This is a genomic window from Pseudomonas fluorescens, from assembly GCF_004683905.1.
GTDB classification, from domain to species: domain Bacteria; phylum Pseudomonadota; class Gammaproteobacteria; order Pseudomonadales; family Pseudomonadaceae; genus Aquipseudomonas; species Aquipseudomonas putida_A.
Map to the genome: position 1 here is coordinate 4179710 of NZ_CP038438.1, position 461373 is coordinate 4641082.

421 protein-coding genes, 11 tRNA genes, 9 pseudogenes and 1 riboswitch (2 of these 442 only partly in view) are annotated in these 461373 nt (G+C 59.7%); of the genes and pseudogenes, 173 read left to right on the plus strand and 268 right to left on the minus strand.

Annotated elements, in window-relative coordinates; genetic code table 11:
* From atuC to E4T63_RS19185, 6 genes are all read left to right on the plus strand, one after another.
* On the plus strand, positions 1 to 875 hold the 3' portion of the coding sequence (gene atuC / locus E4T63_RS19160; RefSeq protein ID WP_027613408.1) for a geranyl-CoA carboxylase subunit beta. 742 nt of this gene lie to the left of the window's left edge; 875 of the gene's 1617 nt are visible here — the last part of the coding sequence; its start codon lies off the left edge, out of view; its stop codon occupies positions 873 to 875.
* Between the two features lie 30 nt (positions 876 to 905).
* Positions 906 to 2063 carry a citronellyl-CoA dehydrogenase gene (gene atuD / locus E4T63_RS19165; protein ID WP_027613409.1) on the plus strand — a complete coding sequence of 386 codons (1158 nt, stop codon included), beginning with the start codon at positions 906 to 908 and terminating at the stop codon, positions 2061 to 2063.
* Positions 2060 to 2857: an enoyl-CoA hydratase/isomerase family protein gene (locus E4T63_RS19170; protein ID WP_135296279.1), complete on the plus strand. Its 798-nt coding sequence runs from the start codon at positions 2060 to 2062 to the stop codon at positions 2855 to 2857. The genes atuD and E4T63_RS19170 overlap by 4 nt, the downstream gene beginning before the upstream one ends.
* 116 nt (positions 2858 to 2973) lie before the next feature.
* The gene (locus E4T63_RS19175; RefSeq protein ID WP_135296280.1) at positions 2974 to 4935 is read left to right on the plus strand and encodes an acetyl/propionyl/methylcrotonyl-CoA carboxylase subunit alpha; all 1962 of its coding nucleotides are present in this window, start codon (positions 2974 to 2976) and stop codon (positions 4933 to 4935) included.
* 70 nt (positions 4936 to 5005) lie between these two features.
* Entirely contained in the window at positions 5006 to 5548 is a 543-nt protein-coding gene (locus tag E4T63_RS19180) for an exonuclease domain-containing protein (RefSeq protein WP_134786998.1), read from the plus strand.
* A 114-nt stretch (positions 5549 to 5662) separates the two neighbouring features.
* Positions 5663 to 5947 carry a pyrimidine/purine nucleoside phosphorylase gene (locus E4T63_RS19185; RefSeq protein ID WP_003226701.1) on the plus strand — a complete coding sequence of 95 codons (285 nt, stop codon included), beginning with the start codon at positions 5663 to 5665 and terminating at the stop codon, positions 5945 to 5947.
* A gap of 71 nt (positions 5948 to 6018) precedes the next feature.
* Here the strand turns inward: E4T63_RS19185 and E4T63_RS19190 are convergent, their stop codons facing one another.
* Positions 6019 to 6825 carry an MOSC domain-containing protein gene (locus E4T63_RS19190; RefSeq protein ID WP_097088280.1) on the minus strand — a complete coding sequence of 269 codons (807 nt, stop codon included), beginning with the start codon at positions 6823 to 6825 and terminating at the stop codon, positions 6019 to 6021.
* 200 nt (positions 6826 to 7025) lie between these two features.
* Positions 7026 to 7961 carry a chemotaxis protein CheV gene (locus tag E4T63_RS19195; RefSeq protein ID WP_003226705.1) on the minus strand — a complete coding sequence of 312 codons (936 nt, stop codon included), beginning with the start codon at positions 7959 to 7961 and terminating at the stop codon, positions 7026 to 7028.
* A gap of 456 nt (positions 7962 to 8417) precedes the next feature.
* On the opposite strand from E4T63_RS19195, the gene E4T63_RS19200 reads away from it, so the two are divergent.
* The 3 genes from E4T63_RS19200 (at position 8418) to E4T63_RS19210 (ending at position 10929) form a co-directional block, all read left to right on the plus strand.
* Positions 8418 to 8888 (plus strand): hypothetical protein, encoded by a 471-nt coding sequence (locus tag E4T63_RS19200; protein WP_098964877.1) that lies wholly within the window; start codon positions 8418 to 8420, stop codon positions 8886 to 8888.
* 491 nt (positions 8889 to 9379) lie between these two features.
* A complete protein-coding gene (locus E4T63_RS19205) occupies positions 9380 to 10273 on the plus strand; it encodes a sensor histidine kinase (protein ID WP_027613415.1) in 894 nt (297 codons plus the stop codon).
* The gene (locus E4T63_RS19210; RefSeq protein ID WP_007969079.1) at positions 10270 to 10929 is read left to right on the plus strand and encodes a response regulator; all 660 of its coding nucleotides are present in this window, start codon (positions 10270 to 10272) and stop codon (positions 10927 to 10929) included. The genes E4T63_RS19205 and E4T63_RS19210 overlap by 4 nt, the downstream gene beginning before the upstream one ends.
* Here the strand turns inward: E4T63_RS19210 and yegS are convergent.
* The gene (gene yegS / locus E4T63_RS19215) at positions 10913 to 11830 is read right to left on the minus strand and encodes a lipid kinase YegS (RefSeq protein ID WP_135296281.1); all 918 of its coding nucleotides are present in this window, start codon (positions 11828 to 11830) and stop codon (positions 10913 to 10915) included. The two genes, E4T63_RS19210 and yegS, sit on opposite strands and share 17 nt — an antisense overlap.
* 318 nt (positions 11831 to 12148) lie before the next feature.
* Here yegS and E4T63_RS28610 point away from each other — a divergent pair, with 318 nt between their 5' ends.
* A complete protein-coding gene (locus tag E4T63_RS28610) occupies positions 12149 to 12457 on the plus strand; it encodes a hypothetical protein (RefSeq protein WP_171061883.1) in 309 nt (102 codons plus the stop codon).
* A 57-nt stretch (positions 12458 to 12514) separates the two neighbouring features.
* On the opposite strand, the gene E4T63_RS19225 is transcribed toward E4T63_RS28610, so the two are convergent.
* Both E4T63_RS19225 and moaB read right to left on the minus strand, forming a co-directional pair.
* Positions 12515 to 13741: a molybdopterin molybdotransferase MoeA gene (locus E4T63_RS19225; RefSeq protein WP_135296282.1), complete on the minus strand. Its 1227-nt coding sequence runs from the start codon at positions 13739 to 13741 to the stop codon at positions 12515 to 12517.
* Positions 13725 to 14264: a molybdenum cofactor biosynthesis protein B gene (gene moaB, locus E4T63_RS19230; RefSeq protein ID WP_003226719.1), complete on the minus strand. Its 540-nt coding sequence runs from the start codon at positions 14262 to 14264 to the stop codon at positions 13725 to 13727. The genes E4T63_RS19225 and moaB overlap by 17 nt, the downstream gene beginning before the upstream one ends.
* Positions 14265 to 14346: 82 nt before the next feature.
* Between moaB and mobA the strand changes: the two genes are divergently transcribed.
* A complete protein-coding gene (mobA, locus tag E4T63_RS19235) occupies positions 14347 to 14949 on the plus strand; it encodes a molybdenum cofactor guanylyltransferase MobA (RefSeq protein WP_134787001.1) in 603 nt (200 codons plus the stop codon).
* Between the two features lie 77 nt (positions 14950 to 15026).
* The gene (locus E4T63_RS19240; RefSeq protein WP_003226722.1) at positions 15027 to 15248 is read left to right on the plus strand and encodes a YgdI/YgdR family lipoprotein; all 222 of its coding nucleotides are present in this window, start codon (positions 15027 to 15029) and stop codon (positions 15246 to 15248) included.
* Between the two features lie 76 nt (positions 15249 to 15324).
* Here E4T63_RS19240 and E4T63_RS19245 read toward each other — a convergent pair whose 3' ends face one another.
* The 3 genes from E4T63_RS19245 to E4T63_RS19255 form a co-directional block, all read right to left on the minus strand.
* Positions 15325 to 16215, minus strand: coding sequence for a pseudouridine synthase (locus tag E4T63_RS19245; RefSeq protein WP_135296283.1), 891 nt, complete (start codon positions 16213 to 16215; stop codon positions 15325 to 15327).
* Between the two features lie 81 nt (positions 16216 to 16296).
* Complete coding sequence (locus tag E4T63_RS19250) at positions 16297 to 16614, minus strand: transcriptional regulator (protein ID WP_003226726.1); 318 nt, start codon at positions 16612 to 16614, stop codon at positions 16297 to 16299.
* Between the two features lie 166 nt (positions 16615 to 16780).
* Positions 16781 to 17017, minus strand: a complete 237-nt coding sequence (locus E4T63_RS19255; protein WP_098964882.1) for a glutaredoxin family protein — start codon at positions 17015 to 17017, stop codon at positions 16781 to 16783.
* Positions 17018 to 17218: 201 nt separating this feature from the next.
* On the opposite strand from E4T63_RS19255, the gene E4T63_RS19260 reads away from it, so the two are divergent.
* Positions 17219 to 18931: a cation:proton antiporter gene (locus tag E4T63_RS19260; protein ID WP_098964883.1), complete on the plus strand. Its 1713-nt coding sequence runs from the start codon at positions 17219 to 17221 to the stop codon at positions 18929 to 18931.
* Here the strand turns inward: E4T63_RS19260 and E4T63_RS19265 are convergent.
* Positions 18928 to 20136, minus strand: a complete 1209-nt coding sequence (locus E4T63_RS19265; RefSeq protein WP_027613424.1) for an ammonium transporter — start codon at positions 20134 to 20136, stop codon at positions 18928 to 18930. The two genes, E4T63_RS19260 and E4T63_RS19265, sit on opposite strands and share 4 nt — an antisense overlap.
* Positions 20137 to 20441: 305 nt before the next feature.
* On the opposite strand from E4T63_RS19265, the gene E4T63_RS19270 reads away from it, so the two are divergent.
* The 8 genes from E4T63_RS19270 to E4T63_RS19305 all read left to right on the plus strand — a co-directional run bounded on the left by E4T63_RS19270 (position 20442) and on the right by E4T63_RS19305 (position 31794).
* Complete coding sequence (locus E4T63_RS19270; protein ID WP_003226733.1) at positions 20442 to 20756, plus strand: DUF883 family protein; 315 nt, start codon at positions 20442 to 20444, stop codon at positions 20754 to 20756.
* A gap of 2 nt (positions 20757 to 20758) precedes the next feature.
* Entirely contained in the window at positions 20759 to 21145 is a 387-nt protein-coding gene (locus E4T63_RS19275) for a phage holin family protein (protein ID WP_027613425.1), read from the plus strand.
* Entirely contained in the window at positions 21142 to 21480 is a 339-nt protein-coding gene (locus E4T63_RS19280) for a hypothetical protein (protein WP_027613426.1), read from the plus strand. The genes E4T63_RS19275 and E4T63_RS19280 overlap by 4 nt, the downstream gene beginning before the upstream one ends.
* A gap of 124 nt (positions 21481 to 21604) precedes the next feature.
* A complete protein-coding gene (locus E4T63_RS19285) occupies positions 21605 to 22768 on the plus strand; it encodes an EAL domain-containing protein (protein WP_096794968.1) in 1164 nt (387 codons plus the stop codon).
* Between the two features lie 76 nt (positions 22769 to 22844).
* Entirely contained in the window at positions 22845 to 24173 is a 1329-nt protein-coding gene (locus E4T63_RS19290; RefSeq protein WP_003226741.1) for a deoxyguanosinetriphosphate triphosphohydrolase, read from the plus strand.
* A 350-nt stretch (positions 24174 to 24523) separates the two neighbouring features.
* The gene (locus tag E4T63_RS19295; RefSeq protein ID WP_098964885.1) at positions 24524 to 25150 is read left to right on the plus strand and encodes a response regulator transcription factor; all 627 of its coding nucleotides are present in this window, start codon (positions 24524 to 24526) and stop codon (positions 25148 to 25150) included.
* An 8-nt stretch (positions 25151 to 25158) separates the two neighbouring features.
* Entirely contained in the window at positions 25159 to 28800 is a 3642-nt protein-coding gene (locus tag E4T63_RS19300; protein ID WP_098964886.1) for a transporter substrate-binding domain-containing protein, read from the plus strand.
* Between the two features lie 48 nt (positions 28801 to 28848).
* Positions 28849 to 31794, plus strand: a complete 2946-nt coding sequence (locus tag E4T63_RS19305) for an HD domain-containing phosphohydrolase (protein WP_135296284.1) — start codon at positions 28849 to 28851, stop codon at positions 31792 to 31794.
* Here the strand turns inward: E4T63_RS19305 and E4T63_RS19310 are convergent, their stop codons facing one another.
* Positions 31795 to 32277, minus strand: a complete 483-nt coding sequence (locus E4T63_RS19310; protein ID WP_027613431.1) for a GAF domain-containing protein — start codon at positions 32275 to 32277, stop codon at positions 31795 to 31797. It lies immediately after the preceding gene.
* The gene (locus tag E4T63_RS19315; protein WP_027613432.1) at positions 32274 to 33164 is read right to left on the minus strand and encodes an ATP-binding protein; all 891 of its coding nucleotides are present in this window, start codon (positions 33162 to 33164) and stop codon (positions 32274 to 32276) included. The genes E4T63_RS19310 and E4T63_RS19315 overlap by 4 nt, the downstream gene beginning before the upstream one ends.
* 165 nt (positions 33165 to 33329) lie before the next feature.
* On the opposite strand from E4T63_RS19315, the gene E4T63_RS19320 reads away from it, so the two are divergent.
* Positions 33330 to 35651 carry a hybrid sensor histidine kinase/response regulator gene (locus E4T63_RS19320; RefSeq protein ID WP_135296285.1) on the plus strand — a complete coding sequence of 774 codons (2322 nt, stop codon included), beginning with the start codon at positions 33330 to 33332 and terminating at the stop codon, positions 35649 to 35651.
* Here the strand turns inward: E4T63_RS19320 and E4T63_RS19325 are convergent.
* From E4T63_RS19325 to msrB, 3 genes are all read right to left on the minus strand, one after another.
* Complete coding sequence (locus tag E4T63_RS19325; RefSeq protein ID WP_027613434.1) at positions 35635 to 36096, minus strand: MarR family winged helix-turn-helix transcriptional regulator; 462 nt, start codon at positions 36094 to 36096, stop codon at positions 35635 to 35637. The two genes, E4T63_RS19320 and E4T63_RS19325, sit on opposite strands and share 17 nt — an antisense overlap.
* Entirely contained in the window at positions 36093 to 36578 is a 486-nt protein-coding gene (locus E4T63_RS19330; RefSeq protein WP_027613435.1) for a glutathione peroxidase, read from the minus strand. Before E4T63_RS19330 ends, E4T63_RS19325 begins: the two co-directional genes overlap by 4 nt.
* Before the next feature lie 101 nt (positions 36579 to 36679).
* Positions 36680 to 37075 carry a peptide-methionine (R)-S-oxide reductase MsrB gene (msrB, locus tag E4T63_RS19335; protein WP_027613436.1) on the minus strand — a complete coding sequence of 132 codons (396 nt, stop codon included), beginning with the start codon at positions 37073 to 37075 and terminating at the stop codon, positions 36680 to 36682.
* A 223-nt stretch (positions 37076 to 37298) separates the two neighbouring features.
* Here msrB and E4T63_RS19340 point away from each other — a divergent pair, with 223 nt between their 5' ends.
* Together E4T63_RS19340 and htpX are read left to right on the plus strand one after the other, a co-directional pair.
* The gene (locus tag E4T63_RS19340) at positions 37299 to 38510 is read left to right on the plus strand and encodes a pyridoxal phosphate-dependent aminotransferase (RefSeq protein ID WP_003226761.1); all 1212 of its coding nucleotides are present in this window, start codon (positions 37299 to 37301) and stop codon (positions 38508 to 38510) included.
* A gap of 304 nt (positions 38511 to 38814) precedes the next feature.
* Positions 38815 to 39702, plus strand: a complete 888-nt coding sequence (gene htpX / locus E4T63_RS19345) for a protease HtpX (protein WP_007964827.1) — start codon at positions 38815 to 38817, stop codon at positions 39700 to 39702.
* Between the two features lie 200 nt (positions 39703 to 39902).
* Here htpX and E4T63_RS19350 read toward each other — a convergent pair whose 3' ends face one another.
* Entirely contained in the window at positions 39903 to 40559 is a 657-nt protein-coding gene (locus tag E4T63_RS19350; protein WP_135296286.1) for a thiopurine S-methyltransferase, read from the minus strand.
* Between the two features lie 104 nt (positions 40560 to 40663).
* Here E4T63_RS19350 and E4T63_RS19355 point away from each other — a divergent pair, with 104 nt between their 5' ends.
* Complete coding sequence (locus E4T63_RS19355; protein ID WP_103483826.1) at positions 40664 to 41431, plus strand: DODA-type extradiol aromatic ring-opening family dioxygenase; 768 nt, start codon at positions 40664 to 40666, stop codon at positions 41429 to 41431.
* Positions 41432 to 41613: 182 nt separating this feature from the next.
* Here the strand turns inward: E4T63_RS19355 and E4T63_RS19360 are convergent, their stop codons facing one another.
* Positions 41614 to 43287, minus strand: coding sequence for a DEAD/DEAH box helicase (locus E4T63_RS19360; protein WP_027613439.1), 1674 nt, complete (start codon positions 43285 to 43287; stop codon positions 41614 to 41616).
* A 421-nt stretch (positions 43288 to 43708) separates the two neighbouring features.
* Here E4T63_RS19360 and E4T63_RS19370 point away from each other — a divergent pair, with 421 nt between their 5' ends.
* The gene (locus E4T63_RS19370) at positions 43709 to 44500 is read left to right on the plus strand and encodes a crotonase/enoyl-CoA hydratase family protein (protein WP_134787011.1); all 792 of its coding nucleotides are present in this window, start codon (positions 43709 to 43711) and stop codon (positions 44498 to 44500) included.
* Between the two features lie 109 nt (positions 44501 to 44609).
* Here the strand turns inward: E4T63_RS19370 and E4T63_RS19375 are convergent, their stop codons facing one another.
* Positions 44610 to 45365: a spermidine synthase gene (locus E4T63_RS19375; RefSeq protein ID WP_027613441.1), complete on the minus strand. Its 756-nt coding sequence runs from the start codon at positions 45363 to 45365 to the stop codon at positions 44610 to 44612.
* 153 nt (positions 45366 to 45518) lie between these two features.
* On the opposite strand from E4T63_RS19375, the gene E4T63_RS19380 reads away from it, so the two are divergent.
* A complete protein-coding gene (locus tag E4T63_RS19380) occupies positions 45519 to 46865 on the plus strand; it encodes a class II 3-deoxy-7-phosphoheptulonate synthase (RefSeq protein ID WP_007964815.1) in 1347 nt (448 codons plus the stop codon).
* Positions 46866 to 46982: 117 nt separating this feature from the next.
* Here the strand turns inward: E4T63_RS19380 and E4T63_RS19385 are convergent, their stop codons facing one another.
* Both E4T63_RS19385 and E4T63_RS19390 read right to left on the minus strand, forming a co-directional pair.
* Positions 46983 to 48209 carry a winged helix-turn-helix domain-containing protein gene (locus E4T63_RS19385; RefSeq protein WP_135296287.1) on the minus strand — a complete coding sequence of 409 codons (1227 nt, stop codon included), beginning with the start codon at positions 48207 to 48209 and terminating at the stop codon, positions 46983 to 46985.
* A 64-nt stretch (positions 48210 to 48273) separates the two neighbouring features.
* Positions 48274 to 48495, minus strand: a complete 222-nt coding sequence (locus tag E4T63_RS19390) for a DUF1127 domain-containing protein (RefSeq protein ID WP_097088306.1) — start codon at positions 48493 to 48495, stop codon at positions 48274 to 48276.
* Positions 48496 to 48591: 96 nt separating this feature from the next.
* Here E4T63_RS19390 and E4T63_RS19395 point away from each other — a divergent pair, with 96 nt between their 5' ends.
* Positions 48592 to 49446, plus strand: coding sequence for a LysR substrate-binding domain-containing protein (locus E4T63_RS19395; RefSeq protein WP_025113145.1), 855 nt, complete (start codon positions 48592 to 48594; stop codon positions 49444 to 49446).
* Here E4T63_RS19395 and E4T63_RS19400 read toward each other — a convergent pair.
* Positions 49436 to 50185 (minus strand): sulfite exporter TauE/SafE family protein, encoded by a 750-nt coding sequence (locus E4T63_RS19400; protein ID WP_027613445.1) that lies wholly within the window; start codon positions 50183 to 50185, stop codon positions 49436 to 49438. The genes E4T63_RS19395 and E4T63_RS19400 overlap by 11 nt on opposite strands.
* 110 nt (positions 50186 to 50295) lie before the next feature.
* Between E4T63_RS19400 and E4T63_RS19405 the strand changes: the two genes are divergently transcribed.
* The 3 genes from E4T63_RS19405 to E4T63_RS19415 all read left to right on the plus strand — a co-directional run bounded on the left by E4T63_RS19405 (position 50296) and on the right by E4T63_RS19415 (position 52528).
* Positions 50296 to 51252 (plus strand): LysR family transcriptional regulator, encoded by a 957-nt coding sequence (locus tag E4T63_RS19405; protein ID WP_135296290.1) that lies wholly within the window; start codon positions 50296 to 50298, stop codon positions 51250 to 51252.
* Positions 51253 to 51325: 73 nt separating this feature from the next.
* A complete protein-coding gene (locus E4T63_RS19410) occupies positions 51326 to 51784 on the plus strand; it encodes a MarR family winged helix-turn-helix transcriptional regulator (protein ID WP_135296291.1) in 459 nt (152 codons plus the stop codon).
* 324 nt (positions 51785 to 52108) lie between these two features.
* Positions 52109 to 52528 carry an organic hydroperoxide resistance protein gene (locus E4T63_RS19415; RefSeq protein ID WP_007964807.1) on the plus strand — a complete coding sequence of 140 codons (420 nt, stop codon included), beginning with the start codon at positions 52109 to 52111 and terminating at the stop codon, positions 52526 to 52528.
* Between the two features lie 190 nt (positions 52529 to 52718).
* Here E4T63_RS19415 and E4T63_RS19420 read toward each other — a convergent pair whose 3' ends face one another.
* Positions 52719 to 53288 carry an elongation factor P gene (locus tag E4T63_RS19420; protein WP_003226785.1) on the minus strand — a complete coding sequence of 190 codons (570 nt, stop codon included), beginning with the start codon at positions 53286 to 53288 and terminating at the stop codon, positions 52719 to 52721.
* Positions 53289 to 53336: 48 nt separating this feature from the next.
* The gene (gene earP / locus E4T63_RS19425; RefSeq protein WP_135296292.1) at positions 53337 to 54479 is read right to left on the minus strand and encodes an elongation factor P maturation arginine rhamnosyltransferase EarP; all 1143 of its coding nucleotides are present in this window, start codon (positions 54477 to 54479) and stop codon (positions 53337 to 53339) included.
* Between the two features lie 124 nt (positions 54480 to 54603).
* Between earP and E4T63_RS19430 the strand changes: the two genes are divergently transcribed.
* Together E4T63_RS19430 and E4T63_RS19435 are read left to right on the plus strand one after the other, a co-directional pair.
* Positions 54604 to 55014, plus strand: a complete 411-nt coding sequence (locus tag E4T63_RS19430; protein WP_041069540.1) for a hypothetical protein — start codon at positions 54604 to 54606, stop codon at positions 55012 to 55014.
* Positions 55015 to 55016: 2 nt separating this feature from the next.
* Complete coding sequence (locus E4T63_RS19435; RefSeq protein WP_003226791.1) at positions 55017 to 55499, plus strand: GreA/GreB family elongation factor; 483 nt, start codon at positions 55017 to 55019, stop codon at positions 55497 to 55499.
* 9 nt (positions 55500 to 55508) lie between these two features.
* Here E4T63_RS19435 and cysB read toward each other — a convergent pair whose 3' ends face one another.
* From cysB to E4T63_RS19460, 5 genes are all read right to left on the minus strand, one after another.
* A complete protein-coding gene (gene cysB, locus E4T63_RS19440) occupies positions 55509 to 56483 on the minus strand; it encodes an HTH-type transcriptional regulator CysB (protein WP_007908591.1) in 975 nt (324 codons plus the stop codon).
* Positions 56484 to 56596: 113 nt separating this feature from the next.
* A complete protein-coding gene (locus tag E4T63_RS19445) occupies positions 56597 to 57100 on the minus strand; it encodes a universal stress protein (RefSeq protein WP_027613453.1) in 504 nt (167 codons plus the stop codon).
* A 98-nt stretch (positions 57101 to 57198) separates the two neighbouring features.
* Entirely contained in the window at positions 57199 to 58104 is a 906-nt protein-coding gene (locus E4T63_RS19450; RefSeq protein WP_027613454.1) for a 5'-nucleotidase, read from the minus strand.
* A 28-nt stretch (positions 58105 to 58132) separates the two neighbouring features.
* The gene (locus E4T63_RS19455) at positions 58133 to 59089 is read right to left on the minus strand and encodes a putative 2-dehydropantoate 2-reductase (RefSeq protein WP_135296293.1); all 957 of its coding nucleotides are present in this window, start codon (positions 59087 to 59089) and stop codon (positions 58133 to 58135) included.
* Positions 59090 to 59476 carry a thioredoxin family protein gene (locus E4T63_RS19460; RefSeq protein WP_051018104.1) on the minus strand — a complete coding sequence of 129 codons (387 nt, stop codon included), beginning with the start codon at positions 59474 to 59476 and terminating at the stop codon, positions 59090 to 59092.
* On the opposite strand from E4T63_RS19460, the gene E4T63_RS19465 reads away from it, so the two are divergent.
* Both E4T63_RS19465 and E4T63_RS19470 read left to right on the plus strand, forming a co-directional pair.
* Positions 59475 to 59918, plus strand: coding sequence for a PilZ domain-containing protein (locus tag E4T63_RS19465; RefSeq protein WP_096794954.1), 444 nt, complete (start codon positions 59475 to 59477; stop codon positions 59916 to 59918). The two genes, E4T63_RS19460 and E4T63_RS19465, sit on opposite strands and share 2 nt — an antisense overlap.
* A gap of 129 nt (positions 59919 to 60047) precedes the next feature.
* Positions 60048 to 61124, plus strand: a complete 1077-nt coding sequence (locus E4T63_RS19470; RefSeq protein WP_003226802.1) for a 3-deoxy-7-phosphoheptulonate synthase — start codon at positions 60048 to 60050, stop codon at positions 61122 to 61124.
* Between the two features lie 60 nt (positions 61125 to 61184).
* Here the strand turns inward: E4T63_RS19470 and E4T63_RS19475 are convergent, their stop codons facing one another.
* The gene (locus E4T63_RS19475; RefSeq protein WP_003226804.1) at positions 61185 to 61466 is read right to left on the minus strand and encodes a GNAT family N-acetyltransferase; all 282 of its coding nucleotides are present in this window, start codon (positions 61464 to 61466) and stop codon (positions 61185 to 61187) included.
* A 635-nt stretch (positions 61467 to 62101) separates the two neighbouring features.
* Between E4T63_RS19475 and oprI the strand changes: the two genes are divergently transcribed.
* Positions 62102 to 62353: an outer membrane lipoprotei OprI gene (gene oprI, locus E4T63_RS19480; RefSeq protein WP_025113130.1), complete on the plus strand. Its 252-nt coding sequence runs from the start codon at positions 62102 to 62104 to the stop codon at positions 62351 to 62353.
* Positions 62354 to 62475: 122 nt separating this feature from the next.
* Here the strand turns inward: oprI and E4T63_RS19485 are convergent, their stop codons facing one another.
* From E4T63_RS19485 to E4T63_RS19495, 3 genes are all read right to left on the minus strand, one after another.
* Positions 62476 to 63447, minus strand: coding sequence for a L,D-transpeptidase family protein (locus E4T63_RS19485; protein ID WP_027613458.1), 972 nt, complete (start codon positions 63445 to 63447; stop codon positions 62476 to 62478).
* Positions 63448 to 63583: 136 nt separating this feature from the next.
* On the minus strand, positions 63584 to 63877 hold the full coding sequence (locus E4T63_RS19490) for a hypothetical protein (RefSeq protein ID WP_003226812.1): 294 nt from the start codon (positions 63875 to 63877) through the stop codon (positions 63584 to 63586).
* Positions 63878 to 63934: 57 nt separating this feature from the next.
* Positions 63935 to 64540, minus strand: coding sequence for an arylesterase (locus E4T63_RS19495; protein WP_007964780.1), 606 nt, complete (start codon positions 64538 to 64540; stop codon positions 63935 to 63937).
* Positions 64541 to 64550: 10 nt separating this feature from the next.
* Here E4T63_RS19495 and E4T63_RS19500 point away from each other — a divergent pair, with 10 nt between their 5' ends.
* Genes E4T63_RS19500 through greB form a run of 3 tightly spaced genes read left to right on the plus strand, consistent with a single transcriptional unit; the run spans position 64551 to position 68270 of the window.
* Positions 64551 to 65234, plus strand: coding sequence for an ABC transporter ATP-binding protein (locus tag E4T63_RS19500; RefSeq protein ID WP_098964909.1), 684 nt, complete (start codon positions 64551 to 64553; stop codon positions 65232 to 65234).
* The gene (locus E4T63_RS19505) at positions 65234 to 67738 is read left to right on the plus strand and encodes an ABC transporter permease (protein ID WP_135296294.1); all 2505 of its coding nucleotides are present in this window, start codon (positions 65234 to 65236) and stop codon (positions 67736 to 67738) included. Before E4T63_RS19500 ends, E4T63_RS19505 begins: the two co-directional genes overlap by 1 nt.
* A 34-nt stretch (positions 67739 to 67772) precedes the next feature.
* Positions 67773 to 68270 carry a transcription elongation factor GreB gene (gene greB, locus E4T63_RS19510; protein ID WP_016770885.1) on the plus strand — a complete coding sequence of 166 codons (498 nt, stop codon included), beginning with the start codon at positions 67773 to 67775 and terminating at the stop codon, positions 68268 to 68270.
* A gap of 5 nt (positions 68271 to 68275) precedes the next feature.
* On the opposite strand, the gene E4T63_RS19515 is transcribed toward greB, so the two are convergent.
* The 3 genes from E4T63_RS19515 to E4T63_RS19525 all read right to left on the minus strand — a co-directional run bounded on the left by E4T63_RS19515 (position 68276) and on the right by E4T63_RS19525 (position 70800).
* Positions 68276 to 68584 (minus strand): hypothetical protein, encoded by a 309-nt coding sequence (locus E4T63_RS19515; RefSeq protein WP_003226820.1) that lies wholly within the window; start codon positions 68582 to 68584, stop codon positions 68276 to 68278.
* Positions 68585 to 68832: 248 nt separating this feature from the next.
* Positions 68833 to 69267: a DoxX family protein gene (locus tag E4T63_RS19520; protein ID WP_041069491.1), complete on the minus strand. Its 435-nt coding sequence runs from the start codon at positions 69265 to 69267 to the stop codon at positions 68833 to 68835.
* A gap of 108 nt (positions 69268 to 69375) precedes the next feature.
* A complete protein-coding gene (locus E4T63_RS19525) occupies positions 69376 to 70800 on the minus strand; it encodes a transglycosylase SLT domain-containing protein (protein ID WP_098964912.1) in 1425 nt (474 codons plus the stop codon).
* Positions 70801 to 71035: 235 nt separating this feature from the next.
* Between E4T63_RS19525 and E4T63_RS19530 the strand changes: the two genes are divergently transcribed.
* The 3 genes from E4T63_RS19530 (at position 71036) to E4T63_RS19540 (ending at position 74118) form a co-directional block, all read left to right on the plus strand.
* The gene (locus tag E4T63_RS19530; RefSeq protein ID WP_098964914.1) at positions 71036 to 71842 is read left to right on the plus strand and encodes a TatD family hydrolase; all 807 of its coding nucleotides are present in this window, start codon (positions 71036 to 71038) and stop codon (positions 71840 to 71842) included.
* A 215-nt stretch (positions 71843 to 72057) separates the two neighbouring features.
* Entirely contained in the window at positions 72058 to 73539 is a 1482-nt protein-coding gene (locus tag E4T63_RS19535; protein WP_098964916.1) for a methyl-accepting chemotaxis protein, read from the plus strand.
* A gap of 213 nt (positions 73540 to 73752) precedes the next feature.
* A complete protein-coding gene (locus tag E4T63_RS19540) occupies positions 73753 to 74118 on the plus strand; it encodes an Mpo1-like protein (RefSeq protein WP_027612458.1) in 366 nt (121 codons plus the stop codon).
* Position 74119: 1 nt separating this feature from the next.
* Here E4T63_RS19540 and E4T63_RS19545 read toward each other — a convergent pair whose 3' ends face one another.
* The 3 genes from E4T63_RS19545 to E4T63_RS19555 form a co-directional block, all read right to left on the minus strand.
* Entirely contained in the window at positions 74120 to 74914 is a 795-nt protein-coding gene (locus tag E4T63_RS19545) for an acyl-CoA thioesterase (protein ID WP_135296295.1), read from the minus strand.
* A 224-nt stretch (positions 74915 to 75138) separates the two neighbouring features.
* On the minus strand, positions 75139 to 75906 hold the full coding sequence (locus E4T63_RS19550) for a CHAD domain-containing protein (RefSeq protein WP_135296296.1): 768 nt from the start codon (positions 75904 to 75906) through the stop codon (positions 75139 to 75141).
* A gap of 79 nt (positions 75907 to 75985) precedes the next feature.
* A complete protein-coding gene (locus E4T63_RS19555; RefSeq protein WP_007963692.1) occupies positions 75986 to 76264 on the minus strand; it encodes a hypothetical protein in 279 nt (92 codons plus the stop codon).
* A gap of 215 nt (positions 76265 to 76479) precedes the next feature.
* Between E4T63_RS19555 and E4T63_RS19560 the strand changes: the two genes are divergently transcribed.
* A complete protein-coding gene (locus tag E4T63_RS19560; RefSeq protein WP_135296297.1) occupies positions 76480 to 77517 on the plus strand; it encodes a patatin-like phospholipase family protein in 1038 nt (345 codons plus the stop codon).
* 135 nt (positions 77518 to 77652) lie between these two features.
* On the opposite strand, the gene E4T63_RS19565 is transcribed toward E4T63_RS19560, so the two are convergent.
* From E4T63_RS19565 to kdpF, 6 genes are all read right to left on the minus strand, one after another.
* Positions 77653 to 78351, minus strand: a complete 699-nt coding sequence (locus E4T63_RS19565; protein WP_097088324.1) for a response regulator — start codon at positions 78349 to 78351, stop codon at positions 77653 to 77655.
* A gap of 48 nt (positions 78352 to 78399) precedes the next feature.
* Positions 78400 to 81051 carry a sensor histidine kinase gene (locus tag E4T63_RS19570; RefSeq protein WP_135296298.1) on the minus strand — a complete coding sequence of 884 codons (2652 nt, stop codon included), beginning with the start codon at positions 81049 to 81051 and terminating at the stop codon, positions 78400 to 78402.
* A gap of 127 nt (positions 81052 to 81178) precedes the next feature.
* Entirely contained in the window at positions 81179 to 81724 is a 546-nt protein-coding gene (kdpC, locus tag E4T63_RS19575) for a potassium-transporting ATPase subunit KdpC (protein ID WP_096794945.1), read from the minus strand.
* Between the two features lie 228 nt (positions 81725 to 81952).
* Positions 81953 to 84010 (minus strand): potassium-transporting ATPase subunit KdpB, encoded by a 2058-nt coding sequence (kdpB, locus tag E4T63_RS19580; RefSeq protein ID WP_135296299.1) that lies wholly within the window; start codon positions 84008 to 84010, stop codon positions 81953 to 81955.
* 10 nt (positions 84011 to 84020) lie between these two features.
* Positions 84021 to 85715, minus strand: a complete 1695-nt coding sequence (gene kdpA / locus E4T63_RS19585) for a potassium-transporting ATPase subunit KdpA (RefSeq protein ID WP_096794943.1) — start codon at positions 85713 to 85715, stop codon at positions 84021 to 84023.
* 8 nt (positions 85716 to 85723) lie between these two features.
* Positions 85724 to 85813, minus strand: a complete 90-nt coding sequence (gene kdpF, locus E4T63_RS19590) for a K(+)-transporting ATPase subunit F (protein ID WP_007963673.1) — start codon at positions 85811 to 85813, stop codon at positions 85724 to 85726.
* Positions 85814 to 86222: 409 nt separating this feature from the next.
* On the opposite strand from kdpF, the gene eat reads away from it, so the two are divergent.
* From eat to E4T63_RS19605, 3 genes are all read left to right on the plus strand, one after another.
* Positions 86223 to 87587: an ethanolamine permease gene (gene eat, locus E4T63_RS19595; protein WP_027612450.1), complete on the plus strand. Its 1365-nt coding sequence runs from the start codon at positions 86223 to 86225 to the stop codon at positions 87585 to 87587.
* A gap of 127 nt (positions 87588 to 87714) precedes the next feature.
* A complete protein-coding gene (locus E4T63_RS19600; RefSeq protein WP_003226857.1) occupies positions 87715 to 87882 on the plus strand; it encodes a DUF2897 family protein in 168 nt (55 codons plus the stop codon).
* A 159-nt stretch (positions 87883 to 88041) separates the two neighbouring features.
* On the plus strand, positions 88042 to 88599 hold the full coding sequence (locus E4T63_RS19605; protein WP_135296300.1) for a TetR/AcrR family transcriptional regulator: 558 nt from the start codon (positions 88042 to 88044) through the stop codon (positions 88597 to 88599).
* Here the strand turns inward: E4T63_RS19605 and fabF (E4T63_RS19610) are convergent.
* The 4 genes from fabF (E4T63_RS19610) to E4T63_RS19625 all read right to left on the minus strand — a co-directional run bounded on the left by fabF (E4T63_RS19610) (position 88596) and on the right by E4T63_RS19625 (position 93206).
* Entirely contained in the window at positions 88596 to 89870 is a 1275-nt protein-coding gene (gene fabF, locus E4T63_RS19610; RefSeq protein WP_135296301.1) for a beta-ketoacyl-ACP synthase II, read from the minus strand. The two genes, E4T63_RS19605 and fabF (E4T63_RS19610), sit on opposite strands and share 4 nt — an antisense overlap.
* Positions 89871 to 89887: 17 nt before the next feature.
* Positions 89888 to 90685: an SDR family NAD(P)-dependent oxidoreductase gene (locus tag E4T63_RS19615; RefSeq protein WP_135296302.1), complete on the minus strand. Its 798-nt coding sequence runs from the start codon at positions 90683 to 90685 to the stop codon at positions 89888 to 89890.
* A gap of 212 nt (positions 90686 to 90897) precedes the next feature.
* Positions 90898 to 91233 (minus strand): ComEA family DNA-binding protein, encoded by a 336-nt coding sequence (locus E4T63_RS19620; RefSeq protein ID WP_135296303.1) that lies wholly within the window; start codon positions 91231 to 91233, stop codon positions 90898 to 90900.
* A gap of 110 nt (positions 91234 to 91343) precedes the next feature.
* The gene (locus tag E4T63_RS19625) at positions 91344 to 93206 is read right to left on the minus strand and encodes a polysaccharide biosynthesis protein (RefSeq protein ID WP_432431709.1); all 1863 of its coding nucleotides are present in this window, start codon (positions 93204 to 93206) and stop codon (positions 91344 to 91346) included.
* Between the two features lie 623 nt (positions 93207 to 93829).
* Here E4T63_RS19625 and E4T63_RS19630 point away from each other — a divergent pair.
* The 8 genes and pseudogenes from E4T63_RS19630 (at position 93830) to E4T63_RS19665 (ending at position 106845) form a co-directional block, all read left to right on the plus strand.
* Positions 93830 to 94768 carry a glycosyltransferase family 2 protein gene (locus E4T63_RS19630; protein WP_096795013.1) on the plus strand — a complete coding sequence of 313 codons (939 nt, stop codon included), beginning with the start codon at positions 93830 to 93832 and terminating at the stop codon, positions 94766 to 94768.
* Between the two features lie 586 nt (positions 94769 to 95354).
* Positions 95355 to 96182 (plus strand): ABC transporter permease, encoded by an 828-nt coding sequence (locus E4T63_RS19635; protein WP_096794937.1) that lies wholly within the window; start codon positions 95355 to 95357, stop codon positions 96180 to 96182.
* Positions 96172 to 97524, plus strand: coding sequence for an ABC transporter ATP-binding protein (locus tag E4T63_RS19640; protein WP_096794936.1), 1353 nt, complete (start codon positions 96172 to 96174; stop codon positions 97522 to 97524). The genes E4T63_RS19635 and E4T63_RS19640 overlap by 11 nt, the downstream gene beginning before the upstream one ends.
* Positions 97517 to 101821 (plus strand): glycosyltransferase, encoded by a 4305-nt coding sequence (locus tag E4T63_RS19645; RefSeq protein ID WP_135296305.1) that lies wholly within the window; start codon positions 97517 to 97519, stop codon positions 101819 to 101821. Before E4T63_RS19640 ends, E4T63_RS19645 begins: the two co-directional genes overlap by 8 nt.
* A 46-nt stretch (positions 101822 to 101867) precedes the next feature.
* Positions 101868 to 102851, plus strand: a complete 984-nt coding sequence (locus E4T63_RS19650; RefSeq protein WP_096794934.1) for a glycosyltransferase family 2 protein — start codon at positions 101868 to 101870, stop codon at positions 102849 to 102851.
* A 4-nt stretch (positions 102852 to 102855) separates the two neighbouring features.
* Positions 102856 to 103194, plus strand: coding sequence for an EamA family transporter (locus E4T63_RS19655; RefSeq protein WP_096794933.1), 339 nt, complete (start codon positions 102856 to 102858; stop codon positions 103192 to 103194).
* Positions 103195 to 103218: 24 nt separating this feature from the next.
* Positions 103219 to 105729 (plus strand): DUF7657 domain-containing protein, encoded by a 2511-nt coding sequence (locus E4T63_RS19660; RefSeq protein WP_135296306.1) that lies wholly within the window; start codon positions 103219 to 103221, stop codon positions 105727 to 105729.
* A 159-nt stretch (positions 105730 to 105888) separates the two neighbouring features.
* Positions 105889 to 106845, plus strand: a pseudogene (locus E4T63_RS19665) (acyltransferase).
* A gap of 78 nt (positions 106846 to 106923) precedes the next feature.
* On the opposite strand, the pseudogene E4T63_RS19670 reads toward E4T63_RS19665, so the two are convergent.
* From E4T63_RS19670 to mtnA, 18 genes and pseudogenes are all read right to left on the minus strand, one after another.
* A pseudogene (locus E4T63_RS19670) lies at positions 106924 to 108225 on the minus strand (IS4 family transposase).
* Positions 108226 to 108370: 145 nt separating this feature from the next.
* The gene (locus E4T63_RS19675) at positions 108371 to 109378 is read right to left on the minus strand and encodes an MraY family glycosyltransferase (RefSeq protein WP_096794930.1); all 1008 of its coding nucleotides are present in this window, start codon (positions 109376 to 109378) and stop codon (positions 108371 to 108373) included.
* Positions 109375 to 110337: a UDP-glucose 4-epimerase family protein gene (locus E4T63_RS19680; RefSeq protein ID WP_096794929.1), complete on the minus strand. Its 963-nt coding sequence runs from the start codon at positions 110335 to 110337 to the stop codon at positions 109375 to 109377. Before E4T63_RS19680 ends, E4T63_RS19675 begins: the two co-directional genes overlap by 4 nt.
* Positions 110334 to 111257: a glycosyltransferase gene (locus E4T63_RS19685; protein ID WP_096794928.1), complete on the minus strand. Its 924-nt coding sequence runs from the start codon at positions 111255 to 111257 to the stop codon at positions 110334 to 110336. Before E4T63_RS19685 ends, E4T63_RS19680 begins: the two co-directional genes overlap by 4 nt.
* A 52-nt stretch (positions 111258 to 111309) precedes the next feature.
* Positions 111310 to 112200 carry a glucose-1-phosphate thymidylyltransferase RfbA gene (gene rfbA / locus E4T63_RS19690; protein ID WP_135296308.1) on the minus strand — a complete coding sequence of 297 codons (891 nt, stop codon included), beginning with the start codon at positions 112198 to 112200 and terminating at the stop codon, positions 111310 to 111312.
* A complete protein-coding gene (gene rfbD, locus E4T63_RS19695; protein ID WP_135296309.1) occupies positions 112197 to 113090 on the minus strand; it encodes a dTDP-4-dehydrorhamnose reductase in 894 nt (297 codons plus the stop codon). The genes rfbA and rfbD overlap by 4 nt, the downstream gene beginning before the upstream one ends.
* The gene (gene rfbB, locus E4T63_RS19700; RefSeq protein WP_096794925.1) at positions 113087 to 114163 is read right to left on the minus strand and encodes a dTDP-glucose 4,6-dehydratase; all 1077 of its coding nucleotides are present in this window, start codon (positions 114161 to 114163) and stop codon (positions 113087 to 113089) included. Before rfbB ends, rfbD begins: the two co-directional genes overlap by 4 nt.
* Before the next feature lie 223 nt (positions 114164 to 114386).
* Positions 114387 to 114626, minus strand: coding sequence for a LapA family protein (locus tag E4T63_RS19705; protein ID WP_027612424.1), 240 nt, complete (start codon positions 114624 to 114626; stop codon positions 114387 to 114389).
* Positions 114627 to 114656: 30 nt separating this feature from the next.
* On the minus strand, positions 114657 to 114953 hold the full coding sequence (ihfB, locus tag E4T63_RS19710) for an integration host factor subunit beta (protein WP_003189779.1): 297 nt from the start codon (positions 114951 to 114953) through the stop codon (positions 114657 to 114659).
* A 152-nt stretch (positions 114954 to 115105) separates the two neighbouring features.
* Positions 115106 to 115384: a hypothetical protein gene (locus E4T63_RS19715; protein ID WP_135296310.1), complete on the minus strand. Its 279-nt coding sequence runs from the start codon at positions 115382 to 115384 to the stop codon at positions 115106 to 115108.
* Positions 115385 to 115600: 216 nt separating this feature from the next.
* Positions 115601 to 117286, minus strand: a complete 1686-nt coding sequence (gene rpsA, locus E4T63_RS19720) for a 30S ribosomal protein S1 (protein WP_027612422.1) — start codon at positions 117284 to 117286, stop codon at positions 115601 to 115603.
* 119 nt (positions 117287 to 117405) lie between these two features.
* Positions 117406 to 118095, minus strand: coding sequence for a (d)CMP kinase (cmk, locus tag E4T63_RS19725; protein ID WP_015093983.1), 690 nt, complete (start codon positions 118093 to 118095; stop codon positions 117406 to 117408).
* Positions 118092 to 120299 carry a bifunctional prephenate dehydrogenase/3-phosphoshikimate 1-carboxyvinyltransferase gene (locus tag E4T63_RS19730; RefSeq protein WP_245223469.1) on the minus strand — a complete coding sequence of 736 codons (2208 nt, stop codon included), beginning with the start codon at positions 120297 to 120299 and terminating at the stop codon, positions 118092 to 118094. The genes cmk and E4T63_RS19730 overlap by 4 nt, the downstream gene beginning before the upstream one ends.
* A 28-nt stretch (positions 120300 to 120327) precedes the next feature.
* Entirely contained in the window at positions 120328 to 121440 is a 1113-nt protein-coding gene (gene hisC, locus E4T63_RS19735; protein WP_095137263.1) for a histidinol-phosphate transaminase, read from the minus strand.
* A gap of 13 nt (positions 121441 to 121453) precedes the next feature.
* Entirely contained in the window at positions 121454 to 122548 is a 1095-nt protein-coding gene (gene pheA / locus E4T63_RS19740; protein ID WP_003226907.1) for a prephenate dehydratase, read from the minus strand.
* Entirely contained in the window at positions 122548 to 123633 is a 1086-nt protein-coding gene (gene serC / locus E4T63_RS19745; RefSeq protein WP_135296312.1) for a 3-phosphoserine/phosphohydroxythreonine transaminase, read from the minus strand. The genes pheA and serC overlap by 1 nt, the downstream gene beginning before the upstream one ends.
* A gap of 232 nt (positions 123634 to 123865) precedes the next feature.
* Positions 123866 to 126520 (minus strand): DNA gyrase subunit A, encoded by a 2655-nt coding sequence (gene gyrA, locus E4T63_RS19755; protein WP_098964976.1) that lies wholly within the window; start codon positions 126518 to 126520, stop codon positions 123866 to 123868.
* 426 nt (positions 126521 to 126946) lie between these two features.
* Positions 126947 to 128023, minus strand: coding sequence for an S-methyl-5-thioribose-1-phosphate isomerase (mtnA, locus tag E4T63_RS19765; RefSeq protein ID WP_096794920.1), 1077 nt, complete (start codon positions 128021 to 128023; stop codon positions 126947 to 126949).
* Between the two features lie 108 nt (positions 128024 to 128131).
* Between mtnA and E4T63_RS19770 the strand changes: the two genes are divergently transcribed.
* The 5 genes from E4T63_RS19770 to E4T63_RS19790 all read left to right on the plus strand — a co-directional run bounded on the left by E4T63_RS19770 (position 128132) and on the right by E4T63_RS19790 (position 133096).
* The gene (locus E4T63_RS19770; RefSeq protein WP_007963617.1) at positions 128132 to 129466 is read left to right on the plus strand and encodes a TRZ/ATZ family hydrolase; all 1335 of its coding nucleotides are present in this window, start codon (positions 128132 to 128134) and stop codon (positions 129464 to 129466) included.
* 58 nt (positions 129467 to 129524) lie between these two features.
* Positions 129525 to 130223 carry a bifunctional 2-polyprenyl-6-hydroxyphenol methylase/3-demethylubiquinol 3-O-methyltransferase UbiG gene (ubiG, locus tag E4T63_RS19775; RefSeq protein ID WP_096794918.1) on the plus strand — a complete coding sequence of 233 codons (699 nt, stop codon included), beginning with the start codon at positions 129525 to 129527 and terminating at the stop codon, positions 130221 to 130223.
* A 4-nt stretch (positions 130224 to 130227) separates the two neighbouring features.
* A complete protein-coding gene (mupP, locus tag E4T63_RS19780) occupies positions 130228 to 130899 on the plus strand; it encodes an N-acetylmuramic acid 6-phosphate phosphatase MupP (RefSeq protein ID WP_003226921.1) in 672 nt (223 codons plus the stop codon).
* Between the two features lie 167 nt (positions 130900 to 131066).
* Complete coding sequence (locus E4T63_RS19785) at positions 131067 to 131807, plus strand: YciK family oxidoreductase (protein ID WP_065257167.1); 741 nt, start codon at positions 131067 to 131069, stop codon at positions 131805 to 131807.
* A 362-nt stretch (positions 131808 to 132169) separates the two neighbouring features.
* Positions 132170 to 133096: a GGDEF domain-containing protein gene (locus E4T63_RS19790; RefSeq protein ID WP_027612413.1), complete on the plus strand. Its 927-nt coding sequence runs from the start codon at positions 132170 to 132172 to the stop codon at positions 133094 to 133096.
* A 138-nt stretch (positions 133097 to 133234) separates the two neighbouring features.
* Here E4T63_RS19790 and E4T63_RS19795 read toward each other — a convergent pair whose 3' ends face one another.
* Positions 133235 to 133996, minus strand: a complete 762-nt coding sequence (locus tag E4T63_RS19795) for a TenA family transcriptional regulator (RefSeq protein WP_262924845.1) — start codon at positions 133994 to 133996, stop codon at positions 133235 to 133237.
* Between the two features lie 79 nt (positions 133997 to 134075).
* Entirely contained in the window at positions 134076 to 136535 is a 2460-nt protein-coding gene (locus E4T63_RS19800) for an EAL domain-containing protein (RefSeq protein ID WP_135296313.1), read from the minus strand.
* A gap of 173 nt (positions 136536 to 136708) precedes the next feature.
* On the opposite strand from E4T63_RS19800, the gene E4T63_RS19805 reads away from it, so the two are divergent.
* Complete coding sequence (locus E4T63_RS19805) at positions 136709 to 141325, plus strand: deaminase domain-containing protein (protein ID WP_135296314.1); 4617 nt, start codon at positions 136709 to 136711, stop codon at positions 141323 to 141325.
* Here E4T63_RS19805 and E4T63_RS19810 read toward each other — a convergent pair whose 3' ends face one another.
* The 5 genes from E4T63_RS19810 to E4T63_RS19830 form a co-directional block, all read right to left on the minus strand.
* The gene (locus E4T63_RS19810; protein ID WP_135296315.1) at positions 141326 to 143143 is read right to left on the minus strand and encodes an ABC transporter ATP-binding protein; all 1818 of its coding nucleotides are present in this window, start codon (positions 143141 to 143143) and stop codon (positions 141326 to 141328) included.
* Positions 143136 to 143738 (minus strand): DsbA family protein, encoded by a 603-nt coding sequence (locus tag E4T63_RS19815; protein ID WP_177409009.1) that lies wholly within the window; start codon positions 143736 to 143738, stop codon positions 143136 to 143138. The genes E4T63_RS19810 and E4T63_RS19815 overlap by 8 nt, the downstream gene beginning before the upstream one ends.
* A 35-nt stretch (positions 143739 to 143773) precedes the next feature.
* Positions 143774 to 144715, minus strand: coding sequence for a rhodanese-related sulfurtransferase (locus tag E4T63_RS19820; RefSeq protein WP_027612407.1), 942 nt, complete (start codon positions 144713 to 144715; stop codon positions 143774 to 143776).
* Positions 144716 to 145024: 309 nt separating this feature from the next.
* Positions 145025 to 145324: a BolA family protein gene (locus E4T63_RS19825; protein ID WP_003226935.1), complete on the minus strand. Its 300-nt coding sequence runs from the start codon at positions 145322 to 145324 to the stop codon at positions 145025 to 145027.
* A gap of 12 nt (positions 145325 to 145336) precedes the next feature.
* Positions 145337 to 145855, minus strand: a complete 519-nt coding sequence (locus tag E4T63_RS19830; protein ID WP_003226938.1) for a DUF2059 domain-containing protein — start codon at positions 145853 to 145855, stop codon at positions 145337 to 145339.
* Between the two features lie 193 nt (positions 145856 to 146048).
* Here E4T63_RS19830 and E4T63_RS19835 point away from each other — a divergent pair, with 193 nt between their 5' ends.
* Positions 146049 to 147443, plus strand: a complete 1395-nt coding sequence (locus E4T63_RS19835; protein ID WP_135296316.1) for a class II fumarate hydratase — start codon at positions 146049 to 146051, stop codon at positions 147441 to 147443.
* A 113-nt stretch (positions 147444 to 147556) separates the two neighbouring features.
* On the opposite strand, the gene E4T63_RS19840 is transcribed toward E4T63_RS19835, so the two are convergent.
* Positions 147557 to 148516 carry a DMT family transporter gene (locus E4T63_RS19840; protein WP_135296317.1) on the minus strand — a complete coding sequence of 320 codons (960 nt, stop codon included), beginning with the start codon at positions 148514 to 148516 and terminating at the stop codon, positions 147557 to 147559.
* 209 nt (positions 148517 to 148725) lie between these two features.
* Here E4T63_RS19840 and E4T63_RS19845 point away from each other — a divergent pair, with 209 nt between their 5' ends.
* Positions 148726 to 148920: a DUF6316 family protein gene (locus E4T63_RS19845; RefSeq protein ID WP_115989173.1), complete on the plus strand. Its 195-nt coding sequence runs from the start codon at positions 148726 to 148728 to the stop codon at positions 148918 to 148920.
* A gap of 119 nt (positions 148921 to 149039) precedes the next feature.
* Here E4T63_RS19845 and E4T63_RS19850 read toward each other — a convergent pair whose 3' ends face one another.
* Both E4T63_RS19850 and pap read right to left on the minus strand, forming a co-directional pair.
* Complete coding sequence (locus E4T63_RS19850) at positions 149040 to 150224, minus strand: thiolase family protein (protein WP_135296318.1); 1185 nt, start codon at positions 150222 to 150224, stop codon at positions 149040 to 149042.
* 103 nt (positions 150225 to 150327) lie between these two features.
* A complete protein-coding gene (gene pap / locus E4T63_RS19855; RefSeq protein ID WP_047598735.1) occupies positions 150328 to 151842 on the minus strand; it encodes a polyphosphate:AMP phosphotransferase in 1515 nt (504 codons plus the stop codon).
* Positions 151843 to 152183: 341 nt separating this feature from the next.
* Here pap and mnmC point away from each other — a divergent pair, with 341 nt between their 5' ends.
* The 5 genes from mnmC (at position 152184) to E4T63_RS19880 (ending at position 159590) form a co-directional block, all read left to right on the plus strand.
* Positions 152184 to 154163 (plus strand): bifunctional tRNA (5-methylaminomethyl-2-thiouridine)(34)-methyltransferase MnmD/FAD-dependent 5-carboxymethylaminomethyl-2-thiouridine(34) oxidoreductase MnmC, encoded by a 1980-nt coding sequence (gene mnmC / locus E4T63_RS19860; protein WP_135296319.1) that lies wholly within the window; start codon positions 152184 to 152186, stop codon positions 154161 to 154163.
* Between the two features lie 149 nt (positions 154164 to 154312).
* Complete coding sequence (locus E4T63_RS19865) at positions 154313 to 156085, plus strand: N-acetylglutaminylglutamine amidotransferase (protein WP_095137247.1); 1773 nt, start codon at positions 154313 to 154315, stop codon at positions 156083 to 156085.
* Between the two features lie 3 nt (positions 156086 to 156088).
* Positions 156089 to 157837 carry an N-acetylglutaminylglutamine synthetase gene (gene ngg, locus E4T63_RS19870; RefSeq protein ID WP_135296320.1) on the plus strand — a complete coding sequence of 583 codons (1749 nt, stop codon included), beginning with the start codon at positions 156089 to 156091 and terminating at the stop codon, positions 157835 to 157837.
* Positions 157838 to 158001: 164 nt separating this feature from the next.
* Positions 158002 to 159192: an osmoprotectant NAGGN system M42 family peptidase gene (locus E4T63_RS19875; RefSeq protein WP_027612398.1), complete on the plus strand. Its 1191-nt coding sequence runs from the start codon at positions 158002 to 158004 to the stop codon at positions 159190 to 159192.
* Positions 159193 to 159362: 170 nt separating this feature from the next.
* The gene (locus E4T63_RS19880; RefSeq protein ID WP_003192759.1) at positions 159363 to 159590 is read left to right on the plus strand and encodes a YheU family protein; all 228 of its coding nucleotides are present in this window, start codon (positions 159363 to 159365) and stop codon (positions 159588 to 159590) included.
* On the opposite strand, the gene csrA (E4T63_RS19885) is transcribed toward E4T63_RS19880, so the two are convergent.
* The 3 genes from csrA (E4T63_RS19885) to E4T63_RS19895 form a co-directional block, all read right to left on the minus strand.
* A complete protein-coding gene (gene csrA, locus E4T63_RS19885) occupies positions 159587 to 159772 on the minus strand; it encodes a carbon storage regulator CsrA (protein ID WP_027612397.1) in 186 nt (61 codons plus the stop codon). The two genes, E4T63_RS19880 and csrA (E4T63_RS19885), sit on opposite strands and share 4 nt — an antisense overlap.
* Before the next feature lie 146 nt (positions 159773 to 159918).
* Positions 159919 to 160251 carry a YnfA family protein gene (locus E4T63_RS19890; protein WP_135296321.1) on the minus strand — a complete coding sequence of 111 codons (333 nt, stop codon included), beginning with the start codon at positions 160249 to 160251 and terminating at the stop codon, positions 159919 to 159921.
* A gap of 63 nt (positions 160252 to 160314) precedes the next feature.
* Positions 160315 to 161130: an SDR family oxidoreductase gene (locus E4T63_RS19895; protein ID WP_007965649.1), complete on the minus strand. Its 816-nt coding sequence runs from the start codon at positions 161128 to 161130 to the stop codon at positions 160315 to 160317.
* Between the two features lie 323 nt (positions 161131 to 161453).
* Here E4T63_RS19895 and E4T63_RS19900 point away from each other — a divergent pair, with 323 nt between their 5' ends.
* Positions 161454 to 161612 carry a DUF3309 family protein gene (locus E4T63_RS19900; RefSeq protein WP_169432680.1) on the plus strand — a complete coding sequence of 53 codons (159 nt, stop codon included), beginning with the start codon at positions 161454 to 161456 and terminating at the stop codon, positions 161610 to 161612.
* Between the two features lie 57 nt (positions 161613 to 161669).
* Here the strand turns inward: E4T63_RS19900 and E4T63_RS19905 are convergent, their stop codons facing one another.
* The 10 genes from E4T63_RS19905 to E4T63_RS19950 all read right to left on the minus strand — a co-directional run bounded on the left by E4T63_RS19905 (position 161670) and on the right by E4T63_RS19950 (position 171113).
* Entirely contained in the window at positions 161670 to 163763 is a 2094-nt protein-coding gene (locus tag E4T63_RS19905) for an LTA synthase family protein (RefSeq protein ID WP_098964992.1), read from the minus strand.
* A gap of 312 nt (positions 163764 to 164075) precedes the next feature.
* Positions 164076 to 164681: an START domain-containing protein gene (locus E4T63_RS19910; protein WP_135296322.1), complete on the minus strand. Its 606-nt coding sequence runs from the start codon at positions 164679 to 164681 to the stop codon at positions 164076 to 164078.
* Between the two features lie 41 nt (positions 164682 to 164722).
* Positions 164723 to 164977: a YkgJ family cysteine cluster protein gene (locus tag E4T63_RS19915; protein ID WP_041069283.1), complete on the minus strand. Its 255-nt coding sequence runs from the start codon at positions 164975 to 164977 to the stop codon at positions 164723 to 164725.
* 165 nt (positions 164978 to 165142) lie between these two features.
* The gene (locus E4T63_RS19920; RefSeq protein WP_098964993.1) at positions 165143 to 165637 is read right to left on the minus strand and encodes a translation initiation factor 2; all 495 of its coding nucleotides are present in this window, start codon (positions 165635 to 165637) and stop codon (positions 165143 to 165145) included.
* Between the two features lie 78 nt (positions 165638 to 165715).
* Complete coding sequence (locus E4T63_RS19925; protein WP_003226969.1) at positions 165716 to 167155, minus strand: PLP-dependent aminotransferase family protein; 1440 nt, start codon at positions 167153 to 167155, stop codon at positions 165716 to 165718.
* Positions 167156 to 167356: 201 nt separating this feature from the next.
* Positions 167357 to 168169 carry an OmpA family protein gene (locus tag E4T63_RS19930; protein WP_127648898.1) on the minus strand — a complete coding sequence of 271 codons (813 nt, stop codon included), beginning with the start codon at positions 168167 to 168169 and terminating at the stop codon, positions 167357 to 167359.
* Positions 168166 to 168522, minus strand: a complete 357-nt coding sequence (locus tag E4T63_RS19935) for a DUF4398 domain-containing protein (protein ID WP_047598756.1) — start codon at positions 168520 to 168522, stop codon at positions 168166 to 168168. Before E4T63_RS19935 ends, E4T63_RS19930 begins: the two co-directional genes overlap by 4 nt.
* Before the next feature lie 9 nt (positions 168523 to 168531).
* Positions 168532 to 169353: a substrate-binding periplasmic protein gene (locus E4T63_RS19940; protein ID WP_098964995.1), complete on the minus strand. Its 822-nt coding sequence runs from the start codon at positions 169351 to 169353 to the stop codon at positions 168532 to 168534.
* 80 nt (positions 169354 to 169433) lie between these two features.
* The gene (locus E4T63_RS19945; protein ID WP_007961977.1) at positions 169434 to 170363 is read right to left on the minus strand and encodes an electron transfer flavoprotein subunit alpha/FixB family protein; all 930 of its coding nucleotides are present in this window, start codon (positions 170361 to 170363) and stop codon (positions 169434 to 169436) included.
* Positions 170364 to 171113 (minus strand): electron transfer flavoprotein subunit beta/FixA family protein, encoded by a 750-nt coding sequence (locus E4T63_RS19950; protein WP_007908338.1) that lies wholly within the window; start codon positions 171111 to 171113, stop codon positions 170364 to 170366.
* A 525-nt stretch (positions 171114 to 171638) separates the two neighbouring features.
* Here E4T63_RS19950 and E4T63_RS19955 point away from each other — a divergent pair.
* Entirely contained in the window at positions 171639 to 173303 is a 1665-nt protein-coding gene (locus tag E4T63_RS19955) for an electron transfer flavoprotein-ubiquinone oxidoreductase (RefSeq protein ID WP_003226984.1), read from the plus strand.
* Between the two features lie 183 nt (positions 173304 to 173486).
* Here the strand turns inward: E4T63_RS19955 and E4T63_RS19965 are convergent, their stop codons facing one another.
* The gene (locus tag E4T63_RS19965) at positions 173487 to 174377 is read right to left on the minus strand and encodes an AraC family transcriptional regulator (protein ID WP_007961974.1); all 891 of its coding nucleotides are present in this window, start codon (positions 174375 to 174377) and stop codon (positions 173487 to 173489) included.
* 190 nt (positions 174378 to 174567) lie between these two features.
* Between E4T63_RS19965 and E4T63_RS19970 the strand changes: the two genes are divergently transcribed.
* A complete protein-coding gene (locus E4T63_RS19970) occupies positions 174568 to 175620 on the plus strand; it encodes an NAD(P)-dependent alcohol dehydrogenase (protein WP_135296323.1) in 1053 nt (350 codons plus the stop codon).
* On the opposite strand, the gene E4T63_RS19975 is transcribed toward E4T63_RS19970, so the two are convergent.
* From E4T63_RS19975 to E4T63_RS20020, 10 genes are all read right to left on the minus strand, one after another.
* Positions 175617 to 176420 carry an IclR family transcriptional regulator gene (locus E4T63_RS19975; protein ID WP_096794901.1) on the minus strand — a complete coding sequence of 268 codons (804 nt, stop codon included), beginning with the start codon at positions 176418 to 176420 and terminating at the stop codon, positions 175617 to 175619. The two genes, E4T63_RS19970 and E4T63_RS19975, sit on opposite strands and share 4 nt — an antisense overlap.
* Before the next feature lie 60 nt (positions 176421 to 176480).
* The gene (locus tag E4T63_RS19980) at positions 176481 to 177785 is read right to left on the minus strand and encodes an MFS transporter (protein ID WP_086794170.1); all 1305 of its coding nucleotides are present in this window, start codon (positions 177783 to 177785) and stop codon (positions 176481 to 176483) included.
* A 180-nt stretch (positions 177786 to 177965) separates the two neighbouring features.
* On the minus strand, positions 177966 to 179114 hold the full coding sequence (dgoD, locus tag E4T63_RS19985) for a galactonate dehydratase (protein ID WP_135296324.1): 1149 nt from the start codon (positions 179112 to 179114) through the stop codon (positions 177966 to 177968).
* A 48-nt stretch (positions 179115 to 179162) separates the two neighbouring features.
* Positions 179163 to 179783: a 2-dehydro-3-deoxy-6-phosphogalactonate aldolase gene (locus E4T63_RS19990; RefSeq protein WP_041069252.1), complete on the minus strand. Its 621-nt coding sequence runs from the start codon at positions 179781 to 179783 to the stop codon at positions 179163 to 179165.
* A 19-nt stretch (positions 179784 to 179802) separates the two neighbouring features.
* Positions 179803 to 180792: a 2-dehydro-3-deoxygalactonokinase gene (locus E4T63_RS19995; RefSeq protein WP_135296325.1), complete on the minus strand. Its 990-nt coding sequence runs from the start codon at positions 180790 to 180792 to the stop codon at positions 179803 to 179805.
* 205 nt (positions 180793 to 180997) lie between these two features.
* Positions 180998 to 181525: a hypothetical protein gene (locus E4T63_RS20000; RefSeq protein ID WP_098965000.1), complete on the minus strand. Its 528-nt coding sequence runs from the start codon at positions 181523 to 181525 to the stop codon at positions 180998 to 181000.
* Positions 181522 to 182256: a hypothetical protein gene (locus E4T63_RS20005; protein WP_098965002.1), complete on the minus strand. Its 735-nt coding sequence runs from the start codon at positions 182254 to 182256 to the stop codon at positions 181522 to 181524. Before E4T63_RS20005 ends, E4T63_RS20000 begins: the two co-directional genes overlap by 4 nt.
* A gap of 5 nt (positions 182257 to 182261) precedes the next feature.
* On the minus strand, positions 182262 to 182756 hold the full coding sequence (locus E4T63_RS20010) for a PAAR domain-containing protein (RefSeq protein WP_098965003.1): 495 nt from the start codon (positions 182754 to 182756) through the stop codon (positions 182262 to 182264).
* Positions 182753 to 183415 (minus strand): hypothetical protein, encoded by a 663-nt coding sequence (locus E4T63_RS20015; RefSeq protein WP_135296326.1) that lies wholly within the window; start codon positions 183413 to 183415, stop codon positions 182753 to 182755. Before E4T63_RS20015 ends, E4T63_RS20010 begins: the two co-directional genes overlap by 4 nt.
* 158 nt (positions 183416 to 183573) lie before the next feature.
* On the minus strand, positions 183574 to 184053 hold the full coding sequence (locus E4T63_RS20020; RefSeq protein ID WP_003226995.1) for a GNAT family N-acetyltransferase: 480 nt from the start codon (positions 184051 to 184053) through the stop codon (positions 183574 to 183576).
* A gap of 215 nt (positions 184054 to 184268) precedes the next feature.
* Here E4T63_RS20020 and E4T63_RS20030 point away from each other — a divergent pair, with 215 nt between their 5' ends.
* From E4T63_RS20030 to E4T63_RS20045, 4 genes are all read left to right on the plus strand, one after another.
* The gene (locus E4T63_RS20030) at positions 184269 to 184922 is read left to right on the plus strand and encodes an HD domain-containing protein (protein ID WP_135296327.1); all 654 of its coding nucleotides are present in this window, start codon (positions 184269 to 184271) and stop codon (positions 184920 to 184922) included.
* A 97-nt stretch (positions 184923 to 185019) separates the two neighbouring features.
* Positions 185020 to 185364 (plus strand): hypothetical protein, encoded by a 345-nt coding sequence (locus E4T63_RS20035; protein ID WP_096794893.1) that lies wholly within the window; start codon positions 185020 to 185022, stop codon positions 185362 to 185364.
* Between the two features lie 44 nt (positions 185365 to 185408).
* Positions 185409 to 185666: a hypothetical protein gene (locus tag E4T63_RS20040; RefSeq protein ID WP_096794892.1), complete on the plus strand. Its 258-nt coding sequence runs from the start codon at positions 185409 to 185411 to the stop codon at positions 185664 to 185666.
* 63 nt (positions 185667 to 185729) lie between these two features.
* Positions 185730 to 186110, plus strand: a complete 381-nt coding sequence (locus E4T63_RS20045) for a Rho termination factor N-terminal domain-containing protein (protein ID WP_134787064.1) — start codon at positions 185730 to 185732, stop codon at positions 186108 to 186110.
* 116 nt (positions 186111 to 186226) lie between these two features.
* Here the strand turns inward: E4T63_RS20045 and E4T63_RS20050 are convergent, their stop codons facing one another.
* The 27 genes from E4T63_RS20050 to E4T63_RS20185 all read right to left on the minus strand — a co-directional run bounded on the left by E4T63_RS20050 (position 186227) and on the right by E4T63_RS20185 (position 211297).
* Complete coding sequence (locus E4T63_RS20050; protein ID WP_135296328.1) at positions 186227 to 187156, minus strand: PfkB family carbohydrate kinase; 930 nt, start codon at positions 187154 to 187156, stop codon at positions 186227 to 186229.
* Positions 187149 to 188615, minus strand: coding sequence for a purine-cytosine permease family protein (locus E4T63_RS20055; protein WP_098965008.1), 1467 nt, complete (start codon positions 188613 to 188615; stop codon positions 187149 to 187151). Before E4T63_RS20055 ends, E4T63_RS20050 begins: the two co-directional genes overlap by 8 nt.
* Before the next feature lie 215 nt (positions 188616 to 188830).
* Positions 188831 to 189829 carry an ADP-ribosylglycohydrolase family protein gene (locus tag E4T63_RS20060; protein ID WP_135296329.1) on the minus strand — a complete coding sequence of 333 codons (999 nt, stop codon included), beginning with the start codon at positions 189827 to 189829 and terminating at the stop codon, positions 188831 to 188833.
* Positions 189826 to 190539, minus strand: a complete 714-nt coding sequence (locus E4T63_RS20065) for a GntR family transcriptional regulator (protein WP_134787068.1) — start codon at positions 190537 to 190539, stop codon at positions 189826 to 189828. Before E4T63_RS20065 ends, E4T63_RS20060 begins: the two co-directional genes overlap by 4 nt.
* A gap of 269 nt (positions 190540 to 190808) precedes the next feature.
* Complete coding sequence (gene araH, locus E4T63_RS20070; RefSeq protein ID WP_027612371.1) at positions 190809 to 191777, minus strand: L-arabinose ABC transporter permease AraH; 969 nt, start codon at positions 191775 to 191777, stop codon at positions 190809 to 190811.
* Between the two features lie 12 nt (positions 191778 to 191789).
* A complete protein-coding gene (gene araG / locus E4T63_RS20075; RefSeq protein WP_041069226.1) occupies positions 191790 to 193334 on the minus strand; it encodes an L-arabinose ABC transporter ATP-binding protein AraG in 1545 nt (514 codons plus the stop codon).
* 33 nt (positions 193335 to 193367) lie between these two features.
* Complete coding sequence (locus E4T63_RS20080) at positions 193368 to 194372, minus strand: substrate-binding domain-containing protein (protein WP_047295641.1); 1005 nt, start codon at positions 194370 to 194372, stop codon at positions 193368 to 193370.
* 278 nt (positions 194373 to 194650) lie between these two features.
* Positions 194651 to 195469, minus strand: a complete 819-nt coding sequence (locus tag E4T63_RS20090; RefSeq protein ID WP_098965012.1) for an SDR family oxidoreductase — start codon at positions 195467 to 195469, stop codon at positions 194651 to 194653.
* Positions 195470 to 195739: 270 nt separating this feature from the next.
* Positions 195740 to 196615 (minus strand): SMP-30/gluconolactonase/LRE family protein, encoded by an 876-nt coding sequence (locus E4T63_RS20095; RefSeq protein WP_135296330.1) that lies wholly within the window; start codon positions 196613 to 196615, stop codon positions 195740 to 195742.
* 132 nt (positions 196616 to 196747) lie between these two features.
* The gene (locus E4T63_RS20100; RefSeq protein ID WP_047598787.1) at positions 196748 to 197464 is read right to left on the minus strand and encodes a FadR/GntR family transcriptional regulator; all 717 of its coding nucleotides are present in this window, start codon (positions 197462 to 197464) and stop codon (positions 196748 to 196750) included.
* Positions 197465 to 197656: 192 nt separating this feature from the next.
* Positions 197657 to 198217 carry a DUF1285 domain-containing protein gene (locus E4T63_RS20105; RefSeq protein WP_097088448.1) on the minus strand — a complete coding sequence of 187 codons (561 nt, stop codon included), beginning with the start codon at positions 198215 to 198217 and terminating at the stop codon, positions 197657 to 197659.
* Positions 198218 to 198232: 15 nt separating this feature from the next.
* The gene (locus tag E4T63_RS20110) at positions 198233 to 198838 is read right to left on the minus strand and encodes a DUF4823 domain-containing protein (protein WP_007967613.1); all 606 of its coding nucleotides are present in this window, start codon (positions 198836 to 198838) and stop codon (positions 198233 to 198235) included.
* Positions 198839 to 199008: 170 nt separating this feature from the next.
* Positions 199009 to 199977 (minus strand): GTP 3',8-cyclase MoaA, encoded by a 969-nt coding sequence (locus E4T63_RS20115; protein ID WP_098965014.1) that lies wholly within the window; start codon positions 199975 to 199977, stop codon positions 199009 to 199011.
* A 137-nt stretch (positions 199978 to 200114) separates the two neighbouring features.
* Entirely contained in the window at positions 200115 to 200753 is a 639-nt protein-coding gene (locus tag E4T63_RS20120) for a TetR/AcrR family transcriptional regulator (protein WP_007950805.1), read from the minus strand.
* A 352-nt stretch (positions 200754 to 201105) separates the two neighbouring features.
* Positions 201106 to 201897, minus strand: coding sequence for a TatD family hydrolase (locus E4T63_RS20125; RefSeq protein WP_135296331.1), 792 nt, complete (start codon positions 201895 to 201897; stop codon positions 201106 to 201108).
* Positions 201898 to 201912: 15 nt separating this feature from the next.
* Complete coding sequence (locus E4T63_RS20130; RefSeq protein WP_027612362.1) at positions 201913 to 202269, minus strand: PilZ domain-containing protein; 357 nt, start codon at positions 202267 to 202269, stop codon at positions 201913 to 201915.
* Positions 202270 to 202311: 42 nt separating this feature from the next.
* A complete protein-coding gene (locus E4T63_RS20135) occupies positions 202312 to 203295 on the minus strand; it encodes a DNA polymerase III subunit delta' (protein ID WP_098965017.1) in 984 nt (327 codons plus the stop codon).
* Positions 203288 to 203920, minus strand: coding sequence for a dTMP kinase (gene tmk / locus E4T63_RS20140; RefSeq protein WP_135296332.1), 633 nt, complete (start codon positions 203918 to 203920; stop codon positions 203288 to 203290). The genes E4T63_RS20135 and tmk overlap by 8 nt, the downstream gene beginning before the upstream one ends.
* Before the next feature lie 19 nt (positions 203921 to 203939).
* Positions 203940 to 205136, minus strand: coding sequence for an endolytic transglycosylase MltG (gene mltG / locus E4T63_RS20145; RefSeq protein WP_135296333.1), 1197 nt, complete (start codon positions 205134 to 205136; stop codon positions 203940 to 203942).
* 3 nt (positions 205137 to 205139) lie between these two features.
* Positions 205140 to 205955, minus strand: a complete 816-nt coding sequence (gene pabC / locus E4T63_RS20150; RefSeq protein ID WP_134787073.1) for an aminodeoxychorismate lyase — start codon at positions 205953 to 205955, stop codon at positions 205140 to 205142.
* The gene (gene fabF, locus E4T63_RS20155) at positions 205955 to 207199 is read right to left on the minus strand and encodes a beta-ketoacyl-ACP synthase II (RefSeq protein ID WP_003227039.1); all 1245 of its coding nucleotides are present in this window, start codon (positions 207197 to 207199) and stop codon (positions 205955 to 205957) included. Before fabF (E4T63_RS20155) ends, pabC begins: the two co-directional genes overlap by 1 nt.
* A 108-nt stretch (positions 207200 to 207307) precedes the next feature.
* Positions 207308 to 207544 (minus strand): acyl carrier protein, encoded by a 237-nt coding sequence (gene acpP, locus E4T63_RS20160; protein WP_003175607.1) that lies wholly within the window; start codon positions 207542 to 207544, stop codon positions 207308 to 207310.
* A gap of 196 nt (positions 207545 to 207740) precedes the next feature.
* On the minus strand, positions 207741 to 208481 hold the full coding sequence (gene fabG, locus E4T63_RS20165) for a 3-oxoacyl-ACP reductase FabG (protein ID WP_027612356.1): 741 nt from the start codon (positions 208479 to 208481) through the stop codon (positions 207741 to 207743).
* Positions 208482 to 208497: 16 nt separating this feature from the next.
* Complete coding sequence (gene fabD / locus E4T63_RS20170) at positions 208498 to 209436, minus strand: ACP S-malonyltransferase (protein ID WP_098965023.1); 939 nt, start codon at positions 209434 to 209436, stop codon at positions 208498 to 208500.
* 122 nt (positions 209437 to 209558) lie between these two features.
* On the minus strand, positions 209559 to 210569 hold the full coding sequence (gene plsX / locus E4T63_RS20175) for a phosphate acyltransferase PlsX (protein ID WP_080963300.1): 1011 nt from the start codon (positions 210567 to 210569) through the stop codon (positions 209559 to 209561).
* Positions 210570 to 210573: 4 nt separating this feature from the next.
* Complete coding sequence (rpmF, locus tag E4T63_RS20180) at positions 210574 to 210756, minus strand: 50S ribosomal protein L32 (protein ID WP_003179396.1); 183 nt, start codon at positions 210754 to 210756, stop codon at positions 210574 to 210576.
* A gap of 13 nt (positions 210757 to 210769) precedes the next feature.
* On the minus strand, positions 210770 to 211297 hold the full coding sequence (locus tag E4T63_RS20185; protein WP_003204262.1) for a YceD family protein: 528 nt from the start codon (positions 211295 to 211297) through the stop codon (positions 210770 to 210772).
* Between the two features lie 105 nt (positions 211298 to 211402).
* Here E4T63_RS20185 and E4T63_RS20190 point away from each other — a divergent pair, with 105 nt between their 5' ends.
* Positions 211403 to 211981 carry a Maf family protein gene (locus E4T63_RS20190; RefSeq protein ID WP_096794880.1) on the plus strand — a complete coding sequence of 193 codons (579 nt, stop codon included), beginning with the start codon at positions 211403 to 211405 and terminating at the stop codon, positions 211979 to 211981.
* 52 nt (positions 211982 to 212033) lie between these two features.
* On the opposite strand, the gene sppA is transcribed toward E4T63_RS20190, so the two are convergent.
* From sppA to rluC, 3 genes are read right to left on the minus strand one after another with little or no spacing between them, the layout of a single operon-like run.
* A complete protein-coding gene (sppA, locus tag E4T63_RS20195; protein ID WP_027612352.1) occupies positions 212034 to 213023 on the minus strand; it encodes a signal peptide peptidase SppA in 990 nt (329 codons plus the stop codon).
* Positions 213024 to 213047: 24 nt separating this feature from the next.
* Complete coding sequence (locus E4T63_RS20200) at positions 213048 to 213710, minus strand: HAD-IA family hydrolase (RefSeq protein WP_027612351.1); 663 nt, start codon at positions 213708 to 213710, stop codon at positions 213048 to 213050.
* Complete coding sequence (gene rluC / locus E4T63_RS20205) at positions 213697 to 214659, minus strand: 23S rRNA pseudouridine(955/2504/2580) synthase RluC (protein ID WP_007950779.1); 963 nt, start codon at positions 214657 to 214659, stop codon at positions 213697 to 213699. Before rluC ends, E4T63_RS20200 begins: the two co-directional genes overlap by 14 nt.
* Before the next feature lie 699 nt (positions 214660 to 215358).
* On the opposite strand from rluC, the gene rne reads away from it, so the two are divergent.
* Positions 215359 to 218595 carry a ribonuclease E gene (gene rne, locus E4T63_RS20210; RefSeq protein WP_135296334.1) on the plus strand — a complete coding sequence of 1079 codons (3237 nt, stop codon included), beginning with the start codon at positions 215359 to 215361 and terminating at the stop codon, positions 218593 to 218595.
* Between the two features lie 189 nt (positions 218596 to 218784).
* Here the strand turns inward: rne and E4T63_RS20215 are convergent, their stop codons facing one another.
* From E4T63_RS20215 to E4T63_RS20275, 12 genes are all read right to left on the minus strand, one after another.
* A complete protein-coding gene (locus E4T63_RS20215; protein WP_135296335.1) occupies positions 218785 to 219381 on the minus strand; it encodes a nucleotidyltransferase family protein in 597 nt (198 codons plus the stop codon).
* Positions 219378 to 220358, minus strand: coding sequence for an XdhC family protein (locus E4T63_RS20220; RefSeq protein ID WP_135296336.1), 981 nt, complete (start codon positions 220356 to 220358; stop codon positions 219378 to 219380). Before E4T63_RS20220 ends, E4T63_RS20215 begins: the two co-directional genes overlap by 4 nt.
* Entirely contained in the window at positions 220358 to 222679 is a 2322-nt protein-coding gene (locus tag E4T63_RS20225; RefSeq protein WP_135296337.1) for a xanthine dehydrogenase family protein molybdopterin-binding subunit, read from the minus strand. The genes E4T63_RS20220 and E4T63_RS20225 overlap by 1 nt, the downstream gene beginning before the upstream one ends.
* Positions 222676 to 223146 carry a (2Fe-2S)-binding protein gene (locus E4T63_RS20230; protein ID WP_027612345.1) on the minus strand — a complete coding sequence of 157 codons (471 nt, stop codon included), beginning with the start codon at positions 223144 to 223146 and terminating at the stop codon, positions 222676 to 222678. Before E4T63_RS20230 ends, E4T63_RS20225 begins: the two co-directional genes overlap by 4 nt.
* 395 nt (positions 223147 to 223541) lie before the next feature.
* Positions 223542 to 224561, minus strand: coding sequence for a UDP-N-acetylmuramate dehydrogenase (gene murB, locus E4T63_RS20240; protein WP_135296338.1), 1020 nt, complete (start codon positions 224559 to 224561; stop codon positions 223542 to 223544).
* Positions 224558 to 225022: a low molecular weight protein-tyrosine-phosphatase gene (locus tag E4T63_RS20245; protein ID WP_123587531.1), complete on the minus strand. Its 465-nt coding sequence runs from the start codon at positions 225020 to 225022 to the stop codon at positions 224558 to 224560. Before E4T63_RS20245 ends, murB begins: the two co-directional genes overlap by 4 nt.
* Entirely contained in the window at positions 225022 to 225786 is a 765-nt protein-coding gene (gene kdsB, locus E4T63_RS20250; RefSeq protein ID WP_135296339.1) for a 3-deoxy-manno-octulosonate cytidylyltransferase, read from the minus strand. Before kdsB ends, E4T63_RS20245 begins: the two co-directional genes overlap by 1 nt.
* On the minus strand, positions 225783 to 225968 hold the full coding sequence (locus E4T63_RS20255; RefSeq protein WP_003174668.1) for a Trm112 family protein: 186 nt from the start codon (positions 225966 to 225968) through the stop codon (positions 225783 to 225785). The genes kdsB and E4T63_RS20255 overlap by 4 nt, the downstream gene beginning before the upstream one ends.
* Before the next feature lie 21 nt (positions 225969 to 225989).
* Positions 225990 to 227000: a tetraacyldisaccharide 4'-kinase gene (gene lpxK / locus E4T63_RS20260; protein WP_135296340.1), complete on the minus strand. Its 1011-nt coding sequence runs from the start codon at positions 226998 to 227000 to the stop codon at positions 225990 to 225992.
* Positions 227000 to 227428: an ExbD/TolR family protein gene (locus tag E4T63_RS20265; RefSeq protein ID WP_027612340.1), complete on the minus strand. Its 429-nt coding sequence runs from the start codon at positions 227426 to 227428 to the stop codon at positions 227000 to 227002. Before E4T63_RS20265 ends, lpxK begins: the two co-directional genes overlap by 1 nt.
* Positions 227425 to 228060: a MotA/TolQ/ExbB proton channel family protein gene (locus tag E4T63_RS20270; RefSeq protein WP_003227083.1), complete on the minus strand. Its 636-nt coding sequence runs from the start codon at positions 228058 to 228060 to the stop codon at positions 227425 to 227427. Before E4T63_RS20270 ends, E4T63_RS20265 begins: the two co-directional genes overlap by 4 nt.
* A gap of 111 nt (positions 228061 to 228171) precedes the next feature.
* On the minus strand, positions 228172 to 230385 hold the full coding sequence (locus E4T63_RS20275) for a DNA internalization-related competence protein ComEC/Rec2 (protein ID WP_135296341.1): 2214 nt from the start codon (positions 230383 to 230385) through the stop codon (positions 228172 to 228174).
* Positions 230386 to 230521: 136 nt separating this feature from the next.
* Here E4T63_RS20275 and E4T63_RS20280 point away from each other — a divergent pair, with 136 nt between their 5' ends.
* Positions 230522 to 231040 carry a DUF2062 domain-containing protein gene (locus tag E4T63_RS20280; RefSeq protein WP_098965042.1) on the plus strand — a complete coding sequence of 173 codons (519 nt, stop codon included), beginning with the start codon at positions 230522 to 230524 and terminating at the stop codon, positions 231038 to 231040.
* 141 nt (positions 231041 to 231181) lie between these two features.
* On the opposite strand, the gene E4T63_RS20285 is transcribed toward E4T63_RS20280, so the two are convergent.
* The 4 genes from E4T63_RS20285 to E4T63_RS20300 all read right to left on the minus strand — a co-directional run bounded on the left by E4T63_RS20285 (position 231182) and on the right by E4T63_RS20300 (position 234350).
* On the minus strand, positions 231182 to 231961 hold the full coding sequence (locus E4T63_RS20285; RefSeq protein WP_098965044.1) for an ABC transporter permease: 780 nt from the start codon (positions 231959 to 231961) through the stop codon (positions 231182 to 231184).
* Positions 231958 to 232890, minus strand: coding sequence for an ABC transporter ATP-binding protein (locus E4T63_RS20290; RefSeq protein WP_027612335.1), 933 nt, complete (start codon positions 232888 to 232890; stop codon positions 231958 to 231960). Before E4T63_RS20290 ends, E4T63_RS20285 begins: the two co-directional genes overlap by 4 nt.
* Before the next feature lie 133 nt (positions 232891 to 233023).
* Positions 233024 to 233647 (minus strand): glutathione S-transferase family protein, encoded by a 624-nt coding sequence (locus E4T63_RS20295; RefSeq protein ID WP_135296342.1) that lies wholly within the window; start codon positions 233645 to 233647, stop codon positions 233024 to 233026.
* Positions 233648 to 233690: 43 nt separating this feature from the next.
* Entirely contained in the window at positions 233691 to 234350 is a 660-nt protein-coding gene (locus tag E4T63_RS20300) for a transglutaminase-like domain-containing protein (protein ID WP_134787086.1), read from the minus strand.
* Between the two features lie 248 nt (positions 234351 to 234598).
* On the opposite strand from E4T63_RS20300, the gene E4T63_RS20305 reads away from it, so the two are divergent.
* Positions 234599 to 237046, plus strand: a complete 2448-nt coding sequence (locus tag E4T63_RS20305; protein ID WP_134787087.1) for an acyl-CoA dehydrogenase — start codon at positions 234599 to 234601, stop codon at positions 237044 to 237046.
* Positions 237047 to 237135: 89 nt separating this feature from the next.
* Complete coding sequence (locus tag E4T63_RS20310) at positions 237136 to 237543, plus strand: PA2817 family protein (protein WP_007967565.1); 408 nt, start codon at positions 237136 to 237138, stop codon at positions 237541 to 237543.
* A gap of 64 nt (positions 237544 to 237607) precedes the next feature.
* On the opposite strand, the gene E4T63_RS20315 is transcribed toward E4T63_RS20310, so the two are convergent.
* On the minus strand, positions 237608 to 238606 hold the full coding sequence (locus E4T63_RS20315) for a LysR family transcriptional regulator (protein ID WP_025112989.1): 999 nt from the start codon (positions 238604 to 238606) through the stop codon (positions 237608 to 237610).
* Positions 238607 to 238696: 90 nt separating this feature from the next.
* Between E4T63_RS20315 and E4T63_RS20320 the strand changes: the two genes are divergently transcribed.
* The 4 genes from E4T63_RS20320 to E4T63_RS20335 all read left to right on the plus strand — a co-directional run bounded on the left by E4T63_RS20320 (position 238697) and on the right by E4T63_RS20335 (position 242763).
* Complete coding sequence (locus E4T63_RS20320) at positions 238697 to 239323, plus strand: hypothetical protein (RefSeq protein ID WP_098965050.1); 627 nt, start codon at positions 238697 to 238699, stop codon at positions 239321 to 239323.
* 90 nt (positions 239324 to 239413) lie between these two features.
* Positions 239414 to 240184 carry a 2OG-Fe(II) oxygenase gene (locus tag E4T63_RS20325; RefSeq protein WP_047600411.1) on the plus strand — a complete coding sequence of 257 codons (771 nt, stop codon included), beginning with the start codon at positions 239414 to 239416 and terminating at the stop codon, positions 240182 to 240184.
* Position 240185: 1 nt separating this feature from the next.
* Positions 240186 to 240824 carry a LysE family translocator gene (locus tag E4T63_RS20330; RefSeq protein WP_135296343.1) on the plus strand — a complete coding sequence of 213 codons (639 nt, stop codon included), beginning with the start codon at positions 240186 to 240188 and terminating at the stop codon, positions 240822 to 240824.
* A gap of 199 nt (positions 240825 to 241023) precedes the next feature.
* Positions 241024 to 242763 (plus strand): dipeptidase, encoded by a 1740-nt coding sequence (locus E4T63_RS20335; protein ID WP_098965053.1) that lies wholly within the window; start codon positions 241024 to 241026, stop codon positions 242761 to 242763.
* 131 nt (positions 242764 to 242894) lie between these two features.
* On the opposite strand, the gene E4T63_RS20340 is transcribed toward E4T63_RS20335, so the two are convergent.
* The 6 genes from E4T63_RS20340 to E4T63_RS20365 all read right to left on the minus strand — a co-directional run bounded on the left by E4T63_RS20340 (position 242895) and on the right by E4T63_RS20365 (position 243516).
* Positions 242895 to 242970, minus strand: a tRNA-Gly gene (locus tag E4T63_RS20340).
* Between the two features lie 2 nt (positions 242971 to 242972).
* A tRNA-Glu gene (locus E4T63_RS20345) sits at positions 242973 to 243048 on the minus strand.
* 55 nt (positions 243049 to 243103) lie between these two features.
* Positions 243104 to 243179: transfer RNA gene (locus E4T63_RS20350), tRNA-Gly, on the minus strand.
* A gap of 3 nt (positions 243180 to 243182) precedes the next feature.
* Positions 243183 to 243258 (minus strand) — tRNA-Glu (locus E4T63_RS20355).
* 104 nt (positions 243259 to 243362) lie between these two features.
* Positions 243363 to 243438 (minus strand) — tRNA-Gly (locus tag E4T63_RS20360).
* A 2-nt stretch (positions 243439 to 243440) separates the two neighbouring features.
* Positions 243441 to 243516: transfer RNA gene (locus E4T63_RS20365), tRNA-Glu, on the minus strand.
* A 384-nt stretch (positions 243517 to 243900) separates the two neighbouring features.
* Between E4T63_RS20365 and E4T63_RS20370 the strand changes: the two genes are divergently transcribed.
* Positions 243901 to 244659 (plus strand): hypothetical protein, encoded by a 759-nt coding sequence (locus E4T63_RS20370; RefSeq protein ID WP_171061878.1) that lies wholly within the window; start codon positions 243901 to 243903, stop codon positions 244657 to 244659.
* Positions 244660 to 245322: 663 nt separating this feature from the next.
* On the opposite strand, the gene E4T63_RS29015 is transcribed toward E4T63_RS20370, so the two are convergent.
* The 4 genes and pseudogenes from E4T63_RS29015 to E4T63_RS20385 form a co-directional block, all read right to left on the minus strand.
* Positions 245323 to 246204, minus strand: coding sequence for a methyl-accepting chemotaxis protein (locus E4T63_RS29015; RefSeq protein ID WP_371917821.1), 882 nt, complete (start codon positions 246202 to 246204; stop codon positions 245323 to 245325).
* Positions 246205 to 246231: 27 nt separating this feature from the next.
* Positions 246232 to 247290 (minus strand): annotated as a pseudogene (locus E4T63_RS29020) (HAMP domain-containing protein); the annotation flags it as partial.
* A gap of 108 nt (positions 247291 to 247398) precedes the next feature.
* On the minus strand, positions 247399 to 248751 hold the full coding sequence (locus tag E4T63_RS20380) for a PLP-dependent aminotransferase family protein (protein WP_027612324.1): 1353 nt from the start codon (positions 248749 to 248751) through the stop codon (positions 247399 to 247401).
* A gap of 191 nt (positions 248752 to 248942) precedes the next feature.
* Complete coding sequence (locus E4T63_RS20385) at positions 248943 to 249704, minus strand: SDR family oxidoreductase (RefSeq protein WP_027612323.1); 762 nt, start codon at positions 249702 to 249704, stop codon at positions 248943 to 248945.
* A gap of 239 nt (positions 249705 to 249943) precedes the next feature.
* Between E4T63_RS20385 and E4T63_RS20390 the strand changes: the two genes are divergently transcribed.
* Positions 249944 to 250948: an NADP-dependent oxidoreductase gene (locus E4T63_RS20390; protein ID WP_098965058.1), complete on the plus strand. Its 1005-nt coding sequence runs from the start codon at positions 249944 to 249946 to the stop codon at positions 250946 to 250948.
* A gap of 141 nt (positions 250949 to 251089) precedes the next feature.
* Here the strand turns inward: E4T63_RS20390 and pyrF are convergent, their stop codons facing one another.
* Positions 251090 to 251788: an orotidine-5'-phosphate decarboxylase gene (gene pyrF, locus E4T63_RS20400; RefSeq protein WP_047295723.1), complete on the minus strand. Its 699-nt coding sequence runs from the start codon at positions 251786 to 251788 to the stop codon at positions 251090 to 251092.
* Positions 251789 to 252083: 295 nt separating this feature from the next.
* Here pyrF and E4T63_RS20405 point away from each other — a divergent pair, with 295 nt between their 5' ends.
* From E4T63_RS20405 to xopAW, 3 genes are all read left to right on the plus strand, one after another.
* The gene (locus E4T63_RS20405) at positions 252084 to 252833 is read left to right on the plus strand and encodes a response regulator (RefSeq protein WP_135296345.1); all 750 of its coding nucleotides are present in this window, start codon (positions 252084 to 252086) and stop codon (positions 252831 to 252833) included.
* A complete protein-coding gene (locus E4T63_RS20410) occupies positions 252833 to 253882 on the plus strand; it encodes a sensor histidine kinase (RefSeq protein ID WP_096796780.1) in 1050 nt (349 codons plus the stop codon). The genes E4T63_RS20405 and E4T63_RS20410 overlap by 1 nt, the downstream gene beginning before the upstream one ends.
* A 234-nt stretch (positions 253883 to 254116) precedes the next feature.
* The gene (xopAW, locus tag E4T63_RS20420; protein WP_135296346.1) at positions 254117 to 254968 is read left to right on the plus strand and encodes an EF-hand domain-containing protein; all 852 of its coding nucleotides are present in this window, start codon (positions 254117 to 254119) and stop codon (positions 254966 to 254968) included.
* A gap of 643 nt (positions 254969 to 255611) precedes the next feature.
* Here the strand turns inward: xopAW and E4T63_RS20425 are convergent.
* The 9 genes from E4T63_RS20425 to E4T63_RS20465 form a co-directional block, all read right to left on the minus strand.
* Entirely contained in the window at positions 255612 to 256652 is a 1041-nt protein-coding gene (locus E4T63_RS20425; RefSeq protein WP_027612318.1) for an AI-2E family transporter, read from the minus strand.
* A 69-nt stretch (positions 256653 to 256721) separates the two neighbouring features.
* The gene (locus E4T63_RS20430; RefSeq protein ID WP_103368735.1) at positions 256722 to 257528 is read right to left on the minus strand and encodes a DUF4892 domain-containing protein; all 807 of its coding nucleotides are present in this window, start codon (positions 257526 to 257528) and stop codon (positions 256722 to 256724) included.
* Positions 257529 to 257643: 115 nt separating this feature from the next.
* A complete protein-coding gene (locus E4T63_RS20435) occupies positions 257644 to 258498 on the minus strand; it encodes an alpha/beta hydrolase (protein WP_134787091.1) in 855 nt (284 codons plus the stop codon).
* The gene (locus E4T63_RS20440; RefSeq protein ID WP_134787092.1) at positions 258495 to 259301 is read right to left on the minus strand and encodes an alpha/beta fold hydrolase; all 807 of its coding nucleotides are present in this window, start codon (positions 259299 to 259301) and stop codon (positions 258495 to 258497) included. Before E4T63_RS20440 ends, E4T63_RS20435 begins: the two co-directional genes overlap by 4 nt.
* Positions 259302 to 259576: 275 nt before the next feature.
* Positions 259577 to 260020, minus strand: coding sequence for a hotdog fold thioesterase (locus E4T63_RS20445; RefSeq protein WP_134787093.1), 444 nt, complete (start codon positions 260018 to 260020; stop codon positions 259577 to 259579).
* 31 nt (positions 260021 to 260051) lie between these two features.
* Complete coding sequence (locus tag E4T63_RS20450) at positions 260052 to 261707, minus strand: AMP-binding protein (protein WP_135296347.1); 1656 nt, start codon at positions 261705 to 261707, stop codon at positions 260052 to 260054.
* Positions 261708 to 261909: 202 nt separating this feature from the next.
* Positions 261910 to 262362, minus strand: a complete 453-nt coding sequence (gene sixA, locus E4T63_RS20455) for a phosphohistidine phosphatase SixA (RefSeq protein ID WP_135296348.1) — start codon at positions 262360 to 262362, stop codon at positions 261910 to 261912.
* Positions 262359 to 262706: a DUF4389 domain-containing protein gene (locus tag E4T63_RS20460; RefSeq protein WP_007968953.1), complete on the minus strand. Its 348-nt coding sequence runs from the start codon at positions 262704 to 262706 to the stop codon at positions 262359 to 262361. Before E4T63_RS20460 ends, sixA begins: the two co-directional genes overlap by 4 nt.
* Positions 262707 to 262724: 18 nt before the next feature.
* The gene (locus E4T63_RS20465; protein WP_027612311.1) at positions 262725 to 263750 is read right to left on the minus strand and encodes an NAD(P)H-dependent glycerol-3-phosphate dehydrogenase; all 1026 of its coding nucleotides are present in this window, start codon (positions 263748 to 263750) and stop codon (positions 262725 to 262727) included.
* A gap of 196 nt (positions 263751 to 263946) precedes the next feature.
* Here E4T63_RS20465 and E4T63_RS20470 point away from each other — a divergent pair, with 196 nt between their 5' ends.
* From E4T63_RS20470 to E4T63_RS20495, 6 genes are all read left to right on the plus strand, one after another.
* Positions 263947 to 266070 carry a TonB-dependent receptor plug domain-containing protein gene (locus tag E4T63_RS20470; protein ID WP_135296349.1) on the plus strand — a complete coding sequence of 708 codons (2124 nt, stop codon included), beginning with the start codon at positions 263947 to 263949 and terminating at the stop codon, positions 266068 to 266070.
* Between the two features lies 1 nt (position 266071).
* Positions 266072 to 267004, plus strand: coding sequence for an ABC transporter substrate-binding protein (locus E4T63_RS20475; RefSeq protein WP_135296350.1), 933 nt, complete (start codon positions 266072 to 266074; stop codon positions 267002 to 267004).
* Positions 267001 to 268905, plus strand: a complete 1905-nt coding sequence (locus E4T63_RS20480) for a response regulator (protein WP_135296351.1) — start codon at positions 267001 to 267003, stop codon at positions 268903 to 268905. The genes E4T63_RS20475 and E4T63_RS20480 overlap by 4 nt, the downstream gene beginning before the upstream one ends.
* Positions 268906 to 269152: 247 nt before the next feature.
* The gene (fabA, locus tag E4T63_RS20485) at positions 269153 to 269668 is read left to right on the plus strand and encodes a 3-hydroxyacyl-[acyl-carrier-protein] dehydratase FabA (protein ID WP_003227150.1); all 516 of its coding nucleotides are present in this window, start codon (positions 269153 to 269155) and stop codon (positions 269666 to 269668) included.
* An 11-nt stretch (positions 269669 to 269679) separates the two neighbouring features.
* The gene (gene fabB / locus E4T63_RS20490; RefSeq protein WP_007968959.1) at positions 269680 to 270900 is read left to right on the plus strand and encodes a beta-ketoacyl-ACP synthase I; all 1221 of its coding nucleotides are present in this window, start codon (positions 269680 to 269682) and stop codon (positions 270898 to 270900) included.
* Positions 270901 to 271292: 392 nt separating this feature from the next.
* Positions 271293 to 271481 carry a hypothetical protein gene (locus E4T63_RS20495; protein WP_095137166.1) on the plus strand — a complete coding sequence of 63 codons (189 nt, stop codon included), beginning with the start codon at positions 271293 to 271295 and terminating at the stop codon, positions 271479 to 271481.
* Positions 271482 to 271627: 146 nt separating this feature from the next.
* On the opposite strand, the gene E4T63_RS20500 is transcribed toward E4T63_RS20495, so the two are convergent.
* From E4T63_RS20500 to E4T63_RS20530, 7 genes are all read right to left on the minus strand, one after another.
* A complete protein-coding gene (locus E4T63_RS20500; protein WP_007968960.1) occupies positions 271628 to 272170 on the minus strand; it encodes a DUF2058 domain-containing protein in 543 nt (180 codons plus the stop codon).
* Between the two features lie 26 nt (positions 272171 to 272196).
* Complete coding sequence (gene mazG, locus E4T63_RS20505) at positions 272197 to 273030, minus strand: nucleoside triphosphate pyrophosphohydrolase (RefSeq protein ID WP_135296352.1); 834 nt, start codon at positions 273028 to 273030, stop codon at positions 272197 to 272199.
* A 132-nt stretch (positions 273031 to 273162) separates the two neighbouring features.
* Complete coding sequence (gene relA / locus E4T63_RS20510) at positions 273163 to 275406, minus strand: GTP diphosphokinase (protein ID WP_027612305.1); 2244 nt, start codon at positions 275404 to 275406, stop codon at positions 273163 to 273165.
* Between the two features lie 101 nt (positions 275407 to 275507).
* Positions 275508 to 276884 (minus strand): 23S rRNA (uracil(1939)-C(5))-methyltransferase RlmD, encoded by a 1377-nt coding sequence (gene rlmD / locus E4T63_RS20515; RefSeq protein ID WP_135296353.1) that lies wholly within the window; start codon positions 276882 to 276884, stop codon positions 275508 to 275510.
* Positions 276884 to 277786, minus strand: coding sequence for a cysteine synthase CysM (cysM, locus tag E4T63_RS20520; RefSeq protein WP_027612303.1), 903 nt, complete (start codon positions 277784 to 277786; stop codon positions 276884 to 276886). Before cysM ends, rlmD begins: the two co-directional genes overlap by 1 nt.
* Before the next feature lie 202 nt (positions 277787 to 277988).
* On the minus strand, positions 277989 to 279413 hold the full coding sequence (locus E4T63_RS20525) for a sensor histidine kinase (protein ID WP_027612302.1): 1425 nt from the start codon (positions 279411 to 279413) through the stop codon (positions 277989 to 277991).
* Positions 279400 to 280122 carry a response regulator transcription factor gene (locus tag E4T63_RS20530; RefSeq protein WP_135296354.1) on the minus strand — a complete coding sequence of 241 codons (723 nt, stop codon included), beginning with the start codon at positions 280120 to 280122 and terminating at the stop codon, positions 279400 to 279402. The genes E4T63_RS20525 and E4T63_RS20530 overlap by 14 nt, the downstream gene beginning before the upstream one ends.
* 217 nt (positions 280123 to 280339) lie before the next feature.
* Here E4T63_RS20530 and E4T63_RS20535 point away from each other — a divergent pair, with 217 nt between their 5' ends.
* Positions 280340 to 283093, plus strand: coding sequence for a response regulator (locus tag E4T63_RS20535; RefSeq protein WP_098968440.1), 2754 nt, complete (start codon positions 280340 to 280342; stop codon positions 283091 to 283093).
* 83 nt (positions 283094 to 283176) lie between these two features.
* Positions 283177 to 284166, plus strand: coding sequence for a 2-hydroxyacid dehydrogenase (locus E4T63_RS20540; protein WP_135296355.1), 990 nt, complete (start codon positions 283177 to 283179; stop codon positions 284164 to 284166).
* A 12-nt stretch (positions 284167 to 284178) separates the two neighbouring features.
* Here the strand turns inward: E4T63_RS20540 and E4T63_RS20545 are convergent, their stop codons facing one another.
* Complete coding sequence (locus E4T63_RS20545) at positions 284179 to 284619, minus strand: hypothetical protein (RefSeq protein WP_098965080.1); 441 nt, start codon at positions 284617 to 284619, stop codon at positions 284179 to 284181.
* A 133-nt stretch (positions 284620 to 284752) separates the two neighbouring features.
* On the opposite strand from E4T63_RS20545, the gene E4T63_RS20550 reads away from it, so the two are divergent.
* On the plus strand, positions 284753 to 285187 hold the full coding sequence (locus E4T63_RS20550; protein WP_025112952.1) for a hypothetical protein: 435 nt from the start codon (positions 284753 to 284755) through the stop codon (positions 285185 to 285187).
* Positions 285187 to 285591, plus strand: coding sequence for an META domain-containing protein (locus tag E4T63_RS20555; RefSeq protein ID WP_098965082.1), 405 nt, complete (start codon positions 285187 to 285189; stop codon positions 285589 to 285591). Before E4T63_RS20550 ends, E4T63_RS20555 begins: the two co-directional genes overlap by 1 nt.
* A 210-nt stretch (positions 285592 to 285801) precedes the next feature.
* Here E4T63_RS20555 and E4T63_RS20560 read toward each other — a convergent pair whose 3' ends face one another.
* On the minus strand, positions 285802 to 286269 hold the full coding sequence (locus E4T63_RS20560; protein ID WP_096796797.1) for a TlpA disulfide reductase family protein: 468 nt from the start codon (positions 286267 to 286269) through the stop codon (positions 285802 to 285804).
* A gap of 114 nt (positions 286270 to 286383) precedes the next feature.
* On the opposite strand from E4T63_RS20560, the gene arsC reads away from it, so the two are divergent.
* Genes arsC through E4T63_RS20575 form a run of 3 tightly spaced genes read left to right on the plus strand, consistent with a single transcriptional unit; the run spans position 286384 to position 287758 of the window.
* Positions 286384 to 286737 (plus strand): arsenate reductase (glutaredoxin), encoded by a 354-nt coding sequence (gene arsC / locus E4T63_RS20565; protein ID WP_134787104.1) that lies wholly within the window; start codon positions 286384 to 286386, stop codon positions 286735 to 286737.
* Entirely contained in the window at positions 286734 to 287330 is a 597-nt protein-coding gene (wrbA, locus tag E4T63_RS20570; RefSeq protein ID WP_115989123.1) for an NAD(P)H:quinone oxidoreductase, read from the plus strand. Before arsC ends, wrbA begins: the two co-directional genes overlap by 4 nt.
* 2 nt (positions 287331 to 287332) lie before the next feature.
* Positions 287333 to 287758, plus strand: a complete 426-nt coding sequence (locus E4T63_RS20575) for a DUF2069 domain-containing protein (protein ID WP_135296356.1) — start codon at positions 287333 to 287335, stop codon at positions 287756 to 287758.
* A 113-nt stretch (positions 287759 to 287871) separates the two neighbouring features.
* On the opposite strand, the gene E4T63_RS20580 is transcribed toward E4T63_RS20575, so the two are convergent.
* Together E4T63_RS20580 and ttcA are read right to left on the minus strand one after the other, a co-directional pair.
* Positions 287872 to 288546 carry a DNA-3-methyladenine glycosylase I gene (locus tag E4T63_RS20580; protein ID WP_098965089.1) on the minus strand — a complete coding sequence of 225 codons (675 nt, stop codon included), beginning with the start codon at positions 288544 to 288546 and terminating at the stop codon, positions 287872 to 287874.
* Positions 288547 to 288678: 132 nt separating this feature from the next.
* A complete protein-coding gene (ttcA, locus tag E4T63_RS20585) occupies positions 288679 to 289503 on the minus strand; it encodes a tRNA 2-thiocytidine(32) synthetase TtcA (protein WP_007968702.1) in 825 nt (274 codons plus the stop codon).
* A 444-nt stretch (positions 289504 to 289947) separates the two neighbouring features.
* Here ttcA and E4T63_RS20590 point away from each other — a divergent pair, with 444 nt between their 5' ends.
* On the plus strand, positions 289948 to 290550 hold the full coding sequence (locus tag E4T63_RS20590; RefSeq protein ID WP_007917515.1) for a Yip1 family protein: 603 nt from the start codon (positions 289948 to 289950) through the stop codon (positions 290548 to 290550).
* A 148-nt stretch (positions 290551 to 290698) separates the two neighbouring features.
* Positions 290699 to 291193 (plus strand): SprT family zinc-dependent metalloprotease, encoded by a 495-nt coding sequence (locus tag E4T63_RS20595; RefSeq protein WP_003227192.1) that lies wholly within the window; start codon positions 290699 to 290701, stop codon positions 291191 to 291193.
* A 110-nt stretch (positions 291194 to 291303) separates the two neighbouring features.
* On the opposite strand, the gene E4T63_RS20600 is transcribed toward E4T63_RS20595, so the two are convergent.
* Positions 291304 to 292485: a CaiB/BaiF CoA transferase family protein gene (locus E4T63_RS20600; protein ID WP_135296357.1), complete on the minus strand. Its 1182-nt coding sequence runs from the start codon at positions 292483 to 292485 to the stop codon at positions 291304 to 291306.
* Between the two features lie 256 nt (positions 292486 to 292741).
* Positions 292742 to 294076 carry a dicarboxylate/amino acid:cation symporter gene (locus E4T63_RS20605; protein WP_135296358.1) on the minus strand — a complete coding sequence of 445 codons (1335 nt, stop codon included), beginning with the start codon at positions 294074 to 294076 and terminating at the stop codon, positions 292742 to 292744.
* 350 nt (positions 294077 to 294426) lie between these two features.
* Between E4T63_RS20605 and E4T63_RS20610 the strand changes: the two genes are divergently transcribed.
* Complete coding sequence (locus tag E4T63_RS20610; RefSeq protein ID WP_135296359.1) at positions 294427 to 295425, plus strand: AraC family transcriptional regulator; 999 nt, start codon at positions 294427 to 294429, stop codon at positions 295423 to 295425.
* 205 nt (positions 295426 to 295630) lie between these two features.
* Here E4T63_RS20610 and E4T63_RS20615 read toward each other — a convergent pair whose 3' ends face one another.
* Both E4T63_RS20615 and E4T63_RS20620 read right to left on the minus strand, forming a co-directional pair.
* Positions 295631 to 296977, minus strand: coding sequence for an ATP-binding protein (locus tag E4T63_RS20615; RefSeq protein WP_098965094.1), 1347 nt, complete (start codon positions 296975 to 296977; stop codon positions 295631 to 295633).
* Complete coding sequence (locus E4T63_RS20620) at positions 296974 to 297651, minus strand: response regulator transcription factor (RefSeq protein WP_098965096.1); 678 nt, start codon at positions 297649 to 297651, stop codon at positions 296974 to 296976. The genes E4T63_RS20615 and E4T63_RS20620 overlap by 4 nt, the downstream gene beginning before the upstream one ends.
* 221 nt (positions 297652 to 297872) lie before the next feature.
* On the opposite strand from E4T63_RS20620, the gene E4T63_RS20625 reads away from it, so the two are divergent.
* Both E4T63_RS20625 and E4T63_RS20630 read left to right on the plus strand, forming a co-directional pair.
* On the plus strand, positions 297873 to 298664 hold the full coding sequence (locus E4T63_RS20625; protein ID WP_135296360.1) for a dienelactone hydrolase family protein: 792 nt from the start codon (positions 297873 to 297875) through the stop codon (positions 298662 to 298664).
* 191 nt (positions 298665 to 298855) lie between these two features.
* Positions 298856 to 299581: a 4'-phosphopantetheinyl transferase family protein gene (locus E4T63_RS20630; protein WP_135296361.1), complete on the plus strand. Its 726-nt coding sequence runs from the start codon at positions 298856 to 298858 to the stop codon at positions 299579 to 299581.
* A gap of 117 nt (positions 299582 to 299698) precedes the next feature.
* Here the strand turns inward: E4T63_RS20630 and E4T63_RS20635 are convergent, their stop codons facing one another.
* Positions 299699 to 301309 carry an ATP-binding protein gene (locus E4T63_RS20635; protein WP_098965099.1) on the minus strand — a complete coding sequence of 537 codons (1611 nt, stop codon included), beginning with the start codon at positions 301307 to 301309 and terminating at the stop codon, positions 299699 to 299701.
* On the minus strand, positions 301306 to 302028 hold the full coding sequence (locus tag E4T63_RS20640) for a response regulator (protein ID WP_098965100.1): 723 nt from the start codon (positions 302026 to 302028) through the stop codon (positions 301306 to 301308). Before E4T63_RS20640 ends, E4T63_RS20635 begins: the two co-directional genes overlap by 4 nt.
* Positions 302029 to 302878: 850 nt before the next feature.
* Between E4T63_RS20640 and E4T63_RS20645 the strand changes: the two genes are divergently transcribed.
* Positions 302879 to 305773, plus strand: coding sequence for a ribonucleoside-diphosphate reductase subunit alpha (locus E4T63_RS20645; RefSeq protein WP_095137143.1), 2895 nt, complete (start codon positions 302879 to 302881; stop codon positions 305771 to 305773).
* 731 nt (positions 305774 to 306504) lie between these two features.
* Here the strand turns inward: E4T63_RS20645 and flgE are convergent.
* From flgE to E4T63_RS20675, 6 genes are all read right to left on the minus strand, one after another.
* The gene (flgE, locus tag E4T63_RS20650) at positions 306505 to 307821 is read right to left on the minus strand and encodes a flagellar hook protein FlgE (protein ID WP_098965102.1); all 1317 of its coding nucleotides are present in this window, start codon (positions 307819 to 307821) and stop codon (positions 306505 to 306507) included.
* Between the two features lie 30 nt (positions 307822 to 307851).
* On the minus strand, positions 307852 to 308580 hold the full coding sequence (gene flgD / locus E4T63_RS20655) for a flagellar hook assembly protein FlgD (RefSeq protein WP_097085799.1): 729 nt from the start codon (positions 308578 to 308580) through the stop codon (positions 307852 to 307854).
* Positions 308581 to 308595: 15 nt separating this feature from the next.
* Complete coding sequence (flgC, locus tag E4T63_RS20660) at positions 308596 to 309039, minus strand: flagellar basal body rod protein FlgC (protein ID WP_003227217.1); 444 nt, start codon at positions 309037 to 309039, stop codon at positions 308596 to 308598.
* 3 nt (positions 309040 to 309042) lie between these two features.
* Positions 309043 to 309450, minus strand: a complete 408-nt coding sequence (gene flgB / locus E4T63_RS20665; RefSeq protein WP_007917581.1) for a flagellar basal body rod protein FlgB — start codon at positions 309448 to 309450, stop codon at positions 309043 to 309045.
* Between the two features lie 365 nt (positions 309451 to 309815).
* The gene (cheR, locus tag E4T63_RS20670; RefSeq protein ID WP_007963053.1) at positions 309816 to 310643 is read right to left on the minus strand and encodes a protein-glutamate O-methyltransferase CheR; all 828 of its coding nucleotides are present in this window, start codon (positions 310641 to 310643) and stop codon (positions 309816 to 309818) included.
* 46 nt (positions 310644 to 310689) lie between these two features.
* Entirely contained in the window at positions 310690 to 311622 is a 933-nt protein-coding gene (locus E4T63_RS20675) for a chemotaxis protein CheV (RefSeq protein WP_095137138.1), read from the minus strand.
* Between the two features lie 82 nt (positions 311623 to 311704).
* On the opposite strand from E4T63_RS20675, the gene flgA reads away from it, so the two are divergent.
* From flgA to E4T63_RS20695, 4 genes are all read left to right on the plus strand, one after another.
* On the plus strand, positions 311705 to 312466 hold the full coding sequence (gene flgA / locus E4T63_RS20680; protein ID WP_027612276.1) for a flagellar basal body P-ring formation chaperone FlgA: 762 nt from the start codon (positions 311705 to 311707) through the stop codon (positions 312464 to 312466).
* 160 nt (positions 312467 to 312626) lie between these two features.
* On the plus strand, positions 312627 to 312953 hold the full coding sequence (flgM, locus tag E4T63_RS20685) for a flagellar biosynthesis anti-sigma factor FlgM (RefSeq protein ID WP_007917589.1): 327 nt from the start codon (positions 312627 to 312629) through the stop codon (positions 312951 to 312953).
* A gap of 48 nt (positions 312954 to 313001) precedes the next feature.
* On the plus strand, positions 313002 to 313469 hold the full coding sequence (locus E4T63_RS20690) for a flagella synthesis protein FlgN (RefSeq protein WP_007963060.1): 468 nt from the start codon (positions 313002 to 313004) through the stop codon (positions 313467 to 313469).
* 92 nt (positions 313470 to 313561) lie between these two features.
* Positions 313562 to 314308: a flagellar brake protein gene (locus E4T63_RS20695; RefSeq protein ID WP_135296362.1), complete on the plus strand. Its 747-nt coding sequence runs from the start codon at positions 313562 to 313564 to the stop codon at positions 314306 to 314308.
* A 257-nt stretch (positions 314309 to 314565) separates the two neighbouring features.
* Here E4T63_RS20695 and E4T63_RS20700 read toward each other — a convergent pair whose 3' ends face one another.
* The 4 genes from E4T63_RS20700 to E4T63_RS20715 form a co-directional block, all read right to left on the minus strand.
* Entirely contained in the window at positions 314566 to 315942 is a 1377-nt protein-coding gene (locus tag E4T63_RS20700) for an MFS transporter (RefSeq protein WP_135296363.1), read from the minus strand.
* Positions 315943 to 316011: 69 nt separating this feature from the next.
* The gene (locus E4T63_RS20705) at positions 316012 to 317253 is read right to left on the minus strand and encodes a glutamine synthetase family protein (RefSeq protein WP_209318239.1); all 1242 of its coding nucleotides are present in this window, start codon (positions 317251 to 317253) and stop codon (positions 316012 to 316014) included.
* 200 nt (positions 317254 to 317453) lie between these two features.
* On the minus strand, positions 317454 to 318146 hold the full coding sequence (locus E4T63_RS20710) for a sensor histidine kinase (RefSeq protein ID WP_097085806.1): 693 nt from the start codon (positions 318144 to 318146) through the stop codon (positions 317454 to 317456).
* A complete protein-coding gene (locus tag E4T63_RS20715) occupies positions 318143 to 319747 on the minus strand; it encodes a tetratricopeptide repeat-containing response regulator (protein ID WP_047295822.1) in 1605 nt (534 codons plus the stop codon). The genes E4T63_RS20710 and E4T63_RS20715 overlap by 4 nt, the downstream gene beginning before the upstream one ends.
* Positions 319748 to 319879: 132 nt before the next feature.
* On the opposite strand from E4T63_RS20715, the gene E4T63_RS20720 reads away from it, so the two are divergent.
* Complete coding sequence (locus E4T63_RS20720; protein WP_245223396.1) at positions 319880 to 321331, plus strand: lysozyme inhibitor LprI family protein; 1452 nt, start codon at positions 319880 to 319882, stop codon at positions 321329 to 321331.
* 82 nt (positions 321332 to 321413) lie between these two features.
* Here the strand turns inward: E4T63_RS20720 and E4T63_RS20725 are convergent.
* Positions 321414 to 321490: transfer RNA gene (locus E4T63_RS20725), tRNA-Arg, on the minus strand.
* Positions 321491 to 321784: 294 nt separating this feature from the next.
* On the opposite strand from E4T63_RS20725, the gene E4T63_RS20730 reads away from it, so the two are divergent.
* Positions 321785 to 322015 carry a hypothetical protein gene (locus E4T63_RS20730; protein ID WP_098965150.1) on the plus strand — a complete coding sequence of 77 codons (231 nt, stop codon included), beginning with the start codon at positions 321785 to 321787 and terminating at the stop codon, positions 322013 to 322015.
* Positions 322016 to 322035: 20 nt separating this feature from the next.
* Positions 322036 to 322215, plus strand: a complete 180-nt coding sequence (locus E4T63_RS20735) for a PA3371 family protein (RefSeq protein ID WP_098965152.1) — start codon at positions 322036 to 322038, stop codon at positions 322213 to 322215.
* On the opposite strand, the gene phnN is transcribed toward E4T63_RS20735, so the two are convergent.
* Positions 322190 to 322759 (minus strand): phosphonate metabolism protein/1,5-bisphosphokinase (PRPP-forming) PhnN, encoded by a 570-nt coding sequence (phnN, locus tag E4T63_RS20740; protein WP_098965153.1) that lies wholly within the window; start codon positions 322757 to 322759, stop codon positions 322190 to 322192. The genes E4T63_RS20735 and phnN overlap by 26 nt on opposite strands.
* Positions 322760 to 323147: 388 nt before the next feature.
* On the opposite strand from phnN, the gene E4T63_RS20745 reads away from it, so the two are divergent.
* Positions 323148 to 323474 (plus strand): Arc family DNA-binding protein, encoded by a 327-nt coding sequence (locus tag E4T63_RS20745; protein ID WP_003178899.1) that lies wholly within the window; start codon positions 323148 to 323150, stop codon positions 323472 to 323474.
* Between the two features lie 232 nt (positions 323475 to 323706).
* Here E4T63_RS20745 and mgtE read toward each other — a convergent pair whose 3' ends face one another.
* Positions 323707 to 325149, minus strand: a complete 1443-nt coding sequence (gene mgtE / locus E4T63_RS20750; protein ID WP_027612263.1) for a magnesium transporter — start codon at positions 325147 to 325149, stop codon at positions 323707 to 323709.
* Between the two features lie 321 nt (positions 325150 to 325470).
* Between mgtE and E4T63_RS20755 the strand changes: the two genes are divergently transcribed.
* Entirely contained in the window at positions 325471 to 325989 is a 519-nt protein-coding gene (locus E4T63_RS20755; protein ID WP_135296365.1) for a cell envelope protein SmpA, read from the plus strand.
* An 18-nt stretch (positions 325990 to 326007) separates the two neighbouring features.
* On the opposite strand, the gene E4T63_RS20760 is transcribed toward E4T63_RS20755, so the two are convergent.
* The 8 genes from E4T63_RS20760 to ltaE form a co-directional block, all read right to left on the minus strand.
* Positions 326008 to 326084, minus strand: a tRNA-Arg gene (locus E4T63_RS20760).
* Positions 326085 to 326156: 72 nt separating this feature from the next.
* Positions 326157 to 326233: transfer RNA gene (locus E4T63_RS20765), tRNA-Arg, on the minus strand.
* Between the two features lie 71 nt (positions 326234 to 326304).
* A tRNA-Arg gene (locus E4T63_RS20770) sits at positions 326305 to 326381 on the minus strand.
* Between the two features lie 107 nt (positions 326382 to 326488).
* Positions 326489 to 326579 (minus strand) — tRNA-Ser (locus E4T63_RS20775).
* A 62-nt stretch (positions 326580 to 326641) separates the two neighbouring features.
* Positions 326642 to 326830: a carbon storage regulator CsrA gene (gene csrA / locus E4T63_RS20780; protein ID WP_002554426.1), complete on the minus strand. Its 189-nt coding sequence runs from the start codon at positions 326828 to 326830 to the stop codon at positions 326642 to 326644.
* 187 nt (positions 326831 to 327017) lie between these two features.
* Positions 327018 to 328259, minus strand: coding sequence for an aspartate kinase (locus E4T63_RS20785; RefSeq protein WP_025112914.1), 1242 nt, complete (start codon positions 328257 to 328259; stop codon positions 327018 to 327020).
* Positions 328260 to 328349: 90 nt separating this feature from the next.
* Positions 328350 to 330968: an alanine--tRNA ligase gene (gene alaS, locus E4T63_RS20790; RefSeq protein WP_135296366.1), complete on the minus strand. Its 2619-nt coding sequence runs from the start codon at positions 330966 to 330968 to the stop codon at positions 328350 to 328352.
* A gap of 146 nt (positions 330969 to 331114) precedes the next feature.
* Entirely contained in the window at positions 331115 to 332119 is a 1005-nt protein-coding gene (ltaE, locus tag E4T63_RS20795) for a low-specificity L-threonine aldolase (protein WP_135296367.1), read from the minus strand.
* Between the two features lie 290 nt (positions 332120 to 332409).
* Positions 332410 to 332581, plus strand: a riboswitch (FMN riboswitch).
* Positions 332582 to 332682: 101 nt separating this feature from the next.
* On the opposite strand from ltaE, the gene E4T63_RS20800 reads away from it, so the two are divergent.
* Positions 332683 to 333192 carry a 6,7-dimethyl-8-ribityllumazine synthase gene (locus E4T63_RS20800; RefSeq protein ID WP_041066540.1) on the plus strand — a complete coding sequence of 170 codons (510 nt, stop codon included), beginning with the start codon at positions 332683 to 332685 and terminating at the stop codon, positions 333190 to 333192.
* 122 nt (positions 333193 to 333314) lie between these two features.
* Here E4T63_RS20800 and astE read toward each other — a convergent pair whose 3' ends face one another.
* The 7 genes from astE to E4T63_RS20835 form a co-directional block, all read right to left on the minus strand.
* Complete coding sequence (gene astE, locus E4T63_RS20805) at positions 333315 to 334325, minus strand: succinylglutamate desuccinylase (RefSeq protein ID WP_027612642.1); 1011 nt, start codon at positions 334323 to 334325, stop codon at positions 333315 to 333317.
* A 12-nt stretch (positions 334326 to 334337) separates the two neighbouring features.
* Positions 334338 to 334628 (minus strand): topoisomerase II, encoded by a 291-nt coding sequence (locus E4T63_RS20810; RefSeq protein WP_134787124.1) that lies wholly within the window; start codon positions 334626 to 334628, stop codon positions 334338 to 334340.
* Between the two features lie 57 nt (positions 334629 to 334685).
* Positions 334686 to 336032, minus strand: a complete 1347-nt coding sequence (astB, locus tag E4T63_RS20815) for an N-succinylarginine dihydrolase (protein ID WP_115984193.1) — start codon at positions 336030 to 336032, stop codon at positions 334686 to 334688.
* 163 nt (positions 336033 to 336195) lie between these two features.
* Positions 336196 to 337665 carry a succinylglutamate-semialdehyde dehydrogenase gene (astD, locus tag E4T63_RS20820; protein ID WP_167797104.1) on the minus strand — a complete coding sequence of 490 codons (1470 nt, stop codon included), beginning with the start codon at positions 337663 to 337665 and terminating at the stop codon, positions 336196 to 336198.
* Positions 337662 to 338687, minus strand: coding sequence for an arginine N-succinyltransferase (gene astA / locus E4T63_RS20825; RefSeq protein ID WP_027612638.1), 1026 nt, complete (start codon positions 338685 to 338687; stop codon positions 337662 to 337664). The genes astD and astA overlap by 4 nt, the downstream gene beginning before the upstream one ends.
* A gap of 51 nt (positions 338688 to 338738) precedes the next feature.
* Complete coding sequence (gene aruF, locus E4T63_RS20830) at positions 338739 to 339758, minus strand: arginine/ornithine succinyltransferase subunit alpha (RefSeq protein ID WP_025112905.1); 1020 nt, start codon at positions 339756 to 339758, stop codon at positions 338739 to 338741.
* Positions 339759 to 339997: 239 nt separating this feature from the next.
* Positions 339998 to 341218 carry an aspartate aminotransferase family protein gene (locus E4T63_RS20835; RefSeq protein WP_135296369.1) on the minus strand — a complete coding sequence of 407 codons (1221 nt, stop codon included), beginning with the start codon at positions 341216 to 341218 and terminating at the stop codon, positions 339998 to 340000.
* A 310-nt stretch (positions 341219 to 341528) separates the two neighbouring features.
* Here E4T63_RS20835 and E4T63_RS20840 point away from each other — a divergent pair, with 310 nt between their 5' ends.
* Positions 341529 to 346574 (plus strand): dermonecrotic toxin domain-containing protein, encoded by a 5046-nt coding sequence (locus tag E4T63_RS20840; protein ID WP_135296370.1) that lies wholly within the window; start codon positions 341529 to 341531, stop codon positions 346572 to 346574.
* Between the two features lie 26 nt (positions 346575 to 346600).
* On the opposite strand, the gene argR is transcribed toward E4T63_RS20840, so the two are convergent.
* The 7 genes from argR to acs all read right to left on the minus strand — a co-directional run bounded on the left by argR (position 346601) and on the right by acs (position 354646).
* Entirely contained in the window at positions 346601 to 347593 is a 993-nt protein-coding gene (argR, locus tag E4T63_RS20845) for a transcriptional regulator ArgR (protein ID WP_027612635.1), read from the minus strand.
* Between the two features lie 232 nt (positions 347594 to 347825).
* A complete protein-coding gene (locus E4T63_RS20855) occupies positions 347826 to 348590 on the minus strand; it encodes an ABC transporter ATP-binding protein (RefSeq protein WP_003227281.1) in 765 nt (254 codons plus the stop codon).
* Between the two features lie 27 nt (positions 348591 to 348617).
* Positions 348618 to 349730: a M14 family metallopeptidase gene (locus E4T63_RS20860; RefSeq protein ID WP_135296372.1), complete on the minus strand. Its 1113-nt coding sequence runs from the start codon at positions 349728 to 349730 to the stop codon at positions 348618 to 348620.
* A gap of 1 nt (position 349731) precedes the next feature.
* Entirely contained in the window at positions 349732 to 350430 is a 699-nt protein-coding gene (locus tag E4T63_RS20865; RefSeq protein WP_103485855.1) for an ABC transporter permease, read from the minus strand.
* Entirely contained in the window at positions 350427 to 351116 is a 690-nt protein-coding gene (locus E4T63_RS20870) for an ABC transporter permease (RefSeq protein WP_003227287.1), read from the minus strand. The genes E4T63_RS20865 and E4T63_RS20870 overlap by 4 nt, the downstream gene beginning before the upstream one ends.
* 91 nt (positions 351117 to 351207) lie before the next feature.
* A complete protein-coding gene (locus E4T63_RS20875; protein ID WP_027612633.1) occupies positions 351208 to 351981 on the minus strand; it encodes an ABC transporter substrate-binding protein in 774 nt (257 codons plus the stop codon).
* Between the two features lie 709 nt (positions 351982 to 352690).
* Positions 352691 to 354646 carry an acetate--CoA ligase gene (acs, locus tag E4T63_RS20880; protein ID WP_007963105.1) on the minus strand — a complete coding sequence of 652 codons (1956 nt, stop codon included), beginning with the start codon at positions 354644 to 354646 and terminating at the stop codon, positions 352691 to 352693.
* A 461-nt stretch (positions 354647 to 355107) separates the two neighbouring features.
* On the opposite strand from acs, the gene E4T63_RS20885 reads away from it, so the two are divergent.
* From E4T63_RS20885 to E4T63_RS20905, 5 genes are all read left to right on the plus strand, one after another.
* Positions 355108 to 355368 carry a DUF2790 domain-containing protein gene (locus E4T63_RS20885; RefSeq protein ID WP_027612631.1) on the plus strand — a complete coding sequence of 87 codons (261 nt, stop codon included), beginning with the start codon at positions 355108 to 355110 and terminating at the stop codon, positions 355366 to 355368.
* Between the two features lie 553 nt (positions 355369 to 355921).
* Entirely contained in the window at positions 355922 to 357172 is a 1251-nt protein-coding gene (locus E4T63_RS20890; RefSeq protein WP_027612630.1) for a ribonucleotide-diphosphate reductase subunit beta, read from the plus strand.
* A gap of 346 nt (positions 357173 to 357518) precedes the next feature.
* Positions 357519 to 358052: a BRO-N domain-containing protein gene (locus E4T63_RS20895; protein ID WP_135296373.1), complete on the plus strand. Its 534-nt coding sequence runs from the start codon at positions 357519 to 357521 to the stop codon at positions 358050 to 358052.
* Positions 358053 to 358165: 113 nt separating this feature from the next.
* Entirely contained in the window at positions 358166 to 358879 is a 714-nt protein-coding gene (locus E4T63_RS20900) for an HNH endonuclease (RefSeq protein WP_097085841.1), read from the plus strand.
* 313 nt (positions 358880 to 359192) lie between these two features.
* Positions 359193 to 360176, plus strand: a complete 984-nt coding sequence (locus E4T63_RS20905; protein WP_135296374.1) for a hypothetical protein — start codon at positions 359193 to 359195, stop codon at positions 360174 to 360176.
* A 3-nt stretch (positions 360177 to 360179) separates the two neighbouring features.
* On the opposite strand, the gene E4T63_RS20910 is transcribed toward E4T63_RS20905, so the two are convergent.
* The gene (locus tag E4T63_RS20910; RefSeq protein ID WP_135296375.1) at positions 360180 to 361316 is read right to left on the minus strand and encodes a hypothetical protein; all 1137 of its coding nucleotides are present in this window, start codon (positions 361314 to 361316) and stop codon (positions 360180 to 360182) included.
* Between the two features lie 63 nt (positions 361317 to 361379).
* Positions 361380 to 362195 carry a sulfite exporter TauE/SafE family protein gene (locus tag E4T63_RS20915; protein WP_135296376.1) on the minus strand — a complete coding sequence of 272 codons (816 nt, stop codon included), beginning with the start codon at positions 362193 to 362195 and terminating at the stop codon, positions 361380 to 361382.
* Positions 362196 to 362307: 112 nt separating this feature from the next.
* On the opposite strand from E4T63_RS20915, the gene E4T63_RS20920 reads away from it, so the two are divergent.
* Together E4T63_RS20920 and E4T63_RS20925 are read left to right on the plus strand one after the other, a co-directional pair.
* On the plus strand, positions 362308 to 363075 hold the full coding sequence (locus E4T63_RS20920) for an AraC family transcriptional regulator (protein ID WP_135296377.1): 768 nt from the start codon (positions 362308 to 362310) through the stop codon (positions 363073 to 363075).
* A 93-nt stretch (positions 363076 to 363168) separates the two neighbouring features.
* Positions 363169 to 363477 carry a hypothetical protein gene (locus tag E4T63_RS20925; protein ID WP_027612618.1) on the plus strand — a complete coding sequence of 103 codons (309 nt, stop codon included), beginning with the start codon at positions 363169 to 363171 and terminating at the stop codon, positions 363475 to 363477.
* Between the two features lie 9 nt (positions 363478 to 363486).
* Here E4T63_RS20925 and E4T63_RS20930 read toward each other — a convergent pair whose 3' ends face one another.
* Together E4T63_RS20930 and E4T63_RS20935 are read right to left on the minus strand one after the other, a co-directional pair.
* A complete protein-coding gene (locus tag E4T63_RS20930) occupies positions 363487 to 365004 on the minus strand; it encodes an amidase family protein (protein ID WP_135296378.1) in 1518 nt (505 codons plus the stop codon).
* Between the two features lie 112 nt (positions 365005 to 365116).
* Complete coding sequence (locus E4T63_RS20935) at positions 365117 to 366193, minus strand: MBL fold metallo-hydrolase (RefSeq protein ID WP_027612616.1); 1077 nt, start codon at positions 366191 to 366193, stop codon at positions 365117 to 365119.
* A 216-nt stretch (positions 366194 to 366409) separates the two neighbouring features.
* On the opposite strand from E4T63_RS20935, the gene E4T63_RS20940 reads away from it, so the two are divergent.
* From E4T63_RS20940 to E4T63_RS20955, 5 genes and pseudogenes are all read left to right on the plus strand, one after another.
* A complete protein-coding gene (locus tag E4T63_RS20940; protein ID WP_027612615.1) occupies positions 366410 to 367018 on the plus strand; it encodes a TetR/AcrR family transcriptional regulator in 609 nt (202 codons plus the stop codon).
* Positions 367019 to 367174: 156 nt separating this feature from the next.
* Positions 367175 to 368224, plus strand: coding sequence for a diguanylate cyclase (locus E4T63_RS20945; RefSeq protein WP_135296947.1), 1050 nt, complete (start codon positions 367175 to 367177; stop codon positions 368222 to 368224).
* 289 nt (positions 368225 to 368513) lie between these two features.
* Positions 368514 to 369149 (plus strand): annotated as a pseudogene (locus tag E4T63_RS29025) (PAS domain-containing protein); the annotation flags it as partial.
* Between the two features lie 156 nt (positions 369150 to 369305).
* Positions 369306 to 369743 (plus strand): annotated as a pseudogene (locus E4T63_RS29030) (methyl-accepting chemotaxis protein); the annotation flags it as partial.
* Between the two features lie 185 nt (positions 369744 to 369928).
* Positions 369929 to 370462 (plus strand): DUF1003 domain-containing protein, encoded by a 534-nt coding sequence (locus tag E4T63_RS20955; protein WP_135296379.1) that lies wholly within the window; start codon positions 369929 to 369931, stop codon positions 370460 to 370462.
* Here the strand turns inward: E4T63_RS20955 and E4T63_RS20960 are convergent, their stop codons facing one another.
* Positions 370463 to 371404 carry a LysR family transcriptional regulator gene (locus E4T63_RS20960; protein WP_115990497.1) on the minus strand — a complete coding sequence of 314 codons (942 nt, stop codon included), beginning with the start codon at positions 371402 to 371404 and terminating at the stop codon, positions 370463 to 370465.
* Between the two features lie 52 nt (positions 371405 to 371456).
* Here E4T63_RS20960 and E4T63_RS20965 point away from each other — a divergent pair, with 52 nt between their 5' ends.
* Both E4T63_RS20965 and E4T63_RS20970 read left to right on the plus strand, forming a co-directional pair.
* Positions 371457 to 372158, plus strand: coding sequence for a CTP synthase C-terminal region-related (seleno)protein (locus E4T63_RS20965; RefSeq protein ID WP_135296380.1), 702 nt, complete (start codon positions 371457 to 371459; stop codon positions 372156 to 372158).
* A complete protein-coding gene (locus tag E4T63_RS20970) occupies positions 372155 to 372469 on the plus strand; it encodes an antibiotic biosynthesis monooxygenase family protein (protein ID WP_135296381.1) in 315 nt (104 codons plus the stop codon). Before E4T63_RS20965 ends, E4T63_RS20970 begins: the two co-directional genes overlap by 4 nt.
* Positions 372470 to 372673: 204 nt before the next feature.
* Here the strand turns inward: E4T63_RS20970 and E4T63_RS20975 are convergent, their stop codons facing one another.
* Complete coding sequence (locus tag E4T63_RS20975) at positions 372674 to 373000, minus strand: DUF2025 family protein (RefSeq protein ID WP_095137098.1); 327 nt, start codon at positions 372998 to 373000, stop codon at positions 372674 to 372676.
* 222 nt (positions 373001 to 373222) lie between these two features.
* On the opposite strand from E4T63_RS20975, the gene E4T63_RS20980 reads away from it, so the two are divergent.
* From E4T63_RS20980 to E4T63_RS20990, 3 genes are all read left to right on the plus strand, one after another.
* Positions 373223 to 374347, plus strand: coding sequence for a glycerophosphodiester phosphodiesterase (locus E4T63_RS20980; RefSeq protein WP_135296382.1), 1125 nt, complete (start codon positions 373223 to 373225; stop codon positions 374345 to 374347).
* A 138-nt stretch (positions 374348 to 374485) separates the two neighbouring features.
* The gene (locus tag E4T63_RS20985) at positions 374486 to 374791 is read left to right on the plus strand and encodes a PepSY domain-containing protein (RefSeq protein WP_007917758.1); all 306 of its coding nucleotides are present in this window, start codon (positions 374486 to 374488) and stop codon (positions 374789 to 374791) included.
* 161 nt (positions 374792 to 374952) lie between these two features.
* Complete coding sequence (locus E4T63_RS20990; protein WP_135296383.1) at positions 374953 to 376128, plus strand: GAF domain-containing sensor histidine kinase; 1176 nt, start codon at positions 374953 to 374955, stop codon at positions 376126 to 376128.
* A gap of 126 nt (positions 376129 to 376254) precedes the next feature.
* On the opposite strand, the gene E4T63_RS21000 is transcribed toward E4T63_RS20990, so the two are convergent.
* From E4T63_RS21000 to E4T63_RS29040, 3 genes and pseudogenes are all read right to left on the minus strand, one after another.
* On the minus strand, positions 376255 to 376701 hold the full coding sequence (locus tag E4T63_RS21000) for a hypothetical protein (protein ID WP_096795042.1): 447 nt from the start codon (positions 376699 to 376701) through the stop codon (positions 376255 to 376257).
* Between the two features lie 110 nt (positions 376702 to 376811).
* On the minus strand, positions 376812 to 377579 hold the full coding sequence (locus E4T63_RS29035) for a methyl-accepting chemotaxis protein (protein WP_371921119.1): 768 nt from the start codon (positions 377577 to 377579) through the stop codon (positions 376812 to 376814).
* Between the two features lie 165 nt (positions 377580 to 377744).
* Positions 377745 to 378434, minus strand: a pseudogene (locus tag E4T63_RS29040) (methyl-accepting chemotaxis protein); the annotation flags it as partial.
* A gap of 413 nt (positions 378435 to 378847) precedes the next feature.
* On the opposite strand from E4T63_RS29040, the gene E4T63_RS21010 reads away from it, so the two are divergent.
* The gene (locus E4T63_RS21010) at positions 378848 to 379870 is read left to right on the plus strand and encodes a transporter (RefSeq protein WP_027612604.1); all 1023 of its coding nucleotides are present in this window, start codon (positions 378848 to 378850) and stop codon (positions 379868 to 379870) included.
* A 334-nt stretch (positions 379871 to 380204) separates the two neighbouring features.
* Positions 380205 to 381821: an inorganic phosphate transporter gene (locus tag E4T63_RS21015; RefSeq protein WP_115989069.1), complete on the plus strand. Its 1617-nt coding sequence runs from the start codon at positions 380205 to 380207 to the stop codon at positions 381819 to 381821.
* A gap of 659 nt (positions 381822 to 382480) precedes the next feature.
* Here the strand turns inward: E4T63_RS21015 and E4T63_RS21035 are convergent.
* On the minus strand, positions 382481 to 383377 hold the full coding sequence (locus tag E4T63_RS21035; RefSeq protein ID WP_135296384.1) for a LysR family transcriptional regulator: 897 nt from the start codon (positions 383375 to 383377) through the stop codon (positions 382481 to 382483).
* Positions 383378 to 383497: 120 nt separating this feature from the next.
* Between E4T63_RS21035 and E4T63_RS21040 the strand changes: the two genes are divergently transcribed.
* Positions 383498 to 384253 carry an SDR family NAD(P)-dependent oxidoreductase gene (locus tag E4T63_RS21040; protein WP_103519776.1) on the plus strand — a complete coding sequence of 252 codons (756 nt, stop codon included), beginning with the start codon at positions 383498 to 383500 and terminating at the stop codon, positions 384251 to 384253.
* 170 nt (positions 384254 to 384423) lie between these two features.
* Here the strand turns inward: E4T63_RS21040 and E4T63_RS21045 are convergent, their stop codons facing one another.
* Positions 384424 to 384861, minus strand: a complete 438-nt coding sequence (locus E4T63_RS21045) for a multidrug/biocide efflux PACE transporter (protein ID WP_135296385.1) — start codon at positions 384859 to 384861, stop codon at positions 384424 to 384426.
* Positions 384862 to 384950: 89 nt separating this feature from the next.
* Here E4T63_RS21045 and E4T63_RS21050 point away from each other — a divergent pair, with 89 nt between their 5' ends.
* A complete protein-coding gene (locus tag E4T63_RS21050) occupies positions 384951 to 385805 on the plus strand; it encodes a LysR family transcriptional regulator (protein WP_135296386.1) in 855 nt (284 codons plus the stop codon).
* 106 nt (positions 385806 to 385911) lie between these two features.
* Here E4T63_RS21050 and E4T63_RS21055 read toward each other — a convergent pair whose 3' ends face one another.
* From E4T63_RS21055 to E4T63_RS21065, 3 genes are read right to left on the minus strand one after another with little or no spacing between them, the layout of a single operon-like run.
* The gene (locus E4T63_RS21055) at positions 385912 to 387141 is read right to left on the minus strand and encodes an RNA polymerase sigma factor (RefSeq protein ID WP_135296387.1); all 1230 of its coding nucleotides are present in this window, start codon (positions 387139 to 387141) and stop codon (positions 385912 to 385914) included.
* A complete protein-coding gene (locus tag E4T63_RS21060) occupies positions 387134 to 387478 on the minus strand; it encodes a YciI family protein (RefSeq protein ID WP_134787154.1) in 345 nt (114 codons plus the stop codon). The genes E4T63_RS21055 and E4T63_RS21060 overlap by 8 nt, the downstream gene beginning before the upstream one ends.
* 40 nt (positions 387479 to 387518) lie before the next feature.
* The gene (locus tag E4T63_RS21065) at positions 387519 to 387944 is read right to left on the minus strand and encodes a YybH family protein (RefSeq protein ID WP_027612596.1); all 426 of its coding nucleotides are present in this window, start codon (positions 387942 to 387944) and stop codon (positions 387519 to 387521) included.
* A gap of 141 nt (positions 387945 to 388085) precedes the next feature.
* On the opposite strand from E4T63_RS21065, the gene E4T63_RS21070 reads away from it, so the two are divergent.
* The 3 genes from E4T63_RS21070 to E4T63_RS21080 all read left to right on the plus strand — a co-directional run bounded on the left by E4T63_RS21070 (position 388086) and on the right by E4T63_RS21080 (position 390528).
* Positions 388086 to 388571, plus strand: coding sequence for a GNAT family N-acetyltransferase (locus E4T63_RS21070; RefSeq protein WP_098965211.1), 486 nt, complete (start codon positions 388086 to 388088; stop codon positions 388569 to 388571).
* An 18-nt stretch (positions 388572 to 388589) separates the two neighbouring features.
* Positions 388590 to 389195, plus strand: coding sequence for a pyridoxamine 5'-phosphate oxidase family protein (locus E4T63_RS21075; RefSeq protein WP_095137084.1), 606 nt, complete (start codon positions 388590 to 388592; stop codon positions 389193 to 389195).
* A 271-nt stretch (positions 389196 to 389466) separates the two neighbouring features.
* The gene (locus E4T63_RS21080) at positions 389467 to 390528 is read left to right on the plus strand and encodes a hypothetical protein (RefSeq protein WP_245223398.1); all 1062 of its coding nucleotides are present in this window, start codon (positions 389467 to 389469) and stop codon (positions 390526 to 390528) included.
* A gap of 134 nt (positions 390529 to 390662) precedes the next feature.
* Here the strand turns inward: E4T63_RS21080 and E4T63_RS28740 are convergent, their stop codons facing one another.
* Entirely contained in the window at positions 390663 to 390980 is a 318-nt protein-coding gene (locus E4T63_RS28740; RefSeq protein ID WP_240795651.1) for a hypothetical protein, read from the minus strand.
* A 280-nt stretch (positions 390981 to 391260) separates the two neighbouring features.
* On the opposite strand from E4T63_RS28740, the gene E4T63_RS28745 reads away from it, so the two are divergent.
* The 5 genes from E4T63_RS28745 to E4T63_RS21105 are packed head-to-tail and all read left to right on the plus strand — an operon-like array spanning position 391261 to position 395669.
* Entirely contained in the window at positions 391261 to 391902 is a 642-nt protein-coding gene (locus tag E4T63_RS28745; protein WP_240795650.1) for an MATE family efflux transporter, read from the plus strand.
* A gap of 33 nt (positions 391903 to 391935) precedes the next feature.
* Positions 391936 to 392994 (plus strand): hypothetical protein, encoded by a 1059-nt coding sequence (locus E4T63_RS21090; protein WP_135296389.1) that lies wholly within the window; start codon positions 391936 to 391938, stop codon positions 392992 to 392994.
* Positions 392991 to 393827: an inositol monophosphatase family protein gene (locus E4T63_RS21095; RefSeq protein WP_135296390.1), complete on the plus strand. Its 837-nt coding sequence runs from the start codon at positions 392991 to 392993 to the stop codon at positions 393825 to 393827. The genes E4T63_RS21090 and E4T63_RS21095 overlap by 4 nt, the downstream gene beginning before the upstream one ends.
* Positions 393828 to 393849: 22 nt before the next feature.
* Positions 393850 to 394986 (plus strand): radical SAM protein, encoded by a 1137-nt coding sequence (locus E4T63_RS21100; protein WP_135296391.1) that lies wholly within the window; start codon positions 393850 to 393852, stop codon positions 394984 to 394986.
* The gene (locus E4T63_RS21105; RefSeq protein ID WP_135296392.1) at positions 394983 to 395669 is read left to right on the plus strand and encodes a dTMP kinase; all 687 of its coding nucleotides are present in this window, start codon (positions 394983 to 394985) and stop codon (positions 395667 to 395669) included. The genes E4T63_RS21100 and E4T63_RS21105 overlap by 4 nt, the downstream gene beginning before the upstream one ends.
* A 168-nt stretch (positions 395670 to 395837) precedes the next feature.
* On the opposite strand, the gene E4T63_RS21110 is transcribed toward E4T63_RS21105, so the two are convergent.
* From E4T63_RS21110 to E4T63_RS21120, 3 genes are all read right to left on the minus strand, one after another.
* Positions 395838 to 396326 (minus strand): GNAT family N-acetyltransferase, encoded by a 489-nt coding sequence (locus E4T63_RS21110; protein ID WP_135296393.1) that lies wholly within the window; start codon positions 396324 to 396326, stop codon positions 395838 to 395840.
* A 324-nt stretch (positions 396327 to 396650) separates the two neighbouring features.
* Positions 396651 to 397145 carry a GyrI-like domain-containing protein gene (locus E4T63_RS21115; RefSeq protein WP_135296394.1) on the minus strand — a complete coding sequence of 165 codons (495 nt, stop codon included), beginning with the start codon at positions 397143 to 397145 and terminating at the stop codon, positions 396651 to 396653.
* A 68-nt stretch (positions 397146 to 397213) separates the two neighbouring features.
* Entirely contained in the window at positions 397214 to 397876 is a 663-nt protein-coding gene (locus E4T63_RS21120) for a LysE family translocator (protein WP_007969355.1), read from the minus strand.
* Between the two features lie 137 nt (positions 397877 to 398013).
* Between E4T63_RS21120 and alaC the strand changes: the two genes are divergently transcribed.
* Positions 398014 to 399231 (plus strand): alanine transaminase, encoded by a 1218-nt coding sequence (gene alaC / locus E4T63_RS21125; RefSeq protein WP_135296395.1) that lies wholly within the window; start codon positions 398014 to 398016, stop codon positions 399229 to 399231.
* Between the two features lie 181 nt (positions 399232 to 399412).
* Here the strand turns inward: alaC and E4T63_RS21135 are convergent, their stop codons facing one another.
* Entirely contained in the window at positions 399413 to 400768 is a 1356-nt protein-coding gene (locus E4T63_RS21135; RefSeq protein ID WP_097085886.1) for a GntP family permease, read from the minus strand.
* A gap of 82 nt (positions 400769 to 400850) precedes the next feature.
* Positions 400851 to 401384 (minus strand): gluconokinase, encoded by a 534-nt coding sequence (locus E4T63_RS21140; RefSeq protein ID WP_135296396.1) that lies wholly within the window; start codon positions 401382 to 401384, stop codon positions 400851 to 400853.
* A 216-nt stretch (positions 401385 to 401600) separates the two neighbouring features.
* Between E4T63_RS21140 and E4T63_RS21145 the strand changes: the two genes are divergently transcribed.
* Positions 401601 to 402632: a LacI family DNA-binding transcriptional regulator gene (locus tag E4T63_RS21145; RefSeq protein WP_047295927.1), complete on the plus strand. Its 1032-nt coding sequence runs from the start codon at positions 401601 to 401603 to the stop codon at positions 402630 to 402632.
* Positions 402633 to 402772: 140 nt separating this feature from the next.
* Here E4T63_RS21145 and E4T63_RS21155 read toward each other — a convergent pair whose 3' ends face one another.
* On the minus strand, positions 402773 to 403645 hold the full coding sequence (locus tag E4T63_RS21155; RefSeq protein ID WP_135296397.1) for a LysR family transcriptional regulator: 873 nt from the start codon (positions 403643 to 403645) through the stop codon (positions 402773 to 402775).
* A 121-nt stretch (positions 403646 to 403766) separates the two neighbouring features.
* Between E4T63_RS21155 and E4T63_RS21160 the strand changes: the two genes are divergently transcribed.
* The 3 genes from E4T63_RS21160 (at position 403767) to E4T63_RS21170 (ending at position 406473) form a co-directional block, all read left to right on the plus strand.
* Positions 403767 to 404207: a PACE efflux transporter gene (locus E4T63_RS21160; protein ID WP_135296398.1), complete on the plus strand. Its 441-nt coding sequence runs from the start codon at positions 403767 to 403769 to the stop codon at positions 404205 to 404207.
* Positions 404208 to 404332: 125 nt separating this feature from the next.
* Positions 404333 to 405757, plus strand: a complete 1425-nt coding sequence (locus E4T63_RS21165; protein WP_135296399.1) for an MFS transporter — start codon at positions 404333 to 404335, stop codon at positions 405755 to 405757.
* 155 nt (positions 405758 to 405912) lie between these two features.
* Positions 405913 to 406473 (plus strand): hypothetical protein, encoded by a 561-nt coding sequence (locus E4T63_RS21170; RefSeq protein ID WP_135296949.1) that lies wholly within the window; start codon positions 405913 to 405915, stop codon positions 406471 to 406473.
* Positions 406474 to 406599: 126 nt separating this feature from the next.
* On the opposite strand, the gene E4T63_RS29045 is transcribed toward E4T63_RS21170, so the two are convergent.
* From E4T63_RS29045 to E4T63_RS21180, 3 genes and pseudogenes are all read right to left on the minus strand, one after another.
* Positions 406600 to 407139 carry a methyl-accepting chemotaxis protein gene (locus E4T63_RS29045; protein WP_256214240.1) on the minus strand — a complete coding sequence of 180 codons (540 nt, stop codon included), beginning with the start codon at positions 407137 to 407139 and terminating at the stop codon, positions 406600 to 406602.
* 51 nt (positions 407140 to 407190) lie between these two features.
* Positions 407191 to 407976: pseudogene (locus tag E4T63_RS29050) on the minus strand (PAS domain-containing protein); the annotation flags it as partial.
* A gap of 349 nt (positions 407977 to 408325) precedes the next feature.
* Entirely contained in the window at positions 408326 to 409216 is an 891-nt protein-coding gene (locus E4T63_RS21180; RefSeq protein ID WP_098965223.1) for a LysR family transcriptional regulator, read from the minus strand.
* Between the two features lie 99 nt (positions 409217 to 409315).
* Here E4T63_RS21180 and gstA point away from each other — a divergent pair, with 99 nt between their 5' ends.
* Positions 409316 to 409909, plus strand: coding sequence for a glutathione transferase GstA (gene gstA / locus E4T63_RS21185; RefSeq protein WP_098965225.1), 594 nt, complete (start codon positions 409316 to 409318; stop codon positions 409907 to 409909).
* 125 nt (positions 409910 to 410034) lie between these two features.
* Here gstA and E4T63_RS21190 read toward each other — a convergent pair whose 3' ends face one another.
* The 4 genes from E4T63_RS21190 to E4T63_RS21205 all read right to left on the minus strand — a co-directional run bounded on the left by E4T63_RS21190 (position 410035) and on the right by E4T63_RS21205 (position 413587).
* Complete coding sequence (locus E4T63_RS21190) at positions 410035 to 411048, minus strand: ABC transporter substrate-binding protein (protein ID WP_098965226.1); 1014 nt, start codon at positions 411046 to 411048, stop codon at positions 410035 to 410037.
* Positions 411045 to 411572, minus strand: coding sequence for a sigma-70 family RNA polymerase sigma factor (locus tag E4T63_RS21195; protein ID WP_098965228.1), 528 nt, complete (start codon positions 411570 to 411572; stop codon positions 411045 to 411047). The genes E4T63_RS21190 and E4T63_RS21195 overlap by 4 nt, the downstream gene beginning before the upstream one ends.
* A 124-nt stretch (positions 411573 to 411696) precedes the next feature.
* Positions 411697 to 412488, minus strand: a complete 792-nt coding sequence (locus tag E4T63_RS21200) for a phosphate/phosphite/phosphonate ABC transporter substrate-binding protein (protein ID WP_135296400.1) — start codon at positions 412486 to 412488, stop codon at positions 411697 to 411699.
* A gap of 157 nt (positions 412489 to 412645) precedes the next feature.
* Positions 412646 to 413587: a fatty acid desaturase gene (locus tag E4T63_RS21205; RefSeq protein ID WP_135296401.1), complete on the minus strand. Its 942-nt coding sequence runs from the start codon at positions 413585 to 413587 to the stop codon at positions 412646 to 412648.
* A gap of 324 nt (positions 413588 to 413911) precedes the next feature.
* Here E4T63_RS21205 and E4T63_RS21210 point away from each other — a divergent pair, with 324 nt between their 5' ends.
* Positions 413912 to 414328: a GNAT family N-acetyltransferase gene (locus tag E4T63_RS21210; protein ID WP_135296402.1), complete on the plus strand. Its 417-nt coding sequence runs from the start codon at positions 413912 to 413914 to the stop codon at positions 414326 to 414328.
* 125 nt (positions 414329 to 414453) lie between these two features.
* Here the strand turns inward: E4T63_RS21210 and def are convergent, their stop codons facing one another.
* The 3 genes from def to E4T63_RS21225 form a co-directional block, all read right to left on the minus strand.
* Positions 414454 to 414993, minus strand: a complete 540-nt coding sequence (gene def, locus E4T63_RS21215) for a peptide deformylase (protein WP_003227403.1) — start codon at positions 414991 to 414993, stop codon at positions 414454 to 414456.
* Between the two features lie 2 nt (positions 414994 to 414995).
* A complete protein-coding gene (locus tag E4T63_RS21220) occupies positions 414996 to 415946 on the minus strand; it encodes a YihY/virulence factor BrkB family protein (RefSeq protein ID WP_098965233.1) in 951 nt (316 codons plus the stop codon).
* 163 nt (positions 415947 to 416109) lie between these two features.
* Positions 416110 to 416301 (minus strand): CsbD family protein, encoded by a 192-nt coding sequence (locus E4T63_RS21225; protein ID WP_027612573.1) that lies wholly within the window; start codon positions 416299 to 416301, stop codon positions 416110 to 416112.
* Positions 416302 to 416497: 196 nt separating this feature from the next.
* Here E4T63_RS21225 and E4T63_RS21230 point away from each other — a divergent pair, with 196 nt between their 5' ends.
* Positions 416498 to 416875, plus strand: coding sequence for a hypothetical protein (locus E4T63_RS21230; RefSeq protein ID WP_007969330.1), 378 nt, complete (start codon positions 416498 to 416500; stop codon positions 416873 to 416875).
* A gap of 164 nt (positions 416876 to 417039) precedes the next feature.
* Here the strand turns inward: E4T63_RS21230 and fadD1 are convergent, their stop codons facing one another.
* On the minus strand, positions 417040 to 418737 hold the full coding sequence (gene fadD1, locus E4T63_RS21235; RefSeq protein ID WP_135296403.1) for a long-chain-fatty-acid--CoA ligase FadD1: 1698 nt from the start codon (positions 418735 to 418737) through the stop codon (positions 417040 to 417042).
* Positions 418738 to 419098: 361 nt separating this feature from the next.
* On the minus strand, positions 419099 to 420787 hold the full coding sequence (gene fadD2 / locus E4T63_RS21240; RefSeq protein ID WP_135296404.1) for a long-chain-fatty-acid--CoA ligase FadD2: 1689 nt from the start codon (positions 420785 to 420787) through the stop codon (positions 419099 to 419101).
* 242 nt (positions 420788 to 421029) lie between these two features.
* Between fadD2 and E4T63_RS21245 the strand changes: the two genes are divergently transcribed.
* Together E4T63_RS21245 and E4T63_RS21250 are read left to right on the plus strand one after the other, a co-directional pair.
* Positions 421030 to 421974, plus strand: a complete 945-nt coding sequence (locus E4T63_RS21245; RefSeq protein WP_027612571.1) for an alpha/beta hydrolase — start codon at positions 421030 to 421032, stop codon at positions 421972 to 421974.
* A 43-nt stretch (positions 421975 to 422017) separates the two neighbouring features.
* Positions 422018 to 422488 carry a MaoC family dehydratase gene (locus tag E4T63_RS21250; protein WP_003227420.1) on the plus strand — a complete coding sequence of 157 codons (471 nt, stop codon included), beginning with the start codon at positions 422018 to 422020 and terminating at the stop codon, positions 422486 to 422488.
* Between the two features lie 126 nt (positions 422489 to 422614).
* Here the strand turns inward: E4T63_RS21250 and E4T63_RS21255 are convergent, their stop codons facing one another.
* The gene (locus E4T63_RS21255) at positions 422615 to 423082 is read right to left on the minus strand and encodes a ferritin-like domain-containing protein (RefSeq protein ID WP_003227422.1); all 468 of its coding nucleotides are present in this window, start codon (positions 423080 to 423082) and stop codon (positions 422615 to 422617) included.
* Positions 423083 to 423287: 205 nt separating this feature from the next.
* Between E4T63_RS21255 and E4T63_RS21260 the strand changes: the two genes are divergently transcribed.
* Entirely contained in the window at positions 423288 to 423524 is a 237-nt protein-coding gene (locus E4T63_RS21260) for a DUF3820 family protein (RefSeq protein ID WP_003227425.1), read from the plus strand.
* 27 nt (positions 423525 to 423551) lie between these two features.
* Positions 423552 to 424733 (plus strand): aminotransferase class V-fold PLP-dependent enzyme, encoded by a 1182-nt coding sequence (locus E4T63_RS21265; protein ID WP_135296405.1) that lies wholly within the window; start codon positions 423552 to 423554, stop codon positions 424731 to 424733.
* A gap of 5 nt (positions 424734 to 424738) precedes the next feature.
* On the opposite strand, the gene E4T63_RS21270 is transcribed toward E4T63_RS21265, so the two are convergent.
* The 4 genes from E4T63_RS21270 to zwf all read right to left on the minus strand — a co-directional run bounded on the left by E4T63_RS21270 (position 424739) and on the right by zwf (position 428489).
* A complete protein-coding gene (locus tag E4T63_RS21270) occupies positions 424739 to 425464 on the minus strand; it encodes an intradiol ring-cleavage dioxygenase (protein WP_098965238.1) in 726 nt (241 codons plus the stop codon).
* Positions 425465 to 425639: 175 nt separating this feature from the next.
* Complete coding sequence (locus E4T63_RS21275; RefSeq protein ID WP_003227433.1) at positions 425640 to 426305, minus strand: bifunctional 4-hydroxy-2-oxoglutarate aldolase/2-dehydro-3-deoxy-phosphogluconate aldolase; 666 nt, start codon at positions 426303 to 426305, stop codon at positions 425640 to 425642.
* Between the two features lie 17 nt (positions 426306 to 426322).
* Positions 426323 to 427036 carry a 6-phosphogluconolactonase gene (gene pgl, locus E4T63_RS21280; protein WP_135296406.1) on the minus strand — a complete coding sequence of 238 codons (714 nt, stop codon included), beginning with the start codon at positions 427034 to 427036 and terminating at the stop codon, positions 426323 to 426325.
* Positions 427023 to 428489 (minus strand): glucose-6-phosphate dehydrogenase, encoded by a 1467-nt coding sequence (gene zwf / locus E4T63_RS21285; protein ID WP_135296407.1) that lies wholly within the window; start codon positions 428487 to 428489, stop codon positions 427023 to 427025. The genes pgl and zwf overlap by 14 nt, the downstream gene beginning before the upstream one ends.
* Positions 428490 to 428715: 226 nt before the next feature.
* Between zwf and E4T63_RS21290 the strand changes: the two genes are divergently transcribed.
* Positions 428716 to 429576 carry a MurR/RpiR family transcriptional regulator gene (locus tag E4T63_RS21290; protein ID WP_169842436.1) on the plus strand — a complete coding sequence of 287 codons (861 nt, stop codon included), beginning with the start codon at positions 428716 to 428718 and terminating at the stop codon, positions 429574 to 429576.
* Between the two features lie 219 nt (positions 429577 to 429795).
* Here the strand turns inward: E4T63_RS21290 and E4T63_RS21295 are convergent, their stop codons facing one another.
* From E4T63_RS21295 to edd, 11 genes are all read right to left on the minus strand, one after another.
* Entirely contained in the window at positions 429796 to 430650 is an 855-nt protein-coding gene (locus E4T63_RS21295) for a D-hexose-6-phosphate mutarotase (RefSeq protein WP_135296408.1), read from the minus strand.
* A 288-nt stretch (positions 430651 to 430938) separates the two neighbouring features.
* Positions 430939 to 432288: a carbohydrate porin gene (locus E4T63_RS21300; RefSeq protein WP_096795066.1), complete on the minus strand. Its 1350-nt coding sequence runs from the start codon at positions 432286 to 432288 to the stop codon at positions 430939 to 430941.
* 194 nt (positions 432289 to 432482) lie between these two features.
* On the minus strand, positions 432483 to 433643 hold the full coding sequence (locus E4T63_RS21305) for an ABC transporter ATP-binding protein (RefSeq protein WP_135296409.1): 1161 nt from the start codon (positions 433641 to 433643) through the stop codon (positions 432483 to 432485).
* A 2-nt stretch (positions 433644 to 433645) separates the two neighbouring features.
* Positions 433646 to 434491, minus strand: a complete 846-nt coding sequence (locus E4T63_RS21310; RefSeq protein WP_007969317.1) for a carbohydrate ABC transporter permease — start codon at positions 434489 to 434491, stop codon at positions 433646 to 433648.
* The gene (locus E4T63_RS21315) at positions 434484 to 435392 is read right to left on the minus strand and encodes a carbohydrate ABC transporter permease (RefSeq protein ID WP_007917874.1); all 909 of its coding nucleotides are present in this window, start codon (positions 435390 to 435392) and stop codon (positions 434484 to 434486) included. The genes E4T63_RS21310 and E4T63_RS21315 overlap by 8 nt, the downstream gene beginning before the upstream one ends.
* A 247-nt stretch (positions 435393 to 435639) precedes the next feature.
* The gene (locus E4T63_RS21320) at positions 435640 to 436941 is read right to left on the minus strand and encodes an ABC transporter substrate-binding protein (protein ID WP_135296410.1); all 1302 of its coding nucleotides are present in this window, start codon (positions 436939 to 436941) and stop codon (positions 435640 to 435642) included.
* 118 nt (positions 436942 to 437059) lie between these two features.
* The gene (locus E4T63_RS21325; RefSeq protein ID WP_135296411.1) at positions 437060 to 438319 is read right to left on the minus strand and encodes an AGE family epimerase/isomerase; all 1260 of its coding nucleotides are present in this window, start codon (positions 438317 to 438319) and stop codon (positions 437060 to 437062) included.
* A gap of 294 nt (positions 438320 to 438613) precedes the next feature.
* Positions 438614 to 440083 (minus strand): ATP-binding protein, encoded by a 1470-nt coding sequence (locus E4T63_RS21330; protein ID WP_098965246.1) that lies wholly within the window; start codon positions 440081 to 440083, stop codon positions 438614 to 438616.
* Complete coding sequence (locus tag E4T63_RS21335) at positions 440073 to 440804, minus strand: response regulator (protein ID WP_007917879.1); 732 nt, start codon at positions 440802 to 440804, stop codon at positions 440073 to 440075. Before E4T63_RS21335 ends, E4T63_RS21330 begins: the two co-directional genes overlap by 11 nt.
* Positions 440805 to 441018: 214 nt before the next feature.
* A complete protein-coding gene (locus E4T63_RS21340; RefSeq protein WP_135296412.1) occupies positions 441019 to 441978 on the minus strand; it encodes a glucokinase in 960 nt (319 codons plus the stop codon).
* Positions 441975 to 443801 (minus strand): phosphogluconate dehydratase, encoded by a 1827-nt coding sequence (gene edd, locus E4T63_RS21345; RefSeq protein WP_047599558.1) that lies wholly within the window; start codon positions 443799 to 443801, stop codon positions 441975 to 441977. The genes E4T63_RS21340 and edd overlap by 4 nt, the downstream gene beginning before the upstream one ends.
* Positions 443802 to 444021: 220 nt before the next feature.
* Here edd and gap point away from each other — a divergent pair, with 220 nt between their 5' ends.
* The 9 genes and pseudogenes from gap to E4T63_RS21385 all read left to right on the plus strand — a co-directional run bounded on the left by gap (position 444022) and on the right by E4T63_RS21385 (position 454890).
* Positions 444022 to 445023 (plus strand): type I glyceraldehyde-3-phosphate dehydrogenase, encoded by a 1002-nt coding sequence (gap, locus tag E4T63_RS21350; protein ID WP_007969308.1) that lies wholly within the window; start codon positions 444022 to 444024, stop codon positions 445021 to 445023.
* A 191-nt stretch (positions 445024 to 445214) separates the two neighbouring features.
* Positions 445215 to 445733: an RNA polymerase sigma factor gene (locus E4T63_RS21355; RefSeq protein ID WP_027612557.1), complete on the plus strand. Its 519-nt coding sequence runs from the start codon at positions 445215 to 445217 to the stop codon at positions 445731 to 445733.
* A 124-nt stretch (positions 445734 to 445857) separates the two neighbouring features.
* Entirely contained in the window at positions 445858 to 446823 is a 966-nt protein-coding gene (locus tag E4T63_RS21360) for a FecR family protein (RefSeq protein WP_134787170.1), read from the plus strand.
* 122 nt (positions 446824 to 446945) lie between these two features.
* Positions 446946 to 449531, plus strand: a complete 2586-nt coding sequence (locus E4T63_RS21365; protein ID WP_135296413.1) for a TonB-dependent receptor — start codon at positions 446946 to 446948, stop codon at positions 449529 to 449531.
* 112 nt (positions 449532 to 449643) lie between these two features.
* On the plus strand, positions 449644 to 450240 hold the full coding sequence (locus E4T63_RS21370) for a biliverdin-producing heme oxygenase (RefSeq protein ID WP_135296414.1): 597 nt from the start codon (positions 449644 to 449646) through the stop codon (positions 450238 to 450240).
* 164 nt (positions 450241 to 450404) lie between these two features.
* On the plus strand, positions 450405 to 450800 hold the full coding sequence (locus E4T63_RS21375) for a YbaN family protein (protein WP_097085930.1): 396 nt from the start codon (positions 450405 to 450407) through the stop codon (positions 450798 to 450800).
* 672 nt (positions 450801 to 451472) lie between these two features.
* Positions 451473 to 452441 (plus strand): annotated as a pseudogene (locus E4T63_RS29055) (chemotaxis protein); the annotation flags it as partial.
* Between the two features lie 378 nt (positions 452442 to 452819).
* Positions 452820 to 453347, plus strand: a pseudogene (locus E4T63_RS29060) (methyl-accepting chemotaxis protein); the annotation flags it as partial.
* A gap of 196 nt (positions 453348 to 453543) precedes the next feature.
* Positions 453544 to 454890, plus strand: coding sequence for a CoA transferase (locus E4T63_RS21385; protein ID WP_135296416.1), 1347 nt, complete (start codon positions 453544 to 453546; stop codon positions 454888 to 454890).
* Positions 454891 to 455010: 120 nt separating this feature from the next.
* Here the strand turns inward: E4T63_RS21385 and arcD (E4T63_RS21390) are convergent, their stop codons facing one another.
* The gene (gene arcD / locus E4T63_RS21390; RefSeq protein ID WP_134787175.1) at positions 455011 to 456438 is read right to left on the minus strand and encodes an arginine-ornithine antiporter; all 1428 of its coding nucleotides are present in this window, start codon (positions 456436 to 456438) and stop codon (positions 455011 to 455013) included.
* Positions 456439 to 457026: 588 nt separating this feature from the next.
* Here arcD (E4T63_RS21390) and arcD (E4T63_RS21395) point away from each other — a divergent pair.
* The 4 genes from arcD (E4T63_RS21395) to arcC all read left to right on the plus strand — a co-directional run.
* Entirely contained in the window at positions 457027 to 458454 is a 1428-nt protein-coding gene (gene arcD, locus E4T63_RS21395) for an arginine-ornithine antiporter (protein ID WP_135296417.1), read from the plus strand.
* 34 nt (positions 458455 to 458488) lie between these two features.
* Positions 458489 to 459745, plus strand: a complete 1257-nt coding sequence (arcA, locus tag E4T63_RS21400) for an arginine deiminase (protein WP_041068607.1) — start codon at positions 458489 to 458491, stop codon at positions 459743 to 459745.
* A 69-nt stretch (positions 459746 to 459814) separates the two neighbouring features.
* Positions 459815 to 460825, plus strand: a complete 1011-nt coding sequence (locus E4T63_RS21405; protein WP_003227481.1) for an ornithine carbamoyltransferase — start codon at positions 459815 to 459817, stop codon at positions 460823 to 460825.
* A gap of 192 nt (positions 460826 to 461017) precedes the next feature.
* A protein-coding gene (gene arcC, locus E4T63_RS21410) for a carbamate kinase (RefSeq protein WP_135296418.1) crosses the window boundary here: on the plus strand, positions 461018 to 461373 show its 5' portion. The gene runs 574 nt beyond the window's last position; only the first 356 of its 930 coding nucleotides appear in the window; the start codon lies at positions 461018 to 461020; the stop codon falls past the right edge of the window.

A 461373-nucleotide genomic window follows, 5' to 3' on the forward strand; every position in this document is an offset into this window, starting at 1 on the left:
CCGAGAACGATGCCGATGGCGTGCGCCTGGTCCGCGAGATCTTGCGCATGCTGCCGTGGAACGAGCAACTGCCGTGGCTGCCCGAGCCGCAATACAAGGCGCCGCTGTACCCGATCGACGAGCTGCTCGGGCTGATTCCCGACGACCCGAAGAAGCCCTACGACGTGCGCGAAATCGTTGCGCGGATTGCCGATGAATCGGAGTTTCTCGAATTCAAGGGCGAGTTCGATCAGCAAACCATCTGCGGCCAGTTGAAAATCCACGGCCGCGCCTGCGGCTTGATCGGCAACAACGGCCCGATCACCCCCGCCGGCGCGAGCAAGGCCGCGCAGTTCATTCAGCTGTGCGACCAGAGCCAGACGCCGCTGCTGTTTTTCCACAACACCACCGGTTTCATGGTCGGCACCGAGTCCGAGCAGCAAGGCGTGATCAAACACGGCTCGAAACTGATTCAAGCGGTGGCCAATGCGCGAGTGCCTAAACTGACGATTGTCGTCGGTGGCTCCTACGGTGCCGGCAACTATGCGATGTGCGGACGCGGTCTCGATCCACGTTTCATCTTCGCCTGGCCCAACAGCCGCACCGCGGTAATGGGCGGCGCGCAGGCCGGCAAGGTGTTGCGCATCGTCACCGAGGCCAAACAGCTCAAGGAAGGCCTGGTGCCGGATCCGAAAATGCTCGACATGCTCGAACAGGTCACCGCGCAGAAACTCGACAGCCAGTCCACCGCGCTCTACGGCAGCGCCAACCTGTGGGATGACGGCCTGATCGATCCGCGCGATACGCGCACCCTGCTCGGTTACCTGCTGGATATCTGCCACGAAGCCGACATCCGCACGTTGCAACCCAACAGCTTCGGCGTCAGCCGCTTCTGACTGCCACGGATCCCAAGGAGAACAATAAAAATGATCTTCACCCCGGAACACGAAGCACTGCGCCGCACCGTCCGCCAATTCGTCGAGCACGAAATCAACCCGCACGTCGATGAATGGGAAAAGGCCGGACGCTTTCCAATCCACGAGATTTTCCGCAAGGCCGGCGACCTCGGCCTGCTGGGGATTTCCAAGCCGGAAAAATTCGGCGGCATGGGCCTCGACTACAGCTATTCGATTGTCGCCGCCGAAGAGTTCGGCACTATCCACTGCGGCGGCATTCCGATGTCGATCGGCGTGCAGACCGACATGTGCACCCCGGCGCTGGCCCGTTTCGGCTCCGATGAATTACGCGACGAATTCCTCCGTCCGGCGATCACCGGCGAGCAGGTCGGTTGCATCGGCGTCTCGGAAGTCGGTGCCGGCTCCGACGTCGCCGGACTCAAGACCAGCGCGCGCAAGGACGGCGACGACTACGTGATCAACGGCAGCAAGATGTGGATCACCAACTCGCCCAGCGCCGACTTCATCTGCCTGCTGGCCAATACCTCGGACGACAAGCCGCACATCAACAAGTCGCTGATCATGGTGCCGATGAACACCCCGGGCATCAGCCTCAGCTCGCACCTGGACAAGCTCGGCATGCGCAGCTCGGAAACTGCCCAGGTGTTTTTCGATAACGTGCGTGTGCCGCAGCGCAACCGCATCGGCCACGAAGGCGCCGGGTTCATGATGCAGATGCTGCAGTTCCAGGAAGAACGCCTGTTCGGCGCGGCGAACATGATCAAGGGTCTGGAATATTGCGTCGACAGCACCATCGAGTACTGCAAGGAGCGCAAGACGTTCGGCAACGCGCTGATCGACAATCAGGTGATCCACTTCCGCCTCGCCGAACTGCAGACCGAAATCGAATGCCTGCGAGCGCTGGTCTATCAGGCCACCGAGCAATATGTGAAAGGTCAGGACGTCACGCGTCTGGCGTCGATGGCCAAGCTCAAGGCCGGCCGTCTCGGTCGTGAAGTCAGCGACAGTTGCCTGCAATATTGGGGCGGCATGGGCTTCATGTGGGACAACCCGGTGGCCCGCGCCTATCGCGACGTGCGGCTGGTTTCGATCGGCGGCGGCGCCGACGAAATCATGCTGGGGATCATCTGCAAACTCATGGGCATCCTGCCGGGGAAAAAGAAATGAGCCCCCTGCCCGATTGCCAGACTCTGTTGCTGGAACTGCACGGCGGCGTGCTGCACATCACCCTCAATCGCCCGGACAGCCGCAATGCGATGAGCCTGCAAATGGTCGCCGAACTGCGCGCGGTATTGGCGGCGGTGCGCGATGACCGCGGGGTTCGCGCTCTGGTCCTCAGCGGTGCCGGTGGGCATTTCTGTGCGGGGGGCGACATCAAGGACATGGCCAATGCCCGTGCCCAAGGCACCGACGCTTACCGCGAGTTGAACCGCGCCTTTGGAGCCCTGCTGCAAGAGGCTCAGGACGCACCACAAGTGCTGATCACCGTTTTACAGGGCGCAGTGCTCGGTGGTGGTTTCGGGCTGGCATGTGTCAGCGATATCGCCATGGCCGATCATCAGGCGCAGTTCGGCCTGCCGGAAACCAGCCTCGGTCTGCTGCCGGCGCAGATCGCGCCATTCGTGGTGCAGCGCATCGGCCTGACCGAGACCCGCCGCCTGGCACTGACCGCCGCACGTTTCGACGGTCATCAGGCGCGGCGGCTGGGGCTGGTGCATTTCGTCGAGCAGGATCCGCAGGCACTGGCAGAACGACTCGACGAAGTGCTCGACCATGTTTTGTGCTGCGCACCCGAAGCGAATGCGGCGACGAAAAAACTGCTGCTCGCCAGTGCCGGGCAGCCTTCGAGTGAATTGCTGGATGAAGCGGCGCGGTGGTTCAGCGAAGCGGTGACCGGGGCCGAAGGGATCGAGGGCACCCTGGCTTTTGTGCAAAAACGTAAACCTGGGTGGGCCCCTTAAAAGCTTCGCGAGCAAGCCCGCTCCCAAAGTTTTTGTGAACGATGCAAATTCCTTGTGGGAGCGGGCTTGCTCGCGAAGAGGCCAGCACCAACACCGCAAATTCCGAGGGAACAGCCATGCCCGTCATCCACAAAATCCTGATCGCCAACCGCGGTGAAATCGCCTGCCGCATCCAGCGCACCGCCCAGGCCCTCGGCTATCGCACCGTCGCCGTATTCAGCGATGCCGACGCCGATGCCCTGCACGTGCAGATGGCCGATCAAGCGGTGAACATCGGCGCCGCATCGGTGCAACAGTCCTATCTGAACATCCCGGCGATCCTTGACGCCGCACGCCGCAGCGGTGCCGACGCGATCCACCCAGGCTACGGCTTTCTCTCGGAAAACGCCGAATTCGCCCGCGCCTGCGCAGCGGCCAACCTGACCTTCATCGGCCCCAGCGCCGAGGCCATCGAGCTGATGGGCAGCAAGCGCCTGTCGAAAATCGCCATGCTCGACGCCAGTGTTCCTTGCATCGCCGGCTATCAAGGCGCCGCGCAGGACGACGCCACTCTGCTGCGTGAAGCCGAGCGCATCGGCTACCCGCTGATGATCAAGGCCAGTGCTGGCGGCGGTGGACGCGGCATGCGTCTGGTGCACAGCAGCGAGGAATTGCCGGCGCAATTGCGCACCGCCCGCTCCGAAGCGCTGAACGGTTTCGGCAGCGACGAACTGATCCTCGAACAGGCACTGATCGAACCACGGCACGTCGAGGTACAACTGTTCGGCGATAGCCATGGCAACCTGATCTACCTCGGCGAGCGCGATTGCTCGGTGCAGCGCCGCCATCAGAAAGTCGTCGAGGAAGCACCCTGCCCGGTGATGACCCGCGAGTTGCGCCAGGCCATGGGCGAAGCGGCATTGAAGGCTGGCCGCGCGGTGAATTACCTCGGTGCGGGCACCGTCGAGTTTCTGCTCGATGCCCGTGGGCAGTTCTACTTTCTGGAAATGAACACGCGTCTGCAGGTCGAGCATCCGGTGACCGAACTGATCACCGGGCAGGATCTGGTCGCCTGGCAATTGGCCGTCGCCGAGGGGCAGCCGCTGCCGTTGACTCAGGATCAGCTCGCGCTGAACGGCCACGCCATGGAAGTGCGTCTGTATGCCGAAGATCCGACGCAGAATTTCCTGCCGCAGACCGGTCGTGTACAGGCCTGGGAACCGGCGTTGGGTCCGGGGGCGCGGATCGATCATGGCGTGCTCGAAGGTCAGTCGATCAGCCCGTTTTATGATCCGATGCTCGGCAAACTGATCGCCCACGGCGCCACCCGCGAAGAGGCACGGCGCAAGCTGCTGCGCGCGGTGCAGGACAGCGTGCTGCTCGGCGTTCAGAGCAACCAGCGTTTGCTGGTCAGCCTGCTGCAGCATCCGCAGTTCATCAGCGGTGAATTCAGCACCGCGTTCATCGCGCAGCATTTCACTGACCACCCATGCCTGCACACTTACGCCCCCACCGCCGAGGAGCTGGCCATCGCCGCCGTGCTGTTTTATCAGGCTGGCGCGCAGGTGCATCGTGCGCCGCTCAAAGGTTGGCGCAACAATGTCGGCGCGCCGCTCAATTACCGCCTCGGGCTTGAACAGCAGGACTGGACCGTGCAACTGCTTGCGCACGGCGATGACCGCTTCACCGTGAACGTGATGCAGCGCGCACTGGCGCTGACCGTCATCAATTGCGACGAGCGCGCGGTGACACTGGAAGTCGACGGCCTGCGCCAGCGTCACGCCTACCGGATCGATGGCGAAGAACTCTGGCTGTTCACCCACCCCGGCAACCTGCGCCTGGAGGATCGAACTCATGCGCTGATCAGCAGTCAGAGCAGCGTCAGCTCCGGCACACTGAAAGCGCCGATGGACGGTGCCATCGTCGACGTGCTGGTCAGCGAAGGCAGTCCGGTCAGCAAGGGTCAGTTGCTGGTGGTGCTGGAGGCAATGAAAATGGAGCATCCGCTCAAGGCCGGCATCGATGGCGTGCTCAAGCGGGTGCAGGTCAAGGTCGGCGATCAGGTAAAAAATCGTCAGGTTCTGTTGCAGGTCGAGTGAGTCGCCAGGCGCAAACGCAAGGTTTGACTACGCTCTGATCTATCAGGACGCGTAAATCAGGAAACCTGCGATGCCCCATTGGCTGGTCATTGATCTGGAAGCCACCACAGATGAAGGTGGCTGGCCGGTTACGGAAATGGAAATCATCGAAATCGGCGCGACGCTGGTCGACCGTGCCGGTCGCGAGCAGGATCACTTTCAGCGGTTCGTCAAACCGACCCGGCGGCCGTTGCTGACGCCGTTCTGCCGTGAGCTCACGCACATCACCCAGGCCAACATCGACACCGCACAGCCGCTGAGCGAGGTCTGGCCGGCCTTCGAACGCTGGCTCGGGCAACACCAGACGCGCCTCGAAGGCTGGGCCAGTTGGGGCGATTACGACCGCAAGCAGTTGCTCCAGGAATGGCAGCGCCTGCAACTCGACAGCCTGCTGAGCCGGGTGCCACACATGAACCTCAAGCAGCGCTTCGCCAAGGCCCGGCGCCTGGAACGACCGCTGGGCTTGAACGGTGCGCTGCAACTGGCCGGCATGCAGTTCAGCGGTCAACAGCACCGAGCCCTGGAAGATGCGCGCAATACCGCGCGGTTGCTGCCGTTGGTCTTGCCACTCTGAAGTCAGGGCGAGAACTCGCCGGACACGCCCCGGGCAGGTGACGGCGCCGGGAGCCTTGTGCATACTGGCCAGCCTTTTTTAACCCTTTTTTGCCCTTTTCGAGAGGAATCGCCCATGTTCAAAGTCAACGAGTACTTCGACGGCACCGTCAAGTCGATCGCTTTTGGCACCGCTGAAGGTCCGGCGACCATCGGCGTCATGGCCCCGGGCGAATACGAATTCGGCACCGCTCAGCGCGAGATCATGCACGTGGTCTCCGGTGCGCTGACCGTCAAACTGCCGGACAGCAGCGACTGGGAAACCTTCGCCGCCGGCAGCCAGTTCAACGTTCCGGCCAACAGCAAGTTCCAGCTGAAAGTCGCCGTTGATACCGCTTACCTGTGCGAATACCGCGGCTAAGCCCACGGTTTTTCCCGGTGCAAAAAAATGCCCGTGTCCATGGACACGGGCATTTTCATTTCTGGCCTCGGTTACTCGAGGATTTCCACCGGCATTCCGACTTCCAGTTGACCATTGCTGTCGTTGACCAGGTTCTGCCCGAACATCGCGCCATCGGCCTGCGCACGGTATTTCTGCAAGGTTGCCAGCGGTTCGCGATCAGCACTGCGTTCGCCGGTTTGCGGATCGATGGTGGTCAGAATGCAGCGCGAGCAAGGCTTCACCACGCGGAACTCGACGTCACCGATACGAATGCGCTTCCAGCCGTCCTCGGCGAACGCCGCGCTGCCTTCGATCACCAGATTCGGCCGAAAGCGCAGCATCTCCAGCGGTCGTCCGACCTTTTGCACCAGATCCTCAAGTGACGCTTCGCCAATCAGCAACAGCGGGAAACCGTCGGCGAACGCGACCTGATCGTCCTCGCGGCCATAACCGGCCTGCGTCATGCGCGCGCGATCAAGCGGCACCTGCACCAGACGGGTCGGTTTGCCGATGAACTCGCTGACCCAGCGGGCCGCTGCATCACCGGCATCCGGCACGCGCAGGGTGTCACGCCAGATGGTCACACCGCGCAAGTCGGAATCGGCCTCGGGCAATGGCACGTCCAGCGCGGCAAGCCCGGGGGCACTCAGGGTCAGACCGCCCTGCGCATTCCACAGCGCCGACAACTGGCTCATTTTCGCCTCGGCCCGCTGGGTCAGAAAGCGGCCGCTGGCTTCATCCACGAGCATCCAGCGTCGGTCCCCTGCAAGGCCCAGTTTGTCCAGGCCAATCGATTGCAGAATCTCGGGTTTGCCGGATTTCAACGGATAACGATAAAGCGCGCTCAGACGCAGCATGGCCAGCTCCCTGGTGGGCAAAAAAGCCACCCTATACGAGCTTTATCGGCGAATCAAAGACAGATGCGCGCCCCCCTGAAAAGATAACTTTGTGGCGAGGGGATTTATCCCCGATGGGGCGCGAAGCGGCCCCACCTGAATCAAGAAGCGGGACCGCTGCGCAGTCCATCGGGGATAAATCCCCTCGCTACAGGGTTTCGTCAGGCTGGCACTTCATCGAGCATCAGACGCTGACGCACCACATCGACCAGTTTGTCCGGCTGGAATTTGGAGAGGAAGTTGTCGCAACCGACCTTCTTCACCATCGAGTCGTTGAAGCTGCCGGACAGCGAAGTGTGCAACACCACGTACAGACCGCGCAGACGCGGATCGTTGCGGATCTCGGTGGTCAGGCGATAGCCGTCCATTTCCGGCATCTCCGCGTCGGTGAACACCATCAACAGCTTGTCGGTCATGTTCACGCCGGTATCGGCCCAGGCCTTGAGCATGTTCAGCGCCTTCAGACCGTCACTGGCGATGTGCATTTTCACCCCGAGCTGGCCAAGGGTGTCGCGCAGTTGCGAAAGCGCCACGTTGGAGTCGTCCACCAGCAGCACTTCGCGGCCACGGGCACGCTCCAGCACCGGATCATCGAGCTTGTCACGCGAGACCTTGGCGTTGTACGGGACGATTTCGGCGAGGACTTTCTCGACGTCGATGATTTCCACCAATTGATCGTCAACCTTGCTGATTGCAGTCAGGTAGTGCTGGCGGCCAGCACTGGTCGGCGGCGGCAGAATGGCTTCCCAGTTCATGTTGACGATGCGATCCACGCCACCGACGAGGAAAGCCTGCACCGAACGGTTGTACTCGGTGACGATGATGGTGCTGTTCGGGCCCGGCACCAGCGGGCGCATGCCGATCGCCTGAGACAGATCGATCACCGGCAGCGTCTGCCCACGCAGGTTGACCACGCCGCAGACAAACGGGTGACGCTGTGGCATCAGGGTCAACTTCGGCAGTTGGAGAACTTCCTGAACCTTGAACACGTTGATCGCGAACAATTGGCGTCCGGCCAGTCGAAACATGAGAATTTCCAGGCGATTCTCACCCACCAGTTGCGTGCGTTGGTCTACCGTGTCGAGAATGCCGGCCATCAATGACTCCTGGGCTTGTTCTGATGAATTCACTACTAAGTGGGGTTATCGGCTGTTTATGGCGATTCTTGATCCCCACAAAATTCACCATCAAAATGCCACACATGGGCATTGATGTCACATTAACATCATGGTTTACTGACCCGGTGTTTTCATCTGCTACATTCTCTTCTGGCGCGACCACAGTTTGCGCCACAGGTTCCCGCGCGTAAGGGAATCCCCTAGGAACAATCAGGCCCAACCTGATGTTCGCAATATCCAATAGCCATTAATGTGACGCCATTCTCATTGCATGAACGGAGTCAGGCTATTGTGTGCGATCGCAGGTCAGTGGAACCCCACCCTCTGGAAAACCTCAGCCAGTGCAATTGCACGGTGGGGCGCGATCTCCCGACGATCCACGAACGTCGACACACACGGCATTCCCTCATCAGACATGACGCTGTGGAGATAAGCATGCCAATCGACCGTAAAGACTGGGCGCAACGCTTTCCCGAATTCCTCGTCGAAGCTGAAACACTCCTGGCCAAGTCCGAAGAGTGCCTGAGCCACCTGCAATTGATCAGCAACGACAAAGACGCCATCGACTGCATGCGCAACACCCTGCTCAAACTGGCGAGTCGGGCTGAAGCGTTGGCACTGGAGGCGATCTCCGAGTTTTCCCTGCATATCCACAGCCTGCTCGACCACGCGCCGGATCATATCGATCTGCACGCACAGGCGCTGAATGCGCTGCAGGACTGTTTCACCCTGATGGCCTGGCAGATTGAACTGGTCGATCACAATACCGGCCAATTGAGCCTGGATGGCAGCGAACAAACCTCACTGATCGAAGCTTTCGCGTTTCAGGTCGGTCAAAACCAGTTCAAGCCACCGCTCCGGCCCCAGCCGGTTTCGCTGTTGTCTTATTCCGAGCGTCAGGCGTGATCCGCCGCATTCAAAGCGTAAATCCAGGCTGAAGACGGGAATCGCTGAATGTCGCAATTGAATAGTTCATACCTGCCAGCGACAATTCGAATTAAATAATCACACCTGACACCAGCGGATATTCTGCCGCGGCCTCAGGGTTTGCCTGTATCTGTGTAACGATCAACTTCGAACCACACGGATCTCTACCAAGCACAATAAAACGACATTTTCCATAATGGAACTCACGTCCAACATGACGTATTTCCTGACTCATTGGACATATATGGCAAACGCGACCAACGGTATCTTAAGTGGTATTATGCCGACCGTTAGTTGCTTTCAACTACTGGCACAGTGATTCAGCGACTGTCATCCAACGAACTTGATGGTCGAATATCGTTCACTGTACTTCGTTAAAATCAATAACATAATTGACAGCATTTTCAGACAGAGATCCGCCAGCCACCGGCCGGTCTGCCCGTAGCGAACATCCATTGGCTCCATCCGTTATGTACGCCAGCCTCAAGTCAATCATCAAATGGCCACCGTCCCGGGAAAATGCACGCCGGTTCACTCTCATATTGAGTGTCATCGCCGCCGCTGGCAGCCTGCTGACCTACGGATTGTCTGCTCCGCTCTCACTGGGTCTGCTGCTGTTGAATATTGCCGCCACTGCTTGTGTCTGGGTGCAATATCGACTGTCGCGCAAATCGATCAAGTTTCAGCCTCAGGAACTCGCCGACCGTTTGCTGGAAGTCCAGGAAAACGAACGCCACCGTCTCAGCCGTGAACTGCACGACGATATCGGCCAGTTACTGACAGCGGCCAAGCTGCAAAGTGAATGGCTGAAAAAACGCCTGCCAGCCGACTTGCAAGCGCAATGCTCGACACTCTGCGACACCCTTGATGAAACCCTCAACAAGGTGCGCGATGTTTCCGCCATTCTCAATCCGCGCCAACTGACCAGCCTCGGGCTGGAGGCCAGTCTGCGCGCGCACCTGCTCAAGACCCTGGCGAACACCTCGGTGCACTGGAGCCTCGATTGCCAGCAACGGCTCAATGGCATTCCGGAAGAAATGGCGGTCGCTGCCTTTCGCATTGCCCAGGAAGCGGTCACCAACATTCTGCGTCACGCGCAGGCCAGCAATCTGCTGATCCGCGTGCAACGCTTGCCAAAAGGCCTGACGCTGTTGATCAGCGACGACGGCCAAGGCTTTGCGCCTGCCGCGGATCCGGGCCGGGAAGGACAGCGCGGAATGGCCGGGATGGCCGAAAGGATCGAACAGTTGGGCGGCACGCTGAACGTCATCAGCGAGCCGGGCAAAGGCACTCAAATCGAAGCACTATTCCCCTGGGCGCCCCGTGCACTCGAGCGGGCCAGTACGAATAAGGTTATGCGTTGACTTGTAACTTACTTCTGGTGGATGACCACTCGCTGATCAGGGCCGGCGTGCGCGCTCTGGTGCTCGATATTCCCGGTTACGCGGTCGTTGGCGAAGCCAGCGACGGCTCGCAGTTGCTCGAAATGGTCGAGCAACTGGCGCCCGACATCGTGTTGCTGGATATCTCGATGAAGGAAACCGGTGGCCTGGAAGCCTTGCAACGGCTCAAGCGGGTGCGCCCGCAAAGCAAGGTGCTGATTCTCTCGATGCACACCGATCCGGCGCTGATCATGCAGGCGCTGGAGTCCGGCGCGCACGGTTACCTGCTCAAGGACACCACGGCCACCGAGCTTGAACACGCCCTCGAAGCCTTGCGTAATAACGAGCGCTACTTGAGCCCGGCCATCGCCCACACCGTGATCAACCAGGCGCTGACGCGCACGCAGAAAAACCAGCCGGAAGTCGCCGACTCGCACAATCTGACGGCACGCCAGCTGGAAATCCTGCGGTTGATCGTACGCGGCAAATCCACTCGGGAGATCGCCAACGGCCTGGGCCTGAGCATCAAGACCGTCGAAACCCACCGCTCGCAGATCATGAAACGCCTGCAGATCTACGACGTGGCGGGTCTGGTGCTGTTCGCGGTGCGCGAACAGATCATCAGTCTGGACGACTGATCGAACCCGCGCCGCCCAACAGCGGCGAATGCTCCGGCAAATGCACCTGCAAGGCGGCGGGGCGCGCCTCGAAACGCAGGCTGTCGCCATCCAGCGGCTCGCCGTCAAGGTTGATGCTCAGCCCCTCGGCGACCTTGATTTCGACCCAGGGCAAACGGGCCCGGACAAACATATTGTCGAGGCCGAAGCCGTCGCTGAGCAGGTTCTTCAGCGTGCCCACCAACTCCTGTGGCGCCGGCAGAATACTGATGTCCAATAGACCATCGTCCGCCAGTGCCTGCGGGCACAAGACGTGTCCGCCGCCTGCCTGACGACCGTTGCCGATGCCCAATGCGAGCAGCTCGCCGCTCCAGTGAAAGTCCGGCCCTTGCAGTTCACCGTAAGCCGCGTGCAGCTCACTGAAGCGCGACAAACCGGTGAACAGATAGGCGGCCCCGCCGAGCACTTTTTTCAGATCTTCAGAGGTATTGGCCGTGACCTGGCTGCCGAAACCACCCGTCGCCATGTTCAGGAAAATCTGCCCACCGACTTCGCCCAGGTCAATCTTGCGCGGTGGCACGTCCAGCATTTCCAGTGCTTCGGCCGGCTCCAGCGGGATCCCCGCCGCGCGGGAAAAATCGTTAGCCGTTCCTAGCGGCAACAGCACCAGACTGGCCTCGTCCGGATGCGCGGCAAGCGCTTCAGCGATATCGCGCAACGTGCCATCTCCGCCTCCGGCGATGATCTTCCGATAGCCACTCGCCAGTGCTTCTTCCACCAGACGCTGAGCGTCACCGGCCTCCCAGGTCAGCCTTACGGCCAATTCCCAGCCCTGCTTGCGTTTGCCTTCGACGGCGGCGCGAACCGCCTCATTGAGTGCCTGCTTGCCATGCAGAATCAACAGCGCCCTGCGTTCACTCATTACGGTCACTCCCCAAGATTGAATCGGTATGAAACATCTTGACCACTGGTGCAGGCAAAAAAGCCATGGGAACACCATTTAATTCAAGCGACTGACCTGTTGCGTCCTACGCGACGGTATTTTTTCTTACAACATGTGAGGAATCGGCTCAATTGACCGGACACGATCCTTGATTCACCTTGTGCAGGTGGTATCAATTTTCGATTCAACAACACAAGGATGTGCAGGTAATGATTGGATACACCCTCGGAGCTGTTGGCAGTCTGGATGACGGGAAGGCCGGTGCGCTTACATTTGAAACAGCCGATGGACATTTCCATGCCAAGCCATGAAGCCAGAATTGCAAATAGTCCAGTTGCCCCTCTGGACGAAAGTCGCGCCAGTCACAAATCCGATTTCAGAAAGAACGCCAGAACCGCTGGAGAAGTTGATATGGAACCGCGCGTGACCGAACTGGAAACCCACCTCAAATACATTCGTCGGGATATGGACGAAGTTCGCGGGGATGTAAAGACCATCAAGCACCGTCTCGCCTATTCGGCGGGTGCGACGGCGGTGGTCCTGGGACTGCTGGGATGGGTTGCCAACAGCCGGTTCGATCAGTTGGTCACACTGATGAGCCATTGACAGAGGAATGCAGGCATCGACGCGGTATCGGTCGAGCCTGCAATTACCGGAAGCGGATCAGCCGAGCAGGTCGCTCAGGGGAATGAACCCGACCTCATCGCCTTCTACCAGCGTGCGGCCTTCCAGCACCTCTACCAGACCATCCGCCCAGGCCGCGCTGCGCAGCACACCGGAGCTTTGATTGCGGTAGATGATCGCCCGCCCCTGCTCGAGACGACCGCGCAGGTATTCGCGCCGATTGCCGGCCACAGGCCAGACAAAACCTGCCGGAACCGTAAACTTCAGGGGTTCGACATCCTGTACGCCCTGACGCCGCAACAAGTAGGGCCGCGTGAGCAGAGCAAAGGTCACCAGCGTCGAAGCGGGGTTGCCCGGCAGGCCGATGACCGGCACCTTGCGAAAATGACCGAATGTCAGCGGCTTGCCCGGTTTGATGGCCAGTTTCCACAGCGCCAGCTCGCCCTCTTCCCGCAATGCGATGCCAAGAAAATCCGCTTCACCGACCGACACGCCTCCGGTCGAGAGAATCAGGTCGACACCCTGCAAGTCGCCAAGGCACGCCCGCGTGGTCGCCAGATCGTCCGGAAGAATACCGGCATCAATCACTTCACAACCCAGGCGCTGCAGCCAACTGCACAACACCACCCGATTACTGTTGTAGATCTGCCCCGGCCCCAGCGGCCGGCCCGGCTCGACCAGCTCATCGCCGGTGGACAGCACCGCCACTCGGACCTTGCGTACCACATTCAGCCCGGCACACCCCTGCGACGCCGCCAGACCTTGTTCGATCGGTCCCAGCCGGATACCTGCAGCCAGAATCAACTCACCCACCGTGGTTTCCTGGCCTTGCGGGCGAATGTTCTGGCCGACGCTCATGGTTTCGATGAAACGCACGCTGCCATCGTCCTGAACTTCGGCGTTCTCCTGCATTTCCACGCAATCGGCCCCGTCAGGCACTGGCGCACCGGTGAAGATCCGCGCGCAGGTACCGGGCTTCAACGGCTCAGGCGCCTGCCCGGCAAAGACTTTCTGGCTGACCGGCAGCGGTGCGCCGGTCCAGTCGGCCAGATTCAGGGCATAACCATCCATGGCGCTATTTGGCCAGGGTGGTAGGTCCAGGGTCGAAACCAGGTCCTCGGCGAGCACCCGCCCCTCGACTTCGGCCAAGGGCAGAAACTCGCGTTCGACAATCGGCGAGGCTTCAGCCATCTCCAGCAGGCGGGCCAACGCTTGCTCGACAGGCATCAGGCTGCCGGTCTTGCCCGGCTTACCCACGGGATTCACAGGGCGCCGCCTGTTTCAGGTGAGGGACGAAGTTGCACGGACGGTGCCGCGAATCCAGCTGTTCGGCGAGAATGCCGTCCCAACCGGTGCGCACCGCATTGGTCGAACCTGGCAGGCAGCACACCAGTGTGCCATTGGCCAGGCCGGCCAGTGCCCGCGACTGCACGGTCGAAGTACCGATATCGGCCACCGAGATCTGGCGGAACAGTTCACCGAAGCCGTCAACCTGCTTGTCGAGCAGACAAGCCACGGCTTCAGGCGTGCTGTCACGCCCGGTGAAACCAGTGCCGCCGGTAATCAACACGACCTGCACGACGTCCTCGGCAATCCAGTGGGCAACTTGCGCGCGGATCTTGTACAGGTCATCTTTGAGCAGGACCCGTTCGGCCAAGCGGTGACCGGCAGCAGTCAGGCGGTCGACGAAGACCTGGCCTGAGGTGTCGGTTTCCAGGGTTCGGGTATCGCTGACAGTCAGCACCGCAATGTTCAGCGGCGCAAAAGGTACATCGGCCTTGGCTTTCATTAGGCTCGTCCAGTTGTAGGAGAAACAGCCCGGTGTTATATCACAGCGCCTGAATTTTTCGCCGCCCCGCTGGAGAGCTGCCATGACCTCGAATACGCCATTGCCCCCCTGCTCCATTCTGCTCCTGGCAGGCGGACGCGGCCAGCGCATGGGCGGCCAGGACAAAGGGCTGGTTGAATGGCAGGGTGAGCCGCTGATTGCGCATTTGCAGCGCAAGGTCCGACCGCTGACTGACGATCTGATCATCTCCTGCAATCGCAATCACGAGCGTTATGCAGCCTACGCTGATCAATTGGTCAGCGATGAGCAAGGCGATTTTCCCGGTCCCCTGGCCGGCATCCTCGCCGGACTCAAGGCAGCCCGCCAGCCACACCTGCTGGTCTTGCCCTGCGATGTGCCGCGAATCGACGCCGCGCTGTTGCAGGACATGCGTGAAACCGCCGGCCTGTTTCCTGAAAAACCTTTAATGTTGCGTCACGACGACCACTGGGAACCCCTGCTGTGTGTAATTCCCGTCGCCCTGTTGCCCGCCTTCGAAACCGCGTGGAACGCCGGCGAACGCAGCCCCGGCCGAATCATGCGCAATCTCGGCGCGACTGCCCTGCAATGCCCCGACAATGACCCGCGCCTGGCCAACCTGAACACCCCCGAACTGTTAAATGCGCATAACACTGTGTCAGACTGACAGCATTCAAGGAACTCTCACGCCTTGTACACGTCTCAAGCTCAGTAACCAAAGTATTCCCATTCGGAGACACACCCATGACTCAACGGACCCTCGCCACTTTCATGCTCGCACTGGGCCTGGCAACTCTCGCTGGTTGCTCGTCGCCAACAGTGATCACCTTGAATGACGGTCGCGAAATCCAGGCCGTCGACACCCCGAAATACGATGAAGATTCGGGCTTCTACGAGTTCAAACAACTCGACGGCAAAGAGACCCGCATCAACAAGGATCAGGTTCGTACCGTTAAAGAGCTGTAAGCTTTACGTCGACACCAGATACAGAAAAGCCCGCATTAATGCGGGCTTTTTCATGGGTGCGGGGAAGTGAATGGCGTCACCACTGCAGGGTGATCTGACTTTCGAACTCGCGTTCTTCGCCGGTCACCGGGTCGACAAACCGCAGCCCCTGTGCCAACAGCTTCAACGGATTGGCATAGTCATCCTCAACGTCTTTCAACACATCCGGGTAGAACGGATCGTTACAGATACTCGCCCCTAGCGCGGTCATATGCACCCTTAGCTGATGCTTCTTGCCGGTCACCGGGTACAGGCCGTAGCGCCACAGATCACCATTCTTTTCCCGGACTTCCACCGCCGTTTCAGTATTGGCGACACCTGGGCCTTCCTGCATGCGGAAGAACGGTTCGCCGTCGATCAGGCGACTTTTATGCACCAGGGGAAATTCCAGTTCCGGCAGCGCACGGGCGATCGCTTCATAACGTTTATCGATCTGCCGGGTCGGGAACAACGACTGATAAGCCGAGCGGGTTTGCGGGTTGGCGGAAAAGATCACCAGCCCTGCCGTGTGCCGGTCAATGCGGTGCAGTGGCACCAGATGCGGATTATCGAGGCGACGGATCAGACGGCGCAGCAACGTCTGTTCGACGTACTCGCCGGCCGGTGTCACCGGCAGGAAGTGCGGCTTGTCCGCCACCACCAGATGTTCGTCCGCATACAGGATCGACTCGACCACCGGGATCGGTTTTTCATCCGGCACTTCACGGAAGTAGTGAATACGCAGGCCTTCCTTGTACGGCAGATCCAGCGCAATCGGCTGTCCCTGCCCATCCAGTACCCGGCCCCGGGCGATCCGGTCCAGCCATTGCTCGCGACTGATCGCACTGAAATGCTCACACAGGCAATCAAGGACGGTAGGCCAACTGCCCGGAGGAAGGTAAAGGGTGCTGGCCTGATTCTGCGCAGCGGAAAACGTTGGTGTGGACATACGGAAATTCGAACCCTCAATGCAGGTCGGCATTATCCAACACTGAGCGATACGAACCTAGCGCCGATTCCTCCGCCCGCTTCAGGCCGGGATCGACTTGAGCGCGGCGGCTTCGGTGAATTCCTTGAGCCAGCGCAGCACATCGACGGCCTCCCAGCGCCCCGGGTCATACAAGGCATAGAGCAGGCCCTGATAACCGACCACATCCAGTTGCTTGTGATAACCGGCACGCTGGAACAGCGCCTCGATCTCGGCAAAACAGGTGTTGAAATGCAATTTGTTGAAAGGCGTCTTGCCCTCCGTGACCAGCCCGTCCAGGCGCAACTCGAGGACGGCCTCGCGCACCACGTCAACCGACATCCGGTTCACGCTGTTCTTCAACTGTTCGACATTGACCACGGTTCGTCCCTCTGACTGCCGGATTCACCTGCTCAAGTCATGCAAAGCAGCAGGCCAACCCAATTACTGTATGCACATACAGTAACCGAATAAACCACAGAGTGCCAAGGGAAGGATGCACGGTCACGACCGGCGGAAAGCCATGTCGCGTCACCGAAGAAAAGGCTCAGCGCAGGAATGCCACGACCTGATCGGCATTGAACGGCCAGCTCAGCTCCGCACCATTATCAACACGGCGCAGCACCGGAATCCGCAGGCTGTAAGCCTCGAACCAGGATTCATCGTCGGCAATATCCACCAGTTCGACCAGCAGACCGTGCTCGACAAAAGGCATCAACTCGGCTTCTGCCAACTCACACAAATGGCATCCCAAGGTGCCGAACAACTGACATTCAGGAGGCATGATCGCTCAACCGGAAAAATGAGCATTCATTTTAGGCCTGCCTCGAAAACCCGTCGAGCCGCTGCCGCCCAAAGGCCCGAGCACGGCAACCAGTACGCAAAACCCTGACGCAAATCAGTCCAGAGAAAAGCCAATCAGGCCATGCTCCCGGGCTTTTTGCCTCTACGCTTGAGAAGCCTGAGCCTGACATCGGAGTGCCTTGTGTTTGCCAACCTGCTGATCATCCTCGCCTCATCCCTGGTGATGATTGCCCTGTTTCGCCGCCTGCGCTTGCCGCCGGTGCTGGGCTATCTGTGCGTGGGCCTGATGGTGGGCCCGACCGCGTTCAACTGGGTCAACGAGAGCGAGCACCTGCCGGACGTGGCCGAGTTGGGCGTGGTGTTTCTGCTGTTTTCGCTGGGCCTGGAGTTTTCCCTGTCGAAAATGATCGCGCTGCGCCAGGTGGTGTTTCGCCTGGGCAGTCAGCAGGTATTGCTCAGCACCGGGGTGCTCGGGCTGGTGCTGATCCTGCTGGGCATGCCGCTGGCCCCGGCAATGTTGCTCGGGGCCGGGCTGTCGTTGTCGTCGACGGCGATTGTCACCAAGGAGTTGAGCAGCCTGGGCGAAGTGTTCAGCAGCCACGGGCAGAACGCGGTCGGGGTCTTGCTGTTTCAGGACGTGGTCGCGGTGTTGTTGCTGACCCTGGTGCCAGTGTTCGCCGGGAGCAGCACGCAAGCCTGGTACTGGGCCTTGCCATTGACGCTGGTGAAGACCGTGGTGCTGTTTTTCGGTCTGCTGCTGGCCAGCCGCTGGTTGCTGCCACGGCTGTTCCACGAAGTGGCCGCGTCGCGCTCGGCGGAATTGTTCGTCCTGCTGGCGCTGGTGATTGTGCTGCTGACCGCCTGGCTGACACACCTGCTGGGCCTGTCCCCTGCCCTTGGCGCATTTCTCGCCGGCATGCTGTTGGGCGAGAGCCACTATCGCCATCAGATCGAGGCCGACATCCGGCCGTTTCGCGACATCCTGCTCGGGGTGTTTTTCGTCAGCATCGGCATGCTGATCGACCTGCAACTGTTCGTCAGTCACAGCCTGCTGATTCTCGGCCTGACCCTCGGTCTGATGCTGATCAAAGGCACGGTCGTCGCGCTTTTGGTGAAGTGGCGCGGCAGCGATCACGAAACTGCCTGGCGCAGCGGCCTGGCGTTGGCGCAGGGCGGGGAATTCTGCTTCGCATTGATGGCGCAGATGCAGCAAAACCGCATGCTGCCTGACGAACTCGGCGGCCTGCTGCTGGCGGCGACGTTCTGCTCGATGTTGCTGACCCCGCTATTGTTGCGCGGGGCACCGAAAATTGCCCTGCGCCTGCATCGCAAGCCGAATCAGGAGGCGCAAATCGAGGAAATCAGCGCCCTCAATGCCGGTCTGGATCAACATGTGGTGATTTGCGGCTACGGGCGCGTTGGCCAGTCCATCGGCCGCTTCATGCGCAATGCCAATCAACCTTACATCGCGTTGGACAACGATCCGGTGCGCGTGCAGGAAGCCGCGTCCGAGGAAAGTGATGTGCATTATGGCGACTCATCGCGCGGTGACTTGCTAACGGCCATCGGATTGTTGCGCGCGAAACTGCTGGTGATCGCCGTGGATCAGAGCGATGTCAGTCTGCGAATTCTCAAGGAAGCGCGCCGGCTCAATGCGCGGATACCGATTCTGGTGCGCACCCGCGATGACAGCCAATGGGCTGAACTCAAAGCGGCCGGCGCCACCGAAGTGGTGCCGGAGTTATTGGAGTCGAGCCTGATGCTCGCCTCCCACGCCTTGATCATGCTCGGTCTGCCAGCTCATCAGGTACAGGAGAAAGTCGACCAGGTGCGCATCAATCGCTATCGCCTGTTGCATGGCTTTTACCCCGGCACCGACGACAAGGAAACTTAGTCCTGACTGACCGCGCCGATCTTGTGCAGCGACAGATCGGCGCCGTAATACTCTTGTTCCTGACTCAGGCGCAGGCCGTGCAAGGCCTTGATCACGCCGTAAACGGCGAATCCGCCGAGCAATGCGACCACCACACCGAGCGCAGTGCCGATCAACTGACTGATCAGGCTGACGCCACCGAGGCCACCCAGCGCAGTCTGGCCGAAGATGCCGCAGGCGATCCCGCCCCACACCCCGCACAAACCGTGCAATGGCCACACGCCGAGCACATCGTCGATGCGCCATTTGACTTGCGCGGCGGTAAAACACCAGACAAACAACGCACCGGCAATCGCGCCAGTCACCAGCGCACCGACCGGATGCATCAGGTCGGAACCGGCGCAGATCGCCACCAGCCCGGCCAACGGGCCGTTGTGCAGAAAGCCCGGGTCATTGCGCCCGACAATCAACGCCGCCACCGTGCCGCCGACCATGGCCATCAACGAGTTGACTGCAACCAGACCGCTGACGCCTTGCAACGTCTGTGCGCTCATCACGTTGAAGCCGAACCAGCCGACAATCAGAATCCACGAACCCAGCGCCAGAAACGGAATGCTCGACGGCGCGAACGCCACCAGCCGCCCTTCGCGATAACGGCCGTTACGCGGGCCGAGCAGCAAAACCGCCGCCAGTGCCAGCCAGCCGCCCATGGCGTGCACCACCACCGATCCGGCGAAATCATGGAACGCCGCGCCAAAGCGCGCCGTCAGCCAGGCCTGCAGACCGAAGTTGCCGTTCCAGACCATGCCCTCGAAAAACGGGTAGATGAACGCCACGATCAGCGCCGTTGCACACAACTGCGGAACGAAGCGCGCACGCTCGGCAATCCCGCCGGAGATGATCGCCGGAATTGCCGCTGCAAACGTCAGCAGGAAGAAAAACTTCACCAGCCCATATCCGTGATCGGCACTCAGCACCGCCGCCGGTTGCATGAAGGTGACCCCATAGGAGATCCAATAGCCTATAAAGAAATAGGCCAGGGTCGAAACGGCAAAGTCGCTGAGGATCTTCGACAGTGCGTTGACCTGGTTTTTCTGGCGCACCGTGCCGACTTCAAGGAAGGCGAAACCGGCGTGCATCGCCAGCACCATCACCGCACCGATCAGAATGAACAACGTGTTGGAGCTGTGAACCAGCGTGTCCACAGCGCTTTGCAGATTTTCCATAAAGAGGCAGACCTGAAGGCTAAAAAGGCACCAAAGCGGTTCGCGCGGACAATTCATGCACCAAGTTGCGACCGGTCGGTCTGCGCAATGAAGCTGCGATGAACCGGTTTGGCGCACAAGGTCGATGTCCTGACACGAACCAGGATTATTTGAGTTAAGGTTTTGCTGCATGTACGCCCGCCAACAGCGCACGGCGGCAGCAGAACGCACCACGACATAGCAAAAGCTGTACCAGTCATTTGTACTGAACCTTCGCGCAAGGCTCATACTCGAACGCTTCAGACGTCACTTACGGAGATCCACCCATGGCCAGCATCAAGGCAAAGACTGCTCAAGAAATCCTGATGAACGACTTCCAGACTCTGGTCGCCGACACCGAGCGGCTGCTCGAACACACCGCGTCCCTGGCGGGCGATCAGGCCGATGAGCTGCGTGATCAGATCCACGACAGCCTGCTGCGCGCCCGGGAAACCCTGAAGCTGACCGAAGACACCCTGCGTGATCGCGGCCAGGCAGCGGTCACCGCCACCGAAGATTATGTGTCGGCCAACCCTTGGCAATCAGTGGGTATCGCCGCCGGGGTGGGCTTTCTGATTGGCCTGCTGGCCACTCGGCGCTGATCATGTCGATCGGCGAATCCGGCCTGGGGTCGGGCACCTCCTCTTCCACGCGGCGTCTGGGCGCCGCTGTTCTCGGCTTGCTGCACAGCCATGTCGAACTGTTCGGCATCGAATTGCAGGAGCAGAAATCACGCACCGTCAGCCTGTTGCTGTTCGCAGGGCTGGCGCTGGTGTTTGCCCTGCTGTTGCTGGTGGGTCTGTCGACGCTGGTGCTGATCGTGTTCTGGGATACCTATCGTCTGGCAGCGATCATCGGCCTGTGCGTGTTCTACACCCTGGCGGCCGCTTTCTGCGGGCTGCGTCTCAAGGCAGCAGTCTTCGATGAATCCTCGCCCTTCCACGGCACGCTGGAAGAATTGGCCAATGATCGGGAGCGCCTGCTGCCATGAGCCTGCCTGAACTGCCACACAACAGCTCGCGCCGGGAAATGCGCAAGGCGCTGATCCGCCTGCGCATGGAAATGCATCGTCAGGAAATCCGCCACGAAGCCGGGCAAGTGCTGCAGCCCTTGCAGCGCATGCGCGGCATGACGCAAAACCTGCAAGGCGGCTTCGGCATCAAGCACGCGCCGCTTTGGGGCGTGGCCGCCGTCACCCTGCTGGGCTTCATCACCGGCAAAGGCGCAAAAAGCGGCGGTGTTGGCGGGCTGACCCGGCTGATACGGCTGGGCACCAGCCTCGGGCCACTGATCAAACTGGTCATGCAGAGTTCGGGCAAACGCTAAGCCGACGCATCTGGCTACATTCTTGCAATATCCGCGGGATGAACCTCTTTACCCGGAGGTTCAATCCCGCGCGCCTACCCGGTCGGCGGGGTTCATCCAGAACAAGAACGACTAAGGAGGCCCCGTGATCGACGGGCAACCGCTCGCCTGCTTTCAACCTTTCATCGATACCGCCACCGGACGTATTGCAGGCGTCGAAGCATTGGGTCGCCTGCGCCAGCCTGACGGCCAACTGGCCTCGGTCGGGCCGTTGTTTGCCGACCCACGCACACCCGCCATCGCCCTGCGCCGGCTCGACCGGCAGATCCGCGACAACGCCCTGAGCCGACTGCATGAAGCCCCCGCCGAGTGGTTTCTCAGCCTGAACATGTCGCCGCGCTGGATCAGTCGCCTGCGCGCCGATCAACCGCTGCCCAGCCTCAAGCAGATGCTGCGCCACGGCGTCGATCCGCAACGCATCGTGTTCGAGATCACTGAACTGGGCGGCAATGGTCAGCGTCTGGCCGAAGTGGTGGCACGCTACCGCGAGGCAGGAGCGCGGATCGCCATCGATGACTTCGGCGCCGGTTACTCGCAGCTCGATCGGGTGCTGGCGTTGCAGCCGGACATTCTCAAACTCGACATGCGCCTGTTTCAGGCTGCCGCACTGGGCGGGCCGAGCAGTGACGTGGTCAAGGCTCTGGCGCAAATGGCCGAAAAAACCGGCTGCTGGATCATCGCCGAAGGCGTGGAAACCGAGGCCCAGCTCAATTTCGCCCTGGAATGCGGTTCGCGCTACGTTCAGGGTTTCCTGTTCGCCCGGGCGCAGGAGGCGTTTTATCCGACCGACGCCTTCGTGCAGCGCTTTGCCGAACTGCGCCAGCGTTACGTGCGGCAGAAACTGGCCGAACGCGGGCGCCTGATGCAGATGCGCCAGCAACTCGGCGAACTGATGGCGATCCTCCAGAGCTGGGCTCAGGCCCACGCGCCGCTGAGTGCGCTGCCGCAACTCGAAGCCTTCCCGTGGTTGCTGCGGTTTTACCAATGCGACCGTCACGGCACCCAACTCACGCCCAACCTCGAATGGCGCAACAACGGCTGGGTCGCCGATAACCGCTATCTGGGCCACAACTGGTCATGGCGTCCGTACTTCTATCATTTGCTCGCCGAAGGCTGGGAAGAGCGGCGCCTGACCCTGTCCAGCACCTACCGCGATGCCACCAGCAACCAGTATTGCCTGACCGCCGGGCAGTTCTTCGATAACGGCGAGCGCCTGCTGCTGATCGATATTGATGCCGCGGGCTTGTAGTTCCGCTTGCAGGTGTGTGGCTGAACCGGGAAGCTAGGGCAACAGTCATCCCAGTCACCGACGGAGAGAACCAGCCTTGGATTGGCAGACCCTGCTCAACCGCGAACGCCTTGGAAAACCGCTGCACAGCCCGCAAGAGCTTGGCCGCAGCCCGTTCCACAAAGACCACGACCGCATCATCTTCTCCGGTGCCTTCCGCCGTCTGGGCCGCAAGACCCAGGTGCATCCGGTGTCGAGTAACGACCACATCCACACCCGGCTGACCCACTCGCTGGAAGTCAGCTGCGTCGGGCGCTCGCTGGGCATGCGCGTCGGTGAAACCTTGCGCAGCGCCCTGCCCGACTGGTGCGACCCGAGCGACCTGGGCATGGTCGTGCAATCGGCCTGCCTGGCCCATGACATCGGCAATCCGCCGTTCGGCCACTCCGGTGAAGACGCGATTCGGCACTGGTTCCAGCAGGCCGCCGGGCGCGGCTGGCTCGACGGCATGAGCGAAGCCGAGCGCGGTGACTTCCTCAATTTCGAAGGCAATGCGCAAGGCTTCCGGGTGCTGACTCAGCTGGAGTATCACCAGTTCGACGGCGGTACCCGCCTCACCTACGCCACCCTCGGCACCTATCTGAAGTATCCGTGGACCGCCCGTCACGCCGACTCGCTGGGCTACAAGAAACACAAGTTCGGCTGCTATCAGAGCGAACTGCCGCTGCTGGAGCAGATCGCCCACAAGCTCGGCCTGCCACAACTGGAAGACCAGCGCTGGGCGCGCCACCCATTGGTGTACCTGATGGAGGCTGCCGACGACATCTGCTACGCGCTGATCGACCTCGAAGACGGCCTGGAAATGGAGCTGCTGGAGTACGCGGAAGTCGAATCGCTGCTGCTCGGTCTGGTGGGAGACGATCTGCCGGAAACCTATCGCCAGCTCGGCCCGCAGGATTCGCGTCGACGCAAACTGGCGATCCTGCGCGGCAAGGCCATCGAGCACCTGACCAACGCCGCTGCCCGGGCATTCGTCGAGCAACAGGATGCGCTGCTGGCCGGCACCCTGCACGGCGACCTGGTGGAACACATGCACGGCCCGGCCAAACGCTGCGTACTCAACGCCAAGGACATCGCCCGCAAGAAAATCTTCCAGGACAAACGCAAGACGCTGCATGAAATCGGCGCCTACACCACCCTGGAAATCCTCCTCAACGCGTTCTGCGGCGCGGCCCTGGAGCAACATGGCGGCCGCACGCCGTCGTTCAAGAGCCGCCGGATCCTCGATCTGCTGGGCAACAATGCGCCGGATCCCCATGGCCCGCTGCACACCTCGTTCCTGCGCATGATCGACTTCATCGCCGGGATGACCGACAGCTACGCCAGTGACATGGCGCTGGAAATGACCGGGCGTTCCAGCCACTGACAGAAAAAAAGTTGCTCAACCGGGTCAGGCAACTGCCCGGATGAGCGATGCCTCGATTGAACCGGTTCTGTGGTCTCAGGCAAACGGATCGACTGAAAGGTAAATCCGTTTAACAGCCAACTACGCAAACAAAACCTTGTTTATTCAAGGTTCGACAAGCAACTTAAAACATTCAGATAAACAAATCAGCACAACACTTCCTTACGCGACACAGAGTTTGGTCGTAGTCGGTTTCCTTTTAGTGCGTAGGACTTATCCTATATTGCCGCAACAGCCCCGGGAGTTCATGCGGCAGCTCATTTATCTGAGCTAAGGTGCGCCCTTTATTCGCGCACGTATGGGATTTGATTATGAACTCCGTTTTTATTGTCGATGATCACCCCGTCATCCGACTTGCCGTTCGAATGCTGCTCGAGCATGAAGGTTACAAGGTCGTCGGCGAAACCGATAACGGGGTCGATGCCATGCAAATGGTCCGCGAATGCATGCCCGACCTGATCATCCTTGATATCAGCATACCCAAACTCGACGGCCTGGAAGTTCTCGCCCGGTTCAACGCCATGGGCACCCCGCTCAAAACCCTGGTACTGACGGCGCAATGCCCGACGCTGTTCGGCATTCGCTGCATGCAGTCCGGTGCATCCGGTTATGTCTGCAAAGTGGAAGACTTGAGTGAACTGGTCAGTGCGATCAAGGCGGTACTTTCCGGTTACAACTATTTCCCCAGCCAGGCATTGAATCCGGTACGCCTCGACGACGTGCGTTATGCCGAACTGGAGTTATTCAAATCCGTCAACGACCGCGAGCTGATGGTCCTGCAATTATTTGCCCAAGGGCGCACCAACAAGGAAATAGCCAAGGGCATGTTTCTCAGTAACAAGACAGTCAGTACCTACAAAAAACGCCTGATGCAAAAACTCAAGGCCAGATCTCTGGTGGAACTGATCGAGATGGCCAAACGCAACGCGCTAGTGTGAGAGCCTGAATGCCCAGTCGTTTAAAGATCTGTCTCGCCCTATGTTGCGTCAGCCTGTGCCTGACGACTCAGGTGCATGCCAGCTTCGTCACCGCGCAAGATTATGTGCTGCGCAGCCGCTCGGGCCACGAAGCGCCATCCGTGTCCCTTGAACCCGCGCAACGGCAATGGCTGGAGAGTCGCCGCGAACTGGTACTGGGCACTTCCGCGCCGGACTATCCGCCGTTCGACATGACCGCCAGCGGTCGTGATTACGAAGGTTTTACCGCCGACTACGCCGGTCTGCTCGAACAGGCTGTCGGGTTGCCAATCCGGGTCCAGCGCTTTGCCTCACGGGAAGCCGCCTTGCAGGCGTTGATTGCAGGTCAGGTCGACATGCTCGGTACGGCCAACGGTTTCGAGGCCAGTAACGCAAATATCCTGCTTTCAACGCCCTACGCCATCGATCAGCCGGTTCTGGTTACCCGCGAAGGCGAGACCCGCTCGTTGACTGAAGGCCTGGCCGGTCTGCGGCTGAGCATGGTCTATCACTATCTGCCCCAGGATGAGGTCAAGGCGCAGTATCCCAAAGCCATCCTGACGTCCTATCCCTCCTATCAAAACGCAATCAACGCGGTGGCTTTCGATCAGGCTGACGTGTTTCTGGGTGACACCATTTCCACCCACTACATGATCAACAAGGGTTATCTGAACAACATTCGCATGGCCAATTTCGGCAAACAGGAAGCCCACGGTTTCAGCTTTGCCGTTCACGCCGACAACCCGCAACTGCTGGCGATCATCAACACCGTGCTGCAAGCCATACCGGCCAGCGAACGGGACAACATCGCCAAGCGCTGGAGCGCCGGCAGCGACATTCTGCTGACCGACCAGAAGCTGCAATTGACCCACCACGAAGAACAGTGGCTCAAACAGCACCCGGTGCTGCGCGTCGTCGTCAACGAGGCGTTCGCGCCGCTGACATTCTTCGACAGCGACGGCAACCTGCGGGGCATCACTGCCGACCTGCTCGAACTGCTGCGCCTGCGTACCGGCCTGCGCTTCGAACTGGTCCGCAGCCGCAGTGACGGAGAAATGATCGAGCAGATCAATCAACATCGGGCGGATCTGATCGCCGCGTTGCTACCCAGCCCCCAACGGGAAAAGACCCTGCAATTCAGCCGTCCCTATCTGGAAAACTCCTTCGTCCTGCTGACGCGCAAATCCGCTGACAGCCCGACACATCCCACCCAGCTCAAGAACCGATACCTGGCGATTGCCCAAGGCAGTCCCATGGCTGATTACCTGCGCCGCGAATTCCCCAACATCCACCTGATCGAAACCTCCGACACTTTCGGTGCCGCAACCTTGCTTGCCGAAGGCAAGGCCGATGGCGCCGTCGCCTCGCTGGTGATTGCCAATTATCTGATTTCATCGCGGATCTTCGAACATCAATTACAGATCACCACCACCCTGGGCACACGTCAGGCGGCCTTCTCGCTGGCCAGCGCCCGTGACAATGCCGAACTGGGCTCGATCCTCGACAAGGCGCTGCTGAGCATCACACCGGAGGAACTGGGGGTCATCAACAGTCGCTGGCGCGGTTTCTCCAATGCGGCTCAAAGCAACTGGCATCACTACAAACGCCTGTTTTACCAATTGATCGGCGCGGCCTGCCTGCTGCTGTTGCTGTCGCTGTTGTGGAACGCCTACATGCGTCGCCAGATCAAGCAACGCCAGGCCGCCGAACGGGCACTCAACGATCAGTTCGAATTCATGCGTTCACTGGTCAATGGCACCCCTCACCCGATCTACGTGCGCGACCGCCAGGGTCTGCTGCAAAGCTGCAACGACAGCTACCTCGAAGCCTTCAACGCCAAACGCGAAGACGTGATCGGCAAAAGTGTCATGCAGGGCACCCTGAGCAACGCCTTCGAAGCCCAGGCATACCAGGCGGATTACCAGCGGGTGGTGGCCGAAGGCACGCCTCTGCTGCTCGATCGACCGCTGCACATCGGTGGCCGGCGTTTGACGATCTACCACTGGATCCTGCCGTACCGCGACTCCAGTGGCGATGTGCAAGGGATCATCGGCGGCTGGATCGACATCAGTGAACGTCGCCAGTTGTTCGATGAACTGCGCCGGGCCAAGGAACAGGCGGACAACGCCAACCGCGCCAAAAGTACCTTTCTGGCCACCATGAGCCACGAAATCCGCACACCCATGAATGCCATTATCGGCATGCTCGAACTGACGCTCAAACGCATGAATGATCAGGCTCCGGATCGCTCCTCCATCGAAACCGCCTACTGCTCGGCCAAGGATCTGCTGGGCCTGATCGGCGACATTCTCGATATCGCGCGGATCGAATCCGGGCACCTGAGCCTGAGCCCGGAACGGGTCAATCTGGTCGAAACAGTGGCGTCGGTGGTCAGGATCTTCGACGGCCTCGCCCGCCAGAAAAACCTCCTCCTGCCGCTGATCATCAATCCGCCCGGGCTGCAGGTCGACGTGGAGCTGGATCCGTTGCGCTTCAAGCAGATCCTGTCGAACCTGATCAGCAATGCCATCAAATTCACTGAGTCCGGGCAGGTGCGGATCAATCTGGATGTGCTGCCCAACGGGCCGGGCCAATGCTCGCTCGTTCAGTTGACGATCCAGGACACCGGGGTCGGCATCAGCATCGAAGATCAACAACGCCTGTTCGAGCCGTTCGCCCAGACCGAGAGTGGCCGGCAGCAAGCTCGCAGCGGCGCAGGCCTGGGGCTGGTGATCTGTCGCAACCTGTGTGAAATGATGGGTGGGCAGCTGCAGTTGAGCAGCCAGCCGGGGATCGGCACCCAGGTCTGCCTGTCACTGCCGCTGCAAACGCTACCGTGCCAGGTGACCACGGCAAAAACCGAGCCTGTGCTGCAAACCTCTGCACCACTGAACATTCTGGTGGTCGACGATCATCCGGCCAATCGCCTGCTGATGTGCCAGCAACTGGAGTTCCTCGGGCACCGATTCACCCTCGCCGAAGAGGGTCGGAGTGGATTCGAGAAATGGCAGACCGGTGCATTCGACCTGGTTATCGCTGACTGCAACATGCCGTTGATGAACGGCTACGAACTGACCGAGGCGATCCGCCAGCAGGAACAACGCACTGGCCGCCCTCCGTGTACCGTGCTGGGTTTCACGGCCAACGCGCAGCCTGAAGAAGTACAGCGCTGCAAACAGGCCGGCATGAATGACTGCCTGTTCAAGCCGTTGAGCCTCAGCGCACTGAGCCACTGGATCAATGGTCTGCAGCCCGCGACGCTTGAACCGGCGTTCAATCTTGACGGGTTGAGTCAGTTGACTGGCGGCAACCCGCTGCAAGTCCGGCGTCTGCTCACGCAATTGCTCAAGAGCAGCCGTCTCGATCGCGAGGAATTATTAGCCCTGGCCCCCTGCAATGATCGTCAGGCAGTGGCGCTGGTCGCCCACAAGATCAAAGGCGCCGCCCGGATCGCCCAGGCCTCGCGCCTGATCGCCTGTTGCGATGCGCTGGAACAGGCCTGCATGCAGACAACGCCCGCACCGACCATCGTGCGCTGCGTCGAGGCCACCGACGCAGCCATGCTCGAACTGGAGCAGGCGTTGCGGCAACAACTGGAACCGTTCGAAGAAAGCACAATGACCGAGCCTTAACTATGCTTGGACGCTGAGCAGTGTGTTTACTTCAATGGAGAGTCAGCAATGCCCAGCCCACTGCGCCCGGATCAACGCCGGTTCCCGTTGCACGTGCACATCAGCGTCATGTTCACCTTTCTGCTGTTGCTCACAGGCGTGGTGCTGGGGCTGTTCAATTATCGCCAGACCACCCGGATCATCCTGTCGAGCAGTGAAAACCTGTTCAATCGCATCGAACAGGATGTGCGCCTGGACCTGCATTCAACCTACGAACCGATCCGGCACCTGCTGAGCCTGCTGGCCGACAATCAGGCGGCCGAGGCGCCGAACCTGCAACAGCGTCTGGCGCTGCTCAAGCCGTTCAGTCAGTCGCTCAAGGACAACACCGACCTCGCCTCGCTGTATCTGGGGTACGGCAACGGCGATTTCTTCATGGTCCGGCCCTTGCGCACCAGCGCGCTGAAAACCCTGCTCAAGGCACCACCAACAGCGGTCTATCAGGTCTGGAGCATCGAGCACGACGCCAGCGGCACCGTATTGTCGCAGTCACTGTTCTTCGACCAGACGCTGACGCCTGTCGGACGCGACACCAATCCCGACGACCGCTACGACCCGCGTACCCGCAACTGGTACAGCAACGCCCTGCAACAGGGCGATCAGATCACCACCGAACCCTATGTATTTTTCTCCACGCACAACGTGGGCACCACCCTGGCCCGGCGCAGCAGCGCAACCAGTGTGATCGGTGCCGATCTGACTTTGGAGGCACTCTCGGCCACCTTGACCAAGCATGTGGTCACCCCCTCGACCGAAATCGTGTTGTTCGATGCCGATGGCAATGCCGTGGCCTATCCGGACAGCAGCCGGCTGATCGTCGACGGCAGCAGCGCACGCCTGGCCAAAGCGGCCGACCTCAGTCCGAATCTGCACGCGTTGCTGTCCACCGCCCATCCGGGCAAACGGCTCGACGTCAATGGCCGCCACTGGATCGTCGCCCGCAGCACCCTGCAGGAAGGCGGGCCGAAAGGTTTGCAGATGGCCCTGCTGGTGCCCGAGGACGAACTGCTTGCCGATGCCTACCGCATGCGCTGGCAAGGCGCGCTGATCACCTTGGCGATCTTGCTGCTGTGCCTGCCGCTGGGCTGGCTGATCTCGCGGATTCTGGTCAAACCGTTGCACGCGTTGGTCAAGGAAGCCGACGCGATCCGCAGTTTCGATTTCAACTTTCCGGTCACCCGCCGCTCGCCGGTGCTGGAGGTTGACCAGTTGAGCCTGTCGATGGCGCGCATGAAGGACACGCTCGCCAGTTTCTTCCGCATCACCGACAGCCTCTGCGCCGAAACCCGCTTCGCCCCGCTGCTGCAAAGGGTGCTGTTCGAAACGGCGCAGATCGCCCAGGCCCAGGCAGGCTTGATCTATCTGCGCGAAAGCGATGGCAACCGGATGGAGCCTTACGGACTGGTTATTGATGGCGCCTCGCACGAGCCGGGCGAGTTCGCTGTGCTGGGCCGGGATCTCCTGGCCGATCAAGGGCCGGCGTGGTTCCAGCAACTGATCAACGCTGACAACGTGGTCAGCAGCCTTGGCTTCGAGCAGGCCGGGGACTTGCAGAAAGTCCTGTTGGCCATGCAGTCGCCGCGCATCCACCTGATCGGCATCCGCCTGCGTAATCGGCACAACGAAACCATCGGCCTGTTGCTTCTGCTGATCAACGACAGCGGCAGCGCTCAGGACCTGGAAAAACTGCGCCCGGACCGCATCGGCTTCCTGCAAGCCGTGTCTGGTGCGGCGGCGGTGAGTATCGAAAGTCAGCGCCTGCAAGCGAAGCAGAAACAGTTGCTCGATGCGTTCATCCAGTTACTGGCCGGCGCCATCGACGCCAAGAGCCCGTACACCGGTGGCCACTGCCAGCGCGTGCCGGAACTGACCCTGATGCTCGCGCAGGCCGCGGCCGCCAGCCAGGCGCCGGCGTTCCAGAGCTACCAACCGAGCGAAGACGAATGGGAAGCCCTGCACATTGCGGCCTGGCTGCACGATTGCGGCAAAGTCACGACGCCGGAGTATGTCGTCGACAAGGCGACCAAACTGGAAACCCTCAACGATCGCATCCACGAAATCCGCACCCGTTTCGAAGTGCTCAAGCGCGATGCCTGGATCGGCTACTGGCAGGCACTGGCGCTGGGCGGCGACGCGGCACAACTGAGCGAACTGCGTGACGCCACGTTGACGCAACTGGACGATGACTTTGCCTTCGTTGCCCGTTGCAATCTGGGCGGTGAGGCCATGGCGCCCGCCGATCTGCAACGTCTTGAACGCATTGCCGAGCGGCGCTGGATGCGCACCCTCGATGATCGCCTGGGGGTGTCATGGGAGGAAAACCGCCGCCAGGCGCAAACGCCGGCGGCGAATCTGCCAGTCAGCGAGCCACTGCTGGCGGACAAGCCCGAACACCTGATCGAACGCGCCGACAGCGAACTGATTCCGGAAGACAATCCGTGGGGGTTCAAACTGGATGTGCCGCGTTACAAATACAATCGCGGCGAACTGTACAACCTGAGCATTGCCCGGGGCACGCTGACCCGCGAAGAGCGCTACATCATCAATCACCACATGGTGCAGACGATCCTGATGCTCAGCCACCTGCCCTTCCCCGGGCACCTGGACAGCGTTGCGGAAATCGCCGGTGGGCATCACGAAAAGATGGACGGCAGCGGTTATCCCAAACGCCTGAAGCGCGAGGACATGAGCCTGCCGGCACGGATGATGGCGATTGCCGATATTTTCGAGGCACTGACAGCGGCGGATCGACCGTACAAGAAGGCCAAATCCTTGAACGAGGCGCTGGGGATCATGGCCACCATGTCCCGCGAGGCGCACATCGACCCCGAGCTGTTTGCGCTGTTCATCAACGATGGGGTGTACATGCAGTACGCCGCACGGTTTCTCGATCCGCGCCAGATCGATGTGGTGGATCCGGCCAGCCTGCTGCGCAAGGCTGGCCTGAGTGCCTGATCAGCAGTCGGTCAGACGCAGGAAAATCGCCGCCAGTTGCTCGATTCCGGACTGATCGGCGGTGCCGAAACGTGCAAGTTTCGGGCTGTCGAGATCAAGTACGCCGATCAACCGACCGTCCTTGACCAGCGGCACTACCAGCTCGCTGTTGGAGGCGCTGTCGCAAGCGATATGACCGGGGAACGCATGCACGTCTTCAACGCGCTGGGTCTGTCGACTGGCCGCTGCCGCGCCACACACACCGCGACCGAACGGAATGCGCACGCAGGCGATCTGCCCCTGAAACGGGCCAAGCACCAGTTCTTCGTTGCGATTGAGGTAGAAACCGGCCCAGTTCAAATCGTCGAGCTGGTTGAACAGGAACGCCGAAAACTGCGCGGCATTGGCGATGAAATCGCGCTCGTCCGCCAGCAGCGATTCCAGTTGTGCGGCCAACATGCCATAGCCTTCGAGGCCCTGGCCGCTTTGTTGCAAATCAATCATGCCTTGTGCTCCAGCAATTTCAGTCCCACCCAGTAACGGGCGAATTGGTACGCGCAACGTCCGTTGCGATTGCCGCGCCCGGTTGCCCAGCGCACGGCGAGGATGTCGAGCTCTTCGTCGCGCTGCCAGCTCAAGCCGGCCTTGGCGGCCAACTGGCCGATCCAGTGCTCGACGACGTTGAGGAAGTGTTCCTGGGTAAACGGATAAAACGACAACCACAGGCCGAAACGGTCGGACAAGGCGATCTTGTCTTCCACCGCCTCACTCGGATGCAGCTCGCCGTCGACGCGTTTCCAGTTTTCGTTGTCGCTTTCCTTTTCCGGCACCAGATGGCGGCGGTTGGAAGTGGCGTACAGCAGAACGTTGTCCGGGGCCTGTTCGAGCGAGCCGTCGAGCACGCTTTTCAGCACGCGGTAATCGCCTTCGCCGGACTCGAACGACAGGTCATCGCAGAACAGCACGAAGCGTTGCGGCAGTTTGCCGATCTGCTCGACCACGCGCGGCAGGTCGGCCAGATGGTCGCGCTCGATTTCGATCAAACGCAGGCCGGCCTTGGCGTGTTCGGCCAGCAACGCGCGCACCAGCGACGATTTACCGGTGCCGCGCGAGCCCCAGAGCAGCGCATGGTTCGCCGGCATGCCGTCGAGAAACTGCTGAGTGTTGCGGCCCAGTTGTTCTAACTGACGGTCGACACCAATCAAGTCGGACAGGCGCATGTCGAGGCTGACTTCCAGTGGCAGCAAATAGCCGCTGCGCCCGTCACGCTGCCAGCGCGCGGCCAGGCAGGTTTCCCAGTCGATCAGCGGACGCGGCGCCGGCAGCAAGGGTTCGATCCGCGCCAGAACCGACTCGGCGCGTTCAAGAAAAGCATTCAATCGGGAATCCACGTCTTCTCCTCGGGCACGTTCACAGTGATGATGTCGATCCAGCGACGACAGACAGATCTCAATCCCCGTTCAAGCCTTGTTACAAGGCGCTTCGGGAACCTCGGTATCCATACATGATCGACTATGCTTGAGCAGCGAAGGGAAACGGAAGTGGTTCAACACCCCATGGATATCAAATTCACCCACCGGCTGTCATACAAGCAAGCCAGATTCACGGTGCTGGTCGGGTTCGTTCTGGGCACGCTGCTCAGCCTGCTGCAAATCGGCATCGATTATGCCAGTGAAGACGCCTCCATCAACCGTGAAATCCTGTCTTTGCTGGAAATCAGCCACAATCCGGCGTCGCGAATCGCCTACAACATCGATGCGGAACTGGCGCAGGAACTGACCCTGGGCCTGTTGCGTTCGCCGGCGATCATCTCGGCGCAACTGACCGACAACAACGGCAACGTCCTGGCCAACGTCAAGCGCCCGGAGCTGCAAAGCGGTTACCGGGTGATCAGCGACTTCCTGTTCGGTGCCAAGCGCCAGTTCGAAGACCGCCTGTACCTCGATCACCTGCCCGAGGAATCACTGGGCACGCTGAGTCTGGAGGTCGATACCTACGCGTTCGGCAGCCGGTTTCTGCGCCGCGCCGAAGTCACCCTGCTCAACGGCTTTGCCCGCAGCCTGATTCTCACTGGCATCCTGTTGGCGCTGTTCTACGTGATGCTGACCAAGCCACTGGTGCGCCTGATCCGGGAACTCAGCGCGCGTGACGCACGCAGTGCAGAACCGACGACCCTGGAATGTCCGGCCGGCCACGCCAATGACGAGATCGGCGTACTGGTCAAAGTCGCCAACCAGCAGTTCGACAATATCGCCACGGAGATCCAGCAACGGCGCAACGCGGAAAACCGCCTCACCGATTACCTCGGGCAACTGGAGCACATCGTCTCGGCCCGCACTGCCGAGCTCAAGGCCATCAACACCCGGCTCAGCCAGTCCAACGAAGAACTGGAAGTCGCTCGCAGCACCGCACTGGACATGGCCGAAGCGCGCTCGGCATTCCTCGCCAACATGAGCCACGAGATCCGCACCCCGCTCAACGGCCTGCTGGGAATGATCGCCTTGTCCCTCGATGGGCCGCTGAATGCCGAGCAGCAACAGCAACTGTCGATTGCCCATGACTCGGGCAAGGTGCTGGTCGAGCTGCTTAACGATATTCTCGACCTGTCCAAGTTCGATGCGGGGCAACTGGAGCTCGAACACATCCCGTTCGACCTCGGCTCGCTGATCGAGGACACCGCCAACCTGCTGTCGCAGAACGCTGCGCCGAGCGTCGAGCTGACCTGCCTGATCGACCCGCACTTCCCCGCGCTGGTGCTGGGGGATCCGACCCGGGTACGGCAGATCGTCAGCAACCTGCTGTCCAATGCCCTGAAGTTCACCCGCTTCGGCCGGGTCGATGTGCGCCTGTCCGCCCACAAGGACGGGGTGCGCATCGAAGTCTGCGACACCGGCATTGGCATCGCTCAGGATGCCCAGGTGAAAATCTTCCAGCCGTTCACCCAGGCCGGTGCCGGCATCACCCGGCAGTACGGCGGCACCGGTCTCGGTCTGGCGTTGACCTACAACCTGTGCGAGGCCATGCAAGGCCGATTGACCATCAGTTCCGAGGCCGGTTTCGGCAGTCAGTTCTGTGCCGACCTGCCACTGCCGTGTCACACCCGGGCGGTCATGCCGCCGCCACTGCACGGCAAGGTGCTGGCGATCACCGCGGCCAGCAGCGGCTTGGCAGAACTGCTCAAGACATTGTTGCCAGTGTGGGGCGTGAGCTATGAACAGCGCACCATGGATGACCCGTTGCTGGGCCTGTCACCCGATCTGCTGATCACCGATTGCCCGGAATGCCTGTTCAGTCTGCGCCCGACCATCAGCGCACCGATCCTCGTCGTAACCGCTTATGGCAGTTTCATGCCCGGCGAAGAAGCCGCCGCGCTGGCGCCATTGCAGCAACAAGCCCGACCGCTGGCACGCAACGCGCTGTACCAGATCCTGCGGCGCATTCTGCTGGCCGATGTCACCACGAGCAACGATGCGCGCCTCGAGAGCCAGCCGGTCCGGCGGCGCGGAAAGGTGCTGCTGGTGGAGGACAATCCGGTCAATCAACTGGTGGCCAAAGGCATGCTCGGCAAGCTCGGTTGCGACGTGGTGGTCGCCGCCCACGGTGCCGAGGCACTGGATCAACTGGAGCACGATGAGTTCGATCTGGTGCTGATGGACTGCAACATGCCAGTGATGGACGGCTACGAAGCGAGCCGGCAGATCCGCCAGAGCGGGCGCTGGCCGCATTTGCCGATCGTCGCGCTGACCGCCAACGCCATGTCCGAGGAACGCGAGCGCTGCCGTGCGGCCGGCATGAGCGATTACCTGGCCAAGCCGTTCCGCCGCGAAGAGCTGGCGGCCCTGCTCGACCAGTGGATGCCGGCTACGTCAGCGCTTTGATCTGCCCCAGCAGGTGATCGAGACCGTTACGCAAATCGTTGAGCCGATCAAGGTCCACTCCGCTGTCGCACAACAACCGCGCCTTGAGCGGCCCGACCTGCTCGCGCAGCGCTTGGCCTTGCGCGGTCAGGCTCAGATGCACTTCACGCTCGTCGCGCGCCGAACGCTGGCGCTGCACCCACTGCAATTGTTCAAGACGCTTGAGCAACGGCGTCAGGGTGCCGGAGTCCAGCGCCAGGCGCTCGCCCAACGCCTTGACCGTCGGTTGCTCCGGTGCACTGTCCTGCCACTCCCACAGCACCAGCATCGCCAGGTACTGCGGGTAGGTCAGGCCGAGTTGATCGAGCATCGGCTTGTAAGCGCGAATCACCGCCCGGGACGCGGCGTACAACTTGAAGCACAACTGACTGTCGAGCTTCAGCGAATCGTCGGGCAGGCTGTTCATTTGAGCAGGGCTTCGATCTCGCCGCTGATGTCCTGCGGCTTGGTGGTCGGGGCGAAACGCTTGACCAGTTGCCCATCCTTGCCGATCAGGAACTTGGTGAAGTTCCACTTGATGCCCTCGGAGCCGAGCAAACCCGGAGCGCGCTTTTTCAACTGCACGAACAGCGGATGCGCGTCAGAACCGTTGACGTCGATCTTCTTGAACAGCGGGAAGCTCACGCCGTAATTCAGCTCACAGAACTCGCTGATCGCCCCCTCGTTACCCGGCTCCTGCTTGCCGAACTGATTGCACGGGAATCCCAATACCACCAGGCCCTGATCCTTGTAGGTCTGCCACAGCTCTTCCAGGCCTTTGTATTGCGGGGTGAAGCCGCATTTGCTGGCGGTGTTGACCACCAACACCGCTTTGCCGGCAAAATCGGCCAGGGTCTTTTGCTCACCCTTGATGGTGGTGACAGGGATATTCAGCAGGTTGTCGCTCATGAGACGGCTCCACGGGTTATCGGGAAAGGCCAAACATAGCGAGCAATTAAATTGTGTGCAATTTAATTATCCGAAAGGCGACCCGCAGGTCGCCGGTCCGCTTACTCGCGCGGCTCGAGATTCAGGCACACCGAGTTGATGCAATAACGCAGGCCGGTCGGTGGCGGGCCATCGGGGAACACGTGACCCAGATGCGCGTCGCAGCGGGCGCATTTGACCTCGGTGCGGATCATGCCGTGGCTGGTATCGCGAATCTCGGTCATGGCGCTTTCGCCGATCGGCGCGTAAAAGCTTGGCCAGCCGCAGCCGGAATCGAATTTGGTCGTGGAGTCGAACAGCGGCTCATTGCAGCAGACGCAGTGATAGACACCGTCGGTTTTGGTGTCGTTGTATTTGCCGGAAAACGGCCGTTCGGTCGCACTGAGACGGCACACGTTGTACTGCTCGGGGTCGAGCATCGCCCGCCATTCTTCCAGGGTTTTTTCCAACTTTTCCATCATCACACCTCAGCGGCTGAAAAAGCCCGATCTGTACCTTTTCCACGGATCGGGTGGCACGTATGATTGCGCCTCGTCACACGCCAGTCTGGCAGCCAGACCGGGCGCATTCAAACGGATTCTCGGCGCCATGGCGCAAGACTCCGCCTGTGCGAAGACGCAGGAATCCCAGTACGGTTGGCCATCCGCCGTCTGGATCGTTCATTTTCGGGATCACATCGCCATGCAGTTCAGCAAATCGAACAAGCTCGCCAACGTCTGCTACGACATTCGCGGCCCGGTGCTCAAGCACGCCAAACGTCTGGAGGAGGAAGGCCAGCGCATCCTCAAGCTGAACATCGGCAACCCGGCGCCGTTTGGTTTCGAAGCGCCGGACGAAATTCTTCAGGATGTGATCCGCAACCTGCCGACCGCCCAAGGCTACAGCGACTCAAAAGGCCTGTTCAGCGCCCGTAAGGCGGTGATGCAGTACTACCAGCAAAAAAATGTCGAAGGCGTCGGCATCGAAGACATCTATCTGGGCAATGGGGTGTCCGAGCTGATCGTGATGTCGTTGCAGGCGCTGCTCAACAACGGTGATGAAGTCCTGGTGCCGGCACCGGACTACCCGCTGTGGACCGCCGCCGTGAGCCTGGCCGGCGGTAACGCCGTGCACTACCTGTGCGACGAGGGCGCCGACTGGTTCCCTGATCTGGCCGACATCAAGGCCAAAATCACCCCGAACACCAAAGCCATGGTGATCATCAACCCGAACAACCCGACTGGCGCGGTGTATTCGAAGGAAGTGCTGCTGGGCATGCTGGAAATCGCCCGTGCGCACAATCTGGTGGTGTTCTCCGACGAAATTTACGACAAGATCCTTTACGACGACGCCGTGCATATCTGCACCGCTTCGCTGGCGCCGGACCTGCTGTGCCTGACCTTCAACGGTCTGTCGAAGTCCTATCGCGTGGCGGGTTTCCGCTCCGGCTGGATCGCCATCTCCGGGCCGAAACACAATGCCCAGAGCTACATCGAAGGCATCGACATGCTGGCTAACATGCGCCTGTGTGCCAACGTCCCGAGTCAGCATGCGATTCAGACCGCCCTCGGCGGCTATCAGAGCATCAATGACCTGGTACTGCCGCAGGGCCGCCTGCTGGAGCAGCGCAACCGTACCTGGGAGCTGCTCAACGACATTCCGGGCGTCAGCTGCGTCAAGCCGATGGGCGCGCTGTATGCGTTCCCGCGGATCGACCCGAAAGTCTGCCCGATCCACAACGACGAAAAATTCGTCCTCGACCTGCTGCTCTCCGAGAAGCTGCTGGTGGTGCAAGGCACGGCCTTCAACTGGCCGTGGCCGGATCACTTCCGCGTGGTGACCCTGCCCCGCGTCGACGATCTGGAAATGGCCATCGGCCGCATCGGCAACTTCCTCAAGTCCTACCGCCAGTAACCGGTCTACAGTGTGCAACGGCCCGAACGTTGCGCACTGTCTGATTCAGCAACACTTCTGCTCTCCCCGCCTCGCTGCGCCTTCTACACTTGCGATTCATACGGGCCACCCGCCTCTGGCGCAGTGGCGGCGGGTAGCGGCTGGCTGTCATCCCTTTCGGTTTTGGCCGTGGGCAATGACCTGCAGACTCGGGAATCCGCTGTAGGACACAGTTTGAAATAGTCACTCGGTTGAATCACCCGGTGCCGCACCTTATATACCCCGCAGTACGCTACATCTTTAGCTTGAGGAGATTTCTACAACCATGATGCGCATCCTGCTGTTTTTGGCCACTAACCTGGCGGTCGTGCTGATAGCCAGCATCACCCTGAGCCTGTTCGGCTTCAACGGGTTCATGGCGGCCAACGGGGTTGATCTCAACCTCAGTCAGCTGCTGGTTTTCTGTGCGGTCTTTGGTTTCGCCGGTTCACTGTTCTCGCTGTTCATCTCCAAGTGGATGGCGAAGATGAGCACCAGCACCCAGATCATCAGCCAGCCACGTACCCGGCATGAGCAATGGCTGCTGCAAACCGTCGAGCAACTGTCCCGCGAAGCCGGGATCAAGATGCCCGAAGTCGGTATTTTCCCGGCCTACGAAGCAAACGCCTTCGCCACCGGCTGGAACAAGAACGACGCGCTGGTCGCGGTCAGTCAGGGCCTGCTCGAACGTTTTTCGCCAGATGAAGTGAAAGCCGTTCTGGCCCACGAAATCGGTCACGTGGCCAACGGTGACATGGTCACCCTGGCACTGATCCAGGGCGTGGTGAACACCTTCGTGATGTTTTTCGCGCGGATCATCGGCAACTTCGTCGACAAGGTGATCTTCAAGAACGAAGAAGGCCAGGGCATCGCCTATTACGTGGCAACGATCTTCGCCGAACTGGTACTGGGCATTCTCGCCAGCGCCATCGTCATGTGGTTCTCGCGCAAACGCGAATTCCGTGCCGATGAAGCCGGCGCACGTCTGGCCGGTACCAATGCGATGATCGGTGCATTGCAACGCCTGCGCGCCGAACAGGGCCTGCCGGTGCACATGCCGGACACCCTGAACGCATTCGGCATCAACGGTGGCATCAAACAAGGCTTTGCCCGCATGTTCATGAGCCACCCGCCGCTGGAAGAGCGTATCGACGCGTTGCGTCGTCGCGGTTGATCGGTTTGGCGCAGTAACGAAAAGGCCCGCAGCGATGCGGGCCTTTTTTTGTGCGCGGGATTATGGGTTGCCTGTTCTGGCCTCTTCGGGAGCAAGCCCCCTCCCACAGTGTTTTCTGGTGTATTCGAGATTGCTATAACACCGACGCTCCCTGTGGGAGCGGGCTTGCTCGCGAAGAGGCCGTTAATGCCGATACAAAACTATCGGCCAGAAACCCGATACACCCGCTCCTCCAGCCGCGTTACCCCCGCCTGCAGGAACCTGACACTCTCCGCCAGCACATCCTGCTCCTCAAGCACCTGCACCTGCCAGACTTCGCCCAGCAAGCGCTGCACCTCATCATCGCTCACCGCAAACGGTGGCCCGGACATCTGCGCTTGATCGTAATCCAGGGTGATCAACAACCCTTGCACACTTTGCGGCAGGATCTGCTGCAAATGCGCCGCATAGCGCTCACGCATCGGAGCCGGCAAGGCAATCAGCGCTGCCCGGTCGTACAACGCCGCGCAATCCGCTACATCGTCGGCTGTCAGCGCAAAGAAATCACCGCACCACAACTCGATGGAATCGGCGCTATAGACCTTGAACGGCCCCTTGGCACTGACCTGCGGCTTTACCTGATGCTCACTGAAAAAATCCTCGACGGCCTTCAGCGACAGCTCGACTCCGAGCACCAGATGCCCGCGCCCGGCCAGCCACAGCAGATCCAGGCTTTTCCCGCACAGCGGCACCAGCACCCGGGTCTGGGCCGGGATCGCCAGTTGCGGCCAGTGCCGCTGCAGATACGGGTTCACCTCAGGCAAATGAAAGCCGATCTGATTGGATTCCCACTTCTTGTGCCAAAACTCAGGCTGCATGCATCACCCCAAAAAATTCGATCAAAAGGCGTTAAAACTTATATTAGATTTAGATCAATGATCTGACTGAAGATGAGGCCATCTTACCGCTCAGGAACCTTTCCATGTTTCCCAGCCTGTTTATCTCCCACGGCTCACCGATGCTGGCCCTGGAACCCGGTGCCAGTGGCCCGGCTCTGGCGCGTCTGGCGGCCGAACTGCCCCGCCCCAAAGCCATCGTCATCGTTTCTGCGCACTGGGAAAGTCAGGAACTGCTGGTCAGCAGTAATCCGCAACCAGAGACCTGGCATGACTTCGGCGGTTTTCCCCGTGCCTTGTTTGAAGTGCAATATCCGGCACCGGGCAATCCGCAACTGGCAGGCGAAATTGCCGAACTGCTGAACGCTGCCCATCTGCCGGCACGCCTTGATCCGCAACGACCGTTCGATCATGGCGTGTGGGTGCCGCTGTCGCTGATGTACCCGCAGGCGGATATCCCGGTGGTACAGGTGTCGCTGCCGAGCCGCAGCGGCCCGGCGCTGCAAACCCGTGTCGGACGTGCGTTGGCAAGCCTGCGCGATCAGGGCATTTTGCTGATCGGTTCCGGCAGCATCACCCACAACCTGCGCGAACTGGACTGGCATGCCGGGCCGGAAAGCGTCGAGCCATGGGCACGGGACTTCCGTGACTGGATGATCGACAAGCTGGCGGCGAACGATGAGGCGGCGCTGCACGATTACCGTCAGCAGGCACCGAACGCCGTACGCAGCCACCCAAGCGATGAGCATTTGCTGCCGTTGTATTTCGCCCGCGGTGCGGGGGGCGAGTTCAGCGTGGCGCACAGGGGATTCACGATGGGTGCGTTAGGCATGGATATATATCGCTTCGGATAAACGCAGAATCAAAAGATCGCAGCCTTCGGCAGCTCCTACAGTGGGGAATGAGTACACCCTGTGTAGGAGCTGTCGCAGGCAGCGATCTTTTGATCTTCGATCTTTGCTCTTTCAGACAGGCAAAAAAAATCCCCGAACCAGTCGGGGATTTTTCATGTTCGATCAATCAGCCCAAGGGCGGATCAATCTTCGCGGTAGCGACGCAGTTTCAGCTGCTTGCCAGCGACGCGAGTGTCCTTCAGCTTGGTGAGGAGTTTGTCCAGACCATCTTCCGGCAGCTCGACGAGGCTGAAGCTGTCACGCACCTGGATGCGACCGATCGCTTCGCGGGCTAGACCACCTTCGTTGAGGATGGCGCCCAGCAGGTTCTTGGCGGCGATACCGTCACGCGCACCCAGCGCGGTACGGCAACGGGCACGACCTTCGCCCAGAGGCATTGGCGCGCGACGCTCGCGGTCACCACGCTCAGGACGATCACCGGAACGCTCAGGACGGTCGCCACGCGGTGCGTTGTTCGGCACCAGTGGGCGTTCCTTCTCGATCGCCGCCAGGTTCAGCGCTTGACCGTTGGTCGCCTTGCGCAGCAGAGCTGCAGCCAGGGCACGCGGGGTGCAACCGATGTCAGCGGTCAGGCGATCCAGCAGTTCGCCGTGAGTCGACTCAGCATCAGCGACCAGCGGCGACAGGCTGTTGGTCAGTTTCTTGATGCGTGCATCGAGAACAGCCTGAGCGTCCGGCAGACGCACTTCGGCAACCTTCTGACCGGTGACACGCTCGATCACTTGCAGCATGCGGCGCTCACGTGGAGTCACCAGCAGCAGTGCGCGACCTTCGCGACCGGCACGGCCGGTACGGCCGATACGGTGCACGTAGGATTCCGGGTCGTACGGCATGTCCACGTTGAATACGTGGGTGATGCGCGGAACGTCCAGACCACGGGCAGCCACGTCGGTCGCGACAACGATGTCCAAGCGGCCATCTTTCAGCGAGTCGATGACGCGTTCACGCTGGTTCTGGGCGATGTCACCGTTCAGCGCAGCGGCCTTGTAGCCTTTGGCGTCGAGGGCACTGGCCAGATCCAGGGTCGCTTGCTTGGTGCGCACGAACATGATCAGCGCGTCGAAGTCTTCCACTTCCAGCAAGCTGAGAACGGCGGAGGTCTTCTGGTCAGCGTGAACCAACAGGTGAGCCTGTTCGATCGCGGTAACGGTCTGGGTCTTGCTCTGGATCTTCACGTGCTTCGGATCGCGCAGGTGGCGCTCGGCGATGGCACGGATCGACTGCGGCAGGGTTGCCGAGAACAATACGGTCTGACGGGTTTCCGGCATGGCCTTGAAGATCACTTCCAGGTCGTCCATGAAACCGAGTTTGAGCATTTCGTCTGCTTCGTCCAGAACCAGGTGGTTCACGGTAGCGAGGACTTTTTCGTCGCGACGCAGGTGGTCGCACAGACGGCCCGGAGTGGCGACAACGATCTGTGCGCCATTACGGATTGCTTTCAATTGTGGGCCCATCGGCGCGCCGCCGTAGACAGCCACAACAGTTACGCCCGGCATTTGCTTGGCGTAAGTTTCGAAAGCGGTTGCAACTTGTAGCGCCAACTCACGAGTTGGGGCCAGGATCAGAGCTTGCGGCTCGCGCTTGGACGGATCAATGCGGTGCAGGATAGGCAGGGCAAAGGCAGCGGTTTTACCGGTACCGGTTTGCGCCTGACCAATCATATCGTGACCGGCGAGGATGATCGGGATCGACTGCTGCTGAATGGCCGAAGGCTCTTCATAGCCGGTAGCGACTACTGCAGCGACAATATTGGGATGAAGTTCAAGAGCGGCGAAGCCGCCGATTTCCTGGGTCATGGGTCTGCCTCTAAGTGCATCCGCAAAGACCCATGCTCCAAAGCTGCACATGCCGTGTTGAGACTCAAGAGTCGCCCTGGCAGCTTTGTCGGCGGGGATTTGCGAAAACGTATGAATGAAAAAGAATCGTCAAGGAAGAGCCCGCAGTGCGGACATGCAGCCGAAGCTGACTTCGGGGAATTGCGCTACCTAAACGCGGCCCGGTTAAAGGCCGGCGCGCACTATACCGGAATTTGCCCAAAAAGGGAGCTTTTTTTATCGCCTGAATCGGTGTGTCACCGCTGTGTAACGGGGTTTTGCGGATAATCGTGCAAAGGTCTATTTTGCAAAGGCCCGGCCCTGCGGGTGATGACGCTTAAACGATTCACCGATATGCGGCATACCGTCGCTGCACCCGCCCTTCCCGCCCGAGGATTTCTCCATGAATCAGCCCTGCCCCGGCCGCGTCAGCCGTGAACGCCGTGGTCATGTCCACCTGATCGGCCTTGACCGGGCCGCCAAACGCAACGCCTTCGACCTCGATCTGCTCAATGACTTGAGCCTGGCCTACGGCGAGTTCGAGGCCGACAGCGAGGCGCGGGTGGCGGTGGTGTTCGGGCATGGCGAACACTTTACCGCCGGTCTGGATCTGCTCAACGCCAGCGCCGCCCTCGCCGAAGGCTGGCAGGTTCCGACCGGTGGTTGCGACCCATGGGGTGTTTTCGTTGGTCCACGGGTCAGCAAACCGGTCATTGTCGCCGCGCAGGGCTACTGCCTGACCATCGGTATCGAGTTGATGCTGGCCGCGGATATCAACCTGTGCGCGAGCAATACCCGCTTCGCGCAAATGGAAGTGCAGCGGGGGATTTTTCCGTTTGGGGGCGCGACATTGCGCTTTCACCAGGTGGCCGGTTGGGGCAACGCGATGCGCTGGTTGCTGACCGGCGATGAGTTTGATGCCCACGATGCGTTGCGTCTGGGTTTGGTGCAGGAAGTGATGGCCAGTGAGGATCTGTTGCCGCGGGCGATCGAACTGGCCGAACGGATTGCCCGGCAGGCACCGTTGGGGGTGCAGGCAACGCTGATGTCGGCGCGCCAGGCGCGGTATGAAGGCGAGACGGCGGCGGCGCAGGGATTGCCGGCGCTGGTGAAGAAGTTGCTGGGGAGTGAGGATGCCAAGGAGGGGGTGAGGTCGCTGGTTGAGCGGCGCCCGGGCATCTTCAAAGGGATCTGAGAAAAAGGGTGTTCTTCAGGCCCTCTTCGCGAGCAAGCTCGCTCCCACATTTGGAATGCATTTCAAGTGTGGGAGCGGGCTTGCTCGCGAAGGGGCCATCACTGACCACTCAAGTCGCCGGGCGAATCGCCTTGATCAACGACTGCAGCGAATAACCCAGCCGTGGCGCCAGCACTTCGGCGCGGGCGGTCAGCGCCTGCATGTCCAGCTCCTGATCGAGATCCGCCGGCACAATCAGAATCACATTGCCCTCCTTCACCGGCAGCTCCCAGTAATGCCGGTGATAGAGCCCGCGCAACAACGCCGCGCCCAACGGTTTGCCGTCATCGGTGGCCCACTGGTTGATCACCAGCCAGCCGCCCGGGTTCAGACGCTTCTGACAGTCGCCGAGAAAACTCCAGGCCAGGTGCCCGACACCCGGGCCGACATCGGTGTACAGATCGACAAAGATCAGATCCGCAGGCTCGGCCGTCGGCAGCAACTCCAGCGCATCGCCGACCCGAATGTACAAGCGCGGATCGTCATCCAGCCCCAGGTACTCGATCGCCAGACGCGGCACGTCCGGGCGCAGTTCGATGGCTTCGACGTCTTCCAGCGGCAGGAACTTGAGGCAGGCCTGGGTCAGCGTGCCGGCACCGAGGCCGAGAAACAGCGCGCTCTCCGGTTGCTCATGGCACAACGCGCCAATCAGCATCGCCCGGGTGTAGTCATATTCGAGCCAGCTCGGATCGGCGGTGAACACGCAGCTCTGTTCGATGGCATCGCCAAATTCCAGAAAGCGGTAATCGGCCACTTCCAGCACGCGAATCACGCCGAACTCATCCTGTACCTCGGCGAGCAACAGCTCGACGCGCTCCTCAGTCATTTCGTCTCCTGATGGTCACCGGGCGCGGTGACGCGATGGCACCGCTGCGGCGCCGTGGCAAAGCGGCGATTGTCGGTGATGGGGCGGGAGCAGGTCACGCACTAATTGCTGCTACCATGGGCTTCCCGTGCGTAGAACCAATTAGAGACCGTGATGAGCCAACCGTGGAGCCCTGACAGCTGGCGCGCCCTGCCGATCCAGCAACAACCCCAATACCCCGACGCCGCGCACCTGCGCCAGGTCGAGCAGACCCTGGCCAGTTATCCGCCGCTGGTGTTTGCCGGCGAAGCGCGCGAGCTGCGCCGTCAGTTTGCCGAAGTGACTCAGGGTCGGGCGTTCCTGCTGCAGGGCGGCGATTGCGCGGAAAGCTTTGCCGAGTTCTCGGCGGCGAAGATTCGCGACACTTTTAAAGTGCTGCTGCAAATGGCGATCGTCATGACCTTCGCCGCCGGTTGCCCGGTGGTCAAGGTCGGGCGCATGGCCGGCCAGTTCGCCAAACCGCGCTCGGCCAACGATGAAACCATCGACGGCGTGACCCTGCCCGCCTACCGGGGCGACATCGTCAACGGTATCGGCTTCGACGAAAAAAGCCGCGTGCCGGATCCGGAGCGCCTGCTGCAGTCGTACCACCAGTCCACCGCCACCTTGAACCTGTTGCGCGCCTTCGCCCAGGGCGGTTTTGCCGACCTGCATCAGGTGCACAAGTGGAACCTGGACTTCATCGCCAACTCGGCACTGGCCGAAAAATACAGCCACCTCGCCGATCGCATCGATGAAACCCTGGCGTTCATGCGCGCCTGCGGCATGGACAGCTCGCCGCAACTGCGCGAAACCAGTTTCTTCACTGCCCACGAAGCGCTGCTGCTGAACTACGAAGAAGCCTTCGTGCGTCGCGACAGCCTGACCAACGATTACTACGATTGCTCGGCGCACATGCTGTGGATCGGTGACCGTACCCGTCAGCTCGACGGTGCTCACGTCGAATTCCTGCGCGGGGTGAACAACCCGATCGGGGTGAAAGTCGGCCCGAGCATGAACCCGGATGATCTGATTCGCCTGATCGACGTGCTCAACCCGGACAACGATCCGGGGCGCCTGAACCTGATTGCGCGGATGGGTGCGAACAAGGTCGGTGATCACCTGCCGGCGCTGATCCGTGCGGTGCAGCGTGAGGGCAAACAGGTGCTGTGGAGCTCCGACCCGATGCATGGCAACACCATCAAGGCCAGCAGCGGCTACAAGACCCGCGACTTCGCGCAGATCCTGGGTGAGGTGAAGCAGTTCTTCCAGGTGCACGAAGCCGAGGGCACTTATGCCGGCGGGATTCATATCGAGATGACCGGGCAGAATGTCACCGAGTGCATCGGTGGTGCGCGGCCGATCACTGAAGACGGGTTGTCGGATCGTTATCACACCCACTGTGACCCGCGGATGAATGCCGATCAGTCGCTGGAACTGGCGTTTTTGATTGCTGAAACCCTGAAACAGGTTCGCCGCTGAATCAGTCAGATTTTTAGCGTCGGGCAGGCCGCCTTCGCGAGCAAGCCCGCTCCCACACTGGATCTGTGTCGTACACAAAACCCATGTGGGAGCGGGCTTGCTCGCGAAGAGGCCCGCTCAGTCACAGCCGATCTGCGCCAATGCCACCCGCAACCGCCCCGCACTCTCACGCTGACAATTAAGCTGTACTCGCTCCAGCCCCAGCCAATCGGCCATCTGCCGCAAATTCAACGCCAGCGCCAGCATCCCCTCTTCGTCCAGCCCCGGCTTTTCCTCGTGCACTGCATGCACCGCCAATCGTCCCGACGCCCGCTCGGCGCGCAGATCGACCCGCGCGGCAATCCGCTCGTTGTGCAGAAACGGCAACACGTAATAGCCGTAGACCCGCTTGTCCTGCGGCGTATAGATCTCCAGCCGATAGCGAAAATCGAACAGCCGCTCGGTACGACTGCGCTCCCAGATCAGCGAATCGAACGGTGACAACAGCGCACTGGCGACGACTTTTCGCGGGACTTTCGGCTGCGGCAGGCAGTAGGCGATCTGTCGCCAGCCAGCGACTTCGCAGGTCTGCAATTGCCCGTCCTCGACCAGCTCCGCCAGACGCGGGCGCGCATCGCCAGGGTTCAAGCGGAAATAATCGCGCAGATCCTTTTCCGTGCCGACGCCCAGTGCCTGGGCCGCGTGCAGCAGCAGACCACGCTGCGCTTCGGCTTCATCCGGCAACGGCTGCTGCAGAATCGATGTCGGGATCACCCGCTCCGGCAAATCATACAAACGCTCAAAACCGCGGCGGCCGGCGACGGTCACTTCACCGGCGGCGAACAACCATTCCAGCGCATGCTTTTCCGCGCTCCAGTCCCACCATTGCCCGGCCTTGTCCTCGCGGGTCGACAGACTGCCGGCGCCCAATGCACCGCGCGCCTCAACCGCGCTTAAAACCCGGCGCACGACGTCCTGCTGCTCAAGACCAAACTTCGCCAGTTGCTGATAGATGTCTCTGCCAGTTCTGGCCCGCTGCATCCGCCACCCCATCAACGGATACATCGCCAGCGGCAGCAACGACGCTTCGTGGCCCCAGTATTCGAACAGCGTGCGCCGACGGCCCGAACTCCAGGCAGCCTGGTCGAGCAGATCGGAAGAATAGGAACCCAGACGTGAAAACAGCGGCAGATAGTGCGAGCGCACCACGGCGTTGACGGAGTCGATCTGCAACAGCCCCAGCCGTTCGATCAGCCGGTTGAGTTGCGGCGCCTTGACGGTCGGCGGCTGGCGCCCATTGAACCCTTGGGCAGCCAGCGCCAGTCGTCGCGCCTGTTTGAGAGAAAAGGCCAGAGTCGCGGGCATGAACATCTCCTTGTCTGCTCGCAACCTACCTCACCTGAAAGTGGTTTGTGTAGTAAGGCCTTGATCATTTATGCATCGGATCATCCCAGAACGGCCGGATGGCCTCGTGTTCGACGTCGGCACGGCTGACCCCGATGTCCTTCAGCGCTTCGTCGCTCAGGCTGGCAAGCAACTCACGCTCACGGTGCAGTTCGTACCAGCGGCTAAACTTGTGCAGCAGGTCGGAAACGATATGGCCGTGGCCGGAAAATTTTGCGTCGTCTACATACTCTCTTTGACCTTTCATCGTGTTGCCCTCCTTGTGGATGGCTCAAGTCTCGCGCTGGCGCTAAGATCAATCCAACGAATGTTTCTGATGGAATTCATCACGGAGATTCATCAATTGTCGGCCTACCCCAGTATCGATACCGATGTCCTGCGCACTTTCGTTGCGATTGCCGATCAGGGCGGTTTTACCCGCGCCGGCGAGATGGTCAACCGCACGCAATCGGCCGTGAGCATGCAGATGAAGCGCCTCGAAGAAGACGTGCTGCAGCGACAGTTGTTCGAGCGTGACGGCCGCCAGGTGCGCCTGACCGCCGAGGGCCAGGTGCTGCTGGGTTATGCGCGGCGCATCCTGAAATTGCACAGCGAAGTGTTCAACACGCTGCGCGAGCCGCACATGGTTGGCACTGTGCGCATTGGCACGCCGGATGATTACGTGATGCGGTTTCTGCCGGGGATCCTCTCGCGGTTCGCTCAGTTCTACCCGCTGATCCAGATCGAAGTGCATTGCGAATCCAGCAAACAGCTGTTGCAGCGCACCGATCTGGACTTGTCGATTGTCACCCGGGAGCCGGGCAACGAGATCGGTCAGTTGCTGCGCAAGGAGCGTTTCGTCTGGGCCGAGGCGCAGAATTTCAGCGCCCACGAGCAGACGCCGTTGCCGCTGGCGATGTTCAACAGTGATTGTTTCTGCCGTTTGTGGGCGTGCAATGCGCTGGACGCGATGGGCCGTGACTACCGCATCGCCTACAACAGCACCAGCCTGTCGGCGCTGATGGCGGTGGTGAGCGCGGGTCTGGCGATCACCGCGCAACTGGAAAGCCTGATCACCCCGGACATGCGCATTCTCGGCGCCGCCGAGGATCTGCCGCTGTTGCCCGAGGCCAGTATCATGTTGATCCGCAACCTGAACAATCCGTCGCCGATCACCGAATGCCTGGCCGAACACATCGTCGAAGGCTTCAAACTTTAAACGCGAGCATCACCGCGCACAGCACCAGAAAACCGCAGAACAGCCCGCGCAGGAGCCTTTCCGGCATGGCGTGGGCGACTTTCACCCCCCAACTGATGCTGGCCAGACCGCCGATGGCCAGCGGCAAGCCGATCATCCAGTCCACTTCGTGATGCACCGCGTACGTCACCAGGGTCACGCCGGTGCTTGGCAACGCCAGAGCCAGCGACAGGCCTTGAGCAACCACTTGGCTGGTGCCGAACAGACTGGTCAGCACTGGCGTTGCCACCACGGCCCCGCCGACACCGAACAAACCACCCATGGTCCCGGACGCTGCGCCGAGAACACCGAGCCATGGCCATGAGTAACGCATTTCGGAGGTCACGGCGGTTTTCTTGCCGAACATCTTCAGCAGGTTGTACGCCGAGAGCACCACGAGGAACGCGACAAAACCGATGCGCATGGTTTGCGCATCAATGCCCACCGCCCAGATCGAACCGATCCACGCAAAGCAAAAACCCATGACCGCCAACGGCAGCGCATGACGCAGCTCGATGCGATTGCGCTGATGATAGCGCCACAGCGCCAGCATCACGTTGGGCACCACCATCACCAGCGCCGTGCCTTGGGCGATCTGCTGATCAAGGCCAAACCATACGCCCAGCAGCGGGATGGCGATCAAACCACCGCCGATGCCGAAGATCCCGCCCAATGTGCCAAGGGCGGCGCCAAACAGCAGGTACAACAAAAACTCGATCACAGCGATTTCCTCATCCGTCAGGCGATTCATCCTACGCAGTCGAGGCTGGCGGGGAAACGCACAGCAACGCACAATGGCTATGCCAATTTCGCACAAACACCGAAGCACCTATGAATCCCAATCAGTTGACCGAACAGCTCGGGCTGTTTCTCGATGTGCTGGAAAGCGGCAGTTTTTCTGCAGCTTCCCGTCGTCATCCGCTGACGCCTTCCGCCGTCGCGCGGCGCATCGACAGCCTGGAAAGCGCGGTCGGCAGCCAGTTGTTCATTCGCAGCACCCACGTCGTAAGGGCAACCCCGGCGGGTCTGGCGTTTGCCGAGCGGGCGCGGCGCATCGTCAGCGAGCTGCAACTGGCCCGCGCCGAAGCGGTGTCGTTGAGCAGTGCGCCGGAAGGCTTGATCCGAATCGATGCCCCGGCCGCTTTTGGTCGCCGCCATCTCGCGCCGGTCATCGCTGACTTTCTGGTGCTGTACCCGGGCCTCGACGTGCAGTTGCACCTGATCGACAGCTTCATCGATATGCACGGCTCGAACCTGGGCAAAGTCGATCTGGTGCTGCGTGCCGGGCAAATGGCCGATACGCGCTTGGTCGCCACGCCGCTGGCGAGCATGGTGCGCATTGCCTGCGCCAGCCCCGACTACCTCAAACGCCGTGGCGCACCGCGCCATCCCGCGCAGTTGAGTGAACATGACGGGCTGGATTGGGAAGGTCTCGCCCCGCCCTTCGCCTGGCGCTTCGAACTGGACGGGCAAATGCAACTGCATCGCCCCGCGCGCATCCGCATGAGCGCCAACAATGCCGAAGCGCTGGTGTGCGGTGCTCTGGCCGGGCTGGGCATCGCGCATTTGCCGACCTGGCTGGCCAGTGAGTACCTGCTGCGCGGCGAACTGCTGCCGCTGTTCTGCGAGAACGGCCTGCCGCAACCGGAAAGCACCGGCATCTATGCGCTGCGCATGGAACAACAGACCCACTCGCGCAGCCGTCTGCTTTTGGAATACCTCAAGACCCGCTTCAGCCCGGTGCCACCGTGGGATCTGGCGCTGCAACGCGAGCTGGGCCGACACTAGATCCTGGATAATTATCTGGCGCATTAAACATTCGGGCGCTAGATTCAAGCCCATCACCGAACAAGGCTTTGCCATGACCACCGAACGCGACACCTGCGACGACCTGCTGCTCGACAATCAGGCGTGCTTCGCCCTGCATTCCACTTCACTGATGATGACCAAGGTCTACAAGCCGCTGCTGCAAGCGCTGGGCCTGACCTATCCGCAGTATCTGGCAATGATGGTGCTGTGGGAAAAGGATGGTTTGACCGTGGGCGAAATCAGCACGCGGTTGCTGACCGATCCAGGCTCGCTGACACCGTTGCTCAAACGGCTAGAAGGTGAAGGTCTGCTCAGCAGAACCCGCAGCCGTGAAGACGAACGGGTGGTGATCGTCGAACTGACCGCGCAGGGACGGGCTCTTCGTGAGCAGGCCAAAAGCGTTCCGCAATGCATCTTGGGCGCCAGTGGTTTCACCCTCGAACGCCTGCAGAATCTTCAATCTGAGCTGCAAGCCCTGCGCAGCCATCTGCAAGAAAGCCTGACCGGATAACAGCGCTGCCCTCTTGTAGGAGTGAGCCTGCTCGCGATAGCGGTGGTTCAGTCGGCCCCCTTATTGCCTGCTCCACCGCTATCGCGAGCAGGCTCAATCCTACAAAGGATCGGTTCATCAGGAAAAATATTCTTCAGCCCGCGCCCCCACCATCCGCTCTAAATCTTCACTTTCAAGCTGATCGACAGTGCCTTTAAAGGACCGAGATTCAGCTTTCTCAAAAAATTATCTTGCGCACTAAACATTAGCGAGCTACATTCACCTCGCAGCTACTTAGCGCGCAAACAATTAGCGCAACAACAGACACTCAATGAGGCCCACACCATGCAAACTCTCTACACTGCAATCGCAACCTCCACTGGCGGCCGTGATGGTCGTGCGATCTCCAGCGACAACATCCTCGACGTCAAACTCGCTACCCCGAAAGAACTCGGCGGTGCCGGCGGCGCAGCGACCAACCCTGAGCAACTGTTCGCTGCCGGTTACTCGGCCTGCTTCATCGGCGCGCTGAAATTCGTCGCCAGCCAGACCAAACGCAAGATCCCGGACGACGCCTCGATCACCGCGCACGTCGGCATCGGTCAGATCCCTGGCGGTTTCGGTCTGGACATCGACCTGCACATCAGCCTGCCGGGCCTGGAACAGGCGGATGCACAGAGCCTGGTCGAAGCGGCGCACCAGGTCTGCCCGTACTCCAATGCCACCCGCGGCAACGTTGACGTACGCCTGCACACCACCGTTTGAGAACAACACCAATCCACTGTGGGAGCGGGCTTGCTCGCGAATGCTTTGTGTCATTCAACACACAGGTTGTCTGACCGGGCCTATTCGCGAGCAAGCTCGCTCCCACAGGGTTCGGTGGTAGACGTGGAATCGCAGGCACAAAAAAGCCCGACTCAATGGTCGGGCTTTTTCTTTCCGTAAAAAGCAGTGCTTATTTGGCACGGCCTTTGTAGGAACCGCCTTCGCGGGTATCGATCTCGATCATGTCGCCGATTTCGATGAAGTCAGCAACCGACAGCTCGGTACCGTTCTTCAGTTTGGCAGGCTTCATCACCTTGCCGGAAGTGTCACCGCGAGCGGAACCTTCGGTGTAGTCAACCTGACGCACGATGGTGGTCGGCAGTTCTACGGAAACCAGACGCTCTTCGAAGAACACGGCTTCGCAAACGTCGGTCATGCCTTCTTCAACGAAAGGCAGAACGCTTTCGATGTCTTCGGCGTTCAGTTCGTACATGGTGTAGTCAGTGGTGTCCATGAACGTGTAGGTGTCGCCGCTGATGAAGGACAGGGTCGCTTCTTTGCGGTCGAGGATCACGTCGTCCAGCTTGTCGTCCGCACCGTAAACGGTTTCGGTCTTGTAACCGGTCAGCAGGTTCTTCAGCTTGGTCTTCATGATCGCGCTGTTACGGCCCGACTTGGTGAATTCAGCTTTCTGAACCAGCCAAGGATCGTTGTCGATACGGATCACGGTACCGGGTTTGAGTTCTTTACCAGTTTTCATTGCGAATATCCGAATTTGGATGGGATTTACAAAAATCTAGGCCGCGTATCATATCCAATTTAGGTAAAACTGTACCAGCGCCGTGGCAAGATCCGCCTGCAAGCCTTGTTCCAGACACCACGCCTCGGCGTTTTCCTGCAGTTCTGGCCAGTGTTTACGGGCCTGGAGCCAGTGCTCGCCGATCGGTTTCCCGGCACTCCAGGCCCGCCACAGACTGCTCATCGCCTCGGCAGCGGCCGGTGAAAGCCCTTTGGTGTAGAGCGCGAGAAAGGCATCGAGCTTGTCGAGGTGGATGTCTTCGTCCTGCTGATAGATATGCCAGAGCATCGGTCGCCCGGCCCACTGTGCACGGACGAACGAGTCTTCACCGCGCACCGCGTTGAAGTCGCAGCACCACAGCAACTGATCGTATTGATCCTGACGGACGAACGGCAGCACCTGCACCGTCAGCGCCTGACGCACGTCCAGATCGCCGACAGCCAACGCGTCGACCCCGAGCCAGCGCGCAACGTCACCGAGAATCCGCCCTTCCGGCACCAGCAGATGGGTCGGCGCGCTATCGGCCGCCAACGCATCCAGCCAACTGGCCAGCCCGGCATTTTCGTAGGCAAACAACGAGATCAGCTGTGCGTCAGCTGCGCGATCTACGCCCAGGCCGTGCAGGAATTGTCGCTGCGCAGCCGCGTCCTGCTGAAATCGCCGACGCCGCTCAAACAGACCGTTTTCACGCAGCAAGCCGCCCGTCCCCGGTTGAAATCCGGGAAAGAAAAAGAATTTCTGTACCGACTTGTACTTCACCGACGGCAAACCGTGACAACCGGTGACCCAGTCTTCGGCGCTGAGGTAATCGAGGTTCATCCACAGCGGTGGCTGTTGCCGCTCGGCCATGGCGTCCATGTACGCCGATGGCAGCTGACAGGCAAATGCGGCGATCACCACGTCCGCCGCCTCCGTCTGCGGCCAGTCGCTCGGCCAATGCCGCACCTCGACGCCCTGCTGCGATTGCTGCGCCAGGTGGATGTCGATCTCGGGGCAGATACGTTCAAAGGCGCGCAGGTCATCGACCCACAGGCGCACCGCCAGCCCATGCTCGGCTATCAGTTGCCGGGCCAGACGCCAGGTCACGCCGATGTCGCCATAGTTGTCGACCACGGTGCAAAAAATATCCCAGCGGGTTTTCGGTATCGGCATGCAAGACTCCCGTTGGCAAAAGCGCTGATTGTCCGCATAAATGACCTCGCGCAGAAGAGCCGACGGCGATTAATCTTCGTGCGACAATCGCCACTTGCCCGCAATCATCCGCCAGGAGGCAGCCATGCCCTATCGTCCCAATCCGCGTCGCCCGTTGCCCGTTCAGCTTAGCGCGCTGCAACTGACCGGCAGCATTGCCTTGGGCATGTGGCTGGGTTTTCTCGCCATTGCCCTGACTTGCTGGCTGATTTCGCGTTTTGTGTTGACCGAGCAACTGGCACCGGTTGCTCAGGCGGTGCAGCAACTGGCCAAGCCGCCAGCGGCCGTTCAGGTACAACCGGACATTCCGCCACAGAGTCCGCTGTTCGAACAGTACGAAGAAAACCTGCGCAAGAACGAGCAGCAGGCGCGCCTGGATCAGGCTCGCGGCAGCAGTCGCAACCAGTCAAATCCGAAATGCCAGTTCTGGCTGCAACAGGACCAGACCGCGCCGAGCGAAAAGAGCCGCGCCAACGTTTTGCAATTCTGCGATTGATCATGAACAAACACACCGTCCACCAACTGATCCTCGACAAACTGCGCGTCGACCTCGACATCGCCGAACGCGCCGCGCAGACCGCTTACGAAACCGCGACCCACGAAGAGAACATCGCCGAGAACAAATACGACACGCTCGGGCTTGAGGCTTCCTATCTGGCGGCTGGTCAGGCGAAACGGGTCGAGGAAATCCGCCAGTCACTGGCGCTGTGCCAGAACCTGACGCTGCGTGCCTACGACGAAAATCGCGGCATCGAGATCGGCGCCCTGCTCGGTCTGGAGGACGAAAAGGGTCGCGAGCAATGGCTGTTTCTGGCCCCGGATGCGGCAGGCCTGAAAGTCGATGTGGTGGGTCAGCCGATTACCGTCATCACCCCGCGCTCGCCGCTGGGCAAAAGCCTGCTGGGCAAGTTCGAGGGCGATGAAGTGGAGATTCTGGTGGCGGGCACCCGGCAACAGTTTGCTGTCACCGAGGTGCTTTGAGGCAGGGTCTTAGTGGACCGGCAGTTCGACGCCGTCGAACAGCTCTTCCAGTTCCTGCTTGTTGTGGCACTGGATGGCTTTGGCCATCACTTCGCGGGTCAGGTGTGGAGCGAACTTCTCGATGAAGTCGCACATGAAACCTCGCAGGAAAGTACCGCGACGGAAACCGATCTTGGTGATGCTCGACTCGAACAGTTCGCTGGCATCCAGCACCACCAGGTCGTTATCGAGCTTGGTGTCGACCGCCATTTTGGCAACGATGCCCACACCCAGGCCCAGACGCACGTAGGTTTTGATCACGTCGGCGTCGGCCGCGGTGAACACCACTTTCGGCGTCAGGCCACGATGACTGAAGGCTTCGTCGAGTTTCGAACGGCCGGTGAAACCGAACACGTAAGTCACGATCGGGTATTCGGCCAGCGCTTCGAGGGTCAGCTTCGGCAGCTTGGTCAGCGGGTGGCCCTGCGGCACGACCACGCAGCGGTTCCAGCGATAGCACGGCATCATCACCAGATCACCGAACAGCTCCAGCGCTTCGGTGGCGATGGCGAAATCGACGGTGCCGTCAGCGGCCATCTCGGCGATCTGCATTGGCGAACCCTGGTGCATGTGCAGCGCCACGTCCGGGTATTGTTTGATGAAATTGCTGATCACCGGCGGCAATGCATAACGCGCCTGGGTGTGGGTGGTGGCGATCGACAGGGTGCCTTTTTTCTCGTTGGAGAATTCCTGGGCGATCTGCTTGATACTTTCGACCTTGCGCAGGATTTCGCCTGCGGTGGTGATGATGCGCTCGCCGGCCGGGGTGACGCGGGTCAGGTGCTTGCCACTGCGGGCAAACACTTCAACGCCAAGTTCGTCTTCCAGCAGGCGGATCTGTTTACTGATACCCGGTTGCGAGGTGTAAAGGCTTTGGGCGGTAGCGGAAACGTTGAGGTCGTGGTGCGCCACTTCCCAGATGTAGCGCAATTGTTGAAGCTTCATATGTATCCCTCAAAGCAGGTAGACGCCACGGGCATCAGCGACGGTATATAACTATATTAATGGTTTGATGAATAAATCTAGAACTTTTTTATCAAAAGGCCATTATTCCCGCTTCAGCGATCCCCCCGGCGCCGGCGCTCCACCAATGGCACCAGATAAACCGGCACCTTGGCCAATTGCAGGACCCGAGTCGCCGTGCGCCCCAAAGGCGTTTCCGCCCCTACGCCGTGGCTGTGAGTGCCTACGATCAGCAAATCCACAGAGAGTTTCTGCACCTGGTCGAGAATCACCTGCGCCGGATCGCCCTGCACCACACGAACCGCGCAAATCCGCTGCAGATCCTGCTCGCCCTCGTCGCCCAGCTCTTCGCGAAAACTGTCCAGCACCCGTTGCTCGATATTGGCGATGACAGTTTTCAGACCCTGACTGTGAAATTCGTTCAATGCCTGTTCGTCGAGATAACTCTGCAACACCGACTCGGCAAACAGCCCCATGGGTTCCACTGCATGCACCACATACAAGTCGGCATTGAATGTCCGCGCCAGCGCCAGGGCATGCTGCATCACTAAAGGTGCGTACAGACCGAGGTCAGTGGCATACAGCATCGAACGAATCATATGACCTCCTCGCGTGCCAACATGGCGGAGATTTGATTCAGCTTAGCAGTGCCTTGGCGAGTACGACGTGCGACGCAACGTCTTGAAGCACTGGGGCTTTAGATCGACGGTTCGTTACTGATGCCATGCGGTACGTGACCGGTGGCGACCACTTCGCGGGCGGCCTCGCAGTGGCCGGTCTGATCGTCGAAGAACACATCGGCAGCGAAGGCTTCGAGAAACGCCGATTTGGTCAGCCCGCCGAGAAACAGCGACTCGTCGAGGCGGATGTCCCACTCGCGCAAGGTGCGGATCACCCGCTCATGCGCCGGTGCCGAACGCGCGGTGACCAACGCCGTGCGGATCGGGCAGTCGTCTTCGGGGAACTCGCGTTGCAGCGCATTGAGCGCCGCCAGAAAGCCCTTGAACGGCCCACCGCGCAATGGCTCGCGCGCCGACTCGCGCTCCTTGGCCTGAAACGCCAGCAGCCCGCCGGCCTGATAAACGCGCTCGGATTCGTCGGAGAACAACACCGCGTCGCCGTCGAAGGCGATGCGCAACTCATCACTGGCCGCGCGACTGGCGCCGCCGGAGAGAATCGTCGCCGCGGCAAACCCGGCGTCCAGCGCGGCGCGCACATCCTCGGCGTGGGTGGACAGAAACAAGTCACAGCCAAACGCTTTGAGATAGGGATACGGACTGCGCCCGCCGACGAAGGCCGCCCGCGAGATGTCCAGCCCATAATGATCGATCGAGTTGAACGCGCGCAGGCCGGTGTCGGCACTGTTGCGCGAAACCAGAATCACCTCGACCCGGGCGCGGTCGAGGCGACTGTTGAGGCTCAGGAGTTTTTCCACCAGCGGGAACGCATCGCCGGGCGCGAGAATTTCGTCTTCGTGTTCGATCTGGTATTGCCGATAGGCTTCGACGCCGCTCGCCAGATAGACCTTATGACTCTCGCTCAGGTCGAACAAGGCGCGAGACGAAATCGCCAGCACCAGTTTGTCATCGATGTTCTTGGCCATGCCTTCCCCCACTCCCCCGAAAACCGACTCAAGTGTTGCGTCGGTCGATAAAACTCAATGTGCGATACAGCGCTTCGATCCGTGGCAACTCACAGCCTGCCGCTTTGGCTGCGGCCAATGGCCGGGCGTAAATCGCCTCCAGTTCCAGCGGCCGCTTGTGCAGGAAATCGTGGTACATGCTCGGCCAATAGTCGGGCATTTTCTCGGTCATCATGAACAGGTAATCGGCGTAACCGGGCGGAACGTCGTGACCGCAGGCCCTGGCGCCCTGCACCACTTCGGCCATCAACGCCTGGATCAGCGCGCGACTGTCCGCGTCGGCCATCAGCGGCGTGGTGCCGGCGCCGAGCAACACCGAGAGACCGTTGTAGGGAATATTCCACACCAGTTTCTGCCAGCGCGCCTGTTGCAGATTGGGCATCGCCTGCGAATCGATGCCAGCGGCGCGGAACAGACCGGCACCCTCCTCGACCAGCGCCATGCGCGCCGCTTCATCCGCCGCCGGGCCACTGTGATAGCCGACATTCACCGCACCCAAGGCCTGATGGGTGATGTGTCCCGGCCCTTCGCGATGCACGCAGATCAGGCACAGACCACCGAGCAGATGCAGGGAATCGGGCAGCAACTCGCGCAAGCTGTCTTCGACGTCCAGACCGTTCTGCAGCACCAGCACTTTCGCGCCGGGCCTGGCCGCAGCAATGATCGCCGGGGCCAGACCCGCGCTGCTGGTGGTCTTGGCGCCGACCAGCAACCAGTCGCAAGCCGGCATGTCCTCGGCCTTCGCATACGCCTGCATCGGGTTCAGCGTCAGGGTGCCATGCACGGCACTGTCCACCTGCAAACCACGTTCGGCCACCGCCGAGAATTCACTGCGCAGTAAAAAGTGCACATCGAAACCGGCCCGCGCCAGCATCACACCGTAAAACCCGCCAATGGCCCCGGTGCCGATAATCCCGATCACCGGTTTGCTGTCTGCTCCCGCCATCTATGGCAACTCCTCTGCAATTCGACCCAGTGCCTGCGCCACTGCTGCGTTCAGCGCATCGGCGGTCAGGCGCGTGTGCAATGCCCCAAAGAACTCGCCGTCGCGCACCACAAACAGCGCCGGCAAATGAAAGACCTGATAACGCTCCACCAACCCGCCGTTGTTGCCGGCATCGATCCAGCACAGGCGATCCACCGCCAGCTCGAACCCGGGCAACACCTCTCTGGCATAGCGGCAGCTGGAACAGCCGACGCTGGTGAAAATCACCAGCGAAACGCCGCTCATCGCCAGCAGCCGCTGGTCGGCGTCGAAATCGGTCAGCTCGGATTCGACCACTATACTGGGGGAAACAATGTCAAATGGCCGACACAGGGAGTCTGTGCTCATGGGACGTTTCATTCCTCATCCGGACGATGTGCCGGTTGAATTAACCTTGCTCAAGCCCGAGTGTATTTCCAGGCAACAGCTGCACACTATCAGCCTCGGCGGGATCGCTTGCAATTATCACCGCGCGTGGCGACACGGCACGGCGCTGCAAGTGCGCATGCCGACACTCAACGCCGAGATCTGTTATCCGGGCTATGTCGCATGGTGTCTGCGGCGCAAAAAGGGCTATCTGGTGGGGATCGCATTCACCGATGAGCAGACGCTGTTCAGTGCCCGGATGGGCGAACAGGTGTGCCAGATCGAACGTTATTGCCGCATGAACGAGGCCCACGACGATCTGCAGGATATTCAGGCGCTGGCCCTGCAATGGGTCGAACAACACGCCGACGAGTTCTCCCACGACAGCGTGCGCAAGGCTTTTGCCCAGCCAGTGCTGGATTAAAGCGGCGTTTGCCCATTGTCGAGCCGCGTCTGACGCGCTAAGGTTCGGCTCCCCGACGCGCTTAAATCTGCTGTGCTCCGCCGCGCGGGGATCGCTGGCGGCCGGCACCCGTGACCTGACGAGTAAACGATGGCTGATTTACCGATCAACGACCTAAACGTCGCCTCTAACGAGACCCTGATCACTCCCGATCAGCTCAAGCGTGATATCCCTCTGAGCGATGCTGCGCTGCGCACCGTCACCAAGGGCCGCGAAGTCATTCGCAACATTCTTGATGGCACCGACCACCGTCTGTTCGTAGTGATCGGCCCGTGCTCGATCCACGATATCAAGGCTGCCCACGAATACGCCGATCGCCTCAAGGTGCTGGCGGAGGAAGTCTCCGACACCCTGTATCTGGTCATGCGCGTGTATTTCGAGAAGCCACGAACCACCGTTGGCTGGAAAGGCCTGATCAACGATCCGTACCTGGATGACTCGTTCAAGATTCAGGACGGTCTGCATATCGGTCGCCAGTTGCTGCTGGACCTGGCCGAGAAAGGCCTGCCGACCGCCACCGAAGCCCTCGACCCGATCTCCCCGCAGTATCTGCAGGACCTGATCAGCTGGTCGGCCATCGGCGCACGCACTACCGAATCCCAGACCCACCGTGAAATGGCTTCCGGCCTGTCCTCGGCTGTCGGCTTCAAGAACGGCACTGACGGCGGCCTGACCGTGGCGATCAACGCCCTGCAGTCGGTGTCCAGCCCGCACCGTTTCCTCGGTATCAACCAGGAAGGTGGCGTGTCGATCGTCACCACCAAGGGCAACGCCTACGGTCATGTGGTGCTGCGTGGCGGCAACGGCAAGCCGAACTACGATTCGGTCAGCGTCGCCCTGTGCGAGCAGGCGCTGAACAAGGCGAAGATCAAACCGAACATCATGGTCGATTGCAGCCACGCCAACTCCAACAAGGACCCGGCCCTGCAACCGCTGGTGATGGAGAACGTCGCCAACCAGATCCTCGAAGGCAACCAGTCGATCATCGGCCTGATGGTCGAGAGTCATCTGAACTGGGGCTGCCAGGCCATCCCGAAAGACCTCGCCGACCTGCAATACGGCGTGTCGATCACCGATGCCTGCATCGACTGGTCCGCCACCGAGAACACCCTGCGCAGCATGCACGCCAAGCTCAAGGATGTTCTGCCGAAACGTCAGCGCAGCTGATCAACGTTTCACGGGCATAAAAAAACGCCGGGCATTGCCCGGCGTTTTCGTGTGTGCGATTCAGATCTTGGCGGCGCGGCGCTGATGACGCTCCATGTAGCGCTCGACGTAGGAGCACGACGGGATCACCGTGTAGCCCATTTCTTCGGCGTACTGCAGCGCGCTTTCGGTCAGCGCGGCGGCAATGCCACGGCCGCGCAAGGCGTTGGGCACGAAGGTGCGATAGATATCCAGGGTCTGTTTCCCCAGATCCATATAGGTCAGGTAGGCACGATGACCGTCCACATTGGTCTCGAACTGATGACCAGCCTGGTCATGGTGGATGGACAACGCCTCGCTCATCACTACTCCTCGCGGGTCTTGAATTCTGACCCCTACCTTACCGATGTTTTTCCGGCGAAGGAACATCTACGCCACCCCGTGCCTGATGGACACCGAGAAAAACCACACCGATCTCGCGCAACCGAGCACGTGATAAATAGTAGGCACCATTGGCGAAAATGCTCAAGGTGCGCTCGTCATCGTGCTCGTTGACCGGGTGACTCCGATGGACGCAGCGGCAGGCGCAGGGAAGATCTTCCCGAAGCGCTCACCGGAACATTGCCGAATGTCGAGACTTAAGACGCAGCCTCTTCTTTAAAGTCACCTCAAGAGCGACAAAGATATGTGAGGCGTCATGCAAAATCGGAACAAAAGTGTAGACGAATTCATCTAGGCACACTTGGTGCAAGACGCAGAAACTGCATCAGGCAACGGGAACTTTTTCTCATTAACACGCTCAAGCCGGGGCTTGCAGCTGGATACTTTTTATACAGGCCGGTTAAAAGTTGCTCGAAAAAGAATCAACGCCTACAATTTTTTTTGCTTCTTGCGCTCCGTCAGTTTACTTACTACAAGTAATGGGTAGTATGTACGCCGGCTATTTCCTCAATCGGAGGAGAAAGCCACTTAATTGAAAGTCCTTGAAGGGGAACACGATGAACAACGTTCTGAAATTCTCTGCTCTGGCTCTGGCCGCAGTTCTGGCTACCGGTTGCAGCAGCGCATCGAAAGAAACCGAAGCACGTCTGACCGCTACTGAAGACGCAGCTGCTCGCGCTCAAGCTCGTGCAGACGAAGCATACCGTAAAGCTGATGAAGCTCTGGCTGCTGCTCAAAAAGCACAACAGACTGCTGACGAAGCTAACGAGCGTGCTCTGCGTATGCTGGACAAAGCTAGCCGCAAGTAATAATCCCTCGGGATTGTTATCAAGCCGACCCATTTTTTGGGTCGGCTTTTTTATTGCCGGTACTTTCCCCCGGGCAATAAAAAACCCGCCGACGCTGCACGCGCCTGCGGGTTTTGATCGACTTACTGCTGCAGGTCGATCGGGGTGTTCGAGACCATCGGCGCCGAGGTATTCGGTGTGCCGATTTCAGTTGGCAGGCCATCTTCGGCCGCTACCACATCACGCACGACATCCCAGTTCACGCGCAGGTTGTTGGTGACATCTTCGCGCTTGAGCATCGCATTGATCACTGCAGTGTGCTTGTCGACCACCGACGGGTTGCCCTTGTCATCGATGGGTGTGTGCGCTTCCAGATAGACCTTGCCGCCACTGCTGCCGAACTTGTACGCATCGTTGAGAATGCGCACCGAAGTGCCGACCGGCACCATGGCCGCCATTTCCAGCACGTTGTTGTTGAACATGCGGAAGCAGCCGTGGCTGGTGCGCATGCCGATGCCGAACTTCTTGTTCGAACCGTGGATCAGGTAGCCCGGTGTACCCAGGGTGAACTTGAACGGCCCCAGCGGGTTGTCCGGGCCGGCCGGTACCACGTTCGGCAGCGGATCACCGTCGGCGGCGTGCTCTGCCTTGATCGACGCCGGAGGGGTCCAGGTCGGGTTCGGCGTCTTGGCTGTGATCGAGGTGTGGGCGATTGGCGAGCCCCAACCTTCACGCCCGATCCCCAGCGGGAAGGTGTACACCACGTTCCGGCCTTTCGGGTAGTAGTAGAGGCGGTACTCGGCGAGGTTGATCACGATGCCTTCGCGTGGACCCGGCGGCAGAATGAACCGGGTCGGCAGGACGATTTCAGTACCGGCGCCCGGCAGCCAGGCATCGACGCCCGGGTTGGCCGCGACCATTTCCGAATAGCCCAGGTCGTACTTGGTGCCCAGGTCAGCGAAGGTGTCTTCGTATTTGGCCTTGATCACCTGCACCTGGCCGATGATGTCCTCACCGGGTGGTGGCAGGGGAAACTCCAATGCAGCAACGGGACCGGCCACACACAGGGCGGCAAGTGACAGGCAGCGGGTGACGGCAGGAAAGCGCGGCAACATCCGGAAAATCCTTCGCATGATCAACAAGGGTATAAGAGCGCGATTGTACACCGCACCTCGGGAATTCGGGGAGATGCGCCGATGGCCAGCCAGAAGTCTTCATGTAGGAGCTGTCGCAGGCTGCGATTTATTGATCCTAGAGTTCGAAACGCAACTCGGGCCAGATCGGCGAGGTGCCGCGCTTCTGCGACTCGAGAATCGCCCGGCACAACGAACACAGACGCTGATCCTGAAACACCCGACGATCCACACTCGACCAACGCGGTTGTGCTGGAAGCAGACTGCCACACAACGTGCGGTCTGCCGAGCCACCGAGTTCGAGCTGACGGGTCACCAGATGCACCCGCACTTCCTGGCAGGCGAACAGATCCAGCTGTTCGTCAGGCTCGATCAGTTGGTAGGCAAACAGGGACCAGGCAGGACGCGGCATCGGGGGCTCCAAATAAGGGGGCGCCACATTAGCCGAAAGCCTGCCACTAGAAAAGCCTCATAACAGCGGTTTTAGCGTCGGCCAGACATTTTCCAGCAACTTGCCCTGAGCCCCGGCGGCCGGGTGCAGACCATCGGCCTGCATCAGCTCGGGATGTCCACCCACGCCGTCGAGGAAAAACGGCACCAGCGGGATTTTTTTATCGTCCGCAAGTTTGCCGTAGACCTCGGCAAAGGCATCGGTGTAACGCTTGCCGTAGTTGGGCGGCAATTGCATGCCCAGCAGCAACACCTTGGCGCCACTCTGGCGCGAGCTGTCGATCATCGCCGCAAGGTTTTGTTGCAATTGCGTTGGCGGCATTCCGCGCAGGCCGTCGTTGCCCCCCAATTCGAGGATCACCAGTTCCGGCTTGTGCTCTGCAAGCAGCGCCGGCAGGCGTGCCTGGCCTCCGGCACTGGTGTCGCCGCTGATGGAAGCATTGACTACTTTGTCGTCAAAACCCTCCTGCTTGAGCCGTTGCTCGAGCAGCGATACCCACCCCAGGCGGGTATCCAGTCCGAAACCGGCGCTGATACTATCGCCAACGATCAGGACAGTACCCGCCGCTGCGTTCTGGGCCATGCACATCAAGGCCAGGCCAGCACTCAAAAACCACACACGCATCGGATTCTCCATGGGCGCAAGCATTCTCACCGCGAAGAACCTCAGCAAAGTGGTTCCCAGCGCGGAAGGTGAACTGACTATCCTGCACGAACTCAGCCTGGAACTGAACCAGGGCGACAGCCTGGCCATCGTCGGCGCGTCCGGTTCCGGCAAATCCACCCTGCTCGGCCTGCTCGCCGGCCTCGACCTGCCAAGCAGCGGCGAAGTCATCCTCGCGGGGCAAGGCCTGAGCAATCTCGACGAAGACCAGCGCGCGCGCATCCGTGCCGAACACGTGGGTTTCGTCTTTCAATCCTTCCAGTTGCTCGACAGCCTCAACGCCCTGGAAAACGTCATGCTGCCGCTGGAACTCGATGGCCGCAAAGACGCCCGCGAACGCGCCACCCAACTGCTGCAACGAGTCGGTCTCGGCCAGCGCCTGACACACTCGCCGCGCCAGCTCTCCGGCGGCGAACAACAGCGCGTGGCGATTGCCCGGGCCTTCGCTGCCGAGCCGGACGTGCTGTTCGCCGACGAACCCACCGGCAACCTCGACAGCCACACCGGCGAGCGCATCAGCGACTTGCTGTTCGAACTGAACAAGGAACGCGGCACCACCCTCGTGCTGGTGACCCACGACGAACGCCTGGCCCATCGCTGCCGGCGCCTGATCCGACTTGAAGCCGGGCTGCTGGTTGCCCCTCTGGAGCCTTGATGGCACGTCTGCCGCTGTTGCGTCTGTTCAGTCTCGCCCTACGTCAACTCATGCGCGATGCCCGCGCCGGGGAATTGCGCGTGCTGTTCTTTGCCCTGATCGTCGCAGTGGCGGCGAGCACCGCCATCGGCTACTTCGGTGCCCGCCTCAACGGTGCAATGACGCTGCGCGCCACCGAGTTCCTTGGCGCCGATCTGGTGCTTGAGGGCAGCTCGCCGGCCCGCGACGAACAGATCCGCAGCGGCACCGAGCTGCGCTTGAATCATGCGCAGGTGGTGGAGTTTTCCAGCGTCATTGCCACCGACAATGGCATTCAGTTATCGAGCATCAAAGCCGTCGACCGCGCCTACCCGCTGCGCGGCGAGCTGAAAAGTGCCCCGGCCCCGTTTGCCGCTGAAACCTCGGGCGGCGAGCCGCAACCCGGTGAAGCGTGGGTTGAAGCTCGTCTGCTGACTGCGCTGGATCTGAAGATCGGCGACAGCATCGACGTCGGCATGAAAACCTTGAAGCTGACCCGCGTGCTGACTTACGAGCCGGATCGCGCCGGCAACTTCTACAGCCTCACACCTCGGGTGATGATCAACCTCGATGACCTCGCCGCCACCGGCGTAGTGCAACCCGGCAGCCGCGTGAGTTATCGCGAACTGTGGCGCGGCGAACCGCAGGCGCTGGAAACCTATCGACAACTGATCAAACCCGGCCTGGCCGCCAATCAGCGCATTCAGGATGCGCGCGACGGTAACCGGCAGATCGGCGGCGCGCTGGGCAAGGCCGAGCGCTACCTGAACATGGCCAGTCTGGTCGCGGTGCTGTTGGCCGGCGTGGCCGTGGCCTTATCGGCCAACCGCTTTGCCAGTCGCCGCTTCGATGCCAGTGCCTTGCTGCGCTGCCTCGGTTTGTCGCGTCGGGAAACCATGTTGCTGTTCAGTATTCAGCTGACCGTGCTGGGCCTGTTCGCCGCCCTCAGCGGTGCCGTGCTCGGCTGGCTGGCGCAACTGGGACTGTTCGCCCTGTTGCATGATCTGCTACCCGCCGATGTGCCACCGGGCGGCCTGTTTCCGGCGCTCGCCGGGATCGGCACCGGGCTGGTGGCACTGGCCGGTTTCGCCCTGCCACCGCTTGCCGCGCTGGGTCGGGTGCCACCGTTGCGGGTGCTGCGCCGCGACATGCTGCCGATTCCTTCGAGCACCTGGATGGTTTATGGCGCGGCGCTGGGCGCACTCGGGCTGATCATGTGGCGCCTGAGTCTGGATCTGCTGCTGACCTTCGCGCTGCTGGGCGGTGGCGTGGTCGCTGCGCTGGTGCTGGGTGGCTTGCTGCTGTTGTTGCTCAACAGCTTGCGCCGAATGCTCGCCCGTGCGCCGCTGCCGTGGCGTCTCGGCCTGGGTCAACTGCTGCGTCATCCACTGGCGGCGGCCGGGCAGGCGCTGGCGTTCGGCTTGATCCTGCTGTCGATGGCGCTGATCGCCCTGCTGCGTGGCGAGCTGCTCGACACCTGGCAAAACCAGTTACCGAAAAACGCCCCCAACTACTTCGCCCTGAACATCCTGCCGGCGGACAAACAGGCCTTCACCGATCACTTGATCAAGGTGTCCGCGCAGGCGGCGCCGCTGTACCCGGTGGTGCCGGGACGGCTGATCAGCATCAACGGCGAACCGGTGCAGCAGATCGTCAGCAAGGATTCGGCCGGCGACCGTGCCGTGCAACGTGACTTGAGCCTGACCTGGGCCGCCGACCTGCCGGCCGGTAACAAGCTCACCGCCGGTACGTGGTGGACCGGGCAACCCTCGGACGACGTACCGGGCGTGTCGGTTGAAGGTAAAGTCGCCGAAAGCCTCAAGCTCAAACTCGGCGATCACATGGTGTTCAGCGTCGGCGGGGTCAATCGTGAAGCGAAAGTCACCAGCCTGCGCGAGATCAACTGGGACAACTTCCAGCCGAACTTCTTCATGATCTTCCAGCCCGGCACCCTCAAGGATCTGCCGGCGACTTACCTGACCAGTTTCTATCTTGCACCCGGTCACGATCAGCAGATCGTCGAGCTGTCACGGGCATTCCCGGCGGTGACCATCCTTCAGGTCGAAGCTCTGCTGGAACAACTGCGCAGCATCCTCGCCCAGGTCACCCTGGCGGTGGAATACGTGTTGTTGTTCGTGTTGGCGGCGGGGATGGCGGTGCTGTTCTCCGGCCTGCAGGCGACCCTGGATGAACGCATTCGCCAAGGCGCGCTGTTACGTGCGCTGGGGGCGCAGCGGCAATTGCTGGTCAAGGCCCGCCGCATCGAGTTCGGCTTGCTCGGTGCGGTCAGCGGCTTGCTGGCAGCCATCGGTTCGGAAGTGGTGAGTCTGGTGTTGTATCGCTATGCATTCGATCTGCCATGGCATCCGCATCCATGGTTGCTGATGCTGCCGTTGATTGGCGCCGCGCTGATTGGCGGTGCCGGCGTGTTCGGTACGCGTCGGGCGTTGAATGCGAGCCCGCTGACAGTCTTGCGCGAGGGTTGATAGACTCCAGCCTTCGTCACCACAAGAAGTTGCCATGAGCCGTTATCGCCCTCCCCGCACCGCCGGCACCGCGCTGATCACCCCTGAAGGTGAAGCGCGGATGCGCGCCGAATTCCATGAGCTGTGGCATGTGCGCCGCCCGCAGGTGACGCAAGCGGTCAGCGAAGCAGCGGCGCAGGGTGATCGTTCGGAAAACGCCGAGTACACCTACGGCAAGAAAATGCTGCGCGAGATCGACAGCCGCGTGCGATTTCTCACCAAGCGTCTCGAAGCACTGAAGGTCGTCAGCGAAAAACCCAGCGATCCGAACAAGGTCTACTTCGGCGCCTGGGTCACCATCGAGGACGAAGACGGCAAGCAGTCGCGCTACCGCATCGTCGGTCCGGATGAACTGGATCTGAAACTCGGTCTGATCAGCATCGACTCACCACTGGCCCGCGCCTTGATCGGCAAGGCGCTGGACGCCGAAGTCCGGGTACAGACGCCAACCGGTGAGCAGTTTGTCTATATCGTGGCGATCGAATATCCCTGAGCGTTTCAGCGGCGGGTGATCAAACCCTGCCGCGCAACGCGGGTCAGTTGCTTGATCATTTCCGGAGCGTCTTCAGCGCTCGGTGCCTGAATCACCGCCAGGTCAAAACTGTCACTGGCGAACCGCGCCAGCGACTCGCCGTCTTCAACAAACTGGATCAGGAACGCGGCAGGACCGCCGCTGCGACGTGGCCAGCCATCGAGATAACGCAACAGCGTCGGCTGATGTTTGCCGCCAAGCAGGATTTTCGGGTTGCGCTGGGTGATATGTGCCGTGATCGGCGCGGGACGTGCTGGAGGGCGTAGTGCATTCATCGTGTCGTGTCTCTGCCTCAAAAGTCTGCATGGCAGGTGAGAGGCAACACCGAACCAGCGCTTTAGCGGTATTTCGAAGCCCTGTTCCGGCTTCTGACGGCAACTGTCTGAGTCACCTGGCGCCCCGCAAGTAGCTGTTTAAATCGGCGCATGAGCAACATCCTAGATAACGTGACCGATGAGTGTCAAGAATCGGCCGCAACAAAAAAGGCCCGCACAATGCGGGCCTTTTGCTTGAGCCAGAGCGCTCAACCGGCGATGGCGCGATCCACCGACAGCTTGCCGGCGCCTTCGATCATCACCGCGAGGCTGCCACCGAGCAGCGCCAGGGCGAACTCGTAACCGTTGTTGGCCATGAACAGACCGTTGCTGATGTGTACGGTGAAGATCGCCACCAGCGACAGGAAGGTCAGACCCAGCGCCGCCGGGCGCGCCAGCAGGCCGATGATCAGCGCCAGACCGGCGAAGAACTCGGTACCGCCAGCCAGCGTGGCCATCAGGTAACCCGGGTGCAGACCGATGCTGTCCATGTATTGCGCGGTGCCCGCCAGACCGTAACCACCGAACAGACCAAACAGTTTTTGCGAACCGTGGGCGGCGAAGATCACGCCGACCGCGATACGCAGAATGGTCAGGCCGTAACCGGCGCGAGTGAACAGAACCTTGTTGATCAGAGAGCTCATGGGGCATTCCTTGTTTTGCGAGAAGTGTGTTGGGATTGGCCGCTATATTAATCAGTTAAATTCATGTTAAAAGCGCAATTATTCCGCCATAACAATCAAATTATTAGATTATTTCCGTGAAGCGACTTTCTGTCCCCGGGGCTCCAGCGACTCCCGCTCCCGGTCGAACGCCAGGTAATACTTGTTCACGCTATTAACATAGCTGACGGGGCCCATGCCCACCTGCTCCATGGCGATGCGCTCGACCTGAAAGAACCACTGGTTCGGATTCAGCCCGCGCCGCCGTGCCTCGGCGCGCATGCCCTGCACCCGCTCCGGGCCGATATTGTAGGCCGCCAGGGTGAACGCCATGCGCTCGCGCTCATTGAGTTTCGGACTGTTGAAAAACTTGCGGCGAATCATCGCCAGGTACTTGGCCCCGGCCTGCACATTCGCATCGAGATTCTGGATGTTGCTCACACCGACTCGCTGCGCCGCGGACGGGGTAATCTGCATCAACCCGGTCGGACCACTGCCGCTGCGGGCGCTGGGTTGCAGGGCTGACTCCTTGAAGGCCAGCGCCGCCAGGTTCAGCCAGTCCATGCTTTGCGCGTCGGCGTGTTTTTGCAGGGTCGGGCGCAGCTTCTCCAGACGCTGGCGGTCAGCCTTGGCCAACGGATAGTGCACTTGATAGAGCCGTCGATAAATCCGCAGAAACTCTGCATCCTCGTTCGCCGGCTTCCTGTAGCCGACCAGGAAACGATCGATGCTCGCCCGCAGCATCGAGGCATCACGGCGCACGAACCAGTATTCCTCACCCGGCTCGCTGATCATCAATTGCCGGTCGAAACGCAGCTTGGGCAGGATCTTGCCCCAACGCTCGGCGATCGGTTGCTCGACGATGGTCAGGTGGAAAATCCCGCCCTGCACCATCTCCAGCACGTCCTCGACCGCCAACGTAGGGTCAACCCATTCGATCTTGATCGGCGCCAGTTTGTGCAACGCCAGTTTCTGATTGAGCTGGCTGACCGCCTCCCCCGCCGCACTGCCGGTCGGCAAGGCCAGGATCTTGCCGGAAAGCTGCTCGACCTTGGTGTAACGGCGCTCGCCTTTGATGCCGACCAGCACCAGCGGCACGTTGCTGGCAATCGGCTCACTGCTGGCCACCGCGTAGCCGGGTTGCAGATCGAGCAGCTCACCGGGCGCGACCAGATCACCTTCGCCGCGCTGCAACGCGCCAAGCAGTTGATCCTTGGCTTTGGGAATGATCTTGAGGGTAATTTCCTGACCATCGCGGGCGTGGCCATTGAGGTATTGCTCGAAGGCACGCAGGCGATGGTATTCGACGCCGATGGCCTGACCCTGGACTTCACCGGAACTGTTGCGACTCTGATTGACCAGCACGCGCAACACTCGACTGCTACGGATCTCCGCCAGGTCACGAACCTTGGCGGCCGGCACGGCTTGCTGTGGCCCGGGCAAGCGCGCAACCGCCGTTATCGGCAGCAGCAGCAGTGACGCGCACAACAGGAGCAAAACCGAGGGACGATGCATCCACTCTCCGGAAAGAATACGGGGTGATTTCACCGCTGAACGGTCGAAATCACCGACGAAAACAGAGCGCCTGGAGCGCTGGCAAAGTGCGAGAGACTGGCACAGTGATGGCTTTTCTGCCAACCCGGGCTACGTCACGGCATCAAAAGACAGCTATAACTCGTTGTAGTTCTTGGCTTTTCTTATAAATCTACAGCTCTGGTATGCTTTCCGGCCTTCGGCCCGAGGTAGAACCATGCAACTCATCGATATCGGCGTCAACCTGACCAACCCCAGTTTCGCCGAAAAACATCAGGCCGTGCTCGACCGCGCCTATGCTGCCGGGGTCTGCCAACTGGTGCTGACCGGCACCAGCGTCGAGAGTAGCGAGCAGGCGCTGGAGCTCTGCCGGCAACTGGATCAAAGCGGCCAGCGGCTGTTTGCCACCGCTGGCATTCACCCGCATTCGGCCAGTGACTGGAACGCTGACAGCGCGCGTCGTTTGCGCAGTCTGCTGCAAGAGCAAAACGTGGTCGCCGTGGGCGAATGCGGGCTGGATTTCAACCGTGATTTCTCGCCGCGCCCGCAACAGGAAAAAGTCCTCGAAGAACATCTGGCGCTGGCGGTAGAACTGCAGTTGCCGGTGTTCCTGCATGAGCGGGATGCCAGTCAGCGTCTGCTGGAAATCCTCAGGGACTTCCGCGATCAACTGCCCGCCGCCGTGGTGCACTGCTTTACCGGCGAGCAAAAAGCCCTGTTCAGTTACCTCGATCTGGACCTGCACATCGGCATCACCGGCTGGATCTGCGACGAGCGCCGGGGCACGCATTTGCATCCGCTGGTCAAAGAGATCAAGCGCGGACGGCTGATGCTCGAAAGCGACGCGCCGTACCTGCTACCTCGCACCTTGCGCCCAAAGCCGAAGAACGGCCGTAATGAACCGGCATATCTGACCGAGGTGCTGCGCGAAGTGGCGCTGCATCGGGGCGAGACCGAGGAAGATCTGGCAGCACATACCACAGCGTGCGCCCGCGCATTCTTCAACCTGCCCACCCTGCCCTGATACACCTCAAATCCCATTGTGGGAGCGGGCTTGCTCGCGAAGGCGGTGTGTCAGTCATTGTTAATTAACTGAACCACCGCATTCGCGAGCAAGCCCGCTCCCACAAAGGGGGCTCAGCGTAGAACCTGTTGACCTGTATCAAGATCTTCAGATCCGCATAGCGGCACAATGCTGGCACCTTGCCAAAACTGTTTCCGCTATCAGAGAAGACCTCCATGGGTGCCTGGCTTAGCAATATCTCGCTGAAATACAAATTCTGGGCGGTCAATGCGGTCGCTTTCGTCACCACCCTGCTGCTGGTGCTGTATGCCGTGCAGCTTGAGCAGCAGGCACGCAGCCACGCCTCACAGGCTTCCGCTCAGGCCCAGGCACAATTGCTCAAGGCGTGGCCGGCTGGGCAGGCGCTGCCCAAGGCCGATCAGGTGCTGACCTTCAAACGCGGGGAAGCGCCGCGCCTCAATGATCAACCGCTGCTGGAGATCAGCGATAGCAACGGCTGGAACGAGATCAATCATCTGCCGCTGTTCGGCAACAACCCGCTGCTGGGCGCTGAAGTGTTCAGCCGTGCCGACGGCGAGCAAGTCGCGGTCATCGCCTATGGCCCAAGTCTGGCGCAAGTGTTCAGTGATCGTTTCGCCAACTACGCCGTGGCGGTGTTCATCCTGATGCTGGCCATGCTCGGCGCTTCGCAACTGCTGATCCGCTTCCTGCTCAGTCAGCTCAACACCTTGAAAGACGTGATGCTACATGTAGAGAAGAGTGGTGACCTCTCGGCCCGCGTGCCGCTGGCCTGCAAGGACGAAGTCGGGCAAATGGCCAATGCGTTCAACGCGATGCAGGCCGGTTATCAGCGCGTGGTCACCACGGTCGCCAACACCGCGCGGCAACTCGACGTCGGCGCTGCGCGTCTGGCGGCGAGCATGAACGAAGTGCGCCACGGCATGCTCGGTCAACAGAGCGAGACCGATCAGGCCGCCACCGCAATTAATGAAATGACCGCCACGGTTTATCACATCGCCCAGCACGCCGGCGCCACCCGTGACCTGTCGCAGACCGCCGATGGTCTGGCGGGCAGCGGCCAGCAAGTGGTCAGCCGCGTGCAACAGTCGATTGCCGGACTCTCCAGCGGTGTGCAGCAGACCGCCGAGATGATTCAGCGCCTGGCCGAAGACAGCCAGAAGATCAACGGCGTAGTCAGTGTGATTCACAGCATCGCCGAGCAAACCAATCTGCTGGCCCTCAACGCCGCCATCGAAGCGGCCCGTGCCGGCGAGATGGGCCGCGGTTTTGCGGTGGTCGCTGATGAGGTGCGCAACCTCGCCAAGCGCGTGCAGACCTCCACCGATGAAATCACCACCATGGTCTCAGCGCTGCAGGCCGGCACCCGCGATGCGGTGGACTTCATGCAGGAGAGTTCGTACAAGGCCGACGACTGCGTGCAGCAGGCGCAGGAAGCCGGTGAAGCGCTGGCGGAAATCACTGGCGCCGTGGCGCAGATGCGCGAGAGCAACACGCAGATTGCGGTGGCGGCGGAGCAGCAGAGTCAGGTCGCGGAAGAGATGAATCGGGCGGTGGTGAGCATTCGTGATGTGACCGAAAACACCGTGCAACAGACCGTGGATTCGGCGACTACCAGCAATGAGTTGGCGACATTGGCCGGGGAGTTGAGCAAGGCCATCGGTCAACTCAAACTTTAAGGGACTCATCGCGAGCAGGCTCACTCCTACAGGGGATTTGTGTGCGCAGCAGATCCTTTGTAGGAGTGAGCCTGCTCGCGATGGCGTCAATTGCAACACCATCGAATCCAGCCATTGCGCCTATCACCGCCATAGCCAACCTTGATTCGCCGCCCCACCCGCCCCGGCCTATTCTTCAAGCATGTGTTCAACATGGATCGAGGAGTAGTCAACATGGGCAAACGTCACCCCAATCTTCCCGCGTGGCAATGGCGCGCGTACCCGAACAATCACCAGCACCCGACCAATCTGGTGCTGCACCTGATTGCCGTGCCGCTGTTTATCGTTGCATTTCTGTTGATCGTGTCCGGCGTGTTCAGCTTGAGTCTGGCCAGTATCGCCATCGGCGTAATCGGTATCGTCGCGGCGCTGGGTCTGCAGCGCCACGGCCACAGCCTGGAGGCGCAAGCCTCCGAGCCGTTCAGTGATCGCAAAGATGCCGTGTCACGCTTGCTGGTCGAGCAGTTTCTGACCTTTCCGCGGTTCTTCCTCAGTGGCGGCTGGTGGCGCGCCTGGCGTGAGCGCCACCGTCGGCATTGATTCAGGCAAAAATCGTTACGGTCTGACGACTCATGGCGATCAACTCCCCGTCCGCACTCCACAGCTTGGCGGCGACATGGCCGTAACCGTCGGCGGCGTATTCGATGTCTGCCAAGTATTTGCACCAGTCCAGCGTGCTCAACTCGCGTAACGGCTGCACGAATTCAATAGTCCAGGTCAGCGTGCTGCCCGGTGCCGGTTTCTTCAGGTACGGCAACAAGGCCGGTGGCCACGCATCCACCAGCGCCAGCAGATGCGCCTCATTGACCGGCTCTTCCTTCACATCGCCACGCAAACGCACCCAGCCGCCCATCTGTCGCGACTTGTTGCCGGTGAACGGCATGCCGCCAACGCTCCAGCGCATCGCCAGATGGCGCATGAACTCCGGGGTCACGCCCTTGATGTACGGCAGCTCCTGGCATTCTTCCCAGTGTTTCATTTCAGCTGCCGGATAGGCCTCGACTGCGACTTCCGAAGGTCGCGAAGCACCAAAGCTGCCCTGCACGATCGTCACTACCTGACCGTTCTGCACAGCCCGGCCCAGCACTTGGCTGACCGCTTTGCCTTCGCGCAACACATCGACTTCGAAGCTCACCGGGACTTCCGGTTCGACCGGGCCGACAAAGGTGATCGCCAACGAACGCACCGGACGCTCCGCCGGCACTTTCGCGCGCATGGTTTCGTATTGCAGCGCCGCCACCAGGCCACCAAAACTGGCCCGACCCTGACCCCACTCGGCAGGAATGGTCACTTCTGGCTGGCGACGAACCGCCTCGATCAGATCGGAAAAGCGCATGACAACCTCGGCAAGCGAAAAAGGAATGCAGCGATCTTAACCAGCATGGCAGAGCGCCGCAGCGTCTATTCCGGTCAAATGGACTGACAGAAAGGCCTTAAGGTCAGGAAGATAATCGAATGTGGGAGCGGGCTTGCTCGCGAAAGCGGTGTATCAGTAGACACATCTGTGACTGACACACCGCTTTCGCGAGCAAGCCCGCTCCCACAGGGATCTGAGTAGATTCAGGATTTGAAGCAGCTTGAACTGAGTTTTTCCAGCACCCGATCGGCCTTGGCTTCGGACTTGATCAGGCCCGCCTGCCAGGTCGCGACGCACGGTTGCAGATCGCTTTCCAGTTCGGCCCGCGCCAGCCACTGCCAGCAATCGTGCCAGTCACCCAGCGCGCCCTGCGCCGACTTCAGCCGCTCCAGCGCCGGCTCAGGCAGGCGATCCAGTTCCGGATAGGCTTCGATGCCATACCGCACGCGCTTGATCAGCAAGCGCAGACGATGGCGGTCGTGGGCGGGATCGTGCAGCGCCTCGTCGAGTTTCTTCCATTGTTTGTGCAGGCGTTTTTCGATGCGTTTGCCCAGGCCCTTGAGCAGGCCCTGACGCTCGGAGGCACGCAGGAATCGTGGGAAAGCGTCGAGAATGATCAGCAGCGAAGCCACTTCGGCGCTCGCTGCCAATGCTGGATAGGCTTCGTCCATTTGCGCCATGCGTCGCTGTGCGGCTTGCGGTTGATCATGCTTGAGCAGGTACGCCGCCAGTACCTCGCGATCGCGCCACGGGGTGGTCAACTGACCGACCGCCGAGGCGGCACCTTCCAGTTGCTCGACTCCGGGCAAACCACGCAAGGGTCGCAACAGGCTGCGCAAGCGCCGCACCGTGGTGCGCAAGTCGTGCAGCGCCTCGGGGTCGGTACGCGCAGTCAGGCGCGCCTGACAGGCCAGCAATCGCACTTCCAGGCTCAGGACATGAGCCACTAACCGATCCACCAACGCAGACATCGCTTGCTCCTGATTCACATGGCTTGAAGGATGAGTCTGCCGTGAGAAGGCAGGCGCATCCTTGCGTCAAGTCAGCAGCTTAGCGTCCGGCGCGGGATTCGCGAATATAGAAACGGGCTTTCTCGGCCTTGTTGCTGCAGCCTTCAAAGCCTTCGAATTGCTGCTGAGTCTTGGCCGCCGTCAGCAGCGACAGCGCCTTGGAGTAGCTGACCGTGCCGGCGAAACCTTCGGCCTTGGCCAGGTCCAGCTCATGCCACGCCGCATCCAGCTGACTGCCACAGCTGTCGCGATAAGCAGTCTTGCCCGCGCAACCGGCCAATGCCAGCGCAATCAACGGCACACAGATCCAGGCTTTCATCACTCACACCTCAAAATAGGTCAACAGTCGTGCAGGTAAGACGTTGCGGCGCGAAAAAAGTGCCTTGGCGCCCGGTGAATCTGCGGTAACGAAAAGATAACCCCGACGGGTCACACAGTATCGGAAAACGACTCTGCTGCCGCCCCGAACGACCCTGGCGATTGTCGCCCGCCCCCGGATGGGTGCATTGTGGAGCCTTGTCGGGAGGAAGTTTGATGAAAAAGCGTGTCGCACTGGTGCTGGGTTCCGGTGGCGCCCGGGGCTATGCCCATATCGGGGTCATTGAGGAAATCGAAAGACGCGGTTACGACATTGCCTGCATTGCCGGTTGTTCGATGGGCGCGGTGGTCGGCGGGATCTATGCCGCAGGCAAACTCGACGAGTACCGCACCTGGATCGAAACCCTCGATTATCTGGACGTGCTGCGGCTGGTAGACGTGAGTTTTCGCCTCGGGGCGATACGTGGCGAAAAGGTCTTCGGGCAGATCCGCAAGATCGTCGGCGAGATCAATATCGAAGACCTGCGCATTCCCTACACCGCCGTCGCCGCCGACCTGACCAACCAGCAGGAAATCTGGTTTCAGGAAGGCTGTCTGCATCAGGCGATGCGCGCCTCGGCGGCGATTCCCAGCCTGTTCACCCCGGTGATGCAGGGCAACCGGATGCTGGTGGACGGCGGCATTCTCAACCCGTTGCCGATCGTTCCGGTGGTCTCCAGCCACTGCGACCTGATCATCGCGGTCAACCTCAACGCGACCAACCAGCGCCACTACAAATTGCCGGTGATTCAGCGCCCGCCAGCGTTTCGTTCGCGCTTTGACAGTTTGCTCAGTTCGCTGGGTTCGAAGATGCCGTTCCGGCGCAAACAGGCCGAGCAATTGCTGTTGCTTGAGCAGGAAGCGCTGCGCGCGGAGGCGGCGGACATCAACCCATGGCTGGAAGGCAGCGAACCGGAAAGTCAGCAACCGGCAGCGGCACCCGAGCGCGAAGGCGCGCCGAAGTCCGCCACCGGCTCGTTCATCATCGACAACGTCGGGCCGGCGTCACTGCTGGACCTGATCAACCAGAGTTTCGAGGTGATGCAGACCTCGTTGGCGCAATACAAGATCGCCGGCTATCCGCCGGACATCCTGATCAACGTGCCAAAGCGCGTGTGCCGGTTTTTCGAGTTCTACAAGGCGCCGGAACTGATCGCGCTGGGGCGGGAGATTGCGCGGGATACGCTGGATCGGTATGAGAGTGAGCAGAGTTGAGTATCTGAAAGGTCTCCGCTGGATGTAAGGCCCTCATCGCGAGCAGGCTCACTCCTACATTGGATCTGCGCCGTTCACAAAAACCTTGTAGGAGTGAGCCTGCTCGCGATGAGGCCAGACCAGGCGACACAAAACCTACAGATTGTTGTCACTCAACAACCGATACCCAACCCCCGCCTCCGTCACAATAAACCGCGGCCGCGTCGGATCATCCGCCAGCTTCTGACGCAAATGCCCGACCACAATCCGCAGGTAATGACTGTCCTCGGTATGCGTCGGCCCCCAGATGTCCTTGAGCAATTGCTGCTGGGTGATCACCCGCCCCGGGTGCCGCGCCAGTTGCGCCAGCACCGCATATTCCTTGCGGGTCAGCGCCACTTCGGCACCGTCGAGCAGCACTCGTCGATAGGCCAGGTCCACGGTCAACGGGCCGAACGTCAGCGCCGCTTGCTGGGCCTCGCCGGCCGGTGCCTGACGCAACAACGCACGGACCCGGGCGAGAAATTCCTGAATGCCGAACGGCTTGGTCACGTAATCATTGGCGCCGCCATCCAGCGCCTGGACTTTCTGCCCTTCGCTGGCCCGCACCGAAAGCACCAGCACCGGCGCGGTGGCCCACTCGCGAAACTCGCGTAGCACCTGCTGGCCGTCCATGTCCGGCAGGCCGAGGTCGAGCACCAGCAAGTCGGGCTTGTTCAGCGCCGCCTGGGCCAGGCCTTCGGCACCGGTGCCGGCCTCGAGCACTTTGTAGCCTTGTGAGGCGAGGCTGATGCGCAGGAATTTACGGATCTGCGGTTCGTCATCGATGACCAAAATGGTCGCGGTCTGGCTCATGAATTCACATCAACACAAAAGATTGGCAAGAGAGTAGCGCAGTCGCGATCAGGCTTCATTGTCCATCCCCGGTTGCGTCTGCAACGGCAGGTGCAGGGTGATGCTGGTGCCGCGCCCGTCGATGCCGTCGGCGACGCTGATCCGGCCGCCATGCGCGCCGACCATGCCCTGACAGATCGCCAGCCCCAGACCGGTGCCCTGCCCGCCGCGATCGCCGCGCGCGGCGGTGTAGAACATGTCGAAAATTTTCGCTCGCTCGTCCTCGGGAATCCCCGGGCCTTCGTCGCTGACCGTGAAGAAGATCTCTTCGTTATTGGCACCAGCACTCAATTGCAAACGCCCGTGTGGCGGCGAGAAGCGTGCAGCGTTTTCCAGCACATTGACCAGCGCCTGCTCGATCAGCGCCGCATGCACGAACAGCAGCGGCAACTCGGACGGCACATCGGTGCTGACCTGCAACGGCGCGAGCACCGCACGCAGGCGATTGAGCGAACTGCCGACGATGTCCGCCGGCGCTACCCAGTCGCGCGCGAGCTTCAATGCACCATGGCCGAGGCGGGTCATGTCCAGCAGGTTCTGAATGTAGCGATCGAGGCGTTCGGCTTCGTCGCGGGTGCCTTCGAGCAACTCGCGGCGATCCTCCAGCGGAATGGCTTCGCCGAGGGCCAGCAGGCTGTCGATGCTGCCGCGCATGGCGGTCAGCGGTGTGCGCAGATCATGCGATACCGAGGCCAGCAGCGCACTGCGCAACTGCTCGGTTTCACCGTGCAGGCGCGCGGCTTCCAGATCGTCCGCCAGTTGCGCCCGCGCCAGCGCCTGCGCCAGTGGCTGACTCAACGCGGTGAGCAGGCGTCGACGCTGGCCGCTCAAGGTCTGGCCCTCTTTGGCGCAGACCCCGAGCAGCGCCAGCGGCCCGTCCTCCACCGACAGCGGCCACCACCACCAGCGACCGAAAGGCAGCGTGCCGGTGCCCATGCCGGCCGGTTGATCGTGTTGCCAGGCCCAGTCGGCGGCGGCGCGCTCCGATTCGCTGAATTCCAGAGGCCCGCCGGTCTCGACTTTCCAGCCGCCCTGCCCGTCGCGGTTGAGCAGGCACAATTGCAGATCGCTCCAGCCGTTGAGGTGCTGCGCCGCAGCGCTGACTACCGCCTGACGATCCGTTGCCGCAGTCAGTTTGCGCGACAGATCGAGCAGCTCCGTGGTCTCTTCCTGCGTATCGCGCAACGCCTGCAACTGCCGCCGCTGACGCGCCGCGAGATTGCCGGTGAGCGCCGCCATCAGCAGGAAGAACAGCAAGGTCAGAACATCTTCTTCGCGCTGGATGGCGAAGGAAAAATTCGGCGGAATAAACAGAAAATCGTAAGTCAGAAACGACAAAGCCGCGCAGGCCAGCGCCGGGCCCAGACTGCTGCGCACCGCCACCAGCAACACCGCCGCGAGGAACACCAGCGAGATGTTCGGCAGCGGCAAAATACTCGATACCGCCCAGGCCAGGGCACTGGCCAACAGCGTGGCAACCAGCGCTAACAGATAGTCGAACCAGACCAGCGTCGGCGTCGTTCGCAGGCGCTGTTGCGGGTGCTCATGGTCGTTGTCGAGGACGTTGATTTCCAGGCCGTGGGCCTGGCGCAGCAAACGCGCGGCGAGCCCGCCACCGAACAGGCGACGGCGCAGACTCGGCCGCGACTGGCCGACCAGCAGCAGACTCGCCCGGCGTTCGGCAGCATGCTGAATCAGGGTTTTCGCCACTTCACCGGCGCGTAACAACACCACTTCGCCGCCGAGGCGTTCGGCCAGTTGCTGGGCATTTTGCAGGCGCAGGCGCGATTGCTCGTCGCGCACTGTGCCGTTGTCGACATGCACCAGACTCCACGGCAAATGCCGGCGCTGGGCCACGCGGCTGGCGTGACGCACCAGGCGTTCGGCATGCGCATCGCCATCGACGCCGACCAGCAAACGCCCGCGCACCGCCGGAGCTGCCTGACCGAGTTGGCGATAGCCTTGAGCGAGATCGTTATCAACCTGCGCGGCCGCCGTTTGCATCGCCAGTTCGCGCAACGCGGTAAGGTTGGTCTGGGTGAAAAACGCGTCGATCGCCGCCCGCGCCTGTTCCGGCACGTAGACCTTGCCTTCGCGCAGACGCTCCAGCAATTCACGCGGCGGCAGGTCGATCAGCAGCAGTTCGTAGGCTTCCTGCAGCACCCAGTCCGGCAGGGTTTCACGCACCTGCACGCCGGTGATGCCGCGCACCTGATCGTTGAGACTTTCCAGGTGCTGGACGTTGACCGTGGTGTAGACGTCAATGCCGGCGGCAAGCAGTTCCTGAATATCCTGCCAGCGCTTGGCGTGACGACTGCCGGGGGCGTTGGTGTGGGCCAGTTCGTCCACCAGCACCAGCTTGGGTTTGGCCGCGAGCAGGCCGTCGAGGTCCATTTCTTCGAGCATCACGCCACGGTATTCCGAGCGTACCAGCGGCTGCTGCGGCAAACCGCCGAGCAGCGCTTCGGTTTCTGCACGGCCATGGGTTTCGACGACACCGGCGATGATTTTCACGCCCTGGCGCAATTGCGTGTGCGCGGCCTGGAGCATGGCGTAGGTCTTGCCGACCCCGGGGGCGGCGCCGAGGAAAATCTTCAGCCGGCCACGGCCGTCGCGGGGCAGGTCTGCTAACAGCGCGTCGGCGCGGCCGGAGTCGCTCATGCTTGATCTCTTCAGTCAGATGTTTATGCGTTGCCAGTTATGGCCTCTTCGCGAGCAAGCTCGCTCCCACAGGTTCAGTGTTGCTCTTGTGGGAGCGAGCTTGCTCGCGAATGGCCGCGCCGCAGAATTACAGTTTTTCCAGCGCCATGTTCAGCTCCAGCACGTTCACCACCGGCGGCCCCACCAGCGGCTGTTCGATGTGCGCATCGAGCAGTTGCTGCAAAGTCGACATAGGCAGGTTGCGCGCTTGCGCGACACGCGCCAGTTGATAGGCAATTGCCGCCGGTGGCAAGTGCGGATCGAGGCCGCTGCCGGAGGTGGTCAGCAGCGCCAATGGCACCGGCCCCTGGCCGGGCACCTGCAACTTGTTGGCGTCGTCGATCACCCGCGTGGCCAGCGCCGGATTGCTCGGCGCGAGGTTGCTGGCGCTGCTGGACACGGTGGCAAAGGCGCCCGCCGAAGGGCGCGGATGGAACCACGCATCACCGACGAAATCCTGGGCGATCAACGACGAGCCGCGCACCTTGCCATCGGCGTCGTGCACCAGGCTGCCGTTGGCCTGTTCAGGGAAAGCGACCTGCGCAACGCCGGTCACCACCAGTGGATAGGCCACGCCGGTGATCAGGGTCATCAGCACCAGCAGGCTCAGGGCCGGACGTATCATTGTGGACATTGCAAAATCCTCGAATTCGTTGGGCAAACTTTTGCGGGGTACCAGGGAGATCTTTTCCCCCTCACCCCAGCCCTCTCCCCCAAGGGGGCGAGGGGAAAGGGAGCCGATCTCTGCGCTTTTCCAGACCTGAGTTTGGCTCGCTATCCCAGGTCGGTACGCCTCTTACAAACACCTCGATCAGTCCCCTCTCCCTCCGGGAGAGGGTTAGGGTGAGGGGCTCTTCCAACCTCAAACCAAATGCAAAGCCGTGAGCAGCATGTCGATCGCCTTGATCCCCACGAACGGCACCAGAATCCCGCCCAGTCCGTAGATCAGCAGATTGCGCCGCAGCAGTGCCGCGGCACTCGCTGCCTGTACGCGCACGCCACGCAGTGCCAGTGGAATCAGCACGACGATGATCAAGGCGTTGAAGACGATCGCCGAGAGGATCGCGCTCTGCGGACTGGTCAAGTGCATGATGTTCAGCACGCCCAGTTGCGGATAGATCGCGGCGAACAGCGCCGGCAGAATCGCGAAATATTTGGCGACGTCGTTGGCGATGGAGAAAGTCGTCAGCGCGCCACGGGTCACCAGCAATTCCTTGCCGATCTGCACCACGTCCAGCAGCTTGGTCGGGTCGCTGTCGAGGTCGACCATGTTGGCTGCTTCGCGTGCGGCTTGTGTGCCGTCGTTCATCGCCATGCCGACGTCAGCCTGGGCCAGCGCCGGGGCGTCGTTGGCGCCGTCGCCGCACATGGCGACCAGACGACCGTCGTTCTGCTCAAGGCGGATACGCGCCAGTTTTTTCTCCGGAGTCGCTTCGGCGAGCACGTCATCGACGCCCGCTTCTGCCGCGATGGCCGCAGCGGTCAGCGGGTTGTCGCCGGTGACCATCACCGTGCGAATCCCCAGTTTGCGCAGCTCGGCGAAACGTTCGCGAATGCCTGGCTTGACCACGTCCTTGAGATGGATCGCACCCAGTAGCTTGCCGTCGGCGCAGACCAGCAACGGCGTACCGCCGCTCTGCGCGATCTTGTCGATTTCCCGCGACAGCGCCGGGGCCAGATCGGAGCGTTGTTGACCGAGGAAGGCCAGCAGCGAATCGACTGCGCCCTTGCGGTACACGCGGCCCTGATAGTCGACACCGGACAAGCGGGTTTCCGCACTGAACGGCACAGCAGTCAAGGTATCCAGTGCCGGCTCGGTTTGCGGATGCAGACCGCGCAGGTACTCGACGATGGATTTGCCTTCGGCGGTTTCGTCCGCCAGCGAGGCAAACAACGCGCCTTCGGCCAGTTCGCGACCATTCACACCCGGCGCCGCATACACCGCGCTGCAACGGCGGTTACCGAAAGTGATGGTGCCGGTCTTGTCCAGCAGCAGCACGTGCACGTCACCGGCCGCCTCCACGGCGCGACCGGACTTGGCGATCACGTTCAGGCGTACCAGTCGATCCATCCCGGCAATACCGATGGCGGACAACAGGCCACCGATGGTGGTCGGAATCAGCGTGACCAGCAGCGCCACCAGGAACACCAGCGGCAGGCTGCCGTTGGCGAAGTGGGCGAACGGCTGCAGGGTCACCACCACCAGCAGGAAGATCAGGGTCAGGCCGATCAGCAGGATATCCAGCGCGACTTCGTTCGGGGTCTTCTGGCGCTTGGCGCCTTCGACCAGGGCGATCATGCGATCGAGGGTCGATTCACCGGGGTTGGCGGTGATCTTCACCAACAACCAGTCGGACACCAGGCGCGTGTTGCCAGTGACCGCCGAGCGATCGCCACCGGACTCGCGAATCACCGGCGCCGATTCACCGGTGATCGCCGCTTCGTTGACCGCGGCAATACCTTCGATGACTTCGCCGTCACCGGGGATCATTTCCCCGGCTTCGACGCGCACCACGTCACCTTTGCGCAGGCTGGCGGCAGGCACCACCTGGAAGCTGCCGTTGGCCAGTTTGCGCCGCGCGCTGAGGCCTTCGCTGCCAGCCTTGAGGCTGTCGGCGCGGGCCTTGCCGCGACCTTCGGCCAAGGCTTCGGCGAAGTTGGCGAACAGCACGGTGAACCACAGCCACAGGGCAATCTGCGCGGCGACGAAAGTCGGCACGACGTTGTCCGGGATGAAGCACAGCACGGTGGTGAAAATCGCCGTCAGTTCGACCACCAGCATCACCGGCGAACGCACCAGTTGGCGCGGGTCGAGCTTGACGAAAGCTTGCACCAGCGCCGGACGCCACAGGGCCGAGATCGCGGTTTTCGCTTGTTCCGGCGCCTTCACGGCGGCGGGTTTGATTGCGGGCATATTCATCATTGACTCCTTAGAAGCCCATGCTCAGATGTTCGGCGATTGGGCCCAATGCGAGGGTCGGCAAGAACGTCAGGCCACCCACCAGCAAAATGGTCACGGTCAGCAGCGTCACAAACAGTGGCCCGTGGGTCGGGAAGCTGTTCTGGCCGATCGGTGCGGTTTTCTTCATCGCCAGGCTGCCGGCCAGTGCCAGTACCGGCAGGATGTAGCCGAAGCGACCGATCAACATGCCCAGACCGAGCATCAGGTTGTGGAACGGGGTGTTGGCGCTCAGGCCACCGAACGCCGAACCGTTGTTCGCGCTGGCCGAGGTGTAGGCATAGAGCAACTGGCTGAAACCGTGCGGGCCGGGGTTGCTGATGGTCGCCGCCGGGCCAGGCAGAGCCGCCGCGATGGCGCCGAGTACCAGCACGCCCACCGGCATCACCAGCAAGGTCACCACCAGCAATTGCACTTCCCGCGCCTGCAATTTCTTGCCCAGGTATTCCGGTGTGCGGCCAATCATCAGGCCGGCGAGGAACACCGCGATCAGCACGTTGAGCAACATGCCGTAGAGCCCGGCACCGACGCCGCCGAAGATCACTTCGCCGACCATCATGTTCACCAGCGCGACCATGCCGCTGAGGGGGTTGAGGCTGTCGTGCATGCCGTTGACCGAACCGTTCGACGCCGCCGTGGTGGTCACCGACCACAGCACGGTGGCGGTGGTGCCGAAGCGTGCTTCCTTGCCTTCCAGCGGCGCGGTCTGTTCGACAGCAACGTTGTTCAGCGCCGGGTTGGGCTGATATTCGGCCCACAGCGAGGTCGCACCGCCGATCAGGAACAGCGCCAGCATGCAGGCGATGATCGCGCGGCTCTGACGCTGGTCTTTCACGTAATGACCGAAGGTGAACACCAGCGCCACCGGAATCAGAATGATCGACGCGAGCTCGAACAGGTTGCTCCACGCGGTCGGGTTCTCGAACGGATGCGCCGAGTTCACACCGAAGAAGCCACCGCCGTTGGTGCCCAGTTGCTTGATCGCAATCTGGCTGGCGGCCGGGCCAAGGGGGATCACTTGATCGACGCCCTGCATGGTTACGGCATTGACGTATTGCGCGAAGGTCTGCGGCACGCCCTGCCAGACGAGGTACAGCGCCAGCAGCAGGCACAGCGGAAGCAGGCCGTAGAGGGTGGCGCGGGTCATGTCGACCCAGAAGTTGCCCAGGGTCTTGGTCGACTTGCGACCGATGCCACGGCACAGCGCAACCAGCACCGCCAGGCCGGTGGCGGCACTGACAAAGTTCTGCACGGTGAGGCCGACCATCTGGCTCAGATAGCTGAGGGTCGCTTCACCACTGTAGGACTGCCAGTTGGTGTTGGTCATGAAACTGACCGCGGTGTTGAACGCCTGGGTCCATTCCTGGCCCGGCAGGTTTTGCGGGTTCAGCGGCAGGTGATCCTGAAACAACAGGATCGCGAACAGCAGCAGGAAACCGGCGAGGTTAAACGCGAGCAAGGCCAGCGTGTACTTCTGCCAGCTTTGTTCAGCCTGCGGATCCACCCCGGCAATTCGATAACAGCCGCGCTCGACCGGGCCGAGAACCGGCGTCAGCCAGGTGCGCTGACCTTCCATCACCTTGTAGTAAAAGCGCCCGAGGAACGGCGCCGGCAGCAAGACCACCGCAAAAAACGCGAGGATCAGCCAATAGTCATAACTGTGCATAGCCGCTCCTAGTTCCGATCCGCGCGCAACAGCGCAACCAACAGATAAATGAACAGCCCGGCTGCCAACAGCAGGGACACCCCGTCCAGAACGCTCATGGAAGATCTCCGTTTTACGGCGTATTGCCGCGTGTGGAGGCATTGTCGGAAAGGAGGCTGTAAAGGAACGAGACCGAGGGGGTTAGCTGGGCATAAAGAAAGCGTAAAGAGTGGGTTTATGCGTTCGTTACAGGTGGGTTTTGCGTCGTGTTGGCGGGCTTCTTCGCGAGCAAGCTCGCTGCCACAGGGGATTTGTGAACGCCCCAGATCCAATGTGGGAGCGGGCTTGCTCGCGAAGACGGCATAACCGACAACATCGCACCCAACTGGCGCACAAAAAACACTCATCCAGCCGCGAACATCCCCGATACGACAGCTTTCAGCGCATTACGACCTGACTCCCAGCAATGGCACGCCCACTGCACACGCCCTCCCCCGGAGCTTTCCAAACCGTTCCGGGAGCATGCGCATGAACACACAACTAAAACCCACGCTGGGCACCTTGCACCTGTGGGGCATCGCCGTCGGGCTGGTGATTTCCGGCGAGTACTTCGGCTGGAGTTACGGCTGGGGCGTGGCTGGCACGCTGGGTTTTCTAGTGACCTCGTTCATGGTCGCCACGATGTACACCTGTTTCATCTTCAGCTTCACTGAACTGACTACGGCGATTCCGCATGCCGGCGGGCCGTTCGCTTACAGCCGTCGTGCGTTCGGTGAGAAAGGCGGGCTGATCGCCGGGCTGGCCACGCTGATCGAATTCGTCTTCGCACCTCCGGCGATTGCGCTGGCGATCGGCGCCTACCTGAACGTGCAATTTCCGGCGCTTGACCCGAAACATGCGGCAGTCGGCGCCTATATCGTGTTCATGACCTTGAACATCCTCGGGGTCAAACTGGCCGCGACGTTCGAACTGATCGTCTGCGTGCTGGCGGTGATCGAATTGCTGGTGTTCATGGGTGTGGTCGCACCGGCGTTCAGCTTCAGTAGCTTTGCCCTGAATGGCTGGGCCGGTTCCGATGTGTTCGGGCCGCCAGCGATTGCCGGGATGTTCGCCGCGATTCCGTTTGCGATCTGGTTTTTCCTCGCCATCGAAGGCGCGGCGATGGCCGCCGAAGAAGCCAAGGATCCCAAACGCACGATCCCCAAGGCCTATATCAGCGGGATCCTGACCCTGGTGTTGCTGGCGATGGGCGTGATGTTCTTCGCAGGCGGCGTCGGTGACTGGCGCACCCTGGCGAACATCAACGACCCTCTGCCGCAAGCGATGAAGACCGTGGTCGGCGACAACTCCGGCTGGTTGCACATGCTGGTGTGGATCGGCCTGTTCGGTCTGGTGGCGAGCTTCCACGGGATCATCCTCGGCTACTCGCGGCAGTTCTTCGCCCTCGCCCGCGCCGGTTACCTGCCGGCGTCGCTGGCGAAACTCTCGCGCTTCCAGACCCCGCACCGCGCGATCATCGCCGGCGGCATCATCGGCATCGCCGCGATCTACAGCGATGGCCTGATCAACCTCGGCGGCATGACCCTCACCGCGGCGATGATCACCATGGCGGTGTTCGGCGCGATCGTGATGTACATCATGAGCATGCTCAGCCTGTTCAAGCTGCGCAAAACCGAACCGAATCTCGAGCGGACTTTCCGTGCGCCTTGTTATCCGCTGATTCCGCTGATCGCACTGGTGCTGGCGGTGGTGTGTCTGATCGCCATGGCCTGGTTCAATGCACTGATCGGGCTGATTTTCCTTGGCTTCATGGCGGTCGGCTTCGGCTACTTCCTGCTCACCGGGCAACTGCGCGCTGACGCTCCGGCCGATGCGATGCTGACCGGCCGCTGAGGGATTTCGGGTACACCGGGCTTAACCGGCCTAGAATGGAACCACTGCGAACTCACTTCGCTCAAAGTGGTATGCAGCGTCGCTGGCGAAACCCTCGCCCGCCGAGCTGCCATTAAGGAGAGCCGTTATGCCCTGGTATGCCTGGTTGATTCTGGTCGTTGCAATCGGCTCGATCGTTGGCGGATTGATGATGCTGCGCGACACCGCCAACAAGGTTGAACTGACCGATGAAGAACGCAAACGCGTTGCACAGCGCAACGCCGAAGCGGACATCAAAGACGCGCAGGATCGCTGAACGAAGAACCCCGCCTGAATCGGCGGGGTTTGTTTTTTGTGCGGAGTATTAACTCCAAGGATCGTGTTGGACTCAGCGGCGCGCTTTTAAGAAGTAGAAGTACAGTCACCATGTCATTTACCTTGGTTAAGATGGTGGTCTTGTTGCGGAGAGTTCCACATGCGTTACTCGCAAGATCATAAAGCTCAAACCCATCAGCGGATCATCAAGGAAGCCTCGGCGCGATTTCGCAAAGACGGCATTGGTGCTACCGGTCTGCAACCGCTGATGAAAGCGCTGGGGCTGACCCACGGCGGCTTTTACTCACACTTCAAATCCAAGGACGAACTGGTCGAGAAAGCCTTGCAGGAGGCAAGCAATCAAGTCGATGGTCTGTGCGCCGAGATCTTTGCCAAGGAACAGCCGCTGCAGGCGTTTATCGACACCTACCTGTCCGAATGGCATCAGACCTCCCCCCACGAAGGCTGTCCGCTGCTGACCATTTCCTCAGAGCTGGGTCTGCGCGGCCAGCCGAGCCCGACCAGTGATGCGGTACTCAATGCCCGACTGAGTCAAATCGAAGGCACCCTCGAGGGCGACAACAACGCCGACCGGGCCATTGTCATCATGTCGACGCTGGTCGGCGCGCTCTTGCTGTCACGCAGTGTCGCTGACGCCGAGTTTGCCCAACGCATCCTCGACGTCACGCGCGATCACCTCAAGCAATCGCAGGACTAAGCCTGCCAGCGCTTGAACAGCACACTGGCATTCACTCCGCCAAAACCGAAACCGTTGGACAGGGCATACTCGATTGGCATCGACCGCGCCTGACCGTGAACGATATCTACACCCGCACTCGCCGGATCGGGATTGTCGAAGTTGAGCGTCGGCGGGACGACCTGATCCCGGATGGCCAACAAGGTGAAGATCGCTTCCAACCCGCCGGCAGCGCCGAGCAAATGCCCGGTGGCGGATTTGGTCGAAGTCACGGCGATTTTATTCTCCGTACCGAACAGCGCCTTGATCGCTGCCAACTCACCAAGATCGCCCACCGGTGTCGAGGTCGCATGCGCATTGAGATGCTGCACCTGATCTGGCGCAACACCCGCCTGAGCCAGCGCCAACTGCATCGCGCGTCGTGCACCGCTGCCGTCCTCCGGCCCGGCGGTGAGGTGATAGGCATCGGCAGTGGTGCCGTAACCGACCAGCTCAGCCAAAGGCTGCGCGCCACGTGCCAGCGCGTGCTCCAGCGATTCGATCACCAGCAGACCGGCGCCCTCGCCCATCACGAAACCATCGCGACCACTATCAAAGGGTCGTGAGGCACGTTCGGGGGTGTCGTTGTAACCGCTGGACAACGCTCGCGCCGCGGCAAAACCGGCCAGGCTGACCCGATCGATGCAGGCTTCCGCGCCGCCGCAAACCGCGATATCCGCTTCACCGGCACGAATCATCCGCGCAGCATCGCCAATCGCCTGGACCCCGGCCGCACAAGCAGTCACCGGTGCGCCGAGCGGGCCCTTCAAAGCGTGCTGGATCGACACATGTCCGGCCGCCAGATTGACCAGAAACGATGGGATGGTGAACGGCGACAGACGACGCGGGCCACGACTGTCGGTGGTGCGTACGGCGTCGGCGATGGCGCCGAACCCGCCAACACCGGAGCCGATGATGGTCGCGGTGCGCTCCTGATCCTTGGCCTCGGACGGCTGCCATCCGGCTTGCGCCAACGCTTGGCGCGCCGCTTCCATGGCGAACAGGATGAAGCGATCCATCTTCTTCTGCTCTTTGGGCGGCGTGGCAAGATCCGGATCGAAACCGGCCTCGACGTCCTCCACCGCCGTTGGCACCATCCCGGCGACCCGGGTCGGCAGATCTGCGCTCACCGCCTCCGGCAAATTGCGCAAGCCCGAGCGCCCGGCGAGCAAACGCTGCCAGACAATCTCGAGATCACTCCCCAAAGGCGAAACCAGACCCATACCGGTGACAACAATTCGACGCTGACTCATACCGCAGTTACCTCTGATCAATTTTTGTAGCGTTCAGCCGCCGAACTGCGCGACAGATTCGGTGCCATGACATGTCGTGCACGCACAAAGGCCTGCCATTCACCCGCGTCAGGCAGCGACGGGATGGTAATCAACTCGCCCTGATCCAGACCGGCGAGCGCCGCATCGACCATCTCGCCGGCCTCCATCACCATCTCCGCCGGAATGCCGCTGGCGTCGATGCCGGAACGCTCCCAGATTTCAGTGCGGGTAACCCCGGGCAGCACCGCTTGCACCTTCACGCCAGTGCCTTCGAGCTCGGCGTTGAGCGACTGAGTCAGGCTCAACACGTAGGCTTTACTCGCGCTGTAGGTGGCATTGAAACGTTCTGGAAACAGCGCCACCACCGAGGCGATATTGATGATCGTGCCGCGTCCAGCCTTGGCGAAACTGGCGGCGGCTGCAGAGGCCAGCAACGTCACGGCGGTGACGTTCAATTGGATCAGACGCTCCAGTTGCTCGGCGTCGGAATTGGCCAGCAAACCATCGGCTGCGACCCCTGCGTTATTCACCAACAGGGTGATGCTTGAATCACTGCGCAGGCGTTGCTGGAGTTTGAGGACATCGTCCTTTTGCGTCAGGTCGGCTTTGAGCACTTCGACCTGAACGCCATGGGCGTCTCGCAACTGGCTCGCAGCACTTTCCAGGCGGTCTTTGTCACGCGCAACCAACAGCAGATCAAAACCACGCGCCGCCAGTCGCTGCGCGTAGATGGCACCGATACCGGACGATGCGCCGGTCACCAGAGCAGTACCTTGGGATTGTGCGGAATTCATGAGAGCGCTCCTGAAACATATTGGGAGATAGGCCTCCAACGCTCGCTTGCCTGGAGGTGACGGAAATTATTATAGGCATAATCCAAAGACAATATGATACCCATAATTTTCAGCTCACCGACAAACGCGACGCCACTCCCTCTGTCGCATCTCTGCCACCAGAAAGCAGAAAGGCCGGTCAATGACCGGCCCCTTGGCGTTGAATAATCAGCTTAGTTCACTTCCAGCTTATCGCGGTTGCGATCCAGGATCGCTTTGCCGATGCCCTTCACTTCAAGCAGTTCATCCACCGAGGCGAATGGCCCGTTAGCATCACGATACGCAACAATCGCTTTGGCTTTCGCCTCGCCGACTCCGGACAATTGCTTCTGCAAAGTCGCGGCATCGGCACCGTTCAGATCAACCTTCTCACTTGGGGATGCCGTCATCCCCTCCGTAACCATCGTTGCCTTTTCCGCTTGAGGGGCGACGGCTGGTGCGGCGATTGCAGCGATTGAAGCGCTGGTGAGGAAGGCAAAAACCAGAGAATAGAAAAAACCGTTACGCATAAATGACGCTCCATCATCGTTTTAGAAAGCAGCTTTTCCGAAGCTGCTCTCCAAACTTAGGCGATGGTTGGCGGTTGTCAAAAATGCGTCTATTACAGGATGTGAAACAATCAGGGTTCCAGGCGGCGCTGCTGGTAGATCCAGTCGACGATTTCGCCATCCGGGGTATAGCCGCTCACGGTTTCGCGCAGCAATTGACGCACTCGTGAGTAATCATCATTTTCGACTGCGACGAGCAGTTCGTGTAGACGAGCCTTGAGTACATCCCAAGGAAGGTGATCCTCGTTGGCGGTCATGATCATCGGGTGTGGCGTTGCTGCTACGTTGTCGCCGATCAACAGCTCCTCGTAGAGCTTTTCACCTGGCCGCAAACCCGTGAACTCAATGGAAATATCGCCTTGCGGGTTGCGCTCGGAACGAATGCTCAAGCCGGACAGGTGGATCATTTTTTCTGCCAGTTCGACAATTTTCACGGGTTCCCCCATGTCGAGCACGAAGACATCACCACCCTGCCCCATGGATCCGGCTTGAATCACCAGCTGCGCAGCTTCCGGAATCGTCATGAAGTAGCGGGTGATCTTGGGGTGGGTGACCGTCAGTGGGCCGCCTGATTTGATCTGGCTGTGAAACAGCGGGATTACCGAACCCGACGAACCCAGCACATTGCCGAAACGGACCATGGTGAAGCGGGTTTTGTTGACTCTGGAAACGTTGACCTTGTCACCGAACAACACAGGAGCGATCTCACGGCTTAAAGCCTGAAGTGTCAGTTCCGCCAAGCGCTTTGTGCTGCCCATGACATTAGTTGGACGGACGGCTTTGTCAGTGGAGATCAACACAAAGTTAGCCACACCGCACTGTAATGCCGCTTGAGCAGTATTGAGCGTTCCAATCACGTTGTTCAAAACACCTTCGGCAATGTTGTGCTCAACCATAGGCACATGCTTGTAGGCAGCCGCGTGGTAAACCGTCTCAACGTCCCAGGTTCTCATGACATCCAGCAGTTTGTGTTGGTGGCGGATAGAACCCAATATCGGTAAAAGCCTGATGGATAATGACTCGCGAGCTCCTCTCTGTTCAAGTTCCGACAAGATGCTGTATAGGTTGAATTCGCTGTGCTCGAACAAAATCAGTGTTTTAGGCTCGAGGGAGAATATTTGCCGACAAAGCTCTGACCCGATGGATCCGCCCGCGCCGGTCACCATGACCGTCTTCCCCTTGATACAGCGCTCCAGCAAGTCACTCTGCGGCGGCACTGAATCCCGACCGAGCAAATCAGCGATGTCGACTTCCTGAATGTCTTCCACCTTGACACGACCACTAGCGAGATCGGTGAAGTTTGGAACACTTCGAACATGCAGTGGAAAACCTTCCAACAGGTTGAGAATTTCTCGTCGTCTGGCGCGAGTAGATGATGGAAGCGCTAGAAGGATCTCCTGCGCGCCAGTTACATCGATCATTTGTTGAATGTGCTTGGGCTTGTATACCTGCAATCCTGAAATTGACCGATCCGCGATGCTTGCGTCATCGTCGATAAACGCTACCGGACGCATGACGCGTCCCATACGTAACGCAGCAACCAGCTGATTACCCGCTACGCCAGCACCGTAAATCGCGACTTTGGTAAGACCGTCATCGCGATTTGCAAATGGCACGTGTTGGGCCGCGTTGAACCAGTCGCCCATGAAATACTGGCGCATACACAGTCGTAGACCGCCAATGATGACGAGGCTAAGCCACCAGTAATTAAAAATGATGGAGCGAGGTACAACGGTTTCATGGTTGCTGTACCAGTAGACGACGACCGCGAGAATCAGAGAAGAAAGACTGACCGCTTTGATTATCGCAATAAGTGCATCATTGCCGAAGTAACGCATGACAGCACGGTACATTCCAAAACGGATAAACAAAGGGATCGCGACGACAGGAGCGCAGCCGAAAAGCCACAAATGGACACGCAACGGATTGTACATATCGTCGATGCCAAGCCGAACGATAAATGCCAGCCAGAGGGCTAACCACACCAGGAAGACATCAGTGGTGACTTGAATCAGCCGTTTTTGCCGACGAGGCAAACTCACCAAATAGCGTCGGACCCCATCTGTAACATCATCGAACACTATTTACGCTCCTTTTCCCGAATACCGACTGTTGCACCGCTGGCGAGTCCTTTCAGGTGCTCAGCTCTGTAAGCGTCCGCAATCACTTCAATTTAGCCGGTACAAATGCGATGCAAAAGCTCCTATTGACACTATCGCGTCATTTGCTACGGCGTTCCCTTGCACCGGCGCAGCCACTGTACGTGACCACTCGAAAAAGCCACGAAAATTGGGCCGTTGCAGAACCTTTCGATTGCGCAGATCTCTTAAAGTGCGGCCGAGACAGACATTTCACCTGAACCCTTTTAAAATGGCTACCAAGGCATACCCTTTCAGCTCCGTTCCGCCAAGACAGCCTGAATCGCCACTCCTTCAGCTGCACGCTACCAGCTCAGCCTAAGGTCAAATGCATCTTGAGATTTACGTGATTCGGAACGTTTGAGACAAAAATGACTACGCAGCCACAGGGTTTGAACTTGCACTCTACGACGAAGGAAATGTCTGAAATCAATACATTAAATCCAAAGATCGCCATCTTACTCTGCACTTTCAACGGCGCAAATTTTCTCAAAGAGCAATTGGAGTCGTTCATCAGTCAGACCCACGAAAATTGGGTAATCTACGCCTCGGACGATGGTTCCACAGACGACACGCTCAAGCTTCTGACTCGGTATCAACAAATATTGGGCAACGACCGACTGGTCATATTCCATGGCCCTCGAAATGGCTTCGCCAAAAACTTCCTATCCTTGGTTAAAAATCAGTCAATTATTGCAGACTACTTTGCATTCAGTGATCAAGACGACATTTGGTTTGCCGACAAACTGGAAAGAAGCCTGGCAAAGATTCGAGCCGTTTCTGCTGCCCCTGCGCTTTACTGCTCAAGAACCCGCCTAATTTCCGCTGACAAAAAAATTCAGGGGTTTTCACCTTTATTCTCGGCGTCACCCACATTCGCCAACGCGTTGGTTCAGAGCATCGCTGGCGCAAATACTATGCTCATCAACTCTCAAGCGCGGGATCTACTAGCGCAGACGCCTGATGACGCGGTCATCGTCGCCCATGACTGGCTGACCTACTTAATCATAACCGGCTGCGGTGGAGTGGTCATCTATGATCATCGCCCCTCGCTGGATTACCGACAACACGGCGAAAACCTAATTGGCGCAAATAATAGCGCACGCGAACGCTTGGTTCGTATTGGACGGATGTGGTCGGGCCGCTTCGGTGAATGGAGTACCCACAACCTGCTGATCCTGCGTTGCTTTCGTCATCACCTGACCGCCCAAAACCAGCGAGCCATGGATCTTTTCGAACAAGCGCGTAAAAGCCCTTTATTCAAGCGCCTTTATCTGATGAAAAAGTCGGGGATTCATCGTCAAACGCTGCCAGGAAACATCAGCCTCTTCGTAGCAGCATGCCTGAACAAAATTTGAGCAGTGAACTTTATTTCGCCGAAAGAGCGTACAGCACTGGTGACGTCTGAACGTGGGGGCATGGATGCCTCTGCGGCTCACATATGGTAATGTGCCGCCCGCCTCCGGCGAGGCTCGCTGAGCATTGGCATTTCTGGAAATCCTACTTTTTAGACTGCGCCAGGAGACATGAGAAAAGGGTCTCAACCTCCCGTGAAGCGTTATACCTCCCAGCCGGTATCGTTACACGCCAGTTGTTGACTGGACTTTGGTCACCACGTCAAGGATGAATGAAGGTTCACGAAATGACGTCCACGGCATTGGTATCACTTTTCCCTAAGCTGAGAACGCATGACGAAAACGACTACATTCATGGCTATTCCAGAGGAACCGGATGAATGCACTCATGGCCTGAATATTGGCTCGCCTGACGCTGCCCCCCTTCCCCCGTGTACGTGACCAATAAATTCAACCAATTGTCGACGAGCGTAGTCTGGCCGGGAACGAGCGAGCCAGCGTCTTCGACTGAACCCCTTGAGGAGGCAACTACCTTGTCCGCTACAGATCAGGCAGCTAACCTGCTCCAAGACACAGAGGTGTCCGCTTAGTGAACCCACATCTTTCACCTGCAAGCAGCCCTGTCAGTCTTGTCAAAAGCTTGTGGCACAACCGCCAACTGATTGCCCAGATGACGACTCGAGAGGTCGTAGGGCGTTATCGGGGCTCAGTGATGGGTCTCGCATGGTCCTTTTTTAACCCGATATTGATGCTCGCGGTTTATACCTTCGTGTTCTCCGAAATATTCAAGGCTCGCTGGGTCGGCATGGATCCCAGCAAAGGAGGCTTCGCGATCCTTCTCTTTGTCGGGATGATTATTCACGGACTGTTCGCCGAATGTGCAAACCGAGCGCCTTCGCTGATTCTGACAAATGGCAACTATGTGAAGAAGGTGGTTTTTCCTCTGGAAATACTTCCCGTCATCACGTTGGGCTCAGCCATGTTCCATAGCGCTATCAGTCTGGTTGTCCTGCTGATCGCTCAAGTGATTCTCACGCACACCATGCAATGGACAGCGCTGTTATTTCCGCTGCTTTTGGTGCCGCTGCTACTGGCCACACTGGGCGTTAGCTGGTTTCTGGCATCCCTCGGTGTATTCCTGCGGGATGTCGGGCACGTAATCGCGGTGCTGACTACCGTGCTGTTATTTTTGTCGCCGGTGTTATACCCGGTAGCAGCGCTTCCCGAAGTCTACAGGCCTTGGCTGCAACTGAATCCGCTGACCTACATAATCGAAGAAAGCCGCAACGTCCTGCTCTTTGGGCAGTTACCAGACTGGGGTAGCCTGTGCCTCGCAGTGGTGATTGGGGCAATTATCGCCGCTGCCGGATATTGGTTTTTTCAGAAAACACGAAAAGGATTCGCTGATGTCCTCTGATAACGTCGCAATCAGCGTACAAAACATCTCGAAGTGCTTTTATACCTATGACAAACCTCGGGATCGTTTGAAGCAGGCCATCATGCCGCGTCTTCAACGCTGGGCAGGTGACGAAATCACCTCTTATGGCAAAGAATTCTGGGCTCTTCGCGACATCAGCTTCGATGTCAAAAAAGGTGAAACCGTTGGCATTGTGGGTCGCAACGGCTCCGGAAAATCCACCCTGCTGCAAATTATCAGCGGCACACTGACCCCCACTACGGGCACGATCGAGACCCGAGGGCGTATCGCCGCGCTATTGGAGCTTGGTTCGGGCTTCAACCCGGAGTTTACCGGCCGGGAGAACATCTACCTCAATGCTGCGGTCCTTGGACTGACACGTGACGAAGTCAATGACAGGTTCGATGCCATCGCCGGTTTCGCTGACATTGGCGAGTTCATTGATCAACCTGTCAAAGCTTATTCGAGCGGTATGGCTGTGCGCCTGGCTTTCGCCGTCCAGGCTCAGGTAGATCCAGACATTCTGATTGTCGATGAAGCACTGTCAGTCGGTGATGCACGGTTTCAGGCCAAGTGTTTCGAACGCTTGCGGCAGTTAAAAGATAACGGCACCAGTATTCTGCTCGTTACCCACTCCAGTGAGCAGGTGGTGACCCATTGCTCTCGAGCGGTTTTGATTAACGACAGTCGTGTCGAGCTGATCGGCGAGTCTCGACCAGTGGTCAATCGTTACATGGACATCCTCTTCGGCCGTGAAAAACGGGTAGAAAAAGACGATGCACCGAAAACAGTGGCGGCACCCAAGATCTTGTCCGTCGATGCAGTGAAGATGAATTTCGAATCTGGCGCCTACGAGAGTCGTCCCGGCTACAACTCCCATGAATACCGCTGGGGTGATGGGGCTGCTTCGCTGCTGGACTTCCATCTGAGCGCCAGCGGACGCGAGTATCCGAACACGATTGAATCGGGTGAGGAAATCGTGATTAATCTCGCGATACAATTTAGCCACATGGTTGTCAGCCCAATTCTGGGCTTCACCATCAAGACCAAAGAAGGCGTAACGGTATACGGTACCAATTCGTACCTGCTCGATTGCGAATCGATGCAAACAATCGGCTCTGCCGGTACACAAGCAACAGCTTGTGTGAAATTTATCAATAGGCTTGCAACAGGTGATTACTTTATTTCCGTCGGAGTCGCATCAAGATCCGGTGAAGATGTCTTGCCCCACGACCGCCGTTACGACTCGATTCATTTTGTCGTCGCGCCCACGCCGGAAGTGCTTGGCTTGATTGATTTAGGTGCCTCCATGGAAATTAAATTGGTAAATGACAATGTTTGAACTTGAACGCTACGGATACAGCCGCGATGAACAGACCGGGGTATGGGTTCGTGCCGACTACAAAGGAATCGCTTACAGCGATGGCGATGCATCCGAAAACAAACTGGCTGCGATCATACGTGAAGCTGCGGATGTATCTGTTCTGTCCGAGGAACTGCCTCAACATTGCACCGACTGGGCAACGCTGTATCACTTGAGTTCCATACGCGGAAATATCCTGCGTCCGTTCGAACATCTGCTCAAGGGGCGAGTTCTTGAAATCGGCGCAGGTTGCGGCGCCATCAGTCGATTCCTGGGCGAGTGCGGCGCGCAACTGCTCAGCCTTGAAGGTAGCCCACGCCGTGCGGCCATTGCTGCAAGCCGCACTCGCGGTCTTGCCAATGTGACCGTACTGGCGGAACGCTTCGACGACTTCAAAAGTGACGAGCAATTCGATGCAATCACGCTCATTGGTGTTTTGGAATACGCCAGCATGTTTAGCGCTGACGCTGATCCTGCGTATGCAATGCTCAAGCGTATTCGGAGCATGCTCAAACCTGACGGGCATCTTTTCATCGCGATAGAGAATCAGCTGGGGCTGAAATATTTCGCAGGCGCCCCGGAAGACCACGTCAGTATTCCAATGTATGGAATTGAAGGACGATATGCTGATGGACAACCGAAAACATTCGGTCGTTCTGAACTGCAACGATTGATTGAGCGTGCAGGCTTCAAGTCTTCGACGTTTTTGTCGCCGAGTCCGGATTACAAGCTTCCAAATTCGATCATCACCGAAGCAGGATTTGCGACCCAGGAATTTGACGCTGCCGCACTCGCTTGGCAGAACGTAAAAAAAGATCCGCAGTTGCCGGGAACCACCCACTTCAATCTTGAGAAAGCCTGGCCGGTCGTCATCGACAATGACCTCGGTATGGACCTGGCGAACTCCTTTTTGATTGCAGCGTCTTGTGATGGAGCGCCGACCATTGCAAAGACCATCCTCGCTTATCATTACAGCACCGGGCGACGGGCCCCATATTGTAAAGAATCGAAATTCGTCAAGACAGAGCAAGGCATTGAGGTTCGGTATCGCCGACTGGCTCAGAAAGCAGTCCATGAAGAAAACAAGCTCTTTAATTATGTGCTTCCTGATACAGACGCTTATGCAGCCGGCCACGTTCTAAGCCAACAGTTTTTGGAGAAGGCTTCGGGTGTTGATTGGACGCCCGCAAGTTTTACTCCCTTTTTGCAAGCTTATCTTCAAAAGCTCAGAGTTTTACTGCTCGACGACGGCGTGAATGTTGATCTGAAGAATATTAAAGATCTCTTGCCCGGCAAGTATATCGACGCCGTGCCTCACAACATTGTGATCAAGGAGGACGGCTCCCCTTGTTTGATCGATATCGAATGGGAATTGGCCGAGGGCGTGGAGCTCGGCCACTTACTAATGCGCTCGTTGCTTCTGTTGCTAGCTAGCGCTACTCCGACATACTCCGGTCATTCAACCCCGAGTCGACAAGAATTCATTATTGAGCTCCTGGGGAACGTCGGCCTGCAAATCACCCCTGTCGACCTCGATCGCTATATCGGCGAAGAAGCTCGTTTCCAGCAGAACGTGACAGGCCGAAACATTTCAAGCTTCTTGGATTGGTCGCCCCACAAAAGCGTTCAGGCTAGAGGGGTCACGGAAGCCAAGGGTGCCACTGCAACGCTGTATTATGGGAACACTGCGGATTCCTTTTCCGAAGCTCAAACAATAAATCAAGAACTTACAACGGGTGCGCAAACGATCGTCTTCTGTCTGAAAGACATCCCCGCTGAATGCAATAAGTTGCGATTGGATCCAGTAAATACCCGACAGCCTTACTTCATTAGCCGAATGCAGCTCTCTCGTAACGGCCAATCTGTTTGGCTATGGCAGGGAAATGGCGAAATCAATTCGGGTGCAGTGAAACTCAGCCGATTAGACAATGCCGCACTTTTTATTCCTGTCAATAATGATCCACACCTGATACTGCCTCTTGAACTAATTTCTCTCGGCGATCTTGGTCAGTTATCATTGGAAATAGACTTGACATTACTTACGGATGAGCAGTTGGCTCAAGAGATTACTGTGATAAACGAAACGACGTCGACTGAAAAACTTTTAGCTTTGCAGAAAAAACTAGAGCAACAGCTTTTAGTTGAAACCACGAAGCATGCTGAACTGCATAATGCCACTCAAGAGAAAATGCAGACTTTATTTACAGAAATAAGAAATAAAGATGTAAAAATCGAACAGCTTGAAAGCCAGCTCACCCTGCAACAAATTCAAAAAGATACGCATATTCATAATCTGAACCTACAGATTATTGGCATGCAAAGCTCTACCAGTTGGAAGATAACTGCACCGATGCGCAAATCTGTACGGCTGATACGTCGTTTGCAGAAGATTCTCCGAATTTTGCCATCCGCAATTCGTCGCGGTGGCGGCATAAAAAATACCGCCAACAAAGCACTGAGCGTCTGGAAACAACAAGGCGCGGCTGGAATCATCGCGCGGATTCGCTACCTTAACGGCGCTAGCGAATTCGCATTCGTCGGGCAGGAGACTCGCGAAGTCCCGGATCGTCACGATTACGCACGATGGGTTGATTACTACGACACGATCGATGATAACGGTCGCTGGCGCATGAGCGAGGAAATCAGGAAATGGGCAAGCAAGCCGATGATTTCTATTATCATGCCTGTTTACAACCCTCCTATCGACCTACTGCGCGAAGCCGTAGAGAGCATTCGTTCACAACTGTATCCAAACTGGCAGCTATGTATTGCTGACGATGCTTCAACGCAACCCGCGGTACAGGAATATCTTAGAACGCTCAGCAATGAAGATAAGCGTATTCAAGTAGTGTTCCGTACCGAGAACGGACATATTTCCAAGGCCAGCAATTCGGCACTGGAATTGGCTCAGGGTGAATTCATTGCTTTGATGGATAACGACGACCTGCTGCCAGAGCATGCTCTTTACTGGGTTGCTCGTACCATTATTGAAAATCCAGGTGTTGGCCTGATTTATTCCGACGAAGACAAAATCGGCACTGATGGTAAGAGAAGCTCACCTTATTTCAAATCTGACTGGAACGAATATCTATTTCGATCCCAGAACATGATCTGCCATTTGGGCGTCTATCGCAGAGACTTGGTGACAAAGGTTGGGCAATTCCGTGCAGGCTTTGAAGGAGCCCAGGACTACGATTTGGCTTTACGTTGTGTAGAACATCTCGAACGCGAACAAATCATCCATATTCCGCGCGTTCTATACCACTGGCGTATTCACTCCGGTAGCACTGCTATGGCTGGCGACGAGAAGCCCTACGCAGCCCTTGCTGGCGTTAAGGCCCTAGACGAGCATCTGCAGCGAAAGGGCGAGATTGGTAATACTGAGCTCCTACCGATGGGTATGTACCGCGCCCACTATAAGCTGCCCGAGCAGTTGCCTCTGGTGAGTCTCATCATCCCTACCAGAAACGCCCATGGGTTGGTTAAACAATGTATTGACAGTATCAAGCAGCTGACAACTTACCCGAATTACGAAATTATCCTTATAGACAACGGATCAGATGACGCCGAGGCACTGAAGTATTTTTCCGAGATTGATCAAGAACCGAATATCCGTGTATTGCGAGACGACGGCCCGTTCAATTACTCAGCACTGAATAATGGTGCAGCGCGCATAGCCAATGGCTCAGTGATCGGGCTGATCAACAATGATATCGAAATCATTACGCCAGACTGGCTGGAGGAAATGGTTTCCATTGCTATGCAACCGGGTGTTGGAGCAGTAGGCGCGCGTCTGTGGTATCCAGATGATCGCCTACAACATGGCGGAGTCGTCGTTGGCGTAGGTGGTGTCGCTGGTCATTCGCACAAATATCTTCCTAAAGGCGACTATGGATATTTCTGCAGGGCTGGTTTGATTCAGGAATTTTCCGCAGTGACGGCGGCATGTCTGATCATCAAAAAGTCGATATTCGATGAAGTAGACGGTCTAGATGAAAAGCACTTGAAAATTGCCTTCAATGATGTGGATTTCTGCCTACGTGTCAAAGAGGCAGGCTACTTCAACGTCTGGACGCCATTTGCTGAAATGTATCACCACGAATCGGCTACCCGAGGATTGGAAGACACGCCGGAGAAGCAGCAACGATTCATGAAAGAGATCACGTACGTTCAGGCTCGATGGCCAGATATTCAAAAAGATTACGCCTACAGCCCAAATTTAACTCTCGACCATGAGGATTTTGGCCTGGCTTGGCCGCCACGGGTGAAGTTATAAATATCGTTACCTTGAACGTTAAAATCTTTTTCATATGGACGTTAAAATGATCTCCAATCAAAATATCGCAGTAGTGATTCCTTGTTTCAAAGTAAAAAAACACATACTTGAAGTCATCAGTGAGATGATTCCAGAAGTCGATAAAATATATGTTGTAGACGATTGCTGCCCAGAAGGTACCGGGGATTACGTTATAGCGAACAATAGGGATTCCCGCGTCTCTGTAATCAAGTGTACAGAAAACCAAGGCGTTGGCGGTGCGGTGATGACAGGGTATGCTGAAGCAATTACAGATAACATGGACATTATCGTCAAAGTCGATGGCGATGGACAAATGGATCCAAATCTAATTCCTGCTTTCGTTGCGCCTATCGTTTCTGGGGAGGCCGATTACACTAAGGGCAATCGTTTTTTTGATTTGGAAGAAATCCGCCAAATGCCAAAAATTCGTCTTTTCGGCAACGCAACTCTTTCTTTCATGACAAAACTATCTTCGGGCTATTGGGACTTGTTTGACCCCACAAATGGCTTCACAGCAATACATCGGGACGTAGCAAAACATTTGCCAACGAAAAAGATCAGTCGCAGATATTTTTTTGAGACCGACATGCTATTTCGCCTCAATACTTTGCGCGCTGTAGTCGTTGATATTCCAATGGACGCGAAATATGCTGACGAAGTGAGCAACCTCAAAATATCCAAAGTGGTTGGTGAGTTTTTCTTCAAACACATGAGAAACATGGGCAAGAGAATTTTTTATAATTATTATCTAAGAGATATGTCGTTGGCGTCGATCGAGTTACCTTTAGGAATTCTAATGGTTACCTTAGGAGGGGCATTCGGGATTTCCCACTGGATCAGTTCGCTCCATTCTGGCATTCCAACATCGGCGGGTACGGTTATGCTTTCTGCCCTACCATTGATTTTAGGAACACAATTCATTCTCGCTTTTATCGGTCATGATGTGCAATCGATTCCTAAAAGACCCTTCCATCTGATTAATAAAAAACCCACTCAGACCAAGGGCTGATTACGTGACCTACTTTATCGCTTTAATCTGCGTACTTGGTATAGCTGCCGGCCAGATACTATTCAAACTAAGCGCAACTTCGCTTCAGAAAAGTGGTAGCTTTTTTGACCTGAACACTATTCTTACACTATTCAGTGCATTTGCGCTTTACGGAATTACCACTATCGCCTGGGTTTGGGTATTGCAAAAAATCGAATTAGGCAAAGTTTATCCACTTATGGCACTTGCTTTTGTCCTCGTCCCTATTGGCAGCCATTTCTTCTTTGGGGAACGGTTCCAGCCCCAATATTTTTTGGGCGTCACCATAATAATCACAGGCATCATAATTGCTGTAAAAGCATAAACTTATAATCGCCAGAGATAAATCATGGGCTTTTTCAAATCATTTATAAGATTCTTATCTTTCAGAACCTTGAAAGCAATCAGCTTATTAATTTTTTTAACGCTGCCATTCTACTCAAATATGAGCGCCGCAAACCAGATAGCTGATCGATTCGGCGAAGGCGCTGTTGATGTAATAAAACAGGAAGGAAACAAAGTAATCGCCCAAGGCTGGGCGGGACCAGCAAAACCATCAGAGCAAATCGCGTCGATATCTGTATGGCTATCTGGACAAAAGGTATATGACAGCCAATTCGAGCGTTATGAACGTCCAGACGTACAAAAAGTAACCAATAGAAGTGATTGGCTTAGATCTGGATGGCGCTTAAACTTTTCTCTTCCTGAAGAAATGAAAACCGGGGATTACACGGTTGAAATCGTCGCAAAAATTGATACAGGAAAAGAAATTTCACTTTCCGCAAACAGTAACTCCAAAATTTTAAAAATCGACGGCAGCTTCAACGAAAAAAAGAAACAAATTCGAACTATAAAAATTATTATCGCCACGACACTCATCATTTTAATTCTAATGTTTTTTTATGCGGAATCCTTTGTACGCATAATTAAAGAAAAAATAGACCTGCAAATCTCTGAAGCCATCTTCTTCAGTACCGGTTTGATAGCCAGTTTCATTTTGTTTCTAGCGATAGGTATCACTGGTTCATCGTTCAGCATTGGGCTTTCACAAGCCCCGTTCGTGAAGGGCGATGGTATTAACGTCTCAGGACTAGATCAAGGTATCAGGAGCGACGAATGGCTAGTGTTGACTCCGCTGGCCGTAGCACAGTTCAATCACGTCCCCCCCAATCCAGTGGTAAATACTAACCATGGGGAAGACGGGCAAAATATGCTAATTGTGGGAATGACTGGAGTACCAGTGGCCCATATTTCAGAAATTTCAAAACCCGCTACATGGGGATATTTTCTTTTCGATCTAAAGAGGGCCCTATCCTGGAATTGGCTGTTTCCAATATTCGGTTGTTTATTAGCGCTGTGGGCAGTCATTTGCATAATACTTCCAAATAATTGGAAAGCCTCTTTCCTTTTATCGCTTCTATTCAGTTCCGCACCGTATGTTGTAGCATGGTCAAACTGGCCAGCGTACGCGGTATTTTTCCCCAGTCTGATTTTTATCTGCTTAAATTCGATTCTGCGCACAGAAAAAACATTGACCAAACTATGTCTTGGTGTGCTAGCGGGTATAACGTTTGCGGGCTTCGTATTCGTACTTTACCCGCCTTGGCAGGTATCATTAGCGTATATCTTCATTGCATTGACAGTCGGCGTAGCATTAAGAGATAAGCTCTTACACCGTTTTAACGCAGCAACCGCCATTTCGCTAATTATTGCTACTTTAATTGCTGGTTCGATATTACTGTCGTGGTGGACGGATGCAAAAACGGCTATCGAAGCGATGGAAAACACTGTATATCCTGGTCAGCGAACCACCGTTGTTGGTGGTACTATGTCTCTACCGATGCTTTTACGTGGCTTTACAAATGTTATCACTCTATATGAATTGCAAAGCCCCTACAGCAACAAAAGCGAAATCGCGTCTTTCAACTACCTTCTATTACCCTTAGCGCTTTTATTCCTTCTAAAGGCGCGCCAGAAGTCTTTGACCGCGGTAGAAATATCACTTGCTGTAGCGATATTATTCATCATTGTATTTATGTTTGTTGGCATCCCAACAAGTATCGCAAAGTTTTCTCTTTGGGGAAGAGTACCCGCTAACAGAGCGGATTTGGCGTTAGGACTAGCCACACTATTACTATCAGGCCTGCTCATGCAAGCCAAAATCAAAACCGCTGGAAATCAGAACCTAACAAAAATTGTAGCGGTTATTGTGACTTTAACGTGGGCCATAATTTCCTACAAAGCGATCGGCGGTCTCGACGACACGATTATACGCGACCTAAACATTAACATAATGATAGCGCTATTCATTACGATCATGACATTAGGATATTTTTTATCCACGTCAAACTTCAAAGGTTTTGTTTACCTTAGCCTAGCAGTTTCCACCGCCACTACGCTTACATTCAACCCTATCAACATTGCTCCGAATGATATCAAAACAACAACCTCGCTTATAACAAGCAAGCAAAGCCGGGTATTAGTTTTGGATAACATGACTCCCGCCATGTATCTTGTAGCAAGCGGCACCCCCGTCGCAAATGGTATATTTTACTATCCACAACAATCGATTTGGCACCGACTAGATCCGAATGGTAGCAACTCAGACACTTACAACCGATACCAACATCTTATATACTCAGTCGATAACACTGCGCCGACTCTTAGCTATCGACTGGAGTCTCCTCGACCCGACGTAGTAAAAATTTACATAAATGCAGCCACATTTGACTTCAATTTAAGCGGTGCTGACTTAGTAACAGCCCCTGTTGCCAACCGATTCGAGCTTGAAAAAAACCCCAAGCTAAGATTCATTAACGACAGTGACGGGTGGACTTGGTTTAGAATTTCCAAACAGTAGCAACAAGCGTGAAGCCTCCGATGGAGGCTTCACGCTTAAAACAATAAACAACAAATAAGCAGCGCTTCATGTAGAGAAGTATCATAAATGACGAATAACTTGTCACAACGCATTGCTTCGCTCGATGCCATCAAATCTATCGCGATCGTGCTTGTCATCATGATTCACACTAGCGCACCAGGATATGTTTCTTTTGGTGGGCAATGGCATGCAGCATTATTTTACGAAGCTTTTTCCAGGATCAGCGTACCTTTGTTTTTTATGGTTACAGGTGCGCTTCTCCTCCCCCGCGAACATTCAATACACTCCATTACAAAAAGAATGCAACGCGTACTAATACCCTTGGTAGTTTGGTCGTTTATATACTTAATCTTTAATAAATACTACTTTTGAACATCTACATCAGGGTGGCTAAAACATATAATTCGCGGCCCTATACTCCACCTTTGGTTTATCTATACCTTGCTGGGACTTTATATATTCCTCCCTCTACTCAGTCGTTTTTTTACTTCTGCGACTCTAAAGGAAAAGCTCTGGATCTTATCTGCATGGTCGATTGGAGCTTCAATAATGCCGGCTTTTAAAGGCTTTTTTGGATTCCCGCTTATTGGGATCGATATGCTTTACGTGCCTATTTATGCCGGCTACATGTTAGCAGGCGCGGTATTGCATGAGACATTACAGAAATTCGTTGGTAAAAAAGCATCATTATTACTGGCAACAGTGGTTTGGCTAATAGGTTTATCAATGACTATTTTTCTATCATGGTGGAAGTCTATCGCGGACTCCAAATATTCCATGTTATTTATGGACTACAACTCACCCACTGTCCTTATCTCCACGCTAGGAGCCTTTGCTGCAATTTATTTGCTCCCCTTAAATCGCAACAACAATATTTTTTCGAAAGCACCCAATTACATTGGAAAACAAACGTTGGGGATATATCTTTTTCACATGATCCCATTGAATATCATTGCAGCTATAGTTAGGGATAACTTCCTATCGATAAATCCTTGGCTCTATTTTTTGGTGGTTACCTTCCTGACTTTTATAACGTCAGTTCTCATCGTTTCGATAATTCAGCGGATCCCATACCTTCGAGCAATCTGCCCTTAGCGAGCCTCCCGTCATCGCCCCTGAGAGTGCCTTCACTACTTATCCAGGTGCGATGACCCACCTTTAAAGCCATCCCTTTCAAGGTCTTTTCGTTTTGGCGACCTTGATTACCCTGTCCGTTGAAACATGAGCATGCACCGCTGTGTCTTGGACCCACGTCTTAGGCTTGGGCACCTTGGGGCTTCGAGGGCTTTTCGCAACTTGTTTTGGCTGGATGTTTCTGGCCAGTTCCAATAAGCGCTGAGCCAGTTTTTCCGCAGGGATAACGGGAAGGTACTCCGAGGGCAGCGCAATCTGCAGTCCCTCATAACCATTCCTGACCTGGACCGCCAAGTGGTAGGTCGAGGCTTCCCAGCCTTCAGGCTGGGTGTCCCGATGGGCTTGTTCGACACTTCGTTTGAGTACGGCCAGGACGTTGTATGCCAATACCGCAGTAGCGAACCCGAGCAAGGCAGCCTTTAGGCTGCCAAGGGTTTCGATTTCAATTTCTAGGATCGCTTCTAGTCGCTGGAACATGCCCTCAATACTCCAGCGGCGGCGATAGAGTTCTGCGATCTGCTGTGCACTGACGCTCTCAGGTAGATTGCTCCAGAACATCAAGCTGCTGTCACCCGAGTCCGTTGGCGAATAAAGCGGCAGTTCCACGCGCCGCCATTGGTAACCACCTCTGACGTGGATGATCTGCTCGCGCACAGTGCCTGTTTCCACAACTACGGGTTCTTACCACTCACCCTCTTGAATCAGGCGTGGGTGCTTGGCTTGCTGACGAATGACAAAGGATGTCTGGACCTGCTCACAAGCTTCCATAACCGGGAGCGTGCAGTAGAGTCGATCAGCCAGCCACACCTGGCCCGGCTCGGCATCAGCCAATAGAGGCTGCACACAAATACGCTCGCTTGCGCAAGCATCCTCACACGCCTGAAGGTCGATGACCTGATCGAGATCGGGGTCGTAGACAACCACCGAAAAGCCAGGAGGAGCGGCACCTCGCTCGTGGCGTAGAGCGCCCAGACGTTTCTCAGTGGATGCCAATTGGTTGTCGTCCACCACCCGAACCTGCCAGCCCGGCAGCATCGTGGTGCAACCCAGCTCTTTGATGGTTGGGGTCAGGCGTTGCGCGCAGCCTGTGATCAACGCGCGCAACAGAGCAGGTTCGGTACGACTGATCTTGTCGTAGAGGGCTGCTAAGCTGACAGGAAGATCTTCCAGTTGCCGAGCGGCGGCGTGCAGGGATGGCTTCAAACCCAATGAAACAAGGGACATCAGCTTGATGATGGTCGAGAAAAGTAGCTCACGAGAATACTGCCGTTGCCGATGTTCTTCGAAGACCTGATCGACCCACTCAGGAGCAATAGCCTGCTCCAACGCCAACTTGGCCATGACGCTGGCAGGTGCTTTTTTTCGAATCGAGCTAGAACATCGGTCCACATCTTCGGGGATCCCAGAGTGAGATTTCAGGGGATTTTACCTAAGACCTTGAAAGGGATGACCTTTAAAGCGCAGCTGCGCCTGCTTAATACACACTTCAGTCGGGCTGGCCCGCTTTAAACTTCCATGCCAGACCACACAATGGCGTGTAAGCGGCTATCACGCCGAGGACGCCAGAACCGCCAATCGCTACCCACATAGCTATTGGCAGCAACCAGACAAGATTGATAGAAAGTACCGCCAAGGAAACAGTTTTATGGCTATTAAAAGAGCGCGAGGCTTTCTGATAAGCGTGACTTCGATGGGCCTCGTATATTTTGTTACCATTGAAAAACCGTGTAACAAGTGTCCATGTAGCATCGACGATAAACACACCTAGCAGAATAAGCCAACTCCATAGCAATTCAGGCGCCGTCCATGCAGCGTTCAGCGAAAAGGCTCCCAGCACAATCCCGAGGAAACCGCTACCAGCATCCCCCATAAAAATTCCAGCGGGAGGGAAATTCCAAAAAAGAAAACCAACTACGGCTCCGGTCAACAGCAGCGGGCCCCACATAAGCCCATTGAAGCCTGTAATCCAATAAATCAAACACATGCCGACACAGACGCTGATCGCTTCAATGCTGGCCAATCCGTCAATTCCATCCATGAAATTGTACAAATTGAGCATCCAAACCAGATATACCAGCGCTAGAATGTCACCTAGCCAACCTACATCAAATGTGACATTAAACAGCAGGATGGGAGAAAGGCCCCTCGTCCAGTACAACACCCATGCCGAGGCAATGAAATGCCCAAGCAATCGCCAACGTGCCGCAATATGCCCATGGTCATCTGCAAAACCGATTGCAGCGATGATTAGTGCTGAACCAAACACGCCGTAGAGAGTTTCCGCATTCATCAAGCCTATACTGCCCAGTAAGGGCAAAGCCAATAGAAAGGATGCAACAATAGCGACTCCCCCGCCGCGTGGAGTGGGTTCCTTATGAGAACTGCGATCGTTGGGAATGTCGATCAACCTCTTTGCTAAAGCATAACGCCGCAAAACATACGTCAGCGCCCACGAACCAACAACTACAGCAAGAAGTAGCCAGCAAGCACTCATTTCGATCGTTGTTCCTGAAAATAACGAGCAGTTTTTAGAAGCGCGATGTCCATGCTCATGGAAGGCGTCCAGCCTAGCAATTCACGATTCTTATCGATATCGACCTGAAGCGATCCACAAATACGATTAACGAAGGTTCGCTTACCCAAGAGCACGGCTGCCCACCCGAGAAGCTTATTGGGGACCGACAAAAGCCGAACAGGTTTGTCCAGTGCAATAGCCAAGCGTTGCAGCAATTCGGTCGTTGAGATGTCTTCACCATCACTCACCAGAAAGGTCTGATTGGGGGCAGCGGGATGGTTGATGCAAGTAACGATCAGGCTGACAAGGTTTGTAATAGCTACCAAACTGCGTTGATTCCGAATGGCCCCCAACGGTAATGGAACACCTTTGTTCAGCCAACTCAGCATAGTTAGGAAATTAGCTTTCACACCTGGCCCATAGACTAACGGCGGCCTAATTATTACTACCTCCATTCCGGTCTTCCGGCTCAGTTCAGTTAGCTTTTCTTCGGCTTCGTATTTAGACGCTCCATACGCATCGGACGGATTTGGCTGATCTTCAGCTGTGAATGGCCTACCCGGCTGTGTACTTTCGCCATTCACCTTAATCGAGCTTATGAAGATGAAGCGTGTAACTCCTGATTCGGCGGCTCGTTGTGCCAAACGAAGAGTGCCATCCACATTTACCTTGCGAAACTCAGCCAGCGGATCTAGAGCGTTGTCATCCATAATATGCACTCGGGCAGCACAATGAACGATGACTTGCACCGAACGCAAGCAAGGCAGGTGAAGCGATTGAGTCAGATCGAAGGGAACAACAGGACAGAGTCCATGTAAACGGGTTGCACCTCGAGCAGCGGCGATGACAGGAAAGGACTTGTCTACCAAAAGCTTGAACACCACCGCCTCACCCACTAACCCGGTTACGCCTGTGACCAGTACCGTTGGGGTAGTCATGATGCTTTCTTACCAATCAAAGCTGTGGCCCAGCAAATAAAGAAGAAGAACATCTTATCGCGTGCTCGTCGTCTGCACTTGAAAGCACTGAATGACAACCTCATTAATTGACGACGACCCAATGACAACCAAGTTCGAACGAAGGGGTCATTTTCCTGGCCAATTAGACGCGCTATTAGTCGAACTTGGTCAAACCACCAGCCATCATGAATGGATTTGTATCGGGATATCAATGAACCAAGGCCTGTATTCGCACCAACCTGATTGCCCCCGTGTTGACGGTAATCCATCGAAGGTTTTGGATCGATATACCACCTATAACCATGCGTGCGGGCGAAAGCGTAACAATACCAATCATGCAAACTAACTTCTTGGAGACATCGCCAGTTGAGAAGCATATCGGCCTTCATCGCTGCGACGAGGCTCTTGGTCATTACGTAGGTACAACCAGGACCTGCCGCTTCGAAATAGAAATCCCAAGCCACTTGTTGCTGTGCTTTGTCCAGTAAGCAGGTTTTCCCGTCAGGCCAGAAAGCCCTAACGTTGCTTGAATATGCATCGACTTCATGATGAGAAAGGACTTGGACTGCTCTATGCAACTTATCGGGATACCAGACATCGTCCTGATCGCATAGCGCGATGAAATCATAGCGAGAAAAATCAACGTCGCGGATCAATCGAAAGAAGTTACGAGATGCACCGCCGAAACTTCCAGCAGCCGGCATTACAACCACGCCAGGATGTTTCGCAGCGTATGCATTACACCAATCCTCAGTGCCATCAGTAGAGGGGTCAATACTTATGAAAACGGTAACGTCAACTGCTCGCTGGCCGAGGACAGAAGCCACTTGTTGCTCGATCCACTGCATACCATTAAAGGCTGCCAGCAAAACCGCAATCTGGGGATGTTTTACTGGCATGCCATTCCTACTACGCGGGACGAACTCTGATGCTCAATAGCCGCGAACGTCTTCAGTGCGACGGCGAATCCAGCAATTTTTGCAGATACTGACCATAGCCGGTTTTTTTCAACGCATCTGCTTGAGCGCCAAGTTGCTCGGCATTAATCCAGCCATTATGAAAGGCAATCTCTTCGAGACAGGCAACTTTCAGGCCTTGGCGCTGCTCAATCGTATGTACGAAGTGACTGGCTTCAAGTAGCGAATCATGAGTACCGGTATCGAGCCACGCAAAGCCCCGGCCAAGCATTTCGACCTTGAGCGTTTTACGCTCAAGATAGGCACGATTGACATCAGTGATCTCCAGTTCTCCGCGCTCAGACGGTTTGATATTCTTGGCGATATCGACGACGTCGTTGTCATAGAAATACAGTCCAGTTACAGCGTAATTGGACTTTGGCTTTAGCGGTTTCTCTTCAATACTCAGCGCTTTACCTGCCGCATCAAACTCAACGACACCGAAACGCTCAGGATCAGAAACATGGTAGCCAAATACGGTGGCGCCAAGCTCTTGAGTGCTCGCCGAGCGCAAGTTATCCGAGAAATGCTGACCGTAGAAAATATTGTCGCCCAGAATCAGGCAGCAAGGGTCTTTGCCAATGAACTCTTCGCCAATGATAAAGGCTTGTGCCAAGCCGTCCGGGCTAGGTTGCTCGGCGTACGTCAGCTTGATGCCGTACAGACTGCCATCGCCCAGCAGCTTGCGGAAGCACGGCAAATCATCAGGCGTAGAAATAATCAAAATTTCCCGCATACCCGCGAGCATCAATACCGACAGCGGATAAAAAATCATTGGCTTGTCGTAGATCGGCAGCATCTGCTTGGACACACCAAGAGTAAGCGGGTGCAAGCGCGTGCCCGAACCACCAGCGAGGATAATGCCTTTACGATTTGTCGTGGTCATTTGTTGAGAACTTCCCTAAGCATTCGGGTTACACCACTTTGCCAATCCGGCAAGTGTAGAGAAAAATTGTCGCGCAGCTTCTGAGTGTTCAAGCGTGAGTTCAGAGGGCGACGTGCAGGTGTCGGGTAGGCAGTCGTTTCGATTGGGTCGACCGTTGTCACAGCCAACTCCTCGCCTTGGGCTTTAGCGAAGTCGATTACGAGACTGGCATAGCCATGCCAGGACACTTCGCCAGCAGCGGCCAAATGATAGAGGCCAGCCAACTCTGGACGCTTGTTAACTTGCTGAATAGCCAACGCCGTTACATCAGCGATCAGATCCGCCCCGGTAGGTGCTCCGATCTGATCCGCAATCACGCTCAACGTTTCGCGATCTTTGGCCAAACGCAGCATGGTCTTGGCGAAGTTATTGCCGCGAGCGCCGTACACCCAACTGGTGCGGAAGATCAGATGGTTGCAACCCGACGCGATAATCGCCTGCTCACCGGCGAGCTTGCTGGCGCCATAATGGTTTACCGGCGCGACAGGGTCTGTCTCCTGCCATGGCGTGACGCCTTGCCCACTGAAAACATAATCCGTTGAGTAGTGAACCAGCCATGCGCCCAGCGATGCGGCTTCTTCCGCCATCACGCCACTCGCAAGGCCGTTTACACGATCCGCCAACTCGGTTTCCGACTCAGCTTTGTCGACCGCCGTATAAGCGGCAGCATTAACAATAACGTCGGGCTTTATCTGACGAATCGTTGCACGCAAGCATTCAAGATTCGACAGATCACCGCTGAGGCCATCGACAACGTGACGATCAAGAGCGACGAGTTCGCCAAGCGGAGCCAGGGAACGTTGCAGCTCCCAGCCCACCTGACCGTTCTTTCCTAAAAGCAGGATCTTCATGCTTTGCTCGAACGATCCGCATAGTTTTGGTCAATCCACTGCTGGTAGCTACCGCTCTTCACGTGCTCAACCCACTCAGTGTTGTTCAGATACCACTCAACAGTCTTGCGAATGCCGGTTTCGAATGTCTCTTCCGGAGTCCAGCCCAATTCGCGCTGAATTTTGCTCGCATCGATTGCATAACGCACATCATGCCCAGGACGATCCTGAACATAGGTAATCAGGCTGGCATGAGGACGATGGGCCGAATCAGGACGCAATTCATCAAGCAGCGCACAGAGGGTGTGCACCACTTCAATGTTTTGTTTTTCGTTATGACCGCCGATGTTGTAAGTCTCACCGATTACACCTTCAGTGACGACTTTGTACAACGCACGAGCGTGATCTTCGACATACAACCAGTCACGAACCTGGTTACCTTTGCCATACACGGGCAGCGGTTTGCCTTCCAGTGCATTGAGAATAATCAGAGGGATCAGCTTCTCAGGGAAGTGGCAAGGGCCATAGTTGTTCGAGCAGTTGGTAACCAGTGTCGGCAGGCCATAGGTGCGTGCCCAAGCACGAACCAGATGATCCGAGCTTGCCTTACTCGCCGAATAAGGCGAGCTAGGCTGGTAAGGCGTGGTCTCGGTGAAGAGGTCTTCCGGACCTTCGAGGTCTCCGTAAACTTCGTCAGTCGAAATATGATGAAAGCGGAAACTGGCTTTACGCGCATCATCCAGCGCTGCCCAGTAGTGGCGGGCAGCTTCGAGCAGCGTGTAAGTACCGATGATGTTGGTCTGGATGAATTCGGACGGGCCGGAGATCGAACGATCGACGTGAGATTCTGCGGCCAGGTGCATGATTGCATCCGGTTGGTGCTCACGCAGGACACGGTCAACCTGATCACGATCGCAGATATCGACGCGCTCGAAAGCGTAACGGGAGTTCTGGCTGACTTCTGCCAATGACTCCAGATTGCCAGCGTAAGTCAGCTTATCGACATTGACGACAGAATCAGAAGTATTGGAGATGATGTGACGGATGACTGCCGAGCCAATGAAGCCGGCGCCGCCGGTAACTAGAATTTTCACGCGAAACGATACCCTTGAGCTGCGGACAGCGCTGCCTGCGAGCGCGGTCTAATCCATGAATGCAGAAGCCACCATCAGTTGGCATCCGTCAGAGTCAGTCTGAAATCGACATGCATTTAGGCACGATCGAACAAGGGTGCATTTTACAGCTTAATGATGGTTTTACTAATGGATAAAGACAGACCAAGGCGCAAATTCGACAGATGCCGTGCGCCTGTCGCTTTCAGACCAGTCGTTTGCGCGCTGCCCTGGACGAACGCCCCAGAAACCAGCCCAATACAGGACCAATCATCATGCCGATCAGCAATGCCAACACAGCAACAACCGACACGGGCAACTGCGGGCCCGAAAAGCCCATAAACAAAAGCGAAACCGACTGCTGGTTCTCAAGCACAAACGCCAGAATCACCAACACCAGCAGCAGAATAAAAACACCAAGAAGTATGCGCTTGAGGTTACGCATGGGTTACTCCCTGTGTAGAGATAGCGACTGTCAAACCCCCTCCTCCTCTTCCTCGTTCACCCGGTCACGCAATTCCTTGCCCGGCTTGAAATGCGGAACAAACTTGCCGTCAAGGCTGACCGACTGACCGGTCTTCGGATTGCGACCGACGCGCGGCGCACGATAGTGCAGGGAGAAGCTGCCAAACCCACGGATCTCGATGCGATCACCGGTGGCCAGACACTGGGACATTTGTTCAAGCATGGTCTTGATGGCCAGCTCCACATCTTTGGATGAGAGTAGCCCTTGATGGGTGACAATTCGTTCGATCAACTCCGACTTCGTCATATTTTTCCCTTCTTTTTCAAGCAGCTAGATCAGCGCTTGAAAGGTTTTAGCACGCCCGGAAGATTTTGAACAGCCCAGGGATTGACATATCTTCCTTGGCGCCGAAACGCCTGTTTTCAGTGCACACAAGCACAAGCCGAAGCAGTGAACACTCAACGGCACATGACCAGCATGGTTCGAGTGACGTAGCCTGCAGGATTGAAGCCAAACGGATATTCATCTTCATCCTTGGCCTGATCAGATCGGGTGATTACCCTGTAACCCGCGCCCTTGCACTCCTTCGCTGCGCGCTTTTGGCATTTCTCCCACCCCGAACCCAGACCAGAGCAGTCGATCTCGATACCGCTGACGCCACGCACAGCATGCGTTTTGGCACTTGTGGTGCAGCCAGCCAGTACCAACACCGCAACCAAGACAATAAATCTGTTCATCCACTTCCTTATGCCAGGCAACGCCCGACTACTGCACGACTAATACCCAGCTTAGTCGCGAATAGGCGATTGATCCGATTAAAGAAACAGACAACCCGTTGAAGTGATTGGTTTCACCGTAGCCTCGATCCACGCAAACCGCGGCGCGCACCGCCACCAAATCGCAGGCACAAAAAAGGGCGACCGAAGTCGCCCTTTTTCATGATCAAGCAGAACTTAGTTCTGTTTGGCCATTGCTTGACGCAGCAGTGCCGCCATAGTGGTGTCAGCTGCTTCACCTTCCGGAGCTGCTTTCAGGCTCTGGATGGCTTCTTTCTCTTCAGCATCGTCTTTCGACTTGATCGAGAGCTGGATTACGCGGCTCTTGCGGTCAACGCTGATGATCTTGGCTTCAACTTCCTGGCCTTCTTTCAGAACGTTGCGCGCGTCTTCAACGCGGTCACGGCTGATTTCAGAGGCTTTCAGGGTTGCTTCGATGTCGTCGGCCAGAACGATGATGGCGCCTTTGGCGTCAACTTCTTTCACGGTACCGGTCACGATAGCGCCCTTGTCGTTAACCGAGACGTACTCGGAGAACGGATCGCTTTCCAGTTGCTTGATGCCCAGGGAGATGCGCTCGCGCTCTGGGTCAACCGACAGGATGACGGTGTCCAGCTCGTCGCCCTTCTTGAAACGACGTACGGCTTCTTCGCCCACTTCGTTCCAGGAGATGTCGGACAGGTGAACCAGACCGTCGATGCCGCCGTCCAGACCAATGAAGATACCGAAATCGGTGATCGACTTGATGGTGCCGGAGATCTTGTCGCCCTTGTTGAACTGGCCAGAGAAGTCTTCCCATGGGTTCGACTTGCACTGCTTGATGCCCAGGGAGATACGACGACGCTCTTCGTCGATGTCCAGAACCATGACTTCCACTTCGTCGCCGACTTGTACGACTTTCGAAGGGTGGATGTTCTTGTTGGTCCAGTCCATTTCCGAAACGTGTACCAGACCTTCAACGCCTTCTTCCAGCTCAGCGAAGCAGCCGTAGTCGGTCAGGTTGGTTACACGAGCGGTAACGCGAGTGCCTTCTGGGTAACGGGCTTTGATAGCAACCCATGGATCTTCGCCCAGTTGCTTCAGGCCCAGGGAAACACGGTTGCGTTCGCGATCGTATTTCAGAACCTTGACGTCGATTTCGTCACCAACGTTGACGATTTCGGAAGGATGCTTGATACGCTTCCACGCCATGTCGGTGATGTGCAGCAGGCCGTCCACGCCACCCAGATCGACGAATGCGCCGTAATCGGTGAGGTTTTTGACGATACCTTTGACTTGCTGGCCTTCCTGCAGGGATTCCAGCAGAGCTTCACGCTCGGCGGAGTTCTCGGCTTCCAGGACGCTGCGACGGGAAACGACAACGTTGTTGCGCTTCTGGTCCAGCTTGATGACCTTGAATTCCAGCTCTTTGCCTTCCAGGTGCGTGGTGTCGCGCACTGGACGGACGTCAACCAGGGAACCTGGCAGGAACGCACGGATGCCGTTAACGTCGACAGTGAAGCCGCCTTTAACCTTACCGTTGATAACGCCCTTGACCACTTCCTCAGCTGCGAAGGCTGCTTCCAGAACGATCCAGCATTCAGCGCGCTTGGCTTTTTCACGGGACAGCTTGGTTTCACCGAAACCGTCTTCAACCGAATCCAGAGCAACGTGAACTTCGTCACCGACATTGATAGTCAGGTCACCAGCATCGTTGTAGAACTGTTCCAGCGGGATGAGTGCTTCAGACTTCAGGCCAGCGTGAACGGTTACCCAGCGAGCCTGGTAATCGATATCAACGATAACACCGGTGATGATGGAGCCTGCCTGAAGGTTCAGGGTCTTTAGGCTTTCTTCAAAGAGTTCCGCAAAGCTTTCGCTCATTTTAATTCCTGTAGATGAGGGCGAAGAATACGCCCATCTCCACACCCCAGACGGTGTGGGTTAGTTTCATTTAAAAGAAGCGCCGCAGGACTATGACTGGTCCCCTGCGGCCTTCTTGGTCACCCGGCGATATCGCGAATGGCGATCTCACTCATGATGCGTTCAAGCACCTGATCGATGGACAACTCCGTGGAATCCAGCTGTATCGCATCAGCCGCCGGCTTGAGCGGGGCTACTGCGCGCTGGGTATCACGCTCGTCGCGTGCACGGATCTCATCTAGCAGACTCGACAGACTAACACCCTCGACTTTGCCCTTCAACTGCAAATATCGGCGGCGCGCCCGTTCCTCGGCACTGGCAGTGAGGAAAATCTTCAGCGGCGCATCCGGAAAAACCACTGTGCCCATGTCGCGGCCATCCGCCACCAGGCCCGGCGCTTCCTGGAAAGCACGCTGGCGCTGCAGCAGCGCCTCGCGTACCGCCGGCAATGCGGCCACCTGAGAAGCGCCGGAGCCGACGCTTTCAGTACGGATGACGTCGCTGACTTCATCGCCTTCCAGAATGATGCGCTGCAGCTGACCGTCGGTCGCCGCGATGAACTGCACATCCAGATGAGCGGCCAGTTTCTTCAGCAGCTCTTCATTGGTCAGGTCGACACCATGGTTGTGCGCAGCGAACGCCAGCAGGCGATACAGCGCACCGGAGTCCAGCAGATTCCAGCCCAGACGCTTGGCCAGGATCCCGGCGACCGTGCCCTTGCCCGAACCGCTTGGCCCATCGATGGTGATGACCGGTGCAATGTTTTTCACGACTGAGCCTCTTGAGCCACGCGAATGCCGACCTGCGCGCACAGCGCGAGGAAGTTCGGGAACGACGTCGCGACGTTGGCGCAATCATGGATGCGGATCGGTGCAGTGGCGCGCAGCGAAGCGACGCTGAAAGCCATCGCGATACGGTGATCACCGTGACCATGCACTTCGCCGCCACCGATCTGGCCGCCATCAATGATGATGCCGTCGGGAGTCGGCTGGCATTTGACGCCCAGCGCCAGCAAGCCGTCCGCCATGACTTGAATGCGATCCGATTCCTTGACGCGCAGCTCTTCGGCACCGGTCAGCACGGTACGACCTTCGGCACACGCCGCCGCCACGAACAGCACCGGGAATTCGTCGATGGCCAGTGGCACCAACGCTTCCGGAATCTCGATACCCTTGAGTTTAGCAGCGCGCACACGCAGGTCAGCCACTGGCTCGCCGCCAACTTCACGCTGGTTTTCCAGGGTGATGTCTGCGCCCATCAGACGCAGGATGTCGATGACGCCGGTACGGGTCGGGTTGATGCCAACGTGCTCCAGCACCAGCTCGGAACCTTCGGCGATCGACGCGGCCACCAGGAAGAACGCCGACGACGAGATGTCGCCCGGCACTTCGATATGGGTCGCAGTCAGCTTGCCGCCGGACTCGACCGACGCCGTGGCGCCATCGACGCTTACCGGGTAGCCAAAACCGCGCAGCATGCGCTCGGTATGGTCACGGGTCGGCGCCGGCTCGGTCACGGTGGTCTTGCCTTCGGCGTACAGACCCGCCAGCAGCAGGCAGGACTTCACCTGAGCACTGGCCATCGGCATGGTGTAGGTCAGCCCCTTGAGTTTGTGCCCGCCACGAATGGTCATCGGCGGACGACCTTCGGCAGCGGTTTCGATCACAGCGCCCATTTCACGCAGCGGATTGGCCACACGATTCATCGGACGCTTGGACAGCGACGCATCGCCGGTCAGGGTGCTGTCGAAGTTCTGCGCCGCCAGCAGGCCGGACAACAGACGCATCGAGGTGCCGGAGTTGCCCAGATAGATCGGACCCGGCGCAGGCTTCAGACCGTGCAGGCCGACGCCGTGAATGGTCACACGACCGTGGTGCGGGCCTTCGATGACCACGCCCATGTCGCGAAATGCCTGCAAGGTCGCCAGGGCATCTTCGCCCTCGAGGAAACCTTCAACCTCGGTCACGCCTTCGGCCAGCGAGCCGAGCATGATCGAGCGGTGGGAAATCGATTTGTCACCTGGTACGCGAATCCGACCGGACAGGCGGCCACCAGGTTGAGCCAGGAAAATCAGATCGTTGGAATTCATAGCGTCCACATAGGCCCTGCGGGCCAGGATTTTACTGAAATGCTCGCGGGCAACCCGGGCGCGCGTGAAGACGCCCAACAATTGGTGCCCATCCCCTGCATCGACCGCGTCGCGCAAGGCGTCGAGGTCGCTGCGAAATGTATCGAGTGTGCGCAGGACAGCCTCGCGGTTGGCGAGGAAGATGTCGTGCCACATCACCGGGTCGCTTCCGGCGATTCTTGTGAAATCGCGGAAACCGCCCGCAGCGTAACGGAAGATCTCAAGGTTTTCATTGCGTTTGGCCAACGAGTCGACCAGACCGAAGGCCAGCAGGTGCGGCAGATGACTGGTCGCGGCCAAAACTTCGTCGTGACGCTCGACCTGCATGTGCTCGACGTCGGCACCCAGTTCGCGCCACAAGCGATCAACCACCGCCAGTGCGGCCGGGTCGGTCTGCTCGAGCGGCGTCAAAATCACCTTGTGCCGACGGAACAGCTCAGAGTTGGAAGCTTCCACCCCGCTCTGCTCGGAGCCGGCAATTGGATGGCCCGGCACGAAGCGCGCTGGCATACCGCCAAACGCCTCGGTCGCCGCGCGCACCACATTGCCCTTGGCGCTGCCGACATCGGTCAGAATCGCCTGCCCCAGATCAACGCTCGCCAGACGAGCCAGGACTTTCTCCATGGCCAGAATCGGCACCGCCAGCTGAATCACGTCGGCGCCCTGACACGCAGCGATCAGGTCTTCTTCACAACGGTCCACCACACCCAACTCGACCGCCAGCTTGCGCGATTGCGGGTCGAGATCGACCCCGACCACTTCGCGGCAGATACCGCTTTCACGCAAGCCTTTGGCAAACGAACCACCGATCAACCCCAGACCGACCACCACCAGGCGACCGATCATAGGTGCAGCAGATTGCAGAGCAGTGACATCACCCACGAGCCAGAACCTTACGCAGCGCTTCGAGGAAGCGGCTGTTTTCCGCCGGCAGACCGATAGTCACCCGCAGGTGGTTCGGCATGCCGTAATTGGCCACCGGACGCACAATCACGCCTTCACGCAGCAGCCCCTGGAAAATCGGCGCAGCGACCTGACCAAGATCGACGCAGATGAAGTTGCCTTTGGACTCGATCCAACTCAGACCCAACTCACGGAACCCCGCCTGCAGTTGCTGCATGCCGGATTCGTTGAGCTGACGGCTTTGCGCCAGATACTCTTCGTCTTTCAGCGCCGCACAGGCCGCGGCCAGGGCCAGGCTGTTGACGTTGAACGGCTGGCGCACGCGGTTCAGCACGTCCGCTACTACCGCAGTGGACAGGCCATAACCGACGCGCAGCGCCGCCAGACCGTAGGCCTTGGAGAACGTGCGCGATACCAGCAGATTCGGGTACGCCGCGAGGAAATCCAGACCGTCCGGCAGATCACTGCCTTCGGCGTATTCGATGTACGCCTCGTCCAGCACCACCAGGACGTGCTCCGGCACGTCCTGCAGAAACTCGTCCAGCGCTTCGGCGCCGAACCAGGTACCGGTCGGGTTGTTCGGATTGGCGATGAACACCACGCGGGTGTTGGCGTCGATGGCCGCAAGCATCGCAGGCAGGTCATGCCCCCAGTCTTTGGCCGGAACCACTTTGGCCTGCGCACCGACAGCCTGGGTGGCGATCGGGTAGACAGCGAACGCGTGCTCACTGAACACGGCGTTCAGGCCCGGCGCCAGATAGGCGCGCGCCACCAGCTCAAGAATATCGTTGGAGCCGTTGCCTAGGGTCACCTGGTTCAGCTCGACGCGGCACTGCTCGGCCAACAGCGATTTCAGCGCGAAGCCGTTGCCGTCCGGATAGCGGGTCAGCTCGGCCAGTTCTTCGCGGATCGCCGCCAAGGCTTTCGGACTGGCGCCCAGCGGATTTTCGTTGCTTGCCAGTTTGACGATTTTCGCCGGATCCAGATCCAGCTCGCGCGCCAGTTCGTCCACAGGCTTGCCCGGAACGTACGGCGAAAGTTGTTGCACGCCCGGCTGTGCCAGAGCGAGGAAGTTGCCACTCATTTGCTACCGCCCCTTAGAGAACTGCTTTCGGGTAGGAACCCAGCACTTTGAGTGCTACTGCTTCCTGACTGATCTTTTCCAGCACACCTTTGATCAGCGGATCACGGTGATGGCCGACAAAGTCGATGAAGAACACGTAGGTCCATTTGCCGCTGCGCGACGGACGGGTTTCGATCCGGGTCAGGTCGATCCCGTTGTCATGGAACGGCACCAGCAGCTCGTGAAGCGCGCCAGGCTTGTTGCTCATCGAGACGATGATCGAAGTCTTGTCGTCGCCGGTCGGCGGCACTTCCTGGTTACCGATCATCAGGAAGCGCGTCGAGTTGTCCGGACGGTCTTCGATCTTCTCGGCCAGACGCGTCAGGCCGTACAAACCTGCGGCCATGTCACCGGCAATCGCCGCCGAATTCCACTCACCTTTGACCCGCTTGGCCGCTTCGGCATTGCTCGACACCGCCACGCGCTCGACATTCGGGTAATGCGCGTCCAGCCACTTGCGGCACTGGGCCAGCGACTGCGCGTGGGAGTAGATGCGGCTGATGCTGTCGGTCTTGGTGTTTTCGCCGACCAACAGGTGGTGGTGGATGCGCAGCTCGACTTCACCGCAGATCACCATGTCGTGTTCGAGGAAGCTGTCGAGGGTGTGGTTGACCGCACCTTCGGTGGAGTTCTCCACCGGCACCACGCCGAAGTTCACCGCACCCGCAGCCACTTCACGGAACACTTCGTCGATCGCCGCCATCGGCTTGCTGATCACCGCGTGGCCGAAGTGCTTCATGGCCGCCGCCTGGGTGAAGGTGCCCTCAGGGCCGAGGTAAGCCACTTTTAGCGGCTGCTCGAGCGCCAGGCACGAGGACATGATTTCGCGGAACAACCGCGCCATCTCTTCGTTCCCCAGCGGCCCCTGATTGCGCTCCATCACCCGCTTGAGCACCTGAGCTTCACGCTCGGGACGATAGAACACCGGCACTTCGCCTTCGGCCAGCGAGGCCATCTTTACTCGCGCAACTTCCTGGGCGCAGCGGGCGCGTTCGCTGATCAGCTCGAGGACCTTGCTGTCCAGAGCGTCGATGCGAACGCGCAGTGCCTTGAGTTCTTGCTCGGACATCAGCCGTGTTCCTTCTCGAATTCAGCCATGTACGCCACCAGCGCGTTGACGGCGTTGATGTCGACGGCGTTGTAGATGGAGGCGCGCATGCCGCCCACGGAGCGGTGGCCCTTGAGGTTGAGCAGACCGCGCTCGTCGGCACCGGCGAGGAACGGCTTGTCCAGGCGATCGTCAGCCAGACGGAATGGCACGTTCATCCACGAGCGGTCCGACTTGTTGATCGGGTTGCTGTAGAGACCGCTGGCATCGATGAAGTCATACAGCGTGCGCTGCTTGACATCATTCAGTTTAGCGATCGCTTCAACGCCGCCCTGCTCTTTCAGCCACTGGAACACCAGACCTGACAAGTACCAGGCCAGGGTCGGCGGCGTGTTGTACATCGAACCGTTGTCGGCCGCGACCTTGTAGTCGAGCATGGTCGGGCACAGCGACCGAGCCCTGCCCAGCAGGTCTTCGCGAATGATGTTGACGACAATACCGCTCGGGCCGATGTTCTTCTGTGCGCCGGCGTAGATCATGCCGAAACGCGAGATGTCGACCGGACGCGAGAGGATGTCCGAAGACATGTCGGCGACCAACGGCACATCACCGGTTTCCGGGATCCACTGGAATTCCAGACCGCCGATGGTTTCGTTCGGCGCGTAGTGAACGTAAGCGGCGTCTTTCGACAGATTCCACTCATTCTGGCCCGGAATGGCGAAATAGTCGTAAGGCTTGGCGGTGGCGGCAACGTTGACGTGGCCGTAGCGCGAGGCTTCTTCGATGGCTTTCTGCGACCAGATACCGGTGTCGATATAGTCGGCGCTGCCGCCTTCAGGCAGCAGGTTCAGCGGAATCTGCGCAAACTGCTGGCTGGCGCCGCCTTGCAGAAACAGCACTTTATAGTTCGACGGGATATTCAGCAGGTCACGCAGGTCCTGCTCGGCCTGAGTAGCAATGGACACGAACTCATCACTGCGATGGCTCATTTCCATGACCGACAGACCCTTGCCATGCCAATCAAGGAGTTCACCCTGGGCACGTTGCAGGACAGCTTCAGGAAGCGCCGCAGGACCGGCACAGAAGTTATAGGCTCGCTTGCTCACATCCAATCTCGCTCTGATTTGGTGGTATCACGCATTACATCATCAGCCGACACAAATCGAATGTGGGAGCGGGCTTGCTCGCGAAAGCGGTTGGACTGGCGACATCGTCATTGAATGTCAGTCCCTCTTCGCGAGCAAGCCCGCTCCCACACTGGATCTTCATGGGTGTCGAAATTTCATACCGGACAAATAACAAGGGGGCGAATTTTCATCCGCCCCCTCGCTTGTCCGCTTATTCCTGCGGCTCTTCGTCAGCTGCGGCGTCGAGTTGCTGGTCCTCGGCAACGTCGTCGATCACGACATCCCCCTCGAACCCGGCACCCTCTTCACCTTCAAGCTCTTCGCCTTCGACTTCCGACGGCTCCTGAACCCGCTCCAGACCGACCAGGGTTTCGTCCTTGGCCAGTTTGATCAAGGTCACGCCCTGGGTGTTACGGCCCAGGCTCGACACTTCGTCGACACGGGTGCGCACCAGAGTGCCCTGATCGGAGATCAGCATGATTTCTTCGCCGTCGAGCACCTGCACCGCACCGACCAGACGGCCGTTACGCTCGTTGCTAACCATGGCGATCACGCCCTGGCCGCCACGTTTGTACTCAGGGAACTCGGTGATCGCGGTACGCTTGCCATAACCACGCTCGGAAGCGGTGAGAATCTGGCTGCCTTCTTCCGGGATCAGCATCGAAATCAGCTTCTGCCCTTCCGGCAGACGCATGCCGCGTACACCACGGGCGGTACGGCCCATGGCACGCACGTCGGACTCTTTGAAGCGCGTTACCTTGCCGCCATCGGAGAACAGCATCACTTCGCGCTCGCCATCGGTGATGGCCGCAGAGATCAGCACGTCGCCTTCGTCCAGCTCCAGCGCGATCAGACCGACGCTGCGCTGACGGCTGAAGGATTCCAGCGGGGTCTTCTTCACGGTGCCGTTGGCGGTCGCCATGAAGATGTAGTGACCTTCGGTGTATTCCTCGACCGGCAGCATGGTGGTGATGTATTCACCGTCATCCAGCGGCAGCAGGTTGACCAGCGGGCGACCACGGGCGGCGCGGGACGCTTCCGGAATTTCGTAAGTCTTCAGCCAGTACACCTTGCCCTTGCTGGAGAACAGCAGGAGGGTGGTGTGACTGTTGGCCACCAGCAGGTGAGCGATGTAGTCCTCATCCTTGACGCCGGTCGCCGATTTGCCTTTGCCGCCACGACGCTGAGCCTGGTACGCAGCCAGCGGCTGAGTCTTGGCGTAGCCACCGTGGGAGATGGTCACGACGCGCTCTTCTTCCGGGATCATGTCGCCCAGGGTCAGGTCGAGACGCGCATCGAGAATCTCGGTGCGACGCACGTCGCCGTATTCGGCGCGGATCACTTCCAGCTCTTCGCGGATCACTTCCATCAGGCGCACGGCGCTGTTGAGGATGCGGATCAGCTCGCCGATCTGGTTGAGAATCTCTTGATACTCGGCCAGCAGCTTCTCGTGTTCCAGACCGGTCAGACGGTGCAGACGCAGTTCCAGAATGGCTTGCGCCTGCTCTGGCGACAGGAAGTACTTGCCTTCACGCAGACCGTATTGCGGATCGAGGTTCTCCGGACGGCACGAATCGGCGCCGGCACGTTCCACCATCGCCACCACCGCCGAGGATTCCCAAGGGGTGCTGACCAGCGCTTCCTTGGCTTCCGACGGGGTCGGCGAGGCCTTGATCAGGGCGATCACCGGGTCGATGTTCGACAGGGCAACGGCCTGACCTTCAAGGATGTGACCACGCTCGCGGGCCTTGCGCAGTTCGAATACGGTACGACGGGTGACCACTTCGCGACGGTGACGGACGAAGGCTTCCAGCAGATCCTTGAGGTTCAGGATGCGCGGACGGCCGTCGATCAGCGCGACGATGTTGATGCCGAATACCGATTGCAGCTGGGTCTGGGCGTAGAGGTTATTGAGGATCACCTCAGGCACTTCGCCGCGACGCAGTTCGATCACGACGCGCATACCGTCCTTGTCGGACTCGTCGCGCAGCTCGGTGATGCCTTCGAGTTTCTTCTCTTTGACCAGCTCGGCGATCTTCTCGATCAGACGCGCCTTGTTCAGCTGGTAAGGGAGTTCGGTGATGACGATCTGCTGACGACCACCGACCTTGTCGATGTCTTCGATGATCGAACGGGCACGCATGTAAATGCGGCCGCGACCGGTACGGTAGGCTTCGATGATGCCGGCACGACCGTTGATGATCGCGGCCGTCGGGAAGTCCGGACCGGGGATGTATTGCATCAGCTCATCGACGGTCAGCTCTGGGTTGTCGATGAGGGCCAGGCAACCGTCGATGACTTCACCGAGGTTGTGCGGCGGAATATTGGTCGCCATGCCCACGGCGATACCGCTGGAACCGTTGACCAGCAGGTTCGGGATGCGCGTCGGCATCACCGCCGGGATCATTTCGGTGCCGTCGTAGTTCGGCACCCAGTCCACGGTTTCTTTATGCAGGTCGGCCAGCAGCTCGTGCGCCAGCTTGGTCATGCGCACTTCGGTGTATCGCATGGCCGCGGCGTTGTCGCCGTCGACCGAACCGAAGTTGCCCTGACCGTCAACCAGCAGGTAGCGCAGGGAGAAAGGCTGAGCCATGCGGACGATGGTGTCGTACACCGCGGTATCACCGTGCGGGTGATACTTACCGATCACGTCACCGACAACACGGGCAGATTTCTTGTACGGCTTGTTGAAGTCGTTGCCCAGCTCGCTCATCGCGAACAGTACGCGACGGTGCACGGGCTTGAGGCCATCGCGCGCATCCGGCAGTGCACGGCCGACGATTACGCTCATCGCGTAGTCGAGGTAGGACTGTTTCAGCTCGTCTTCGATATTGACCGGGAGGATTTCTTTGGCCAGTTCGCCCATGAGAAGCCTGATTCCTTTTTCTGGTGAAACTTCGTCATATCCATATGGGATGTACGAAGCTCGTCGGGGCAGGCTGAGTGCCATGCGCCGACTTACGACAAATCAACAATTCGGACCGTGGATTTGCGCAGTAAAGACAGCTCCGTGAAGCTGCCTCGGAAAACGCCGGATGTTATCACAAGAGCCGCCACGCACCTATCCCCCAGATGCGCATGGAGCATAGTTAGTTGACCGATGACAGGCGTAAAGGGGACGAGAGAGGCTCAGAGCTTCTTTGAATGCAGATTTGGGGCTTGGTTTGGAGATGTTTATTGACTTTGACGGCCCCATCGCGAGCAGGCTCACTCCTACAGGGTTTGCGTTCGACACCAATCAATGTAGGAGCCAGCCTGCTGGCGATGGCGTCCTTTCAGACGCCACAGCCCATCAATGCAGGCGCTTGCGGCACATCAGCTGAGCCATTTTCGCCGTATCCGGCCGCTCGACGATGCCCTTTTCAGTGACGATCGCATCGATCAGATCCGCCGGCGTCACGTCAAACACCGGGTTGAACGCCTCGACGTCCGCCCCCACGCGCTTGCCACCGACCTCCAGCAGCTCGGCGCCGTCACGCTCCTCGATCGGGATGTCGTCGCCACTGGCCAGATGCATGTCGATGGTCGAACTCGGCGCCACCACCATGAAACGCACGCCGTGGTGCATGGCGTTGACCGCCAGTTGATAGGTGCCGATCTTGTTCGCCACGTCGCCATTGGCAGTGATGCGGTCAGCCCCGACGATCACCCAAGTCACGCCCTTGGTTTTCATGATGTGCGCAGCAGCCGAATCGGCATTGAGCGTCACCGGGATGCCTTCGTTCGCCAGCTCCCACGCGGTCAGGCGCGAACCCTGCAGCCATGGCCGGGTTTCATCGGCATACACCCGCTCGACCATGCCTTCCAGATACGCCGCACGAATCACCCCCAGCGCGGTACCGAAACCGCCGGTCGCAAGGGCGCCGGTATTGCAGTGGGTCAGGATCGCCTGGGCATTGCCCTGATGCTTGCGGATCAGATCGACGCCGAGCTGGGCCATGGTCAGGTTGGCTTCGCGGTCGCTTTCATGAATGGCAATGGCTTCGGCTTCCAGCGCCACCAGCGGATCGGCATTGTCCTTCAGACGATCGAGCCGATCGTGCATGCGATTCAACGCCCAGAACAGGTTGACCGCCGTCGGGCGGGAATCCGCCAGCAGGGCGAAATCCTCTTCCAGCGCCGCGTACCAGTCGCCGCCTTCAGCCACGCGAGCGCGGGCCGCCAGCACAATGCCATAGGCCGCGCTGATGCCGATGGCCGGTGCGCCACGCACCACCATCGAACGAATCGCCTCAGCCACACCGGCAGCGCTGGTGTAGGCAATCCAGGTTTCCTCGAACGGCAAAATACGCTGATCCAGCAGGTGGAGCGCGCCATCTCGCCAATCGATGGCCTTTACTTTCTCCGCAGCCAACAGTCGATCGCGCATCCCTCACCCCGCACTCATGAACAAAAGCCGCCGATTATAGCGATCCCCCCGCGAAGACGCTCGGGTATACTTCGCCATCCTTTACAAAAGCACTGGAACCGACCCTCGATGCCGAAACCTGCCATTGCGCTCGACTTATTATTGCTGCCGACCTGGCTGGTACCCGTCGAACCCGCAGGCGTTGTGCTCAAGGAGCATGGCCTGGGCATTCGCGACGGTCGCATCGTGTTTATCGGCCCGCGCGCCGAAGCATTGAAGTGTAACGCCACTGAAGTCCGCGAATTGCCGGACGTGCTGCTCGCCCCAGGCCTGATCAACGCTCACGGGCATGCGGCGATGACCCTGTTCCGCGGTCTGGCCGACGATCTGCCGCTGATGACCTGGCTGGAAAACCACATCTGGCCGGCCGAGGCCAAATGGGTCGATGAAGAGTTCGTCCGTGATGGCACTGACTTGGCGATTGCCGAGCAGATCAAGGGCGGCATCAGCTGTTTCTCGGATATGTATTTCTTCCCGAAAGTCGCCAGTGAGCGCGTGCACAACAGCGGCATTCGCGCGCAGATCGCGATTCCGATCCTCGATTTCCCGATCCCCGGCGCCAGCAGCGCCGATGAGGCCATTCGTCAGGGCGTCGAGCTGTTCGGCGACCTGAAGCATCACGAACGGATCAAGATCACTTTCGGCCCTCATGCACCCTACACCGTGGGCGACGAGAACCTGGAAAAAATCCGCGTGATCGCCGAAGAGCTGGACGCGTCGATCCACATGCACGTCCACGAGACCGCCTTCGAAGTCCAGCAATCGCTGGAGCATCGCGGCGAGCGGCCACTGGCCCGCCTCGGTCGTCTCGGCCTGCTGGGCCCGCGCTTCCAGGCGGTGCACATGACCCAGATCAGCGATGACGATCTGGCATTGCTGGTAGAAAGCAACACCAGCGTGATCCATTGCCCGGAATCGAATCTGAAGCTGGCCAGCGGGTTCTGCCCGGTGGAGCGCCTGTGGCAGGCTGGCGTGAACGTCGCCGTCGGCACCGATGGCGCGGCGAGCAACAACGACCTCGACCTGCTCGGCGAAACCCGCACCGCCGCGCTGCTGGCCAAAGCCGTCGCCGGCTCGGCCACCGCGCTGGACGCCCATCGTGCGCTGCGCATGGCCACGCTCAACGGCGCACGGGCCTTGGGCATCGAGGCGCAGGTCGGTTCGCTGGAGATCGGCAAGGCTGCGGACATCGTCGCTTTCGACCTGTCCGGCCTGGCTCAGCAACCGGTCTATGACCCGGTGTCGCAGCTTATTTATGCCACCGGCCGCGACTGCGTGAAACACCTGTGGGTCGCCGGCAAACAGTTACTCGACGACCGGCGCCTGACCCGTCTGGACGAACAACAGCTGGGCGCCACCGCCCGGGCCTGGGGCCAGCGCATCAGCGGCCACACCGAATCGTAAACACCGCGGAGCAGACTCCGCGGCTACAGCCCCTTTCAAGTTTTTCGAGGAATACATCATGAGCAACGTCGACCACGCCGAAATCGCCAAATTCGAAGCCCTGGCCCATCGCTGGTGGGACCGTGAAAGCGAGTTCAAACCGCTGCACGACATCAACCCGCTGCGCGTCAACTGGATTGACGAGCGAGTCAATCTGGCCGGCAAGAAAGTCCTCGACGTCGGTTGCGGCGGCGGCATCCTCAGCGAAGCCATGGCCCAGCGCGGCGCCACTGTCATGGGCATCGACATGGGCGAAGCGCCACTGGCGGTTGCGCAACTGCATCAGCTGGAGTCCGGGGTCAGCGTCGAATACCGGCAGATCACCGCCGAAGCCCTGGCTGAAGAAATGCCCGAGCAGTTCGACGTGGTCACTTGCCTGGAAATGCTGGAGCACGTACCGGACCCGTCCTCAGTGATCCGCGCCTGCTACCGCATGGTCAAGCCCGGCGGCCAGGTGTTCTTTTCGACCATCAACCGCAACCCGAAGGCGTACCTGTTCGCCATCATCGGCGCCGAATACATCATGAAGCTGCTGCCGCGCGGCACCCACGACTTCAAGAAATTCATCCGCCCGTCCGAGCTGGGCGCCTGGAGCCGCATCGCCGGCCTGACCGTCAAGGACATCATCGGCCTGACCTACAACCCGCTGACCAAGCACTACAAGCTGGCCAGCGACGTTGACGTCAACTACATGATCCAGACCCTGCGCGAGGAATAAGCCGATGGCCATCAGAGCAGTCCTTTTCGATATGGACGGCACCCTGCTCGACACCGCGCCGGACTTCATCGCCATCTGTCAGGCGATGCGCGCGGATCGCGGCTTGCCGCCGATGAACGACAAGCACATCCGCGACGAAATCTCCGGCGGCGCCAAAGCCATGGTCGCGGTGACGTTCTCGATGGACCCGGAATCGCCGGGCTTCGAGGAACTGCGTCAGGAATTCCTCGAGCGTTATCTGGCCGGTTGCGCGGTACACAGCAAGCTGTTCGACGGCATGGGCGAGCTGCTGGCCGACATCGAGCGGGCCAACCTGATCTGGGGCGTGGTCACCAACAAACCGGTGCGGTTCGCCGAGCCGATCATGCAACAGCTGGGGCTGGCCGAGCGCTCGGCGCTGCTGATCTGCCCGGATCACGTGAAGAACAGCAAGCCGGACCCGGAGCCGCTGATCCTCGCGTGCAAAATGCTTGATCTGGATCCGTCGACGGTTTTGTTTGTGGGCGATGATCTGCGCGATATCGAGTCGGGCCGTGATGCCGGCACCAAGACCTGCGCCGTGACCTACGGCTATATCCACCCGGACGACAACCCGCGGCACTGGGGCGCGGATGTGGTGGTGGATCATCCGCTGGAGTTGCGCAAGGTGCTCGACAGCGCGCTGTGCAGCTGCTGAAAACGGCCTTTGTGGCGAGGGGATTTATCCCCGATGGGTTGCGAAGCAGCCCCCGCAATCTTTCAGGTCGATTCGATATGCAGGTTTACGACTGCTTCGCAGCCGGTCGGGGATAAATTCCCTCACCACAAGGAAGCAGGTCTTCATGAATGGATTGTGAGGTTTTTATGTTCGATTACACCGCCCGTCCCGAATTGCTCAAGGATCGGGTCATTCTGGTCACCGGTGCCGGCCGTGGCATCGGTGCGGCTGCCGCGAAAACCTACGCCGCTCACGGCGCCACCGTGCTGCTGCTGGGCAAGACCGAAGCCAATCTGACTCAGGTCTACGACGAGATTGAAGCGGCGGGGCATCCACAACCGGCAGTGATCCCGTTCAACCTCGAGACCGCCCTGCCCCATCAATACGATGAGCTGGCGGCGATGATCGAAACCGAGTTCGGCCACCTCGACGGCCTGCTGCACAACGCCTCGATCATCGGCCCGCGCACGCCGATCGAGCAGCTGTCGGGCGAAAACTTCATGCGTGTCATGCAAGTCAACGTCAACGCCATGTTCATGCTGACCAGCACCCTGCTGCCGCTGCTCAAGCTGTCGCAGGATGCCTCGGTGGTGTTCACCTCCAGCAGCGTCGGACGCAAGGGCCGGGCCTACTGGGGCGCTTACGGAGTATCGAAGTTCGCTACCGAAGGCTTGATGCAAACCCTGGCCGATGAAGTCGATGGCGTGGCACCCGTGCGCTCCAACAGCATCAACCCGGGCGGCACGCGTACCAGCATGCGTGCACAGGCCTATCCGGGAGAAAACCCGCTGAACAATCCGACCCCGGAAGAGATCATGCCGGTGTACCTGTACCTGATGGGCCCGGACAGCGCAGGCATCAATGGCCAGGCATTCAACGCGCAATAACTGCCATACGTCGCTTTTGTTGCCGTGGCGGATTACCGTCGCGGCACGCAATTGCCGCTTCCCACCGTCACACTTCAGTCAAATATCCGCCACCCGCCCTCAAAGCACAAAGCCATCCTGTTGATTCATAAAGGTTTTAATAAACCTGAACCGAATGGCACGACTTTCGCTCTAATTTTCCTCAAAGCATGCCGTGTGAAGGCACTGGGGCAAGGCCGATTTCGATAGCTGACTAATCGTCATCAGGAAGACTAAACTTACGCCAAATGTCCTACGGGACTGATGGATCAGTATGACGCGCAGCCCATAGCCGCTCTCACCCAGCCTGTAAGACAGACTTACTGCTTAGGGGCTCACGCCATATGAAATCACCTTCCCAGACCAATGCAATTGACTTTGACAGTGCCAAATTGCAACGCCTGGGCTTTGGTCAGCTGCCTCCGCTTCTGGAACGCCCGGCCAGCCTGGCGCAATTGCGCCAGCAAATGAGCCTGCAACTGCAAACCAGTCTTGAGCCGCAACGAATCCTCGGTCTGTTTTTCCGCGAAGTTCAGCGTCTTGTGCCGCTGGATGCCTTGAGCTACGTGCATTCGGGCAGCGACTTGCGCCTGGAGTTCGGTGCCCGCGGTCACCATTCGGTCAGCTACAGCCTCAGCCACGAAGGCGAGCATTTGGGCGAACTGGTGTTTCGTCGTAACCAGCGCTTCAGCGAGCAGGATCAGGGCAACCTCGAATCGCTGTTGTCGTCGCTGTTGTTCCCGATGCGCAATGCCCTGCTCTACCGCGCGGCAACACAAAGTGCGCTGCGCGACCCGTTGACCGGAACCGGCAACCGGATCGCCATGGAGCAGACCCTGCAACGCGAGATCGACATGTCCCGCCGGCACCTGCAACCGCTGTCGGTGCTGATGCTCGACATCGACCACTTCAAGCGGGTCAACGACAGTCACGGCCACAGTGCCGGGGATGACGTGCTCAAAGCGGTGGCAGCTTCGATCAAGGGCCAGCTACGCAACGTTGACATGGTGTTTCGCTATGGCGGGGAAGAATTTCTGATCTTGCTGTGCAACACCGGCCGGGAAGCGGCAGCGATGGTCGGCGAGCGTCTGCGCCACGCCGCGCAGACTGCAGAATATTTCGCGGACGGCAAACTGATCGACCTGACCGTGAGCCTTGGCTGCTCGACTCTGTTGCCGGGAGAGTCAGCTGACAGCCTGCTGCGCCGGGCCGACAGTGCGCTGTACGTGGCCAAGCGCGAGGGGCGTAATCGGTTGGCGATGGCGGGTTGAGTCCTTGCAGATACCCAAAAACCACTGTGGGAGCGGGCTTGCTCGCGAAAGCGGTGTGCCAGTCAAACAATTGCTGACTGAAACACCGCTTTCGCGAGCAAGCCCGCTCCCACATTTGCTTTGGCGTTTTGCCGAAAATCAGCTCTCTACAAGTGCCCGGCGTTCACGCCCGTGCAACGCCCGCTCGGCGGTTTCCAGTTGCATGCAACGCTCCAGAAACAGGTACATGTAGTCGTAGCTCTTGCACACCGCTTGGCGCAACTCGGTCTGCAGCGCCTTGCTCGGGTTCATGCCCGCCAGCGTGCAGATGATTTCCAGCGCCTCCCAGGGGTGCGCGTCGTCGTACTGGGCATGCATCTTCAGCCACTTCATTGCACGCTTGCGCTCTTCTTCCGGGAACGCTGCCGCGTACACGCCAGTTGAGCAGACCAGCGCCGACCACTCCCCGGTCGCGCCCTCGATGGCGTAGTTGGTCGCAGCGATGGCGACGATCAGCGAATCCGCCGAACTCGTATGCCAGCACCAGTGACTCAGCGCATGCAGTTCCGGCGGTACTTGCTGGGCCTGCAGATCCTCCAGGCTGACGCCATGCGCGCGACTCCAGTTCAGCCAGTAGTCGGCATGATTGAGTTCGACGCGGATGTTGCGCATCAGCCAGCGGCGCGCCATGTCCTCCCCAGGATGGCGGGCAAACTTGGTTTTGGTCAGGTTCTGCGCCATATACAACGCAAACTGTTCAACTACTGGCCAGCCCCCGATCAAGTACTGGCGCATGGTTTTGGCGCTGAGCTTGTTATCGCGCATGCGCAGGTACAGTTCATGTTCGACAACCCGGCGCTTGCTCTCGCTGCAATCTGCAATGAGCTGTTGTGCCCAGGCAGGATAACTTGCAGCTTCCATGAGTGGTCCGGTTCGGTTGAATGTGTCGATCACTGTTCGGCTCCTTTTGATTTGTGATTGTAAGGATCGGCAAGATATTTCAACGGAACGTGCCAGGCGCCTTGAACAACAGCGGCTGCGGTCTGGCGGGCCGACTTTGCAAACTGTCGCAGGTAAACAACTGCGGGCGTTCGATGACATAACCCTGAGCGTAATCCACCCCGATTTCAAGCAATGCCTGCTCGATCTGGGTTGTTTCAACAAACTCGGCAATTGTCTGCTTACCCATGACATGCCCGATGTGATTGATCACCTCGACCATAGCGCGGTTAATCGGGTCGTCCAGCATATCCTTTACGAAACTCCCGTCGATCTTCAGGAAGTCTACAGGCAAATGTTTCAGATAAGCGAATGAAGACATTCCGGCACAAAAATCATCAAGTGAGAAGTAACAACCTAAGCCTTTGAGTTCATTAATAAATCTAATTGCGCTGCCGAGATTGGCAATGGCGCTGGTTTCAGTAATTTCAAAACAAATCATTTCAGGGGGTATAGCGTAATTAACAAACTGTTCACGCAGAAAGTGCAAGAACGCGTCATCTCCGATAGTAATGCCTGAAAGATTAATCGCACACATTGCCAACGGACCTTCATGTTGTTCGGTAATACATTGGGCAATCACTTTAAAAACATTCTCGACGACCCAACGATCCAGTTGACTCATCAGACCATAACGTTCGGCCGCCGGAATGAAACTGTCCGGCAGGATCATCCGTCCGGCTTCGTCATGCAGACGCAAGAGTATTTCGATGTGCCCCCCGCCATGGGCTGTAGCGCCCAGCGGAGCAATTTCCTGGGCATAAAGGCAGAAGCGGTTTTCCTCTAGCGCCATGTGCAGGCGCTGCACCCAGGCCATTTCGCCGAAGCGCAGCGACAGTTCGGAGTCGTCGGCATGATAGACCTGCACCCGGTTGCGGCCCTTTTCCTTGGCCATGTAGCAAGCCATGTCGGCGGCGCGCAATGACGCCTCGAGGGTGGTCGGGGTCTGGGCGATGTGCACCAGGCCAATGCTCACAGTGGTCAAAAACGGCCGCCCCTTCCACACGAAGTGCAGGTTCTGCACGGTCTGGCGCAGGCTCTCGGCGATTTTCTCGGCGGCATCCGGGGCGCAGTTCTCCAGCAGAATTCCGAACTCGTCGCCGCCCAGCCGCGCGAGGGTGTCGCTCTCGCGCAAGCCCGATTGCAGCAGCGTGCAAATGTGCCGCAGCAACTCATCGCCGGCGGCGTGACCGCAGGTGTCGTTGACCAGTTTGAACTGGTCCAGATCGAGAAACATCAGCGCATGCCGACCGGGCTGGCGCGTCAGGTTGTGCAGGGCCTGTTCCAGGCGATATTCGAACTCGCGGCGGTTGGCCAGACCGGTCAGGGCATCGTGGGTCGCCTGCCACGACAGGTTGGCGATGTATTGCCGTTCCTGAGTCATGTCATGCAGCACCAGCACCGTACCGATAACCTTCTCGGCGTTGCGGATCGGCGCGCCCACCAGCGTCACCGAGACCGTGCTGCCATCCAGGCGCTGAATCAGTTTGGAGTGCTCGCTGCCACCGATCAGTTGCCCGCTGAGAATGTGCTCGATCAGCGTCAGCCCTTCGGTCTGCGCATTGTCATCGAGCAGATTGAACAGCGCTGCCAATGGCAACCCCGCCGCGTGCTCGGACTTCCAGTGCGTCATCGCCTCCGCCGCCGGGTTCATGTAATCGATCGCGCCGTTGACGTCGGTGGTGATCACCCCGTCGCCAATCGATTGCAGGGTGATGTGTGCCCGATCCTTCTCCAGTTGCAGCGCCTGGGCGAAGGCATGCCGCTGCTTGAGCAGTTTGTGGGTGCGCAACAATGCCAGCACGATCAACCCCAGCGCTGTGGCCAGGTTGGTGAACAACAGCAGGCGCAGGATCATCCGCGAGCCTTCACCCAAGGCATCGCTGAATGCCTTGGCCGCCGGCGTCACACCGTCGTTGATGGCAAAGATCTGCGCTTTCCAGTGCTGGATATCAGCCGGTGTCGCGATGTTTCCACTGATGCCCTGATGCATCTCGCGCGCGACATTGTCCAGTTGCACCAGATAGGCGTCGCCGATGGTCCAGCGGTCGATCGCGGTTTCCAGATAGCTGAAATGACGGAAATTGAGGTACAGCCAGATCAGGCTCGACACATCATCGGGATGGTTGCCGCCCTTGAGGATCCCCTCCCGTGCCGCCTGCAGATCCGGTGGATGACGATCCAGCGCCAGACGCAACTGGTGACCGCCCTGAGGCACGGCAATCGCTTCCTTGTATTTGAGAAAGATCGCCTCGTCGCGGCTGTCGGCATACAGGTTCAGGTAATAGATGGCGTCTTTCTGGCCCTTGGACCAGAGACTCTCGCCGGCGACATAGCCGCGAACGGCCGACAGGACGTAAAGACTCACGCCCCCCAATAACGCCTGAAATAACACGACGGCGATAAATGGCCAGACGATGCCCAACAACCGTGGCGTTCCGAGAGTCCTTTTATGCTTCATGAGGTCCTTTGCGCACGCACTGTCATCTTCAAGGGGAGATCGCCAGAGCCAGACAAGGGAGCGACCCCTTCCAGCAAACCAGGACATTTTCAACCGGCGATACGTATGTACCGCACCCGCTGTTCGCCATGCTTCGACACTGACGGCTTTCAATCATTCCAGAGCCGTTTTCCATGCAGTCACCTTCCGCCACGCTGCAACGCCATACTGCCCAACAGAGCGAATACCGCGCAATGATCTCTGCCCTGCGCGCCGTGCTCGACGCATCGACCTCACTGCAGACCTACTACCTCACACCCCAGACACATTCACGCCTGGGTGCAGCCCACGACCAGGCGCAAAACCTTCTGCAAGCACTGTTCGATGACAGCGGCGAACCACAATTGGCGGCCTACCTGCAAACGTCCAGAGGATCATTGCTGCAAGTCGACGCCGCAGCCGGTCACTGCAGCTTTTCCTTCAATCGTCCCGATGGCAGCTGCGCCCGCTTCACCATCGAGGATGTCACCCGGGCCTCCAGCACAATTCAAGAATTTCAGCGAGCGTTGCTGAGTATAGGCGCACACCTGCGTTCCGACAGGCTGCTGCCGTTGTCACAATTGCTGCGTGAGTCCGGGTTCACATTTACGGATGCACAGGACGCCACGGCACTGGCCCGGTTGATCGGCAAGGTCGAAGAACAACGCGCCTGCCACCGACTGAATCTGCGACACCAGCCGGCGCTGACGGGACTGATGAGCGACGATGACAAAGCCGCGATTCACGACCTGATTGGCGACTGGCTTACCGGCAAAACCCTGTCGGCCATCGACAGCCTGGCCAGCGAAGTAACGCCTGCCTTCACCCGCCAGCAACTGGAACAGCAGCCTGCCGCCTGCCTGGATCGCCTGCTCGACACCCCCAAGGCGCGTGACCTGGGCCAGCGCCTGCTGCAGAAACTGCAATGGTATGGCGCGCGACCCGATGAACTGACCGTGCCCGATATCGGCCTGCGTTTACTGCTCGAAGCGTTGTGCCTGTGGTACGAACTGCCCGGCGAAGGCAGCTCGACCGAAGTGGCCGGTTTTGCGCTGGAACAACGCGCTCACTACGGCGCCAGCTACGCCAGCATTCGCCGGGATTTTTTACAGCACCTGGAGGATTCTCACCGAACCTCGTCCCCGACCGAAAAACATCTGCTGGGATGGGTATGCCTGACGCAGTTCGGGCCGGAATTTCAAGTGCGCGACATTCCTGACGACCTGCCGTACGCCAGCTCGGTGGTCTGGGTCAATTTCGTGCATGGCGTGCACCTCGCCCATGCCCTCGATCCACAGTTGCTGGAACATCTGAGCTTTCAGCAACTGGTCGATCTGCCGCTGCACAAAAGCGAAAACGCCAGCACCGACCTGCAAACCCTGATCGCCATGACCCGAGTGGCTGCCGCGCAGACCTGGACACTGGCCACCGGAGCGCCGGCTGCAGCGAACGAGACATCCGGCGATGACGCTGCCCTGCAAGCGCTGGAAGACCACAAGAAGCAAATGAACGCAGCGATCCTGCAACTGGACATCGAGCCGCCACGGCGACTCGCATTGGCAAAACAGCAACTGGACAAGGCGCTGGCCAACGAGCTGTACGATCACACGACGATTCGCCTCAAACGCCACCATCCTTCAACGCCCAACCGTAGCCGACGCAGCATTATCGACACCCCGGATGTGGCATTGCCGACCTGGCCGTTGCTGGAGGTCTATGCCGCTGGCGGGTTGAGCCCCGACACGCGCTGGTACGTCAGCAACGATGGCCGCAGTGCCAGCGAATGGATCAGCCTCAACGCAGCAGGCAAACTGCAAAGCGGTTTTTTCGACACCGGACATCCAGGCCGACGCCTTTCACGGTTTCCGAGCAACTGCACCTTGCCCGAGATCAGGCCCTTGTTCGAGCAGCAGTTCGATGACTATCTGAGCGAGACCCGCGAAGCCTATGAATACCTGATCAAGTCGCTGCTGGTCACACTGCCGTGGCCCGACCGCCGGGCACTGGAGCACGGCGAAGTGCGGATTCACAGCCTCAGGGATCCGACACGGCATATCGAAGCTCACCTGGAGACAGCGGAAAACATCCTGCCGCACCGGGCCCGCATGGGCTTCGTGTTGCAGGCGACGTATCAGGGCCCGCCACAATTCTACGAATGCCTGCCTCGTGCCGGCATCATTCGTAAACGCCCGGATCTGGATGGCACACATGTTGGCGGTCTGTTATTGCCACCCCTGCCGCCCAAACGTGGACGGACCAAGGGCCAGAGCATCAGCCGCATCGTCGCCCGCCGCCTGCCGTTCGATCGAAAAGCACACTGGGACGGTTCGACACCCGCCCCCGACGCCAAATGCGTCGCGATCCTCGAACCGCTGGGCGACTCCCTCCCGGTTTCGATGATCCCGGCGGCCCATCACGACAGTTCGCCGAACCTGACCTTCAGCTCACCGCGCACGGCGCACATCGCCTCGTTCATCGCGACCCGGTTGTTCTATGCCGATGAGCAGGCGCTGCGCAGTGAGGCCTGGGGTGATACCCGTTTCGAGCGCGACAGCCGCAAAAAGCACTGGACTCATGCCCTCAAGGGCTTTATCCCGTTCTGGGGCAGTCTCGAAGACCTGCAGTCGGACAGTCCGGGCAAACGCGCAATGGGCGTACTCGGCCTGCTCCTCGATATCGTCTCGTTCGCGATTCCCTTGGGCAAATTCGTCGCCGGCAGCATTCGCCTCGCGGCCGTGGCCGGGAAAATGGCGATTCGCGTCGCCCTGCCACGCATGGCGCAATTGTCAAAAAACCTGCTGGTTTCGAGCTTGAGAAACCTCAATCCGATGGACGCTTCGCCTGCTTTGCTCAAGCTCGGCGGCCGAGGTGCGATCGGCGCAGTGCGGGCCGTGGCGCATCTGGAACACCGCGCGGTTGCACGTCTGAAAAGGCTGGCCGGCAGAAGCGCTGACTATGACCTGCTGCACAGTCTGCCCCAGGCACTGGATGCCGGGCGCTGGAAAGCGCTGAACCCTGCCGATCATCTGGCCGTGGTCAGAGGCATTGACGATGTGTCGGTGCGCAACGTCGGCGGCTCGCGGCATCACTTGCTCGATCCGCTGTCCGACCGCCCTTATGGGCCGCAGTTGCTCGCACACGAGCATGATTTTTCGCTGGGGCGTTCGCACTACCGCACCGTGAAAAAAACCGACGATCAGATCGATATCGAAGTAGCGCCGAACACCCGCGTCGAGCTTGTCCCCGAGGCTGGCGGACGCACCACGGTCTTGATCGATGATGTGCCCTATCGACTCGACGGCGATGAACTGCGCCGGGTCGAGCTGCTCGATGACAGTCAGCACTGGACGCTGCTGCCGTGCCGGATCCGTCGCGCACCGGGCGCGGGCGACTGCCGCGTCAGCTACATCACCGCAGAACCCGCCCCGACGCCCGCCGTCGGCACCATCGACAAGGAAAAGGGTTACGCGCCATGGTTCGGCGAGCGGGTTTCGGAGCCGGCCACCCTGCCCCGGCGTGACGGAACGTTCCTGGCGGTCGAAGCCAGGCTTTATCAGATCATCGATAACCGCCCGAGGCTGTTCAACGGCGACCTGCGTCGCCTGGGCTTCAATCAAGGCAGGCTGGTACCAAGACAGCAGATTCAAGCCACGCTGCAGTTTCGCAAAGGCATTTATGCGCGGATAAAAACCGGCGGCACCTACGACGACATCAACGATTCACATCAGGTCGGCGCCGTGCTGATGCCGGCCATCGACGACTCGGCCACCCATGTGTTTTTCCGGGTCAACCACCACGAGTACTACCTGGCAACCTTCGCCAAAGGCGAAATCCCCGGCAAGCAGCTGACGTTCAAGCGCCTGGCACCTGCCGAACTGGCCGACGGCACCCTCGGCGCTGAACTGCTGACCGTCTACACCGGCTCGCTGCATGCCAACAACATGGTGCGCATCCATGGTCTGGAATCGGTGCAGCGCGCGATGCAGACCATGGAACAGATCGCGATCCCCATCGGCACCACGGCCATGCCTGCAAACAACATGAAATGGCTGAAGGTCGACACCAGCCCGGGCGAAGCACTGATGTTCGATCACTCGACACGGATGATCGTCACCCGCCTGCCCGAAGGCGCCGTCACCTGGGCGCGCAGCAAGGAAGCGCCGGAAGCCTTTCGGCAGAAAACCGCAGAGATTTTCGACACGTTGTTTCTGTCGCCAACAATCAACCCGGCCAACAGCAACGCGGCCCTGCGCATCGACAGTGCCATGCAGAAACTGCACAACCTGTTGCCTGTGCGTGAGCGGCCGGTCAACGCACGTAACATCGCCTATGCCGAAGTCACCACGACCAGTGGCAAACGGGAGATCTACGTCAGCGTGTCCGGCGCGCAAGGCAGCACCCAGCGCCTGCCGCTGTTTCGCCACATGGGTGCCAATCACGTGCGGATCGGCGACACCACTTACGTCAACATCGACTACAACCCAAGCTTCCCGCGCACCTCGCTGGAGGTCACCGAGCAAGGGCAACTGCTGGCCGTGCCGCTGACCATCAAGGAGCTGAAAACCTATCAGCCGACGCAAACCAGCCGGCCGACCTCGCTGGACAGCGAAAGCAAACTGATCAGCGTGCTGCGCGAGAAATATCCCGACCCGACAGAGATCCGCGCGGTCGACATCGCAACAACGATGCGCCCGTGCGAATCCTGTTCGGTGGTGATGAAGCAGTTCGGCCATGACGGCGGCGAGGCGGTGTTACAAGTGCTGTGGGGCTGATTACAGGCGCTGCAGATGGCCGTAGAGTTTGGCGTAGAGGCCGCCATCGGCGATCAGTTGCTGGTGGTCGCCATCCTCGGCCACTTGCCCGCCATCGAACACCAGCACCCGATCCGCCTGGTTCACCGCCGACAGGCGATGGGCAATGATCAGCGTGGTGCGGCCATTGAGGAAGCGCGCCATGGCCTGATGCAGGTTGTATTCGGTGGCAGCGTCGAGGGCTGAAGTGGCTTCGTCGAGAATCACCACTTTCGGCTCGGCGAGGATCATCCGCGCAATCGCCAGACGCTGACGCTGACCACCGGACAGACGCACGCCGGAACGTCCGACGATGCTGTCGAGACCGTCCGGCAGCGCCCGGATGGTCGCCTCCAACTGAGCGATTTCCAGCGCCTGCCAGCAGGCTTCGTCACTGCGGGTGCGGCCCATGGTCAGATTGGCGCGGACGGTGTCGTTGAACAGCGCCGGATGCTGCAGCACCACCGCGACGTTTTCACGAATCAGCTCCAGACCGATTTCCTGTTGGGTCGAACCGCCGAAACGGATAGTCCCGGACAACGGCGTGTACAGCCCTAACAACAGTTGCACCAAAGTGCTTTTGCCGCCGCCGCTGGCGCCGACAATCGCGACTTTCTCACCGGGGGCAATGGACAGGTTCATCTGATCCACCACCAGCTCATCGCCGTAACCGAAGCTCAGCCCCTGCACCTCGATACCCACGGTTTCGCGACCCTTGAACGGATCGACGCCGCCCGGGTATTGCGGCTCGTCGGCCCGCGCCAGCAGTTCGTTGATCCGCGCCAGTGCGCCACCCGCCGCGTAGTAGGCGTATTGCAGATTGAGCAGTTGTTCGACCGGGCCGATCATGAACCACAGGTAGCTGAACACCGCGAGCATCTGGCCGATCGACAGGTCGGAGAACAGCACCGTGAGCATCGCCGCCGCGCGGAAGATGTCGATGCCGAACTGGAACAGCAGACCACTGGCGCGGTTCGACGCATCGGTCTTCCACTGCGAGTTGACCGCATAGTTACGCACTTCCTGCGCGCGCAAGCCGAGTCGCCCGAGGAAGAAACCCTGACGGTTGCCGGCGCGCACTTCCTGGATCGCATCGAGGGTTTCGCTCAAGGCCTGAGTGAAACGCGAGGTGCTGTCGTTCTCCAGTTTCTTCAGGTGCTTGACCCGTTTGCCCAATTGCACCGTGGCGTAGATCACCAATGGATTGAACAGCAGGATCAGCAGCGCCAGTTTCCAGTGCATCCACATCAGGATGCTCGCGGTGCCGACCAGGGTCAGCATCGCCACCAGAAAACGACTGAGGGTTTCGCCGACAAATTTGTCGAGGGTGTCGAGGTCAGTGACCAGATGGGTGGTCACGGTGCCGCTGCCGAGGCTTTCGTATTCGCCGAGGGAAATCCTTTTCAGGCGCTCGATCAGCCGCACGCGAATGCGGTAGACGATGTCCTTGGCCAGCCGCGCAAACAGCCGCGCCTGCAACACGCCAAAGCACAGGGCACTGCAACGCAGGGTCAGAGTGACCACCAGCATCAGGCCGATATAGCCCGCCGCCTGTTGCCACATCGACGGCAACACATGGTTCATGACTTTCAACGCAGCGTCGCCATGCCCGAGCAGGACTTCGTCCACCAGCAATGGCAGCAGCAACGGAATCGGCACGCTGCACAGCGTCGCCAGCACGGCCACGCCGTTGGCGATCCACAGGGATTTCTTGTGATGTAGCGCCAGACGCCGGACTTCTGCCCAGCTCAGCCGGTCGACACGCTTTACGGCTGGCGTGTCATCGGCCAGGTCAGGCACAGGCGGCGCGCTCCAGCCAGCGACCAAGCAGCGGCGAGAGTTCGCTGAGCGGTTGATAGCCGTTGGTCAACAGCGCCAGTTGGCCGTTGCGCTCGGCGAGCAGGGTCGGGAACCCGGCGATGCCCAGATCCTGCACCCAGCTGAAATCAGCCTGAGTCGCCTTGTGCTGATCGGCATGATCGAACAGCGCGGCAAACTCGATACGCGGCACGCCGGCCTGTTCGGCCAGTTCGACCAACACACTGGCCTGGGTGACATCGCGGCCTTCAGCGTAAAACGCCTGCTGGATCAGGCCGACCAGCGTCCACGCGCAATCCGGCGCCAGGCTGCGCGCGGTGACGATTGCCCGACAGGCCGGCTCGGTGTCGTAGACAAAACCGTCGGGCAACGCCCCGTCGAACTTGAACGGCTGACCGGTAGCCTCGTTGACCGCTTGCCAGTGCTCGAGGATGTAGCGCCGCGTAGTCGGTTCCAGCGCCGCACCGCTACCGGTGCGCAACCCGCCGACCACCAGGTGCAACTCCACCCCGGCTGCCTGCGCCTGCTCGACCAATGCCTTGGCAACCGGGGCGAACCCCCAGCACCAGGAACACATCGGATCCATCACATAGAGCAGGCGCGCAGTCATGATCAGGCCTCGGTGGATGCTTGTTTATAGTTGTAGCCGATCGGGTGCGGCATGTTGCGCGCCTTGGCCAGTTCGATCTGCTTCTGCCGATCGATGGCGCTGCGGCGGGTTTTCTCGCTCAGTTTGTCCCAGCAATGCGGGCAGCTGATGCCGGCCACGTAGTGCTCGGAGGCGCGATCTTCAACACTGACCGGTGTGCGGCAGGCATGACATTGATCGTAGTCGCCTTCGCTGAGGTCGTGACGCACGGTCACCCGGTTGTCGAACACGAAGCAGTCACCCTGCCACTTGGTTTCTTCCTGCGGCACCTCTTCGAGGTACTTCAGGATGCCGCCCTTGAGGTGGTAAACCTCTTCGAACCCCTCACCCAGCATGTAGCTGGAGGCTTTCTCGCAGCGAATGCCGCCGGTGCAGAACATCGCGACCTTCTTGTGCACGGCCGGGTCGAAGTGTTCTTTGATGTAGTCGGGGAATTCGCGAAAACTGGTGGTTTTCGGATCGATGGCGCCTTCGAAGGTGCCGATCGCCACTTCGTAGTCGTTGCGGGTGTCGATCAGCAGCACTTCCGGGTCGCTGATCAGCGCGTTCCAGTCCTGCGGCTCAACGTAGGTGCCGACCTTTTTGTTCGGGTCCACGCCTTCGACGCCAAGGGTGACGATCTCTTTCTTCAACTTGACCTTGGTGCGGTAGAACGGCTGCTCGTCGCAGTACGACTCTTTGTGGTCGATGTCGATCATGCGCGGGTCGTTCTTCAGCCAGGCGAGCAGGCCGTCGATGCCTTCGCGGCTGCCGGACACGGTGCCGTTGATGCCTTCTTCGGCGATCAGCAGAGTGCCTTTGATGCCATTGTCGACCATCGCTTGCAGCAGGGGCTCGCGCAGGTCAACGTAATCTTCGAGGGTGACGAACTTATACAGTGCCGCCACGACAATCGGTTGTGTCATGGGTATTTCTCCAGGTGGCTACCCTCGCAAAGGGTGAACCGGATTCAAAAAAAACGCGCCGGGTGAGCGGCGCGTCGCGGATTCTAGCAAAAACAGGATCGTTATAGGATGTGCCGAGAACTCTGTGGCGAGGGGATTTATCCCCGATGGGCTGCGAAGCGGCCCCAAAACCCGCGAATGCAGTCTCTCAGGGATACCGCATTCTGTGGGTTTACGACTGCTGCGCAGCCGATCGAGGCGGTGCGACGTTTCGCTAAATCACCTCGCCACAAAAGCTCCCACACCACAAAAAGCCCGTTACATCCAAAGTCAGTGTTTGCTACCGCCGGCACAGGTCGGCGACGCCGGAGCGGCGCCCACTTCTGCCCATTCCTGCGGGGTGTAGGTGTGCAGCGCCAACGCATGGAACTCGCCCATCAGCTCGCCAAGCGTGCCGTAGACTTTCTGGTGGCGCTTGACCCGGTTCAGGCCTTCGAACTGCGCGCTGACCACCACTGCCTTGAAGTGCGTCTGTAACCCGCGACTGTGCATGTGGCTTTCGTCCAGCACTTGCAGATGCTCAGGCTGCAGCAGGCCCAGCGTCGATTCGATGCGTTGTTGCATGGTCATCACGAACTCCGCTTACTTCTTCTTGGCCGGCGCAGCGCCTTTCGGTGCCAGCTCGTTGGTCATGTCGTCGAGCAGCTTGTTGACGACAGGCACGGCGCTTTCCAGCTTGGCCTGAGTCATCTGGGCCGATTGCTGGGTCAGCTGCGGCATTTTCTCCAGGACTTTCTTGCCCAGTGGCGACTGGTAAAACGCGACCAGGTCTTTGAGCTCCGATTCGCTGAAGTTGCTGGTGTAGAGCTTGACCATGTCAGGCTTGAGCTTGTTCCAGCCGATGGCCTGGTCCAGGGCGGCATTGGCCTTGGCCTGGTAGGTTTCCAGTACGGCTTTCTTGGATTCCGGGGCTTTGGTCTGTTCAAAACGCTGAGCGAACATTTGCTGCACTTGCATGTACACCGGAGTGCCCAGCTTGTCAGCGTGCGCCAGGGTCAGGAAAGCTTCAGCACTGGCGTTGTGGCTGGCGGTATCGGCAAGCACCTGGCCGCTGGCGCAAACCAGTGCAACCGCGGTGCAGATGGCACGAAGACGAGTCATCGAGTTTCCTTTTCAGCTAGGCGAGGTAAAACCCCAAGGGCGACCATTCTGCGCCTAAAAAACCTCGTGGCTCAACCCCCGAGCCTTGCCGCGCTTGATTGCCCGGGTTTTACCGGTCAACAATCGGTTCGAGGGAACCACCTGGGCCTGACCGGGCCTAAACTGCGCAAACGAACCAACAGGAGTGTGCACGATGAGCCGTATCGAAACCGACAGCCTGGGCCAGATCGAAGTCCCGGACGACGCCTACTGGGGTGCTCAGACGCAACGCTCGCTGATCAACTTCGCTATTGGTCAGGAACGCATGCCGCTGCCGGTACTGCACGCCCTGGCCCTGATCAAGAAAGCCGCTGCCCGGGTCAACGACCGCAACGGCGACCTGCCCGCCGACATTGCCCGCCTGATCGAACAAACCGCCGACGAAGTGCTCGACGGTCAGCATGACGACCAGTTTCCGCTGGTGGTCTGGCAGACCGGCAGCGGCACCCAGAGCAACATGAACGTCAACGAAGTGATCGCCGGCCGTGCCAACGAACTGGCCGGCAATCCGCGCGGCGGCAAAACGCCGGTGCACCCCAACGATCACGTCAATCGCTCGCAAAGCTCCAACGACTGCTTCCCCACCGCCATGAGCATCGCCACTGCCAAAGCCGTGCAGGAGCAATTGCTGCCGGCGATCGCCGAGCTGTCCGGCGGCCTGGCCGAATTGGCCGCACGGCACATGAAACTGGTGAAGACCGGCCGCACGCACATGATGGACGCGACGCCGATCACCTTCGGTCAGGAGCTATCGGGGTTTATAGCGCAGCTGGATTACGCCGAACGGGCGATCCGCGCGGCACTGCCGGCGGTGTGTGAACTGGCGCAGGGCGGCACTGCCGTCGGCACCGGCCTGAATTCGCCGCACGGCTTTGGCGAAGCGATTGCCGCGGAACTCGCCGCGCTGTCCGGTCTGCCGTTCGTCACCGCGCCGAACAAGTTTGCCGCGCTGGCCGGGCATGAGCCGCTGACCAGCCTGTCCGGCGCCCTGAAGACCCTCGCCGTGGCGCTGATGAAAATCGCCAACGACCTCCGTCTACTCGGCTCCGGCCCTCGCGCAGGCTTGGCCGAAGTCAAGCTGCCGGCCAACGAGCCGGGCAGTTCGATCATGCCCGGCAAGGTCAACCCTACCCAGTGCGAAGCGCTGTCGATGCTGGCCTGCCAGGTGTTGGGCAACGACGTCACCATCGGCATTGCGGCGAGTCAGGGTCACCTGCAACTGAACGTGTACAAACCGGTGATCATCCACAATGTGCTGCAATCGATCCGCCTGCTCGCCGACGGTTGTAGCAACTTCCAGCAGCACTGCATCGCCGGTCTTGAACCGGACGCGCAGGTCATGGCCCAGCACCTGGAACGCGGTCTGATGCTGGTGACCGCGCTGAATCCGCACATCGGTTACGACAAGTCGGCGGAAATCGCCAAGAAGGCTTACGGTGAGGGCTTGACCTTGCGCGAGGCGGCGCTGCAGCTGGGGTATCTGACCGATGAAGAGTTCGATGCCTGGGTGCGGCCGGAGAACATGATTGAGGCTGGCGCCAAGGGCTGAGATTTGTAGCGCCTGACAGGCCGCCTTCGCGAGCAAGCTCGCTCCCACATTTTGATCGGTGTACGCCGCACCAATGTGGGAGCGAGCTTGCTCGCGAATGGGAGCAGCGCGGTCTAACTGGCTGCAATGCGCATCCGCCGCGCCTTCAACCCGGCAATCAGCGACGGCCCCAACGCCACCAGCGCCGACCCCAGCACCACCAGCACCGCCCCGCCATAACCCAGCCCATTGATCTGCTCGGCATGCACATATTCCGGCCACACCCCGGCGACAATCGCCACCGCGCCAAAGGTCACCAACGGCGTGATCGCCAGCGTCGCACTGACCCGTGACGCTTCCCAATGCGCCAGCGCCTCGGCAAATGCACCGTAGGCAATCAGCGTGTTCATGCAGCACACCAGCAACAGCCAACCCTGCACCGGGCTCAGTTCCAGTGCTTCGAGCGGATGCACCCACGGCGTCAGCAACAGCGCGCAGAACAGGTAGATCACCATCATCACCTGCAGCGAATTCCACACCGTGAGCAATTGCTTCTGTCCCAGTGCGTAGAAGGTCCAGACTGTCGAGGCCAACAGCACCAGCAACACGCCGGCGGTGTAGTCCGACAATGAGGTGAGCAGTTCAGCCAGACGCTGATTGAAGAACAGCACAAAGCCGATCAGCAGCACCGCCAGGCCAATGCCCTGACCGATACTGAAGCGCTCCTTGAACACAAACAGGCTGGCGATCAGCAACATGATCGGCCCCATCTGCACCACCAACTGCGCGGTGCCGGGGCTGAGCAGGTTAAGGCCCATCAGGTACAGCACGTAGTTGCCCACCAGCCCGAGCACCGCCATCAGCACCAGCCAGCCACCCCGGGGGCCGAGCACCTTGCGGCTCGGCAGGCGGCGCGTGGCCGCCAGGTAGATGAACAGGCAGCCGCCGGAGACCAACAGGCGAAACCAGGTCACCGTGATCGGGTCCATCACCAGCAGCACCTGCTTGAGTTTGATCGGCAGGATGCCCCACAAAAACGCCGTCAGCAGCGCCAGGAACAGACCGTAGACCCAGCGACCGGATGAAATGTGCATGCGAACCCCAATGCCTGCTGACGAGAGCGATCATTCTAGGCCCGCCGACAGACGCAACACAGGGACAGTTCGGGCCAGGCCGCGAATGAAACTGTGCAGGTCGCAGCATTAAATTGACGCTTTGCCGTTGATCGGCTGACGAAGCGCGCCAAGTGCTTCAGGCATAAGCTGATTGGATCCCTGCAACGGATCAATCAAGGAGCCGGATCATGTACGGAATGCGCGCCGATGACAGCGCCCCCGCCACGCACTTTCGCAGCGACCGGTTGTGCCGGGTCAATGGCGAACTGTTTTTCAGCACGCGGGAGAACACCCTTGAGGGGCCGTTCGATTCCCCGGATAAGGCTGAGCAGGAAATTCAGGCGTATATCGCGCGGATGCAGCTTCTGGATTCCAACCGATGAACCGAGTTGATGCCTTCGCGAGCAAGCTCGCTCCCACATTCTGATCGGTGTACGCCGTACCAATGTGGGAGCGAGCTTGCTCGCGAAGGCGTCCTGACAGTCAATACAAATCTGCAGGTTTAACGAACAGCCTCAAACAACCCCGTCGCCCCCATCCCGCCCCCCACGCACATGGTCACGATGCCGTAACGCAAATTACGCCGCTGCAACTCACGCACCAGATGCCCGACCTGCCGCGAACCGGTCATGCCGAACGGGTGGCCGATGGAAATCGAGCCGCCGTTGACGTTGTATTTGTCGTTGTCGATCTCCAGCCGATCGCGGGCATACAGGCATTGCGAAGCAAACGCCTCGTTCAGCTCCCACAGATCGATATCCGCCACCTGCAAGCCTTTGGCCTTGAGCAGTTTCGGCACCGAGAACACCGGGCCGATGCCCATTTCGTCCGGCTCGCAACCGGCGACGGTGAAACCACGGAAAAACGCCTTCGGCTTGAGCCCCAGTTGCAGGGCTTTTTCCAGGCTCATCACCAGGGTCATCGACGCGCCGTCGGACAACTGCGATGAGTTACCGGCCGTCACTGAACCGTCCTCGGCAAACACCGGTTTCAGTCCGGCGAGACTTTCGTAAGTGGTGTCCGGGCGGTTGCAATCGTCGTGATCGACGATGCCATCGAGGGTCTGCACCTCACCACTGTTCTTGTCCTCGACCCGGTACTTGACCGCCATCGGCACAATTTCATCATTGAACAGCCCGGCCGCCTGCGCCTGGGCAGTGCGCAGCTGGCTTTGCAGCGCGTAACGATCCTGGGCCTCGCGGCTGACGTCGTAACGGCGCGCAACCACTTCGGCGGTCTGGCCCATGGTGTAGTAGATGCCCGGCACCTGCTGCTTGAGCAACGGGTTGATCAGGTGGTCGATGTTGACGCTTTTCAGGGTCAGACTGATTGATTCGACGCCGCCGGCGACAATGATGTCGCTGCAACCGGAGGCGATCTGGTTGGCGGCAATCGCAATCGCCTGCAACCCCGAAGAACAGAAACGGTTGAGGGTCATGCCGGCCACGCCGGTGCCCAGCCGCGACAGCACCGCCACGTTGCGGCCGATGTTGTAACCCTGCGCGCCCTCGTTGGAGCCGGCGCCGACAATGCAGTCCTCGACGCTGGCCGGGTCGATGTCATTGCGCGACAGCAGCGCGTTGACGCAATGGGCCGCCATGTCGTCGGGGCGGGTCTGGTTGAACTTGCCGCGAAAGGACTTGGCCAGGCCGGTCCGCACGCTGTCGACGATCACCACTTCACGCATGGCATACCTCAATTGTTGTTGTCGGAGGAGAGTGGACCGAGCATAAATCCACCCTGCCGCCGACCGCGACAATCATTCACCTCGCGTATGCGGGTCCATCGGCTCAGTCCTTGTGTTTTTTCGCGCGTTTGTCGGACTTCGCGAATGCTTCCTCAAGCGCTCGGTTGATCGTGCGCAGGACCTTGACCCGGGCCCAGCGTTTGTCATTGGCCTCGACCAGCGTCCACGGCGAAATCTCGGTGCTGGTGCGGTCGACCATGTCGCCCACGGCGGCGCGGTAGGCGTCCCACTTGTCGCGGTTGCGCCAGTCGTCCTCAGTGATCTTGAAGCGCTTGAACGGAATCTGCTCGCGGGCCTGGAAGCGCTCCATCTGCGTGTCCTTGTCGATCGCCAGCCAGAACTTGACGACGATGACCCCGGCGTCGGCGATCTGCTCTTCGAAATCGTTGATCTCGCTGTAAGCCCGCAGCCAGTCGGCCGGGCTGCAGAAGCCCTCGACCCGCTCCACCAGCACCCGGCCATACCAGGAGCGGTCGAACACGGTGAACTTGCCCCGCGCCGGCAAATGCCGCCAGAAGCGCCACAGATACGGCTGCGCGCGCTCCTCTTCAGTGGGCGCGGCAATCGGCACGATGCTGTACTGACGCGGATCGAGCGCCGCCGCGACCCGACGAATCGCCCCGCCCTTGCCCGCCGCATCGTTGCCTTCGAACACCGCCACCAGTGCGTGGCGGCGCATGCGCTTGTCACGCATCAGCCCGGACAGCCGCGCCTGCTCGGTGATCAGTTGTTCTTCGTAGTCCTTCTTTTCCAGTCGCTGGTTCAGGTCGAGGCTGTCGAGCAAGTTGAGTTGATCGACCGCCGTGCCCAACGGGGCGGCGTTAACCTCTTCGGTATGCACCTCTGGACGCTTGAGCGCATTCTGCAGGCCTTCCAGCAGGATTTTGCCGACGGCAAGACTGCGATAATTGGCGTCCATGCCTTCGATGATGTGCCATGGCGCGTAGTCGCGGCTGGTGCGGCGCAACACGCGCTCGCCGTATTTGACGAACTTGTCGTAGGTCTGCGATTGCTGCCAGTCCAGCGGGCTGATGCGCCAGCTGTGCAGCGGGTCGTCGGCCAGCGCCTTGAGTCGCGCTTTCATCTGCTTCTTGGACAGGTGGAACCAGAACTTGAAGATCAGCGCGCCTTCATCGCAGAGCATTTTTTCCAGACGCTCGGCGGCGTTGATCGCCTGGTCCAGACGCGGATCCTTGAACAGACCGTGGACCCGGCCCTGAAGCATCTGGCTGTACCAGTTACCGAAGAACACGCCCATCCGTCCCTTGGCCGGGAGCATCCGCCAGTAACGCCACGCCGGTGGCCGCGCCAGCTCTTCATCGGTCTGCTGATCGAAAGTACGCACCTCGATCAGGCGCGGGTCCATCCACTCGTTGAGCAACTTGACGGTCTCGCCCTTGCCGGCGCCTTCGATGCCGTTGATCAAAATGATCACCGGAAAACGCTTCTGCTGCTGCAACTCGAACTGCGCTTCCAGCAGTGCTTCACGCAAGGCAGGTACAGCCGCGTCGTAAGTCTCTTTGTCGATGGCATGGCCGATTTCGGCGGATTCAAACATGGGGACGGCTCCTTCCAGGATTCAGCAAGACTAGCGGATTGGGCATGGGCGCGGCGGAGAAATTCCGCTCCTTTTGGCTTCAAGAAAAACTCTGTGGTGAGGGGATTTATCCCCGATGGGCAGCGCAGCGGCCCCAAAGCCATTCAACGCCAGATGCACGCTGGTAGCGGGATTGCGACTGCTACGCAGTCGATCGGGGATAAATCCCCTCGCCACAGGTTGCTCTGATCCGCGCCCAAATCGTTAATTGTCTTCGAGGCTGCACAGCCAGGCCTTGCCATGGATCAAGCACCCTGCGCCCGATCGGCTAGAATGGCCGCCTTGTCGTTGCCGAGCCTGCCATGAAACCTGTATTGCCCCACGCCCAACTCGACTGGGATGACCAGGGACGTCCGCGCTCGCGGGTGTTCGATGATGTGTATTTTTCCGACCAGTCGGGGCTGGATGAAACCCGTTACGTGTTCCTCGAACAGAACCGTCTGGCCGAGCGCTTTGCCGCGCTGCCGGCGCACGGGCGGCTGGTGATCGGCGAAACCGGCTTCGGCACCGGGCTGAATTTCCTTTGCGCCTGGCAGTTGTTCGAACAGCACGCGGTGGCCGGTGCGCGGCTGCATTTCGTCAGCGTCGAAAAATACCCGTTGAGCCCGGCCGATCTGCAACGGGCGCTGGCCTTGTGGCCGCAGCTCAAGCCGCTGGCCGATCAGTTGCTGACGCAGTACGTGGCGATCCATCAGGGCTTTCAGCGGATCATTCTCGGCAATGGCCGCGTGACGCTGACGCTGCTGATCGGCGATGCGCTGGAGCAACTGCCGCAACTCGATGCGCAGATTGATGCGTGGTTTCTCGACGGTTTCGCCCCGGCGAAAAACCCCGACATGTGGACCGCTGAACTGTTCGTCGAACTGGCTCGACTGGCCGCGCCGGGTTCGACCATCAGCACCTTCACCAGCACCGGTTGGGTGCGGCGTCTGCTCAACGCGGCCGGGTTCAAGATGAAACGCACGCCGGGCATCGGCCACAAGTGGGAGATCCTGCGCGGCGAGTTTCTCGGCTGGCCGCAGGACGTCGCGCCGCCGCTGCCGGACAAACCGTGGTTCGCCCGCCCTGCCCCGCTGACCGACGAGCGGCGCGCGCTGGTGATCGGCGCCGGGCTGGCCGGTTGTGCGACCGCTGCCAGCCTCGCCGCGCGCGGCTGGCACGTCAGTCTGCTGGAGCGTCACGAGGCCGTGGCGCAGGAGGCGTCGGGCAATCCGCAGGGCGTGCTGTATCTGAAGTTATCAGCCCACGGCACCGCGTTGTCGCAACTGATCGTCAGCGGCTTCGGCTACACCCGCCGCCTGCTGGAAACCCTGCAACGCGGCACCGACTGGGACGATTGCGGCGTGCTGCAATTGGCTTTCAACACCAAGGAAGCCGAGCGTCAGGCGCAACTGGCCGCGGCATTCCCGGAAGATCTGGTGCACTGGCTTGATCAGCCGCAAGCCGAAATTCAAGCCGGGATTGCTGTGGCGCACGGCGGCTTGTTCTACCCCGAAGGCGGCTGGGTGCATCCACCCGCGCTGTGCCAGGCGCAAGCCGCGCAAGCGAACATCGAACTGCTCAAGCATCACGAAGTGCTGGAACTGCGCAAGGTCGAAGGTCAGTGGCAAGCCCTCGACGGCGAGCGCGTGCTCGCCAGCGCGCCGGTGGTGATATTGGCCGGCGCGGCGGAGATCAAACGCTTTGCGCAAAGTGCCGAGTTGCCGCTCAAGCGCATTCGCGGGCAAATCACGCGCCTGCCGCAAACCGCTGAAAGCCAGGCGCTGCGCACCGTGGTCTGCGCCGAAGGTTATGTCGCCCCGGCACGTCTGGGTGAACACACGCTGGGTGCGAGTTTTGACTTCAACAGCGATGACCTGACACCGACCACCGCCGAACACCTGGGCAATCTGGCGATGCTCGAAGAGATCTCCGGCGATCTGGTGGCGCGCCTGCACATCAATCAACTGCCCCCGGAAACTCTGGAGGGACGCGCCGCATTCCGCTGCACCAGTCCCGACTATCTGCCGATCGTCGGCCCCCTCGCCGACCGCGAAGCCTTCACTCAGGCCTACGCCGCGTTGAGCAAGGACGCGCGACAAGTGCCGGACATCGCCTGCCCGTGGCTCGATGGCCTGTACGTCAACAGCGGCCACGGTTCACGCGGGCTGATCACCGCGCCGCTGTCGGGCGAACTGCTCGCGGCGTGGCTGGACAACGAGCCGCTGCCGCTGCCCCGAAGCGTCGCCGAGGCCTGCCATCCCAATCGTTTTGCACTGCGCACGTTGATTCGCGGCAAATGAAAAATCGCGACTGGCCGCTGGTCAGTCGCCCCCTCTTATAACTCATCGTTCTAAAACTCCCACATCTGCAGCGGGTCAGTTTCTGAGTACCGGCCATTTTGGCCTGACTTGAATCACCCCTCCCCAACGGAAAAACCGGTAAGGACTTTATGTGCGGATTAGCTGGCGAGTTACGTTTTGATCATCAACCTGCAGACCTTGCAGCGGTAGAGCGAATCACCCATCACCTAGCCCCTCGCGGCCCCGATGCGTGGGGCTTCCATGCCCAAGGGCCGATTGCCCTGGGCCATCGTCGCCTGAAAATCATGGACCTGTCGGACGGCTCGGCGCAGCCGATGATCGACAGCCAACTCGGTTTGTCCCTGGCCTTCAATGGCGCGATCTACAACTTCCCGGAACTGCGCGCCGAACTCGAAGCGCTGGGCTACGCCTTCTATTCCGGTGGCGACACCGAAGTGCTGCTCAAGGGCTACCACGCCTGGGGCGAAGCGCTGCTGCCGAAACTCAACGGCATGTTCGCGTTCGCCATCTGGGAGCGTGATGCCCAGCGCCTGTTCATCGCTCGCGACCGTCTCGGCGTGAAGCCTTTGTACCTGTCGCGCACCGGCCAGCGTTTGCGCTTTGCCTCGGCCCTGCCGGCGCTGCTCAAGGGCGGCGACATCAACCCGATCCTCGATCCGGTGGCGCTCAACCACTATCTGAATTTCCACGCGGTGGTGCCCGCTCCACGCACCTTGCTCGCGGGCATCGAAAAGCTGCCGCCAGCGACCTGGATGCGCGTCGAAGCCGATGGCCGCACCGAGCAGAAAACCTGGTGGACCCTGCCCTACGGCCCACATGACGACGAGAAAAACCTGACCCTCGAAGACTGGCGCGACCGCGTGCTCGACAGCACCCGCGAGGCCGTGGCAATCCGTCAACGCGCAGCGGTGGATGTCGGCGTGCTGCTTTCCGGCGGTGTCGATTCGAGCATGCTCGTCGGCCTGCTGCGAGAAGTCGGGGTGGAGAACCTGTCGACCTTTTCCATCGGTTTTCAGGATGCCGGCGGCGAGCGTGGCGATGAGTTCCAGTATTCCGATCTGATCGCCAAGCACTACGGCACTCAACATCATCAATTGCGCATCGACGAAAAAGAGATCATCGAGCAACTGCCCGCTGCGTTCCGTGCGATGAGCGAGCCGATGGTCAGCCACGACTGCATCGCCTTCTACCTGTTGTCGCGCGAAGTGGCCAAGCATTGCAAAGTGGTGCAGAGCGGCCAGGGCGCGGATGAGCTGTTCGCCGGTTATCACTGGTATCCGCAAGTCGACGGCGCAGCGGATCCGTATGCAGCCTATCGCGCGGCGTTTTTCGACCGCAGCTACGAAGACTACGCGGCCACCGTACAGCCGAAATGGCTGACCGCGAATGACGCGGCCGGCGACTTCGTGAAGGAGCATTTCGCTCAACCCGGAGCTGATGCGGCAGTGGATAAAGCCCTACGTCTGGACAGCACGGTGATGCTGGTGGACGACCCGGTCAAACGCGTCGACAACATGACCATGGCCTGGGGCCTGGAAGCGCGCACGCCGTTTCTCGACTATCGACTGGTGGAACTCTCGGCGCGGATTCCCGGCCAGTTCAAGCTGCCGGACGGCGGCAAACAGGTGCTCAAAGAAGCTGCACGTCTGGTGATTCCAAGCGAAGTGATCGACCGCAAGAAAGGCTATTTCCCGGTGCCGGGCCTCAAGCACTTGCAAGGCGACACCCTGAACTGGGTGCGTGAACTGCTGCTGGATCCGAGCCAGGATCGTGGCCTGTTCAACCCGGCCATGCTCGACAAATTGCTGACTGACCCGCAGGGCCAACTGACGCCGTTGCGCGGCTCGAAACTGTGGCAACTGGCGGCTCTGAACCTGTGGCTCAGTGAACAAGGAATCTGATTGATGAAACCTCACGCCACAGCGATCAATCAGCGCCTGTTACGCGGTCAGACACCGTCGTATGAACGCTTGCAGGCGCGTCTGGCCGAAGACGGCAGCGAACTCGGCGCCGACCCCATCGCCGTACATTGCGGTTGGGGTCGGCTGCTGATCGGCCACACTTTCCCTGACCCGGCGACGCTGGCGCAGGAACTGCTCAACGAGCAGCCCGGCGAACGCGATATCGCCCTTTATGTCGCCGCACCGCAGCAGATTCTCGGGCTGGAACCGACGCAACTGTTTCTCGACCCATCCGATACTCTGCGCCTGTGGTTCAGCGATTACCGCCAGGCCACCCGCGTGTTTCGCGGCTTCCGCATTCGCCGCGCGCAAAGCGAAGCGGACTGGCAAGCGATCAATCTGCTGTATCAGGCACGCGGCATGTTGCCGATCGATGCCACGCGCCTGACCCCGCATCATCAGGGCGGCCCGGTGTACTGGCTGGCCGAAGATGAAGACAGTGGCGCGGTAATCGGCAGCGTCATGGGCCTCAATCACCAGAAAGCCTTCAACGATCCGGAACATGGCAGCAGCCTGTGGTGCCTGGCGGTGGATCCGCAGTGCTCGCGGCCCGGTGTCGGTGAAGTGCTGGTGCGGCATTTGATCGAGCACTTCATGAGTCGCGGCCTGAGTTATCTGGATCTGTCGGTGCTGCATGACAACCGTCAGGCCAAAAATCTTTACGCCAAGCTCGGTTTTCGCAACCTCTCGACCTTCGCCATCAAGCGCAAGAACGGCATCAATCAGACGCTGTTCCTCGGGCCCGGGCCGGAAGCCAACTTCAACCCTTATGCGCGGATCATCGTCGAGGAAGCGCACCGGCGCGGCATCGACGTGCAGGTGGACGATGCCGAAGCCGGGCTGTTCACCCTCAGCCATGGCGGGCGCCGGGTACGTTGCCGCGAATCGTTGAGCGACCTGACCAGCGCGATCAGCATGAGTCTGTGTCAGGACAAAAGCCTGACCCACAAAGTGTTGAAAGGCGCCGGCCTGAAGCTGCCTTCGCAGCAACTGGCGGGCAACGCCGACGACAACCTGGCGTTTCTTGACGAGCATCAGCGTGTGGTGGTCAAGCCGCTCGACGGTGAACAAGGCCAGGGCGTGGCGGTGGATCTACAGAGCATCGAAGAGGTGCAGCAGGCCATCGAAGCCGCCAAGCGTTTCGACAGCCGCGTACTGCTGGAAAGCTTCCACGAAGGCCTCGACCTGCGGATTCTGGTGATCGGTTTTGAAGTGGTGGCCGCAGCAATTCGCCGTCCCGCGGAAGTGGTCGGTGACGGCCATCATTCGATCGGTGCATTGATCGAGGCGCAGAGCCGCCGTCGGCAAGCCGCTACCAGTGGCGAGAGCAAGATCCCGCTGGATCACGAAACCCAGCGCACCCTGCACGCGGCCGGGTATGACTACAGCAGCATCCTGCCGGCGGGCGAGCACCTGTTCGTGCGTCGCACGGCCAATCTGCACACCGGTGGCACGCTGGAGGATGTCACGGCAATTCTGCACCCGACCCTGGTCGATGCCGCCGTCCGTGCGGCGCGAGCGCTGGACATTCCGATGGTCGGCCTCGACCTGATGGTGCCGGCGGCGGATCAACCGGAGTACGTGTTTATCGAAGCCAATGAACGCGCCGGCCTGGCCAATCACGAGCCGCAGCCGACGGCAGAGCGATTTGTCGATCTGTTGTTTCCGCACAGTCAGCCGGCTGTTTCTTGATTCCGAGGTGTCAGGACTGACGCCTTCGCGAGCAAGCCCGCTCCCACAGGTTCAACGCATTCCAAATGTGGGAGCGGGCTTGCTCGCGAAGGGGCCGGATCAGGCACTACAAATCTTTCCCCTCATCGAAACCATCGATGCGCCTCAACTCATCAGGAGTTTCCATGACCACTCAAATCCCCGAACCGGATCTGAACTACCTGCAAAAAGTCCTGCTGGAAATGCTCGCCATTCCCAGCCCTACCGGGTTCACCGACACCATCGTGCGCTACGTCGCCGAGCGTCTGGAAGAACTTGGCATCCCTTTCGAAATGACCCGTCGCGGCACCATTCGCGCCACCCTCAAGGGCAAGAAAAACAGCCCCGACCGCGCCGTCTCCGCGCACCTCGACACCATCGGCGCCGCAGTGCGTGCAGTGAAAGACAACGGTCGTCTGACCCTGGCCCCGGTCGGTTGCTGGTCGAGCCGCTTTGCCGAGGGCAGCAGGGTCAGCCTGTTCACCGACAACGGCGTGATTCGTGGCAGCGTGCTGCCGCTGATGGCCTCCGGGCACGCGTTCAACACCGCGGTGGACGAGATGCCGATCAGTTGGGATCACGTCGAACTGCGTCTGGATGCCTACTGCGCGACCAAGGCCGATTGCGACTCGCTGGGCATCAGCGTCGGCGACGTGGTGGCGTTCGACCCGCTGCCGGAGTTCACCGACAGCGGTCACATCAGCGCCCGTCACCTCGACGACAAGGCCGGGGTTGCGGCATTGCTCGCTGCGCTCAAAGCCATCGTCGAGAGCGGTCAGGAGTTGATGATCGACTGTCACCCACTGTTCACCATCACTGAAGAAACCGGTAGCGGTGCGGCGGCGGCATTGCCATGGGACGTCAGCGAATTCGTCGGTATCGACATCGCGCCGGTCGCGCCCGGCCAGCACTCCAGCGAACACGCGGTGAGCGTGGCGATGCAGGACTCCGGTGGCCCTTACGACTATCACCTGTCGCGGCATTTGCTGCGTCTGGCCGGTGAAAACGAACTGCCGGTACGGCGCGACCTGTTCCGCTATTACTTCAGCGACGCGCATTCGGCGGTGACTGCCGGGCACGATATCCGCACCGCCCTGCTCGCCTTTGGCTGCGACGCGACCCATGGTTATGAACGTACGCACATCGACAGTCTGGCGGCGCTCAGTCGTTTGCTCGGGGCGTACATTTTGAGTCCGCCGGTATTTGCCAGCGATGCGGCGCCGGCCAATGCTTCGCTGGATCGCTTCAGTCACCAGATCGAACATGAGACACAGATGGAGAGCGATACGCGAGTGCCGTCGGTGGACAGTCTGGTGGGGCAGCGCTCCGACAGTTGAATCCTTGTTATCTGAACTATGGCTATCGCGAGCAGGCTCACTCCTACAGTTGGAATGCATTTCCTTGTAGGAGTGAGCCTGCTCGCGATGAGGCCGGTACAAACCACACAAAACTGGCAGCCAGCCACCAATCGCCGTAGCATCCCGTCATTGATTTAGCCGAGGTGCCCATGCTGATTCCCTACGACGCTCTTGAAGTCGACACCCTCACCCGCCTGATCGAGGACTTCGTCACCCGCGACGGCACCGACAACGGTGATGACACACCGCTGGAAACCCGCGTGCTGCGCGTGCGCCAGGCGCTGACCAAAGGCCAGGCGCTGATTGTTTTCGACCCGGAAAGCGAGCAATGCCAGTTGATGCTCAAACACGACGTGCCCAAGCACCTGTTCGACTAGCGGACCTTTTCGGTGACCTGTTTGCGCTGGATCCGCTGATAGACTTCAGAACGGTGCACATTGACCTTCTGCGGCGCCTCGACACCAAAGCGCACGCTGGAACCGTTGACTGACAGTACGCGCACGGAAATGTCGTCACCGATGGAAATCAACTCGCCCACAACACGGCTGAGTACAAGCATGGAGTTCGTCCTTCAGGGTTAGCCAGCCCTGAAGATGCGCGGTGGGCACGCGCTCCACAATGGGTCGCGAGCAATTCAGTCTTGCCCTACACCCACAGGCGCTGCGCCCGTCAGACGTTTCCTGCAAATCGCTAAACAGCCTCGCCTCACGCAGCGGAAAAGCGCGGACCGAACAGAATCACGCTCGCGCCGATCACGCACAGCGCCACGCCGATCCAGTCCGAACTCAAAGGGCGAACGCGCTCGACCACCGCCAGCCAGCCGATCGACGCGACGATGTAGATTCCGCCATACGCGGCATAGGCGCGCCCGGCGTAAGCCGCTTCGACGCGGGTCAATAACAGGGCGAACAGGGTCAGGCTGAGCAGCGCCGGGATCACCCACAAGGCACTTTTGCCCTGACGCAGCCACATGAAAAAGGCGAAACAACCGGCGATTTCAAACAGCGCCGCGAGGAAGAACCACAGGTAATTGAGCATTGATGCGTCTCGACAGGGTGACCATTGCGGCCACCCTAACGACGCAACATCCTCGGGGCAAGTTCAGCCGTTGGTTTGTCTGGCCTTGGCGCGCATTTTATCGGCCATGGTGGTCATTTCGTTGTAGATCAGTTGCGGGTTCTTCTGTTTGATCGCCCAGGCCATGCGCCCCTGCTCGTGCGGCAGGATCATGAATTCGCCGGCAGCCACTTGCTGGTAGATATAGTCTGCAATGTCGGCAGCCGTGATCGGCGAACTTTCCAGCAACTTGCCGACTTGGGCTTTCATGGCCGGGGTCGGGCCACGGAACGAGTCGAGCAAGTTGGTCTGGAAGAACGACGGGCAGACCACATGCACGCTGACTTCCTGCTGCGCCAGTTCGATCAGCAAACTTTCCGACAGCGCCACTACACCGGCCTTGGCCACGTTGTAGTTGCTCATCGCCGGGCCTTGCATCAGTGCAGCCATCGAAGCGATGTTGATGATCTTGCCTTTGCTCTGTTCGAGCAGCGGCAGGAACGCCTTGCAGCCCTTGACCACCCCCATCAGGTTGATCGCGATCTGCCAGTCCCAATCCTCCAGCGACAGTTCGCTGAAGAATCCGCCGGACGCCACACCGGCGTTGTTGACGATGACATCGATACCGCCGAGCTTCACCTCGCAAGCCTGGGCAAACGCGGTGAGCTGGCTGTAGTCACGCACATCGCAACGTTGGGTGAAACCGTCACCACCGGCCTCGCGCACCAGCTTCAGGGTTTCCTGCAGGCCAGCTTCGCTGACGTCGGACAAGGCCAGCTGCCAGCCTTCACGCGCCCAGCGCAGCGCGATTTCGCGACCCAAACCTGAGCCCGCACCCGTGATCATCATGCGATTTTGCATAGCAGACAGCCTTGTTGTTCCGTAGGAGATGCACGGAGTGTAGCGAAGGAACACTGGCCACCCACGCTCCATCAGATTGCTGAATACAGGATCAAAAGATCGCAGCCTGCGGCAGCGCCTACATGAATTCCCTGTAGGAGCTGCCGAAGGCTGCGATCTTTTGATCTCGCGCTTTAAAGGAAATAAACGAGTAATCCAAATACATTAAAAAAACATTGAATTTTCTTTCATCCGCACCGGTCGGAATTTGTAAGCCGTCTGGAATTAGTTAGCCTCCAGTCGCCCTTGAACACCAAGTCTTCTCGAACGCTATAAACAAGGAAATCGACATGGGCACAATTCTTATCATTATCCTGATCCTGTTGCTGATCGGTGGTCTGCCGGTCTTCCCGCACTCCAGAAGTTGGGGTTATGGTCCTTCGGGCATTATCGGCGTGGTGTTGGTGGTGCTGTTGGTCTTGCTGTTACTTGGCAGGATATAAAACCCCAAGACAAAAAAAAGAGGCCCTCAGGGGCCTCTTTTTTATGCAGCGGTTTTATCAGTCCGGCTTGCCGTTGATCACACCGGCGGTGTTGTCCATCAGGCTCTTGGTCGCCGTTTGCAAGAACGCTTCCAGCTTGAGCTTCAGTTCGGCGGTACGCGGTGCGTCCGGAATGATCTCGGCAGAAGGGTTCGCGCCCAGTTGGTACTGGTAGATTTTCGGCGCCATTTCCTTCTCTTTCGGCAGCACCAGGATCTGGTCGGCGGTGACGATGGCAGTGGTCTGCTCGCTACCCGACGGCTTGATCACACCGAAACCGGTGTCGCCGGCCGGCAGGTTGAGCAGGTCGCGGCCCCAGCACTGGTGACGCACTTCGCCACCCAGACGGCCCATGATGGTCGGCACGATGTCGATCTGCGTACCCACGGTGTGGTCACGGGTGCCGAATTTTTCCTGAATGCCCGGGGCGATCATCAGCATCGGCACGTTGAAGCGGCCCAGGTCCATTTCGGTGATCTGGCGTTCGTTGCCGAAACCGTGGTCACCGACGATGACGAACAGGGTTTCCTTGAAGTACGGCTCTTTACGCGCCTTCTCGAAGAACTGACCCAGTGCCCAGTCGGCGTAACGCATGGCAGTCAGGTGTTCGTTGAGGCTGCCACGATCAGTCACGCGCTCGACCGGCAATGGCGTCGGCAAGGCGTACGGCGTGTGGTTGGACAGGGTTTGCAGCAGCGCGTAGAACGGCTTGCCGTTTTCCCGTGCCTTCAGCTCCTGCAGACCACGGTCGAACATGTCCTGGTCGGACACGCCCCAGGTCGGATCGGAGAACACCGGATTGACGAAGTCGTTACGACCCACGAAGTTGGTCATGCCCTGGTTGCTGAAGAAGCCCGACTGGTTGTCCCAGGCGAAGTCGCCGTTGTAGACATACACGTCGTCATACTTGCGCGCGCTGAGCAGCTGCGGCAGACCGGACAGCTTGTGGCTGCCTTCCGGGGTCTGCATCAGGTATTCGAAACCTGGCAGGTTCGGGAAGCACGCCATGGTCGCAAACATGCCCTGGTGGGTATGGGTGCCGTTGGAGAAGAAGCGGTCGAACAGCAGGCCTTCCTTCGACAGTTTGTCGAGGTAAGGTGTGATGTTGCCCGGTGCGCCCAGGGCGCCGACCGAGTGACCGGCCATGCTTTCCATCAGGATCACGACAACGTTCTTGATCGGCAGGGTCTTGTCGGCCGGCGGCGTGTAGTCACGACGCACGGCAGCGATGTCGGCATCGACCAGTTTGTCGTCCGGCATCACCAGCATCTCGCGCACCACTTTCTGCGCCTGTTCCTGCGGCAGCGTGGCTTTCCAGATGTTGTTGCGATCCTCGCCCATGCGGTCCTTGGCGGCGGCGATCAGCGACAGCGTGCCGTTGAGACCCAACTGGTTGGCGAAGTTCGATTCGGTGGTGTACACGTCCCCCCAACGCAGCGGCGGGCCCTGACGCAGGGTGCCACGTGCGGCTACGACGCAGATCAGCAGGCAGACCACGAACACTGCCAGGCGGGTGTACCACGGCGCCACCTGACGGGTGCCGACGTTGCCACCGCTGAACGGGCCGCGTGGACGGGTCGCACGGTCGGCGCCCTTGAAGGCCAGGGTCAGGATCACGGTGCCGATGACCCACGCCAGCAGGTAACGCACTACCGGGAAACCGTACCAGAGCATGCTCATCACGGTTTTCGGGTCTTCCTTCACGTACTGGAACACCAGGCCGTTGAGGCGCTGGTGGAACTCGCGGTAGAAATCCATTTCCATCAGGCCGAGGAACAGCGCGATGCTCGACGCCACGGTCAGCCACAGACGGAAGAAGCCACGCGCAGCCATCGCCCGCGCACTGAACAGTGCCAGCAGCAGCGGAACGCAGACGTAGACCACCAGGCGCAGGTCGAAACGCAGGCCGTTGGCGAAGGCTTCGAGGAAGGTCGAAGCCGGGGTATCGAGGATCATCTCGCGGTTGTAGACCAGCAGCGCGAGGCGCAGCACGGAAAACATCACCATCATGACCAGGGCACACAGCAGCGTGTAGGCCAGATGCGATTTGACGGTCGGTTGCAGCAGGCGAGTGGAAGATCGCTGCTGATTCAGGGCGTCCGGGTTTGCCATGTCGTTTTAGGACCCATTGGAAGTTGAAGTTGCAAAATACAGCGGCGCCATGCCCTCTTTTGGCCATTCCAGGCCCCGGGGCGTGCGCGGTGCGCAAATGTTGCACGATCAACGGCAGCATTGCCATTGATTACTGCCCCATTGCCCGACTCTTTCATACAAGCATTCGGACGGGGGACAAACCGAGTTGCGCGGGCGAATTGTCTGGAACACTTTGTGAAAATTTCGTCCAACGCATATCTGGAAACACAATATAACGACAAAACAAAACGCCCCGATTCGGTCGGGGCGTTTTGCTGTCAGCGCGAAGAATTACTTCTCGGCGCGTTCTTTCAGGGACTTCAGCGTATTGAACGGCGCATCGACCACGAACTTGTTGGCGATCACGCTCGGCACGCTGCCGCCGGGCTCAGTGTGCACCTGATAGGTCACTTCGACTTGATCACCTTTGGGTACGAACTTCCAGAACCCTTTGACCTGAGCGACACGGACAAAGCCTTTCTCTTCGGGAAGGTACTTCGGCACGCCTTCGAGGTTGCGGGTCAGGCTGCCATCGGCGCCCTCAACGGTGGTGATGTGCAACACCGAATCACGTGGGGTCACTGGCCACGGCGTATTGAACTGGGTATAGGTCCAGCTCTGATCGCCCTCGTGCTTGAGCAGTTTCTGGGTTTTGCATTCGTGAATCCAGGCGCAGGCTCCGGCCACGTCTTCCTGCAAGGCACGCAGTTTGGCAACGGTGGTCTTCATCAGGGCAACCCCCTGATAGGACTTGTAATCGGAACCCGGCACTTCGGCCAGCGAGACCTTGATCCCGTCCTGTTCCTTGGCGACCTTCCAGTCTTCGGCCTGAGCCATCGAAGTAGCCAGCACAGCGGTCAAACCACACAACACAGCGATACGATGCAGCGAACCCATAGTCTTATTCCTTATTGTTGAAGTTCCGTTCGTTTGACACATCACGCCGCCGTCATCTGCTCCCACCAGCCGATCAGTTTGATCGCTTCCTCGGAGCTGCTGCCACAGACTTCGACATCGGCGGCAAATCCTGAACAGACCGCCGGACGCTCCGGCTGACCGAAAATGCTGCACAGGTTTTCGACCGAGAGTTGCACGCAACGTTCGCCGGCAGGTTTGCCGTTGGGCATGCCCGGAATGGCAGAGCTGATGGAAGGGGCAATGCAGCAAGCGCCACAGCCTTCACGGCATTTCATGACGAGCAAGTCCTCGTGACGGGCAATGTGTTAAAGAGACACGGACAGAGTAACCGCTAAAACGGTTGTTTCAAATTCCCTGGACCGGGGTTTTTACCGATAACTGAATGTGACTGACCAGTCTCCGACAAAGCGTCTGGTTCGCGGGTCACGGCTCGATTGAATTTATTGCTTGAACTCGAAATCCAGCGCAGCGCCTTCAATATCGCGGCGCTCTTCGTTGCGCAGTTGCAACTGCATTTCGTTGCTGAGCAGGCGGCCGTTGAGCTGGAAGCCGCTGTTCTTCTCGCCGAACATCTGCGGCAGGATCGCCTCGTGTTTGGGCATCGACACAGTACCGGCAGGTTTGAGTTGCTGAACCATGTCTTTGGGCAGGCTCAGATCCAGTTTGGCCGGCGGCAGTCTGGTTTTAGCCACCTCACTGGCCGATTTCGACTTGGAAGCGACCGGGGGACGCTTCTTCACCGGGGCGGCTTTCTTCTGTGAGGCTTTCTTAGCCGGTGCTTTTTTATCCGCAACGGCTTTTTTGCTCGCGGCCGATTTGCTTGCCGGAGTGGACGTTGCGGGCTTTTCCTGAACGGCAGCTGCCATGACACCGGGCGCATGGCCCATCGTCAACACACCAAGCAAAATCCAGACAGCAGGCAAAATCGCTTTCATGAGCCCCACAACACTAACGGCAGAGGGCCATATGCTCGCCTGTTGAGTGTCACAAGACAAGCACGGTGCGCCACTCGTTCAGAAACCGCCTGCGGTTTCCTGACACAGTTGAGTCGCCAGCAAACCGAGGGTCATCAGCGCCCTTTCCGCCTCGCGATTCCACGGCGTGCCGCAGTTCAGGCGGATGCAGTGGTTGAACTGCTCGGTATTACTGAAGATCAGCCCCGGCGCAATACTGATGCCCTGCTGCAAGGCGCGGACGTGCAATTCCTGGGTATTGACCCTGCCCGGCAGACTCACCCAGAGGATGAAACCGCCCGTGGGCCGGGTCATTTGCGTGCCTTCGGGGAAGTACTGCTGCACCGCCAGCTGAAATGCGCTGAGGTTTTTTCGGTATTCCTGGCGGATGTACCGTAAATGCCGGTCATAACCGCCATTTTCCAGATAAGCGGCAATCGCCATTTGCGTGACGCTGCACGCCGAATGCGTGGTGAAGGTCTGCAGACGCTGGATTTCCTGCTGATACTTGCCGGCGATCATCCAGCCGACCCGCACGCCCGGCGACAAGGTCTTGGAAAAACTCGAGCAGTAAATCACCCGGTCCAGCCGATCGTAGGCCTTGAGGGCTTTGGTGCGGCCCTGTTCGAACATCAACTCGCCATAGATGTCGTCTTCGACGATCTGGATATCGAAGTCCGAGGCCAGACGCAGCAATTGTTTCTGCCGTTCTTCCGGCATGGTGCCACCCAGCGGATTGCTCAGCCGGGTGGTCAGCACCAGCGCCTTGATTGACCATTGGTTCGCCGCCAGTTGCAAGGCTTCCAGGCTCATGCCGGTGGCCGGGTCGCTGGGAATCTCGATCACTTTCAGGCCCAGCAGGTCGGCCAGTTGCAGCAGGCCGTAATAGGTTGGCGATTCGGCGGCGATCAGATCACCCGGACGGGTCAGCACCCGCAGCGACATCTGCAAAGCATCGACGCAACCGTGGGTGATCACCACTTCCGACGGATCGACGACGACCCCGGCATCGCGCATGCGGATCGCCACTTGCCGACGCAGCGGTTCGAAACCCGGGCTGAACATGTAACTGAACGCGCGCGGACTATGGAAACGGGTGACCTTGGCCAGTTGTTGATGCAGCGCGCGCACCGGGAGGTAATCGACACTCGGCACCGCAGCGCCCAACGGGAACACCCCTTCGCGCCGCGATTCGACCAACACTTGCTGAATGATGCTGGCGCGGGTGACCAGGCCTGGCCGCTCGACCCGGGCGATGTCCGGGGTCGGCGCCGTCAGTGCCGGGGTCTGGTGCACGTAGTAACCGGACTGCGGCCGTGCACGGATCAGGCCCTGATCTTCGAGGTTGGCGTAAGCCTGCAACACCGTTGCATGGCTGACATTGAGCTGCGAACTCATCTTGCGCACCGACGGCACGCGTTCTCCGGGCTGATAGACACCGCGCCGGATGTCTTCCGCCAGCTGTTGAGCAATACGTTGGTAGAGCAAGAGGTTGGTCATGACGCAGCACTCGATTTCACGGGCATTTTATTCTTGTGTGAAACAATACCGGAACAGTTTAGAAGTGTACTGGGACAGTTGCCACCATAGTCGACCGTACAGTGCAGTGTCAGCTACAACTGTACGGATTTGCGCGCTATTCGACAGACGTAAAAAAGCCCGGCGCTGCATGACAGGCCGGGCTTTCCAGAGACGCAGCCCTCAGCGGGCGGCGCCGAGCTGGCCTTTTTCGTCGGAAAACACAATTTCCACCCGACGGTTCTGTGCCCGCCCGCGCTCGGAAGCGTTGGCGTCCACCGGGTACTCGTCGCCGTAACCTTCGACCTGAATGCGCTTGTCCTCAATTCCGAGGTCCATCAACACATCGGCCACCGCTTGCGCGCGATCACGCGACAGCTTGAGGTTTTCCTGTTTGCCACCGGTGCTGTCGGTGTAGCCCTCGATACGCACCACGCGTTTCGGGTTGAGCTGCAGGAACTGCACGATCTTCAACACCACGCGATTGGCCGAGTTCTTCAGCTCCGCCTCGCCAGTATCGAACAGCACGTCACCGAGGGTCATCACCAGACCGCGATCGGTTTGCGTGGTGGCCAGCGCGACGATCTGCTCTTCGAGCCACTTGCCCTGCTGCTGCACGCTCAGCAGTTTGGACTCGCGCAGGGCCAGTTGCAGGCGTTGACGCTCCAGCTCAAGCTTCGCCGCACGCTCTTCGTTGAGCACCAGATTGGTGTGTTCGCGGGCGATTTCGCTGTAACGCTGACTCAGGTAGGCGTAATGCGCGACATCCCAGCCGCTGCCCCAATAGGTCGACAGGCGATCGGCACGGGCCAGCGATTCACCGGCGCGGATCACGTCCTTGGGCGCGATACGCAGCACATTGGAATCTTCCTTGACCTTCTGGAAGTCGCTGCTGGCCTGCTGCAAGGCGGCTTCGCTGTGTTGACCGGCGCAACCGTAGAGGCTTGCACAACCGGCCAGAATCAACCCGCCGAGGGCTTTGGACTTGAGGCTCATTGGGCATCTCCCAGTTGCTTGCGCAGACGGATGATGCGGGTGTTGAGCACGTTCAGTTGCTCTTCGCTCTTTTGCGTCAACACCTTGGCTTCTGCCAGACGTGCGTCCAGCTCGGCCTGTTCGGCGCGCATGCGGGCGTTCTTGAAAGACTCGTCGGTCATGTTGCCCTTGGCCCGGTTGAACTTGTCTTCGGCCAGTTTCATTTCCGGCAGTTCATCGGCGGTCGCACCGACAGCTTTGGCCTGGGTGATGGCCTGCTCGGTCAAACGCATTTGCTCATTGGGCGCAGGATCGTTGGCGCAGCCGGCCAGGGCCAGAACGGCCATGGCCGCGAAAAGAGGTCGAATACTCACTAAGAATCCCTACTGTTTTGGGGCACTGACAGGTGGCTGCGGCTGTTGCTGCTGAGCCTTCCAGCGCTCGATGTTGCGTTGCAGCGCGGCTTCGGTCAGTCCGGACGCGGGCAATTCTGTCATCTTTTTAGCGAGCTGTCCGCGCAACCACGGATCGTTGCAGGCCGAGTTGTGCGAAACCGCGAGGAACAGTCCCGGTCGGTCGATCGGTTGCTCGAACGCCAGCAGATCATTAGCCATGCCCAATGCCTGCGCGGCGGCCATGCCCGAGTAGCGACCGGCGAGTACATATTCCACCTCACCCAGCAGAAGTTTCTGAAAGGCCTGGGTGATGTTTGCCGTCCGGGTCAGGGTCAGATTCTGCTCGGCAAAAGTGCCGAATGCCTGGGTCATTCGAGACTTTTCCGACAGCCCGCCGGTGTGCCCGTGCAGGTCCCTGGCTTCGCTGTAGACCAGCGTCGAGCCTTTGCGCGTCCACACCAGATAGTCGTTTTCCAGCAACGGCGGATAGATGTAGTCGAGGTTTTCCAGCTCGTTGAACATCAGAGGCGTGTCGGCCAGCATGTCCATGCGCCCGCTGCGTACTTCATCAAGGGCCTGCGCGCGTTTGCCGGCGTAGAGCAGCTCGACCTTGATCCCCAGATCCTTGGCCACTTGCTGCAACAGGTCGGCACTGGCACCGATCAAGTGCTTGGGATTCTGCGGGTCCTGCCACAGGTACGGCGGCGCATCCGGGCTGCCGGTGACGACAAGGCGCTCGCATTTGCCGGCGGCCGCAGCCATCCCCGGTAACAGGATCAATCCCAATAACAACCCGCGGCGCAGATCCATGGCAAAACACTCCCACGCAAATTCGAGACAAAAAAAAGCCCGACCATAAGGCCGGGCTCTTTATAAGTGAAGCTGCCGGATTAGACCAGCTTCTCCAGCTCAGGTACCGCTTCGAACAGATCCGCCACCAGACCGTAATCGGCCACCTGGAAGATCGGCGCTTCTTCGTCCTTGTTGATCGCAACGATCACTTTGGAGTCTTTCATGCCGGCCAAGTGCTGGATCGCGCCGGAGATACCGACGGCGATGTACAGCTGTGGCGCAACGATCTTGCCGGTCTGACCGACCTGCATGTCGTTCGGGACGAAACCTGCGTCGACTGCGGCGCGCGAAGCACCGACGGCGGCGCCCAGCTTGTCGGCCAGAGCGTACAGGTGTTTGAAGTTGTCACCGTTCTGCATGCCGCGGCCGCCGGAAACGACGATCTTGGCAGCGGTCAGCTCTGGACGATCGGACTTGGCCAGTTCTTCGCTGACGAAGCTGGAAGTGCCGGCGTCGTGCGCAGCAGCAACCGCTTCAACAGCCGCCGAACCACCTTCAGCGGCAACCGGGTCGAAACCGGTGGCACGCACGGTGATCACTTTGATCGCAGCGGTCGATTGCACGGTAGCGATAGCGTTACCGGCGTAGATCGGACGCTTGAAAGTATCGGCGCTTTCTACCGAGATGATCTCGGAGATCTGGTCAACGTCCAGCGCAGCAGCAACGCGCGGCAGGATGTTTTTGCCGTTGGACGTGGCGGCAGCCAGGATGTGGCTGTAGCCCTTACCCAGCTCTGCAACCAGCGGCGCAACGTTTTCCGGCAACTGATGCGCGTAAGCGGCATTGTCAGCGTTCAGGACTTTGCTTACGCCAGCGATTTTCGCAGCGGCTTCAGCCACAGCGCCAGCGCCCTGGCCTGCAACCAGCACGTGAATGTCGCCGCCGATTTTGGCAGCAGCAGCCACGGTGTTCAGAGTGGCCGGGGCCAGCACTTTGTTGTCGTGTTCAGCAATAACCAAGATAGTCATTTAGATTACCTTCGCTTCGTTTTTCAGTTTCTCGACCAGTTCAGCCACCGACTTGACCTTGATGCCCGCGCTGCGTGCAGCCGGCGCTTCGACTTTCAGGGTCTTGTTGGTGGAGGCGGTGGAAACGCCCAAAGCGTCCGGAGTCAGCACTTCGAGAGGCTTCTTCTTGGCTTTCATGATGTTTGGCAGAGACGCGTAGCGCGGCTCGTTCAAACGCAGGTCGGTGGTGACGATCGCTGGCAGTTTCAGCGAAACGGTCTGCGCGCCGCCGTCGATTTCGCGGGTCACGGCAACGCTGTCGCCAGAGACTTCGACTTTCGAGGCGAAAGTGCCCTGACCGTAGCCGCTCAGTGCAGCGAGCATCTGGCCGGTCTGGTTGTTGTCGCTGTCGATCGCCTGTTTGCCCAGGATCACCAGCTGAGGCTGTTCCTTGTCGACCACAGCCTTGAGCAGCTTGGCCACGGCCAGCGAAGTCAGGTCTTCAGCGGATTCGACGAGGATGGCGCGGTCGGCACCCAGAGCCAGTGCGGTACGCAGCTGTTCCTGAGCGGTGGTCGGGCCGATGGAGACGACGACGATCTCAGTCGCAACACCTTTCTCTTTCAGGCGTACGGCTTCTTCCACTGCGATTTCGCAGAACGGGTTCATCGACATCTTGACGTTGGCGAGGTCTACGCCGGAATTGTCCGCCTTGACGCGGACCTTGACGTTGTAATCCACAACGCGTTTGACAGCTACAAGAACCTTCATGGATTCCTCGTTACTCTCCGGTGAAAAGAAAGTCGCCTAGGCGAACCTGGCGGATGATGCTCATCGGGCACAAGGGCACCTCTAAAAACGCCGGCTGGGGGCGATGACCGTTCGTCAGTGGTGACCAACAAGTCATTGAATCGCACGGTGTGTAAACTGCGCGCCGGACTTGCGCTGCGCATCACCTTGTACTGCCTGTGCCCTGTCTTTAGAGGTGCTCTTGAAACCGCCAGTCTGCCTACGGCGAGCGCAAAACCGCCCGTATCTTGACCGGAACGCCTATTCCGGTCAATACGGCAAAATGGCCGTTCATAAGCCGCGCTTCTTTGATTTCTCTGGGCTGGAGCCGATTCAAACAAACGTTTGTATTGGACGCTCGGAGTGGTGTAGATATAATGCGCCGCCTAGAGAGAAAGGTGGTTTGCCCATTATTACCCTTGACGTTAACGTAAAGGCAATAACGGATACGACACCGAACCTCCAAATTAGAAAAAAAACTGTTGAGCCTTGAGTAGGAGATAGCCTGTGGAACGCGAATACATGGAATTCGACGTGGTCATCGTCGGTGCCGGCCCCGCTGGCCTGTCCGCCGCCTGCCGTCTGAAGCAGAAGGCCGCCGAAGCCGGTAAGGAAATCAGCGTCTGCGTGGTCGAAAAAGGCTCCGAAGTCGGCGCACACATCCTTTCCGGTGCCGTGTTCGAACCACGCGCTCTGAACGAACTGTTCCCGGACTGGAAAGAACTCGGCGCCCCGCTGAACACGCCGGTCACCCGCGATGACATTTTCGTGCTGAAAAACGCCGAAAGCGCGCAGAAAATTCCTGACTTCTTTGTGCCCAAGACCATGCACAACGAAGGCAACTACATTATTTCCCTCGGCAACCTGTGCCGCTGGCTGGCCCAGCAGGCCGAGAACCTCGGCGTGGAAATCTACCCGGGCTTCGCCGCTCAGGAAGCGCTGATCGACGAAAACGGCATCGTGCGCGGGATCATCACCGGTGATCTGGGCGTCGACCGCGAAGGCAACCCGAAAGAAGGCCTGTACACCCCGGGCATGGAACTGCGTGGCAAGTACACGCTGTTCGCCGAGGGCTGCCGTGGCCACATCGGCAAGCAACTGATCAAGCGTTACAACCTCGACAGCGATGCCGACGCCCAGCACTACGGCATCGGCCTGAAGGAAATCTGGGAAATCGACCCGGCCAAACACCAGCCAGGTCTGGTGGTGCACACCGCCGGTTGGCCGCTGGACATCATGGGCACCGAAAACACCGGCGGCTCGTTCCTCTATCACCTGGAAAACAACCAGGTAGTGGTCGGTCTGATCGTTGATCTGTCTTACAGCAACACTTACCTGTCGCCGTTCGACGAGTTCCAGCGCCTCAAGCATCACCCGGTGCTGGCCCAGTACCTGGAAGGCGGCAAGCGCGTCAGCTACGGCGCCCGTGCGATCTGCAAAGGTGGCCTGAACTCGCTGCCGAAAATGGTCTTCAAGGGCGGCGCGCTGATCGGCTGCGACCTCGGCACCCTGAACTTCGCCAAGATCAAGGGCAGCCACACCGCGATGAAGTCCGGCATGCTCGCCGCTGAGTCGGTGGCCGACGCGCTGTTCGCCGAGAAGGATGGCACTGAAGAGCTGACCTCCTACGTCGACGCGTTCAAGAAGAGCTGGCTCTACGATGAATTGTTCGCCAGCCGCAACTTCGGCCCGGCGATCCACAAGTTCGGCGCGATCGTCGGCGGTGGTTTCAACTGGCTGGACCAGAACATCTTCGGCGGCAAACTGCCGTTCACCCTGCACGACACCAAGCCGGACTACGCTTGCCTGAAACTGGCGGCCGACTGCAAGAAGATCGACTATCCGAAGCCGGACGGCAAACTCAGCTTCGACAAACTGAGCTCGGTGTTCATCTCCGGTACCAACCACGAAGAAGAACAGCCGTGCCACCTGAAGCTGACCGACCCGAGCATCCCGATCAGCAAGAACCTGCCGCTGTACGACGAACCGGCGCAGCGCTACTGCCCGGCCGGCGTCTACGAAGTGATCACCAAGGAAGACGGCGAAAAACGCTTCCAGATCAACGCCCAGAACTGCGTGCACTGCAAGACCTGTGACATCAAGGACCCTTCGCAGAACATCACCTGGGTCACGCCGGAAGGCGCTGGCGGCCCGACTTACCCGAACATGTAAGCCGTATCGCTGAACAACGAGGCTCCCGAAATGGGGGCCTTTTTGTTGCCCAGTTTTTTTCCACAGCGCATGACTCATGTGGGAGCGGGCTTGCTCGCGAAGGCTGCGTGTCAGGCAACCTATCCGTCAACTGACACACCGCATTCGCGAGCAAGCCCGCTCCCACAGGGAATCATCGTCGAATCAGGCTACGCGTTCGTCGCCAGGGCTACGCTCGAAGTAGCGCTTGTACTCGCGACTGAACTGCGACGTACTCTGATAGCCCACCCGATGCGCCACCTGCGCCACGCCCAGCCCTTCGGCGACCAGCAAGGTCTGCGCCTTTAGCAGGCGTAAACGCTTCAGATACTGCACCGGCGACAACAGCGTGCTGCGCTTGAAGTGCTCGTGGAAGGACGACACGCTCATGTTCGCGCAACTGGCCAGAGTCTCGACGTTCAGCGGCTCGGTGTAATGCGCATGCAGATGACTGATTGACGCCGCCACCCGGGCGAACTGTCCCTGCTGTTCGACCAGCGCGCGCAACACATCGGCCTGTGGCCCGCGCAGCGCGGTGAACAGCAATTCACGCACCCGCGCCGGCCCGAGAATCTGCCGCTCCAGCGGATCGTGCAGGCAGCGTAACAAGCGTTCGACGCAGCCACGCATGTCATCGTCGAGCACCACCGAGGTCATCGACTCCGGCGTTTGCGCCGGGATATGCCGCCCGGGCGCCAGCCCCATGGCCAGCACCAGCTCGCCGAGCAGCACCCGGTCGATGGCCACCGACACCCCCAGCAACGGCGCATCCGGCAAGGCAAAGGTTTCGCACTCGAACGGCACCGGCAGCGCCTGAATCAGGTAATGCCCGGCGCCATATTCCATGGTGCGCGGGCCGAGGAACGCCAGTTTGCTGCCCTGGGCGATGATCATCAGGCTCGGCTCATAAATGTGCGGGCCACGCGCCACGTCGCAACTGGCGCGCAACACCTGCACGCCGGGCAGCCCGGTCTGGCTGTAACCATCGCAAAGCGCCAGCGGCTCGATCAGCGAAACCAGCGTGGCATTGGCATCAAGGTGACGGGTCAACTGCATCGGAGGGGTCTTCAAAAAAGTCACGGAAAAAGGCATGCAAGCATCATCGCAGATCCTTTTGCCAATGCGCTTGCCCAGACCTGCATGCCGGAGGATTAGGCATGAGACCCGGAGGAATCGTCATGGCCGCAGCGGCAGACGGCGCCCAAAATGCGCCACCTCACCTGTCACTGCTTCTGCGAGGTTTCTCATGTACACCGCTATCGGTTATGCCGCCCAATCGGCCACCACTCCCCTCGCCCCGATGAAATTCGAACGCCGCAGCCCACGCGCTGACGACGTGGCGATCGAGATCCTGTATTGCGGCGTCTGCCACTCCGACATCCACCAGGCGCGCAACGAATGGGGCATCGCGGTTTATCCGTTGATGCCCGGCCACGAGATCGTCGGCAAAGTCACCGCCGTTGGTGCGAACGTCACTCAACATAAAGTCGGCGATCTGGTCGGTGTCGGCTGCATGGTCGACTCCTGCCGCACCTGCGCTGCCTGCCAGCAGAACCTCGAGCAATACTGCCTCGAAGGCCCGACCATGACCTACGCCACCCCGGACCGGGTCGATGGCAGCAACACCATGGGCGGCTATTCGGACAGCATCGTGGTCAGCGAGCACTTCGTCGTGCGCATCCCGGAGAAACTCGACCTGGCCAGCGCCGCGCCGATCCTCTGCGCCGGCATCACCACCTATTCGCCGCTCAAGCACTACGGGGTCAAGGCCGGCGACAAGGTCGGAATTCTCGGCATGGGCGGCCTCGGCCACATGGGCATCAAGTTCGCCAAGGCGATGGGCGCGGAAGTCACGCTGTTCACCCGTTCGGCGAGCAAGGCCGAGGAAGGTCGTCGTCAGGGCGCCGATCATGTGATCGTCTCCACCGATGCCGAGCAGATGGCCGCCGCCGCAGGCCGTTTCGATTTCCTGCTGGACACCATTCCGGTGCAGCATGATCTCAACCCGTACCTGCAAACCCTGCGTTTTGATGGCGTGCACATTCTGGTCGGCCTGATCGAACCGATCGATCCGCCCGTGCACGCCGCCAACCTGGTGCTGGGGCGCCGCGTACTGGCCGGTTCGTTGATCGGCGGCATCGCTGAAACCCAGGAAGTGCTGGATTTCTGCGCCGAGCACGACATCACCTGCGACATTGAAATGCTCGACATCCGCCAGATCAACGAGGCTTACGCGCGGATGATCGCCGGTGACGTGAAGTACCGCTTCGTGATCGACATGGCGACGCTGAAGCTTTAAACCTTCAGACCGAGTTCTGCCGAGAGCCGGGCTGTGACCCCTTTGATCAGGGGAATCAGCTCGGCCATTTTTTCCAGCGGCATGTACGGCACGGTGCTGGCGATGCTGATCGCCGCCACAATGCGCTTGCTCGCATCGCGAATCGGCGCCGCCACGCAGCGGATCGACGGTTCGTTGTCTTCCAGATCGAAAGCGTAGCCGCCGGCCACGTACTCGGTCATGCGTTGTTCTAGCTGTTCCCACGATTGCTGCGGATGCTGCGGCCAGAACTGACTTTTCCCACCCGCCGGCAGGCTGATGTCGTACAGCCGCTGCCAATCCTGCGGTGCATCGTCGAGCATCAAGGCCTTGCCGATCCCGGTGCGTGCCAACGGCATGCGATGGCCGACCCGCGAGCGCATTTCCGGGCCGTTACGCCCCGGATTCTTCAGCAGATACAAGACCTCGTCGCCCTCACGAATGCCCAGGTGCACGGTGTCGCCGGTCAGCGCCGACAACTCGTCCAGATACGGCCCGGCCAGACTCACCAGCGGCAACTCTTCGCGCGCCTGAAACCCCAGCTCGATCAGCTTCGGCCCCAGCAGATAGCCGATTTGTGGCACCACGCGCAGGTAGCGCTCGTCGACCAGGCAACTGGCCAGACGATGGGTGGTGCTGCGCGTGGTGCCGATCAGCCGGGCGATCTCTTTCAAATCGCGGGCGCCACTGGCCACCGCCTGCACCACACCCAGTCCGCGAAGCAGGGTCTGGGTGCCGGTGGGCGCGGCGTCCTTGGTTTTTTCCGGGGCGTCTTCCTGCATATCCAGCCTTTACCGTTGAGCGAGGGAACGGGCGGCATTATGGTCGCCCGACGCAGACGACTACAACTCGATACGCTCGACCTTGCCTACCAGCAGCACGTAGGACAATGCACCGATCAGCGCCAGCACCGCGATGTAGGTGATCGCCGGGGCGAACGAATCACCGCTGGCGAGGAAACCGATGACAATCGGCGTGGCAATCGCCGACAGGTTGCCGATGAAGTTGAACACCCCGCCGGTCAGCCCCAGCAACCGCGCCGGAGCGAGGGTCGAGACCAGCGACCAGGTGATCGAGGCCAGACCGTTGCCAAAAAACGCCAACGCCAGGAAGGCAATCACCAGCGGTGTCGATTCAACAAAATTGGCGCCGATGATCGAGGTGGAAATCAGCAGCCCGCCAATGATCGGCAACTTGCGCGCGAAGCCCACGCTGCAGCCACGCCGGATCAGCAAGTCGGAAAAGAACCCCGAACACAGCACGCCAATGAACGCGGCCAGAAACGGCAACGATGCCAACAGGCCGGACTTGATGAAGTCCATGCCGCGATATTTCACCAGGTAGGTCGGGAACCACGTCAGGAAGAACCACAGCGTCGAGTTCAGGCAGAACTGGCCGAGGTAGATGCCCCACAATTTGCGTTTGCTCAGGACGATACCGAGGTCGGTCCAACTGAACGAGGCCTTGGCCGTTTGCGCTTGAATATCCACCAGTCCGCCACCCTCGCGGATCAGGTCGATCTCCGCGTCGTTGGCGCCTTTGAAGTCTCGCGGTTCGCGATACACCGCGTACCAGATCGCTGCCCAGATGATGCCAGCCGCACCGGTTGCGACGAACACCATGTGCCAGCCGAATTCATGTTGCAGCCAGGCCAGCACCGGGGTCAGAAACGCCAGGCCGACAAACTGCCCGGAGGTGTAAAAACCAATCGCCGTGGCCCGCTCGCGCTCGGGAAACCAGGTGGTCACCACGCGGCTGTTGATCGGATAGGCCGGTGCTTCCAGCGCGCCGACCGCCATGCGCAAGACGAACAGCGCAATGAAACTCGCGGCAAAACCGAGCAGCACCGTGGCCAGCGACCACAACAGCAGCGCGACGCTGTAGAGGATGCGCGGCGGCACCCGATCCACCAGCCAGCCGCCGGGAATCTGCATCGCGGCGTAGGTCCAGCCGAATGCGGAGAAAATCAGCCCGACGTGAACCGGGTCGATGCCCAGTTCGCTGGTCAGCGCGGGCGCGGCAATCGACAGGTTGCTGCGGTCGAGGTAGTTGATGACCACGGTGATGAACAGCAACACCATGATGAAAAACCGCTTGCGGCTAGGCGTGACTAAAGACGCCTGCCCGGTGAGGGTTTGCGTTGGCATGGGGGGTGCCTCTTCTTATGATTATTTGAGGTCATTGACGCCATCTCCCATCCATGGAGATCAATTGTGGGAGGGGGCTTGCTCCCGAATGCGGAGTGTCAGTCGACATCTCTTTAGCTGACATGCCGCATTCGGGAGCAAGCCCCCTCCCACAAGGATTTGTGGTGGGTCAGAAGGCACTCACCACTCGGCAAAACTGCCATCGGCATGGCGCCAGATCGGGTTGCGCCAGCGGTGGCCGACCGCCGCGCGTTCGATCACGTATTCCTCGTTGATCTCGATGCCCAGCCCTGGCCCGTTCGGAATCTTCACGAAGCCCTGGTCGTAGTCGAACACTCGCGGATCCTTCACGTAGTCGAGCAGATCATTGCTCTCGTTGTAATGGATACCCAGACTCTGCTCCTGGATAAACGCGTTGTAACAAGCCGCGTCCAGTTGCAGGCACGCCGCCAGCGCAATCGGCCCCAGCGGGCAATGCAGCGCCAGCGCCACGTCGTAGGCTTCGGCCATGTTGGCGATCTTGCGGGTCTCGGTGATACCGCCGGCATGCGAGGCATCCGGCTGGATGATGTCGACGTAGCCTTCGCTCAGCACCCGCTTGAAATCCCAGCGCGAGAACAGCCGCTCGCCAAGGGCGATCGGCGTGCTGGTCAACGGTGCCAGCTCTTTCAGCGCTTCGTAGTTTTCACTGAGCACCGGCTCTTCGATGAACATCAGTTTGTACGGGTCGAGCTCCTTCATCAGCACCTTGGCCATCGGCTTGTGCACCCGACCGTGGAAGTCGACGCCGATACCGACGTTCGGCCCGACGGCATCGCGCACGGCGGCAACGTTGGCCAGGGCCAGATCGACTTTCTCGAAGGAGTCGAGGAACTGCAGCTCTTCAGTGCCATTCATTTTCACCGCAGTAAAACCCCGGCTCACCGCCTCTTTCGCGGCACGCGCGGTGTCGGCCGGACGATCGCCACCGATCCACGAATACACACGAATCTTGTCGCGCACCTGACCGCCGAGCAGATCGCTGACCGACACGCCGAGGGCTTTGCCCTTGATGTCCCACAGCGCCTGATCGATACCGGCCAGCGCACTCATGTGGATCGCGCCGCCGCGGTAGAAGCCACCGCGATAGAGCACGGTCCAGATGTCCTCGATGTTGCGTGAGTCTTTGCCGATCAGGTAGTCGGACAATTCCTCAACGGCGGCGGCGACGGTGTGGGCGCGGCCTTCGACCACAGGCTCGCCCCAACCGGTCACGCCCTCATCGGTTTCGACCTTGAGGAAGCACCAGCGCGGCGGGACGATGAAGGTGGTGAGTTTGGTGATTTTCATCTGTTTGTCTCTCTTGTTAGATGCAGCGCACGCAGCGCCGGATAAATCTCAGCGAAGGGCCTTCCAGGCAGCCACGTAGGCCTTGGCATTGGCCGCCACTTGCTCAACCGTCATGCCTGGCTTGAACAGGCCGGAACCGAGGCCGAAACCTTTCACACCAGCGTCGATGAACGCTTGCATGTTGTCCGGGGTGATCCCGCCGACCGGCGCCAGCACCGTCCCGGAGGGCAACACCGCGAGCCACGCCTTGACCACCGCCGGGCCCATCTGCTCGGCCGGGAACAGCTTGAGAATGTCCGCGCCCTCCTCCAGCGCCGCGAACGCTTCGGTCGGCGTCGCTACTCCCGGCGACAGGTACAGCCCCGCCGCTTTCGCTGCGCGCAGCACCTTGGCGTCGCTGTGTGGCATCACGATCACCTGGCCGCCGGCCTCTTTCACCAGCTCGACCTGCTCCGGGGTCAACACCGTGCCGGCACCGATCAGGCAATCGGCGGGCAAGGTCTGACGCAGGATGCGGATACTTTCGTACGGCGACGGGGAATTGAGCGGTACTTCGATGACGCGAAATCCGGCGGCATACAGGACTTCTCCGACAGCAGCGGCTTCCTGCGGATGCAGGCCACGCAGGATTGCGATCAGACCGTTTTGTGCCAATGCTTGCTTGAGCATGTCAGGCCTCCAGTCAGGGTTAACGGGATAAGGAATCGAGCAGCCCGGCGGCCAGCGCCAGTTGCCACAGGCCACGCTCGGTGGCCTGCTCGGCCAGCGTGACGCGCGCGAAACCGCAGGCATCGAGGGCACGGCCGTAACGGGCGCAGAGTTGCGCGTTGCCGATGAGGATGATCGACGGCAGATGCGCACTATTGCGTCGGTGCCGCTGGGCTGCGGCAAGCGCCACCAGTTCATGGCCAATCATCAGGCCAGAGAGGTAATCCGCTTGCGCCGTCGGCGCCAGTTCACCGGTCAGGCCCAGGGTGCGGGCACTGAATAATGTGGAGAGCACGCCCAGTTCGCCGTCCGCCGACAGCGCCACTTGCACGCCACGGTCGAACGCCAACCCGTCGAACGCCGCACCCTGTTGCTGGGTACGCCCGAGAATGCTGTGCTCACTGAGCACAGCGAACACTTCGCCGGTCATGAAGGTGTCGAAATGAGTGATGCGGCCCTCGACCACCTCCACCCACTTGGAGTGGCTACCTGGCAGACCGATCAACAGATCGCCGCCCGCCTCGGCCGGCAGATTCTGCAGTACGCCGAGGACCTGAGTTTCTTCGCCGCGCATCACATTGGGCAGACGCGAACGCTGGATCACCCCCGGCACGATATGTACCCGCGTGCCGCGCAGACTGACCAGTGTTTGTAAGGAATTTCCGAGATTGGCGACGTTCGCCGGCGTCTCGCAGTAGGCCGCTTCGCGCCAGCCCTGGGCGCTGCCGACCATCCCGCAGGCGATCACTGGCAGATCCGGCTGCGCATCGAGCCAGTCGCCGCATGCCTCTTCGAAGGCCAGTTCAAAACCGTCGGCGCATTCATCACCGTGGATGACTCGCGGCGTCTTCGGTAACTGCATGATCCCGGACGACAGCGCACGCTGCTCCAGCACCACCCCGCCCGCCGCGAGTTTGTAAGCACGTAATGAGGTCGTCCCCCAGTCGAGCGCGATCAATTGCGCCTGCATCGCTTCACCTGTTTTGTTTTTGGCAGTGAGTGCGACGGACTATAGACCTTTCAAGCGCGAAATCTCAATATGTAATTTTACATCCCATATTTTGGGATTAAATCAGTCCATTTTGTCTAACGCTGAACGACGTCCGTTCAGGTGCAGGCAGGACGACACGTTAAAAAACCAGCAATCAGTAGCAGCCGGAATCCTCTCAGCCCCATCAATCGCGCTTCTCTTGAATCGCACGCACGATGTCAGTTGCTGGGATGAGCATTGACTTCGAATAATATCCACCGAATGAATAAGCAGAAGTGAACACCTTACAAGAGATGACATTACGCTGACCTAATACCTGCAATAATTCACTGGCAGGCATAAAAATATTTGATACGCCCTCATCCTCTTTTTTAAACGAGGACAATTTGGCCATATAAATATGCTCCGCTTTAGATCCAGAACTATCAAGCTCAACAAAATCCCCCACCAAATACTGAGTCAACTTGTCAAAATCCTTAAACTCGACATCCTTATCCAGCGAGCAGAACAAAGACTCGCCCAACTGACTTTCCCCGGTCACATCCTGAAAAAAATTCAACAGATCGGTTTTCGAACCAAACTTAATACCTAAAGATGAGTGATCATCTCCACCACTGACAGAAATCAAGTCAATATCAATGACCGGAAGAACCGGTTGCTTAGTGCAAGAACTGCACAGTAGCAGTGTCAGAAAAACAAACAACGACTTCATTTCGAAGATTCCAAATATTGACTCAAACGTTCATACACAATATCGCATGCCGATTTACCACCCTGTAGCGTAGCGCCAAACATGACCCCTGCCTGACGATGGTTGGCGTCTACCGCTTCGTTGATAGCTGGCCCAGATGTCATAACCCAACGCTCGCCCATGCTGGCAACGTTATCAGATGAATCCGTCACTTTGGGCGAAGCCAATACATTGACCCAATAATCTGCCGAGGGCTTCGGTGTCGTGAAATATATATCAGACACCATCCAGACACCTGTGCCACCGCCAACAGGATCAAGCGTTACCAATACCTTTACGGTGTAACCGCGCTCTTTCAAAATCGAAGTCAGATGTGCACCATTCCAACCACCCAAACTATGACCTACAACGACAATATAGACCGACTTATCACCTTTCAAAGGACGCTCGACGTACTTTTTAATATCTTTTTCACCGCGAACGTCTTTGTAACTTATGTATGGCAGATTCACCTCAACTTTCTGCTCATTAGTAAGACGCTTCTCTAACTGCTTCCATGCATTCATCACATTATGATGCGGCGGCTCATTTTGATAGTACTCTTCCTTATCCCCAGCACCGCCAATAAAAAACACTGCAACTTTTTTTACTTTAACCGCAGCCTGTTTTACGCTCTGATCAGTCTTGCAGGTCAACTCATGACCAGCCACTTCAGTTTTACAATCGTTGAGTGCGGGATTTTCGACTTCCATTTCGATCACTCTACGAACAGTTTAATAGTTTCGGCCAAATGCGAACTGACCATATGGGTAAAGCCCTGTTCATCGGTGATGCCATGCTCAACACGCCCATCGCCTCGCTGAATCGCATAAGGGTGGTCGGGAATAGGTTCGCCCGTGGCTTCATTAACGACCTGCATCCGATCATTGAAATGCACCGGCATCGGCAACAACCCACTAAACGCTGCCCCTCCGCCACTTTGTCCAATCATCACCGTGCCCGAACCACCGACCACGACATTGCCGTGGCCACCGGTGCTGTCGAGGGTTGCGGCGTTCAGGCCGTTGATGAATACGGTGCCGGAAACAGCGCCGGTGATCGGGCTGCCACAGGCTGATTTGTCGGTCATGCGCGCAGCGGCGAGGCCGTCGAAGAAGACGTCGGGCGAGCCGGAAACGATCGGGTTGGTGCCATGGCCTGGCAATGGGCAGGCGGTCGGGTCGGTGACGCGGGCGGCGGGTTTACCACTCAATTCAAAGCTCCTTGCTTCAGAGGTTCCGGGTGCGGCTGATGGATGTCGATGTCGGTCGCGGCGAAGCGCCAGCGGTTGTCGACAGGGTCGAACAGTGCGTGGCAGTGCTCACGGCTGTCGGGTGATGTGGCAGTTTGCAGATGTCGCCAGGCGCGGTCGGTTTGCCAGGCCAGTTCGGCCGGCGCGGCGTCGTCGAGTTCGTTGAGCCAGGCGTTGTAATTGCGCAGTTGATTACGCTCGTAAGCCGTTTGCAGCAGATCGGCCATTTGCACGCCGAGGTCCAGATGATGTTCGGCGGTCCACTGGCCGATCTCGGAATAGACGTACCAGCCCATCGGCATCAACGCGCCGTCCTTGAGCAACGAATGGCTGGCGGGGGCGACGAAACCGCAACAGATGTGCAGCGTCAGCCAGCCCTGATGCGCGTCGATAAACGCATTCGGCTCGAAGTGGCGTAACGCGATCACACGGTAGTCACCCAGGCCGGCGCTGCGTGTCATGAGTTCGGCGTCGAGCCGCGACACAAACGCACGAATGGCTTTGCCGCCCGTGCGATTGACGATGCACAGGATGTCTACCGGTTGACGCTGAGGGTTGTCAGAGCAGCCTGAGTTTTTCACCAGGCCATACAGGCGCATTGACGCCCGCAATCCGCTCATCGCCGGTCACTCAGAGACACAGCGAAGGCCCCACGGGCGTGGAGAAGTTTTGCCAGAAGCATTGCAGGTGTCGTCCGTGAGCGCGCAAAAATGGCGCGTAGAATGCCGGACTAGAGCGGTGGCGGCAATCACTTCAACATCGGATTGCCATCATCTCCTCAGCCTTCGGCAAACTCACGCAACACCTTGCCATCCATGCGATAGCGCACCCACTCTTCCTGCGGCTGCGCACCGAGGGATTTGTAGAATTCGATGGCCGGGGTGTTCCAGTCCAGCACGCTCCATTCGAAGCGCCCGCAGTCATTGGCACAGGCAATTTTCGCCAGATGCCGCAACAGGGTTTTGCCGGCGCCGCCGCCGCGTTGTTCGGGGGTGATGTAGAGGTCTTCGAGGTACAGGCAATTGCTGCCGAGCCACGTCGAATAGCTGAAGAAGAACACCGCAAAACCGATCGGCACACCGTCACGCAGGCAGATCAGGCCGTGGGCGGTGGCGCCTTCGCTGAACAGGCTGCGCTCGATGTCGGTGACGCTGGCGATCACTTCGTGGCGAGCCTTTTCGAAATCTGCCAGTTCGGTGATGAAGGCGAGGATTTGCGGTGCATCGCTGGGGGTCGCCGGGCGGATTTCGATCGTCATGAACGGGCCTTGTCGGAAAAGGGAAAGCGCCATACTAAGGCCGGATGCGGCGCTCGTCACATGGCAACACAGAGAATATCCTGCGCCGATATTGCAATGTGGGAGCGGGCTTGCTCGCGAAAGCGGTCTGACAGACAACAATGATGGTGACTGGATTGACGCCTTCGCGAGCAAGCCCGCTCCCACAGGAACTTCGCCAGTCTGAAAGGATGCTCATGAACACTGAGATTTTTATGCCCGTGGAGGCGCTTGCAGCAGCACTGCTGCCCCACGCCCTCGAACCCGGCGACGACGGTGCCCACGACCTCGCCCACCTGCAACGGGTCTGGCACAACGCGCGCACCTTGCAGGCCGAGGAAGGTGGCGACCTGGAAGTGTTGCTCGCTGCCGTGCTGCTGCACGATTGCGTGTCCGTGGAAAAAAACTCGCCGCTGCGCTCGCAGGCTTCGCGCCTCGCCGCAGAAAAAGCCGCCAACGTGCTGGCCGATCTGGACTGGCCCGAAAGCAAAATCAGTGGCGCCACCCACGCCATCGAAGCCCACAGTTTTTCCGCCAACATCACCCCGCTGACCCTCGAAGCGAAACTGGTCCAGGACGCCGACCGGCTCGACTCGCTGGGCATGCTCGGCGTTGCCCGCACCTTCTACGTCGCCGGGCGCATGGGCAGTGCGTTGTACGACCCGCTCGACCCTGAAGCCAAGGAGCGCGACTACGACGACACCCGCTTCTGCCTCGATCACTTTCAGACCAAGCTGCTGCACCTGGCCGATGGTTTCCAGACTGGCGCCGGTCAGCGTCTGGCGCAGATCCGCCATCAACGCCTGAAGGGTTTCATGGAGCAGTTCAAGGAAGAAATCGGCCTCGACTGATAATCCTGTGTCTCGACCGTTCGTCGCTCATCAGGCACCAATCCGATTCAAGGGCAGACCAAACACAGGTAAGGAATTCAATCACTGGAGAAGCCCTATGATCCCGTCAAGGTTGACTGCCCTCGTATTCAGTGCCCTGCTCTGCCCAGCGGTCTTCGCCGCGTCCACCACCGCAGCGGGCACAGGCCCCACCGATCCGGTTCCATCACCGCGCGCCCCGGCCATCAACAGTGCCCCAGGCATGAACACCGATGGCTCCGGGGTTCCATTGATCAACCAGCCACCTGCCACTGGCACCGACCCACGCACCCAAGGCAGCGACCCCGGCCGCCAGGGTGGCATGAACACCCCTGACTCCCCCGCCACACCCGATAACGCCGGCCCCGGCATCGGCTCGAAAACCACCACCGGTGGCTCGGGCTCCGAGGGCGGCAGCCAGTAGTTCGCCGACGCGAGCGTCCTATTCACATCCATGAAGAGGTAACCATGAACGTCGATAAAAACCTGGAAAAAGAAGTCCTCACCCGCCTGCTGCATGCCCATCCGAGCGGACTGGGCAAAGAGGTGCTGGACAATTATCGCGGCGAGAAAGTGGTGGCCAGCGCCCTCGCCTCTCTGCAGGATCGCGGACTGATCCACCACGGTCATGTGACCTGCAACGAGGCCGGCGAACACTCGTTGAATCTGCCGATCAAGCTCAGTGCGGCTGGCGTCGAAGCGGCGCGCAAGCTGGATCTGCAGTAGACCTCAGGCCGCTCGCTGCCGGTGCGGCGAGCGGCCGAATCTGCACACAAGAGGAGAAATCCCATGCCTCGTGGAAGCAAAGACAAATACACCGCCGAACAGAAGCGCAAGGCCGAACACATCGAAGACAGCTATGAGAAAAAAGGCTTGTCGAAGGATGCAGCCGAGGCGCGTGCCTGGGCGACGGTCAACAAACAGTCGGGCGGCGGCGAAAAGGCTGGCGGTTCCGGACGCAAGAAACCGGCGAGTGCCAAGTCCGAAGACCGCAAAGAATCATCGCGGCGAGCGGTGGCCAGTCGCGGGGGACATGCGCGCGACAGCAAGGCCTCGCGCGAGACGCAGACTCTCGACAGTCTGCGCAAAGAGGCGCGGGCGAAGAACATTGCCGGGCGTTCTTCGATGCGCAAGGATGAGTTGATTGCGGCGTTGCGCAAGGCCGGCTGATCCATATTTTGTGCTGAGCCGTATGGCCTCTTCGCGAGCAAGCCCGCTCCCATATTGGAGTTGTGAAAGACGCAAATCCCCCCTGTGGGAGCGGGCTTGCTCGCGAAGGCGGTTGATCAATCGCCGCAGGACTCGTGGATAAACGCATCCACCTCAGCAACTCCCGGCGCAGTCGCCGGCCCCCATCGTGTCACTGCCAAAGCCGCCGCCGCATTCGCCCGCCGCGCCGCCTCATGGGCGGGCAAACCCTGCGCCAACCCGGCGACGAACACCCCGGCATGGGCATCACCCGCCCCGTTGCTGTCCACGGCTTTTACCGCAAACCCCGGCACATGCCGACGCTCGCCACGCTGCTGAATCCAGCAACCCTGTGGTCCATCGCGCACCACCATCAGCACATCCTTGGGCAGATGATCCGCCAGCCGATCCAGCGCTTGAGCAATGTCTGCAGCCTCGGTAAAGCGCAACGCCTCGACGCTGTTGCTGGTCCACACATCAATGCGCGGCAGCAGCGCCCGCATCAACGGCGAGTCCGGCGACTCCACCAACGGCCCCGGATCGAACACCACGTTGATCACCTCCGGCAGCGCCAGCGTCCAGTCCAGCAGCGCCTGCGCCTTGCCTGCGTGCAGCAGGCTGTAACCGCTTACATAAACGTAGTCGCCCGCCTCGGCCGCCACGCTGTTCAAGTCCTCTCCGGTCACCTCACCTTCAGCGCCGATGTAGGAAATGAAACTGCGCTCGGCCGACGCATCGGTCAGCGCCACGCATATCCCGGTATCGCGTTGTGCAGGCATCTGGATGCCGATGTGAATGCCTTCATCCTTCATCGCCTGACGCGCCAAGTCACCAAAACGTCCGGAGCCATGGCGACCGAGATAAACCACCGGCAAACCATTGCGTACGGCTGCGGCCATCACGTTGAAGCCGCCGCCAGCCTCGAAAGCGGCAGACTGCGCCAGCACATCGCCGCCGACTTGCGGCAACTGATCCACGGCCATGACCAAGTCGATAATGACCTGGCCGGTGTGCAACATCTTAGGCATGAGCATTCTCGACTTGCGCGGCGCGACGATCTTTCGCCCCGCCGAGAACCAGGTAAATGCCACCGGCCACCACGAAGGTCACGATCCAGCCCAGACCGTTGTGGCCCAGCCACGAGTCGGACAAAAAGCCCTTGAACCAGACGTTCTCGGCCGTGGTGCCGATGGTGGTGAAACTGAAGCCGAGCACGATGGCAATCGCCCACGCGCCGAACGCGCGCCACTCGATGCCGCCGCGATACCAATAGGCGCTGCTCGGGCTGACATCGAGCAGGTCTTTGGGGCTGTAGTAGTGACGGTGAATCAGGTCGACGACGAAGATCCCCACCCACGCGGTGATCGGCACCGCCAGCAGCGAAATGAAGGTGATAAACGGGCCGTAGAAGCTGTCGGCAATCAGCATGAAGTAGATCGAGCCGGCGAAGATCGCCACGATGTCGACCACCACCGCGTAGACGCGTTTGACCTTCAGACCGAGGGTCAGCGTGGTCAGACCGGCGGAGTACACCGACAGGTTGTTCGACAGCAGCAAGCCACCGAACGCGGTGATCAGGTACGGCACGGCCATCCAGGTCGGCAGCATGTCGCGGATGGCCACGATCGGGTCAGTCGCCGATGCCAGATCGTTGTTGCCCACCGACAGCAGGCCGCCGAGGGTGATCAGCAGCACCAGCGGAATCCCCGCACCGAACGCCGCCGAGGCGACCAGCCGTACAGCCTTGACGCTGCGGTGCTGATAGCGCGACATGTCCGCACCGGCGTTAGCCCAGCCGATCCCGGTGCCGGCGGCCATGGTGCCGATGCCGATGATCATCGCGCTCAGCGGCGCTGGCGTGGCGTTGAACACCGCGCTCCAGTCGATGGTCGCGCAGAGGAAGCCGCCGACCAGAATGTTCAGCGCGCCGAACACGTAGGTCGCCCACTTCTGGATCACCAGCAAGGTGGCGTGACCGAGGCCGGAAACCGACAGAGTCAGCAGGACGAAAATCGCGATGAAGATCAGCGTCAGCACTGGCGCACTTTTCGCTTCAACCGGCGAGCCGAACAGGATCGAACACAACGACAGCAACACGAACGCGGCGGTGGTGGTGTTGACGGTTTCCCAGCCCAGCCGCGACATCAGCGAGACCAGCGTCGGGCCGATATTGCCACGCACGCCGAAGATCGCCCGCGACAAGGTCAAACTCGGCGCGCGGCCACGGCGGCCGGCAATCGAGATGATCCCGACCACGGCGAATGAACCGGCGGCGCCGACGATGGCAACGATGATCGCCTGCCAGATCGCCAGCCCGCGAAACGCCACCAGCGTGGCGCCCAATGGCAGGCCGAGAATGGAAATGTTGGCGGCGAACCAGACCCAGAACAGTTGCAGCGGATGGCCGTTGCACTCAGCTTCCGGCACCGGCTCAATGCCGCGGGTTTCCAGTTGCCCGGCGCTTGGCCCGGCGTTTGTTGAACTCATGAACAGTGCTCCTGTTTGCCTTTATTGTGGTTGTGGCAATGACTCAAAACGACAAGACATCCCGGCCATCCTCGGCCTGTCTGTGCGATCCATTGCGGGGTAAAAATCCGTAATCCGCAGCGCGCCATTCGCGAGCAAGCCCGCTCCCACAGGAGATTTGTGAACGGCTCAAATCCCCTGTGGGAGCGGGCTTGCTCGCGAAGGCGTCAGCTCAGTCAACGCAGGGTCAACAGCCCCTGCACCAACGGTTCAAGCTCCAGATGATTGACCGCTTTGACCGTGGCAATCATCGGCGCCGGCCAACTCTCAAGACCCAGGCAGGCCCCGAGCATGGCGCCGAGAATCGCCGCGATGGTGTCAGTGTCACCGCCAAGGCTGGCGGCCATGCACAACGCATCGAATGCGCTCATCTCGCCAACGGCCACTTGCTGCGCCAGGGCGAACGACACCACCACCGATTCCTGCGAGGCCACCGAAGTGCCGATCACGTCGTACAGCAGATCCGCCAGTAGCGCCTTGTCACTGTCGACGCTGATGGTTCGCGCCCAACTGATGCGCGAAGCGATGCGCCCGCCGGCCACCCAGTGCCCATGTGCCTCGGCCTGTTGCGCAATCTGCTGGCCAAGGTTCAATGCCTCGCCCAGATCCATGCCGTTGATCCCGGCCGAGACCACCGCCGCCACCGCCGCCGCACTGGAAATCCCCAGCGTGGTGTTGTGGGTGACCTGACAGGCCTGCACCACGGCCGTAATGAAACGCTCGGGATCGGCGACGTCTGCCGCAATGCCCACCGGAGTGATGCGCATCGCCGCGCCATTGGTAGTGCCGTAACGCCCGGCCTCCTCCGGCGAATGCCCGGCGAGGATCATTTCAATGGCGCGTTTGGTCGATGGCCCGAGCAGGTCCTGCGAACCCTTGGCCTGCATCTCGGCTTCCCACTCGATCAGCCGCTGGGCGAGGACTGCCGGTTCGATCCGGCCCTTGCCTTCAATCAGCAACTCGCCGACCAGAATCGCCTGTTCGGTGTCATCGGTGATCGAACCCTTGGGCATGTTGGCCGCGATCGGTTGCAGGGGACCGGCGTCCTGCAGATCAGTGATTTTGCCAAAGCGGGTCTTGATCGTTTCGCGGTTCAACGATTGCGTCGGCATGCCCAGCGCATCACCCAGGGCCAGGCCATAAAACGCACCGAGGGCACGGTTGAGCGCGGTCATTTCGATTCTCCAAATTGCAGGTGCAGGCGGAAATGCACCGGGTCGAGCAGGCTTTCGACCTGCTCCATGAAACGGTTCTGCCGGTCGTAGGTGGTACGCAGGGCCTTGAGGAACACGGTGCCGACCGGGCGCCCGAGCAGTTCGGCGTCTTCGGCATTGAGTGGTTCGGCGCCGATCCACTGATCACCGCGCTCGCCGATGTAGCCGTAAGCGGCCAGGGTGATGGTCAGCGAGTTGTCGATCAGACCGACGCGCGGCAGGCTTTCCAGGCCGCCGGTGGCCGGCATCAAAGAACGTTCAAGGGACACCAGCGTGCCGTCGTTGGAACGACGACGGCGATCGAGGGTGATGAATTGGTCGGTGCCGAAGCGCGAAAGCAGATCAGGCCGCGTCACCGCTTCCAGGCGCAGCACTTCGGTGTTGATCAGCGCCCCGCTGTCGGCCAACGCCTGCGCCCAGCCGCTGCGCTGATCGAGCACTACACCGTCGAAGGTGACGATCGAGCCGACTCCGCTCTGCGTAGCGATGTAATTGCGCCGCTTCAGTTCGGCCAGCGCTTCGCGCAACGTGCCACGGCTGACATTGAATTCCTGAGCCAACTGATGCTCGCCGGGCAACAGAAAGCCGTCCTCCATGAGGCCGCTTTCAATGCGCCGGACGAGTTCGTCGACCACCCGTTGTTTCTTATCAAATCGTACCTGTCTAATCATGTACAAAGTGATACCCGAAACGGGTGCGGGCGGGCAAGGGAAATTTAGGGAAGGTGACAGAAGGCGGGAGAATCAAAAGCCCCTCACCCTAGCCCTCTCCCGGAGGGAGAGGGGACTGACCGAGCAGTTTCACGCTCTGCATCGACCTGAAAAATCCAGTCGATTATGGATTCAGCAAAGCACTTTCAGGTCGATGTATCTCTGAAAGATCCCCCAATCAGTCCCCTCTCCCTCTGGGAGAGGGCCAGGGTGAGGGGGAGCTTTTGATCTCAGCGTTGTTTCAGGCGGTCGATGACCACGGCCAGCAACAGAATCGAACCACGAATCACATACTGATAAAACGTATCGATGTTCTTCAGGTTCATCGCGTTCTCGATGATCGCCAGAATCAGCACCCCGGCAATCACGTGGCGGATCATGCCGATCCCGCCGCTCAGCGACACGCCGCCGAGCACGCATGCCGAAATCACCGTCAGCTCGAAACCCTGGCCAATCATCGGCTGCCCGGAGGTCATGCGCGAAGCGAGAATCACCCCGGCCAGCGCACCAATCACGCCGTGCACGGCGAAAATGATGATCTTGGTCCGGTCAACGTTGACCCCGGCGAGCAATGCCGCCTCCTGGTTGCCACCGATGGCCATGGTGTTGCGCCCGTAGGTGGTGTAGTTCAGCAGCCAGCCGAAGAACAGGAAGCAGACGATGGTGATCAGAATCGGCACCGGCACGCCGAACAACTGGCCGTTGCCGAAGACGAAGAACGATTCCTGCGACACGCCCACCGCTTTGCCGTTGGCAAAAATGTAGGCCAGGCCGCGAACGATCTGCATGGTCGCCAGCGTGGTGATCAACGCGTTGACCCGCAACTTGGCGATCACGATGCCGTTGATCAGCCCGACAATCAGGCCCATCACCAGCGCTGCGCTGACGCCGAGGAACACGCTGTTGGTGTCGCGCATCACCACCGCCGCAACGACCCCCGCGCAGGCGATCACCGAGCCCACCGACAAGTCGAAGTGACCTGACGCCAGGCAATACAGCATGGTGCACGCGGCAATGCCGGTGGTGGAAATCGCCAGACCCAGCCCGCGCATGTTCAGCGGCGAGAGGAAGTTATCGATCAGCAGCGTGCAGGCGACGAAGATACCGATCGCCGCCAGCAGCATGACCCAGTCGTCGAGGAAGCGCCGCAGGTCCAGCGGTTTGCGGGGAGTCGGCAGCGCCTTGTTTTGGATGGTCATCATAGTCACCTCTCAGTTCGCCACGCCGTCAGCGCGATGGCGCGGCAAAGCCAGTTGCAGCAGGTTGGATTCATTGGCCTGGTCGCGGCTGACTTCGCCGCGCAGCGCGCCTTCGCAGAGCACCAGAATGCGGTCGGAAATGCCCATCACCTCCATGAGGTCGCTGGACACCACGATCACCGAAATACCGTCGGCGGCCAGGTTATGGATGATCTGGTAGATCTCGGCCTTGGCGCCGATGTCGATGCCGCGAGTCGGCTCGTCGAGCAGCAGCACCTTCATCGGCATCGACAGCCAGCGGCCGAGAATCGCCTTCTGCTGATTGCCGCCGGACAGGAATTTGATCTGCTGACCGGCGTGCGGGGTTTTGACTTTCAGCGCCTTGATCTGCTTGTCGGCGTTGCCCTTCTCCCACAGCCCGCGCAGCAGGCAGCCGAGGCTGGCATTGGCACCGCGCGCGCTGATGTTGATGTTCTCGGCAACGCTGGCCAGCGGGATGATCCCCTCTTTTTTCCGGTCCTCGGGGCACAGCAGGATCCCGGCGGCAATCGCGTCGCGCGGCGAGCGCAACTTCAATTCATGCCCGCGCAGTTCGAGGCGTCCGGCGGTGTTGCGTTCAAGCCCGCTGAGCAAGCGGAACAGCTCGGTGCGCCCGGCCCCGACCAGGCCGAACAGCCCGAGAATCTCGCCCTTGTGCGCCTCGAAACTCACCGGCTCACGCAGCCCCGGGCCGAGCAAACCGTCGACCTTCAACGCCACCGCGCCGCGTGGACGGCTGCGGTAATCGTAGATGTCCTGAATGTCGCGGCCGACCATGCAGGTCACCAGTTGATCGTGGGTCAACTGGCTCATGTCATCGAAGGTGCGCACGTAACGGCCGTCCTTGAACACCGTCACCGCATCGCAAATGCGGAACACTTCTTCCATGCGATGCGAGACGTAGAGCACCACTTTGCCCTCATCGCGCAGGCGGCTGATGATCGCCATCAAACGGTCGATTTCGCGCGCCGAGAGGCTGCTGGTCGGCTCATCGAAGGCGATCACATGCGCGCCACGGGACAGCGCCTTGGCGATTTCCACCAATTGCCGCTGACCGAGCGACAGGCGCCCGACCTTGGTCTGCGGATCGATTTCATCGGCCAGGCCCTTGAGGCAGGCCAAGGCATTCTGGCGCAGCAGGCCGCGATTGATCAGGCCGAAACTGGCCGGCAGATGACCGAGAAACAGGTTCTCGGCCACGCTCATTTCCGGCACCAGATGCAGCTCCTGGTGAATCACCGCGACGCCGCTGCCGATGCTGTCGGCCGTCGACTTGAACGCCATGGTCTGCTCGCCGATCTGCAACTCGCCGCTGCTCGGAATGTAGGCGCCACCGAGGATTTTCAGCAGGGTCGATTTGCCAGCGCCGTTCTCGCCCATCAAGGCGTGCACCTGCCCTGGATGGGCGACGAAGCTGATGGCGTCCAGCGCCTTGACCCCGGGGAAGGTCTTGCCGATCCCGTTGAAGCGCAGGCTGCCGCCGGCGCTGCTTGCATGTGTCTGTACTTGCGCGTGCATCTGAGTCACCTCTTCACACCGATCGAGCAGCCATCAATTCCACAGGCCGATTTTTTCCAGCTCTTGCTTGAAGTTCTCACGGGTGATCAGGGTGACGTCGTCCATCGCTGTGTACTTCGGCGGTTCTTTGCCGGTGGTGACCCACTCGTACATCATCTCGGCAGTCTTGTAGCCTTCGATGTGCGGGCTAGGCAGCATCGAGCCGAAGAAACCGCTGTTGGGCTTTTTCAGCTCGCCGATGGCGTCGGTGCCGTTGATGCCGATGCCAATCACATTGGCCGCAGCGAACCCGGCGGCTTCGGTGGCGCGGACGCCGCCGAGTACGGTGTTGTCGTTCATGCCGCCAATGATCAGGTTCTTCGCCGCGCTGGGCAGCTTGACCAGCGCCGAGTTGGTGGCGTCCATGCTGCCCGGCACGTCGAGGGTTTTCAGCGCAGCGGTCAGGATGTGGTCTTTCGGCAGGCCGGCGTCTTCGAGCGCCTTCATCGAACCGTCGGTGCGCTTCTTGCCGGTGTCGAGTTCGTTGTAGGTGTTGACCACCGCGTAGGTGTCTTTCCAGTCCCAGTTGCGTTTCTTCGCCTCGGCGACCATCGCGTTGCCCTGCTTCTGGCCGACTTCGAACGCGGCCATGCCGAGGTACGGCACGTCCTCCATGAACTTGCCGCTGGCGTCGACGAAACGATCGTCCACGGCAATCACTTTCAGGTCATTGAGTTTGGCTTTGGCCATGATCGCCGGGCCGAGCGAGACGTCCGGCGGGCAGATCACGAAGCCTTTGGCACCGTTGGCGGCGAGGCTATCGATGGCCGAGAGGGTTTTCTCGCCGTCCGGCACGGCGATCTTGATCAGTTCGAAGCCTTTATCCTTGGCGGCTTTTTCAGCAAAAGCCCACTCGGTCTGGAACCATGGCTCTTCAGCCTGTTTGACCAGGAAACCGATTTTCACGGCATCGGCAGCGAGCAGCGTACTGCTCAGACTGAACGCGGTGACCGCCAGGGCGGCACTGCACAGGGTACGAATCCCGAAACGACGTTTCATAAGCTGACTCCTTGTTATTTTTTTTGAGCAAATTAAACAGCTTGTGGCGAGGGAGCTTGCTCCCGCTGGGCTGCGAAGCGGCCCTAAAACCGGTTACCTCGGTCAATCAAACACACCGCGCAGCCCGAATTTACGACTGCTGCGCAGCCGAGCGGGAGCAAGCTCCCTCGCCACAGGTGTGGTGGCGTGACACGTACTGCTGCAAAGCCTGTTGAAAATAGTCATATCGTATGATGATTGGATTTCACGCGGAGTTCACCGCCTGAAACACGATCCACTCAGTCGTGGTACATCACCGAGCGCCCACCATCGATGGTGATGCAAGAGGCGTTGATGAACGGCGCTTCATCACTGGCCAGAAACACGGCGGTCATCGCCACTTCGAGCGGCTGGCCGATGCGTTTCGGCGGGTGCAGATCGAATGCTCGCTGACGCTCGGCGCGCGGATCGGCGAAACCGTTCCAGTAATCGACGTTGAGTTGCGTCTCGATGTACCCCGGGGCGATGGCGTTGACCCGAACGCCCTTCGCCGCATATTCGATGCCCAGCGCCCGGGTCAGCCCAAGCAGGCCGTGCTTGGCCACCGGATACGGGAAGCAGCCGGGAATGATGTGGCTGGAATGGGTCGAGGCGATGTTGATGATGCTGCCGACACCCTGCTCGATCATCTGCGGCAGCACGGCTTTGCAACCGTACCAGGCGCCGTCCAGATCGATGGCGAAGCAACGACGCCAGTCTTCTTCGGTCATTTGCAGCGGGTCGCGGAACACGTTGACCCCGGCGCAGTTGACCAGCACGTCGATGCGCCCGTGCAGCTCGATGGCCCGTCTGGCCATGGCATGCAGGTCTTGCTGGCGCGAGACGTCAGCCTTGATCGCCTGCACGTCGTAGCCCTTGTCGCGCCACTGAGCGGCAACCTTCTCGACCTTCTCTGCCTGAATATCGCTGATCACCAGTCTGGCCTGCTGCGAGGCGAACGCGGCAACGATGGCTTCGCCGATGCCTTGAGCGGCACCGGTCAGCAGCACCACTTTGTTTTTCAAACGCTCACCCTTCGGCGGCGCGGGCACCGGCGGCAAGGAAAGAGGTTCAGCCATGGATCAGGACTCCTGTTCGTCAGCACAAAAAAACCGGGCATCTGTCGATGTCCGGTCTGGAAGACTGTGAAAACGAAACAGGCAGGCGCGGCGAGCGACGCCGGGCCGTTGCGAGACGCGGACTCCGCTGAGGAGTGCGATAGAGGTTCGCTGCATCACTTCACCTGTTTTGTTCTTTTTAAGTGTGAGTGCGTGTTACTGCTGGAGCCGACTATAAACCCGACTGCCAAATAATCTCAATATATAATTTTGCATCCCATATTTTGGGATTCAGCCTGCAAACCGCGTGCAGAGTTTGCCCGGCACATCGACCCTCATCGACAGGACTGCGCCATCCAGTGGATGGTTGCGCGGACTCTGGGCGCTGGTGATGTACAGGGTTTTCAGGTCTTCGCCGCCGAATACGCAACTGGTTGGCCGGCTGACAGGCAGATCGATTTTGCGGTCGACCTTGCCGTCCGGCGTAAGGCGCAGCAGGCAGCTGCCGTCCCAACGGGCGTTCCAGACATAGCCCTCGGCGTCGACTGCCGATCCGTCCGGGCCACCATTCTGGTCAGGGCCATACCAGATCTCGGCGTTATCCAGATTGCCGTCGGTGTGAATGAAATAGCGATTGAGCGCCCCGTCGAGGCTGTCGCCGAACAGCAGCGTGGTGCCGTCGTCGCTCCACAGCAGCGTGTTGGGAATGCCGAGACCCAGCAGCAATGGCGTGACACGCTGGTCGGGGTCAATGCGGAATAAGCCACCGGAACGACGCTCGATCGGCAGGTCTTCGCCGTTGTCACCGATGTTGTTCTGCATGGTGCCGAGCCACAGTCGGCCTTGGGCGTCGCAGCGTGCTTCGTTGGGCCGATTGCCGGGTTGCGGGTCGGCGATGCAGAACAAAGTCAGGCGTGGTTCGAGGCCCGGGGAATCGAGATCCAGACGATAGACGCCGCTGCTCAGGGTCACCAGCGCATCGCCGCTGGCACAGGGGATGAACGCGGAAACGTGCTCGGGCATCTGCCAGATCTGCACGTTGTTGCCGATCAGCCGCAGCGCCTGCTTGCCAGCGATATCGACCCAGTACAGCGCCTGGGTCGGGGCGTCCCAGAATGGCCCTTCACCGAGCCTGGCGCGGTGTTGGGTTACGGCGGTCAACGGCATATTGAATCCTTCATGTTGTTGTTCTAACTGTAGGAGTGAGCCTGCTCGCGATAGCGGTGGGTCAGTGACGACGATTGTGACTGACCCACCGCTATCGCGAGCAGGCTCACTCCTACAGGGGGATTTGTGTTCTCAGCTGGCTTTTTTGTCGGCCATCACCTGCGGGTAAAAGCGTTTGATCGCCAGGTCGGCGTTGTCGATCAAGGTCATGCAGGCCCAGACCCCGCGCGCTGAGTCACGGGCAGCAATGGCATCGGCCATGTCTTTGTGGATCGGCAATGTGCGCCGTAGTTCATCGGGGTCGGCAGCGGAGACTTCAAACGACACGGCGAGCAAGGCGCCGAGGGCCGGGACCATTTGCTCGATGAACTGGTTGTGGCTGGCGGCCAGAATGCATTCGTGGAAGGCCTGGTCGGCACGGTTGTAATCAATGCCGCTGTCGACCGCCCGTTCCAGCGCGTTGTAGGCCAGTTGCACCGCGTGAATCTGCTCCAGGCTGGCGCGCTCGCAGGCCCAGCGCACGGCCATCGGTTCGATGGTGCGGCGCAGGTCGAGCAGGTCATCAACAAAGTTTTCCGGCAGGCCGTTGCGTGAGAGCCAGCCGACGACTTGCGGATCGAACAGGTTCCAGCGCCGTACCGGTAACACGCGAGTGCCAACCTTAGGCCCGACTTCGAGCATGCCTTTGGCGACGAGGGTCTTGATCGCTTCGCGAATCACCGTGCGGCTGACACCTAACTGCTCGCCCAGATCCGCCTCGACCTTGATCGCCTGCCCCGGTTTGACCTGGCCAGCGGCAATCCAACTGCCCAGCCAATCGACCGTTGACGCATGAAAGCTGCTGGACATGGAGACCTCAAAGCAGTTGGCGATGGGTGTCCACGCTAATGATCATATGATTGGGTGTCAAATCAGATTTTCAGGTTGTCCATCAATCAATGTGGGAGGGGGCTTGCTCCCGAAGGCAGTGCAGCAGTCAATACATAGGGTGACTGTCACACCGCCTTCGGGAGCAAGCCCCCTCCCACATTTGATTCATTGTCAGGGCTCGAGGCCGATCCGGAAAAACTCGCCGCCACTCCATACGCCCAACCAGCGCTGCCCATCGATCTCACGACTGACCGCCAGTTCCACCAGTTGGTAAAACACATTGCGGTGAATCAACGCTTCGAGGTTGGTGCGCACGTGCACGTAAGGCGCGGGTTCCTGAGTCACCGGGTCGATCTCGACGCGGATCGGATGTTCCGGCCCGGCCTCAGCAGTCTCTTCAACGTTGGTAGTGAAACGCAAGACCTGCGCTTCGCCCTCGCCTTCGGCTTCCACGGCAATCGCCACGAACGGCGCATCGTCGACTTTGATCCCGACCTTCTCGACCGGGGTAATCAGGAAATAATCATCGCCGTCGCGGCGGATGATGGTGGAGAACAGCTTGACCATCGGCTTGCGCCCGATCGGCGTACCCAGGTAATACCAGGTGCCGTCGCGGGCGATGCGCATATCGATGTCGCCGCAGAAGTCCGGGTTCCACAAGTGCACCGGCGGCAGGCCTTTGGTTTTGGGGATCTGTCCCAACAGGTCATTGGCTTTTTGCGGTCCACTCATGGCGTACTCCTTGGTTTATTGGTCGCCGACTCCCAGCAGGCTGCGCGCGTATTGCGCCAGCGGCGGGCCGATCAGGTCTTCCGGCTTGTTATCGTGGAACGTCAGTAAACCGCCACGACTCTTGATGCGTGCAGTATCAATCAAATACTGGGTGCTGGTCTCGATCAACATGATCTGAATCACCCCGCCATCGATGCCGAGGCGATCCACGGCTTCCTGATCGAGCCATTCGTCAGAGTTGCCGATACGGTCGTCAGCCTTGGCGAAACGGGTGTACAGCAGGTAGTGGGCGCCGGCATCGCGGGCTTCGCCCATCGCTTGATCGAGGCCTTCCGGGGCACGGGCGCGGCGGACCATCGGGAAGTATTCGACAAAACCCTTGAACGCTTCTTCGGCCACCACGTTCGGGCGCGGATAGGAGCCACCCGGCGGTGCAAATGCGCCCTGAGCGATGTAGATGAACGAATCCGGCTGAATGCGGAAGTTGTTCACCCGACGGCTGTCGCTGTGATCCAGCAGCCCCGCGTCGCTCATCTGATAGCGAGTGCCTTCGGCCATATCGCTGACAGTCATACAGCCGCCAAGCGCCAAAACGGCCAGCAGCAAAACCAGGCTACGCATCCTCATCCTCCAGAAGCCGGTGACGGAAAACCGGCGAATGGCCGTTGGATGCAGCTTTTGCGCCAGCTCAGGAAATTCGTTGATTGTAAGATCGTATTCGCGAGCAAGCTCGCTCCCACAGGAGAATGCATTCGAAATGTGGGAGCGAGCTTGCTCGCGAAAGCGGTTGTTCAGCCGCCGATAATCTTCATGACGGTCGCACCACCGGAGAACGCCACTTCCTGCTTGTCGCCCAGCGCCTTGACCAGAAGACGCTGCAGCGCCGGCAATGCCTGATGACGCGGCTTGTCGAGCAGATCACCGACATAGTGGCGGTTGCTCGACGACAGGCAGCCATGCAGCCAACCGGTCGACGACAGACGCAAGCGCGAACAGGTTCGGCAGAACGGCACGCTTTCGTTGGCGATCACGCCGAAATGGCCGCGGCCCGGGATCGCATAGCGCACGGCCGTGGCATCCACCGGCGCATCGGCCTGGGCGTACTCGTAGCGCTCGCCGATCAGGCTCAGCAGTTGCTGCAGGCTGACGAACTGTTGCAGGAAGGCGTTGGAGTCGGTGGCGAGGTGGCCCATGCGCATCAACTCGATGAAACGCAATTCATAGCCCCGTTCCAGGCAGTAATCGAGCAGCGGCATCACCTGATCCAGGTTCTGCCCACGCAACGGCACCATGTTGACCTTGATCTTCAGTCCCGCCGCTTTCGCTTGGTCCATGCCATCGAGCACGGTCGCCAGATCGCCGCCACGGGCAATGCTGCGGAACGCGCCGGCATCCAGGGTATCGAGGGATACGTTGATCCGGCGCAGACCGGCATCCACCAGTAGCGGAAGTTTTTTCGCCAGGAGTTGACCGTTGGTGGTCAGGCTGATGTCTTCCAGCCCCATCTTGCCGACAGCGCTCATGAAAGATTCGAGTTTGGGGCTGACCAGCGGCTCGCCACCGGTGATGCGCAAGCGCTCGATGCCGGCGGCTTCGATCAGATAAGCCACGCCGCGGGCCATGGCCTCGGCCGACAGTTCATCCTGCGCAGCCACCAGCCGCTTGCCGTTGGGCACGCAGTAGGTACAGGCGTAATTGCAGGCTGAAGTCAGGCTGATGCGCAAATTGCGAAAACGCCTGCCTTGACGGTCAACGATCATGATCACTCCGGCGATAGAATTTCGAGCCGCTAAAACTTGACTCACAAATCAAGTTTTAGCAAGCCCTATGCCTGAGTATATTCCTGCGGTACTGCGTCATGTAGCGAAATCATGGCGCAATAAGGCCGCTGAATGATTCAGCTGCTCGGTGTTTCCGGGTCGCGCTTGCGCTTGTTGCCCATGCGCACGCCGATGTCCATCAGGAACTGGAAGAAACCTTCCTGATCTTCCAGCACATTGCTCCAGAACGGCGAGTGATACAGCGCCACCGCGCCGTGCACCAGCGCCCAGGACGCGCAGTAGTGGAAATACGGCGGCACGTCTTCGAGCTTGCCTTCGCTGATCCGGCCCTTGATGAGCAGGGTCAGGCGTTCGAAGTTCGAGGCACGGATCTTGTGCAGCTCCTCGACCATTTCCGGCACCTGATTGCCTTTTACCACCTTCTCTTCGAGACGGTCGAACAGGCGGTAGCGCTGCGGGTCGCGCATGCGGAATTCGAAGTAGGCACGGGACAGCGCTTCCTTGTCCTTGTCGACATCGGCCGAATGCAGCAGCTCGTTCAAATCACGCTCGTAATCGAGCATCAGGCGCAGATAGATCTCGGCCTTGGATTTGAAATGCTTGTAGATCGTGCCTTTGCCGATACCCACGGCATCAGCAATCATCTCGACGGTGACGCTGTCTTCACCTTGTTCGAGGAACAGCTTGAGCGCGGTATCGAGAATTTCTTGCTCGCGGCGACGAAACTCACGGACCTTACGAGGTTCTTTGTGCATAAGAAAAGGTCTGTAGGGGTCAAAATTCGAAGCCGCGTATTATGCCTAACTTGCACAAAAATGCACGGATCATCCGACCATATCTGCGTTTCTTGTTCATTTTGCGAACGCCAGGGGTGCAATGAGAACTCAACTGAAGCGCACGTATTCCAAATTTGTTTAAAAACCCCGACCGGCTAACTGGACTGAACGCCAGACTGATCAATACTTGAACTGTCGGGCGGCATCTCCCCCAAGTGCCGTGCCGGTAAAGGTACCAAGGGACCGCGTGCCTTTGTTTTACTCCTAATGGTCTTAACCCGGATTCACCCCCCAGAACCCGGGTTTTTTTTGCCTGCGATTTGGCGATGACCTACATGGCAGATTTGACAGAGGCCAGCGGAAACAGGCGCTTGAAGTTCTCGGTGGTCTGCTCGGCAAACCGCTCGTAGCTCTCCCCACGCAGCATCGCCAGAAACTCAGCCACCTCACGCACGTACTGCGGCAGATTCGGTTTGCCACGATAAGGGATCGGCGCCAGATACGGCGAGTCGGTCTCCACCAGCAAGCGATCGGCCGGCACCTTGCTCGCCACGTCGCGTAGGGCGTCGGCGTTGCGGAAGGTGACGATGCCCGACAGGGAAATGTAATAGCCCATGTCCAGCGCGGCTTTGGCCATGTCCCAGTCTTCGGTGAAGCAATGCAGCACACCGGCCTGGAGCAACGCCGCTTCACGCAGTAGCTCGAGGGTATCGGCGCGGGCGCCACGGGTGTGGATGATCACCGGTTTGCCGGTCTGCTGTGCGGCTTGCAGATGCAGGCGGAAAGATTCCTGCTGCAGCTCGGCGGCTTCCGGTTCGTAGTGATAATCCAGACCGGTTTCACCGATCGCCACCACTTTCGGGTGATTGAGCTCGTGCAGCAGCCAGTCCAGCGCCGGCGCCGCGCCCGGTTGCACATCCAATGGGTGCACACCAACCGAGCAATCGACGTCGTCGTAGCGCTCGGCGAGGGCTTTGACGTCGGAGGCGTTATCGGCACTCACGCCGATACACAGGAAGTGCCCTACCCCGCGCTGGCGAGCCGCATCGAGTGCAGCATCCAGCGAACCGTCATGGGCGGCGAGGTCGAGGCGATCAAGGTGACAATGGGAATCTACGAGCATAAAAAAGACGGCTACTTACATCGTATGAGTGGGACGGTCGGATTTCAGTGCTCCGGCCAGATGGGTTTCGATGCGACTGCGGGCGGTGTTGTCGCCTTCATTGAATTGCACGCCGACGCCGGCTGCGCGGTTACCCTGAGCGCCTTTGGGGGTGATCCAGGCGACCTTGCCGGCCACCGGAATCTTCTCCGCCTCGTCCATCAAGTTCAGCAGCATGAACACCTCGTCGCCCAACTTGTAACTCTTGTTGGTCGGGATGAACAGGCCACCGTTCTTGATGAACGGCATGTAGGCGGCGTAAAGCACCGATTTGTCCTTGATGGTCAGGGACAGGATGCCGTTGCGCGGCCCGGGGCTGATGGCTTCATTCATGTTGACCTCCACTGCTGATGTTCAGAGTCTAGGTACACATTCTTATCTTTGACCAGGCAATCCCGCCCATTGCACCAACAACGCTTCCAGCAGCAGTGCCGGGTTGAGGTTGGCTTTGCTCAGGACTTTCTGCCGCTGGGCGAGAATCCAGTCCTGTATATCGAGGACTTTGCCTTGGGCGCTTTTTTGCGCCAGGTACTGCACGACTTTGCGCATATCGGTCAGACCGAGACCGGCTTCATCCTGGGTCAGTTGGTAGCGCAGGATCAGGCTCGACCAGTCGCAGAACCAGTCGAACAGGCGCAGCATCGGAATGCTTTTCCACTCTTCGGCCAGTTGCGTCGGCGATTGCTGCTGCTTGAGCAGCTTCTTCACCCCTTCGACCACCTGTGCCCGCTGTTCACGCACGCCCTGGGATTGCAGGCTGACTGCCGCCAACGGCGAACCAGCCGCTAGCGTCAGCAATTCGACGCGTTCCTCTTCGGAACACTCCGGCAGCGCTTGCGCCAGCCACTGCAGGCTCATGGCCTCGCCCGGCAGCGGACATGCCTGCTGCACGCAGCGGCTCTTGATTGTCGGCAGCAAACGGCTCGGCTGGTGGCTGACCAGCAACAACACGGTATCGCCGGACGGCTCTTCGAGGCTCTTGAGCAAGGCGTTGGCGGCGTTGATGTTCATCGACTCCACCGGCTCGATCAGCACCACCTTGCGCCCGCCCAGTTGTGCAGTCTGCACCACGAAACTGACTAGATCGCGGACCTGGTCGACCTTGATCGCCTTGTCGGCTTCTTCCGGCTCAAGGATGTAATTGTCCGGATGGCTGCCGGCCTTGAGCAACAGGCAGGATTTGCACTCACCGCACGCTTCCGGCGTAGGACGCTGACAGAGCAGGCTGGCCATCAGGCGCTCGGCCAACGCGCGCTTGCCGATCCCGGCCGGGCCGTGCAGCAAGTACGCGTGGGCGTGCTGGCTACGTCCGGCCAGTTGCTGCCAGAGGCTGTCCTGCCATGGATAGGCCTCAGCCACGAATCAGCTCCAGCAAGTTCGGTATCAGGGTATCCAGCGCTTGCTGAACCTTGACCAATGACTGACCGGCATCGATGCGCACATAGCGCGCCGGATCAGCCTCGGCGCGTTGCAGAAACGCATTGCGTACCGCTTCGAAAAACGCCCGTCCTTCCAGTTCAAATCGATCCAGACGACCACGGGCAGTGGCGCGGGCCAGGCCGATTTCCACCGGCAGATCGAAAATCAGCGTCAGATCCGGACGCAGGTCGCCCTGAACGAACGTCTCCAGCGCAGCAATGCGTTCCATTGACAAACCACGACCGCCGCCCTGATAGGCGTAAGTCGAGTCGGTGAAACGATCGCACAGCACCACCGCGCCGCGAGCCAGCGCCGGACGGATCACTTCGGCCAGATGCTGGGCGCGCGCGGCGAACACCAGCAACAGCTCGGTATCGGGGTTCATGACTTCATCGGCCGGGGCCAGCAGCACATCGCGAATGCGCTCGGCGAGTGGCGTACCCCCGGGTTCGCGGGTCAGCACTACTTCGACACCTTCGGCGCGCAGGCGCTCGGCGAGGTATTCGCGGTTGGTGCTCTTGCCGGCGCCTTCCGGGCCTTCCAGGGTAATAAACAAGCCAGTCACAGGCAGTCCTTAATCAAAGTCATTGCGCGTTCTGCGGTGCGGTCGTCGCGGGTTCGGCAGCAGGAGCCGGCGTCGGCGCGGGTTCCTGAGCGGGAACCTGTGGCAGCGCTTCAGGCGCGGTATCAGGAGATGCCGCAGGAGTCGCCTCCTCGGTCGCAGTAGCCGGAGCGGTCGGCGTATTTGCCGGGGCCGGGCTGGAGCGGTAATCGGCGCGGCGCTTGAGCTGGAACTCGCGCACCGCGCTGTTGTGCGCATCCAGATCATCGGAGAACACATGGCTACCATCGCCACGGGCGACAAAATACAGACTGTTACCTTCCACCGGATTGAGCGCGGCATGAATCGCCTCGCGACCGACCATGGCAATCGGCGTCGGCGGCAATCCGGGAATCACATAGGTGTTGTAGGGCGTCGGCTCCTTGAGATGAGCACGGGTCAACTTGCCGGTGTAGCGATCGCCCAGGCCGTAGATCACGGTCGGGTCGGTCTGCAACTGCATGCCCAGCGCCATGCGACGCACGAACACGCCGGCAATCTGCCCACGCTCCTGCGGCACACCGGTTTCCTTCTCTACCAGCGAGGCCATGATCAGCGCCTGATATGGCTCGCTGTACGGCGCATCAGCGGAGCGGTTCTCCCACTCCTTGGCCAACACCTCGTCGAGGCGGTCGAAGGCTTTCTTCAGCAATTCGACGTCGGAAACACCGCGCACAAAGCGGTAGGTATCCGGGAAGAATCGCCCTTCCGGGAACAGCCCGCGATGGCCGATTTTCTCCATCACTTCGCTGTCGCTCAAGCCCTTGAGGGTCTGCTCGATCTTTTCGTCTTTTGCCAGCGCGGCACGGACCTGGTGGAAATTCCAGCCCTCGACCAGCGTCAGGCTGTACTGCACCACTTCGCCACGCTTCCACAAGTCGATCAGACCGTTGACAGTCATGCCCGGCTGCATGCGATATTCGCCGGTATGGATCGGTGTGCCGGCCAGATTGAAGCGCCAGTAGATGCGCAACCAGAAGGCGTCCTTGATGACCCCATCGGTTTCAAGTTCAAGAAAGGTACGGGTCGGCGTCGAGCCCTTCGGCACATCCAGCAGTTCTTCCTGCGTGATATTCAGGGGCTGTTCCAGCGCCGAATGAATTTTCCAGGCGCTGGCGCCCATCAGCAGCCCTGCCAGAACCAGTCCGGTTTCCAGCAGCAGCAAGAGTTTACGTCTCACGAATCAGGCATCCAGTAGCGCACGGGCAATGGTTTGCAGTTTACGGGTGAGCGGGCCAACCGGCCAGCTCAGTGCAGCGTAGGCCCGTACCGGCCAGACGCCATACACGCTGTTGCAGATAAAGACTTCATCAGCCCATTGCAGCTGTTCGAGGCTGATGTCGGTGATTTGGATGGGGATGGCCAATGACTCGGCCTGAAACAATATTTCAGCACGCATCACACCGGCCACGCCACAGCGCTTCAGATCCGGGGTGATCAGTACGCCGTCGCGCACCAGAAACAGGTTGCTGAACACGCCTTCGATGACGCGCCCGGCCTGATCGAGCATCAAGCCTTCGGCGTGTTCGCTGTCGCGCCATTCGGCACGGGCGAGCACTTGCTCCAGACGATTCAGATGCTTGAGACCGGCCAGCAACGGCTGGTTGGATAACCGCGTGACGCAGGGAAACAGGCGCACGCCCTGCTCGCCATGCACGGCAGGATAAGCCGCAGGCGGATTGCCTTGCAGAATGCGTCGACCCTGTGCCGCAGGATCGGGTGCGTAGCCACGCAAGCCGTCACCACGGGTGAGAATGAGCTTGAGCACGCCCTCGCCCATTGCCGCGGCATAAGCCAGTAGCTCGCTGCGAACCCGCTCGATATCCGCGGCGATGGCCAGACGCGAGCAGCCCTCGGCCAAACGCGTCAGGTGACGATCCAGCAATACCGGCTGGCCGCCGTGCACGGCAATGGTCTCGAACAGACCATCACCGTAAGCCAGGCCGCGATCTTTCAGCGACAGAGCGTCAGCCGGTTGACCGTCGACCCAGCTGTCCATCAACCGGCGAACCGGCGGAATGCCAACGTGCCGTTGGTGCCGCCAAACCCGAAGGAGTTGGACAGTACGACGTCGATGTCCATGTTGCGCGCAGTGTGCGGCACGAAATCGAGATCGCAGCCTTCATCCGGCTCATCGAGGTTGATGGTCGGCGGTGCCACCTGGCTGTTGATCGCCAGCACACTGAAGATCGCCTCGACCGCGCCCGCCGCACCCAGCAGGTGACCGGTCATGGACTTGGTGGAGCTGACCGCCAGGTTGTAGGCGTGATCACCGAACACGGTCTTGATCGCGTTGGCTTCGGCAAGGTCGCCGGCCGGGGTCGAAGTACCGTGGGCGTTGATGTACTGCACCTGGTCGATGTTGATCTTCGCATCGCGCAGCGCATTGGTGATGCAGCGCGCTGCACCAGCGCCATCAGCGGGTGGCGACGTCATGTGGAACGCATCGCCACTGGTGCCGAAGCCGATCAGCTCGGCGTAGATCGTGGCGCCACGGGCCTTGGCGTGCTCGAGTTCTTCGAGTACCAGCGCACCGGCACCGTCAGACAGCACGAAGCCATCACGGCCCTTGTCCCATGGACGACTGGCGCGAGTCGGCTCGTCGTTGCGGGTCGACAGCGCACGGGACGCGCCGAAGCCGCCCATGCCCAGACCGCACGCGGCCATCTCGGCACCACCGGCGATCATTACGTCGGCTTCGTCGTACATGATGTTGCGCGCGGCCATGCCAATGCAGTGCGTACCGGTGGTACAGGCAGTGGAAATGGCGTAGTTCGGCCCCTGTGCACCCAGGTGGATGGACAGAAAACCGGAAATCATATTGATGATCGAGCCTGGCACGAAGAATGGCGAAATTCGACGCGGGCCCGTCTCATGCAGGGTACGGCTGGTTTCTTCGATGTTGGTCAGACCGCCGATGCCCGAGCCCATGGCCACGCCAATGCGCTCACGGTTGGCGTCGGTGACTTCCAGACCGGCGTTGCGAACAGCCTGAAAACCCGCGGCCAGACCGTACTGAATGAACAGGTCGAGCTTGCGTGCTTCCTTGACCGACAGGTATTCCTCGACATTGAAGCCCTTTACCGAGCCGCCAAAACGGGTGGAATAGGCAGAAAGGTCGGTGTGTTCGATCAGACCAATGCCACTGCGGCCAGCCAGAATGCCCTGCCAACTGCTCGGCACATCCGTGCCCAGTGGCGACAACATACCCATACCGGTGACTACGACGCGTCTACGCGACACAGCACTCTCCTTTTTCAAATGACGACTTTGCATCAGGCCTAAAGAAAAAACCGCACGCCATGATGGCAGTGCGGTTTTTCCATGACAGCAGACAACGATTACAAACTATTACGCCTGGTGGCTAGTAACGTAGTCGATTGCAGCTTGTACAGTAGTGATCTTCTCAGCTTCTTCGTCAGGGATTTCGGTCTCGAATTCCTCTTCCAGAGCCATCACCAGCTCAACGGTGTCAAGGGAGTCGGCACCCAGGTCTTCAACGAAGGAAGCAGTGTTGACCACTTCTTCTTCTTTAACGCCCAGTTGCTCGGCAACGATTTTCTTGACGCGCTCTTCGATGGTGCTCATACCTTGTTTTCACTCCTAATGGACAAATTCAGGCAGCTGGCCAGTGGGTAAGTGTATAGAAAGGCTTTTCAGCTTTTCAACTGAAAGCTTCACTCCTCAAACCCTGCGGCCCTCTGCCTATAAATAGATTGCAGCTTTATAACGGATTTTAGACAGCTCGTATGACATTTTTTTGAAGCAATCCGTCACATTTTACTTACATGTACATCCCACCGTTCACCGGGATTGTAGCCCCAGTGACGTATGCCGCACCGTCGGATGCAAGAAAAGCGACCACCGAGGCGATCTCTTGAGCTTGTCCCAGACGGCCCAGCGGAATCTGCGTCTGCAAGGCTTCACGCTGTGCTTCCGGCAGTTCGCGGGTCATATCGGTGTCGATGAACCCTGGGGTTACCGAGTTGACCGTAATCGAACGCGAACCGACTTCACGCGCCATCGCACGGCTGAAACCTTCCAGACCGGCCTTGGCGGCTGCATAGTTTACTTGGCCTGCGTTGCCCATGGCACCCACCACCGAGCCAATACTGATAATTCGGCCCCAGCGCGCCTTGGTCATGCCACGCAAAACGCCCTTGGACAGGCGATACAGACTGTTCAGGTTGGTATCGATCACGTCGTACCATTCATCGTCTTTCATGCGCATCATCAGGTTATCGCGGGTGATGCCGGCATTATTGACCAGAATCGCCGGCGCGCCGAACTGCTCCTGAATGCTCGCGATCACGGCGGCAACGGATTCGTCGCTGGTGACGTTCAGCTCCAGGCCGGTACCTTGAATGCCGTGCTCCTTGAGCGTGGCAGCGATCGCCTCGGCACCCTTTGCGGAGGTCGCGGTGCCAACGACGATGGCGCCCTGACGACCCAGTTCCAGTGCGATAGCCTGGCCGATACCGCGGCTTGCACCGGTGACCAGTGCAACTTTACCTTGCAGACTCATGCAAGTTTCTCCTGATTCAGGCCTGCGCTGCACGGGCGGCAACGAAAGCGTCTGGGGTGTTGAGATTGGAGGTCGAAACGCCTTCGGCGCAACGTTTGTTCAGACCGGCCAGCACTTTGCCCGGGCCGCATTCGATCAGATTGGTCGCGCCTTTGGCAGCCAGGGTCTGAACCGATTCAACCCAACGAACGGGCTTGTACAGCTGTTCAAGCAGATCACGCTTGAGGGTTTCCAGATCGGCCGGCACTTGCGCGCTGACGTTCTGTACGACCGGGATCTGCGGCGCCTGCCAGTCGATGGCGGCGATGGATTCGGCAAAGCGCTCGGCAGCCGGACGCATCAGTTCGCAATGCGACGGCACGCTCACCGGCAACGGCATGGCACGCTTGGCGCCACGGGCCTTGCAGCCCTCGATGGCACGCTCAACCGCAGCCTTGGCGCCGGCAATCACTACCTGACCCGGCGAGTTGAAGTTCACCGCGCTGACCACTTCGCCCTGCGCCGCTTCGGCACAGGCTGCCAGCACGTCGGCATCTTCCAGACCGAGAATGGCCGCCATGCCGCCCTGCCCGGCCGGAACGGCTTCCTGCATCAGCTGGCCACGGCGCTCGACGAGCTTCACCGCGTCAGCCAGGCTCAGGCTGCCGGCAGCAACCAGTGCGCTGTATTCACCCAGGCTGTGACCGGCAACAAATGCCGGACGCGCGCCACCTTCAGCCAGCCACAGACGCCACAGGGCGATCGAAGCGGTCAGAATGGCCGGTTGGGTTTTGTCGGTTTGATTGAGCAGCTCTTCCGGGCCCTGCTGGGTCAGTGCCCACAGGTCATAGCCCAGAGCAGCGGAGGCTTCTTTGAAGGTTTCGAGGATCAACGGATATTCCGCGCCCAGCTCGGCCAGCATGCCGAGGGACTGCGAACCCTGTCCTGGAAAGACGAATGCGAGGGAAGCAGACATGTAACAAGCCCCTAATGATCTTGTCGTCGAAAATGACGCCCCACTGGGGGACGCAAGAAACTGACAGTTGGATGGCCCTTTGAACCGGGCGGTCACATTTAAGCATTGTCCGACGAAAACGCCTAAGACAACAGATCCTCCAAACGACCGTGGAGGCGTTCGGGCAGGTTCTCCTGAATCTCGATCAGCGCGCGCTGAATTGCACTCTGAAAACCCTGAACCCCGGCCGAACCGTGACTTTTCACCACGATACCCTGCAAGCCGAGGAAGCTTGCGCCGTTATGTCGCGCCGGTGCGAGATCCGCCTGCAGGCGCTTCATCAATGGCAGGGCCAAAGCACCTACCACGCGGGAAGCAAAGTTTTTCCTGAACAAGGCCTCGATGCGCGCAGCGATCATCGTCGCCAGGCCCTCGCTGGACTTGAGCAGGATATTGCCGACAAACCCGTCGCAGACCACCACATCTGCCTCGCCGCGATAAAGACCATCGCCCTCGACAAAACCGATGTAGTTAATGCCGCGCGCCGCCTGCAACAAGGTCGCCGCCAGCTTGACCTGCTGATTGCCCTTGATGTCCTCGGTGCCGATATTCAGCAACGCGACACGCGGCCGGGCGATGCCCAGCGTCTGCGCCGCCACCGAGCCCATTACCGCGAACTGCAATAGATGCTCGGCGCTGCAATCGACGTTGGCGCCCAGGTCGAGCAACTGGCAATAACCCTTCTGCGTCGGAATCGCCGCCACCATCGCCGGCCGATCAATCCCCGGCAAGGTCTTGAGCACAAATCGCGACAGCGCCATCAACGCCCCGGTATTGCCGGCACTGACACAGGCCTGAGCCTTGCCATCACGCACCAGTTCAAGGGCGACACGCATCGACGAGTCCGGCTTGCCACGCAAGGCCTGGGTCGGCTTTTCGTCCATGGTGATGACTTCAGACGCCGGGACAATCGTCAGGCGCGCGCGATCGGCAGCCGATTGGCCGTTGATCAGTTCTTCAAGTAGGGAGGGTTGACCGACGAGGGTCAGGTGCAGCGAGGGCGTAGCAGAAAGGCAAGCAAGGCTGGCCTGAACAATGCTGCGGGGACCGAAGTCCCCGCCCATTGCGTCAATCGCGATGACTTGAGCGGACAAGTGATTACTCGTCAGCGCCCTTGTCGATCACTTTACGGCCACGGTATACGCCTTCTGGCGATACGTGGTGACGCAGGTGAACTTCACCAGTGGTTTTTTCTACAGACAGGGTGCTAGCCTCGAGAGCGTCGTGCGAACGGCGCATGTCACGGGCAGAGCGGGATTTTTTGTTCTGCTGAACAGCCATAATTGATTAACTCCTAAACGTTTGGGTCACGCTTTAACTGCGCCAATACACTGAACGGGTTGGACCGCGTTACCTCGTCCTCGCTCGGTTCGGGTTCATCTGCTCCCGCCGGCTGCTGGCATTCTTCCGGATGATGAGCAGGCACAATGGGCAAGGCGAGCAGAAGCTCCTCCTCGATCAGTGACTGCAGATCCAATGGATCTTCGCCCAGTTCCAGCACGTCATAACCTTTCGGTAACGACTGGGTATTCGCACCCTCCTTCACTACAGCGTAACTGCATTCGCTGTGGATCGGCAGGGTGACCAGCTCAAGACAACGCTGGCAAACCATTTTGACTTCGGTGTCGATAAAGCTGTGGATCACCACAGATTTACGTTCATCTCGTTCAAAAACGAATTTGGCCTGCACCGTACCGACATCGTCGGAAAGCGGGTCGCAGAGTCTCTTCAAATCGGCCAGCAGCAGTTCACCTTGAAGGGTGGTGCCACGGTCAGCCAATTTGCGCGGGTCAACGTGAGGTGGAATCGGGTCATTCAACATAGGCGCAGCATTATAGGGATGCACCCACCCATGTCAAAGGAAATTGTGCCCTGTCCGTCACTTGCGTGCCTCCGCTAGAATTCGCACCTGCCTCAGGAGACGCCAATGCTGCCTTTATTACTCGCCTCAAGCTCGACTTATCGCCGGGAATTACTCGCCCGCCTGCACCTGCCGTTCGTCTGCAGCTCGCCGGATATCGACGAAAGCCACCAGCCGGGCGAATCCGCCATCGAACTGGTCAAGCGCCTCGCCGAACAGAAAGCCCGCGCACTCGCCGCGAGCCATCCCGCTCATCTGATTATTGGCTCGGACCAGGTCGCAGTGCTCGGTGATCGGATCATCGGCAAGCCACACACCTTCGACAAGGCTCGCGAGCAACTACTCGCCGCCAGCGGCGCCAGCGTGACCTTCCTCACCGGCCTGGCCCTGCTCAACAGCCAGACAGGCCACTGCCAGGTCGACTGCGTGCCATTTACCGTGCACATGCGTCAGCTCGACGAGGCGCGAATTGAACGCTACCTGCGCCTGGAGCAGCCCTACGACTGCGCCGGCAGCTTCAAGGCCGAAGGTTTGGGCGTGAGCCTGTTCCAATCCACCGAAGGGCCTGACGCCACCAGCCTCATCGGCCTGCCGCTGATTCGCCTGATCGACATGCTGCTGGCCGAGGGCGTGCAAATCCCTTAACGCACAAAAAACCGGCCATTGAGGCCGGCTTCTTTTCAACACTGCACCAGGCTTAACGCAACGAAGGCCCGTGGAACCCCATCCACATCGCCAACTGCTCAGCCACGCTGGCACCGAGCTTCTTCGAGAAGCGGTCGAACGGCGATTCCTGCACAGTGAAATCCACCAGCTCTTTCTCGCCGATCACATCCCGCGCCACGGAACTGGCATTGCCCAGGCCATCGATCAAGCCCAATGGCAGCGCCTGCTCGCCGGACCAGACCAGCCCGGAGAACAGTTCCGGATGCTCCTTGTCCTTCAGGCGATCGCCACGACCCTGTTTGACACTGTTGATGAACTGCTTGTGCGTGGTATCCAGCACGGTCTGCCAGAATGCGGTTTCGTCAGGCTTCTGCGGCTGGAACGGATCCAGAAACGATTTGTGCTCGCCCGAGGTATAAGTGCGACGCTCGACGCCGAGCTTGTCCATGGTGCCGACAAACCCATAACCGGCCGCCGTTACACCAATGGAGCCGACCAGACTGGCCTTGTCGGCATAGATCTGATCCGCAGCACTGGCGATGTAATAGGCACCGGACGCACCGAGATCGGAAATCACCGCGTACACCTTGGTATCCGGGTGCAGACCGCGCAGACGCTTGATCTCGTCATACACATAACCCGACTGCACCGGACTGCCGCCAGGACTGTTGATCCGCAGGATCACACCCTTGACCTTCTTGTCCTCGAAGGCCGCACGCAGGCTGCCGACGATGTTGTCAGCGCTCGCAGGCTCCTTGTCGGCAATCATGCCGGTGACATCGATCAGCGCGGTGTAGTTCGGGCCACGGGTGGCGCTCTTTTCCATGTCCATCAGCGGCGTGAACAGGATCAGCGCGACAAACAGATAAACAAACGTCAGCAGCTTGAAGAAAATCCCCCAACGCCGCGAGCGACGCTGCTCCTGCACACTGGCCAGCAAAGTCTTTTCCAGCAGCTTCCAGCTTTTCTCGTCACCGTCGTCGGCACTTGCCTTGGCCGGTGCTTTCCATTCGTCGGTCATGCGCTGTACCCCAGCAAAAACGTATTAAGCCTGCTGCCCCAGCCAGGCGTGCAATTCACTAAAACGGTCGATCGACAGGCGCGGTTCGAACTGCTGCAGCGACTCGATCGACTGCGCGCCGTAGCTGACCGCCACCGACGCCATGCCCGCATTACGCGCCATCAGCAGATCGAAGGACGAATCGCCGACCATCAGCGCCTGCTCGGGCCGCACGCGACAATGCGCGAGAATCTGCTCGAGCATCAGCGGATGCGGCTTGCTCGCAGTCTCGTCGGCGGCGCGGGTGATATCGAAATAATCTTCCCAGCCATTGGCCTTGAGCACCCGATCCAGTCCACGACGATTCTTGCCGGTCGCGACCGCCAGGTGGTAGCCCTGCTCGCGAAACGACGCCATCGACTCCACTACGCCTTCGAACAGCGGCGAAGGCACGGCTTCTGCCGCGATGTAGTGGTCGGCGTAATACTCGCGAAACAGTGTCATCTCGGCATCGCTGATGTCCGGGTACAAGGTGCGGATCGCCTCGGGCAAGCCCAGACCGATGATGCCCTTGACGGCAAAATCATCACGCAACTCGAAACCGGAACGCGCGGACGCAGAATGCATCGCTTCGACAATCCGACCAATGGAATCAGCGAGGGTGCCGTCCCAATCGAAAATCAGCAGTTTGTAATCAGATGGGCGCACTCAATCGCTCCACGGTCTTGGCCCACATTTCATCCACTGGCGCCTGCAACTTGAGCTCGCCGCCATCGGGCAGCGGCACGGTCAGCATGTAGGCGTGCAGGAACAGACGCTTGCCGCCCAGATCACGGATCTCCTTGCTGAAACCGTCATCGCCGTACTTGGTGTCGCCGGCAATGCAGTGCCCGGCGTGCAACGTATGGACGCGGATCTGATGCGTGCGACCGGTGATCGGCTTGGCTTCGATCAGAGTGGCAAAGTCGCCGAAACGACGCAGGACCTTGAACACGGTCACCGACTCCTTGCCCTCCTCCTCGTCGACCTCGACCATGCGCTCGCCGGAGCGCAGATTGCTCTTGCCCAGCGCCGCACGGACTTGTTTGATCGAGGTCGCCCAATTGCCGCGAACCAGCGCCATGTAACGCTTGTCGACACCGTCACCGCGCAAGGCGGCGTGCAAGTGGCGCAACATGCTGCGCTTCTTGGCGATCATCAGCAGGCCGGAAGTGTCACGGTCGAGACGGTGAACCAGCTCCAGTTCCTTGGCATCGGGGCGCAACTGACGAAAGGCTTCGATCACCCCGTAATTCAAGCCGCTGCCGCCGTGAACCGCAATGCCGGCGGGCTTGTTGATCACGATCAGGGCTTTGTCTTCGTAGACAATCGAGGCTTCCAGGCGCTGTAACAGGCCTTGAGCCAATGGCACCGGTTCGTCGCGCTCAGGCACGCGAACCGGCGGCACGCGCACGATATCGCCGGCCTGCAGCTTGTATTCGGGCTTGATCCGCCCCTTGTTCACGCGCACTTCGCCTTTACGCAAAATGCGGTAAATCAAGGTCTTGGGCACGCCTTTGAGCCGGGCAAGGAGGAAATTGTCGATTCGTTGGCCGGCATACTCCGGCGAGACTTCAAGCAGTTGAACGCCTGGAGTCGAAGGGGCAGTAGTTGTCATGCCGCGGATGATAACAATTTTTATGGAATTGAAGCACTTAATCATTGCTGCTATAGTCGCGAACGCCGCCAAAAGCGGCCTGGACAGCGGAACCACGGTCAAAAACCGGCCCTGACCAACGCAATTCACCAGGACGCGAGGCCGTCCTACGGGGCTTTCGCTACGTAACGGTGGAGTTTGCAGTTGTAACAAGCGCAGGTGACATGAGGCCTGAATTACACCGTCGAGCAGAGTTTTCACTCGCCTGACAGGCAAATATTCGAGGCCAGTTCACAAAGTGCAGTCAGCTGCAGATGACCCCGAGCGAAGGCTTCGGAAACATCGCCTGAATTAGCCATGATGCGTGACCTCCCCTTTCGGAGCTCACGGTAAATGCCAACCCGCTGCGGATTCTGCGCGCGGCAGCACCCGAATTATCAGGGATACGTGTAGGGTGGAGATGCACAACCGCCGGACTGTGTAGCAATAGGCTTTATCAAGACGCTTCATCTCGTCCACAGCCGCTGGTTGATTCCTCCTCCTGACTGAGTGCTTAAGTAGCCACAGCAAGCAGGACGCGTACGTCGCGATATCGGCCCAATTGGCCTGACATCGCTGGACACGGGAATGGCCAACCACTCCCGACGCACCTGACACCGACCGTGAGAAGTCGTGTGTGCCGAACGCCGTTTCCGGCAGCCCGGAAACCGACGGTACTACATGAAAAGAATGCTGATTAACGCAACTCAACCCGAAGAGTTGCGTGTTGCACTGGTAGATGGCCAACGCCTCTACGACCTGGACATCGAATCCGGTGCACGCGAGCAGAAGAAGGCCAACATCTACAAAGGCCGTATCACTCGCATCGAACCAAGCCTTGAGGCTGCCTTTGTCGATTTCGGCTCCGAGCGCCACGGCTTCCTGCCCCTCAAAGAAATCTCCCGCGAATACTTCAAGAAAGCCCCTGAAGGCCGCGTCAACATCAAGGACGTCCTGAGCGAAGGCCAGGAAGTCATCGTTCAGGTCGAAAAAGAAGAACGTGGCAACAAGGGCGCCGCCCTGACCACCTTCATCAGCCTGGCCGGTCGTTACCTCGTGCTGATGCCGAACAACCCGCGTGCCGGCGGCATCTCCCGTCGCATCGAAGGCGAAGAGCGCAACGAACTGCGTGAAGCGCTGAACGGTCTGGTTGCTCCAGCCGACATGGGTCTGATCGTGCGCACTGCCGGCCTGGGCCGCAGCAGCGAAGAAATGCAGTGGGACCTCGACTACCTGCTGCAACTGTGGACTGCCATCAAAGAAGCCTCGCTGGATCGCTCCGCGCCATTCCTGATCTATCAGGAAAGCAACGTGATCATCCGCGCCATCCGCGATTACCTGCGCCAGGACATCGGCGAAGTGCTGATCGACAGCGTTGAAGCCCAGGACGAAGCCCTGACCTTCATCCGCCAGGTGATGCCGCAGTACGCCAGCAAGATCAAGCTGTACGAAGACAGCGTTCCGCTGTTCAACCGTTTCCAGATCGAAAGCCAGATCGAGACCGCTTTCCAGCGCGTCGTCGAACTGCCTTCCGGCGGCTCCATCGTCATCGATCCGACCGAAGCCCTGGTGTCCATCGACATCAACTCGGCGCGCGCCACCAAAGGCAGCGACATCGAAGAAACCGCGCTGCAGACCAACCTTGAAGCCGCCGAAGAAATCGCCCGTCAGTTGCGCCTGCGCGACATCGGCGGCCTGATCGTCATCGACTTCATCGACATGACCCCTGCCAAGAACCAGCGCGCCGTGGAAGAGAAAGTCCGCGAATGCCTGGAAGCCGACCGCGCTCGCGTGCAGATCGGCCGCATCTCGCGCTTCGGCCTGCTGGAAATGTCCCGTCAGCGCCTGCGTCCATCGCTGGGCGAAAGCAGCGGCATCGTCTGCCCGCGCTGCAACGGCACCGGCATCATCCGTGACGTCGAATCGCTGTCGCTGGCGATCCTGCGCCTGATCGAAGAAGAAGCCCTGAAAGACCGCACTGCCGAAGTGCGCGCCCAGGTGCCGATCCCGGTCGCCGCGTTCCTGCTCAACGAAAAACGCAACTCGATCACCAAGATCGAACTGCGCACCCGTGCCCGTATCGTCATTCTGCCGAACGATCACCTCGAAACCCCGCACTTCGAAGTTCAGCGTCTGCGTGACGACAGCCCGGAAGCTGCGACCAACCAGTCCAGCTACGAAATCGCTGCTGCCGCTGCCGAAGTCGAAGAAGTCCAGCCAGCCGCTGCGACCCGCACCCTGGTTCGCCAGGAAGCTGCGGTCAAGACTGCGCCGGCCCGTGCCAATGCGCCGGTGCCGACCGAAGTCGCCGCGCCTGCCGCTGCTGCACCGGCTCCGGTTGCCGCGCCAGAGCCAAGCCTGTTCAAGGGCCTGGTGAAATCGCTGGTCAGCCTGTTCGCGACCAAAGAAGAGCCAGCCGCTCCGGTCGTCGTTGAAAAACCGGCCACCGAGCGTCCGGCCCGCAACGAAGAGCGTCGCAACGGTCGTCAGCAGAGCCGCAACCGTAACGGTCGCCGTGATGAAGAGCGCAAGCCGCGCGAAGAACGTGCACCGCGTGAAGAACGCGCCCCACGCGAGCCGCGTGAAGAGCGTCAGCCACGTGAAGCCCGTGAAGTCCGCGAGCCGCGTGAAGCCCGCAGCGAAGCACCGGCCGCCCGCGAAGAACGCGCACCCCGCGCTCCGCGTGAAGAACGTGCACCACGTGCGCCGCGCGAAGATCGCAAGCCACGTGGCGAGCGTGAAGAGCGTGTACGTGAACTGCGCGAGCCACTGGACGCCGCTCCGGCTGCACCCGTAGCAGCTGCCGCTGCCGCTGTGGTCGCAGAAGAGCGTCCGGCCCGTCAGCCTCGCGAAGAGCGCGCTCCACGCCCACCGCGTGAAGAGCGTCAACCGCGTGCCGAGCAGGCTGCTGCCGTTGCTGAAGAAGAAGTGAACAGCAACGAAGAGCAACTGCCGGAAGACGGTCAGGACAACGCCGAAGGCGATCGTCCACGTCGTCGCTCCCGTGGTCAGCGTCGTCGCAGCAACCGTCGCGAGCGTCAGCGTGATGCCAACGGCAACGTGATCGAAGGTTCGGAAGAGTCCGAGTCCGGCGAAAACGCTGAACCAGCACCAAGCGCTGCCGATCTGGCTGCCGGCCTGGCCGTCACTGCCGCTGTTGCCAGCAGCGTGATCAGCGCTCCGGCCGAAGCACAGGCTCACGAGCAAGCCGAACGCGCTACCGCCGCTGTTCAGGAAACCGCTCCAGTGGAAGCGCCGGTCGTTGAGGCCACCACCCCAGTGGAAGTGGTTGCTGCTCCGGAAGTCGAAGTGGCACCGGTTCAAGAAACACTGCCTCAGGTTGAAGCTGCTGCAGAACCTGCTATTGAAGCGCCAGTTGTGGCTGCTGAGCCGGTTGCTGAAACCGTCGCTGAAACCGTGACCGAAACCGTGCGTGAAGTTCGTGAAGAACAGACCGCGTTCAACTGGGTTGCCGAGCCTGCCGTCGCTGAAACTCCAGCGCCAGTCGTTGAAGCCCCAGTGGTTGAAGAAGCCAAGGCTGCCGCGCCAGTGGTCGAAGCCGCTGAACCTGCTCCAGCGCCAGTGGTTGAAGCACCGGTGGTCGAAGCGCCAGTGGCTGCCGAAGCCCCTGCTCCAGTAGTTGAAGCCGCTCCGGTCAGCGCCCTGACGCCAAACGGCCGTGCGCCAAACGACCCACGTGAAGTGCGTCGCCGCAAGCGTGAAGCCGAGCGTCTGCAGAAGGAAGCCGAACTGGCTGCCGCTGCTGCTCCGGCGGCTGAAGTGGTCGAGGTTGCTACCGTGACTGAAGAAGCGGTGGTTGAATCGGTGATCGCCGAAGCACCACGCTCCGTTCAGGACGCGGTCGAGCATCACCAAGCGGCCGAGGAAAAAGAACACGAGCCTAAACCGCTCGTCTGATTCCGCAAGCCAATAAAAAGCCCCGTCTGAGCAATCAGGCGGGGCTTTTTATTGCCTCCAGCTCAAGCATCACCACCCTTCAATGTGGGAGCGGGCTTGCTCGCGAATGCGGTGTGTCAGCCACCCTGGAAGTCACTGACGCTCCGCATTCGCGAGCAAGCCCGCTCCCACAAAAGCTCTGCAGGAGGCTCAGGATTGGGGGAATACCAGAGACTCAGGCACATCGATATCCCACAACACCCCGGGATCATCCACCGCTATCTCAATCACCCTGCCCTGCTTGAACAAAGGCCTGGCGCCGCGATCACCACTCAATGCCTGCAAGCCCGGCCCGAACGAACGCCCGAACCCCACCGGATGCCCAAATTCGCCCTCCTGCACCGGCACACTAACCGCGTCATCGGTCATTGCCGCCACCACCCGCTCGATACTCGACGGCAGGATAAACGGCATGTCCCCCAACACGATCAGCCAGCCATCTGCATCCGGACAAACCGCAACGCCAGCCGCAATACTGTCACCCATCCCGGTCGATTCAATCGAGACCACGTCACAGCCATAAGCCTGAGCCATGCGCATCGCCTGCGGCCGCGCTTCAGTGGTCACCAGCACCCGCTTGTCGAGGTTGGCCGGCAGATTCAGCAACACTTGCTCGATCACCGAGCGCACCGCGCCATCACGCCCGGTGCAATCGGCCAGCAACTTGTCCTTGTCGGCACCGGCAACCTGGCGAAAGCGACTGCCCTCGCCCGCCGCCAGCACAATCACTGCGATAGATCGACTCATGCGCCCTCCACGACTTTCTTCTGTTTCAACTCGACGCCGTTCTTGATCGCCACAATCTCCGCCAACAACGACAGGGCAATCTCCGCTGGCGAATGACTGCCGATGTGCAGACCGATCGGCCCGTGCAATCGCGCAATGGCGGCTTCTGACAAGCCTAGCTGAGCCAGATTGTCCCGGCGCTTCTGGCTGTTGACCCGCGACCCCAGTGCACCGACATAGAAGGCCGGCGAATCGAGCGCGGTGAGCAACGCCATATCATCCAGACGGGGATCGTGAGTCAGCGCGACGATGGCTGTGCGTTCGTCCGTCTGAATGCTCAACACCGCATCATCCGGCATACCCGGGACGAACCGTCCGTGGTGCTCTTCCCAGCCATAAACGAACTCGGTACGCGGATCGCAGATCAGCACTTCGAAATCCAGCAGCCGCGCCATGTCCGCCACGTAACGCGACAGCTGCCCGGCGCCGATCAACAACAGACGCCAGCGCGGACCATAAATGGCGCGCAGGGTCTTGCCGTCGAATTCGAGCACATCGGATTTGCTCGCCGCCGACAGCACAACCTCACCGGTTTCGATGTTCAGCTCACGGGCGACAATCTCATGGTTTTCACAACGCGCCAGCAACTCGGCGACCCACGCCGGATCAGCGACCCGCTCCTCGGTCAGGCGCAGCGTGCCGCCACAGGGCAAGCCGAAACGCGCCGCCTCCTCGCGGGTGACGCCATAGGTAATCAGTTGCACTGGCGGGCCGTCGCTGGCGATGCGCCCGTCGTGCAGACGGGCGATCAAGTCATCCTCGACACAACCGCCGGACACCGAGCCGATCACCACGCCGTCCTCGCGCAACGCGAGCATCGCGCCGAGTGCCCGGGGCGCAGTGCCCCAGGTCTGCACCACACTGAACAGCACCACCCGCTGCCCGGCGCGGCGCCATTCAAGCACGCTGCGCAGGACGTTGAGATCGGCGCTGTCCATTACGCCTGCGCCTTCTGCCAGCCCTGCAGCTGATAACGCACCGGCAAGTTGCGGATGCGCTGGCCGGTGGCGGCGAAGATCGCATTGCACAGTGCCGGCGCAATCGGCGGCACGCCCGGCTCACCGACTCCGCCCAACGGCACGTCACCCGGCGGCGTCACCAGATGCACCGCAACTTCCTTCGGCGCCAGCGACATGCGCGCCACTTCGTACATATGGAAGTTGTCCTGCTGGACCTTGCCATCCTTGAAGCTGATTTCACCCAGCACCGCGTTGCCCAGACCCATCACGCACGCGCCCTCGAACTGCGAGCGAATGCGCTCAGGGTTGATCTGCGGTCCGCAATCAACAGCGATGTCAGCCTTGTGCACGATCAGCGTACCGTCGTCCTTGACCTCGACTTCGATCACCGCCGCCACATAGGTGACGAAGCTGTAATGCACCGCCAGACCGAGGCCTCGGCCCTTGGGCAATTGGCGCCCCCAGCCGGCAGCCTTGGCCGCGGTTTCCAATACCGTGCGCATGCGCCCGGTGTCGATCGGGTAGCGCTCGAGGGATTCGCCGTAGTTCCACTCCTCACTCAGGGTACGCGGATCGATCTGCCGATCCGGGCCGAGCAACTTGATCTGGTACTTGAGCGGATCGACGCCAGCCTTGTGCGCCAGTTCGTCGACGAAACTCTGAATCGCAAAACCGTGAGGAATGTTCGACACCGAGCGATACCAGCCGACGCGGGTATGCACCGTGGCTTCGGGGTTTTCCAGGCGCACGCTGGGAATCGCGTAAGCCATATTGGTGAAACCCATGCCCAGTTCGAACGCCGCTTCATGGTTCATGCCCGGGGCGAACAGCGCCGTAATGCTCGGCGCCACTGTGCGATGCAGCCAGCCGGAGGGCATGCCGTCCTTGCCGACAGCGGCTTTCAAATACTCGGCGGACACCGTGTGGAAATACGAGTTGTGGATGTCATCCTCGCGGGTCCATTGCACCCGCACCGCTTTGCCTGGGAACTCTTTGGCGAGGATCGCCGCTTCGACGACGAAATCCGGCTTCGATTTACGGCCGAAACCGCCACCGAGCAGCGTGACGTTGAAGGTGACATTGTCGAACGGCAGCCCGAGGCGCTCGGCGATGCGTTCGCGAGTCACCTGCGGCGCCTGACTCGGCGCCCACGCTTCACACACACCTTTGTCGTAGCGCGCGATGGCGACCATCGGCTCCATCGGTGCCTGCGCCAGATGCGGCAGATAGTAAGACGCTTCGAGACTGCTCGCTGCGCCGCTCAGGGCTTTGTCGATATCGCCAGTGTTGCGTACCACTTTGCCGGGTTTGCGCGACGCCGCTTCCAGTTCCTTGCGATAAGCGATCGAGTCATAACTGGCATTGGGGCCGTCGTCCCATTCGATCTTCAGCGCCTCGCGGCCCTTGATCGCCGCCCAGGTATTGCTGGCAATCACCGCTACGCCGCCCAGCGGCTGGAATTCCGAAGGCAGCGGACGGCTCTCGATCTGCATGATCTTCAGCACACCCGGAACCTTCAGCGCGGCGCTGTCATCCAGCGACTTGACCTTGCCGCCGTACACCGCCGGACGGGCGATGGTGGCGTAGAGCATGCCGTCGAAATGCACGTCCGCGCCGTACACCGCGCGCCCGTTGACGATATCGGCACCGTCGATGGCTTTGGTGCCTTCCTTGCCGATGTAGCGGAACTCCGACGGCTGCTTGAGGCGCAGGCTGTCACGGGCCGGCACTGCCAGTGCACTGGCTGCAGCGGCAAGTTCGCCGTAACCCAGCTCGCGACCGGATGGTTTGTGAATGACTTTGTGCAGCTGCGCATGGCACTCGCCCACCGGCACCTGCCACTGCGCGGCGGCGGCTTGTTCCAGCATGGTCCGGGCCGCCGCGCCGCAGCGGCGCATCGGTTCATACCAGTGACGCATGCTGCGCGAACCGTCAGTGTCCTGGTTGCCGAAACGTACTTCGTCACCCGGCGCTTGCCGGACTTTGACCTTGGCCCAATCGGCGTCCAGTTCGTCGGCAACTACCATGGTCAGGCTGGTGCGCACGCCCTGGCCCATTTCCGAGCGGTTGCAGACCACGGTGACCGTGCCGTCTGCGGCGATGCTGACGTAGACCTTGGGATCGTCGATCCAGCCATTGGGCATGCCGTCGGCACCGAACTTCTTCGGCGCGTCTTCAGCCAGTGCATCCTGCCAGCCCCAGCTCGCGGCCAGCACCAATGCGCCCGTGGCGCCGACGCCCTTGAGAAAGCCACGGCGGCTGAGATTGCTCAGGGCGAAATCATTCGGCAAGCGGCTCATGCCTTGGCCTCCTTCAAGTGAGTCGAGGCCTGGCGGATCGCGGTCTTGATCCGGTTGTAGGTGCCGCACCGGCAAATGTTGCCGACCATTGCCTCTTCGATCTGCTCGTCGCTCGGATCGGGGTTGGTCTTGAGCAACGCGGTGGCGGACATGATCTGCCCGCCCTGACAAAAACCACACTGCGCCACGGCGCTATCGAGCCAGGCTTGCTGCACCACCTGCCCGACCGGATCGGCGTGCAGATTGTCGATGGTGGTGACGTTTTGCCCGACCACCGAGCCGATCGGCGTGATGCAACTGCGCGCCGGCAAGCCGTCGATATGAATGGTGCAGGCACCGCACAGGCCCATGCCGCAGCCGAATTTGGTGCCGTTGTAACCGGCGACATCACGGATTGCCCACAGCAGCGGCATGTCTTCGGTGACATCCAGTGGGTGATCCTGGCCATTGAGTTTCAGGGTAATCATGGGCACGCCCGCATATTCTTGGTGGTTATGGGGTCGAGCAGAACTGGCGGTGGTTCACGCAGATCGACTCAGGCTAATGGGCCAATACACATCAGTGAAGCCGAACACTGAGCCTGTGGCGAGGGTGCTTGCTCCCGCTGGACTGCGGAGCAGGCCCTTCTTGAAAGCGGGGCCGCTACGCGCCCCAGCGGGAGCAAGCTCCCTCGCCACAGGGTCATCGCTGACTGATATGTGGTTGGCACAGGCTCTCTTGTGCCGACGCGAACGTCTGCACCGGGCCTTTGGTGGAGCAAATGACGGTTATCGTTAGCTGGCTAAGTTAACCCACCGTTAACAAAAAAGCCCTGCACTTTTTGTTCAGTGCAGGGCTTTGGATACCGACCTGAAGCGTAGCCTCAATAGCGGTTCGGCTCCATTTCCAGTTCGACATTGAAACGTTCGGCAATATCTTTCTGGATGCGTTGCGCCAGCTCCAGCAATTGCAGACCGGTCGCGGTGCCGTAGTTGACCAGCACCAGCGCCTGCAATTTATGCACGCCGGCATCGGCCTCGCGGAAACCTTTCCAGCCAGCGCGCTCGATCAACCAGCCGGCGGCCAGTTTCATCTGCCCGTCCGCTTGCGCATAGGCCACCAGATCCGGGTGCTGCGCCTTGATCTGCTCGACCAGCGCGGCCGACACCAGCGGATTCTTGAAGAAACTGCCGGCATTGCCGAGCACCGCCGGATCCGGCAATTTTTCGCTGCGGATACTGCAGATCGCGCGACTGACGTCGCTGGGTGTCGGTTGCTCGATGCCTTGCTCGGTCAGGCGCTGACGCACCGGGCCGTATTCCAGATGCAGATGCGCAACACGATCGAGCTTGAAGCGCACCCGCAGGATCAGCCAACGCCCCGGCTGCTGCTTGAACAGGCTGTCGCGGTAGGCGAAGTTGCATTCTTCCAGGCTGAAGTCGCGCAGCTCGCCGGTCTGGCGATCCAGCGCGGTCAGCCCGGCGAACACATCCTTGATCTCGACGCCGTAGGCACCGATGTTCTGCATCGGTGCCGCGCCCACGGTGCCGGGGATCAGGCTGAGGTTTTCCAGACCGGAAAAACCCAGCGCCAGCGTGTGCTGCACGAACGGATGCCACGGCTCACCGGCTTCAGCCTCGATCACCACGTGGTTGCCGTCATCGCTGATCAGCCGAATGCCATGGCTGGCCATGCGCAGCACCAGCGCCGGAATATCTGCAGTCAGCAGCAGGTTGCTGCCGCCGCCGATCACCAGCAACGGCAGATCATGGGCAGTCGCATAGGCAAGGGCTTCGCGCACGTCGGCGTCGCTGTGGGCCTCGGCGAACAACTGCGCGCGAACGTCGACGCCAAAACTGTTGAACGGTTTCAGCGAAACCTGTGATTGAAGCTGCAAACTCATAACCGGCCCTTCACTTCGATCAACAGTTGGTCACAGGCTGCTTCGATCAGGTCCAGCACCTGCTCGAAGCCCTGATCGCCGTCGTAGTACGGATCCGGCACTTCATCGACCACACCGGCATAACGGCGCAGGAACAGATCCAGCTCGGCCTTGCCGGTGGACGGTTGCAGTGCCTTGAGGTTACGCAGGTTGCTGTTGTCCATGGCCAGAATCAGGTCGTAACTGGCGAAATCGGCGCGGCTGACCTGCTGCGCGCGTTGCGCCGACAGGTCATAACCACGCACTTTGGCTGCAGCCTGGCTGCGCTTGTCCGGCGGATTGCCGACGTGCCAGTCACCGGTGCCGGCGGAGGCCACTTCGACCTGATCCGCCAGCCCGGCTGTGCGCAATTTGTGGCGCAGCACGCCTTCAGCGGTGGGCGAGCGGCAAATGTTGCCCAGGCACACGAACAGAACGCGCATCAGGCCTCCAGCAGGCGACGAACGCGCTCGAGGTCTTCAACGGTGTCGACACCGGTCGGCGGCGCGATCAATGCATCGGCCACATGAATCCGCACGCCATGCCACAGGGCACGCAGTTGTTCGAGGGATTCAGTGTTTTCCAGCCAGCATGGGCCCCAGTTCACGAAGTCCTGGAGGAACCCGGCACGGTAGGCATAAATGCCGATGTGGCGACGGTACGGCACGCTTTCCGGCAACTGCTCGCGGCTCTTGGCGAAGGCATCGCGGGCCCACGGCAAAGTAGCGCGACTGAAGGTCAGCGCCAGACCATTGAGGTCGCTGACGACCTTGACCACGTTCGGGTTGAACAGGGTTTCGACGTCTTCGATCGGCTCGGCCAGCGTGGCCATGCGCGCTTCGGTGTGGGCGGCGAGGTTGGCGGCAACCTGATCGATCACGCTTGGCGGGATCAGCGGCTCGTCACCCTGCACGTTGACCACGATCGCGTCAGGCTCGAGGCCCAGTTTGGCGGCGACCTCAGCTAGACGATCGGTGCCGGAATTGTGATCTTCACGGGTCAGCACCACTTCCGCGCCGAACGCCTTGCAGGCTTCGACGATGCGCGCATCGTCAGTCGCGACGACCACACGGCTGGCGCTGCTTTTGCTCGCCTGCTCCCAGACATGCTGGATCATCGGCTTGCCGGCGATATCCAGCAGCGGTTTGCCCGGCAGGCGGGTCGAGGCGTAACGCGACGGGATGACAACGGTGAAAGCAGTGGTCATTTATCCAGACGCTCGTCAGTGGTCAGGGTGCGCGCTTCGCTTTCGAGCATCACCGGGATGCCGTCGCGGATCGGATAGGCCAGACCGGCGCCCTTGCTGATCAGTTCGGTCTTGTCGGCGCTGAGCTTGAGCGGGCCTTTGCAGATCGGGCACGCGAGGATGTCGAGCAATTTGGTGTCCATGAACATTCCCTGGATAAAGAGTTAAGGCAAAAGACGATCGGGCAACAGGCGCATCAACTGGGTGTCGAACCAGGCCACGAAGGCCGGTGACGGCACGGCATCGACCGCCAGATACCACCAGTCGTCTGCTGCGAAGGCACGGCACTTCACCGCGTCCTTTTCGGTCATCACCAACGGCAATGACGGTGTGAAATTCAAGGCCTGCACGCTGTATTCGGCGTGGTCGGCAAACGCATGGGGGACTGCTCGCCAGTCTAGCGCTTCGAGGGTATTGAAGAAACGTTGCGGATTGCCGATTCCGGCCACCGCGTGCACCGATTGACCGGGCGCAAAATGCGCCAGCGGCTTGCGCGCGCCACTGCGCAGATTGACCAGTGCGGTCGGTTGCAGGTGAAAGGCAAAACCGTCTTCACGATCCGCAGTGGCACCGTTGAACAGCACGCCATCGACGCTTTGCAGGCGCTCGATCGGCTCGCGCAACGGACCGGCCGGCAGGCAGCGCTTGTTGCCCAAACCACGGGCGGCGTCGATCAGCACCAGCTCCAGATCTCGCGCCAAGCGGTAATGCTGCATGCCATCATCGGAGAGGATCAGGTCCAGCGGCTCACTGGCGAGCAAGGCTTTGACCGCTGCGCTGCGATCAGGGTCGATCATCAGCGGCACGCCGGTGCGCTGCACGATCAACAGCGGTTCATCGCCGGCGACGTCGGCGCTCTGCTCGGCGGTGACCCGCCACGGCAGTTGCGGCGGTTTGGCGCCATATCCACGACTGACCACACCAACCCGCAGACCGGCGCGTCGGCAATGCTCGATCAGCCACAGGATCATCGGTGTCTTGCCGGTGCCGCCGACGGTGATATTGCCGACCACGATCAACGGCACCGGTGGCTGATAGATCTGGCCTTCACCGTCGAGAAAGCGCTGACGCTTGTTGACCACCACGCGGCGGTAGAGCATTTCCAGCGGCCGCAGCAGCGTCAGGGCCGGATGCCCCTGATACCACGCGGCGAGCAAACGATCGGACAGGCTCATCAGGATTTGGGCGCCGCCTCGACCGTGGTCATGCGCAAATGGCTGAAACCGAGCTTGCCGGCCGCGTCCATGGCGGTGATCACCGATTGGTGTTGGGTCTTGCCGTCAGCGCTGATCGACAACGGCATGTTGGTGTCACCGTTGGCTTCTTTCTGCATGGCTTCCATCAGCGTCGCCAGGTCGTTTTTCGGCAGAATCTTGTTGTTCACCGAGAACACGCCTTCAGCGCTGATCGCGACATCCAGTTGCTTGAGCTGCTGGTCTTCGGCGGGCGATCCGCTGACCGATTCCGGCAGATCGACGCGCAACTGTGTCTCGCGGGTGAAGGTGGTGGTCACGACGAAAAACAGCAACAGGATGAACACCACGTCGATCAGCGACGCGAGGTTGATGTCGATCGTTTCCCGGGGTTTGCGACGGAATTTCACGCTTTGTCCCCGGCCAGATCGACGTCACGGTCGCCCTGCACCACTTCGACCAGTTTGATCGCTTCCTGCTCCATGCCCACCACCAGCTCATCGATGCGGCGTTGCAGGAAACGGTGGAAGAACACCGACGGAATACCGACCATCAGGCCCGCCGCAGTGGTGATCAGTGCCTTGGAAATACCGCCGGCCAGGACCGAGGCGTTGGTGGTCATGCCGGAACCGGTGAAGGCGCTGAAAATGTCGATCATGCCCAGCACCGTGCCCAACAGGCCCAGCAACGGCGACATGGCAGCGATGGTGCCCAGCGCGTTGACGTAGCGTTCGAGCTCGTGAATCACCCGCGCGGCGGCTTCTTCGATGCATTCCTTCATGATCTCGCGACCATGCTTGGAGTTGGCCAGGCCCGCGGCGAGGATTTCACCCAGCGGCGAATTGGCGCGCAATTCCTTGAGTTTTTCTTTATTGAGCTGCTTGTCCTTGATCCAGACCCAGACCTGACCCAGCAGATGCTCGGGGGTGACGCGGCTGGCGCGCAGGGTCCACAGACGCTCGGCGACAATCGCCATGGCCGCGATGGAACTCAGAATGATCGGCAACATCATCCAGCCGCCGGATTTGACCAATTCCCACACAGTGACAGTCCCCTCGAAAAAGTGCGCCACTTTACCATACCGGTTCGCGATTAAGACCCGCTGCCCCGACGACCTGATGCCGCATTCGGCGATCCTGCGATCAATGGTGTTTCAGCGCCAGAAACGCCGTTGTTGACGCATCAGCCACGGCGCCTGAAAGCTGCCCAGGCGCAGCTGGATGGCGCCGTGCTGCGCGCTGTCGTAGATGCGCAGCCCTTGCTGGCGATAACGCGCGAGCACCAGCGGGTGCGGATGACCGAACGAATTGCCCTGCCCCCGGGAGATCAGCACCGAATGCGGCTTCAATGCCCGAAGCAGCACCATCGAGGAGGAACTGCGACTGCCATGGTGCGGTGCCTGCAGCCAGTGCGTCGGCACGGCCAGCGGACTGTCGAGCAGAACCCGTTCGGCGGCGATGTCGATATCGCCGGTCAGCAGCAGACGCTCGCCATTGGCCTCGATCTGCAACACGCAGGAGCGCTGATTGCTGTCATTGGCGGCCGACCATTGCCACAGCTGAAAACGGACCCCGTCCCACTGCCATTGGCGCCCGCTTTCACAGGCCTCGGCCCGCAGGATGGCGGGCAGCCCCGGCGGATCGCCGCTGATCACCCGCGTCACTTTCAAGCCCCGCGATACTGCCAGCGCACCACCGGCATGGTCGGCATCGGCATGACTGAGCAGCATCAGATCGATGCGGTTGACCCCCAGTTTGTGCAGCGCCGGCAGCACCACCCGCTCGCCCAGATCGAAATCGCCGAAGCGTGGACCGGCGTCGTAGAGCAACGCGTGATGACGCGTGCGGATCAGGATCGCCAGGCCCTGACCGACATCGAGCTGCCAGACATCGGCCTGGCCCTCGGCCACTCGCTCGCGCGGCGGCGCCAGCAGAATCAACAGCAACGGCCAGCCCAACGGTCGCAACGGCACCCCACGCGGCAACAGCAACAGCAAGGCGCCGAGACTGCCGAGCAGCAAAACCCACCACGGCAGCGACGGCGAGATCCACGCCGGCCAAGCCCCGGCGATCAGCGACAAGCCGCGAAACAGCCAGTCGATCAAACCACCGGCCAGCCACAACAAGCCTGCACCGACGTAAGGCACCGGCAACAACAGCGTGCCGAGCAGTGCCGGTGGCAGCACCAGCAGACTGACCCATGGCACCGCGAGCAGATTTGCCAATGGCCCGCTGACGCTGATCGGCAGGCTCAGCGCCAGCAACACCGGGCACAGACCCAGCGCAATCAGCCATTGCGCGCGGGTCCAGGTCTGCCACCATTTCCACGCGCCGAGTCGCCCGCCGAAGGTGAAAATCAAAATCCCCACCGCGGCGAACGACAGCCACAAACCCGGACGCAAACTGGCTAACGGGTCGAGCAACAGCAACGCATCGAATGCCAGCAACAGCGGCCACCACGCGCCGAGATGGCGAAAGCGCAGGCGCCACAACAACATCAGCCCAACCATCACGCAGGCCCGTTGCACCGGCACATCAAACCCGGCGAGCAAGCCGTAACCGAGCGCCGCGGCAAACGCCAGCCCACAGGCCCATGGCAGCCATGGCCAGCGCAGCGGCCACCAGCCGTAGCGCGCCAGCCCGGCGACCAACAGATAGATGACCGCCGCCAACATCCCGATGTGTTGACCGGAAATCACCAGCAGATGCACGGTGCCGGTTTCCTGCAGGATCTGCCAATCCTCGCGGCTGAGCCCGGAGCCGTCGCCGAGCACCAGTGCCGCCAATGCACCGCCCCGGCCTTGGGCATCGACTGCCAGCAAGCGCTGACGAATGCTGTCGCGCCATGCCCAGTTTGCCTCGGCCAGGCGCTGACCATCCTTGATCGTGCCGGTCGCGCCGATGCGTTGCGCCAACAGCCAGGCTTCGTAATCGAAGGCGTCGGGATTGAGCAAACCACCGGGGCGCCTGAGCTTCACCGCCAGCCGCCAGCGCTCACCGCTGTTGAGCGGCGGCCCGGCGTACCACGCCAGACGCATCAACGACGGCAATTTTTCGTGTCGCGAGCGGGCATCGGCCAACTCGAACCGCACCACGCCCTCGCTGGTTTGCGGCAAACCGACCACCCGCCCTTCGACCCAACGGGTTTCGCCGTCAAGCGCTTCCGGCAGGCGATCATTCAACGCCCATTGCGCACTGACGCACGCCCAGGTGAAACCGAATAGCAGAAACGCCAGGGGATAGCTGCGAAACGGCAACAACATCAGTCCCACCAACGGCAACAACATCATCAACCCGACCGGCGGTAAAACCGGCAAAAAAACCGGAACCAGCAGACCGACTGCCAGCGCCATCATCCCTGTGCGCATAAGCCCGTCCTTGAGAGTTCGTGCATTAGGGGTAGCTGGTATGAGGGCGGGTCGTCGTCAACAATTGTCACAAAGTCTGAATGGGCGCTTCGTAGAATCCAGACATACTTGCCGCCTTAACCGACCGAGAAGCCTTATGCCCCGGCGCTTATTCAAACGTTACATGCCCGACCCGACGAGCATCAGGGAACACAAATCCTTACGCTTTCTCGGCAAGTTGCTGCATGACCCGAACCTCTGGCACCTCAATCGGCATTCGGTGGCCCGGGCGATGGCCGTCGGCCTGTTCGCCGCGTTCCTGCCGATTCCGGCGCAGATGCTGGTGGCGGCGGCACTGGCGATCACCGTGCGCGGCAACATGCCGATTGCCGTCAGCCTCGTGTGGCTGACCAACCCGATCACCATGCCGGCGGTGTTTTTCTGTACTTATCAGGCCGGAGCCTGGTTGATGAATGTGCCCGCCCGCACCCTGCCCGATTCGTTGACCTGGGAATGGATCAGCGGAGAGTTGTCGACCATGTGGCAACCGTTTTTGCTGGGGTCGGTAGTGTGTGGATTGATACTTGGCATCCTCGCTTACTTCACGGTGATGCTGTATTGGCGTTGGTGGGTGGCGCGGCAATGGGCGCGGCGCAAGAAAAGCCGCAAATCTTGAATGCAAAACGGCCTCCGCAGTGGGAGGCCGTTTTTTTGTAGCGTCTGAATAGGCCCCATCGCGAGCAGGCTCACTCCTACATTGGAACGCGCCCTTCTGTAGGAGTGAGCCTGCTCGCGATGGCAGCGACGCGTTTTCGGATCAGGTCCGCATCCCGCGCCCACTCACCAGCAACCGCGCACAACCGAGGTACAACACCACCGTCGCCACCAGCATGAAGGTGATCGCGATGCCGATGCGGATATCCGACACCCCGAGAATGCCGTAACGGAAGGCATTGACCATATGCAGCACCGGGTTGGCCAGCGACACGGTCTGCCAGAACGGCGGCAGCAAGGTGATCGAGTAAAACACGCCACCGAGGTAAGTCAGCGGCGTCAGCACAAACGTCGGGATGATCGAAATGTCATCGAAGTTGCGCGCAAACACCGCGTTGATGAAGCCCAGCAGCGAGAAGATCGTCGCGGTCAAGATCACCACCAGCAAGGTCACGCCGAGGTGATGCACCTGCAGATGGGTGAAGAACAGCGACAGAATGGTCACGATCACCCCGACCATCAAGCCACGCAGCACGCCGCCAATGGTGAAGCCGATCAGAATCGTGTGCGGCGACACCGGCGAGACCATTAGTTCCTCGATGGAACGCTGAAACTTGCTGCCGAAGAAACTCGAGACCACGTTGCCGTAGGAGTTGGTGATCACCGACATCATGATCAGCCCCGGCACGATGTACTCCATGTAACTGAAGCCACCCATGCCGCCAATCTGCTTGCCGATCAGGTTACCGAAGATCACGAAGTACAGAACCATGGTGATCGCCGGCGGCAGCAGGGTCTGCGGCCAGATCCGCGTGAAGCGTTTGACCTCGCGATAAACGATGGTCTGGAGGGCGACGAGGTTGGGGCGGAACTCGGAACTCATACCGCCACCTTCGACAGATTCTTCTCTACCAGAGACACGAACAGCTCCTCGAGGCGATTGGTTTTGTTACGCAGGCTCAGCACTTCAATATTCTGCTGCGCCAATTGAGTGAACAGCGCGGTGATGCCCATGGATTTGTCGACCTGGACTTCCAGGGTATGGCCGTCGAGCAACCGAGCGGGATAGCCGATCAGTTGCGGCGCGGCGTGCAAGTCGTTTTTCAGGTCGAGCAGGAAGGTTTCGACGTGCAGCTGGCCCAGCAGCTGTTTCATGCTGGTGTTCTCGACAATGGTGCCGTGGTCGATGATGCCGATGTTGCGGCACAGCTGCTCAGCCTCTTCCAGATAGTGCGTGGTGAGGATGATGGTGATGCCTTTCTGGTTCAGCTCGGTGAGGAACGTCCACATCGAGCGACGCAGTTCGATGTCGACGCCTGCGGTCGGCTCATCGAGGATCAGCAGGCGCGGCTCATGCACCAGGGCGCGGGCAATCATCAGTCGGCGTTTCATGCCGCCGGACAGCGAACGCGACGGCACATCGCGCTTGTCCCACAGGCCGAGCTGGGTCAGGTACTGCTCGGCGCGTTCCTTGGCGATCTTCGCCGGGATGCCGTAGTAACCGGCCTGGGTCACGACGATGTCGAAAGTCTTTTCGAACTGGTTGAAGTTGAATTCCTGGGGCACCACACCGATCGAGCGCTTGAGCGCGGCGGGGTTCTTGTCCAGGTCATGACCGAAGATATTCACCGTGCCGCTGGTCTTGTTGACCAGGGTCGAGAGAATGCCGATGGTCGTGGATTTGCCGGCGCCGTTGGGGCCGAGCAAGGCGAAAAAGTCACCTTCGGCGACGTCCAGATCGATACCACTCAAGGCCTGGAACCCGTTGCCGTAGGTTTTGGTTAGCTGCCGGATGGACAGAGCGGAACTCATATCGGATTTACGCACCAAGAAGGGAAGAAAAGGAAAGATTGGGCCGGGCGGCGAACAAAACAACCACGGCGCATGAGCGCAATGGTGCTTGCCGCCGCCACACAAGTACAGTCAAGAGTGTCGATAGTTATTATCAAGTCAACGCGGTCATGACTGCTTTCTGATAGGCCGGACGCTGCTTCAGCCGTGCGTACCAAGCCTGCAGATGCGGCTGCGCGGCACGTTCGATGGGCATCTCGAACCAGGCATAAATGAAACTGCCCAGCGGAATATCGCCCATGCCGATTTCGCTGCCGGACAGATATGGCTGGCTGGCGAGGGCCTGATCGGCCATGGCCAGCAGCGCGGTGCATTCCTTGATTGCGGCGTTGATCGCCGGCCAGTCCTGCTGGTCCGCTGGCGTACGCAACACGCCCCAGAACACGGTGCGGAACGGCCCGGCAAAACTCGAGATGGTCCAGTCCATCCACTTGTCAGCGACGGCCCGGGCTTGTAGGTCTGCCGGATACCAGGCGCTGTTCGGTGCATGCTTGGCCAGCAGGTATCGCACGATGGCATTCGATTCCCATAGCACGAAGCCGTCATCCTCGATCACCGGTACCCGGCCGTTCGGGTTCATCGCGCGGTATTCAGGCGTGTCGACCACACCGAACGCGCCACCGGCGTCAATCGCCTCGTAGGCCAGGCCCAGCTCCTCGGCGGCCCACAGTGGCTTCCTGACATTCGATGAGTTTTTACGTCCCCAGATCTTCAGCATGACCGCCTCTTTTCCAATGCGTGGGCAGGCAGCATACGCCGGATCAGACCCGACTCAAATCACTCTGCATATCACCCAAGACCTTCGCCTGATGTTCGCCGAACAGATGCGGGTAGCACTTTTTCAAGTGCTCGAAGAAGAACCGCTCCGGCACATCGACGAACTGACCATGATCGACCAGATACTCCATCAACAGCGCGCCGTCACGGTTGTATGGGTGGAAAACGCTGTCACTGATGCCGTCAAATTCCAACGGTGCGACGTTGAACAGCTCGCAAAGTTGCTGATTGAAGGCCGGCGTGGCCTTGACCCAACGGTCATTGAGGAACAGCTCGGTGTAGCCGTGCATGGCAAACACATCGCTGCGCAGCAGTTCCAGCAGACGCGGGGTCGACAGGTGATTCTTTACGTCGGCCAGACCGATGCGTGCGGGAATGCCGCAATGCCGTGCGCACCCGGCCAGCAATGTGGCCTTGGGCACGCAATAGCTTTCCCCGGTGGCCAGCGCATAGCTGCCGCACAGGGTTTGCGGGTCGAGGCTGAAGGTATACGGGTTGTAGCGCACCGCATCGCGCACGGCGTGATAGAGACTGATCGCCTGCGCGAGCGGGTCGCGGCTGGCACCGCGGTGTTGTTCGGCGAACTCCACCACCGCCGGGTGGTCACTATCGATGAAGCGGCCGGGGCTCAGATACTCGCGCATGACGATGTTCTCCTGGGTGAGCCCCGAGTCTAGCGACAGCTCAAGCACAGAGATAACGACGTTTCGGCCAAACATGGACGCAAAGACGCGGGAACGGCGAACGATTTCCCACGGATGTTGCCCACCGAACCTACGAAAACCATCCGGGGTTTCCCACGAGTTCAATCACCATGTTCTGACCACCCCGTTTTACAGATGCCGTCTAAGCTCTGGAGGGTCGGTTTGCCTTGGTTCACGGAGGATTACATATGCTGTTGTTGTGGATACTGGTTCTGATCGTCGGTGTGGCGTATCTCGCCCACCGCCGCATCGCCCCCTTGCCCGCGTTGGGTATCGTCGCCATTTACCTGCTGGCGATGGGCATTTTCAGCCATGCCCCGGGCTGGTTGCTGCTGCTGTTCTGGATCGTGCTTGCTGTGGTGGCCGCGCCGTTGATGCTGCCTGACCTGCGCCGCAAACACTTCACCGCGCCGCTGTTCAACTGGTTCCAGAAAACCCTGCCGCCGATGTCGCAGACCGAACGCGACGCGATCGATGCCGGTACCGTGTGGTGGGACGGTGAACTGTTCAGCGGGCGTCCGGACTGGGACAAACTGCTGTCCTATCCAAAAGCGCAACTGAGCGAAGAGGAACAAGCCTTCATCGACGGTCCGACCGAAGAACTCTGCGCAATGGTCACTGACTGGCAGATCGGCCAGTCGATGGATCTGCCACCCGAAGCCTGGAGCCACATCAAGGAGCACGGTTTCTTCGCCCTGATCATTCCCAAGGAGTTCGGCGGCAAGGGCTTTTCCGCCTACGCCCACTCGCAAGTGGCGATGAAACTCGCGACCCGCAGCGGCGACCTCGCCTCCACGGTGATGGTGCCCAACTCCCTCGGCCCGGCCGAACTGCTGCTGCATTACGGCACCGACGAACAACGCAATCACTATCTGCCGCGGCTGGCCCGTGGCGACGACATTCCGTGCTTCGCCCTCACCGGCCCGCTGGCCGGTTCCGATGCCGGCGCCATGCCGGACACCGGGATCATCTGCAAAGGTGAATGGGAAGGCCAGGAAGTCATCGGCCTGCGTCTGAACTGGGAAAAACGCTACATCACCCTCGGTCCGGTGGCGACCCTGCTCGGTCTGGCCTTCAAGGCCTATGACCCGGAGCATCTGCTGGGCGACAAGGAAGATCTCGGCATCAGTCTGGCGCTGATTCCTACCGATACACCGGGTGTGGAAATCGGCCGTCGTCACCTGCCACTGGGTGCAGCGTTCATGAACGGCCCGAACTCGGGCAAAGACGTGTTCATCCCGCTGGACTACCTCATCGGTGGCCAGGAAATGCTCGGCAAGGGCTGGATGATGCTGATGAACTGCCTGTCGGTCGGGCGTTCGATCTCACTGCCGGCAGTCGGCACTGGCGCGGCCAAATTCACCAGCCTGGTGACCGGTCAATACGCGCAGATTCGTGAGCAGTTCAACGTCCCGTTGTCGGCCTTCGAAGGCATTCAGGAAGCCATGGCGCGCATCGGCGGCAACGCCTGGATGATGGACGCCGCGCGCATGCTCACCGCCAACGCGGTGGATCTGGGCGAGAAACCATCGGTACTGTCGGCGATCCTCAAGTATCACCTGACCGAACGCGGCCGCGAGTGCATCACCCACGCCATGGACGTGCACGGCGGCAAGGCGATCATCATGGGTCCGAACAACTACCTCGGACGCAGCTGGAACGGCGCACCGATCTTCATCACCGTGGAAGGCGCGAACATCCTCTCGCGCAACCTGATGATCTTCGGTCAGGGCGCCATTCGTTGCCATCCGTTCGTGCTCAAGGAAATGGCCCTCGCTGGCCGCGAAGACAAAGAACAGGCACTGAAAGAATTCGATGGCCTGCTGCTCAAGCACATCGGTTTTGCCGTCGGCAACGCCGCCAGCACCCTGGTGCTGAACCTGGGCTTCGGCCACTTCGAACATGCACCCGGGGACAGGATCAGTCAGGGCTACTTCCGTGCACTCAACCGTCAGGCAGCGGCTTTCGCCATGCTGGCGGACTTCAGCATGATGTTGCTGGGTGGCGAACTGAAGCGCCGGGAACGCCTGTCCGCACGTCTTGGCGATGTGTTGAGCAACCTGTATCTGGCCTCCGCTGCGCTCAAGCGTTATCACGACCTGGATTCGCCGGCGCATATGGAGCCGCTGTTCCGTTGGGCCATGGAAGAAAGCCTCGGCCAGTCGGAACGGGCACTGGATGAGCTGCTGAGCAACTTCCCGAACAAAGTGTTTGGCTGCCTGCTGCGGGTGATCGTGTTCCCGTTCGGCCGTCGCCATAAAGGCCCGTCGGACAAGCTCGGCGCCGAAGTGGCAGCGGTGATCGGTCGTGCCAAAGGCGATCCGACCCTCGAAGAACTGCTCGCCGGTTGCTATCGCCCGCAGTCCGTCGACGATGCCGTCGGTGCCCTGCAACACGCCAGCGATCTGCTGAATGCCGCCCAACCGCTGCACAAAAAACTGCACACCTCGCTCAAGAGCGGTCAGGTCAAACCGGTGGCTGGCGAACACGCCATCGACGCCGCACTGGAGGCCGGGGTGTTGCAACCGCAGGAAGCACAGACCCTGCGCGATGCCGAAGCAGCACGGCGCAAGGTGATCGACGTCGATGATTTCGACAAGGAAGAGCTGAAACAGGCAGAAGGCAAAGTCCGCTGATGCCGACGACCGTGTAGCTGTTTATTTGTGAAAAACGGGCACGAGAGCTTTATACTCCCGCGCCCGTTTTGCTCTTGAGGACTTATCTCGTGTCCAACGTCGTTGCCGATCATCTGGTTTTGCTCGACCATCTGCGCAGTATCCTGGTCGCCGTAGGTGAGGCCGAACAGGTTCCCGAAGAAAGCCATGCCTTGTTCCTGGAGCGCTTTGACGAACTGCTGGCGTCCCTGCCGATCGATCCGATCGAAAGCCAGTACCTGGGCCAGGACATCCTGACCCAAGTGATTACCCGTTATCCGCAAATAGCCCACCTGATCCCGCGGGATCTGCTGTGGTTCTTCGCTGGTGACTGCCTGCACTACCTGTCCGATGAAGAAATCGATCTGTATCAGGCACTGGAAGAACGTCGCTACGAAGCCGAACAGAACGATGAACCGTTCGACTGGAATCAGGAAAAACAGTTGCTGGCGATGTCTGCTCAGGACAGCAAGCACTGATTTTCTGCCCGGTTAAGAAAAGGCCCGCATGGTGATTCATGCGGGCCTTTTTATTGTTCGGCGTTTACAACAATCCTTCGCTTTCGGGCAGCTCGTAGGCCATCGCCAGATTATTCGGCGCCCCCGCCTTGCCCGGCTTGCTCAACGTCGGCTCCTTCTCCAGGCACTCCACCAGATAATCGATGAATACCCGCAGCTTCGGCGGCAGGTAGCGCGTGGGCGAATGCAGCAACCACAGACCACCGTGGTAAGAAGCGAGGAACGTCCACTCCGGCAACACCTGCACAATCAACTTCTGCTCAAGCGCATAGCGCGCGGTGAAGTACGGCAGGCTGCCAATACCAATGTGCTGCAACACTGCCCCGAGCCGCACGCCGGTATGGTTGGCGGCATAGCGGCCACGTACGCCGACGGTCACCGCTTTACTGCCCTTCTTGAATTTCCAGCGCGCATCGCTCGGGGTTTCCCCCAGATAGATGCAACTGTGATTGAGCAGATCGTGAGGGTGAGTCGGCGTGCCATGTTCGGCCAGGTATTGCGGGGTGGCGCAGAGCAAATGGTCGATGGTCAGCAACTGCCGTCCGACCAGCCCGGCCGGCGGTCGATCAGTTATACGAATCGCCAGGTCGACATGATCGTCAATCAAATCAACCTGGCGGTCTTCCAGCAGCAACTCGACATCGACTTTCGGATAACGCCGCAGAAACTCAGGCATGTGCGGATGAATCACGAAACGCCCGACCGCTTTCGGCACACTGACCCGCACCAGCCCTTCCGCCTCGTGGGTGAACTGCCCACTGATCTCCATCACCGATTTGGCGGCGCTGACCATCTCCTGACAGCGCTTGAACACTTCCTCGCCACCATCACTCAAGCGCAGTTTGCGCGTGGTGCGCTGCAGCAAACGCGTAGCCAGGGCCTTTTCCAGGCGGGAAATGCTGCGACTGATCGCCGACGGCGACGAGCCCAACTGGCGGGCCGCCTCGGAAAAACTGCCGGTCTCCACGACCTTGACGAAGATCGCCATTTCACCGAGCAGTGGCAGCGGAAGATTGATGCTCACAGCGCACAAGTCCTTTGATGTTTGAACGGATTATCACGTTATTGCACGATTCATATAATAAAAACAGACACTTTAATAAGGGCATGGAATATGACGCTTCGCCTCTTTTTCCATAGTGATGACCTCAAGGCTAATGTGGAAGTCCTCGACTGCACGCCCCACGAGAACGAATTTGCCGTGGTGCTGCGCGCCACGTTGTTTCATCCGCAAGGCGGTGGTCAGCCTTGTGACACCGGCATGATCGGCGAAAGCCAGGTGCTGCGCGTGGTGCAGGAACCTGACCGGATAGTGCATTACGTCGATCGTCCGGTAAAACCCGGCATGACCTGTATTCATGTGGATGAACAACGTCGCCGCTACAACACCCGCATGCATTCGGCCGGGCACCTGATCGGGCATTTCGTGCAGGCCATGGGCTGGACGCCGATCAAGGCACACCACTGGCCAGACGAAGGCCGGGTGCAGTTCAAACCGGGTGATGCCGCGCAGGAAGTCGACGCACCTACCGTTCAATACGGTATCCGTCAGTGGATCGAACACGATCTGCCGCGCCTGACCTCACTGCGCGAAGGCGCGCGGGAAATCGGTTTTGGCGAGCTGCCGGCCTATGGCTGCGGTGGCACCCATGTACGCAGCCTGAAGGATTTGGGCACAGTCACGATCGCCTCGCTTTCGCAGAAGAAAGGCACGTTATCCGTCCACTACAGCGTGGATTAAGCTTCTCGGGCGCTGCTCCGCGCAGCGTCCGACGCCGGGGGAACCGCACACGCCGGTTCCGTTGACTATCGATAGATGGACCTAAAAACAATGATGCTAGACGTCGAGCGTCTCGATGAGACGTGCATAAAAAAACTGGCCAACGAAGAAGTCCTCGCCATCCGCGTCAAAGGCTTCTTGCCCGAGCCGCTGGCGATCGAAATTGGCGACAAGATTCTTGCACCGGGCTTTGAGGGCTACATCAACGCGCCGAGCATCGGCCGGATCGGCATGGCGTTTTACGAGGCGGAAAACCAGCCGCTGCTGATCGAGGACTACTTCGAGCGCGCCACCCGCAACATCGCCGAACTGCGCGAGCGCTGTGCGCCCTATTCCTCGCCGGTCGACACCCTGCGCTGCATGCTCGACGAGTCGTGGCCGGCCGGCGCGCATCTGGAAAACCTCTATGGCCGCAAGATGTATGTCGGCCTGTCGCGGGTGGTCAAACCCGGCGTGTGCTTCCTCGCCCACCACGACATTTTCGCCAAGGACGCCCCGGACAGCTTTCAGGCCCGCAGCCTGGAGGCGCAGTTCGCCTGTAACGTCTACTTGAACATGCCGACCGAGGGCGGCGCACTGCAGATGTGGGACGACGACATCACCCCGGATCAGTTCGACCAGATGCGTGGCGACAGTTACGGCATCGACCCGGCGCTGCTCGGCCCTCCGACCCTGGAAGTGCGGCCGGAGCCGGGCGATTTCATCATGTTCAATTCGCGCTGCATGCACTCGGTGACCCCGGGCGTGGCGGATCCGCGTCTGAGCCTTTCGTTCTTTGTCGGCTATCGCGGCAATGCTTCACCCCTGACCTTCTGGAGCTGAGATGTTATCGAACTACCTGGGCGAGTTTCTGGCGCTGGCCACCATTCACTTTCTGGCCGTGGTCGCTCCCGGCCCGGACTTCGCTGTCACCATCCGCCAGAGCGTGCGCTTCGGCCGACTGGTGGGGATCTGCACCGCACTGGGGATCGGCGCCGGCATTTCCGTGCACGTTCTCTACACGTTGCTCGGCGTTGGCGCTCTGATGCACACCACACCGTGGTTGCTGACGGTGGCCAAGGTGATCGGTGGGGCGTACATCTTTTACCTCGGCATCAGCCTGATTCGCAGTAAACCGAAAACCACGCTTGAGGGCGAGAAAAGCACGGACGAACCACTGGTTGCGCAATCGCTGTTCAAGGCGTTCAGCACCGGTTTTCTGACCAATGCCACCAACCCCAAGGCCACGCTGTTCTTCCTGGCGATTTTCACCACGATCATCAGCGCCAGCACCCCGCTGAATATTCAGGCGCTGTACGGGGTGTGGATGTGCTTCGTCAATGCGCTGTGGTTCGTGATCGTCGCGCTGTTTTTCTCCAGCAGCCGGGTACGCACCCTGTTCATGCGCATGGGCCATTGGTTCGAGCGCAGCATGGGCGTGATCCTGATTCTGTTCGCCGGCAGGCTGGTGCTGTCGATGTAAAAACGACACCCAAAGACAAGGCCCGGTCAGTTGCACACTGCTCGGGCCTTTTTCGTTTGTGCGCCGCTTTTGCATTTCTGTGCGACGGATCCCACTTCAGGGGCTCCCCTTCAACACCTTCGCGGTGTTAGTTTGGAAAAGATTTGTTTCAACTTTCAAACACTTCCACTCAACTGCCTGCAAAGGAATGCCCACCGCAATGAACTTTTCTCTCAAGCGCCTGGCTGCTGCCAGCCTGATCCTGGCCAGCTTTTCTGCGTTCACCCTGCCCGCGCAGGCCAACATCACTCCGCAACAGAGCGCAGCCATTCTCAAGAGTTTCGATGAGGCGAGCCTCACCGACTTCCGCCAGTTTCTGGGTGCCGTAGGCAAGAGCGACCTGGGTAAAACCGACAACCTCGGCCCGGCGATCAACGCCTTTCTCGACAACAAGACCCCGAGCGCGGAACAGCAGAACGAGATCTACCGCCTGCTGGGCATTTACACCCGCGCCAAGTACGGCAAAGCCGCCCTGGAAACCCTGCGCGAACTGGTGGAAATCCCGACCTTCCAGAAAGAAGGCGTGGCCCAGCACGACAATCCGGAGTTCATCAAGATCGCCGAAAAGATCAAGAACCTCGCCGAATCGTTCAACCTGAAGTTCCGCAACGTCGACAACCGCGTCTATGAAATCTCCCTCGACGGCAGCGGCGACGAAGTCGTGGGCATTCACGCGCATGCCGACGTGGTGCCGGTCACCCCGGAAAACTGGGTGCTGAAGGACGGCACCAAACTCGACCCGTTCAAAGTCACGCTGATCGGCGACCGCATGTACGGTCGCGGCACCGAGGACGACAAGAACGGCATCGTCGTCGCGATGTACGCGATGAAAGTGATCAAGGAAGAAAAGCTGCCGCTGGCACGCAACTTCAAACTGCTGGTGGACACCACCGAAGAAACCACCGGCGACGCGATCCCGTATTACTTCGAACACAACCCGACGCCGAACTACAACATGGCGCTGGACGGTGGCTACCCGGTGGTCATTGCCGAGAAAGGCTACGGCACGGTCATGGCCAATTTCCCGCTGCGCAAGGCTGAAGGCAGCGGCGCAGAAATCATCTCGATGACCGGCGGCCTGGCAACCAACCAGATTCCATCGGTTTCGGTGGCGACACTCGTCACCGACAAGCCTGAGCAACTGGCTGCGAGTCTGCAGAAAGCCGGCAGCGAATACGCGAAAAAACACGGTGGTGACTTCGAAGTCGCGGCCAAGGTTGACGGCAAAGACGTCAAGCTGAGCGTCACCGGTGTGTCCGCGCACTCCTCCGAGCCCGAGTCTGGCGTCAACCCGGTCGCACGGATGCTCGACTTCATCAACAGCCTCGACGGCAAGGTGGCGCTCAAGCACAACCAGATCACCGACGCTGCACGCTATGCGTCCACCAACTGGGGCTTGGATTATCTGGGTAAAAAACTCGGCGTGGGCTTCTCCGATTCGTTCATGGGTCCGCTGACCACCTCGCTGACCTACGTCGGCGTGGACGACAAAGCCTTCAAACTGGCAGTCAACCTGCGCGTGCCGAAGGGTAAATCGCCAGAAGTGCTGAAGAAGCAAATCGCTGACAAACTGGCGGCCTGGAGCAAGAAATCCCACGTTGCCGTGGACTTCACTTACTCGATCGCCGAACCGATGTACCGCAATCCGGAAGGCGAATGGGTCAAGGCACTGCTGGCGGTTGCCACTGAAAACCTCGGCATGAAGCACGAGTTCGGCACGTCTGCCGGCGCGACCTCGGTGCATGAATTGCCGAACGGCGTGCAATTCGGCCTGGCCCGGCCTGAAGTCAAATACACCGGGCATACCGATGGCGAGTTCAAGACGGTTGACCAGTTCCTGCTCGACCTGCAGATCGTCACTGAGATGATGGGCCGTGTCGGCCAGCTACCGAAGCTCTGATAAGGCATGGGCCCGTGATTCAGCGGGCCTGACGTGAAAACAAAAAAGGACCCGAAGGTCCTTTTTTGTTGCGTACAAAACGCTGCACAAACAAAAACGCCGATCATCACTGATCGGCGTTTTTGTGAAATTGGAGCGGGAAACGAGACTCGAACTCGCGACCCCGACCTTGGCAAGGTCGTGCTCTACCAACTGAGCTATTCCCGCAATGGCGTCCCCTAGGGGACTCGAACCCCTGTTACCGCCGTGAAAGGGCGGTGTCCTAGGCCACTAGACGAAGGGGACAGGCTACAACTTTCACTAATAAAAACGCCGCTCACTGAGCGGCGCTTTTAGAATTTGGAGCGGGAAACGAGACTCGAACTCGCGACCCCGACCTTGGCAAGGTCGTGCTCTACCAACTGAGCTATTCCCGCAAATGGCGTCCCCTAGGGGACTCGAACCCCTGTTACCGCCGTGAAAGGGCGGTGTCCTAGGCCACTAGACGAAGGGGACACGCTACCCGGAACACATGGTGTGTGTTTCGGTGTCCAGACCCGCATCCGAAGACTTGGTTCTGGTTTCACTCAGCCCCGCCCAAAAGCAGTGCTGTTTAAAATTGGAGCGGGAAACGAGACTCGAACTCGCGACCCCGACCTTGGCAAGGTCGTGCTCTACCAACTGAGCTATTCCCGCATTGGCGTCCCCTAGGGGACTCGAACCCCTGTTACCGCCGTGAAAGGGCGGTGTCCTAGGCCACTAGACGAAGGGGACACGCTACAACATTCACTCCCTGCCGCGTTTCGCTGTGTGCTTTACGCTGCAAGTGGCGCGCATTCTATGGATGGTTTGAGAGGTCGTCAACCCCCGAATATAAATTTATTTAAATCAATGACTTCGACCTGCTTTACGGGAGCATTCGGGCTTTTCCGTCGCCCGACGATTGACGCCTATATTCCGCCACTCGCCAAGGCGTTATAGTCCGCAACACAATGATGGCAATCTGCGCACCTTGCGCCAGCATTCATATAAGCAGTGTGCAGCCGATATAGACAGAAGCTGCTGAATCAACTCGTCGAGCGGCGCTGGGCGCCTGAATGTCCAGCCACTACACTCGCATGCGAACCCTATAAAGAGGTCTTACCGGTGACACCACTCATGATCACCCTGCTAGTCATAGCCGGGATCGCAATTCTGATCGCCATTGGCTACATGAACCATGTGGTGGAAAACAACAAACTGGAGAAGGCCCGCACCAAAGTCGAACTCAACGACCGCCTGCGCCGCTGCGGCGAACTGACCGAAACCTTCCCCGGCCAGTTCATGACCCCGGCACTCAAGCTGCTGCTGACCCGACTGGAACTGAACGTCTGCCAACGTCTGCTGAACCTGGAAAAAACCAGCGCCACGACCAAAGCACGAATCACCGAACTGAGCGCACTGGTGGCCCAGGGCGAATCGATCCCGGTCAATAACCCGCCGGCACCGATCCTGACCGAAGCCAAAGCCAAGGACGTCCGCTTCCTGCTCGAAGCCCTGCACGGCCAGATCACCCGCGCCGCCCACGACGGCTTCCTGCCACCGAACGAAGCCAAACACTGGATCAAGGAAGTCCGCCACATCCTGGTCCTGCTGCACATCGAATTCTTCAACAACCTCGGCCAACAATCCCTGCAACAAAACCAACCCGGCCAGGCCCGCCTCGCCTTCGAACGCGGCGTGCAATACCTGCGCAAACAGCAAGACCCGCAGATGTACTCGGAACAACTGCAATACCTGGAAAAACTCCTGGCCCGCGCCAATGCCCAGGTCATGGACAAGATTGCCCCGGTTGAAGGCGAAGTGAACCAGTTGACCGAAGGCCTCAAAGAAGTCGAAGCCGATGCGGACTGGAAGAAGAAAGTGATTTACGACTGATGGTCGAGAGTTGAGAGAAGCCACCGGGAGGTGGCTTTTTTGTGGGGGTTGGGCTGACTGCCATTGCGAACATTCAGTTAGAGATTGGTCGGCTGTCAGGCCTCTTCGCGAGCAAGCCCGCTCCCACAGTGGGCATGAGTTTATTCAGTTGGAGACTGGTCGGCTGTCAGGCCGCCATCGCTGGCAAGCCAGCTCCCACAGTGGGATAGGGTGAGTGAGTTAGAAAACTGGTCGGCTGTCAGGCCGCCTTCGCGAGCAGGCTCACTCCTACAGAAGAGCGAGATAGTGCACCGCCTCGCTCTTCACCACTCAAATGGCCGAGTGTCAGCTCGCCGAAAGCTCTTGATCTTGCCGTGCCGGCCCCTTCGGCAGGCTGAGTGGAGGGGTTTATCCGGGGGTGGGAGCGCAGCGACCGTTTGGCGCAGCCAAACACATCGAGAGGAGGTGCAGCGAAGCAAACCGGAGGCGATGCGCCCGGATGAATCCCGGAGCGAAGGAACCCGAGCCTAAGCGAGGGCCGAACGCCGGGGCCAAGCCTTTTGCTTACTTTTCGGCGTCTGGAAAAGTGAGCCGCTGTAAGAGCGGAACCATAAGAAGCCGTTACCGCAGCAACGGATATTCACCCAAAACCCCAAGAACCTGGTCGGCCCAGAGGCCGCCAAGTCAAAGCCGAAAATGCCCAACCATCCCCTTGAGCTCCCCCCCCAACCGCGCCAGCTCAACACTCGAAACCGCATTCCCCCGCATCGCCATCGAAGACTGATCCGCACTCGCACGAATACTCGTCACACTGCGATTGATCTCCTCAGCCACCGAACTCTGCTCCTCCGCCGCCGCCGCAATCTGCTGATTCATCTGCTGAATCAACGAAACCGCCGCCGCAATACTGCCCAGCGCACTCTCGGTCTGCAGCGCATCACTGACCGCCAGCTTCACCAAGTCACCACTGCTCTGAATCTGCTGCACCGACGAATGCGCCGCCGAGCGCAACGCACTGACCAGACGCTCGATCTCCTCGGTGGATTGTTGTGTACGCCGCGCCAACGCGCGAACCTCATCAGCCACCACCGCAAAGCCCCTGCCCTGCTCCCCGGCCCGCGCCGCCTCGATTGCGGCGTTGAGCGCCAGCAGATTGGTCTGCTCGGCAACGCTCTTGATCACATCCAGCACCGTACCGATGTTCTGGATCTGCGCACTGAGGCTTTCGATGCTCGAACTGGCCGACGTCGCCGAATCCGCCAGTTGCTCGATCCGCACCATGCTCTGGCGCACCACCTGCTGCCCGCTCTCGACCTTGGCATCCGCCGTTTGTGCGGCCAGCGCCGCCTCCTCGGCATTGCGCGCCACGTCATGAACGGTGGCGGTCATCTGGTTCATGGCCGTGGCCACTTGCTCGGTCTCTTCCTTCTGGCTGTTGACCTCAAGGTTGGTCTGCTCGGTTACCGCCGACAGCGATTGCGCGGAACTGGCCAACTGCTCGATGCCCGCCTGCAAACCGCTGACGATCGTGCTCAGCCCGGTGCCCATCTGCTGCATCGCCAGCATCAGTTGCCCGATCTCATCACGCCGGGTGACCTCCACCCTCGCACTCAAATCCCCGGCCGCAATCTGCTGTGCCACCCGCATCACACTGCGCAGCGGCGCGACGATCAACCGGGTGATGAGCCACGCGGCAATCAGCCCCACCAGCAACGCCAGCGCCGAAGAACCGATGATCAACACCGAGTTCTTCTTCAATTCCGCCTGCATCGCGCCATCCTCGGCGCCATACGCCTGATCCACGCGCGCCATCACCTGCGCTGCACGCTGGTGCAACTGTTCGTAGACGGTTTTTTCCTGGGCCAGCAGGCCGGTGTACTCGGCGAGCTTGTCGTTGAAACCGGCGATGTGCCCGGACACTTCATTGAGTACCGTCAGGTAGCCCTCATCCTTGACCGTGGTCTTCAACTGCTCGGCCTGAGCCTGCGCCTGAGCGGCCTGCTCGATGTTGCCCTTGCCGGCGCTGTCGGCATCGCCCTTGCGGCTCTGGTCCAGACGAACCCGCGCCTCGTTCATCGCCTGCAACATCAGCCGCGACACCTGGCTGACCTGGCTGGCCTGTTCGATGAACTGTGCGCCGTCCTTGCCTTCGGTGTCCTTCAAGGTATACGCGCCATCATCGGCCAGACCGGCCTGCAGTACGTCCAGGTTATTGGCCACGCTGGACACCGACCAACTGGCCATTTCCAGCGCCAGATCCTTGGCCTGGGTCAGCGAGACAAACTCATCGAAAGCCTTGCGATAAGCGCCCAATGCCTGTTCGACATCGCTCATCACCGCCACGTTGGCCGGGGACTGCGCCTTGAGTTGCGCGGCCTGGGCCAGCAAACCGTCTACGCCTTCGTGCAAGGCATCGACGGTTTTCGGATTGCTGTGCAGCGCATAGTCCTGCTCCAGCAGCCGCACCTTGAGCAAGGCACTGTTGAGCGACGACATCTGCTTCAGCCCATCGAAGCGCTGACTGATGGTCTGCAGGGACCAGACACCAATGGCAGCCACCAGCGCAGTCAACAGCAGCACCAGCACGAACCCGATACCCAGTTTCTTCGCCATACCGAGGTTGGCAAAACGTCCTTGCACGGCGGAAATCATTGCGCGTAGTCCCCTGCCAAAGTCTGTTGCCGAAGATTCGCAACGGCCATGGAGCAGCACAAGTCTCTGGCGTCGGAATAATGGCAAAAAGCTACGCACGCGTCGTTTTCAGAACGCTTGAGGTCGATTCACACCGGTACTGCGAAAAAACTGCCGGGCCCTCGGATCACAGGCATAGGCCACGTTGATCCGCTGCCACTCACTGGGTTCGCCACTCGGACTGAAGGCCCCCGGGTCGCAAAGGCTGACACCATTGCACTGCGCCTGACTGTGCAAGCGGCCAGTATCGCCCAGCGGGGCACGGGCCCAGATGAACAGGCCGCCACACGGCTTACCGAAGACCTCCCAGTCGGCGTCTTCCAGCGCCTGCAACGCGGCGACCCGATCGGTATTCAACCGTTGACGCTGGCGCTGGACCATTTTGCGATAGGCGCCATTGGCCAGAAGACTGGTCAGCACCGCCTCATTGAAACTCGAAGCGCCCATGCTACTGATCATCTTGATTCGCCCCAGCCGCGCTATCAGCGCTGGCTCGGCGTACACAAACCCGACGCGCAGCGAGCTGCTCAGTGTCTTGGAAAAGCTGCCGACATAGATCACTCGCTCATCGAGTGCCGCCAGGCGTGTGCCATTGCCATTGTGCAGGTCGGCGTAGACATCGTCCTCGATCACTCGCACATCGTGAGCGTTGCACAACCGCAGGATCTGTTGGGCAACGCCAAGGGTCAGGCAAGAGCCGGTGGGATTGTGGTGGTGACTGTTGATGAACATCGCGACCGGCCGGAACTGCCGCAACAGTGCTTCCAGCGCCTGGGGATCAGGCCCGCTCGGCGTGCGGCGCACTTCCAGCAACTGCACGCCGTACAGGCGCAACAGCTCGAACAGCGGCGCATAGCCCGGGGTTTCGACGACAACGCAGTCACCGGCCTTCAACAATGTGCGCGCGAGCAGATCAAGCGCCTGGCTCGCACCGGAGGTCGTCAGCACCTGTTCATCCAGAGCCTCGACGCCGATCAGCCTGAGGCGTTTGACGATCTGCTCGCGTAACGCCGGCAGCCCCAGCGGGCTGCTGTAATTGAACAGACTCGCCATGTCGGTACGGGCCACCTGACGGATCGCATAACTCAGGTCGTCGGATTCACGCCAGCTCTGCGGCAAGCCTCCCTCGCCGAGTTTCAACCCGCTGTGTGCCTGCCCGCAGTCAATCCCGATCACCCCACGGCCCTGCGCGGCCACCATGAACCCGGCGCCCTGACGCGGGGCCAGAACGCCTTGCGCCACCAGCCGTTCGCAGGCCTCGGCCACACACGACTGACTCAGCAGATTGGAGCGCGCAATCTGCCTGACGGAGGGCAAGCGCGTGCTCGGCGCCACACCGCTTCGCGAGATCCACTCAGTCATGCCATCAACAATCTGCTGTACGACCGGCACCATTGCCTGTCGGTCAATTCTCAATTCCATGAGCACGCAAACTCCTGTCCATTTTGCTGGCGGCAGTAAATCACAGCCGCGTCGCTCAGGCTGTGCGACAACGCCGTCAAAAGCAGCCGTTCTAACCGTTTGATACACATTGTTTAGCGGTTTAACGGAACTGGCGCCCAGCAACAGGAAAACCCGCACTGAGGCGGGCTCCAGAGTCTTGCCACTCAGCGTCAGAAAGCCGTGACGCCGCCATCCACGGCCAAGGAATGACCGGTGGTAAACGCCGCGCCATCGCTGCACAGATACAGCACGGCGCTGGCGATTTCCTCGACCTTGCCGATGCGCCCCACTGGGTGCATCGCGTTGGCGAATTCGCCTTTCTTCGGGTCAGCCTCGTAAGCGCGACGGAACATGTCGGTATCGATCACCGCCGGGCACACGGCGTTGACGCGGATTTTCTTCTTCGCGTATTCGATCGCCGCCGACTTGGTCAGACCGATCACCGCGTGTTTCGACGCCGCATAAATGCTCATCTTCGGCGCCGCACCAAGCCCCGCCACCGACGCGGTGTTGACGATCGCCCCGCCGCCCTGAGCGAGCAACAACGGCAACTGGTACTTCATGCACAACCACACACCTTTGACGTTGACGCCCATGATCGCGTCGAACTCGTCCATCGAGCCGTCGGCCAGTTTGCCTTGCTCGATTTCGATCCCGGCATTGTTGAAGGCGTAGTCCAGGCGACCGTAGGTATTGATCACCTCGTCCATCAGATTCTTCACTTCGCTTTCGACGGTAACGTTGCAGCGTACGAAGGTCGCTTCGCCGCCGGCTGTACGAATCAGCGCCACGGTGCCTTCGCCCCCTGCCGTGTCCAGGTCGGCCACCACCACTTTCAAACCTTCGGCGGCGAACGCCTGGGCGGTCGCCCGGCCGATACCGTTGGCCGCTCCGGTGACTACGACCACTTGGCCGGAAAACGTCATGCTCATTGTTATGTCCTCGAAGGGAGAGATGCAGGAGGGATTTGCAGACTCGCAGCATAGTCACCGGGGCCCGTCCCGAGTCAGCACTATCAGAAGGCTGTTTATGCCTTCATCCGTCGCAGTGATAAAAGCCTGTGGGCCACTATCACTGCACTGGATCATTGCGCATTCGCCACATCAGCCGACCTTGCAGCATTGGCCTCGAGGGTCTATCAACAAGGCTTCATTCAGTTCGAGTGCCTGCCATGACCAGTCAGACCAATCGCCAGTTCCTCCTCGCCAAACGCCCGGTGGGGGCTGCGACCCGTGAGACCTTCACCTACCAGGAAGTCCCGGTCGGCGAACCGGGCGCTGGTCAGATACTGGTGAAAAACCAATACCTGTCCCTCGACCCGGCCATGCGCGGCTGGATGAACGAGGGCAAGTCCTATATCCCGCCGGTAGAAATCGGTGAAGTCATGCGCGCCTTGGGCGTGGGCCAGGTCATCGCTTCGAACAACCCGGGCTTTGCCGTCGGCGACTACGTCAACGGCGCTCTCGGCGTGCAGGATTATTTCCTTGGCGAACCCAGAGGTTTCTACAAAGTCGATCCGAAACTGGCGCCGCTGCCGGTGTATCTGTCCGCCCTTGGCATGACCGGCATGACCGCCTACTTCGCCCTGCTCGACGTGGGCGCACCGAAGGCTGGCGACACCGTGGTGTTGTCGGGAGCTGCCGGGGCAGTGGGCAGCATTGCCGGACAGATCGCCAAGATCAAAGGCTGCCGGGTCGTCGGCATCGCTGGTGGTGCCGACAAGTGCAAATACCTGATCGATGAACTGGGCTTCGACGGCGCTATCGATTACAAGCACGAAGACGTGCTGGCCGGACTCAAGCGTGAGTGCCCGAAAGGCGTTGATGTGTATTTCGATAACGTCGGCGGCGAGATCCTCGACGCTGTGCTCAGCCGTCTGGCGCCGAAAGCCCGGGTGGTGATCTGCGGCGCCATCAGCCAGTACAACAACAAGGAAGCGGTCAAAGGCCCGGCCAACTACCTGTCACTGCTGGTCAACCGTGCGCGCATGGAAGGCTTTGTGGTGATGGACTATGCCGCGCAGTACGCCGGTGCCGCGCAGGAAATGGCCGGCTGGATGGCCAAAGGGCAGCTCAAGAGCAAGGAAGACATCGTTGAAGGTCTGCAGACCTTTCCGGAGACGCTGATGAAATTGTTCAGCGGGGAGAATTTCGGCAAGTTGGTGCTGAAGGTCTGAAACTTAACGCGACAACACACCAAAAGCACTGTGGGAGCGGGCTTGCTCGCGAATGCGGTGGATCAGTCGATATCAATTTCGACTGATCCACCGCATTCGCGAGCAAGCCCGCTCCCACATTATTGGATCTTGCGTGTTTGATCAGGCCAGTTCGGCCACGACCGACGCCAGTGCCTTGGCCGGATCCGCCGCCTGGCTGATCGGACGGCCGATCACCAGATAATCGGAACCGGCATCCAGCGCCTGACGCGGGGTCAGGATACGGCGCTGGTCATCTTGCGCACTGCCCGCCGGGCGAATCCCCGGGGTCACCAGTTGCAGCGACGGGTGCGCCGACTTCAGTGCAGTGGCTTCCAGCGCCGAGCACACCAGACCGTCCATCCCGGCCTTCTCGGCCAGCGCGGCAAGACGCAGCACTTGCTCCTGCGGTTCGATATCCAGACCGATACCGGCCAGATCCTCACGCTCCATGCTGGTCAGCACGGTCACACCGATCAGCAACGGCTGCGGGCCGCTGCGCTTGGAAAGCTCTTCACGGCAGGCGGCCATCATGCGCAGACCACCGGAGCAATGCACGTTGACCATCCATACGCCCATCTCGGCAGCGGCTTTCACCGCCATCGCGGTGGTGTTGGGAATGTCGTGGAATTTCAGGTCGAGGAACACCTCGAAGCCTTTGTCACGCAAGGTGCCGACGATTTCCGCGGCGCAACTGGTGAACAGTTCCTTGCCCACTTTGACCCGGCACAGTTTCGGGTCCAACTGGTCGGCCAGCTTCAGTGCGGCGTCACGGGTGGGGAAATCCAGGGCGACGATGATAGGAGTCTGGCAGGCGGACATGGATGGGCTCTCAGGCAAGTCGAAATCGGCGCGCATTGTAGCGGAAGCGGCGGCGGCGCGGCACCCGATGATCGGTAAATCGTCGCCGCAAACGTGATCAGCATAGCGCTCGCTGCAATTGTGTCGAACTCGATACACAACCGACACGCCGCCAACAAGCGCCCGCGCTAGCCTCGCCAGCCGCAACACGTCCTTACATCAGCACTTCCCGCCTCACGGCAGGACGCCTATGCTGAAACCACCACCTCGCAGCCCATCTTTGTGGTTGGCGGCCTACTGGCAGATGAACAGCCCCATGCACAACACCCAGATCACCGTGACTGATGAGCAGAAAGACGACAAGCGCTGGAGCATCCGTGCGCTGATCGTCGATGACGATGTGCCGATCCGCGAGCTGATGATCGACTACCTGGCGCGTTTCAACATCCACGCCAGCGGCGTCACCGACGGCGCGGCCATGCGTCAGGCGATGCAGGCCGAGCATTTCGACGTGGTGGTGCTCGACCTGATGCTGCCCGGCGAAGACGGCCTGTCGCTGTGCCGCTGGCTGCGCGCCGAATCGGACATCCCGATCCTGATGCTCACCGCCCGCTGCGAACCCACCGACCGCATCATCGGCCTGGAACTGGGCGCCGACGACTACATGGCCAAACCGTTCGAGCCACGGGAGCTGGTGGCGCGGATCCAGACCATCCTGCGCCGTGTGCGCGATGACCGCACGGAACAGCGCGCCAACATCCGCTTCGACAACTGGCGCTTGAACAGCGTGCTGCGCCAGTTGATCGCCGACGATGGCCTGGTGGTGCCGCTGTCCAACGCCGAATTCCGCCTGCTCTGGGTCTTCATCGAACGCCCGCGCCGCGTACTCAGCCGCGAACAACTGCTGGATGCCGCCCGTGGCCGCTCGATCGAGGCGTTCGACCGCAGCATCGATTTGCTGGTGTCGCGCCTGCGGCAAAAACTCGGCGACGACCCGAAAGCCCCGCAGTTGATCAAAACCGTGCGCGGTGAAGGTTACCTGTTCGACGCGCGAGACATCGGCTGATGCGAGCGCGCTTCGACACGCTGTTCGGCCGCCTGTTTGGCATGCTGTTCGTGGCGATCGTCCTGGCGCACCTGCTGGCCTTTGCCTGGTTTCATCACTATGGGCCACCCCCACCGCCGCCCCCGCCGGAGTTTGCCGAGGGCGTCGACGGCCAACGGCCACCGCCGGATCCGCGTTTCGCCCATCGCCCGCCGCGCCCCTGGTTCGGCGGGCCGTTGGTGCCGCTGACCTTCCAGTTCATCTCGCTGATGATCGCTGCGTGGTACGGCGCCAAACTGCTCAGCCGGCCGATCCAGCGCCTGAGCGATGCCGCCGAGCGCCTCAGCGAAAACCTCGACAGCCCGCCGCTGGACGAGTCCGGCCCGCGTGAGGCCCGACAAGCGGCGCACACCTTCAACCTGATGCAACAACGCATTCGTGAACAGGTGCAGCAGCGAGCACGCATGCTCGGCGCCGTCTCCCACGACCTGCGCACGCCGCTGTCGCGGTTGAAGCTGCGCCTGGAACAGATCGACGACGAAAAACTGCAAGGCCAGATGCGCCAAGACCTTAACGACATGATCGGCATGCTCGACGCCACTCTCACCTACCTGCACGAACAGCGCACCAGCGAAGCGTTGCAGTTGATGGATGTGCAGGCGCTGGTCGAATCGTTGTGCGAGAACGCTCAGGATCAAGGTGCAGACGTTGAAGTCAGCGGCCATTGCGCACCGCTGCAGGTGCAGCCGATGGCGCTGCGCTCGTGCATCAACAACCTGATGGACAACGCCCTGCGCTACGCCGGACAGGCACGCATCGAACTGCAGGATCAACGCGAGCAACTGCTGATCCGCGTGATCGACCACGGCCCGGGGATTGCCGAAGACAAGCGCGAGGCGGTGTTCGAACCGTTCTTTCGCCTGGAAGGCTCGCGCAACCGCAACTCCGGCGGCGTCGGCCTGGGCATGACCATCGCCCGTGAAGCGGCGCAGCGTCTGGGTGGTCAGTTGAATCTGGAAGAAACCCCGGGCGGCGGCCTGACCGCAATCATCCGCCTACCGCGCACTTAAGAAACACACCTATCCACCGTGGGAGCGGGCTTGCTCGCGAAAGCGGTGTGTCAGTCGACTTCTGTGTTGAATGATCGGCCGCCTTCGCGAGCAAGCCCGCTCCCACAGGTTTCAGTGGTGTTCACTCCGTCGTGTATACCCACCGGTACAAAGCCAAAACACCCAGGACATCTTGCCCCTTGAGTCTGCACAAGCCGGTACACCCACCGGTTTTACAGTCCAAGGAGTGAGCCCATGATCGGTAGCGTCAGCAACTACACGAGCTATACCAGCACCAGCAGCACCACCCAGAACGCCCGCAGCCAACAACTGCAAAAGCAACTGTTCGCCAAACTCGACAGCAACGGCGACGGCGCGGTGGATCAGGACGAACTGAAAAGTGCTCTGTCGCAGAAATCCGACGATGGCCTGCTGGTCAACCTGAGCAAGCAATTCGGTGATCTGGACAGCGACGCCAGCGGCAGCCTCAGCGCCGAAGAAATGACCGCGATGGCGCCTCCGCCGCCACCTCAGGATCAAGCACCGAACACCGACCTCGCCGACGCCCTGATCAGCGCCCTCGACGCCGATGGTGATGGCGCCATCAGCAGCGACGAACTGAGCACCGGCCTGACCAGCGCCGGCAGCAGCGCCGACAGCAACCAAATATTCTCGGCCCTGGACAAGAACAAGGACGGCACCGTCAGCCAGGACGAACTCACCGCCAGCCTCACCCCACCACCGCCACCTCCGCCGCAACAAGCCTCCAGCAACGAACTGTTCAGCCAACTGGATGCCGATGGTGACGGCAGCATCAGCGAGACCGAACTGAGCAGCGCGTTGCAAAGCAGCGACAGCGCCTCGACGATTAGCACTGATACCAGCGCTGCATTGCTCAAGGTACTGGACAGCGACAGCAGTGGCGGCGTGAGCAGCGACGAACTGAAAGCGGCGCTACAGGCAGGTCGGGAACGCCCGCCCGAAGAACAGACCGCCAGCACCCAGACCACCAGCGAAGCGCTGAACCGGATGATTGCCAACTTGAGCAAGCAGTACTCGCTGGACAATGCTGCGCCGGTGGGCAAATACCTGAATGTGGCGACTTGAGTTGATGGGGTGATGAGTGATCGTTTCCATGCAGTGGTGTGGGAACGGTCATTTGGGTGTGGCCGTGAGAAGCTGGTTGCCTGATATGCCTCTTCGCGAGCAGGCTCACTCCTACAATTGGATGGAGTGCATTCAGTTGGAGATTGTTCGGCTATAAGGCCGCCTTCGCGAGCAAGCCCGCTCCCACAGTTGGATTGGGGGTGGTCAGTTGGAAATTGGTCGGCTGTCAGGCCGCCATCGCCAGCAGGCTGGCTCCCACAATTTTTAACTGTATGCACCGCACGCGGCGAAGCCGCCCCACTCAATGGCCGAGTGTCAGCTCGCCGAAAGCTCTTGATCTTGACCTACGGGCGACATCGGAAGGCTGAGTGGAGGGATTGATCCGGGGGTGGGAGCGCAGCGACCGTTTGGCGAAGCCAAACACAGCGAGAGGAGGTGCAGCGAAGCAAACCGGAGGCGATGCCCCCGGATGAATCCCGGAGCGAAGGGACCCCGAGCCCCAGCGAGCGGGCCGAACGTAGGAGCAAGCGTTTTGGGTTACTTTTTAGGCGTTTGTAAAAAGTGACTCGCCGTAAGGGCGAAACCGCCAGCCGCCACACCCAAACCAACGGATATGCCCACAACCCCAAAAAAGCCAAGGCGCCTAAACCCGAGCCTGACTCTTACTCCAATCTGTCAACAAACTATAGGCCACCGCCAACAACGTAGGCCCGATAAACAACCCGATAAACCCAAACGCAATCAACCCGCCAAACACCCCAAGCAACACAATCACCAACGGCAGATTCCCCCCGCGGCTGATCAGATAAGGCTTCAACACGTTATCCACGCCACTGATGATGAACGTCCCCCAGATCCCGAGAAACACCGCCATCCCGTACTCGCCCTTCCACGCCAGCCAGGCCGTAGCCGGAATCCACACCAACGGTGGCCCCATCGGAATCAGACTCAACAGGAAGGTCACGATCCCCAGCACCAACGCCCCCGGAACCCCGGCAATCAGGAACCCGACCAACGCCAGAACCGCCTGCGCCGCCGCCGTACCGATCACCCCGTTGACCACCCGCTGCACGGTGCCGGCCACCAGCTCGATGTAATACCCGGCACGCTCACCAATCAGGCGCTGCAGCAGACCGTGAACAAACGCCGCCAAGCGCGGCCCGTCGCGATAGAAAAAGAACACGAAGACAATGCTCAAGGTCAGCTCGAGAATCCCGCCGCCAATCTGCGCACTGCGCGCCAGCAACCAGTTACCGACCTGCCCCAGATACGGTTTGATCGACACCATCAGCGCTGCGCCCTGCTGATCAATGCTGTTCCAGATCCCCACCAGCCGCTCGCCCACCAATGGCACGCTGCCGAGCCAGACCGGCGCCTCCGGCAGACCATCGACCTGCACATCCTTGATGAACGCCGTGGCGTCGCGCACATGATCGGCCAGGTTGAACCCGAGCCACACCAGTGGCGCCGCCACCAGCAACATCCAGCCCAGGGTCAAAATAGCTGCGGCAAGTGATTCGCGGCCATTGAGCCAACGGGTCAGCAGACGCATCAGCGGCCAACTGGCAAACGCCAGCACCGCGCCCCAGAACAGCGCCGACCAGAACGGCGCCATCACCCACAGGCTGGCACCGAACAGCACCAGCAGGAGGATTTGCACCAACAGCCGATCGTTATTGAGCATGTACAGTCTCGAAGAAGTCAGTCGGTCAAAGAGTAGGCGAACACGCCGCGCGTGCACGCCCGATGCAGCTTACCGCAACAGATCGATGCGCAGGCCAGAGCCGTCGGCGCTCCCCGCCTCCATCCGTGCCGCCCGTACCCCCTGACCGATCAGCGCCTGACGCCAGGCCTCGGCCTTGGGTCCGGCAATCGTCACGCGTTGGGTGGTGTCGAGGTTCAAGCCACGGGAAATCAGTCGTAACCAGGTGTCATCCGGATCGCCGGTCAGCTTGGGGAAGTCCAGTTCACCGGTACTTTTGAGCTGTCGCAACAGCGTGGCCGAGGTCGGCAGCAACACGCCCAGCGGCGCGCCCGCTTCGAACTGTTCGACATGCAGGTAGGCTTTGCGATTGCCGCGGGTGATGCTGTAGAGCGCGACCAGGGTGTTGTCCTTCGGTGCGGCCAGACGCAACAGCAGATAGGCCTGTTGCTCATCGGCACCGTACAGCTTGGAGTTGCCGAACACTTCATTGGCCCACAGGCTGCTTTCGCCACAATCACGGGCCTGACACCAGAACAGCAACTCGGCGTCCTGCTTTTGCAGGGCTTCGCGGGCGGCGGTGAAGGCTTCGGTGGCGGAATGCTCAGGCGGCAACTCGTAGGTGACCGAAGTGGTCTGGCCGCGCGCCGTGACCTGGCCGTCAAAGCGCAACTGGCCGCTGATCTTGCGGATCGAGCCCAGCGGATAGATCCGCTCAAGCTCCACAGGAGGGCGATAGTCGACGATCTGCGCATCGGCCAGACGCGGCACGATCTGCAAATCCTGGCTGCCGGGCACGTCGGCGGCGAACGAAACGGAACTGAAACAGCACAGCGCCAACAGACTGAGTGACCGCATAGTCAGGCTCATCGGATCGGCATGGCTTGGCGGGTCGGGGGCGCAGCGGTATAGAAATCCATCGTGTTTGTCTCCCATTTCAACCCGCCCAGCCTCGACAGTTGCCCGGTGCAAGTCAAGGAATGGCGAAGAAGCGATTGAAACAGTCTGCGACAAGGTCGGCACCGGACTCATCGTTCAGGTGCAAATGATGCCCGCCCGCCAGCTGTTCCTGGCTAAAGGGTAGCCGCTCCAGCAACTCCGGATGTTTGGCCAGCATGCCGTCGGCGGCCACCACCAGTTGCGCCGGACAGGTGATGCGCTGGACGAAAGCCATCGCCTGCTCCTGCGTCAGGCGCAACGGCGACGGCAGGGTCAGGCGATTGTCGGTGCGCCAGGTATAACCGCCGGGCACCGGCATCAGGCCGCGTTGCGCCAGCAGTTCGGCGGCTTCGCGACTGACCGCCACCAAGCCCTTCATCCGTGCTTCGATAGCGCGGTCGAGGGTGTTGTAGACCGGCTTGCGCTTTTCGCGCAGATCCAGTTGCGCCTGCAGGGCCATGCCCATGCGCTCGGCAGCATTTTCGCCTTTGTCCGTAGGAGGAATCACCCCGTCGATCAATGCCAGATGAGTGATGCGCTCTGGCAACGAGCCGGCCAGCACCAGCGAAACGATCGCGCCCATCGAATGCCCGAGCAGACCGAAGCGTTTCCAGCCCAGTTGCTCGGCGACCTGCAATACGTCATGGGCGTAGTCCCACAGCGCATAACCGGCGCCATTCGGTCGATGCCCGGAATGCCCATGCCCGGCCATGTCCAGGGCGATGATGCGCAAACCTTTGAGCTTGGGTGCCAGGCGCGCAAAGCTGTTGGCGTTGTCGAGCCAGCCATGCAGGGCAATCACCGGCAGACCGTCCTCGGGACCGAACAAGTGCGCCGCCAGTTCGATATGCGGCAGGCTCAGGCGCACTTCTTCGAAGGTCGGGTTCATGCGCAATCCTTCTGTTGGCGGCGCTCCCAGCGCGTAAACAGCTCTTTGAGCAGGCGCGCCGTGTCTTGCGGACGCTCGAGCGGGAACATGTGCCCGCCGGGCATGCTCAGCGCTTCACCCTGCGGCAGGCGCCCGACGAATCGGCTGTGATGACGCATGACCACGCGGCTCTTGTGGCCACGCACCACGGCCAGCGGCACCTGCAATTGGCGCGTGCGGCCCGGACTGGTGTGCGGCACGCCGCGATAGATACTGATTTCGGTGGCGGGGTCGAAGCGCAGACGCAGCTTGTCGCCGACCGCATGCAGCCCGTGTTGCAGGTAGGCATCGAAACATTCCGGATCGAAACCGCGAAACAGGGTCTTGCCGGCAAAATAGCTGCGCGCCGTGTCGAGATCGGCGAACTCTTCGCGCCGCCCCAACGTACGTCCGGCCGGGGTCAGTTTGTCGATAAAGCCGAAGCGCTTGGCCGCGCGGATCACCCACTGGTCTGTGCGAGTCAGCACCGGCGAGTCGAGCATGACCACGCCGCGATACAGCTCAGGGCAACGCAACGCCGCGTGCAGGTGCAACACACCGCCAAACGAATGGCCGACGCCCCACACCGGTTGATCCTGCTGCTGTAAATGGTGGATCAGTTCGTCGACCAGGTTGTACCAGTTGTCGTCCGCCGGGAAACGCGGGTCATGGGCATGCTGCTCCAGATGCGCGACCCGATACTCGGGCGCCAGCGCCGCGAACAACTTGCCATAGGTGCCCGAAGGAAACCCGTTGGCGTGGGCGAAAAAGATCGGTTGCGACATGCAGGTTTATCCATGAGCGGAAACATGCCGCTGATTGTCCGCAAGACCGCGCCCCGCAGCAATGACCGTAACTGCCAGGAATGATGACAGTCCGGACAGCATGATGGTGTTTCAGGGAGATCGCTTCCCCCTCACCCCAACCCTCTCCCCCAAGGGGGCGAGGGGGAAAGGGAGCTGATCTGCATGAATTTCAAAACCTGAACTCGGCTCGATAGCTCAGGTCGGCGCAACTCGAACATCCAGCCCGATCAGTCCCCTCTCCCTCCGGGAGAGGGTTAGGGTGAGGGCGGCTGCTCGCCCAATGGCACCACCGCCATGGTCAAACGCGACACACAACTGGCCTTGCCTTCATCGCTGGTCAGGCGGATGTCCCAGACATGCGTGGTGCGACCGATGTGAATCGGTTTGGCCACCGCGGTCACCCGCCCGCTGCGCAAACCGCGCAAATGGTTGGCATTGATCTCCAGCCCCACGCAGTAGAACTTGCTGGCATCGATGCACAGATAACTGGCCATCGAACCGACGGTTTCCGCCAGCACCACCGAGGCGCCGCCGTGCAGCAGACCGTAAGGCTGGTGGGTGCGGTGGTCGATGACCATGCTCGCCGTCAGCGATTCCTCGTCGAAGGACTCGAAACGGATATCCAGCACTTCGCCGATGGTGTTTTTCTGGATTGCGTTCAACTGCTCGATGTTCGGAGTGGTGCGCCACAAGCTCATCGCTGGCTTCCTTTGTTGTTTTGGTGGTCACTCAATCCTGCCACAGCACCGCCTCGCTGCGCGCGCTCCATTCTTCAAACCGCGCGCCGTAGGTGTCTTCAATGACGTTGCGCTTGATCTTCAAGGTCGGCGTGAGAAAACCGTTTTCCACCGCCCAGCTGTCCTTGACCACCACCAGCCGGCGCAGGCGCTCGTGTTTGTCGAGCACGGCGTTGACCTCTTCGAGCAGTTTTTCCAGGCTCGAATGCAGACTGGCCCGCCCTTCGTCCTGATTGACCGTCGAGAGCACGCACAAGCCCAGCGGCGCACTCAGGCCATCGCCGACAACACAGACCTGTTCGATCCGCGAGTGCACCGCCAGCCGGTTTTCAATCGGCGCCGGGGCGACGTATTTGCCTTTACTGGTCTTGAAGATTTCCTTGAGCCGGCCGGTCAGGCGCAAGCGCCCCTCGGCATCCTGCTCGCCCTTGTCGCCGGTACGCAGGAAGCCGTCCTCGGTGAGGGTCTCGGCGGTTTTCTGCGGCTCCTTGAAATAGCCGAGCATGTTCGCCTGACTGCGCACCTGCACCTCGCCGGACTCGTCGATCCGCACCTCGACCTCCGGGCACGGTTTGCCGATCCAGCCCTGTTTGTACTGACCCGGCAGACAGATGTGCGAGTAGCCGCAACTCTCGGTCATGCCATAGACCTCCAGCACATCGAGGCCGAGCTTCTGATACCAACTGAGCAAGGTCTGCGGCACCGGTGCCGCACCGGACAGCGCCACGCGCAAGGCATCAAGGCCCAGGCCGGCCAGCACCTTGTGCCCGACCCGCTTGCCAAGGAACGGCAGGCCGAGCAGGAAATCCAGGCGCTTGGCCGGGATCTTGCCGTACACGCCCATCTGGAATTTGGTCCAGATCCGCGGCACGCCGAACATCGCCGTGGGCCGCGCCCGCTGCAGGTCGGTAATGAAGGTGTCGAGGCTTTCGGCAAAGAACACGGTTTGCCCGGTGTAGATCGAGGCCAGCTCAACGAACATGCGTTCGGCGACATGGCACAGCGGCAGGTACGACAGCAGCCGGTCTTGCTCGTTAAGCCCGAACAGTTGCGTGCCGCGAGTCGTGGCGAACCCCAGATTGGCAAAGCTGTGCATCACCCCCTTGGGCAATCCGGTGGTGCCGGAGGTATAGATGATGGTTGCCAGTTGCTCGCCTGCCGGGCGCGGATCGTCCTGGATCGGCGAGCTCTTCTGCAGGTCGTCCCAGGTGAAATCGAACTCACCGGGCGGGTGCAGCGGCAGGCTGATGGTCGGCAAATCCGCCGGCACACCGACGGACATGCCCGGCCAATCATCGAGCTTGCCGATGAACGCCAGCACACTTTCCGAATGCGTGAGCACCTGATTCACCGAGTCGGCGGTGAGGTTGGGATACAGTGGTACCGAGACGTGCCCGGCCATCCAGATCGCCAGATCGGCGATGATCCAGTGCGCGCAGTTTTTCGAGATCAGCGCGATATGGCTGCCCTGCGGTAAATCCCGGGCGCGCAGCCAGTGCGCGGCGCAACGCGCTTGATGACCGACGTCGGCCCAGGTCAGGGTCTCGACCTGCCCGCCACCGATGGGCTGCACCAGAAAACGCTGGCGCGGGTGCCGGGCCTCACGCTCGTAGAACACGTCCAGCGGCAAACGGAAGGCGGCAGACATGCGACTCGCTCCTGTTTTTTGGGTCTGGAGCAAGCGTAGTCAACCAAGCAAGTGCTTGGTTGGAAAATTCAAACAAATAATTTCAACTGAAAATGAGGCCCCTGTGGGAGCGGGCTTGCTCGCGAATGCGGTCTATCAGTGACATTTACAGTGACTGACACAGCGCATTCGCGAGCAAGCCCGCTCCCACAAGGAATCAGCGTCAGGGGTGCTTGAGGCTGTTGAGGGTCATCGAGCCGATCAGCAGCTCAGGGCTTTCCAGCTCAGCCAGACCGGCAGTGCCGACCTTCTCCGGCGGATATCCGGCGCCGTGCTGCAGATAGCTCAGCAGGTTGCCCACCAACGGGTTATGGCTGACCAGCAGCACATTGCTCACCGACACCAGTTGATCGGTGACCTTGTCCGGATCGGTCTCCGGGGTCAGCCATTCGACGGTACGAATCTCCGGCTCGAACCCCAGCGCCTCGCGGACAATCTGCGCGGTCTGTTGCGCACGCAGATAAGGGCTGGCATAGATCGCCGTCAGTGGCTGACCGATCAATCGGGCTGCACTGTTCAAGGCCTCTTTACGACCCTGCTCGGTCAACGCCCGCTCAGAATCTGGGCACGAGCCGTAAGGCACCGCCTCGCCGTGACGCAACACCCAGAGTTTCATAGCTTGGGTTCCTCATCGCGGGCTGGATGCGGCGCTGGCGGCACGGCGTGCGGTGCTTCGCCTTCCGGGGCACGCGGGGTTGGCCAGTCGGCAAACGGCCAGGGTTTCTGGTCGCTGTGAAAGCTGCCGAAGCGGCCGATCTGCGCGAGGAACTGGCTCAGGCTGTCGCCGAAATTCATCAGGCTGGCGCTCGGCGCGCCGTAAATCAAACGATAGATCAGTTGCACCAGCACCACGGCGCCGAGGATGAACTGCGCCACTTGCCAGACCAGCACGTAGACGATCATCCACAGCACCCGCAGGAGAATGGATTCGTACTTGGCTTCGGTTTTCGGATCGTTCATGGCTCGCTTCCTGTTGAATCAGTTGAAACCGCTGGTGGAAATAAAGTCGACGTCGGTTTTCGGTTCGGCACGCATCAGTAGACCGATCACCTGCTCCAGCGTGCGTCCTTCAAACAGAATCGCATGCAGCCCGGCGACCAGCGGCATGTACACGCCAACCTCCTGGGACTTGGCCTTGAGCACCTTCAGGGTGTTCACGCCTTCGGCGACTTCGCCCAGACGCGACACCGCTTCATCAAGGCTCAAGCCCTGACCGAGAGCAAACCCGACCTGGTAGTTGCGGCTCTTCGGCGACGAGCAGGTCACGATCAAATCCCCTACCCCGGCCAGACCGAGGAAGGTCATCGGGTTCGCGCCCTGATTCACCGCGAACCGGGTCATCTCGGCCAGTGCGCGGGTGATCAGCATGCTCTTGGTGTTCTCGCCCATCTCCAGCGCCACTGCCATGCCGGCGATGATCGCGTAAACGTTTTTCAACGCCCCACCCAGCTCGACACCGAAACGGTCAGCACTGGCGTAAACGCGGAAGGTGCGACCATGCAACGCAGCCTGTACCGCTTTGCAGAGTTCTTCGTCTTCGCTGGCGACCACGGTGGCGGTCAACGCGTGTTCAGCGATCTCCCGCGCCAGGTTCGGCCCGGACAGCACACCAATACGTGCCTGCGGGGCGATTTCTTCGAGGATCTGGCTCATCAGTTTGAAGGTGTGGGCTTCGATGCCCTTGGTCAGGCTGACCAGCATCTTGCCGCTCAGGCGCTCGGCGTGGGCGGCCAGCACCGTGCGCAATGCGCTCGAGGGCAGCGCGACGAAGCACAGCTCGCAGGCGTCGAGGGTGGCCTGCAGGTCAGTGACCGCAGTCACTCCCGGCAGAATCTTGATGCCTTTGAGGTAACGCGGATTCTCGCGGTTGACCCGGATGGCCTCGGCCTGCTCGGGGTCACGCATCCACTGCCGGACTTGATGGCCGTTCTCGGCCAATAGATTGGCCACGGCGGTACCAAAACTTCCGCCTCCCAGGACCGCAATCGGGCGCTGTTCAGTCATATGCAATCCGTTAATCCATACCAGTGGCGATGCCGGCATTATACGGGGCGACCGGAGCGCGGCCAGCCCCTGCGTCAATTACCGACACTTGTAGGAAGAAGACCAATAAAGCCGAGGAAAATGCCCGCATCGTGACTGGAAAAGTCACTGTCCTCGGTTAACATGCGCGCCAATTCTTTGCGATCAAGGCCGTGCCGTGTCTTTTGGCTCTCCCCCCTCGCGTTCGTCACTGCTGCTGGCGCTGCTGTTCAGCCCGGTGTTGCAGGCGGACGACCTGTTTGTCGACAGCGAAACGCTGCCGCAGGTGCTGACGGCCACGCGCCTGAAACAGACGCCGGCGGAAGTGCCGGGGAGCATGACCGTGATCGACAGTGAGCTGATCAGTGCCAGTGGCGCGCGGGACATCAGCGAGTTGCTGCGACTGGTGCCGGGGATGATGGTCGGCAACATCAGCGGCAATCAGGCGGCGGTCAACTATCACGGAACCAACGCCAGCGAAGCGCGGCGCATGCAGGTGCTGATCGATGGCCGCTCGGTGTACCGCGCAGGCCTGGCCACGGTGGACTGGAGTGACATTCCGGTGGCCATGGAAGACATCGAGCGCATCGAGGTTTTCCGTGGGCCGAACACCGTCAGCTACGGCGCCAACGCGCTGATGGCGGTGGTCAACATCATCACCCGCAACCCGGCGGACAGCCACGGCACGCGCCTGAAGGTCACCCGAGGCCAGCGCGGCATCAACGATTTCTATGCCAGCCAGGGCACGGGGTGGAATGGCGGCGACCTGCGTTTGTCGCTGTCCGGGCAGGAAGACGATGGCTTCGACAGCGACCGTACCGGCGCCGATTACCGTGACAGCCGCCGCTTGAACCGCTTCAGCCTCGCCGTCAGCCAGACCCTGAGCGACAACCAGAGCCTCGACTGGCAGATCAACGCGAAGGACGGCAGCAACCAGCGTCCCTACACCTACCGCCCGGTGTTCTCGGGGATTACCGCTGCCGGGAATAATTCCGACGTGGTTGCCAAGGATTACGCCGGCTCGGTGCGCTGGAATCTCGACATCAATCCCGAACACAGCCTTTATATACAAGGTTCGGCCCAGCACTGGGATCGCCAGCAAGTGTGGCGCGCCTGCGATGCCGAAGTGTCGTTCAGCCCGCAACTGACCCAACTGTGGCAACTCAACCCGAACTACACCGAACGCCTGGCGCGCAACATCACCCGCTTCACCGGCCCCGGTCCGGAAGCCGGAACCCCGCAGGAAATGGCCCTCGCCAATCAGGTGCTGAATCAGTGGCGCAACGGTGCCAGCCAGACCTTGTGTGGCGACATCGATCAAAGCGCCCGCGAATCACGCTACGATCTCGAATTGCAGGACACCCTCAGCCTGTCCGACAGTCTGCGGCTGGTCAGCGGCCTGAACTATCGTTACGACCGGGCCGACTCCGAGACCTACTTCAACGGCACGCTGGACGACACCACCTGGCGCGCGTTCGGCCAACTGGAGTGGCGCGCCAGTGAACACTGGCTGTTGCAGGGTGGCGCCATGTTCGAAAACACCCAATTGATCGGCAGTTCGCTGACGCCGCGATTCGCCGTCAACTACCTGATCAACCCACGCCATGGCCTGCGCGCGGTGTACTCCGAGGCGATCCGTTCGCCGGACATGTTCGAGAACAACGTCAACTGGAGCTATCAGGTGAGCAACCTGCGACCGTCCGCCTATGGCCAGTCTTCGGCGCGCTACTTCGTCAAGACCCGTGGCCCGGGCAATCTCGATCAGGAACACATGCGCTCGCGCGAACTGGGCTACAACGGCTATTTCGCCGAACTCGGGCTGGCCGTGGATGTGAAGCTGTTCTACGACGAAATCACTGGGATGATCAGCGAGCCGCTGCGCAACAACCAGTACATCGCCAGCAACGCCAACAGCTCACGTTTTCGCGGCAGCGAAACCCAGCTCGACTGGCGCCTGAGCATGATCGATCGCCTGCGCTTCACTTACGCTTTCGTCGACGCCGAAGCGAGCAATCCGCTGGATCAGCAATTCACCTCGCGCAACAGCGGTTCTGCCGGCTGGCTGCGTGATTGGGGCCACGGCTGGAACAGCGCGCTGTTCTATTACGGCGACAACGCGCTCAACGGCTACCGCTTCGAGCGCGTCGACACGCGCATCGCCAAACGCATCCCGCTGGGCAAGGCACAACTGCAACTGGCCGGCGTGCTGCAGCAGCGGCTCGACAATGAACCGACCACTTTCGTCGACAACAATTACGACGAACGCCGGGTGCTGTACTTCAGCGCCGAGCTGGAGTTCTAGGGTGCGCTTCGGCACGGCAAACAAGACGCCAACCCTTGGCCACTGGCTGGCGGGTGTCTGTCTGTTTTTGACCGCGTGGCTGCACGGCGTGGCGGTGCAAGCCGCAGACATTCTGTTGACCGGCGCCGAAGAAAGCCCCGGGGTGCAAGCCTTCGTCCAGGCCCTGAGCGAGCTGCGTCCCACCGACAACGTGCGGTTCCAGCCGCTGGCCAGCCTGCCGGCGCCGGGCAAGTTGCCGGCCAATCTGCGGATGATTCTGCTCGACCTGCCCAGCCTCGACTGGCGCCTGCAGGAGCCCCAGGGCCCGGCGACGCTGGTGTTGCGCATCAGCCGACTGCAAGCGCGGCAACGCCTGGGTGGCGCACAACCGCCGCACTTGAGTCTGCTATGGAGCGATCCACCGCTGGGGCGGCAACTGCAACTGATTCGACGGATTCTGCCGCAGGTGCGGCGGGTCGGCGTGCTGTTCGACCAGCACAGCGAATTCCTGCTCAAGGAGCTGCACCAGGCCGCAGCGCCGCTGAATCTGCAAATCGTCAGCCAGCGTTGGGACAACACCCAGGACAGTCGCCCGTTGCAAAGCGTGCTGAGAAACAGTGACGTGTTGCTGGGCCTCGACGATCCCGATCTGTACAACCCGAAAACCGCAAAAAACCTGCTGCTCAGCAGTTACTCCCGGCAAGTGGCGCTGGTCGGGCCGAACGCGGCGTTCGTGCGGGCCGGCAGCCTCGCCAGCACTTACAGCGATCAGCCCGACTGGCTGGCGATCCTTGACCGGTTGCTCGATCGCCCGCCGGCGACGTGGCCGCGCACGCTCTACCCCGATCGTTTCAAGGTCTCAAGTAATGTGCAGGTCGCTCGTTCCCTCGGTATCGAGCCAATCGATGAAGCGTCTGTTGCCCGCCAGTTGGCTGAAGGAGAAAGCCACCCATGAATCTGCGTCGCCGCTGGGACATCAACACCCGCACGCAATTGATCAGCCTCGGCCCGGCCCTGCTGCTCACGCTGCTGCTGATCAGTTTCTTTACCTTCGTGCGGATTCAGGATTTACGGCAGGAGCTCAATCACACCGGGCAACTGATCGCCAACCAACTGGCGCCCGCCACCGAGTACGGGGTGATTTCCGGCAACAACGAAGTGCTGGAAAGCCTGCTCAAAGCGACCCTGGCCACACCGAACGTACGCTTTCTGGAAGTGCAGGACAGCGCCAACCGTATTCTCGCCTACGTTGAGCAAGCCGCCGACGCGCACAACCGCCCGCATCAGGTCGAGGTGTTCCAGGCCCCGGTGCGCCTGCAACGGATCGCCCTCAACAGCGATTTTTTCCACGACGCCAAAGCCAGCAACAACGTGACCAGCGAGGACTATCTGGGCCGGGTGATCGTCGGTCTGTCCAACGATGCCTTCAGTCAGCGCCAGCAGGAAATTCTGCTCAAGGCCGGGATTCTGGCGTTGTTCGCCCTGCTCTTCACCTTTGTTCTGGCGCGGCGTCTGGCCGGCAGTCTGTCGGCGCCGATCCGCGATATCGGCAACGCGGTCAAGGCGATTCAGCAAGGCGATTACAAGACCCCACTGCCGATCGTCGATGACACCGAGTTGGGCGCCCTGTCGCAGCACATCAACAACCTCGCCCAGGCACTGGAGCAGGCCAGCCGCGAACAGCATCAAGCGATGGCGGAACTGATCCAGACCCGTGAAGAAGCGGAAAAGGCCAACAACGCCAAATCCGATTTTCTGGCGATGATGAGCCATGAATTGCGCACCCCGATGAACGGAGTGCTGGGCATGTTGCAGTTGCTGGAAACCACCGACATGACCGAGGAGCAGATCGAGTACGCGGCGCTGGCTTCCGAGTCCACCGAACACCTGCTGAAAGTCATCAACGACATTCTCGACTTCTCGCGGATCGAACGCTCGGAACTGGAGCTTGAGCACATTCCATTCAACCTCGCCGACCTGATCGGCGCTTGCGCCCAGTCGTTCCAGCACAGCGCGGTGCAGCGTGGCCTGGACCTGAATCTGCGGATCCCCGAGGACATGCGCGCCTTGCAGGTGCAGGGCGACCCGACGCGGATCCGGCAGATTCTGGTCAATCTGGTGGGCAACGCGTTGAAGTTCACCGAGCGTGGCCGGGTCAGCATCGAGGCACAGTGGCAGTCGCTGGATCACGAGTTGCTGTGGTTCACCTGTTCGGTGCGCGACAGTGGCATCGGTATCTCCTCGGAAAGCCTGGAGTTGATGTTCAATGCGTTCCAGCAGGCCGACAGTTCGATTTCCCGGCGCTATGGCGGCACCGGCCTCGGCTTGCCGATCGCCCGCACCCTGGCCGAACGCATGGGCGGGACGTTGCGCGCCAAAAGCGAAGAAGGCCTGGGGTCGGTGTTCACCCTGGAAATCCCGCTGGCCTTATATAAGCAGACGTTGCCGCAACTGGCGGCACCGCGTGCAGCCAATGGCAACGGGCATGGTGAGGGGCGCAATGTGTTGCTGGTGGAGGACAACCCGGTCAACCAGACGGTCATCGAAGCCATGCTGCGCAGCCTCGGCTTTACTGTCAGCGTCGCTACCGATGGCGCGCAAGCGGTGCGCAGCGCCGAAGGCAATGATTTCGAAGTGATTCTGATGGACTGCCGCCTGCCGATCATCGACGGCTACGAGGCGACCCGGCAGATCCGCCAACTGCCCGGACGCCGCGAGGTACCGATCATCGCGCTGACCGCCAACGCGTTGCAGGGCGACCGCGAAACTTGCCTTTCGGCGGGCATGAACGATTATCTGGCCAAGCCGTTCAAACGCAATGACCTACAACAGATTCTGCAGCGCTGGGTGCAGTAGTGACGGTTTTTCGACCATCTGCGACTGGCGTGAAAAGCGAAAGTGCGGCAGTCTTAGGCACCCGAACGAGCCTCAAAAGAGGCTTGAATAAAAATTTCAGTGCACAAGTGTACATTCATGTCCTTGGTGCTGTGACTTTCACCACAACGCAATAGTCTATGAGTAGGCTGCCGGTACGAGGCATGAACGCGTCGATCGGCCGGGAAGATTTGCCCCACCTGCCGCATGGGATTATTGAGGAGCTCGCATGACCAAACAAAACGCCTTTACTCGGGAAGACCTGCTGCGCTGCAGTCGCGGTGAGCTGTTCGGCCCAGGTAACGCGCAACTGCCCGCCCCGAACATGCTGATGGTGGATCGCATCACCCTGATCAGCGAAGAAGGCGGCAAGTACGGCAAAGGTGAATTGGTCGCCGAGCTGGATATCAACCCTGACCTGTGGTTCTTCGCGTGCCACTTCGAGGGCGATCCGGTGATGCCGGGCTGCCTGGGTCTGGACGCCATGTGGCAACTGGTCGGCTTCTTCCTGGGCTGGCAAGGCCTGCCGGGCCGTGGCCGTGCGCTGGGTTCGGGCGAAGTGAAATTCTTCGGCCAGGTCCTGCCGACCGCCAAGAAAGTCACCTACAACATTCATATCAAACGCGTCCTCAAGGGCAAGCTGAACCTGGCCATCGCCGACGGTTCGGTGACTGTCGACGGTCGCGAAATCTACACCGCCGAAGGCCTTCGCGTCGGCGTGTTCACCTCCACTGACAACTTCTAAGGGTTATTCGCATGCGCCGCGTCGTTATCACTGGTCTGGGCATTGTTTCGTGCCTGGGCAATGACAAAGAGACCGTCTCCGCTAACCTGCGTGCAAGCCGCCCTGGCATCCGGTTCAACCCGGAATATGCTGAAATGGGTCTGCGTAGCCAGGTTTCCGGCTCCATCGACCTCAACCTTGAAGAACTGATCGATCGCAAGATCTATCGTTTCGTCGGCCACGCAGCGGCTTACGCCTACCTGGCCATGAAAGACGCGATCACTGACTCCGGCCTGACCGAAGAGCAAGTGTCCAACCCGCGTACCGGCCTGATCGCCGGCTCGGGCGGCGCGTCGACCCTGAACCAGATGGAAGCGCTGGACATCCTGCGCGAGAAAGGCGTGAAACGCGTTGGCCCATACCGTGTAACGCGGACCATGAGCAGCACCGTTTCCGCGTGCCTGGCCACGCCGTTCAAGATCAAGGGCCTGAACTACTCCATCGCTTCTGCCTGCGCCACCAGTGCTCACTGCATCGGTACCGCCATGGAACAGATCCAGATGGGCAAGCAGGACATCGTCTTCGCCGGTGGCGGTGAAGAAGAGCACTGGAGCCAGTCGTTCCTGTTCGACGCGATGGGCGCCCTGTCCAGCAAGCGTAACGACACCCCGGAACAAGCCTCCCGCGCCTACGACGCCGACCGTGACGGTTTCGTCATCGCTGGCGGTGGCGGCATGGTCGTGGTTGAAGAGCTGGAACACGCTCTGGCCCGTGGCGCCAAGATCTACGCCGAAATCGTTGGCTACGGCGCAACGTCCGACGGCTACGACATGGTTGCCCCAAGTGGCGAAGGCGCGATCCGCTGCATGCAGATGGCAATGTCCACCGTCGACACCCCGATCGACTACCTGAACACCCACGGCACCTCGACGCCGGTCGGCGACGTCGCGGAAATGAAAGGTGTGCGTGAAGTGTTCGGCGACAAGGCTCCTGCGATCAGCTCGACCAAGAGCCTGTCCGGTCACTCCCTGGGCGCCGCCGGCGTTCACGAAGCGATCTACTGCATGCTGATGATGGAAGGCAACTTCATCGCCGGTTCCGCCAACATCGACGAACTGGACCCTGAAGTGGCCGATCTGCCGGTGCTGACCAAGACCCGCGAAAACGCCACCATCAACACCGTGATGAGCAACAGCTTCGGCTTCGGCGGCACCAACGCCACGCTGGTGCTGAAGCGCTGGGAAGGCAAGTAAGTCCCCGCTGCAGAGCCACACATGAAAACGCCCCGACTGGTTCGGGGCGTTTTTTTTCGTCTGGAGAAAGTCGCCAGGCACTCCGCTTTCCCTTGTGGGAGCGGGCTTGCTCGCGAAAGCGCTGGCTCAGGTATGAAGGTGGCGACTGACACTCCGCTTTCGCGAGCAAGCCCGCTCCCACAGGGGATATCAGTGCGCCTGAAAATGAAACTTCTGTCATGAAACCTTGCACCCTGCGACCGAATGTCGCGGATTACGCGGGCTGCAGCACTGTTGCAAAAACCGCAACAACACCTTGCGCAAATCAAGCGTTTACTTAGCAAGCTAACAAATCATATAAAAGAGTCCTGCACACGCCTTGCTGCAGATAACTTGAGATTTGGAGCTAGCAGATGACTGTAAAAGTAACTGAACGCGACGATTCACACATGTCCCATGAAGGCGTAGCCGCCGGTATCCGCATCTGGGATGTGCATCAACAAGACTTGCTGGTCGGCATGTTCCACAACGAGATCGACGCCCACAACTACAAGGCCGAACTCGAACTGCAAGAACAGCAACGGGATCTGAAATCCGCTTAGGCGAATATTGAACCTGTGGCGAGGGAGCTTGCTCCCGCTGGGGCGCGAAGCGGCCCTGCTCTTCAACTCAAGAGCAGAGGCCTGCTACGCAGTCCAGCGGGAGCAAGCTCCCTCGCCACAGTTTGGGTTGTTACAGCTTTATCGGTTTACCACATCAGGTCATCAGGGATCTGATAGGCCGCGTACGGATCGTCCTCGGCATTGACCTCTTCGGTCTGCACGTTGAGCTGCACGATACGTTGCGGGTCGCGCTCCTGGATCTTCAGGGCCGCTTCACGAGGGATCACTTCGTAGCCGCCGGCATGGTGCACGATCGCCAGCGAGCCGCTGCTGAGCTTGTTGCGCATCAGCGTATTGACCGAGATGCGCTTGACCTTCTTGTCGTCGACGAAGTTGTAGTAGTCCTCGGTGGTCAGCTTCGGCAGACGCGAGACTTCGATCAACTGCTTGACCTGTGCGGCACGGGCCTTGGCCTCGGCTTTCTCCTGCTGCTGGCGGTTCAGCTCCTGGTCGCGCTTGACCTTCTCGGCCATGGCTTCCTGAGCGGCGCGCTGCTGCGAATCATCCAGCTCGGCCTGCCCTTTGTGGGCCAGACGCTGTTGCTTCTGCTTGTCTTTGCTGACCTGCTTGGCCTGCTTTTGGTTGACCAGACCTGCTTTGAGCAACTGGTCGCGAAGGGAAAGGCTCATTAATGCTTACTCACTTGGGCAACGGCTCAGCCGCAGCTGGGCAAATTCTTTTCCTGACGTTTGGCTTCACCCCACAGGGCGTCCAACTCTTCGAGGGTGCAATCTTCCATGGGACGACGGGTGTCGCGCAATGCCTGTTCGATAAAACGGAAACGTCTTTCAAACTTGGCGTTGGCGCCACGCAGCGCGGTTTCCGGATCGACCTTCAGGTGCCGGGCCAGATTGACCACGGAAAACAGCAGATCGCCGATCTCGTCGGCCACCGCTTGCGGATCGTTTTCGGACATGGCTTCGAGCACTTCATCGAGCTCTTCGCGCACTTTGTCCAGCACCGGCAACGCATCCGGCCAGTCGAAACCGACCTGCCCGGCACGCTTTTGCAACTTGGCCGAACGCGACAGTGCCGGCAGCGCGGCCGGTACGTCATCGAGCAGTGACAGCTGCTCGGGCGCGGCGGATTTCTCGGCGCGTTCTTCGGCCTTGATCTCTTCCCAGCGCTGCTTGACCTGCTCTTCGCTCAAGCGTGGTACGTCCAGCGGCGCATACAGATCGCCGGTGGGGAACACGTGCGGATGGCGGCGGATCAGCTTGCGGGTGATGCTGTCGATCACCCCGGCGAATTCGAAGCGCCCCTCTTCCTTGGCCAACTGGCTGTAATAAACCACCTGAAACAGCAGATCACCCAGCTCGCCCTGCAAGTGATCGAAGTCACCACGCTCAATGGCGTCGGCCACTTCGTAGGCTTCTTCGAGGGTGTGCGGGACGATGGTCGCGTAGGTTTGCTTGATGTCCCACGGGCAACCGTACTGCGGATCGCGCAGACGGTTCATCAGGTGGAGCAGGTCTTCAAGTGAATACATCTGTCATGCCTCTACACAAAACCAATGTGGGAGCGGGCTTGCTCGCGAATGCGGTGTGTCATTCAGCGCAAATATCGACTGACACGCCCTCTTCGCGAGCAAGCCCGCTCCCACCTTCGAACGAAGCCATCTTCACGGAGTACGGTTACGCCGCGTCTCGATGATGTTCGGCAACTGCGAAATCCGCCCCAGCAAGCGCCCCAGCGCATCCAGCCCGGGAATCTCGATGGTCAGCGACATCAGCGCGGTGTTGTCTTCCTTGTTCGAGCGGGTATTGACCGCCAGCACGTTGATCCGCTCATTGAGCAGCACCTGCGAGACGTCACGCAGCAGACCGGAACGGTCGTAGGCGCGGATGACGATGTCCACCGGATAGGTGAGCACCGGCACCGGGCCCCAACTGACCTGGATGATCCGCTCCGGCTCGCGCCCGGCCAGTTGCAGCACCGAGGCGCAGTCCTGCCGGTGAATGCTCACGCCGCGGCCCTGAGTGATGTAGCCGACGATCGCGTCGCCCGGCAGCGGCTGGCAGCAGCCGGCCATCTGCGTCATCAGGTTGCCGACACCCTGGATCTGAATGTCGCCGCGCTTGCCCGGCTTGTAGCCAGTGGCCTTGCGCGGAATCAGCTCCAGCTGTTCGTTGCCACGCTCCGGCTCGACCAATTGCTGCGCCAGGTTGACCAGTTGCGCCAGACGCAGGTCGCCGGCACCGAGGGCGGCGAACATGTCTTCGGCGGTTTTCATGTTGGCCTTTTCGGCCAGCTTGTCGAAATCCACCGCCGGCAGACCGAGGCGATTGAGTTCGCGCTCGATCAGGGTTTTACCGGCCGCGACGTTCTGGTCACGGGCCTGCAACTTGAACCAGTGAACGATCTTCGCCCGCGCCCGCGAGGTGGTGACGTAACCCAGGTTCGGGTTCAGCCAGTCACGGCTCGGCGTACCGTGCTTGCTGGTGATGATCTCGACCTGCTCACCGGTCTGCAGGCTGTAGTTGAGCGGCACGATCCGCCCGTTGATCTTCGCGCCACGGCAGTTGTGCCCGATTTCGGTGTGCACGCGGTAGGCGAAGTCCAGCGGCGTCGCCCCCTTCGGCAAATCGATGGCGTGGCCGTCGGGGGTGAAGATGTACACCCGGTCCGGTTCGATATCGACCCGCAGCTGTTCGGCCAGACCACCGATGTCGCCCAGCTCTTCGTGCCATTCGAGCACCTGCCGCAGCCAGGAGATTTTCTCTTCGTAGTGGTTCGAGCCGGATTTGACGTCGGTGCCCTTGTAGCGCCAGTGCGCGCAGACGCCGAGCTCGGCCTCTTCGTGCATCGAGTGCGTACGGATCTGCACTTCCAGCACCTTGCCTTCCGGACCGATTACCGCGGTGTGCAGCGAGCGGTAGCCGTTCTCTTTCGGGTTGGCGATGTAGTCGTCGAATTCCTTCGGGATGTGCCGCCACAGGGTGTGGACGATGCCGAGCGCGGTGTAGCAGTCGCGCATTTCCGGCACCAGCACGCGCACCGCACGCACGTCGTAGATCTGGCTGAATTCCAGACCCTTGCGCTGCATTTTGCGCCAGATCGAATAGATGTGTTTCGCCCGGCCGCTGATGTCGGCGTCGACGCCGGTGGCCTGCAATTCGTCCTTGAGCTGGGTCATCACATCGCTGATGAACCGCTCACGGTCCAGCCGCCGCTCATGGAGCAGCTTGGCGATCTGTTTGTATTGATCGGGTTCCAGGTAACGGAAGGACAAGTCCTCCAGCTCCCACTTGATATGACCGATGCCGAGCCGGTGCGCGAGCGGCGCATAGATGTCGAAGACTTCCCGGGCGACGCGGTTGCGCTTCTCGTCGTCAGCGGTTTTCACCGCGCGAATGGCGCAGGTACGTTCGGCCAGTTTGATCAGCGCGACACGAACGTCGTCGACCATCGCCACCAGCATCTTGCGCAGGTTTTCCACCTGGCCCTGAGTGCCCATCACCATCGACTGGCGCGGGCTGAGGCTGGCACTGATTGCCGCCATGCGCTGCACGCCGTCGATCAGTTTGGCCACGACGGGACCGAAGCGCTGGCTGACCGCCGCGAGTTCGATCTGACCTTCGCGGACGCCGCGATACAGCACCGCCGCGACCAGCGAATCCTGATCGAGTTTGAGGTCGGCGAGGATCTCGGCGATCTCCAGTCCCGTGCTGAAACTGCCGGAGCCTTCGGCCCACAGATTCTTCTTGGCATTGGACTGCTGTTCGGCCTCGCGAGCGAACTCGCAGGCTTCTTTCAAGGCTTCGCGATCCAGTGCCATGTCGACACTGACCGCGTGATCGAGCCAAGCCTCGAGATTGATACTGCCGTCAGTGTTGATCGGCTGGTGTGCTCTCACCTGTACCATGCTGCTTTACCTTCCCTACGACGCAGATTCAATGCGTCAAATCGCTGACCCTCAACGCCCGTATGCGCTCGCAGGGCTAAAGCGAGCGCCGCCCGGACAGGTCAGACGGATTCAGACGAGCCATCCTGGCTCGCTTCAAATAACGCCATGGCCTCGACATGTGCCGTCTGAGGAAACATATCGAGAATCCCGGCACGTTTTAACCGGTAGCCCTGCTTGATCAATTCGACCGTATCGCGCGCCAGAGTTGCAGGGTTGCACGATACATACACCAACCGTTTGGCACCCAGGGTCGCGAGCTTGCGCACCACCTCGAAAGCACCGTCACGCGGTGGGTCCAAGAGTACCGCAGAAAAGCCGTTTCCGATCCACTGAGCATCGGTCAAAGGCTGGGATAAATCGGCTTGAAAAAACTTTGTGTTATGCAAATTGTTGCTAGCGGCATTTGCAGCGGCACGGTCGACCATGGTCTGCACGCCCTCTACCGCCACCACTTCACGCACGCTTTTGGCCAGCGGCAAGGCGAAGTTGCCCAGACCGCAGAAAAGGTCGAGCACGCGCTCGTCACCGGTCGGCTTCAGCCAGTCCAGCGCCTGCGCGACCATGGCCTCATTGACCCCGGCGTTGACCTGAATGAAATCCCCCGGGCGCCAGGCCAGATCCAGATCCCACTGCTCCAGGCGATAACCCAGCGACTGCGTGGCATCTACCGGTTGCGGCTGGCCGTCGCCATGCAGCCACAGTTGCGCTTCATGGAACTGGCAGAAATCCTTGAGGATCGTCAGGTCGGCTTCGGACAGCGGCGCCATGTGTCGCAACAACACCGCCAGCGATGAACCACTGAACAACTCGACATGCCCCAACGCCTGCGGTTTGCTCAAACGACGGAGCATCTCCGGCAAGCGGGTCATGATCGGCTGCAAGGGCTGTACCAGCACCGGGCATTCGTTGATGGCGACGATGTCCTGGCTGCCGGCAGCGCGGAAACCGACTTCAAGCTGCTTGGCTTTCATGTCCCAGCGCACGGCGATCCGCGCGCGGCGGCGATAGCCGAATTCCGGGCCAGTCAACGGCGCAGCCCATTCGTCAGGCGCGACCCCGGCGACCTTCGACAGCTGCTCGGCGAGCATGCGCTGTTTCAGGGCAAGCTGCTCGGCGTGGGGCAAGTGTTGCACGCTGCACCCGCCGCAGCGGCCGGCATGCTGACAGGCTGCCGGGCGACGCAACTCGCTGGCCTTGAACACGCGCTCGGTGCGCGCCTCGACCACTTTGCCGCGGGCGCCAAGCACCCGCGCCTCGACCTCTTCACCGGCGAGGGCGCCGAGGACGAACCAGGTTTTGCCTTCGAAAAACGCGATGCCGCGACCGTCATTGGCCAGGCGCTCGATGTTCAAGCGCTGTTTTTTGCCAGTCGGAATGTGCGCGGCCTTGCTGCCGCCAGTGGGCTGGAAGCGCAGGCCTCTCTCGTGCTTGGCCATCAGTTGGGCGCGTCGAAAATGCCGGTCGACAGATAACGGTCGCCACGGTCGCAGATGATCGCGACGATCACCGCGTTTTCAACTTCTTTGGACAGGCGCAGCATCGCTGCCACCGCACCGCCCGAGGACACGCCACAGAAGATGCCTTCTTCGCGGGCCAGACGCCGGGTGACGTCCTCGGCTTCGCTTTGCGCCATGTCGACAATGCGGTCGACGCGGTCGGCCTGATAGATCTTCGGCAGGTATTCCTGCGGCCAGCGACGGATACCGGGAATGGCCGAGCCTTCCATCGGTTGCAGCCCGATGATCTGCACGCTGTCGCTCTGCTCTTTCAAGTAGCGCGAGACGCCCATGATGGTGCCGGTGGTGCCCATCGAACTGACGAAATGGGTGATGGTGCCCTGGGTCTGACGCCAGATTTCCGGGCCGGTGGTGGTGTAGTGCGCTTCAGGGTTGTCGCCATTGGCGAACTGATCAAGCACCTTGCCACGACCTTCGGCTTCCATCCGCTGGGCGAGATCGCGAGCGCCTTCCATGCCCTCTTCCTGGCTGACCAGAATCAGCTCGGCACCGTAAGCGGTCATCGCCGCTTTACGTTCGGCACTGGAGTTGTCCGGCATGATCAGGATCATCTTGTAACCCTTGATCGCGGCGGCCATGGCCAGCGCAATCCCGGTGTTGCCCGAGGTCGCTTCGATCAGCGTGTCGCCGGCGTGGATCTGCCCGCGCAGTTCGGCACGGGTGATCATCGACAGCGCCGGACGGTCCTTGACCGAGCCCGCCGGGTTGTTCCCTTCGAGCTTGAGCAATAGGGTGTTGCTGGTGGCACCGGGCAGGCGCTGCAAACGCACCAGCGGAGTGTTGCCGACGCAATCGGCGATGGTTGGGTACTGCAGGGTCATGGCGTATTCGCAATCCAGACGTGCGGGGGCGCCTATCATACCGGCAAACGTTCGCAGGCCATATCACGCAAAGTGCGGTGCTTATGGTTTCTGGGAATAAGCAGATGAATGTCGCACCGGTGGTGCGACTTTTGAGTTCAGCGGTGAATCGAAGGGCCCCTTCGCGAGCAAGCCCGCTCCCACAGGAGGGTGGCGGTGTTGGTTATACAATCTGCGGACGCCCCACATCCACTGTGGGAGCGGGCTTGCTCGCGAAGGCGTCAGCCGTCACGCCGCCGTCATCGGCAATCAGCCGAAAATTCAAGCGCAACCCCGCCCCACCATTCTCCGCCCACACCATCCCACCCTGACGCTGCACCGCATTCCTCGCAATGCTCAACCCCAGTCCAAAACCACCATCCCCCGGACGCGAGCCGTCGAGGCGGGTGAAGGGTGAGAAGATCCGTTGCAGATCGCCCTCGGCCACCCCGCCGCCCTGATCCTCCAGCCATAAATGCCAGTAATCGCCGTCACGCCGTCCATCGAGGCGCACGATGCCGCCCTCGGGCGAATGCCGAATGGCGTTGCGCAGGATGTTCTCCAGCGCCTGCGCCAAAGTATTGAGGTTGCCGCGCACCCAGCACGACGCCGGCACCGCGCACTGCAATTGCAGGCTCGGCCAGCCGCTTTCATAACAGGCATTGTCGGTGAGCATTTCCCACAAGGCCTGAATCTGGATCGCCTCGTCCGGCAGCGGCGCACGCTCGGTGTCGAGCCACGCCAGTTGCAGGGTGTCTTCGACCAGTCGTTGCATGCCGTCGACTTCACGGCTGATGCGCTCGCGCAGTTGCCGTAGATCCTGTTCGCTTTCACTGGCCACCCGCAGCCGGCTCAGCGGCGTGCGCAGTTCATGGGACAGGTCGCGCAGCAATTGCTGTTGCAGGGCGACGGTGGATTGCAGGCGTTCGGACATTGAATCGAAGGCCCGCGCCAGTTCACCGAGTTCGTCCGGGCGCTGGGTAATGCCGCTCGACAGACGCACATTCAATTGGTCGGCACGCCACGCATTGGCCTGCTTGCGTAGATTGTTCAGCGGCACCACCAGCAAGCGATACAGGCCGACACACAGCAACAGAGTGAACAGCCCCGGAATCACCCCGTTGGTGATCACCCGCCAAAACACCCGGTATTTCCCCGGCAGGAAGCGCTCGGGCAACTCGATCACCAGACTGCCGGCAGACGGATTCTGCGGAAACGGTACGCGCAGCCATGGCCGGCCTTGCTTGTGGATCGGCCAGTCGAGGCCGCGCAAAAAGGTCAGGTGCTGGATTTCCTGTTCATCCAGCGGATCGCTGCTCAACGACTGCAGATTGCGGTCGATCACCCCGACCCAGGCGGCTTCGCGCAGCTCCATGCTCTGCAACCAGTTATCGACCCCGTCACGCTCACCGCGCTGCCACGCGCGCTCGGCTTCGCCGGCATAGCGGCTGAGGGTGCCGCGCGCCTCGTCGGAGAGATACTGGTTGCGCTCTTCCATGTAGCGGCCCCAGGACCAGCTCAGCCAGATCATCAACAGACAGAACGCTACCAGCAGACACGCCAGTTTCCAGAACAGCGAATGCCGCCCCGGCAGGTCAGAGACTTTCATCGGTGGCACTCAGCACATAACCCTTGCCCCACACCGTGCGCACTTCCCGTTCGGCGTAACCGATGGCCTTGAGTTTGCGGCGGATCTGGCTGATGTGCATGTCAAGGCTGCGGTCGTGGGCCGCGTAGCCGCGTTGCAGCACATGCTGATAAAGGAAGGCCTTGCTCAGCACTTCTTCGTCGTTGCGATTGAGGGTTTCCAGCAGACGGTATTCGCTGCGGGTCAGGCCGGCGGCTTGTGCGTTATAGAAGACTTCGCACTGTTCGTCGTCGAAACGCAGCGCGCCGTGGATCGTAGCCGGGGCAATCGCTGCCGGGCGCCGATCCAGCGCCACCCGGCGCAGGATCGCCTCGATCCGTACATGCAGCTCGGCCATGCTGAACGGCTTGGGCAGGTAATCATCGGCGCCCAGGCGAAAACCGCTGATGCGATCGGCCTCGGCGCCCAGCGCCGACATCAGCAGCACCGGCGTCGAATGGCTCTGGCGCAATTGCGTCAGCACCTTCAGGCCGTCGAGCCCCGGCAGCAGAATGTCCATCAGCACCACGTCGAACGGCTGGTGACGCGCAATGTTCAGCCCTTCCTGACCGTTCTGGCACCAGGTCACCGCAAATCCGCTGCGGCCCAGATGCTCGTGAACATAGGCGCCCAGCACCGGGTCGTCCTCAATGGCGAGAATGCGTGGCAGGTCGGTGGAAACAGGAGTCATGAGTATCTGCTAATAATTCTCAGTTGGCCGATTATTCAAGATTGCCCGCCATCGGGCAACCCAAGCTTGACCGGCCGGACAAACGCGCCAGGCCGCGCCGACCAATGGCGACATGATTTTTCCGAAGATTGCCCGCCTGCAAATCGCTACACTGCGCCAATGTCGCGTGCCGGACGCACGTGCGAGTCAACAGTTCAGCGGGATGCAGGAGATGGGTGTGCTCAAGAAACTGGGAATCAAAGGTCGCGTGTTGTTGCTGACCCTGTTGCCCACCAGCCTGATGGCGTTGGTGCTCGGTGGCTATTTCACCTGGATGCAACAGTCCGATTTGCAGACCCAATTGATGCAGCGCGGTGAAATGATCGCCGAACAACTGGCGCCGCTGGTGGCGCCCGCCATGGGCCATGGCAACACCGATCTGCTCGAACGCATCGCCACCCAGTCCCTCGAACAGCCTGACGTGCGCGCCGTCACCTTCCTCGCCCCCGACCGCACACCGCTGGCGCACGCCGGCCCGACCATGCTCAATCAGGCGCCCAGCGGTGACAGTGCACAACTGCAACGGCGCAGCGGCAATGACGCCACCCGTTACCTGATGCCGGTGTTCGGCAAGCATCGCAACCTCGCTGGTGATCTGATCCCCGAAGAATCCGACCGTCTGCTCGGCTGGGTCGAACTGGAGCTGTCGCACAACGGCATGCTGCTGCGCGGTTATCGCAGCCTGTTTGCCAGCCTGCTGCTGATCGCCGCCGGTCTGGCGGGCGCGGCCCTGCTCGCGTTGCGCATGGGCCGCACCATCAACCGCCCGCTGAGCCAGATCAAACAGGCGGTTGCCCAGCTCAAGGACGGTCATCTGGAAACCCGCCTGCCACCGCTCGGCAGTCAGGAACTGGACGAGCTCGCCTCGGGCATCAACCGCATGGCCGGCACCCTGCAGAACGCTCGCGAAGAACTGCAGCACAGCGTCGATCAGGCCACCGAAGACGTGCGGCAGAATCTGGAAACCATCGAAATCCAGAACATCGAACTGGATCTGGCACGCAAAGAGGCGCTGGAGGCGAGCCGGATCAAATCCGAGTTCCTCGCCAACATGAGCCATGAGATCCGCACGCCGCTCAACGGCATTCTCGGTTTCACGCATCTGTTGCAGAAAAGCGAACTGACGCCGCGCCAGCTCGACTATCTGGGCACCATCGAAAAGTCCGCCGACAGCCTGCTGGGGATCATCAACGAGATTCTCGATTTCTCGAAGATCGAGGCCGGCAAACTGGTGCTCGACCACATCCCGTTCAACCTGCGCGATCTGCTGCAGGACACCCTGACCATCCTGGCCCCGGCCGCCCACGCAAAGCAGTTGGAGCTGGTGAGTCTGGTTTATCGCGACACGCCGCTGTCACTGGTCGGCGACCCGCTGCGCCTCAAGCAGATCCTCACCAACCTGGTCAGCAACGCGATCAAGTTCACCCGCGAAGGCACCATCGTCGCCCGCGCCATGCTTGAAGAAGAACACGAAGACAGCGTGCAGTTGCGCATCAGCATTCAGGACACCGGCATCGGCCTGTCGAGTCAGGACGTGCGCGCGTTGTTCCAGGCATTCAGTCAGGCCGACAACTCGCTGTCGCGCCAACCCGGCGGTACCGGTCTGGGTCTGGTGATCTCCAAGCGTCTGATCGAACAGATGGGTGGCGAAATCGGCGTCGACAGCACCCCGGGCGAAGGCTCGGAATTTTGGATCAGCCTGAGCCTGCCGAAAACCCGCGACGACAGCGAAGACCTGCCGGGCCCGCCGCTGCTCGGGCGTCGCGTGGCGGTGCTGGAAAATCACGAACTGGCACGTCAGGCGCTGCAGCATCAACTGGAAGACTGCGGCCTCGACGTCACGCCGTTCAATACGCTGGAGAGCCTGACCAACGGCGTCACTGGCGCGCATCAGACCGATCAGGCGATCGACCTTGCGGTGCTCGGCATCACCAGCAACGACATGCTCCCGGAGCGCCTGAACCAGCACATCTGGGATCTCGAACACCTCGGTTGCAAAGTGTTGGTGCTGTGCCCGACCACCGAACAGACGCTGTTCCATCTCTCGGTGCCCAACCCGCACAGCCAGCTCCAGGCGAAACCGGCCTGCACGCGCAAACTGCGTCGGGCGTTGGCCGATCTGGCCAATCCACGCCAGCCGCGCAACGAGCCGGGTGAACCGCTGTCGAGCCGTGCACCGAAAGTGCTGTGCGTCGACGACAACCCGGCCAACCTGTTGCTGGTGCAGACTCTGCTCGAAGACATGGGCGCCAAGGTTCTGGCCGTGGAAAGCGGCTACGCAGCAGTCAAAGCGGTGCAGAGCGAATCCTTCGATCTGGTGCTGATGGACGTACAGATGCCGGGCATGGACGGACGCCAGACCACCGAAACTATCCGCCAGTGGGAAAGCGAACGGCATAGCACACCGCTGCCGATCGTCGCCCTCACCGCCCACGCCATGGCCAACGAAAAACGCGCCTTGCTGCAAAGCGGCATGGATGACTATCTGACCAAGCCGATCAGCGAGCGGCAACTGGCGCAAGTGGTGCTGAAGTGGACCGGTCTGGCCTTGCGCAATCAAGGAACGGAACGGGCCAGCGACAGCGCGGCGGGTGGCAGTGAGTTGCCGGTGCTCGACCACGAAGAAGGCCTGCGCCTGGCCGCCGGCAAGGCCGATCTGGCAGCCGACATGCTGGCCATGTTGCTCGCCTCGCTGGAGGCCGACCGCGAAGCCATTCGTGCCGCCAGTGAAGCTCGCGATCAGAACGCGCTGATCGAGCGCGTGCATCGTTTGCACGGTGCGACCCGATATTGTGGCGTGCCGCAGTTACGCGCGGCCTGTCAGCGCAGTGAAACCCTGCTCAAACAGGGCGATCCGAAGGCAGTGGTGGCGCTGGAAGAACTGGAGCGGGCGATCAATCGACTCGCGACGCAAGCCAGGATCAGCGCCTGATCCACGGCAATGCCGGCAGCGGCATCCGCCGTTAAAGTGGTGGCCGTCAACGCTGACTCGCCACCCCGTTCCAGGAGGAATTCATGCGCACGCTCGTTTTCAGCAGCCAGACCTATGACCGCGACAGCTTCCTCGGCGCCGAATGCCCGACCGGGATAGAACTGCACTTTCAACCGGCCCGGCTCAGTCTCGACACCGCCGCCCTGGCCGAGCAGCACGAGGTGGTCTGCGCCTTCATCAATGACGACCTCAGTGCGCCGGTGCTGGAGCGCCTCGCCGCCGGTGGCACACGGCTGATCGCCCTGCGCTCGGCGGGCTACAACCATGTTGATCTGCTCGCGGCAAAACGCCTCGGGCTGGCCGTGGTGCGGGTACCGGCCTACTCGCCACATGCGGTGGCCGAACACGCGGTGGCGCTGATTCTGGCACTCAACCGACGCCTGCACCGCGCCTACAACCGCACCCGCGAAGGCGATTTCACGCTGCACGGCCTGACGGGTTTCGATCTGGTGGGCAAGACCGTGGGCATCGTCGGCACCGGGCAGATCGGCGCGACGTTCGCGAAAATCATGCACGGTTTCGGTTGCCAATTGCTGGCCTACGACCCGTACCCAAACCCTGAGATCGTGGCGCTGGGCGCCCGTTACCTGAGTCTGCCGGAGCTGCTCGCGCAGTCACGGATCATCAGCCTGCACTGCCCGCTCAACGCCCAGAGCAAACACTTGATCAACCGCGAGTCACTGGCACACCTGCAACCGGGGGCGATGTTGATCAACACCGGACGCGGCGGCCTGGTCGACACGCCGGCGCTGATCGACGCCTTGAAAGACGGCCAACTGGGCTATCTGGGACTGGATGTGTATGAAGAAGAGGCGCAGCTGTTTTTCGAGGATCGCAGCGACTTGCCGTTGCAGGACGACGTATTGGCGCGGCTGCTGACTTTCCCGAACGTGATCATCACCGCGCATCAGGCGTTTCTGACCCATGAAGCGCTGGGCGCGATTGCCGCGACCACCCTGCACAACATCGCGACCTGGGCTGCAGGTGCACCGCAGAACCAGGTCGAGGGTTGAAGGCTTGCCGGTTTACTTCGGCGACAGCGACGAGGCCAGGATCAGCAACGCCAGCCAGCCAAAACCGAAAAAGCGCTGCTTCATCGAATGACCGTTACGCAGCAGGAACCAGACAAAGACCATCGGCAGCAGGAACACCATGATCTTCAACCAGCCTTCCACCGGACGCGAACCGTCGGCGTTGGGCTGAAGTTGAGGTGCGGGTTCCGGTTGCCGGCGGCGGCGACCGACCGCCGCCGGTGAAACGCGCGGCGCGGGCTCAGGGGCTGGTGGCGGGATAAACGCCTCGGGCACGGATTTATTGCGCGGCAGGCTGCCAAATGAAATCGTCGCGGCGGCGGCTTGCGCCGGTGTGTGCTCATGCTGCTGCGCCATCGGAGCACCACAATGAATGCACGCCTTTGCTTCCGAGCTGATGCTCCGCTTGCATTCATAACATTCGATCAGCGCCATGTTCCGTTCCCTCAGAGTGAAGGGCGGCAGTTTGCCATGAGCGCCGGACGATTTGAACCGGATCGAAGGTCGCACGTGTACGCCATCCTGCAATCCAGCCCGTGCTAGCATGTCGCGCAGATTTGGAGGACCCATGGTCGAACACGATTTCCGCTACACCCTGATGAACCCGCAACACACCCTCACCGAATGCCGCGCCCTCGTACCGGGCCGCTATCAGGTCACCGGCAACGGTGGCTCGATCCGCAACGGTGACGTCCTGTTGGTCACCCTCAAAGGCAGCAAGGACTTGTCCATGCGCCTGACCGTCGACACCGTGCGCCACCTGATCAATCCGCCGGGCCAATGGACCGCGATGACCACCGGTCCGGTCTTCGGCGAACTGGCGATCCACACCTGGCAGGTCAACTGCGACAGCTGCGCCAAAGAGCTGAACTTCGAGTTCGCGGTGGACGCCAAGCTGGGCAAGACCGCCGAGAAACCGGCCGCCACGGCGCGCATCGCCGAGCTGGGCTGGAAAGCCGTCGGCGACAAGCACCTGTGCCCGAAATGCCAGGAGCCTGCGTGATGAAACGCCTTGCCCTGCCGCTGCTGGTCGGTGCCGCTCTGGTGGGCTGCGCCGCAGAGCCTGTGCAATTGCAGCAAAATCGCAGCTACATTCTGGAGTGGATCGGCGAGCGGCCATTGATGGATTACAGCCATCTGACCGTGACCCTCGGTGACGATGGCCGCGCATACGGCAATGGCGGCTGCAACCACTGGTTCGCACCGTACACCCTCGAGGGTGACAAGCTGAGCTTCGGCCCGATCGGCAAGACCCGCAAACTCTGCGCCCCGGCGCTGATGGAGCAGGAACAACGCTTCCTGCAGGCGCTGCAAGGCGTTGAGCGCTGGGATATCTCGCCGATCGAGCAGATGCGCTTCTGGCCGGCCGAAGGCAAGCCGTTGCGTTGGTGGCTGGAAGAGGGTTAACCCTCAAGAACGCCAAACCCTCACCCTAACCCTCTCCCAAAGGGAGAGGGAACTGATTGGGGGGTTCTGAAAGTGTGCGCCGACTTGAAGGATCTTCGCTGAATCCATAATCGACACGATCTTCCAGGTCGATGGAAGCGCCTGACACCTCGGTCAGCTCCCTCTCCTTCTGGGAGAGGGCTGGGGTGAGGGTTGCTCTTTAGAGGCAGCTCACTTTGTCGCCTGCAACGCCTCCAGCTTGGCCATCACCCCCGCCGCCGTCTGCTCGCCCATCAACTGCTCACGCACCTTGCCCTTGTTGTCGATGATGTAAGTCACCGGCAAGGCCTCACTGCGCGGCAGGTCGAACAGGTCGGCCGGATCCTGCGCCAGCACGGTGAACTTGATGCCCAGCTTCTCGCTGGCGCTCTTCAGGTCTTCACCCTGCACGTTGTCGAAGTTGACCCCGAACACGCCGATGTTCTTGCTCTTGAGTTCGTCAGCCAAATGATTGAGCTCAGGAATTTCCGTGCGGCACGGGCCACACCATTCGGCCCAGTAATTGATGACTACCCATTGTTTGTCCAGACGCTCGGACGCAACCTTCTGACCATTCTGGTCAATGCCGTAGTCATTGCCGCAGCCCCCCAGCATCAACGCCCCGATTATCGTCAATGCCGCTGCCAATCGCCGTGTCATGTCATGTTCCCTGGTCAAAAATTGAATGCGCCTGCGACCCATCGCCTCTGAAGGTTCTGGATTGCGCGCTGCACAGTTAGAATAGCCGCCACTTTACGCCAGAAGCGACCCGCCATGACCGATCTGACGCTTTATCACAATCCGCGCTGCTCGAAATCCCGCGGCGCGCTGGAACTTCTCGAGGCCCGTGGCCTGACCCCGAACGTGGTGCGTTACCTCGAAACCCCGCTGAATGCGGTGCAAATCAAGGCACTGCTCGGCAAGCTCGGGATCAGCGCGCGTCAGTTGCTGCGCAACGGAGAAGATGAATACAAAATGCTTCAGCTGGCTGACGAAAGCCTCAGCGAAGCGCAATTGATCGACGCCATCGCCCAGCATCCAAAACTGATGGAACGACCGATTCTCGAAGTCGGCGACAAGGCTGTGATCGGTCGTCCGCCGGAAAATGTGCTGGAGCTGCTGCCGTGAGCGCGCCGTACATTCTGGTTCTGTATTACAGCCGCAACGGCTCGACCAACGAGATGGCCCGGCAGATCGCCCGCGGTGTCGAACAGGCCGGTCTCGAAGCGCGCCTGCGTACCGTACCGGCGATTTCCAGCGAGTGTGAGGCGGTCGCCCCGGACATCCCGGAAGACGGTGCGCTCTACGCCACCCTCGATGACCTGAAGAACTGCGCCGGCCTCGCCCTTGGCAGCCCGACGCGTTTCGGCAACATGGCCGCGCCGCTCAAGTACTTCCTCGACGGCACCAGCAACCTGTGGCTGACCGGCGCTCTGGTGGGTAAACCGGCCGGCGTCTTCACCTCCACCGCCAGCCTGCACGGTGGCCAGGAAACCACCCTGCTGTCGATGATGCTGCCGCTGTTGCACCACGGCATGCTGATCACCGGCCTGCCGTACAGCGAGTCGGCGCTGCTGGAAACCCAGGGCGGCGGTACGCCGTATGGCGCCAGTCATCACGCCGGGGCCGATGGCAAAAAAGGTCTCGATCAGCACGAGATGGCGCTGTGTCGCGCACTCGGCGCACGCCTGGCCAAGACCGCGCAAAAACTGGAGGGCTAAGGGTGGCGAAGAAGCCGAAAGTCCTGCCCTCCGTCGAGTGGCTCGAACCCCGCGTCAAGGCGATGCGGATCGTCAGCCTGTTGTGCTTCTTCGGCCTCGCCGGGCTGCTTGCCGCTTACTACCTGGTGTTCGCCGACCTGCACGGCGCCCGACCGTGGGTGATCCTGCTGGTCGAGCTGATCCCGTGGCTGATCCTCGCGCCGGGCATGCTGATGGGCAACGCGCGTGCGCACTCGTGGATGTGCTTTGTGGTGAATCTGTATTTCATCAAGGGCGCACTGGCAGCGTATGACCCGAACCGGCAACTGTTTGGCGTGCTGGAGATGGCCGCGAGCCTGGCGCTGTTCTGCTCGGCGCTGCTGTATGTGCGGTGGCGGTATCAGTTGAATCGCAAGCTGGCGGGTGAAGGCGAGATTTCCGTCGCCTGAGCTGACGCCTTCGCGAGCAAGCTCGCTCCCACAGTTTTTGTGTCGATCACAATATTGTGTTTCAACAAGAATCCTGTGGGAGCGGGCTTGCTCGCGAATGGGGCGATGCGGTCTTAATGGTTGACGGTGTACGCCAGCATCATCGAAATCTGGCTCATCGGCCGCCCGCCACTCTGTTCATGCCACTGATTGAACGCGTTCTGCACAATCGCCAGATCGCGCAGGCTGGTCGGCGCCTTGTCGACGATCTTCTGTGCATTCAGCGCCGCGACCACGTCGTAGCTCGGCACGAACGTGTCCTTGCCGACCATGCGCAGGAAGCGCGGCGCCGACAGCCCGCCCAACTGACTCCCGTGCTTTTTCAGGTAGGTCCACAGACCGACGATATCGGTCACCGGCCAGTCGGCGATCAGCGCGCCGAAACTGCCCTTGTCCTTTTCCACATCGAGGATGAACTGGGCATTGCGCGGCACGCTCTTGAGCTTGCCCAGGTGGCGAATGATTCGCGCGTCCTGCATCAGGCGTTCGAGGTGTTCGGCGCTCATCAGCACGACTTTTTCCGGGTCGAACCTGAAGAACACTTCTTCGAAGGCCGGCCACTTGGCGTCCACCAGGCTGTGCTTCAGACCAGCGCGAAACACGCGCAGGGCCATGGTCGAGAGGTAACGATCGTCGCTGATCTTGCGCAATTGCGCGGGAGTCTTGGGAACGGGCAGATGGGCTTCCAGTTCAGCCGCCGAACCGAAGCGGTTCAGACAGTATTCGTGCAGCCACTTGTAATCGCGCATGCCCTCTCCTATTGAATGAAACAAAAAACCAATGTGGGAGCGGGCTTGCTCGCGAAGACTGAGTGTCAGTCGGCGCATATAGCGACTGATACACCGCCTTCGCGAGCAAGCCCGCTCCCACAGGGACAGTGTTTACAGATTGACCACGTTGACGAAGCGCGAAGCCGCGGTCTCGTCGATCTTCAGGCTGGTGAAGTCGAACAGGTTGCGGTCGGCCAGTTGCGACGGCACCACGTTCTGCAGACTGCGGAAGATGCTTTCAGTTCGGCCCGGAGTCTTGCGCTCCCAGTCCTGAAGCATTTCCTTGACCACCTGACGCTGCAGGTTTTCCTGCGAACCGCAGAGGTTGCACGGGATGATCGGAAATTCCTTGAAGTCCGAGTAAGCCTGAATGTCTTTCTCGTTGCAGTAGGCCAGCGGGCGGATCACCACGTTACGCCCGTCGTCGGCGCGCAGCTTCGGCGGCATCGCCTTGAGGGTGCCGTTGAAGAACATGTTGAGGAAGAACGTCTCGACGATGTCGTCACGGTGGTGACCGAGGGCCATCTTGGTCGCGCCGATTTCGTCGGCGAAGGTGTACAGCGTGCCGCGACGCAGGCGCGAGCACAGCGAGCAGGTGGTCTTGCCTTCCGGCACCAGCTCCTTGACCACCGAGTAGGTGTCCTTCTCGACGATGTGGTACTCGACGCCCAGCTCTTTCAGGTAGGCCGGCAGTACGTGCTCGGGGAAACCCGGCTGCTTCTGGTCCATGTTCACTGCGACGATCTCGAACTTGATCGGTGCAACCTTCTGCAGGTGCAGCAGCACGTCGAGCATGGTGTAGCTGTCTTTGCCCCCGGACAGGCAGACCATGACCTTGTCGCCGTCTTCGATCATGTTGAAATCGGCGACCGCTTCGCCGGCCAGGCGGCGCAGGCGCTTTTGCAGTTTGTTCTGGTTGACCGTAAGAGTGCCCATGACGCGAAATCCGTGAGGTGTGACGAAAGGCGGGCATTTTACGCAAAAACCCGGGGAGCGCGAAGGGCCGTGGGTCTGTCACTTTCAACCGATCCCCTGTGGCGAGCGAGCTTGCTCCCGCTGGGGTGCGAAGCGCCCCCAAACCTGCAGCCGCTATTTTCCTGACGCACCGAACCGCAAGGATTGGCGACTGCTGCGCAGCCGAGCGGGAGCAAGCTCCCTCGCCACAGAGTCGATCCGGCCTCGAATGTGCAAGACCCTGCCGCGATTACACCCCGTGTTTACAGCGCAATTTGCTCTAAGCCCCTAGTCCCTGTGCGGTTAAGACCTTTCTATACTGCGACATAAGGTCGCACACATCTGAAGACCTGAATTTGCTCGGCCACCTTTGGCCCGTAGGCGCTCCGCTGGGGGGCGATGGCAATAACAAGAGGAGTGACTGGCATGATCCATCACGTAGTGGGACTTTTTACCCACCCCGATCAGGAATGGAAGGAAATCCGTGGCGACCAAGAGGAAAGCATCAGCCACATGTACCTGACACACACGCTGATCCTGGCGGCGATTCCGGCGGTTTCGGCGTTTATCGGCACCACTCAGGTCGGCTGGGTGATCGGCAATCGCGCACCGGTGATGCTCACCGTCGAAAGTGCGATCTGGATGACCGTGATGTCGTACCTGGCGATGCTCGGCGGGGTCGCGGTGATGGGCGCGTTCGTGCACTGGATGGCCCGCACCTATGACGCCAACCCGAGTCTGGCCCGTTGCGTGGCATTCGCCACCTACACCGCGACACCGTTGTTCGTCGGCGGATTGGCGGCGCTGTATCCGCACATGTGGCTGGGAATGATCGTCGGCACGGCGGCCATCTGCTACACGGTGTATCTGCTGTACGTGGGGCTGCCAACGTTCATGAACATTCCGTCGGACGAAGGCTTCCTGTTTTCCAGCTCAGTGCTGGCGGTGGGTCTGGTGGTGCTGGTGGCCATCATGGCGTTCACCGTGATTGTCTGGGGCCTCGGCGTGGGGCCGGTGTATACCAACTGACAAGCTTCACCCCCGAGAAAAACAAGATCTGCCAATACAGGCCGCCGCAAGGCGGCCTTCTCGTTTGGCGGATGACCATTCGGCAGGTCAGCGATTCGCAAGTCAGGAACGTTGCGGCATACTCGACGCCTCTGGAGATCCATCAAGCATGCCCGAGCAACTCAATACCCGCGTCGAAGACTGTTACCAACTCGCTGAAGCCTTTTTCAAACGTCATTTCCAACGCCCCGTCGTCAGCCTCAAGCTGCGCGGGCAAAAAGCCGGTGTCGCGCATCTGCACGAGAACCTGCTGCGCTTCAACCCGCAGCTGTACCGGGAAAACACCGAACACTTCCTCAAGCAGACCGTGGCCCACGAAGTCGCGCACCTGATCGCCCATCAACTGTTCGGCGACCGCATCCAGCCGCACGGCGAGGAGTGGCAACTGATCATGCGCGGGGTTTACGAGCTGCCGCCGGATCGCTGCCACACCTACGCAATCAAACGCCGCAGCGTGACCCGCTACATTTACAAATGCCCGTGCGCCGACAGTGATTTTCCGTTTTCGGCGCAGCGTCATAGCCTGGTGCGCCAGGGGCGACGGTATTTATGCCGTAGATGCCGCAACACTTTGGTGTTCAGTGGTGAGATGCGGGTGGAATAGCCGGTTTGGTGTTGTCGCCGCCGACGCCTTCGCGAGCAAGCCCGCTCCCACATTTTGAAATGCATTCCCCTGTGGGAGCGGGCTTGCTCGCGAAAGGGCCGGCACAGACGCTAGAGAATCACCTTGGCACGCCGCAACTCGGCAATCCGCTCAGCATCAAACCCCAACTCCCCCAACACCTGCTCAGTATGCTGTCCCAACCCTGCGCCGACATGCCGCGGCGCCGGCAGCGCTTCGGAGAACTTCAGCGGACAGGCGATCTGCGCCTGGGTCGTGCCATCGCCACGCGGCACCTGGGTCACCAGTTCACGCGCCTGCAACTGCGGATGCTGCACCGCCTCGCTCAGGTTCAAGACCGGTTCGACACAGGCATCGACCTCGGCAAACAACGCGCGCAGCTCGGCAAAGTCGTGCTTCTCGAATTCGACTTTCAACGCATCCTTCAATAACCGTTGCTGCTCGGGTTTCGGCGACAAGCCATGCGCCGCCAGCTCCGGCCGGCTCAACGCCGTACACAGCTGCTGCATGAACCCCGGTTCCAGACTGCCTACTGACAACCAGCGCCCGTCGCGCGAGCGGTAGTAGTCGTAGAAGCTGCCGCCATTGAGCATCTGCTCTTCCCAATGCGGTTCGTCGCCACAGGCCAGATAGCCGGCACCGGCCATGGCATTCAGGCTGAAGGCGCAATCGGTCATGCTCACGTCCAGATGCGTGCCCTGCCCGGTCTGCTGCCGGGCGATGACCGCCGCCAGCAGGCCGATCACCCCGTGCAACGATCCGCCCGCCACATCCGCCACCTGCATGCCCAGCGGCAACGGCCCGCTGTCGGCGCGGCCGGTGTAACTGGACAGACCGGCCAGGGCGAGGTAGTTGATGTCATGTCCGGCGCGATCCTTGTACGGCCCGGTCTGGCCGTAGCCGGTGATCGACACGTAAATCAGCTTCGGGTTGATCGCCTTCAGCGCCTCATAACCCAGGCCCAGACGCTCCATTACACCGGGGCGGAACTGCTCGAGGACAATGTCGTAGTCGGCCAGCAACTGCCTGACCACCTCCAGCGCCTCAGGCTGTTTGAGATCCAGCGCCAGACTGCGCTTGTTGCGGTTGAGGTAAGCGTGGCTGGCGGACACACCTTGATCATGCGGCGGCAGCATCCGCAGCAGGTCCATGCGCGTCGGTGATTCAATGCGCAGCACCTCGGCGCCCATGTCCGCCAGCAACAGCGAGGCGAACGGCCCTGGCAGCAGGGTCGAGAAATCCAGAATCTTCAGTGAGGCCAGCGGCGCGGACATGGGCGATCTCCTTGGGCGATGCACCCAGCCTAGGCAGCGCTGCCGCGCACGGCAATCACCGGATGCATCAGCGGCAGTGACCGTAATGCTCAAATCGCAGGCAATAAAAAACCCCTGTAGCGAGGGGATTCATCCCCGATGGACTGCGCAGCAGTCCCCTTCTACGTAAGAAGGGGCCGCTTCGCGACACATCGGGGATGAATCCCCTCACCACAAGGGCTCTCAGACTCCAGCATTACACTGGAGCCAATTCAGATTACTTGACGTTGCTCGGAGTAGCACCTTCAGCCACACCCAGGTCATCTTCCGGACGGGTATCGGCGATACCGCGACCGCCCGAAGCCAGCTCGGATTGCAGCACGTTGGTGTCCAGCTCTTTCACCCACTTGGCAACCACGATGGTCGCCACGGCGTTGCCGACCAGATTGGTCAGGGCGCGGGCTTCGGACATGAAGCGGTCGATACCGAGGATCAGCGCCAGACCGGCCACCGGCAGGTGACCGACCGCCGACAGAGTGGCGGCCAGCACGATGAAGCCCGAACCGGTCACACCGGCGGCACCTTTGGAAGACAGCAGCAACACCACCAGCAGAGTGATCTGATGGGTGATGTCCATGTGCGTGTCGGTGGCCTGAGCAATGAACACTGCAGCCATGGTCAGGTAGATCGCGGTACCGTCGAGGTTGAACGAGTAACCGGTCGGGATCACCAGACCCACGACAGATTTCTTCGCGCCCAGACGCTCCATCTTGATCAGCATGCGTGGCAGTACCGATTCCGAAGACGAGGTACCCAGTACGATCAGCAGCTCTTCACGGATGTAGCGGATCATCTTCAGCACGCTGAAGCCGTGCATGCGGGCGATGGCACCCAGCACGATCAGGATGAAGGCCAGGCAGGTGATGTAGAAGCAGGCCATCAGTTGACCCAACTGCACCAGCGAACCGACACCGTAAGCACCGATGGTGAACGCCATCGCGCCGAAGGCACCGATTGGTGCGAGCTTCATGATCATGTTGATGATGTTGAACATCACGTGGGCGAAGCGATCGATGAAATCGAGGATCGGACGGCCATAGTCACCCAGGCGATGCAGGGCGAAACCGAAGATCACCGAGAACATCAGCACTTGCAGGATGTCACCAGTGGCGAACGCGCCGACGATGGTGGTCGGGATCACGTTGAGCAGGAAGCCGACAACGCTCTGGTCTGCACCTTGCTGCACGTAGGTCGCGACTTTCGAGGCGTCGAGGGTGCTGACGTCGATGTGCATGCCGTTGCCCGGCTGCACGATGTTGACCACGATCAGGCCGACCAGCAGGGCGATGGTCGAAACGATTTCGAAGTACAGGAGTGCATAACCGCCGGTCTTGCCGACCGACTTCATGCTTTGCATGCCAGCGATGCCGCTGACCACGGTGCAGAAGATGATCGGGGCGATGATCATTTTGATCAGCTTGATGAACCCGTCACCCAGTGGCTTTACCGCCACACCGAACTGCGGGTAGTAGTGACCAAGGGCAATACCGATGATGATCGCGACGATCACCTGGAAATACAGGGATTTGTACAGTGGCTGACGAGTCGTCATTGCAAGTGTCCTCAAGCGTCCCGCGGGCAACATCCATCTGTTGGGCGCAGAACCTGAATTGCGAACCCTCCTGCACTGGAGGGATTTGTTGTTCGAGCGGCGTTTTTCCCGCGGGATAGACGCACACTTCTGTCGCTCTTATCGCAAACGCCGTGCCACTTTGGTGCAATTCGCTGCAAGCCTTTTGATATCAGGGGATGCAGAGTATTTTTTGTCACTGCCCGGTGACGCCAGTGTGGCGGATTTCCGCCAAGTCAGCGGCTCTCGTCCTACAATTTGGCGGAAATCCGCCTTGTTGCCCTGCGCATGCCCCGGCTACCATCCGGCGCTTGAGGAAGGATCTGCCGCTTATGCGCGAACGTACCATCGCCAGTCATTTCGCCCGCGCCGCCCTCGGTGGCGCGCGCCGTTCGGGGTTCGACTATGCGCCGCTGCTGCAGCAACTGGGCATCAGTCCCGAGTTGCTCGATGAACCTCGGGCGCGAATTGCACCGGAGCAATTCACCCAACTGATCCAGAGCCTGTGGCTGGCGCTGGATGATGAGTACCTGGGCTTCGGCAACGTACCGAGCAAACCCGGCAGCTTCGCGATGATGTGCCACGCCCTGATCCACTGCCGCAACCTGGAGAAGGCACTGCAACGCGGTTTACTGTTTTATAGCCTATTCCCGGGAGCCCCGCGCCTGGACCTGAGCCGCGAAGACGAATGGGTGCGCCTGAGCCTCGATGATTCGCAGTTATGGGACCCGGATCACTTTCTCAGCGAGAGCCTGCTGGTGATCTGGCATCGCCTCGGCAGCTGGCTGATCGGCCAGCGGATTCGTCTGGAGCAGGCCACCTTCAGTTATCCGAAACCGGCGCACGGTGCCGAGTACGACCTGCTGTTCCCTTGCCCGCTGGTGTTTTGCGCCCAGCAAAGCAGCCTGTTGTTCCACAGTCGCTATCTGTCGATGCCGCTGTTGCAGGACGAACGCACCCTCAAGCACTTTCTCGAACGCTCACCCGCCGACCTGCTATCGCGCCCGGACGACGGCGACAGCCTCAGCAGTCGCCTGCGCCGCTTGCTCAGCCGCGACAGTGCGCAGTGGCCGGACCTCGAAGCGGTGGCCGCGCAGCTGCACATCAGCCCGCAAACCCTGCGTCGGCATTTGCGTGAGGAAGGCAGCAGTTTTCAGGAATTGAAGGATCAGTTGCGCCGCGACATCGCGATCTATCATCTGGGACGGGCGGATCTGTCGTTGCAACAGATTGCCGAGCAGTTGGGATTTTCCGAGCCCTCGGCGTTTCATCGGGCGTTCAAGAAATGGACCGGGCTGACGCCGGGGGCGTATCGGGCGCAGGAGCAGTGAGGCTTTAACGTCAAAAGCCCCTCACCCTAACCCTCTCCCGGAGGGAGAGGGGACTGGATGGGGGAAGCTCGATAAATACGCCGACCTGAATGCTCTCTGCTGAATCCATATTCGAGGCAAATCACTCAGGTCGATCATTTTCTGGAGACACTTAGGTCAGTTCCCTCTACCTCTGGGAGAGGGCTAGGGTGAGGGCAACTTCCAATTAAACCGCAGGAAACTGAATCCTGAACGCCGCCCCGCCCATCGGCGAATCCCCGAGCATCAGCTTGGCGTTGTAGCTTTCGATGATGTCCTTGACCACCGCCAGCCCGATGCCCTGCCCCGGGTGCTGACGATCCAGACGCTCACCACGCTCGAGGATCCGCGCGCGCTGATTCGGCGGCACACCGGGGCCGTCGTCCTCAATGCACAGCTCGATGCCGGTGAGGCTCTCGCGCACGCTGATGCGCACTTCACCCAGGCACAGGCGATAGGCGTTTTCCAGCAGGTTGCCCATCATCTCCAGCAGCGCGCCCTGCTCGATCGGCACGTAACAGTGCTCCGGCAGATCGAAGGCCACCCGCACGTGTTTGTCGCGGTAGACCTTGTCGAGGGTGTCGCACAGGCTTTTGAGCACCGGTTGCAGCCGCACCTGGTGGCGCACCAGACCACTTTTGCGCAAGCTGGCGCGTTGCAGTTGATAGCTGATCTGCTGACTCATGCGCTCGATCTGGGTTTGCAGCACCCAGGCTTGATCGCGATCTTCCGGGCGTTGGGCCATGTCTTCACTGACGCCTTGCAGTACCGCCAACGGGGTTTTCAGGCTGTGCGCCAGATCATCGAGGGAGTCACGGTAGCGGCTGCGCTGCTGGCGCTCACTGTGCAGCAAACGGTTGAGCGAGCCGGTCAGGCGCAGCAGTTCGCGCGGGTGTTGTTCGCTGAGGCTTTCGCGAGTGCCGCTTTCGATTTCGTCGAGCTCCTGACTCAACCGGCGCAAGGCTTTCAAACTCCAGGTCAGGCCAATCCACAACAGCGCAAGCAAGACAAACAGTGCAGCACCAAAGCCCAGATAAAGGTTGTCGCGCAGGCCTTCGAGCGTCGATTCGTACTCGTGCACCGGTTGCAGGGTCACAAAGCTGAATGCCGCACTCTTGCCCCCGAGCAACTTGACTTCGACGTCGTAGACAAAAAATTCCTGACCGCTGGCCTGGCGAATCCGCGCGAACTCATTGCCCATGCCGTCGTAACGCGGCTTGTAGTTGATCTGCCCTTCTTCTGTGCCCTTGGAGCGCCAGACCAGATGCCCCTCGCGATCATAGATGTAGCCCAGCAGACGCCCGTCAGTAAGGTTGAATCGCTCGTCAGGCAACTGCGCCGGCATCTGCAGGCGACCGTTCTCGATACGTGCCGCCGAAATCAGCGTGGTCACATCCGAGGCCAGGCGCTGCTCGATCGAGTCCTGCAATGCCAGGCTGAACGCGCCTTGCATGGCCGGCAGCAAGCCAAGCATGAACAACACCGCCAACGTGGTGGCGGCGAGCATCAAGCGAACGCGTAGAGAACGAATCAAGTGCAGCGCTCATTGAACAGGTAGCCAAGACCGCGCACGGTGTCGATCGGCTTGAACCCGCCCGGTCCTTCGAGCTTGCGGCGCAGACGGCCGACCAGCACTTCGATCACGTTCGGATCACGCTCGTCGTCATCCGGATAGAGCTGCTCCATCAGGCGATCCTTGGGCACCACTTGCTGGTGGTGGCGCATCAGGTATTCGAGGATGCGGTATTCGTAGGCAGTCAGCGCCAGCGGCTCTTCATCCAGCGATGCCTGCTTGCGATTGAGGTCCAGCAACAGCGGTCCGGCGACGATGGTGGACTGGGTGAAGCCGCTGGAGCGACGCAGCAAGGCGTTGAGTCGCGCCTCGAGTTCTTCGAACTGGAACGGCTTGACCACGTAGTCGTCGGCACCGGCAGCGAGGCCTTCGACCTTGTCTTGCCAGTTGCCGCGCGCGGTGAGGATCAGGATCGGAAACGTCTTGCCGCTGGAACGCAACTGGCGGATCAGGTCCAGACCGCCCATGCCCGGCAGACCGAGGTCAATCACCGCCAGATCGAAGTTGAACTGCCCGGTCTGGTACAGCGCCTCTTCGGCATTGGCCACGGACTCGACCACGTGACCGCTCTCCGTGAGGCGGGTTTGCAGGTGATGGCGCAACAGCGCTTCATCTTCGACGACCAACAGTTTCATAAAGCTCTCCCGGGCAAATCAAAAAGCTCCAACGTCAACAGCATACTTGTGAGGGCGAGTCTGCTCGCGAAGGCGACGGCACAGGCGACAACTTTCTCATTGCTGTTCGATAGGCTGCAAGGTTAGCAAGCCGCCCCTGTACCTGCCCTGAACACTCGGTGAACCTGCACTGAATCAAATCGACTAGGCTGTCCTGACCACTTTCGATAAGGAGACCGACCATGCGCCTGTTCCTCGCCCTCGCCTTGCTCACCGCCAGCAGTCTGGCCAACGCCGCGATCAAGACTCAGGAGATTCCCTACCAGAGTGCCGACGGCACCAAGCTGATCGGCTACTACGCCTATGACGACGCGATCAAGGGCAAACGCCCTGGAGTCGTCGTGGTGCATGAATGGTGGGGCCTTAACGATTACGCCAAACGTCGCGCCCGCGATCTCGCCGAACTGGGCTACAGCGCGCTGGCGATCGACATGTACGGCGAAGGCAAGAACACTGAGCACCCGAAAGATGCGATGGCGTTCATGCAAGCCGCGACCCAGGATGCCGCGGCCTCCAGCAAACGTTTCGAGGCCGGGTTGAACCTGCTGAAAAAGCAGCCGCAGACCGACGTCAATAAAATCGGCGCCATCGGTTACTGCTTCGGCGGTGGCGTGGTGCTCAACGCCGCGCGTCAGGGCGAGCCGCTGGCGGGCGTGGTGAGTTTCCACGGTGCGCTGGCGACCACCACCCCGGCGACGCCCGGCAGTGTGAAGGCAAAGGTTCTGGTCGAGCACGGTGCGCTGGACAGCATGGTCACCCCGGACAACGTCACCGCATTCAAATCCGAGATGGACAAGGCCGGCGCCGACTACACATTCGTCAGCCTCGACGGCGCCAAGCATGGTTTCACCAATCCGGATGCCGATCGTTTGAGCCACGGCGATCATGGTGGCCCGGATATCGGTTACAACAAGGCGGCCGATGAAAAATCCTGGGCGGACATGAAGGCGTTCTTCCAGAAAATCTTTGGCTGACATTGCCCCTGTGGCGAGGGAGCTTGCTCCCGCTCGGCGGCGAAGCCGTCGCAAAAACATGCCGACGCGGTTTACCTGACAGACCTCGTCCACAGATTTGGGGGGCTTTGCCCCCAACGGGAGCAAGCTCCCTCGCCACAAAAGTGTGCAGCCTCTACCCAGTCGTGGCTTCAACCGGCAAAATGCCCGCCATGAATTCCAGCCCGCCCCTCCCCACCTGCTGCACCGCGCTCGACGCTCACTGGCCGTTGCCCAGCGTGCTGCCCGAGACCGTCCTACTGAGCACCCGTTTCGACCCGAAACAATTGCTCGGCGACGACTTCCAGCGCAGCGCCATCGAGCCGCCGCCGAGCATTCAGCGCTCGGTGGCCAAACGGCAGGCCGAGTTTCTTGCCGGGCGAATCTGCGCCCGGGCTGCGCTGCAGCAACTGGAAGGCTCAAGCGTGATTCCGGCGATTGGCGAAGACCGCGCACCGGTGTGGCCGGCGCACATCTGCGGCTCGATCACTCACAGCACCGGACACGCGGCGGCGATTGTCGCCAACAAGCGGCACTGGCGCGGCTTGGGCATGGATCTGGAAAACCTGCTCGAGACCGAGCGCGCCGAACGCCTGGCCGGGGAGATTCTGACGCCGCCGGAGCTGCAACGCATGGCCGCCGGTGCGCGGGAACAACTGGCGTTGTGCGTGACCCTGACGTTTTCGGTGAAAGAGAGCCTGTTCAAGGCGCTGTACCCGATTGTGCAGAAGCGTTTCTACTTCGAGCACGCCGAGGTGCTGGAGTGGACGGAGCAGGGTCAGGTCCGGTTGCGTTTGCTGACTGACTTGTCTGGCGAATGGCGTCATGGCACCGAGCTGGAAGCGCAATTTGGGGTGCAGGATGGGCAGTTGTTGAGTCTGGTCAGCATTCCGGCCTGAGGATTTTTCAGCGACTGTTGCACCGCCTTCGCGAGCAAGCCCGCTCCCACAGGGGAATGCATTTCAAGGGTGGGAGCGGGCTTGCTCGCGAAGGCGCCATTTCTGCTGACACAAAACTCAGCGGCGCTCCTGATTCCTCGGCCAACTCAGACTGAAGCAAGCCCCACCCAGACTTTTGCTCTTGTTGATCAGCGCCCGACCGTCATGCCAGTGGATGATCCGCCGCACAATCGACAGCCCCAGCCCGTGCCCACCAGAGGCCCGCGTGCGGCTGTCATCCAGACGCAGGAACGGCGTGAAGATCCGCTCCCACGCCGACTCCGGCACACCCGGCCCGTCATCCTCGACATCGACCCGGCAGCGCAACTGCCCGACCTGATAACTCACCGTGACATTCGAGCGCGCATGGCGCATCGCGTTGCTCACCAGATTCTGCAACGCGCGGTGCAGGAAGCGCGGCTCGGCTTCGACCCAGGCGCCATCGTTGTCCGCCGCTGACAGGCACAACCCGCGCTGCACCGTGACCTCGGCACGCAACGGCGCCAGTTCTGCGATCACCTGATTGACCAGCGCATCGAGGTCGATGCGTTGAAAGGTCAGTGCCGGCGAGCCTTGCTCCAGCCGCGCGTAAGTGAGCATTTCATCCACCAGCTTATCGAGATCCTCAATGTCGTGATCCATGCCCTCGCGGTACTTTTCCAGCGCCTGCGGGGTGGTGGCCGAGCCGATCATCTCCAGACCGAAGCGCAGGCGCGCCACCGGTGTGCGCAGTTCGTGGGACACCGCACGCACCAGCTCGCGCTGGATCGCCAGCAACTGCTGCAGATGCTCGGCCATGCCGTTGAACGCCGCCGCCAGCCGCCCGACCGAGTCAGCACCGCGGGCCGGCACGCGGGTTTCCAGGCTGCCCTTGGCGATGCGTGTGGCCGCGGCTTCGAGTCCGCGCAGACGTCTTTCGAGCTGACGCACCAGCAGATATACGATCAGACCGATCAAGGTCAGGCCCAGGGCAGCGATCAACACCAGCCATTGCGGCGGATACGGATTCATCTGATACAGCGGGCCGATCTCCAGCACCCACGGCGTACCGACCATGCCGGCAAACACCCTGATCGAATCCCCGCCCTTGCCCAGCGCCATCACCGTATCGCCCTCGGACACTCGGCGGCTCTGGTCTTCGTCCATGTCGGCCTCGTTGACCGTGACCAGCCGCAGATCAAAACCGAAGCCCTTCTCTTCTTTTAACTGCGCCAGCCGCTTGGGCTGTTCGCCGACCGGCACCCGCACCAGTTCATCGGCCAACAGATAAATAGTCGCGCGGGCCAATTGTTCGCTGATCTGTTGCACGTCACCGGTCAGCAGCAGCTGTTCCTTGTCGCTGACCAGTCGATAGACCCGCGCCGCATGCGGGCCGGTCTGCTCTACCAAGGCCTGACCGCGCTGCACCCGGGCGCGCTGAGAGAGATCCAGATCGGTCTCGGAAAACTTCTTCAGCGCCAGCGGAATCCCCAGCAGACGCTCCCAGACCAACAACGCCCGGTGGCGCTCGGTTTCGTTCATCGGTTGCAGGTTGTCGGCCATCAGCGAGAACGTGCCGTGGGCCAGGCGCTCGCGGTATTGCTCGCTTCGCACCTGATTGAGCAGGTGCAGCGCCAGCACACCAAGCACCGCCACCAGAATCAGCGCCGCGCACATGCCGCCATAGATGCGCAGGAAGATCGAGTTCACAGCGCCAGATCCACACAGGCTTCAGGGACGAACAGGTAGCCTTTGCTACGGATGGTCTTGATCAGGCGCGGATGGTCGGGGTCATCGCCAATCTTCGGGCGAATGCGCGAGATGCGCACATCGATCGAGCGGTCCTGACCGTCATAGCCGATGCCGCGCAACGCAGTGAAGATTTCTTCGCGAGAGAGGATTCGCCCGGCGTTCGACACCAACAGCCAGAGCAGGTCGAATTCGGCACTGGTCAGTTCGATGCCGCTGTCGCTGAGCCAGGCTTCGCGCAAGGCGTTGTCCACCACCAGCGGGCCGAATTGCAGGCGACGGCTTTTTTCCGCGATCGGTTCGGCGCTGTCACTGCGTCGCAGCAAGGCCTGAATGCGCGCGAGCAACAGCCGTGGACGCACCGGTTTGCACACGTAATCGTCAGCGCCGAGGTCGAGACCCTGAATCTGGTCAGCATCGTCGGTGCGCGCGGTGAGCATCAGGATCGGCCCGTCGTAACGATCGCGCACCTTGCGGCAAATGCTCAGGCCGTCTTCACCGGGCAGCATCAGGTCGAGGATCACCAGGTCCGGCTGCTCCTTGATGATCCGCGCCGCCGCCAGCGCGCCGTTGCCTTCGATCTCCACGCGCAATCCATTGGCTTGCAGGTATTCGCGGGTGAGTTCGGCCAGACGCTGGTCGTCCTCGACTATCAATACCTGCCAGGCTTCTTGCTCCACCGGTGACCTCTGCTTGCTGTTTTTATTAATAAGGAAGAATGCTCGGCCTGACTCAATTCCCCTGTGGGAGCGGGCTTGCTCGCGAAGACGGCGGCATGGTCAACATGGAAATTGCCTGACCCGCCGCTTTCGCGAGCAAGCCCGCTCCCACATTTTTCCCGTCTTTTTGTCATCTTTCGGGAAGATAAGAATGGGTAAACACTGCCCGATTGTATAAACGGCGTACAGCCAGAACACAAGTCGGCAAATGCGTTCGGACAAGGCGGTTTTTTGTGGTAGGGTTCGCGCCCTTAAAAATCCGCTGAAGCGTTTTTCCCGAGTGAAAAACAGTGACAAACGGTCTAACTCAGCAGGTTCGCGGCCTACACGCGAATCAGCCCTTTCGCACACAATTTACGCACAGGTTTATCCACAGGCTATACGTTGCAATACTCCCCCAAAACGCATTATCTTGTAGCCCGTGCGTAAAAAAACCCTACATGTAGGGGTTTTCGCAAAAAACCAAACACAAACCGGACAGTGAATTCAAGGCTTTTTATTGCCATTGTCGGGTTGAACCAAACGTATTTTCGAAAGCCCAAACCGCGCCTGCGGATGGCTACCGTTTTTCAGTCGACCACGACGATAACGGTACGGGTGTTGCAGTGACGAATCTGCTCCCCGAAAGGAATGCGGTCTCACGCGTATCGCGCGAACCGAAGACTTCGGCATGGAAGCGGCGCTCACAAGGCCCCCTTCCTGAACTGTCCCGAAGTCGTTATGCCCGGCGCGTGCCGGTTGTAGTGCTTCAGGACGGAACGGTGGGCACCTTGATGGTGCCCAAACAAACATAGAGAACGTGGAGACACCCATGCAAACCGACACAACTCGCGAGAACCCGCAGGGCACCTTGCCGCAGGCCGCCGATTCGAATTCGGATCTGGCCGCCACCGCGCCTGGTCAACTGCGCGTGATCAAGCGTAATGGCACTGTCGTTCCTTACACCGATGACAAGATCACCGTCGCTATCACCAAAGCGTTTCTCGCAGTTGAGGGCGGCACCGCTGCCGCTTCGTCGCGAATCCACGACACCGTTGCGCGCCTGACCGAACAGGTCACCGCGACCTTCAAGCGTCGCATGCCGTCGGGCGGCACCATCCACATCGAAGAGATCCAGGACCAGGTCGAACTGGCCCTGATGCGTGCCGGCGAGCAGAAAGTCGCTCGTGACTACGTGATCTACCGTGACGGCCGCTCGAAAGAACGCGCAGCCCATGCGCCGGTAGAAGCTGCGGTCGACGCGCACCCGTCGATCCGCATCACCCGTGCCGATGGCAGCCTCGCGCCGCTGGACATGGGCCGCCTGAACACCATCGTCACCGAAGCCTGCGAAGGCCTGGCTGAAGTCGACGGCGACCTGATCCAGCGCGAAACCCTGAAGAACCTGTACGACGGCGTGGCCCTGAACGACGTCAACACCGCACTGGTAATGACCGCGCGTACCCTGGTCGAGCGCGAGCCGAACTACTCGTTCGTCACCGCCCGCCTGCTGATGGACACCCTGCGTGCCGAAGGCCTGGGCTTCCTGGGTGTGGCCGAGAGCGCCACTCACCACGAGATGGCCGACCTGTACGCCAAGGCACTGCCGGCTTACATCGCCAAAGGTATCGAGTTCGAACTGCTGAACCCTGTGCTGGCCACCTTCGACCTGGAAAAACTGGGCAAGGCGATCAACCACGAGCGCGATCAGCAATTCACCTACCTGGGCCTGCAGACCCTGTACGACCGTTACTTCATCCACAAGGATGGCGTGCGTTTCGAACTGCCGCAGATCTTCTTCATGCGCGTGGCCATGGGCCTGGCGATCGAAGAGAAGCAGAAAGAAGACCGTGCGATCGAGTTCTACAACCTGCTGTCGTCCTTTGACTACATGGCTTCGACTCCGACCCTGTTCAACGCCGGTACCCTGCGTCCACAGCTGTCGAGCTGCTACCTGACCACCGTTCCGGACGACCTGTCGGGCATCTACCACGCGATTCACGACAACGCCATGTTGTCGAAATTCGCTGGCGGCCTGGGCAACGACTGGACCCCTGTGCGTGCACTGGGTTCGTACATCAAAGGCACCAACGGCAAGTCGCAAGGCGTGGTTCCGTTCCTGAAAGTAGTGAACGACACCGCCGTAGCCGTTAACCAGGGTGGCAAGCGCAAAGGCGCTGTGTGTGCCTACCTGGAAACCTGGCACATGGACATCGAAGAGTTCATCGAACTGCGCAAGAACACCGGTGATGATCGTCGTCGTACCCACGACATGAACACCGCCAACTGGATCCCTGACCTGTTCATGAAGCGTGTCTTCGATGACGGCAAGTGGACCCTGTTCTCGCCATCCGAAGTACCGGACCTGCACGACCTGACCGGCAAAGCCTTCGAAGAGCGCTACGAGTACTACGAAGCCCTGACCGAGTACCCGGGCAAGGTCAAGCTGTTCAAGACCATCCAGGCCAAAGACCTGTGGCGCAAAATGCTCTCCATGCTGTTCGAAACCGGCCACCCATGGCTGACTTTCAAGGATCCGTGCAACCTGCGTAGCCCGCAGCAGCACGTCGGCGTGGTTCACAGCTCGAACCTGTGCACCGAGATCACCTTGAACACCAACAAGGACGAGATCGCCGTTTGCAACCTGGGCTCGATCAACCTGCCGAACCACATCGTCGACGGCAAGCTGGACACCGCCAAGCTGCAACGCACCGTGAACACCGCCGTGCGCATGCTCGACAACGTGATCGACATCAACTACTACTCGGTGCCGCAAGCGAAGAACTCCAACTTCCGCCACCGTCCGGTCGGTCTGGGCATCATGGGCTTCCAGGACGCGCTGTACCTGCAGCACATCCCTTACGGTTCCGACGCTGCCGTCGAGTTCGCCGACAAGTCGATGGAAGCGGTCAGCTACTACGCGATCCAGGCGTCCTGCGACCTGGCCGACGAGCGTGGTGCTTACGAGACCTTCAACGGTTCGCTGTGGTCCAAAGGCATCCTGCCACTGGATTCGCAACAGATCCTGATCGAGCAACGTGGCCAGAAGTACATCGACGTTGACCTGAACGAAACCCTGGACTGGGCACCGGTTCGCGCCCGTGTACAGAAAGGCATTCGTAACTCCAACATCATGGCCATCGCACCGACCGCAACCATCGCCAACATCACCGGCGTATCGCAGTCGATCGAACCGACCTACCAGAACCTGTATGTGAAATCGAACCTGTCGGGCGAATTCACCGTGATCAACCCGTACCTGGTTCGCGACCTCAAGGCTCGCGGTCTGTGGGACTCGGTCATGATCAACGACCTGAAGTACTACGACGGTTCGGTTCAGCAGATCGAGCGCATCCCGCAAGAACTCAAAGAGCTCTACGCGACCGCGTTCGAAGTGGACACCAAGTGGATCGTTGACGCCGCCAGCCGTCGTCAGAAGTGGATCGACCAGGCCCAGTCGCTGAACCTGTACATCGCCGGCGCCTCGGGCAAGAAGCTCGACGTGACCTACCGCATGGCCTGGTACCGTGGTCTGAAAACCACTTACTACCTCCGTGCCCTGGCTGCGACCAGCACCGAGAAGTCGACCATCAACACCGGCAAGCTGAACGCTGTTTCCAGCGGCGGCAACCACGGCGACGATTCGGTTCTGGCAGCTCCGGCCGGCCCAGCGCCAGTGCCAAAGGCTTGCGCGATCGACGAGCCGGATTGCGAAGCTTGCCAATAAGCTGAGCCGGGTCAGGCGTCGCGAGACGCCTGATGCTTCCAGGCAAAAGAAAACCCCCGACAGACTTCTGGTTTGTCGGGGGTTTTCTTTTGTCTGCCATTTAACTGTAGGAGCTGTCGAGTGCAACGAGGCTGCGATCTTTTGATCTTTAGTGCTGCTGCCACAGATCAAAAGATCGCAGCCTTCGGCAGCTCCAGAGGATGAGTACATCTGGCAGGCCGCCATCGCTGGCAAGCCAGCTCCCACAGGGACTGGATGCATTCGGATAGAGAGTGGTTGGCTGGCAGGCCGCCATCGCCAGCAGGCTGGCTTCCACAGAAGAGCAAAAGCCAAGCGCATGCTTTTCACCACTCAATGGCCGAGTGTCAGCTCGCCGAAAGCTTTTGATTTTGCCGTACCGGCCCCGTCGGCAGGCTGAGTGGAGGGGTTTATTCGGGGGTGGGAGCGCAGCGACCGTTTGGCGCAGCCAAACACATCGAGAGAAGGTGCAGCGAAGCAAACCGTAGGCGATGCCCCCGGATGAATCCCGTAGCGAAGGAACCCGAGCCTAAGCGAGGGCCGAACGTTGGGGCCAAGCGTTTTGGTTACTTTTGGGCGTCTGCAAAAGTGACTCGCCGTAAGGGCGAAACCCTAAGTAGCCGTTACCGCAGCAACGGATAAGCCCACAAAACAATAGCCCACAAAAAAGCCCCTCAAAAAGAGGGGCTCCCTTGCACAACCAGAAACCGCAATCAGGTCATCTGAATGATGGTCTGCATAATGGTGCTCTGCGTCGAAATGGTCTTCGCATTCGCCTGATAGTTGCTCTGGCCCTTGATCAGGTCTACCAGCTCGTTGGTCAGGTTAACGTTCGACTCTTCCAGCGAGTTGGATACCACCTCACCCAAGGTCCCGGTTTTCGGCGCGTCGTAGCCCGGAATACCGGAAGCGAAGGTCTCTTTCCAGCTGGTACCACCGATAGCCTGCAGGCCCTGTTCGTTGGTGAAGCTGGCCAGCGCAACCTGGCCGATGGCCTTGCTCTGGTTGTTGCTGAAGTTGGCGAACAGGGTACCGGTGCCATCAATGGTCAGGTTGGTGATCTGGCCAGTGGCGTAACCATCCTGAGTCGGGATCGAACGGGCGGTATCGGCGTTGTACTGGGTGGTCTGAGCCATCGAAATGGTGATGCCTGCCGGGTTCGCGGCTGCACCATTAGGCTTGAATGTACCGTTGATCACATTACCCGGGACCCAGCCACTGAGCTTGAGGTCACTGCTGATCACCGGACCCGGCAGAGTGCTGACCTGAGTCAGCTTGCCAGCGGAGTCAAACGTCATGGTCGAAGGTGTCGGCGCGGTGACCTTCGGATCGCTACCGGTAGCGTCCGGATTACGACCGTCTACCAGGGTGTAGACCTTCCAGGTGTTGGCACCGGTCTTGACCACGTACTGATCCATCGGGTGCATGTTGCCCTGACTGTCATAGATCGGCGTGCTGAACGATTTGGTGTAGGTCGCGAGGTTGTTCGGATCGAACTTGCCGGCGGGCACTGTGTCGTCGATTACTGGAGCGGTCGAGTCCAGGTTGATGGTCGAGGTCACCAGCGAGGTGGACTTCGGCGCCAGGTTGGAAGTGTCGATCTTCAGGTCAGTCAGCACACCATTGATGATCTTGCCGTTGGCATCCACACCGTAACCCTGCAGGCGCGAGGTGTAGTCGGTGTTGGTGATGTAACCAGCGTTGTCGACCTTGAAGGTACCGGCACGGGTATAGGAAACCGAACCGTTGTTGCTCATGGTGAAGAAACCGGAACCGTTGATACCCATGTCCAGCACGTTACCGGTGTTGTTGATGTCACCCTGGGTGAACTGCTGAGAAACGTTGGCCAGGCGTACACCGTTACCGATGACCTTGCTGCCACTGCCCAGACGGGTCGACGAGTAAACGTCTTCGAATTCTGCACGGGACGATTTGAAACCGGCGGTCGCGACGTTGGCGATGTTGTTGCCGGTCACGTCCAGTTGTTTGTTGGCTGCATAGAGACCGCTAAGGCCGATATTGAAAGACATATTCCACTCCTTTGTGCCGGTTAGTCGGCTCTATATACCAATGGTTTGTACTTTGGACAGGGCGACGGTGCCCTTGCCGGACAGGTTGAGCATCAGCTCGCCACCGGTCTGGCTGATGGTCACGCTGTTGACCGTGGCTGGCAGGTAGGTCGCCATATCGGTCGCGGTGCCATTGATCGAGGCGTTGGCTTTGACGGTATAGGTACCGGTCTTCACCAGATTGCCGTCCTTGTCCTTGCCGTCCCAGGTGAAGCTCGCGCTGCCTGCGGCGCGACTGCCCAGATCGATGGTGCGAACCACCGTGCCGCTGCTGTCGGTAATGCTGACGGTGCCACCGGCAATCGACGACGGCACGGTGACCGAACCGGTCATGCCTTTGCTTGGGTCGTCCAATTGCACGGTGTTGGTCTGCACGATCACGTTACGGCCAACCAGCGACGACGCCTGCAGGGCTTGCGAGGAGCTGTAGTTGCCGGCCAGCGAACTGACGGTGCTGTTGAGGGTGGTGATGCCCTCAAGGCTGCTGAACTGCGCCAACTGCGCTACGAAAGCGCTGTTGTCCTGCGGATCAAGCGGGTTCTGGTTTTTCAGCTGGGTGACCAGCAGTTGCAGGAACGCATCCTTGCCCAGGGCTTTGCCGCCAGTGGCGCTGTTGGTGGCCGAAGCAATGCCACCGGTGGTCGAACTGCTCGTTTTCTTCGAGGAGTTCGCCAGGATGTCATTCATGCTCAGGCTGCTGGTGGTATCGGAAACACTCATGGCCGTCGCCCCTTATTACTGACCGAGGGTCAGTACCTTCTGCATCATGGTTTTGGCGGTGTTCATCATTTCGGCGTTGGTCTGGAACGAACGGCTCGCGGAAATCATGTCAGCCATTTCTTCCACCACGTTGACGTTCGGGTAGTAGACGTAGCCCTTGGCGTCAGCGGCCGGATGGTTCGGCTCGTAACGCGCTTCGAGATTGCTCTGGTCTTCGACCACGCCAAGTACCTGCACGCCCTGCCCTGCGGCGTCCTGGCTCTGGAACAGCGAGTTGCTGCCACTGTTCTGGCCGCCCTGGAACATGGTGGCGAACACCGGGTGACGGGCGCGGTAGGTCTGGTCAATGCTCGACGAAACGGTTTCGGCGTTGGCGATGTTCGAAGCCACGGTGTTCAGACGCGTGGTTTGTGCGCTCATGCCGCTGCCGGCAATGTTGAAAACGCTGGACAGGGACATGGATTACTCTCCGCGCAGGGCTGACACCAGCCCTTTGAATTTGCTGTTGAGCAGGGTGAAGCTGGCCTGGAAGCCGACCGCGTTTTCCGCGTAGTTCGACTGCTCAAGCTGAGCGTCCACGGTGTTCTGGTCGATCGAAGGCTGCATCGGCGTGCGATACATCAGCGATTCGTCGCCATTGCCCAGGCCTTCAGCTTCGATGTGACGGCTGTTGGTCATGTTCAGGGCGATGGTGCCGTTGGCGTTCTTCTGGGTCTGTGCTTCGAGCACTTTGGAGAAGTCCAGATCCCGAGCCTTGTAGTTCGGGGTATCGGCGTTGGCGATGTTGTTGGCCAGCACTTCGGCACGCTGGGCGCGGAAGCCCAATGCCTTTTCGTGAATGCCGAGCGCTTTATCGAAGCTGATGCTCATGTCGGGAACCTTCGGGTGACCGGTTTTTCGTACCTGAGCTTTAGCAAGCGCCGTGCCAAACAGAACAACCCCCCATAAACCGGGGCTTTGCGAGGAGCCGGCAAAGCGGCAATGCCAGAAAAGCGGCAACCGGTTTCCGCTGGCTGCCGCTTTTCTGCCGCTTGCGTGCTCTCGCCGACACCGGACAACTGTGGGAGCGGGCTTGCTCGCGAAAGCGTCATCTAAGTCAGTATTTGTTTTCCTGACACACCGCCTTCGCGAGCAAGCCCGCTCCCACAGGGGATTTGTGGTGTGTGAGGGAGATAATTCAGGCACAAAAAAACGGGAGCCCCCAAGGACTCCCGTTTCTCGTGTTGCCGATGCAATCACTTCGCCTGGTAAATGATCCCCGGGCTGCACTGGACCATCTGGTAATGATCCGGCAGACCGTTCAGCGCTTCGGAAGCGCCAAGGAACAGATAGCCGCCCGGCTTCAGCGTGCTGTGAATGCGCAACAGGATGTCTTTCTTCACCTCGGCGGAGAAGTAGATCAGCACGTTGCGGCAGAACACGATGTCGAACTTGCCCAGACTCGCGTAGCTGTCGAGCAGGTTGAACGAACGGAATTCCACCCGGTTCTTGATCGGCGCCTTGATCACCCAGCGCCCCGGCCCTTTCGGGTCGAAGTAGCGCTGCAGACGATCGGCGGACAAACCGCGACCGATCGCCAGGCTGTCGTACTCGCCGGTCTTGCAGTTGGTCAGCATGCTGCCGGACAAGTCCGTGGCAACAATCTGCACGCCCATCTTCAACTGACCGAGGTTGCTGCGCTCGAACTCATCGATCGACATCGACAGCGAATACGGTTCCTGACCCGACGAGCACGCCGCCGACCAGATCCGCAGACGCTGGTTGGGACTGGCCTTGATCGCCTCGGGCAGCACCTTGTTCTTCAAGACTTCAAACGGATAGGTGTCCCGAAACCACAGGGTTTCGTTGGTCGTCATGGCATCGACCACCTGCTCGCGCAAACCGCTGCGCGGCTGGGTCTGGATGCGCTGTACCAGCTCACCCAGGGACTTGATGCCTTGCTGCTCCATCAGTTTGTTGAGACGGCTCGAGACCAGGTACTGCTTGTTTTCACCGAGCAAAATGCCACAGGCTTTTTCCAGGAAGACCCGGAATTGTTCGAAATCCAAATTACCCGTAGACAATGATGCCGCCTCTTAAATCGTGTTGACCGCCAGGGACAAAAGGTCCCTAGCTGATATCTGCTGCTTTGATCCGGTCGACTACCCGGGATGCCAGGTCATCAGGACGGAATTTGGCCAGGAAGTCATCGGCACCGACTTTCTTGACCATCGCCTGATTGAATACCCCCGACAACGAAGTATGCAGGATGATATGAAGCTTTTGCATGCGCGGGTCGCTGCGGATCTCCGCCGTCAGGGTGTACCCGTCCATCTCCGGCATCTCGATGTCGGAAATCATCATCAGGAACTCTTCTTCCGGCTTCTTGCCCTCTTCGACCAGCTTGCGCAGGTAATCCAGCGCCTGCTTGCCGTCGTTCAGCGCCACCACTTCGACGCCGATCGTCTGCAGGCAACGCGTGACCTGCTTGCGCGCCACCGACGAGTCATCGACCGTCAGCACCCGCAGCGACAACGCCTTGCTCTGGGTTTCGACATCGACCACACCGACCGAAATCGCCTCGGGCGTCGGCGCCACTTCCGCCAGCACCTTCTCGACATCGATGATTTCGACTAACTGATTGTCGACCCGAGTCACAGCCGTCAGGTAGTGATCGCGCCCGGTGCCCTTGGGCGGCGGATGGATCTCCTCCCAGTTCATGTTGACGATGCGCTCCACCGAGCGAACCAGGAAACCCTGGGTCTTGGTGTTGTACTCCGTGATGATCACGAACGGACTGTTCTTGTCTTTCAACGCCCCGGAACCGGTCGCCATTGCCAGATCAAGGATCGGAATGGTCGCCCCCCGGATATTCGCCACCCCGCACACGACAGGACTGGACTTGGGCATCAACGTCAGCGACGGGCATTGCAGCACTTCCCGCACCTTGAACACGTTGATGCCGTAGAGCTGCTGACCGTCAAGACGGAACAACAACAGCTCCAGGCGATTCTGCCCTACCAGTTGCGTGCGCTGGTTCACCGAATCCATTACACCAGCCATGCCCAGACTCCTACACCAACGCCAAGTGTTGTTGCGACGCACATTCATTGCTAAACGGCACGGCGCTTGCTTTTTAACTCGTATGAACGCTCAAACGACATTTTTCCGACGCCTGACCTCCCGCACCCGCAAAGCGCTGTGCGCGGTATCTGCCGTCTGCTTCTTCTTCGCTGGCAGCCCTGCCGGTGCTGATACGGTTACCTTGCCTGACATGCTTATCGGCGTCACCCAAGGCTTTCTTGAGTTCACCGTAGAAGACTATCTGGCTACCAGTCAAACGGAAGGCCGCTACGAAATCGAGGTCAACCAGCTCGACCCGCGTATGCGCATGCCTATGTGCGACAAGGAATTGACAGCGTCACTGGAGAGTCCGGCACGTCCGCTGGGCCGGGTTACGGTCAAGGTCCGGTGCGAGGGAAGCTCGCCGTGGACGGTGTTCGTGCCCGCTCAAGTCCGCCTGTTTCGCGAGATTGTCACCACCACTCGCCCGCTAAAACGCGCCGGAATTATCGAGCCGCAGGATGTGACCTTGCGTGAACGCGACATCAGCCAGATCAATCAGGGTTTCCTGACGTCGGTGGATGAAGCCATCGGGCAGAAATTGACCCGACCAACGGTCGCCGATCAGGTGATTACCCTGGTGCATCTGGAACAGGCTGAAGTGGTGCGCAAGGGTGATCAGGTGGTCATCATCGCCCGCAGCGGTACGCTCGCTGTGCGCATGCCCGGCGAAGCCCTGGCCAATGGCGGTTTGAAAGAACAGATCCGGGTGAAAAACCTCAATTCCAACCGGGTGATCAAGGCGCAAGTCATCGCGCCGGGCCAGGTGGAAGTGGCCATGTAAAACGCTCAGGCAGAAAACTGGCGCCGGCCTCGATGCTTCCCTAAACTGTGCCGCAGCAGAACACGCTTCGGCACATGCAGCTCATTACAAAGTGAGCCTAAAGTTTTCCAGGGAATGGCCGAGAACATGGCAAGCGTCCAAATTCCCAGAGGTTTTTAACATGGTCATCGATTTCAGCCGTTTGAACAGCTCCTCGTCACTTACGGGCAGTACACGTACCAGCAACGCCAAGGAAACCGCCGAATCCGGCACCTCCGCGCCGCTGAATACCCAGGCCGAAACGGCCAGTACCGCAAAAAGCGGGGAATCGGTACACCTCAGCAATGAGGCTCAACAGTTGCAGAAGGTCACTGACAAGCTGCGCGATCAGCCTGCCGTCGACAAAGCCCGGGTGGCCGAGTTGAAAGCAGCGATTGCCGATGGCAGCTATAAAGTCGACAGCAACCGTGTAGCCAGCAAACTGCTCAACTTCGAAGCCCAGCGCTAGGCTTTTGCCGGCGCCAGGCTTTTGGACGCTTAAAACCCAAGGCCAGCCATGCACGACACTAATTTATTGCAACTGATCACCGACGACTTTGCTCCAGCTCAACAATTGCTGGAGTTGCTGCAAACCGAGTCCCTCGCTTTGCACGGTCGCGACATGCCTTTGCTCGAAGACATTCTGGCGCGCAAACAGGCATTGATCATTTTGCTTGAACAGCATGGCCGCAAGCGCAGCGAAATCCTCGCCAGCCTCAACCTGCCGCTCGACCGTCAGGGCCTGGAGCAACTGGCCAGCCACTCGAGCATTGGCGACCAGTTGCTGGCCCAGAGCGACGTGTTGACCGACCTGATTGCCCAGTGCCAGGCGGCGAACGTCAAGAACGGCCAGTCGATCCAGATTCAGCAGGCCGCCACGGCCAATCAGCTGAAAATCCTCACCGGGGGCGAGCCGCCAGCGTTGTATGACGCCTCGGGCACTTTCGCCAAACCCACCAAGCCGCGTACGCTCAGCCAGGCGTGAGCCATTCGATGTGCCTGCACTATCAACCCGCGAAACATGCTGGCAAAATGCTGGCTAGTCGTAGTCAAATTTTGTCTGGAGATTGAGAAAACGTGCCAAACGCCCTAAGCGCGGATGATAGTCCGCAGCCACCAAAGGTGCTGACCACGCCCCTGGAAATCTCCAGCAACCTGCGCCAGCTGCAAGAAAGCCACGATCCGCTGATCATCACGTTCCACGAGCGCAGCCAGCGCTTTCAGAGCTACCTGATCAAGGTCGACCGCGATACCGCGACGATTGCCCTGGACGAGATGATCCCGCGCGATGGCGAGCGCTTTCTGCAGGCGGGCGAACCGTTCAAGGTCGAAGGCTTCCACGAGGGCGTGCGCATCGCCTGGGAATGCACCGGTACGCTGAACATTGAAGAGTCCGAGGGCGATCGCTTCTACACCGGTGACCTGCCGACCGAGGTGGTTTACCACCAGCGCCGCAACGCCTTTCGTGCAGCCCTGAAGCTGACTGACCTGGTCAGCGTCGAACTCGGCGGCGAAAAGCTCAAAGCGCCGATCAACGGCAAACTGCTGGATATTTCCGCCACCGGTTGCAAGCTGCGCTTTGAAGGCGACATCACCGACCGCCTGCAACTGGGCCAGGTCTATGACCGCATGATCGCCACCCCGCTGTTTGGCAATCAACCGATCTCGGTCGAACTGCGTTATCTGCACTTCGAAGAAAAGCTCAACATCACCTTCGCTGGTCTGCGTTTCCACAACATCAGCGGCCAGGCGGCGCGCAACGTCGAACGCTTCGTCTATCAGTTGCAGCGTGAAGCACGCCGGTTCGATAAAGACGATCTGTGATTCGTACAGGCAAATAGAAAGGGCAGCCCCTCGCGGGACTGCCCTTTTCTATTTCCATTGTCCCGTCCTGGCCTGGAGATCCCTGTGGCGAGGGGATTTATCCCCGATGGGTCGCGTAGCGCCCCCAAAACCTGCCGATGCGCAGTATCAGATACTTCGCATGCGTTGATTTTGCGACTGCTTCGCAGCCGGTCGGGGATAAATCCCCTCACCACAGTTAAAGCATCATTCTTTGAACAGCCTTACCCTCACCCGATTCAGGGTCTGGCACCACTGATGTCCGGCGTCGGTTTATCCCCCTCATCAGCCGGATCAGCTTCCACCGCCGCTTCAGACTGCACTTCGGGTTCCGGCTCCGGTTCTGGCGTAACCGTGGTCTGCATCTGCTCCTGCACCACCTGCTCATCCACTCGCGGATCGAGTGCTGCCACCAACGGCGAGCTGGACATGCTGTCAGGCATCGCCACGTGGTGCAGCGGCGCGTCGTCGACCTGATGCAGATTGGTCACCGCTTTCGGGCGAATGCGCCACACCAGCACCAGCGCGAAGAAACTGAAAAACGCGTACAGACTCTGACTGCCAAACAGCTTCATCAGCACACCTGCCAGCAGCGGGCCGATGCTCGCACCGACACCGTAGGTCACCAGCAGCATCGCCGTCAGCGACACCCGGCGATCGCCCTCGACGTGGTCGTTGGAAAACGCCACCGCCAGCGGGTACAGGCAGAACTGCACCAGCGAACACATGAACCCGACGACAAACAGAACTTCCAGCGGCACCTGCGGCAGGATCGCCAACGGCAACGCCGCCACCGCGAGGAACCCGGCGAAGCAGCGGATCAGCAGCGCCCGGTCATAACGGTCGGACAACCAGCCCAACGGCCACTGCACCAGCAGCCCGGCAAAAATGCAGCTACCCATGAACAGACCGACCTGCTCGGTCGACAGCCCCTGCTGCGAGGCATACAGCGGTGCCAGACCGTAGAACGAGCCGATGATCAGACCGGCCCCCAGCACCGTGCTCAACGACTGCGGCACGCGCTTGATAAAGAAGCGCGGCTCCATCGGTGCCGGATGCAGTGGCGCCGGGTGAATTCGCCGGGTCAGCGCCACCGGCACCAGACACAGGGCAAAACACAGCGCGACCAGCATCAGCAGCTCCAGGCCGAGGCCCGGATGCATGACCAGAATCAACTGACCGAGCACCAGCCCCAGATACGAAGCGATCATGTAGCCGCTGAACACCAGCCCGCGCTGGTTGGCGTCGGCCTGCTCGTTGAGCCAGCTCTCGATCACCATGTATTGGCACATCATGCCCAGACCGACGATGGTCCGCAGCACCAGCCACGCCGGCAGCCAGTCGACCAGGCCATGCCCGAGCACCGCCGCGCCGACGATCCCGGCACACGCCGAATAAGCGCGAATGTGGCCGACCCGGGCAATCAAGCGGTGACCGATCTTGCCGCCCAGTACCAGGCCGAAATAGTTGGCCGCCATCAGCGCACCGACCCACAGCCCATCGACATGGTCAGCGGCCAGGCGCAATGCCAGGTAAGTAGATAGAAGGCCCGAGCCGATCAACATCATCAGCGAGGCGAAATACAGCGCTCGAAAGGATTTCCAGATTTGGCGCATCGGCGTTCCGAGCGGCTCCTTGCAGTGAGTATCGGACTATCAAGACGATAGCCCGACGGCGACAGTTAGTCAGGCCTGGGCTGCTAGAACACGCCGTTCCCAGGGAGTGATTTCATCAAAGAAGCTGGTCAACTCCATGGTCTTCGAAGCGATGTAGCCTTCGATGAACTCCTGTCCGAACAGTTCCCTGGCCAATTGGCTACGTTTCAGACGCTCGAGCGCGGCATGCAAGGTACACGGCAACGAAAGATTGTCCGGCACTTCGAATTCGCCCTGAATCGCCGCACTCGGCTCCAGCGCATGCTCGATCCCATGCAAGCCGGCGGCCAGGCTCGCGGCAATCGCCAGATACGGGTTGGCATCGGCGCCAGGCAAACGGTTTTCCACGCGTCGAGCCACCGGCGAACTGGCCGGAATCCGCAGCCCTGCAGCGCGGTTGTCATGGGACCAGCAGGCATTGTTCGGCGACGCATACGGGTGACACAGACGCTGATAGGAGTTTACGTTCGGCGCAAACAGCGCTGTGAAATCAGCCATGCCCGCCTGCTGCCCGCCGATGAAATGGCGGAACATTGCGGTCGGCTGGCCGCTCTCGTCGCTGAACACATTCTTGCCGGTGGCGATCTCGACCAGGCTCTGGTGAATGTGCATCGAACTGCCCGGCGTGTGCGCCAGCGGCTTGGCCATGCACACTACGCTCAGACCATGCTTGAGCGCGACTTCCTTGAGCAGGTGTTTGAACAGGAAGGTCTGATCGGCGAGCAACAGCGGATCACCGTGCAGCAAGTTGATCTCGAACTGGCTGACGCCCATTTCATGCATGAAGGTATCGCGCGGCAGACCGAGGGCGGCCATGCATTTATAGACTTCGCTGAAGAATGGCCGCAGGCCATTGTTGGAACTGACACTGAACGCCGACTGCCCATCCTCGCGACGCCCGTCGAGGCCGACTGGCGGACGGAACGGCTGAGTCGGATCGGTGTTCGGTGCGAAGACGAAGAATTCCAGCTCGGTCGCCACTACCGGCGCCAGACCGCGTGCGGCGTAACGGGCGATGACTTTCTTGAGTTGGCCACGGGTCGACAGGTTGGAGCTTTCGCCGCTCAGTTCGTCGGCATCGCAGATGGCCAGGGCACGTGGCTCGTCGCTCCATGGCAGGGGATGGATCATGCTTGGCTCGGCCACCAGCGCGAGGTCGCCGTCATCGCTGCCGTAAAACCGCGCCGGCGGATAACCGCCCATGATGCATTGCAGCAGCACACCCCGCGCCATCTGCAAACGCCGCCCTTCGAGAAAACCCTCGGCGGTCATCACCTTGCCGCGCGGCACGCCGTTCAAATCCGGCGTGACACATTCAATCTCATCAATGCCGGTCAGTCGCTGCGCGAGTGAACGCTGGCCATCGGTTGTCATGACGCAATCCTTGTTATTGTGCGAGCCGCAAGCGGCGACCCGTACAAAATAGGCTCCGGCTGTTCGGAATATCAAGCAGCGTCAAACAAAAACCCGGGTCACGGCAGATAAAGGCTGAACACCCCGCCACCCAACGGTCCGCCATTGCGAATCTCGGTGTGCCCGACCACGCCATTGCGCTGATGCAACGCAGCAATCCGGTTGGCGAAATACAGGCCCAGGCCGGTGCTGCCGCTGCCGTGATTGATGCCCTGCACGTAATCAGCCTGCCGCTCGAGCATCTCGGCCGGGTAACCGTCGCCGTCATCGTTGATGCTCAACACCAGTTGCCCAGCCTCGTCGCTGACGGTAATCAGCAGCGACTCGCGGGCATAACGAATCGCGTTGTTGATGCAGTTGCCCAATACCGACGCAACCAATTCGCGATCGAAGAAACCCAGCGGGCTCAGCGGATCAACTTCGTAGGTAGCAATGATCCCGCGACTGGCGAACACCTCTTGATGCGCGGCCAGTTGCGCCTCGATGAAATCATCCAGCTCGTGATACGCCGGTTGCAGCGGCAACTGGTTGACGCCGAGCTTGTACAGTCCAAGCAGTTGCACCAGCATGCCGTTGAGGTGGGCGAACTCGAAGTCGATCACACCCTGCTCCGCCCCACCGCGTTGCGCTTCGGGCAAGCGCGCCAGCCACTGGCTGTGGGCTTGCATCAGCATCGCCAGCGAGTTCTTCATGTCGTGAACGGTGGAGGCGATCACCGTGGAGAAATCCAGCGCCTGCTCGTCTTGGTTCATTCGCCAAACGCCTTGCTTTTCAGCTTCTGATAACGCGCATAACGCGCGTCGGTGTCGGGCATCAGGCCGACCATTTTCAGGCAGGCCCGACATTCTTCCAGCTCCGCCGACGGCACACTGGTGTCGGTGCCGTGCAGCAGCGACTGGGCCATGTTCAGCGCGATACTGATGTTCTTCGGTTGCATCTTCAGCGCCTTGCGGAACACCTCGCGGGCCTCCACCAGATTGCCGGTCTTGTACACGCGCACGCCCTGACGGTTGAGGTCGGCGGCGGCGTTGCTCGAACTGAGGATAGTCGGGTCGTCGGTGAGCTTGGCGATGTCTTTCATCACCGCCGGATCGTCACCGTAGATCTCCGCACAGCTCTTGAGCATCGAAGTGCCCGCCTCGGCCTGACCGAGCATCTGCAATTGCTTGGCGACCAGCAGCGCCGCTTCAGGGCTCATGAACTGTTCCATGCCGTCGAGGCGCATCAGTGCTTGCTCGGTGAGCTTGTCGGCGGTCTCGGCATCGTTGAGCAGCAGACTGGTGGCCTTCATCAGCCGCGCACGAATCTGCAGGCCGGGGTCAGACGGGTTCTCTTTGGCGACGGCGCTGAGCGTGGTGTTGATCTCCAGCCGCGTGCGCGTGTCGAGCCCGCGCTCACTGCCCTTGCTGATCAAGGCATGAGCCAGACCGAGGTTGCTTTCCGGGTCCTTGAACCGCGACTGCGCGCCCTGCGCCACCGCCTGACGATAGGCCCGGGACGCGGTGTCGAAGTCTTCGTTGGCCATCGCCAGTTTGCCGAGCAACGCCTGCCGGCGCACCGCCAGCGGCGACAAACGAATCGCCTCCTCCAGCACCCGCTGCGCGCCTTTGGTATCGCCCTCGGCGACCAGCACATCGGCCATGCCGTCGTACAGCGCCGGCATCATCGGGAACACTTTCAGCGCCTTTTCGTAAACATCCTTGGCCTGCGCCACTTGCCCACGCTTGAACAACAACTTGCCCAGCCCGGCAAACGCCCACGGCAACGGCCGATCAGCAATGATGCTGTCGTAGAGGCGTTCAAGCGCTTCGTTCTGGTTCATATCGCGCAGCGCATCGGCGCGATAACGCAGGCACAGCGGCGAATAACGGATGTCCTGCTTGCACAGCGCAATACAGGCATTGAGCACCTCGACCGGTTTACCGCGATCAAGGGCTTGCAGAATCGGTTTGAGCAACGTCTTGCGCTGCTCCAGACGCTCCAGACGCTGCGCCAGGCCGGAGCGGTTGAACGGCTTGGTCAGGTAGGCATCCGGCTCATGCTCCAGGGCGCTGAGCACCATCGCCTGACTGGTCTCGGCCGTGACCATGACAAACACCGCTTCATGGCTGATGAGCTTTTCCGACATCAAGTCTTCCAGCACCTGCTGGCCGTTCTTCTTGCCGTCGCCGAGGTGGAAATCCTGCAGAATGAAATCGTAGGACTTCTGCGCACACATCTTCAGCGCTTGCTCGCCGGTATCGGCGGTATCCACATCCTTGACCCCCAGTTCGCGCAGCATCGAGCGGACGGAACTGCGGAAATCCGAGAAATCATCGACGATCAGAAAACTCTTTTGGTGATACGACAGCATCGAAGATTTCCAGGCAATTGAAGTAGGTGAACCGGGGGCGTTTTCACAGGCGCGCAGATGATAGCTGGAGGCCAAATGCTATCAAGCGATTTCGCGCGAGTCTGAGGTCGCCGAAGGAGTTATCGGCAAGGAGTGGGGTTCTCTGAAGTGGAGGGGTTCAAGATTCCTTGGGCAGCGATTACCCTGCGCGCCGGGTCATCTTTTCACTACAGGGTTTATCTCGTGTACATCAAAGGACGTTGCATCGTGTCCGCCTGTGCGCTGCTGTTTTTCCAGCAGGCGATGGCGGGCGGAATGGATTGTGCGAAAGCGGCGAGTGCCGTGGAGAAGGCTGTTTGTGCGGATAAAGGGTTGTATGAGCTGGATGCGCAGATGGGTGCTGCATACAGCAAACTCATGAAGTCAGCGCCAGATAAAACGGCCGAGCTTAAAGGCGCTCAGCGCCTTTGGCTAAAGACCCGCAATCAATGCGTTGAAAATGTCAGTTGCCTTAATCAGCGCTATCGCGAACGGCTCGAATCATTGCAAACGCAATGGATCGATACGCTGGCGTACTTGCCCGACGAGATAGACAGACAGGCGATGGTCGAGCTGCAGCAACGTATCGAGGCGGCGAGCAAGGTTGATCCCGAGTTTGCTCTGGAAAAGACTCTAGGTGCATTCACGGTAAGCCTTGATAAAACTTCGTTTGCCGGTGTTCCCGATGATGATGAGCAAACGCATTTTCCCGAAACGATCCCGAAAGGAGTGAGCCTGGATGAATGGAAGGCATTAAATGCGTCCAACATCACAGGTGCCTCTGAAATGGGTCAAACGACTTACACCCTTACCGATCTGGATGGCGATGGATTGCGCGACCTGATCGTTGAAACCTACTCAGGCGGCACCGGGTTGTTCTGGTACACCGAAACCTGGCGCGGCACAGGAAGCAGGTTCACCAGACGAGGTGCCGAAGCTGCTACCGAACCCAACGCCGAGACCACCCTTTTCTACACCAATGATCGCGGCGCCAACCAAGCGGTCAACTGGGTCAAGGTGCATGACAGAATTTACGCCGCCTATCGAGATGGCGCTTACGGTGTTGATAAGGTCTATCTGCTCAACCCCCTGCGGATCAATCATCAGGTCCCCACGATAACGGTGCAGTATGGTTATGAACTGAACGTGCCTCGCACTCAGGCGAATCAGGACAATCCGACAGCCTATGAACTGACCCCCACCGTACAAAAGGCACTCATTCTAGGTTTATCCAAGATAAGAAATACGGAGTCGAAGAACTCGGCCCCCATCTGCCCAATCCCCTCATCAGGCCCGGGGGACGATGACTATTACAGCTACGGCGCAAGTTATTACGCGATTGAACCCGTCGCCGATTTCCCGGTGATCATCGGCGACGACTGCTTTATCGCCAGACTGATCAATTGGTTTGGTAGCTACGATGAAAAAGTCGGGCTGTTTGCGCAACTGGCGTTGCGAAAGCCGGGATCAGAAGAGCAGGCACAAAGCTATACGGTCAACGGGCGCCGCCACATAACTCAAGTAAGCATCTCAATAGGCAAAGCCGAGGGTGGCGCGGCAAACTAGACAGCAGCAATGAAAACGAAAAAGCCCCGCCAGATCATCCTGTGCGGGGCTTTTTTGCGAGCCTTGGCGAGGCTCTGAATGATGGTGTCCCAGGGCAGGTTCGAACTGCCAACCTTCCCCTTAGGAGGGGGATGCTCTATCCAATTGAGCTACTGAGACACTGAGTTATCGCGGCCGGACGCGGCGCGACGGACGGCGTGCATGTTAACGGCCAGCCCCTGATTTGTCATGTCGTCCGTGGGCTTTTTAAGTGTAGGCAGGCGCCTTGCAATACTGCGGGAACATTTACCGTGCAATTTGCACTACCTCAAAAAGCCATCATTGCAGATTGCAACCCTCTCCCTATGAAAAACCCTTGCAAATCCTTGTTTTTAAAGGACTTCACAGCGGTTAGACTGTTGGCACGACGGCTGCTTTGTCTGTTCTCACAACAGCACAAACGGAGTCCGCCCCATGAACAGCACTCTCCTGCTCGCAAACGCTATCGCACTGGCGGTTTTGGTTGGCTTTCATTTTGTTCCAGAGAGTGCTGAACCGGTGGCTCAGCGTATGCCGCATTATTTGCAGGTGCAGAAAGCGCCGCAGTTGGCGGTGCTGAGCGATCAGAGCGACTTCGCGGCGCAGCCAGTCAATGAGCCTGAGCAAGCACTGCCGACGCGCGACACCGAACGTCTGGTTTTTTGAAATATCTTCAGGAGTACAGCATGTCCAGATCAGCCGCAGGATTTCTGATCCTCGCCTTATTGAGTGGCGTTGTGCATTTTTCGCTGTTCGAGGAAACCTCACTCACCCTGCCCCTGATTGGCTGCGGCGTGTTTGCGGTGTTGTTTGTGCTGGCCCTGGTGGCCGGGCGCAGGATCAAGTTTGATCCGGTGCTGCGTTAAGACGGATCAAGCCCAGCAGTTGCTTGACGGCGTCCGCCAGGTCGCCCGAGTTGTCGATCAGATGCACGGGCAAGTCAGTTGCCCTTCTGTCCTTGAACAGCGCATTGCGCGCCAGTCTCGCATCGATCTGCTCAGGCGTCTCCCGCCCTCGTCTGAGCAGGCGTTCACGCAAGACCTCATCCTTGACCGTCAGCAGCACCGGCAGCAGCGTCGGATAGCGCTCAAGCGCCTGACGCAGGTTGGCGCGTGAGCCGTTCACCAGCACAGATCGTCCAGCGCGCAACCATTCGTCGATTTCTGCCGGGATACCATAAGCCAGCCCATTGGCCTGCCAGGACAGCGAGAAATCCCCGGCTTGCTGGCGTCGCTCGAACTCTTCGGGCGTCACGCCGATGGCATCCTCACCCACCGATTCCGCTGATCGGGTAATCACTCTGCGGATGATTTCGCATTTCAACTCACGCAAAGGCTCACGCGCGGCCTCGATCAGGCTGTCCTTGCCTGAACCGGAGGGTCCCATCAGATAAATAAGCCTGCCATCCATCCTGAAAACGCCCTCCAACGGGTGTTTGCCCTAGTAAATCGGCAAATTGCCACTATCCTGTACAGGTAAGGAACAAGGATTGAAAGCCGCATAGCATGCACGTTCTGACGTCTTCGGACATCAACAGATGTGCACCCGGAAGCGGTCATTGATGCGGACCAAGGCAAAGTTTTCAAACCAGTCCGCATTTCTGATAATTGGTGCTGGCATTACGCCTTTACCCAGCTCAATATTTGTCACAGAATTGACGCCAATGATCTGGCAATTTTGAGGCATGATGCGGGCCTCTTAACAATTCAGGTTGAACCATTTGGCGCGGATGCTTGTCCTACCACACATCCTGCGGCCAATCCCGAGAACCGCTCCCCTGAACTAACCGGTTAAATATATGCGCCCATTGAAACAGGCAATTTATTCCAGCCGTACGGCTGACAAGTTCGTCGTACGTCTGCCAGACGGGATGCGTGAACGCATTGCCGAGGTGGCTCGCAATCATCATCGCAGCATGAACTCCGAAATCATTGCGCGCCTTGAGCAGAGTCTTATTCAGGAAGGCGCACTGGGCGAAGAGTTGAGCATGCGCCTGGACAGCCCGGAGCTTTCGCTGCATGAGCGTGAGCTGCTGCAACGCTTCCGTCAGCTGTCGCACCGTCAACAGAACGCACTGGTGTCGCTGATCGCTCACGACGCCGAGATGGCCGCAGACGCGTCCTGAGTTGCGCCGAACATCTCAAGCCAGCTTAAGTGCTGGCTTTTTTTTACCCGGATTTTAATCACGACAATCCAAGGCAGACTTTGTGGTGAGGGGATTTATCCCCGACGGACTGCGCAGCAGGCCCTCTTCCGGGGTCGCTGCGCAACCCATCGGGGATAAATCCCCTCACTACAGATAACTACACAGGCACAAAAAAGCCCGCCATTTCGGCGGGCTTTTGTATGGCAGCGAATCAGAGCAGGAAGATCGTCGCCAACCCCAGAAAGATGAAGAAGCCACCACTGTCGGTCATGGCCGTGATCATCACACTGGCGCCCATCGCCGGGTCGCGGCCCATCTTGGCCAGCGTCATCGGGATCAACACCCCCATCAGCGCCGCTAGTAGCAGGTTGAGGGTCATCGCCGCCGTCATCACCACTCCCAGCGACCAACTGCCGTAAAGCAGGTAGGCGACCACACCGATCACCCCACCCCAGACCAGACCGTTGATCAACGCCACCGCCAGCTCCTTGCGCATCAGACGCGAGGTGTTGCCGGTGCTGACCTGGTCGAGCGCCATGGCACGCACGATCATGGTGATCGTCTGGTTACCGGAGTTACCGCCGATACCCGCCACGATCGGCATCAGCGCCGCCAGCGCCACCAGCTTCTCGATCGAGCCCTCGAACAGACCGATCACCCGCGACGCGACAAAGGCAGTGATGAGATTGATCGCCAGCCACGCCCAACGGTTGCGCAGGGATTTCCAGACGGAGGCGAAGATGTCTTCCTCTTCGCGCAGACCGGCCATGTTGAGCACTTCGCTTTCACTCTCTTCACGAATCAGGTCGACCATTTCGTCGATGGTCAGACGGCCGATCAGCTTGCCGTTCTTGTCGACCACCGGGGCCGAGATCAAGTCGTAACGCTCGAACGCCTGAGCCGCGTCATAGGCGTCCTCGTCCGGATGAAAACTCACCGGATCGCTGGCCATGACTTCAGAAACCTGTTTCTCCGGATCGTTGACCAGCAGACGCTTGATCGGCAGCACGCCCTTGAGCACGCCGTCGTAATCGACCACGAACAGTTTGTCGGTGTGGCCCGGCAGCTCTTTGAGCCGACGCAGGTAACGCAGAACCACTTCGAGGCTGACATCCTCGCGGATGGTCACCATCTCGAAGTCCATCAGCGCACCGACCTGCTCCTCGTCATAGGACAGGGCCGAACGCACGCGCTCGCGTTGTTGCTGGTCGAGCGTCTCCATCAGCTCATGGACGACGTCTCGCGGCAGCTCGGAGGCCAGGTCAGCAAGTTCGTCGGCGTCCATGTCCTTGGCCGCAGCCAGGAGCTCGTGATCGTCCATGTCGGCGATCAGCGTTTCACGAACGGAATCGGATACTTCGAGAAGAATGTCGCCGTCGCGATCAGCCTTGACCAGTTGCCAGAGCGTCAGACGGTCGTCCAGCGGCAAGGCTTCAAGGATGTAGGCAACGTCGGCGGAGTGCAGATCATCGAGTTTGCGTTGCAGCTCGACGAGGTTCTGCCGGTGAACCAGGTTCTCGACCCGGTCGTGGTGCGCGCCTTCCTGGCGATGAGTCAGGTCTTCGACGACCTTCTGGCGCTGCAGCAGCTCAACGACCTGAGCCAGGCGATCCTGCAGGCTTTCCTGGGTTTTCTTTACTTCGATTTCGGACATAGGCGAACTCCACTCCCAGCAGCGGGGCACGCCGGAAGGATCAATCAGTCAATTCATGATTGGTGAAACGGGCTACTGAGTAACTACTGGGTAAGTCCATGGAGGTTTTCCATAAGCCCCGGCGGGGCTGACGGGCGCAATGATACACCGCCTGACGGTTTTAAACGTTAAAAAATCGCGGTCGAAACAAGTGCTTGCGCGACAAAGTTGAGCGCTGTCCTGACCCGTGCAGATGCGACGACTCATCTTGAAAAGAAAACACACCGGCGTTGAAAAATGTAGCGACTACCCTTGAGCGTAGACCGTCATGGAGGACGTCGAATGCTATCCAGAACATGCCTTTTTGTGGTCGCCAGCCTGCTCTGCCTGCCACTCGCCGGAGCCGCCACCACCCTTCACCGCTGCGAGGCTGCCAACCGCGGCATCACCTTCACGACCCTGAGCTGTGCGAGCGACGAGCAGCTTTCAGAGCAACAGGTTCACCCTTACTCGCCCGGATCCGTCGTACCGATCATGCCGGAACACAACCATGAGGAAATATCCGGTATGACAATCAGGGGACGTGAACCGGGCATCGTTGGCCGCTTGGCGGACAAATGCGGCAACCTGATCGATGCCAGGCAGCGCCGCGCAGCAATCATCAATCAACGAGTGATTGCCGGCATGAGCCAACAGGATGTCGAGAGCGCGCTCGGCAAACCGGACAAGGTGAATATTCGAACGTCGACGACGAGCTATCGCTATGACCTGAAAAGAGGCCGAAGTGCTCAAGTCGATTTTGACGAGAAGGGATGCGTGAAAGGAAAAGCCAAATCGCAGGCAACAAAAAGCCCGCGTTAAACGCGGGCTTCTTGAATATGGTGCACTCGACAGGATTCGAACCTGTGACCGCTCGGTTCGTAGCCGAGTACTCTATCCAGCTGAGCTACGAGTGCATTTTGTGTTTTTAGACCAGATCACAACTGGTTGAAGCCGAGTTGCCTGTATTGCTACAAACGACTCTTAAATGGTGCACTCGACAGGATTCGAACCTGTGACCGCTCGGTTCGTAGCCGAGTACTCTATCCAGCTGAGCTACGAGTGCATTTGTGTTTTTAAACCAGACCACAACTGGCTGAAGCCGAGTTCTTTATATCGCTATAAACAACTCTTAAATGGTGCACTCGACAGGATTCGAACCTGTGACCGCTCGGTTCGTAGCCGAGTACTCTATCCAGCTGAGCTACGAGTGCATTTGTTGCGCCGCATTATAGCCCGTCTAATCTCTATTCCAACCACTTTTTCTAATAAATTCAAGAACTTACAGAAAAAGCCAGATTACAACGTACTAAGCAAATAATGGCGGAGAACGGGGGATTCGAACCCCCGACACCCTTTTGAGGTGTACTCCCTTAGCAGGGGAGCGCCTTCGGCCACTCGGCCAGCTCTCCGCAACACGGGGCGTATATTAACCACCTTCTTCCCCGTTTGCAAACATAAAAATCGATAAAAATTAATGGCTTGGTTCTTCGTCCTTCTCTTTCTTTATACGCAGGTAAATTTCCTCACGGTGCACGGCAACCTCTTTCGGGGCGTTGACGCCGATGCGCACTTGATTTCCTTTGACGCCGAGCACGGTCACGGTGATTTCGCCATCACCGATAATCAGGCTTTCTGCGCACCGACGAGTCAGAATCAGCATACCTTTCTCCTCACGCATTTCATTTCAGGGACAACAGTCTGCAAAAAAAAGGCACCCGACCTACAACCGGAGCGATCGTAGCCCTACATGCCTGAGTATTGACCAGCGCGAGCAAAAGAACAGTTCAGGGCTCGCGCCATTCAAAAAATAAAGGGCGCGGTCAGACCGCGCCCTTCAGGTGAACGGATTACTCGCCCTGACGGGCCGGCGCGTCCAGTTCGAAAGCCGTGTGCAGGGCGCGCACGGCCAGTTCCAGGTACTTCTCTTCGATCACCACGGAAACCTTGATTTCCGACGTCGAGATCATCTGGATGTTGATGCTTTCCTTGGCCAGGGATTCGAACATGCGGCTGGCCACGCCTGCGTGGGAACGCATGCCGACGCCGACGATCGAGACCTTGGCAATCTTGGTGTCGCCCACCACTTCCCGGGCACCGATCTCGCGAGCGGTGTTTTCCAGCACGGTCTGTGCGGCCTGGTAGTCGTTGCGGTGCACGGTGAAGGTGAAGTCGGTGGTGTTATCGTGCGCAACGTTCTGCACGATCATGTCGACTTCGATGTTCGCGGCACTGATCGGGCCGAGAATCTTGAACGCCACGCCCGGGGTGTCTGGCACGCCACGGATGGTCAGCTTGGCTTCATCGCGGTTGAAAGCGATGCCGGAAATGATCGGCTGTTCCATGGTTTCCTCTTCATCAATAGTAATGAGGGTGCCCGGACCCTCCTTGAAGCTGTGCAGTACGCGCAGCGGAACGTTGTACTTGCCGGCGAATTCCACCGCACGGATCTGCAGCACCTTGGAACCGAGGCTGGCCATTTCCAGCATCTCTTCGAAGGTGATCTTGTCCAGACGCTGAGCGACCGGCACCACACGCGGGTCAGTGGTGTAGACACCATCGACGTCGGTGTAGATCTGGCACTCGTCAGCCTTCAAGGCAGCCGCCAGTGCCACGCCTGTGGTGTCGGAACCGCCACGGCCGAGGGTGGTAATGTTGCCGTGCTCGTCGACGCCCTGGAAACCGGCGACAACCACCACGCGACCTGCTTTCAGATCACCGCGAATCTTCTGGTCATCAATCTGCAAGATACGCGCTTTATTGTGCGCACTGTCCGTCAGGATCCGCACCTGATTACCGGTGTACGACACCGCCGGCACACCGCGCTTGATCAGCGCCATGGCCAACAGGGCAATCGTCACCTGCTCACCGGTGGAAACGATCACGTCCAGTTCACGCGGAACCGGTTGCACGTCGCCACTGATTTGCTTGGCCAGATCGATCAGACGGTTGGTTTCGCCGCTCATTGCAGACAGCACAACCACCAGGTCATCGCCGGCATCGCGGAATTTCTTAACCTTGTCGGCGACCTGCTCGATTCTCTCGACAGTGCCGACCGAGGTGCCTCCAAATTTCTGTACGATCAAAGCCATTTCAAAGCCGCCTCTGCCCATGAAGGGCGCCCAATAATCACTCGAACAGCCGCCGGACCCGCCACTAGACTGCGGGCCCGACGGGCCGTCTTATAAACCCTGCTCGACGAATGGAACGGTCAGCGCCAGCGCGCCATCCAGTGCGCCGGCGTCAACACCGCCGCCCTGCGCCATGTCCGGACGACCACCGCCCTTCCCGCCCACTGCCACAGCAGCCTGTTTCATCAAATCACCGGCTTTGAGTTGGCCAGTCAGGTCCTTGGTTACACCTGCAACCAGTACGACCTTTTCCTCATGGACACTGCCGAGCAGGATCACTGCGCGGCCGAGTTTGTTTTTCAGCTGATCGACCAGCGCCAGCAGCGCCTTGCCATCCTGACCATCCAGACGTGCGGCCAGAACCTTCACGCCCTTGACGTCGACTGCCGAGTTCGACAGATCGTCGCCCGCGGCGCTGGCAGCCTTGGCCTGCAACTGCTCGAGTTGCTTTTCCAGCGCGCGGTTGCGCTCCAGCACGGCCGACAGCTTGTCGATCAGATTGTCGCGGCTGCCCTTGACCAGGTTGGCCGCTTCCTTGAGTTGTTCTTCTGCAGCGTTCAAGTAGGCCAGTGCCGCAGCACCGGTGACTGCCTCGATACGACGCACACCCGATGCCACACCGCCCTCGCTGATGATCTTCAGCAGGCCGATGTCGCCGGTACGGTTGGCGTGGATACCGCCACACAGCTCGACGGAGAAATCGCCGCCCATGCTCAGCACGCGCACGTTGTCGCCGTACTTCTCGCCGAACAGCGCCATCGCGCCTTTCTGCTTGGCGGTTTCGATGTCGGTTTCTTCAGTTTCAACTGCGGAGTTCTTGCGGATCTCGGCGTTGACGATGTCTTCCAGCGCTTTGATCTGCTCCGGCTTGATCGCTTCAAAGTGGCTGAAGTCGAAGCGCAGACGCTGGCTATCCACCAACGAACCCTTCTGCTGAACGTGCTCGCCCAGTACCTGACGCAGCGCAGCGTGCAGCAAGTGGGTGGCCGAGTGGTTCAGCGAAGTCGCGTGACGCACCTCGGCATCGACATGGGTTTCCACTGGCGCGCCGATGGTCAGACTGCCGGAATCCAGAACACCGTGGTGCAAGAATGCGCCGCCGGTCTTGGTGGTATCACGGACGTCGAAACGCGCGTTGCCCGCCTGGAGGAAACCGCAGTCGCCAATCTGGCCGCCGGACTCAGCGTAGAACGGCGTCTGGTTCAGCACGATCACCGCCTCTTCGCCTTCACTCAAGACGTCGACCGACTGGCCATCTTTATAGATAGCGACGATTTTTGCCGAACCGCTGGTGTCTTTGTAACCGGTGAACTCGGTGGCCACATCAACCTTGACCAGGGTGTTGTAGTCCAGACCGAACGAGCTGGCGGAACGCGCACGAACACGCTGGGCTTCCATTTCACGCTCGAAGCCGACTTCGTCGACGGTCAGGCCGCGCTCGCGAGCGATGTCGGCCGTCAGGTCCATCGGGAAACCGTAGGTGTCGTAGAGTTTGAACACCACGTCGCCCGGCACCACGGTGCCTTTGAGTTCCAGCAGATCCTGTTCGAGAATCTTCAAGCCGTGCTCCAGGGTCTTGGAGAACTGCTCTTCTTCGGCCTTCAGTACGCGCTCGATGTTGCTCTGCTGCTTCTTCAGTTCCGGGAAGGCTTCGCCCATCTCGGCGACCAGCGCAGCGACGATCTTGTAGAAGAAGCTGCCGGTAGCGCCCAGCTTGTTGCCGTGACGGCAGGCGCGACGAATGATCCGGCGCAGCACGTAGCCGCGGCCTTCGTTGGACGGCAGCACGCCGTCGGCGATCAGGAAACCGCACGAACGAATGTGGTCGGACACCACTTTCAGCGACGACTGATCGCCATTTTCGCAGCCGATCGCTTCGGCCGAGGCTTTGAGCAGGTTCTTGAACAGGTCGATGTCGTAGTTGGAATTGACGTGCTGCATCACCGCACTGATCCGCTCCAGGCCCATGCCGGTATCGACCGACGGTGCTGGCAACGGATGCAACACGCCATCGGCGGTGCGGTTGAACTGCATGAACACGTTGTTCCAGATCTCGATGTAACGGTCGCCGTCTTCTTCCGGCGAACCCGGTGGGCCGCCCCAGATGTGGTCGCCGTGATCGTAGAAAATCTCGGTGCACGGGCCGCACGGGCCGGTATCGCCCATGGTCCAGAAGTTGTCGGACGCGTACGGCGCACCTTTGTTGTCGCCGATGCGGATCATGCGCTCGACCGGCACACCGATCTCTTTGGTCCAGATGTCATACGCTTCGTCGTCGGAGGCGTAGACGGTGACCCAGAGCTTTTCCTTCGGCAGTTTTAGAACGCCGGTCAGGAAGGTCCAGGCGAAGGTAATCGCGTCGTGCTTGAAATAGTCACCGAAGCTGAAGTTACCGAGCATTTCGAAGAAGGTGTGGTGACGAGCGGTATAACCGACGTTTTCCAGGTCGCTGTTCTTGCCACCGGCACGCACGCACTTCTGGCTGCTGGTTGCGCGGGTGTACGCGCGCTTTTCCTGGCCCAGGAAGCAGTCCTTGAACTGGTTCATCCCCGCGTTGGTGAACAGCAGGGTTGGGTCGTTGCCCGGAATCAAAGAGCTGGAGGCTACACGGGTGTGGCCTTGCTCTTCGAAGAAGCGAAGGAAGGCTTCACGGATTTCTGCGCTTTTCATTAGGTTCTTCCACGGAGGCTGCGGCCAAAGGCCTGTACGAAACGTCAACAGACGAAACGACGGCAAAGGGCCGCATTATATCGGCCCTTCGCGCGGGGTACAGCGTGTTTATACGATAGTAACGGTCAATTGGACGGCTAACGCTGTCACTTGCGCGAAAACTCGACGAATGTCGCGATCACTTGCTCGATTTGCGAGCGACTGACGTCCATGTGCGTGACCATGCGCAAGCGCGCGGCGGCGCTCAACTTGATCCCGCGTTCGGCGGCAAACGCCTTGAGCGCTTCGGCCTGATCGCCCATTTGCACGTAGACCATGTTGGTCTGCACCGGCTCTACGCTGAACCCGGCCTCGCGCAAGCCTTCGGCCAAGAACTGCGCGTTGGCATGGTCATCCACCAGGCGCTCGATATTGTGATCCAGCGCATACAGCCCCGCTGCCGCCAGCAACCCGGCCTGACGCATGCCACCGCCGACCATTTTGCGCAGGCGGCGGGCCTTGCCGATCAGCTGCTCAGTGCCACACAGCACCGAACCGACCGGCGCGCCGAGGCCTTTGGACAGGCACACCGACACCGAATCGAAATGTTGCGTGATCTCGCGGGCATCCACCCCAAGCTTGACTGCCGCGTTGTACAGCCGCGCGCCGTCCAGATGCAGGGCCAGACCGTGCTCCTGGGTGAATTGGCGCGCGCGGGCCAGATACTCCAGCGGTAACACTTTGCCCTGCATGGTGTTTTCCAGCGCCAGCAGCCGGGTACGGGCGAAGTGGAAGTCATCCGGCTTGATCGCTGCCGCTACGTGAGCCAGATCCAGCGAACCGTCGGCCTGCACTTCCAGCGGCTGTGGCTGGATCGAACCGAGCACCGCCGCGCCACCGCCCTCGTACTTATAGGTGTGCGCCTGCTGGCCGACGACGTATTCGTCGCCACGTTCGCAATGCGCCATCAGGCCCAGCAGATTGCTCATGGTGCCGGTCGGCACGAACAGCGCGGCGGCGAACCCCAGGCGACTTGCCAGTTCCGCCTCCAGACGATTGACCGTCGGATCTTCGCCGTACACATCGTCACCGGTAGCCGCCGCCGTCATCGCGTCGAGCATGGCAGGAGTCGGTTGGGTGACGGTGTCGCTGCGAAGATCGATAACGCTCATGAACCTGGCCTCTGGTCAGCAGGGGAAATCCCTTTTCGAAGGTGAATTACTGCGGTCATGGCGCCGATTAATCAACCCTTGAGTGAGAAAAAGCACATTACTTATTGAAAGGACGCAACCCAATGTGGGAGCGGGCTTGCTCGCGAAAGCGGTGTGTCAACCAATCAATTTGCTGACTGACACACCGCCTTCGTCGGAACGCCGCCCGGAGCAAGCCCGCTCCCACAGGTTCTGTGCAAGGCCTGAAATAATGTGATAAAAACGCTGCGCCGCCCGAGAAAGGGCGGCAAAAACGTTCTCAGGGCGGGGTGCAATTCCCCACCGGCGGTAATTGCGCGCAATGCGCATAGCCCGCGAGCGCTTGGCGACGAACACGGCTTTTGCTGTGATCGGCGGCAAGGTCAGCAGACCCGGTGTGATTCCGGGGCCGACGGTCATAGTCCGGATGAAGAGAGAACGGGATTGACACCAAAGGGCCGCCCGCGCGCTTGTGTGCTCGTGCGTACCCTTGAATCCCTTTCGATTCATAACGCCCTGTTTTTCACACAAACAGGAGTCAGAACATGCAACCCACCGCTATCGACAGCAAAAGCAAACACCCTCACGGCGAGCGCGTTGCGTTCATCCAGGCCTGCTGGCACAAGGAAATCGTCGACCAGAGCCGTAAAGGCTTCGTCGCCGAAATGCTGGTTCAGGGTTATCAGGAATCGGACATCGATTTCTTCGAAGTCGGCGGCGCCTTTGAAATGCCCCTGCACGCCAAGTTGCTGGCCAAGACCGGTCGTTATGCCGGCATCGTCGCGGCGGCTCTGGTCGTGGACGGCGGCATCTACCGTCACGAGTTCGTTGCCCAGTCAGTGGTCAGCGGCCTGATGCAGGTGCAACTGGAAACCGAAGTACCGGTGTTCTCGGTGTCCCTGACCCCGCACCACTTCCATGCCGGTGAAGAACATCAGAAATTCTTCTTCGAGCACTTTGTACACAAGGGTCAGGAAGCGGCGCGGACTTGCGCGGATACGCTGCAGAAGGTTCGTGCGCTGCGTCGCAGTGAGCCGCGTGCGGTCGCCGTCTGATCACGAAACCAAACCTGTAGGAGTGAGCCTGCTCGCGATAGCGGAGTATCAGTCGACCACGATGGCGACTGACACATTGCGATCGCGAGCAGGCTCACTCCTACATTGGATAGGTGTTGAACTCAGGCGAGATGTTCGTCGGTGGCCGGCACGATCAGGATGCCCGCACGCAAGCCGTTCTTGACCTTGGGATTAGGGAAGATGATCCGCGCGCCCTCTTCCTCGATGACCCAGCGGGTATTGGCCAGATCTTCGGCCAGCACATAACCCACATCCAATTCAGAAAAGTTCTCGATGTCCGCTGGCAGGTTCAGGCGGAATGCATCGCTGTGCTTGATGATTTCCCGGGCGACGCTGAACAGCTGCAAACCATCCAATCCCTCTGCGGCCAGGTCCGGCTCATTGCCTTCGATGATCTGCTTCAGACGCGTTTCCAGACGTGAAACATCCACCCCTTCGTTCTGCCCGAACGGCCGCGCCTTGCCCAGTTCCAGGGTGAAAGCCTCGGCACCGAGCTTGTCGTAGGTGTAGGAACTGAACACGATCGACGGCTTGTTCTGCAGCAGTACCGCTTCCATCCCGGCGGCGCGCAGACGCGCCAGTTCGCGGCGCGAATGCTGGCGACCTTCTTTCCACGGGTACAGCGCGAACTGCTCGATCTTCGAACCACGAATCGCGGTGTGCAGGTCGTAGTGCAGGCGCTGCCGATCCGGCAGGCTGAAGAAGCTCGCCGCCAGCCGTTCCAGCTCGCAGGCGCGGATGGCTTCGGAACCGCTGGTTTGTTCATGCCGGCCGTTGAACAGCCGATTGACGTCCTGCTCGACGAAGCGCTCGCCCTTGCGGATCGCTTCGGGGTTGCCGAACAGGAACAGAATGCGTGCACGCGGCTTCAGATCGCCGCGAGCGATGTCATGCAGCAGCCGATCGAGCAACTCGATCGGCGCTGTTTCATTGCCGTGGATACCTGCCGACAGCAGCAGGTCCAGGCCATTGTCACGCGCTTCGGGTGGCCGGACTTCCAGCGCACCCTCGCTCAACCAGCGCATGCGCACGCCTTCGACAGTCAGTTGAGTCTTCTCCGCCGGTTCGCGGCCGGCGAGGGTCAGTTCAAGCAGTTTGCCGAGGGCGAGCATAGAGCGGTTTCCTTAGTGATCGTGGTTGCAATCCGGGCCGTGCACGTGGTCTTCGTCGTCGCCGACTTCAGCCGGTTCCATTTCCAGTTGCAGACTTACCAGATTAGTTGCCAATGGGCGCAGCAGCAGGTTGGCGTACTCTTCGTCACCTTCCTCGACGTCCACGCCGATCAGCAGTTGGCCACGGCCGTCCTGCTGGATCCACAGCTCTTTGCCTTGCCACATGACCGCGACGCGGGTGCACGAGGTTTGCAGTTGCGTGCCGTCGGTGTCTTCAAGGATCAGCTGCAGGGAATCGCTCATGTTTTTACTCTCTTGGGGAGACAAGCCGCGCGCCGTGTTCAGGCAACGCGCCGGCCATCAATTGATCTGGAATGGATAAACCGCGCCCAGTTTAAGGATTTGCGTCAGTTCATCCAGTGCCGTCCGGCATTCAAGCAGCAACTGCGGGTCCGCCAGATCGGTTTCGCTCAGGCGGTCGCGGTAGTGCTTTTCAACCCATGCGGTCAACGAACCGTACAACGGGGCCGTCATGATAACCCCTGGGTTGACGGCCGCCAGCTCGGTTTCGTTGAGCGCGACGCGCAGTCGCAGGCACGCCGGGCCACCGCCGTTCTGCATGCTCTGCTTGAGGTCGAAGACTTTGACTTCGCGGATCAGCCCGCCGGAGCTGGTCAGACCTTGCAGGTAGTTCCACACGCGCTCGTTGCCACGGCATTCTTCCGGCACGATCAGCAGCATCGAGCCGTCAGGACGCGACAGCAACTGGCTGTTGAACAGGTAGGAGCGCACCGCATCGTCCACGGTGACCGCCGAACGCGGCACGCAGACCGACTGGAACTTGCCGCCGACCTTGGCCAGTTTGCCCTGCAACTCGGCCAGCATCTGTTCGGTGTCGAGGAACGCGTCCTCGTGATAGAACAGCACCTCGCCGTTACCCACCGCGATCACGTCGTTGTGGAATACGCCCTGGTCGATCACCGCCGGGTTCTGCTGCGCGTAAACCACGCCTTCGTCACGCAGACCGTGCAGACGCGCTACCGCTTGCGAGGCTTCCAGAGTCTGGCGCGCCGGGTACTTCTGAGGCGCCGGGTAACGGGTGTCGAACGCACTGCGACCGAACACGAAGAACTCGACACCGGCCTCGCCGTACTCACGGCAGAAACGCGTGTGGTTGGCCGCGCCTTCGTCACCGAACTGCGCCACCGCCGGCAACGCGGCGTGATGGGCGAAGTGCTGCTGATCGGCGAACATCGCACCGAGCACGCGGCTGGTGGTCGGGTGTTCGATGCTGCGGTGGTATTTGCAGTTGAGGTTGGCGGCGGTGAAATGCACGCGACCGTCAGCGGTGTCGGCACTCGGGCTGACAGTGGCGGCATTGGCCACCCACATGCTCGATGCCGAGCAACTGGCAACCAGCAACGGCATGGCTTCCTTCGCGGCGCGCTCGATCACTTGCGCGTCGGTGCCGCTGAAGCCCAAACGGCGCAGAGCGGCCACGTCCGGACGCTCCTGCGGCGCCAGCACGCCTTGCTGAAAGCCCATTTCCATCAGCGCTTTCATTTTCGCCAGACCTTGCAGCGCCGCTTCCTTCGGGTTCGAAGACTGCTGGCTGTTGCTCTGGGACGCGACGTTGCCGTAGGACAGACCACCGTAGTTATGGGTCGGCCCCACTAGACCGTCAAAATTGACTTCATAGGATTTCATCAGCGAGGCTCCACGAGAATCTGTTGTTATAGGCTTCAAGTAACAATTCAGTCAGACCGCGTCGCGGCTATCGCGAGCAGGCTCACTCCTACAGGTTTGGCGGTGTTCACACATGCTATGTTCGACACAAATCCTGTAGGAGTGAGCCTGCTCGCGATGGCCGTTACGCCATCTTCACGCCAGGCGTCAGGGCCGCAGGCAACACCAGGCTCGGTGTTTCCAGCGACGCCACCGGGTACGCGCAGTAATCCGCCGCGTAGTAGGCGCTGGCGCGATGGTTGCCCGAAGCCCCGACACCGCCGAACGGCGCGCTGCTCGCCGCACCGGTCAGCTGTTTGTTCCAGTTGACGATACCGGCGCGGCTTTCCAGCCAGAACTGCTGATAACGATCTTCGGAATCCGACAGCAAACCAGCCGCCAAGCCATAAGCGGTGTCGTTGGCCTCAGCGATCGCCGCAGCGAAATCGGCGTAGCGAATCACCTGCAGCAACGGGCCGAACAGTTCTTCGTCCGGGCGCTTGGCCACGGCGGTCACATCCAGAATGCCCGGAGTCAGCAACGCCGATTGCGCTTGCGGCTGAGTCATCGCCAGCAGCGACACCGCGCCATTGGCCAGCAGGTGTTGCTGGGCATCCATCAGCGCTTTCGCCGCGCCAAGGGAAATCACCGAGCCCATGAACGGCGCGGGTTGCTGATCGAACGCACCGACCTCGATGGTCGCGCTGACTTCCACCAGACGCTTGAGCAGGCTGTCGCCCCACGCGCCTTGCGGCACCAGCAGACGACGGGCGCAGGTGCAACGCTGACCGGCGGAGATGAACGCCGACTGAATGATCGTGTACACCGCCGCGTCCAGATCAGCCACCTGATCGACCACCAGCGGGTTGTTGCCACCCATTTCCAAAGCAAGAATCTTGTCCGGACGCCCGGCGAACTGCTGGTGCAGGTGATTGCCGGTGCGGCTCGAACCGGTGAAGAACAGTCCGTCGATGCCCGGGTTCGCCGCCAGCGCGATACCGGTTTCGCGAGCACCTTGCAGCAGGTTCAACACGCCGGCCGGAAGACCGGCTTCGATCCAGCACTTGACCGTCAGCTCGGCGACTTTCGGCGTCAGCTCACTTGGCTTGAACAGCACGCTGTTACCGGCCAGCAGCGCCGGCACGATGTGCCCGTTCGGCAAATGACCCGGGAAGTTGTAAGGGCCGAACACCGCCACCACACCGTGTGGCTTGTGGCGTAGCACGGCAGTGGCGTCGCCCAGCGGGCCGCTCTTCTCGCCGGTACGTTCGCGGTAGCTCTGCACCGAGATCGCGATCTTGTTGACCATGCTGGTGACTTCAGTCGCGGCTTCCCACAGAGGCTTGCCGGTTTCCTCGCCGATGGTGCGGGCCAGTTCGTCGCTGTGGTTTTTCAGGGCGGCGGCGAAGGCTTCGAGCACGCTGATGCGCTCGTCCAGCGAACGCCGCGCCCAACCCGGAAAGGCCTGACGCGCTGCCTGCACGGCGGACTCGACCTGAGCGGCGGTAGCGCCCTCCCCCGACCAAAGCACCTGCTGGGTCACCGGGTTCAGCGACTGAAAGGCTTCGCCCTGACCGGCGAGCCATTCACCTGCGATGTATAGCGAATTCATTATTTCGACTCCCGAGCAGCAGACAACGCCACGGCGCGCACTTGATCGCCGGCGTTGAGTTGAAGACGTTTGGCGGTCAGCGGATCGACCACCAGCGTGCCAGCGGCCAGACGGGCCGGGGCAGCGGTGATGCGGCAGTCTTCGCGCTTGCGGTTATGGATGATGAACGGCGTGGCGTCATCGCCCGGCGTACCGATCGCCAACACCAGCGCTTCGCTGTCGCGGACTGCGCGGATCTTGCTGGTTTCGCACTCGATGGCCGGGCCGGCGTCGAAGATATCGACGTAACCCTGATAGCTGAAACCTTCGCTCTTGAGCATCGCCAGCGCTGGCTCGGTGTCGGGGTGTACCTGACCGATGACGTTGCGCGCATCCGGCGACAGGAAGCAGGTGTACAGCGGGAATTTCGGCATCAGTTCGGCGATGAACGCCTTGTTGCCAACGCCGGTCAGGTAATCGGCCTGACTGAATTCCATCTTGAAGAAGTGCCGACCGAGGCTCTCCCAGAACGGCGAGCGTCCGGCTTCATCGGAGACGCCGCGCATCTCGGCGATGATCTTGTTGCCGAACAGCTCAGGGAACTCGGCGATGAACAGCATGCGCGCCTTGGACAGCATGCGGCCGTTCAGACCGGTGCGGTAATCGGCATGCAGGAACAGCGAGCACAGCTCGGAGTTGCCGGTCAGGTCGTTGGCGAGGAACAGCGTCGGAATCTCGCGATAGATGTTCAGCTCTTGCGAGGCGCTGACGGTCAGGCCGACGCGGAAGTTGTACCACGGCTCACGCAGACCGACCGCGCCGGCGATGGCGGAAATCCCCACCACGCGACCGTTGTCGTCTTCGAGCACGAACAGGTAGTCCGCATCGCCACGGCCGGCTTCGCCGCGAAAGGTCTTCTCGGCCCAGCCGACCCGGTGAGTCAGGCGTTCTTCGTTGGCCGGCAACGTGGTCAGGCCGGTGCCGGTGCTGCGGGCCAGGTCGATCAGCGCGGATAAATCGCTGCTGCGTACGGGACGAACAATCATGCTATCTCCTCAAACGGGCCGCCTTCGCCACCCGTGAAACTCGCTAAGGCGTTAAACCGCCACCAGGCGCACGCTGGCACCTTCACCGACGCCCAGGGCTTCGGCTGCTTCCAGATCCAGGGTCACCGGTTTGCCCGGCGCGTAATCGAGTTCCAGCAGCACCGCGCGGTAATCCTGCAACTGCGCGTTGGCCACCAGATACTGGCGCCCGGCGCCTTTGACCGGCTCGCCGATCTTCACCGGCACTACACGGCTCTGGGCGATCGAACGGATCCCCGAAACACGCGCATGCAGGGTCGGGCCACCGTCGAAAATGTCGATGTAGTGATCGGTTTCGAAGCCTTCGCGCATCAGGATGTCGAAAGTGATCTGCGCACGCGGGTGCACCTGGCCCATCGCTTCTTGAGCGGAATCCGGCAGCAGCGGCACGTAGATCGGGTAATGCGGCATCAGTTCGGCGAGGAACGTGCGGCTCTTCAGGCCACACAGGCGTTCGGCCTCGGCGTAGTTGAGGTCGAAGAAGTTGCGCCCGATCGCGTCCCAGAATGGCGAGTCACCGTTTTCGTCGCTGTAACCGACGATCTCGGTCACCACCGAATCAGCAAAACGCTCCGGGTGGCTGGCGACGAACAGCAGGCGGCCACGGGAGTTGAGCTCGGCCCACGGCGACCCCACCAGCTCACGCTGCACGTAGAAACTGGTCAGCAAGCTGTTGCCTGTCAGGTCGTGGCATTGCGAGAGCACGTGGATCTTGTTGTGGATCTTCAGCTCGCGGGAGGCGTGGACGAAGGTCTCGTTGCGGAAGCTGTAGAACGGCTCGGAGTAACCGGCCGAGGCAACGATCGCCGAGCAGCCGACCAGTTTGCCGGTGGCGGTGTCTTCGAGGACGAAAAAGTAGCTCTCCTCGCCGTTGAAACTCACTTCGGCAGCGAACGAGGCTTCGCTCGCGGCGATCTTGTCGCTCAGACGTTCCACGTCATCCGGCAAGGAAGTGACACCAATCGGACTGTCCGCAGCCAGACGCTGTACCTCGCCCAGATCAGCCATTTGCGCAGGGCGCATCACCAGCATGGTGTCACTCCTTTCTCTTATAAAAATTTACTGAAAAAAACACCGGATACTGTGGGAGCGAGCTTTTGTGGTGAGGGGATTTATCCCCGATGGGGCGCGTAGCGGCCCTCAAAAAGCTTGGGGCTGCTGCGCAGCCCATCGGGGATAAATCCCCTCACCACAAGCCCGCTCCCACATTTGATATTGCCCGGTATCAAAATTGGGTTCGACGCCCGAATCCTCGGGCGCCGAAGGGTCTATCAGGCTTGCGTCAGTGCTGCTGCCGCGTGTTCGAAGCGGTCCAGACCGGCATCGATATCGGCGTCTTCCACCACCAGGCTCGGGGCGAAACGGATCACGTCCGGGCCGGCCTGCAGAATCATCAGGCCTTCTTTTTCAGCGGCGTTGAAGATGTCCTTGGCCTTGCCTTTCCAGGCGTCGCTCAGCACACAACCGATCAACAGACCGAGGCCACGCACCTGAGTGAACAGGCCGTACTTCTCGCCGATCTGCTGCAGACGGGTCTTGAATTTGTCGTGCTTGGCGTTGACGCCGCTCAGCACCTCAGGGGTGTTGATCACGTCGATCACTGCCTCGGCAACGGCGCACGCCAGCGGGTTGCCGCCGTAGGTGGTGCCGTGGGTGCCGACGACCAGATGTTTGGCCAGCGCTTCAGTGGTCAGCATCGCGGCGATCGGGAAACCACCGCCCAGGCTCTTGGCGCTGGTCAGGATGTCCGGAGTCACGCCGTAATGCTGGTAGGCGAACAGGTGGCCGGTACGGCCCATGCCGGTCTGCACTTCGTCGAACACCAGCAGCGCGTTGTTCGCGTCGCACAGTTCGCGGGCACCTTGCAGGTAAGCCAGTTCGGCCGGCAGTACACCGCCCTCGCCCTGGATAGGTTCGAGCACGACCGCACAGGTCTTGTCGGAAACCGCCGCTTTCAGCGCGGCCAGATCGTTGTAAGGAACGTGGGTGATGCCGGTGATTTTCGGACCGAAACCGTCGGAGTACTTCGACTGGCCACCGACGTTAACGGTGAACAGGGTACGACCGTGGAAGCTGTTGAGCGCGGCGATGATCTCGTACTTCTCGCTGCCGAAACGGTCGAACGCCACGCGACGGGCCAGCTTGAACGCGGCCTCGTTGGCTTCGGCGCCCGAGTTGCAGAAGAACACGCGCTCAGCGAACGTGGCGTCGATCAGCTTGTGCGCCAGGCGCAGGGCCGGCTCGTTGGTGAACACGTTGGACACGTGCCACAGCTTGTTCGCTTGCTCGGTCAAGGCACCGACCAGCGCCGGATGCGCGTGGCCCAATACGTTTACGGCAATCCCGCCGGCGAAGTCGATCAGCTCGCGACCGCTCTGGTCCCAGACGCGGGAACCGGCGCCACGCACCGGAATGAAAGCGGCAGGCGCGTAGTTGGGAACCATTACCTGGTCGAAATCGGCGCGTTGTACCGCAGCGTGCTCAACGGACATCGGAGTCTCCTGAAGAGGAACACCCGCCTGAAACTGGCGAGCGATGGGGGGATTGTAAGGACAGTTTTCAGCCCGGCCTTGCCGCCAAGCGACAACTTCTTATAGCGCAAACCCCGGATTTTCCCGGGTTTACGGCAATGCGACATATAGCGTCGCAAAGGCGCAGTTTAAACTGCGCGCCGCCGTTTGCGCAGACGTACCGGGGATCTTAATCAAGAGAGTTTTGTGGTGTGCGGTATATATGTACCGCACATCGAATCAATGGCCGGTGTTTGCTAGGGACCTTTCTCCAGGCAAACGGCCTCACCCCATGATTCAAGAAACCACACCCGCCCTCGCGACACTGCCCGACCCGCTGCTGCTACCCCGGCAGGACGCACACTATCAACCGCTGCTCCAGGCCATCCCGACATGGCTGATTCAGGCTGCGGCACACAAACGCGCGGCATTGAAACGGGCCAGTCCGCTACTGCCCGCCAACCTCAAACAGGCATCACGCACCGAGCATGCAAAACTGCGCGCACTGAATGCCGCGCACTGGACCGCACACAACCGCGTCGAACGAAGCCTTGCCCGGTTGCAGGACGCCAAAGCGTTCGCCGAACCGCTGCTGCGCGCCGAACTGGCAAAGCGCTTTGGCTTGAATCTGGATGTCCGGCAGACTTTCCTGCGCCTGTACCTGCCCGACCATGTTCCGTGGCTGCGCATCAAATCCGGCGCCGCACGCACCTGGACTGTCTCGCTGCTGGACGCCGCGCTGCACAATTTTGAAAGCAGCGAGACCAGCGCTGACGCCTTTGAGTCCGCCTCGGGTTATGTCAGTCAGCCCTCACCTGACGGCCAGTTCAGCGTGTTGCCGAACATCCCCAAGGCGATGCCGATCCCAGCCTTCACCCGCCTGTGTCGCGAGCTGGATATCGGCCGCCGCTACAACACTTATCTGCAAGACAATTTGGGCGTCAGCAATCCGCTGGTCGCAGCCGTGCTGCAACCGCAGGTTTGCACGAGTGACAAAGCCGCACTGGTCGCCGCCCTGCAAATGGCCTACATGCAAAAGCTGCTGGGGGCCGATATCCATCGCCTGATTCTCGGGCTGCTCGATGGCTTGCAGCATTTGCGCCTCAATCGTCAGGCGTGGCATTGCCATGCGCTGACGATGATGAAAGTCAGCCTCACCGGCATCGTACTGTTCGCGCCGAATCTTGAAGCTGCAAACGCAACAGCGAGAGTCGTGGTTTACATTCCCGATGACCCGCAACACCCAGTCAAGGAATACGCCAGTTCCGCTGCCTTCGCTGAGGAGCTGGCGCAACGCCTGCGCGATCCGGACTATCAGGTCTTCTTCAGCCGTTTTATCGACCACGCCGAGCGCGGCGCTTTCTTCGGTCAGTTGCGGGCCTTGCTCAGCCCCGTCACCTGGCAACCCGTACCGGCCGGCGATCCACGCCCCAGCTGGCGCGAGCATCCGGCCGTGCGGCCTTTTATGCAGATCGTCGCGACCCCGATCCGGGGTGAGCTGTGGGTTTACCTCTACCAGCGCAAGCTCGACAAGATGCTCAACGATGCCCGCGTCATCGCCGTCTCGACGGCCATGGTCGATCGCAAGGCGCGCTGGGCACTCTGGGATTCCTTCACGGACATCGCACAGTCGTTGATCAACCTCGTCGCGTTTGTCGCCTTGCCATTCGTGCCATTTCTCGGCGAGCTGATGCTTGCCTACACGGCCTACCAACTGCTCGACGAGACGTTCGAAAGCATCGTCGACTGGGCCGAAGGACAACCCCGCGAAGCGTTCGCGCATTTGATCGGCGTCGTGGAGTCCATGGTGCAGGTCGGCACTTTCGCCGCCGGCGGCGCTATCGCCGTCAGCGAGTTTCGCGCGCTGTTGCCTGCCGATGTCGTCCAGTTCATCGACCGCTTCATTCCGGTGAAAACGGCCAATGGCAAGACCCGCTACTGGAAACCCGACCTGCGCCCTTACGAGTGGCCCGGCACGCTGCCCAAAGACATCCGAACCGATGCACTGGGCTTGCAAACCCACCAGGGCAAGAGCCTGCTGGCTCTGGAAGACAAGTTGTATGCCGTCAGCCTTGACCCCGAAACGGGCGCCCATCGCATCGATCATCCGACGCGCGCCGAGGCTTACAAACCCGCACTCAGGCACAACACCGCAGGCGCCTGGCAAACCGAAATTGACCAGCCACTGGCTTGGGATCGCGCCACCGTGCTGAGCCGCAGCAGTGCGCAGATGCAGCGCCTTCCCGCCGCTCTGCGGGAGCGCCTGCTGAATATCAGTGGCTGCGAGGAAAACACCCTGCGCCAGATGCACGTCGAGCGCGATCAATTGCCACCCTTACTCAGTGACACGCTGCAGCGCTGGCAGATCGATCAGGACATTCAATTGTTCATCGAGCAGATCGGCAGCCCGCATGCCGAGGATTACCTCAAGGCTGACCCGGCCACCCAACTGCAACTGCTTTTCGACAACGGCGACTGGCCTGCCGACCGAGGCCTGCAACTGATCGACCGTCAGGGCAGAACCCTGTGGCGCAGCCCCGTCGCCGATGTGCCATTCATACAAATCGAGGGCTCACGACTGGACGATGGCGACCTGCTCAAGACCTGCCTGCAACGCCTGACAGAATCGCAACGAAGGCGGCTATTGAGCGAAGCCCTGCATACGCCCGCACCCTCGGCCGAGGCCCGCGCAACTAGCCTGCGGCGCAGCGTCGCCGAGCTGGCACAGCGCAAACGCCAAAGCCTGTTCGAGGATCGATATCGTCAGTTACAGCGCGGCGCCAGCCCGCTGGTACAGGTACTGATGGATGCCGAACCCGGCCTGCCGAAGGCGTTGGCGCAATCGATACTGGAAACGGCAAGTGATGCTGAATACCTGCAATTACAGCGTGGAACACTCTCCGCAAGACTGGTGGTTCTGACCCAGGAAACGGGTCTGCAAGTGCGCGCAACCCGAGCCTTTGAAGGGCTGGAGCTGCAAGCGACAGTCAATAATCTGGATACGGATCGGCTGGCCCTCCACTCGCTGCCACGCTTGCCGGGCTGGTCGCCGTCGATACGAATGGAGCTCAGGCACTACAGCCATAGCGGGCAACTGATCGACAGCCTCGGCGCGCAGGACGCGCTCATTCGCAAGGTGCTGGTACTGACCGAACAGGGCGACTATCAGCCGTTCGACGCTACCGGTGAGTCACTCAGCGCGCCGGGTTCACTGTATTCAAGCCTGCTGCATGCCCTGCCCGACGCAGAACGTTCGGCGCTGACCATCCACATCACGCAAGACCTGCAGCTCAAGCAGCTGATTCGTGACGACGCGCTCGACCGTCAAGCGTTGCTGAACCTGCTGTCGCAAAATCCGATTCGCAAACCCGCTTACGACCCCACCGTGATGCGCCTGCGTGGCGGTACCAGTGGCTATCGGCGCATGCCTACCAATACGCCGACGCTGCACGCCCATGCCCACTGGCTGCTGCCGCACTTGCTGCCCGAGGAACTCGATGCATTCGTCGAGCGCCTGCAACGCCATCCGAACGGCCCGCGAGCGGAGCTGAGCCGCTTGATCACTGAACGCAACCGCCTCGACGCGGTGCTGAGTCCGTGGACTGAGGGTATTCCCCTCGTTCATCCGCAGTCCGGCGCCCGCCTCACCACCGAGCAATATGCGATCCAGCGTCATCGCCGACGGCAGATGCGGGTCGACATCCTGGACTGCTGGAAGCAGCAGGTTTCCTTGCCGGAGAACACCGAGCAGACCATCGATCTGCGGCTGTCACAGTCAATCATCGGAGAGCTGCCACAACTTGAGGTGAACTTCAGTCACGTGGACTACCTGACCATCGAGGGGATCGGCAGCACTCAGGGTATACACGGTTTTCTAAACTGCTTCTCCGGCTTGCGTCGCCTGGCGCTGCGCAATTTCCAGCTGGGCAACCTGCCGGAATCGATCAGCCGGTCACCGCAACTGCGCGAGCTGATTCTCAGCGACTGCAGCATCACCCTGACAGCCGAGAGCCAAACCACACTGGCGGCGTTGACTCAGCTGAGAACCCTGGACCTGTTCAGGAACCCGCTCGGACTCACCCCCAATGTCGAAAAAATGCCCCGACTCAATTACATCGATGTGTCGGAGACCGGCATTTCCGAACTGCCACCCGGCCTGCTCACGCGCCCGCTATTGCGCACCGCGCTGCTCAACGACAACCAGATCCGGTCGTTGTCTCCCGCCCTTTTCGAGCTGCCCAACAACGTTCCGGAAGGCTTCGATCTGAGCGGCAATCCGATTGCCAGCGCAGACCGGGAGCGCATCAAACGCCATTTCAACGACACCCGCCAGGACTTCGGCGTAATGGCCGAACAGGCTGATCTGCTGCGCGTACAGGCGCTGTACACACACATGGATCTGGAACAGGCCAGTGAATTTTTCTATCTGCTACCCGGCACCCTGGTCGAGGGTCGAATCGAACTTGCACGGCTTGAGCGTGAATACAGCGACTTGAGTAGCAACCTCGCCAACTGGGCGACCGACCATCCTGCCTTGCACCCGATCAGTGGCGAGCCCTTCACGATTGAGCAAGTGCTGAACGAGCACGCCGCACGTCACGAATTCAAATCGCTCATTGAACAGTGCTGGCGCCGGGAAACCGAGCAAGACGAACCGGATGAGAACCTCCAGCCACTACATGACTTGAACCTGGCGACGATCATCCGCGGCGACTTGCCTGTACTCAATGCCGATTTCAGCCATGTCACGCATCTGTACCTCAGAAGCCTGCCGGGCCAGACGTTTGGAATCGACAGGTTTGTCGAGACGTTTGCCAGCCTCAGAGGGCTGACGATTTATCAATATCGGCTTGAACACATTCCGCCGGCGGTGTTTCGCATGGCTGAGCTGACCTATTTGTCGCTTTCACACTGCGAGTTGACGCTCACGCCGCAAAACGCCCTTGAGCTTGCGCAAATGGAGCGCCTCGATCACCTGGACTTGAGTGACAACCCGTTGGGCGAGACCCCGGATGTCAGCCAGATGACTAATCTGCAAACGCTGATGCTGGACAACAGCGGCATCACCAGCCTGCCGCCGGGCTTGCTGCAACTCGAACACCTGGAAATCGCCGACCTGAGCGACAACGCGATCACCCAGGTTCCCAGCGATATCCTGGAGTTGCCAGAAGAGCGTGCGGACAAATTCAGCCTGCGGAGCAATCCGCTCTCTGAGCTGAGCCTGCAACGGCTGATCGCCTACTTCAAAAAGCACCGCATCGATTTTGGCGTGGAAGCCGTCATCGAACGGGCGGAAATGGAGGTGTCCACGTCTGAAGATTCAGGGGTCGATGAGTGACGCTCCGCGGGTTCTGCCGGGGTGCGTCAACCGCGCTCCGGCGGCACTGACGACAGTTCGAACGGACTGCTGCTGCGCCGCTGGTTGCGATCTTCGCGCGGCGTGGCGCCGAAGAAGTTGCGGTAGGCGCTGGAGAAATGCGGCCCGGAGGAGAAACCGCAGGACAGGCCGATCTGGATGATCGACTTGCTGGTTTGCATCAACATCTGCCGGGCCTTGTTCAGGCGCAACTCCAGGTAGTACTGGCTCGGCACGCGGTTGAGGTATTGCTTGAAGATCCGCTCCAGCTGTCGACGGGACACGCACACGTGCTGGGCGATTTCGTCGGTGGTCAGCGGCTCTTCGATGTTGGCTTCCATCAGCAACACCGCTTGGGTGAGCTTCGGATGGCTGGAACCGAGACGGTTCTGCAGTGGAATGCGCTGGCGTTCACCGCCCTCGCGGATGCGCTCGACCACCAGTTCTTCGGACACCGCACCGGCCAGTTCTGCCCCATGATCACGGGCCAGCACCGCCAGCAACAGGTCGAGTACCGACATGCCGCCACACGCGGTCAGGCGATCACGATCCCAGTCGAACAGGTGACTGGTGGCGATGACTTTCGGGAAACGCTCGGCGAAATCGTCCTGCCAGCGCCAGTGCACGGCCGCGCGATAACCGTCGAGCAGACCGAGCTGCGCCAGCGGATACACGCCCGCCGACAGACCACCGATCACGCAACCGGCCCGCACCAGTTGCTTGAGCGCGCTGCTGAGGGCCGGGGCCAGAGTGGTCGGTGGCTCGTCGGCGAGCAGGAACAGTTTCTGGAAGTTTTCCAGCTTGCCGGTCCACGCCTCGCCCGGCAGTTGCCACGCCCCCTCGGCCGCAACGTCTGTCACGGTTTCGGCCTGGAGGAACGACAATTCGTAAACCACCTCCGGATGCACCCGCTGAGCAACACGCAAGGCCTCCTCCGCCAGCGCCAGCGTCAAAGCTTTAGTGCTGGGCCAAATCAGGAAACCAATTCGATGGGCAGTCATGGGCGGGCAATCCGAAACGAAGAACGGTGATGAAGGCATGGGCCAATGCTAGCCCGTAATCGAAGCTGTCGCAGGTCCATTGTGGGAGCGGGCTTGCTCGCGAAGGCGGTGGTTCAGGCAGCAATGATGTTGACTGATCGACCGTTTTCGCGAGCAAGCCCGCTCCCACAGGGGGACCGAGCCAGTCTTCAGGTCGCGAAGCATGACCTAATCTGGTGCATAACGGCAGCGATTACTTGAGGCTGCCCGACAGGAATTGTTGCAAGCGCTCGGATTGCGGATTGACCAGCACTTCGCGCGGGTTGCCGCTCTCTTCCACGACACCTTTGTGCAGGAACACCAACTGGTTCGACACTTCACGGGCGAAGCCCATTTCGTGCGTGACCACGACCATGGTGCGGCCTTCCTGAGCGAGGGCCTGCATGACTTTCAGCACGTCACCGACCAGCTCCGGGTCAAGCGCCGAAGTCGGTTCGTCGAACAGCATCACTTCCGGCTCCATCGCCAGCGCACGGGCAATTGCCACACGCTGCTGCTCGCCACCGGACATGTGCCCCGGGAACGCGTCTTTACGATGGGCCACGCCAACCTTGTTCAGGTAGTGCTCGGCTTTCTCGCGGGCTTCAGCCTTGGACACGCCCAGTACGTGGACCGGCGCTTCCATGATGTTTTCCAGCGCGGTCATGTGCGACCACAGGTTGAAATGCTGGAACACCATCGACAGGCGCGAACGCATGCGCTGCAGCTGTTTCGGATCAGCGGCTTTCAGCGCGCCGTCCTTGTTCGCTACCAGTTTCAGCTCTTCGTTGTTGAGCAGGATCTTGCCCGCGTGCGGCTGCTCAAGCAGGTTGATGCAGCGCAGGAAAGTACTTTTGCCGGAGCCACTGGAGCCGATGATGCTGATCACATCGCCGGCTGCCGCTTTCAGGGACACGCCCTTGAGCACTTCGTGACTGCCATAGCGTTTATGCAGGTCTTGGACTTCAAGTTTGTACATGCGGTCGGTTCTCACAAAAACAGTCAGTCAGTCGTTGAGCAAGCGCCCGTGACGCAGCGCTTCGCGCCCCGCCACCTTGGCCAGCCAGAAACCGGGTTGGGCATAGCGCAGCCGTTCAATGGCAAACAGCACCCCGGACGTACCAGCACACACCGTGCTGACCCGATCGGACACAGGGTCGATCACTTCGAAAATCTCATCCCCGGCTTCAACCCACTCGCCGGGTTTACGCAGAAAACTCACCACACCGGGGTGCGGCGCCAACAGTAATTCAGTGCCTTCGAACGGCATGCCTTCGCACGGCTCGCTGGCCGGCTTCGGCCACTCGCCAGTGATCAGGCCTTGCTCGGCGAGGAACGCCAGAATGCCTTCAGCCCAGGCTTGCGCATCAACGCGGTCGGTATTGGCCTGACCGCCGAGCTCGACGGTGGTCGCCAGGCACGCCAGTGGAATCTGCGCGTCCGGGAACTGCCGCGACAGACGCAGCCACGGCAACGAGCACGCCTCATCGAAGGAGCTGCCGCCGGAATCTTCCGCCAGCAGACCGACCTTCACATTCAGGTGCGCCGCCAGCGAACGCCACTGCGGCCAATGCTGCGGCAGCGCATACATGTGCAGCGCGGCTTCAGCGTCGCAATGCAAGTCGAGCACCACATCGGCAGTGCAGGCGTGGCTGAGCAAAACGCGCTGCATGCCTTGCAACTGGCTGCTCGCCTCGGGCAATGCCGCCAGATGATCAGCCATGGCCTGACGGATCAGGCGAATGTTGGCGTGCGGATCGTCACCGAGACGCTCGGCCAGCGCCGCCGCCACCGGTGCGCTCAGCTCGACGAAATCACGGTTGAAATTCTTGCCGCTGCCCGCCTCGAAACGCCCCTGATGATTGCCTTGCAGCAATTGGCCGAGGCCCAGCGGGTTGGCGACCGGCACCAGTTCGATCACACCGTTGAGCAAGCCTTGGGCTTCGAGCTCGCCGAGGCGCTTTTTCAGCTCCCAGGCGGTGCGCATGCCCGGCAGTTCGTCGGCGTGCAGGCTGGCCTGGATGTAAGCCTTGCGCTCGCCGCTGCCGAAGCGGAAGACCGAGATCTTGCGCTCGCTGCCCAAGTGGCTCCACGGCAATACGTGGTCGATGCGTTCCATATCAGTGCTTCCGCGGGGCGAGGTAGCTCAACCAGCGGCGCTCGGCCAGCTTGAACAGCTTCACCAGAATGAAGGTCAGGCACAGGTAGAACACGCCGGCGGTGATGTACGCCTCGAACGGCAGGTAGTACTGCGCGTTGACAGTACGGGCCGCGCCGGTGATGTCGATCAGGGTCACGATGGACGCCAGACTGGTGGTCTGCAGCATCATGATCACTTCGTTGCTGTACTGCGGCAGCGCCCGGCGCAGGGCCGATGGCAACAGGATGCGCTTGTACAGTTTGAAGCGCGACATGCCCATGGCCTTGGCGGCTTCGATCTCGCCGTTCGGCGTGGCCTTGAGGCTGCCGGCAATGATCTCGGCGGTGTAGGCGCTGGTGTTGATCGCGAACGCCAGGCACGCACAGAACGTTGCGCTGGACAGCCACGGCCACATGAAGCTTTCACGTACTGCTTCGAACTGCGCCAGACCGTAGTAGATCAGGAACAGCTGCACCAGCATCGGCGTGCCGCGGATCACGTAGGTGTAGAGCCACGCGGCGCCGTTGACGATCGGGTTCTTGGAGACGCGCATCAGGCCCAGCGGCAGTGCCGCCAACAGACCGAACAACAGCGACAGCGCGAGCAGTTTGAGGGTGGTCAGCAGGCCGCCGAGGTACAGCGGCATGGCCTCCCAAATGACGTTGTAGTCGAAGATCATAGATCAGCCGCCCTTACGCCTACCGAGTAGCGCTTCTCAAGGTGACGCAGCGCCAGCAACGAGACACTGGTAATCACCAGGTACATCGCCGCCACTGCGAGGAAGAAGGTGAAAGGCTCGCGGGTGGCATCCGCCGCCTGCTTGGCCTTGAACATCATGTCTTGCAGACCGACCACCGAAATCAGCGCGGTGGCCTTGGTCAGAACCAGCCAGTTGTTGGTGAAGCCAGGAATCGCCAGGCGAATCATCTGCGGCACCATCACCCGGAAGAACACCTGAAAACTGCTCATGCCGTACGCCATGCCCGCTTCGGCCTGGCCTTTTGGGATCGCCATGAACGCGCCACGGAAGGTTTCCGAAAGGTACGCACCGAAGATGAAACCGAGGGTGCCGATACCGGCGGCCAGCGGATTCAGGTCGATGTAGTCGTCATAGCCGAGCATCGGCGCGACGCGGTTGAGCAGGTCCTGACCGCCGTAGAAGATCAGCAGGATCAGCACCAGGTCGGGAATCCCGCGGATCACCGTGGAATACAGATCGCCCAGCCACGCCAGCCAGCGAATCGGCGACAGGCGCAACGCGACCCCGATCAGCCCGAGAACGATGGCCAGGGCCATGGACGACAAGGCGAGCTGAAGCGTCAGCCATGCGCCATCGAGGATGACAGCCCCGTAGCCTTTCAACATGATTCAGGTCCTCGAAAGTTGGGATGAAAAAATGGCGCAAACCGCAGAGATCCTGTTGCTTGCGCCATTTCTGACTTGTCGCAGAGACGTGTTACTTGCCGTAGATATCGAAGGCGAAGTACTTGTCCTGGATAGCTTTGTATTTACCGTTTTCACGGATAGCCGCGATGGCAGCGTTGATCTTGTCTTTCAGCGCGTCACCCTTGCGCACCGCGATGCCTACGCCGTCGCCGAAGTATTTGACGTCGGTGAACTGCGGGCCAACGAAGGCGAAGCCTTTGCCGGAATCAGTGTTCAGGAAGCCGTCCTGCAGCAGGGTGGCATCAGCCACGGTACCGTCGAGGCGACCAGCAGCCACGTCGAGGTAGATTTCGTTCTGCGAGCCGTATGGCTTGATCTCGGCACCCAGCGGGGCCAGGACTTCGCGGGCGAAACGCTCGTGGATCGAACCACGTTGTACACCGATGTTTTTGCCCTTGAGCTCAGACAGGTTGTCGCTGACAACGGTGCCCTGCTTCATGACCAGACGGGCCGGGGTGTTGTAGTACTTGTTGGTGAAGTCCACGGACTTCTTGCGGTCTTCGGTGATCGACATGGACGACAGGATCGCGTCGATCTTGCGCACTTTCAGTGCCGGGATCAGACCGTCGAACTCTTGCTCGACCCACTGGCACTTGACCTTCATTTCTTCACACAGGGCATTGCCGATGTCGTAGTCGAAACCAACGATGCTGCCATCCGGCGCTTTGGAAGCGAACGGAGGGTACGCCGCTTCGATACCGATCTTCAGAGGTTTTTCATCAGCGAAGGAATTCAGCGACAGCACGGACAGTGCCAGGGCGCCAAGCAGCACAAGTTTCTTCATCTTGGGACTCCATCGGTAAAGGGCAAAAACGGCAGAGTGAGCGACAGCCCAATATGCGAATGGGTGAATCGGGAAAGCGGCGCAGCATCGGTGGGAAATTTCCCATTGAAACCCTCGGAGGTTTCAACGTCAGCCACGATGAGCGAGTGATCGGCATTCTAACGACAGGCCCGAAGCCGATATTTCTTCAATGCGACAACTAATTACAGATGCACAGAGAAACCCGCTTGAGCGCATTGACAGCCTTGCAAATTCATGCAAGAGCGAAAGACAGTGAACCGATCTATGCTGCAAATTGCGGGCCTATTATTCGCAAACCCTTCTAATCCGGCAAGCGCAGCGTTGTGTCTTATTTTTCACCGGGGGTTTTAAGGCTCTAAAACGGGGCATTGCGTTTCCCTTCGCCCCGCGGCGGGGCGGGCGGTTACACATTTGGTTACTCAGGTAGGCATGGGTAACAGCGGGAAGGGGCTTACGCGGGAAATCGATAATTATTGGTTGGGTGGGTTTTCATTCCGACAGCGAAGTACACCGGTGTCTGACAGATGGCTATCGCGAGCAGGCTCACTCCTACAGTGATCGCGCTCCAATCAACTGTAGGAGTGAGCCTGCTCGCGATGAGGCCAGCAAAACCACCCCAAAACCTCCAGACACAAAAAAGCCCCACCCGGCAAACACCGGACAGGGCTTTTCAATGCATCAGACAGACTTAAGCCACATTCATCGTCTTGTGCGTATCAATCAAATGCTGCACCACACCCGGATCCGCCAGGGTCGAGATATCCCCCAACCCATCGTACTCAGCCGTAGCAATCTTGCGCAGAATCCGCCGCATGATCTTGCCCGAACGCGTCTTCGGCAGCCCCGGCGCCCACTGGATCACGTCCGGCGAAGCAATCGGGCCGATCTCTTTGCGCACCCAGTTCTTCAGTTCCAGACGCAGTTGCTCGCTCGGCTCTTCGCCATTTTTCAGGGTGACGTAGACATAAATGCCCTGCCCCTTGATGTCGTGCGGCACACCAACCACCGCCGCTTCGGCGACTTTCGGGTGGGCGACCATCGCGCTTTCGATCTCGGCGGTGCCCATGCGGTGGCCGGAGACGTTGAGCACGTCGTCGACACGCCCGGTGATCCAGTAGTAACCATCAGCGTCACGCCGCGCACCGTCACCGGTGAAGTACATGCCACGAAAGGTCTTGAAGTAGGTGTCGACGAAGCGGTCGTGATCGCCATACAACGTGCGCGCCTGACCCGGCCACGAATCGAGAATCACCAGATTGCCCTCGGCCTCGCCCTCGATGATGTTGCCGAGGTTGTCGACCAGCGCCGGCACCACACCGAAGAACGGACGTGCCGCCGACCCCGGTTTCAGTGCATGCGCCCCCGGCAGCGGGCTCATCATGTTGCCGCCGGTTTCGGTCTGCCACCAGGTATCGACGATCGGGCAACGGGACTTGCCGACATTCTTGTAGTACCAGTCCCACGCTTCCGGGTTGATCGGCTCGCCCACCGAACCGAGCAGACGCAGGCTGCTGCCGTCAGCGCCTTCAACGGCGGCGGTGCCGGACGCCATCATCGCGCGGATCGCGGTCGGCGCGGTGTAGAGGATGTTGACCTTGTGCTTGTCGACGATCTTCGCCACCCGGGTGATGTCCGGGTAGTTCGGCACGCCTTCGAACAGCAGCGTGGTCGCGCCATTGGCCAGCGGGCCGTAGACGATGTAGCTGTGGCCGGTGACCCAGCCGACGTCGGCGGTGCACCAGTAGATTTCGCCTGGACGGTAGTCGAACACGCGCTCGTGGGTCATCGCCGCATACAGCAGATAACCGCCGGTGGTGTGCTGCACGCCCTTCGGCTTGCCGGTCGAGCCGGAGGTATAAAGGATGAACAGCGCTTCTTCGGCGCCCATCTCTTTCGGCGCGCAGACAGTGCCCGCCACTTTCATCAGGTCTTCGTACCAGATGTCGCGATGCTGGTTCCACTTGATGTCGCCACCGGTGCGCTTACACACGATGACTTTCTGGATGCTGCTGGTTTCCGGGTTGGTCAGCGCGTCGTCGACGTTGGCCTTCAGCGAGATCTTCTTGCCGGCACGGATGCCTTCGTCAGCTGTGATCACCACTTTCGATTTGCAGTCGATGATCCGCCCCGCCAGGGCCTCCGGCGAGAAACCACCGAACACCACCGAATGAATCGCGCCGATCCGGGTACAGGCCAGCATGGCGACCACGGCTTCGGGGATCATCGGCATATAGATAGTCACCACATCGCCGCGGTGTACGTCCTGACCACGCAGGGCGTTGGCCAGTTTGCACACTTGTTCGTGCAGTTCGCGATAGGTGATGTTGCGGCTTTCGGAAGGATCGTCGCCTTCCCAGATGATTGCAACTTGGTCGCCGCGCTCGGCCAGATGACGGTCGAGGCAGTTGTAGGAAACGTTCAGGGTGCCGTCGGCGAACCATTTGATGTCGACATGGTGATCGTCGAAGGAAGTCTGCTTCACCGTGGTGAAAGGCTTGATCCAGTCGAGGCGCTTGGCTTGCTCGCGCCAGAAACCGTCAGGGTTGACGACCGACTGCTGGTACATGGCTTTGTAGGTCGCCTCGTCAGTCAGCGTATTGGCCAGAACCTCGGGACGAACGGGATACAGAGAAGCCGCACTCATCTTTCTTACCTCGGTGGAATAGTTGTTTTTGTATGACCCCGTTGTAGCCGGGCCGGGCCCATAGAACCATTCGACGATGGTAGTAACAAGCCCCTACAAAACATGGCGATACCCAGACAGCAAGCCCGACGCACTACCCCCAAACACCCCAAACCCCTTGTAGGAGCTTGCCTGCAAGCGATCCAGACAACTCGGTTCCCCAGACAAATTGCATCGCCAGAAAACGCTCTCCTCACCCTAACGACCGATTGTTACCAAAACCGCGAAAAGTGTTTATCAAAACTCCACCTGTTTACCCCCACCCCACCCCCCTAAAATCCGCATCGCCGACAAGGCAAACCGATTAACAACGTTACAGCCCCCACGAAGGCCGTTAATCAACTTATCCAAGTGATGAAGTTCCACACGCAACCCTAAAAAGGTTGCGTGACCCCACTCGACCTCAAAAAGGTAAATCTGAAATGAAAGCTTTATTGGTTCTGGCCCTCAGCAGCCTGTGCGCAACCGCCATGGCAGACGAGGTCCCGACTGATGTCGCACAGCAACAACCGGTGATCGAGGAATACACTTACTCCACTCACCTGGACATCGCCAAAGTTGTATCGATGAGCGAAGTGCCGAATGTCTGCGAAGTGGTACCGGCCAAAATGGAGTACGACGACTCCAAGGGTCAGCGCCACATCCTGCGTTACAGCGTCATGGGCAACGGCTGCACCAATTGATGATTGAGACTGCACCGAATCGGACCGCTCAGCGCCTCATTTGAGGGTCGATTCCAGCCCGGCTTCGGTCGGGCTCAGTTGTGTCTGGAGTCGTCAAAAATGCTTGCAAAACACTAGATGTAGTGAAAAACCGGTTTTTTTGTTCGTTTTTTGAGCAAATCCACAATCGCGAGATTTTTGCGAAAAAAAATCTATCCCCGGCAAAGCCCTGTAAACCCGCACTCTCATCGAAAAACCAGCCTCCTCGACCGCTCCATGCGCGGATTCGCCTCAGCACAGCCGTGTTTTTTTCCCTATAATGCCGCCCTAATCGGGTCAGCAATATTCCCTTACAGGGAGCAAAAGCCATTCTGAAGCCCCGCAGCAGCGTCAACGCTGATCTGCGCCCGTCAGAGGCTCTCGGAAACCCGTACAAAATTCTGTTTTATTGCCTGCCTTGGCTGCCGCAAAAAACGATTCCTTAAGATCCAACGCGGTCTGTACGACCGTGTGAAAAACCAACCAATCAGGTTTCACACGGGGCGACAGGCCCTCACGCAGGAGACGACACGTCATGCTGAGCTGGGACGAATTCGACAAAGAAGACAGTGAAGTAGCAGCAGTGAAAGGCGCCAACGCCGGCCACGCTACTGAAGCCAACATGGACCGCCTCGACAGCGCCGGCGGTGCCGCAGCGCTGGAAGCCCGCGCCGTGACCGCCGACGACTCGGCCGCCGTGGCCCGCGCCAAGGCTGCACTGGATTCCCTCGACGTCGCCGAAGGCCTCGCCGAACTCGAAGGCGCCTCCGCCCGTGTCGCCGTTGACGAAAAGCGCATGATCAACTGCCGCGCCGACCTCAACCAACTCGTGCCATTCAAGTACGACTGGGCTTGGCAGAAGTACCTGGACGGCTGCGCAAACCACTGGATGCCGCAAGAAGTCAACATGACCGCCGACATCGCCCTCTGGAAAAACCCGGAAGGCCTGACCGACGACGAGCGCCGCATCGTGATGCGCAACCTCGGCTTCTTCTCCACCGCCGACTCCCTGGTTGCCAACAACCTGGTCCTGGCCGTGTACCGCCTGATCACCAACCCGGAATGCCGCCAGTACATCCTGCGCCAGGCCTTCGAAGAGGCGATCCACACCCACGCCTACCAGTACTGCATCGAATCGCTGGCCATGGATGAAGGCGAGATCTTCAACATGTACCACGAGATCCCATCGGTCGCCAAAAAGGCAGCCTGGGGCCTGAAATACACCCGTTCGATCTCCGATCCGAAGTTCGAAACCGGCACCCCGGACACCGACAAAGAACTGCTGCGCAACCTGATCGCCTACTACTGCGTTCTGGAAGGCATCTTCTTCTACTGCGGCTTCACCCAGATCCTCTCCATGGGCCGCCGCAACAAAATGACCGGCGTCGCCGAGCAGTTCCAGTACATCCTGCGCGACGAATCCATGCACCTGAACTTCGGCATCGACGTGATCAACCAGATCAAAATCGAAAACCCACACCTGTGGGATGCCGAGATGAAGGAAGAAGCGACCCAAATGATCCTGCAGGGTACGCAGCTGGAAATCGAATACGCCCGCGACACCATGCCTCGCGGCGTACTGGGCATGAACGCGGCGATGATGGAGGACTACCTGAAGTTCATCGCTAACCGTCGTTTGTCGCAGATCGGTTTGAAAGAAGAGTACCCAGGGACCACTAACCCGTTCCCTTGGATGAGCGAGATTATGGACTTGAAGAAAGAGAAGAATTTCTTTGAGACTCGCGTGATCGAATACCAAACTGGTGGTGCGTTGAGCTGGGACTAATGGTCTCGCTCGCCACGATTTGACGATTGCTGCTTGAGTCGCCAAGTCGAGAAAGCAAAAGCCCCGATCTGATCGGGGCTTTTTTATGGACGATTGGTAATCGTTTTTTACGCCTACGTCACAGCGCTCAATCTCCTACAGCACTTACAGCCGCGTCCCATTGAAGGCCGCTACAAGCACTACTAAGCTCTATCGCAGGTGCCTAAGAAACGCCCAACGTAGAAAGCTTGGTCAGTGACACAGACGTGTGATTCGTCGGTGACAACTGCTCTGCTCGTTGGGATTTCTTAAGTCCGCTCTACGTTGGGGTCAGGCCCTCCCAAAATCTAACGTAGAGGTCATAGATATGTCTGATCCGCTCCCGGTAATAGTGTTCTCTCGCCACAACCTTTCTCTCCATGCCCTTTTATTAGAAAACCAGCCTTGGTTCTCCGCTCGCGATGTCGGCCGCTTGATGGGTTTCCATCTGAATGATCGGGTGGTCAACAAGCTAGATAGCGATCAGCGCCGCGTCATGTGGATTGAGTACTTTCGAGAACCAGAACAGCATCTGATGCTCAGTGAGTCCGGGGTGTACGCGCTGCTGGTCTATCACTACGTTCCGGGTAATCGGTTGTTGCGGGAATGGCTGACCAATGAGGTGGTGCCGACATTGCGCGATGCTGCGGATTCAGGAGATTCGAATCGGCCAATGTTGAGCTTGTTGGATTGGCCGGAGATGTCTTTGCGTTTGCTGCATTGGCAGGATGAGGGCTGGATTCGGCTTCGGGATATGCCTTACCTGTTAAATGATCAAAATCTACGACGAGCTTCTCTAGAGAAACCCTGGTGGCGGAGGGTTACGCAGGTGTTTCAGTCCTCGAAGCACTCGATGGGCTAGGGAGAGGTTTGTAGGATTGCGCGGGATCCGTCGCTGTTTTCTGTAGGAATTTTCGTAGACAGCAGTAATGGCCACTCAGTATCGTCCGAGGGTTTTCAACCCTCGGCGACTGTATGGATACGAAAAAGGAACAAAAAGGCTGGACCGATGAAGAATTGGAAGCCTCTGTCGATGCCTATCTCTCGATTCAAGTGAGATATCCAAACGATGAAAAATTCAACAAGTCTGCGGAGCACAAGCATCTGCAGGACGGTGTACTTGCTAATCGCAATACCAAGTCGATCGACTATCGCCTGCAGAACATCTCGGCATTGTTTGATGAGCTGGGGCTGAAGACGATTGTTCACTACAAACCAAAAGTTAACCTTGGTTCAGGTATCACTGCGCGCCTAACCAAAATTTTAGAGTCAAAAGGTATTCTGACTCGGAGTATCGGCTCTCCTTCTGACGAGGCTGCAATTCGCAATCGCCACATAAAGCCCACTAGAACACCGAACTTCGTAAGCGAACCGGAAAATGATGCACCGCCTCAACAAGGGGTGACCATAACCAAATACTTTGTTCGAAACTCCAAAATCAAAGGTTGGATTCTCGATAACGCTAAGGGTATCTGCGAAGGCTGCGGGCAACCGGCTCCGTTCGAAATGGATGGAGAGCCATATCTTGAAGTTCATCACGTTAAGCATTTGGCACAGCAGGGTAGAGATCGCAAAAGCAACACAGTTGCACTGTGTCCGAATTGCCATAGACGCTGCCACCATTCTAGCGATCGGAAGGAATTCACAGATTCGCTTTATCAAAAAGTGAAGCGACTGAAGCGCGAGTAACTGGTTTATATGGAACCTGTAGCGAGGGGATTCATCCCCGATCGACTGCAAAGCGATCGCCAAACTAACACTTCCTGACGATCGCTTTTTAATGGCTTGGGTCAGCTCCGCTGCCCATCGGGGATAAATCCCCTCACCACAATTGAGATGTGTTGCTGCAAAGTGGGTATCTGGCAGCAGGACTGAGTTGATGCCCGGGATCGCCAGCAGGCTGGCTCCCACAGATTCCGCATCATCTTGAAAACAATCAGTGCAACCCGCCGCGCCTCCCGCTATTAATACCCCTCCCCCACTCAAGGATCCGAGCCCCGCCATGAAATTCGATCTCGCCTACTGCCTCAGCCTCGACGACAAGTTGTCGATCTATGACGTTCGCGATCTCAATTTCGATGAGACGGTGGCGTTCGATTCTGCGAAGGAACACTTCCAGTGCCCCAACGATGCCTGTCGTTTGGCGTTTGATGCCTCCAACGAGTTGGGCACGTTCAACGCCAAGAACGTGAATTACGTGCGCACGCCGCACTTCAAGAACTTGCCCGGTACGCAGCATGTAGCGGGTTGTCCGTATGTGAGTTTGAAGGCGTCGGCATCTGGCGTTGAGTCGGCGGATGGCGAGGTGGATGACGGGCGGGAGGAGCATTTTCCGTCGGAGTTGTTGCTGACGCGGCGTGAGTATGTGCGCAAGCCTGCTGCGCCTGCGGGGGCGGCGGATGTGTTGCGGGATGATCCGGTGCGGGTGGCGCAGGTGAGTTCCAGGGAGTCGCCGGGGCGTGAGACGGCGCCGGACAAGACCAGTGTGTTTGCGCATCCGGTGGAGTGTTTTGTGTCGAACTTCGCCGACAAGGAGTTGCTTAAGCGCATGCCGTTGAAGATCGGTGAGCACACGGCGCCTTATGGCTCGTTCTTCAAGAAGATCGAGTATCTGACGGACAACAAGGGGCTGATCTACTGGGGCAAGATCAAGGAGATCAAGGATTACACCCAGAGTTTTCGCATCGATTTCGAGCAGAAGGTCTGGTTCAAGCAGGCGGATGAGGCGAAGAAGAAGCCGTATTCGGTGAACGTTTACTTGAGCAAGAAGTTGATCGACAACTACCGCAAGCGCAAGGCGTTTCTGGAAGAGATCAAGCATGCGATCGACAGCGACAAGGAGTTGTTCTGTTTCTTCTATGGCGTGACGCCGGAGTTGAAGCAGGTGCCTAGCAAGAAGAACCCCGAACAGACGTTCGGGGTGTTCAGTGCCAACATCGAGAACCTGGATCACTTCATTGTGCGGGAAGCGCCGGGACTGGCGTGACGGTCAGCCTTTGGGCAATTGCAGTTTGGCTTCGCCACGGTGCTGGTTGACCAGCGAGTAAGGCAGCACCGACCAGTCGGGGTTATCGCAATTACGTTGGTAACGGGCGAAGTAAGCACCCAGGTAAATCCCCTTCGGCGTGAAGTGCCAGTTGGAATAACCCCAGACACTTTCATCGGTGTAATCGCAACTGTCGTCGTCTTCGGCAGGCTTCTTCATTTCTTCGGGGTACAGCGTGGTGAACTGTTTGACCAGCCACGGCGCCATGACTTTCATCTGATCGTATTCGGTGGCTGCGCTATTCGGTTCACCGATCCACAGCACATCTTTTAGTTTCAACAATTCGCCGGTGTGGACGTCCAGGTTGATCGGCGAACTACCGAAGTCCGGGTGGGCGCCGCCGCAGCTGTAACCAGTGGAGATGTCCAGGCTGACCACGTCGGGCGAGAGAAACTCCGGGGCAGCTCCTTGATCAAACTCGGCGTATTCCCCGCCATCCATCATGCAACGGTGATAGTCGATAACTTCAGTCCATAGCCGTCCGAGCAAGTGGTTGTTAATCCGCTCCTGCTCTTCTTTCGTATAGCCAGATTCAACACTGAACAACGAAACCTTCGACTCAGGCTCCGTCCACCACTGCAGCTCGTAGCCCATGAAGTTTTCTTTCTTCTCCGGCTTGAGCTTGAGCCCCTGTAAGCGCAAATACTCGTAAGGATCGTCCTTCGGCAACGTGGCAATAAAGGGCAGCGTGGTAGCAGTTGGCGCAGGAAGCTTGGCTTCGGTCAGTTGCACCGGGAGCTTCTTGCCCTTGGGGTTTTGCCATTCGCCCTGCCAACCGTTGGCGGTGGTTTTCAGCTTCAGGGTTGGCAGCGGTTTGTCGTCGCCATAGCGGTTGTTGCCTTCAATTAGGTTCAACGTGCTGCCCTGCAGCGAGCCGCTGAGTTCCAGGTCGCGGTGATACTTCTCATAGAAGTAGCGACCGGTGACTTCGTCCTGCTGCGTGGTGTTGAGCTCCAGCACAATCGGCATCTTGCCCAGCGTACCGGTGAACACGCGCCGGCCATCTTCGGCATGGGCAGTGGAAATCAGTGTGAACAGCGCCGCAGCGTATGGCGCCAGGCGCAGCAGTCCCTTGAGCATGGATCGATCCCTGAATGAATGAGGCTGCGGAGTATGCAGAGGATGCGCGCAGGAATCGAGGCTCTACTTGAGCAGCATGCCCAGCATGACGACGATCAGCAGTGCGATGTACACCCACGCATGCACCCGGTCCGGTATCCGCCCGATCCACGGCGTGGCCATTCGAATCCCGACCAACGAGCCCAGTGTCAGCACCACAAACGCCAGCAAATCCACATACCCGACAAACCACGCGCCCAGATCCGTCGCGCTGAATCCGGCCAGTGCCATGTAGGTCAGCGTCCCGGCCACTGCCACCGGCACGCTCAACGGATTGGCCATGGACGTGGCCTGGGACATGCTCAACCCGCAGCGGCGCAGCAGCGGCACGGTCATGACGCTTCCTCCTACACCGAGGAACGTGGCGATGGCGCCGATGCCTACACCGCCGGCGGATATTTCCTTGCGATCCAATCGGCGTGGAATGACACCTTCGCTGCGGGTGAGGAAGCCGCGTCTGAGCAGGCAGTCGATGATGGTCACGCCGAGGTAGGCGATGAAGGCGTAGCGGATGACCTCGCCGCTGACCCACACCGCGGCGATCGCGCCGATGATTGCGCCCAGGGCGATGAAGCCGCCGAGGGGCCACAGGTAATGGCGGATCAGATTGCCGGCGCGGCGGTGTTTGTCGGTGGCGATCAGGGCGTTGACGATCATCACGCAGGTCGAGGTGGCGACGGCGATGTGCATGGCCGATTGGCTGATGGGGTCGTCGGCGCCATGGCTGGCGCTGAGCAAGCGATAGAGCAGCGGCACGACGACGAAGCCGCCGCCGAAACCGAACAGGACGGCGGTGATGCCGGTCAGGCAGCCGAAGAGAGTCAGCAGTAGGTAGAACATGGCGCGTCTTCCGGTGATGGCGAGCTGTCGACGATAGAGCGAAGCGGCTTGGCCTGCTTCAGCAACTCAGCCAATAATGTTTGCGTTTACGCCAACTTCCGGGAAACGCTCGATGCGCAATGTTTCGATCAATCTGCTGGATCACACACCGCGCCCGGTGGTGGCGATCGGTACAGATTATTCCCACGGCCATCTGTTGCCGTTTCATACGCATCGACGGGCGCAGTTGTTGTACGGCGCGACCGGGGTAATGCAGGTCCGTACCCATGACGGCAACTGGGTGGTGCCGCCGCAACGGGCGGTGTGGATTCCGCCGGGGGTGGCGCATGAGGTGCTGATGCTCGGCGTGAGTACGCGCAGTTTGTACATCGAGCCGGGGGCGGTGGACTTGGGTGGGCGCTGCCAGGTGATCAGCGTTTCACCGTTGATGCGGCACTTGTTGATGGAAGCCGTGGAAGTGCCGCTGACTTATGACCTCGAAGGACGCGACGGCGTATTGATCGACCTGCTGCTGCATGAACTGGCGCGCAGTGCGCCCCTGCCCTTGCACATTCCGCTGCCGACTGACGGAAAGCTCCTCGCTCTATGTCAGACCTTTCTGCTTCAGCCGAACGCCCATCAGTCGCCGCAACACTGGGCCGAGCAGTTGCACATAAGCTTGCGCACCTTCAACAGACTGTTTCGGCAGCAGACCGGGTTGAGCTTCAGTCAATGGCGGCAACAGGCCTGCGTGGTGCTGGCGCTGGCGCGGCTGGCGGCCGGTGAAGCGGTGACGCGGATCGCCCTGGACTTCGGTTATGAGAGCCCGGCGGCGTTCTCGACGATGTTCCGGCGCATCCTCGGACAGGCACCGTCCGTCTGGTTGGAGGCGGCGAACTAGGGCAAATCAAAAAATGCGTTTGATCCCGGCCGAAAACAACTGTACAAAAACACAGTACATTTTCAATCAGCACTCTTGAGCCCGGAGCACACCATGGCCTCTCTTGCGATGAACCACATCCTCGAACGCATTGCCCTTTTCCAGTTCACCCCGACGCACTGCGTCCAGGCCCGAGCGATGCTGGGCTGGAGCGTGGAACAACTGTCGCGCGAGGCGGAGGTTGCGGTGGATGATATCCAGCGGTTTGAAGCGCAGCAGGACGTGGCGGATGCGACGCGGCTGGCGTTGGCTTATCGGTTTGAGGCACAGGGGCTGGTGTTTTTTCCCGGGTTTGCGCCGGGTCGCAAATTGAATCCCCAGGCCATGCAGCAGAACGTTGCAGAGCGTGGGGATTTTGCTTAGGTGGAATGATTACTTGAACGCAGGGTGCCGCAGCTCGGCCGAGGCTTGTTCATAGCTGTAGGCCATGGCGAACAATTGCGGCTCGCTCCATGCTTTGCCGAAAAAGAACACGGACGTGGGTATACCGTTAGCGCTCATGCCCGATGGCAGGGTTACCGCCGGATAACCAGCCACTGCGGCAGAAAATTGCGAGTAACCATCCGCTTCGGCAACCATTGCGTCGAGGTTGTGTTCGCGCAGTTGCTCGTCAATGGCGTCCTTGAAGTTTTTGCTGATGCTCAAGATCAATCCGCTGGCCTGTTCGTGAGTCATGTCCAGCGCATTCATCGCTTCGAGCGTGGCCTGCCCATAGCCCTCCTTGCCGGGATTGAGCTGATTGAAGTCGATCAGGTCCTGCAACGACTGGATCGGCAGAGCGGAACGGCTGACGAGATATTCAGGCAATTCGTATTTCATCGCGCCCATCAGACCGGGTACGAAATTATCGATATCAGGTAAACGAATGGTCACTGGCACGAGCGTCGCACCTTGTTTCTCGAGTGTGATCATTGCCTTCTGAAACTCCACTCCGGGAGTCAGAACCACGCCGTCCGTTCCCTCGTAAGCAGCGGGATAACCGATACGCTTGCCTTGCAGGGCATCGTTTGCCAGCAGCGCCGTGTAGTCGATTCCTGTCGGGGCGATCGATGTCGCGGAGTCCGCAGCATCCATGCCTTGCAACACGTTGAACATCATTGCCGCATCGCGGACAGTACGTGTCAAAGTGCCTGGGGTGTCTTGCAGACGGGTGATTGGCACCACCCCGGTGCGACTGAACAGACCCAAGGTGGGTTTGACGCCGATTACGCCATTGGCCGATGCCGGGCAAGTGATCGAACCGTTGGTTTCCGTGCCCAAGGAGATCGGCGCGAAACCGGCAGCCACGGCAGCGGCCGATCCAGAACTGGAACCGCAGATTTCCTCGCTCAGTGCATGTGGGTTTTTCCCTTGCCCACCACGTCCGCTCCAACCATGGGGCAAACCCATTTCCCGCACATAAGCCCATTCACTCATGTTGGCTTTACCCAGAATAATCGCGCCGGCATCCCGCAGCTGTTTAACCACAAAGGCATCGTTGGCTGCCGGCTGGCCGACCATGGCCAAGGAGCCGGCGCCGGTTTGCAGGCTGTCGGCAGTATCAAAATTGTCTTTGAGCAGTACCGGAATACCATGCAACGGACCACGCGACAGCCCCTCGTTACGCTCGTTATCCAGCGCGGTAGCTATTTCGATGGCTTGTGAATTCAGTTCGACGATGGCGTGGATAGCAGGGCCTTGCTTGTCCAGCTCGGCAATTCGCTGTTGAAAGTGTTCAACCAGTTCAACAGCAGTGAGCTCATTGTCGGCCATCATTTTGCTGAGTTCACTGACGCTGGCGTAATGAAGATCGGCAGCCGAATGGGCACTGGCAGCGACTCCTGTCGCTGCCAGTGCGACCAATATGGATTTCGTCAGCGTATTCACGCGACGTTTGAAGAAATGCGTCATGTCTATCGTCCTTGTTTAGGCTAATCACGAGTGATTCATTCACTCGCGACCAAGCCTACCGAGGACATAGGAAAGAGCTGTCAGCCAGCTGGACTATCGACAGTAGGAAAAGTCATCCCGACTTGTAGCCGCTACCAGCAATTGGGGCGTTTTCCGACACATCCTGCTCCATATTCAGCCACCACGTGTGCCCCCGCTGCGGCTGCATCAAATTAAACGCCTCGCCCATTCGCGGCGTGGTAATCGAAACACTACGCTCCCAGGCCAGCGCCAGAATCCGGTCAAACGGTTCATGCCAGGCGTGCATCGCCAGGTCGAAGGTGCCGTTGTGGATCGGAAACAGCCAGCGGCCCTTGAGGTCGAGGTGCGCCTGCAGGGTTTCTTCGGGCTGCATGTGCACGTGTGGCCATTCGACGTTGTAGGCGCCGGTTTCCATCAGGGTCAGGTCGAACGGGCCGTACTGTTCGCCGATGCGTTTGAAGCCGTCGAAATAGCCGCTGTCGCCGCTGAAGAAGATTCGCGTGTCGCCGTCGATCATCACCCACGATGCCCACAGGGTGCTGTTGCTGTCGAACAGGCTGCGGCCGGAGAAGTGCTGCGAGGGAGTGGCAACGAAGCGGATGCCGGCGATTTCGGTGCCCTGCCACCAGTCGTACTGGCGAACTTTACTGGCGTCGATGCCCCATTTGATCAGGGTGTCGCCGACGCCCAGCGGGGTCAGGAAATAGTTGGTTTTGGCCGCCAGTTGCAGTACTGCCTGATAATCGAGGTGGTCGTAATGGTTGTGCGACAGGATCACCGCTTCGATCGGCGGCAACTGGTCGATGCTGATCGGCGGTTGGTGAAAACGTTTCGGGCCGGCCCATTGCACGGGCGAGGCACGCTCGGCGAAGACCGGGTCAGTGATCCAGAATTTGTCGCGCATTTTCAGCAGCAGGGTCGAGTGGCCGAGGCGGTAAACGCTGTGATTCGGTGCTGCCAGCAGGTCTTCACGGGTCAGCGGTTGCACCGGGATCGCGGCGGCGGGACGGGTATTGCGGGGCTTGTTGAAAATCATGTTCCACATGATCCGCAGCATCTTGCGCCCACCTTCGCGTTGCACCGGCGCATGGTTACGGAACAGCCCTTGATCCTGGCGAGAGGCTTCAGGCGTGGAAGTTTGATCCGCAGAAAAATCTGGATTGGCCATGACTGAGAGACTCCAGAAAAACCGCGCAATTCACGGTTTTTCACGGTGGGACGATAAATGGCCAAGGCACGCACGCATCAGCCGAACTGTCTGTTTTTTAGGTTGCGCGGATTAACGCAACATTACACTGATCGGTGTAGTTTCTAGGTTGCATCAAACCGGATGACAAGTAAACTGCCAAGTGTAATTCCACCCCTTCTCTGCCGAAGCGTACTTATGACAGCTCCACAACGCCTCACCGACCGCAAACGCGAAGCCATCATCCAGGCGGCAATTGCCGAATTCCGTGCCAACGGGTTCGAGGTCACCAGCATGGACAAGATCGCGGCCACCGCCGGGGTGTCGAAGCGCACGGTGTACAACCACTTTCCCAGCAAGGAAGAGCTGTTCGCCGAAATTCTCAACCAACTCTGGGCACGCATCACCGACGAGCAAGCCGTGACCTATCGCGCGGATCAGCCGCTGCGCGAGCAACTGCTGCCCATGTTGCTGGCTAAGCTGCAGATGATGGCCGATGACAATTTTCTCGGACTGGCACGGGTGGCGATCGCTGCCACCATCCATTCCCCGGAGCGCGCGCAGGACATGGTGGCGCGCATGGGCGAGCGCGAAGAAGGCCTGACGGTGTGGATTCGCGCTGCGCTGGCGGATGGTCGGCTGAAAACCGTGAACGCAGAATTCGCCGCGCAGCAGGTGCAAGGGCTGTTGAAGTCGTTCGGTTTCTGGCCGCAGATTTCCATGGGCCTGCCGCCGCTGGATGCAGACACGCAAAAAGCCGTGGCCGAGTCGGCCATGGAGATGTTTCTGGCCAGATACCAGCTCTAAACCGGCCCTCTCCTGCGCCCCGCCACGATTAAATGGCTCGGAAGGACACTGATTATTCCCGTTGGAATAAATGACAATGTCCGACAATTGACCGACGAACGGTCAACCTGAAAAAGCACTTCAAAGTATTTCAGGATGAATCTGGCGCAGGACATCATGGAAAATCAACGCGGCAAAGGCTTGTCATTCGCCAGACGCATTTATCTGCCCAGGATCATCGGTCTGGGTGTCGGCTTTTTCAGCGTCGCGGCCGCGCTGTATCCGTTGCACATGCCGAACTGGCTCTGGGCGCTGCTGGTGTTTAACGGTTTTATCTGGCCGCATCTGGCCTACCAGATTTCGACCCGCTCGACCTTCCCCTACCATGCCGAACGCCGCAACCTGTTGTACGACTCGTTGTGCGGGGGCTTCTGGACCGCGTGCTTTCAGTTCAATCCGCTGACCACCGTGACCATCCTGTCGATGATGACCATGAACAATGTCGCCGCCGGTGGACGACGTCTGTTCCTGCTCGGTGCCCTGGCCCAAGTGGCCGGCGTACTGCTGGGCTGTTTACTGTTCGGCTTCAAGTTCAGCCTGACGATGACGCAAATCGAGGTTTGGGCCTGCCTGCCGATGCTGACCTTGTACCCCTTGGCCCTGGGCATGGTCAGTTACCAACTGGCGATCAAACTTGCACAACACAAACGTGCACTCAGAGACCTGAGCCGCACCGACAGCCTCACCGGGCTGCTCAATCACGGCGCCTGGAAGGATCTGCTCCATACGCGTTTCACCCGGTGCCGAGATAACAACACCCAGGACATTCTGGCGCTGATCGACATCGATCATTTCAAGACCATCAACGACAACTATGGGCACATCGTTGGCGACGCCGTGCTGCGCGAGTTGAGCCAGGCACTCAAAGGGCTGCTGGCCGAAGGTGAACGGGCCGGTCGTTATGGCGGCGACGAGTTTTGCCTGATCCTGCCCGACCAGCCACTCAATAAAGCCGAGGCGCAAATGGAACGATTGCGTCAGGCGATGGATCAATATCGGCACCCGGATGTGCCAGAGCTACGCGTCAGCCTGAGTATCGGTCTGGCCCGGTTTCAGCCGTCGTACAGCGACGCGGTTGCCTGGCTGGATGACGCCGACAAAGCGCTGTACACCGCCAAACACACGGGGCGCAACACCATCAGCGTGGCGCTGAGCAGTCCGGGCTAAGAAGACGCCCGCGCCCTCAGCCTTGAAAAAACTGATTCGCAATTTCTTGTACAACTCAAAGCAGTTTGTATAAGATCGGCTCGTCAGCCTGGATGCTGGCACTTTGCAGTCAATGGCAAATGCTCATCCAGCATTTGCTCTGCCAGCGCGGAAACAGGGACACAAACCTCGTCTTTCCCTACTTCCAGGTACTGCCCCTATGTTTTTCAAACGCCACCAGTCCGAACTCAACGACCTTCAACACACCATCACCGAACAGAACGGCCTGCTTGAAGCGATCAATCGCTCCATGGCGGTGATCGAGTTCGACCTTGAAGGCGTAGTGCTAAAGGCCAATGACAACTTCCTCAAAACCATGGGTTACCGCGCCGAACAGGTGATCGGCCAGCCGCATCGCTTGTTCTGCACCGCAGAGTTTGGCCGCAGCGCGCAATACACCGAACTGTGGTCGCGCCTGAAAAACGGCCAGTTCCAGTCCGGCACCTTCGAGCGGATCAACAGCCAGGGCCAGCCGGTCTGGCTGGAAGCCAACTACAACCCGATCAAGGATGCGTCGGGGCGCGTGGTCAAAGTGGTCAAGTTCGCCATGGACGTGACGACCAAAGTCCAGCAGGAAAGCGAGGCCAACGCCAAGCTGCAGGCGATCGACCGGGCAATGGCGGTGATCGAATTCGACCTCAACGGCGGCATTCTCACCGCCAACCAGAATTTTCTGACGCGCATGGGTTACACGCTCGCTGAACTGAAGGGTAAACATCACCGTTTGTTCTGCCGGGCGGAGCTGGTCAACAGCAGCGCCTATGAGGATTTCTGGCGGCGGTTGAATCAGGGTGAGCTGTTTCAGGGTCAGTTCGAACGCGTCGACAAGCGCGGCCAGAGTGTGTGGCTGGAGGCCAACTACAACCCGGTATACGACGCTGCCGGGCGGTTGTGCAAAGTGGTGAAATTCGCCACGGACGTCACCGCCCGCGTCGAGCAGCACGAGCACGATGCGCGCAGCGCCAGCGCTGCTTATCACATCTCGGTGGAAACCCGGAAAGTCGCCGAGCAAGGCACTCAGGTGATCCAGCAGGCGGCCAGTGAGATGCGCGAAATCGCTGACGATATCGCGCAGTCATCAACGCTGATCGCGCAACTTGGCGAACGCTCGGAGCAGATCACGGCGATCGTCAACACTATCCGCGCGATTGCCGACCAGACCAATCTACTGGCGCTCAACGCGGCGATTGAAGCGGCGCGCGCCGGGGACCAGGGGCGCGGGTTCGCGGTGGTGGCGGACGAAGTGCGGCAACTGGCGGCGCGTACCAGCGGCTCGACGGCGGAGATTTCCAACATGATCGGCCTGATCCAAAGCGAAACCCGTCAGGCGATCAAGAGCATGGAAGGCACTCGCGGGCGGGCGGCGCAAGGCGTTGAACTGGCGGATCAGGCCGGCAGCGTGATTCTGCAGATCCGCGATGGCGCCAGTGAAGCGGTGCAGGCGGTGAGCATGTTTGCCAATGAGCGGGCGCCGGGCTGAGAGACTTGCCAGGGTGAAAGACCGCGTCGTCTCTTTCGCGAGCAAGCTCGCTCCCACAGGTTCTGGGTTGATCACAAGTTAAGTGATCGACTCAATCCCTGTGGAGCGGGCTTGCTCGCGAAAGGGCTATAAGCCTCGATGCAGGACTATAGTGACCTTCAGTCCCAAGTCCTGCCGAGCCCATCATGACCACAGAAAAACCCGAAACGCCCACCACCGCCCCCGTCGACCACCTGCGCTTCCACCGCCCCCACGCCCACCTCAACACCACCTTCGGCAACGACACGTTCGCCTTGCGCGCTGAGGCCTTCGCGCGATTCTTCGGCACGCCGCTGTTCCTCGGTGCGCAAACCGTGATCGTCGCGGTGTGGATCGGTCTCAACGTGTTGGGCGTGACGCAGTTCGACGTCTACCCGTTCATCCTGCTCAACCTGGCGTTCAGCCTGCAAGCCGCCTACGCCGCGCCGTTGATCCTGCTGGCACAAACCCGGCAAGCCGCGCGGGACAAGGCGCAATCGGACGCCGACGCGCAACACCGTGAAGCGCTGGCCGTGGCCAACAGTGAGCGCCAGGCTCAGGCTGCGCAGACCACCGCGCAACTGCTCGAACTGCTGGAGCAGAACACCCGCCTCACCGAAATGACCAAGAGTCTGACCGAGCGCATCGAAGGCCTGACCCGCGAACTGCATGCGCACATCTGCCAGAACCCGCAACGCTGATCACGGCAACCGCAGTGCCCGCCCCAGTTCATCGAACAGCGTGACCACCGAGCGCAACGCCCGGCAGTCCGGGCGGGTCAGCAGCCACAGCGCGGTGTCGTAACCGTGCAACGGTTCGCTGAGAGCCTGTAAACCTTCGGTAATGAGAAAGTCCGGCAACGCCGCCACACCGAGTCCGCCGCGCACCAGTTCAGTCACCGACAGCATGCTGTTGCAGCGATAAGCCGGGGTCACGCCGGGCAACTGCTGACGGCGCCAGGCGACGGTCGGGTGATCCGGCAGAAACTCGTCCGGGGCGATCCATGTCAGCGCCGCCAGATCCGTCGCATCGACGTTTTGCAGATAACGCGCACTGGCGCAGACCCGGTAGGAAATCTTCGCCAGTTGCCGTCCGACCAGATGCTCTGGCGGCGTACGCGTCAGGCGCAGGGCGATGTCGGCATCGCGGCGGTTGAGGTTGGCGAAATCGTTGGAGGTGCTCAGCTCGAGAGTCAACGCCGGATAGTTCGGCATGAACTGCGCCAGCGCCGGCAACAGCAGGCCTTGCAGCACCGAGTCGGTGCAGGTCAGGCGCACCGTGCCGCTGACCACTTCGCCGCCCTGCTCGACACCGATCCGCGCCGCTTCCAGTGCCTGCTCGGCGCGTTCGGCTTGCTCGGCGAGAGTCTGCGCGAGGGTGGTTGGCAGGTACCCGGCGCGGCTCTTTTCGAACAATTGCTGACCCAGCGCTGACTCCAGACGACGCACCGCGCGAAACACCGTCGACACGTCTACTTTGAGCAGCTGCGAAGCCCGGGCCAGAGAGCCGCCGCGCACCAACGCAAGGATCAGCGCCAGATCCGGGTAATCGAGTCGATAGTGCGTCGCTGCATTGATCACTTGGGGAAACGCCAATATTGAGTGCGTGAACGCCAATCTATAGTGAGCCCCGGTGATCGACAACTGCACACCCTCACCACAGAGGTTCATCACTCACTCAAATCAAGGAAATCCCATGGACGCCATTTCCATCGCCCTGATCGGCGATCACGATCCGCAAGTCACCGCTCACAAGGCGATCCCCGTTGCCCTCGGCATGATCGCCGAGCAGTCCGGCCACAATGTGCAATTCGAATGGCTGCCCACCGAGCAGATCCACGCCGACACTGCGCTGGATCACTTTGACGGCTTCTGGTGCGTCCCGGGCAGCCCCTACAAAAGTGAGGCCGGTGCACTCAGGACCATCCGTTTTGCCCGCGAACAACAGTGCCCTTTCCTCGGCACCTGCGGTGGTTTTCAGCATGCGCTGCTGGAGTTTTCCCGCAATGTGCTGGGCTGGGCCGATGCCGAGCATGGCGAAACATCGCCGGATTCACCGCGAGCCGTGCTCACACCGCTGACCTGTTCGTTGGTGGAGGCGGTGGACAGCATTCATCTGGTCGCCGGTTCGTTGATCGCCAAGGCGTACGAAACGTCCGAAATTCTTGAAGGCTATCGCTGCCGCTTCGGGGTGAATCCGCAGTTCCAACGAGAATTGCTGAGCCATCAGCTACGCGCCGTGGGGCATGATTCGGCAGGTGACTTGCGCGCGATCGAATTGACTGACCATGTGTTTTTTGTCGCCACGCTGTTTCAACCGGAACGCGCAGCGCTCAAGGGCAACATCCCGCCACTGGTGCGGGCGTTTGTCGAAGCGTGTACGGAGCGACGTCCATGAAGCCGAACGAGCCTTGCTTTGCGGTGATTTTCACCTCGACCCGCACCGAGGGTGACAACGGTTATGCGGCGGCGTCGGAACGGATGATGGAACTGGTCAGCCGGCAACCGGGGTTTCTCGGCATTGATTCGATTCGTGGGGAAGACGGGGTCGGGATCACCATTTCGTACTGGCAGAGCGAGGCGGCGATTCTGGCCTGGCGCGAGCATCCCGAACACCGGGTGATTCAGGCGCGCGGCCGGGGGCAGTGGTATTCGAAGTTTCAGACCCGGGTGTGTCGGGTGGAGCGCGAGTATCGGTTTGGGCAGTGACTTTGACGGCGCGCTGACTGGCCTCTTCGCGAGCAAGCTCGCTCCCACAGGTACCGCGTTTGGGCTTTGAATTGGGTGGTGTTCTCACCGGCCTCATCGCTGGCAAGCCAGCTCCCACAGGTACAGCGTGATCTTCAGAACAACTCAAAACCTGTGGGAGCGTGGCTTGCCCGCGAAGAGGCCAGTACCGTCAATACAAAAACTTCAACCCTTCACCAGACTGCGCACCGCCACAATCTCCGGCACCTCAACCTTGCTCATGTACACCCGCAACGGCTCACTGATGTTGATCCGGTCATCGATGTTCTGGTCCAGCAACAACTGAATCAGCTCTCGCTTCAAGGTCATGGTCGTCTCAGAGGCCGGCGCCCAGACGAATTCATTCACAGGAATGATGCCGTCATCGGCGACGTCCATGCCGAACGAATCTTCGCTGAAACGCACGATGTACTGGCCGGTCTTGCGGTTGAGACCGACGAAACCTTTGAGGTCATCGGCGGCCTGACAGATGAGTTGGGAAGTGATGCGCATGGTAAACCTCACGAAAAATCATCGATGGTTTACACGCAGGGCAACGAAATCGGCGCGCCCTCTGCCGGGGCGTCTGCCGAGGGCAAGCGTACTGCAAACCGCGCCACAAAAGTGCAGGAAAAATCGCTTTTAATACGTTTATGTCGGTCTGGCGATAGCACCCAATCGATTCAGTTGTTAAAAGGTACGTCTTTGAAAATGCCCTGCGAAAGGAACTCGAACATGCCCGCCACTTTCACCAAAAGCGCCCTCATGCTGAGCCTGATGCTCGGTCTCGGCCAGGCCCACGCCGCCCAGACTGACGTCAACGCGCTTGCCGCCGCCCATGGCATCCCGCATCCAGCCGTGATCGCTCACCGTGGCGCGTCCTTTGATGCACCGGAGTCCACCGCCGCCTCCTACAAACTGGCCCGCGACCTCGGTGCCGACTACCTGGAAATGGATTTGCAGCGCAGCAAGGACGGCGTGCTGTTCGCCCTGCACGACAACAACCTGCAACGCACCACCGACGTCGCGACCAAATTCCCGGAGCGTAAAGACGGCCCGGCCACCGCCTTCACCATGGCCGAACTGAAAACCCTCGACGCCGGCAGCTGGTACAACAAGGCTTACCCGGATCGCGCGCGTCCGTCCTACGCCGGGCTGAAAATCCTCACCCTCGATGAAATCATCGACATCGCCCAGGCCAACCCGAAACACAAGCCGGGTCTTTACATTGAAACCAAGGAGCCGCAGCTGTTTCCGGGCATCGAGCATGACCTCAAAGAGAAGCTGCAAGATCGCGGCTGGCTGAGCCCGGCCGGTTCGAAACTGGCGAAAAGCGAGTTGGCCGTCGGCCAGGGCAAAGGCAAGGTGATCCTGCAGACTTTCGAGAAGAACAGCCTCGAACTGCTGCAAAAGGAAATGCCGCAAGTGCCGAAAATCCTGCTGCTGTGGGTCGGCGAAGGCAGCATCGAGCCGAAATCGAAGGTGACCTTTGCCGAGTCCGGCGAGAAGGACAAGAACGTGTTCTACGGCAAGCAGGAGCCGAAATCCGAAGCCGAATTCAAGCAATGGGTGGATTTCGCCAAGGCTCACGGCGCCATCGGCACCGGCCCTTCGGCCAAGCTGACCAAGGGCGGCGACCAGAGCTATTCGGATCTGGTGCAACCGTGGATGAACCAGTACACCCACGATCAGGGCATGCTGGTGCACGTCTACACCGTCGATGAGCCGGTGGATTTCGAGAAAGTCATGGCGGCCGGCGTTGATGGCATCTTCACCAACCGCGCCAGCGAACTGTTGAAGTTCTACAAGCGCCCGGCCAGTGCCAGTGTTGATCAGGTGTTGAAGAACAACGGGTTCTGATCAGCAGACCGGGTTGTCCGCATCGCGAGCAGGCTCACTCCTACAAGAGCGCTGCACGCGATGTGGGGTTTTAAGGGTGAGTTAAGTTGCGGTGGTTAACCTGAGCCCACTTCAACGAACAACCCAAGGAATGACCCGATGAAAACTTTGACTGCCCTGTTTACCGCCGCAGCCCTGACCCTGACTGCTGGCCTGGCCCAAGCCGATGTGCGTGTCGACCAGATCCCTGAGTTGGTCAAATCCGGCAAGATCAAGTCGCTGGAGTCGATGAACGCCGAAGCGCTGAAACTGCACCCGGGTGCGACCATCACCGACACCGATCTGGATAACCACTTCAACGGTTACGAGTACGAAGTCGAGCTGAAAACCGCCGACGGCAAAGAGTTCGACGTCGATTTCGATGCCACCACCGGCAAAGTGCTGAGCAACAAGCAAGACACCTGATACACCGCCAAAGCAAAGCCGCACGATCAGCGATCGTGCGGCTTTTTTGCGTCCGTTGCCCGGCGAATCACGCGGATGCAGCCTGAAGGGATGCCAAAACCGCCATCAGACCGCTAGTATGGCGAGCATCAGATAAACGATTGCAGCCGAGAGCGATGGGCATGGGGCAGACAGCGGCAGCAGACATCGCGACAATCGGACGGATCAGCGCGGTTCCGGCGATCCTTCAGGTGATCCGCGAACTGACCGGCCTGCGCTTTGCCGCCGTAGCGCGGGTTACCGAAGATTCGTGGACAGCCTGCGCCGTCCTCGATCAGCTGGATTTCGGCCTGCAGGTTGGTGGCGAGCTGGATGTGGTCACCACGCTGTGCCACGAAATCCGTGCTGCGCACACCTCGGTGGTGATCGACAAGGCCAGCGAAGACCCGCTCTACCGCGATCATCACACCCCGCGCCTGTACAAATTCGAGAGCTATATCTCGGTGCCGGTGTTCCGCACTGACGGACGGTTTTTCGGCACCATCTGCGCCCTCGATCCGAACCCGGCACAACTCAAGTCGAGCAGCATCCAGAGCACCATGGAGTCGTTCGCACGGATGCTCGCGTTGCAGATCGAAGCCGAGGAAAACGCGCAGCGCACCGAAACCGCGTTGTTGCAGGAGCGCGAAACCGCCGAGTTGCGCGAACAGTTCATCGCCGTTCTCGGCCACGACTTGCGCAACCCGTTGTTCGCCATCAGCGCTGGCGCCGAAATGCTTCTGCGCAAGCATCCGGATCCGGCCATCGAAGTGCGGGTACGCAATATCCTTGGCAGTGCGCAAAGGGCAACGCGGTTGGTGGATGATGTGCTCGACTTTGCACGCGGACGGTTGGGCAGGGGTATTCCGGTGGATATCCAGCCCTGCGCGGATTTGACCGAAGCCGTGCAACAGGTGGTGACGGAGATTCGCAATGTGCATCCGCAGCGCACGATTCGTGCGTCCATCGGCGACTTGCAGGGCTTGCCCTGTGACCGCGCGCGGATCGCTCAACTGCTGTCGAACCTGTTGGCCAATGCCGTGGCCCATGGCGACCCGGAGGGCGACATTGAGGTCATCGCGCAAGTCGAGCACGGTGCGCTGATGCTGGGGGTGAAGAATCAGGGGCATATTCCCGAGGCGATCCTGCCGCACCTGTTCCAGCCTTACTCGCGCCCGACCGGCAGCGCGCCCCAGGCCGGGCTCGGTCTGGGGCTGTATATCGCCAGCCAGATCGCCCAGTCCCATGGCGGGCATTTGCATGTGGCGTCCACCGCACAGAGCGGCACGCTGTTCACCTTCAGCCTGCCCACAATCTGAGACACACCACAAATCCCCTGTGGGAGCGGGCTTGCTCGCGAAGGCGTCGTGTCAGTCAATATTTTCGGTGACTGAAACACCGCATTCGCGAGCAAGCCCGCTCCCACAAAAGTATTGCGGTGATGCTTAAGCCGAAGTGCTGACCAACGACCCCGAGCTGCTCGACCCGGAATCCTGCAACGCCTGCAACAACGCCGCCGTCGCCGTCTGCAACGAAGCCGAAGTGCTGGAGATTTGCGACTCGGCGGACGCCACGTCGGCAGCCTTGGCATCCGCGTCTTCCTGCTTGGCCTGAGCCGCTTGCAGCGCTTGCTGTTGCTCCTGCAATTGCTTTTGCAGCTCGGCGATCTGCTTGCGCAATTCTTTCACCGAATCCGACTCACCGCTGCTGTCGGAACTGCTGTCGCCCGCCGGAGCCGCGCCCCCGCCAGCCGCCACTTTGCTGGTATCGGCGCTGACGCCCGCGCTGCTGGTTGCAGGGGTCGAGGTGTCGTCACTCGCGTCGCTGATCCTGGTCTTGCTGGTGGCGGTGCTGACGGTCTGATTGATCGAAACAGAGGTGATGCTGACCATGGGAGGGCTCCAATGCCGGTTATAGATAACCGGCCATCGGCGGCACTCGCACGGATTTGAGATCGACTGTGTACCGACTCGGTAACCGAACCGGTACACGTCGGCGGACGTCAGGCGCTCAGGCGCGCGGTGACTTCATTGAGTTGCCCGGACAGGCCATGCAGGTTCTGGCTGGCGCTTTCGGTGCGCTGCACGCTGTTGAGGTTGGTGCTGGCGATGGACGTGATCTCGGTCAGGTTGCGCGAGATGTCTTCGGCCACCGAGGTCTGCTCTTCGGCGGCGGTGGCGATCTGGCGGTTCATGTCGCGGATCGCTTCCACGGCGTGGGTGATGCGCTCCAGCATCGCACCGGCCTGAGTCACTTGCTCGACGCTTTCGTCGCTGCGCGCCTGACCGCTTTCGATCGCTTGCGCAGCGTCCACGGCACCGGTCTGCACGTTTTGAATGATCTGGTTGATCTCGATGATCGACTCGGCCGTACGCTGCGCCAGATTGCGCACCTCGTCAGCGACCACCGCAAAACCGCGTCCGGCTTCACCGGCCCGCGCCGCTTCAATCGCCGCGTTAAGCGCCAGCAGGTTGGTCTGCTCGGCGATGCCGCGAATCACTTCCAGCACCTTGCCGATGCGGCCGCTGTCGCTTTCCAGACGACGAATCACTTCAGCGGTGTTGGCAATTTCGCCACGCATCTTAGTGATGGTGTGGATGGTGCCCTGCATGACCTTTTCACCCTGCTGGGCAGACTGGTCGGCATCGTCGGCGGCGCGCGCCGCATCCGCCGCGTGACGGGCGACTTCCTGGGCAGTGGCAGACATTTCGTTCATCGCCGTGGCCACCTGATCGGTGCGGTTGAACTGCTCGTTGGTGCCGCCGGCCATGGTCGTGGCGATCGCATTCAGTTCGCCGCTGGCGCTGTCCAGATCACTGGCGCTGCGTTGCAGATGAGTGAAGGTTTCGGCGAGGAAATCACGCAGGGTATTGGCCGCGGCGGCGAGGTTGCCCAACTCGTCCTGACGGTCGTTGGCAACGCGTTCGGCTAGGCGCCCACGGCTCAACTGGGTGACGTAGTCGATCAGCTTGCGGATCGGCTCGATCAGGTTGCGGTTGACCAGCCACAGGCTCAGCAAGCCGATCAGCAGACCCGAGCCGAGCATCACCAGTATCCCCAGCAGCACGGTGCTGTCGGCACTGGCGCTGATTTGCGCCGACTGTTCGGTGCCCTGCTTGCGCAGCTCGGCGACCAGTTCGCTCATCTGATCGCTGGTGGCGCGGTCCACGCCTTTGACGGCGCTGTCGCCAGCCGTTGGATCGGCACCCGCAGCGACATAGGCATCGCGGCCCTTCTGGTAGGCGCTGCCGAGTTGGCGGTGCTCATCACGCAAGCGTTCGATGCGGGATTTCAGCGCCGGCTCAAGGCCTTTCTGACCGGCCAGTTCACCGAGAATGTTCTGCACATCGCGCTGACGATCTTCGAACTGGCTCCAGTACTTGGCCAGGTCCGCCGGTTGCTTGCCGCGCAGCAAGACGTTTTTCCACTCCTGCACCTGCACCTTGAATTGCAGGTTGGCCTCGTCAATCAATTGTGAGGTGTGCAAGGGGCCGGCGATCAACTGGCTGTAGTTCTGCACGCCGTTGGACAGGAAATGAAAGCAGGCCAGTGCGATCAACAGCATCGCCAGCAGGCTGCCGCCCAGCAGGGCGAGAATTTGTGCTCTCAAGGATTTTTGCAGCATCGCGAGATACTCAGGACAGGGATGAGGCACGCCCGGTAAGGCGTGGAATTTTGCCGGACATCCGTGTCGGCGAGCCTTGGCTCATGGCCAAGCGCGCGCAACGTAACCCAAGCGTGATCGGCGTACCAGAGCGCTTCTTGAAGAAAATCCGACCATTGGTAGGTGAATTAAGAGACTGTGATCGACCATGGCCCAGGGGTGGGAGCGGGCTTGCTCGCGAAAGCGGCGTGTCATCCACATCATCACTCAATGATCATCCGCATTCGGGAGCAAGCCCCCTCCCACAGGATTGCCGGTAATGATCACGATCACTGTCATTTTGCAGTCACACAAGCGTCATGTGTGATTGCGATGATGCGGCTCAGTGAACCTGCCATTCCGCGACCGACGCGCCCTCCTCGCAGCGAGCCTCCATGAACCACAGCCTTGATCTCAGTCATCGCGATCCTGATTTGTTCGGTTTGCTTTACGGCTTCCGTTTTCGTCCCGGTGAACGTGGCCGCGAAGTCGATTCGGCGACCGCCCTGCGTTGTCTGCAAGACGACAGCGACAGTGATGAATTCCTCTGGCTGCACCTGAACCTGGCGCACGCCGCGTGCGAGCGCTGGATGAAGAGTCATCTGCAATTGCCCGAAGAGTTTTTCGAGGCGCTGCACGAAGGTTCGCGCTCGACGCGCATCGAACACGTTGATTCGGCGTTGCTGGCAGTGGTCAACGACGTGGTGTTCAACCTCAGCAGCATGGTTTCCTCAGACGTGTCGACGCTGTGGGTCTGCGTGCGCAGCAAACTGATCGTCAGCGCACGCCTGCAGCCGCTGCACTCGGTGGACAAATTGCGTTCGTCGGTGAAGGCCGGCGAATGCTTTCGCTCGCCGTCGGAACTGCTGGTGCACTTGCTGCGTGATCAGGGTGAAGTGCTGACGCAGATCGTGCGCAAGACCAGCATGAGCGTCGATCTAGTCGAGGACGAATTGCTCTCCTCACGCCTGTCGACCAACCGCGCCGAACTCGGCGCCAACCGCCGGGTGCTGGTACGCCTGCAACGGCTGTTGGCGCTGGAGCCGGGATCCTTGCTGCGCCTGCTCAATCGTCCGCCGCCGTGGCTGCAGAAGGAGGACGTCAAGGAGCTGCGCAAATCCACCGAGGAGTTCGCGCTGATCATCAACGACCTCACCGCCCTCGGCGAGCGGATCAAACTGCTCCAGGAAGAAATCGCCGCCAACCTCAACGAACAGAGCAACCGCACCCTGTTCACCTTGACCGTGGTCACGGTGCTGGCGCTGCCGATCAACATCATCGCCGGTTTCTTCGGCATGAACGTGGGGGGTGTACCGCTGGCGACGGATCCCGAGGGGTTCTGGATTCTGGTGGCGCTGGTCGCGACGTTTACCGTGATTGCCGGGCGCTGGGCGTTTCGTAAACGTGGGGATTACTGACCCTTGCCCACCACAGATCCATTGTGGTGACAGAGGTCCTGTGGCGAGGGGATTTATCCCCGATCGGCTGCGTAGCAGTCGTATATCCGGTGGACGCGTTTTAGCTGATAAACCGAGATGAATGGTTTTTGGGGCTGCTTCGCAACCCATCGGGGATAAATCCCCTCACCACAAACAGCTCACCTTAAATCAACTTCCCCTCCTGCACTCAGGAATGGGCTCAACAGATCAGCGGTGAGGCTAATCCGCCAAACACTGACCTGCCGCAGTCTCTCTGTAATATTTAGCAACGATCATGACCGACACTCCTTCCCTCGCTCAGGATTGTCCGCTCATGGCTACTCCCTCCCTGACCGCCGCCCGCCCCACGTCCGCCCACGGCGGCCGGCCGGCACTTGATAAAAAACCCGGGCCGTTCACTTACGTGGTGTTCTTCGCGGTGCTCGCCATGGGGATGCTGTTCACCGCTTACAGCCTGATGCACGACATGCATGAACTGGGCACCACCGTCACCACCTGGACCCCGTTTTTGCTGCTCGGCGTGGCGCTGCTGATTGCGCTGGGCTTTGAGTTCGTCAACGGTTTCCACGACACCGCCAACGCGGTCGCGACAGTGATTTACACCCACTCGCTGCCGCCGAATGTGGCGGTGGTCTGGTCGGGCTTCTTCAACTTCCTCGGGGTGTTGCTGTCCAGTGGCGCGGTGGCGTTCGGCATCATCGCCCTGCTGCCGGTGGAGCTGATTCTGCAGGTCGGTTCGTCCGCCGGGTTCGCGATGATCTTCGCCCTGCTGATCGCAGCGATCCTCTGGAACCTCGGTACCTGGTGGCTGGGCCTGCCGGCCTCGTCGTCGCACACCTTGATCGGTTCGATCATCGGCGTCGGCGTGGCCAATGCCTTGATGCACGGGCGCGACGGCACCAGCGGCGTGGACTGGGCGCAGGCGACCAAGATCGGTTACGCCCTGCTGCTGTCGCCGCTGGTGGGCTTCGGCTGCGCGGCGCTGTTGCTGCTGGCCATGCGCGCCTTCATCAAGAATCGCGCGCTGTACAAGGCGCCGGAAGGCAACAACCCGCCACCGTGGTGGATTCGCGGTTTGCTGATCGCCACCTGCACTGGTGTGTCTTTCGCCCACGGCTCCAACGACGGGCAGAAAGGCATGGGTCTGATCATGCTGATTCTGGTTGGCACCTTGCCGATGGCTTACGCGTTGAACCGCACCATGCCCGCCGATCAGGCGCTGCAGTTCGCTGCCGTCGCCGAAGTCACCCAGCAAGCGCTGGTGAAAAACACTCCGCTGCCGGCCCCGGTGGATCCGCGTCCGGTGCTGTCCGATTACGTGCGCAGCAAGCAAGCCACGCCGCAACTGATCCCCGCCCTCGCCGCTCTCACCGGGCATATTGGCGAGGAGGTGAAAGGCTATGGCTCGCTGTCGAAAGTCCCGGCCGAGGCCATGGGCAACGTGCGTAACGACATGTACCTGGCCAGCGAAAGCATTCGCCTGATGGACAAAAACAAGGTCGGCAATTTCGACGCCGACACCACTGACAAACTGCAACTGTTCAAGCAGCAGATCGACAACGCCACGCGCTTTATCCCGCTGTGGGTGAAGATCGCCGTGGCCATCGCTCTGGGCCTCGGCACCATGGTTGGCTGGAAACGAATTGTGGTGACGGTCGGCGAAAAGATCGGCAAGACCCACCTGACCTACGCCCAGGGCGCCTCAGCGGAAACCGTGGCGATGCTGACCATCGGCGCGGCGGACATGTTCGGTTTGCCGGTGTCGACCACCCACGTGCTGTCATCGGGTGTGGCCGGGACCATGGTCGCCAATGGCGGTGGTTTGCAGATGAAGACCATCCGCAATCTGCTGATGGCGTGGGTGCTGACCTTGCCGGCGGCGATTCTGCTGTCGGGCAGCCTGTACTGGCTGTTCACCCAGATCTTCTGATCGACTTAGATCCCTGTGGGAGCTGGCTTGCTCGCGAAAGCGTCAGGTCAGTCAACAATGATGCTGAATGGGCCGGCCTCTTCGTGAGCAAGCCCACTCCCACCCTGGATCGCGACCAGCCCCGAATACTTCACCCACCGCCCACCCCTGTGGGAGCGGGCTTGCTCGCGAAGGCGTCAGATCAGTCAACATCGATGCTGAATGGGCCGGCCTCTTCGTGGGCAAGCCCACTCCCACCCTGGATCGCGACCAGCCCCGAATACTTCACCCACCGCCCACCCCTGTGGGAGCGGGCTTGCTCGCGAAGGCGTCAGATCAGTCAACATCGATGCTGAATGGGCCGGCCTCTTCGTGGGCAAGCCCACTCCCACCCTGGATCGCGACCAGCCCCGAATACTTCACCCACCGCCCACCCCTGTGGGAGCGGGCTTGCTCGCGAAGGCGTCAGATCAGTCAACATCGATGCTGAATGGGCCGGCCTCTTCGTGAGCAAGCCCACTCCCACCCTGGATCGCGACCAGCCCCGAATACTTCACCCACCGCCCACCCCTGTGGGAGCGGGCTTGCTCGCGAAGGCGTCAGATCAGTCAACATCGATGCTGAATGGGCCGGCCTCTTCGTGGGCAAGCCCACTCCCACAGTTTGATTTGTGTCAGGCATTAGAGAGTGGAACGGATGACATCGCCCAACCACTCCATGAACACCCGCACCCGCAGCGGCAAATGCCGTTGCCGCGCGTACAGGATTGAAATCGCCATCGCCGGCGCGGTGAACTTCGGCAGCACAGTCAGCAGCTCACCGGTGTCCAGATGGGGCTGCATGCCGGTGCGCGGCACCTGGATCAGGCCGAAGCCGCCCAGGCACGCCGACTCATAGGCATCGGTGCTGTTGACCGTGACGCTGCCAGCCATCGGCAGGCGCCGCACCTGTCCGTCCTGTTCATACACAAACCCTTCCGAGCGCGAACCGAGCACACCGACGTAATGCACCAGTCGATGCTGCGCCAGATCCTCCAACGTCTGCGGCACGCCGTAGCGTTCGAGGTACGCGGGGCTGGCGCAGTTGATCATCGGGAAGTCGCCCAAGTGCCGCGCCACCACCGACTGATCCGGCTGCGCACCGATGCGCACCACGCAATCGAAACCCTCGCTGAGCAGATCGACGCGGCGGTCGGTGCTGCTGATTTCCAGTTCCAGATTCGGGTGCCGCGCCATGAACTCAGGCAGCAGCGGCATGATCAGGCGCCGCGCGAGGATGTTCGGCATGTCGACACGAATCCGCCCGCTCAGCGACGCCGGATCCTGCCGAAACAGCCCCTCGATCTCGTCCATGTGCGACAGCAGATCCTTGCTGCGCTGGTACAACACCAGACCGTCCTGAGTCGCCTGCACCTTGCGCGTGGTGCGTTGCAGAAGGCGGGTGCCGAGCAGGGTTTCCAAGGCCTGGACGTGTTCGGAAACCGTTGAGCGCGGCAACCCGAGACTCTCGCCAGCCAGGGTGAAACTCGACAGTTCGCTGACCCGGACGAAGGTGCGCAGCAGTTCCAGTTTGTTCATGAGGACACCCGTTGATTGTTCGACTGAGTCGATCAGTGATTCCGGTTTCAGTCTGTTTATCACCCCATGGCGGATAAATAAACTTTGCTCATCACCACTCAACGCAATCGAGGATTTCACATGAGCCGCAAAATCGCATTGATCACCGGTGCCAGCCGTGGCCTGGGCAAGAACGCCGCCCTGCACCTCGCCGCCGAAGGCGTGGACATCATCGGCACCTACAACAGCCGAGCCGATGAAGCCCAGGCGCTGGTGGCTGAACTGGAACAACGCGGCGCCAAAGCCGTGATGCTGCAACTGGATGTCGGCCGCAGCGAAACCTTTGCCGATTTCGCCTCGCGGGTTGCGCAAGCGCTGCAGCAACTGGAGCGTCCGCGTTTCGACTTCCTGATCAACAACGCCGGGATCGGTGTGCACGCGGCGTTCGCCGAGACCACCCCGGAACAGTTCGACCTGCTGATGAATATCCAGCTCAAAGGGCCGTTCTTCCTGACTCAGCAACTGCTGCCGCTGATCAATGACGGCGGCCGGATCATCAACATCTCCAGCGGCCTGACCCGCTTCAGCCTGCCGGGTTATGCCGCCTACGCGGCGATGAAAGGCGCGATGGAAGTGCTGACCCGCTATCAGGCCAAGGAGCTGGGTGCGCGGCAGATCGGCGTGAACATCCTGGCGCCGGGCGCTATCGAGACCGATTTTGGCGGCGGTGCGGTGCGCGACAACGCGGCGTTGAACGCGATGGTCGCGAGCAATACCGCACTGGGTCGCGCCGGGCAGCCGGATGATATTGGTGGCGCGCTGTCGATGCTGCTGGCGCCGGGCGCGCAGTGGATCAACGGGCAGCGGGTCGAGGCATCGGGAGGAATGTTCCTCTAAACCCCCGATTCACTAAAAACTTTCTTGGTGAGAGCCTCTGTGGCGAGGGGATTTATCCCCGATGGACTGCGCAGCAGGCCCTTCTTTTCTGGATAAAAAGAGGGGCCGCTACGCGCCCCATCGGGGATAAATCCCCTCGCCACAGGTTTTATATTCGCCATAGGTTGTGCTTATCCCGCGCATACCCGGCGGGTCACGAGGCGCTCGCGCACCACGTCATACCCCCAGTGATACACATAGGTGTACGGCAGGAAAAACAGCAGCACGCCGATGTCGAGCAAGAACGCCTGCCACAGGCTGACCGACAACCACCAGGCGATCAGCGGCACGCCCATCACGATCAATCCGCCCTCAAACAGCAGCGCATGGACCACCCGGGTCCAGGCGTTGTGGCCGACATTCAGGCGCTTGAGCATGCGGTCGAAAAAGCCGTTGAACAGCACGTTCCACGCCAGCGCCAGCAGAGCGATCAGCACGGTCACCGCGCCCATGTCCAGCAGCGGTTTGTCCATGATCCACGCCAGTAACGGGGTACAGATCAGGATCGCCAGACACTCGAAACCGATGGCCTGGAAGATACGTTCAGTGATGGATTTGTTGGCAGTCATGGCCTGACTCCTTGAGTGAAGAGGGTTGCCATGATCTGCCCTCATACCGATACTTCATAACCAATAACCATCGATCAAGGCGATAGTTCATGGCTTCGCAAGAAGTGCTGTTGGCGTTTGTGCAAGCGGCCACTCAGGGTTCGTTTTCGGCAGCGGCGCGCAAGCTGGGGCGCAGTCAGTCAACCATCAGTGCCGCAGTGGCGAGTCTTGAGATCGATCTGGATCTGGTGCTGTTCGACCGCAGCAGCCGCAAACCGACGCTGACCCCGGCCGGTCATGTGATGCTGCAACGGGCCGAGGCGATTCTGGCGGCCACCAGTCGTATGGAAATGAGCGCCCGGCAACTGGCACAAGGCGTCGAGCCGAAGCTGACCGTGGCGATTTCCGACACCTACCAGTCAGCGCGATTTGAAGCGGCACTGGTCGGCTTCGAGCAGCGTTATCCGGACCTGGAACTGGAATGCTTGATCGCCGAGTGTGACGACCTGATCGAGTTGGTCCAGCGTGGCCGCGCACACTTGGCGTTTGCCGAAATGCAGGACACCTATCCACCGGATCTGGTGACCTCGACCGTCGCCGAGCGCACTGACCTGGCGCTGTTCGTCAAAGATGATCATGTGCTGACCCGTGTCGAACGGGTCGACCAGCAGGTGCTGGAGCAGCATCGCGAGTTGCGCCTGGCGACCATCGTCAATCCCTACGACAGCCGGGCAAAGGGCCGGGTGTGGTCGGCGCCGAGTTACCTGATGCTGATGGAAATGGCGGAGATGGGCTTTGGCTGGGCGGCGCTGCCGCGCTGGCTGGTGGCGCGTTTCGGTAATGGCTCGCTGGTGGAACTGACGGTGCGCGGCTGGCCGCGGCCGGTGTATGTCGATGCGTTGTGGTCGCGGCTGTATCCGCCGGGGCCGGCGGGGAGCTGGTTGCTGAGCAAGATGCTGGAATAGCGGCGCGCCCATTCGCGAGCAAGCTCGCTCCCACAGTTGGAATGCGATCGCCTGTGGGAGCGGGCTTGCTCGCGAAGGGGCCGGCACTGCCAATGAATTCCTGGGATCAATCCAGTTCGCTCAGCCGCCCCTCGATAAACCGCCGCTCCGGCTCTTGCCGGGTCAGTTCCAGTGCTCGCCGATACGCCGCCCGCGCCTGCTGCACCCGGCCCAACTGCCGACAAAACTCCGCCCGCGCCGAATGCGCCAGGTGGTAATCCTGCAACTCACCGCGATCCAGAATCCCCTCGATCAGCGTCAGCCCCGCCAACGCACCATCGCGCTTGGCCACTGCCACCGCGCGGTTCAACTCGATCACCGGCGACGGCACCGCCCGCAACAGCACGTCATACAGCCCGACGATCTGCTGCCAGTCGGTTTCTGCCGCTGACGGCGCTTCGGCATGCACCGCGGCAATCGCCGCTTGCAGGCAATACGGCCCGAACCTTCGGGTGGTCAGCGCCCGCTCCACCAGCGCACAACCTTCAGCAATCAACCCGGCATCCCAGCGCGAGCGATCCTGGTCATCCAGCAGCACCAGTTCACCACTGGGCGAAGTGCGCGCCGGCCGACGTGATTCGTGCAACAGCATCAACGCCAGCAGGCCCATGACCTCCGGTTCCGGCAGCAGCTCCATCAGCAACCGCCCAAGCCGAATCGCCTCGCGGGTCAGATCTTCGCGGGTCAGTTCGGCGCCCATCGACGCCGAATAGCCTTCGTTGAACACCAGATAAATCACCCGCAACACGCTGTCGAGGCGCTCGGGCAGTTCGCTCAGGCTCGGCACTTGGTAAGGGATTTTTGCATCGCGAATCTTCGCCTTGGCACGGACGATGCGCTGGGCAATCGCCGCCGGTGCCGAGAGAAACGCGCGGGCGATTTCCTCGGTGGTCAGGTCGCAGACTTCCCGCAGGGTCAGCGGCACTTGCGCATCCGCCGCCAGCGCCGGGTGACAGCAGGTGAAGATCAGCCGCAGGCGGTCGTCTTCCACGTCTTCGCCACTCCAGTCGGCCTGTTCCAATTCTTCGAGCTGCGCCAGCAACAGCGGCTGCGAGGCCTTGAAGCGGGCGCGGCGGCGCAACACATCGATGGCCTTGAAGCGCCCGGTGGACACCAGCCAGGTGCGCGGATTGTCCGGCACACCGTCGCGCTGCCAGCGCTCGACCGCCACGAAGAACGCCTCGTGCAAGGCTTCTTCGGCGAGGTCGAAATCCCCGAGCAGACGAATCAGGGTCGCCAGAATCCGCCGCGAGTCTTCGCGATAGACCTGCTCGACCCGCGCCCGGACTTCAGACATTCAACTGCCGCACCGGACGCACTTCAACGCTGCCGACCCGGGCCGCCGGAATATTGCCGGCGACCTGAATCGCTTCGTTGAGATCCTTGGCATCGATCAGGTAGAAACCGGCCAGTTGCTCCTTGGTTTCAGCGAACGGGCCATCGGTGATCGACAGCTTGCCGTTGCGCATCCGGACGGTGGTTGCGGTCTGCACCGACTCCAGCGCTTCGGCCGCGACCATCCGCCCGCTGCCCTGAATCGACTCGGCGTAGGCCCAGCACTCGGCGTCTTCCGGGCTGTCGGGCGAGTTGTGCAGCAGGCGCTCATCGCTGTAGACCAGGCATAAATACTTCATGGTTTTCTCCTGATTCGAACGGATCAACTATGGCTGAAGATCAGGGTTGTACATCGAACAGCGTGCTGCCGCTCATCGGATCGAACGGTGCCGACCAGTGCTCGTGAGCGATTTTCCACGTCCCGCCGACCTGCCGATAGCACGCGGTGGCGCGCATCCAGCAGCTCTGGGTTTCGCCCTTGTCGTTGGTGCCGCCGCAATGCGTTACCCAATGGGCGAAGGCGAGGTTGTCGGCGGTCTCGATGGCGATCTCGTGAAACTCGAAAACGTGCGGGCCGGAACACATCTCCATGCAGGCTTCCCAGTGGGCACGGTAGGCCGCTTTGCCCTTGAATTGCAGGGCCTTGATCGCATCGAAGGAGACGATGTCGTCGGTGTACAACGTCATGACCTTGTCGACGTTCTTGGTCATTACCGCGTCGCGGTAGGTATTGATCAGGGTCTGGATTTCAGTCTGTGCGCTCATGGTGTTCTCCGTGGTTTTTGTGCTGAAGACACCCTTAGTCGTTCGACCATCGTACGGATCGACAGACGAAACAAAAAATTTCCGCCGAACACAAAATCGCTAGAATCCGAGGCTCATCTTTGTAGGAAAAAGGAAATTCCCGTGTCAGCCCAACTCGTGCCGTACGACAGCCTGAACGCGTTGCAGCGTCAGCAGGTCGAGGCGATTGAAATCCATCCCGAGCAGATCAAATTTTCCGGCGACATTCACGGCGCGTTGCACACGCTGCTGTCCAGACCCGGCCCCGGCGTCAAAGGTTTCGCGCTGCTGGCCGATCAGGTGCCGGTGGCTTTTCTGCTGCTCAAGCGCCCACCGGTGTTGCCGGACTGGGCCGATGAACACAGCGCCACCCTGCACGCCTTGCAGGTCGATCACCGGGCACAGGGCAAAGGTTACGGCAAGGCTTGCCTGCAGGCGCTGCCCGAGGTGGCGCGTGAAGCATGGCCGGAGATCAAGGGTCTGGAACTGTCGGTGGATGCCGATAACGATGCCGCCATCGCGCTGTACGCCAAACACGGTTTCGTCGACAGCGGCGAAGCGTACAAGGGCCGGGTCGGTTACGAACGGCGTATGGGACTGTTTTTCTAAATCATCGAGGGATGCACGATGATCGATTCAATCGAAGCACTGGAAGCTATTTACGGCCTGCCCCACGACCGCGCGGTGCGCAAGCAGATCGGTTTTCTCAACGAGGATTATCAGGCGATGGTGCGCCTGTCGCCGCTGGTGATCGTCAGCTCGGTGGGCGCCGACGGTCTCGACAATTCGCCACGCGGTGACAAAGCCGGGTTCGTGCGGATCATTGACCAAAACACCCTGGCCCTGCCGGACCGCCCGGGCAACAACCGCATCGATACCCTGCGCAATGTGCTGCACGATCCACGGGTGTCGTTGCTGTTCATCATTCCGGGCATTGGCGAGACCTTGCGGGTCAATGGCACCGCGACCATCAGCGCCGATCCTGAGCTGCTGGAAAGCTTTGCGGTGAACGGCAAACCGGCGAAAACCGTGTTGCTGGTGACGGTAGAGGCAGCGTTTTTCCACTGCTCGAAAGCCTTTGTGCGCTCTGACGCCTGGAACCCGGAAACCCACCTGCCGCGCTCGGCCCTGCCCTCTGCGGGCGCGTTTCACAAGCGCCTGAATGACGGGCAGTTTGACGCCGAGACCTACGACCGCGAAGCACCGAAAAGAGTAAGCGACACCCTTTACTGAAAAAATATCTCATATTCTCTTACAGGACTAAATAATCATCCTGTAAGAGTTATCCCACGAGCAATCCCAAATCATTTAAAACCAATAAAACCCTGTAAGTAAATTCTGATTTTCACCTTGGATATTGACGTCGTACTGTCAAACACTCTAGGTTCTAGCCATGAGTAAATTCATTAATTACTCAATAGATTTGCCATTGTTGAAAACGGACTCTGACATGGAGACTGACACTTAAAGCACAGCAGCACTCGACACCCCCGAGGAGCATCGCGTGACAAAAATTCTAATTAAGACGTCAAAATCAAAAATCACCAGCAATGAAATAACTATATTGGATGGAAGAATTTCTATACCAAAAAATTATCTTTTAGAGAAAGCTTTTTTAGAATCGACAAGCATTCTAATTATTTCTGGCTCTCTAATAGATGGCATAGGAACAATTCACTCCGACATCGACTGCATCATTCTATGCGAACAACGCCCTACAGCAAAAAGCATTAAGGATATCGAACACGCGTTTGTCACAAATGAAAATTATCGCCATATCACGAAAAACGAAGAAGTCCACAACACAACCGACTTCTATGGAGACTCCAGCATCCACATTGACGCTGACTACATCACCTTCTCGGAAATTGAAGACATATATAAAAAAATCAACAAAGCGTTTACTGAGGTAATTTCTGACCAGCGCTTCCTATATGACCCAATACTAACAAACACAGAAAACAACATCATTCATCGTTCTATCATCGGACATGCCATTACAAACGAAGAAAGATTCAAATCTATAAAATCAAGAATTCCTTTGGACAAGCATATCTACATTGCACATCGTGAGAAACTTCCCGTCTTTTATGCGTTTCAGGATATTCAAGGGTGTTGGCAGTCAGGAAATCTCTGGATGGGCTGTGAGATAGCCAGAGACATGATGCTAAAAACATCCATGAGTTTTACATACCTCACTGGCACTTCGAACAAGCACTATAAGTGGATATACTCAAACATGTATCGAGTTGAAGGATACGAAACCATCAAAAACAAGTTCTTTGCTTTGGCCAGGCAAGGAGCAACTACAGAAACGGAATGCAGATCCTATATCCAAGAGATACTGGACTACATGGACTTGGTATTCCTAGCAATTGAGGACCTGCTAAAAACAAAAGACATCTACCCAACGACAAAAACTTCTCTTGCCGCACTAGATAATGAGTTCAACGAGCGCAAACAAACCAAACATAAAATTTCAATGTGCGAGTACTATTTCAGAAAAAAATACTTTGCTGCTTCCCAGACCCCACGCCTAACAACCTTACTTAAAGAATGGGATTGAACATTTACAGTTAGCCCTCTTGGAATGACACAAACGGTCCATTGTATGGAAATCCTAAGACTATCTGTACCGCTAATATTTTCCAGATTGGGAGATATGATTGGATCACTGATTTTCTTCTCCTTTATCGGCCATTACATTGTCGACTCGCTGAGTGCCGCATCATTCGCCTTAGCGTCATTATCTTTTATGACAGTTGTCGGCATCGGATTTTTTTCCAACATGCTAATAACCATAGCAGGAGCGACCGATTTAAACACAGACAAAATCAAGTCAGAAATAGCCGCATCCTTCAATCTCGCAATTTTTCTTGGATTGATAATTTTATGCATAATATTTTTAATAGGTAAATTCTCATCAAAAATAGAAACAAAACCCAGCAGCCCTGACGACTTTAAAGCCCTTTTAACACTTTCAATCTCAATACCTGCCGTATACCTCCAGATTACCATTTTTAACTTCTATAACGGCATTAGAAAAACGCAATACGAACTCACGTTCACATGGCTACTGAACAGTGCTCTCGCATTAACATGTATCGTATACACAAATATAGACACAGATATAAATTTATCCGATTTCATTATCACGTACGTTTGCCTGCGTTATTTATTCTCATTCGCGGCGCTAGCATTTTTCAGAATCACAATACAAAAACACTTAAATAATTTTTCAGCACGCAAAAAATTATCAAAAGATGACTATATAAAGTACATGATTTGTGGACTCCCTATGGCCCTGTGCTTTGGTAGTGAAAGCCTCCTATTCCTTTTGCTCTCCCTGATATCGAAACATATAAATGACATTAGCCTTTCTGCGTACCAAGCTTCTATTCATGCAGCCAGTATCATCTATATGATTTCTATCGGAATAGGAAATGCGGCAGGAATAATGACTGCACGCCACTACAAAACAAAGGACTTCGAAGCAATTTCAAAAACTCACAGCCAGGCAATCCGGCTTGGACTATTCATACTAACTCCAATCCTAACGGCGTGTTTTTTGTTAAATGAAAATATTTCTCTAATCTACACATCTGATACAGCAACAAGGATACTTATAGAAAAAAACATTATCATCTCAATACCTTTCTTGATGTTTGAGTTCATTTATGTTGTCACAAGATTGACTTTGAGAGGCATGAATGATCTTTGGACCCCCACTGTAATGACAATACTGACACTGAACGTTTTTGGTGTGTTTTCTTCAGTAACCCTATTATCGCTGTACGAACACACCGTTCACTCCGTATTTATAGCTTTAGTAGCATGTTCATTTATTCTGATGTTGCTTCTATCCTGGAGATTAAGGCATACCCTACATCATGCAAAAACCAACACTAAAGAAAACCTATGTCGCCCAAAATTGCCATGACCTTTACTAACTTAGTTTTTCGAGGTTCGAACAATGACACAGACCTCCTCACTAACCGATACGAAAAATCAAAATTTAACATTAACGACGATAATTAGCGAACATCATGCCTGGCGAACATTGAGCGGATTACAAACGAACAACTATTACGTTTACCGTAATGCGATACACAGTGGCTGCCATCTTCAACGAACCTTGTTCGAACTACGCCACCCTGAAGTGATGATTTGCGACTTAAGCAATCTTGAACCTGCCTTTAATTGCATGTCTGATTCACAGATAGTTAAAACCTGGCACCAAATAAACTCCGCCATTGATCAATCAAAACTTAAAGACATACGAAAAATACTAGGCGATGGCCTGACGCCGGAAATAGCCATTTCTGGCCCATGCAAGCAGAAGCTGTTTGAGTTTAAAACTCAGTTAATTAATAAAATCCTGCCTACATCAGCCAAACAAAAACATCCAGCAACCACACACCCAACAATACGTGGCATCTCGAAAAACAGATTACTCATAAACACTAACGATAGCACCATTAACTTTCACAACCGATTCTGCGCATTCTACAGCGCTTACATATCGCATGAGCACTGGGACAATTGCCTTACCTTGAATACCAGATACATTTACGAAGACCACCCAATTTGGCATAAAATAAAAACACTATCAAAGAACAAACTGTTTTTGTTATCAGCCGGTCTACCTCTTGCTCTTGGTTATCTCGCGGCAACTGGAGACGAAAAAATATTCTTTTCTGAAATTCATCGACAAAACGATGCAAGCCTATTGACTCGCGATAGTGAGTTTCTGGATATATTCCCTCATAGTGAAATTACGAATGAGCCATGGTTGATTATAGATAAGTCATATACAGGAGGAAGCCTTAGACAAGCGGCTAACATGATTAGAAAAAAACTAGGTTATGACGCTGACATTAAAACCCTCGCGCTTTTCCCAAAAACCTTTAGCGCATTCATGAGCGCGGACTATGCAGTTTATGGAGGAAAATTATTTGAAGTAAGACTCTACGCATCACGTCTCAATAGAGAAACCTGGCATACACAACTTATAGCTGAGAATTCGATATGAGACCTTTATTCAAGGACGAACACGTTTCCGAACTGGAAGAATGCCTCTACGAAGCCAGAAAGCAACTACGTCGCTATTGGGCCGGGACGCTCGCATGCTTACCTGACTACGACACATCACAAAATCAATGGAACAACGCTCAAACACAATCAGATTTAGATTGCCAAAACATATTAGCTGAGTGCCTATCAACTATCAGTTTTAAAATCGCAATATACTCGGAGGAAAGCGCCAGCTTTAATGCCCTCGAAAAAAAAGAGGAATACTCACTTCTTATAGACCCATTAGACGGTACGCACAATGCAACTCTAGGCTTCCCTGGCTACACATCGAGTGTGGCGCTTTATTACAATGGTGCATATATATTTGGCTGGGTGTATGACATATCAAGAGATCTGGTGTACACGGCAGCATTAAACGAGGGAGCGTATCTGCAATCCTCAATAATCGTGAAAAGGCTTAGGACACGCACCACCCACTCTTTAGAAGAAATGAGGGTTTCTTTCCATCGCCCCCGAGACGCTCAGGAAAGATCCAGAATTGAAAACATCATATGGTCAGCGGCGAAAGTCCGAATTTATTCCTGTTCTTCATTGGAAATCTGTCTTATTGCTGCCGGGGTTCTTGATGCTTTTATTGATGTAGGCCCACCTGGACACGAACGAAGTTGTGATATTGCCGCAGCAGAGTTGGTACTCAGAGAAGCGGGTGGTGCGTTATTCGACGACAAAGGCGGTATCAGAACTAGCTCCCCACCTTCAGCAACATCCGTATCAGACAATGGAACATTAATAGCATTATCCACAAAAGAACTTATACGATTACTCCTATAACTCATGGAACTGGAGGCAAATCATGTTATTCGAAACAGTCAACCTAAAACTTAAACTATTATCCAATGGCATTAATTTCTCCAAAGAATTCCTGGAGTATTTTCAGAACCAAACGAAGCATATTGAGAAAAGACGAGCATATGGCACAGGTGACAGTGCAATACTTGAATCAAGCATCCACACGCCCCAGGAAATGATTCTCGACGGACAAATTATCACGGCCGCTAATTACAACCCTAGCTCACCATATCAAATCGTTTTAGCACAAGGACATCCAGCATTAAAGCATGGAAGCAAAACCATAAAAATTACATTTCCTTCCAGACCGATATCCTATGGAACCCAATTAAGCAACGGTGAATTATTCGAAACGCATTTAACCGTATATGGAAACTCCACCCTTGGGATATTTTCACCAGGTCATTGCTATTACTTCAACAATGGTCGCGAGTGTAAATTTTGCTCTCTTGGTGCAGCCAGAGAAAATTTTTCCGACCACAAAATGCGTATCAAAGGTGATTTAGCAGGAGAAGCCGTAGAGATAGCTACCAAGGTGGAGAGTGGACGTTACAAGAGAGTTTTGTTTAACGGCGGCACGATCCCAAATTATGATAAAGGTTACTTAATGCATTTAGACCTAATGAAACGAGTAAAAGAAAGAAACACTGCGAGCAATCTGGATTACCACTTAATTTCGATGCCACCCAAGGATTTCCGGCTTTTTGAGCGTTTCAAAGGACTGGGCCACAAACTATCCATGAGCTTGGAAGTATTCAACGCAGATCTGTTTTCTGAAGTTTGCCCTGGAAAGTCACAGAATTATACAAGACCACGCTTCCTTTCTGCGTTTGAAGCTGCTGTCGAGGTTTTAGGTCGTGGAAACGTCTACGCGGGTTTTGTTGCTGGCATGGAACCTTTAGAGTCAATCATTGAAGGCATCGAGTATTTCGGAAATATGGGAGTGGTGCCTGCGGTTGCAGTATTCCACCCCGACGCCGGCTCACACTACTCCACGAAAGCGCGTCCTTCCGTCGACTTTCTAAATACACTCGGAAAAAAAATGTCAGAAATTTATCAACGAGAGGGCTTTAGACCGTTAATAGAAGGAAGTGGAAGAAACTCTTTGGATACTGAAGCTTACCTAGGAGGTTTTGCATGAATTATTCTTTGGATAAAGGAGTATTTATCGCATTCGAAGGTACCGATGGCGCAGGAAAATCAACGGTTGCGCGAGCAACATATGACAGAATTCTTGAGTCCCATTCTGCATTGCACTTTATAGACAAAAATCGTCCTCCTGTGCCTACAGGCTATACAGAGTTTCATATGTCTCGGCTACGTGAAGTTTTATGGGATTATCCGGACAACGCTCCACTTGAACAATTAGGTGACAAACACTGGATGAGTTTGATAACTGCATGGTTTCAAGCCACGGATCATGCAGCTGTAACACCCTTGACGAACTCTGGCATAAGTTGTATCGCTGACGGTTGGCACCACAAATATTTAGCGCGCTTCTTGCTTAAAAATGATGATTTGGCGGACCAGGCATTGGCGCTATTCTCAACGATTAGAAAGCCCGATCACGTGATTTTTTTAGATGTTGATCCGATTCTGGCAGCAAAGAGAAAGGTAACGTTTCGGCTGAGCGAAAGCGGTGCCTATGACGGCGCTAATGAAGATCGCCGGAAGGGCTTTATTGAGTACCAGAATCGAGTTCGATCCAGTTATGAGCGATGTGGTCTGGTGAACTGGACAAGGATCGATACAACCGACCTGAGTGAGGAGGCCGTACTCGATAAGGCAGTCACTGCAGTCCAGAGAATTCTTTGTAAGAAATAGAAATTAACGAATCTAAGATGACCAGTTTTATACCGACAAGACTGACCCACCCCCTAACCCTTTGTAGGAGCTGCCGAAGGCTGCGATCTTTTGATCTTGCTGTTGAGAAGATCAAGATCAAAAGATCGCAGCCTTCGGCAGCTCCTACAGGGTTTGATGGTTGATGACTTAGAGGGTCAGGATCATCTCGTGCCACGCCATCCCGCCATGGTCGGACTCCGACGGCTTGATGTAGGCAAAGCCGAACCCGGCGTACAGCGGAATATGCTTCTCCTTGCACATCAGATGAATCGTCGCCTTGTCCATCCCGCGCATGCGCTTGATGAACTCGGCCATCAGTCGCTTGGCCAAACCCTGGCCCTGATAGTCCGGGTGCACCACCACCGACATGATCACCACGTTCGGCCCTTGCGGATCGTGACCGATCAGCTCCTTGAACGACTCGTCGGACATCTGCACATCAAACGCCGCGCCCGAGTTGATGAACCCGGCGACTACGCCGTCTACTTCGGCGACGATGAAACCCTCAGGCCAGGTGGCGATGCGCGTGGCGATCTTCTCGCGAGTGGCGGCTTCATCGCCTTCGTAGGCAACGGTTTCGATGGCGTAGCAGCGATCCAGGTCGGCGGCGGTGACGTTGCGGATGACGGTGTTCATGGCAGCTCGAAAATCAGCGGAGAAAAGTGCGCAAAGCATAAAGGAATAAGGTGTTCATATCGATCCGCGCGGGGGGCGTAAAGCCTGCGTATAAGCGCTTTTCTTCGTGCCGCTGACGGGCTATTCCTGCGCTGTGTCTCTGATCACCCTTGGGGGTAACCGCTTATGAGCAGCGTTGAAATCGGCCTGTTGATGGTGTTGGGCATCAGTACGTTCGGCTTTATCACCTTGGGCATCGACCTGTTGCGGGCGCGACGGCTGGGCAAGGGCAAGCGCGGTTGAACAACATGAGGCGGATCAGTGATCCGCCTCATCGTCATGGACTCAGGTTTTGCTGTCGACCGGCACGCAGATTTCCAGTTTGCCGGTGTGCAGTCGCGGATTGAAATCGGCGCTGTAGCGTTCCAGTTCCGGGGCATTCAGTTCCACGTAGTGAGAGGTCGGTAGCCAGGTCTTGTAGATGTATTGCAGGGTTTGCGGCAACTGGTCGAGCGGGCCCTTGTGCTCGAACACCGCGTACTGCCGGGGCAGCACTTCGACCCACTGATAGACCTTCTGGTCGAGGTCATCGAGCTTGCTGATTTCTACCCCGGCGATGTAGTCGAAGCCACCCTTGTCGTCGAAATTGCTACAGACGCCGTAGGTCACTTCGTTTTTTTGTCCCTGTATCTTTCCCAGGTGCGGCAAGAACTTTTCCCACAGCGCGGGGATGTCCTTGGCCGTGTCCTGGGTAAATCGACCACGAAATCCCGCGATCAGCAGGAAGTGTCCATGTTCGAAGCGAGGTTCCGCCACTTCGACGCGTTTTTGCTCATCCATGACTCGACTCCTGGAACAAAATTAGGGGTTCGGCTGCTGAGTATAGAAGCCAAACCCGATTCGCAATGTCACAAGGCGTGCAACTGGTCGGCAGCGCCGGAGCCAACGAACTCGTTATAACCGGATACGATCACGTAAACCGCGAAATAGCAGAAGATCGCCGCCGATGCCATGTAGGAGTAGCGCAACAGCTTGTCGCCGAGCAACTTGCCGCCGTGGCTCGCGGCAAAGCACAGACCGGCCGACCACAGCAGGCCGGCGCAGAGAAAACCGCCGAGAAACAGCGCCGAGCTGAGCGGGCCGCCGCCACCGGAGCGGGCGATCAGGGTGCCGCCAACCGCGGCGAACCACAGGATCGCGCTGGGCGAGGACATGGCGAGGAAGATCCCTCGGAAGAATTCCTTGCGATGGGAGTTCTGCCCCACCTCCGCCGTCGCCGCCAACTGCGCCTCATGGTGAATCGCCGAATAGATCATCTTCGCCGCAAAGTAGATCAGCAGCGCCGACCCGCCGATCCACAGCACCCAGCGCACGCTTTCGTACTGCAGCAGCACGGTCATCCCGGCCAGCGCCAGCACTGCGTAGATCAGGTCGCCGACGCAAGTGCCGAGGCCCAGCGCGAAGCCCTGAAAGTAACCGCGCTGCATCGCCAGGGTGATCATTGCGATGTTGGCTACGCCGATGTCCAGGCACAGCGAAAGGCTCAGCAAGAAGCCGCTGGTGAATTCCATTAAGCATTTCCTTGGAAAAAATTATTGTCGTGCACGCTGGACAGTCTGCCATCGCTGCCCTTATCTTCCGCCACAGGTCACCGCAGTGACCAGCGTCGCTCGGACGGTTCCGGGCGCTTACGTTATCCGAGGCAACAATGGCTGAACAAGGTTCGCCGCGCCGCTTTGCGCGCATTGATCGACTCCCCCCTTACGTTTTCAACATCACCGCCGAGCTGAAGATGGCCGCGCGGCGTCGTGGTGAAGACATCATCGACTTGAGCATGGGCAATCCCGACGGGGCCACACCGCCGCACATTGTTGAAAAACTGGTGCAGGTTGCCCAGCGCGAAGACACCCACGGTTACTCCACGTCCAAGGGCATTCCGCGCCTGCGCCGGGCGATTTCCAACTGGTACAAGGAACGCTACGCGGTCGATATCGACCCGGAAAGCGAAGCCATTGTCACCATCGGTTCCAAGGAAGGCCTGGCGCACTTGATGCTGGCGACCCTGGATCAGGGCGACACGGTGCTGGTGCCGAACCCGAGTTACCCGATTCACATCTACGGCGCGGTGATTGCCGGCGCTCAGGTGCGTTCGGTACCGCTGGTGCCCGGCGTGGACTTCTTCGCCGAGCTGGAACGGGCCATCCGTGGCTCGATCCCGAAACCGAAGATGATGATCCTCGGTTTCCCGTCCAACCCCACCGCGCAGTGCGTGGAGCTGGATTTCTTCGAACGGGTGATCGCCCTCGCCAAGCAGTACGACGTACTGGTGATTCACGACCTGGCTTACGCCGATATCGTCTACGACGGCTGGAAAGCCCCGTCGATCATGCAGGTGCCCGGCGCCAAGGACATTGCGGTGGAGTTTTTCACCTTGTCCAAGAGCTACAACATGGCCGGCTGGCGCATCGGTTTCATGGTCGGCAACCCGGAGCTGGTCAACGCCCTGGCACGGATCAAGAGCTACCACGACTACGGCACCTTCACCCCGCTGCAAGTGGCGGCGATTGCCGCGCTGGAAGGCGATCAGCAATGCGTGCGCGACATCGCCGAGCAGTATCGCCAGCGCCGCAACGTGCTGGTCAAAGGCCTGCATGAACTGGGCTGGATGGTCGAGAATCCGAAAGCGTCGATGTACGTCTGGGCGAAGATTCCCGAGGCGTACGCGCATCTGGGTTCGCTGGAATTCGCCAAGAAGCTGCTGGCCGAGGCCAAGGTCTGCGTCTCGCCGGGGGTTGGCTTTGGTGAGTATGGCGATGATCACGTGCGCTTCGCGCTGATCGAAAACCAGGACCGGATTCGTCAGGCGGTGCGCGGGATTCGCGGGATGTTCCGGGCGGATGGCCTGGCCCCGAAAACCACTGCCTGACACCTCCCCCCCCTGTGGGAGCGGGCTTGCTCGCGAAGGCGTCGTGTCAGTCAACATTTTCAGCGACTGATACACCGCTTTCGCGAGCAAGCCCGCTCCCACAGGGGTAATGCATTCAGCCTGATATCGTCGGGCACAAAAAAACCGCATCGCTGCGGTTTTTTTGTGTCTGTGTGATCGCTTACACGAACAGCGACAACAGCAGGATAAAGCCCAGGCCCACCACCGACAGGATGGTTTCCATCGCGGTCCAGGTCTTGAAGGTTTCGGCCACGGTCATGTTGAAGTACTGCTTCACCAGCCAGAAGCCGGCGTCGTTCACATGAGACAGGATCAACGAACCGGCACCGGTGGCCAGCACCAGCAGCTCACGGTTGACGCCCGGAATCATTCCCACCACCGGCACCACGATGCCCGCGCCCGTGATAGTCGCCACGGTGGCCGAACCGGTAGCAATACGAATCACCGCCGCCACCAGCCACGCCAGCAGGATCGGCGAAATCTGCGCGCTGACCGCCATGTGGCCGATCACGTCGCCCACACCACTGGTCACCAGCATCTGCTTGAAGCCACCACCGGCACCGATGATCAGGATGATCGCGGCGGTCGGCGCCAGGCTCGCGTCCAGCCACTTGAGCATCTGCTGCGAACCGATGCCCTGCTTGTGACCGAAGGTGTACAGCGACAGCAGCAAGGCCAGCAGCAGGGCCGAGATCGGGTGACCGATCATGTCCATCCAGGTGCGGAAGAAGTGACCGTCCGGCAGCGCCACGTCAGCGAAGGTTTTCAGCAGCATCAGGAACACCGGCAGCAGCACGGTGATCAGGGTGATGCTGAAGCTCGGCAACTTGGTTGAGTCGTCGCTTTCACGGGCCAGTTGATCGACCAACTCCTGATTCGGCGTGCCGGGAATGTGCTTGGCGATGAAGGTACCGAAGATCGGACCGGCAATGATGGCGGTCGGCAGCGCAACGATCAGACCGTAGAGGATGGTCTTGCCGATGTCGGCGCCGAACACCCCGATCGCCAGCAGCGGGCCCGGGTGCGGCGGCACCAGACCGTGTACCGCGGACAGGCCGGCGAGCAGCGGGATACCGATCTTGATGATCGACACACCGGTGCGGCGGGCAACGATGAACACCAGCGGAATCAGCAGCACGAAGCCGATTTCGAAGAACAGCGGGATACCGACGAGGAACGCGGCGAACATCATTGCCCACTGCACTTTGTCCTTGCCGAAGGCGCGGATCAGTGTCTGCGCGATCTGATCGGCACCACCGGATTCGGCCATCATTTTGCCGAGCATGGTGCCCAGCGCGAGGATGATGCCCACGAAACCGAGCACGCCACCGAAGCCGTCCTGGAACGCCTTGATGATGGTGCCGATCGGCATGCCGGACGTCAGGCCGAGGAACGCGGCCGCGATGGTCAGCGAGATAAAGGGGTGAATCTTGAATTTGGTGATCAGGATAATCAGGCCGATTACCGTGACCACTGCATCGAGCAGCAGGTAGGCGTCGTGGGACATGCCAAACATTGGGGGTGTCTCCTGGCTTGTTGTTGTTATTAAAGCGGGTTAAACAGAATTCGTGAGGACAGCGCTAGCTCTTTCAACACACTCATACCGCCTGTTTCAGACCGTGGGCCTGCCACCAGACGTGAGCCTGGGACGCCAGTTCTTCAACGCTGTGGATCGAAGCATTCAGGGCCAGGGTCAACGGCTCGCCGACCGGCGATTCGAGGGTGGCGAACTGGCTTTCGATCAACGTTGCCGGCATAAAGTGGCCCGGACGATGCGATACGCGGTCTGCGGCGACTTCCGGGGTCAGCTCAAGGAACACGAAGCCCAGGCCCGGCAAGGCACTGCGTAGCACTTCGCGATAACTGTGTTTAAGGGCCGAGCAGGTCAGCACCGGGCGTTTACCCGATGCATCGACGCGACGCAGTTCATCGCACAGGCTGTCGAGCCAGCCGGCACGGTCGTCGTCGTTCAGGGGGATCCCCGCGCTCATCTTTTCGATGTTGGCGGCCGGATGAAAAGTATCGCCTTCAATGGCAGTGGCGCCGCTCAATTGGCACAGGGCCTCGCTGACGCACGTCTTGCCGCAACCGGCAACGCCCATGATGACCAGGGCGGTGATGGGATGACTCATATAACACCTCAGCGCGCAGACAGCGCTACCTTTGCTAGCTATGACTCTAGTGCACAGGCAGAAGTTGCCGACGCCTTCTTGTCGTTTTTTTGGGTTGCAGCAGGTTTGTTCCCAACGCCGAAAAGCGAGGATCAGGCAGGACCTCGCTTACGCATTTGCAGCTGCATCAGGACAGCGCTACCTTAGTGCCTTGATTTTTGTTTGGCAAGCCGCCCGATGACCACCCCTAAAAACGATAAAAACACTCGCACCACCGGCCGTCCCACCCTTAATGAAGTTGCCCGCCTCGCCGGCGTGAGCCCGATTACCGCCTCCCGTGCCCTGCGCGGGGTCAGCACCGTGGCCACCGAACTGGTGGAAAAAGTGCAGAAAGCCGCGCTCGAACTCAACTACGTGGTCAACCCTGCCGCCCGCGCATTGGCCTCGGCGCAGAGCCATTCAGTGGTGGTTCTGGTGCCATCGCTGTCCAACCTGTTGTTCATCGATACGCTGGAAGCCATTCATCGGGTGCTGACACCCAAGGGCTTCGAAGTGCTGATCGGCAACTTCCACTATTCGCGCGATGAAGAAGAAAACCTGTTGCGCAACTACATGGCTTATCAGCCACGCGGTTTGCTGCTGACCGGATTTGATCGCACGGAAAGTTCGCGGCGGATGATCGAGGCCAGCAATATTCCCTGCGTGTACATGATGGAACTGGACAGCGCCGCCGGCGTGAATTGTGTGGGTTTCTCGCAGCTCAGTGCCGGCGAAACTGCTGCCGAACATTTGCTCTCGCGCGGTCGCAAGCGTCTGGCCTACATCGGTGCGCAACTGGATCAGCGCACCTTGTTGCGCGGTGAAGGTTTCCGCAAAGCCCTACAAAAGGCCGGTCGCTACGACCCGGATCTGGAAGTGCTGACCCCGCGCTCCTCGTCCGTGGGCCTGGGCGGTGAACTGTTCCTGCAACTGCTGGCGGCGCATCCGGATGTGGATGCGATCTTCTTTGGTAACGACGACCTGGCGCAGGGTGCGCTGCTGGAGGCGCTGCGCAACGGGATCAAGATCCCCGAGCAGGTGGCGATTCTCGGCTTCAACGATTTGCCGATGTCCGAACACATGGTGCCGCGCCTGAGCAGCATCAACACCCCACGCGAGGCGATCGGCCGGCGTGCGGCGGAGCAAATGTTGACGTTGATGGCGGGCAACAGCGTGGCGCGGCCCGTTGAGGATATGGGTTTTGAATTGAAGATTCGCGAGAGTACCTGATCCTTCCCAAATCCTGAGTTGAAACACACCCCCTGTAGGAGTGAGCCTGCTCGCGATAGCGGTGTGTCATTCAACATATGCATCGCCTGACACAACGCTATCGCGAGCAGGCTCACTCCTACAGGGGGTTTGTGTTGGGCTCAGTGGCCGAGCAATTCGACGAGGGCCAACGCGCCCTTTTGCAACGGCTGGCTCTTGAGCCACACCGCGTGCACCGGCAGTACCAGGCCGTTTTCGATGTTGCGAAAATTCAGTCGCTTCAAGCGCCCGCTGTCCAGCCACGGCTGCACCACCGACAACGGGAAATTGCCCCAGCCCAGCCCCGCCTCGACCATCTCCAGCGCAGTCTCCAGGGTGTCGGTGCGCCAATGCGATTCGGCCACCAGCGGCCGGGTTTCGCTGATCGGCAAGTCGCGACTGGCGACGAAGATCTGCCGCACATGCACCAGGTCTTCGAGAAACAGATCCTGCCCCTGCAACAACGGACTGTCCGCCGCGAGCGTGGCGATCATCCGTTCGCTGCCGACAAACTGAAAACGCTCCAGCACGTTCATGCTCAACCCGGCAAACGCCAGACACACGCTGACGCGGCCACTGTGCAGCATCGCCAGCACATCGTCCTGCGGCGCGGTCAGTACCTCAATGTCGAGCAACGGATGACGCTCGGCAATCACCTTGATCGCGGCGAGCAAGCGGCGCCGGTCGATGTCCGCCACCACGCCAATCGACAGCTTGCTCTCCAGACCCAGCGACAACTCCACCGCGTGCACCTGCAGTTGCTTGAGCTGCTCGGCGATCAGCCGTGCATGGGGCACCAGTGACAGCGCCATGGCCGTCGGCTGCGGTTCGCGGTGGCTGCGATCGAACAAGGCATAGCCAAGCTCCGCCTCCAGATTGCCGATAGCCATGCTCACCACCGACGGCACCCGCCCCAAAGCGCGGGCAGCAGCGGAAAACGAGCCACGCTCGATCACTGCGAGGAACAGTTCGATGCTGTCGCTGTTAAAATTCACTTCATCTACCTATCACCAAAACTGAAAGCTACTGACTTTTTCTGTCACGCCCATTGAAGCTATCTTTTGCCGTCTCCGCCAGTCTCGCTGGCCAACACGTTGCAAGAAAGAGGCAAAACCCATGCAAGGCGTCAAACGCAAACTGGTCTACGTGTCGCTCTACGAAGTGATCGGCATGACCTTCTCCGCCCTAGGCCTGGCACTGTTGTCCGGCACGTCGCCCGGCAGCACCGGCCCACTGGCGGTGATCATCACCACCATCGCGGTGACCTGGAATTTCATCTACACCTCGCTGTTCGAGCACTGGGAAAGCCGCCAGAAATCGCGCACCCGCACGGTCAAACGGCGCGTCGCTCATGCAGTCGGTTTTCAGCTGACACTGATCGTGTTCCTGATTCCGCTGATCGCCTGGTGGATGAATATCAGTCTGGTGCAGGCGTTCCTGTTGGATCTGGCGCTGATCATCTTCATCCCGTGCTACACGTTCGCCTTCAACTGGCTGTTCGATCGCATTTTCGGCTTGCCGACGTCGGCGCTGCCCGATTCGATCGCTGCGGCATAAATCGTTAATTGGTAAGCAGTTATTGCAAGAAATCGGCGGTTCTCCGGGGCTAACCGCCGAAATTCACAATCCATCAACTCCGATAGCAGGCTAAGCTTTTCCATCAATAAAAAATGGATCCGCAGATGACTGCTCACGCCCCCGCCGCCGCGCAAAGCGACGGCATCGACCCGATACGCGCCGCCGAGATTTCCGCCCGCATCGACCGCCTGCCCGCCGTCGCCACCATCTGGCGACTGGTGGCGCTGTTGTCGATTGGTGGTTTCTTCGAACTCTACGATTTGTTCCAGACCGCCTACATCAGTCCGGGGCTGATCCGTGACGGGATATTCGCCACCGGCAATCAGGGCGTGTTCGGCTTCTCCGATCAGGCAGCGTTCGCGTCGGCGACCTTCCTCGGCCTGTTCCTCGGCGCCAGCCTGCTCAGCCCGTTGGCCGATCGATTCGGCCGTCGCGCGATCTTCACCTTTGCGCTGGTCTGGTACACCGTGGCCACGGTGCTGATGGGCATTCAAAGCTCGGCGTTGGGCATCATCTGCATGCGCTTTCTGGTGGGCATCGGCCTCGGTATCGAGCTGGTGACCATCGACGCCTACCTCTCGGAACTGGTGCCCAAACGCATGCGCAGTTCAGCGTTCGCCTTCGCGTTTTTCGTACAGTTTCTCTCGGTGCCGGCAGTGGCACTCATGTCCTGGTGGCTGGTGCCGCAGGCGCCGTTCGGTGTGTCCGGCTGGCGCTGGGTGGTGCTGGCGAGTGCGGTGTTTGCACTGTTCATCTGGTGGCTGCGCAAGCGTCTGCCGGAGTCACCGCGCTGGCTGGCGCAGCATGGGCGTTTCGATGAAGCGAACAGGATTCTCGACGACATCGAAGCCCGCTGCGAGAAGGATCACCGCCAACCGCTGGATGCCCCCGAAGCCGTCCCGGTGGATGTCGAAGGCAAGGGTCGCTTCGCCGACATCTGGCAGCCGCCATATCGGCGCCGGGCATTGATGCTGATCGTGTTTCACGTGTTCCAGGCGATCGGTTTCTTCGGTTTCGGCAACTGGCTGCCAGCGCTGCTGTCCGGCCAGGGCGTGAGCGTCACCCACAGCCTGATGTACGCGTTCATCATTACCCTCGCCTACCCGCTCGGGCCATTGCTGTTCGTCAAGTTCGCCAACCGTTTCGAGAACAAATGGCAGATCGTCGGCTCAGCCCTCGGCGCGATGACCTTCGGCACTCTGTTCGCGTTGCAGACCAGCGCCTTCGGCCTGATCGTCTGCGGAGTGATGATCACCTTTTGCAATGCGTGGCTGAGCTTCAGTTATCACTCGTACCAGAGCGAACTGTTCCCGACCAACATCCGCGCCCGGGCAGTGGGCTTCTGTTATTCGTTCAGCCGTTTGTCGACGGTGTTCAGCAGCCTGTTGATCGGGCTGTTCCTCGACAACTTCGGCACGTCCGGGGTGCTCGCGTTCATTGTCAGCAGCATGCTGATCGTGATGCTGACCATCGGCTGGTTCGGCCCGCGCACGCGCAATCTGGCGCTGGAAAACATTGCCCACCGCTGAGGCTACACGGTCATCCTCTGCCGCCCGACGGCAAGGGATGACCGCTTTGTTGCACATGCCAGATCACTAACACGTTGAAATAAAAGAACTTTCTTTAAAGGCACGGTAATTGCTCGGATATGCCCGTCAGCAATTATCCAAAGGTCTCCATCATGATGTTGGTCAGTGCCAAACAGCAGCAGCTCATCCACCTGCCCAAGCGGCTGGCGGATGACGCGACCACGACCGCCGCTGCCGGTCTGCAAAGCGGCCTGCACGGCGCCATGCTGCAATCGCTGCAGAACCAGGCCCCGTCGCAAGCGACCGACGCGACCTCCAAGGTTGAGGATTCGGCCACGCAGATCGCCACCCAGCAAGTGGCCGCCGCCACGCGCATCAGCGATAACGTCGACGAAGCCTTCGCCAAGACCCGTGTCGGCCTGCAAACCACCGACGCCACGGCGGCCGGCACCACCACCGGGACCTCGGCCACTGACGCGTTCAAGGACTACATGAGCAAGTCGCCGGAACAGCGCCTGCGCGACAGTATCCTTCAGAGCATGGGCATCACCGAAGACGACATCAAAGCCATGCCGCCGGAGAAACAACTGGCCATCGGCAAAGAGATCGCCGAGCGTCTGCAGGACAAGATGAAGCTGGCGCAAGCGGAAAAAGACAACGTCAATGACGTCAAAGACAGCGACAAACTGGCGGACAAGTTTCTCGCGGCGCTGTGATCTGAAAGTTGCTTAGGCACCAATGTAGGAGTGAGCCTGCTCGCGATAGCGATACATCAGTTACTTATCCAGTGACTGACGCACCGCAATCGCGAGCAGGCTCACTCCTACCGTTGTTGATGGGTGTCAGTTTAGTTGCAACGTCGCATTGAACTGCCCGATCGCATCCACCACATGCCGTGATCCCTGCTGAATCTCCAGAATCACCTCCCCCGCCTCGTTCGCCAGTTCCACACCCAGCCCGGTGCGGCTTAGGCTCGACTGCATGCTCGACACCGCGCTCAGTGACAGGTCATGGTTTTTGCGTACCACTTCGACAATCTCCAGGGTCGCCTGACTGGTGCGCGCCGCGAGGCTGCGCACCTCATCCGCGACCACGGCAAATCCGCGTCCGTGTTCACCGGCTCGCGCCGCTTCGATGGCCGCGTTGAGCGCCAGCAGGTTGGTCTGGTCGGCGATGCCGCGGATGGTCTGGACGATGGTGCCGATGATGTCCGACTGCTTGCTGACCGCATCGATGCTCAGCGCCGCTTCGTTGAGGTCGCGGGAAATGTCCTGAATGATCTGCACGGTTTGCTGCACCACCTGTGAGCCTTTTTGCGCACAGGCGTCGTTTTGTACCGAGGTGCTGTGGGCCGATTCCGCGGCGTTCTGCAAGGTAGTCATCTGCTGGGTGATGTCGCTGGCGAACTTCACCACTTTGTACAAACGGCCCTTGGTGTCGAACAGCGGGTTGTACGAGGCTTCGAGATAAACCATCTGTCCGGACTTGTTCTTGCGCTCGAAACGGTGCGAGTGATATTCGCCGCGATTGAGCGATGCCCAGAATGCCTTGTATTGCGCCGACTCGGATTCGGAACGGTGACAGAACATGCTGTGGTGATGGCCAACGATTTCGTTGAGCGAGTACTGCATGGTTTTCAGAAAGTTGTCGTTGGCGGTAATCACGTTGCCGTCCGGGGTGAACTCGATCACCGCCATCGAACGGCTGATCGCCGCCAGCATGCTTTCTTCTTCGTGCTCTTTGTTGACCCGGGCGGTGATATCCGACGCGACCTTGATGACACTTTTGACTTGTTTGTCCGGGCCGTACACCGGCATGTAACTGGCTTCGAGCCAGATCTCCTTGCCGGACTTGTTCAAGCGCAGAAACGTGCCACTGATCGGCTCACCCCGGGCCAGGTCGCGCCACAATCTGGCGTACTCCTCGCTGCGGTAAAACGCTTCTTCGCAAAACACCCGGTGATGTTTTCCCCGCACTTCCTCAGCGCTGTAACCCATGGTCTTGCAGAAGTTTTCGTTGGCATCCAGAACAATGCCTTCGGGGGTAAATTCGATCATCGCCATCGAACGGCTGATCGCTTCGAGCTTGGCGTTGGCTTCGGTCAAGGCGCAGCTGAAACGCTCGATTTCCTGCAGGTCAGCCTTGTGATGTAGGTTGAACATGGTTGTATCACCTTCCGCGCGGTCTTTTGATTTGATGAAAGTCAGGTCTTTCAGCATCCACCACTACGTTCCACAGAACAGGCACACGCATTCCTCCACGGGAGGAAGTTGTCAGGTGATAAATGATGTTTTAATCCGAGGGTCCATGCAGCGACGCTCTAATCAAGACATCCTTCTCTTGATAGCCCAGCAGCGGGCCAGCCCTAACGTGCAGAAAACTTCCATGTACAACTTGCTCCTTGTTGGTTCAGTGTCCGGTGCCTTGGGTTGCGCACTCTGGCAGCGTTGAAATCACGGCTAACAGATGACGGTCGACATAGTTAGTTACAGCTAGCATAGCCAGCGCCATGCCGTGCGCAAGGCCACTAGTCGGCCAGTATCTGGCACTTTTTGCACAAGAAACGGTTCAGCGAGCTGTCGCGACTGCCGTCTCCGCCACCAGATCCAGCAACGCCTGCACCGTCGCTGACGGCGTCTGCCCCGCAGGCAGCACCAGCGAAAACACCCGTTCGATACGTGGCTGCAAGGCAATCACGCGCAAGCCCTGACGCTCGGCCGGCAAGGTCATTTCCGGCACCAGCGTCACGCCGAGATTTTCCCGCACCAACGTGAAGGCGCTGCTCCATTCGCGCACCTCGACCCGCACGTCCTGCAACTGCAACCCGGCTTCAGCGGCGAGGCTGCGGGCGTTGGTCGAGCAACCGCCGGTGGCCAGCACAAAGGGCAGCGCCGTCAGTTCTTGCAGGCTGACGCCCTGCTCGATCCCCCGCAGCGCCAAAGGGTGCCCTGCCGGCACGACCGCCACCCATTCATCACGGCCCAACGGCCCGGCATTGCGCTCGGGCGCCGGGTTGAGCACCACACCAACATCCACCAGACCGGCCGCCAGCAAGGTTTCCACCTCGTCGTCGCTGACCTCCAGCGCCACCACTTCGATCCCCGGATACAGCCGATTGAACTGGCGCAACAGCGGCGGCAGAAAACTCGCCAGCACCATGGGAAAACTCGCCAGACGAATTGTCCCGCGCAGCATCGGGCGCACGCTGTCGACGGTCTGGCGAATGGTCTCTAGGGCGCCGAGCATCAGCCGCGCCTGCTCGATCACCGGCAGGCCGATGGCGGTGGGCAAGGTCTGTCGGCTTTCGCGGCTGAACAGTTGCACGCCGAGGGTTTCCTCCATCAACGCCAAAGCCTGGCTCGCGCCGGACTGGGTCATGCCGACCCGCTCGGCCGCGCGGGTGATGTTGCCGTGATCGGCGACGGCGACCACCAGCCGCCAATGCATCAGGTTCATCATGGCAGTAGCTGTCCTTATGGCTGCTTTCTGAAAGATTAATTTTACCGAAGGTGCGGCGCACTATGACACTGGCGCCAAATCCCCACCAGAGAGCTGCCGATGAAGCTGTATTACGCCCCGCAAGCCTGTTCACTGGCGCCGCACATTGTGCTGCGCGAACTGAAACTGCCCTTCGTGCTGATCCGCGTCGACAATCGCAGCAAGCGCACGGCCAGCGGCGAAGACTTTCTCGCGATCAATCCCAAGGGCTACGTCGCGGCCCTGCAACTGGACGACGGCGCGGTGCTGACCGAAGGCCCGGTGATCCTGCAATATCTGGCGGATCTTCAACCACAGTCAGGGCTGGCGCCGGCGCCCGGCAGTTTCGAACGGCTGCGTTTGCAGGAGTGGCTGAATTTCATTTCGAGCGAGATTCACGGCAGCCTCGGCGCGCTGTTCGATGAGCGGTTGCCGGCCGAGGTGATCAAGGAGAAGTTGTTCAAGCGTTTTGCGGTGTTGGTCAGGGTGCTGGAGCAGCAGGAGTATCTGTTGCCGAGCGGCTTCAGCGTCGCGGATGCTTTGTTGTTTGTGGTGCTGCGCTGGGCCGGGTTGTTCGGGATCGAACTGGCGCAGTGGCCGGCACTGGCGCGGTTTCAGGCGCGCGTCGAGCAGCGGCCGACCGTGATCGCGGCGTTGGCGGCGGAAGCGGCGTAAGTCTTTAGATCATTCGCGAGCAAGCCCGCTCCCACACTGGATTTGTGGCGTGCACGATCCCCCTGTGGGAGCGGGCTTGCTCGCGAAGGCGTCCGTTCAAACAACGCAGATCAACCGGGAGAAACTCAAAGCCCCGCCGTCACCTTGCTCGCCACCTCACCCGGCACCCACGCCCTCCACACCTGCGGCTGATCGCGTAAAAATGCTTCGGCTACCTGCCGTGGTGGCTGGCGTTTTTCGCTCATCCCGGCCAGCGTCTGGTTCAGCAGATCAATCGGCAAATCGACTTTCTCGAAGAACGACACCAGCTCCGGGTATTGCGCCTTGAACGGCGCCGACACGCCAATCGCCAGGCTGGCCGGCATCGAGCGGGTGCCCTTGGGATTCGGGTTGTTGGCATCGGCCAGGGTTTTCCAGGCTTCAGCATCGAACGGTGGCTCTTCGAGCTTCACCAGTTTGAAGCGACCGAGCAGCGGCGTCGGCGACCAGTAATAGAACAGCACCGGTTTGCCGCGTTTGATCGACGACGCCACCTCGGCATCCAGCGCCGCGCCGGAGCCGGTGCGGAAGTTGACGTAGCTGTCGGTCAGCGCATAGGCCTTGAGCTTCTGGCTGTTGACGATCTCCGAAGTCCAGCCGGTCGGGCTGTTGAGGAAGCGTCCACGGCGCGGGTCTTCCGGGTCGCGGAACACGTCCTTGTAGCGCGGCAGGTCGGCCACCGATTTCAGCTCCGGTGCCAATGGTTTGATCCCGCGCTCGGGGTCGCCCTTGATCACGTATTCCGGCACCCACCAGCCCTCGGTCGCGCCCTTGACCGTGTCGCCAAGGCCGAACACCTTGCCTTCATTGGCGGCCTTGACCCACGCCGGACTGCGCCCGGCCCATTCCTCGCCGATCACCTGAATGTCGTTTTTCGCCAGCGCCGCTTCCAGGCTGACGGTGCTGCCCGGCAGCGTGTCGGTCGGGTAGCCATAACCTTTCTCGACGATCAGGCGCAGCACTTCGGTGATGAAACTGCCGCTTTCCCAGGTGATGTCACCGAAGTGGATCGGTGCGGTTTTTTCCGCCGCCGAAACAGCGCCGACGCTCAGGCTCAGCGCCAGTAACGAATGGCCGAGCAGGGTTTTGATTGATCTCATGCGGACCTCTTGTCTGTCAGGATTTGGTTGGCGCTGTGGCGGTCGCACAGGGCTTGGGAGCGGCTCATGTAAACGCTGACCGAACGCTGAGAGATGCCCAGTTCGGCGGCGATTTGCGGGTAGGTCAGGCCATCGATCCGCGCCAGCAGAAAGGTCGAGCGGACTTTGCCCGGCAGGCGTTGCAGGCTTTGATCGAGGCGCTTGAGGGTCTGGCTCAGTTGCGCGAGGTCTTCAGGCGAAGTGGCAGCATCGACGTCGATCTGCTGCGCATGCCGGCGCTCCAGATCCGCCCGGCGCCAGCGCTGATAGAGCAGGCGTTGGGCAATCGTGGTGAGCATGGCGCGCGGTTCGCGAATCGCCGTGATACTGGGCGCCTGAAGCAATTGCGCGAAGGTTTCGGCAGCGATGTCTTCCGCGCCTGCGGAGTCGTGCAGATGTCGGCTCAGGTAAGTGCACAGCCAGCGGTAGTGGGCGCGGAACAGAGCGTCGAGATGATTGCGGTGAGCGGTGTCGGCGCCGGACATAAGGGCTCCTGGGTAAGGGTCGCTGAATGTCCGGTGATCCGGTGGCGCGATCGTAGCAAGGCGCCTTATGCATTAATAATATTTATATTTCATTTTTATATTCTTTTTGGAGATATGCGATCTTTCAACGCAAGCGGCCATAGCCCAACTGTTCAGCCTCACGCTGATAGTCGAGCACGACCTGATAATCGCTTTCGCTGGCCGCCAGCACCTCAGGCAATCCCAACGTCTGTGCAACATCCGGCAGCTCACGCAACGCCCGATTCATCACCCGGCGCAACTGTTCGATCTGCTCATCCGTAGCAGTCGCGGCGGTGATAAAAGGCAAGGTCGGGCTGAGCGCAGTGCGTGCCACAACTCGCAATCCAGTGACGTCTTCAGGCGCATGCCGAGCGAGGTACGCATAGGTCACGCTGTCGATCGCCGCCAGATCAGCGCGCCCCTCACGCACCCAACGCAGACTCTCGCGGTGCGCGCCACTGATGCCGAGCGCGCCGAAGAACTGCCCGTCGCGGTGCAGCGGCGCCAGACAATGGCGCAACAGGTTCATGCCGCTGTTGGAGTCGTCACTGTTGATCACCCCGCGACTGCCGCGAAAGTCCGCCAGGGTTTCGCGCGAATCGTCAGCACGGCTGAGGATCAGGCTGCAGTGATTGCCGGCAGTGGCGTCGGGCAATTCGTAGCGCGGGCGACCGACGATGCGTACTTGACCGCGCAGCAGGGTCATCAAGGGATAGCCGCAGGTCTGGGTCAGCAGCAGATCCGGCGATAACCAAAGCTCGGGGAGCGACAGGCTTGCGGCGTTCAGGCGGGAGTGGCCGAGATGTTCGAGAATGCGTGAGATCCAGCGTTCGTTGGCCAAGCGGATGGGCTCGGGGGCGGTGTACATCAGCAGTTCGAGATGGTGTTGGGTCATACACGTTATTTCCCTGCAAATACTTACCCCTGTGGGAGCGGCGGTGCGACGATTCGACTTGCTCGCGAAAGCGGTGTGTCAGACACCAGACATGTCACTGTTCTACCGCATTCGCGAGCAAGCTCGCTCCCACAGGGGTTTTGTGGTGTTTTTGAAGTCAGTGGAAAGGATGCTGCGGACTGTCGATCGGCCTGAATCCATGCTGCCGCCACAATTGCCCATAACCCTGCACCAGAAACCCGCCACTGCGCGCCACCCACTGCTCGCGGCGCATCCGGTAGGCCGCCGGCAAGTCGTACCACGCCAGCCCCGGCAGGTCGTGATGCACCAGATGGAAGTTCAGATTCAGAAACAGCCAGCGCCACGGCCAACCGGCCTCGTTGAGCACGGTGCGCTGCTCCGGCTGAACGTGCGGGCGGTGTTCATAGTAGGAGCGGATCATCGCGATCGACAGTGCCGGCACACTGATCAGCAGCAGGTAATGCCAGACCGGCAACACGCTGAAGCGCGCGATAAACCACAGCATCAACACGCTGAACGCACCGTGGGTCAGCCACATCAACCAGGCCTGACGCTCGCGTTTTTTCAGGCGTTGCAGTTCTTCGGCGGCCAACGCCAGTAAGGCCAGCGGCGCACCAAGCGCAAAACGCCCGAGTACGGTTTTGTTCAGCCAGTGCAGGCTGCGTTCGAATAGCGAACTGCCCTGCCAACGCGACGCTGTCAGGTAACGGCTTTCCGGGTCAACGCCGGGCACGGTCAGATGTTCATCGCGGTGATGCAGCAGATGGCTGTCGCGATACAAGGTGTACGGGTACCACACCGCAAAGGGTGCATAGCCGAGGATTTTATTGAAAAGCACCGAGCGGGTCGGATGCCCATGCAGCAATTCATGCTGAACCGACAGCCACAGCACCAACAGCGGAATCAGCAGCAATGTGCTCAAGCCGCGACCGAGCCACTGACTGTTGAGGATGATCGCGAACCAGCCGCCATACACGCCGATCAGCAGCAGCCGCGTCGGCCACTCGGTGCGGGCGGTGAAGCGCTGGCGCAGGTTTTCGATCTGCTGGCGATGGTCGGCGTCGAAGTAATTCGGCATGGCGTGGCTCGGAACAGGAATCTTCCCCTTCTGTGCAACGAAGCCGAGCAATCTTGCAGATTATTTTTGCGCTGAAGCGGGAGCCCGGGGGACGGGCTCCCGAAGGACGTGATCAATGACCGAAAATATCGACCTTCTTGGCTTTCTTCTCTGCACGCTTTTCAATCGCCGTCTTCACCGGTTTCTTCTTCGCGGCTTTCTTTGAATCCATACCTTTGGACATGATGCGTACTCCACTCACAGGGATGTAGGCTCAGGTATACACCTATCGCGCGGCGCGCGTTCTTTTATAATCGGCGCTTTGCCCGCCGCCAGTCCGATCCCATGCCCGATACCCGATACGTCCTGCTCGACGAGCCTTTGTGGCCGTTGATGAACAAGTTTTACCGCCGCCACCAATCGTCGATGAAGGCGGTGCGCGATGCGCAGTTATGGGTGGCCCGTCGAGAGGACATCGTTGCCGCATTGTGCTTGCGGCCGGTGGCGGGCGGGTACTGGTTGACCGGATTGTTTGTTGATCCGGGTTGCCGTGAGCAAGGGATCGCCGGAGAGTTGATCACGGCGGCGGTGAAGTATTTGCAGGAGCCGGTGTGGCTGTTCTGTCATCCGGACTTGCGCGGGTTTTACGAGCGGCGCGGTTTCAGTTTCGATCCCGCCCTGCCCTACGCGCTGGCCGAGCGGTTGAGCCGGTATGCGCGGAGCAAGCCGATGATTGCGATGGGGCTGACACCTTCGATCTGATGCGAATCCCAATGTGGGAGCGAGCTTGCTCGCGAAAGCGGCGTGTCATTCGATGCATTTTTTGCCTGACAAGACGCATTCGCGAGCAAGCTCGCTCCCACAGGGTTTTTGGGGTGTTAGCGAGATCAATCGTCAGCCGTTGGATCGAGATCCGGGAACATCACTTCGGTAAAGCCGAACTTGCTGAAATCGGTAATCCGCGACGGATACAAGCGGCCGATCAGATGATCGCACTCGTGCTGCACTACCCGCGCATGGAAGCCTGACGCCACGCGTACGATCGGCTCGCCCTTGGGATCAAAGCCTTCGTAGCGAATCTGCTGATAACGATCCACCGCACCGCGCAGGCCGGGCACCGACAGACAGCCCTCAAAGCCCTCCTCGGTCAGCGGACTCAGCGGCGTGATCAGCGGATTGATCAGGATCGTCTGCGGCACCGCTTCGGCGTCCGGATAACGTTCGCTGTGCTCGAAACCGAAGATCACCAATTGCAGGTCGACGCCGATCTGCGGCGCGGCGAGGCCGACGCCACCGACACTTTCCATGGTCTGGAACATGTCATCGATCAGTTGCCACAGCTCGGGGCTGTCGAACATTTCCGGCGGCACCGGTGGAGCAATGCGCAGCAGGCGTTCGTCGCCCATTTTGAGGATTTCACGGATCATGGTCAGGCTTCGTCAGTGTCCGGCTTGAGCGAGTGGTCGCGCCCCAGGCCAGAGACATGTTGTTTGGGATGTTCATCGAGTTCGCCGGGGACTTTCTCGCCCTCGTCCTTGCCCTCGCTGGACATGTGTTCGATCACCGCATTCATCTCGGCGCCGAGCAGCAGCACCGCCGAGGAAATGTAGAAATACAGCAACAGCACGATGATCGCCCCGATGCTGCCATACATCGCGTTGTAGTTGGCGAAGGTTTTGACGTAGAACGCAAAGCCCAGTGAGGCGATGATCCACACCACCACGGCAAGTACCGAGCCGGGGGTGATGAAACGGAATTCCTGTTTGACGTCGGGCATCACGTAATAGATCAGCGCCACGGCGACCATCATCAGGATCACGATCACCGGCCAGCGCGCAATCGTCCACACAGTGACGATGAAATCTTCCAACCCTACCTGCGCGGCAATCCAGCCCATCACTTGCGGCCCGAGCACCATCAGTGCGGCCGCCACCAGCAACATGCCGGCAATGCCGACGGTGTAGAACACCGACAGCGGAAAACGCTTCCAGATCGGCCGGCCCTCGACCACGTCGTAAGCGGCGTTCATCGCACTCATCATCAGCCGCACACCGGCAGACGCGGTGTACAGGGCGATGACGATACCGACCGAAAGCAAGCCGCCCTTGGACTGCTGCAATTGATCGATCACCGGGTTGACCTGTTCCAGCGCCTGCGGTGGCAGCACCAGTTCCGATTGCAGGCGCAGCCAGGTGAAGAAGTCCGGCAGATGCAGGAAACCGATCAGGGCAATCAGGAACAGAATGAACGGGAACAGCGAGAACAGCATCTGGTAGGCCAGTGCCGAGGCGTAGGTCGACATCTCGTCGTCGACGAATTCAGTGACCGTGCGCACCATCACCCGGTGCAGTGGCAGACCTTTCATGTCTGGAAAAATCATTCGCGTCTCCTTTCGCCGCATTACAGGTTGAAGTCGTGGCGACTCAGGGGCCGTTTTCTACATCACGGTAGCCTACTTGGCGACCTTCGTGGATGGCTGTCGGGTTTTGACACAAAAACGGCCATCCTTGGATGGCCGCTCGTGTGTTTCGTTCAAGGCGGAATTACGCCTTGTCGACACCTTTCTTGATGGCGTCTTTGGCTTTGCCGACAGCTTGCTGGGCTTCACCTTTTTTCTCTTGCAGTTTGCCTTCGGCTTGCAGCTTGGTGTTGTCGGTTGCTTTGCCGACGCCTTGCTTGACGTTGCCGACTGCTTCGTTAGCCATGCCTTTTACTTTATCGCCAGTGCTACTCATGGTGTTTCTCCTTGGTGCATTGAAGGGGAAAAGTCAGTACGTAATGATTGACTGGCCGGGTTTGCCACGAGTTTCATTTATTTTTGCCCTTCATTTCGTCGTGCCATGCAGGTTGGGCTTTATGTTTGCCCCGCAAGCCCCGAGAATGCGCACCTATGGGCGCCGTGCGCCAACGATCAGATCCCGCAGGAATGTTATGAAACTCGATAAAAAGCAGGCCATTGCCCGTCGCAACCAGGAACTGGGCGGCGCTGTGCTCGGCACCAACAACTGCCACTTCGCCGAATTGAACCGCAACCGCAACATCTGGTGGTTCGACCTGCCGGTGACGCGCCTCGCCGTCGGTCAGTACGAGTGGATTCACCTGCTGATGCACACCCCGGCCACCGACGAACTGCTGCACCTGAAAGTGCCGACGGTGTTCCTGCGCGAAAAGCTCGAAGGCCTGGTGATTCGCAACGAGGGCAAGCGCAAGGCGGCGTTGAGCCTGGAATTGAGTGCAGACAAGGATTCGTATCTGCAGGACATGCGTCCGGCGGGAACCAATGTGAATTTCGCGCCGTTCCGGCAGTAACCGAAAAGCTTCGCGAGCAAGCCCGCTCCCACATTTGACTGTATTCCAACTGGAGGAACGCGGCTGAATGTGGGAGCGGGCTTGCTCGCGAAGGCGCCATCACAGTCACTACAGATCCACCACCTACTCCAACAAAAAGCCCCGCATCTGCGGGGCTTTTTGCTTCAGGCGGCGGACTTGGCCTTGATCTTCTTCAGCTCTTCATCACGCAACTCACGACGCAGGATCTTGCCGACGTTGGTCGTCGGCAGCGCATCGCGGAATTCCACCGAACGCGGCACCTTGTAACCGGTGACGTTGGCGCGCATGTGCTCCATCACGGTTTCCTTGGTCAGGGTCACGCCCGGCTTGGCCACGATGAAAATCTTGATCGCCTCGCCCGACTTCTCGTCCGGCACGCCGATGGCCGCGCACTGCAGCACGCCCGGCAGGGTCGCCAGCACGTCTTCCAGTTCGTTCGGGTAAACGTTGAAACCGGAGACCAGGATCATGTCTTTCTTACGATCAACGATGCGCATGTAGCCATCGGGCTGGATCAGCGCGATGTCACCGGTCTTCAGCCAGCCTTCGCTGTCGAGGATCTCGTCGGTGGCTTCCTGACGCTGCCAGTAGCCCTTCATCACTTGCGGGCCCTTGACGCACAGCTCGCCGATTTCGCCCATAGGCTGCTCGACACCGGCATCATCGATGACTTTGCACAGGGTCGACGGCACCGGAATGCCGATGGTGCCGATCTGGATGTTCTGGATCGGGTTGACCGTGGCCACCGGGCTGGTTTCGGTCATGCCGTAACCTTCGCAGATCGAGCAACCGGTCACCGCTTTCCAGCGCTCGGCCGCGGCCAGTTGCAGGGCCATGCCGCCGGACAGGGTGACTTTCAGGTTGGAGAAATCCAGCTTGCGGAAACCTTCGTTGTTGCACAGCGCGACGAACAGCGTGTTGAGGCCAACGAAGCCGCTGAACTTCCACTTCGACAGTTCCTTGACCATCGCCGGCAGGTCGCGCGGGTTGCTGATCAGGATGTTGTGGTTGCCGATCAGCATCATCGCCATGCAATGAAAGGTGAACGCATAGATGTGGTACAGCGGCAGCGGGGTGATCAGGATCTCGCAACCTTCATTGAGGTTGGAGCCCATCAGCGCCTTGCACTGCAGCATGTTGGCGACGAGGTTGCGATGGGTCAGCATCGCGCCCTTGGCCACGCCAGTGGTGCCGCCGGTGTACTGCAACACCGCGACATCGCTGCTGTGCGGATTGGCTTCGGCCACAGGCTGGCCCTGGCCCTTGCTCAGCACGTCGTTGAACTTGACGGCTTTGGGCAGGTGATAAGCCGGGACCATCTTCTTCACGTACTTGATCACGCTGTTGATCAGCAGGCGCTTGACCGGCGGCAGCAGGTCGGCGACTTCGGTGACGATGACGTGCTTGACCCCGGTTTTTGGCACCACGGCTTCCGCCAGTTGCGCCATGTTGGCCAGGCAGACCAGGGCTTTGGCGCCGGAGTCGTTGAATTGGTGTTCCATTTCCCGCGCGGTGTACAGCGGGTTGGTGTTGACCACGATCAGCCCGGCGCGGATCGCACCGAAGACGGCCACCGGGTACTGCAGAACGTTGGGCAGTTGCACGGCGATTCGATCACCGGGCTGCAAGTCGGTATGCTGTTGCAGATACGCGGCAAACGCACCGGACAATTCGTACAGTTCACCGTAGGTGATTGTCTTGCCCAGGTTGCTGAAAGCCGGCTTGTTGGCGAAGCGTTGGCAGGATTGCTTCAACACTGCCTGAATATTCGGGTACTCGTCTGGATTGATGTCGGCAGCAATTCCAGCCGGGTATTTATCCTTCCAAAAGTCTTCGATCATGGAAGCCCACTCCTCAGCAACGCGAATTCTTCACCGCATTTGATGCGATTATTATTGGTGTGTGTTTTGTATTGGTGAATCTGGCTTTTCTACAGGCCGAGAAGTCACAAAGCGCGCCGAGAGTAGCAGCTTTGCCGAGGGCCGACTAGAGCCAAAAGCGGCCTCCATGGTCACTTTAGTGACTCAAGACTTTCCAGCAGTCATTTTAGAGCAAAAATCCTATACACCCCTGAAAGCCCCGGTTTTCCGGGCCTTCCCCCCCAAAAAGCATCGCGGGCAAGCCCGCTCTCACAAGGTTGATGGAGATCCCTGTGGGAGCGTGGCTTGCCCGCGATCCGCGCAACGCGCGGCCATTCACCGATCAGGCGATATCGCGCAACTCCCGCCGCAGAATCTTGCCGACCGGCGTCATCGGCAACGACTCACGCAGTACGATGTGTTTCGGCACTTTGTAAGCGGTGAAATTCTCTTTGCAGTACGCCTTCAGTTCCTCGAGGCTGATCCCGGTTTCCCGCGCCACCACAAACAGTTTCACCGCCTCGCCCGAACGCTCGTCCGGCACGCCGATCACCGCGCAGTTGGCGACTTTCGGGTGGGCCATGACCACATCTTCGATCTCGTTGGGGTACACGTTGAAACCGGAGACGATGATCATGTCCTTCTTGCGGTCGACGATGCGTACGAAGCCGTCCGGGTCGATCACCGCGATATCACCGGACTTGAACCAGCCCTCGGCATCCAGCACTTCGGCGGTGGCTTCGGGTTTGTGCCAGTAGCCTTTCATGATCTGCGGGCCTTTGATGCACAGCTCGCCACGCTCGCCCATCGGCTGCTCGACACCCTCGTCATCGATGACTTTCAGCAGCGTACCCGGCACCGGCAGACCGACCGTGCCCAGGCGCGACTTGTCGCCATACGGGTTGGTGCAGGCCACCGGCGACGTTTCCGTGAGGCCGTAACCTTCGGTGATGCGGCAACCGGTGATCTGCTCCCAGCGCTCGGCGGTGGCCTTGACCAGCGCGGTACCGCCGGAGTTGGTCAGCTTGAGGCTGGAGAAATCCAGGGTCTTGAAGTCCGGGTGCTCCATCAGCGCGACGAACAACGTATTCAGTCCGAGCAACGCCGAGAAGCGCCAGTTCTTCAGCTCCTTGATGAAGCCTGCGATGTCGCGCGGATTGGTGATCAGCACGTTGTGGTTGCCCGATACCATCATGCACATGCAATTCGCGGTGAAGGCATAGATGTGGTACAGCGGCAGTGGCGCCACCATCACCTCCTGCCCTTCGCGCAGCAGCGGCTGACCGTCAGGCCCCAATTGCGCAAGACACGCGCGCACCTGCTGCATGTTCGCCACAAGGTTGCCGTGGGTCAGCATCGCGCCCTTGGCCAGGCCGGTGGTGCCGCCGGTGTATTGCAACACGGCGATGTCGTCGAGACCGACTTTCAACGGCTTGATCCCCAGACCACGGCCCAGGCGCAGCGCACTCTTGAACGAAATCGCCTGCGGCAGCGAATAGTCCGGGACCATTTTCTTCACTTTGCTGACCACGGTGTTGATCAGCCAGCCCTTGGCGGTGGGCATCATGTCGCCCATCTTCGCTTCGATCAGGTATTGGATGTCAGTGTCCGGCAGCACTTCCTGAACCTTCTGCCCGAACATGTTCAGGTACACCAACGCGCGGGCACCGGAATCCTTGAACTGGTGGCGCATCTCGCGCGCGGTGTACAGCGGGTTGGTGTTGACCACGATCAGCCCGGCGCGCAAGGCACCGAACACGGCAATCGGATATTGCAGCACGTTGGGCATCTGCACCGCGATGCGATCCCCCGGCACCAGATCGGTGTGGGCTTGCAGGTAACCGGCGAACGCCGCGCTGTAGCGCTCGAGTTCAGCGTAGGTCAGGGTCACGCCCATATTGCTGAAGGCCGGACGGTCCGCGAATTTCTTGCAGGAACGCTCAAACACCTCGATCACCGACTTGAACTCGCCCATGTCGATGTCCAGTGGTACGCCGGCGGGGCGTTTGTCATTCCAGAAATCAGGTTGCATTGTTCTTGTCCTCTTTACCTGAATCGATCCGGGAGCCGCTTTTCTGTGGTTTCGCGCTGATCCCTGAGGGCACAAAGCAAAAAGCGGAGCTTCACGGACACTAGCAGTTATGGCCATTGAGGCAAATATGGGCGATGGCGACATTGATCGTATGAATCTTCCTGCCGTGGCGTGAGCTGATCGGACGCGCTATACAATGCTACGACTGCGGGCCGATACCGCTCGATAAAAAAGGAATTGCCATGATCCACCGAGGCTTTTGGCTGGACGCGAGTGACCGCAGCCGCCTGTTCGTCAACCAGTGGTTGCCTGCCGCGCCCTTGAAAGCGCTGATCCTGCTGGCCCACGGCATGGCCGAACACAGCGCCCGCTACGAGCGGCTGGCGAATGCGTTCTGTGCTCAAGGCTATGGTGTGTACGCCCCGGATCTGCGCGGCCATGGCAAAACCGCCGAACACGGGACGCTCGGGCATTTCGCCGATGACGACGGCTGGTGCAAGGTGATCGGCGATCTGGCCAGCCTCAATCAGCACATCGGCCAGCAGCATCCCGACGTGCCAATCATCCTGCTCGGGCACAGCATGGGCAGCTACCTCGCTCAGGGTTACCTGCTGCATCACAGCGCCAGCCTGCATGGGGCGATTCTCAGCGGTTCGAACTTCCAGCCGGTGGCGCTTTACGGCGCGGCGCGACAAATCGCCCGTTTCGAAAAACTGCGCCAGGGCGGCAAGGGCCGCAGTGCGCTGATCGAGTGGTTGTCGTTCGGCTCGTTCAACAAAAAATTCAAACCGGCGCGCACGCCGTTCGACTGGCTGAGCCGCGACCCGGTCGAGGTCGATCTGTATGCCAACGACCCGTTGTGTGGCTTCCGCTGCACCAATCAATTGTGGATCGACTTGCTCGGCGGCTTGCAGCAGATCAGCAAAGCGTCCAATCTCGCCCAGATCGACCCGGGCCTGCCGCTGCTGGTGATCGGCGGTGAATGTGATCCGGTGAGCGAAGGCAAGCGTCTGACAGATCTGGCCGAAGCGTTGCGCTCGGCCGGCAGCCAGAACCTGCAACTGAAGATCTACCCGCAGGCGCGGCACGAATTGTTCAACGAAACCAATCGCGACGAAGTGATTGCCGATGTGCTGACCTGGATCGACCAGGCGCTGAGCCATCGCCGCCCCCATCGCAGCGAATAATTTTTTGTGGATTCACTTTAATCCGTCACAGGAATCAAGACCGATGACCCAGGTTACCAACATCCCTTACGAAGCCCTCGAAGTCGGCCAGACCGCCAGCTACAGCAAGACTGTCGAAGAGCGCGACATTCAGCTGTTCGCCGCGATGTCGGGCGACCACAACCCGGTGCACCTGGATGCCGAGTTCGCCGCCGCCAGCATGTTCAAGGAACGCATCGCCCACGGCATGTTCAGCGGTGCACTGATCAGCGCGGCCGTAGCGTGCGAGCTGCCTGGGCCGGGCACTATCTACATCGGTCAGCAGATGAGTTTTCAGAAGCCGGTGAAGATCGGCGATACCCTGACCGTGCGCCTGGAAATCCTTGAGAAGCTGCCGAAGTTTCGCGTGCGCATCGCCACTCGCGTGTTCAACCAACGTGATGAGCTGGTGGTGGATGGCGAGGCCGAAATTCTGGCGCCGCGCAAGCAGCAGACCGTGACCTTGCCGACGTTGCCGGCGATCAGCATCGGCTGATCATCAGGTACACAAAAAACAAAAGTGGGAGCGGGCTTGCTCGCGAAGGGGTCGTGTCAGCAACAGCATCGTTGCATGACACACCGCTTCGCGAGCAAGCCCGCTCCCACAGTTTTTTAGCGTGGCTTACGAACGAGCGCGAGCCTGGTTACGCAGGGCTTTCACCTGGTCGTGATTGCGTTGTACGCCGTGGTACTGACGCTCAACCAGGTCACGAATGCCGACCAGGCCGTGCTTGTTGATTTTCTCGATGGCTTCACGGTAAGCCTTCAGGGCGTGGTCTTCACCGCGCTCGGCCTCGTTCAGCACAGCCTCTTCGTCCTTGCCGGTGAACATGGCTTTGACGTCAACCCAACGACGGTGCAGGTCACCGCTGACGCTGGTAGAGGTTTCCGGATCACCGCCCAGTTTACGCACTTCAGCCTGCAGTTCAGCGGCGGCAGTCGCGCAATCGGCAGAACGGGTCACGAACAGGGTTTTGAGTTCTGGATGCTTGATGTCTTCAGCGCAAGTCTTGAACCCTTCCTGTCCGTCCTTGCAGGTTTCGATCAGGTCGTTGAGTACAGAGATCGCTTCTTTATTCATGTCAGTCATTTTTCAATTCCTTGCGGTTGGTTGAAGATGCAAGGGTTATTGCAGTGTGCGTGCCAGTTTTTCATTCAAAAATAAATCGTTATTTTTCAATAAGTTAAAGATATTTGAACTATCTGTATCACGGTTATTTGCATGATCTGTCATTTGGCCTGCATGCAGAATGCCTGTATTTTCCTGACTGATTGAATCCAGATGATCGCCACTGATGAATCCTGAAAAACTTGAACTGCTGATCACCCGTGAAATGCCCTTCGGCAAGTACAAGGGCCGGATCATTGCCGACCTGCCGGGGCCTTACCTCAACTGGTTCGCCCGCGAGGGTTTTCCTCACGGCGAACTCGGCGGACTGCTGGCGCTGATGCAGGAAATCGACCATAACGGCCTGTCGGATCTGCTCGAACCACTACGCGCCAAACACGGCAAACCTGCCCCGCGCCACTGAAGCGCCCTCCTCCCTAGAGCCTCGACCATGCCTGACAACACCCGCCGCGCCCGTGACGAAGCATTCTGGCAAACCTTCGCCGATCGTTACGAAGCGCAAACCGGCCCGCTGAACCTGGAGAACGGTTACTTCGGGCGCATGTCGCGCACAGTGATCGAGGACTATCAGCGCAATATCGAGCTGATCAACACCAGCAACTCGGTGTACGTGCGCCAGCGTTTCGAACAGCACGACAGCCTGGAGATCCGTGCGCAACTGGCCGAGACCATCGGTGTGCGCGCGCAGAGCGTGGCTTTCACGCGCAACGCCAGTGATGCGCTGCAATCGCTGATCCGCAATTACAATCGCCTGCTTCCGGGCGATCAGGTGCTGATCAGCGACCTGGAATACGACACGGTCAAAGGTGCCATGCGCTGGCTGTCACGCCATCGCGGCGTCGACGTGATCGAGATCAACCACACTCACCCGGCCAGTTTCGACAGCCTGCTGGACAGTTACCGCGAAGCCTTCATCCGCTATCCGAAACTCAAACTGATGGCCCTGACCCATGTTACCCACCGCACCGGTCTGGTGATGCCGGTGCAGGCCATCGCCGAACTGGCGAAACAGCATGGCGTGGACATCATCCTCGACGGCGCTCACGCCCTTGGCCAGATCGAGTTCAATCTGGAAGCGATGGGCATCGCCTTCGCCGGTTTTAACCTGCACAAGTGGATTGGCGCGCCATTGACCCTGGGCTTTCTGTACATCGCCCCGCAGCGCCTGGCCGACATCGATCCGGACATGGGCGAAATGCACTTTCCGGCCACCGACATACGCGCCCGCACGCCGTACAGCACGCCGAACATTCCGGCGCTGATGTCACTGCCGTTGGCACTCGAGGAGCACCGTTCGCTCGGCGGCGCTGCGGCCAAAAGCGCCCGGCTCAATTACCTGCGCAACCTGTGGGTGAGTGCCGTGCGGCACCTGCCGGGGATCGAGGTGATGACCCCGGACGATCCGCGCCTGTATTGCGGAATCACCTCGATGCGTTTCACTCGCCACGCCGATCAACAGGCAATGGTCGAGCGCCTGCTCAACGAGTACAACCTGTTCACCGTGGTACGCAACGGCGCAGCGAGCGGGCCGAGCATTCGCATCACGCCGGGGCTGACCACCACGGCGGCTGACATGCAGTTGTTGACCCGTGCACTCAACGAACTGCGTTGATCGGTTCACACGGTGTACTTGTCGAAGTCCTCGGGTTTGATCTGCGACGAGGCGGCAAAGGTGTCGATGCCGATGGTCAGGTGGCCGAAAAAGCCGTCCTCGTGAGAGTCGCGGCCGATCGGCCACACGGTCAGGGTCGAATCTTCGCCGCGCATGTTGCTGTAGTAGCTGTCATCGGCATTGTTCAAGGGTGTCGAGGCTCGCCCGCGATAGTCACGGGCATTGAGCACCGCGCGTGACACCACTTCGGGGAAATACAGCTGACCGACCCAGGCCACGTTGCGCTCCTCCAGATATTCACTGCCGCTGACCATGCGCACCGCCACATGAATGTGCAGCGCCCGACCGGCATAGAACCCCGGATAGATGGTGGTGAAGCGCACCCGCCCCTGCTGATCGCAGAACTGGCTGCCACGCAGATAGGTGTCATCGTCGGTGCGCGGCACCGAGCCGATGGCATCGGAGTCGACCTCCAGATCCGGATTGATCCGGCTCCACCCCGAATAGGCGCCTCGTGCATTGCAGTGCCAGATGTCCACCAGTGCCCCGCTTACCGGCTGGCCGGTCATCGCGTCGACGATGCTCAGGCGCAGCAGCAAGGGTAGCCCTTCGGCGCCTTCGCTGATGTTGCGCCGCAGCAATTTGGGATTGCGAAAGTACGGCCCGGCGATCTGCTCGGGGGCCAACTGATAGATCGATGGTGACGGTGCTGTTGAAGTGTCTCGTTCCATGACGCGTTCTCTTTTCCATAAGATGAACGCAGATTAACGGCGCACGAGCCCCGCGGTGCGGTAACTATGTGTCGCGCCGTTTCCATGAGTATTTTTGCCGGGCAAAAAAAAACGGTGCACCGACCAAGCGCACCGTAAAGCCGTAGAACACACAACGAAGTGTCAGGTAAAACGTTTAGTCCAGCAGCGCCAGGGCCTCGGCGGTGCATTCCTGAATGCGCGCCCAGTCGCCGTTCTTGATCCATTCGGGATCGAGCATCCAGCTACCGCCCACGCACATGACGTTTTTCAGCGCCATGTAGCTCTTGATGTTGGCCGGGCCGACGCCACCGGTCGGGCAGAATTTCACTTCGCCGAACGGGCCGCCGAGGGCCTTGATCGCTGCCACGCCACCGCTGACTTCCGCCGGGAACAGCTTGAAGCGGCGATAGCCCAGGCCATAGCCTTCCATGATGCCGGAGGCATTGCTGATGCCCGGCAGCAGCGGAATCGGGCTGTCGACGCTGGCTTCGAGCAGGTCACGGGTGATGCCCGGGGTGACGATGAATTGCGAACCCGCCGCTTCCGCCGCCGCGAGCATGTTGCGATCGAGCACGGTGCCGGCACCGGTCACCAGTTCCGGACGCTGCTCACGCAGGATCTGGATCGCCTTGAGACCGAACTGCGAACGTAGGGTCACTTCCAGCGCGGTCAGGCCACCGGCGGCCAGAGCGTCGGCCAGTGGCAGCACGTCCTGTTCACGGGCGATGGTGATCACTGGCAGGATCCGCGCCTTGGCGCAGAGGCTGTCGATCAGGGCAACTTTGTCCGCCATGGAAACGGTCGGGGATGGATTTTTCATAGCGGCTGATCCTTGGCTCATGGGCACCAGTAAATCTCTAACGTAGGTTGCAGAAACGCGCGCACCGGCATGGCCGCGACGTCGTCGGATGCCAGTGCGGCATTCAGAGTGGTCAGTTTCGACTGACCGGAAATCGACAGAATCTTGTGCTTCGCCGAAGCCAGCAGCGCGCGGCTCATGGTCAGGCGTTGACGCGGCACACTCGGCGCCAGCATCGGCCAGCAGCGACGGCTGCCGTCAGTCTGCAAGGCTTCAGTCAGGTTCGGGCTGTCGGGGAACAGCGACGCGGTGTGACCGTCATCGCCCATGCCCAGCACCAGCACGTCGATCGGCGGCAATTCCGCGAGCAGACGGTCGGCCTGTTCCGCAGCCTGCTCGACGTTGGCCGCCGCGCTGTAGAGGCTGAGGAACTGCGCCTTGGCGGCCGGGCCTTTGAGCAGATACTGCTTGAGCAGGCCGGCGTTGCTGTCGGCGTGTTCGACCGGTACCCAGCGTTCGTCGGCGAGGGTCACGACGACCTTCGACCATTCCAGCTCCTGCTTGGCCAGGTGCTGAAAAAACGCCACCGGGCTGCGACCGCCTGAGACCACCAGCACCGCGTTGCCGCGTGCAGCGATGGCATCGCTCAACTGCTTGGCGACGTTCAGCGCCAGACCTTCGGCCAACAGCACCGGGCTCTTGAATTCGTGGGCATTCACGCCCGCGGGCAGTTTCACATCAGATATCGCCATACCACGACCTCCCGTCCCGCGTGATCAGTGCAATCGAGCTCATCGGCCCCCACGACCCGGCCGCATACGGCTTGGGCGCGTCACCGGACTTCTTCCAGCCGGCGATCAACTGGTCACACCACTTCCACGCGGCTTCGATTTCATCTTTACGGACAAACAGGTTCTGATTGCCGTTCATCACTTCCAGCAACAACCGCTCGTAGGCATCGGGGATCCGCGCGCTGCGCCAGGTGTCGGAGAAATTCAGTTGCAGCGGCCCGCTGCGCAGTTGCATGCCCTTGTCCAGACCCTGCTCCTTGGTCATCACCCGCAAGGAAATGCCTTCGTCCGGTTGCAGACGGATGATCAGTTTGTTGCTGATCTGCAGGCGCTGTTCCGGCGCGAAAATGTAGTGCGACGGTTCCTTGAAGTGGATGACGATCTGCGACAGTTTCTGCGGCATGCGCTTGCCGGTGCGCAGGTAGAACGGCACACCGGCCCAACGCCAGTTGCGGATGTCGGCACGCAGGGCGACGAAGGTTTCGGTGTCGCTCTGGGTGTTGGAATTCGGCTCTTCGAGGTAGCCCGGCACGGACTTGCCTTCGCTGTGCCCGGCGATGTACTGGCCGCGCACCACCTGAGTGGTCAGGCCTTCCGGGCTGATCGGTGCCAGCGCCTTGAGCACTTTTACCTTTTCGTCACGGATGCTGTCGGCGGACAGGTCGGCCGGCGGGTCCATGGCGATCAGGCACAGCAGCTGCAGCAGATGGTTCTGGATCATGTCGCGCAGCTGGCCGGCCTTGTCGAAGTAGCCCCAACGGCCCTCGATACCGACCTTCTCGGCCACGGTGATTTCCACGTGGGAGATGTAATTCTGGTTCCACTGGGTTTCGAACAGACTGTTGGCGAAACGCAGGGCGATCAGGTTCTGGACGGTCTCTTTGCCCAGGTAGTGGTCGATGCGGTAGGTGCGGTTCTCCGGGAAGAACTGGGCCACGGCGTCATTCACCTTGCGCGAGGATTCCAGATCGGAGCCGATCGGCTTTTCCAGGACCACACGGGTGTTTTCTGCCAGACCGACTTTCGCCAGGTTCTCGCAGATCGCGCCGTACACCGCTGCCGGTGTGGCGAAGTAGGCAATCATGCGTTGCGCGCTGCCGGTCGCTTCGGCCAGCGCCACATAGTCTTCAGCCTTGAGGAAGTCGACGTGCAGGTAGCTCAGGCGCGCCAGAAAGCGCTCGGCCACGGCCTCGTCCAGCTCTTTGCCGACGTAACGGCGCAATTCGGCGGCGATGAACGCCAGGTGCTGCTGCTCGGAACCGGGTTCACGGGCCAGCGCGATGATGCGCGTGTCTTCGTGCAACAGGTCGGCGCCATCGAGGTGATAAAGGGCAGGAAACAGCTTGCGCAGGGCCAGATCGCCCAGAGCGCCGAACAAGGCAAAGGTGCACGGTTCAACCGTAATCGAAGGCATGATGTTTGTTCTTTTATCAAGTTAAGCTACAAATACCTTTTTTCAAGGCATCACTCAAGGGAAAATGTAGTAATAACCACAACATTTTCGCAAAATACAGATTCCGAGTGGTGGTCGGTCGGAGCCACCAGTAGGATAGGCCACCGTTACGGGCCATATCAAAGGCCCAATTTGCATAGCCCGGCGCACCTTTGCGCAGGTGAATTAGGAATTCCATATGGACCGCGTGCGAAATTTACTGGAACAGATCCAGAGTCGCCTTGAAGAGCTGAACAAGGCCGAACGCAAAGTCGCCGAGGTGATCCTGCTCAACCCGCAGCAGGCCACCCGCTTCAGCATCGCCGCCCTCGCCCAGGCCGCATCGGTGAGCGAGCCGACGGTCAACCGCTTCTGCCGTTCGTTCGGTGTCAGCGGCTACCCTGAACTCAAGCTGCAACTGGCGCAAAGCCTGGCCAGTGGCGCGGCGTATGTCAGCCGCGCGGTGGAGGCCGATGACAATCCCGAGGCGTACACGCAGAAGATTTTCGGCAGCGCCATCGCCTCGCTGGACAGCGCTTGCCAGGCGCTCGATCCGAACCTGATCAGCCGCGCCGTCGACCTGTTGATTCAGGCCCGGCAGATCCACTTCTTCGGTCTCGGTGCTTCGGCCCCGGTGGCGCTGGATGCGCAACACAAATTCTTCCGTTTCAACCTCGCCGTCACCGCCCATGCCGATGTGCTGATGCAGCGAATGATTGCCTCGGTGGCGCACACCGGTGAGCTGTTCGTGATCATTTCCTACACCGGCCGCACCCGCGAACTGGTGGAAGTGGCGCGCATCGCCCGGGAGAACGGCGCTTCGGTGCTGGGTCTGACCGCCGAGAATTCACCGCTGGCCAAGGCCAGCACCCTGAGCCTGAACATTCCGCTGCCGGAAGACACCGACATCTATATGCCGATGACTTCGCGGATCATTCAGTTGACGGTGCTGGATGTGCTGGCGACCGGCATGACGCTGCGTCGCGGGGTGGACTTCCAGCCGCATCTGCGCAAGATCAAAGAGAGCTTGAATGCGAGCCGGTATCCGGTGGGTGACGAGTTCAACTGAGTCATTGAAAGCTTAAAAGCCAACCCTCACCCCAGCCCTCTCCCCGAGGGACAGGGAGCTGACCGAGGTGTCTTGCGCTATACATCGACCTGAAATATCCAGTCGATTATGGATTCAGCACCGCTCTTTCATTTCGGCGTAATTCTTCAGCATCCCCCGATCGGTCCCCTCTCCCTCCGGGAGAGGGCTAGGGTGAGGGTAGCGGTGAACTTGACGCACTCAAGCCGCCGCCCACGCCTGCAAACTCAAATGCGCCTTCTCCCCCGGCGCCAGATGCAGGCTGTCGGTACCGCCCGCCGCCGCTTCGACACAGACAAACTCCGTCACTTCATCCCAGCTCACGCCCAACAGGGGGCGCGAGCCAGGATGCCAGACCACGGTATCGCCGCTATCACCGGTATCGATGCACAACTCGCGCTGCCAAGCGTGATCCTTGAGCTGTAATTCGCCGTCGTGCTGGAACACCCGCTGACAACCGCCATCGACGCGCAACTCGCCTTCCTGCTGACAGGACTGGCGGCTCAACTGGTCATAACCCTGCACGCCTTCGAGCCCAGACAGCGCTATCTCACCGACATCGCCAATACGCCAGTAAGCGTGCAAAGCCTGGCTCAACTGGCACGGCATGTCGTCCTGATGCTCGGTGCTCAGGCGTAATTCCATGCGTTCACCGAGGTGCGCATGCAGGTCAACCTGCCAATCGCACAACTGCAATTGCCAATGCAGTCGCACGCCATCTTCGGCGCTGCTGCTGTCGAGCAACTTCCAGTCGAGCAGTCGTGCCCAGCCATGGGATGGCCAGGCATTTTCGCTCGGATGGCGGCCATACCACGGCCAGCACACCGGCACGCCGCCACGAATGGCGCCAACGTGCGGCCACTTCGCCGCACACCACAACCACGGTTTCTGCCCGCGCGGCTGAAAGTGCAGCAACTGCGCGCCCTGCCGACTGAACACCGCCTGACACAGCGGATGGTCGATCACCAGCACATCGCGCATCTGATAGCGCTCCCAGGCAAACACCGGTCGTTCGCGCAGGGATTTGAAGAAGCGTTGCAGCGGATGCTCATGCATTGGCCACGGTCCTGAAAATCATGGGGGTACTCAATTACCTTTGTGCCCAGTGAGAGTGAACACTGTGGCGAGGGGATTTATCCCCGATGGGTTGCGAAGCAAACCCAAACCTGCAACCGTTTTCCCACTGACATATCGTATGCAATGGGTTCAGGGCCGCTTCGCGCCCCATCGGGGATAAATCCCCTCGCCACAGGTATAACATCGGACGTCTATCGCAAAAAAAAAACGGACAGCCTTGGCTGTCCGCAAATATGCGCACATAGAGAGGAGCTTATCGCAACAGCGTTAGAACGTAGACTGAATTTTCAGACCGGCGACCAATGCGTTGTCCACTTCATCCACACCACCCGGGTGAGTGATGTACTGCAGGTTAGGACGCACCGTCAGCCAGTTGGTGACGTGGAAGCCGTAGTTGATCTCGTAGTTGTATTCGGTTTCACGAATCGGCGAGAACACCGGATTGTCGTAGTCCGAAACACCGTTGGACGCATTCAGGAACTCGGCGTTTTTCTTCACGTCATCGTTGACATGAATACGCGCCGCACCGATACCCACGTCATCTTTAGGACGCGCGTCGAACGGGCCCTTGTAGACAAACATCACCGACTGGTAGTTGTCGATGAAGTTGGTGTCCTTGTCGTGGAAGGTCGCGTTGGCGGCGATGTTCAGACCGCGAGTAGCATCACCGTTGTGGCTGGTGAGTTGCTGCTGCGCGACGAACCAGTAGCCGTGTTTGCTGCTGTGGGTCTTGTACGCGTCGCCAGTGGTTGCAGCGTCGAAGCCGTTGACGTCTTCACGGACGTCATTGGCGTCAGCCGTGCTCTTGTAGTAACCGACGCGGTATTCGCCCGGCAGGCTGTTGACCTTCGGCGACCAGACCAGTTCGACTGGCAGAACAGTCCCTTTGGTGCCGCTGCCGCTGAGCTTGAAGCCGTTGCCGTGTTCCAGTTGCGACGGGTTCTGGTTGTAAGCACCGATCTGCGCGTAGAGCTCGTCGTTGATGTTGTACTTCACGCGAATCGCGGCCTGGCTGACCGGCCAGTTGTACCAGATGTTGGTCGCCCAGTTACCCACTTGCGAACCGCAGAACGCCAGGTTCTGGAAGTCGCACGGGAAGGTGTTGAAGTCTTCGCCTTCACCGAAGTAACCGGCCTTGACGTCCAGCTTGTTGTCGAAGAACTGGTGCTGAATCCACAACTGGGTCAGACGCACCATGTGGCCACGACCGTAGACTTCCTGCGAAGACGACAGAGTGCCGGCACGCGGATCGCCAACGCGGTCGTTGGAGATGTTTTGCCCGTTACGGTTGGTCAGCTGGATCTTGGCCTGAGTGTTGTCCCAGCCCCAGAGTTTTTGCAGATCCAGCGCCACGCCCAGACCGAACTGATCGCTGTAGCGACCGGTTTTGTCGTCGTTGTAGCCGCCATGCAGGTTGGCGCCCATTTCCCCAACGTAGTCAGCCTTGATGTCGATACCTTGCTCGATCAGCTTGGTCCGCTCGCCACCCCAGTCACCGGTCATCCATTTCGAGTCGGAGCTGAAGGCATCCGCCGCCATGGCGTTACCGGCCAGCACCAATGCCGCCGCAGCTGACACTTGGCAGATCAACCGGGCATTGACGTGTTTCTTTTTCATCCCTACATCCTCGTCTTTATTGTTATTAACTGTTTTTTTCCAACGCGGTTTACATAAATTGCGATGCTCGACAGGCCGAACACCACTTTTCCCCTGTGGGAGCGGGCTTGCTCGCGAAGGCGTCATGTCAGTCGCCATGTGTGCTGCCTGACACTCCGTTTTCGCGAGCAAGCCCGCTCCCACATTTTTGATCTTCAGCGCCCCTTGAACTGGGCGACGTTGGCGCCGTGCGCTTCGGTCTTCGGTTGCCCCGCAGTCCCCAGACGCTCGCCAGTCTTGGCATCGAACAACAACACTTTCGACGGATCGAATTGCAGGGTCAGGGTCTCGCCCACCTGCGGTGCCACGTCCGGCGCCAGGCGGCAGCAGACCTTGGTCTCATTCAGGTTGACGAACACCAGCGTGTCCGGACCGGTCGGCTCGGTGACCTGCACTTCCGCCTTGATGCTCGGCAGACCATTGCCCTCGCCGTTCGCCAGAACAATCTGTTCCGGGCGCAGGCCGAGGATCACTTCGCGATCTTCCAGCCCTGCATCCTGCATGCTCATCGGCAACTCGCAACGCGCCTGACCGCTGTCGAGCAGCGCCAGCAGACGACCGTCCTTGCGTTGCAGACGCAGCGGAATGAAGTTCATCGGCGGCGAACCGATGAAGCTTGCGACAAACAGGTTGGCCGGATCGTTGTAGATCTCTTTCGGCGTGCCGAACTGCTGAATGATCCCGTCCTTCATCACCGCCACTTTGTCGCCCAGGGTCATCGCTTCGATCTGGTCGTGGGTCACGTAGACCGTGGTGGTTTTCAGGCGCTGGTGCATCAGTTTCATTTCGGTACGCATCTCGACGCGCAGCTTGGCGTCGAGGTTGGACAGCGGTTCGTCGAACAGATAGATCTTCGGCCGACGCGCCAGTGCACGGCCCATCGCCACACGCTGTTGCTGACCACCGGAGAGCTGACCCGGCTTGCGGTTGAGCAAGTGTTCGATCTGCAGCAGCTTGGCCACGCGCGCGACTTCTTCGTCGATCGCCGACTGGCTCATCTTGCGGATCTTCAGACCGAACTCGATGTTCTCGCGCACGCTCATGGTCGGGTACAGCGCGTAGGACTGGAACACCATGGCGATGTCGCGATCCTTCGGGCTCATGCCGCTGACGTCCTGATCGCCGATCATGATCGCGCCACCGGTGATGGTCTCGAGGCCGGCGATGCAGTTCATCAGGGTCGATTTGCCGCAGCCCGACGGGCCGACCAGGATCAGGAACTCACCGTCCTTGATCGACAGATCGATGTTCTTCAGGGTGTCCGGCAGGCCGGCACCGTAGGTCTTGTTGACGTTGCGAAGTTCGAGCGTTGCCATGATTACCCCTTGACTGCGCCGGCCGTCAGCCCGCGCACGAAATACTTGCCTGCGACCACATAGACCAGCAGGGTCGGCAGGCCGGCGATCATCGCCGCTGCCATATCAACGTTGTATTCCTTGGCGCCGGTGCTGGTGTTGACCAGGTTGTTCAACGCCACCGTGATCGGTTGCGAATCACCGCTGGAGAACACCACACCGAACAGGAAGTCGTTCCAGATCTGGGTGAACTGCCAGATCAGGCAAACCATGATGATCGGGGTCGACATCGGCAGAATGATCTGCCGGAAGATCGTGAAGAAACCCGCGCCATCCAGCCGTGCAGCCTTGATCAGCGCATCGGGAATGCTCACGTAGTAGTTACGGAAAAACAGCGTGGTAAACGCCAGACCATAGACCACGTGCACGAATACCAGTCCGGTGGTGGTGCTCGCCAGGCCCATCTTGCCGAGGGTGAACGAGGCCGGCAGCAGTACGGTCTGGAACGGCAGGAAGCAGCCGAACAGCAGCAGGCCGAAGAACAGCTGCGAACCACGGAAACGCCAGAACGACAGCACGTAACCGTTCAGCGCGCCGATGGCGGTGGAAATGACCACGGCCGGCACGGTGATCTTGATCGAGTTCCAGAAGTAACCGTCAACCGTGGCCCAGGCCTTGACCCAGCCGATGCCGCTGACCACGGTCGGCCAACTGAGCAGGTTGCCGGTGCTGATGTCTTCCGGGGTCTTGAAACTGGTCAGCAGCATCACCACCAGCGGAATCAGGTACAGCAGGACCGCGAGGATCAGCACCGCGTAGATCGCGACGCGACTCAGGCTGAAAGCGGGTTTGGCAGCGAGACTAGTCATTACGCTTGGTCCTCAGCTCGGAGTACAGGTAAGGCACGATGATCGCGAGAATCGCACCGAGCATCAGAATCGCACTGGCCGAGCCCATGCCCATCTGGCCGCGACTGAAGGTGAAGGAGTACATGAACATCGCCGGCAGGTCGGAGGAATAACCCGGGCCACCCGCCGTCATCGCCGCGACCAGGTCGAAGCTCTTGATCGCGATGTGCGCCAGAATCATCACCGCACTGAAGAACACCGGACGCAGGCTTGGCAGCACGACTTTCCAGTAGATGGTCGGCATGCTCGCGCCATCGATCTGCGCGGCACGAATGATCGACTGATCGACCCCACGCAGGCCGGCAAGGAACATTGCCATGATGAAGCCCGAGGCTTGCCACACAGCAGCGATCACCAGGCAGTACACCACGCGATCCGGGTCGATCAGCCAGTCCAGACGGAAGCCTTCCCAGCCCCAGTCACGCAATAATTTGTCCAGGCCCATGCCCGGGTTGAGCAGCCATTTCCACGCGGTACCGGTGACGATCATCGAGAGTGCCATCGGGTACAGGTAAATGGTGCGGATAAAGCCTTCGCGACGGATGCGCTGGTCGAGGAACACTGCCAGCAGCACACCGATCACCAGGGTGATGCCGATGAACATGCCACCGAACACTGCAAGGTTCTTGCTCGCCACCCACCAGCGATCGTTGTCGAACAGCCGCGCGTATTGCGCCAGGCCGGCCCACTTGTAGTTGGGCAGGAACGTCGAGGTGGTGAACGACAGCACGAACGTCCACAGGATGTAGCCATAGAAGCCCACCAGCACGATGAACATGCTCGGCGCCAGCACCAGTTTCGGTAGCCAGCGCTGCAGTGCATCGAACGGCGAGGCTTTGCTGAACACAGCAACAGAACTCATGGGGAAATCCAGTACGAGGGTAGAAAATTCACACGCTTTCCCCTTGTGGGAGCGAGCTCTGTGGCGAGGGGATTTATCCCCGATCGGCTGCGAAGCAGTCGCAAAACCTTTGCACGCGGTCTTTCTGGTACTCCACCGCTGCAACTTTCTGGGGCCGCTGCGCGACCCATCGGGGCGGTGCGACGTTTCGCTAAATCCCCTCACCACAAAGCCCGCTCCCACAAAGAGGGGCCTACGCTACTGAGGGTTATTTGGCCGACTGAACCGCCGCGCCCAGTTTCTTGGCCGCATCGGCCGGGTCGGCTTTCGGGTCGTTGATGTAGTTGGTCACGACATCAAAGAACGCGCCCTGCACCGCCAGCGTGGTCGCCATGTTGTGCGCCATGCTCGGCTGCAGGCCACCGGACTTGGCGTCTGCCAGGAAGTCCTTGGCAGCGGTCTGCGCGCAAGAGTCGAAACCGAGTTTGTCCATGTTGTTCAACATGTCGTTACGTACCGGGATCGAGCCTTTGTTGATGCTGAAGACTTTCTGGAAGTTTTCACCCAGCACGACTTTGGCGATGTCCTGCTGACCGGCCGCAGTGCCTTTGTCTTTCTGCTTGAACACCGCGAGGGAGTCGATGTTGTAGGTGAATGCCTTGTCGGTGCCAGGGAACGCTACGCACTCGTAGTCCTTGCCGGCGACTTTCTTGGCGGCGGTCCATTCGGACTTGGCCCAGTCACCCATGATCTGCATGCCGGCCTTGCCGTTGATGACCTTGGCCGCTTCCAGGTTCCAGTCCTGACCCTTGCCGTCCTGGTCCATGTAGGTCGCGACTTTCTTCAGCTCGGTCAGCGCCTTGACCATTTCCGGACCGGTCAGCGCTTTGTTGTCCAGATCGACCAGGGCTTTTTTGTAGCCATCAACGCCCATGACCGAGAGCACCACGGCTTCGAACACGGTGCTGTCCTGCCAAGGCTGACCGCCGTGGGCCAGCGGGATGAAGCCCGCAGCCTTGAGCTTGTCGCCGGCGGCGTAGAATTCTTCGAGGGTGGTCGGGTTCTTGGTGATGCCGGCCTTTTTGAAGACTTCCGGGTTGATCCACAGCCAGTTCACCCGGTGAATGTTCACCGGTACGGCCACGTAATCACCGTCGTACTTCACGGTATCGGAGACTTTCTTGTCGAGCAGGCTGTCCCACTTCTCTTCTTTGGCCACGTCCTTCAGGACGTCGGTGTCGAGCAGACCGGTGGAAGCCCACTCCTGGATGTCCGGGCCCTTGATCTGGGCGACACCCGGCGGGTTACCGGCAACGGCGCGGCTTTTCAGCACGGTCATGGCCGTGGCACCGCCACCGCCGGCGACAGCGCCGTCTTTCCAGGTGAAACCGTCTTTTTCAATTTGCGCCTTGAGCACATCGACAGCGGCTTTTTCGCCACCGGACGTCCACCAGTGCACGACTTCGACCGAACCTTTGGATTCGGCAGCGGAAACACTGAGAGGCAGAATTGCGAGCGGGAACAGGGAGGCGACAGAAATGACAGTAGCGAGGCGAGAAATCGCATTCATCTGAGATGTACCTTTCTTGTTGTTATGCATGCAAGTCTGGTGCTTGCGCTGCACAGGAGTTTAAACAGGGCGATTCCCTTCGCAGGTAACGAAGGGACGCGCAAATGTCACCACATGGTTACACAGGAACAGGCCGGGATATTTGCGCCAGAGCTGTCGCCATACTCGGTGACAAGGGTAGACGAGGGATCAATACCGCCTGCCAGGCATGATACAGATCGGGTTTGCCCGGCCAGATATCGGCGCTCGGACGGTTTTGCGGATCGAGTTCGTGATGCCAGCTGCCGTCGCAGCGATCGATGAAATGGCCTTCACAGAATTCCCAGAACAGCCGGTACCAGGTTTCGTATTGCGCATCACCGGTGCGTTTGAGCAAGGCGCTGGCCGCCGCGCTGGCTTCGGCATGGGTCCAATGCAAGCGATGACGCACCACGGCTTTGTTGTCCCAGTCGAGGGTATAAACGATCCCCGGCGCGCCATCGACGTCCCAGCCGTTTCGGCAATTCTGCTCGAAGAGTTTTTGCGCGTCGGTCGCCAGCCAGCCGGGCGTGAGCATCCCGGCCTGGACCCGCGCCGCTTCCAGATGCAACAGCAGCCGCGCCCACTCGAAACCGTGACCCGGCGTGGTGCCGTAAGGGCGGAAGCCATCGGCGGGATTGTCGTGGTTGTACTCGCGCAGCGGTTGCCAGTCGCGGTCGAAATGCTCAATGACCATGTAGCCGTTGGCGGCGGCGTGACCGTGGATCACCCGCTCGACGATGCGCTGCGCACGTACCAGCCAGCGCGGATCTTCAGTGACATCGGCCAGCGCGAGGAACGCTTCGGTGGCGTGCATGTTGCTGTTGGCGCCGCGATAGGCCTCTTCTTCGCGCCAGTCGCGATTGAAGAATTCGCGCATGGCGCCCTCTTCTTCGCTCCAGAAATAGGTGTCGATGATGTCGATCGCGTCATCCAGCAGCGCCTGGGCGCCGGGACGCTGCGCGACCACCGCCGAGCTGGCCGCGAGCGCGACAAAGGCATGCAGATAGGCGTTCTTGCCGGTGTTGCCATCGCGGTGTTCAGCGACCGCAAACCAGCCGCCGTGCAGCGCATCCCGCAACGGGCCGCGCAGGGCCGCGATGCCGTGATCGACCAGTTCGGCAAACCCCGGCAGCCCCTGAATATGGGCCATGGCGAAACTATGGGTCATGCGCGCGGTGTTCATGGTTTCGGCTTGCGCATGCGCCGGCAGATGGCCGCGTTCGTCGAGGTTGCCGAAACCTTCGGGCAGTTTTGCCGCTCTGGCGAATGCCAGCAGGCGCAGACCTTCGTCGGCGAGCCATTGCTGGTGGGCAGGGGCATTCAGCCAACTGCTGAAGCCGGGTTGGAAGAGATCCATGGGGGGCCTTTTTTGTTGTTATGACTGCGGGGAGTCTAAACAACGGGTCGGGGTGGGCTTGTAACGAAGGGGGCGGGGTTTGTCACCAGGCTGTGACAAAGAGCAACCCCTCACCCCAGCCCTCTCCCAGAGGTAGAGGGGGCCGACCGAGGGGTATTGAAGAGTTACGCCGACCTGAAAGTTTTTCAGCGAATCCATAATCGACACGGTGTTTCAGGTCGATGTATGACGCAAGACAACTCGGTCAGTCCCCTCTCCCTCCGGGAGAGGGCTAGGGTGAGGGGCTCTTTTGATCTAATCCGCCGAACGCGGCAACTGCAGGGTCACGCGCAACCCGCCCTCACGCAAATTCTGCAACGTCACCTCACCGCCATGGCTGTGAGCAATGTTGCGCGCAATGCCCAAACCGAGACCATAACCCTGCTGCTGGCCGGCCAAGCGAAAGTGCGGCTCGAACACCTGCTCCAGCCGCTGCTCCGGTACGCCCGGGCCTTCGTCGTCGACGTGCAGGACGAACGCGCGCTCATCGTCGTCGATGTGCAGATGCGCGTTCTGCCCATACTTCAGCGCATTGTCGATCAGGTTGCCGATGCAGCGTTTCAACGCCAGAGGTTTGCCTGGATACGCCGCCAGCGCCTTGCCCTGCTGGGTCACGCGGCCATTGCCGTTGGGCGCCAGGTAAGGCTCCACCAGACAATCGAGCACATGATTGAGGTCGACCGGTTCGATGTTCTCGTGGATGTCGGTGTCTTTCACGCACTGCAGCGCGCCTTTGACCAACAACTCCAGTTCATCCAGATCGCGACCGAACTTGGCTTGCAGCTGCTCGTCTTCAAGCAGTTCGACGCGCAAGCGCAGACGGGTGATCGGCGTGCGCAGGTCATGGGAAATCGCGCTGAACAACTGGCTGCGTTCGGTCAGGTAGCGGCTGATACGCTCGCGCATGGTATTGAACGCACGGCCCACTTCCACCACTTCGCTGCCGCCGCCCTCGGCCACCGGCTCGACATCGGCACCCAGCGACAGATCCCGCGCCGCCCGCGCCAGACGCTTGAGCGGCCGGCTCTGCCAGTGCACCAGCAGGCCGATGAACAGCAGCAAAAAGCCGCTGGTAAGGACGATGAACCACACCTGCTGTGCCGGCAGGCCTTGCTCTTCGAGACTGGTGTAGGGTTCGGGCAGCAACGAGGCGATGTACAGCCATTCGCCCGGCGCCATTTGAATCTGCGTGACCAGCACCGGCGGATTCACCGGTTCCAGCGTCAGTGCGTAATGCGCCCACGAGCGCGGCAGCTCATCGAGTTTCAGCCCGGCATTGAAGATCCGCAGATCCTCGGGGCTGACGAAGGTTACCGAGATATCGGTATCGTGGCCCAGCGACTGGCGCAACACTTCGTCCACCGCTTGAATCACCGCAGCCTTGCGCGGGGTGATCGGCAGCACGTCCATACCCAGCGGCTTGTCGTTGAGCGTCACCACAAAACGGGTGCCGCCCATGCTGCGCAACTGGTCGAGTACCAGCGGCCGGTACGCCACCGGCAACGAGCGGAAATAGCTGACGCTGGCGGTCATCGAATGGGCCAGGCTGCGGGCGCTGGTGACCAGGCCTTCGAGCTGGGTGGCGCGCAGTTGCGAGACCCAGATCACGCTCGACAACGTCTGCGCAAACAACACCGCCAACAAGGTCAGCAGCAGCATCCGCCCAAGCAGCGAACGCGGCACCGGCACCTTGCTGGCGAGCCGGCGCAGCGACTCAGTGAGCATTGCCGGCAACCACATTGGCTGCCAGTTGGTAGCCGCTGCCGCGCACGGTGCGGATCAGTCGTGGCGGTTTTTCTGTATCGCGCAGACGTTGGCGCAAGCGGCTGACGGCCATGTCGACAATCCGGTCGAGCGGCATCAGGTCACGGCCACGGGTGGCGTTGCCGATGGTGTCGCGGTCGAGAATTTCCTGCGGATGATCGAGAAACAACTTCAGCAGCGCAAAGTCGGCACCGGAGAGAATCACCTCTTCGCCGTCGGTGTGGAACAGCCGATGACTGACCATGTCCAGCCGCCACTCGTCGAAAGCCAGCACATCGCTGCCGCTGCGTTCCTGACCGAACTGCGCGCGACGCAGCAGCGCCTTGATTCGGGCTTGCAGCTCGCGGGGGCTGAAAGGTTTGCCGAGGTAGTCATCAGCGCCGAGCTCCAGCCCGATCACGCGGTCGGCTTCGTCGGAACTGGCGGTCAGCATGATGATCGGCACCTGCGCCTGGCGCGGATGCTGGCGCACCCAGCGGCACAGGCTGAAACCGTCTTCATCGGGCAGCATCACATCGAGGATCACCAGATCGCTCGGCGCCTCGTTGAGTGCCTGGCGGAAACTGGCGCCATCGGCGGTGGCCCGCACCTGAAACCCGGCGCGGGTCAGGTAGGTTTCCAGCAACTCGCGTATTTCCTGGTCGTCATCGACCAACAATATCGACTTGTTGACTGAGCTCACTTCGAAGGCATCCTTGTTGTTGGAATTGGGGCGGATTATGCCTTAAGCATCGAACTTGCAAACACCACAGAACCACTGTGGGAACAAACCTGTGGTGAGGGGATTTATCCCCGATGGGTTGCGCAGCGACCCTGGAAAAGCAGGGCCTGCTTCGCAGGCCATCGGGGATGAATCCCCTCGCCACAAAGGCTCACTCCTACAGTTTGATCGCATTTCAGGCCGGTATTGCTTGTTCGAGTGCCACACCAGCGCCGACAAGCCCGGAATACGGCGCCGTCACCAGCCACACCGGAATGCCCTTGAAGTAATCGCTCATGCAGCCCTTGTCGGCAAAGCTGCGGGCGAAGCCGCTTTCGACGAAGAAATCGGCAAAGCGCGGAATCACCCCGCCAACAATGAACACGCCGCCACGACCACCGGTGGTCAGCACGTTGTTGCCGGCCACGCGGCCGAGCCAGCAGCAGAACTGCTCCAGTACTTCCAGCGCGATCGGATCGCCAGCCAGACCGGCTGCGGTAATCGCTTCCGGCGTATCAAGCTTTGGTTCATGTCCGTCCACTGCGCAAATCGCGCGGTAGACTCGCGGCAAACCACCTCCGCTCAGCGCAGTTTCCGCACTGACGTGGCCAATCTCGTTGTGGATGTGCTGCCAGAGCTGGGTTTCACGCGGGCTGCTCAGCGGCAGATCAACGTGACCGCCCTCCCCCGGCAAGGCGGCAAACCGCCCTTCGCCCAGATCGAGCAAGGTGCCGACGCCCAGGCCAGTGCCCGGGCCGATCACCACCGCCGGGCGCAACGGCTCCGGCGTGCCTTCGCAGACCACGCGGAATTCACCGGGCTGCAAACGGGTCATGCCCAGCGCCATCGCCGAGAAGTCGTTGATCAGCAGCAGTTGCTCGACCTGCAAGGTCTGGCAGAACGCCGTGCGGCTCAGGCGCCAGTGGTTGTTGGTGAATTTGAATTCATCACCACTCACCGGCCCCGCCACCGACAGGCACACCGAACCGATCGAACCCGGCGCCAGACCGAGGCCGCTCAGGAACAGGCTGATCGCCTGTTCCGGGCTGGCGTGGTCGGCTGTCGCCAGCACCTGAACCGATTGCAGTTGCTGGTTTTTCCACAACGCGAACCGCGCGTTGGTGCCTCCGATATCACCGACCAAAGCCAGTTTCAATTAAGCGTCTCCAGGGCAGAAGTGAAGGCGCTGGCGCCCTGCTCCGCCGAGCTGAAGGCCAAACGCATGAAGCCAAACAGTTCGCGACCGCTGCCGATGTTGTTGCCCAACAGGCCTTTGGCAGGTTCGCGCGCTGCAAATTCGGCGGCGTCGACCTTGAGTTCCAAAGTGCCTTTGACGCCATCGACGCGGATGATATCGCCCTCTTGCACCCGCGCCAAAGCACCACCGACATAAGCTTCAGGACTGACGTGAATCGCCGCCGGGATTTTCCCCGACGCGCCGGACATGCGCCCGTCGGTGACCAGCGCGACTTTGAAGCCGCGATCCTGCAGCACGCCGAGGAACGGCGTCATCTTGTGCAGCTCGGGCATGCCATTGGAGCGCGGGCCCTGGAAGCGCATCACCGCGACAAAATCCTTCTCCAGCAGACCGGCCTTGAACGCATCGGCCAGATCCTGCTGATCCTGGAACACCATGGCCGGTGCTTCGACGATCTGGTTTTCCAATGCCACCGCAGAAACCTTCATCACACCGCGACCGAGGTTGCCTTCCATCACCCGCAAGCCACCCTCGGCGGAGAATGCACGGGCGACCGGGCGCAGGATGTTTTCGTCGAGGCTTTCGATCGGGCCTTCGCGCCACACCAGTTCACCGTTATCGAGGAACGGCTCTTTGGTGTAGCGGCTCAGACCGTGGCCAAGCACGGTGTTGACGTCTTCGTGCAGCAGGCCGGCTTCGAGCAGTTCGCGGATCAGGAACGACATACCGCCAGCGGCCTGGAAGTGGTTGATGTCGGCTTTACCGTTCGGGTAGACGTGGCTCAGGGTCGGCACGACTTCGGAGAGGTCGGCCATATCCTGCCAGGTCAGCTGGATGCCAGCGGCCATGGCGATCGCCGGCATGTGCAGAGTGTGGTTGGTCGAGCCGCCGGTGGCGTGCAGCGCGACGATCGAGTTGACCAGCGCTTTCTCGTCGACGATTTCGCCGATCGGCATGAAGTTGCCATTCTGCTTGGTCAGGCGCGTGACCTGATGCGCGGCTTCGCGGGTCAGGGCATCACGCAGCGGGGTGTTCGGGTTGACGAACGAGGCGCCCGGCAAGTGCAGGCCCATGACTTCCATCAGCAATTGGTTGGTGTTGGCGGTGCCGTAGAAGGTGCAGGTACCCGGGCTGTGGTAGGACTTCATCTCCGATTCCAGCAGCTCTTCGCGGGTCGCCTTGCCTTCGGCGTACTTCTGCCGCACGTCGGCTTTTTCCTTGTTGGAAATCCCCGAGACCATCGGCCCGCCCGGGACGAAGATCGTCGGCAGATGGCCGAAGCGCAGCGAACCCATCATCAGCCCCGGCACGATCTTGTCGCAGATGCCGAGCATCAGCGCGCCGTCGAACATGTTGTGCGACAGCGCCACCGCCGTGGACATGGCGATCACTTCGCGGCTCGGCAGGCTCAGCTCCATGCCCGGCTCGCCCTGGGTCACGCCATCACACATCGCCGGCGTACCGCCGGCGAACTGGCCGACCGAGCCGATTTCGCGTAGGGCGTTTTTGATCTGCTGGGGAAAGACTTCGTACGGCTGGTGCGCCGAGAGCATGTCGTTATACGAAGAAACAATGGCGATGTTCGCCGAGTTCATCATCCGCAAGCTGTGCTTGTCTTCGCTGCCGCACCCGGCCACGCCGTGGGCGAAGTTGGCGCATTGCAGCTTGCCGCGCATCGGCCCGTCGGTAGCGGCACCGCGAATCAGTGCAAGGTAAGCCTGACGCGTGGCGCGGCTGCGGGCGATAAGCCGTTCGGTGACCTCAAGGACGCGGGGATGCATGTGTAGAACTCCAGGCTAACGGATGTGGCGACCTGATTGTCTATGCTGATCAAACGCCGTTGTTGTTGGAATGACAGACGGCTTTTTTGACCATTCGGACCAGTTGATTCAGGTCACTCGTTGTAGATAAAACAAAATATTGCCACTAAAAAGGCTTGTTTTCTATTTTTATGCGAATAATCTTGTAATTCCAACAACAAAACGACGGCGGCGCTGTTCAATGACTCTTCGAATCGCAATCAATGGTTTTGGCCGCATCGGCCGTAATGTCCTGCGCGCACTGTATACCCAAGGCTATCGACAGGATTTGCAGATCGTCGCCATCAACGATCTGGGCGACAGCGCCATCAATGCCCATCTGCTCAAATATGACACCGTTCACGGCACATTCGACGCTGAAGTGGCCCATGACAATGAGAGCCTTACGGTCAATGGCGACCGCATTTCGGTCAGCGCGATTCGCAACCCGGCCGACCTGCCGTGGGCCGCGGAAAAAATTGATGTGGTGTTCGAATGCACCGGTCTGTTCACCGACCGCGCCAAAGCGGCTGCGCATCTTACTGCCGGCGCGCGCAAAGTCATCATCTCGGCCCCGGCCAAAGGCGCCGACGCTACGGTGGTTTATGGTGTGAACCACGACATTCTGCGCCAGTCGCACCAGATCATCTCCAACGCTTCGTGCACCACCAACTGCCTGGCGCCAGTGGCGCAGGTGCTGCACCGCGAGCTGGGGATCGAAAGCGGCCTGATGACCACGATTCATGCCTACACCAACGACCAGAACCTGACCGACGTTTACCACACCGACCCGTACCGCGCGCGTTCGGCCACGCAGAACATGATCCCGAGCAAGACCGGCGCCGCTGAAGCGGTAGGCCTGGTGCTGCCGGAACTGGCGGGCAAACTGACCGGCATGGCGGTGCGCGTGCCGGTGATCAATGTGTCGCTGGTGGACCTGACCGTGCAGTTGAAGAAGGAAGCCACGGCCGACGAGGTCAACGCGCTGATGAAAGCCGCCAGCCAGCATTCGAAAATTTTGGGTTACAACACGTTGCCGCTGGTTTCCAGCGACTTCAACCACAACCCGCTGTCGTCGATCTTCGACGCCAATCACACCAAAGCCAGCGGCAAACTGCTGAAGGTGCTGGCCTGGTACGACAACGAATGGGGCTTTTCCAACCGCATGCTGGATAACTGCCTGGCGCTCTGCAACGCGGAATAATCCCCTCCTCCCATGTGGGAGCGGGCTTGCTCGCGAAGGCGTCGTGTCAGGCAATTGATGTATCGACTGACTCACCGCATTCGCGAGCAAGCCCGCTCCCACAGGTTTTTGATTTCAGTCTGAAATCAACACTTGACCACTCGAGTGGATGATAAGCATTATCATTCGCTCGAAATGGATCAGGTTTCCCCGTGAGTCAATCGCGCTTCAATCATGTCTTTCTCTCTCAGCGCACGTCCCTGCTGCGCACGATCGAGCGCATGGTCAACAACCACAGCACCGCCGAAGACCTGTTGCAGGAAACCTACCTGCGCGTGACGCGGGCGTTGAGCGAGCGCGCCATCGATCACCTTGAACCCTTCGTGTTCCAGACCGCGCGCAATCTGGCGCTGGATCACCTGCGTGCGCGCAAGATCCATTCGCGGACCATGGTCGATGACGTTCCGCAGGACGTGGTGCACAGCGTCGCCGCCCCCGCCAGCAGCGCCGAAGACGCCGCCCACGCCGAACAATTGCTGGAGCGCCTGAACGTGAGCCTCAGTCAACTCAGCCCCCGCCAGCAGCAGATTTTCATCCTCAGCCGCCTGCACGGGCACAGCTACCAGGAAATCGCCGACGAGTTGAATGTGTCCCTCAGCACCGTGCAGAAGGAACTCAAGCTGATCATGTCGATCTGCATCGGTGTCGCCGAGCGCTTGAATGGCGACTGAGGCCAAAGGCGTTTGCTGTCATCCACAGGATCGACTGCACTGATCATTGGGCTTTGTTACCCTTGGCCGACTTTTACGCTTCACTTAAAAAACAGCCGTGCACAGACACTGCCGAGGAAACACCGTGACGGACACCCACCGCTCGCCTTCGCCCGCAACGGCGCAGGACGCCGCCCGTGCAATGGACCAGGCTCTGGACTGGCTCATCGTGCTCGGCAGTGCGGACGAAGAGCAGACCCGGCAATTTCACGCATGGCTGGCGGCCGATCCGTTGAATGCCGAGGCGTTCGCCAAGGCTCAGGCGATCTGGGACGGGCCGCAAGTCGCCCTATGCGCGCAAAGCCTCGCGGCCAAACCGGCGAAAGTCACCGTCCTCAAGCGGTTGCGTCCGCACTGGAAACCGTTGGCCACCGCTGCGGTGCTGATTCTGGGCCTGTTCAGTTTCAGCAATCTGCCGATGCGCCTGCAGGCCGATCACCTGACCGTGGTCGGCGAGCGTCAGCGCCTGCAACTGGAGGATGGCTCCAAAGTGTTGCTCAACACCAACTCGGCATTCTCCAGCACCATCAATGACCGGCAGCGCGTGGCGCGGCTGTATCAGGGCGAAGCGTTTTTCGAAGTGGCTGCCAACCGTGGCCAGCCGCTGCAAATCGATGCCGGCCCGGTGCAGGCCAGCGTGCGCGACACCGCGTTCGCCGTGCGCTATCTGGACGGCGTCGCGCAGGTCAATGTGCAACGCGGTGATGTCGATCTGCGCGCCACGCACAACGACGCACGAGTGCGTTTGAGCGCCGGCGAAAGCATTCGCATCGGCCCCAACGGTTTCGATCGTCCGGCCAAGCTCGATGCCGCCACCGATCTGGCCTGGGTTCAGGGCCGACTGGTGTTCGAGAACTGCCCGTTGAATCAGGTACTGGCCGAATTGCGCCGCTACTACCCGGGCTGGATCATCAACACCAACGAGCAGTTGGCCGACGTCAACGTCACCGGCAACTACCGCCTCGACCAGCCGCTGGACGTGGTGCGCTCCCTCGCCCACATCACCTCGGCGCGCCTGCAGGAATTCCCCGCGCTGGTGATCCTGAACTAAATGAGAATTATTTTTACTCGATAGCCAAAGCCCGTTCGTCTCGTTATAGCCAATGCAATTGATTCGCATCTTCGGAGGCGGATCAGCACCTATAAAGATTCGTGCGACACGGAGCGCTATCGATGTCCTCTCGCCTTACCCGCCAGACTGCTTCCCCTTCCCGCGTATTGTCGCTGCTGACGGCCGCCATCCTCATGGCCGGCACCGCACCGCTGATGGCTGCCAGCGAACAGCCGGCGCGCAACATGGGTGATTATTCGTTCTCCATCGGCCAGCAACCGCTGGTGTCGGCGCTCAATGCCTTCACCAGTGTGACCGGCTGGCAGGTCGGCTTGCCGGCAGAACTGGGTCAAGGCGTGTCGTCGCCGGGCGTGCGCGGTTCGCTGCCGCCGGAAAAAGCCCTGGAGCGCCTGTTGGTGGGGACCAACCTGAGCTTCCGCAAGCTGAGCAACAACAACGTGGTGCTGGAGAAGCGCAGCTCCAGCGGCGCACTCAATCTGGATCAGGTGACCATCAGCGCCACCCGCCAGGAACAGTCGGTCAATAGCGTGCCGGCCACCGTCACCGTGCAGACCCGCCAGGATCTGGATCGCAACAACGTCAACACCATCAAGGATCTGGTGCGCTACGAGCCGGGCGTGTCCGTCGGCGGCGCCGGCCAGCGTGGCGGTATCAGCGGCTATAACATCCGCGGCATCGACGGCGACCGCATCCTGACGCAGGTTGACGGCGTCGAAGTGCCGGACGGTTTCTTCAATGGCCCGTACGCCAAGACCCAGCGCAATTACGTCGACCCGGAAATCGTCAAACGCGTGGAAATCCTCCGTGGCCCGGCCTCGGTGCTGTACGGCAGCAACGCCATTGGCGGCGCCGTCAGCTACTACACCCTCGACCCGGACGACATCATCAAGCCCGGCAAAGACGTCGGCGCTCGCTTCAAAACCGGTTACAGCTCCGCCGATGAGAGCTGGCTGAAATCCGCCACCGTCGCCGGGCGTGCCGAGCAGTTCGACGGCTTGCTGCACTTCAGCCAGCGCGACGGTCACGAAACCGATTCCTACGGCAGCAACAACGGCACGGGCCTGGCGCGCACCGCTGCCAACCCGGAAGACGTCAAGGCCACCAACGTCCTGGCGAAGATCGGCTGGAACTACAACGAAGATTCCCGTCTGGGCCTGACCTACGAGAAGTACAAGGACGATCGCGACACCGATCAGAAAAGTGCCTACGGCGGCCCGTACTTCAACGGCGCGCCGACCATCCCCAACAGCATGCTGCCCGGCGGCATGTACCAGTGGCGCACCGGCAATGACACCATCACCCGCGAGCGTTTCGGCCTCGAGCACAGCTTTGCCCTCGACAGCCTGCTGGCCGATAACGTGAAGTGGAGCCTCAATCACCAGATCGCCAAAACCGATCAGAGCACCGAAGAGTTCTACTATCCGATGACCCGTAAAGTGCTGCGCACCCGCGACACGGTCTACGAGGAAAAACAGTGGGTATTCGATGCGCAACTGGACAAGGCCTTCGCCATCGGTGACACCGATCACGTGCTGACCTACGGCACCACGATCAAGCAACAGAAGGTCACCGGCTCGCGCAGCGGCGACGGCAAGTGCCTCGCGGTCGGCCGTGGCTGCACCGCCATCGGCGCCACCAGCGCGGCGGATGTGCTGAAAAAATCCAGCGACTTCCCGGACCCGACCATCAACACCTACAGCTTGTTCGCTCAGGATCAGATCAGCTGGAACCAGTGGACCTTCCTGCCGGGCCTGCGCTACGACCACACCCAGCTAAAGCCGCACATCACCCAGGAATTCCTCAACACCGTGGCCGCCGACGGCAACGGCACGGTCAGCGACGCGAACAAGAGCTGGCACAAAGTCTCGCCCAAATTCGGCCTGACCTACGCCCTGACCGACAATTACACCTGGTACGGCCAGTACGCCGAAGGTTTCCGCACGCCGACCGCGAAAGCGCTGTACGGACGCTTTGAAAACAGCACCACCGGCTACAACGTGGCGCCCAACCCGAACCTGGAACCGGAGAAAAGCAAAAGCTATGAAACCGGTCTGCGCGGCAACTTCGAACAAGGCTCGTTCGACGTGGCGGTGTTCTATAACAAGTACCGCGATTTCATCAACGAAGACGCCGTCACCCCCGGCTACGACGAGCTGACCTTCCAGTCGAGCAACATCAAGCACGCGACCATCAAGGGCGCCGAAGTCAAAGGTCGTCTGAACCTCGATGCGTTCGGTGCGCCGCAAGGCCTCTACACCCAGGGCTCGATCGCTTACGCCTACGGTCGCAACAACGACAACGGCGAACCGCTCAACAGCGTCAATCCGCTGACCGGCGTGTTCGGCCTGGGTTACGACCAGGACAACTACGGCGGCCTGCTGAGCTGGACCGTGGTGAAGAAAAAGGATCGCGTCGACGACAGCAACTTCAAGTCGCCGGATGGCGTCAGCAGCCAGTTCAAGACCCCGGGCTTCGGCATTCTCGATCTGGCCGGCTACTACAAAGTCACCGACGACGTCACCGTCAGCGGCGGCATCTACAACCTGACCGACAAGAAATACTGGCTGTGGGATGACGTGCGCGGTTACGACAGCGTCGGCGAAGCCTCGGTGACGCAACCGGCCAACCTCGATCGTCTGACCCAACCGGGCCGCAACTTCGCGATCAATCTGGTCTGGGACATCTGATCCGGACGGCCCTGCGACGCACATTGTTCAGCGCGTCGCAGGGCTTTTTTTTACGGTTTGGCACCTGCCCGTTCGTCTCGTTATCAAGCGCCTCTTTTATCAAGGACACCCCATGACCACATCGGAAAAAGCCCTGCGTTCACAACGCCTGAACCAGATCACCCACGAGCCGCACAGCAAGCTCGACGCCCTGGTCAAGGCCCACGCGCCGTTCGAGACCCGCGCCAACTTCGCGCGTTTCGTGGTCGCGCAGTACCTGTTCCAGTCGGAACTGGTCGATCTCTATAACAATGCCGAACTGACTGCCATCGTCCCGGATCTGCCGGCCCGTTGCCGCGCGGATGCGGCCAAGGCTGACCTGGCGGATCTCGACACCGACATCCCGGCACCGGTGGCCGGTGCGCTGAAAAACCCGAGCAAGGCCCGTGCATTGGGCTGGATTTTCGTCTCCGAAGGTTCGAAGCTCGGCGCTGCGTTCCTGATCAAACGTGCGGTGGCGCTGGAGCTGAGCGAAACCTTTGGTGCCCGTCACCTGGGTGAACCGGAAGGCGGCCGTGCCGAAGGCTGGAAAAGCTTCGTGCGCACCCTCGATTCCCTGCCGTTCACCGCCGAAGAGGAAGCCGAAGTCGAGCAAGGCGCAATCGACGCGTTCAACCGCTTCACCGTGCTGCTGGAACAGGCTTACGCCACAGAAGCCGAACCGGCCTGACACAACACAAATCCCTACTGTGGGAGCGGGCTTGCTCGCGAAAGCGCTGTGTCAGCCACCTCATATGTCACTGACACACCGCTTTCGCGAGCAAGCCCGCTCCCACATGGGAACAGCGCGAGCCTGTAGAATCCCCGATTCGTCTCACTGTACTCCCCGAGCCCATGCCGCAACCCGCCACCTCAAAACTCGCCCGTCTGCTGTTCGGCCTGCTGGCCTACGTCAGCCTCGGCATTGGCCTGATCGCCATCGTCGTGCCCGGCCTGCCGACCACCGAGTTCATCCTGCTCGCCGCCTGGGCCGCGACTCGCAGCTCGCCGCGCCTGAGCGCCTGGCTGGAAAACCATCGGCTGTTCGGGCCGATCCTGAGCAACTGGCGCAACGGCAAGATCATCGCGCGCAAAGCCAAGGTCAGCGCCACGATCAGCATGCTGCTGTGCGCGACGTTGATGCTGGTAATGCTCGATCACGGCTGGCCGGTGTATCTGGCGATTGCCGGGATGAGTCTGGGCAATCTGTGGATCTGGTCGCGCCCGGAAGCGCTCCCCTCCTCTTCCTGACCTCCCACTATGCTTTGTGGATGTGACTTTTGTGGTGAGGGGATTTATCCCCGATTGGCTGCGCAGCAGCCACTAAATCAGGCATCCGCAGAGTTTCAGTTAAAACTGGTTGTCAGGTTTTGGGCCTGCTGCGCAGTCCATCGGGGCGGTGCGACGTTTCGCTAAATCCCCTCACCACAAAGCCTCATCACCAGCAGTGCCTCGGGGTTCATGGGACTGAAACTTCCCTGTAATTAATCGCCTTTTCAGCACAATCCCCTGCGCAAACGTTTAGCGCTGACCGTTCGTCGGCAAGCGCCTCATGCACCTTCGCCGCGCGCCGATGAGCAATGCATGGCGCTGAATGGATTTGGCGAACCGGGTAGTTCATCCCGTGGCCACCTGCTCATTCATTCACGAGATCGCCCCATGTTCGACTCTCTCTCCATTCGCCTGAAAATTGTCCTGCTCTCCGGTCTGTGCCTGCTGGGTGTGGTTGCGCTGATCGTCGGCATGAACATTTACCAGACCAACCAGAACGACGATCTGGTCAGTGACTCCAGCAGCAAGATGCTCACCGCCAGTGTGCAGAACCTGTTGCAGGCCAAGGCGGCCGAACAAGCAGTGCGGGTGCAGAAGACCTTTGGCGAAAGCCTGACGGTGATCACCGCGCTGGCCGATCAGATCAAGGACATGCGCGCACTGGCCGCCAAGCGTTCGCTGGACGCCGGGGCCCTGCGTGAAGAGTTGAATCAGAGCCTGAAAACCGCGTTCGAGCGCAACGACAAGGTGCTCGGCATCTGGCTCGCCTTCGAACCCAACGGCCTCGACGGCAAGGACAGCGAGTTCGTCAACGATGCCGCGCGTCAGTCCAATGAAGCCGGGCGTTTTGCAACTTACTGGAGCCGCGCTGCCGGCTCGGCGCTGAACACGATCATGGTCGAAGAAGACATGACCAAGACCACCCTCAGCGTCAGCGGCACGCCGTACAACAGCTGGTACACCTGCCCTCGTGACAACAAGCGTACTTGCCTGCTCGACCCGTATGCCGACACCGTGGGCGGCAAGGAAATGTTGATGACCACCATTTCCGTGCCGTTGATCGTCGACGGCAAGGCCATCGGCGTGGTCGGTGTCGACATCGCCCTCGATGCCCTGCAAGCGGCGGCGGTGGAGTCCCAACGCAACCTGTTCAACAACGCCGGACACATGCTGATCGTTTCGGGCAGCGGCGTGCTCGCTGCCGACAGTTCCGATGCGACCAAGGTCGGTAAAAAGATCAGCGATACCCTCGGTGCCGATGGCAAGGATCTGCTGCAACTGGTCAGCAGCGGCACGCCGAAGATTCTCGAACAGGGCGAGCTGATTCGCGCGGTGTACCCGGTCGATCCGATTGGCAACTCGCGGGCTTGGGGTGTGGTCATCGACCTGCCGAAGCAGGTTCTGCTGGCCGATTCGGTCAAGCTGCAGGCAGTGCTCGACGATGCGCAGAAAACCGGGGTGATCACCGCGTTGCTGGTGGCGGTAGTCGCCGGTCTGATTGGCCTGCTGCTGATCTGGCTCACCGCGTCGGGCGTGACCCGGCCGATCAACAGCGTCGCCGAGATGCTGAAGAACATCGCCAGCGGTGAAGGCGATCTGACCCAGCGCCTGAACTACAGCAAGAAGGATGAACTGGGCGAACTGGTGAACTGGTTCAACCGCTTCCTCGACAAGCTGCAACCGACCATCGCCCAGATCAAGCAGAGCATCACCGAAGCGCGTGGCACTGCCGATCAGTCTTCGGAAATCGCCCGCCAGACCAGCGAAGGCATGCAGGTGCAGTTCCGCGAAATCGATCAGGTCGCCACCGCGTCCAACGAAATGAGCGCCACCGCCCACGACGTCGCCAACAGCGCGTCGAACGCGGCCAACGCCGCCAAGGGCGCCGATCAGTCGGCCAGGGACGGCATGTCGATCATCGAGCGCAGCACCCGCGACATCAATCAACTGGCCGATGAAGTCAGCAAAGCGGTGACCGAAGTCGAAGCGCTGGCGGTCAACAGCGAGCAGATCGGTTCGGTGCTGGAAGTGATCCGCAGCATCGCCGAACAGACCAACCTGCTGGCGCTCAACGCCGCCATCGAAGCGGCCCGCGCCGGGGAAAGCGGTCGTGGTTTCGCGGTGGTGGCCGACGAGGTGCGCAACCTCGCCAAGCGCACTCAGGATTCGGTGGAAGAAATCCGCATCGTCATCGAACGCATCCAGACCGGCACCCGTGGCGTGGTCGCGACCATGCATTCGAGCCAGACCCAGGCGCACAACAACGCCGGGCAGATCCGGCAGGCGGTGGACGCGCTGGGCAAGATCAGCGATGCGGTGACGGTGATCAGCGACATGAACCTGCAGATCGCCAGCGCCGCCGAACAGCAGAGCGCCGTGGCCGAAGAGGTCAACCGCAACGTCTCGGCGATTCGTACCGTGACCGAAACCCTGACTGAACAGGCCACTGAATCGGCGGCGATCAGCAGCCAGCTCAATGCCCTGGCCAGTCAGCAGATGAAGCTGATGGATCAGTTCCGCGTCTGAAATCCACCACAGTCCCCTTGTGGGAGCGGGCTTGCTCGCGAATACGGTGTGTCAGTCACTTTATATGGCGCTGATACACCGCATTCGCGAGCAAGCCCGCTCCCACAGGGATTTGTGTTGACTCAGGAGATGAGGGTTTTCATCTAAGCCGAGATTTTTTTGCACTATCATCGCCCTCTCTCCCGGAGGGCCTTCGATGACTGATTTACTCACGTCCATTCAAGCCGCACTCGGCTTGCCCCACACGCCGATTCCGTTCACCGCCAGTGGCGCCCTGCCCTCGGCGTTCGCCGTCAGCGACCTGGCCTGCGCCAGCATCGGCGCTGCCGGTCAGGCCGTCAGCGAACTGCTCCGGCAACAGACCGGGCACTTGCCCGCCGTGGAAGTTGATCGGCGTCTGGCGTCGTTCTGGTTTGCCACCTCGTTGCGGCCGATCGGCTGGGAGATCCCGCCGCTGTGGGATCCGATTGCTGGCGACTACGCAACCGAAGACGGCTGGATCCGCCTGCACACCAACGCCCCACATCACCGTGCTGCGGCTGAAAGCGTGCTCGGTGCCTGCGCCGATCGCGCTGCCATGGCGGCGAAAGTCGCGCAATGGCGCAGCGCCGATCTGGAACAAGCGGTGGTCGATGCCAAGGGCTGCGCCGCCGAAATGCGCAGTTGGGCGCAGTGGCAGCAGCATCCGCAAGGGATGGCAGTGAATGCCGAGCCGCTGGTGCATTTCATCGATTCGCAGGATGAAATCACCCACCCGTGGCAAAGCTCGGTGGCGCAACCGCTGGCCGGGCTCAAGGTGCTCGACCTGACCCGCGTGCTCGCCGGCCCCACCGCCAGCCGTTTTCTCGCCGGTCTCGGCGCTAATGTGCTGCGCATCGACCCGCCGACCTGGAATGAGCCGGGTGTTGTGCCGGAAGTCACCTTGGGCAAACGCTGCGCACGGCTGAATCTGCAGCAACCGGACGATCGTGCAGTGTTCGAAAACCTGTTGAAGGACGCCGATATCCTCATACATGGCTACCGTGCCGATGCCCTGGAACACCTCGGTTTCGGCGCCGAACGCCGCCGACACCTGGCGCCGGGGCTGATCGATGTCAGTCTCAATGCCTACGGCTGGAGCGGCCCATGGCAGAACCGTCGTGGTTTCGACAGCCTGGTGCAGATGAGCAGCGGCATCGCCGAGGCCGGGCAGCGCTGGAAACAGGCTGACAAACCGACGCCGCTGCCGGTGCAGGCGCTGGATCATGCAACCGGTTATCTGATGGCGGCGAGTGCGATCACATTGCTCACTGAACGTTTGCGCAGCGGTCGCGGCGGTTCTGCACGCTTGTCACTGGCGCGCACCGCCAAACTGTTGATCGAACATGGGCCTGGGACGAGCGAAGCGTTGCGCGCCGAGGCTAAACAGGATCAAGACTCACGGGTGGAGCAGACCCCGTGGGGGCCGGCGCACCGCTTGCTGGCACCGGTGACGATCAGCGGGACGCCGCTGCAGTGGGCGTTGCCGGCTACTGAATTGGGTTCGCATCGCGCGCAGTGGTGATGACCATTCGGGCCTCTTCGCGAGCAAGCCCGCTCCCACAGGGGAATGCATTTCAAATGTGGGAGCGGGCTTGCTCGCGAAGAGGCCCGCACTGACACCACCGATGCACAATCAATCCACCTACAGCGACAACACCCCGCTGTACAAACCATACGCCGCCAGCCCCGCGCCGATCAGCACGCAGGCGAAAATGCCTTTCTCGACAGGGGTGAACAGCGGCTCGCCCTGCTCATGCTTGGCCTTGGCAAACAGCACCACCCCCGGTGCATACAGCAGCGCCGACAGCAGCAGGTATTTCACCCCGCCGGCATACAACAGCCACACCGCGTAGCACAGGGCGATGCCGCCAATCAGCAAGTCCTTGGTGCGTTCGGCCGAGGCATGTTCATAGGTTTCGCCGCGCCCGCTGAGCAACACCGCATACGCCGCCGACCACAGATACGGCACCAGTATCATCGACGAAGCGAGGTAGATCAGGCTGGTGTAGGTGCCGGCAGAAAACAGTGTGATCAGCAGGAATAGCTGAATCATCACGTTGGTCAGCCACAACGCATTGACCGGCACATGGTTGGCGTTTTCCTTTTTCAGGAACGCCGGCATGGTCTTGTCCCGGGCCGTGGCGAACAGGATTTCGGCGCAGAGCAGCGCCCATGACAGCAATGCGCCGAGCAGCGACACCGCCAGACCGAGGCTGATCAGCAGCGCGCCCCACGGCCCGACGATGTGTTCCAGCACCGCCGCCAGCGACGGGTTTTGCAACCTGGCCAATTCGGGCTGGCTCATGATCCCCAGCGACAGCACGTTGACCAGCACCAGCAGCGCCAGCACCCCGAGGAAACCGATCACCGTGGCGCGCCCGACATCGGTGCGTTTCTCCGCCCGCGCCGAATAGACGCTGGCGCCCTCGATGCCGATGAACACGAACACCGTGACCAGCATCATGTTGCGCACCTGATCCATCACCCCGCCGAAGCTCGGGTTGCTGCGGCCCCAGATGTCGCGGGTGAAAATGTCGGCCTTGAACGCCACGGCGGCAATCACGATGAACATGATCAGCGGCACGATCTTGGCGACCGTGGTCACCTGATTGATGAACGCCGCCTCCTTGATCCCGCGCATCACCAGAAAATGCACGGCCCACAACAGCACCGACGCGCAGCCGATGGCGATTGGCGTGTTGCCCTGGCCGAACACCGGGAAGAAGTAACCGAGGGTGCTGAACAGCAACACGAAATAACCGACGTTGCCCAGCCACGCGCTGATCCAGTAGCCCCAGGCGGACGAGAAACCCATGTAGTCGCCAAACCCGGCCTTGGCGTAGGCATAGACCCCCGAGTCCAGCTCGGGCTTGCGGTTGGCCAGGGTCTGGAACACGAAGGCCAAGGTTAGCATGCCGATGGCGGTGATCCCCCAGCCGATCAGGATTGCCCCGGCATCGGCGCGGGCCGCCATGTTCTGCGGCAGGGAAAAAATCCCCCCGCCAATCATCGAACCCACCACCAGGGCGATCAACGCACCCAGTCGCAGCTTTTGCGTCGGTTGCGACATTCCAGTCTCCCTTTTCCTGACAACGGTTCTCGAAACCTGTTTATACCTGTGGCGAGGGGATTTATCCCCGATGGGCGGCATAGCCGCCCCAAAACCTGAGAACTCGTTCTGCCTGACACCGCGCCGAATGGATCTGGGGCGGCTACGCCACCCATCGGGGATAAATCCCCTCGCCACAAGGTGTGTCTATTTCTGGGTATTAACTAAACGGATAAAGCGTAAGTACGTTTTTTGAATAACGCCAATACCCCTCTTATATATAGCCAACAACGCTAACGCATAGCACGACTAATCGCTTTTGTGCGCGAATCCTGATTATTCGATTCTGTACTGAAAACAGATGTGAAAAATTTGCCAAAAGCTGAAAACCAACTAGCGTGATAATTCCAAAGTAATAAGAGAAATTCCCAACCACATCTGCCAAAAGCCTCTGGAATGGGCCTTTTCGGGCAGCAGCTTTATGCCATCAGCTCTTTCATAAGTCATTCATTAACAATGGAATGTGGCCATGCACTGATCTATGTCAGCTGATTGAACAGACAACAGATCTACGCTGTGAACTCTTCTCTCCTGCAATGGAGTCATGCAATGTCTGAAGCTCCCGGAAAACTACGACTCGGTGCATTGGTTGCCTTGGTAGTCGGCTCAATGATTGGTGGCGGGATATTCTCTTTGCCACAAAACATGGCCGCGAGCGCCGACGTCGGCGCGGTACTGATTGGCTGGGCCATCACCGCTGTCGGCATGCTCACCCTCGCTTTTGTCTTTCAAACCCTCGCCAATCGCAAGCCTGACCTGGACGGCGGTGTCTACGCCTACGCCAAGGCCGGATTCGGCGATTACATGGGTTTCTCGTCCGCCTGGGGTTACTGGATCAGTGCCTGGCTGGGCAACGTTGGCTACTTTGTTCTGTTGTTCAGCACCCTCGGGTATTTCTTTCCGATTTTCGGCGAAGGCAACACGGTAGCGGCGGTGATCGGCGCCTCGGTGCTGCTGTGGGCCGTGCACTTTCTGGTACTGCGCGGGATAAAGGAAGCGGCGTTCATCAACCTGGTGACCACCGTCGCCAAGGTCGTGCCGCTGCTGCTGTTCGTGCTGATCGCGGTATTCGCCTTCAAACTGGACATCTTCACCGCCGACATCTGGGGTGTGAAAAACCCGGATCTGGGCAGCGTGATGAACCAGGTGCGCAACATGATGCTGGTCACCGTGTGGGTGTTCATCGGCATTGAAGGCGCGAGCATCTTCTCGGCCCGGGCGGAAAAACGCTCCGACGTCGGCAAGGCCACCGTGATCGGTTTCATCACCGTGCTGCTGTTCCTGGTGCTGGTCAACGTGCTGTCGCTGGGCATCATGACCCAACCGGAACTGGCCAAACTGCAGAACCCGTCGATGGCTGCCGTGCTTGAGCACGTGGTCGGTCACTGGGGCGCGGTGCTGATCAGCGTCGGTCTGATCATCTCGCTGCTGGGCGCGCTGCTGTCGTGGGTGCTGCTGTGTGCGGAGATCATGTTCGCCGCCGCCAAAGACCACACCATGCCGGAGTTCCTGCGCAAGGAGAACGCCAACCACGTACCGGTCAATGCGTTGTGGCTGACCAACGCGATGGTTCAGTTGTTCCTGATCATCACCCTGTTTTCGGCCAGCACTTACCTGTCGCTGATCTACCTCGCCACTTCGATGATTCTGGTGCCGTACCTGTGGTCGGCGGCCTACGCCCTGTTGCTCGCCGTACGCGGCGAAACCTACGAAGGCTTCGCCGCCGAGCGCCGCAAGGACCTGATCATCGGTGGTATCGCCCTGATCTACGCGGTCTGGCTGCTGTATGCCGGTGGGGTCAAGTACCTGCTGCTCTCGGCCCTGCTGTATGCCCCCGGCGCGATCCTGTTCGCCAAGGCCAAGCTCGAACTCAAACAAGCGGTTTTCACCAACGTCGAGAAGCTGATTTTCGCCGCGGTGGTCGTCGGTGCCCTGGTGGCAGCCTACGGTCTCTACGACGGCTTCCTGACCCTGTAATTGCCCAAGTTTTTACCTCTGGAGGATCACTGCAATGACCACGGAAAAAGTTAAGTACGGCGTCCATTCCGAAGCCGGCAAACTGCGCAAAGTCATGGTTTGCTCCCCAGGTCTGGCCCACCAGCGGCTGACCCCGAACAACTGCGACGAACTGCTGTTTGACGACGTGCTGTGGGTCGCCCAGGCCAAGCGCGACCACTTCGACTTCGTGACCAAAATGCGTGAACGCGGGATCGACGTGCTGGAAATGCACAACCTGCTGACCGACATCGTCGCCATCCCGGAAGCGCTGGACTGGATCCTCGAGCGCAAGGTCACTGCCGATTCGGTGGGCCTGGGCCTGATCAGCGAAGTCAAATCCTGGCTGAAAAGCCTTGAGCCACGGCACATCGCCGAATTCCTGATCGGTGGCGTGTCCGCCGACGATCTGCCGGACAGCTTTGGTGGCAAGACCATCCAGATGTTCCGCGACTTCCTCGGCCACTCCAGCTTTATCCTGCCGCCGCTGCCGAACACCCAGTTCACCCGCGACACCACTTGCTGGATCTACGGTGGCGTGACGCTGAACCCGATGTACTGGCCGGCGCGCCGTCAGGAAACCCTGCTGACCACTGCCATCTACAAATTCCATCCGCAATTCACCAACGCCGATTTCGAGATCTGGTACGGCGATCCGGACAAGGACCACGGCAGCTCGACGCTGGAAGGCGGCGACGTGATGCCGATCGGCAACGGCGTGGTGTTGATCGGCATGGGCGAACGCTCATCCCGACAGGCCATCGGCCAACTGGCGCTGAACCTGTTCAAGAACAAAGCCGTGGAGAAAGTCATCGTCGCCGGCCTGCCGAAGTCCCGCGCCGCGATGCACCTGGACACCGTGTTCAGTTTCTGCGACCGCGACCTGGTGACGATTTTCCCGGAAGTGGTGAACCAGATCGTCGCGTTCACCCTGCGCCCTGACGAAAGCAAACAGGGCGGCATCGACATCCGCCGCGAAGAAGGCAGCTTCCTCGACACCGTGGCCAAAGCCCTCAACCTGTCGAAGCTGCGCGTGGTGGAAACCGGCGGCAACAGCTTCGCCGCCGAACGCGAGCAATGGGACGACGGCAACAACGTGGTGGCCGTGGAACCGGGCGTGGTCATCGGCTACGACCGCAACACCTACACCAACACCCTGCTGCGCAAGGCGGGCGTGGAGGTCATCACCATCAGCGCCGGCGAACTCGGTCGTGGTCGCGGCGGCGGCCACTGCATGACCTGCCCGATCATCCGCGACCCGATCGATTACTAAACGACCATCTCCCCGGCCGCACTCACCCTGTAGCGGCCGGGCCGATTACCGAATCCAAGGAGAATCATCATGGCGTTCAACATCCACAACCGTAACCTGCTCAGCCTGGAACACCACACCCCACGTGAGCTGCGTTATCTGCTCGACCTGTCCCGCGATCTGAAACGCGCGAAATACACCGGCACCGAACAGCAACACCTCAAGGGCAACAACATCGCCCTGATCTTCGAAAAAACCTCGACCCGCACCCGTTGCGCGTTCGAAGTGGCGGCGTACGACCAAGGCGCCAACGTCACCTACATCGACCCGAACTCGTCGCAGATCGGCCACAAGGAAAGCATGAAAGACACGGCCCGCGTGCTGGGTCGCATGTACGACGCCATCGAATACCGTGGTTTCAAACAAGAAATCGTCGAAGAGCTGGCGAAGTTCGCCGGGGTGCCGGTGTTCAACGGCCTGACCGACGAATATCACCCAACGCAAATGATCGCCGACGTGCTGACCATGCGTGAACACGCCGACAAGCCGATCCACGAAATCAGCTACGCCTACCTCGGCGACGCGCGCAACAACATGGGCAACTCGCTGCTGCTGGTCGGCGCCAAGCTCGGCATGGACGTGCGCATCTGCGCGCCGAAAGCCCTGTGGCCGCATGACGATCTGGTCGATCGCTGCAAGAAATACGCGGAAGAATCCGGCGCGCGCATCACCCTGACCGAAGACCCGAAAGCCGCAGTCAAAGGCGTCGATTTCATCCACACCGACGTCTGGGTGTCGATGGGCGAGCCGGTTGAGGCATGGGCCGAACGTATCCAGCAACTGCTGCCGTACCAGGTCAACAAAGAGCTGATGAAAGCCACCGGCAACCCGCGCACCAAGTTCATGCACTGCCTGCCGGCGTTTCACAACAGCGATACCAAGGTCGGCAAACAGATCGCCGAACAGTATCCGCACCTGGCCAACGGCATCGAAGTCACCGACGACGTGTTCGAGTCGCCCGCCTGCATCGCCTTCGAGCAAGCGGAAAACCGCATGCACACGATCAAGGCGATCCTGGTCTCGACCCTGGCTGATCTGTAACCGGAATAGCTCCCACTGAAGGAACCGGCTCCAAATGTGGGAGCGGGCTTGCTCGCGAAAGCGGTGTGTCATTCAACAGAGATGTCGACTGATCCGCCGCCTTCGGGAGCAAGCCCCCTCCCACCAAGGCCCCCGGTTCCGGCAGTGCGACCGAGTCGTTTGCCATTCCTCTGTTTTAGAAGGACATGCACCATGCGTATCGTCGTAGCTCTGGGCGGTAACGCCCTGCTCCGTCGTGGCGAGCCGATGACCGCTGACAACCAGCGCGCCAACATCCGCATCGCCACCGAGCAAATCGCCAAGATCCATCCCGGCAACCAACTGGTCATCGCCCACGGCAATGGCCCGCAAGTCGGCCTGCTGTCGTTGCAGGCAGCGGCCTACACCTCCGTCACCCCTTACCCGCTGGACGTGCTCGGTGCCGAAACCGAAGGCATGATCGGCTACATCATCGAACAGGAACTGGGCAACCTGCTGGACTTCGAAGTGCCGTTCGCCACCCTGCTGACCCAGGTTGAAGTCGACGCCAAGGACCCGGCCTTCCAGAA

Excerpts from the sequence above, each read along its gene's own strand:
- atuD (WP_027613409.1), top strand. The coding sequence starts at position 906 with ATGATCTTCACCCCGGAACACGAAGCACTGCGCCGCACCGTCCGCCAA.
- E4T63_RS19170 (WP_135296279.1), top strand. The coding sequence starts at position 2,060 with ATGAGCCCCCTGCCCGATTGCCAGACTCTGTTGCTGGAACTGCACGGC.
- E4T63_RS19175 (WP_135296280.1), top strand. The coding sequence starts at position 2,974 with ATGCCCGTCATCCACAAAATCCTGATCGCCAACCGCGGTGAAATCGCC.
- E4T63_RS19180 (WP_134786998.1), top strand. The coding sequence starts at position 5,006 with ATGCCCCATTGGCTGGTCATTGATCTGGAAGCCACCACAGATGAAGGT.
- E4T63_RS19185 (WP_003226701.1), top strand. The coding sequence starts at position 5,663 with ATGTTCAAAGTCAACGAGTACTTCGACGGCACCGTCAAGTCGATCGCT.
- E4T63_RS19190 (WP_097088280.1), bottom strand. The coding sequence starts at position 6,825 with ATGCTGCGTCTGAGCGCGCTTTATCGTTATCCGTTGAAATCCGGCAAA.
- E4T63_RS19195 (WP_003226705.1), bottom strand. The coding sequence starts at position 7,961 with ATGGCCGGCATTCTCGACACGGTAGACCAACGCACGCAACTGGTGGGT.
- E4T63_RS19200 (WP_098964877.1), top strand. The coding sequence starts at position 8,418 with ATGCCAATCGACCGTAAAGACTGGGCGCAACGCTTTCCCGAATTCCTC.
- E4T63_RS19205 (WP_027613415.1), top strand. The coding sequence starts at position 9,380 with ATGTACGCCAGCCTCAAGTCAATCATCAAATGGCCACCGTCCCGGGAA.
- yegS (WP_135296281.1), bottom strand. The coding sequence starts at position 11,830 with ATGAGTGAACGCAGGGCGCTGTTGATTCTGCATGGCAAGCAGGCACTC.
- E4T63_RS28610 (WP_171061883.1), top strand. The coding sequence starts at position 12,149 with ATGCCAAGCCATGAAGCCAGAATTGCAAATAGTCCAGTTGCCCCTCTG.
- moaB (WP_003226719.1), bottom strand. The coding sequence starts at position 14,264 with ATGAAAGCCAAGGCCGATGTACCTTTTGCGCCGCTGAACATTGCGGTG.
- mobA (WP_134787001.1), top strand. The coding sequence starts at position 14,347 with ATGACCTCGAATACGCCATTGCCCCCCTGCTCCATTCTGCTCCTGGCA.
- E4T63_RS19240 (WP_003226722.1), top strand. The coding sequence starts at position 15,027 with ATGACTCAACGGACCCTCGCCACTTTCATGCTCGCACTGGGCCTGGCA.
- E4T63_RS19245 (WP_135296283.1), bottom strand. The coding sequence starts at position 16,215 with ATGTCCACACCAACGTTTTCCGCTGCGCAGAATCAGGCCAGCACCCTT.
- E4T63_RS19255 (WP_098964882.1), bottom strand. The coding sequence starts at position 17,017 with ATGCCTCCTGAATGTCAGTTGTTCGGCACCTTGGGATGCCATTTGTGT.
- E4T63_RS19265 (WP_027613424.1), bottom strand. The coding sequence starts at position 20,136 with ATGGAAAATCTGCAAAGCGCTGTGGACACGCTGGTTCACAGCTCCAAC.
- E4T63_RS19270 (WP_003226733.1), top strand. The coding sequence starts at position 20,442 with ATGGCCAGCATCAAGGCAAAGACTGCTCAAGAAATCCTGATGAACGAC.
- E4T63_RS19275 (WP_027613425.1), top strand. The coding sequence starts at position 20,759 with ATGTCGATCGGCGAATCCGGCCTGGGGTCGGGCACCTCCTCTTCCACG.
- E4T63_RS19280 (WP_027613426.1), top strand. The coding sequence starts at position 21,142 with ATGAGCCTGCCTGAACTGCCACACAACAGCTCGCGCCGGGAAATGCGC.
- E4T63_RS19295 (WP_098964885.1), top strand. The coding sequence starts at position 24,524 with ATGAACTCCGTTTTTATTGTCGATGATCACCCCGTCATCCGACTTGCC.
- E4T63_RS19300 (WP_098964886.1), top strand. The coding sequence starts at position 25,159 with ATGCCCAGTCGTTTAAAGATCTGTCTCGCCCTATGTTGCGTCAGCCTG.
- E4T63_RS19305 (WP_135296284.1), top strand. The coding sequence starts at position 28,849 with ATGCCCAGCCCACTGCGCCCGGATCAACGCCGGTTCCCGTTGCACGTG.
- E4T63_RS19310 (WP_027613431.1), bottom strand. The coding sequence starts at position 32,277 with ATGATTGATTTGCAACAAAGCGGCCAGGGCCTCGAAGGCTATGGCATG.
- E4T63_RS19320 (WP_135296285.1), top strand. The coding sequence starts at position 33,330 with ATGGATATCAAATTCACCCACCGGCTGTCATACAAGCAAGCCAGATTC.
- E4T63_RS19325 (WP_027613434.1), bottom strand. The coding sequence starts at position 36,096 with ATGAACAGCCTGCCCGACGATTCGCTGAAGCTCGACAGTCAGTTGTGC.
- E4T63_RS19330 (WP_027613435.1), bottom strand. The coding sequence starts at position 36,578 with ATGAGCGACAACCTGCTGAATATCCCTGTCACCACCATCAAGGGTGAG.
- msrB (WP_027613436.1), bottom strand. The coding sequence starts at position 37,075 with ATGGAAAAGTTGGAAAAAACCCTGGAAGAATGGCGGGCGATGCTCGAC.
- E4T63_RS19340 (WP_003226761.1), top strand. The coding sequence starts at position 37,299 with ATGCAGTTCAGCAAATCGAACAAGCTCGCCAACGTCTGCTACGACATT.
- htpX (WP_007964827.1), top strand. The coding sequence starts at position 38,815 with ATGATGCGCATCCTGCTGTTTTTGGCCACTAACCTGGCGGTCGTGCTG.
- E4T63_RS19350 (WP_135296286.1), bottom strand. The coding sequence starts at position 40,559 with ATGCAGCCTGAGTTTTGGCACAAGAAGTGGGAATCCAATCAGATCGGC.
- E4T63_RS19355 (WP_103483826.1), top strand. The coding sequence starts at position 40,664 with ATGTTTCCCAGCCTGTTTATCTCCCACGGCTCACCGATGCTGGCCCTG.
- E4T63_RS19360 (WP_027613439.1), bottom strand. The coding sequence starts at position 43,287 with ATGACCCAGGAAATCGGCGGCTTCGCCGCTCTTGAACTTCATCCCAAT.
- E4T63_RS19370 (WP_134787011.1), top strand. The coding sequence starts at position 43,709 with ATGAATCAGCCCTGCCCCGGCCGCGTCAGCCGTGAACGCCGTGGTCAT.
- E4T63_RS19375 (WP_027613441.1), bottom strand. The coding sequence starts at position 45,365 with ATGACTGAGGAGCGCGTCGAGCTGTTGCTCGCCGAGGTACAGGATGAG.
- E4T63_RS19380 (WP_007964815.1), top strand. The coding sequence starts at position 45,519 with ATGAGCCAACCGTGGAGCCCTGACAGCTGGCGCGCCCTGCCGATCCAG.
- E4T63_RS19385 (WP_135296287.1), bottom strand. The coding sequence starts at position 48,209 with ATGCCCGCGACTCTGGCCTTTTCTCTCAAACAGGCGCGACGACTGGCG.
- E4T63_RS19390 (WP_097088306.1), bottom strand. The coding sequence starts at position 48,495 with ATGAAAGGTCAAAGAGAGTATGTAGACGACGCAAAATTTTCCGGCCAC.
- E4T63_RS19405 (WP_135296290.1), top strand. The coding sequence starts at position 50,296 with ATGAATCCCAATCAGTTGACCGAACAGCTCGGGCTGTTTCTCGATGTG.
- E4T63_RS19410 (WP_135296291.1), top strand. The coding sequence starts at position 51,326 with ATGACCACCGAACGCGACACCTGCGACGACCTGCTGCTCGACAATCAG.
- E4T63_RS19415 (WP_007964807.1), top strand. The coding sequence starts at position 52,109 with ATGCAAACTCTCTACACTGCAATCGCAACCTCCACTGGCGGCCGTGAT.
- E4T63_RS19420 (WP_003226785.1), bottom strand. The coding sequence starts at position 53,288 with ATGAAAACTGGTAAAGAACTCAAACCCGGTACCGTGATCCGTATCGAC.
- earP (WP_135296292.1), bottom strand. The coding sequence starts at position 54,479 with ATGCCGATACCGAAAACCCGCTGGGATATTTTTTGCACCGTGGTCGAC.
- E4T63_RS19430 (WP_041069540.1), top strand. The coding sequence starts at position 54,604 with ATGCCCTATCGTCCCAATCCGCGTCGCCCGTTGCCCGTTCAGCTTAGC.
- E4T63_RS19435 (WP_003226791.1), top strand. The coding sequence starts at position 55,017 with ATGAACAAACACACCGTCCACCAACTGATCCTCGACAAACTGCGCGTC.
- cysB (WP_007908591.1), bottom strand. The coding sequence starts at position 56,483 with ATGAAGCTTCAACAATTGCGCTACATCTGGGAAGTGGCGCACCACGAC.
- E4T63_RS19445 (WP_027613453.1), bottom strand. The coding sequence starts at position 57,100 with ATGATTCGTTCGATGCTGTATGCCACTGACCTCGGTCTGTACGCACCT.
- E4T63_RS19450 (WP_027613454.1), bottom strand. The coding sequence starts at position 58,104 with ATGGCCAAGAACATCGATGACAAACTGGTGCTGGCGATTTCGTCTCGC.
- E4T63_RS19455 (WP_135296293.1), bottom strand. The coding sequence starts at position 59,089 with ATGGCGGGAGCAGACAGCAAACCGGTGATCGGGATTATCGGCACCGGG.
- E4T63_RS19465 (WP_096794954.1), top strand. The coding sequence starts at position 59,475 with ATGGGACGTTTCATTCCTCATCCGGACGATGTGCCGGTTGAATTAACC.
- E4T63_RS19460 (WP_051018104.1), bottom strand. The coding sequence starts at position 59,476 with ATGAGCACAGACTCCCTGTGTCGGCCATTTGACATTGTTTCCCCCAGT.
- E4T63_RS19470 (WP_003226802.1), top strand. The coding sequence starts at position 60,048 with ATGGCTGATTTACCGATCAACGACCTAAACGTCGCCTCTAACGAGACC.
- E4T63_RS19475 (WP_003226804.1), bottom strand. The coding sequence starts at position 61,466 with ATGAGCGAGGCGTTGTCCATCCACCATGACCAGGCTGGTCATCAGTTC.
- oprI (WP_025113130.1), top strand. The coding sequence starts at position 62,102 with ATGAACAACGTTCTGAAATTCTCTGCTCTGGCTCTGGCCGCAGTTCTG.
- E4T63_RS19485 (WP_027613458.1), bottom strand. The coding sequence starts at position 63,447 with ATGTTGCCGCGCTTTCCTGCCGTCACCCGCTGCCTGTCACTTGCCGCC.
- E4T63_RS19490 (WP_003226812.1), bottom strand. The coding sequence starts at position 63,877 with ATGCCGCGTCCTGCCTGGTCCCTGTTTGCCTACCAACTGATCGAGCCT.
- E4T63_RS19495 (WP_007964780.1), bottom strand. The coding sequence starts at position 64,540 with ATGCGTGTGTGGTTTTTGAGTGCTGGCCTGGCCTTGATGTGCATGGCC.
- E4T63_RS19500 (WP_098964909.1), top strand. The coding sequence starts at position 64,551 with ATGGGCGCAAGCATTCTCACCGCGAAGAACCTCAGCAAAGTGGTTCCC.
- E4T63_RS19505 (WP_135296294.1), top strand. The coding sequence starts at position 65,234 with ATGGCACGTCTGCCGCTGTTGCGTCTGTTCAGTCTCGCCCTACGTCAA.
- greB (WP_016770885.1), top strand. The coding sequence starts at position 67,773 with ATGAGCCGTTATCGCCCTCCCCGCACCGCCGGCACCGCGCTGATCACC.
- E4T63_RS19515 (WP_003226820.1), bottom strand. The coding sequence starts at position 68,584 with ATGAATGCACTACGCCCTCCAGCACGTCCCGCGCCGATCACGGCACAT.
- E4T63_RS19520 (WP_041069491.1), bottom strand. The coding sequence starts at position 69,267 with ATGAGCTCTCTGATCAACAAGGTTCTGTTCACTCGCGCCGGTTACGGC.
- E4T63_RS19525 (WP_098964912.1), bottom strand. The coding sequence starts at position 70,800 with ATGCATCGTCCCTCGGTTTTGCTCCTGTTGTGCGCGTCACTGCTGCTG.
- E4T63_RS19530 (WP_098964914.1), top strand. The coding sequence starts at position 71,036 with ATGCAACTCATCGATATCGGCGTCAACCTGACCAACCCCAGTTTCGCC.
- E4T63_RS19535 (WP_098964916.1), top strand. The coding sequence starts at position 72,058 with ATGGGTGCCTGGCTTAGCAATATCTCGCTGAAATACAAATTCTGGGCG.
- E4T63_RS19540 (WP_027612458.1), top strand. The coding sequence starts at position 73,753 with ATGGGCAAACGTCACCCCAATCTTCCCGCGTGGCAATGGCGCGCGTAC.
- E4T63_RS19545 (WP_135296295.1), bottom strand. The coding sequence starts at position 74,914 with ATGCGCTTTTCCGATCTGATCGAGGCGGTTCGTCGCCAGCCAGAAGTG.
- E4T63_RS19550 (WP_135296296.1), bottom strand. The coding sequence starts at position 75,906 with ATGTCTGCGTTGGTGGATCGGTTAGTGGCTCATGTCCTGAGCCTGGAA.
- E4T63_RS19555 (WP_007963692.1), bottom strand. The coding sequence starts at position 76,264 with ATGAAAGCCTGGATCTGTGTGCCGTTGATTGCGCTGGCATTGGCCGGT.
- E4T63_RS19560 (WP_135296297.1), top strand. The coding sequence starts at position 76,480 with ATGAAAAAGCGTGTCGCACTGGTGCTGGGTTCCGGTGGCGCCCGGGGC.
- E4T63_RS19565 (WP_097088324.1), bottom strand. The coding sequence starts at position 78,351 with ATGAGCCAGACCGCGACCATTTTGGTCATCGATGACGAACCGCAGATC.
- E4T63_RS19570 (WP_135296298.1), bottom strand. The coding sequence starts at position 81,051 with ATGAGCGACTCCGGCCGCGCCGACGCGCTGTTAGCAGACCTGCCCCGC.
- kdpC (WP_096794945.1), bottom strand. The coding sequence starts at position 81,724 with ATGTCCACAATGATACGTCCGGCCCTGAGCCTGCTGGTGCTGATGACC.
- kdpB (WP_135296299.1), bottom strand. The coding sequence starts at position 84,010 with ATGAATATGCCCGCAATCAAACCCGCCGCCGTGAAGGCGCCGGAACAA.
- kdpA (WP_096794943.1), bottom strand. The coding sequence starts at position 85,715 with ATGCACAGTTATGACTATTGGCTGATCCTCGCGTTTTTTGCGGTGGTC.
- kdpF (WP_007963673.1), bottom strand. The coding sequence starts at position 85,813 with ATGAGCGTTCTGGACGGGGTGTCCCTGCTGTTGGCAGCCGGGCTGTTC.
- eat (WP_027612450.1), top strand. The coding sequence starts at position 86,223 with ATGAACACACAACTAAAACCCACGCTGGGCACCTTGCACCTGTGGGGC.
- E4T63_RS19600 (WP_003226857.1), top strand. The coding sequence starts at position 87,715 with ATGCCCTGGTATGCCTGGTTGATTCTGGTCGTTGCAATCGGCTCGATC.
- E4T63_RS19605 (WP_135296300.1), top strand. The coding sequence starts at position 88,042 with ATGCGTTACTCGCAAGATCATAAAGCTCAAACCCATCAGCGGATCATC.
- fabF (WP_135296301.1), bottom strand. The coding sequence starts at position 89,870 with ATGAGTCAGCGTCGAATTGTTGTCACCGGTATGGGTCTGGTTTCGCCT.
- E4T63_RS19615 (WP_135296302.1), bottom strand. The coding sequence starts at position 90,685 with ATGAATTCCGCACAATCCCAAGGTACTGCTCTGGTGACCGGCGCATCG.
- E4T63_RS19620 (WP_135296303.1), bottom strand. The coding sequence starts at position 91,233 with ATGCGTAACGGTTTTTTCTATTCTCTGGTTTTTGCCTTCCTCACCAGC.
- E4T63_RS19625 (WP_432431709.1), bottom strand. The coding sequence starts at position 93,206 with ATGTACAATCCGTTGCGTGTCCATTTGTGGCTTTTCGGCTGCGCTCCT.
- E4T63_RS19630 (WP_096795013.1), top strand. The coding sequence starts at position 93,830 with ATGTCTGAAATCAATACATTAAATCCAAAGATCGCCATCTTACTCTGC.
- E4T63_RS19640 (WP_096794936.1), top strand. The coding sequence starts at position 96,172 with ATGTCCTCTGATAACGTCGCAATCAGCGTACAAAACATCTCGAAGTGC.
- E4T63_RS19645 (WP_135296305.1), top strand. The coding sequence starts at position 97,517 with ATGTTTGAACTTGAACGCTACGGATACAGCCGCGATGAACAGACCGGG.
- E4T63_RS19650 (WP_096794934.1), top strand. The coding sequence starts at position 101,868 with ATGATCTCCAATCAAAATATCGCAGTAGTGATTCCTTGTTTCAAAGTA.
- E4T63_RS19660 (WP_135296306.1), top strand. The coding sequence starts at position 103,219 with ATGGGCTTTTTCAAATCATTTATAAGATTCTTATCTTTCAGAACCTTG.
- E4T63_RS19675 (WP_096794930.1), bottom strand. The coding sequence starts at position 109,378 with ATGAGTGCTTGCTGGCTACTTCTTGCTGTAGTTGTTGGTTCGTGGGCG.
- E4T63_RS19680 (WP_096794929.1), bottom strand. The coding sequence starts at position 110,337 with ATGACTACCCCAACGGTACTGGTCACAGGCGTAACCGGGTTAGTGGGT.
- E4T63_RS19685 (WP_096794928.1), bottom strand. The coding sequence starts at position 111,257 with ATGCCAGTAAAACATCCCCAGATTGCGGTTTTGCTGGCAGCCTTTAAT.
- rfbA (WP_135296308.1), bottom strand. The coding sequence starts at position 112,200 with ATGACCACGACAAATCGTAAAGGCATTATCCTCGCTGGTGGTTCGGGC.
- rfbD (WP_135296309.1), bottom strand. The coding sequence starts at position 113,090 with ATGAAGATCCTGCTTTTAGGAAAGAACGGTCAGGTGGGCTGGGAGCTG.
- E4T63_RS19705 (WP_027612424.1), bottom strand. The coding sequence starts at position 114,626 with ATGCGTAACCTCAAGCGCATACTTCTTGGTGTTTTTATTCTGCTGCTG.
- ihfB (WP_003189779.1), bottom strand. The coding sequence starts at position 114,953 with ATGACGAAGTCGGAGTTGATCGAACGAATTGTCACCCATCAAGGGCTA.
- E4T63_RS19715 (WP_135296310.1), bottom strand. The coding sequence starts at position 115,384 with ATGAACAGATTTATTGTCTTGGTTGCGGTGTTGGTACTGGCTGGCTGC.
- rpsA (WP_027612422.1), bottom strand. The coding sequence starts at position 117,286 with ATGAGCGAAAGCTTTGCGGAACTCTTTGAAGAAAGCCTAAAGACCCTG.
- E4T63_RS19730 (WP_245223469.1), bottom strand. The coding sequence starts at position 120,299 with ATGATCGGTCGCCTGGTGGTGGTCGGTCTGGGGTTGATCGGTGGTTCG.
- hisC (WP_095137263.1), bottom strand. The coding sequence starts at position 121,440 with ATGAGTGGCAACTTCCTCGCTCTGGCACAGCCGGGCGTGCAACAACTT.
- pheA (WP_003226907.1), bottom strand. The coding sequence starts at position 122,548 with ATGTCCGAGCAAGAACTCAAGGCACTGCGCGTTCGCATCGACGCTCTG.
- gyrA (WP_098964976.1), bottom strand. The coding sequence starts at position 126,520 with ATGGGCGAACTGGCCAAAGAAATCCTCCCGGTCAATATCGAAGACGAG.
- mtnA (WP_096794920.1), bottom strand. The coding sequence starts at position 128,023 with ATGCGCGATCGACTGTTGGCTGCGGAGAAAGTAAAGGCCATCGATTGG.
- E4T63_RS19770 (WP_007963617.1), top strand. The coding sequence starts at position 128,132 with ATGCCGAAACCTGCCATTGCGCTCGACTTATTATTGCTGCCGACCTGG.
- ubiG (WP_096794918.1), top strand. The coding sequence starts at position 129,525 with ATGAGCAACGTCGACCACGCCGAAATCGCCAAATTCGAAGCCCTGGCC.
- mupP (WP_003226921.1), top strand. The coding sequence starts at position 130,228 with ATGGCCATCAGAGCAGTCCTTTTCGATATGGACGGCACCCTGCTCGAC.
- E4T63_RS19785 (WP_065257167.1), top strand. The coding sequence starts at position 131,067 with ATGTTCGATTACACCGCCCGTCCCGAATTGCTCAAGGATCGGGTCATT.
- E4T63_RS19790 (WP_027612413.1), top strand. The coding sequence starts at position 132,170 with ATGAAATCACCTTCCCAGACCAATGCAATTGACTTTGACAGTGCCAAA.
- E4T63_RS19795 (WP_262924845.1), bottom strand. The coding sequence starts at position 133,996 with ATGGAAGCTGCAAGTTATCCTGCCTGGGCACAACAGCTCATTGCAGAT.
- E4T63_RS19800 (WP_135296313.1), bottom strand. The coding sequence starts at position 136,535 with ATGAAGCATAAAAGGACTCTCGGAACGCCACGGTTGTTGGGCATCGTC.
- E4T63_RS19805 (WP_135296314.1), top strand. The coding sequence starts at position 136,709 with ATGCAGTCACCTTCCGCCACGCTGCAACGCCATACTGCCCAACAGAGC.
- E4T63_RS19815 (WP_177409009.1), bottom strand. The coding sequence starts at position 143,738 with ATGTGTTCCTGGTGCTGGGGGTTCGCCCCGGTTGCCAAGGCATTGGTC.
- E4T63_RS19820 (WP_027612407.1), bottom strand. The coding sequence starts at position 144,715 with ATGACACAACCGATTGTCGTGGCGGCACTGTATAAGTTCGTCACCCTC.
- E4T63_RS19825 (WP_003226935.1), bottom strand. The coding sequence starts at position 145,324 with ATGACCATGCAACAACGCATCGAATCGACGCTGGGCCTGCTGCAGCCT.
- E4T63_RS19830 (WP_003226938.1), bottom strand. The coding sequence starts at position 145,855 with ATGACTCGTCTTCGTGCCATCTGCACCGCGGTTGCACTGGTTTGCGCC.
- E4T63_RS19835 (WP_135296316.1), top strand. The coding sequence starts at position 146,049 with ATGAGCCGTATCGAAACCGACAGCCTGGGCCAGATCGAAGTCCCGGAC.
- E4T63_RS19840 (WP_135296317.1), bottom strand. The coding sequence starts at position 148,516 with ATGCACATTTCATCCGGTCGCTGGGTCTACGGTCTGTTCCTGGCGCTG.
- E4T63_RS19845 (WP_115989173.1), top strand. The coding sequence starts at position 148,726 with ATGTACGGAATGCGCGCCGATGACAGCGCCCCCGCCACGCACTTTCGC.
- E4T63_RS19850 (WP_135296318.1), bottom strand. The coding sequence starts at position 150,224 with ATGCGTGAAGTGGTGATCGTCGACAGCGTGCGGACCGGCCTGGCCAAG.
- pap (WP_047598735.1), bottom strand. The coding sequence starts at position 151,842 with ATGTTTGAATCCGCCGAAATCGGCCATGCCATCGACAAAGAGACTTAC.
- mnmC (WP_135296319.1), top strand. The coding sequence starts at position 152,184 with ATGAAACCTGTATTGCCCCACGCCCAACTCGACTGGGATGACCAGGGA.
- E4T63_RS19865 (WP_095137247.1), top strand. The coding sequence starts at position 154,313 with ATGTGCGGATTAGCTGGCGAGTTACGTTTTGATCATCAACCTGCAGAC.
- ngg (WP_135296320.1), top strand. The coding sequence starts at position 156,089 with ATGAAACCTCACGCCACAGCGATCAATCAGCGCCTGTTACGCGGTCAG.
- E4T63_RS19875 (WP_027612398.1), top strand. The coding sequence starts at position 158,002 with ATGACCACTCAAATCCCCGAACCGGATCTGAACTACCTGCAAAAAGTC.
- E4T63_RS19880 (WP_003192759.1), top strand. The coding sequence starts at position 159,363 with ATGCTGATTCCCTACGACGCTCTTGAAGTCGACACCCTCACCCGCCTG.
- csrA (WP_027612397.1), bottom strand. The coding sequence starts at position 159,772 with ATGCTTGTACTCAGCCGTGTTGTGGGCGAGTTGATTTCCATCGGTGAC.
- E4T63_RS19890 (WP_135296321.1), bottom strand. The coding sequence starts at position 160,251 with ATGCTCAATTACCTGTGGTTCTTCCTCGCGGCGCTGTTTGAAATCGCC.
- E4T63_RS19895 (WP_007965649.1), bottom strand. The coding sequence starts at position 161,130 with ATGCAAAATCGCATGATGATCACGGGTGCGGGCTCAGGTTTGGGTCGC.
- E4T63_RS19905 (WP_098964992.1), bottom strand. The coding sequence starts at position 163,763 with ATGGCAAACCCGGACGCCCTGAATCAGCAGCGATCTTCCACTCGCCTG.
- E4T63_RS19910 (WP_135296322.1), bottom strand. The coding sequence starts at position 164,681 with ATGGGTTCGCTGCATCGTATCGCTGTGTTGTGTGGTTTGACCGCTGTG.
- E4T63_RS19915 (WP_041069283.1), bottom strand. The coding sequence starts at position 164,977 with ATGAAATGCCGTGAAGGCTGTGGCGCTTGCTGCATTGCCCCTTCCATC.
- E4T63_RS19920 (WP_098964993.1), bottom strand. The coding sequence starts at position 165,637 with ATGAAAGCGATTTTGCCTGCTGTCTGGATTTTGCTTGGTGTGTTGACG.
- E4T63_RS19925 (WP_003226969.1), bottom strand. The coding sequence starts at position 167,155 with ATGACCAACCTCTTGCTCTACCAACGTATTGCTCAACAGCTGGCGGAA.
- E4T63_RS19930 (WP_127648898.1), bottom strand. The coding sequence starts at position 168,169 with ATGAGCCTCAAGTCCAAAGCCCTCGGCGGGTTGATTCTGGCCGGTTGT.
- E4T63_RS19940 (WP_098964995.1), bottom strand. The coding sequence starts at position 169,353 with ATGGATCTGCGCCGCGGGTTGTTATTGGGATTGATCCTGTTACCGGGG.
- E4T63_RS19945 (WP_007961977.1), bottom strand. The coding sequence starts at position 170,363 with ATGACTATCTTGGTTATTGCTGAACACGACAACAAAGTGCTGGCCCCG.
- E4T63_RS19950 (WP_007908338.1), bottom strand. The coding sequence starts at position 171,113 with ATGAAGGTTCTTGTAGCTGTCAAACGCGTTGTGGATTACAACGTCAAG.
- E4T63_RS19965 (WP_007961974.1), bottom strand. The coding sequence starts at position 174,377 with ATGCAGTTGACCCGTCACCTTGATGCCAATGCCACGCTGGTTTCGCTG.
- E4T63_RS19970 (WP_135296323.1), top strand. The coding sequence starts at position 174,568 with ATGTACACCGCTATCGGTTATGCCGCCCAATCGGCCACCACTCCCCTC.
- E4T63_RS19975 (WP_096794901.1), bottom strand. The coding sequence starts at position 176,420 with ATGCAGGAAGACGCCCCGGAAAAAACCAAGGACGCCGCGCCCACCGGC.
- E4T63_RS19980 (WP_086794170.1), bottom strand. The coding sequence starts at position 177,785 with ATGCCAACGCAAACCCTCACCGGGCAGGCGTCTTTAGTCACGCCTAGC.
- dgoD (WP_135296324.1), bottom strand. The coding sequence starts at position 179,114 with ATGAAAATCACCAAACTCACCACCTTCATCGTCCCGCCGCGCTGGTGC.
- E4T63_RS19990 (WP_041069252.1), bottom strand. The coding sequence starts at position 179,783 with ATGCTCAAGCAAGCATTGGCACAAAACGGTCTGATCGCAATCCTGCGT.
- E4T63_RS19995 (WP_135296325.1), bottom strand. The coding sequence starts at position 180,792 with ATGCAGGCGCAATTGATCGCGCTCGACTGGGGGACGACCTCATTACGT.
- E4T63_RS20000 (WP_098965000.1), bottom strand. The coding sequence starts at position 181,525 with ATGAAGTCGTTGTTTGTTTTTCTGACACTGCTACTGTGCAGTTCTTGC.
- E4T63_RS20005 (WP_098965002.1), bottom strand. The coding sequence starts at position 182,256 with ATGGAAGTCGAAAATCCCGCACTCAACGATTGTAAAACTGAAGTGGCT.
- E4T63_RS20015 (WP_135296326.1), bottom strand. The coding sequence starts at position 183,415 with ATGAGCGGATTGCGGGCGTCAATGCGCCTGTATGGCCTGGTGAAAAAC.
- E4T63_RS20020 (WP_003226995.1), bottom strand. The coding sequence starts at position 184,053 with ATGACGATCGAAATCCGCCCGGCGACCCCCAGCGATGCACCGCAAATC.
- E4T63_RS20030 (WP_135296327.1), top strand. The coding sequence starts at position 184,269 with ATGAACACTGAGATTTTTATGCCCGTGGAGGCGCTTGCAGCAGCACTG.
- E4T63_RS20035 (WP_096794893.1), top strand. The coding sequence starts at position 185,020 with ATGATCCCGTCAAGGTTGACTGCCCTCGTATTCAGTGCCCTGCTCTGC.
- E4T63_RS20040 (WP_096794892.1), top strand. The coding sequence starts at position 185,409 with ATGAACGTCGATAAAAACCTGGAAAAAGAAGTCCTCACCCGCCTGCTG.
- E4T63_RS20045 (WP_134787064.1), top strand. The coding sequence starts at position 185,730 with ATGCCTCGTGGAAGCAAAGACAAATACACCGCCGAACAGAAGCGCAAG.
- E4T63_RS20050 (WP_135296328.1), bottom strand. The coding sequence starts at position 187,156 with ATGCCTAAGATGTTGCACACCGGCCAGGTCATTATCGACTTGGTCATG.
- E4T63_RS20055 (WP_098965008.1), bottom strand. The coding sequence starts at position 188,615 with ATGAGTTCAACAAACGCCGGGCCAAGCGCCGGGCAACTGGAAACCCGC.
- E4T63_RS20060 (WP_135296329.1), bottom strand. The coding sequence starts at position 189,829 with ATGACCGCGCTCAACCGTGCCCTCGGTGCGTTTTATGGCCTGGCCCTG.
- E4T63_RS20065 (WP_134787068.1), bottom strand. The coding sequence starts at position 190,539 with ATGATTAGACAGGTACGATTTGATAAGAAACAACGGGTGGTCGACGAA.
- araH (WP_027612371.1), bottom strand. The coding sequence starts at position 191,777 with ATGACCATCCAAAACAAGGCGCTGCCGACTCCCCGCAAACCGCTGGAC.
- araG (WP_041069226.1), bottom strand. The coding sequence starts at position 193,334 with ATGCACGCGCAAGTACAGACACATGCAAGCAGCGCCGGCGGCAGCCTG.
- E4T63_RS20080 (WP_047295641.1), bottom strand. The coding sequence starts at position 194,372 with ATGAAACGTCGTTTCGGGATTCGTACCCTGTGCAGTGCCGCCCTGGCG.
- E4T63_RS20090 (WP_098965012.1), bottom strand. The coding sequence starts at position 195,469 with ATGGCTGAACCTCTTTCCTTGCCGCCGGTGCCCGCGCCGCCGAAGGGT.
- E4T63_RS20095 (WP_135296330.1), bottom strand. The coding sequence starts at position 196,615 with ATGCCGTTGACCGCCGTAACCCAACACCGCGCCAGGCTCGGTGAAGGG.
- E4T63_RS20100 (WP_047598787.1), bottom strand. The coding sequence starts at position 197,464 with ATGTCCAGCAGCTTTCATGCGTCAACGGTCGATTGGCTGGGCAGTTGG.
- E4T63_RS20105 (WP_097088448.1), bottom strand. The coding sequence starts at position 198,217 with ATGAGTGGACCGCAAAAAGCCAATGACCTGTTGGGACAGATCCCCAAA.
- E4T63_RS20110 (WP_007967613.1), bottom strand. The coding sequence starts at position 198,838 with ATGCGTAGCCTGGTTTTGCTGCTGGCCGTTTTGGCGCTTGGCGGCTGT.
- E4T63_RS20115 (WP_098965014.1), bottom strand. The coding sequence starts at position 199,977 with ATGATCGTTGACCGTCAAGGCAGGCGTTTTCGCAATTTGCGCATCAGC.
- E4T63_RS20120 (WP_007950805.1), bottom strand. The coding sequence starts at position 200,753 with ATGCACAAAGAACCTCGTAAGGTCCGTGAGTTTCGTCGCCGCGAGCAA.
- E4T63_RS20125 (WP_135296331.1), bottom strand. The coding sequence starts at position 201,897 with ATGCTCGTAGATTCCCATTGTCACCTTGATCGCCTCGACCTCGCCGCC.
- E4T63_RS20130 (WP_027612362.1), bottom strand. The coding sequence starts at position 202,269 with ATGAATGAAGCCATCAGCCCCGGGCCGCGCAACGGCATCCTGTCCCTG.
- pabC (WP_134787073.1), bottom strand. The coding sequence starts at position 205,955 with ATGGACAGCTGGGTCGACGGTCAACCGGCTGACGCTCTGTCGCTGAAA.
- acpP (WP_003175607.1), bottom strand. The coding sequence starts at position 207,544 with ATGAGCACCATCGAAGAGCGCGTCAAGAAAATCGTTGCCGAGCAACTG.
- fabG (WP_027612356.1), bottom strand. The coding sequence starts at position 208,481 with ATGAGTCTGCAAGGTAAAGTTGCACTGGTCACCGGTGCAAGCCGCGGT.
- fabD (WP_098965023.1), bottom strand. The coding sequence starts at position 209,436 with ATGTCTGCTTCCCTCGCATTCGTCTTTCCAGGACAGGGTTCGCAGTCC.
- rpmF (WP_003179396.1), bottom strand. The coding sequence starts at position 210,756 with ATGGCTGTTCAGCAGAACAAAAAATCCCGCTCTGCCCGTGACATGCGC.
- E4T63_RS20185 (WP_003204262.1), bottom strand. The coding sequence starts at position 211,297 with ATGTTGAATGACCCGATTCCACCTCACGTTGACCCGCGCAAATTGGCT.
- E4T63_RS20190 (WP_096794880.1), top strand. The coding sequence starts at position 211,403 with ATGCTGCCTTTATTACTCGCCTCAAGCTCGACTTATCGCCGGGAATTA.
- sppA (WP_027612352.1), bottom strand. The coding sequence starts at position 213,023 with ATGACCGACGAATGGAAAGCACCGGCCAAGGCAAGTGCCGACGACGGT.
- rluC (WP_007950779.1), bottom strand. The coding sequence starts at position 214,659 with ATGACAACTACTGCCCCTTCGACTCCAGGCGTTCAACTGCTTGAAGTC.
- rne (WP_135296334.1), top strand. The coding sequence starts at position 215,359 with ATGAAAAGAATGCTGATTAACGCAACTCAACCCGAAGAGTTGCGTGTT.
- E4T63_RS20215 (WP_135296335.1), bottom strand. The coding sequence starts at position 219,381 with ATGAGTCGATCTATCGCAGTGATTGTGCTGGCGGCGGGCGAGGGCAGT.
- E4T63_RS20220 (WP_135296336.1), bottom strand. The coding sequence starts at position 220,358 with ATGGACAGCGCCGATCTCAACGTCCTGCGCAGCGTGCTTGAATGGCGC.
- E4T63_RS20225 (WP_135296337.1), bottom strand. The coding sequence starts at position 222,679 with ATGAGCCGCTTGCCGAATGATTTCGCCCTGAGCAATCTCAGCCGCCGT.
- E4T63_RS20230 (WP_027612345.1), bottom strand. The coding sequence starts at position 223,146 with ATGATTACCCTGAAACTCAATGGCCAGGATCACCCACTGGATGTCACC.
- murB (WP_135296338.1), bottom strand. The coding sequence starts at position 224,561 with ATGAGTTTGCAGCTTCAATCACAGGTTTCGCTGAAACCGTTCAACAGT.
- E4T63_RS20245 (WP_123587531.1), bottom strand. The coding sequence starts at position 225,022 with ATGCGCGTTCTGTTCGTGTGCCTGGGCAACATTTGCCGCTCGCCCACC.
- kdsB (WP_135296339.1), bottom strand. The coding sequence starts at position 225,786 with ATGACCACTGCTTTCACCGTTGTCATCCCGTCGCGTTACGCCTCGACC.
- E4T63_RS20255 (WP_003174668.1), bottom strand. The coding sequence starts at position 225,968 with ATGGACACCAAATTGCTCGACATCCTCGCGTGCCCGATCTGCAAAGGC.
- lpxK (WP_135296340.1), bottom strand. The coding sequence starts at position 227,000 with ATGAGCCTGTCCGATCGTTTGCTCGCCGCGTGGTATCAGGGGCATCCG.
- E4T63_RS20275 (WP_135296341.1), bottom strand. The coding sequence starts at position 230,385 with ATGCGCACAGGGATGATGGCGCTGGCAGTCGGTCTGCTGGTTCCGGTT.
- E4T63_RS20280 (WP_098965042.1), top strand. The coding sequence starts at position 230,522 with ATGCCCCGGCGCTTATTCAAACGTTACATGCCCGACCCGACGAGCATC.
- E4T63_RS20285 (WP_098965044.1), bottom strand. The coding sequence starts at position 231,961 with ATGAGTTCCGAGTTCCGCCCCAACCTCGTCGCCCTCCAGACCATCGTT.
- E4T63_RS20290 (WP_027612335.1), bottom strand. The coding sequence starts at position 232,890 with ATGAGTTCCGCTCTGTCCATCCGGCAGCTAACCAAAACCTACGGCAAC.
- E4T63_RS20295 (WP_135296342.1), bottom strand. The coding sequence starts at position 233,647 with ATGCTGAAGATCTGGGGACGTAAAAACTCATCGAATGTCAGGAAGCCA.
- E4T63_RS20300 (WP_134787086.1), bottom strand. The coding sequence starts at position 234,350 with ATGCGCGAGTATCTGAGCCCCGGCCGCTTCATCGATAGTGACCACCCG.
- E4T63_RS20305 (WP_134787087.1), top strand. The coding sequence starts at position 234,599 with ATGCTGTTGTTGTGGATACTGGTTCTGATCGTCGGTGTGGCGTATCTC.
- E4T63_RS20320 (WP_098965050.1), top strand. The coding sequence starts at position 238,697 with ATGACGCTTCGCCTCTTTTTCCATAGTGATGACCTCAAGGCTAATGTG.
- E4T63_RS20325 (WP_047600411.1), top strand. The coding sequence starts at position 239,414 with ATGATGCTAGACGTCGAGCGTCTCGATGAGACGTGCATAAAAAAACTG.
- E4T63_RS20330 (WP_135296343.1), top strand. The coding sequence starts at position 240,186 with ATGTTATCGAACTACCTGGGCGAGTTTCTGGCGCTGGCCACCATTCAC.
- E4T63_RS20335 (WP_098965053.1), top strand. The coding sequence starts at position 241,024 with ATGAACTTTTCTCTCAAGCGCCTGGCTGCTGCCAGCCTGATCCTGGCC.
- E4T63_RS20370 (WP_171061878.1), top strand. The coding sequence starts at position 243,901 with ATGATCACCCTGCTAGTCATAGCCGGGATCGCAATTCTGATCGCCATT.
- E4T63_RS29015 (WP_371917821.1), bottom strand. The coding sequence starts at position 246,204 with ATGCTGGCGATGCAGCAGATGGGCACCGGGCTGAGCACGATCGTCAGC.
- E4T63_RS20380 (WP_027612324.1), bottom strand. The coding sequence starts at position 248,751 with ATGGAATTGAGAATTGACCGACAGGCAATGGTGCCGGTCGTACAGCAG.
- E4T63_RS20385 (WP_027612323.1), bottom strand. The coding sequence starts at position 249,704 with ATGAGCATGACGTTTTCCGGCCAAGTGGTCGTAGTCACCGGAGCGGCC.
- E4T63_RS20390 (WP_098965058.1), top strand. The coding sequence starts at position 249,944 with ATGACCAGTCAGACCAATCGCCAGTTCCTCCTCGCCAAACGCCCGGTG.
- pyrF (WP_047295723.1), bottom strand. The coding sequence starts at position 251,788 with ATGTCCGCCTGCCAGACTCCTATCATCGTCGCCCTGGATTTCCCCACC.
- E4T63_RS20405 (WP_135296345.1), top strand. The coding sequence starts at position 252,084 with ATGCACAACACCCAGATCACCGTGACTGATGAGCAGAAAGACGACAAG.
- E4T63_RS20410 (WP_096796780.1), top strand. The coding sequence starts at position 252,833 with ATGCGAGCGCGCTTCGACACGCTGTTCGGCCGCCTGTTTGGCATGCTG.
- xopAW (WP_135296346.1), top strand. The coding sequence starts at position 254,117 with ATGATCGGTAGCGTCAGCAACTACACGAGCTATACCAGCACCAGCAGC.
- E4T63_RS20425 (WP_027612318.1), bottom strand. The coding sequence starts at position 256,652 with ATGCTCAATAACGATCGGCTGTTGGTGCAAATCCTCCTGCTGGTGCTG.
- E4T63_RS20430 (WP_103368735.1), bottom strand. The coding sequence starts at position 257,528 with ATGCGGTCACTCAGTCTGTTGGCGCTGTGCTGTTTCAGTTCCGTTTCG.
- E4T63_RS20435 (WP_134787091.1), bottom strand. The coding sequence starts at position 258,498 with ATGAACCCGACCTTCGAAGAAGTGCGCCTGAGCCTGCCGCATATCGAA.
- E4T63_RS20440 (WP_134787092.1), bottom strand. The coding sequence starts at position 259,301 with ATGTCGCAACCGATCTTTTTCGCCCACGCCAACGGGTTTCCTTCGGGC.
- E4T63_RS20445 (WP_134787093.1), bottom strand. The coding sequence starts at position 260,020 with ATGAGCTTGTGGCGCACCACTCCGAACATCGAGCAGTTGAACGCAATC.
- E4T63_RS20450 (WP_135296347.1), bottom strand. The coding sequence starts at position 261,707 with ATGTCTGCCGCCTTCCGTTTGCCGCTGGACGTGTTCTACGAGCGTGAG.
- sixA (WP_135296348.1), bottom strand. The coding sequence starts at position 262,362 with ATGAAACTCTGGGTGTTGCGTCACGGCGAGGCGGTGCCTTACGGCTCG.
- E4T63_RS20460 (WP_007968953.1), bottom strand. The coding sequence starts at position 262,706 with ATGAACGATCCGAAAACCGAAGCCAAGTACGAATCCATTCTCCTGCGG.
- E4T63_RS20465 (WP_027612311.1), bottom strand. The coding sequence starts at position 263,750 with ATGACTGAACAGCGCCCGATTGCGGTCCTGGGAGGCGGAAGTTTTGGT.
- E4T63_RS20480 (WP_135296351.1), top strand. The coding sequence starts at position 267,001 with ATGAATCTGCGTCGCCGCTGGGACATCAACACCCGCACGCAATTGATC.
- fabA (WP_003227150.1), top strand. The coding sequence starts at position 269,153 with ATGACCAAACAAAACGCCTTTACTCGGGAAGACCTGCTGCGCTGCAGT.
- fabB (WP_007968959.1), top strand. The coding sequence starts at position 269,680 with ATGCGCCGCGTCGTTATCACTGGTCTGGGCATTGTTTCGTGCCTGGGC.
- E4T63_RS20495 (WP_095137166.1), top strand. The coding sequence starts at position 271,293 with ATGACTGTAAAAGTAACTGAACGCGACGATTCACACATGTCCCATGAA.
- E4T63_RS20500 (WP_007968960.1), bottom strand. The coding sequence starts at position 272,170 with ATGAGCCTTTCCCTTCGCGACCAGTTGCTCAAAGCAGGTCTGGTCAAC.
- mazG (WP_135296352.1), bottom strand. The coding sequence starts at position 273,030 with ATGTATTCACTTGAAGACCTGCTCCACCTGATGAACCGTCTGCGCGAT.
- relA (WP_027612305.1), bottom strand. The coding sequence starts at position 275,406 with ATGGTACAGGTGAGAGCACACCAGCCGATCAACACTGACGGCAGTATC.
- rlmD (WP_135296353.1), bottom strand. The coding sequence starts at position 276,884 with ATGGCCAAGCACGAGAGAGGCCTGCGCTTCCAGCCCACTGGCGGCAGC.
- cysM (WP_027612303.1), bottom strand. The coding sequence starts at position 277,786 with ATGACCCTGCAGTACCCAACCATCGCCGATTGCGTCGGCAACACTCCG.
- E4T63_RS20525 (WP_027612302.1), bottom strand. The coding sequence starts at position 279,413 with ATGAAAGTCTCTGACCTGCCGGGGCGGCATTCGCTGTTCTGGAAACTG.
- E4T63_RS20530 (WP_135296354.1), bottom strand. The coding sequence starts at position 280,122 with ATGACTCCTGTTTCCACCGACCTGCCACGCATTCTCGCCATTGAGGAC.
- E4T63_RS20540 (WP_135296355.1), top strand. The coding sequence starts at position 283,177 with ATGCGCACGCTCGTTTTCAGCAGCCAGACCTATGACCGCGACAGCTTC.
- E4T63_RS20545 (WP_098965080.1), bottom strand. The coding sequence starts at position 284,619 with ATGGCGCTGATCGAATGTTATGAATGCAAGCGGAGCATCAGCTCGGAA.
- E4T63_RS20550 (WP_025112952.1), top strand. The coding sequence starts at position 284,753 with ATGGTCGAACACGATTTCCGCTACACCCTGATGAACCCGCAACACACC.
- E4T63_RS20555 (WP_098965082.1), top strand. The coding sequence starts at position 285,187 with ATGAAACGCCTTGCCCTGCCGCTGCTGGTCGGTGCCGCTCTGGTGGGC.
- E4T63_RS20560 (WP_096796797.1), bottom strand. The coding sequence starts at position 286,269 with ATGACACGGCGATTGGCAGCGGCATTGACGATAATCGGGGCGTTGATG.
- arsC (WP_134787104.1), top strand. The coding sequence starts at position 286,384 with ATGACCGATCTGACGCTTTATCACAATCCGCGCTGCTCGAAATCCCGC.
- E4T63_RS20580 (WP_098965089.1), bottom strand. The coding sequence starts at position 288,546 with ATGCGCGATTACAAGTGGCTGCACGAATACTGTCTGAACCGCTTCGGT.
- ttcA (WP_007968702.1), bottom strand. The coding sequence starts at position 289,503 with ATGGGCACTCTTACGGTCAACCAGAACAAACTGCAAAAGCGCCTGCGC.
- E4T63_RS20590 (WP_007917515.1), top strand. The coding sequence starts at position 289,948 with ATGATCCATCACGTAGTGGGACTTTTTACCCACCCCGATCAGGAATGG.
- E4T63_RS20595 (WP_003227192.1), top strand. The coding sequence starts at position 290,699 with ATGCCCGAGCAACTCAATACCCGCGTCGAAGACTGTTACCAACTCGCT.
- E4T63_RS20600 (WP_135296357.1), bottom strand. The coding sequence starts at position 292,485 with ATGTCCGCGCCGCTGGCCTCACTGAAGATTCTGGATTTCTCGACCCTG.
- E4T63_RS20605 (WP_135296358.1), bottom strand. The coding sequence starts at position 294,076 with ATGACGACTCGTCAGCCACTGTACAAATCCCTGTATTTCCAGGTGATC.
- E4T63_RS20610 (WP_135296359.1), top strand. The coding sequence starts at position 294,427 with ATGCGCGAACGTACCATCGCCAGTCATTTCGCCCGCGCCGCCCTCGGT.
- E4T63_RS20620 (WP_098965096.1), bottom strand. The coding sequence starts at position 297,651 with ATGAAACTGTTGGTCGTCGAAGATGAAGCGCTGTTGCGCCATCACCTG.
- E4T63_RS20625 (WP_135296360.1), top strand. The coding sequence starts at position 297,873 with ATGCGCCTGTTCCTCGCCCTCGCCTTGCTCACCGCCAGCAGTCTGGCC.
- E4T63_RS20630 (WP_135296361.1), top strand. The coding sequence starts at position 298,856 with ATGAATTCCAGCCCGCCCCTCCCCACCTGCTGCACCGCGCTCGACGCT.
- E4T63_RS20645 (WP_095137143.1), top strand. The coding sequence starts at position 302,879 with ATGCAAACCGACACAACTCGCGAGAACCCGCAGGGCACCTTGCCGCAG.
- flgE (WP_098965102.1), bottom strand. The coding sequence starts at position 307,821 with ATGTCTTTCAATATCGGCCTTAGCGGTCTCTATGCAGCCAACAAACAA.
- flgD (WP_097085799.1), bottom strand. The coding sequence starts at position 308,580 with ATGAGTGTTTCCGATACCACCAGCAGCCTGAGCATGAATGACATCCTG.
- flgC (WP_003227217.1), bottom strand. The coding sequence starts at position 309,039 with ATGTCCCTGTCCAGCGTTTTCAACATTGCCGGCAGCGGCATGAGCGCA.
- flgB (WP_007917581.1), bottom strand. The coding sequence starts at position 309,450 with ATGAGCATCAGCTTCGATAAAGCGCTCGGCATTCACGAAAAGGCATTG.
- E4T63_RS20675 (WP_095137138.1), bottom strand. The coding sequence starts at position 311,622 with ATGGCTGGTGTAATGGATTCGGTGAACCAGCGCACGCAACTGGTAGGG.
- flgA (WP_027612276.1), top strand. The coding sequence starts at position 311,705 with ATGAACGCTCAAACGACATTTTTCCGACGCCTGACCTCCCGCACCCGC.
- flgM (WP_007917589.1), top strand. The coding sequence starts at position 312,627 with ATGGTCATCGATTTCAGCCGTTTGAACAGCTCCTCGTCACTTACGGGC.
- E4T63_RS20690 (WP_007963060.1), top strand. The coding sequence starts at position 313,002 with ATGCACGACACTAATTTATTGCAACTGATCACCGACGACTTTGCTCCA.
- E4T63_RS20700 (WP_135296363.1), bottom strand. The coding sequence starts at position 315,942 with ATGCGCCAAATCTGGAAATCCTTTCGAGCGCTGTATTTCGCCTCGCTG.
- E4T63_RS20705 (WP_209318239.1), bottom strand. The coding sequence starts at position 317,253 with ATGACCGCCGAGGGTTTTCTCGAAGGGCGGCGTTTGCAGATGGCGCGG.
- E4T63_RS20710 (WP_097085806.1), bottom strand. The coding sequence starts at position 318,146 with ATGAACCAAGACGAGCAGGCGCTGGATTTCTCCACGGTGATCGCCTCC.
- E4T63_RS20715 (WP_047295822.1), bottom strand. The coding sequence starts at position 319,747 with ATGCTGTCGTATCACCAAAAGAGTTTTCTGATCGTCGATGATTTCTCG.
- E4T63_RS20730 (WP_098965150.1), top strand. The coding sequence starts at position 321,785 with ATGAACAGCACTCTCCTGCTCGCAAACGCTATCGCACTGGCGGTTTTG.
- E4T63_RS20735 (WP_098965152.1), top strand. The coding sequence starts at position 322,036 with ATGTCCAGATCAGCCGCAGGATTTCTGATCCTCGCCTTATTGAGTGGC.
- phnN (WP_098965153.1), bottom strand. The coding sequence starts at position 322,759 with ATGGATGGCAGGCTTATTTATCTGATGGGACCCTCCGGTTCAGGCAAG.
- E4T63_RS20745 (WP_003178899.1), top strand. The coding sequence starts at position 323,148 with ATGCGCCCATTGAAACAGGCAATTTATTCCAGCCGTACGGCTGACAAG.
- mgtE (WP_027612263.1), bottom strand. The coding sequence starts at position 325,149 with ATGTCCGAAATCGAAGTAAAGAAAACCCAGGAAAGCCTGCAGGATCGC.
- E4T63_RS20755 (WP_135296365.1), top strand. The coding sequence starts at position 325,471 with ATGCTATCCAGAACATGCCTTTTTGTGGTCGCCAGCCTGCTCTGCCTG.
- csrA (WP_002554426.1), bottom strand. The coding sequence starts at position 326,830 with ATGCTGATTCTGACTCGTCGGTGCGCAGAAAGCCTGATTATCGGTGAT.
- E4T63_RS20785 (WP_025112914.1), bottom strand. The coding sequence starts at position 328,259 with ATGGCTTTGATCGTACAGAAATTTGGAGGCACCTCGGTCGGCACTGTC.
- alaS (WP_135296366.1), bottom strand. The coding sequence starts at position 330,968 with ATGAAAAGCGCAGAAATCCGTGAAGCCTTCCTTCGCTTCTTCGAAGAG.
- ltaE (WP_135296367.1), bottom strand. The coding sequence starts at position 332,119 with ATGAGCGTTATCGATCTTCGCAGCGACACCGTCACCCAACCGACTCCT.
- E4T63_RS20800 (WP_041066540.1), top strand. The coding sequence starts at position 332,683 with ATGCAACCCACCGCTATCGACAGCAAAAGCAAACACCCTCACGGCGAG.
- astE (WP_027612642.1), bottom strand. The coding sequence starts at position 334,325 with ATGCTCGCCCTCGGCAAACTGCTTGAACTGACCCTCGCCGGCCGCGAA.
- E4T63_RS20810 (WP_134787124.1), bottom strand. The coding sequence starts at position 334,628 with ATGAGCGATTCCCTGCAGCTGATCCTTGAAGACACCGACGGCACGCAA.
- astB (WP_115984193.1), bottom strand. The coding sequence starts at position 336,032 with ATGAAATCCTATGAAGTCAATTTTGACGGTCTAGTGGGGCCGACCCAT.
- astA (WP_027612638.1), bottom strand. The coding sequence starts at position 338,687 with ATGATTGTTCGTCCCGTACGCAGCAGCGATTTATCCGCGCTGATCGAC.
- aruF (WP_025112905.1), bottom strand. The coding sequence starts at position 339,758 with ATGCTGGTGATGCGCCCTGCGCAAATGGCTGATCTGGGCGAGGTACAG.
- E4T63_RS20835 (WP_135296369.1), bottom strand. The coding sequence starts at position 341,218 with ATGTCCGTTGAGCACGCTGCGGTACAACGCGCCGATTTCGACCAGGTA.
- E4T63_RS20840 (WP_135296370.1), top strand. The coding sequence starts at position 341,529 with ATGATTCAAGAAACCACACCCGCCCTCGCGACACTGCCCGACCCGCTG.
- argR (WP_027612635.1), bottom strand. The coding sequence starts at position 347,593 with ATGACTGCCCATCGAATTGGTTTCCTGATTTGGCCCAGCACTAAAGCT.
- E4T63_RS20855 (WP_003227281.1), bottom strand. The coding sequence starts at position 348,590 with ATGTACAAACTTGAAGTCCAAGACCTGCATAAACGCTATGGCAGTCAC.
- E4T63_RS20860 (WP_135296372.1), bottom strand. The coding sequence starts at position 349,730 with ATGGAACGCATCGACCACGTATTGCCGTGGAGCCACTTGGGCAGCGAG.
- E4T63_RS20865 (WP_103485855.1), bottom strand. The coding sequence starts at position 350,430 with ATGATCTTCGACTACAACGTCATTTGGGAGGCCATGCCGCTGTACCTC.
- E4T63_RS20870 (WP_003227287.1), bottom strand. The coding sequence starts at position 351,116 with ATGTTGAAAGGCTACGGGGCTGTCATCCTCGATGGCGCATGGCTGACG.
- E4T63_RS20875 (WP_027612633.1), bottom strand. The coding sequence starts at position 351,981 with ATGAAGAAACTTGTGCTGCTTGGCGCCCTGGCACTGTCCGTGCTGTCG.
- acs (WP_007963105.1), bottom strand. The coding sequence starts at position 354,646 with ATGAGTGCGGCTTCTCTGTATCCCGTTCGTCCCGAGGTTCTGGCCAAT.
- E4T63_RS20885 (WP_027612631.1), top strand. The coding sequence starts at position 355,108 with ATGAAAGCTTTATTGGTTCTGGCCCTCAGCAGCCTGTGCGCAACCGCC.
- E4T63_RS20890 (WP_027612630.1), top strand. The coding sequence starts at position 355,922 with ATGCTGAGCTGGGACGAATTCGACAAAGAAGACAGTGAAGTAGCAGCA.
- E4T63_RS20895 (WP_135296373.1), top strand. The coding sequence starts at position 357,519 with ATGTCTGATCCGCTCCCGGTAATAGTGTTCTCTCGCCACAACCTTTCT.
- E4T63_RS20900 (WP_097085841.1), top strand. The coding sequence starts at position 358,166 with ATGGATACGAAAAAGGAACAAAAAGGCTGGACCGATGAAGAATTGGAA.
- E4T63_RS20905 (WP_135296374.1), top strand. The coding sequence starts at position 359,193 with ATGAAATTCGATCTCGCCTACTGCCTCAGCCTCGACGACAAGTTGTCG.
- E4T63_RS20910 (WP_135296375.1), bottom strand. The coding sequence starts at position 361,316 with ATGCTCAAGGGACTGCTGCGCCTGGCGCCATACGCTGCGGCGCTGTTC.
- E4T63_RS20915 (WP_135296376.1), bottom strand. The coding sequence starts at position 362,195 with ATGTTCTACCTACTGCTGACTCTCTTCGGCTGCCTGACCGGCATCACC.
- E4T63_RS20920 (WP_135296377.1), top strand. The coding sequence starts at position 362,308 with ATGCGCAATGTTTCGATCAATCTGCTGGATCACACACCGCGCCCGGTG.
- E4T63_RS20925 (WP_027612618.1), top strand. The coding sequence starts at position 363,169 with ATGGCCTCTCTTGCGATGAACCACATCCTCGAACGCATTGCCCTTTTC.
- E4T63_RS20930 (WP_135296378.1), bottom strand. The coding sequence starts at position 365,004 with ATGACGCATTTCTTCAAACGTCGCGTGAATACGCTGACGAAATCCATA.
- E4T63_RS20935 (WP_027612616.1), bottom strand. The coding sequence starts at position 366,193 with ATGGCCAATCCAGATTTTTCTGCGGATCAAACTTCCACGCCTGAAGCC.
- E4T63_RS20940 (WP_027612615.1), top strand. The coding sequence starts at position 366,410 with ATGACAGCTCCACAACGCCTCACCGACCGCAAACGCGAAGCCATCATC.
- E4T63_RS20945 (WP_135296947.1), top strand. The coding sequence starts at position 367,175 with ATGGAAAATCAACGCGGCAAAGGCTTGTCATTCGCCAGACGCATTTAT.
- E4T63_RS20955 (WP_135296379.1), top strand. The coding sequence starts at position 369,929 with ATGACCACAGAAAAACCCGAAACGCCCACCACCGCCCCCGTCGACCAC.
- E4T63_RS20965 (WP_135296380.1), top strand. The coding sequence starts at position 371,457 with ATGGACGCCATTTCCATCGCCCTGATCGGCGATCACGATCCGCAAGTC.
- E4T63_RS20970 (WP_135296381.1), top strand. The coding sequence starts at position 372,155 with ATGAAGCCGAACGAGCCTTGCTTTGCGGTGATTTTCACCTCGACCCGC.
- E4T63_RS20975 (WP_095137098.1), bottom strand. The coding sequence starts at position 373,000 with ATGCGCATCACTTCCCAACTCATCTGTCAGGCCGCCGATGACCTCAAA.
- E4T63_RS20980 (WP_135296382.1), top strand. The coding sequence starts at position 373,223 with ATGCCCGCCACTTTCACCAAAAGCGCCCTCATGCTGAGCCTGATGCTC.
- E4T63_RS20985 (WP_007917758.1), top strand. The coding sequence starts at position 374,486 with ATGAAAACTTTGACTGCCCTGTTTACCGCCGCAGCCCTGACCCTGACT.
- E4T63_RS20990 (WP_135296383.1), top strand. The coding sequence starts at position 374,953 with ATGGGGCAGACAGCGGCAGCAGACATCGCGACAATCGGACGGATCAGC.
- E4T63_RS21000 (WP_096795042.1), bottom strand. The coding sequence starts at position 376,701 with ATGGTCAGCATCACCTCTGTTTCGATCAATCAGACCGTCAGCACCGCC.
- E4T63_RS29035 (WP_371921119.1), bottom strand. The coding sequence starts at position 377,579 with ATGGCCGGCGGCACCAACGAGCAGTTCAACCGCACCGATCAGGTGGCC.
- E4T63_RS21010 (WP_027612604.1), top strand. The coding sequence starts at position 378,848 with ATGAACCACAGCCTTGATCTCAGTCATCGCGATCCTGATTTGTTCGGT.
- E4T63_RS21015 (WP_115989069.1), top strand. The coding sequence starts at position 380,205 with ATGGCTACTCCCTCCCTGACCGCCGCCCGCCCCACGTCCGCCCACGGC.
- E4T63_RS21035 (WP_135296384.1), bottom strand. The coding sequence starts at position 383,377 with ATGAACAAACTGGAACTGCTGCGCACCTTCGTCCGGGTCAGCGAACTG.
- E4T63_RS21040 (WP_103519776.1), top strand. The coding sequence starts at position 383,498 with ATGAGCCGCAAAATCGCATTGATCACCGGTGCCAGCCGTGGCCTGGGC.
- E4T63_RS21045 (WP_135296385.1), bottom strand. The coding sequence starts at position 384,861 with ATGACTGCCAACAAATCCATCACTGAACGTATCTTCCAGGCCATCGGT.
- E4T63_RS21050 (WP_135296386.1), top strand. The coding sequence starts at position 384,951 with ATGGCTTCGCAAGAAGTGCTGTTGGCGTTTGTGCAAGCGGCCACTCAG.
- E4T63_RS21055 (WP_135296387.1), bottom strand. The coding sequence starts at position 387,141 with ATGTCTGAAGTCCGGGCGCGGGTCGAGCAGGTCTATCGCGAAGACTCG.
- E4T63_RS21060 (WP_134787154.1), bottom strand. The coding sequence starts at position 387,478 with ATGAAGTATTTATGCCTGGTCTACAGCGATGAGCGCCTGCTGCACAAC.
- E4T63_RS21065 (WP_027612596.1), bottom strand. The coding sequence starts at position 387,944 with ATGAGCGCACAGACTGAAATCCAGACCCTGATCAATACCTACCGCGAC.
- E4T63_RS21075 (WP_095137084.1), top strand. The coding sequence starts at position 388,590 with ATGATCGATTCAATCGAAGCACTGGAAGCTATTTACGGCCTGCCCCAC.
- E4T63_RS28740 (WP_240795651.1), bottom strand. The coding sequence starts at position 390,980 with ATGGTAATCTGGAGGTATACGGCAGGTATTGAGATTGAAAGTGTTAAA.
- E4T63_RS28745 (WP_240795650.1), top strand. The coding sequence starts at position 391,261 with ATGGCCCTGTGCTTTGGTAGTGAAAGCCTCCTATTCCTTTTGCTCTCC.
- E4T63_RS21090 (WP_135296389.1), top strand. The coding sequence starts at position 391,936 with ATGACACAGACCTCCTCACTAACCGATACGAAAAATCAAAATTTAACA.
- E4T63_RS21095 (WP_135296390.1), top strand. The coding sequence starts at position 392,991 with ATGAGACCTTTATTCAAGGACGAACACGTTTCCGAACTGGAAGAATGC.
- E4T63_RS21100 (WP_135296391.1), top strand. The coding sequence starts at position 393,850 with ATGTTATTCGAAACAGTCAACCTAAAACTTAAACTATTATCCAATGGC.
- E4T63_RS21105 (WP_135296392.1), top strand. The coding sequence starts at position 394,983 with ATGAATTATTCTTTGGATAAAGGAGTATTTATCGCATTCGAAGGTACC.
- E4T63_RS21110 (WP_135296393.1), bottom strand. The coding sequence starts at position 396,326 with ATGAACACCGTCATCCGCAACGTCACCGCCGCCGACCTGGATCGCTGC.
- E4T63_RS21115 (WP_135296394.1), bottom strand. The coding sequence starts at position 397,145 with ATGGATGAGCAAAAACGCGTCGAAGTGGCGGAACCTCGCTTCGAACAT.
- E4T63_RS21120 (WP_007969355.1), bottom strand. The coding sequence starts at position 397,876 with ATGGAATTCACCAGCGGCTTCTTGCTGAGCCTTTCGCTGTGCCTGGAC.
- alaC (WP_135296395.1), top strand. The coding sequence starts at position 398,014 with ATGGCTGAACAAGGTTCGCCGCGCCGCTTTGCGCGCATTGATCGACTC.
- E4T63_RS21135 (WP_097085886.1), bottom strand. The coding sequence starts at position 400,768 with ATGTTTGGCATGTCCCACGACGCCTACCTGCTGCTCGATGCAGTGGTC.
- E4T63_RS21140 (WP_135296396.1), bottom strand. The coding sequence starts at position 401,384 with ATGAGTCATCCCATCACCGCCCTGGTCATCATGGGCGTTGCCGGTTGC.
- E4T63_RS21145 (WP_047295927.1), top strand. The coding sequence starts at position 401,601 with ATGACCACCCCTAAAAACGATAAAAACACTCGCACCACCGGCCGTCCC.
- E4T63_RS21160 (WP_135296398.1), top strand. The coding sequence starts at position 403,767 with ATGCAAGGCGTCAAACGCAAACTGGTCTACGTGTCGCTCTACGAAGTG.
- E4T63_RS21165 (WP_135296399.1), top strand. The coding sequence starts at position 404,333 with ATGACTGCTCACGCCCCCGCCGCCGCGCAAAGCGACGGCATCGACCCG.
- E4T63_RS21170 (WP_135296949.1), top strand. The coding sequence starts at position 405,913 with ATGTTGGTCAGTGCCAAACAGCAGCAGCTCATCCACCTGCCCAAGCGG.
- E4T63_RS29045 (WP_256214240.1), bottom strand. The coding sequence starts at position 407,139 with ATGACTACCTTGCAGAACGCCGCGGAATCGGCCCACAGCACCTCGGTA.
- E4T63_RS21180 (WP_098965223.1), bottom strand. The coding sequence starts at position 409,216 with ATGATGAACCTGATGCATTGGCGGCTGGTGGTCGCCGTCGCCGATCAC.
- gstA (WP_098965225.1), top strand. The coding sequence starts at position 409,316 with ATGAAGCTGTATTACGCCCCGCAAGCCTGTTCACTGGCGCCGCACATT.
- E4T63_RS21190 (WP_098965226.1), bottom strand. The coding sequence starts at position 411,048 with ATGAGATCAATCAAAACCCTGCTCGGCCATTCGTTACTGGCGCTGAGC.
- E4T63_RS21195 (WP_098965228.1), bottom strand. The coding sequence starts at position 411,572 with ATGTCCGGCGCCGACACCGCTCACCGCAATCATCTCGACGCTCTGTTC.
- E4T63_RS21200 (WP_135296400.1), bottom strand. The coding sequence starts at position 412,488 with ATGACCCAACACCATCTCGAACTGCTGATGTACACCGCCCCCGAGCCC.
- E4T63_RS21205 (WP_135296401.1), bottom strand. The coding sequence starts at position 413,587 with ATGCCGAATTACTTCGACGCCGACCATCGCCAGCAGATCGAAAACCTG.
- E4T63_RS21210 (WP_135296402.1), top strand. The coding sequence starts at position 413,912 with ATGCCCGATACCCGATACGTCCTGCTCGACGAGCCTTTGTGGCCGTTG.
- def (WP_003227403.1), bottom strand. The coding sequence starts at position 414,993 with ATGATCCGTGAAATCCTCAAAATGGGCGACGAACGCCTGCTGCGCATT.
- E4T63_RS21220 (WP_098965233.1), bottom strand. The coding sequence starts at position 415,946 with ATGATTTTTCCAGACATGAAAGGTCTGCCACTGCACCGGGTGATGGTG.
- E4T63_RS21225 (WP_027612573.1), bottom strand. The coding sequence starts at position 416,301 with ATGAGTAGCACTGGCGATAAAGTAAAAGGCATGGCTAACGAAGCAGTC.
- E4T63_RS21230 (WP_007969330.1), top strand. The coding sequence starts at position 416,498 with ATGAAACTCGATAAAAAGCAGGCCATTGCCCGTCGCAACCAGGAACTG.
- fadD1 (WP_135296403.1), bottom strand. The coding sequence starts at position 418,737 with ATGATCGAAGACTTTTGGAAGGATAAATACCCGGCTGGAATTGCTGCC.
- fadD2 (WP_135296404.1), bottom strand. The coding sequence starts at position 420,787 with ATGCAACCTGATTTCTGGAATGACAAACGCCCCGCCGGCGTACCACTG.
- E4T63_RS21245 (WP_027612571.1), top strand. The coding sequence starts at position 421,030 with ATGATCCACCGAGGCTTTTGGCTGGACGCGAGTGACCGCAGCCGCCTG.
- E4T63_RS21250 (WP_003227420.1), top strand. The coding sequence starts at position 422,018 with ATGACCCAGGTTACCAACATCCCTTACGAAGCCCTCGAAGTCGGCCAG.
- E4T63_RS21255 (WP_003227422.1), bottom strand. The coding sequence starts at position 423,082 with ATGACTGACATGAATAAAGAAGCGATCTCTGTACTCAACGACCTGATC.
- E4T63_RS21260 (WP_003227425.1), top strand. The coding sequence starts at position 423,288 with ATGAATCCTGAAAAACTTGAACTGCTGATCACCCGTGAAATGCCCTTC.
- E4T63_RS21265 (WP_135296405.1), top strand. The coding sequence starts at position 423,552 with ATGCCTGACAACACCCGCCGCGCCCGTGACGAAGCATTCTGGCAAACC.
- E4T63_RS21270 (WP_098965238.1), bottom strand. The coding sequence starts at position 425,464 with ATGGAACGAGACACTTCAACAGCACCGTCACCATCGATCTATCAGTTG.
- E4T63_RS21275 (WP_003227433.1), bottom strand. The coding sequence starts at position 426,305 with ATGAAAAATCCATCCCCGACCGTTTCCATGGCGGACAAAGTTGCCCTG.
- pgl (WP_135296406.1), bottom strand. The coding sequence starts at position 427,036 with ATGGCGATATCTGATGTGAAACTGCCCGCGGGCGTGAATGCCCACGAA.
- zwf (WP_135296407.1), bottom strand. The coding sequence starts at position 428,489 with ATGCCTTCGATTACGGTTGAACCGTGCACCTTTGCCTTGTTCGGCGCT.
- E4T63_RS21295 (WP_135296408.1), bottom strand. The coding sequence starts at position 430,650 with ATGCATGAGCATCCGCTGCAACGCTTCTTCAAATCCCTGCGCGAACGA.
- E4T63_RS21300 (WP_096795066.1), bottom strand. The coding sequence starts at position 432,288 with ATGAAAAAGAAACACGTCAATGCCCGGTTGATCTGCCAAGTGTCAGCT.
- E4T63_RS21305 (WP_135296409.1), bottom strand. The coding sequence starts at position 433,643 with ATGGCAACGCTCGAACTTCGCAACGTCAACAAGACCTACGGTGCCGGC.
- E4T63_RS21310 (WP_007969317.1), bottom strand. The coding sequence starts at position 434,491 with ATGACTAGTCTCGCTGCCAAACCCGCTTTCAGCCTGAGTCGCGTCGCG.
- E4T63_RS21315 (WP_007917874.1), bottom strand. The coding sequence starts at position 435,392 with ATGAGTTCTGTTGCTGTGTTCAGCAAAGCCTCGCCGTTCGATGCACTG.
- E4T63_RS21320 (WP_135296410.1), bottom strand. The coding sequence starts at position 436,941 with ATGAATGCGATTTCTCGCCTCGCTACTGTCATTTCTGTCGCCTCCCTG.
- E4T63_RS21325 (WP_135296411.1), bottom strand. The coding sequence starts at position 438,319 with ATGGATCTCTTCCAACCCGGCTTCAGCAGTTGGCTGAATGCCCCTGCC.
- E4T63_RS21330 (WP_098965246.1), bottom strand. The coding sequence starts at position 440,083 with ATGCTCACTGAGTCGCTGCGCCGGCTCGCCAGCAAGGTGCCGGTGCCG.
- edd (WP_047599558.1), bottom strand. The coding sequence starts at position 443,801 with ATGCATCCCCGCGTCCTTGAGGTCACCGAACGGCTTATCGCCCGCAGC.
- gap (WP_007969308.1), top strand. The coding sequence starts at position 444,022 with ATGACTCTTCGAATCGCAATCAATGGTTTTGGCCGCATCGGCCGTAAT.
- E4T63_RS21365 (WP_135296413.1), top strand. The coding sequence starts at position 446,946 with ATGTCCTCTCGCCTTACCCGCCAGACTGCTTCCCCTTCCCGCGTATTG.
- E4T63_RS21370 (WP_135296414.1), top strand. The coding sequence starts at position 449,644 with ATGACCACATCGGAAAAAGCCCTGCGTTCACAACGCCTGAACCAGATC.
- E4T63_RS21375 (WP_097085930.1), top strand. The coding sequence starts at position 450,405 with ATGCCGCAACCCGCCACCTCAAAACTCGCCCGTCTGCTGTTCGGCCTG.
- E4T63_RS21385 (WP_135296416.1), top strand. The coding sequence starts at position 453,544 with ATGACTGATTTACTCACGTCCATTCAAGCCGCACTCGGCTTGCCCCAC.
- arcD (WP_134787175.1), bottom strand. The coding sequence starts at position 456,438 with ATGTCGCAACCGACGCAAAAGCTGCGACTGGGTGCGTTGATCGCCCTG.
- arcD (WP_135296417.1), top strand. The coding sequence starts at position 457,027 with ATGTCTGAAGCTCCCGGAAAACTACGACTCGGTGCATTGGTTGCCTTG.
- arcA (WP_041068607.1), top strand. The coding sequence starts at position 458,489 with ATGACCACGGAAAAAGTTAAGTACGGCGTCCATTCCGAAGCCGGCAAA.
- E4T63_RS21405 (WP_003227481.1), top strand. The coding sequence starts at position 459,815 with ATGGCGTTCAACATCCACAACCGTAACCTGCTCAGCCTGGAACACCAC.